Source organism: Ruegeria sp. ABF4_144 (assembly GCF_056160045.1).
In genome coordinates this window covers 924204-1370579 of sequence record NZ_JBSWWK010000001.1, presented here as the reverse complement: position 1 = coordinate 1370579, position 446376 = coordinate 924204, and the positions used below count along the sequence as shown (strand labels likewise).

The 446376-nt window shown below is 58.9% G+C and carries 447 protein-coding genes, 7 tRNA genes, 2 pseudogenes and 1 riboswitch (2 of these 457 running past the window's edge); of the genes and pseudogenes, 208 read left to right on the top strand and 248 right to left on the bottom strand.

The genetic code is table 11. The features are described from left to right. Together ACXAGD_RS07050 and ACXAGD_RS07045 are read right to left on the bottom strand one after the other, a co-directional pair. Nucleotides 1-2503, bottom strand: partial view of a TRAP transporter permease gene (locus tag ACXAGD_RS07050; RefSeq protein ID WP_475209269.1) — the 5' portion only. The gene continues 110 nt to the left of window position 1, outside the view; only the first 2503 of its 2613 coding nucleotides appear in the window; the start codon lies at nt 2501-2503; its stop codon lies off the left edge, out of view. Between the two features lie 101 nt (nt 2504-2604). After that, nucleotides 2605-3573, bottom strand: coding sequence for a TAXI family TRAP transporter solute-binding subunit (locus tag ACXAGD_RS07045; protein WP_475209268.1), 969 nt, complete (start codon nt 3571-3573; stop codon nt 2605-2607). A gap of 407 nt (nt 3574-3980) precedes the next feature. Here ACXAGD_RS07045 and ACXAGD_RS07040 point away from each other — a divergent pair, with 407 nt between their 5' ends. Further along, nucleotides 3981-5474 (top strand): BCCT family transporter, encoded by a 1494-nt coding sequence (locus ACXAGD_RS07040; RefSeq protein ID WP_475209267.1) that lies wholly within the window; start codon nt 3981-3983, stop codon nt 5472-5474. A 120-nt stretch (nt 5475-5594) separates the two neighbouring features. Here the strand turns inward: ACXAGD_RS07040 and ACXAGD_RS07035 are convergent. Beyond that, nucleotides 5595-5680, bottom strand: a tRNA-Leu gene (locus tag ACXAGD_RS07035). A 145-nt stretch (nt 5681-5825) separates the two neighbouring features. Between ACXAGD_RS07035 and ACXAGD_RS07030 the strand changes: the two genes are divergently transcribed. Both ACXAGD_RS07030 and ACXAGD_RS07025 read left to right on the top strand, forming a co-directional pair. After that, nucleotides 5826-6404, top strand: a complete 579-nt coding sequence (locus ACXAGD_RS07030; RefSeq protein ID WP_475209266.1) for a YqaA family protein — start codon at nt 5826-5828, stop codon at nt 6402-6404. Beyond that, complete coding sequence (locus tag ACXAGD_RS07025; protein ID WP_475209265.1) at nt 6401-6868, top strand: disulfide bond formation protein B; 468 nt, start codon at nt 6401-6403, stop codon at nt 6866-6868. The genes ACXAGD_RS07030 and ACXAGD_RS07025 overlap by 4 nt, the downstream gene beginning before the upstream one ends. Here the strand turns inward: ACXAGD_RS07025 and ACXAGD_RS07020 are convergent. Next, a complete protein-coding gene (locus ACXAGD_RS07020) occupies nt 6865-7452 on the bottom strand; it encodes an HNH endonuclease (protein WP_170335684.1) in 588 nt (195 codons plus the stop codon). The two genes, ACXAGD_RS07025 and ACXAGD_RS07020, sit on opposite strands and share 4 nt — an antisense overlap. A 212-nt stretch (nt 7453-7664) precedes the next feature. Between ACXAGD_RS07020 and ACXAGD_RS07015 the strand changes: the two genes are divergently transcribed. After that, nucleotides 7665-8270, top strand: coding sequence for a pseudouridine synthase (locus tag ACXAGD_RS07015; protein ID WP_475209264.1), 606 nt, complete (start codon nt 7665-7667; stop codon nt 8268-8270). 31 nt (nt 8271-8301) lie between these two features. After that, nucleotides 8302-8727 carry a VOC family protein gene (locus ACXAGD_RS07010; protein WP_475209263.1) on the top strand — a complete coding sequence of 142 codons (426 nt, stop codon included), beginning with the start codon at nt 8302-8304 and terminating at the stop codon, nt 8725-8727. 4 nt (nt 8728-8731) lie between these two features. Here ACXAGD_RS07010 and ACXAGD_RS07005 read toward each other — a convergent pair whose 3' ends face one another. From ACXAGD_RS07005 to ACXAGD_RS06990, 4 genes are read right to left on the bottom strand one after another with little or no spacing between them, the layout of a single operon-like run. After that, the gene (locus ACXAGD_RS07005) at nt 8732-9034 is read right to left on the bottom strand and encodes a putative quinol monooxygenase (RefSeq protein ID WP_475209262.1); all 303 of its coding nucleotides are present in this window, start codon (nt 9032-9034) and stop codon (nt 8732-8734) included. Further along, complete coding sequence (locus tag ACXAGD_RS07000) at nt 9028-9531, bottom strand: N-acetyltransferase family protein (protein WP_475209261.1); 504 nt, start codon at nt 9529-9531, stop codon at nt 9028-9030. Before ACXAGD_RS07000 ends, ACXAGD_RS07005 begins: the two co-directional genes overlap by 7 nt. Nucleotides 9532-9533: 2 nt before the next feature. Then, complete coding sequence (locus ACXAGD_RS06995) at nt 9534-10199, bottom strand: alpha/beta hydrolase (protein WP_475209260.1); 666 nt, start codon at nt 10197-10199, stop codon at nt 9534-9536. Continuing rightward, nucleotides 10196-10828, bottom strand: coding sequence for a DNA-3-methyladenine glycosylase family protein (locus tag ACXAGD_RS06990; RefSeq protein WP_475209259.1), 633 nt, complete (start codon nt 10826-10828; stop codon nt 10196-10198). Before ACXAGD_RS06990 ends, ACXAGD_RS06995 begins: the two co-directional genes overlap by 4 nt. Before the next feature lie 98 nt (nt 10829-10926). Between ACXAGD_RS06990 and ACXAGD_RS06985 the strand changes: the two genes are divergently transcribed. Then, nucleotides 10927-12156 carry an MFS transporter gene (locus tag ACXAGD_RS06985; RefSeq protein WP_475209258.1) on the top strand — a complete coding sequence of 410 codons (1230 nt, stop codon included), beginning with the start codon at nt 10927-10929 and terminating at the stop codon, nt 12154-12156. 3 nt (nt 12157-12159) lie between these two features. On the opposite strand, the gene ACXAGD_RS06980 is transcribed toward ACXAGD_RS06985, so the two are convergent. The 3 genes from ACXAGD_RS06980 to cysS are packed head-to-tail and all read right to left on the bottom strand — an operon-like array spanning nt 12160 to nt 16030. Beyond that, nucleotides 12160-12936, bottom strand: coding sequence for a phytoene/squalene synthase family protein (locus ACXAGD_RS06980; protein ID WP_475212525.1), 777 nt, complete (start codon nt 12934-12936; stop codon nt 12160-12162). Between the two features lie 2 nt (nt 12937-12938). Beyond that, nucleotides 12939-14573 carry a citramalate synthase gene (gene cimA, locus ACXAGD_RS06975; RefSeq protein ID WP_475209257.1) on the bottom strand — a complete coding sequence of 545 codons (1635 nt, stop codon included), beginning with the start codon at nt 14571-14573 and terminating at the stop codon, nt 12939-12941. A 59-nt stretch (nt 14574-14632) separates the two neighbouring features. Then, nucleotides 14633-16030: a cysteine--tRNA ligase gene (gene cysS / locus ACXAGD_RS06970; RefSeq protein WP_475209256.1), complete on the bottom strand. Its 1398-nt coding sequence runs from the start codon at nt 16028-16030 to the stop codon at nt 14633-14635. Between the two features lie 216 nt (nt 16031-16246). Between cysS and ACXAGD_RS06965 the strand changes: the two genes are divergently transcribed. Both ACXAGD_RS06965 and ACXAGD_RS06960 read left to right on the top strand, forming a co-directional pair. Further along, entirely contained in the window at nt 16247-16591 is a 345-nt protein-coding gene (locus ACXAGD_RS06965; RefSeq protein WP_475212523.1) for an MmcQ/YjbR family DNA-binding protein, read from the top strand. A gap of 58 nt (nt 16592-16649) precedes the next feature. Beyond that, the gene (locus ACXAGD_RS06960) at nt 16650-17840 is read left to right on the top strand and encodes a pyridoxal phosphate-dependent aminotransferase (protein ID WP_475212521.1); all 1191 of its coding nucleotides are present in this window, start codon (nt 16650-16652) and stop codon (nt 17838-17840) included. 6 nt (nt 17841-17846) lie between these two features. Here ACXAGD_RS06960 and ACXAGD_RS06955 read toward each other — a convergent pair whose 3' ends face one another. After that, on the bottom strand, nt 17847-18365 hold the full coding sequence (locus tag ACXAGD_RS06955; RefSeq protein WP_475209255.1) for an outer membrane protein: 519 nt from the start codon (nt 18363-18365) through the stop codon (nt 17847-17849). A gap of 415 nt (nt 18366-18780) precedes the next feature. Here ACXAGD_RS06955 and ACXAGD_RS06950 point away from each other — a divergent pair, with 415 nt between their 5' ends. Continuing rightward, nucleotides 18781-20325, top strand: a complete 1545-nt coding sequence (locus tag ACXAGD_RS06950) for a trimethylamine methyltransferase family protein (protein WP_475209254.1) — start codon at nt 18781-18783, stop codon at nt 20323-20325. A 49-nt stretch (nt 20326-20374) separates the two neighbouring features. On the opposite strand, the gene ACXAGD_RS06945 is transcribed toward ACXAGD_RS06950, so the two are convergent. Both ACXAGD_RS06945 and ACXAGD_RS06940 read right to left on the bottom strand, forming a co-directional pair. Continuing rightward, entirely contained in the window at nt 20375-20620 is a 246-nt protein-coding gene (locus ACXAGD_RS06945; protein WP_475209253.1) for an EF-hand domain-containing protein, read from the bottom strand. Between the two features lie 541 nt (nt 20621-21161). Beyond that, nucleotides 21162-24782: a vitamin B12-dependent ribonucleotide reductase gene (locus ACXAGD_RS06940; RefSeq protein ID WP_475209252.1), complete on the bottom strand. Its 3621-nt coding sequence runs from the start codon at nt 24780-24782 to the stop codon at nt 21162-21164. Between the two features lie 534 nt (nt 24783-25316). Between ACXAGD_RS06940 and ACXAGD_RS06935 the strand changes: the two genes are divergently transcribed. Beyond that, on the top strand, nt 25317-25751 hold the full coding sequence (locus ACXAGD_RS06935) for a hypothetical protein (protein WP_475209251.1): 435 nt from the start codon (nt 25317-25319) through the stop codon (nt 25749-25751). 10 nt (nt 25752-25761) lie between these two features. Here ACXAGD_RS06935 and ACXAGD_RS06930 read toward each other — a convergent pair. The 4 genes from ACXAGD_RS06930 to pdxH form a co-directional block, all read right to left on the bottom strand. Then, nucleotides 25762-25838 (bottom strand) — tRNA-Pro (locus tag ACXAGD_RS06930). 43 nt (nt 25839-25881) lie between these two features. Then, complete coding sequence (locus tag ACXAGD_RS06925) at nt 25882-26349, bottom strand: DUF192 domain-containing protein (protein WP_475209250.1); 468 nt, start codon at nt 26347-26349, stop codon at nt 25882-25884. Between the two features lie 6 nt (nt 26350-26355). Then, nucleotides 26356-26862: a cold-shock protein gene (locus ACXAGD_RS06920; protein WP_174822655.1), complete on the bottom strand. Its 507-nt coding sequence runs from the start codon at nt 26860-26862 to the stop codon at nt 26356-26358. Nucleotides 26863-27004: 142 nt separating this feature from the next. Continuing rightward, nucleotides 27005-27610, bottom strand: coding sequence for a pyridoxamine 5'-phosphate oxidase (gene pdxH / locus ACXAGD_RS06915; RefSeq protein WP_475209249.1), 606 nt, complete (start codon nt 27608-27610; stop codon nt 27005-27007). Nucleotides 27611-27745: 135 nt separating this feature from the next. Here pdxH and fabI point away from each other — a divergent pair, with 135 nt between their 5' ends. The 5 genes from fabI (at nt 27746) to trpE (ending at nt 33716) form a co-directional block, all read left to right on the top strand. Beyond that, nucleotides 27746-28552: an enoyl-ACP reductase FabI gene (gene fabI, locus ACXAGD_RS06910; protein ID WP_170325040.1), complete on the top strand. Its 807-nt coding sequence runs from the start codon at nt 27746-27748 to the stop codon at nt 28550-28552. Nucleotides 28553-28557: 5 nt separating this feature from the next. Continuing rightward, nucleotides 28558-29067 (top strand): xanthine phosphoribosyltransferase, encoded by a 510-nt coding sequence (gene gpt, locus ACXAGD_RS06905; protein WP_475209248.1) that lies wholly within the window; start codon nt 28558-28560, stop codon nt 29065-29067. Between the two features lie 27 nt (nt 29068-29094). Continuing rightward, nucleotides 29095-30270, top strand: coding sequence for an aminotransferase (locus ACXAGD_RS06900; protein ID WP_475209247.1), 1176 nt, complete (start codon nt 29095-29097; stop codon nt 30268-30270). A gap of 80 nt (nt 30271-30350) precedes the next feature. Beyond that, nucleotides 30351-32192, top strand: a complete 1842-nt coding sequence (locus ACXAGD_RS06895) for a peptidyl-prolyl cis-trans isomerase (RefSeq protein WP_475209246.1) — start codon at nt 30351-30353, stop codon at nt 32190-32192. A 12-nt stretch (nt 32193-32204) separates the two neighbouring features. Next, entirely contained in the window at nt 32205-33716 is a 1512-nt protein-coding gene (gene trpE, locus ACXAGD_RS06890) for an anthranilate synthase component I (protein WP_475209245.1), read from the top strand. Nucleotides 33717-33765: 49 nt separating this feature from the next. On the opposite strand, the gene ACXAGD_RS06885 is transcribed toward trpE, so the two are convergent. After that, the gene (locus ACXAGD_RS06885; protein ID WP_475209244.1) at nt 33766-35394 is read right to left on the bottom strand and encodes a divergent polysaccharide deacetylase family protein; all 1629 of its coding nucleotides are present in this window, start codon (nt 35392-35394) and stop codon (nt 33766-33768) included. Between the two features lie 195 nt (nt 35395-35589). On the opposite strand from ACXAGD_RS06885, the gene ACXAGD_RS06880 reads away from it, so the two are divergent. The 6 genes from ACXAGD_RS06880 to lexA all read left to right on the top strand — a co-directional run bounded on the left by ACXAGD_RS06880 (nt 35590) and on the right by lexA (nt 40415). After that, nucleotides 35590-36171, top strand: a complete 582-nt coding sequence (locus tag ACXAGD_RS06880) for an anthranilate synthase component II (RefSeq protein WP_475209243.1) — start codon at nt 35590-35592, stop codon at nt 36169-36171. Further along, nucleotides 36168-37187, top strand: a complete 1020-nt coding sequence (gene trpD / locus ACXAGD_RS06875; protein WP_475209242.1) for an anthranilate phosphoribosyltransferase — start codon at nt 36168-36170, stop codon at nt 37185-37187. Before ACXAGD_RS06880 ends, trpD begins: the two co-directional genes overlap by 4 nt. Continuing rightward, nucleotides 37184-37996, top strand: coding sequence for an indole-3-glycerol phosphate synthase TrpC (gene trpC / locus ACXAGD_RS06870; RefSeq protein WP_475209241.1), 813 nt, complete (start codon nt 37184-37186; stop codon nt 37994-37996). The genes trpD and trpC overlap by 4 nt, the downstream gene beginning before the upstream one ends. After that, nucleotides 37996-38469, top strand: coding sequence for a cyclic pyranopterin monophosphate synthase MoaC (gene moaC, locus ACXAGD_RS06865; RefSeq protein ID WP_475209240.1), 474 nt, complete (start codon nt 37996-37998; stop codon nt 38467-38469). The genes trpC and moaC overlap by 1 nt, the downstream gene beginning before the upstream one ends. Further along, nucleotides 38466-39638, top strand: a complete 1173-nt coding sequence (locus tag ACXAGD_RS06860) for a molybdopterin molybdotransferase MoeA (RefSeq protein WP_475209239.1) — start codon at nt 38466-38468, stop codon at nt 39636-39638. Before moaC ends, ACXAGD_RS06860 begins: the two co-directional genes overlap by 4 nt. 78 nt (nt 39639-39716) lie before the next feature. After that, nucleotides 39717-40415, top strand: coding sequence for a transcriptional repressor LexA (gene lexA / locus ACXAGD_RS06855; RefSeq protein WP_475209238.1), 699 nt, complete (start codon nt 39717-39719; stop codon nt 40413-40415). Here lexA and ACXAGD_RS06850 read toward each other — a convergent pair. Beyond that, entirely contained in the window at nt 40409-42460 is a 2052-nt protein-coding gene (locus ACXAGD_RS06850; RefSeq protein WP_475209237.1) for a ComEC/Rec2 family competence protein, read from the bottom strand. The two genes, lexA and ACXAGD_RS06850, sit on opposite strands and share 7 nt — an antisense overlap. Nucleotides 42461-42538: 78 nt before the next feature. On the opposite strand from ACXAGD_RS06850, the gene gltX reads away from it, so the two are divergent. Then, nucleotides 42539-43939 (top strand): glutamate--tRNA ligase, encoded by a 1401-nt coding sequence (gene gltX, locus ACXAGD_RS06845; RefSeq protein WP_475212518.1) that lies wholly within the window; start codon nt 42539-42541, stop codon nt 43937-43939. 121 nt (nt 43940-44060) lie between these two features. Further along, complete coding sequence (gene gltA, locus ACXAGD_RS06840; protein ID WP_475209236.1) at nt 44061-45353, top strand: citrate synthase; 1293 nt, start codon at nt 44061-44063, stop codon at nt 45351-45353. A gap of 49 nt (nt 45354-45402) precedes the next feature. Here the strand turns inward: gltA and ACXAGD_RS06835 are convergent, their stop codons facing one another. Next, complete coding sequence (locus ACXAGD_RS06835; RefSeq protein ID WP_475209235.1) at nt 45403-46467, bottom strand: PA0069 family radical SAM protein; 1065 nt, start codon at nt 46465-46467, stop codon at nt 45403-45405. 298 nt (nt 46468-46765) lie between these two features. Here ACXAGD_RS06835 and ACXAGD_RS06830 point away from each other — a divergent pair, with 298 nt between their 5' ends. Together ACXAGD_RS06830 and ACXAGD_RS06825 are read left to right on the top strand one after the other, a co-directional pair. Next, nucleotides 46766-47464: a corrinoid protein gene (locus ACXAGD_RS06830; RefSeq protein ID WP_475209234.1), complete on the top strand. Its 699-nt coding sequence runs from the start codon at nt 46766-46768 to the stop codon at nt 47462-47464. Nucleotides 47465-47566: 102 nt separating this feature from the next. Further along, nucleotides 47567-48232, top strand: a complete 666-nt coding sequence (locus ACXAGD_RS06825) for a DUF1638 domain-containing protein (protein WP_475209233.1) — start codon at nt 47567-47569, stop codon at nt 48230-48232. A 6-nt stretch (nt 48233-48238) separates the two neighbouring features. Here ACXAGD_RS06825 and ACXAGD_RS06820 read toward each other — a convergent pair whose 3' ends face one another. Beyond that, the gene (locus tag ACXAGD_RS06820; protein WP_475209232.1) at nt 48239-48649 is read right to left on the bottom strand and encodes a SufE family protein; all 411 of its coding nucleotides are present in this window, start codon (nt 48647-48649) and stop codon (nt 48239-48241) included. 139 nt (nt 48650-48788) lie between these two features. Between ACXAGD_RS06820 and ACXAGD_RS06815 the strand changes: the two genes are divergently transcribed. Further along, the gene (locus ACXAGD_RS06815) at nt 48789-49316 is read left to right on the top strand and encodes a hypothetical protein (RefSeq protein WP_475209231.1); all 528 of its coding nucleotides are present in this window, start codon (nt 48789-48791) and stop codon (nt 49314-49316) included. A gap of 6 nt (nt 49317-49322) precedes the next feature. Here the strand turns inward: ACXAGD_RS06815 and rnd are convergent, their stop codons facing one another. The 3 genes from rnd to purM form a co-directional block, all read right to left on the bottom strand. Continuing rightward, nucleotides 49323-50480: a ribonuclease D gene (rnd, locus tag ACXAGD_RS06810; RefSeq protein WP_475209230.1), complete on the bottom strand. Its 1158-nt coding sequence runs from the start codon at nt 50478-50480 to the stop codon at nt 49323-49325. Between the two features lie 111 nt (nt 50481-50591). Beyond that, the gene (purN, locus tag ACXAGD_RS06805; RefSeq protein WP_475209229.1) at nt 50592-51188 is read right to left on the bottom strand and encodes a phosphoribosylglycinamide formyltransferase; all 597 of its coding nucleotides are present in this window, start codon (nt 51186-51188) and stop codon (nt 50592-50594) included. Then, nucleotides 51185-52231, bottom strand: a complete 1047-nt coding sequence (purM, locus tag ACXAGD_RS06800) for a phosphoribosylformylglycinamidine cyclo-ligase (protein ID WP_475209228.1) — start codon at nt 52229-52231, stop codon at nt 51185-51187. Before purM ends, purN begins: the two co-directional genes overlap by 4 nt. A gap of 107 nt (nt 52232-52338) precedes the next feature. Between purM and ACXAGD_RS06795 the strand changes: the two genes are divergently transcribed. The 8 genes from ACXAGD_RS06795 to ACXAGD_RS06760 all read left to right on the top strand — a co-directional run bounded on the left by ACXAGD_RS06795 (nt 52339) and on the right by ACXAGD_RS06760 (nt 60249). Then, nucleotides 52339-52415 (top strand) — tRNA-Ile (locus ACXAGD_RS06795). Nucleotides 52416-52529: 114 nt separating this feature from the next. Then, nucleotides 52530-53546: a GlxA family transcriptional regulator gene (locus tag ACXAGD_RS06790; protein WP_475209227.1), complete on the top strand. Its 1017-nt coding sequence runs from the start codon at nt 52530-52532 to the stop codon at nt 53544-53546. A 133-nt stretch (nt 53547-53679) separates the two neighbouring features. Beyond that, nucleotides 53680-54819, top strand: a complete 1140-nt coding sequence (locus ACXAGD_RS06785) for an aromatic ring-hydroxylating oxygenase subunit alpha (protein ID WP_475209226.1) — start codon at nt 53680-53682, stop codon at nt 54817-54819. Then, nucleotides 54816-56351 (top strand): choline-sulfatase, encoded by a 1536-nt coding sequence (gene betC / locus ACXAGD_RS06780; protein ID WP_475209225.1) that lies wholly within the window; start codon nt 54816-54818, stop codon nt 56349-56351. The genes ACXAGD_RS06785 and betC overlap by 4 nt, the downstream gene beginning before the upstream one ends. Then, a complete protein-coding gene (locus tag ACXAGD_RS06775; protein ID WP_475209224.1) occupies nt 56348-57139 on the top strand; it encodes an SDR family NAD(P)-dependent oxidoreductase in 792 nt (263 codons plus the stop codon). Before betC ends, ACXAGD_RS06775 begins: the two co-directional genes overlap by 4 nt. A gap of 25 nt (nt 57140-57164) precedes the next feature. After that, entirely contained in the window at nt 57165-58583 is a 1419-nt protein-coding gene (locus ACXAGD_RS06770) for a gamma-aminobutyraldehyde dehydrogenase (RefSeq protein ID WP_475209223.1), read from the top strand. Then, nucleotides 58583-59323, top strand: coding sequence for an SDR family NAD(P)-dependent oxidoreductase (locus ACXAGD_RS06765; protein WP_475209222.1), 741 nt, complete (start codon nt 58583-58585; stop codon nt 59321-59323). Before ACXAGD_RS06770 ends, ACXAGD_RS06765 begins: the two co-directional genes overlap by 1 nt. Beyond that, nucleotides 59323-60249 carry a 3-hydroxyacyl-CoA dehydrogenase NAD-binding domain-containing protein gene (locus ACXAGD_RS06760; protein ID WP_475209221.1) on the top strand — a complete coding sequence of 309 codons (927 nt, stop codon included), beginning with the start codon at nt 59323-59325 and terminating at the stop codon, nt 60247-60249. Before ACXAGD_RS06765 ends, ACXAGD_RS06760 begins: the two co-directional genes overlap by 1 nt. Before the next feature lie 8 nt (nt 60250-60257). On the opposite strand, the gene ACXAGD_RS06755 is transcribed toward ACXAGD_RS06760, so the two are convergent. After that, nucleotides 60258-61577, bottom strand: coding sequence for an ATP-binding protein (locus ACXAGD_RS06755; protein ID WP_475209220.1), 1320 nt, complete (start codon nt 61575-61577; stop codon nt 60258-60260). Between the two features lie 44 nt (nt 61578-61621). Here ACXAGD_RS06755 and ACXAGD_RS06750 point away from each other — a divergent pair, with 44 nt between their 5' ends. The 3 genes from ACXAGD_RS06750 to ACXAGD_RS06740 all read left to right on the top strand — a co-directional run bounded on the left by ACXAGD_RS06750 (nt 61622) and on the right by ACXAGD_RS06740 (nt 62892). Further along, nucleotides 61622-62536 carry an MBL fold metallo-hydrolase gene (locus ACXAGD_RS06750; protein WP_475209219.1) on the top strand — a complete coding sequence of 305 codons (915 nt, stop codon included), beginning with the start codon at nt 61622-61624 and terminating at the stop codon, nt 62534-62536. Nucleotides 62537-62613: 77 nt separating this feature from the next. Further along, nucleotides 62614-62688: transfer RNA gene (locus ACXAGD_RS06745), tRNA-Asn, on the top strand. A gap of 129 nt (nt 62689-62817) precedes the next feature. After that, nucleotides 62818-62892, top strand: a tRNA-Asn gene (locus tag ACXAGD_RS06740). A gap of 19 nt (nt 62893-62911) precedes the next feature. Here the strand turns inward: ACXAGD_RS06740 and ACXAGD_RS06735 are convergent. The 4 genes from ACXAGD_RS06735 to zwf all read right to left on the bottom strand — a co-directional run bounded on the left by ACXAGD_RS06735 (nt 62912) and on the right by zwf (nt 68443). Beyond that, a complete protein-coding gene (locus ACXAGD_RS06735; protein WP_475209218.1) occupies nt 62912-64531 on the bottom strand; it encodes a long-chain-fatty-acid--CoA ligase in 1620 nt (539 codons plus the stop codon). Between the two features lie 179 nt (nt 64532-64710). Then, nucleotides 64711-66321 carry a glucose-6-phosphate isomerase gene (gene pgi / locus ACXAGD_RS06730; protein ID WP_475209217.1) on the bottom strand — a complete coding sequence of 537 codons (1611 nt, stop codon included), beginning with the start codon at nt 66319-66321 and terminating at the stop codon, nt 64711-64713. Nucleotides 66322-66326: 5 nt separating this feature from the next. After that, complete coding sequence (pgl, locus tag ACXAGD_RS06725; protein WP_475209216.1) at nt 66327-66998, bottom strand: 6-phosphogluconolactonase; 672 nt, start codon at nt 66996-66998, stop codon at nt 66327-66329. Further along, nucleotides 66995-68443, bottom strand: coding sequence for a glucose-6-phosphate dehydrogenase (gene zwf / locus ACXAGD_RS06720; protein WP_475209215.1), 1449 nt, complete (start codon nt 68441-68443; stop codon nt 66995-66997). The genes pgl and zwf overlap by 4 nt, the downstream gene beginning before the upstream one ends. A gap of 162 nt (nt 68444-68605) precedes the next feature. On the opposite strand from zwf, the gene ACXAGD_RS06715 reads away from it, so the two are divergent. Further along, entirely contained in the window at nt 68606-69559 is a 954-nt protein-coding gene (locus ACXAGD_RS06715; protein WP_475209214.1) for a radical SAM protein, read from the top strand. Here ACXAGD_RS06715 and ACXAGD_RS06710 read toward each other — a convergent pair whose 3' ends face one another. Both ACXAGD_RS06710 and ACXAGD_RS06705 read right to left on the bottom strand, forming a co-directional pair. After that, nucleotides 69560-70255: a lipid-binding SYLF domain-containing protein gene (locus ACXAGD_RS06710; protein ID WP_475209213.1), complete on the bottom strand. Its 696-nt coding sequence runs from the start codon at nt 70253-70255 to the stop codon at nt 69560-69562. Nucleotides 70256-70360: 105 nt separating this feature from the next. Then, nucleotides 70361-70630 carry an usg protein gene (locus ACXAGD_RS06705; protein ID WP_475209212.1) on the bottom strand — a complete coding sequence of 90 codons (270 nt, stop codon included), beginning with the start codon at nt 70628-70630 and terminating at the stop codon, nt 70361-70363. A gap of 194 nt (nt 70631-70824) precedes the next feature. Between ACXAGD_RS06705 and gyrA the strand changes: the two genes are divergently transcribed. Further along, on the top strand, nt 70825-73560 hold the full coding sequence (gene gyrA / locus ACXAGD_RS06700) for a DNA gyrase subunit A (RefSeq protein ID WP_475209211.1): 2736 nt from the start codon (nt 70825-70827) through the stop codon (nt 73558-73560). Nucleotides 73561-73570: 10 nt separating this feature from the next. Here gyrA and ACXAGD_RS06695 read toward each other — a convergent pair whose 3' ends face one another. The 4 genes from ACXAGD_RS06695 to ACXAGD_RS06680 form a co-directional block, all read right to left on the bottom strand. Then, nucleotides 73571-74767, bottom strand: a complete 1197-nt coding sequence (locus tag ACXAGD_RS06695; protein ID WP_475209210.1) for a DsbA family protein — start codon at nt 74765-74767, stop codon at nt 73571-73573. A 156-nt stretch (nt 74768-74923) separates the two neighbouring features. After that, the gene (locus ACXAGD_RS06690; protein WP_475209209.1) at nt 74924-76393 is read right to left on the bottom strand and encodes a carboxypeptidase M32; all 1470 of its coding nucleotides are present in this window, start codon (nt 76391-76393) and stop codon (nt 74924-74926) included. A 5-nt stretch (nt 76394-76398) separates the two neighbouring features. Continuing rightward, nucleotides 76399-77544, bottom strand: a complete 1146-nt coding sequence (gene ctaA, locus ACXAGD_RS06685; protein WP_475209208.1) for a heme A synthase — start codon at nt 77542-77544, stop codon at nt 76399-76401. A gap of 60 nt (nt 77545-77604) precedes the next feature. Beyond that, entirely contained in the window at nt 77605-78348 is a 744-nt protein-coding gene (locus ACXAGD_RS06680) for an RNA methyltransferase (protein ID WP_475209207.1), read from the bottom strand. Between the two features lie 153 nt (nt 78349-78501). Between ACXAGD_RS06680 and ACXAGD_RS06675 the strand changes: the two genes are divergently transcribed. From ACXAGD_RS06675 to ACXAGD_RS06660, 4 genes are all read left to right on the top strand, one after another. Next, complete coding sequence (locus ACXAGD_RS06675; RefSeq protein ID WP_475209206.1) at nt 78502-79119, top strand: thiamine phosphate synthase; 618 nt, start codon at nt 78502-78504, stop codon at nt 79117-79119. A 45-nt stretch (nt 79120-79164) separates the two neighbouring features. Continuing rightward, nucleotides 79165-80058, top strand: a complete 894-nt coding sequence (locus tag ACXAGD_RS06670; protein ID WP_475209205.1) for a PfkB family carbohydrate kinase — start codon at nt 79165-79167, stop codon at nt 80056-80058. Then, on the top strand, nt 80055-80969 hold the full coding sequence (locus ACXAGD_RS06665) for a pseudouridine-5'-phosphate glycosidase (protein WP_475209204.1): 915 nt from the start codon (nt 80055-80057) through the stop codon (nt 80967-80969). The genes ACXAGD_RS06670 and ACXAGD_RS06665 overlap by 4 nt, the downstream gene beginning before the upstream one ends. A 64-nt stretch (nt 80970-81033) precedes the next feature. Next, nucleotides 81034-81711 carry a DUF502 domain-containing protein gene (locus ACXAGD_RS06660; protein WP_475209203.1) on the top strand — a complete coding sequence of 226 codons (678 nt, stop codon included), beginning with the start codon at nt 81034-81036 and terminating at the stop codon, nt 81709-81711. Here ACXAGD_RS06660 and ACXAGD_RS06655 read toward each other — a convergent pair whose 3' ends face one another. After that, on the bottom strand, nt 81712-82776 hold the full coding sequence (locus ACXAGD_RS06655) for a patatin-like phospholipase family protein (RefSeq protein WP_475209202.1): 1065 nt from the start codon (nt 82774-82776) through the stop codon (nt 81712-81714). It abuts the gene before it with no gap. Then, the gene (locus ACXAGD_RS06650) at nt 82754-83527 is read right to left on the bottom strand and encodes a 3-hydroxybutyrate dehydrogenase (protein WP_475209201.1); all 774 of its coding nucleotides are present in this window, start codon (nt 83525-83527) and stop codon (nt 82754-82756) included. Before ACXAGD_RS06650 ends, ACXAGD_RS06655 begins: the two co-directional genes overlap by 23 nt. A 292-nt stretch (nt 83528-83819) precedes the next feature. Here ACXAGD_RS06650 and ACXAGD_RS06645 point away from each other — a divergent pair, with 292 nt between their 5' ends. Continuing rightward, on the top strand, nt 83820-85634 hold the full coding sequence (locus ACXAGD_RS06645) for an extracellular solute-binding protein (protein WP_475209200.1): 1815 nt from the start codon (nt 83820-83822) through the stop codon (nt 85632-85634). A 539-nt stretch (nt 85635-86173) separates the two neighbouring features. Further along, a complete protein-coding gene (locus ACXAGD_RS06640; RefSeq protein WP_170325112.1) occupies nt 86174-86410 on the top strand; it encodes a hypothetical protein in 237 nt (78 codons plus the stop codon). Here ACXAGD_RS06640 and ACXAGD_RS06635 read toward each other — a convergent pair. Next, nucleotides 86399-87022, bottom strand: coding sequence for a helix-turn-helix domain-containing protein (locus ACXAGD_RS06635; RefSeq protein ID WP_475209199.1), 624 nt, complete (start codon nt 87020-87022; stop codon nt 86399-86401). The genes ACXAGD_RS06640 and ACXAGD_RS06635 overlap by 12 nt on opposite strands. A gap of 65 nt (nt 87023-87087) precedes the next feature. Between ACXAGD_RS06635 and ACXAGD_RS06630 the strand changes: the two genes are divergently transcribed. The 5 genes from ACXAGD_RS06630 to ACXAGD_RS06610 all read left to right on the top strand — a co-directional run bounded on the left by ACXAGD_RS06630 (nt 87088) and on the right by ACXAGD_RS06610 (nt 92937). Further along, complete coding sequence (locus ACXAGD_RS06630) at nt 87088-88605, top strand: class I adenylate-forming enzyme family protein (RefSeq protein WP_475209198.1); 1518 nt, start codon at nt 87088-87090, stop codon at nt 88603-88605. After that, nucleotides 88602-89261: a DsbA family oxidoreductase gene (locus ACXAGD_RS06625; RefSeq protein WP_475209197.1), complete on the top strand. Its 660-nt coding sequence runs from the start codon at nt 88602-88604 to the stop codon at nt 89259-89261. Before ACXAGD_RS06630 ends, ACXAGD_RS06625 begins: the two co-directional genes overlap by 4 nt. 75 nt (nt 89262-89336) lie before the next feature. Beyond that, nucleotides 89337-90545 (top strand): multidrug effflux MFS transporter, encoded by a 1209-nt coding sequence (locus ACXAGD_RS06620; protein WP_475209196.1) that lies wholly within the window; start codon nt 89337-89339, stop codon nt 90543-90545. A 56-nt stretch (nt 90546-90601) separates the two neighbouring features. Continuing rightward, nucleotides 90602-92266, top strand: coding sequence for a hypothetical protein (locus ACXAGD_RS06615; RefSeq protein WP_475209195.1), 1665 nt, complete (start codon nt 90602-90604; stop codon nt 92264-92266). Next, nucleotides 92263-92937 carry an SH3 domain-containing protein gene (locus ACXAGD_RS06610; protein ID WP_475209194.1) on the top strand — a complete coding sequence of 225 codons (675 nt, stop codon included), beginning with the start codon at nt 92263-92265 and terminating at the stop codon, nt 92935-92937. The genes ACXAGD_RS06615 and ACXAGD_RS06610 overlap by 4 nt, the downstream gene beginning before the upstream one ends. Here the strand turns inward: ACXAGD_RS06610 and mfd are convergent. Both mfd and ACXAGD_RS06600 read right to left on the bottom strand, forming a co-directional pair. Continuing rightward, nucleotides 92934-96389 carry a transcription-repair coupling factor gene (gene mfd / locus ACXAGD_RS06605; RefSeq protein WP_475209193.1) on the bottom strand — a complete coding sequence of 1152 codons (3456 nt, stop codon included), beginning with the start codon at nt 96387-96389 and terminating at the stop codon, nt 92934-92936. The genes ACXAGD_RS06610 and mfd overlap by 4 nt on opposite strands. Nucleotides 96390-96410: 21 nt before the next feature. Continuing rightward, entirely contained in the window at nt 96411-96935 is a 525-nt protein-coding gene (locus ACXAGD_RS06600; RefSeq protein WP_475209192.1) for a component of SufBCD complex, read from the bottom strand. A gap of 118 nt (nt 96936-97053) precedes the next feature. On the opposite strand from ACXAGD_RS06600, the gene hemB reads away from it, so the two are divergent. The 4 genes from hemB to ACXAGD_RS06580 all read left to right on the top strand — a co-directional run bounded on the left by hemB (nt 97054) and on the right by ACXAGD_RS06580 (nt 101908). Then, nucleotides 97054-98052, top strand: coding sequence for a porphobilinogen synthase (gene hemB, locus ACXAGD_RS06595; RefSeq protein WP_475209191.1), 999 nt, complete (start codon nt 97054-97056; stop codon nt 98050-98052). A 142-nt stretch (nt 98053-98194) separates the two neighbouring features. Continuing rightward, the gene (locus ACXAGD_RS06590; RefSeq protein ID WP_475209190.1) at nt 98195-98770 is read left to right on the top strand and encodes a lipid-binding SYLF domain-containing protein; all 576 of its coding nucleotides are present in this window, start codon (nt 98195-98197) and stop codon (nt 98768-98770) included. Between the two features lie 172 nt (nt 98771-98942). Beyond that, on the top strand, nt 98943-101405 hold the full coding sequence (locus ACXAGD_RS06585) for a penicillin acylase family protein (RefSeq protein WP_475209189.1): 2463 nt from the start codon (nt 98943-98945) through the stop codon (nt 101403-101405). Nucleotides 101406-101512: 107 nt separating this feature from the next. Beyond that, on the top strand, nt 101513-101908 hold the full coding sequence (locus ACXAGD_RS06580) for an SgcJ/EcaC family oxidoreductase (RefSeq protein ID WP_475209188.1): 396 nt from the start codon (nt 101513-101515) through the stop codon (nt 101906-101908). 3 nt (nt 101909-101911) lie between these two features. Here ACXAGD_RS06580 and hflX read toward each other — a convergent pair whose 3' ends face one another. The 4 genes from hflX to trkA form a co-directional block, all read right to left on the bottom strand. Then, entirely contained in the window at nt 101912-103183 is a 1272-nt protein-coding gene (gene hflX, locus ACXAGD_RS06575) for a GTPase HflX (RefSeq protein ID WP_475209187.1), read from the bottom strand. Continuing rightward, on the bottom strand, nt 103183-103422 hold the full coding sequence (gene hfq, locus ACXAGD_RS06570) for an RNA chaperone Hfq (protein WP_010440340.1): 240 nt from the start codon (nt 103420-103422) through the stop codon (nt 103183-103185). The genes hflX and hfq overlap by 1 nt, the downstream gene beginning before the upstream one ends. A gap of 124 nt (nt 103423-103546) precedes the next feature. Then, a complete protein-coding gene (locus ACXAGD_RS06565) occupies nt 103547-105085 on the bottom strand; it encodes a TrkH family potassium uptake protein (protein WP_475209186.1) in 1539 nt (512 codons plus the stop codon). Next, nucleotides 105085-106461 (bottom strand): Trk system potassium transporter TrkA, encoded by a 1377-nt coding sequence (trkA, locus tag ACXAGD_RS06560; protein ID WP_475209185.1) that lies wholly within the window; start codon nt 106459-106461, stop codon nt 105085-105087. The genes ACXAGD_RS06565 and trkA overlap by 1 nt, the downstream gene beginning before the upstream one ends. Nucleotides 106462-106557: 96 nt before the next feature. Here trkA and ACXAGD_RS06555 point away from each other — a divergent pair, with 96 nt between their 5' ends. Beyond that, nucleotides 106558-107040: a hypothetical protein gene (locus tag ACXAGD_RS06555; protein ID WP_475209184.1), complete on the top strand. Its 483-nt coding sequence runs from the start codon at nt 106558-106560 to the stop codon at nt 107038-107040. A gap of 12 nt (nt 107041-107052) precedes the next feature. Here ACXAGD_RS06555 and ntrX read toward each other — a convergent pair whose 3' ends face one another. The 5 genes from ntrX to dusB form a co-directional block, all read right to left on the bottom strand. Continuing rightward, nucleotides 107053-108462, bottom strand: coding sequence for a nitrogen assimilation response regulator NtrX (gene ntrX, locus ACXAGD_RS06550; protein ID WP_475209183.1), 1410 nt, complete (start codon nt 108460-108462; stop codon nt 107053-107055). Next, nucleotides 108459-110747, bottom strand: a complete 2289-nt coding sequence (locus ACXAGD_RS06545; RefSeq protein WP_475209182.1) for a sensor histidine kinase NtrY-like — start codon at nt 110745-110747, stop codon at nt 108459-108461. Before ACXAGD_RS06545 ends, ntrX begins: the two co-directional genes overlap by 4 nt. Before the next feature lie 99 nt (nt 110748-110846). Next, nucleotides 110847-112214 carry a response regulator gene (locus tag ACXAGD_RS06540; RefSeq protein WP_475209181.1) on the bottom strand — a complete coding sequence of 456 codons (1368 nt, stop codon included), beginning with the start codon at nt 112212-112214 and terminating at the stop codon, nt 110847-110849. A gap of 40 nt (nt 112215-112254) precedes the next feature. After that, nucleotides 112255-113322, bottom strand: a complete 1068-nt coding sequence (locus ACXAGD_RS06535; RefSeq protein ID WP_475209180.1) for a two-component system sensor histidine kinase NtrB — start codon at nt 113320-113322, stop codon at nt 112255-112257. Then, a complete protein-coding gene (gene dusB / locus ACXAGD_RS06530; protein WP_475209179.1) occupies nt 113319-114302 on the bottom strand; it encodes a tRNA dihydrouridine synthase DusB in 984 nt (327 codons plus the stop codon). Before dusB ends, ACXAGD_RS06535 begins: the two co-directional genes overlap by 4 nt. A 185-nt stretch (nt 114303-114487) precedes the next feature. On the opposite strand from dusB, the gene ACXAGD_RS06525 reads away from it, so the two are divergent. Genes ACXAGD_RS06525 through ACXAGD_RS06515 form a run of 3 tightly spaced genes read left to right on the top strand, consistent with a single transcriptional unit; the run spans nt 114488 to nt 116576 of the window. Next, complete coding sequence (locus ACXAGD_RS06525) at nt 114488-115618, top strand: bifunctional 2-C-methyl-D-erythritol 4-phosphate cytidylyltransferase/2-C-methyl-D-erythritol 2,4-cyclodiphosphate synthase (RefSeq protein ID WP_475209178.1); 1131 nt, start codon at nt 114488-114490, stop codon at nt 115616-115618. After that, nucleotides 115615-116112 (top strand): phosphatidylglycerophosphatase A family protein, encoded by a 498-nt coding sequence (locus tag ACXAGD_RS06520; RefSeq protein WP_475209177.1) that lies wholly within the window; start codon nt 115615-115617, stop codon nt 116110-116112. The genes ACXAGD_RS06525 and ACXAGD_RS06520 overlap by 4 nt, the downstream gene beginning before the upstream one ends. Next, on the top strand, nt 116109-116576 hold the full coding sequence (locus tag ACXAGD_RS06515; protein WP_475209176.1) for a CinA family protein: 468 nt from the start codon (nt 116109-116111) through the stop codon (nt 116574-116576). Before ACXAGD_RS06520 ends, ACXAGD_RS06515 begins: the two co-directional genes overlap by 4 nt. Nucleotides 116577-116582: 6 nt before the next feature. Here ACXAGD_RS06515 and ACXAGD_RS06510 read toward each other — a convergent pair whose 3' ends face one another. Together ACXAGD_RS06510 and ACXAGD_RS06505 are read right to left on the bottom strand one after the other, a co-directional pair. After that, nucleotides 116583-117809 (bottom strand): hypothetical protein, encoded by a 1227-nt coding sequence (locus ACXAGD_RS06510; RefSeq protein ID WP_475209175.1) that lies wholly within the window; start codon nt 117807-117809, stop codon nt 116583-116585. A gap of 6 nt (nt 117810-117815) precedes the next feature. Then, nucleotides 117816-118223 carry an SET domain-containing protein-lysine N-methyltransferase gene (locus tag ACXAGD_RS06505; RefSeq protein ID WP_475209174.1) on the bottom strand — a complete coding sequence of 136 codons (408 nt, stop codon included), beginning with the start codon at nt 118221-118223 and terminating at the stop codon, nt 117816-117818. Nucleotides 118224-118552: 329 nt separating this feature from the next. Between ACXAGD_RS06505 and ACXAGD_RS06500 the strand changes: the two genes are divergently transcribed. The 3 genes from ACXAGD_RS06500 to ACXAGD_RS06490 all read left to right on the top strand — a co-directional run bounded on the left by ACXAGD_RS06500 (nt 118553) and on the right by ACXAGD_RS06490 (nt 122273). Then, nucleotides 118553-119734 (top strand): ammonium transporter, encoded by a 1182-nt coding sequence (locus ACXAGD_RS06500; RefSeq protein WP_475209172.1) that lies wholly within the window; start codon nt 118553-118555, stop codon nt 119732-119734. Between the two features lie 142 nt (nt 119735-119876). After that, complete coding sequence (locus ACXAGD_RS06495) at nt 119877-120557, top strand: orotate phosphoribosyltransferase (RefSeq protein WP_475209170.1); 681 nt, start codon at nt 119877-119879, stop codon at nt 120555-120557. 225 nt (nt 120558-120782) lie between these two features. Further along, a complete protein-coding gene (locus ACXAGD_RS06490; protein WP_475209169.1) occupies nt 120783-122273 on the top strand; it encodes a replicative DNA helicase in 1491 nt (496 codons plus the stop codon). 1 nt (nt 122274) lies between these two features. Here the strand turns inward: ACXAGD_RS06490 and ACXAGD_RS06485 are convergent, their stop codons facing one another. After that, nucleotides 122275-122814, bottom strand: coding sequence for a GNAT family N-acetyltransferase (locus ACXAGD_RS06485; protein WP_475209168.1), 540 nt, complete (start codon nt 122812-122814; stop codon nt 122275-122277). Between the two features lie 216 nt (nt 122815-123030). Here ACXAGD_RS06485 and alr point away from each other — a divergent pair, with 216 nt between their 5' ends. The 11 genes from alr to ACXAGD_RS06430 all read left to right on the top strand — a co-directional run bounded on the left by alr (nt 123031) and on the right by ACXAGD_RS06430 (nt 132915). After that, nucleotides 123031-124065, top strand: coding sequence for an alanine racemase (gene alr / locus ACXAGD_RS06480; RefSeq protein ID WP_475209166.1), 1035 nt, complete (start codon nt 123031-123033; stop codon nt 124063-124065). After that, entirely contained in the window at nt 124062-124844 is a 783-nt protein-coding gene (locus tag ACXAGD_RS06475) for an MlaE family ABC transporter permease (RefSeq protein WP_475209165.1), read from the top strand. Before alr ends, ACXAGD_RS06475 begins: the two co-directional genes overlap by 4 nt. Continuing rightward, nucleotides 124841-125587 carry an ABC transporter ATP-binding protein gene (locus ACXAGD_RS06470; RefSeq protein ID WP_475209164.1) on the top strand — a complete coding sequence of 249 codons (747 nt, stop codon included), beginning with the start codon at nt 124841-124843 and terminating at the stop codon, nt 125585-125587. The genes ACXAGD_RS06475 and ACXAGD_RS06470 overlap by 4 nt, the downstream gene beginning before the upstream one ends. Further along, nucleotides 125584-126036, top strand: a complete 453-nt coding sequence (locus ACXAGD_RS06465) for a hypothetical protein (protein WP_475209163.1) — start codon at nt 125584-125586, stop codon at nt 126034-126036. Before ACXAGD_RS06470 ends, ACXAGD_RS06465 begins: the two co-directional genes overlap by 4 nt. A gap of 2 nt (nt 126037-126038) precedes the next feature. Further along, nucleotides 126039-126491, top strand: a complete 453-nt coding sequence (locus ACXAGD_RS06460; protein WP_475209161.1) for a paraquat-inducible protein A — start codon at nt 126039-126041, stop codon at nt 126489-126491. Between the two features lie 148 nt (nt 126492-126639). Next, the gene (locus ACXAGD_RS06455) at nt 126640-127422 is read left to right on the top strand and encodes a DNA repair protein (RefSeq protein WP_475209159.1); all 783 of its coding nucleotides are present in this window, start codon (nt 126640-126642) and stop codon (nt 127420-127422) included. Between the two features lie 121 nt (nt 127423-127543). Then, nucleotides 127544-128905, top strand: coding sequence for a DNA repair protein RadA (gene radA / locus ACXAGD_RS06450; protein ID WP_475209158.1), 1362 nt, complete (start codon nt 127544-127546; stop codon nt 128903-128905). Nucleotides 128906-128946: 41 nt separating this feature from the next. Then, nucleotides 128947-129561 carry a CvpA family protein gene (locus ACXAGD_RS06445; RefSeq protein WP_475209157.1) on the top strand — a complete coding sequence of 205 codons (615 nt, stop codon included), beginning with the start codon at nt 128947-128949 and terminating at the stop codon, nt 129559-129561. A 629-nt stretch (nt 129562-130190) separates the two neighbouring features. Next, nucleotides 130191-131714 (top strand): amidophosphoribosyltransferase, encoded by a 1524-nt coding sequence (gene purF, locus ACXAGD_RS06440; protein ID WP_475209156.1) that lies wholly within the window; start codon nt 130191-130193, stop codon nt 131712-131714. Between the two features lie 266 nt (nt 131715-131980). After that, the gene (locus ACXAGD_RS06435) at nt 131981-132229 is read left to right on the top strand and encodes a hypothetical protein (protein WP_475209154.1); all 249 of its coding nucleotides are present in this window, start codon (nt 131981-131983) and stop codon (nt 132227-132229) included. A 41-nt stretch (nt 132230-132270) separates the two neighbouring features. Next, entirely contained in the window at nt 132271-132915 is a 645-nt protein-coding gene (locus tag ACXAGD_RS06430) for an SDR family NAD(P)-dependent oxidoreductase (protein WP_475209153.1), read from the top strand. 60 nt (nt 132916-132975) lie between these two features. Here ACXAGD_RS06430 and ACXAGD_RS06425 read toward each other — a convergent pair whose 3' ends face one another. From ACXAGD_RS06425 to ACXAGD_RS06410, 4 genes are all read right to left on the bottom strand, one after another. After that, the gene (locus ACXAGD_RS06425; RefSeq protein ID WP_475209151.1) at nt 132976-133818 is read right to left on the bottom strand and encodes an ATP-binding protein; all 843 of its coding nucleotides are present in this window, start codon (nt 133816-133818) and stop codon (nt 132976-132978) included. Nucleotides 133819-133936: 118 nt separating this feature from the next. Then, nucleotides 133937-134812, bottom strand: a complete 876-nt coding sequence (gene tatC / locus ACXAGD_RS06420; RefSeq protein WP_475209150.1) for a twin-arginine translocase subunit TatC — start codon at nt 134810-134812, stop codon at nt 133937-133939. Then, the gene (gene tatB / locus ACXAGD_RS06415; protein WP_475209149.1) at nt 134809-135267 is read right to left on the bottom strand and encodes a Sec-independent protein translocase protein TatB; all 459 of its coding nucleotides are present in this window, start codon (nt 135265-135267) and stop codon (nt 134809-134811) included. The genes tatC and tatB overlap by 4 nt, the downstream gene beginning before the upstream one ends. 6 nt (nt 135268-135273) lie before the next feature. Further along, complete coding sequence (locus ACXAGD_RS06410; RefSeq protein ID WP_170348913.1) at nt 135274-135489, bottom strand: twin-arginine translocase TatA/TatE family subunit; 216 nt, start codon at nt 135487-135489, stop codon at nt 135274-135276. A 219-nt stretch (nt 135490-135708) separates the two neighbouring features. On the opposite strand from ACXAGD_RS06410, the gene ACXAGD_RS06405 reads away from it, so the two are divergent. Next, nucleotides 135709-136014: a hypothetical protein gene (locus ACXAGD_RS06405; RefSeq protein WP_475209146.1), complete on the top strand. Its 306-nt coding sequence runs from the start codon at nt 135709-135711 to the stop codon at nt 136012-136014. A 21-nt stretch (nt 136015-136035) separates the two neighbouring features. After that, nucleotides 136036-136707 carry a helix-turn-helix transcriptional regulator gene (locus tag ACXAGD_RS06400; protein ID WP_475209145.1) on the top strand — a complete coding sequence of 224 codons (672 nt, stop codon included), beginning with the start codon at nt 136036-136038 and terminating at the stop codon, nt 136705-136707. Between the two features lie 64 nt (nt 136708-136771). On the opposite strand, the gene ACXAGD_RS06395 is transcribed toward ACXAGD_RS06400, so the two are convergent. The 9 genes from ACXAGD_RS06395 to ACXAGD_RS06355 all read right to left on the bottom strand — a co-directional run bounded on the left by ACXAGD_RS06395 (nt 136772) and on the right by ACXAGD_RS06355 (nt 145035). Further along, on the bottom strand, nt 136772-137938 hold the full coding sequence (locus tag ACXAGD_RS06395) for a peptidoglycan DD-metalloendopeptidase family protein (protein ID WP_475209144.1): 1167 nt from the start codon (nt 137936-137938) through the stop codon (nt 136772-136774). A gap of 63 nt (nt 137939-138001) precedes the next feature. Continuing rightward, entirely contained in the window at nt 138002-138652 is a 651-nt protein-coding gene (locus ACXAGD_RS06390; RefSeq protein ID WP_475209142.1) for a protein-L-isoaspartate(D-aspartate) O-methyltransferase, read from the bottom strand. Next, entirely contained in the window at nt 138649-139431 is a 783-nt protein-coding gene (gene surE / locus ACXAGD_RS06385; RefSeq protein WP_475209141.1) for a 5'/3'-nucleotidase SurE, read from the bottom strand. Before surE ends, ACXAGD_RS06390 begins: the two co-directional genes overlap by 4 nt. Nucleotides 139432-139552: 121 nt before the next feature. Continuing rightward, nucleotides 139553-140638: an ABC transporter ATP-binding protein gene (locus tag ACXAGD_RS06380; protein WP_475209140.1), complete on the bottom strand. Its 1086-nt coding sequence runs from the start codon at nt 140636-140638 to the stop codon at nt 139553-139555. A gap of 83 nt (nt 140639-140721) precedes the next feature. After that, nucleotides 140722-141768: a methyltransferase domain-containing protein gene (locus ACXAGD_RS06375; protein WP_475209139.1), complete on the bottom strand. Its 1047-nt coding sequence runs from the start codon at nt 141766-141768 to the stop codon at nt 140722-140724. A gap of 102 nt (nt 141769-141870) precedes the next feature. Continuing rightward, on the bottom strand, nt 141871-142983 hold the full coding sequence (locus ACXAGD_RS06370; protein ID WP_475209138.1) for a hypothetical protein: 1113 nt from the start codon (nt 142981-142983) through the stop codon (nt 141871-141873). Between the two features lie 2 nt (nt 142984-142985). Then, a complete protein-coding gene (locus ACXAGD_RS06365) occupies nt 142986-143765 on the bottom strand; it encodes an SDR family oxidoreductase (RefSeq protein WP_475209136.1) in 780 nt (259 codons plus the stop codon). Between the two features lie 105 nt (nt 143766-143870). After that, nucleotides 143871-144572 (bottom strand): hypothetical protein, encoded by a 702-nt coding sequence (locus ACXAGD_RS06360; RefSeq protein ID WP_475209135.1) that lies wholly within the window; start codon nt 144570-144572, stop codon nt 143871-143873. Between the two features lie 100 nt (nt 144573-144672). Continuing rightward, complete coding sequence (locus ACXAGD_RS06355; protein WP_475209134.1) at nt 144673-145035, bottom strand: SnoaL-like domain-containing protein; 363 nt, start codon at nt 145033-145035, stop codon at nt 144673-144675. A gap of 108 nt (nt 145036-145143) precedes the next feature. Here ACXAGD_RS06355 and ACXAGD_RS06350 point away from each other — a divergent pair, with 108 nt between their 5' ends. The 3 genes from ACXAGD_RS06350 (at nt 145144) to ACXAGD_RS06340 (ending at nt 149252) form a co-directional block, all read left to right on the top strand. Then, nucleotides 145144-146751, top strand: a complete 1608-nt coding sequence (locus tag ACXAGD_RS06350) for a peptide chain release factor 3 (RefSeq protein WP_475209133.1) — start codon at nt 145144-145146, stop codon at nt 146749-146751. Nucleotides 146752-146769: 18 nt separating this feature from the next. Further along, the gene (locus ACXAGD_RS06345; protein ID WP_475209132.1) at nt 146770-147708 is read left to right on the top strand and encodes a glycosyltransferase family 2 protein; all 939 of its coding nucleotides are present in this window, start codon (nt 146770-146772) and stop codon (nt 147706-147708) included. Between the two features lie 185 nt (nt 147709-147893). Beyond that, entirely contained in the window at nt 147894-149252 is a 1359-nt protein-coding gene (locus ACXAGD_RS06340; protein WP_475209131.1) for a DEAD/DEAH box helicase, read from the top strand. 97 nt (nt 149253-149349) lie between these two features. Here ACXAGD_RS06340 and ACXAGD_RS06335 read toward each other — a convergent pair whose 3' ends face one another. From ACXAGD_RS06335 to ACXAGD_RS06325, 3 genes are read right to left on the bottom strand one after another with little or no spacing between them, the layout of a single operon-like run. Continuing rightward, nucleotides 149350-150252, bottom strand: a complete 903-nt coding sequence (locus tag ACXAGD_RS06335) for an EamA family transporter (protein WP_475209130.1) — start codon at nt 150250-150252, stop codon at nt 149350-149352. 21 nt (nt 150253-150273) lie between these two features. Beyond that, nucleotides 150274-151146: a fatty acid desaturase gene (locus ACXAGD_RS06330; protein WP_475209129.1), complete on the bottom strand. Its 873-nt coding sequence runs from the start codon at nt 151144-151146 to the stop codon at nt 150274-150276. After that, nucleotides 151139-151342: a DUF2061 domain-containing protein gene (locus ACXAGD_RS06325; RefSeq protein ID WP_475209127.1), complete on the bottom strand. Its 204-nt coding sequence runs from the start codon at nt 151340-151342 to the stop codon at nt 151139-151141. Before ACXAGD_RS06325 ends, ACXAGD_RS06330 begins: the two co-directional genes overlap by 8 nt. A gap of 107 nt (nt 151343-151449) precedes the next feature. On the opposite strand from ACXAGD_RS06325, the gene ACXAGD_RS06320 reads away from it, so the two are divergent. Both ACXAGD_RS06320 and ACXAGD_RS06315 read left to right on the top strand, forming a co-directional pair. Beyond that, nucleotides 151450-152316: a helix-turn-helix domain-containing protein gene (locus ACXAGD_RS06320; protein WP_475209126.1), complete on the top strand. Its 867-nt coding sequence runs from the start codon at nt 151450-151452 to the stop codon at nt 152314-152316. A gap of 83 nt (nt 152317-152399) precedes the next feature. Next, a complete protein-coding gene (locus ACXAGD_RS06315) occupies nt 152400-152582 on the top strand; it encodes a hypothetical protein (RefSeq protein ID WP_475209125.1) in 183 nt (60 codons plus the stop codon). Nucleotides 152583-152588: 6 nt separating this feature from the next. Here the strand turns inward: ACXAGD_RS06315 and ACXAGD_RS06310 are convergent, their stop codons facing one another. The 3 genes from ACXAGD_RS06310 to bcoG all read right to left on the bottom strand — a co-directional run bounded on the left by ACXAGD_RS06310 (nt 152589) and on the right by bcoG (nt 155844). Next, complete coding sequence (locus tag ACXAGD_RS06310) at nt 152589-153350, bottom strand: SDR family oxidoreductase (RefSeq protein ID WP_475209124.1); 762 nt, start codon at nt 153348-153350, stop codon at nt 152589-152591. Next, entirely contained in the window at nt 153347-154813 is a 1467-nt protein-coding gene (locus ACXAGD_RS06305) for a carnitine 3-dehydrogenase (RefSeq protein WP_475212516.1), read from the bottom strand. Before ACXAGD_RS06305 ends, ACXAGD_RS06310 begins: the two co-directional genes overlap by 4 nt. A 113-nt stretch (nt 154814-154926) precedes the next feature. Beyond that, the gene (gene bcoG / locus ACXAGD_RS06300; RefSeq protein ID WP_475209123.1) at nt 154927-155844 is read right to left on the bottom strand and encodes a 3-dehydrocarnitine:acetyl-CoA trimethylamine transferase BcoG; all 918 of its coding nucleotides are present in this window, start codon (nt 155842-155844) and stop codon (nt 154927-154929) included. Between the two features lie 131 nt (nt 155845-155975). Between bcoG and ACXAGD_RS06295 the strand changes: the two genes are divergently transcribed. Further along, a complete protein-coding gene (locus ACXAGD_RS06295; protein ID WP_475209122.1) occupies nt 155976-156962 on the top strand; it encodes a GlxA family transcriptional regulator in 987 nt (328 codons plus the stop codon). Nucleotides 156963-157031: 69 nt separating this feature from the next. On the opposite strand, the gene ACXAGD_RS06290 is transcribed toward ACXAGD_RS06295, so the two are convergent. From ACXAGD_RS06290 to ACXAGD_RS06280, 3 genes are read right to left on the bottom strand one after another with little or no spacing between them, the layout of a single operon-like run. Next, nucleotides 157032-158078, bottom strand: coding sequence for an aldo/keto reductase (locus tag ACXAGD_RS06290; protein ID WP_475209121.1), 1047 nt, complete (start codon nt 158076-158078; stop codon nt 157032-157034). A gap of 38 nt (nt 158079-158116) precedes the next feature. Next, entirely contained in the window at nt 158117-158575 is a 459-nt protein-coding gene (locus ACXAGD_RS06285; protein WP_475209120.1) for a DNA polymerase III subunit chi, read from the bottom strand. A 4-nt stretch (nt 158576-158579) separates the two neighbouring features. After that, entirely contained in the window at nt 158580-160046 is a 1467-nt protein-coding gene (locus ACXAGD_RS06280; protein ID WP_475209119.1) for a leucyl aminopeptidase, read from the bottom strand. 240 nt (nt 160047-160286) lie between these two features. Here ACXAGD_RS06280 and lptG point away from each other — a divergent pair, with 240 nt between their 5' ends. The 5 genes from lptG (at nt 160287) to rsmA (ending at nt 166682) form a co-directional block, all read left to right on the top strand. Beyond that, nucleotides 160287-161387, top strand: coding sequence for an LPS export ABC transporter permease LptG (gene lptG / locus ACXAGD_RS06275; RefSeq protein WP_475209118.1), 1101 nt, complete (start codon nt 160287-160289; stop codon nt 161385-161387). Next, entirely contained in the window at nt 161387-163549 is a 2163-nt protein-coding gene (locus ACXAGD_RS06270) for an LPS-assembly protein LptD (RefSeq protein ID WP_475209117.1), read from the top strand. Before lptG ends, ACXAGD_RS06270 begins: the two co-directional genes overlap by 1 nt. After that, on the top strand, nt 163540-164793 hold the full coding sequence (locus ACXAGD_RS06265) for a peptidylprolyl isomerase (RefSeq protein WP_475209116.1): 1254 nt from the start codon (nt 163540-163542) through the stop codon (nt 164791-164793). Before ACXAGD_RS06270 ends, ACXAGD_RS06265 begins: the two co-directional genes overlap by 10 nt. Further along, nucleotides 164790-165755: a 4-hydroxythreonine-4-phosphate dehydrogenase PdxA gene (gene pdxA / locus ACXAGD_RS06260; RefSeq protein WP_475209115.1), complete on the top strand. Its 966-nt coding sequence runs from the start codon at nt 164790-164792 to the stop codon at nt 165753-165755. Before ACXAGD_RS06265 ends, pdxA begins: the two co-directional genes overlap by 4 nt. 84 nt (nt 165756-165839) lie before the next feature. Then, complete coding sequence (gene rsmA / locus ACXAGD_RS06255) at nt 165840-166682, top strand: 16S rRNA (adenine(1518)-N(6)/adenine(1519)-N(6))-dimethyltransferase RsmA (RefSeq protein WP_475209114.1); 843 nt, start codon at nt 165840-165842, stop codon at nt 166680-166682. Nucleotides 166683-166739: 57 nt separating this feature from the next. Here the strand turns inward: rsmA and ACXAGD_RS06250 are convergent, their stop codons facing one another. The 3 genes from ACXAGD_RS06250 to prfA all read right to left on the bottom strand — a co-directional run bounded on the left by ACXAGD_RS06250 (nt 166740) and on the right by prfA (nt 169456). Then, complete coding sequence (locus tag ACXAGD_RS06250; RefSeq protein ID WP_475209113.1) at nt 166740-167318, bottom strand: DUF4167 domain-containing protein; 579 nt, start codon at nt 167316-167318, stop codon at nt 166740-166742. Nucleotides 167319-167561: 243 nt separating this feature from the next. Beyond that, a complete protein-coding gene (prmC, locus tag ACXAGD_RS06245) occupies nt 167562-168404 on the bottom strand; it encodes a peptide chain release factor N(5)-glutamine methyltransferase (protein WP_475209112.1) in 843 nt (280 codons plus the stop codon). Next, a complete protein-coding gene (gene prfA / locus ACXAGD_RS06240) occupies nt 168401-169456 on the bottom strand; it encodes a peptide chain release factor 1 (RefSeq protein ID WP_475212514.1) in 1056 nt (351 codons plus the stop codon). Before prfA ends, prmC begins: the two co-directional genes overlap by 4 nt. Before the next feature lie 63 nt (nt 169457-169519). On the opposite strand from prfA, the gene ACXAGD_RS06235 reads away from it, so the two are divergent. After that, nucleotides 169520-169810: a hypothetical protein gene (locus ACXAGD_RS06235; protein WP_475209111.1), complete on the top strand. Its 291-nt coding sequence runs from the start codon at nt 169520-169522 to the stop codon at nt 169808-169810. Between the two features lie 3 nt (nt 169811-169813). Here ACXAGD_RS06235 and ACXAGD_RS06230 read toward each other — a convergent pair whose 3' ends face one another. From ACXAGD_RS06230 to ACXAGD_RS06210, 5 genes are all read right to left on the bottom strand, one after another. Then, entirely contained in the window at nt 169814-170161 is a 348-nt protein-coding gene (locus tag ACXAGD_RS06230) for a DUF6404 family protein (RefSeq protein ID WP_475209110.1), read from the bottom strand. 35 nt (nt 170162-170196) lie between these two features. Next, nucleotides 170197-170601, bottom strand: a complete 405-nt coding sequence (locus ACXAGD_RS06225; protein WP_475209109.1) for a DUF1499 domain-containing protein — start codon at nt 170599-170601, stop codon at nt 170197-170199. A gap of 63 nt (nt 170602-170664) precedes the next feature. Next, nucleotides 170665-171612, bottom strand: coding sequence for an agmatinase (gene speB, locus ACXAGD_RS06220; RefSeq protein ID WP_475209108.1), 948 nt, complete (start codon nt 171610-171612; stop codon nt 170665-170667). Between the two features lie 63 nt (nt 171613-171675). Further along, complete coding sequence (gene speB / locus ACXAGD_RS06215) at nt 171676-172641, bottom strand: agmatinase (protein WP_475209107.1); 966 nt, start codon at nt 172639-172641, stop codon at nt 171676-171678. Between the two features lie 12 nt (nt 172642-172653). After that, the gene (locus ACXAGD_RS06210) at nt 172654-173817 is read right to left on the bottom strand and encodes a M20 aminoacylase family protein (protein WP_475209106.1); all 1164 of its coding nucleotides are present in this window, start codon (nt 173815-173817) and stop codon (nt 172654-172656) included. Nucleotides 173818-173883: 66 nt separating this feature from the next. On the opposite strand from ACXAGD_RS06210, the gene mazG reads away from it, so the two are divergent. From mazG to ACXAGD_RS06195, 3 genes are all read left to right on the top strand, one after another. Next, complete coding sequence (mazG, locus tag ACXAGD_RS06205) at nt 173884-174741, top strand: nucleoside triphosphate pyrophosphohydrolase (protein ID WP_475212512.1); 858 nt, start codon at nt 173884-173886, stop codon at nt 174739-174741. Nucleotides 174742-174804: 63 nt separating this feature from the next. Next, nucleotides 174805-175746, top strand: coding sequence for a nucleoside hydrolase (locus ACXAGD_RS06200; protein WP_475209105.1), 942 nt, complete (start codon nt 174805-174807; stop codon nt 175744-175746). Further along, nucleotides 175743-176192 carry a GNAT family N-acetyltransferase gene (locus ACXAGD_RS06195; protein ID WP_475209104.1) on the top strand — a complete coding sequence of 150 codons (450 nt, stop codon included), beginning with the start codon at nt 175743-175745 and terminating at the stop codon, nt 176190-176192. The genes ACXAGD_RS06200 and ACXAGD_RS06195 overlap by 4 nt, the downstream gene beginning before the upstream one ends. A gap of 49 nt (nt 176193-176241) precedes the next feature. Here the strand turns inward: ACXAGD_RS06195 and ACXAGD_RS06190 are convergent, their stop codons facing one another. From ACXAGD_RS06190 to ACXAGD_RS06155, 8 genes are all read right to left on the bottom strand, one after another. Then, nucleotides 176242-176409 (bottom strand): hypothetical protein, encoded by a 168-nt coding sequence (locus ACXAGD_RS06190; RefSeq protein WP_475209102.1) that lies wholly within the window; start codon nt 176407-176409, stop codon nt 176242-176244. Nucleotides 176410-176586: 177 nt separating this feature from the next. Continuing rightward, on the bottom strand, nt 176587-177264 hold the full coding sequence (locus tag ACXAGD_RS06185; protein WP_475209101.1) for a haloacid dehalogenase type II: 678 nt from the start codon (nt 177262-177264) through the stop codon (nt 176587-176589). A gap of 59 nt (nt 177265-177323) precedes the next feature. Further along, complete coding sequence (gene eno, locus ACXAGD_RS06180) at nt 177324-178601, bottom strand: phosphopyruvate hydratase (protein ID WP_475209100.1); 1278 nt, start codon at nt 178599-178601, stop codon at nt 177324-177326. A gap of 145 nt (nt 178602-178746) precedes the next feature. Continuing rightward, a complete protein-coding gene (locus tag ACXAGD_RS06175) occupies nt 178747-179628 on the bottom strand; it encodes a DMT family transporter (RefSeq protein ID WP_475209099.1) in 882 nt (293 codons plus the stop codon). Nucleotides 179629-179765: 137 nt separating this feature from the next. Then, complete coding sequence (locus ACXAGD_RS06170; protein ID WP_170325197.1) at nt 179766-180179, bottom strand: Fur family transcriptional regulator; 414 nt, start codon at nt 180177-180179, stop codon at nt 179766-179768. Between the two features lie 55 nt (nt 180180-180234). After that, the gene (locus tag ACXAGD_RS06165; protein WP_475209097.1) at nt 180235-180963 is read right to left on the bottom strand and encodes an endonuclease/exonuclease/phosphatase family protein; all 729 of its coding nucleotides are present in this window, start codon (nt 180961-180963) and stop codon (nt 180235-180237) included. A 42-nt stretch (nt 180964-181005) separates the two neighbouring features. Continuing rightward, nucleotides 181006-181368: a cupin domain-containing protein gene (locus ACXAGD_RS06160; protein ID WP_475209096.1), complete on the bottom strand. Its 363-nt coding sequence runs from the start codon at nt 181366-181368 to the stop codon at nt 181006-181008. Between the two features lie 147 nt (nt 181369-181515). Beyond that, nucleotides 181516-182934 (bottom strand): protein adenylyltransferase SelO, encoded by a 1419-nt coding sequence (locus ACXAGD_RS06155; protein WP_475212510.1) that lies wholly within the window; start codon nt 182932-182934, stop codon nt 181516-181518. Nucleotides 182935-183021: 87 nt separating this feature from the next. Here ACXAGD_RS06155 and ACXAGD_RS06150 point away from each other — a divergent pair, with 87 nt between their 5' ends. Together ACXAGD_RS06150 and ACXAGD_RS06145 are read left to right on the top strand one after the other, a co-directional pair. After that, nucleotides 183022-183441: a cupin domain-containing protein gene (locus tag ACXAGD_RS06150; RefSeq protein ID WP_475209095.1), complete on the top strand. Its 420-nt coding sequence runs from the start codon at nt 183022-183024 to the stop codon at nt 183439-183441. Nucleotides 183442-183444: 3 nt separating this feature from the next. Continuing rightward, on the top strand, nt 183445-184335 hold the full coding sequence (locus ACXAGD_RS06145; RefSeq protein ID WP_475209094.1) for a fatty acid desaturase: 891 nt from the start codon (nt 183445-183447) through the stop codon (nt 184333-184335). Here the strand turns inward: ACXAGD_RS06145 and ACXAGD_RS06140 are convergent. Next, nucleotides 184301-185425 carry an anhydro-N-acetylmuramic acid kinase gene (locus tag ACXAGD_RS06140; protein WP_475209093.1) on the bottom strand — a complete coding sequence of 375 codons (1125 nt, stop codon included), beginning with the start codon at nt 185423-185425 and terminating at the stop codon, nt 184301-184303. The genes ACXAGD_RS06145 and ACXAGD_RS06140 overlap by 35 nt on opposite strands. 211 nt (nt 185426-185636) lie before the next feature. Between ACXAGD_RS06140 and ACXAGD_RS06135 the strand changes: the two genes are divergently transcribed. Further along, nucleotides 185637-186902, top strand: coding sequence for an MFS transporter (locus ACXAGD_RS06135; protein WP_475209092.1), 1266 nt, complete (start codon nt 185637-185639; stop codon nt 186900-186902). Between the two features lie 90 nt (nt 186903-186992). After that, entirely contained in the window at nt 186993-188240 is a 1248-nt protein-coding gene (gene tyrS, locus ACXAGD_RS06130) for a tyrosine--tRNA ligase (protein ID WP_475209090.1), read from the top strand. Between the two features lie 86 nt (nt 188241-188326). Here tyrS and ACXAGD_RS06125 read toward each other — a convergent pair whose 3' ends face one another. Beyond that, nucleotides 188327-189262, bottom strand: coding sequence for a hypothetical protein (locus tag ACXAGD_RS06125; protein WP_475209088.1), 936 nt, complete (start codon nt 189260-189262; stop codon nt 188327-188329). 210 nt (nt 189263-189472) lie between these two features. On the opposite strand from ACXAGD_RS06125, the gene ACXAGD_RS06120 reads away from it, so the two are divergent. Together ACXAGD_RS06120 and ACXAGD_RS06115 are read left to right on the top strand one after the other, a co-directional pair. Beyond that, on the top strand, nt 189473-190228 hold the full coding sequence (locus tag ACXAGD_RS06120; protein ID WP_475209087.1) for a 3-hydroxyacyl-CoA dehydrogenase: 756 nt from the start codon (nt 189473-189475) through the stop codon (nt 190226-190228). A 9-nt stretch (nt 190229-190237) separates the two neighbouring features. Beyond that, the gene (locus ACXAGD_RS06115; protein WP_475209086.1) at nt 190238-190783 is read left to right on the top strand and encodes a sugar O-acetyltransferase; all 546 of its coding nucleotides are present in this window, start codon (nt 190238-190240) and stop codon (nt 190781-190783) included. Here ACXAGD_RS06115 and ACXAGD_RS06110 read toward each other — a convergent pair. The 3 genes from ACXAGD_RS06110 to ACXAGD_RS06100 all read right to left on the bottom strand — a co-directional run bounded on the left by ACXAGD_RS06110 (nt 190780) and on the right by ACXAGD_RS06100 (nt 193938). After that, nucleotides 190780-192588, bottom strand: coding sequence for an ABC-F family ATP-binding cassette domain-containing protein (locus tag ACXAGD_RS06110; RefSeq protein ID WP_475209085.1), 1809 nt, complete (start codon nt 192586-192588; stop codon nt 190780-190782). The two genes, ACXAGD_RS06115 and ACXAGD_RS06110, sit on opposite strands and share 4 nt — an antisense overlap. A gap of 41 nt (nt 192589-192629) precedes the next feature. Further along, nucleotides 192630-193364 carry a GNAT family N-acetyltransferase gene (locus ACXAGD_RS06105; RefSeq protein ID WP_475209084.1) on the bottom strand — a complete coding sequence of 245 codons (735 nt, stop codon included), beginning with the start codon at nt 193362-193364 and terminating at the stop codon, nt 192630-192632. Between the two features lie 97 nt (nt 193365-193461). Next, nucleotides 193462-193938 carry an outer membrane protein assembly factor BamE gene (locus ACXAGD_RS06100; RefSeq protein ID WP_475209083.1) on the bottom strand — a complete coding sequence of 159 codons (477 nt, stop codon included), beginning with the start codon at nt 193936-193938 and terminating at the stop codon, nt 193462-193464. Nucleotides 193939-194023: 85 nt separating this feature from the next. On the opposite strand from ACXAGD_RS06100, the gene ACXAGD_RS06095 reads away from it, so the two are divergent. The 8 genes from ACXAGD_RS06095 (at nt 194024) to ACXAGD_RS06060 (ending at nt 199396) form a co-directional block, all read left to right on the top strand. Then, nucleotides 194024-194560 carry a YceD family protein gene (locus tag ACXAGD_RS06095; RefSeq protein WP_475209082.1) on the top strand — a complete coding sequence of 179 codons (537 nt, stop codon included), beginning with the start codon at nt 194024-194026 and terminating at the stop codon, nt 194558-194560. 206 nt (nt 194561-194766) lie between these two features. Then, nucleotides 194767-194973 (top strand): 50S ribosomal protein L32, encoded by a 207-nt coding sequence (gene rpmF / locus ACXAGD_RS06090; RefSeq protein WP_008756996.1) that lies wholly within the window; start codon nt 194767-194769, stop codon nt 194971-194973. A gap of 23 nt (nt 194974-194996) precedes the next feature. Continuing rightward, nucleotides 194997-196085: a phosphate acyltransferase PlsX gene (gene plsX / locus ACXAGD_RS06085; protein WP_475209081.1), complete on the top strand. Its 1089-nt coding sequence runs from the start codon at nt 194997-194999 to the stop codon at nt 196083-196085. Between the two features lie 21 nt (nt 196086-196106). Further along, entirely contained in the window at nt 196107-197078 is a 972-nt protein-coding gene (locus tag ACXAGD_RS06080) for a beta-ketoacyl-ACP synthase III (RefSeq protein ID WP_475209080.1), read from the top strand. Nucleotides 197079-197174: 96 nt separating this feature from the next. Beyond that, nucleotides 197175-197477, top strand: a complete 303-nt coding sequence (ihfA, locus tag ACXAGD_RS06075; RefSeq protein WP_008755922.1) for an integration host factor subunit alpha — start codon at nt 197175-197177, stop codon at nt 197475-197477. A gap of 18 nt (nt 197478-197495) precedes the next feature. Further along, nucleotides 197496-198116, top strand: coding sequence for a MerR family transcriptional regulator (locus ACXAGD_RS06070; RefSeq protein ID WP_475209079.1), 621 nt, complete (start codon nt 197496-197498; stop codon nt 198114-198116). A 62-nt stretch (nt 198117-198178) separates the two neighbouring features. Beyond that, nucleotides 198179-198255: transfer RNA gene (locus tag ACXAGD_RS06065), tRNA-Pro, on the top strand. 61 nt (nt 198256-198316) lie between these two features. Further along, nucleotides 198317-199396, top strand: a complete 1080-nt coding sequence (locus ACXAGD_RS06060) for a 2'-deoxycytidine 5'-triphosphate deaminase (protein ID WP_475209078.1) — start codon at nt 198317-198319, stop codon at nt 199394-199396. A gap of 30 nt (nt 199397-199426) precedes the next feature. Here the strand turns inward: ACXAGD_RS06060 and ACXAGD_RS06055 are convergent, their stop codons facing one another. The 6 genes from ACXAGD_RS06055 to argS form a co-directional block, all read right to left on the bottom strand. Next, complete coding sequence (locus ACXAGD_RS06055) at nt 199427-199603, bottom strand: hypothetical protein (RefSeq protein ID WP_475209075.1); 177 nt, start codon at nt 199601-199603, stop codon at nt 199427-199429. 64 nt (nt 199604-199667) lie between these two features. Next, the gene (scpB, locus tag ACXAGD_RS06050; RefSeq protein ID WP_475209074.1) at nt 199668-200324 is read right to left on the bottom strand and encodes an SMC-Scp complex subunit ScpB; all 657 of its coding nucleotides are present in this window, start codon (nt 200322-200324) and stop codon (nt 199668-199670) included. Further along, a complete protein-coding gene (locus ACXAGD_RS06045) occupies nt 200317-201111 on the bottom strand; it encodes a segregation and condensation protein A (RefSeq protein ID WP_475209073.1) in 795 nt (264 codons plus the stop codon). Before ACXAGD_RS06045 ends, scpB begins: the two co-directional genes overlap by 8 nt. After that, nucleotides 201101-202108 (bottom strand): beta-N-acetylhexosaminidase, encoded by a 1008-nt coding sequence (nagZ, locus tag ACXAGD_RS06040; RefSeq protein ID WP_475209072.1) that lies wholly within the window; start codon nt 202106-202108, stop codon nt 201101-201103. The genes ACXAGD_RS06045 and nagZ overlap by 11 nt, the downstream gene beginning before the upstream one ends. Next, nucleotides 202105-203217, bottom strand: coding sequence for an SPOR domain-containing protein (locus ACXAGD_RS06035; RefSeq protein ID WP_475209071.1), 1113 nt, complete (start codon nt 203215-203217; stop codon nt 202105-202107). The genes nagZ and ACXAGD_RS06035 overlap by 4 nt, the downstream gene beginning before the upstream one ends. Nucleotides 203218-203256: 39 nt before the next feature. Then, complete coding sequence (argS, locus tag ACXAGD_RS06030; protein ID WP_475209070.1) at nt 203257-205002, bottom strand: arginine--tRNA ligase; 1746 nt, start codon at nt 205000-205002, stop codon at nt 203257-203259. Between the two features lie 133 nt (nt 205003-205135). Here argS and ACXAGD_RS06025 point away from each other — a divergent pair, with 133 nt between their 5' ends. Continuing rightward, the gene (locus ACXAGD_RS06025; RefSeq protein WP_475209068.1) at nt 205136-205687 is read left to right on the top strand and encodes a putative pterin-binding protein; all 552 of its coding nucleotides are present in this window, start codon (nt 205136-205138) and stop codon (nt 205685-205687) included. Here the strand turns inward: ACXAGD_RS06025 and ACXAGD_RS06020 are convergent, their stop codons facing one another. Continuing rightward, nucleotides 205688-206830, bottom strand: a complete 1143-nt coding sequence (locus tag ACXAGD_RS06020) for a deoxyguanosinetriphosphate triphosphohydrolase (RefSeq protein WP_475209067.1) — start codon at nt 206828-206830, stop codon at nt 205688-205690. A 76-nt stretch (nt 206831-206906) separates the two neighbouring features. Between ACXAGD_RS06020 and ACXAGD_RS06015 the strand changes: the two genes are divergently transcribed. Further along, nucleotides 206907-207230, top strand: coding sequence for a HesB/IscA family protein (locus tag ACXAGD_RS06015; RefSeq protein ID WP_170348987.1), 324 nt, complete (start codon nt 206907-206909; stop codon nt 207228-207230). A gap of 281 nt (nt 207231-207511) precedes the next feature. Beyond that, complete coding sequence (xth, locus tag ACXAGD_RS06010) at nt 207512-208291, top strand: exodeoxyribonuclease III (RefSeq protein WP_475209065.1); 780 nt, start codon at nt 207512-207514, stop codon at nt 208289-208291. A gap of 4 nt (nt 208292-208295) precedes the next feature. On the opposite strand, the gene ACXAGD_RS06005 is transcribed toward xth, so the two are convergent. Together ACXAGD_RS06005 and dksA are read right to left on the bottom strand one after the other, a co-directional pair. Further along, on the bottom strand, nt 208296-209447 hold the full coding sequence (locus tag ACXAGD_RS06005; RefSeq protein WP_475209064.1) for an FAD-dependent monooxygenase: 1152 nt from the start codon (nt 209445-209447) through the stop codon (nt 208296-208298). A gap of 71 nt (nt 209448-209518) precedes the next feature. Then, nucleotides 209519-209941: an RNA polymerase-binding protein DksA gene (gene dksA, locus ACXAGD_RS06000; protein WP_039531267.1), complete on the bottom strand. Its 423-nt coding sequence runs from the start codon at nt 209939-209941 to the stop codon at nt 209519-209521. 370 nt (nt 209942-210311) lie between these two features. On the opposite strand from dksA, the gene ACXAGD_RS05995 reads away from it, so the two are divergent. The 5 genes from ACXAGD_RS05995 to ACXAGD_RS05975 all read left to right on the top strand — a co-directional run bounded on the left by ACXAGD_RS05995 (nt 210312) and on the right by ACXAGD_RS05975 (nt 214449). Further along, nucleotides 210312-211157, top strand: a complete 846-nt coding sequence (locus ACXAGD_RS05995; RefSeq protein WP_475209063.1) for an AAA family ATPase — start codon at nt 210312-210314, stop codon at nt 211155-211157. Between the two features lie 116 nt (nt 211158-211273). Continuing rightward, nucleotides 211274-211723, top strand: a complete 450-nt coding sequence (locus ACXAGD_RS05990) for an N-acetyltransferase family protein (protein ID WP_475209062.1) — start codon at nt 211274-211276, stop codon at nt 211721-211723. Beyond that, entirely contained in the window at nt 211723-213087 is a 1365-nt protein-coding gene (locus ACXAGD_RS05985) for a DUF2927 domain-containing protein (RefSeq protein ID WP_475212508.1), read from the top strand. Before ACXAGD_RS05990 ends, ACXAGD_RS05985 begins: the two co-directional genes overlap by 1 nt. A gap of 3 nt (nt 213088-213090) precedes the next feature. After that, the gene (locus ACXAGD_RS05980; protein ID WP_475209061.1) at nt 213091-213261 is read left to right on the top strand and encodes a hypothetical protein; all 171 of its coding nucleotides are present in this window, start codon (nt 213091-213093) and stop codon (nt 213259-213261) included. Nucleotides 213262-213264: 3 nt separating this feature from the next. Continuing rightward, nucleotides 213265-214449 carry a vWA domain-containing protein gene (locus ACXAGD_RS05975; RefSeq protein WP_475209059.1) on the top strand — a complete coding sequence of 395 codons (1185 nt, stop codon included), beginning with the start codon at nt 213265-213267 and terminating at the stop codon, nt 214447-214449. A 7-nt stretch (nt 214450-214456) separates the two neighbouring features. Here ACXAGD_RS05975 and ACXAGD_RS05970 read toward each other — a convergent pair whose 3' ends face one another. Beyond that, complete coding sequence (locus ACXAGD_RS05970; protein ID WP_475209058.1) at nt 214457-214852, bottom strand: hypothetical protein; 396 nt, start codon at nt 214850-214852, stop codon at nt 214457-214459. Between the two features lie 269 nt (nt 214853-215121). Here ACXAGD_RS05970 and ACXAGD_RS05965 point away from each other — a divergent pair, with 269 nt between their 5' ends. Beyond that, nucleotides 215122-215811 carry a M48 family metallopeptidase gene (locus tag ACXAGD_RS05965; RefSeq protein ID WP_475209057.1) on the top strand — a complete coding sequence of 230 codons (690 nt, stop codon included), beginning with the start codon at nt 215122-215124 and terminating at the stop codon, nt 215809-215811. 93 nt (nt 215812-215904) lie between these two features. Here the strand turns inward: ACXAGD_RS05965 and ACXAGD_RS05960 are convergent, their stop codons facing one another. The 5 genes from ACXAGD_RS05960 to ACXAGD_RS05940 are packed head-to-tail and all read right to left on the bottom strand — an operon-like array spanning nt 215905 to nt 221119. Continuing rightward, nucleotides 215905-216447, bottom strand: a complete 543-nt coding sequence (locus ACXAGD_RS05960; RefSeq protein WP_475209055.1) for an RSP_2648 family PIN domain-containing protein — start codon at nt 216445-216447, stop codon at nt 215905-215907. Further along, entirely contained in the window at nt 216444-217646 is a 1203-nt protein-coding gene (locus ACXAGD_RS05955) for an RSP_2647 family RNA methyltransferase (protein WP_475209054.1), read from the bottom strand. The genes ACXAGD_RS05960 and ACXAGD_RS05955 overlap by 4 nt, the downstream gene beginning before the upstream one ends. A gap of 38 nt (nt 217647-217684) precedes the next feature. After that, nucleotides 217685-217957, bottom strand: coding sequence for a hypothetical protein (locus tag ACXAGD_RS05950; protein WP_475209053.1), 273 nt, complete (start codon nt 217955-217957; stop codon nt 217685-217687). Further along, nucleotides 217944-220733, bottom strand: a complete 2790-nt coding sequence (locus ACXAGD_RS05945; RefSeq protein ID WP_475209052.1) for a [protein-PII] uridylyltransferase family protein — start codon at nt 220731-220733, stop codon at nt 217944-217946. Before ACXAGD_RS05945 ends, ACXAGD_RS05950 begins: the two co-directional genes overlap by 14 nt. Continuing rightward, a complete protein-coding gene (locus tag ACXAGD_RS05940; protein WP_475209051.1) occupies nt 220730-221119 on the bottom strand; it encodes a DUF4440 domain-containing protein in 390 nt (129 codons plus the stop codon). The genes ACXAGD_RS05945 and ACXAGD_RS05940 overlap by 4 nt, the downstream gene beginning before the upstream one ends. 154 nt (nt 221120-221273) lie before the next feature. Between ACXAGD_RS05940 and ACXAGD_RS05935 the strand changes: the two genes are divergently transcribed. From ACXAGD_RS05935 to ACXAGD_RS05920, 4 genes are all read left to right on the top strand, one after another. Next, the gene (locus ACXAGD_RS05935; protein ID WP_475209050.1) at nt 221274-221696 is read left to right on the top strand and encodes a DUF2852 domain-containing protein; all 423 of its coding nucleotides are present in this window, start codon (nt 221274-221276) and stop codon (nt 221694-221696) included. 66 nt (nt 221697-221762) lie between these two features. After that, on the top strand, nt 221763-222194 hold the full coding sequence (locus ACXAGD_RS05930) for an RDD family protein (protein WP_475209048.1): 432 nt from the start codon (nt 221763-221765) through the stop codon (nt 222192-222194). Nucleotides 222195-222269: 75 nt separating this feature from the next. Then, nucleotides 222270-223094 (top strand): arginyltransferase, encoded by an 825-nt coding sequence (locus ACXAGD_RS05925; protein WP_475209047.1) that lies wholly within the window; start codon nt 222270-222272, stop codon nt 223092-223094. A 6-nt stretch (nt 223095-223100) separates the two neighbouring features. Further along, nucleotides 223101-223490: a VOC family protein gene (locus ACXAGD_RS05920; protein ID WP_475209046.1), complete on the top strand. Its 390-nt coding sequence runs from the start codon at nt 223101-223103 to the stop codon at nt 223488-223490. Nucleotides 223491-223621: 131 nt separating this feature from the next. Here ACXAGD_RS05920 and ACXAGD_RS05915 read toward each other — a convergent pair whose 3' ends face one another. The 3 genes from ACXAGD_RS05915 to ACXAGD_RS05905 form a co-directional block, all read right to left on the bottom strand. After that, nucleotides 223622-225976 (bottom strand): TRAP transporter large permease subunit, encoded by a 2355-nt coding sequence (locus ACXAGD_RS05915; RefSeq protein ID WP_475209045.1) that lies wholly within the window; start codon nt 225974-225976, stop codon nt 223622-223624. A gap of 17 nt (nt 225977-225993) precedes the next feature. Continuing rightward, on the bottom strand, nt 225994-226920 hold the full coding sequence (locus ACXAGD_RS05910; protein WP_475209044.1) for a TRAP transporter small permease subunit: 927 nt from the start codon (nt 226918-226920) through the stop codon (nt 225994-225996). A gap of 121 nt (nt 226921-227041) precedes the next feature. After that, nucleotides 227042-228124, bottom strand: a complete 1083-nt coding sequence (locus ACXAGD_RS05905) for a TRAP transporter substrate-binding protein (protein WP_475209042.1) — start codon at nt 228122-228124, stop codon at nt 227042-227044. A 249-nt stretch (nt 228125-228373) separates the two neighbouring features. Here ACXAGD_RS05905 and ACXAGD_RS05900 point away from each other — a divergent pair, with 249 nt between their 5' ends. After that, a complete protein-coding gene (locus ACXAGD_RS05900; protein ID WP_475209041.1) occupies nt 228374-229807 on the top strand; it encodes a cache domain-containing protein in 1434 nt (477 codons plus the stop codon). After that, entirely contained in the window at nt 229804-230442 is a 639-nt protein-coding gene (locus tag ACXAGD_RS05895; protein ID WP_475209040.1) for a response regulator transcription factor, read from the top strand. Before ACXAGD_RS05900 ends, ACXAGD_RS05895 begins: the two co-directional genes overlap by 4 nt. An 81-nt stretch (nt 230443-230523) precedes the next feature. Here ACXAGD_RS05895 and ACXAGD_RS05890 read toward each other — a convergent pair whose 3' ends face one another. Both ACXAGD_RS05890 and ACXAGD_RS05885 read right to left on the bottom strand, forming a co-directional pair. Then, nucleotides 230524-230907, bottom strand: coding sequence for a bleomycin resistance protein (locus ACXAGD_RS05890; RefSeq protein WP_475209039.1), 384 nt, complete (start codon nt 230905-230907; stop codon nt 230524-230526). Between the two features lie 45 nt (nt 230908-230952). Further along, nucleotides 230953-231798 (bottom strand): HalD/BesD family halogenase, encoded by an 846-nt coding sequence (locus ACXAGD_RS05885; RefSeq protein ID WP_475209038.1) that lies wholly within the window; start codon nt 231796-231798, stop codon nt 230953-230955. 423 nt (nt 231799-232221) lie between these two features. Here ACXAGD_RS05885 and ACXAGD_RS05880 point away from each other — a divergent pair, with 423 nt between their 5' ends. The 3 genes from ACXAGD_RS05880 to ACXAGD_RS05870 all read left to right on the top strand — a co-directional run bounded on the left by ACXAGD_RS05880 (nt 232222) and on the right by ACXAGD_RS05870 (nt 235642). Beyond that, the gene (locus tag ACXAGD_RS05880; protein ID WP_475209037.1) at nt 232222-233973 is read left to right on the top strand and encodes an acetolactate synthase 3 large subunit; all 1752 of its coding nucleotides are present in this window, start codon (nt 232222-232224) and stop codon (nt 233971-233973) included. A gap of 59 nt (nt 233974-234032) precedes the next feature. Further along, nucleotides 234033-234593, top strand: coding sequence for an acetolactate synthase small subunit (ilvN, locus tag ACXAGD_RS05875; protein WP_475209036.1), 561 nt, complete (start codon nt 234033-234035; stop codon nt 234591-234593). Between the two features lie 296 nt (nt 234594-234889). Continuing rightward, complete coding sequence (locus ACXAGD_RS05870) at nt 234890-235642, top strand: helix-turn-helix domain-containing protein (RefSeq protein ID WP_475209034.1); 753 nt, start codon at nt 234890-234892, stop codon at nt 235640-235642. Between the two features lies 1 nt (nt 235643). Here the strand turns inward: ACXAGD_RS05870 and ACXAGD_RS05865 are convergent, their stop codons facing one another. The 7 genes from ACXAGD_RS05865 to ACXAGD_RS05835 all read right to left on the bottom strand — a co-directional run bounded on the left by ACXAGD_RS05865 (nt 235644) and on the right by ACXAGD_RS05835 (nt 244906). Continuing rightward, nucleotides 235644-236426 (bottom strand): DUF2189 domain-containing protein, encoded by a 783-nt coding sequence (locus ACXAGD_RS05865; protein ID WP_475209033.1) that lies wholly within the window; start codon nt 236424-236426, stop codon nt 235644-235646. A gap of 30 nt (nt 236427-236456) precedes the next feature. Further along, complete coding sequence (locus tag ACXAGD_RS05860; protein ID WP_475209032.1) at nt 236457-237851, bottom strand: amidase; 1395 nt, start codon at nt 237849-237851, stop codon at nt 236457-236459. A gap of 96 nt (nt 237852-237947) precedes the next feature. Beyond that, nucleotides 237948-238631: a M50 family metallopeptidase gene (locus ACXAGD_RS05855; protein WP_475209031.1), complete on the bottom strand. Its 684-nt coding sequence runs from the start codon at nt 238629-238631 to the stop codon at nt 237948-237950. Between the two features lie 24 nt (nt 238632-238655). Then, nucleotides 238656-239783: a peptide chain release factor 2 gene (prfB, locus tag ACXAGD_RS05850; protein WP_475209030.1), complete on the bottom strand. Its 1128-nt coding sequence runs from the start codon at nt 239781-239783 to the stop codon at nt 238656-238658. Nucleotides 239784-239873: 90 nt separating this feature from the next. Continuing rightward, complete coding sequence (locus ACXAGD_RS05845) at nt 239874-242360, bottom strand: penicillin-binding protein 1A (RefSeq protein WP_475209029.1); 2487 nt, start codon at nt 242358-242360, stop codon at nt 239874-239876. Nucleotides 242361-242455: 95 nt separating this feature from the next. Continuing rightward, nucleotides 242456-243676 carry an N-acetylmuramoyl-L-alanine amidase gene (locus tag ACXAGD_RS05840; RefSeq protein WP_475209028.1) on the bottom strand — a complete coding sequence of 407 codons (1221 nt, stop codon included), beginning with the start codon at nt 243674-243676 and terminating at the stop codon, nt 242456-242458. A gap of 66 nt (nt 243677-243742) precedes the next feature. Further along, complete coding sequence (locus ACXAGD_RS05835; RefSeq protein ID WP_475209027.1) at nt 243743-244906, bottom strand: pyridoxal phosphate-dependent aminotransferase; 1164 nt, start codon at nt 244904-244906, stop codon at nt 243743-243745. Between ACXAGD_RS05835 and ACXAGD_RS05830 the strand changes: the two genes are divergently transcribed. Then, nucleotides 244905-246287: a M48 family metalloprotease gene (locus ACXAGD_RS05830; RefSeq protein WP_475209026.1), complete on the top strand. Its 1383-nt coding sequence runs from the start codon at nt 244905-244907 to the stop codon at nt 246285-246287. The genes ACXAGD_RS05835 and ACXAGD_RS05830 overlap by 2 nt on opposite strands. Beyond that, nucleotides 246284-247042 carry a DsbA family protein gene (locus ACXAGD_RS05825; protein ID WP_475209025.1) on the top strand — a complete coding sequence of 253 codons (759 nt, stop codon included), beginning with the start codon at nt 246284-246286 and terminating at the stop codon, nt 247040-247042. The genes ACXAGD_RS05830 and ACXAGD_RS05825 overlap by 4 nt, the downstream gene beginning before the upstream one ends. A gap of 33 nt (nt 247043-247075) precedes the next feature. On the opposite strand, the gene ACXAGD_RS05820 is transcribed toward ACXAGD_RS05825, so the two are convergent. Continuing rightward, the gene (locus tag ACXAGD_RS05820; protein WP_475209024.1) at nt 247076-247846 is read right to left on the bottom strand and encodes a hypothetical protein; all 771 of its coding nucleotides are present in this window, start codon (nt 247844-247846) and stop codon (nt 247076-247078) included. Nucleotides 247847-248162: 316 nt separating this feature from the next. On the opposite strand from ACXAGD_RS05820, the gene ACXAGD_RS05815 reads away from it, so the two are divergent. Then, nucleotides 248163-249062: an FkbM family methyltransferase gene (locus tag ACXAGD_RS05815; protein WP_475209023.1), complete on the top strand. Its 900-nt coding sequence runs from the start codon at nt 248163-248165 to the stop codon at nt 249060-249062. Between the two features lie 98 nt (nt 249063-249160). Here the strand turns inward: ACXAGD_RS05815 and ispG are convergent, their stop codons facing one another. From ispG to hemA, 3 genes are all read right to left on the bottom strand, one after another. After that, nucleotides 249161-250282 (bottom strand): flavodoxin-dependent (E)-4-hydroxy-3-methylbut-2-enyl-diphosphate synthase, encoded by a 1122-nt coding sequence (gene ispG, locus ACXAGD_RS05810; protein WP_475209022.1) that lies wholly within the window; start codon nt 250280-250282, stop codon nt 249161-249163. A 70-nt stretch (nt 250283-250352) separates the two neighbouring features. Then, entirely contained in the window at nt 250353-251561 is a 1209-nt protein-coding gene (locus ACXAGD_RS05805) for a helix-turn-helix domain-containing protein (protein ID WP_475209021.1), read from the bottom strand. A 128-nt stretch (nt 251562-251689) separates the two neighbouring features. Further along, nucleotides 251690-252913, bottom strand: coding sequence for a 5-aminolevulinate synthase (gene hemA, locus ACXAGD_RS05800; protein ID WP_475209020.1), 1224 nt, complete (start codon nt 252911-252913; stop codon nt 251690-251692). A 321-nt stretch (nt 252914-253234) separates the two neighbouring features. Between hemA and ACXAGD_RS05795 the strand changes: the two genes are divergently transcribed. Further along, a complete protein-coding gene (locus ACXAGD_RS05795) occupies nt 253235-254623 on the top strand; it encodes a M20/M25/M40 family metallo-hydrolase (protein WP_475209019.1) in 1389 nt (462 codons plus the stop codon). A gap of 133 nt (nt 254624-254756) precedes the next feature. Here the strand turns inward: ACXAGD_RS05795 and lpdA are convergent, their stop codons facing one another. Beyond that, nucleotides 254757-256151: a dihydrolipoyl dehydrogenase gene (gene lpdA / locus ACXAGD_RS05790; RefSeq protein WP_475209018.1), complete on the bottom strand. Its 1395-nt coding sequence runs from the start codon at nt 256149-256151 to the stop codon at nt 254757-254759. 215 nt (nt 256152-256366) lie between these two features. On the opposite strand from lpdA, the gene ACXAGD_RS05785 reads away from it, so the two are divergent. After that, nucleotides 256367-256801 carry a hypothetical protein gene (locus ACXAGD_RS05785; protein ID WP_475209016.1) on the top strand — a complete coding sequence of 145 codons (435 nt, stop codon included), beginning with the start codon at nt 256367-256369 and terminating at the stop codon, nt 256799-256801. Here the strand turns inward: ACXAGD_RS05785 and ACXAGD_RS05780 are convergent. From ACXAGD_RS05780 to ACXAGD_RS05765, 4 genes are all read right to left on the bottom strand, one after another. Beyond that, complete coding sequence (locus ACXAGD_RS05780) at nt 256798-257376, bottom strand: DUF924 family protein (RefSeq protein ID WP_475209015.1); 579 nt, start codon at nt 257374-257376, stop codon at nt 256798-256800. The two genes, ACXAGD_RS05785 and ACXAGD_RS05780, sit on opposite strands and share 4 nt — an antisense overlap. Nucleotides 257377-257485: 109 nt before the next feature. After that, entirely contained in the window at nt 257486-258757 is a 1272-nt protein-coding gene (locus ACXAGD_RS05775; protein WP_475209014.1) for an MFS transporter, read from the bottom strand. A 114-nt stretch (nt 258758-258871) separates the two neighbouring features. After that, nucleotides 258872-259918, bottom strand: coding sequence for a tRNA preQ1(34) S-adenosylmethionine ribosyltransferase-isomerase QueA (gene queA, locus ACXAGD_RS05770; RefSeq protein ID WP_475209013.1), 1047 nt, complete (start codon nt 259916-259918; stop codon nt 258872-258874). Between the two features lie 31 nt (nt 259919-259949). Further along, nucleotides 259950-263330 carry a YhdP family protein gene (locus ACXAGD_RS05765; RefSeq protein ID WP_475209012.1) on the bottom strand — a complete coding sequence of 1127 codons (3381 nt, stop codon included), beginning with the start codon at nt 263328-263330 and terminating at the stop codon, nt 259950-259952. Nucleotides 263331-263398: 68 nt separating this feature from the next. Here ACXAGD_RS05765 and ACXAGD_RS05760 point away from each other — a divergent pair, with 68 nt between their 5' ends. The 6 genes from ACXAGD_RS05760 to aqpZ all read left to right on the top strand — a co-directional run bounded on the left by ACXAGD_RS05760 (nt 263399) and on the right by aqpZ (nt 268473). Further along, nucleotides 263399-263860: a peroxiredoxin gene (locus ACXAGD_RS05760; protein WP_475209011.1), complete on the top strand. Its 462-nt coding sequence runs from the start codon at nt 263399-263401 to the stop codon at nt 263858-263860. An 85-nt stretch (nt 263861-263945) separates the two neighbouring features. Next, nucleotides 263946-264761, top strand: coding sequence for a ferritin-like domain-containing protein (locus ACXAGD_RS05755; RefSeq protein ID WP_475212506.1), 816 nt, complete (start codon nt 263946-263948; stop codon nt 264759-264761). Nucleotides 264762-264940: 179 nt separating this feature from the next. Then, nucleotides 264941-266266 (top strand): DUF5930 domain-containing protein, encoded by a 1326-nt coding sequence (locus ACXAGD_RS05750; protein ID WP_475209010.1) that lies wholly within the window; start codon nt 264941-264943, stop codon nt 266264-266266. Next, entirely contained in the window at nt 266256-266756 is a 501-nt protein-coding gene (locus tag ACXAGD_RS05745) for a bactofilin family protein (protein WP_475209009.1), read from the top strand. Before ACXAGD_RS05750 ends, ACXAGD_RS05745 begins: the two co-directional genes overlap by 11 nt. A 97-nt stretch (nt 266757-266853) precedes the next feature. Then, nucleotides 266854-267663, top strand: coding sequence for a M90 family metallopeptidase (locus ACXAGD_RS05740; protein ID WP_475209008.1), 810 nt, complete (start codon nt 266854-266856; stop codon nt 267661-267663). Nucleotides 267664-267786: 123 nt separating this feature from the next. Next, entirely contained in the window at nt 267787-268473 is a 687-nt protein-coding gene (gene aqpZ, locus ACXAGD_RS05735; protein WP_170443399.1) for an aquaporin Z, read from the top strand. 42 nt (nt 268474-268515) lie between these two features. Here the strand turns inward: aqpZ and ACXAGD_RS05730 are convergent, their stop codons facing one another. Both ACXAGD_RS05730 and ACXAGD_RS05725 read right to left on the bottom strand, forming a co-directional pair. Continuing rightward, a complete protein-coding gene (locus ACXAGD_RS05730) occupies nt 268516-269064 on the bottom strand; it encodes a peptidylprolyl isomerase (protein WP_475209007.1) in 549 nt (182 codons plus the stop codon). Further along, nucleotides 269057-269563: a peptidylprolyl isomerase gene (locus ACXAGD_RS05725; RefSeq protein ID WP_475209006.1), complete on the bottom strand. Its 507-nt coding sequence runs from the start codon at nt 269561-269563 to the stop codon at nt 269057-269059. The genes ACXAGD_RS05730 and ACXAGD_RS05725 overlap by 8 nt, the downstream gene beginning before the upstream one ends. A 135-nt stretch (nt 269564-269698) precedes the next feature. On the opposite strand from ACXAGD_RS05725, the gene ACXAGD_RS05720 reads away from it, so the two are divergent. The 8 genes from ACXAGD_RS05720 to ACXAGD_RS05685 all read left to right on the top strand — a co-directional run bounded on the left by ACXAGD_RS05720 (nt 269699) and on the right by ACXAGD_RS05685 (nt 276301). Beyond that, nucleotides 269699-270889 carry a phosphoglycerate kinase gene (locus tag ACXAGD_RS05720; RefSeq protein ID WP_475212503.1) on the top strand — a complete coding sequence of 397 codons (1191 nt, stop codon included), beginning with the start codon at nt 269699-269701 and terminating at the stop codon, nt 270887-270889. Nucleotides 270890-270955: 66 nt separating this feature from the next. After that, nucleotides 270956-271300 carry a lysozyme inhibitor LprI family protein gene (locus ACXAGD_RS05715; RefSeq protein ID WP_475209005.1) on the top strand — a complete coding sequence of 115 codons (345 nt, stop codon included), beginning with the start codon at nt 270956-270958 and terminating at the stop codon, nt 271298-271300. A 129-nt stretch (nt 271301-271429) separates the two neighbouring features. Next, nucleotides 271430-271729, top strand: a complete 300-nt coding sequence (locus ACXAGD_RS05710; protein ID WP_068331927.1) for an FtsB family cell division protein — start codon at nt 271430-271432, stop codon at nt 271727-271729. 176 nt (nt 271730-271905) lie between these two features. Further along, on the top strand, nt 271906-272895 hold the full coding sequence (pdhA, locus tag ACXAGD_RS05705) for a pyruvate dehydrogenase (acetyl-transferring) E1 component subunit alpha (RefSeq protein ID WP_475209004.1): 990 nt from the start codon (nt 271906-271908) through the stop codon (nt 272893-272895). Between the two features lie 15 nt (nt 272896-272910). Further along, nucleotides 272911-274281: a pyruvate dehydrogenase complex E1 component subunit beta gene (locus ACXAGD_RS05700; protein ID WP_475209003.1), complete on the top strand. Its 1371-nt coding sequence runs from the start codon at nt 272911-272913 to the stop codon at nt 274279-274281. A gap of 9 nt (nt 274282-274290) precedes the next feature. Continuing rightward, nucleotides 274291-274599 carry a DUF5076 domain-containing protein gene (locus ACXAGD_RS05695; protein WP_475209002.1) on the top strand — a complete coding sequence of 103 codons (309 nt, stop codon included), beginning with the start codon at nt 274291-274293 and terminating at the stop codon, nt 274597-274599. Then, nucleotides 274599-275906 (top strand): pyruvate dehydrogenase complex dihydrolipoamide acetyltransferase, encoded by a 1308-nt coding sequence (locus tag ACXAGD_RS05690; RefSeq protein ID WP_475209001.1) that lies wholly within the window; start codon nt 274599-274601, stop codon nt 275904-275906. The genes ACXAGD_RS05695 and ACXAGD_RS05690 overlap by 1 nt, the downstream gene beginning before the upstream one ends. Nucleotides 275907-275968: 62 nt before the next feature. Then, on the top strand, nt 275969-276301 hold the full coding sequence (locus ACXAGD_RS05685; protein WP_475209000.1) for a hypothetical protein: 333 nt from the start codon (nt 275969-275971) through the stop codon (nt 276299-276301). A gap of 3 nt (nt 276302-276304) precedes the next feature. Here ACXAGD_RS05685 and cysE read toward each other — a convergent pair whose 3' ends face one another. Next, complete coding sequence (cysE, locus tag ACXAGD_RS05680; RefSeq protein WP_475208998.1) at nt 276305-277114, bottom strand: serine O-acetyltransferase; 810 nt, start codon at nt 277112-277114, stop codon at nt 276305-276307. Nucleotides 277115-277198: 84 nt separating this feature from the next. On the opposite strand from cysE, the gene ACXAGD_RS05675 reads away from it, so the two are divergent. Next, nucleotides 277199-277537 (top strand): TraR/DksA family transcriptional regulator, encoded by a 339-nt coding sequence (locus ACXAGD_RS05675; RefSeq protein WP_475208996.1) that lies wholly within the window; start codon nt 277199-277201, stop codon nt 277535-277537. On the opposite strand, the gene ACXAGD_RS05670 is transcribed toward ACXAGD_RS05675, so the two are convergent. The 20 genes from ACXAGD_RS05670 to ACXAGD_RS05575 all read right to left on the bottom strand — a co-directional run bounded on the left by ACXAGD_RS05670 (nt 277518) and on the right by ACXAGD_RS05575 (nt 293184). Continuing rightward, a complete protein-coding gene (locus tag ACXAGD_RS05670; RefSeq protein WP_475208995.1) occupies nt 277518-277814 on the bottom strand; it encodes a DUF7742 family protein in 297 nt (98 codons plus the stop codon). The genes ACXAGD_RS05675 and ACXAGD_RS05670 overlap by 20 nt on opposite strands. Nucleotides 277815-277822: 8 nt before the next feature. Next, the gene (locus ACXAGD_RS05665; protein ID WP_475208994.1) at nt 277823-281794 is read right to left on the bottom strand and encodes a baseplate multidomain protein megatron; all 3972 of its coding nucleotides are present in this window, start codon (nt 281792-281794) and stop codon (nt 277823-277825) included. Then, nucleotides 281795-282241 carry a C40 family peptidase gene (locus tag ACXAGD_RS05660; RefSeq protein WP_475208993.1) on the bottom strand — a complete coding sequence of 149 codons (447 nt, stop codon included), beginning with the start codon at nt 282239-282241 and terminating at the stop codon, nt 281795-281797. Then, entirely contained in the window at nt 282238-283125 is an 888-nt protein-coding gene (locus ACXAGD_RS05655; protein WP_475208992.1) for a DUF2163 domain-containing protein, read from the bottom strand. Before ACXAGD_RS05655 ends, ACXAGD_RS05660 begins: the two co-directional genes overlap by 4 nt. After that, nucleotides 283125-283757: a phage distal tail protein, Rcc01695 family gene (locus ACXAGD_RS05650; RefSeq protein ID WP_475208991.1), complete on the bottom strand. Its 633-nt coding sequence runs from the start codon at nt 283755-283757 to the stop codon at nt 283125-283127. The genes ACXAGD_RS05655 and ACXAGD_RS05650 overlap by 1 nt, the downstream gene beginning before the upstream one ends. A 16-nt stretch (nt 283758-283773) precedes the next feature. Further along, complete coding sequence (locus tag ACXAGD_RS05645) at nt 283774-284439, bottom strand: phage tail tape measure protein (protein WP_475208990.1); 666 nt, start codon at nt 284437-284439, stop codon at nt 283774-283776. After that, nucleotides 284423-284635, bottom strand: a complete 213-nt coding sequence (locus tag ACXAGD_RS05640) for a rcc01693 family protein (protein WP_475208989.1) — start codon at nt 284633-284635, stop codon at nt 284423-284425. Before ACXAGD_RS05640 ends, ACXAGD_RS05645 begins: the two co-directional genes overlap by 17 nt. Continuing rightward, on the bottom strand, nt 284632-284952 hold the full coding sequence (locus ACXAGD_RS05635) for a gene transfer agent family protein (RefSeq protein WP_475208988.1): 321 nt from the start codon (nt 284950-284952) through the stop codon (nt 284632-284634). Before ACXAGD_RS05635 ends, ACXAGD_RS05640 begins: the two co-directional genes overlap by 4 nt. A 4-nt stretch (nt 284953-284956) precedes the next feature. Continuing rightward, complete coding sequence (locus tag ACXAGD_RS05630) at nt 284957-285370, bottom strand: phage major tail protein, TP901-1 family (RefSeq protein WP_058280596.1); 414 nt, start codon at nt 285368-285370, stop codon at nt 284957-284959. 20 nt (nt 285371-285390) lie between these two features. Next, complete coding sequence (locus ACXAGD_RS05625) at nt 285391-285804, bottom strand: DUF3168 domain-containing protein (protein WP_475208987.1); 414 nt, start codon at nt 285802-285804, stop codon at nt 285391-285393. Beyond that, nucleotides 285801-286139, bottom strand: coding sequence for a phage head closure protein (locus ACXAGD_RS05620; RefSeq protein WP_475208986.1), 339 nt, complete (start codon nt 286137-286139; stop codon nt 285801-285803). Before ACXAGD_RS05620 ends, ACXAGD_RS05625 begins: the two co-directional genes overlap by 4 nt. Then, nucleotides 286136-286735 (bottom strand): head-tail connector protein, encoded by a 600-nt coding sequence (locus ACXAGD_RS05615; RefSeq protein ID WP_475208985.1) that lies wholly within the window; start codon nt 286733-286735, stop codon nt 286136-286138. Before ACXAGD_RS05615 ends, ACXAGD_RS05620 begins: the two co-directional genes overlap by 4 nt. 174 nt (nt 286736-286909) lie before the next feature. Next, nucleotides 286910-288088 (bottom strand): phage major capsid protein, encoded by a 1179-nt coding sequence (locus ACXAGD_RS05610; protein WP_475208984.1) that lies wholly within the window; start codon nt 288086-288088, stop codon nt 286910-286912. A gap of 35 nt (nt 288089-288123) precedes the next feature. Next, on the bottom strand, nt 288124-288669 hold the full coding sequence (locus tag ACXAGD_RS05605) for an HK97 family phage prohead protease (protein ID WP_475208983.1): 546 nt from the start codon (nt 288667-288669) through the stop codon (nt 288124-288126). Between the two features lie 26 nt (nt 288670-288695). Further along, nucleotides 288696-288914, bottom strand: coding sequence for a GTA head formation protein, RCAP_rcc01685 family (locus tag ACXAGD_RS05600; protein ID WP_170557090.1), 219 nt, complete (start codon nt 288912-288914; stop codon nt 288696-288698). Next, on the bottom strand, nt 288907-290076 hold the full coding sequence (locus ACXAGD_RS05595; RefSeq protein WP_475208982.1) for a phage portal protein: 1170 nt from the start codon (nt 290074-290076) through the stop codon (nt 288907-288909). The genes ACXAGD_RS05600 and ACXAGD_RS05595 overlap by 8 nt, the downstream gene beginning before the upstream one ends. A 169-nt stretch (nt 290077-290245) precedes the next feature. Continuing rightward, nucleotides 290246-290908: a hypothetical protein gene (locus tag ACXAGD_RS05590; RefSeq protein WP_475208981.1), complete on the bottom strand. Its 663-nt coding sequence runs from the start codon at nt 290906-290908 to the stop codon at nt 290246-290248. Nucleotides 290909-290984: 76 nt separating this feature from the next. Beyond that, nucleotides 290985-292355 (bottom strand): DNA-packaging protein, encoded by a 1371-nt coding sequence (locus ACXAGD_RS05585; protein WP_475208980.1) that lies wholly within the window; start codon nt 292353-292355, stop codon nt 290985-290987. Beyond that, nucleotides 292264-292608: a hypothetical protein gene (locus ACXAGD_RS05580; protein ID WP_475208979.1), complete on the bottom strand. Its 345-nt coding sequence runs from the start codon at nt 292606-292608 to the stop codon at nt 292264-292266. The genes ACXAGD_RS05585 and ACXAGD_RS05580 overlap by 92 nt, the downstream gene beginning before the upstream one ends. Before the next feature lie 204 nt (nt 292609-292812). Further along, nucleotides 292813-293184 (bottom strand): VOC family protein, encoded by a 372-nt coding sequence (locus ACXAGD_RS05575; RefSeq protein ID WP_475208976.1) that lies wholly within the window; start codon nt 293182-293184, stop codon nt 292813-292815. A gap of 40 nt (nt 293185-293224) precedes the next feature. Between ACXAGD_RS05575 and ACXAGD_RS05570 the strand changes: the two genes are divergently transcribed. Both ACXAGD_RS05570 and ACXAGD_RS05565 read left to right on the top strand, forming a co-directional pair. Further along, entirely contained in the window at nt 293225-293761 is a 537-nt protein-coding gene (locus tag ACXAGD_RS05570; RefSeq protein ID WP_475208975.1) for a winged helix-turn-helix transcriptional regulator, read from the top strand. Nucleotides 293762-294079: 318 nt separating this feature from the next. Beyond that, complete coding sequence (locus ACXAGD_RS05565; RefSeq protein ID WP_475208974.1) at nt 294080-295336, top strand: DEAD/DEAH box helicase; 1257 nt, start codon at nt 294080-294082, stop codon at nt 295334-295336. Nucleotides 295337-295373: 37 nt separating this feature from the next. On the opposite strand, the gene mltG is transcribed toward ACXAGD_RS05565, so the two are convergent. From mltG to fabD, 7 genes are all read right to left on the bottom strand, one after another. Further along, nucleotides 295374-296534, bottom strand: coding sequence for an endolytic transglycosylase MltG (mltG, locus tag ACXAGD_RS05560; protein ID WP_475208973.1), 1161 nt, complete (start codon nt 296532-296534; stop codon nt 295374-295376). Then, nucleotides 296535-297800: a beta-ketoacyl-ACP synthase II gene (gene fabF, locus ACXAGD_RS05555; protein ID WP_475208972.1), complete on the bottom strand. Its 1266-nt coding sequence runs from the start codon at nt 297798-297800 to the stop codon at nt 296535-296537. It abuts the gene before it with no gap. A gap of 203 nt (nt 297801-298003) precedes the next feature. Beyond that, the gene (locus ACXAGD_RS05550) at nt 298004-298747 is read right to left on the bottom strand and encodes a 1-(5-phosphoribosyl)-5-[(5-phosphoribosylamino)methylideneamino]imidazole-4-carboxamide isomerase (protein WP_475208971.1); all 744 of its coding nucleotides are present in this window, start codon (nt 298745-298747) and stop codon (nt 298004-298006) included. Nucleotides 298748-298867: 120 nt separating this feature from the next. Then, nucleotides 298868-299407 (bottom strand): GNAT family N-acetyltransferase, encoded by a 540-nt coding sequence (locus ACXAGD_RS05545; RefSeq protein ID WP_475208970.1) that lies wholly within the window; start codon nt 299405-299407, stop codon nt 298868-298870. 141 nt (nt 299408-299548) lie between these two features. Continuing rightward, the gene (locus ACXAGD_RS05540) at nt 299549-299782 is read right to left on the bottom strand and encodes an acyl carrier protein (protein ID WP_008756330.1); all 234 of its coding nucleotides are present in this window, start codon (nt 299780-299782) and stop codon (nt 299549-299551) included. 209 nt (nt 299783-299991) lie between these two features. Further along, nucleotides 299992-300729, bottom strand: a complete 738-nt coding sequence (fabG, locus tag ACXAGD_RS05535; RefSeq protein WP_475208969.1) for a 3-oxoacyl-[acyl-carrier-protein] reductase — start codon at nt 300727-300729, stop codon at nt 299992-299994. A 42-nt stretch (nt 300730-300771) separates the two neighbouring features. Further along, nucleotides 300772-301710 (bottom strand): ACP S-malonyltransferase, encoded by a 939-nt coding sequence (gene fabD, locus ACXAGD_RS05530; protein WP_475208968.1) that lies wholly within the window; start codon nt 301708-301710, stop codon nt 300772-300774. 170 nt (nt 301711-301880) lie between these two features. Between fabD and ACXAGD_RS05525 the strand changes: the two genes are divergently transcribed. After that, nucleotides 301881-303107, top strand: a complete 1227-nt coding sequence (locus tag ACXAGD_RS05525) for a cytochrome b/b6 domain-containing protein (protein ID WP_475208967.1) — start codon at nt 301881-301883, stop codon at nt 303105-303107. A 55-nt stretch (nt 303108-303162) separates the two neighbouring features. Here ACXAGD_RS05525 and ACXAGD_RS05520 read toward each other — a convergent pair whose 3' ends face one another. Next, complete coding sequence (locus ACXAGD_RS05520) at nt 303163-303735, bottom strand: YceI family protein (protein WP_475208966.1); 573 nt, start codon at nt 303733-303735, stop codon at nt 303163-303165. Between the two features lie 126 nt (nt 303736-303861). Next, nucleotides 303862-304371: a hypothetical protein gene (locus ACXAGD_RS05515; RefSeq protein WP_475208965.1), complete on the bottom strand. Its 510-nt coding sequence runs from the start codon at nt 304369-304371 to the stop codon at nt 303862-303864. A gap of 292 nt (nt 304372-304663) precedes the next feature. Between ACXAGD_RS05515 and rpsF the strand changes: the two genes are divergently transcribed. From rpsF to ACXAGD_RS05485, 6 genes are all read left to right on the top strand, one after another. Continuing rightward, nucleotides 304664-305017, top strand: a complete 354-nt coding sequence (gene rpsF, locus ACXAGD_RS05510) for a 30S ribosomal protein S6 (protein ID WP_170325294.1) — start codon at nt 304664-304666, stop codon at nt 305015-305017. 27 nt (nt 305018-305044) lie between these two features. Continuing rightward, nucleotides 305045-305272, top strand: coding sequence for a 30S ribosomal protein S18 (rpsR, locus tag ACXAGD_RS05505; RefSeq protein WP_005608650.1), 228 nt, complete (start codon nt 305045-305047; stop codon nt 305270-305272). Nucleotides 305273-305284: 12 nt separating this feature from the next. Continuing rightward, nucleotides 305285-305905, top strand: a complete 621-nt coding sequence (gene rplI, locus ACXAGD_RS05500) for a 50S ribosomal protein L9 (RefSeq protein WP_475208964.1) — start codon at nt 305285-305287, stop codon at nt 305903-305905. 153 nt (nt 305906-306058) lie between these two features. Continuing rightward, a complete protein-coding gene (locus ACXAGD_RS05495; RefSeq protein ID WP_475208963.1) occupies nt 306059-306541 on the top strand; it encodes a transglycosylase SLT domain-containing protein in 483 nt (160 codons plus the stop codon). A gap of 236 nt (nt 306542-306777) precedes the next feature. Then, nucleotides 306778-307479 carry an autoinducer binding domain-containing protein gene (locus tag ACXAGD_RS05490; RefSeq protein ID WP_475208962.1) on the top strand — a complete coding sequence of 234 codons (702 nt, stop codon included), beginning with the start codon at nt 306778-306780 and terminating at the stop codon, nt 307477-307479. A 107-nt stretch (nt 307480-307586) separates the two neighbouring features. Beyond that, nucleotides 307587-308441, top strand: coding sequence for an acyl-homoserine-lactone synthase (locus ACXAGD_RS05485; protein WP_475208961.1), 855 nt, complete (start codon nt 307587-307589; stop codon nt 308439-308441). A gap of 97 nt (nt 308442-308538) precedes the next feature. On the opposite strand, the gene tig is transcribed toward ACXAGD_RS05485, so the two are convergent. The 3 genes from tig to ACXAGD_RS05470 all read right to left on the bottom strand — a co-directional run bounded on the left by tig (nt 308539) and on the right by ACXAGD_RS05470 (nt 313219). Next, nucleotides 308539-309870, bottom strand: a complete 1332-nt coding sequence (tig, locus tag ACXAGD_RS05480) for a trigger factor (RefSeq protein ID WP_475208960.1) — start codon at nt 309868-309870, stop codon at nt 308539-308541. 182 nt (nt 309871-310052) lie between these two features. After that, on the bottom strand, nt 310053-311177 hold the full coding sequence (locus ACXAGD_RS05475) for a porin (RefSeq protein ID WP_475208959.1): 1125 nt from the start codon (nt 311175-311177) through the stop codon (nt 310053-310055). 305 nt (nt 311178-311482) lie between these two features. After that, a complete protein-coding gene (locus ACXAGD_RS05470) occupies nt 311483-313219 on the bottom strand; it encodes an NAD(P)H-hydrate dehydratase (protein ID WP_475208958.1) in 1737 nt (578 codons plus the stop codon). Nucleotides 313220-313388: 169 nt separating this feature from the next. Here ACXAGD_RS05470 and ACXAGD_RS05465 point away from each other — a divergent pair, with 169 nt between their 5' ends. From ACXAGD_RS05465 to ACXAGD_RS05445, 5 genes are all read left to right on the top strand, one after another. After that, on the top strand, nt 313389-313727 hold the full coding sequence (locus ACXAGD_RS05465; protein ID WP_170325301.1) for a P-II family nitrogen regulator: 339 nt from the start codon (nt 313389-313391) through the stop codon (nt 313725-313727). Nucleotides 313728-313757: 30 nt separating this feature from the next. After that, on the top strand, nt 313758-315164 hold the full coding sequence (glnA, locus tag ACXAGD_RS05460) for a type I glutamate--ammonia ligase (protein WP_475208957.1): 1407 nt from the start codon (nt 313758-313760) through the stop codon (nt 315162-315164). A 101-nt stretch (nt 315165-315265) separates the two neighbouring features. Further along, nucleotides 315266-315910 (top strand): MSMEG_1061 family FMN-dependent PPOX-type flavoprotein, encoded by a 645-nt coding sequence (locus ACXAGD_RS05455; RefSeq protein ID WP_475208956.1) that lies wholly within the window; start codon nt 315266-315268, stop codon nt 315908-315910. A gap of 63 nt (nt 315911-315973) precedes the next feature. Next, a complete protein-coding gene (locus tag ACXAGD_RS05450) occupies nt 315974-316762 on the top strand; it encodes a lytic murein transglycosylase (RefSeq protein WP_475208954.1) in 789 nt (262 codons plus the stop codon). A gap of 199 nt (nt 316763-316961) precedes the next feature. Then, complete coding sequence (locus tag ACXAGD_RS05445; protein ID WP_475208953.1) at nt 316962-317876, top strand: hypothetical protein; 915 nt, start codon at nt 316962-316964, stop codon at nt 317874-317876. A 36-nt stretch (nt 317877-317912) separates the two neighbouring features. Here ACXAGD_RS05445 and ACXAGD_RS05440 read toward each other — a convergent pair whose 3' ends face one another. Beyond that, nucleotides 317913-318653: a heme-dependent oxidative N-demethylase family protein gene (locus ACXAGD_RS05440; protein ID WP_475208952.1), complete on the bottom strand. Its 741-nt coding sequence runs from the start codon at nt 318651-318653 to the stop codon at nt 317913-317915. 122 nt (nt 318654-318775) lie between these two features. Here ACXAGD_RS05440 and dddP point away from each other — a divergent pair, with 122 nt between their 5' ends. Beyond that, complete coding sequence (dddP, locus tag ACXAGD_RS05435; protein WP_475208951.1) at nt 318776-320119, top strand: dimethylsulfonioproprionate lyase DddP; 1344 nt, start codon at nt 318776-318778, stop codon at nt 320117-320119. 4 nt (nt 320120-320123) lie between these two features. Here dddP and ACXAGD_RS05430 read toward each other — a convergent pair whose 3' ends face one another. Then, nucleotides 320124-320312 carry a hypothetical protein gene (locus ACXAGD_RS05430; RefSeq protein ID WP_475208950.1) on the bottom strand — a complete coding sequence of 63 codons (189 nt, stop codon included), beginning with the start codon at nt 320310-320312 and terminating at the stop codon, nt 320124-320126. Nucleotides 320313-320547: 235 nt separating this feature from the next. Here ACXAGD_RS05430 and ACXAGD_RS05425 point away from each other — a divergent pair, with 235 nt between their 5' ends. Beyond that, on the top strand, nt 320548-321762 hold the full coding sequence (locus ACXAGD_RS05425; RefSeq protein ID WP_475208949.1) for a bifunctional alpha/beta hydrolase/OsmC family protein: 1215 nt from the start codon (nt 320548-320550) through the stop codon (nt 321760-321762). A 10-nt stretch (nt 321763-321772) separates the two neighbouring features. Here the strand turns inward: ACXAGD_RS05425 and ACXAGD_RS05420 are convergent, their stop codons facing one another. The 5 genes from ACXAGD_RS05420 to ACXAGD_RS05400 all read right to left on the bottom strand — a co-directional run bounded on the left by ACXAGD_RS05420 (nt 321773) and on the right by ACXAGD_RS05400 (nt 324144). Beyond that, the gene (locus ACXAGD_RS05420) at nt 321773-322111 is read right to left on the bottom strand and encodes a hypothetical protein (protein WP_475208948.1); all 339 of its coding nucleotides are present in this window, start codon (nt 322109-322111) and stop codon (nt 321773-321775) included. Nucleotides 322112-322123: 12 nt separating this feature from the next. Beyond that, nucleotides 322124-322684, bottom strand: a complete 561-nt coding sequence (locus ACXAGD_RS05415; RefSeq protein ID WP_475208947.1) for a hypothetical protein — start codon at nt 322682-322684, stop codon at nt 322124-322126. 140 nt (nt 322685-322824) lie between these two features. Then, entirely contained in the window at nt 322825-323412 is a 588-nt protein-coding gene (locus tag ACXAGD_RS05410) for a biotin transporter BioY (RefSeq protein WP_475208946.1), read from the bottom strand. A gap of 76 nt (nt 323413-323488) precedes the next feature. Further along, complete coding sequence (locus ACXAGD_RS05405) at nt 323489-323911, bottom strand: DUF6314 family protein (protein ID WP_475208945.1); 423 nt, start codon at nt 323909-323911, stop codon at nt 323489-323491. After that, nucleotides 323908-324144, bottom strand: a complete 237-nt coding sequence (locus ACXAGD_RS05400; RefSeq protein WP_475208944.1) for a hypothetical protein — start codon at nt 324142-324144, stop codon at nt 323908-323910. The genes ACXAGD_RS05405 and ACXAGD_RS05400 overlap by 4 nt, the downstream gene beginning before the upstream one ends. On the opposite strand from ACXAGD_RS05400, the gene purB reads away from it, so the two are divergent. From purB to ACXAGD_RS05380, 4 genes are all read left to right on the top strand, one after another. Then, nucleotides 324135-325439 carry an adenylosuccinate lyase gene (gene purB / locus ACXAGD_RS05395; RefSeq protein ID WP_475208943.1) on the top strand — a complete coding sequence of 435 codons (1305 nt, stop codon included), beginning with the start codon at nt 324135-324137 and terminating at the stop codon, nt 325437-325439. The two genes, ACXAGD_RS05400 and purB, sit on opposite strands and share 10 nt — an antisense overlap. Nucleotides 325440-325817: 378 nt before the next feature. Then, entirely contained in the window at nt 325818-326363 is a 546-nt protein-coding gene (locus ACXAGD_RS05390; RefSeq protein WP_475208942.1) for a tetratricopeptide repeat protein, read from the top strand. Nucleotides 326364-326431: 68 nt separating this feature from the next. Continuing rightward, the gene (locus ACXAGD_RS05385) at nt 326432-327520 is read left to right on the top strand and encodes a flagellar motor switch protein FliG (protein ID WP_475208941.1); all 1089 of its coding nucleotides are present in this window, start codon (nt 326432-326434) and stop codon (nt 327518-327520) included. A 92-nt stretch (nt 327521-327612) separates the two neighbouring features. Further along, nucleotides 327613-328536, top strand: a complete 924-nt coding sequence (locus ACXAGD_RS05380; protein ID WP_475208940.1) for a lysophospholipid acyltransferase family protein — start codon at nt 327613-327615, stop codon at nt 328534-328536. On the opposite strand, the gene ACXAGD_RS05375 is transcribed toward ACXAGD_RS05380, so the two are convergent. Further along, nucleotides 328537-329238, bottom strand: coding sequence for a DUF1223 domain-containing protein (locus ACXAGD_RS05375; protein ID WP_475208939.1), 702 nt, complete (start codon nt 329236-329238; stop codon nt 328537-328539). A 238-nt stretch (nt 329239-329476) separates the two neighbouring features. Here ACXAGD_RS05375 and acnA point away from each other — a divergent pair, with 238 nt between their 5' ends. Then, nucleotides 329477-332167, top strand: coding sequence for an aconitate hydratase AcnA (gene acnA / locus ACXAGD_RS05370; protein ID WP_475208938.1), 2691 nt, complete (start codon nt 329477-329479; stop codon nt 332165-332167). Between the two features lie 104 nt (nt 332168-332271). Here the strand turns inward: acnA and ACXAGD_RS05365 are convergent, their stop codons facing one another. From ACXAGD_RS05365 to yajC, 10 genes are all read right to left on the bottom strand, one after another. Continuing rightward, the gene (locus ACXAGD_RS05365) at nt 332272-332808 is read right to left on the bottom strand and encodes a DsbE family thiol:disulfide interchange protein (RefSeq protein ID WP_475208937.1); all 537 of its coding nucleotides are present in this window, start codon (nt 332806-332808) and stop codon (nt 332272-332274) included. Then, entirely contained in the window at nt 332801-332959 is a 159-nt protein-coding gene (gene ccmD / locus ACXAGD_RS05360; protein ID WP_475208936.1) for a heme exporter protein CcmD, read from the bottom strand. Before ccmD ends, ACXAGD_RS05365 begins: the two co-directional genes overlap by 8 nt. After that, on the bottom strand, nt 332956-333729 hold the full coding sequence (locus ACXAGD_RS05355) for a heme ABC transporter permease (protein ID WP_475208934.1): 774 nt from the start codon (nt 333727-333729) through the stop codon (nt 332956-332958). The genes ccmD and ACXAGD_RS05355 overlap by 4 nt, the downstream gene beginning before the upstream one ends. Before the next feature lie 61 nt (nt 333730-333790). Then, nucleotides 333791-334447: a heme exporter protein CcmB gene (gene ccmB, locus ACXAGD_RS05350; RefSeq protein WP_475208933.1), complete on the bottom strand. Its 657-nt coding sequence runs from the start codon at nt 334445-334447 to the stop codon at nt 333791-333793. Further along, nucleotides 334444-335058 carry a heme ABC exporter ATP-binding protein CcmA gene (gene ccmA / locus ACXAGD_RS05345; protein ID WP_475208932.1) on the bottom strand — a complete coding sequence of 205 codons (615 nt, stop codon included), beginning with the start codon at nt 335056-335058 and terminating at the stop codon, nt 334444-334446. The genes ccmB and ccmA overlap by 4 nt, the downstream gene beginning before the upstream one ends. Before the next feature lie 66 nt (nt 335059-335124). Next, nucleotides 335125-335478: an Mth938-like domain-containing protein gene (locus ACXAGD_RS05340; protein ID WP_475208931.1), complete on the bottom strand. Its 354-nt coding sequence runs from the start codon at nt 335476-335478 to the stop codon at nt 335125-335127. 9 nt (nt 335479-335487) lie between these two features. Next, nucleotides 335488-336246, bottom strand: coding sequence for a sulfite exporter TauE/SafE family protein (locus ACXAGD_RS05335; protein WP_475208930.1), 759 nt, complete (start codon nt 336244-336246; stop codon nt 335488-335490). Further along, the gene (gene secF, locus ACXAGD_RS05330; protein ID WP_475208928.1) at nt 336227-337195 is read right to left on the bottom strand and encodes a protein translocase subunit SecF; all 969 of its coding nucleotides are present in this window, start codon (nt 337193-337195) and stop codon (nt 336227-336229) included. The genes ACXAGD_RS05335 and secF overlap by 20 nt, the downstream gene beginning before the upstream one ends. Nucleotide 337196: 1 nt before the next feature. After that, entirely contained in the window at nt 337197-338858 is a 1662-nt protein-coding gene (gene secD / locus ACXAGD_RS05325; RefSeq protein WP_475208926.1) for a protein translocase subunit SecD, read from the bottom strand. Between the two features lie 33 nt (nt 338859-338891). Then, nucleotides 338892-339179, bottom strand: coding sequence for a preprotein translocase subunit YajC (gene yajC, locus ACXAGD_RS05320; protein ID WP_170325331.1), 288 nt, complete (start codon nt 339177-339179; stop codon nt 338892-338894). A gap of 202 nt (nt 339180-339381) precedes the next feature. Here yajC and ACXAGD_RS05315 point away from each other — a divergent pair, with 202 nt between their 5' ends. Then, nucleotides 339382-341046 (top strand): mechanosensitive ion channel family protein, encoded by a 1665-nt coding sequence (locus tag ACXAGD_RS05315; RefSeq protein WP_475208925.1) that lies wholly within the window; start codon nt 339382-339384, stop codon nt 341044-341046. Between the two features lie 72 nt (nt 341047-341118). Continuing rightward, nucleotides 341119-342411: a serine--tRNA ligase gene (gene serS / locus ACXAGD_RS05310; protein ID WP_475208924.1), complete on the top strand. Its 1293-nt coding sequence runs from the start codon at nt 341119-341121 to the stop codon at nt 342409-342411. A 54-nt stretch (nt 342412-342465) separates the two neighbouring features. Here the strand turns inward: serS and ACXAGD_RS05305 are convergent, their stop codons facing one another. The 5 genes from ACXAGD_RS05305 to ACXAGD_RS05285 all read right to left on the bottom strand — a co-directional run bounded on the left by ACXAGD_RS05305 (nt 342466) and on the right by ACXAGD_RS05285 (nt 348043). Next, on the bottom strand, nt 342466-343254 hold the full coding sequence (locus tag ACXAGD_RS05305; protein WP_475208923.1) for a helix-hairpin-helix domain-containing protein: 789 nt from the start codon (nt 343252-343254) through the stop codon (nt 342466-342468). Nucleotides 343255-343346: 92 nt separating this feature from the next. Further along, nucleotides 343347-344333, bottom strand: coding sequence for a fatty acid desaturase (locus ACXAGD_RS05300; RefSeq protein ID WP_475208922.1), 987 nt, complete (start codon nt 344331-344333; stop codon nt 343347-343349). Nucleotides 344334-344497: 164 nt separating this feature from the next. Next, on the bottom strand, nt 344498-345961 hold the full coding sequence (der, locus tag ACXAGD_RS05295) for a ribosome biogenesis GTPase Der (protein WP_475208921.1): 1464 nt from the start codon (nt 345959-345961) through the stop codon (nt 344498-344500). 48 nt (nt 345962-346009) lie between these two features. After that, entirely contained in the window at nt 346010-347332 is a 1323-nt protein-coding gene (locus ACXAGD_RS05290; protein ID WP_475208920.1) for a PQQ-like beta-propeller repeat protein, read from the bottom strand. A gap of 39 nt (nt 347333-347371) precedes the next feature. Continuing rightward, nucleotides 347372-348043, bottom strand: a complete 672-nt coding sequence (locus ACXAGD_RS05285) for a hypothetical protein (RefSeq protein ID WP_475208919.1) — start codon at nt 348041-348043, stop codon at nt 347372-347374. A gap of 225 nt (nt 348044-348268) precedes the next feature. Here ACXAGD_RS05285 and ACXAGD_RS05280 point away from each other — a divergent pair, with 225 nt between their 5' ends. Then, nucleotides 348269-349501: an efflux RND transporter periplasmic adaptor subunit gene (locus ACXAGD_RS05280; protein ID WP_475208917.1), complete on the top strand. Its 1233-nt coding sequence runs from the start codon at nt 348269-348271 to the stop codon at nt 349499-349501. After that, nucleotides 349498-353283 carry an efflux RND transporter permease subunit gene (locus ACXAGD_RS05275; RefSeq protein WP_475208916.1) on the top strand — a complete coding sequence of 1262 codons (3786 nt, stop codon included), beginning with the start codon at nt 349498-349500 and terminating at the stop codon, nt 353281-353283. The genes ACXAGD_RS05280 and ACXAGD_RS05275 overlap by 4 nt, the downstream gene beginning before the upstream one ends. Nucleotides 353284-353327: 44 nt before the next feature. On the opposite strand, the gene ACXAGD_RS05270 is transcribed toward ACXAGD_RS05275, so the two are convergent. From ACXAGD_RS05270 to ACXAGD_RS05255, 4 genes are all read right to left on the bottom strand, one after another. Further along, nucleotides 353328-353651: a hypothetical protein gene (locus ACXAGD_RS05270; protein WP_475208915.1), complete on the bottom strand. Its 324-nt coding sequence runs from the start codon at nt 353649-353651 to the stop codon at nt 353328-353330. A 152-nt stretch (nt 353652-353803) separates the two neighbouring features. Beyond that, a complete protein-coding gene (locus ACXAGD_RS05265; RefSeq protein WP_475208914.1) occupies nt 353804-354208 on the bottom strand; it encodes a DUF2147 domain-containing protein in 405 nt (134 codons plus the stop codon). A gap of 54 nt (nt 354209-354262) precedes the next feature. Beyond that, nucleotides 354263-356068, bottom strand: coding sequence for an ABCB family ABC transporter ATP-binding protein/permease (locus ACXAGD_RS05260; protein WP_475212501.1), 1806 nt, complete (start codon nt 356066-356068; stop codon nt 354263-354265). 78 nt (nt 356069-356146) lie between these two features. After that, nucleotides 356147-357412, bottom strand: coding sequence for a LysM peptidoglycan-binding domain-containing protein (locus tag ACXAGD_RS05255; protein WP_475208913.1), 1266 nt, complete (start codon nt 357410-357412; stop codon nt 356147-356149). Nucleotides 357413-357538: 126 nt separating this feature from the next. Between ACXAGD_RS05255 and ACXAGD_RS05250 the strand changes: the two genes are divergently transcribed. Beyond that, nucleotides 357539-358090 (top strand): LOG family protein, encoded by a 552-nt coding sequence (locus ACXAGD_RS05250; RefSeq protein ID WP_475208912.1) that lies wholly within the window; start codon nt 357539-357541, stop codon nt 358088-358090. A gap of 44 nt (nt 358091-358134) precedes the next feature. Here the strand turns inward: ACXAGD_RS05250 and ACXAGD_RS05245 are convergent, their stop codons facing one another. Next, complete coding sequence (locus ACXAGD_RS05245; protein ID WP_475208911.1) at nt 358135-358584, bottom strand: host attachment family protein; 450 nt, start codon at nt 358582-358584, stop codon at nt 358135-358137. A gap of 334 nt (nt 358585-358918) precedes the next feature. Further along, the gene (locus tag ACXAGD_RS05240; protein WP_475208910.1) at nt 358919-359518 is read right to left on the bottom strand and encodes a superoxide dismutase; all 600 of its coding nucleotides are present in this window, start codon (nt 359516-359518) and stop codon (nt 358919-358921) included. A gap of 100 nt (nt 359519-359618) precedes the next feature. Between ACXAGD_RS05240 and ACXAGD_RS05235 the strand changes: the two genes are divergently transcribed. After that, nucleotides 359619-360380, top strand: a complete 762-nt coding sequence (locus ACXAGD_RS05235; RefSeq protein ID WP_475208909.1) for an FkbM family methyltransferase — start codon at nt 359619-359621, stop codon at nt 360378-360380. A gap of 34 nt (nt 360381-360414) precedes the next feature. Here ACXAGD_RS05235 and ACXAGD_RS05230 read toward each other — a convergent pair whose 3' ends face one another. From ACXAGD_RS05230 to ACXAGD_RS05205, 6 genes are all read right to left on the bottom strand, one after another. Then, nucleotides 360415-360858 (bottom strand): hypothetical protein, encoded by a 444-nt coding sequence (locus ACXAGD_RS05230; RefSeq protein ID WP_475208908.1) that lies wholly within the window; start codon nt 360856-360858, stop codon nt 360415-360417. Between the two features lie 18 nt (nt 360859-360876). Beyond that, nucleotides 360877-361293, bottom strand: coding sequence for a hypothetical protein (locus ACXAGD_RS05225; RefSeq protein WP_475208907.1), 417 nt, complete (start codon nt 361291-361293; stop codon nt 360877-360879). A gap of 301 nt (nt 361294-361594) precedes the next feature. After that, the gene (locus ACXAGD_RS05220; protein WP_475208905.1) at nt 361595-362161 is read right to left on the bottom strand and encodes a sarcosine oxidase subunit gamma; all 567 of its coding nucleotides are present in this window, start codon (nt 362159-362161) and stop codon (nt 361595-361597) included. Continuing rightward, on the bottom strand, nt 362154-365183 hold the full coding sequence (locus tag ACXAGD_RS05215) for a sarcosine oxidase subunit alpha family protein (RefSeq protein ID WP_475208903.1): 3030 nt from the start codon (nt 365181-365183) through the stop codon (nt 362154-362156). The genes ACXAGD_RS05220 and ACXAGD_RS05215 overlap by 8 nt, the downstream gene beginning before the upstream one ends. 67 nt (nt 365184-365250) lie before the next feature. Next, on the bottom strand, nt 365251-365580 hold the full coding sequence (locus ACXAGD_RS05210; protein ID WP_475208902.1) for a sarcosine oxidase subunit delta: 330 nt from the start codon (nt 365578-365580) through the stop codon (nt 365251-365253). Between the two features lie 77 nt (nt 365581-365657). Then, the gene (locus ACXAGD_RS05205) at nt 365658-366902 is read right to left on the bottom strand and encodes a sarcosine oxidase subunit beta family protein (RefSeq protein WP_475208901.1); all 1245 of its coding nucleotides are present in this window, start codon (nt 366900-366902) and stop codon (nt 365658-365660) included. A gap of 195 nt (nt 366903-367097) precedes the next feature. Here ACXAGD_RS05205 and ccmI point away from each other — a divergent pair, with 195 nt between their 5' ends. From ccmI to ACXAGD_RS05190, 3 genes are read left to right on the top strand one after another with little or no spacing between them, the layout of a single operon-like run. After that, a complete protein-coding gene (gene ccmI, locus ACXAGD_RS05200; RefSeq protein WP_475208900.1) occupies nt 367098-368324 on the top strand; it encodes a c-type cytochrome biogenesis protein CcmI in 1227 nt (408 codons plus the stop codon). Then, nucleotides 368321-368785 (top strand): Holliday junction resolvase RuvX, encoded by a 465-nt coding sequence (ruvX, locus tag ACXAGD_RS05195; protein ID WP_475208899.1) that lies wholly within the window; start codon nt 368321-368323, stop codon nt 368783-368785. Before ccmI ends, ruvX begins: the two co-directional genes overlap by 4 nt. A 16-nt stretch (nt 368786-368801) precedes the next feature. Next, nucleotides 368802-369035 carry a DUF1289 domain-containing protein gene (locus ACXAGD_RS05190; protein ID WP_475208898.1) on the top strand — a complete coding sequence of 78 codons (234 nt, stop codon included), beginning with the start codon at nt 368802-368804 and terminating at the stop codon, nt 369033-369035. A 248-nt stretch (nt 369036-369283) separates the two neighbouring features. Here the strand turns inward: ACXAGD_RS05190 and ACXAGD_RS05185 are convergent, their stop codons facing one another. The 9 genes and pseudogenes from ACXAGD_RS05185 to ACXAGD_RS05145 all read right to left on the bottom strand — a co-directional run bounded on the left by ACXAGD_RS05185 (nt 369284) and on the right by ACXAGD_RS05145 (nt 376514). Next, nucleotides 369284-370012 carry a SpoIIAA family protein gene (locus ACXAGD_RS05185; protein WP_475208897.1) on the bottom strand — a complete coding sequence of 243 codons (729 nt, stop codon included), beginning with the start codon at nt 370010-370012 and terminating at the stop codon, nt 369284-369286. A gap of 36 nt (nt 370013-370048) precedes the next feature. After that, nucleotides 370049-370831 (bottom strand): hypothetical protein, encoded by a 783-nt coding sequence (locus tag ACXAGD_RS05180; RefSeq protein ID WP_475208894.1) that lies wholly within the window; start codon nt 370829-370831, stop codon nt 370049-370051. Then, nucleotides 370828-371652: a sulfite exporter TauE/SafE family protein gene (locus ACXAGD_RS05175; protein WP_475208893.1), complete on the bottom strand. Its 825-nt coding sequence runs from the start codon at nt 371650-371652 to the stop codon at nt 370828-370830. The genes ACXAGD_RS05180 and ACXAGD_RS05175 overlap by 4 nt, the downstream gene beginning before the upstream one ends. Before the next feature lie 27 nt (nt 371653-371679). After that, complete coding sequence (gene dusA / locus ACXAGD_RS05170) at nt 371680-372675, bottom strand: tRNA dihydrouridine(20/20a) synthase DusA (RefSeq protein WP_475208891.1); 996 nt, start codon at nt 372673-372675, stop codon at nt 371680-371682. Between the two features lie 172 nt (nt 372676-372847). Next, entirely contained in the window at nt 372848-373285 is a 438-nt protein-coding gene (locus tag ACXAGD_RS05165; protein WP_475208890.1) for a nuclear transport factor 2 family protein, read from the bottom strand. 1 nt (nt 373286) lies between these two features. Next, a complete protein-coding gene (locus tag ACXAGD_RS05160; RefSeq protein WP_475208889.1) occupies nt 373287-373796 on the bottom strand; it encodes a nuclear transport factor 2 family protein in 510 nt (169 codons plus the stop codon). Nucleotides 373797-373867: 71 nt separating this feature from the next. Further along, nucleotides 373868-374839: pseudogene (locus ACXAGD_RS05155) on the bottom strand (alpha/beta hydrolase); the annotation flags it as partial. A gap of 98 nt (nt 374840-374937) precedes the next feature. After that, nucleotides 374938-375834, bottom strand: coding sequence for a helix-turn-helix domain-containing protein (locus ACXAGD_RS05150; protein ID WP_475208888.1), 897 nt, complete (start codon nt 375832-375834; stop codon nt 374938-374940). 65 nt (nt 375835-375899) lie between these two features. Beyond that, complete coding sequence (locus tag ACXAGD_RS05145; RefSeq protein WP_475208887.1) at nt 375900-376514, bottom strand: TetR/AcrR family transcriptional regulator; 615 nt, start codon at nt 376512-376514, stop codon at nt 375900-375902. Between the two features lie 142 nt (nt 376515-376656). On the opposite strand from ACXAGD_RS05145, the gene ACXAGD_RS05140 reads away from it, so the two are divergent. The 7 genes from ACXAGD_RS05140 to ACXAGD_RS05110 all read left to right on the top strand — a co-directional run bounded on the left by ACXAGD_RS05140 (nt 376657) and on the right by ACXAGD_RS05110 (nt 385507). Continuing rightward, entirely contained in the window at nt 376657-377121 is a 465-nt protein-coding gene (locus ACXAGD_RS05140; RefSeq protein WP_475208885.1) for a (2Fe-2S)-binding protein, read from the top strand. Between the two features lie 3 nt (nt 377122-377124). After that, nucleotides 377125-379311: a xanthine dehydrogenase family protein molybdopterin-binding subunit gene (locus tag ACXAGD_RS05135; protein ID WP_475208883.1), complete on the top strand. Its 2187-nt coding sequence runs from the start codon at nt 377125-377127 to the stop codon at nt 379309-379311. 138 nt (nt 379312-379449) lie between these two features. Beyond that, nucleotides 379450-380769, top strand: coding sequence for a glutamine synthetase family protein (locus ACXAGD_RS05130; protein ID WP_475212499.1), 1320 nt, complete (start codon nt 379450-379452; stop codon nt 380767-380769). A gap of 58 nt (nt 380770-380827) precedes the next feature. Next, complete coding sequence (locus ACXAGD_RS05125; protein WP_475208882.1) at nt 380828-381508, top strand: type 1 glutamine amidotransferase; 681 nt, start codon at nt 380828-380830, stop codon at nt 381506-381508. Then, nucleotides 381508-382866 (top strand): glutamine synthetase family protein, encoded by a 1359-nt coding sequence (locus tag ACXAGD_RS05120; protein WP_475208881.1) that lies wholly within the window; start codon nt 381508-381510, stop codon nt 382864-382866. The genes ACXAGD_RS05125 and ACXAGD_RS05120 overlap by 1 nt, the downstream gene beginning before the upstream one ends. Nucleotides 382867-382874: 8 nt before the next feature. Continuing rightward, nucleotides 382875-384179 carry an NAD(P)/FAD-dependent oxidoreductase gene (locus ACXAGD_RS05115; RefSeq protein ID WP_475208880.1) on the top strand — a complete coding sequence of 435 codons (1305 nt, stop codon included), beginning with the start codon at nt 382875-382877 and terminating at the stop codon, nt 384177-384179. A gap of 113 nt (nt 384180-384292) precedes the next feature. Continuing rightward, entirely contained in the window at nt 384293-385507 is a 1215-nt protein-coding gene (locus tag ACXAGD_RS05110) for a DegT/DnrJ/EryC1/StrS family aminotransferase (RefSeq protein ID WP_475208879.1), read from the top strand. A gap of 3 nt (nt 385508-385510) precedes the next feature. Here the strand turns inward: ACXAGD_RS05110 and ACXAGD_RS05105 are convergent, their stop codons facing one another. From ACXAGD_RS05105 to ACXAGD_RS05090, 4 genes are all read right to left on the bottom strand, one after another. Then, complete coding sequence (locus ACXAGD_RS05105; protein ID WP_475208878.1) at nt 385511-386272, bottom strand: trypsin-like serine peptidase; 762 nt, start codon at nt 386270-386272, stop codon at nt 385511-385513. A gap of 11 nt (nt 386273-386283) precedes the next feature. After that, the gene (gene phaR / locus ACXAGD_RS05100) at nt 386284-386838 is read right to left on the bottom strand and encodes a polyhydroxyalkanoate synthesis repressor PhaR (protein ID WP_475208877.1); all 555 of its coding nucleotides are present in this window, start codon (nt 386836-386838) and stop codon (nt 386284-386286) included. A 133-nt stretch (nt 386839-386971) separates the two neighbouring features. After that, a complete protein-coding gene (locus ACXAGD_RS05095; protein WP_475208876.1) occupies nt 386972-387418 on the bottom strand; it encodes a phasin family protein in 447 nt (148 codons plus the stop codon). Between the two features lie 131 nt (nt 387419-387549). Then, the gene (locus tag ACXAGD_RS05090) at nt 387550-389352 is read right to left on the bottom strand and encodes a PHA/PHB synthase family protein (RefSeq protein ID WP_475208875.1); all 1803 of its coding nucleotides are present in this window, start codon (nt 389350-389352) and stop codon (nt 387550-387552) included. A 115-nt stretch (nt 389353-389467) separates the two neighbouring features. Between ACXAGD_RS05090 and phaZ the strand changes: the two genes are divergently transcribed. After that, nucleotides 389468-390739 (top strand): polyhydroxyalkanoate depolymerase, encoded by a 1272-nt coding sequence (gene phaZ / locus ACXAGD_RS05085; RefSeq protein ID WP_475208874.1) that lies wholly within the window; start codon nt 389468-389470, stop codon nt 390737-390739. Between the two features lie 5 nt (nt 390740-390744). Then, on the top strand, nt 390745-391329 hold the full coding sequence (locus tag ACXAGD_RS05080) for a DUF6151 family protein (RefSeq protein ID WP_475208873.1): 585 nt from the start codon (nt 390745-390747) through the stop codon (nt 391327-391329). Here ACXAGD_RS05080 and ACXAGD_RS05075 read toward each other — a convergent pair. The 4 genes from ACXAGD_RS05075 to ACXAGD_RS05060 all read right to left on the bottom strand — a co-directional run bounded on the left by ACXAGD_RS05075 (nt 391320) and on the right by ACXAGD_RS05060 (nt 394498). Next, complete coding sequence (locus ACXAGD_RS05075; protein ID WP_475208871.1) at nt 391320-392036, bottom strand: alpha/beta fold hydrolase; 717 nt, start codon at nt 392034-392036, stop codon at nt 391320-391322. The two genes, ACXAGD_RS05080 and ACXAGD_RS05075, sit on opposite strands and share 10 nt — an antisense overlap. A gap of 85 nt (nt 392037-392121) precedes the next feature. Next, complete coding sequence (locus tag ACXAGD_RS05070) at nt 392122-392736, bottom strand: hypothetical protein (RefSeq protein WP_475212497.1); 615 nt, start codon at nt 392734-392736, stop codon at nt 392122-392124. A gap of 20 nt (nt 392737-392756) precedes the next feature. After that, a complete protein-coding gene (locus ACXAGD_RS05065) occupies nt 392757-393749 on the bottom strand; it encodes an alpha/beta hydrolase (RefSeq protein WP_475208870.1) in 993 nt (330 codons plus the stop codon). Then, nucleotides 393749-394498, bottom strand: coding sequence for an alpha/beta fold hydrolase (locus ACXAGD_RS05060; RefSeq protein WP_475208869.1), 750 nt, complete (start codon nt 394496-394498; stop codon nt 393749-393751). The genes ACXAGD_RS05065 and ACXAGD_RS05060 overlap by 1 nt, the downstream gene beginning before the upstream one ends. A gap of 194 nt (nt 394499-394692) precedes the next feature. Here ACXAGD_RS05060 and thrS point away from each other — a divergent pair, with 194 nt between their 5' ends. From thrS to ACXAGD_RS05035, 5 genes are all read left to right on the top strand, one after another. Beyond that, a complete protein-coding gene (thrS, locus tag ACXAGD_RS05055; RefSeq protein WP_475208868.1) occupies nt 394693-396651 on the top strand; it encodes a threonine--tRNA ligase in 1959 nt (652 codons plus the stop codon). A 222-nt stretch (nt 396652-396873) separates the two neighbouring features. Then, a complete protein-coding gene (locus ACXAGD_RS05050) occupies nt 396874-397161 on the top strand; it encodes a BufA1 family periplasmic bufferin-type metallophore (protein WP_170325388.1) in 288 nt (95 codons plus the stop codon). Nucleotides 397162-397231: 70 nt separating this feature from the next. Beyond that, a complete protein-coding gene (bufB, locus tag ACXAGD_RS05045) occupies nt 397232-398089 on the top strand; it encodes an MNIO family bufferin maturase (RefSeq protein ID WP_475208867.1) in 858 nt (285 codons plus the stop codon). Next, a complete protein-coding gene (locus ACXAGD_RS05040; protein ID WP_475208866.1) occupies nt 398086-398847 on the top strand; it encodes an HvfC/BufC family peptide modification chaperone in 762 nt (253 codons plus the stop codon). Before bufB ends, ACXAGD_RS05040 begins: the two co-directional genes overlap by 4 nt. Then, a complete protein-coding gene (locus ACXAGD_RS05035) occupies nt 398844-399371 on the top strand; it encodes a DoxX family protein (RefSeq protein ID WP_475208865.1) in 528 nt (175 codons plus the stop codon). The genes ACXAGD_RS05040 and ACXAGD_RS05035 overlap by 4 nt, the downstream gene beginning before the upstream one ends. Nucleotide 399372: 1 nt before the next feature. On the opposite strand, the gene ACXAGD_RS05030 is transcribed toward ACXAGD_RS05035, so the two are convergent. Both ACXAGD_RS05030 and ACXAGD_RS05025 read right to left on the bottom strand, forming a co-directional pair. After that, a complete protein-coding gene (locus ACXAGD_RS05030; RefSeq protein ID WP_475208864.1) occupies nt 399373-399741 on the bottom strand; it encodes a hypothetical protein in 369 nt (122 codons plus the stop codon). Nucleotides 399742-399782: 41 nt separating this feature from the next. Next, nucleotides 399783-400100: an ArsC/Spx/MgsR family protein gene (locus tag ACXAGD_RS05025; protein ID WP_475208863.1), complete on the bottom strand. Its 318-nt coding sequence runs from the start codon at nt 400098-400100 to the stop codon at nt 399783-399785. A gap of 216 nt (nt 400101-400316) precedes the next feature. On the opposite strand from ACXAGD_RS05025, the gene ACXAGD_RS05020 reads away from it, so the two are divergent. Next, nucleotides 400317-400523 carry a cold-shock protein gene (locus tag ACXAGD_RS05020; protein ID WP_008758035.1) on the top strand — a complete coding sequence of 69 codons (207 nt, stop codon included), beginning with the start codon at nt 400317-400319 and terminating at the stop codon, nt 400521-400523. Nucleotides 400524-400604: 81 nt separating this feature from the next. Here ACXAGD_RS05020 and ACXAGD_RS05015 read toward each other — a convergent pair whose 3' ends face one another. Together ACXAGD_RS05015 and thyX are read right to left on the bottom strand one after the other, a co-directional pair. Beyond that, entirely contained in the window at nt 400605-400871 is a 267-nt protein-coding gene (locus ACXAGD_RS05015) for a hypothetical protein (protein WP_475208862.1), read from the bottom strand. Between the two features lie 95 nt (nt 400872-400966). Continuing rightward, a complete protein-coding gene (thyX, locus tag ACXAGD_RS05010) occupies nt 400967-401878 on the bottom strand; it encodes an FAD-dependent thymidylate synthase (RefSeq protein WP_475208861.1) in 912 nt (303 codons plus the stop codon). 176 nt (nt 401879-402054) lie between these two features. Between thyX and ACXAGD_RS05005 the strand changes: the two genes are divergently transcribed. Then, nucleotides 402055-402483 carry a VOC family protein gene (locus tag ACXAGD_RS05005; RefSeq protein WP_475208860.1) on the top strand — a complete coding sequence of 143 codons (429 nt, stop codon included), beginning with the start codon at nt 402055-402057 and terminating at the stop codon, nt 402481-402483. Next, nucleotides 402450-403214, top strand: coding sequence for a DUF1194 domain-containing protein (locus ACXAGD_RS05000; protein WP_475208859.1), 765 nt, complete (start codon nt 402450-402452; stop codon nt 403212-403214). The genes ACXAGD_RS05005 and ACXAGD_RS05000 overlap by 34 nt, the downstream gene beginning before the upstream one ends. Here ACXAGD_RS05000 and ACXAGD_RS04995 read toward each other — a convergent pair whose 3' ends face one another. From ACXAGD_RS04995 to ACXAGD_RS04985, 3 genes are all read right to left on the bottom strand, one after another. After that, complete coding sequence (locus tag ACXAGD_RS04995; protein WP_437436601.1) at nt 403215-403712, bottom strand: MarR family winged helix-turn-helix transcriptional regulator; 498 nt, start codon at nt 403710-403712, stop codon at nt 403215-403217. Nucleotides 403713-403789: 77 nt separating this feature from the next. After that, nucleotides 403790-404047: a succinate dehydrogenase assembly factor 2 gene (locus ACXAGD_RS04990; RefSeq protein WP_475208858.1), complete on the bottom strand. Its 258-nt coding sequence runs from the start codon at nt 404045-404047 to the stop codon at nt 403790-403792. Then, a complete protein-coding gene (locus ACXAGD_RS04985) occupies nt 404044-404436 on the bottom strand; it encodes a helix-turn-helix domain-containing protein (RefSeq protein WP_475208857.1) in 393 nt (130 codons plus the stop codon). Before ACXAGD_RS04985 ends, ACXAGD_RS04990 begins: the two co-directional genes overlap by 4 nt. A 92-nt stretch (nt 404437-404528) precedes the next feature. On the opposite strand from ACXAGD_RS04985, the gene ACXAGD_RS04980 reads away from it, so the two are divergent. Both ACXAGD_RS04980 and ACXAGD_RS04975 read left to right on the top strand, forming a co-directional pair. Continuing rightward, on the top strand, nt 404529-405731 hold the full coding sequence (locus ACXAGD_RS04980; protein ID WP_475208856.1) for a pyridoxal phosphate-dependent aminotransferase: 1203 nt from the start codon (nt 404529-404531) through the stop codon (nt 405729-405731). Nucleotides 405732-405745: 14 nt separating this feature from the next. Beyond that, nucleotides 405746-406147 (top strand): hypothetical protein, encoded by a 402-nt coding sequence (locus tag ACXAGD_RS04975; RefSeq protein WP_475208855.1) that lies wholly within the window; start codon nt 405746-405748, stop codon nt 406145-406147. Nucleotides 406148-406155: 8 nt separating this feature from the next. On the opposite strand, the gene ACXAGD_RS04970 is transcribed toward ACXAGD_RS04975, so the two are convergent. Together ACXAGD_RS04970 and ppk2 are read right to left on the bottom strand one after the other, a co-directional pair. Continuing rightward, on the bottom strand, nt 406156-407520 hold the full coding sequence (locus ACXAGD_RS04970; RefSeq protein WP_475208854.1) for an MATE family efflux transporter: 1365 nt from the start codon (nt 407518-407520) through the stop codon (nt 406156-406158). Nucleotides 407521-407615: 95 nt separating this feature from the next. Beyond that, a complete protein-coding gene (gene ppk2, locus ACXAGD_RS04965; protein WP_475208853.1) occupies nt 407616-408539 on the bottom strand; it encodes a polyphosphate kinase 2 in 924 nt (307 codons plus the stop codon). Between the two features lie 78 nt (nt 408540-408617). On the opposite strand from ppk2, the gene ACXAGD_RS04960 reads away from it, so the two are divergent. Beyond that, nucleotides 408618-409538, top strand: coding sequence for an alpha/beta fold hydrolase (locus tag ACXAGD_RS04960; RefSeq protein WP_475208850.1), 921 nt, complete (start codon nt 408618-408620; stop codon nt 409536-409538). Between the two features lie 4 nt (nt 409539-409542). Here the strand turns inward: ACXAGD_RS04960 and ACXAGD_RS04955 are convergent, their stop codons facing one another. Next, entirely contained in the window at nt 409543-410151 is a 609-nt protein-coding gene (locus ACXAGD_RS04955; RefSeq protein ID WP_475208849.1) for a carboxymuconolactone decarboxylase family protein, read from the bottom strand. A 123-nt stretch (nt 410152-410274) separates the two neighbouring features. Here ACXAGD_RS04955 and ACXAGD_RS04950 point away from each other — a divergent pair, with 123 nt between their 5' ends. The 4 genes from ACXAGD_RS04950 to ACXAGD_RS04935 all read left to right on the top strand — a co-directional run bounded on the left by ACXAGD_RS04950 (nt 410275) and on the right by ACXAGD_RS04935 (nt 414430). Then, entirely contained in the window at nt 410275-411114 is an 840-nt protein-coding gene (locus ACXAGD_RS04950) for a class I SAM-dependent methyltransferase (RefSeq protein ID WP_475208848.1), read from the top strand. A gap of 160 nt (nt 411115-411274) precedes the next feature. Then, complete coding sequence (parE, locus tag ACXAGD_RS04945) at nt 411275-413233, top strand: DNA topoisomerase IV subunit B (protein WP_475208847.1); 1959 nt, start codon at nt 411275-411277, stop codon at nt 413231-413233. A 35-nt stretch (nt 413234-413268) separates the two neighbouring features. Further along, on the top strand, nt 413269-413886 hold the full coding sequence (locus ACXAGD_RS04940) for a Shedu immune nuclease family protein (RefSeq protein ID WP_475212495.1): 618 nt from the start codon (nt 413269-413271) through the stop codon (nt 413884-413886). Between the two features lie 262 nt (nt 413887-414148). Continuing rightward, the gene (locus tag ACXAGD_RS04935; protein ID WP_475208846.1) at nt 414149-414430 is read left to right on the top strand and encodes a hypothetical protein; all 282 of its coding nucleotides are present in this window, start codon (nt 414149-414151) and stop codon (nt 414428-414430) included. A gap of 18 nt (nt 414431-414448) precedes the next feature. Here ACXAGD_RS04935 and ACXAGD_RS04930 read toward each other — a convergent pair whose 3' ends face one another. From ACXAGD_RS04930 to ACXAGD_RS04890, 9 genes are all read right to left on the bottom strand, one after another. Further along, nucleotides 414449-415219: an alpha/beta hydrolase gene (locus tag ACXAGD_RS04930; protein ID WP_475208845.1), complete on the bottom strand. Its 771-nt coding sequence runs from the start codon at nt 415217-415219 to the stop codon at nt 414449-414451. A 58-nt stretch (nt 415220-415277) separates the two neighbouring features. Further along, nucleotides 415278-416423: an iron-containing alcohol dehydrogenase gene (locus ACXAGD_RS04925; protein ID WP_475208844.1), complete on the bottom strand. Its 1146-nt coding sequence runs from the start codon at nt 416421-416423 to the stop codon at nt 415278-415280. Between the two features lie 67 nt (nt 416424-416490). Continuing rightward, nucleotides 416491-417873: an aldehyde dehydrogenase family protein gene (locus ACXAGD_RS04920; RefSeq protein WP_475208843.1), complete on the bottom strand. Its 1383-nt coding sequence runs from the start codon at nt 417871-417873 to the stop codon at nt 416491-416493. A gap of 92 nt (nt 417874-417965) precedes the next feature. Next, entirely contained in the window at nt 417966-419327 is a 1362-nt protein-coding gene (locus ACXAGD_RS04915; protein WP_475208842.1) for a glutamine synthetase family protein, read from the bottom strand. A gap of 57 nt (nt 419328-419384) precedes the next feature. Then, nucleotides 419385-421070 (bottom strand): Na/Pi cotransporter family protein, encoded by a 1686-nt coding sequence (locus ACXAGD_RS04910; RefSeq protein WP_475208841.1) that lies wholly within the window; start codon nt 421068-421070, stop codon nt 419385-419387. A gap of 147 nt (nt 421071-421217) precedes the next feature. Next, a complete protein-coding gene (locus ACXAGD_RS04905; protein WP_475208840.1) occupies nt 421218-422252 on the bottom strand; it encodes a TRAP transporter substrate-binding protein in 1035 nt (344 codons plus the stop codon). A gap of 51 nt (nt 422253-422303) precedes the next feature. Then, a complete protein-coding gene (locus ACXAGD_RS04900) occupies nt 422304-423623 on the bottom strand; it encodes a TRAP transporter large permease (RefSeq protein WP_475208839.1) in 1320 nt (439 codons plus the stop codon). Continuing rightward, nucleotides 423620-424204, bottom strand: coding sequence for a TRAP transporter small permease subunit (locus ACXAGD_RS04895; RefSeq protein WP_475208838.1), 585 nt, complete (start codon nt 424202-424204; stop codon nt 423620-423622). Before ACXAGD_RS04895 ends, ACXAGD_RS04900 begins: the two co-directional genes overlap by 4 nt. Next, complete coding sequence (locus tag ACXAGD_RS04890; RefSeq protein ID WP_475208837.1) at nt 424201-424977, bottom strand: N-formylglutamate amidohydrolase; 777 nt, start codon at nt 424975-424977, stop codon at nt 424201-424203. Before ACXAGD_RS04890 ends, ACXAGD_RS04895 begins: the two co-directional genes overlap by 4 nt. A gap of 133 nt (nt 424978-425110) precedes the next feature. On the opposite strand from ACXAGD_RS04890, the gene ACXAGD_RS04885 reads away from it, so the two are divergent. Then, nucleotides 425111-425980, top strand: a complete 870-nt coding sequence (locus ACXAGD_RS04885) for a MurR/RpiR family transcriptional regulator (RefSeq protein ID WP_475208836.1) — start codon at nt 425111-425113, stop codon at nt 425978-425980. Between the two features lie 57 nt (nt 425981-426037). Further along, nucleotides 426038-426784, top strand: a pseudogene (locus ACXAGD_RS04880) (hypothetical protein); the annotation flags it as partial. A gap of 7 nt (nt 426785-426791) precedes the next feature. Here ACXAGD_RS04880 and ACXAGD_RS04875 read toward each other — a convergent pair. Beyond that, the gene (locus ACXAGD_RS04875; RefSeq protein WP_475208835.1) at nt 426792-427466 is read right to left on the bottom strand and encodes a TIGR04283 family arsenosugar biosynthesis glycosyltransferase; all 675 of its coding nucleotides are present in this window, start codon (nt 427464-427466) and stop codon (nt 426792-426794) included. Nucleotides 427467-427539: 73 nt separating this feature from the next. On the opposite strand from ACXAGD_RS04875, the gene ygfZ reads away from it, so the two are divergent. Further along, on the top strand, nt 427540-428277 hold the full coding sequence (ygfZ, locus tag ACXAGD_RS04870; protein ID WP_475212492.1) for a CAF17-like 4Fe-4S cluster assembly/insertion protein YgfZ: 738 nt from the start codon (nt 427540-427542) through the stop codon (nt 428275-428277). Nucleotides 428278-428382: 105 nt separating this feature from the next. Beyond that, on the top strand, nt 428383-429327 hold the full coding sequence (locus ACXAGD_RS04865; protein WP_475208834.1) for an ABC transporter transmembrane domain-containing protein: 945 nt from the start codon (nt 428383-428385) through the stop codon (nt 429325-429327). A 56-nt stretch (nt 429328-429383) separates the two neighbouring features. Here ACXAGD_RS04865 and efp read toward each other — a convergent pair whose 3' ends face one another. Further along, nucleotides 429384-429947, bottom strand: a complete 564-nt coding sequence (efp, locus tag ACXAGD_RS04860) for an elongation factor P (protein WP_170325421.1) — start codon at nt 429945-429947, stop codon at nt 429384-429386. A 218-nt stretch (nt 429948-430165) separates the two neighbouring features. Here efp and ACXAGD_RS04855 point away from each other — a divergent pair, with 218 nt between their 5' ends. Continuing rightward, complete coding sequence (locus ACXAGD_RS04855; protein WP_037310273.1) at nt 430166-430486, top strand: DUF6280 family protein; 321 nt, start codon at nt 430166-430168, stop codon at nt 430484-430486. A gap of 66 nt (nt 430487-430552) precedes the next feature. Here ACXAGD_RS04855 and ACXAGD_RS04850 read toward each other — a convergent pair whose 3' ends face one another. Next, nucleotides 430553-431122 (bottom strand): cobalamin biosynthesis protein CobQ, encoded by a 570-nt coding sequence (locus ACXAGD_RS04850; RefSeq protein ID WP_475208833.1) that lies wholly within the window; start codon nt 431120-431122, stop codon nt 430553-430555. 60 nt (nt 431123-431182) lie between these two features. Here ACXAGD_RS04850 and ACXAGD_RS04845 point away from each other — a divergent pair, with 60 nt between their 5' ends. Further along, complete coding sequence (locus ACXAGD_RS04845) at nt 431183-432640, top strand: cobyric acid synthase (RefSeq protein ID WP_475208831.1); 1458 nt, start codon at nt 431183-431185, stop codon at nt 432638-432640. Nucleotides 432641-432643: 3 nt separating this feature from the next. Here the strand turns inward: ACXAGD_RS04845 and ACXAGD_RS04840 are convergent, their stop codons facing one another. The 3 genes from ACXAGD_RS04840 to ACXAGD_RS04830 all read right to left on the bottom strand — a co-directional run bounded on the left by ACXAGD_RS04840 (nt 432644) and on the right by ACXAGD_RS04830 (nt 435639). Further along, nucleotides 432644-433396 (bottom strand): hypothetical protein, encoded by a 753-nt coding sequence (locus ACXAGD_RS04840; RefSeq protein ID WP_475208830.1) that lies wholly within the window; start codon nt 433394-433396, stop codon nt 432644-432646. A 74-nt stretch (nt 433397-433470) separates the two neighbouring features. Next, nucleotides 433471-434889 carry a TolC family outer membrane protein gene (locus ACXAGD_RS04835; protein WP_475208829.1) on the bottom strand — a complete coding sequence of 473 codons (1419 nt, stop codon included), beginning with the start codon at nt 434887-434889 and terminating at the stop codon, nt 433471-433473. A 96-nt stretch (nt 434890-434985) separates the two neighbouring features. Further along, nucleotides 434986-435639, bottom strand: a complete 654-nt coding sequence (locus ACXAGD_RS04830; RefSeq protein ID WP_475208827.1) for a protein-L-isoaspartate O-methyltransferase family protein — start codon at nt 435637-435639, stop codon at nt 434986-434988. 227 nt (nt 435640-435866) lie between these two features. Between ACXAGD_RS04830 and ACXAGD_RS04825 the strand changes: the two genes are divergently transcribed. Further along, a tRNA-Cys gene (locus ACXAGD_RS04825) sits at nt 435867-435940 on the top strand. 405 nt (nt 435941-436345) lie between these two features. Here ACXAGD_RS04825 and ACXAGD_RS04820 read toward each other — a convergent pair. Both ACXAGD_RS04820 and ACXAGD_RS04815 read right to left on the bottom strand, forming a co-directional pair. Next, entirely contained in the window at nt 436346-436720 is a 375-nt protein-coding gene (locus ACXAGD_RS04820; RefSeq protein WP_475208826.1) for a DUF4345 family protein, read from the bottom strand. Nucleotides 436721-436738: 18 nt separating this feature from the next. Continuing rightward, on the bottom strand, nt 436739-437662 hold the full coding sequence (locus ACXAGD_RS04815) for an SDR family NAD(P)-dependent oxidoreductase (RefSeq protein WP_475208825.1): 924 nt from the start codon (nt 437660-437662) through the stop codon (nt 436739-436741). Between the two features lie 111 nt (nt 437663-437773). On the opposite strand from ACXAGD_RS04815, the gene ACXAGD_RS04810 reads away from it, so the two are divergent. Further along, nucleotides 437774-438691, top strand: coding sequence for a LysR family transcriptional regulator (locus ACXAGD_RS04810; protein WP_475208823.1), 918 nt, complete (start codon nt 437774-437776; stop codon nt 438689-438691). Between the two features lie 137 nt (nt 438692-438828). Here the strand turns inward: ACXAGD_RS04810 and ACXAGD_RS04805 are convergent, their stop codons facing one another. Continuing rightward, the gene (locus ACXAGD_RS04805; RefSeq protein WP_475208822.1) at nt 438829-439512 is read right to left on the bottom strand and encodes a type 1 glutamine amidotransferase domain-containing protein; all 684 of its coding nucleotides are present in this window, start codon (nt 439510-439512) and stop codon (nt 438829-438831) included. A gap of 132 nt (nt 439513-439644) precedes the next feature. Here ACXAGD_RS04805 and ACXAGD_RS04800 point away from each other — a divergent pair, with 132 nt between their 5' ends. Further along, complete coding sequence (locus ACXAGD_RS04800) at nt 439645-440538, top strand: LysR family transcriptional regulator (protein WP_475208821.1); 894 nt, start codon at nt 439645-439647, stop codon at nt 440536-440538. Nucleotides 440539-440711: 173 nt separating this feature from the next. On the opposite strand, the gene ACXAGD_RS04795 is transcribed toward ACXAGD_RS04800, so the two are convergent. Next, nucleotides 440712-441668, bottom strand: coding sequence for an NAD(P)-dependent oxidoreductase (locus ACXAGD_RS04795; RefSeq protein WP_475208820.1), 957 nt, complete (start codon nt 441666-441668; stop codon nt 440712-440714). Nucleotides 441669-441771: 103 nt separating this feature from the next. Between ACXAGD_RS04795 and ACXAGD_RS04790 the strand changes: the two genes are divergently transcribed. The 4 genes from ACXAGD_RS04790 to cobN all read left to right on the top strand — a co-directional run. Beyond that, the gene (locus tag ACXAGD_RS04790; protein WP_475208819.1) at nt 441772-442647 is read left to right on the top strand and encodes a LysR substrate-binding domain-containing protein; all 876 of its coding nucleotides are present in this window, start codon (nt 441772-441774) and stop codon (nt 442645-442647) included. 72 nt (nt 442648-442719) lie between these two features. Then, a riboswitch (cobalamin riboswitch) is annotated at nt 442720-442929 on the top strand. A 94-nt stretch (nt 442930-443023) separates the two neighbouring features. Beyond that, nucleotides 443024-443398 carry a DUF1636 family protein gene (locus tag ACXAGD_RS04785; RefSeq protein WP_475208818.1) on the top strand — a complete coding sequence of 125 codons (375 nt, stop codon included), beginning with the start codon at nt 443024-443026 and terminating at the stop codon, nt 443396-443398. 1 nt (nt 443399) lies between these two features. Continuing rightward, nucleotides 443400-444455 (top strand): cobalamin biosynthesis protein CobW, encoded by a 1056-nt coding sequence (gene cobW / locus ACXAGD_RS04780; protein WP_475208817.1) that lies wholly within the window; start codon nt 443400-443402, stop codon nt 444453-444455. Between the two features lie 3 nt (nt 444456-444458). Continuing rightward, on the top strand, nt 444459-446376 hold the 5' portion of the coding sequence (cobN, locus tag ACXAGD_RS04775) for a cobaltochelatase subunit CobN (RefSeq protein WP_475208816.1). Its footprint extends 1376 nt past the window's final position; only the first 1918 of its 3294 coding nucleotides appear in the window; it begins with the start codon at nt 444459-444461; its stop codon lies off the right edge, out of view.

Genomic DNA, 446376 nt, shown 5'->3' with positions numbered 1-446376 from the left:
ACGGCAAGTTGACCGAGGTCAGGCGCACCGCCTCATCACCGTAGTAATCGAACATGTCCAACTCATCCGCGACGGGCGTGCCGAACATCGGTTCCTCCAGCTTGATCAGGCCGTCTTCTTCGATCAGCAGCAGGCCCATGGCATCGACTCGTGCCTCGCCCCCCTCTTCGTTTCCGACGGTCACGACAACGGTGGTGTCCGTCATCTCGAGCGTATCGAAATCCGGGCCACTGACCACAAGGCGCACCTCAGACCCCGGTGGCGTTTGCCCGATAGTCTCGACAAAGGCGGCGGGCTCGACCGAAGCGTACGGAGGAACAACGCGGTCCATGAAATAGTCGGGCCGGAACAGCGCGAAAGCCACGGCGATCAGCGCGATGCTTTCATAGATGCGGCTATGGGTAAGGAAGTAGCCCATTGTTCCTGCTGTGAAGACAAGGATCGCTATTGTTGCAAATATCGCAACAGTTATCCCTTCCACCCATGTGACGTCGATCAACAACAGGTCCGTGTTGAAGATGAACACAAACGGCAGTGCCACGGTGCGCAGGCTGTAGAAGAACGCGGTGAAGCCGGTCTTGATCGCATCACCGCCTGAAACAGCGGCGGCTGCGAAACTGGCCAGACCCACGGGCGGCGTCACATCCGCCATGATCCCGAAGTAGAAGACGAACAGGTGCACGGCAATCAGCGGCACGATCAGTCCGCTCTGCGCGCCCAACTCGACAACGACACCGGCCATCAACGAACTGACGACGATGTAGTTCGCCGTGGTCGGCAGGCCCATGCCCAGGATCAGGCTGAGCAGGCCAACCATGACCAACATCAGGATCAGGTTGCCGCCCGACAGGAACTCGACCAGATCAGCCATCACCTGCCCGACCCCGGTCAGGGTCACAGTCCCGACGATCACACCTGCCGTGGCAGTGGCCAAAGCGATCCCGATCATGTTGCGCGCGCCATCGATCAGGCCCTGCCACAGATCGGCAACGCCATCGATGAAGTTGTCTTTCAGATTGCTCTGGCCACGGAACAGCGCCTTGAGTGGCTTTTGCGTCAACAGGATCACGAACAGAAGCGCCGTTGCCCAGAAAGCTGACAGACCGGGCGACTTTTGCTCGATCATCAGGAAGTAAACCAGAACGATGATCGGCAGCAGGTAATGCAGACCCGCTTTGTAGATCTCTGCGATAACCGGCAGTTCCACTTCTTTTGCATTCGGATCATCTGGTTCAAGATCCGGCACCTGCGCGGCCAGATACAGCAGCGCCACGTAGACCACACAGACGATCAAGCTCAGGATCAATCCTGCAGAAGATGGCGCCCAGCTGGTGACCGCCTCGACCGGGTACTGCGAGCCATAACACAGGCCAGCAAACACAAGGAAGAAGGACAGCATCCCAACAACAGTCCGCGCCAGATGCACCTCACGGTTGCCCAGCGTCGGCATGTTCCGCTTCACGGCCTCAAGATGCACGATGTAGACCAGCGCGATGTAGGAAATCGCCGCAGGCAGGAAGGCGTGGGTGATCACTTCGACATAGGAGATGCCCACATATTCAACCATCAGGAAGGCTGCGGCGCCCATCACTGGCGGCATAATCTGGCCGTTCACCGATGAAGCAACTTCGACCGAACCCGCCTGTTCACTGCTGAACCCGACGCGCTTCATTAGCGGGATAGTAAACGTCCCTGTGGTCACCACGTTGGCAATCGACGAGCCCGAAATCAGACCGGTGGCAGCTGAACCAACAACGGCGGCTTTGGCCGGTCCACCACGCAGATGACCGAGGGCGCCAAACGCCATCTTAATGAAGTAATTCCCTGCCCCGGCTTTATCCAGCAACGCGCCGAATAGAACGAACAGGAAGACGAATTTCGTCGAGACACCCAAGGCGATGCCGAACACACCCTCGGAGGTGATCCACATGTGGCTCATCGCCTTTTTCAGGCTTGCGCCCTTCCAGCGGATAACCTCGGGCACCCATTCGGAAGAACCGAAAAAGACGTAAAACAGAAAGATCGTGGCAATGATCGCCATCGCGGGGCCAAGCGCGCGACGCGCGGCCTCGAACAACAACAGCAAACCAACCAGAGCGACCCATTTATCTGTATCATCCGCAAGACCACCCGCATCGACGATCTTGTTGTAAAAGAAATAGCCGTAAAGCGCGACAAAGGCGCCAAGCAGCCCCATGATCCAGTCCTGAATCGGAATATAGTCACGCGGGCTTGATTTGAGCGCCGGATAGGCTGCAAAGGCCAGAAACATGGCAAAGGCCAGATGGAACTGTCGCGCATTATTCACAACGCTTCCCGGCAAAACATAATTCGCCAAGGGTGAGGCCAGAACAACCTGAAAAATCGACCAGATCGCGGCTACAATGGCCAGGAAAACCCCGACATTGCCGACTGGATTACGTCCACCCGCATCGGATGAGGCTACAAGATCCTGTAGCTCTTCTTCTGATAGCGGACGATTGGATTGTGTGTCGGAACTCATGCAAGTGTCTCCCCGTCGCGGCCATTTTGGCCTTCTGAACCACCCGATTTGTTCGGGTTTGGGTTGCAGGACGCCCGAAGGCGCCCTGCATCAGGTCTGGTTTACTGAATCCAGCCTTTTTCTTTGTAGTACTTCTCGGCACCCGGATGCAGCGGAGCCGACAGGCCGTCTGCGATCATCTCTTCGGGCTTGAGGTTGGCGAATGCCGGGTGCAGCTTTTTGAAGTCGTCGAAGTTTTCGAAGACCGAGCTGACAACCGCATAAACCGCGTCATCCGACACGTCTGCCGAAGTCACGAATGTTGCGCCAACACCAAAGGTCGAGGTGTCGCCGTCCGAGCCACGGTACATGCCACCGGGGATGGTTGCAGTACGGTAGAACGAGTTGTCGCCAACCAGCTTGTCAACCGCGTCGCCGCTGACGTTCACCAGAACCGAGTCACATGCAGTGGTCGCTTCCTGAATCGAACCCGACGGGTGACCAACGGTGTAAACCATTGCGTCAATCTGGTTGTCGCACAGGGCTGCCGACTGTTCCGCCGCCTTCAGCTCGGTCGCCAGTTCGAAATCGTCGGTGGTCCAGCCCATTTCGCCCAGCAGGACTTCCATGGTGCCACGCTGACCGGAACCGGGGTTGCCGATGTTGACGCGCTTGCCCTTCAGGTCTTCGAAGTTGGTGATGCCGGAATCGGCACGGGCCACGACGGTGAACGGCTCGGGGTGTACTGAGAACACGGCGCGCAGGTTTTCGAACGGGCCGGCTTCTTCGAATTTCGAAGTGCCGTTGAACGCATGGTACTGCCAGTCGGACTGGGCAACACCGAACTCCAGCTCGCCTTCACGGATGGTGTTGATGTTGTAGACCGAACCACCAGTCGATTCGACCGAGCAACGAACGCCGTGCTCTTTACGGCCCTTGTTGACCAGACGACAGATCGCACCACCGGTCGGGTAATACACACCAGTCACACCACCGGTGCCAATGGTGATGAATTCCTCTGCATATGCCGCCGGAGCCATAAAGGCTGCGGTGACGACCGCGCCGAGGCTGAGCTTGCTGCTGTTTTTCATTTTTGAGAACTCCCAATTCTTATTGTGGATGGGAAACCGCCCGGCGGCCCCACCCAGGGACCCTGCCGGTACGCCAAGCGCGCCCGCCATGCAACAGGCTCAAGCGTCTGAAATTCCAAAATCTCCCAACATATTCGACGTTTCATTCAGACACTGCACTTGTCAACCCCCGGTCCGGGCTACATCGCCCCAAGCCGCAAATCTGAGGGCTATTTTCAAAGTTTCCCCCTGAAATTCGAAGTAATCACCCGGAAATCCGCACTTTATTGAAGGGCGCCAAACAGGTAACGCAACAAATCTTTTGAATGTTTATACCCAGGCCATTAGTGTTGACCCAACTTTCACAACCATCGGTAACCCTTGGTCTGCAAAGAGATTTGTTCCGGCACCATCTAAAAGGATCCGTGATGAAGCGCCCGTCACCCAGCCCATTGCTTGTCATCGCCCTTGCGATAAGCGCAGCGATTGCGGCTTGGGGTATTGCCGACCCGCAGGGGTTGGGACGTCTTGCGTCAGAAGCCGTGGCAACACAGTTCAGCAGCCGCGGCTGGTTCATCATGTTAGAGGTCAGCGGCCTGCTATTTGTGGCGCTGTACCTTGCCTTGTCGCGCTTTGGCGACATCCGCCTTGGCCCGAATGACGCTAGGCCAGAATTCTCTACACCCAGCTGGATTGCCATGCTGTTCGCGGCTGGGATGGGTGTCGGTTTGCTGTTCTATGGCGTGGCTGAACCTTTGACCCATTTCGAAGTTCTGCGCCAGTTTAACCCCGACGCTGAGGCTGCCAGCTATGGCTTGTTCGTCACTTACCTGAACTGGGGCTTCCACGCGTGGGCGATCTACGCAATCGTCGGGCTGGTCATCGCCTATTTCGCCTATCGCCGACACCGCACCTTGCTATTGAGCGCCCCGTTGACCGAGGCACTGGGTGAAGCGCGCTGGATCAGGGCGATGGGGTGGATGTTCGATCTGCTTTCCATTGTGGCCATTGCCGTGGGTCTGGCCGGGTCGATGGCGATGGGCGTGTTTCAGATACAGACCGGAATAGCGGGGTTAATCGGGTTAGAGACGCCCGGAGTGCTGACGCTGCCTGTGTTTGCTGCGCTTTGCATTGCGTTCATAATCCCTCTGCGTCGGGACCTTGGCCAAGGAATGTCCCTTTTGTCCAACGCCGCGATGCTCATTGCCGTCGGAATGATGGTTTATCTGCTGGTCCTCGGACCGACCTCATTTTTGATGAACGACATTGTCTCGGGTTTCGGACGGTATCTGTTTGGTGTTCTGCCGGCCGGGTTCTCTACCGCCGAGTTTTTTGACGACATCCTAATCGACTGGTTTCACGGCTGGACACTGAACTATATGATCTGGTGGTTGGCCTGGTCACCCTTTGTGGGCATCTTCATCGCTCGCATCTCGCGTGGGCGCACCATCCGAGAGTTCCTGATCGGTGTCATAGTCGCCCCGACGCTGTTCTCGATCCTGTGGTTTGGTATCTTTGGTGGATTGGGTTTCTTCGATGCGCTGCGGCAGGAAGGTGCCCTTTCCGCCATCAATGCCGAGAATCTGGACGCAACAACCTTCGCCCTGCTTGCCAAGTTCCCACTTGGGGGCCTGACGCAGACTGCAACAATTCTGGCTGCGTTTCTGTTTGTCGTAACCAGCGTCGTCAGCGCCGGGTTCACTCTGGCAATGATTGGAACGGGCGGCGACGATAATCCATCGCCCAAGGTTCGGACGGTCTGGGGGGTGATTCTAGGCGCGTTGGGTTTAGCCATGATACTGGTGGGAGATATTTCGCTGGTCAGGTCGATCATCGCTCTGTCGGCCATGGCCTTCGTGTTTATCGTGCCAATACTCGTGATCTGCCTGTTCAAAAGCCTTACCCGTGAGGACTGGACATGAGCGGCGACTTCATCGACACCCTGCTGAACCTCAGCGTTTTTGCCTATATAGGGTTTCTGATCTGGCTGAGCCTACGACGCGATCGGTAAACATACTGCGTCTGAACGTCATTTACGGAGGTGGTGCCCAAGGAGAGACTCGAACTCTCACGATGTTACCATCGGGGGATTTTGAATCCCCTGCGTCTACCATTCCGCCACTTGGGCCACGAACACTGGATTAGCGCCCACAACCCGGAAGGTCCAGAGGCAAAAACCAACCCAAATCCGTTTTGTTTTCACAGCGGTGGTTGACGCCTCAACAGGCGCGTGATTTGGCTGGCGCAACGTTAGAACAGGATTTTAACTCTATATGTTGCGCTCGCTCTATGACTGGACCATTCGTCTGGCCGAACATCCACATGCCCTTTGGGCACTGGCATTCGTCGCCTTTATCGAAAGTTCGGTCTTTCCGATCCCGCCCGACGTTCTGATGATTCCGATGATCCTGGCGCGCCCGTCGCGCGCGTGGCTGATTGCAACGGTTGCTCTGGTCGCCTCGGTTCTGGGCGGTTTGTTAGGTTATGCCATCGGCGCTTTCTTTTACGAAAGCATCGGCCAGCCGATTCTGGAATCCATGGGCAAGGCGCACGCCATGGAAGAGTTCAACACCCGCTTTAACGATTTCGGCTTTTGGGCAGTATTGGGGGCTGGTGTCACACCCTTCCCATATAAAGTCATCACCATCATGTCGGGGTGGACCGGGATGCCGCTGGGCACCTTCATCGCCACCTCGATCCTCGCCCGCGCGCTGCGGTTTTTCCTAGTCGCCGGGTTGCTCTGGAAATTCGGTGAGCCTATTCGTGACTTCATCGAAAAACGGCTTGGGTTGATGTTCACCCTGTTCATCATCCTGCTGTTTGGCGGCTTTTTGGTGGTAAAATACCTATGACACGCAAAAACACTCTGGTCCTGATCGCGAGCTGCGGGTCCTTGGCGCTGTTGCTTGGAGCGTGGGGTTTTCAGCATCTCGGCGGGCTGGCGCCTTGCAAAATGTGCATCTGGCAACGGTATCCGCACGGAGCAGCCATTCTGATCGGCGCAGTGGCGCTGGTGCTGCCGCGTGTCAATGTTTTACCCCTTTTGGGCGCGCTTGCCGCACTGACAACCGCTGCCATTGGTGTGTTCCACGCCGGGGTCGAGCAAAAGTGGTGGGAAGGCCCCACAAGCTGCACCTCGGGCGATATCGGTGGCCTATCGACACAAGAGCTGATGGATCAGATCATGTCCGCCCCCTTGGTGCGGTGCGACGATATCCCGTGGCAGATGATGGGTGTTTCAATGGCCGGATGGAACGCCATCCTGTCCGGTATTCTGGTACTGGTCTGGATCGCCGCTTGGCGGGCGGGCCGTTAGAACTCGTCCAGTTCCGCATCCCAATAGAGAAAATCGATCCAGCTGTCATGCAGGTGGTTCGGTGGGAATTTGCGCCCGACATTGCGTAACGCCTCAGCGTCCGGCTGACGCGGCGGCTTGCGCAGGGTCATCCCCGCCTGCCGCAGCGATTTAGACCCCTTCTTAAGGTTACACGGGCTGCATGCCGCCACCACGTTCTGCCAGCTGGTCACGCCGCCAGCGGCGCGCGGCACCACATGATCAAAGGTCAGATCGCCCTTGCTGCCACAGTACTGACAGCGGAATTCATCCCTCAAAAATAAATTAAAGCGCGTGAAGGCCACGCGCTTTCTTGGTTTTACATAATCTTTGAGAACAACGACCGACGGTATTCGTATCTCGGTACTCGGGCTTCGGACGACCTCGTCGTACTCGGCCACAATGTCGACCCTGTCCAGCCAGGCCGCCTTGATCGCCTCTTGCCACGGCCACAGGGAAAGCGGGTAGTAGGACAAGGGGCGATAATCGGCGTTCAAAACCAATGCCGGATGATGCTTGAGCGCACCGGGTTCCCTGACAAATTCGGTCCTGAAGTCTCCATCCATATCAGAATCGCTCCTCGCTCTGCTCTGCCCGTTTTTGACATCAGAGCGGGGAACACCCGCCCCGGCCTTAACTTAACTATATATCGTGTTAAAACTCTGACAAGCCCTGAGTTTCCACAATATCTCGGGCATTGGGTAAGCTGCCTGCGTAACAGGCACATGACAGTTATCCACAGCTTGCGCGACTTTTTCCTGCGGGCTATGGCGGGCATATGAGCTGGTTCATTCGATTCAACAAACCCTTCGACGTGCTGCCGCAGTTTACCGACCGCGCCAATGCAGAGTCGCCGCGCAGCACTTTGTCGGATTACATCGATCTGCCCGGAGTTTACCCGGCCGGGCGACTGGACCGTGACAGCGAGGGGTTGATGCTGCTGACCGACAACGGGCGGTTACAGTCGCAGATTTCCGACCCCAAGCACAAGATGGCCAAAACCTACTGGGTACAGGTCGAAGGTCTGCCGGATGCCCCGGCCCTTAAGGCCCTGCGCGATGGGGTAGACCTGAAGGACGGTAAGACACGCCCTGCCAAAGCTCGGTTAATGGATGAACCTGAGGGCCTGTGGCCACGCAATCCACCGATACGGGTACGTCAGACAGTGCCCGATTGCTGGATCGAACTGACACTGCGCGAAGGCCGCAACCGTCAGGTACGGCGGATGACTGCGGCCGTGGGGCATCCGACGTTACGCCTGATCCGCGCCCGGATCGGCGATTGGTCGCTGGAGGGGCTGGAGCCTGGTCAATGGGACAGCCTGCCTGCCCCGGCGCTGCCCTCTGCCCCACAGCGAAAACGGGACCGCCGTCCGCGCCGGTGACAAAAACCGCGTGTTGTGATACACTTACGGTATGAAAATCACTCCAGACATACCAGCGCCCGCCGGTGTTCTGGAAGCTGCGCTCTATGTTGACGATCTGGAAGCAGCGGAACAGTTCTACGGTGAGATTCTGGCGCTGGAGAAAATTCAACGCGTCTCTGATCGGCACGTGTTCTTTCGTGTGGGAAGTTCGGTTCTGCTATTGTTCAACGCGGAAGAGACCGAAAAACCGCCTAGCAACCCGGACCTGCCCGTGCCGCCCCATGGCGCGCGCGGCCCCGGTCACGTTTGCCTGATCCTGACGCGCGACGAAATTGATGTGATGCGTAAGCATCTGTTGGACTGGAACGTCCCCGTGGATGCAGAGTTCGACTGGCCCGGCGGCGCACGCTCGCTTTACGTGCGCGACCCGTCGGGGAATTCAGTCGAGTTTGCCGAAGCTCACTTGTGGGGCTGACGCGTTACCGCAAAGGTTGCTTTTCGCCGCCAACAACGCGGTAGATATCGCTCGCAACGACACCGGCGTCACCCAAAACGGCCTGAAATACTGCCATATTCGGCGCGGCAAAATGCGCCTCTAACGCGGCCTGATCCTGCCACTCTTCATAGACGCGAAACCGGGTCGAGTGCCCCAGAATTTGGCTGAACTCATACACCAGACAACCGGGTTCCTTCACCGTCTCGGTCACCATCGCCTGCGCCGCTTTGGCCGCGTTTTCAACACCTTCGGGCGAAACCTCCACTGTTCCGGTCACGATCAGCATGCGGCATCCTTTCTCAGTTCATACCGTTTTGTGATTCTGTCGACTGGTCGACCATCCCGCAGAGGCAGGCCATAGGCGACAGAGTAGTCACGGAACCCCATCTTGTCGTAGTAACTCAGCCCCATACCGTTATCGGCGCGAATGGTTGCGCTGATTGCGCTCAACCCCACCCCGACGGCGTATTTGGCGGTTTCCGCGAACAGCGCCCGCCCAGCTCCTTTCAGGACCGGCGCGCGGCGTGTGAAGGTTGCGATATCTCCGCAATCTTCGGGCAGCGCGTCATGTGTTCCCAACCATTGGAAGCCCGCCACTTCACCCTGATCGTCCAGGGCGACGTGGCAACAAATCCCGTCTGCCCCGCCCAGATAGCTTTGCGCAAACAGGGCCTCGGAAAACGGGATTTCAAACGCGGTCGTGCCCCCAATCTCGATGATTTCGTTGAGGATGCGGCAGGCTGCGCTCACGTCCTCGGACATCATGGGGCGGACCGCGATCATGGCTACAGGCTCAGCTTGTCGCGCATAAAGGCCAATGCGACGCTCAGGCCGTCCGGCGCGATGCCGTGGCCGGTGCCCTTCATAACATGCGCGTAGATTTCTTTGAAATCAGCCGCTTGCAGGGCCTCGGCCGCCTCGGGCAGAGATTGAGGCGGCACTACATCGTCAGAATCCCCGTGCACCAGCAGGATGGGCATCCGGCTGACGGTTTCATCGGGCAGCAGATCGGGTTCCAGCAAGCGGCCCGAAAACGCAACGATGCCGGCGACCGGGTCTTCGCGACGCGGGGCGACATGCAGGCTCATCATCGTGCCTTGCGAGAATCCGAACAGAACAACCTGTTCCGGGAGTACGTCCTCATCGACCATCAAAGCATCGAGGAAAGCGTTGAAATCGTTGGCGGCCATTTCCATGCCACGGCGCGATTCCTCTTCGGACGACCCATCGATCCACGGGATCGGAAACCACTGATAGCCGTTAGGCATTCCGGGGATCTGTTCCGGCGCATCGGGGGCAACGAACAGTGTATCCGGCAGATGTTCACCCAGCGGATCGGCCAGACCCAGCAAATCGGCGCCATTGGCCCCATAGCCGTGCACGAACACCACGACCGAGCGGGTATCCCCCGAAACCGGCTCTTTTCGGAGCGCATTCAAAACCCGTGTCATCTGATCCCTTCTCGTTCTTTTGCCACCCGGTAATAGGCCCACAAAACCCGCGCCGCAACCGAGCGCCAAGGCGACCAGGCCTCGGCCATCTGCCGCAGCTCTTTGTCAGTTGGGCGTTTGGGCAGGTCGTAAAGAATCCGCGCGGCCTCTTGCAGCGCCAGATCGCCCGGCGCGATCACGTCGGCGCGTCCTAGCGAGAACATCGCATAAATCTCGGCGGTCCAGACACCGATGCCAGGAACTTCGGTCAAAGTGGCGACAACTTCAGCATCGGGTGCGTCACGTAACGCTTTGTAATCAATGCGCGCTTCGGCCAGCGCACGGGCATAGCGGATTTTCTGGCGGCTCAGCCCCACGGCGCGCAAATCATCGTCGGTTGCCCACATGATCTTGCGCGGTCCGGTCAGTTTAGCATCCTGCAGCCGCTTCCAGATCGCATTGGCCGAGGCGACGCTAACCTGTTGGCTGACAATTGCGCTTAGCAATTGGGCAAACCCGTCCGGGCGGCGGCGCAAAGGCAGCGGCCCTGTCTGCGCCATCGCGTGGGCCATGCGCGGGCACGCTTCGGACAGCCACGCCGCCCCTTCCGATACACATGCGTTGGTTTCAATGATGCGTCCGACAGACATGGGCGCTCCGGGCAGTTCGCGTTGCGCTCACGTTAGGTTGCTTTGTCGCAGATGCAACCCGCTTGTATGACTACCGTTTCAGAGATACGCATTGGCCCATGACAGTGACGACCACCGCAACCCCGGACAACAGACAGGCCAAACGCAACGTCGCCGTTTTGGTAGCGGCGCAAGCCATGTTGGGGTCACAGATGCCGATGATCTTCATTGTCGGCGGGCTTGCGGGACAGTCGTTGGCGACAAATGCCTGTTTGGCCACCCTTCCCATCTCGCTGATTGTGTTGGGGTCAATGCTGGCGGCCACGCCTATTTCGGCAATCATGCAGCGTTGGGGGCGGCGCGCAGGCTTTCTGGTCGGTGCCACCGCGGGCGCCTGTGGAGGGCTCGTTGGTGCGTATGGGTTGTATCTGGGCTCGTTCCCGATCTTCCTGCTGGGCAGCCTGTTGACAGGCATCTACATGAGCGCGCACGGCTTTTATCGCTTTGCCGCCGCGGACACAGCATCGGACGCGTTCCGCCCCAAGGCGATCTCTTATGTCATGGCGGGCGGCTTGGCTGCGGCCATTATCGGGCCGCAGATTGTCAAGCTGACCTCAACCGCTTATGTGATCCCGTTCCTCGGAACATATTTGGCAGTGATTGCGCTGAATGTCTTCGGTTCGGCGCTTTTCTTTTTCCTCGACATCCCAACGCCCAAGAAACCCACAGAGGATGCACCCAAAGGGCGGACTCGGCTTGAAATGCTCAAGACCCCGCGCATCGCGGTGGCCATTATCTGCGCCATGGTGTCTTACGCGCTGATGAACCTTGTGATGACCTCGACCCCATTGGCGGTTGTAGGCTGCGGCTTCAGCGCCAATGATGCCGCCGATGTCGTCACCACTCATGTTCTGGCGATGTATGTGCCGAGTTTTTTCACCGGCCAGCTCATCGCCCGCTTTGGGGTTGAGAAAATCGTAGCCCTTGGTCTGGCCATTCTGGCGGGCGCGGGCGTGGTTGCTCTGCAAGGCGTCGAGTTGGGCAATTTCTTCCTTGCCCTGATCTTGCTGGGGATCGGATGGAACTTCGGCTTTATCGGCGCGACCACAATGCTGGCAGCCTCGCATGACGTGAATGAGCGCGGACGGATGCAGGGTCTGAACGACCTGCTGGTGTTTGGCGGCGTAACCCTTGCGTCGCTGGCGTCGGGCGGGTTGATGAACTGCTCGGGCGGGTCGGCAGTCGAGGGCTGGACGGCGGTTAACCTCGCCATGATCCCGCTTCTGACACTGGCAGGCGGTGCATTGTTGTGGCTGGTCCTGAAACCGTCCGAGGCGGAAACCGTCTAAAACCTACCAACGCCCGCTGGCCATGGTCCACATCAGCGACAGCCTGCGGCGGATTTCACCCTGCGCCAAATCCCCAGCCGCCACGCGATCCGGTCGAGCGACGGCCTGCCTCAGAACCCACTCAGCCTGCCACCCGGCAAAAAGCGCGGGCCGGGCGTCTGCTGAGACTGAGGGCGCATTTGAGCGCGCCTGCTGAAGCCGATCCAGAGCTTTCTGCGCCAGCGTCCGCACGCCATCGGGCGTGCCATCCAGCAAAGGAATACGGCCCCGAGCCTCAAGATCAGGGATCGCCCGCAGCCAGTTTGCCACACCGACACCATAGCCAACGTCCCGCAGGACGGCCTCATCCGCAGCACCCAACACCTGTGCTGACGCAACCATCAGAGACCCGGCCGAGTGGTTGATATAGGCGTCGAAATGCGCCTCATCCTCAAACGGATCGCGGTAAATATCCCAACGCCTTACGGCCACATACTCATCCAGCATGGCGGCCAGATGCGGCGACAGAACCTGTGACAGAGGCGTCACAACCTCGTGCCGGCGCACGGGCTTACCCTCGGCAATTTCCTGCAGCGCATCACGCCACCATTGCAACCGCATCTCGGCGATCATCGCCTCTTGCGTAACCCAAGGCGCACGCGCAACTTCGACATTCAGCGCATACAGCGGAAACAACAACGGTCGCACCGGAACGGGCGCCGCCATCACCGCCATGAACCGATCTGGGTCGGCACGGTGCACCAAATCCGCGCAGGCTTTGACGTCGTCGTCGAATTCCACGGTCACTCGGCCACCGCTGTCTGCGATCTGCAATCGCGCACCAGCTTCCACTGGATCGCATCCAGCAGTGCCTCGAACGAAGCATCGACTATGTTAGCGCTGACGCCCACAGTCGACCACCGCCGCCCCTGTCCGTCTTCACTGTCGATGATGACGCGGGTCACAGCCTCGGTTCCGCCTTGAGTGATACGCACCTTGAAGTCGACCAATCGCATATCAGCCAGAACCTGCGAATACTGCCCCAGATCCTTCGCAAGCGCCTTGGCCAGCGCGTTCACCGGCCCCCGGTCACTGCCATCCTCGTCCAGTGATTCACTGACCGACAGCTTCTTTTCCCCGTCGACCTTCACGACAACCACAGCCTCGGACAGGCTGACCATCTTGTTGTACTTATTCTTGCGCCGCTCGACGGTGACCTTATAGCGCTTGACCTCGAAGAACTCGGGCAGTTGCCCCAATTCATCCCGCGCCAGCAGTTCGAAACTCGCCTGCGCAGTGTCATAGGAATAGCCTTCGGCCTCACGCTGCTTGATCCGGTCCAGAATACGCCCCAGCGCCGGGTCGTTTTTCTCGACGACCAGACCGGCCTCGGTCAGCCGTTTACGCAGGTTTGACTGCCCCGCCTGGTTCGACATGGGAATGATCCGCGCGTTCCCGACCGCGCCCGGCTCGACATGCTCATAGGTCGACGGGTCCTTGAGGATCGCACTAGCGTGCAGCCCTGCCTTATGGGCAAAGGCGGACGCCCCCACATAGGCCGATTGCTTGCTGGGCACGCGGTTCAGAATGTCGTCCAACATCCGACTGATGCGCGTCAGACCATTTAGCGCCTGCAAGCTGACACCTGAGTCAAAGTCCGATGCATAGGGCTCTTTCAACAACAGTGTCGGGATCAGCGCCGTCAGGTTGGCGTTGCCGCAACGTTCCCCCAACCCGTTCAGCGTGCCTTGAATCTGCCGCGCACCGGCATCGACGGCGGCCAGAGAACAGGCCACCGCGTTCTCGGTATCGTTGTGGGTGTGAATACCCAACCGATCTCCCGGCAATCCCGCGGCGATCACTTCGGACACGATCCGAGAAACCTCAGCCGGCAGCGCGCCTCCATTTGTGTCACACAGAACGACCCAGCGCGCCCCGGCTTCCAGAGCGGCGCGGCACACCTCAACCGCATATCCGGGATTATCCTTGTAGCCGTCAAAGAAATGCTCGGCATCAAACAGCGCCTCGCGCCCCTGTGCCACGATATGCGCGACCGAAGCGCGGACGTTCTCGACATTCTCCTCCAACGTGATCCCCAGCGCATGGGTGACGTGGTAGTCATGCGACTTGCCGACCAGACAGACAGCCTGAGTCCCTGCATTCATCACAGCAGCCAAAACATCGTCATTCTCAGCGGATCGGCCCGATCTTTTGGTCATGCCAAACGCCGTCAGCCGGGCCGACGTCTTGGGTGCAACTTCGAAAAACGCGCTGTCCGTCGGGTTTGCTCCGGGCCATCCACCTTCAATATAATCCACGCCCAACTCGTCCAAAGCCTGCGCGATCTGAACTTTCTCAGCGGTCGAGAATTGGACGCCCTGCGTTTGCTGCCCATCTCGCAGGGTCGTGTCGTAGAGGTAGAGGCGTTCATTTTTCATGGCTCGCTCCCGCTGGCCCAGAGTATTCCGTAACATTTGCCCAAAACGCCAGCGGCGTTTCAAACCCCTTCCAGTTTTGCGGCATCGAAGCCCGCACCCGGCACCAGTTCGACACCTTCCTTGCTCATGCGAACTTCCAGGCCAGCGGCCAGGTATGCGGCCTTCAGGCGATCTACTTCCGAGAAGTCCTTGCTCTGCATTGCAACGGCCCGCGCGTCTGACAACCGGTCCGCATGTGCCGACAGGTCCACCGAATCCGTATCCGCCCACGCGCCCATCTCATCAGACAGAAGACCCAACAACTGTGCAGACGCCAGCAAACCTGCCGCATTCCCATCGGCAGCCAGACGGTAAAGCTCGGCCAAAGCGCCCGCCGTGTTCAAATCGTCACTCAGCGCGGCAACGACTGCGGGCGCCGCGCTGGCGGCGGGCTCGATGCCCGCTGTCAGCGCCCGCCATTTGCGTAGCGTCGTCTCGGCCTCGCGTGCCTTTTTCTCGGTCCAGTCCATTGGCTTACGGTAATGGGTCTGCAAGAAGACAAAACGGATCACCTCGCCCGGCACGCCCTGTTCCAACAGATCGTGCACAGTGAAGAAATTGCCCAGCGATTTGGACATCTTCTTGCCCTCAACCTGCAGCATCTCATTGTGCAGCCAGACCCTTGCAAACTCCCCTTCCGGGTGCGCGCAGCAGCTCTGTGCGATCTCGTTTTCATGGTGCGGGAACATCAGGTCATTGCCGCCGCCGTGGATGTCAAAGCTGTCGCCCAGCAGCTCATAGCTCATGGCCGAGCATTCGATATGCCACCCCGGACGCCCACGGCCCCAAGGGCTGTCCCAGCCGGGCAGTTCATCGGTCGAGGGTTTCCACAGCACGAAATCCATAGGATTCTTCTTGTAAGGTGCAACCTCCACCCGCGCGCCCGCGATCATGTCATCAACGGACCGACCGGATAGGGCACCGTATTTCTGTTTCCAGCTGTCCACAGCAAACAGAACATGCCCCTCGGCTGCATAGGCGTGGCCCTTGTCGATCAAACCTTCGATCATCGCGATCATCTGCTCGATATATTGCGTGGCGCGCGGCATCTCATTCGGCTCCAGTGCCCCAAGCGCGCCCATGTCGTGCAGATACCAACCGATGGTCTCGTCCGAACGCTCCTGCACCAACTGCTCCAACGTGCCTGCAGCCCCAGCCTGCTGCCGGGCAAGCGCCGTCGCGTTAATCTTGTCATCAACGTCGGTGAAGTTGCGCACATAGGTCACGTGATCTGCGCCATAAGTGTGTCGCAGCAACCGATAGAGAACATCGAACACCACAACGGGCCGCGCATTGCCCAGATGCGCGCGATCATAGACCGTGGGTCCGCAGACATACATCCGCACATTGTCGGCGCTGATCGGAACGAAATCCTCTTTCGTCCGCGTCCGTGTGTTGTGCAGTTTGATTGTCGTCATCGGTCGGCTCCTAAAGACAGCGTGGCTTCTCGCGTTGGCGCGGGCTTAGCAACTTGTCTCAGGGATGAAAACGAAAGAAACCGGCCCGCTTGATAAATCAGCAGGTAATGCAGCAGATAATGATGCAGGTCATCCGGTTCATGCTTTTCCCCTAACACGCTGAACGCACGACGCCAAGTCTTGAGTTCTGCTTCAGTGCATCGCACGCTGCCCGACATGAGCCGCGAAACCGTAAACGCCCTGTGCCGAATTCTTCCCGGTGCCGAACTGTCCGACCCGTGGGGTGGCGGTCATGACGCCTGGAAGATTGGCGGCAAGATGTTCGCCTGCATAGGAACAGCAAATGATGGTGTGTCCGTCAAAACCCCGGATATCGAAACTGCACAGATGCTGATCGACGCAGGGATCGGAGTAAAAGCCCCTTATTTCCACCGCAGTTGGATCCGACTTCCCTTTGATTGCGACGAAGGCGAGCTGCGCCACAGATTGGCGGCCTCATATGACTTGGTCCGGGCGTCGTTGACCAAGAAAGTTCAGGCCTCCCTGCCGCCGCGAAGCTGATTGACAAACAATGGCCGCTCTGGCCCTGTCGGCGAAACTGACAAGACGGGAGCAGGCCATGAAGCTGTCGCAGCGTATTACTCATCTGACCGAAGGCGGCAGTGACGGTTGGGACGTGTTCTATCGAGCCCGACAGATGATCAGCGACGGATATGCCGTGACCGAGCTGACCATAGGCGAACATGACATCCGCACCGATGCGTCGATTCTTGAGGCGATGGACCTGTCTGCCCGGCAAGGCCACACCGGCTATGCCATGGTTCCCGGCACCGATCTGCTGCGTGACACCGTGGCCGCCCGACTGCAAGCCCGGACCGGAGTACCTACCACGCGCCACAATGTGCTGATCACGCCCGGCGGCCAATCGGCCCTGTTTGCCGCACACGTCGCGGTGTGTGATCCCAGCGATGTGGGGCTGTATCTTGATCCGTATTATGCCACCTACCCCGGTACGATCCGCGGTGCCGGGGCCGTGGCCCGGTCGATCCAGACCACCGCCGAGGACGCATTCCAGCCCCGCGCCGAGCAGATCGAAGCCGCCGCCGACGGAGCAGTATCCTTACTCGTCAACACGCCGAACAACCCAACCGGTGTTGTGTATTCTCGCCAGACCCTCGACGGGATCGCCGAGGTTTGCCACCGGCGTGACCTCTGGCTGATCTCGGACGAGGTCTATGACTCGCAGGTCTGGGAGGGAGAGCACATCTCGCCCCGGACTCTGCCGGGCATGGCTGAACGCACGCTGGTTGTAGGTTCGATGTCGAAATCCCACGCGATGACCGGGTCGCGCTGTGGCTGGATCGTTGGCCCCGAAGAGGTGATCTCGCATCTGATCAACCTCGCCACGCACACAACCTACGGTGTTCCGGGGTTTATTCAGGACGCTGCCAGTTTCGCGCTGAACGCAGGTAACGACCTGGAAGAACAGATCGCCGAACCCTTCCGCCGCCGCCGCGCGCTGGCGGTTGGTATCCTTGCAGCACAGAACACCCTCGGGCTGGTTCCGGCGCAGGGGGCGATGTACCTGATGCTGGATATCCGCGCCACCGGCCTCAGCGGGAACGGATTCGCAAACGCCCTACTGGATGCACACGCAATCGCAGTGATGCCAGGAGAGAGTTTCGGGGACGCAGCCGCAGGTCATATCCGCGTAGCGATGACGATTGACGACGATAGATTCGCGACCGCTCTGTCCACAATATGCACATTTGCGTCTGAATTCGCGGAACGGCACGCCGCTGTCAGCTGAGACTTTTTAGAACCGGAACGATGTACGCAGATTAAACACGTTCGAGTCCAACCCGCCATCGGTTCGGGTGACATCGTCAAAGTTCTGTCGCAACGCCTCGCCGCTTATCACAAGACGGTCGTTGATGGGATAAGCCACACCGATTCCGTAGACGGCGGCCGTATCGTTATCGACCGAAGCATCCAACCGGGCCGCACCGACCACTACATAGCCGAGCGCACCGCCAAAGTCATAACCGCCACGCAGCTTCAGCATAGTCATACCATCAAGGCTGCCTTCACCGTCGCCGAGATCAAGCGACAGGCGATTGTATTCCAGTTCTCCGCCCAGAACAAAATTTCCAAAGTCTCGATCATAGCCAATATGAGGGCCAAAAACTGTATCATCGCCGCTCGACCCGTTCGGGCCGTCGGCGTCTGCATATCCAAAACTGAAACCGGCATAAGCCCCGGTCCAATCCTCAGCCATTGCGGGGGCTGCGTTGCTCGCCACCAAAATGAGACTGAGGGCCTTAAGGGCTTTCATTAAACTCTCCTAAAGAACCTTTTGCCGGGACTTTGGTCTTTGGATCAACGTCACTTAGAAACCTGGCCCGCAATCGTTAAGATTCAATTGAGTTCACGAGCCACTCTTAAATAAGTGAAGGAACTATAACAGATTTCTGCCTTAGCGGTTAAAATTCTTTTAAAATGAACCGATCGCCGTGACACATGCATCACGCTTCGCTTTTGACCTCTCAGGTCGCAAACAGGACAGAAAGCCTCTGCGCACCACGGAATACTGATGTTCGATACGTGAGGACAGATGCAAAACGACGTTTGGAAAATTCGGCTGGTCAGCCGCACCATCGGTGCGGATCGTGGTCGTGCGGCGCGGGGGCGGCCAAATAAGGCGTAAGAACACCCTCACTTCTGACGCCTTTACTATTGGATTCTGACCCATGAACGATCAAACCCGTACCTCTTCCCGCAGCGGCGGACGCGCCGCGCGTCGTGCTGCGCGCGCCACAGCACTCCCCGAGCATCTGCGCCCCATCCGCCCCGGCATGGAGGGCGGCGTCCTCAATGTTCTGACCCAAGCGCAAATCGAACGGATCCACGAAGCAGCGCTGACCGCGTTGGAAACCATCGGTCTGGCCGATGCGCCGCAAAGCGGTATCCACTATCTGGTCGGCGCGGGGTGCACTTTGGGTGACGATGGGCGGATCCGGTTCCCGCGCGCTCTGGTCGAGGACACCATCGCCAAAGCAAACCGTTCGGTCACTCTGTACAGCCGGGATGGCAAAACCGATCTGGAACTCTCCGGCGCCAAAGTTCACTACGGCACGGCGGGTGCAGCCGTCAGCATGGTCGACGTTCAAAAAAACGAATACAGGGATTCCACCGTACAAGATCTGCACGACGCGTCCCGAATCTGCGAACAGCTTGAAAACATTCACTTTGTTCAGCGCCCGATGGTCTGCCGTGACATCCCCGACAACTTGGAAATGGATCTGAATACGATCTACGCCTGCTGTTCGGGCACATTCAAACATATCGGTACATCCTTCACCGAACCCAGCCACGTCGCCCCTGCGCTCGAGATGATCTACACGATCGCCGGTGGTGAGGAAAAATACCGAGAGCGCCCGTTCATTTCGAACTCAAACTGCTTTGTCGTGCCGCCGATGAAATTCGCCACCGAAAGCTGCGAAGTGATGGAACTTTGCATCAAGGGCGGAATGCCCGTGCTGCTGCTTTCGGCTGGGATGGCCGGTGCAACGGCGCCCTCGACCATCGCCGGCGCGATCACCCAGGCCACGGCAGAGTGTCTGGCCGGTCTGGTTTACGTAAACGCTGTAAGCCCCGGAGCTCCTGCAATTTTTGGCACTTGGCCCTTTGGTCTGGACCTGCGTACCGGTGCGATGTCGATCGGGTCCGGCGAACAGGCATTGCTAACTGCTGGCTGCGCGCAGATGCACCGATACTATAACCTGCCGGGCGGTGCCGCCGCCGGAGCATCGGACTCGAAGATGCCCGACATGCAGGCCGGATGGGAGCAGATGTGCTCAAACGTCATGGCCGGGCTTTCGGGAGTAAACATGGTGTACGAAGCGGCGGGTATGCACGCCTCATTGCTGGGTTTCTGCTTTGAAAGCCTGATCCTCAGCGACGACCTAATCGGTCAGGCGCAGCGCTGTGTGCGTGGGATTGAAGTGACCGACGAGACGCTGGCGCTGGATCAGATCGCCGAGGTTTGCATGGGCGGGCCAGGCCACTATCTGGGAACCGACGCAACGCTAAGTCGGATGCAGGCGGATTACGTCTATCCAACTTTTGGTGACCGAACCTCGCCCAAGGAATGGGCAGAGCTTGATAAACCAGACCTGATTGAAAAAGCGATAAAGCGCAAAGAAGAGATCCTGTCTGCCCCGTCTCCGGCGCAGTTCGATCCGCTTCTGGATGCCGAAATTCGCGACAAGTTCAACATCCACCTTGCAAAATAAGATGCTGTAAAAGCGGCCAGATTTTCTCTGGCCGCTTTCTAATTCAGGGTTAGCCGTCAGTTGCTGGCAACAAGCCTGCTTCCTGCGCTACTGCGATCTCGGCCTCATCCAACGCGCCGTCGCCGTTGGCGTCCATCGCCGAGAAGCTGTCTGCGTCAACATCAGGCAGAACAGCCTGCACTTCTTCGATCGTCAATACTCCGTCGCCGTTGGCGTCAGCTGAAGATTGCGCGACGGTCAGCGTCGGCAAACCAAGTGCGAGAACAGAGATAGCGGTAAGAATTTGCGGTTTCATTGTGATGCCTCCTGATTGAGTTTTTGCGTATTTCGTCCGGACAGCATCAGAAACACCGCAACGGGATAGTGTGTCACTGGCATCGGTAATTGTTTCCGTTTTCGCGCCAATCTCCGCGTGTTTGCCAGAGTCGCGTCTGCGGTCAGCCGCCGGAAAAAACACCAAGGCCCAGGTTCGGCGGGTCTTGCCCGACGGAACCTGCACAATCCGGCAAAGCTCTGCTCAAATTCCAGTTGAGCCCTATAAAAAAGAAAGGGGGCCGAAGCCCCCTGTCAGTTTCGCCTTCCAGGCTCATTTCGTTGACCGCCCGGTGTTTTTTTGCCTGCGGCCTGGACTGCGCATGGGACGAGCGCACCCGTCCCGTGAAAGAGTGGGAAAGAGCAAATATTCCGCCCCACCCTGTTCCCGACCGACACGGGCATGTCGGCCGAGTGGAACAAGGCATCGAAGGTAAGTCTTAGCGCCTTGCTCCGTATTCGTCGGGGCCGGTTACTTGGGCAGCGTTCCGACCCCTGCGCCCCGGGTTGCCGGGGCGGTTGACTTAGCTACACCCGCTGGTTGCGCCGCAGGTGTTGCATTTCATGCAGGTGCCGTTGCGCACCAACGTGTAGTTTCCGCATTCACCACAGGGATCGCCCTCATAGCCCTGCATCTTGGCTTTAGTCCGCGCATCCATGCCAGTTGCGACTGCGGTTTCAGCTGCAGGCGCTTCAAAGGTGGGCGCGGTTTCGGCCATGCCATTCACCTCGGCCTGACCGCCATTGAAGACCACCAGATCTTGGGGCAGACGTTTGCGGAGATATCCGGTCGAGCTGATTTGCTTCAGTACTTCCAAGGATTTGGAGGCCGCACTTTCGCTGATTTCCGAGACATTCGACAGACCGTCTTCTTCGCCGCGGCCCAAATCATCGAAGGTTGCGCCTTCGGGCTTCACGTGCGCCAGATCGGTGCGGTCCAGATAGGACACGGCCAGTTCGCGGAAGATGTAGTCCAAGATCGACGTTGCGTTCTTGATCGAGTCGTTGCCCTGCACCATCCCTGCTGGTTCGAATTTGGTGAAGGTGAAGGCATCCACGAACTCTTCCAGTGGTACGCCGTATTGCAGGCCAACCGACACGGCGATGGCAAAGTTGTTCATCATCGCACGGAAGCCAGCACCTTCCTTGTGCATATCGATGAAGATCTCGCCGAGTTTACCGTCTTCGAACTCACCGGTTCGCAGGTAAACCTTGTGCCCGCCCACGATCGCCTTCTGGGTATAACCCTTGCGGCGATGCGGCAGTTTCTCGCGATGGCTGCGGATCATCTCTTTGACCACAACCTTCTCGATTACCTTTTCGGCCAGAACGACGGCTTTCTCCTGTGCTGATCCGCTTTCCAGCACTTCAGCCGCCTCGTCATCATCCTCGACCAGCGCCGCGGCCAGCGGCTGCGACAGTTTCGAGCCGTCACGATACAGTGCGTTGGCTTTCACACCCAGCGACCACGACAGTTCATATGCCTTCTGACAATCTTCAATGGTCGCGTCATTCGGCATGTTGATCGTTTTTGAGATCGCGCCCGAGATGAAGCTCTGCGCTGCCGCCATCATGGTGATGTGGCTATCAACCCCAAGGAAACGCTTGCCTTTCTTGCCGCACGGGTTGGCGCAGTCGAAAATCGAATAGTGCTCTTCCTTCAGGTGCGGCGCGCCTTCCAGCGTCATGGTTCCGCAAACGTGGTCGTTCGCAGCGTCGATATCTGCCTTGGTAAAGCCAAGGTGGCGCAGCAGATCAAAGGTCGGGTCATTCAGCTTGGTCGCCGGAATACCCAGAACACCGGTGCAGAAGTCCTCGCCCAGGGTCCACTGGTTGAAGACGAACCGGATGTCGAAGGCGCTTTCCAGCGCGGCATCCACTTTGGCCAGTTCATTGGGGCCAAAGCCATGTCCTGTCAGCGAGGTGTGGTTAATCCCCGGCGCGTTGCCGATAGTACCGTGACCAACCGCGTAGCCGACGATCTCTTCGATCTGGGACGAGGAATAGCCCAGCTTTTCCAGCGCTGAGGGCACCGAGCGGTTGATGATCTTAAAGTAACCGCCACCGGCCAGCTTCTTGAACTTGACCAGTGCAAAGTCAGGCTCGATCCCTGTGGTGTCGCAATCCATCACCAGACCGATGGTTCCGGTGGGCGCAATTACAGTCGCCTGCGCGTTGCGGTAACCGTTCTTCTCGCCGAGGCTCAACGCCTCATCCCAGGCCGACATAGCCAGATCGATCAGACGCTTGTCCGGGCAGTTGCCATGGTCCAGAGGTACTGGCTTCACCGCCAGCTTCTCGTAACCGTCGGTCACGCCTTGCGATGCGCGGCGGTGGTTGCGGATTACACGCAACATGTGATCGGCGTTGCGCTCATATCCCTTGAACGGGCCAAGCTCTCCGGCGATTTCGGCCGAGGTCGCATAAGCCACGCCCGTCATGATCGCGGTCAGCGCGCCACAGATTGCCCGGCCCTCATCCGAGTCATAGCTGTGGCCCATATTCATCAGCAGCCCACCGATATTGGCGTATCCCAGACCCAAAGTACGGAAGTCGTAAGACAGTTGCGCGATTTCCTTCGACGGGAACTGCGCCATGGTCACCGAGACTTCCAGCGTCAGGGTCCACAGACGCGACGCGTGCATGTAGTCGGCTGCCTGGAACTCACCATCCTTGAGGAACGTCAGCAGGTTCATCGACGCCAGGTTACAGGCCGTGTCGTCCAGGAACATGTATTCCGAGCACGGGTTCGAGCCGCGAATTTCACCATCCTTGGGGCATGTATGCCATTCGTTGACCGTGTCGTGGAACTGGATGCCCGGATCGGCACAGGCCCAAGCGGCGTGCCCAACTTTTTCCCATAGGTCGCGCGCTTTGACGGTCTTGGCGACCTTACCATCGGTGCGATTGATCAGCTCCCAATCAGCGTCCTTCTCGACCGCAGTCAGGAACGCATTGGTCACGCGGATCGAGTTGTTCGAGTTCTGGCCCGAAACCGAGCTATAGGCTTCCGAATCCCAGTCCGTATCGTAGGTCGGGAATTCGATGCTGTCGTGGCCCTGCTTGGCGTAGTCCAGCACGCGCTTGATGTAAGTTTCTGGGATCGCAACCTTTTTGGCTTCGCGAACCGCTTTCTTCAGGCTGTCATTCTTATTGGGATCATACGCATCGTCCTGCGCGCCGTCCCATGAGCGGATGGCCTCGAAAATGCCGTTCAGCATCTTCTCGTGCATCTTCGATCCGGCAACGATCGAGGCCACCTTCTGCTCTTCGATCACCTTCCATTCGATGAATTTCTCGATGTCCGGGTGATCTGCATCGACGATCACCATCTTTGCTGCTCGACGGGTTGTCCCGCCTGATTTGATCGCGCCAGCGGCGCGGTCGCCGATCTTGAGAAAGCCCATAAGCCCCGAGGATTTGCCGCCACCTGACAGCGCCTCGCCTTCTGCACGCAGATGGCTGAAGTTGGTCCCGGTGCCCGAACCGTATTTGAACAGGCGCGCCTCGCGCACCCACAGATCCATGATGCCGCCTTCGTTCACCAGATCATCATCGACGGACTGGATAAAGCACGCGTGCGGCTGCGGATGTTCGTAAGCAGATTTCGATTTGGTCAGCTTACCCGTTTTATGGTCGACATAGTGGTGACCCTGCGCCGGTCCATCGATCCCGTATGCCCAGTGCAGACCGGTGTTGAACCACTGCGGGCTGTTTGGCGCGGCGCGCTGGGTCGCCAGCATATAGCGCATCTCGTCAAAGTATGCGCGCGCGTCTTCCTCGGTCGAGAAATAGCCGCCTTTCCAGCCCCAGTAGGCCCAGGCACCTGCCAGACGATCAAAGACCTGCTTGGACGAGGTCTCACCACCGAACTCAGCACCCTCAGCCGGAACCGAGCGCCACAGGAATTCGGGAACGTCCTTTTCCTTCACCTTCTTCAGTGCCGAAGGAACACCAGCCTTGCGGAAGTACTTCTGCGCGATGACGTCGCTGGCCACTTGGCTCCATTTTGCAGGAACTTCGATTTCGTCGAGGCGAAAAACGATGGTGCCGTCCGGGTTCCGAATCTCGGAGGTCGCAGAGACGAAGTCCAGATCTGCGTATGCGTCTTGCCCCGATTTGGTGAATTTTCTGTCAATCTTCATGTCCGCAGCCCTAGATTCAAACAACTTGTCCGTTGGCGTCAGGAGCATTTTCAGCGTTCCGTCAGCCGTGCCAGAAATTTTGGACGCAAACGACCTGGCGCTGTCTTTAACAGCGCGAAACCGTTCATACGGTTGCACGTTTAATAGATGTGCTTTCCGACCCTCGCCCTATGCCTTGTTCCGGTTATTCTACCAGATTTAGTGGCATCCCTTTCGGCCTATACAACTTGGCGTATTCGGCCATAGATCGTCAATGTCCTTTTTCAGTCATTTTTGAAATCTTTTATGTTGACCCAAAAGTTTCGAGCGCCCGTTCGTTCACGGATCGCGATTCCTCCACAGGTTCATCCACTGGCCTCGCCCCGCAACCTGAAAACCGCCTAACAAAATTAACTGTGTTTCCCGGCACAGTTACCGGCATTTGATAAACCAGCCCTAAGGTAGATAGGCTAAACTAGAATCAGAATACCGCCCGTCGGTGGGGTGGTCAGAATTCACGACGAAAAAAACAACTTACCGAGAGGGTCAGATCCGATGTTGGTGTTTCGCTTGCTTCCCATATTGGCGCTGATCGTGGCCTGTACACCACAAGATATGCCCCCTCCGACGCGTAGCGCACAGTTCGACACCTACCCAGAACGGCTCTTTGAAACGTTCGAAACACAGTGTGCCGGCCCTGGCGAGCAGTTCGAGAAAACTGGGAATCGGGTTTATGAGTGCTCCGAGTTTCTTCCGCCAGACACGACTGCGTTTCTGATTCTTAACTATGATGGGTATCCGCAGGATCTGCCCAAAAGTGTCATGCGTATGACAACGACCAAGAATACGACGGGTTACCGAGTGGATGCCGAGCTGTTCTTTAATGTGCCCCAAAAGAAAGGCCCCGCGGTAAACGTACCTGTGGAAAGCAAAGCCCTGGATCAGGCGCTTGGCGCCCTATTCCAGACGATGGGTGGTTCACCATTGTAGAGAAAAGAAGTGGTCGGGGCGGCAGGATTCGAACCTACGACCCCCTGTACCCAAAACAGGTGCGCTACCAGACTGCGCCACGCCCCGGACCGTGCGCCTTCCTAACGATGCCGTTCTGATTTGAAAAGCCCTAACAGGGCCAAATTGCAGGGCCCTGCGAAAAAATTTCGTGCTGCATCTGCGTTCCCGGAGTTATCAGGTAGCGGGCGGCCAGCCCGGCATTGATTTCCAAGACCGCAAAAACCGAATCGCCGCCCTCGATCTGGGTCTCGTCGCCGGGAATCGCGTTTTCATGCACACGGGTCACGACCCCGGTGCGATCAAGAAAAATGATATCCAAAGGAATCAGAGTGTTCTTCATCCAAAACGCAACTCGTTGCGGCGGATCGAAGACGAACAGCATCCCCGAGCGCTGCGGAAGCGACTCGCGGAACATCAGGCCGCGTGCCCTGTCCTGTGGGCTGACAGCCAATTCGACATTGAAGTTTATCTGCGTTTTGTCGTTGCGCAGCCCGACACGATCATCGCGGCACGCGGCCAGAACATCTCCGGTCCACAGCATTGTTATACTTGCAAGAACCGCGAAAAGTCTGGTCATGGAAAATCAGTCGTCCAATGCGGCTTCCCAGGCGAGAACCTGAGCCGCCATACGCCCGCGTTTGCCATCTATGACGCGCATCGCCAAGGCCTCACCCGGTTGCAGATCAGCAAGGCCGGACCGGCGCAGCACTTCGATATGCAGGAATACATCTTCGTTTCGGCCGAAGACATTGGCAAACCCAAAGCCTTTACCCTTGTCGAACCATTTCACCCGCGCAGCCTCTAGCGGCGCTTCGGCTATCACCACCGGATCAAGCTCGGCAAAGTCCGCCAACATCATCGAGTCGGTCCGCGCAGGCGGGTCGACACTGATAACTTCGACCGCCTGAACACCGCGGTCGGTGCGGTGCGTCATAATCTCGATTCCAGCACCGTCAGCGACAGAGCTTTGACCGAAATTGCGCAACACGTTCACGTGCAACAGAATATCCGGACCGCCTTCATCGGACACAACGAATCCGTACCCTTTGGCCGGGTCGAACCACTTCACGTGTCCACGGACGCGGTACATGTTGTTCAGATCGTCTGGCACGGCTTTCCTATCGCGAATTTTTGCACTTCGTTAAGGGTTCGATGTGTATGGGAATGACGCGCAAATTCAAGCTGAAAAAATCCTTTGTTTCCTGCGTGTTGCATTTCACGATACGCGAACGTCATGGATTCAACCTCTGCACTTCCCATGCCGAGCCCACCTGATCCCGGCGCCATTGGAACCTGTCATGCAGCCTGAACGCTCCATCGGCCCAAAACTCGATCTCGGTCGGCACCAGCCTGTACCCTCCCCAAAATGGCGGTCGCGGAGGGTTTGGCCCCAATTTCGCGGTCACCTTTGCAACCTCTGCCATAAGTGCGGATCGGCTGCTGAGGGGCTGAGATTGCTTTGAGGCCCAGGCCCCTAGGCGACTCTTTAATGAGCGGGACGCATAGTACTCATCGGCTTGCGGCCCGCTTTCCCGGGTGATTATACCACGAACCCGGATTTGCCGCCGCAAAGATTTCCAGTGCATGACAAATGCCGCCTTGCCCGCCGACTCAAGCTCGGCCGCCTTGGCGCTTTCGTAATTAGTGTAAAAAACGAAGGCATCGGATTCGATCTCTTTCAACAGCACCATGCGTACATTGGGCATGCCATCCGGGTCCACTGTCGCCAACGCTATTGCGTTGGGATCATTCAATTCGCTGTCTTTGGCCTCGCTCAACCACCGCTCCGAAATTTCAAACGGATCGGTGCCAGCGAAAATGCCACCACGCTCGGTCATTTCCATCCCCCGGAAACTTTTGTTAACTACCCTAGGGCGAGAACCTGCTGTGGGCAAGAGTTCGCGGCCTTGAAGCAGGGCATCCAATGGCATAAACCAACTCAACATGACGCGAAGACAGGCGGAGAACCGAACATGTCAAATCAGTTGATGGCCGGAAAACGCGGCCTCATCATGGGACTGGCCAATGATAAATCGATCGCATGGGGAATTGCCCGCGCTTTATCCGAAGCCGGAGCCGAACTTGCCTTTTCCTATCAGGGTGATGCTCTGAAAAAGCGGGTTGATCCGCTGGCAGCACAACTGGGCAGCGAAATCGTCCTGCCCTGCGATGTAAGCGATGAGGCGTCGATTGATGCGCTGTTCTCTTCGCTGGAAGAGAAATGGGGCAAGCTGGACTTTATCGTTCATGCCATCGGCTTTTCCGACAAGAACGAACTGCGCGGTCGCTACGTCGATACCAGCCGCGCAAATTTCAAGCTAACCATGGATGTGTCGGTATATTCTTTCACCGCTGTAATGCAGCGTGCGGAAAAGATGATGTCCGAAGGCAGCAGCGCCGTTACCCTGACCTACTACGGCGCCGAACAGGTCATGCCGCACTACAACGTAATGGGTGTCGCTAAAGCCGCACTGGAAGCGTCGGTCAAATACCTGGCTGAGGATCTGGGTAAGGACGGTATCCGCGTCAACTCGATCTCGGCCGGTCCGATCAAAACGCTGGCCGCCAGTGGCATCGGTGACTTCCGCTACATCATGAAGTGGAACGAGTATAACTCGCCCCTGCGCCGTAACGTGACCATTGATGACGTGGGCAAGTCGGCGTTGTATTTGCTGTCCGATCTCAGCAGCGGCGTTACCGGTGAAAATCTGCACGTTGACTCGGGTTATCATATCGTCGGCATGAAGGCCGTCGACGCCCCGGACGTTGAAAAGGGTTAAGAAAAATGAGCGCCAAAGACCGCCTGCCCCACGAGAAAGGGTTTCACATCAGCTGGGACCAAATTCACCGCGACTCGCGCGCTTTGGCGTGGCGCTTGGACGGGCAAGGCCCAGATGGCGGCGCATGGCGCGCCGTTGTCGCCATCACCCGCGGCGGCATGGCCCCCGCGATGATCGTCAGCCGCGAGCTGGACATCCGTACCGTCGACACGGTCAGTGTGCGCTCCTATCACCATCAGGCGCAGGGCGAAGCCGAAGTGCTGAAGGCCCCCGACGCCGATCTGATGGGTGATGGCGAGGGCGTTCTGATCATCGACGATCTGGTCGACAGCGGCAAAACGCTGGAATTGGTGCGCGCGATGTATCCCAAGGCGCATTTCGCCACTGTTTACGCCAAGCCCAAGGGCCGCCCGATGGTGGACACGTTCATCACCGAGGTTAGTCAGGATACGTGGATCTTTTTCCCGTGGGATATGGCCCTGCAATATGTCGAGCCCTATCGCGGTACCGACTGACCCCATACTAAACACTCAGGACCACGCATGACCCGGACACGCACCGCCGCTACCTTTGCCCCTCCGGTGATGGAGGCGCGGCGTTGGCTGGAGGGCGTGGTCTTTCCCGAAGACCGGCCTCTGATCAATGTCAGTCAGGCCGCGCCGGTCGATCCGCCGCCTTTGGCGTTGCGCCAGGCCATGGCCGAGTTTGCCGTAACCGAGGACAGCGCCCATCTGTACGGGCCGGTTCTGGGCAATCCCGAACTGCGCACAGAACTGGCATCCCAGATTAGCCTGCATTATGCTGCCGAGGTCGCGTCTGAGCAGGTCGCAATCACTTCAGGCTGCAATCAGGCGTTTGCGGCAACGATCTCGGCAATCACCGATGAAGGGGACGAGGTCATCCTGCCAACCCCTTGGTATTTCAACCACAAAATGTGGCTGGATATGGAAGGTGTTCGGGCAATCGCGTTGGCAACCGATGATGATCTGCTGCCCGACCCCGATGCGGCCCGCGCCTTGATCACCGACAAGACCCGCGCCATCGCTTTGGTCACGCCGAACAATCCGGGCGGAGTGGAGTACCCGGCGGATTTGGTGCGTGCCTTCTATGACCTTGCGCGCGAAACGGGCATTAGGCTGTTGGTTGATGAGACCTATCGCGACTTCGACAGCCGAAGCGGCCCGCCACATGATCTGTTCAGTCAACCGGGCTGGCCGGATACGCTGGTCCACCTCTATTCCTTTTCCAAGGCCTATCGCCTGACCGGCCACCGCGTCGGCGCAATCGCAACGGGTTCGGACCTTCTGGCGGAAATCGAGAAATTCTTGGACACGGTGGCAATCTGCCCCAGCCAGATCGGCCAGTTCGCAGCGCTCTGGGGTATGAAGAACCTGTCGCAATGGGTGGCTGGAGAACGCGATGAAATCCTAGACCGCCGAGCGGCTATTCAAGAAGAACTACCCCGCCTGACCGACAAGGGCTGGCGCCTGCTAGGGCTGGGTGCCTATTTCGCGTATTTCGAGCATCCCTTCGACATCCCTTCGGACGAACTGGCACGCCGTCTGGTGCCCGAGGCCGGTATCCTGCTGCTGCCCGGAACAATGTTCATGCCCGCCGACGATCCGGCTGGAAAGCGTCAGGTTCGCGTTGCGTTTGCCAATCTCGACCGTGCCGGAATCACGCAATTGTTCGACCGGCTGCAGGCCCTGTCCTTCTGAGCTTGCCCCCCGGCTGCGCGCATCGTATTCAGGGCCGCAACCGACAGGGCAGTAACTTGCCACATCAATAAGAGGGCACCATGGCCGCAGGCATGAAAAACCTATCGAAGACCTTTGTCTGGATTCTCATGGGCCTATTGATGCTGGGCCTCGCTGGCTTTGGCGCAACTAGTCTGACCGGCACTGTGCGCACCGTTGCACAGGTGGGGAACGAAGAGGTTTCGATCAACGAATATGTCCGAGAGCTGCAGCGCGAAATCCGCGCAGTCGAAAGCCAGACCGGCCAGCCCCTGCAAATGTCGCAGGCGCATGAGTTCGGTCTGGACCAACTGGCCCTGTCGCGTCTGACAGCTCTGGCCGCGCTGGATAACGAAGTTGGTGAGCTGGGCATTTCCATCGGCGATGAGAACCTGCAAAAGGAAATCGTTGCCATTCCTGCTTTTCAGGGTGTCAACGGCACGTTTGACCGCGAAGCCTATCAATTCCAGTTGGAACAGGCTGGCATGACAGATACCGAGTTCGAATCGGATCTGCGTAAGGAATCCTCGCGCACTATCGTGCAGAATGCGGTGGTAAGCGGGGTTGAGATGCCTTCGGTCCTGACGCAAGTCCTGACCGACTATGTTGGCGCCCGCCGCAGCTTTACCGTGGCCACTGTGGGGCCGGATGCGTTGGACGCTCCTGTCCCTGCGCCGACGGATGAACAGGTTCAGGCCTACTATGATGAAAACACGGATCAGTTCACCCTGCCCCGCACCAAGCAACTGACCTATGCGATCCTGTCACCGGAAATGCTGCTGGACAGTGTCGAGGTTGATGAGGACTCGGTGCGGCGCCTTTATGATCAACGCGCCTCGGAGTTCCACCAGCCAGAGCGCCGTCTGGTCGAACGCCTGACCTATCCCAGCGAGGAGGCCGCGCAAACTGCGATGGCTCAGCTTGAGGTCGGCGGCAGCACTTTTGAACAGCTTGTGCGCGACCGTCAGCTGGAACTCAGCGATATCGACCTAGGTGACGTGACCCGCGAAGACCTTGGCGAAGCGGCCGATGCCATCTTTGCCGCCGATCTGGACACAGTCGTTGGCCCTCTGCCGTCGACCTTTGGTCCTGCGCTGTTTCGTATCAATGGCTCGCTTGCGGAAAACAATACCTCTTTCGAAGACGCCGCCCCAGCCCTTCGCGAGGAACTGGCCGCCGACCGTGCCCGCCGTCAGATCGAGGCGCAGGCCGAAGATATCAATGACTTGCTGGCCGGTGGCGCCACTTTGGAAGAGCTGACTTCTGAGACCGAGATGGAACTGGGTCAAATCGATTGGACGCGCCAAAGCGACGATGGCGTTGCCGCCTATGATGGGTTCCGTACCGCCGCAGAGGCCGTGAACGAGGGTGATTTCCCCGAGGTTGCGTTCCTCGAGGACGGCTCAATCTTTGCCCTGCGCCTAAACGAAGTTCTGCCCCAACGCCCCGAACCGCTGGAGACAGCGCGTGAGCGCGTAGTGGCAGCATGGACGCAGGCCGAAACAAACAAGGCACTGGAAGAACAGGCCAACGCTGTTCTGGAGCAGTTGAAAGCAGATGGTGATTTCACCACCACCGGTCTGCCCTTCCGCGTTGAAAACGCCCTGACCCGCACCGCGTTCCTGGAAGATGTGCCTGCAGAATTCATGGTACAGGTGTTCGAAATGGAACCCGGCGAGCTGCGAACCGTTGCCGGAGATGGTTCCGCGTTCATCGTCCGTCTGGAAGAACTGTTGGCGCCTGCCGAGACCGACGAGCTGCGTCAGGCTCAGGCCGCACTTGAAGCTCAGCTGAACCAAGCGCTGGCCCAGAACATCTTTGACGCTTATGTGCGCGACGCGCAGGCCCGCGCCCGCCCGGTGATCGATCAGCGTGCGCTGAACGCCGTGCAGTCAAGCTATTAAAAGAGACCGAATATGGCCCTGACCCCCGAGTTTGACAGCTTCGCCCGCGCCTATGAGGCTGGCGAAAATCAGGTCGTCTATACCCGTCTGGCTGCTGATCTGGACACGCCCGTGTCCCTGATGCTCAAGCTGACGGGCGCGCAGAAAGACGCGTTCATGCTGGAATCCGTGACCGGTGGAGAAATCCGCGGGCGTTATTCCATCATCGGCATGAAGCCCGACCTGATCTGGCGGTGTCGCGAGGAAACCTCGGAACTGAACCGTACGGCCCGCTTCGATGCTGAGGCGTTCGACGCGCAGGATGGCAATCCTATGGATAACCTACGTGCGCTGCTTGCGGAAAGTCGGATTGAACTGCCCGACGACCTGCCGCAAGCCGCAGCGGGGCTGTTTGGCTATCTGGGCTATGACATGGTGCGGTTGGTGGAATACCTGCCGGACGTGAACCCTGACCCGCTGGGCCTGCCCGATGCAATCATGCTACGCCCGTCGGTGATCGCTGTTCTGGACGGCGTAAAGGGAGAGGTCACGGTTGTGTCCCCCGCATGGGTGGCCGAGGGGCAATCGGCCAAAGCAGCCTATGCGCAGGCGGCCGAGCGTGTGATGGATGCCGTGCGGGATCTTGAACGCGCCATGCCCGCCGAAACGCGCGATCTGGGCGATGCCTCCGAGGTTGCACCGCCGGTGTCGAACTTTACCAAGTCCGGCTATATGGAAGCGGTTGAAAAGGCCAAAGAATACATCCGTGCGGGCGACATCTTTCAGGTGGTTCCAGCGCAACGCTGGACGCAGGATTTCCCGCAACCGCCCTTTGCTCTGTACCGGTCTCTGCGTCGCACCAATCCGTCGCCCTTCATGTTCTATTTCAACTTCGGTGGTTTCCAAGTCGTGGGCGCAAGTCCAGAGATTTTGGTGCGCGTCTTTGGCGATGAGGTCACGATCCGTCCGATCGCTGGTACACGCCCCCGGGGCGCGACGCCCGAAGAAGACAAGGCCAACGAGGCCGATCTGCTAGCCGACAAGAAAGAGCTGGCCGAGCACCTGATGCTACTGGATCTGGGCCGCAACGATACCGGCCGTGTGGCCAAGATCGGAACCGTACGCCCGACTGAAGAGTTCATCATCGAACGCTACAGCCACGTGATGCACATCGTCTCGAACGTGGTCGGAGAGCTGGCCGAAGACAAAGACTCGCTGGATGCGTTCTTTGCCGGGATGCCTGCAGGCACCGTCTCGGGTGCACCAAAAGTTCGCGCGATGGAGATAATTGACGAACTGGAGCCGGAAAAGCGCGGCGTCTATGGCGGTGGCGTCGGCTATTTCAGCGCCGGTGGTGACATGGATATGTGCATCGCTCTGCGAACGGCCATCGTGAAGGATCACAAGCTTTATATTCAAGCTGGTGGCGGTGTCGTTTACGACAGTGACCCCGAAGCAGAATATATGGAGACCGTTCACAAATCGAACGCGATCCGTCGCGCAGCGGCCGATGCCGCCCGGTTTACCGGTTCAGGTAACTCGTAAATAAAAAAACGGCCGGCCTTATGGGCCAGCCGTTTCTTCTGTTCAGGCTCTACTGAACTTCTTTCATCATCACGGCGGAAATCGGGGCCATTGCAACGCGGTTGCCCCGATCCTCAAGCCCCCATAGCAACAAGGCCGAGATCGTGTCAGGACGCAAACGGCCCAGCATCACGACAGTGCCTTCCTGCCCGGCGCGGAACGCAGCCTGATCCAGGAAACGGCGCATGATCTTGGGGTCCTGACGCGCACCATCGATATCGCGGAAAATCACCCCGGACGGCACACCGTTTCGCGCCGCCAACTTTTGGACAGTATTCAGGCCATTATCCTGTGTGATCAAACCACGACCGGTTCCTGCCGCGATCGCAGCCACCTGGTCGGCCAGTTTGCGGTTGCCCTGAATGCCCGAGTCCACGCCCTCAAGAATACCCACTGTTTCAGGCAACTCGTCGAGCCATACGGCCAGCGAAACCTCGGCATCCTGCGCACTGGCGGCTTCGGGAAGATCGGCCATGGCCAGAACTTCGAAACCAGCCTCGCGGTGCCTGTTCATCTTTTCAGCTGCTTCCGGATCAGAGGGGCTGACCGCAAAAGTCAGCGGATAGGGAAAATCCTGTAGAGCTTCGGCGCCATAGGCCCCCTCATCATCGATCAGGATGATAGACATCAGAGGCTTGGCCTCCGGATTGTCAAAATCGGCCGCGTAGGCCTCAATCGGTTTGCCCGGAATGATCACAGTTGTGGCGTTTTCGGTAGCCTCAGTGGCATCGTCGCGTTCGGTCAGGGGCACAATACGTCTGCCAACGCTAGGGGCTGCGGCGGCGGCACCTTCTACTCCGATCTGAGGAACGGACGCAATCCGGGGCAGATCACGCGGTGCGGTATCTTCGTCACCTTCGACCGCAATCGGGCTGTTCTCAAATGGGTTTTCATCCGCGTCCGGCGCGGCTTCAACCACTTCGGGTTCAGCTTCCGGTGCGACCTCAGGAACGACGGATTCGGCTTCGGGTGCAACTTCCGGTTCCGGTTGGGGTTCAACCTCGGCAACTTCAGGTTCAGGCTGCCGTTCAACCTCGGCGATTTCGGGTTCCGGCTTGGTTGCAACTTCGGGTTCCGGTTGCGCCTCAACTTCAGCAACTTCCGGCTCTGGCTCAGTTTCGATGGCCTCAGGTTGGAGAGCGGTCTCCGCAACTTCGGGCTGTGCCTCAACCTCGACAATTGGTTCGGGCTGGGCTTCAGGCGCGTCCAGCGACACTTCGGGCAAGGCCTCGGCGTCTGGCGATCCCTGCACCGACGGCGGGGCTTGCGGCGCGACCGGTGCCTCGGCCGTGACGGAAACTGGGGCCGAGGGCGCGGTGACCGGCTCATCAACCTGTGCGACAGGCTCTTTCACTTGTGGCTGGGCCTCGGGCTCAACCTCAACATCCGACAATTCGGCCAAAGTATCGGTCTGATCGAAGCTAGATTCGGGTTCGGATGGCGCCAGATCCAACAGATCGGCATCACCAACGGTGTCAGTTGCCTCAGCCGTGGTTTCGGGAACCTCTGCCGCCTCCGGTTCCGGAGCGGTCACCGCCACTTCCGGTTTTTTCGTCAGTGGCGTGTTCAGAGACAGCACGGCCCCCAACACTAAAACAACGATCGTTCCCACGATCATCCCGCCGACAAATCCGCCCATAACAATTGCCTCTCGTCCTGGTCCTGCTTCGATCGCATGTTCGCCGTCTGTTGCGGCATTTGCTTGCCGCGGCCTCAGGAACCGGATGTCCCCTTGACGCTGCCGCACAAGCCTGAGCATGTATGTTCCGACATTATACCGTGGCCCGGGGCTGTATCGCCAGCCCGAAATGCCCAAGCCGAGACAAGTGCCCAAATGCTGCTGCTGATCGACAACTACGACTCGTTTACTTACAACCTCGTACACTATTTAGGCGAACTTGGTGCCGAAATGGTCATTCGGCGGAATGATGCCCTGGATGTTCAGGAAGCCATGGCGATGAACCCGGCAGGCATCCTGCTGAGTCCTGGCCCCTGCGATCCCGATCAGGCGGGAATCTGTCTCGCCCTGACCGAAGCCGCAGCTGAGACGAAGACGCCGCTAATGGGCGTGTGTCTGGGCCACCAGACCATCGGACAGGCCTTTGGCGGCGATGTCATCCGCTGTCATGAGATCGTCCACGGCAAGATGGGCACTATGCACCACACCGGACAAGGTCTGTTTGCCGGGCTGCCCACGCCGTTCGAGGCGACCCGTTACCATTCACTGGTGGTCGATCCCAACACCCTGCCCGACTGCCTAGAGGTCACTGCAAAACTGGAAGATGGCACCATCATGGGCCTGCAGCACAAAGAGCTGCCCATCCACGGCGTTCAGTTCCATCCGGAATCCATCGCCTCCGAGCACGGCCACGCGCTGCTCAAGAATTTCCTGTCCGAGATGAAAGTTCCCGCATGAGCGACGCTCTGAAACCGCTGATCGGAGCCGCCGCCGACCGGCCTCTGACCCGCGACGAGGCCGAGCAGGCCTTTGGCATCCTGTTTGACGGCGAAGCCACGCCAAGCCAGATCGGTGGGTTGTTGATGGCAATGCGCACCCGCGGTGAAACGGTCGCCGAGTATGCCGCCGCCGCCGCCGTGATGCGCGCGAAGTGCAACGCAGTCAAAGCGCCCGCGGGTGCCATGGATATCGTCGGCACCGGGGGTGACGGCAAGGGTACGCTGAACATCTCGACAGCTACGGCCTTTGTTGTGGCTGGCGCCGGTGTGACTGTGGCCAAACATGGTAACCGCAATCTCAGCTCGAAATCCGGGGCGGCAGACGCTTTGGGGCAGCTGGGCATCAACGTGATGGTCGGTCCGGAAGTTGTTGAAAATGCTTTGAATGAGGTCGGCATCGGCTTCATGATGGCGCCAATGCACCACCCGGCCATTGCACATGTCATGCCATCTCGGCAAGAGCTCGGCACCCGCACGATTTTCAACATCCTTGGGCCCCTCACCAACCCGGCCGGTGTCAAACGCCAACTGACCGGGGCCTTCAGCCGCGACCTTATCCGGCCGATGGCGGAAACGCTGGGCCTGCTTGGTTCGGACCGCGCATGGCTGGTGCACGGATCGGATGGCACCGACGAACTGACCATCACCGGCATCAGTTGGGTCGCCGCGCTTGAAGACGGCATTGTCAAAGAGGTTGAGCTTCATCCCGAAGACGCTGGCCTGCCGGTGCATCCGTTCGAGGACATCCTCGGCGGCACGCCCGAAGAAAACGCGGTTGCTTTCCGCGCGCTGCTGGACGGGCAGCCCTCGGCCTATCGCGACGCAGTGCTGCTGAACTCTGCCGCCGCTCTGGTGGTTGCAGACGCAGCTACCGACCTAAAGGACGGGGTTGCCAAAGCCGTCGAAAGCATAGACAGCGGAAAAGCCAAAGAAAAAATCGCCGCACTGGCCCAAAAGACTCAGGAGGCCGCATGACAGAGACGGTACTGGACAAGATCAAGGCCTATAAGCTGGAGGAAGTCGCCGCCGACAAGGCAGCGAAACCTCTGGACCTTCTGGAGGGTGAAGCAAGGTTTGCCTCTGAGGTGCGCGGCTTTGCTGCCGCCCTGCAAGCCGCAACGCGCAAGGGTTATGGTCTGATTGCCGAGGTTAAGAAAGCCAGCCCCTCCAAAGGCCTGATCCGCCCGGATTTCGATCCACCTGCACTGGCCAAGGCCTATGAAGATGGCGGCGCAGCCTGCCTTTCGGTGCTGACCGACACGCCCAGTTTCCAAGGTGCAAAAGAATATCTGACCGAAGCCCGCGCAGCCACGTCGCTGCCCGCGCTGCGCAAAGATTTCATGTACGACCCCTATCAGGTGATCGAAGCGCGCGCGTTGGGTGCGGATTGCATTCTGATCATCATGGCCTCGGTCGAGGACAGTCAGGCCGCCGAGCTGGAGCAGACCGCATTTGACTGGGGCATGGACGTTCTGATCGAAGTTCATGACGAGGCCGAGCTGGAGCGCGCGACGCAGTTGAAAAGCCCTCTGATCGGGATAAACAACCGGAACCTCAAAACCTTCGAGACCTCGCTTGACACCACACGCAGGTTGTCGAAGTTGGTTCCGGGCGACAGGACCATCGTATGTGAAAGCGGTCTGAGCAAGCCCGAAGATCTGGCGGATATCGCCCGCTATGGCGCGCGTTGTTTCCTGATCGGTGAAAGTCTGATGCGTCAGGACGATGTCACCGCTGCGACACGTCAACTGCTGGCAAACCCGCTGATTCCCGGAGTGATGTGATGCCCCTGACCCATTTCGACGCTCAGGGACAGGCGCATATGGTCGACGTGTCGGACAAGGCCGTGACCGATCGTGTGGCAGTTGCTGCCGCCCATATCAAAATGGCGCAAGAGACCTTTGAGCTGATCTCTGAAGGCCGGGCCAAGAAGGGTGACGTTCTGGGTGTGGCGCGGTTGGCCGGAATCATGGGGGCCAAGAAAACACCCGACCTGATCCCATTGTGCCACCCGCTTCCGGTGACCAAAGTGGCGGTTGAGCTGACACTGGACCCCGATCTGCCAGGCGTTCAGATCGAGGCAACCGTCAAGACTTCGGGCCAGACCGGGGTTGAGATGGAGGCGCTGACCGCGGTTTCCACCGCCGCGTTGACCGTTTACGACATGACCAAGGCTGTCGACAAAGCCATGGAGATCGGCGGGATCCGTGTTCTTCTGAAAGACGGTGGGAAATCAGGACGTTACGAGGCGAAATGATTACGGTCGAAGACGCCCGGGCACTACTGTTTGATCTTGTTTCTCCGCTAAACGGCGAAACGGTCCCGCTTGCTGAAACCGCTGGACGCGTGCTGGCGCAGGATGTCAGCGCAACCCGAAATCAGCCCCCCTTTGCCGCGTCTTCCATGGACGGTTATGCGCTGAAGTCGGCCGAGGTCGAACTGCACGCGATGTTCAAGGTCATCGGAGAATCCGCTGCCGGTCGTCGGTTCGAAGGCACCGTCGGGCCGGGCCAGGCGGTGCGTATCTTCACCGGCGCTCCGGTGCCCGAAGGTGCAGATTTCGTTGTTATTCAAGAAGATACCGAACGGCGCGGCGATCTTCTGACAATCACTGACGACCCCGGATCCAAAACCAACATCCGCCCCGCCGGTATCGATTTTCGAACCGGTACCCATATTTCGGCACCGCGCGTTTTGCGACCCGAGGACGTTGCGTTGATGGCGGCCATGAACATTCCGGCTGTCCCAGTTACGCGAAAACCCGTCGTTGCACTGATCTCGACCGGCGATGAATTGGTGATGCCGGGCGAAACACCCGGCCCGGATCAGATCATCGCCTCAAACACATTTGGCCTGAAAGCCCTGCTGGAAAACGCAGGTGCGCAGGTACGTGTCCTGCCAATTGCGCGTGATACCGTTGCCTCGCTTGAGACAGCGTTTGGGCTGGCAGAAGGTGCCGATCTGGTCGTAACCATCGGCGGCGCGTCGGTTGGTGAATATGATCTTGTCGCCGATGTCTCGCAGTCGCTGGGGATGGAGCGGTCTTTCTACAAGATCAGGATGCGCCCTGGGAAACCCCTCATGGCCGGTCGATTAGGCGATGCTGCGATGGTTGGTTTGCCGGGAAATCCCGTCAGTGCAATGGTTTGCGGCTATCTCTTCCTAATCCCGATGGTACGCCGCATGTTGGGTATCGAACAGGTCTTAGCCCCGTTTCAGCGCGCCCGCCTGGCCGAACCGATCGGCGAAAACGGCCCGCGCGAGCATTATATGCGCGCGATACTGGACCACACGGGCATTCGCGCGTGTGCGGATCAGGACAGCTCGCTGCTTAGTGTTTTGGCGCAAGCCAATGCCCTTTTGGTGCGCGAACCTCATGATCCGGCACGCCCCGCCGGGGATGAAGTGTTGTATCTGCCGATCTAGGTGGCGCTCAAATCCGTTGACACAAAACGTGAACATGCGTAGAACAAAAGAAAACGCATGACCGACGAGGTGTGAGCAATGCTGACCAAGAAACAGTTGGATTTGTTGGAATTCATCCACAAACGCGTTCAGGTGGACGGTGTTCCGCCCAGTTTCGATGAAATGAAGGCCGCGTTGGATTTGCGGTCGAAATCCGGCATCCATCGCCTGATCACTGCGCTGGAAGAACGCGGCTTTATCCGCCGCCTCGCCCACCGCGCCCGCGCGATTGAGATCGTCAAACTGCCAGAAAGCCTTGGCGGAGAACCCACGGCTGCCTTCAAGCCACGCGTGATCGAGGGCGACAGGCCCGAAGGTCCGCGTCCGGCGAATTTCGAACCGGTGACCGTGGACGCAATGGAATTGCCGGTGATGGGTCGCATCGCGGCAGGTGTTCCGATTGAGGCGATCAGCCATGTATCGCACCGCGTTGCTGTTCCGGGCAGCATGGTTTCGGGCAAAGGCGAGCACTACGCGCTGGAAGTTCGCGGAGATTCGATGATCGATGCGGGCATCAACGACGGCGATGTTGTAGTCATCCGTGAAACCAGAGTGGCGGATAACGGCGACATCGTTGTGGCGCTGGTCGAGGATCAGGAAGCTACGCTCAAACGGTTCTTTCGTCGAGGCAATGCCATCGCGCTCGAGGCGGCGAACCCCGCCTATGAAACCCGCGTTCTGCCCGAGGACAAGGTCAAGGTTCAAGGGCGGCTGGTTGGTCTGATCCGTAGCTACTGAGTGTGCTGAGAATGTTGGTCTCCGGACCTTTCCGGGGACCACAATCGATTGCCGATAGCCTCTCGGCTGGTCGTCACACCATCTTTCGACAAAGCCAGACTTCCGGTTTCTTTCAAGCGCTCCGGGTCGAAAAGGCCGCATTCTCCGGTCAGGTTCAGAGCAACCGCTGAAACCACGATTTGGTTCTTTTTGCATTCCTCGAACCCGTGGGCCGCGCGTTTTCCTGTGATGTGGACCAGTTCCTTGCTTTGCCAGATATAACGTTGAATACCGCCCGCCTTGTCCGGCCATCGGCGGGCTGCTTTGACCTGATCCACGCCATCCCCATCGTTTTCCAACCAAACAGTCGCAATAAAACCGCTGCCTTTTTCCTTGCTGAGCGCGCGACCGCTTTCAGTCATGACACCGACCAGCCCGCCGGAATCTGCAATCAGAATGTCGGGCCTCTGCCCCTGCCCCCATAGCAGAAAAGCTGCTGCAATGGGGGCAATGCCAATCCATTTCGCCTGCCCGCGCCATAACGCCAACCACAAAGCTCCAAGGGCGAACATAGGCAAAACATAATGCGGGGGGCTGACGACAAAACCCTGCGCTCCGTCCAGACCCGAAACCTTGTCCGAGACGATCAGAATCCACCGCAGCCCCAGACCCATGACGTGTAACGCCAGCGCCTCCAGCCCGAACGGAGCCAACAACGCCGCGACAAAGGCCGCCGGCACCACGATCGTTCCCATAACCGGCACCGAGAGCATGTTGGCCAACAACCCATAGTGCGACATCGTGTTGAAATGCGCTGCCCCAATCGGTGCTGTCGCCAACCCTGCAATGGCCGACGACAAAAGCAGTCCGACCACTGGTTTCGTCCATTTCGGACCCGGTAACGGCCCATAATCCCGCAACTGGCCAAACACGGCGACAAGCGCAGTTGTTGCGGCAAACGACATCTGGAACCCGGGGCTTAACAGGGACTCAGGACGTAGGATCAGGACGATTAAGGCCGCAACAGCAACGACGCGAAGGGAAATCGCACGTCGGTCGATCAGGATCGCCCCCAACATGACGCTGGCCATAACAAACGCCCGCTCGGTAGCGACGTTGCCACCCGACAGCATCAGATAGATAACGGCCGCAACAAGCGCACAGAGCGCCGCCAGTTTGCGCACAGGAAATCGCAAAGCCACCGAGGGAATGGCAGATAGCGCCAACCGAAAAACCAGAAATACAAATCCGGTCAGCAGCCCCATATGCAATCCGGATATTGCCAACAAATGCGCAAGGTTTGAGGCACGCAGCGAATTCAGCGTCTTTTGCTCCATACCGCTGCGGTCGCCGGTTGTGACGGCAGCCGCGAACCCGCCGATCTCACCGGGCAAGATTGAGCGTACCCTGTCGGAAATCGCCATACGCCAAGCGGTGATGCGCACCCCCTTGGTCGCGTCCTCCGGCGGCGCGACCGTCATCACCGGGACCCGCGTGTACCCGACCGCGCCAAGGCGCTGAAACCAGGCGTGGCGGCGGAAATCGAACCCTCCGGGTTCCACCGGGCCTTGTGGCGGAGACAGATGGCCCGTGGTCATGATCCTTTGTCCTGGCGCTAGCGTGGCCGGGTCGCCATGTAAGGAAAGTCGAACGCGCTGCGGTCTGCGGTCCTCGGGTACATCCCTTAAGCGCACCTGGTCCAGCGTCACCCGCAACGCGTCCGAAGCAGAGCGGTCCATGGCTACGACCCGCCCCTCGACCGGGCCGTAATAGCGCCAGGACAGAACCGGCTCTGCGACTGAGTGGGCCCGTGCACCGGCAAGCATAAAACCTGCCGCGATCAACGCCCCCCCTATTGCCAACGCAGCCCAACCGGTCCGCATCTTGCGGCCGGCCCAGACTAAAGCCACGATCAGCGCCAGCAGACACGAGTACACCTGCCAGTCCGGTTCGAACCGGAGGCTGAAGTACAGACCAATACCGACAGCCAGACATACCGGTGACCACTGGAACAAATACCCTGTCTGGTTCAGCAATGCGGCGTCGACCCTTGCCAGAACACGCATGGTTGCCCCCGTCCTTCGGGCTCGTTAGACAGGCGCCAAACTATGCCAGACACGGTTACCAAAAGGTTAATCCACACAATGTCCGATCAGGTCGTCACACGTTTCGCCCCCTCGCCCACTGGTTTTTTGCATATCGGCGGCGCCCGTACAGCGCTGTTTAACTGGCTTTATGCCCGCGGGCGCGGTGGAAAGTTCCTGCTTCGGATTGAGGACACCGACCGCGAGCGCTCCACCCCCGAGGCGACTGCAGCAATCCTGCAGGGTATGGAGTGGCTGGGTTTGGATCATGATGGCGACGTGATCAGCCAGTTTGAAGGGGCCGCGCGCCATGCCGAAGTCGCGCATCAACTGTTGGCGGAAGGCAAGGCATACAAGTGCTTTTCGTCGCAGGATGAAATCGCCGAATTCCGCGAAAAGGCCCGGGCCGAGGGCAAGTCGACCTTGTTCCGCAGCCCCTGGCGTGAGGCCGACCCGGCGACCCATCCGGACGCGCCCTTTGTGATCCGCATCAAGGCCCCGCAAGACGGTGTGACTGTGATCCACGATCAGGTGCAAGGCGACGTGACCATTCGCAACGACCAGTTGGACGACATGATCCTGCTACGCTCGGACGGGACTCCGGTCTATATGCTGGCCGTGGTTGTGGACGATCACGACATGGGCGTGACCCACGTAATCCGGGGCGATGACCACCTGAACAACGCCGCCCGTCAGATGATGATCTATGAGGCAATGGACTGGGACGTGCCGGTCTGGGCCCATATCCCGCTGATTCACGGTCCGGACGGCAAGAAACTGTCGAAACGCCACGGTGCATTGGGCGCTCAGGAATACCAGGCGATGGGATACCCTGCCGCAGGTATGCGCAACTATCTGGCCCGTCTCGGCTGGAGCCACGGCGACGACGAATTCTTTACTGACGAACAGGCCAAAGAGTGGTTCGATCTGGACGGAATTGGTAAAAGTCCTGCCCGTTTTGACTTGAAAAAGCTCGAAAATCTCTGCGGACAGCATATTGCGATTTCCGACGATGCCGCACTGCGGCAGGAAATCGAAGCCTATCTGGACGCGGCGGAACTTCCAGCTCTGACTTCCACACAATCGAGTGATCTTGAACGTGCGATGTATTGTCTTAAGGACCGCGCGCGCACCTTCCCGGAACTCCTTGAAAAAGCACATTTTGCCTTGATTTCTCGGCCCATTCAGCAAGACGAGAAGGCCGCCAAGGCGCTACAATCTGTATCCGACGGTATACTGAAAGAATTGACGCCGCACGTGCAAAATGCTAGCTGGTCGCGGAACGAACTGGAGGAGGCCCTCAACGCCTTTGCTGAGGCACAGGGGATCAAGTTTGGCAAATTGGCCGGTCCGCTCAGGGCTGTACTGGCAGGACGAGCCGTAACACCTTCGGTTTTTGACATGATGCTTGTGCTGGGGCGCGAAGAAACCCTGGCGCGGCTATCCGACGCAGCAAACTAATCCTGGGTTCATATTCAGGTAACGCTGCTCCGCTACGACCCGGTTAGCACACCCGTGTGTTACCGCCGAACGCATAGCCGATCACTCTTTCGGCGCGCGCATGAACGAGGAAGGGACAAAAATGACCGACAACAAAACAGCCACTCTGAAAGTCCATGGGGAAACTTACGAGTTGCCGGTTCATTCGCCAACCGCGGGACCAGACGTAATCGACATCCGCAAGCTCTATGGTCAGGCTGGCGTATTTACTTACGACCCCGGCTTCACGTCGACCGCCAGCTGCGACAGCACCATCACTTATATCGATGGTGAAAAGGGCGAGCTGCTGCACCGTGGCTATCCGATCGACCAACTGGCCGAGAAATCTCACTTCCTCGAAGTTTGCTACCTGCTGCTGTACGGAGAGCTGCCTGTCGCCAAGGATCTGGAAAAGTTCGAGACCACGATCACCAAGCACACGATGCTGCACGAGCAGATGCAGTATTTCTATCGCGGATTCCGTCGTGACGCACACCCGATGGCAATCATGGTTGGCGTTGTGGGCGCCATGTCGGCCTTCTATCACGATTCGACCGACATTTCAGACCCGCGCCAGCGCGAAATCGCTTCGCACCGTCTGATCGCCAAGATGCCGACCATCGCGGCCTGGGCTTACAAGTATCACACAGGTCAGCCCTTCGTGTATCCGCGCAACGATCTGGACTATGCATCGAACTTCCTGCGTATGTGCTTCAGCGTCCCGGCCGAAGAATATGAGGTCAACCCGATCCTCAGCCGCGCGATGGACCGCATCTTTACCCTGCACGCGGATCACGAGCAGAACGCGTCGACGTCGACCGTGCGTCTGGCGTCGTCTTCAGGCGCGAACCCGTTTGCCTGTATCGCTGCTGGCATTGCCTGCCTGTGGGGACCGGCCCACGGTGGTGCAAACCAAGCCTGTCTTGAGATGCTAGAAGAGATCGGCTCGGTCGATCGCATCCCTGAATACATCGCCCGTGCCAAGGACAAAGACGATCCGTTCCGCCTGATGGGCTTTGGCCACCGCGTCTATAAGAACTTCGACCCGCGCGCCAAGGTGATGAAGCAATCGGCAGACGAAGTGCTGGATTTGCTGGGTATCGAGGACAATCCGAAACTGCAGGTCGCTAAAGAGCTGGAACGCGAAGCTCTGGAGGATCCGTATTTCGCCGAGAAGAAACTGTTCCCGAATGTGGACTTCTACTCGGGCATCATCCTCGAGGCGATGGGATTCCCGACCTCGATGTTCACCCCGATCTTTGCGCTGTCGCGCACTGTTGGCTGGGTGAGCCAGTGGAAAGAAATGATCGCCGATCCTCAGAACAAAATTGGTCGTCCGCGCCAGCTCTATCTGGGCGAAACCTTGCGCGATTATGTCGACATCGAAAAACGCTGATCACCGCGATTGAACACCAAAGCCCCGGACCTTCCCCCGGGGCTTTTTGTTATAGGAAACTCAACTGATCCCCGATCTGGACCGGGCGCGCGAACAAATCGCATCGCAACGGCGGCGTGCGGATCGCCAGCCCCAGACGCTTTACCGCCAAGGAGAAACGCTTGGCTATCAACTCCGCATACTCGCCTTCGCCGCGCATCCGGTGGCCCCATCGAGGATCATAGTCTCTGCCTCCGTGCATTTCGCGCAGTTTGGACATGACCTTTTCGGCACGCTCGGGTTCATGATCTTGCAGCCAGCGTTGCCACAACTCCGACACTTCGCGCGGCAGGCGTAACATGATCCAGCTGGCCGCATCGGCGCCTGCGTCCCTGCCCGCCTCAAGCAGATGTTCCAGTTCATGGTCCGTCAAACCGGGAATCACCGGAGAAGTCATGACCCGCACCGGGACGCCCGCCTCGGTCAGGCGACGAATGATGGCTAACCTTCGCCGCGGCGACGGTGCGCGCGGCTCCATCCGCCGGGACAGATCGGCATTCAACGTGGTCAGAGAAATCCCAACGCGCACCAATCCCTTAGCAGCCATGGGCGCTAGAATATCCAAATCCCGTTCGATCAACGCACCTTTGGTGACAATGCCGATCGGGTGGTGGAAGTCCCTCAGGATCGATAGGCAATCCCTTGTAATTTCGTTGCTTTTCTCAATCGGCTGATATGGGTCTGTATTTGTTCCCAAAGCGATAGTTGCGACTTTGTACCCTTTGGACGACAGCTCTTTGCGCAGAATATCCGCCGCATTCGGTCGGGCGATCAGACGAGTTTCAAAATCCAGCCCTGGCGACAATCCAAGATAGGCGTGGGTCGGACGCGCAAAGCAATAGACGCAACCATGTTCGCAACCGCGATACGGGTTGATCGAGCGATCAAATGGCAGATCCGGCGAGCGGTTATATGTGATAAGGCTGCGCGCGACCTCATCCCTGACATCGGTACGCAGCGGCGGGAGATCCTCTTCAAGTTCCCAGCCGTCGTCGCAGGGCACGGCGTCGAATTGCTCGAACCGGCCCGCTGTATTTGTGACGGCTCCCCGGCCCCGGATATGCGGTGCTGTCATTTTGTTCCCTATATGTTCTCATGTCGTACATACAGATGATCGCGCGACCCGGCAAGCAGACCTTAGAGTTTCTCTTTTTTTCAACCAATTGCGCGTTGCAAAGTCGGTCGGCAATAAAATGAACGGAATGCAGGATCATCTTGCAGAAAATTCCGTCGAGCCCGCAAAAAATATGACGTATAGGTCGGTCTCGAAACCACTGAGGTCGCAATCGTCACAGCCAAACTGCGGCGATTTGGCCAAAACGGCAAAAATGCCACCACGGGCCTAAGGCCCGCAAAGCTCAGGGAAGCGCCTCATGTCCGACGAAGAAGACATCGTCCTGTCCGAACTCAACGACGAAGAGCTTGTCGAACAAATGTTCGACGATCTTTACGACGGCCTGAAAGAAGAGATCGAAGAAGGTACGAACATCCTGCTGGAACGCGGATGGACCCCCTACGACATCCTGACCAAAGCTCTGGTCGGTGGTATGACCGTTGTGGGCCACGATTTCCGTGACGGCATCCTGTTCGTCCCCGAAGTTCTGCTGGCCGCAAACGCGATGAAGGGTGGTATGTCCATCCTCAAGCCGCTGCTGGCTGAAACCGGCGCACCACGCGTTGGCAAGATGGTCATCGGCACCGTTAAGGGCGACATCCACGACATCGGCAAGAACCTTGTTTCGATGATGATGGAAGGCGCCGGCTTTGAAGTTGTCGACATCGGCATCAACAACCCGGTCGAAAACTATCTGGAAGCACTGGAAACCGAAAAGCCCGACATTTTGGGCATGTCGGCCCTGCTGACCACGACCATGCCCTACATGAAGGTCGTGATCGACACCATGGTCGAGCAAGGCCTGCGCGAAGAGTACATCGTTCTGGTCGGCGGCGCGCCGCTGAATGAAGAGTTCGGCAAAGCGATCGGTGCCGACGGTTACTGCCGAGACGCCGCTGTGGCCGTGGAAATGGCCAAGGACTTCGTCTCGCGCAAGCACAACCAACTGGCCGGTTGATCGGACACGTAAAAATGTTCAGGGGCCGTCCGGTTATCGGGCGGCCCTTTTTTGTTTCCGCAGGCCACACTATCTGTCGCATAGCTTCCGAGGGGGTACCCAATGCAGCAGGACAAATTGCCGGACGACGCCAGCCTGACCACCAAGGGCTACGCTTCTGATACGCAGGGGCAGATTCTACTGTTGGCCTGTGGCGCGCTCGCACGTGAAATTCTGGACCTGAAGCAGCGAAACGGCTGGGATCACATGGCCCTGACCTGCCTGCCCGCAATTCTGCACGTCCACCCGGAAAGGATCACTCAGGCGGTACAGGACGCAGTGGCCAAGCACCGCGATCAGTATGATCAGATCTTTGTCGTCTATGCCGATTGCGGCACGGGTGGTCTGCTGGAGCAAGCCTGCAAAGAGCTGGGCGTTGAGATGGTCAAGGGCCCTCACTGTTATTCCTTCTTCGAAGGGAATCAGGCCTTTGAGGCCCGCGGTGAAGATGAGACCACCGCCTTTTATCTGACCGATTTTCTGGCGCGGCAGTTCGATGCCTTTGTTTGGAAGCCCCTTGGCCTCGACCGGCACCCAGAACTGCGTGACATGTACTTTGGTAATTACACCAAATTGATCTACCAGGCGCAGATCGACGATCCGGACCTGACCGCCCGTGCCCGTGAATGCGCGGAGCGAATGGGGCTGGAGTTCGAACGCCGTTTTACCGGCTATGGCGATCTGGAATCTACGTTGACGGACTGGGCTACCCGCAAACCGGCGGGCTGATCCGCGTCAGGCGTTTTCCTGCGCGACGTCGCGGATGCGTTCGATCATCGCGCGCAGCCCATTCGAACGCTGCGCCGACAGGTGATCGTTCAGGCCCAGACGCGCCAGTTCACCACCTGCGTCCACCTTGGGAACCTCGCCAACCGGCAGGCCGTTATACAGCGACCGCAGAACCGCAATCAGCCCACGCACGATCAGCGCGTCGCTGTCACCGTCAAACCGAAAAACGCCGGCCTCGATGATCGGGTGCAGCCAGACCTGACTGGCACAGCCATGAACCTTGGTCGCCGGCACCTTGAGCGCGTCGTCCAGCGGCTCCATCGCTTTGCCCTGATCGATCACATGGCGATACCGGTCTTCCCAGTCCTCCAGAAACTCGAAATCCTCGACGATTTCCTCAAAGGCAGGCGTGGCCATTTTGCGGCAGTCCTTTTGTTGCGATCACATCTGTGACCTATGCCGCCGACCTGCGCCTGTCCACCCCCAAGCGTGGCTTTTCAAACAGAGGAATTTGCGGTAACCCATTGCTGGAATTACTGCTCTGGACGTCTGTACCATGAAAAAATCGTTTACTGTTCTTCTGGTCGCCGCCCTGACCGTCTCTGCCTGTGGCAACTGGGGGGACTCGCGGGCCAACCCGTCCAACTGGTTTGGATCAAGCACACCGGCTGATCCGACAGAAACGTCGCCCGATGATGCCGATGCGCTGATTCCGGAACAAAGGGAAGGCGGCGGGCTGTTCTCACGAGCCGACCCCGTGGACACCAGCGTTCCGATCGCCAGAATTGACGAGTTACGGATCGATCCAACGCCGGGTGGCGCAATTGTCTACGTGGCGGGCACCGCAGCGCGGCAAGGGGCTTATAACGCTCAGCTTGTGCGCACTGAGAGTGAAGAGAACGAAAAGAACGGCGTTCTGGAATTCACCTTCCGCGTGAATTACCCCAACAAGGCGACCAATCAAGGCACCGAGCGGTCACGCATGGTATCTGACGCCATCAACATCAGCCAAAAAGAATTGGAAAGCACTCGTCTGGTGCGGGTCGTAGGAGGGCAGAACGCTTTGGAGTCCCGTCGCCGGTAACCCGCGTTAAAGGGACACGACCTCGACGTTCTGGCCCTTAGCGGCCAGTGCGATCTTGCCTTCGCAAAGCTTCAGCGCATCTTCTCCGAACACCTCGAACCGCCAGCCAGACATGGAGGGCAACTCGCGCTCGCCCGCTGCAATCTGGTCCAGTTCCGAACTGGTGGCGATCAACTTGGCGGCCACGCCCGAGCTTTCGGTCTTTGACTTCAACAACACCCGTAGCAAGTCCGCCAGTGCCGGGTTCACCTTCAGCTTGTCACGGCTGTTATCCACACGCGGCAATTGATCCGATGGGCAGTTTACGCCCTTCTTCACCGCGGCCAGAATCCCTTCGGCAATCGCGCCCTTGCGTGCCTCGCGCAACAGCAGGCGCGAGCCCCCCAGATCAGACGGCGATTTCGGCTTGGTCGAGGCCAACTCGATCAGAGCGTCATCCTTGAACACACGGCTGCGCGGGACGTTGTTTTCCTGCGCGTAAGCCTCACGGAACTGCGCCAGCTCGCGCACGACTGCCAGGAACTTGGCCGAATTCGTCCGGGTTTTTACACGCTTCCACGCATCTTCGGGGCGAATATCATAGGTCTGCGACTGGGTCAGCGCGCGCAGCTCCTCGGCCACCCAATGGCTGCGCTTCGTTTTCTTCAATTGCGCCGCAAGGTATTCATAAATCTGGCGCAGATGAGTCACATCGGCCAAAGCATAGGTCTTTTGCGCCTCGGACAAAGGCCGCCGGGACCAGTCGGTAAAGCGCGAGGTCTTATCGACCCCCTGCTTGCAGATCTTTCGCACCAGCGTCTCATATCCGACCTGCTCACCAAAGCCGCAGACCATCGCCGCAACTTGTGTGTCGAACAACGGTGTCGGGAAAACGCTCGCCTCGACCCAGAAGATTTCAAGATCCTGACGGGCGGCGTGGAATACCTTGACCACGTTTTCATTGCCGAACAGCTCATACAGCGGAGCCAGAGACAACCCATCGGCCAGCGGATCAACCAGAACCGCGCTGTCCTCATCCTCGGACGGGACAGCCAACTGAATCAGGCAAAGTTTCGAATAATAAGTCCGTTCGCGCAGAAACTCAGTATCTACGGTGACATAGTCATATTCCGCCGCGGCCTTGCAGAAATCGGCCAGCTCTTGCGTCGTTGTCAGGGTTTTCATGCGCGGTGCTGTTCTTGCTCTTGTTATCTAAGGCTGATCATCTTGTCCGTACCCAGCCGTAGTGCAGACCATAGGCCGATTATAACATATGTGTAAATCACCCTGAGACGTTCAGGGCAGCAACACCGGAGTCCGATCCTCACTGGCGTAACGGCGCAACACTGCGGGATAGAGTTTGTGTTCCCAAACCAGCACGCGGGAGGCCAGGTCTTCGGGCGTGTCACCGGGTTCGATGCTCACGCGAGCCTGCCCGAGGATCGGGCCGTCATCCAGCGCCGCCGTCACCTCATGCACCGAACATCCGTGCTCCTCGTCCCCGGCCTCGATGGCGCGGGCATGGGTGTTGAGCCCTTTGTATTTCGGCAGCAGCGAAGGGTGAATGTTCAGCATCCGCCCCTGAAAGCGTGAGACGAAATCGCCTGTCAGAACCCGCATGAAGCCGGCAAGGCAGACGATGTCCGGCTGGGCCTGTTCCAGCGGTTTCAGCAGTTCAGCCTCGAACGCAGCGCGGTCGCCCCCGAACGGGCGGTGATCCACCGAAGCAGTCGCGATACCGCGCGCGGCGGCCTTTTTCAGCCCGCCGGCTTCAGCGTCATTAGACAGCACCAGACAAGGGCGCGCCGGGTGATCTCCAACCATGCTGTCGACCAGCGACACCATATTGGACCCGCCCCCCGAGATCAGGATAGCGACGCGCTTGTGGCTCACAGCAGTTGGCCCGAATAAGCCATGCCGGGTGTGTCGGTGACGGTGCCCAGACGTGAGACTGTCTCGCCTGCTTCGGCTAGCAGAGCGGTCAATTCGTCGGCGCGACCCTCGGCGCAGACGACAATCATGCCGATGCCGCAATTGAAGGTCTTCAGCATCTCGGCCTCGGCGATCCCACCGGTTTCGGCCATCCAGCGGAAGACGGGCGGCAGATCCCAAGCGTTCAGGTCGATCTCAGCACCCAACCCCTCGGGCAGGACACGTGGCAGGTTTTCCGTCAGACCACCGCCGGTGATATGGGCCAGCGCGTGCACGCCCCCCGCCCGGATCGCCTGCAGCGCAGGTTTGACATACAACCGAGTCGGGGTCAGCAGAGCCTCACCCAGTGTGCCCTCGCCAAAAGGCGATGCGGCATCCCAGCCCAGCCCCGACATCTCAACCAGTTTGCGCACCAGCGAATAGCCGTTGGAATGCACCCCGTTCGAGGCCAGACCCAGCAGAACATCGCCCTGCTGAACGCCCGCTGGCAGATGCGCACCACGCTCCATCGCGCCGACCGAGAACCCGGCCAAATCGAAGTCACCATCGGGGTACATGCCCGGCATCTCGGCCGTCTCACCACCGATCAGCGCACACCCGGACTGAACGCAGCCCTCGGCAATGCCTTCGACGATCCGCGCGGCGGTGTCGGTGTCCAGCTTGCCAGTGGCAAAATAATCCAGGAAAAACAGCGGCTCGGCGCCCTGACAGATCAGGTCGTTGACGCACATCGCGACCAGATCGATACCGACGCCATCCACCACACCGGTATCAATGGCGATCCGCAACTTGGTCCCCACACCATCGGTCGCACCCACCAGAATCGGGTCTTGATACCCGGCATCTTTCAGATCGAAAAGGGCACCGAACCCGCCCAGCCCGCTCATCACGCCCGAGCGGTTGGTGCGCTTGGCCGCGGGCTTGATCCGGTCGACCAGAGCGTTCCCCGCATCAATATCAACGCCTGCATCGGCATAGGTGATTCCGTTCTTGCCCGTCGTCATGGCCAGCCCCTTATGAATGGTTCCCGCGCGGGTTATTCGATTGTGGCCCACGTTGCAACGGTCAGGCTTGACGCGGGCGTTCACCGTGATACTCAAAGCGCTCAGGCGGGCCTGTAGCTCAATTGGTTAGAGCAGAGCGCTCATAACGCTTTGGTTGCGGGTTCAAGTCCTGCCGGGCCTACCAAATCTCCGCCTCTCCCGATTTTTCTCCTCCCTGTGAAGCTGCATCCGGTCTTGCACTGTTTTCCCAAATCGCTTTCTTCTTGAACCCAGTGGCAAAGCACGAGGTCAAAAGGACATGGTTGAGACGATCCAGCCCCCGACCCGCCTTGTCGTCATCGTCGCGCCCAGCTTCAACATGTCGGCCACGATGGGCCTCATCGACCCTTTCCGGGCGGCCAACTATCTGGACGGACGATCCTATTTCAAATGGGAGTTTGCGTCGGAAGCCGGGGGCTTTTGTGTGGCCAGCAACGGCGCCGGAATCGAAACACAAGCTCTAGTTGATCTCGGTACCGAGCCGCCGAACATCGCCATCGTCTCGACCAGTTGGAACCCCGAAAGGCACCTGACCGACAGGCTTGGCAGCGTCTTGCGACAGTGGGCCCGGTCAGGTGCTACGCTGGGCGCGCTGGACACGGGTGCCTTTATTCTGGCGCAGGCCGGGTTGTTGAAGGGTAGGCGCGCGACCGTTCACTACGAACATATCGACGCTTTTCAAGAGCTCTACCCGGACATCGAAGTGCTCGAGAACCTGTATGCGCTGGATGGCAACCGGATCACCTGCTGCGGTGGTGGTGCCTCGGTGGATTTTGCGCTGCAGATCGTACAAGGGATTCACGGCAGCGCGTTAGCCAATGCGGCCGCGCGCTACATCTTTCACGACCGTCTCCGCGGTCCGGCCGCCATGCAACAGCCGGAAGGCAGCGAACCGTTGGGCGCCCTCGTGCCGGCCACCCTGAAAACAGCAATTCAGGTGATGGAGGCTCATCTGGAAGACCCCCTGCCCATCCCCGAGATTTGTAGTCTGGTCGGCATATCGCACCGCCAACTCGACCGGTTGTTTGCAGCCTACATCAAGAAAACGCCTGCCCTGTATTACCGCGATATCAGGCTGGACCGGGCGCGCGGGCTGGTGACGCAGACCGAACTGCCGATAGCGCAGGTTGCAATGGCGTCTGGCTTTGCCAGTCAGGTCCATTTCAGTCGGGCTTACAAAGACCGCTTCGGCCTACCGCCCAGTCAGGACCGAACCGAGGGTCGTGTGCCGTTCGAATACCGTGCCTGGCCGATGCACCGGAAGCCCAAAGCCTGACACTTTGGTGTGGCGTGAATAGTTAAACTGATGGCGCAAAAAGTTAAGCTCGACAGTGCGTTTCCGGGGAACATAGTTTTCAGCAAGCCAACTCGCCGGGTCAGTCCCTGGCGACTTTTGTGGAGCCCTGAAAATGAGCGCGCTACCAACCAAAGAGCAATTCGATCGGATTTCCGATGGGTTCAGCCCTGACCCGTTCAACACCCAATCCCTGAAAGCCGACGCCTATGTGGACCCAGCGTGGCACCAGGTGGACCTGAACGAGATACTCGCCAAAACGTGGCAATGGGTGTGTCACGTCGAAAAGCTGCGCACGCCCGGATCTTATGTAACCGTCGAAATCGCCAATCGCCCCGTTGTCGTGGTGCGCGACCGCGAGGGCACGCTGCGCGCCTTTTACAACGTCTGCAAACATCGCGCCCACCACCTTTTGTCTGGTGAGGGCGAAACGACCCGCATCATGTGCCCCTATCACGCCTGGGTCTACAAGCTGGACGGGCAACTGGTACGCGCACCCGAAACCGAAAACCTGACCAGCTTCAACACCAAGGACATCTGTCTGGATCAGGTGCAGGTCGAAGAGTTCGCGGGATTCATCTACGTCAATCTCGACCCTGACGCGCGGCCTCTGCGGGAGGTTTCTGGCAACCTAGATACCGAAATCCGCCACTGGGCTCCGGATATCGAGAACCTGACATTTGGCCACCGCCTGACCTATGACATCAAGTCGAACTGGAAGAACGTAGTCGACAATTTCCTTGAGTGCTACCACTGCCCAACTGCGCACAAGGATTTCTGCGACCTTGTGGACATGGACACTTACAAGGTGACCACGTACGGCATCTACTCCAGCCACATGGCCGAAGCAGGTAAAGGTGCGAACACCGCCTATGATGTCTCGAACGCCACCGTGCGGACCCACGCAGTTTGGTGGCTGTGGCCCACAACCTGTCTGATGCGCTATCCGGGGCGGTCGTCGATGATCGTGCTGAACATCATTCCGATTGGCCCCGACCGGACGCTGGAAACCTATGACTTCTTCCTAGAAACCCCTGAACCGGACGAGGCAGAACTGGAGGCGATCCGGTATCTCGACGAGGTTCTGCAACGCGAAGATATCGACATCGTCGAAAGCGTGCAGCGCGGCATGAGCACGCCTGCCTTCACCCAAGGGCGCATCGTGCATGACCCGAACGGTTCCGGCAAATCGGAACATGCCGTGCATCACTTCCACGGGCTGGTGCTGGACGCCTACGCGCAGGCGGCACCGTGACACGGCCGAATATCGTTGTGGTTATGGCCGACCAACTGGCGCCGCATTTCTGCGGTGCTTACGGCCATCCAACTGTGAAAACGCCTCATATGGATGGCTTGGCTGCGCGCGGGATGCGGTTTGATGCAGCTTATTGTAATTCACCGCTTTGCGCGCCGTCGCGGTTTGCCTTCATGTCGGGGCAACTGATCAGTCGGATCGCGGCCTATGACAATGCCAGTGAGTTCCGCGCCTCGGTCCCGACCTTTGCGCACTACCTGCAGGCGTTGGGCTATCGCACATGCCTGTCGGGCAAAATGCACTTCGTCGGCCCAGACCAAAAACATGGCTTTCAGGATCGCGTGACAACCGACATCTACCCATCGGACTTTGCCTGGACACCAGATTGGGAGGCCCCGGACGAGCGCATCGACAAGTGGTACCACAACATGCAGACGGTCAAGGAAAGCGGCGAAGCAATCGCCACCTTTCAAACCGACTATGATGACGAGGTTGAATTTGCCGCGCGCCGCTGGCTGATCGACCGTGGGCGCGACCGGGCAGCTGGGGATGAGGCCCCGTTCTGCATGATCGCCAGTTTCATCCACCCGCACGACCCCTATGTCGCCAAGCCAGAATGGTGGAATCTGTACTCAGACACAGACGTGCCGATGCCGGAATTCACCCTGACACCCGAGGAACAGGACCCGTTCTCGCGCCGGGTGATGGACGGGATTGAGGCCAGCTATGTCCCCCTGACCGAAGAGGAGGTCCGTCGCGCCCGCCGCGCCTATCTGGCAAATGTCAGTTACTTCGACAGCAAACTGGGCGCGATGGTCAAAACGCTTGATGAAATCGGAGAGCTGGACAACACCATCATCATCGTCACTGCTGATCACGGCGACATGCTGGGCGAGCGTGGACTGTGGTACAAAATGAACTTCTTTGAGCACTCTGCCCGCGTGCCGCTGATCATGGCTGGCCCCGGTGTGGCGCAAGGCACGGCGTCGAACGCCTGTTCCTTGCTCGATCTGCTGCCGACCTTCGTCGAGATTGCTGGGGGCAACGAAGCCATGTTCGGTGAGCCGATAGACGGACGCTCCCTAATGCCACTGGCGCGCGGTGAGGCAGATCCGGCCGATGAAGCCATCGGCGAATACTGCGCCGAGATGACGCCCTACCCGGTTTTCATGATCCGCAGCGGCACATTGAAATACATCCACTGCGATCCGGACCCACCACAGCTTTACGATCTGTCCATTGATCCGCTGGAAAAAGTGAATCGGGCGACAGACCCGGACTACGTAGATCAGGCCGCACACTTCGCCGCCCGCGTTGCGAAGCGATGGGACAGTGAGAAGCTTCGCACCGACGTGATCGCCACGCAAAAATCCCGGCGCGCTCTGCATGCTGCAATGGAGGCCAATCCGGGGGAAAGCTGGGATTACAATCCGCCACGCGATGCCTCTCAGGATTATGTTCGCAATCACATGGACTGGACCGTTGCGGCCAAACGCTACCGCTATCCGCCTTTGAAGGAGACCAACAAATGATGCTGAAAAGCAAAACCGCGCTTGTTACTGGCGGTCGCGGAGGGATTGGGCGCGCGATCGTGGGCCGGTTTTTGCGCGAAGGGGCGCAGGTCTATGCCGCCGATCTAACGCCCGAAGGGTCACTGGCCGCGCATGACGATGACGGCAGCATCTTTGTCAAACACGATGTGACACAGGAAGAGGACGCCATTGCGGCGATGGAGCAGGTTAGCTCAGATACCGGTAAGCTGGACATTCTGGTCAACGCTGCCGGGATCGAGATCGAGAAGACCATCGAAGAAACTACGCTGGAAGAATGGAATCTGTCCTTTGCAGTCAACGCCACCGGTACATTCCTGACCTCGAAACACGCGCTGCCCTTGATGAGGAAGGCGGCCAAGGGCGGTACGGCCTCGATCATCAATTTCGGCAGCTATGACGGGTTCATCGCCGACCCCGGCCTTGCCGCCTATTGCGCCACAAAAGGCGCGGTTCATGCGCTGACCAAAGCGATGGCCTGCGATCACGGCCCCGAAGGTATTCGCGTGAATGCGATCTGCCCCGGCTATGTCGACACCCCCATGTTGCAGAGCTTTTTCACCGGTGACGGCTCAGGCGGTGGCGGCAAAACCATTGACCAGCTTCAGCAAGCCGTGCGCGATGTGCACCCGATGCGCACCTATGGAACGCCGGACGACATCGCCAATCTGGTCAACTGGCTGGCCTCAGACGAGGCGCGTTATGCCAGCGGACAGCTTTGGGTTCTGGACGGCGGGCTGAGCGCGCAGGTTCAGCAGATGAAACTATGAGAGTTCCGGGCTGATGGGGGGAGACATGCAGACAAAAATGCTGATCAACGGAGAGATGGTCGCAGGCAATGGCGAACTTCTCTCGGTATTGGACCCGGCGACCGGAGGAACCGTCGCGCAGGTGCCTGAGGCCACGCCGGAACAGGTTGAGGCCGCAACACAAGCGGCACACGAGGCGTTTGAAACCTATCGCCTGAGCACGCCCGCCGAACGGGCCGGGTATCTGACCGCGATTGCCGAAGTGATCGAAGACAACATCGAGGAATTGGCCGAACTGGAAACGATGGACGTTGGCAAACCCTGGCCGATGGCTAGGGATGAGGAAATGCCGCTGACCATCGACACCTTCCGATTCATGGCCGGTGCTGCACGCACCATGACCGGATCCGTGGCCGGGGAATACGCAGCGGGCCATACTTCAATGATCCGCAAGGACCCGATTGGCCCTGTCGCCTCGATCGCGCCATGGAACTACCCGCTGATGATGGCCGCATGGAAGATCGCGGCTCCGCTGGCGGCGGGCTGCACTATTGTCATGAAACCGTCCGAGATCACTCCTTTGGCCACGTTAAGGCTGGCCGAGCTGCTGGCCGACGTTTTGCCCAAGGGCGTGTTGAATGTGGTGCACGGTCGGGGCACATCGGTTGGGGACACACTGATCAACGATCAACGGATCGAAGGTATTTCTGTCACCGGCTCACCCGCCACCGGGATGGCGGCCATGCGGGCGGCCTCGAACCAGATCCGACACGTGCACTTGGAACTTGGAGGCAAAGCTCCGGTCATTGTTTTCGACGACGCCGACATCGACGCAGTGGCGGAAACGATCCGCTATGGCTCTTTCTTCAATGCGGGTCAGGATTGCGCCCAACCTTGCCGCGTGATGGTACAGGACGGGGTTTACGACAAGCTTGTTGTAGCTATCTCAGATCAGGTCGGCCAGATCAGGGTCGGCGCGCCCAAGGCCGAGGGCACCGAAATGGGCCCCATCGTTTCGGCCACCCAAAGGGATCGTGTAGCGGGTTTCGTCGACCGCGCTCGCAGCAGTTGCGAGATCACCGTGGGCGGACAGATCACGGACGGCGCTGGATTTTTCTACCAACCGACCGTTGTGGCCAATGTCGATAACAATGCTGAGATCGCGTGCAGTGAAATCTTCGGCCCTGTCGTCACATTGTCGCGTTTCTCAGATGCGGATGAAGCCTTGAGGGTCGCGAACTCCGGGCGCTATGGTCTGGCCTCTTCGGTCTGGACCAAGGACGTCTCGAACGCGATGAAAATGACCGCTCAACTGCGCTACGGCATGACTTGGGTGAACACGCACGGGATGCCAGCGGCGGAAATGCCCTGGGCCGCGATGAAGGGGTCAGGCACCGGTTGCGACATGTCGGTCTATGCGCTGGATGCCTATACTTCAGTGCGGCATGTGATGGTGGCGCACTGATGCGGCTGGCTGGGAAACGCGCCCTTGTGACCGGTGGCCGCCAAGGCATCGGCCGCGGAATTGTCGAAGCCTTCCTACGCGAAGGTGCAGCCGTCACGACCTGCGGGCGCGGCCCAAGGCCCGAGGGGCTGGCGGACAGCATCACCTGGTATTCGCTGGATGTCACCGATGCCGAGGCCGTCGCTGATCTAGCTTACACGACGGACGGTACGGATATTCTGGTCAACAACGCAGGTGTGCAGGTTGAAAAGACAGTGACCGACAGTACGGACGCAGATTGGGAGGCAGTAATCGGCACCAATTGCCGGGGCGTTTTCAACATGTGCCGCGCCTACATTCCGCAGATGCCTGAAGGCGGATCAGTCATCAATATCGGCTCGATCTCGGGTCAGGTCGCCGACCCTTCGATGGCGTTGTACAACGCGTCAAAGGCGTTTGTGCATGGACTGACTCGGTCGATCGCTATCGACCATGGCCCCAAAATACGGTGCAACGCGATCTGCCCAGGCTGGATAGAAACCGGAATGCTGGACGCTGGTTTCGATCTGGCGGCCGACCCCAAGACTGCGCGGCGGGACGCTTTGGCCCGCCACGCCGCGCACCGGTTCGGCAAGCCTGAGGATATCGCCAGCATGGCCGTCTGGCTGGCCTCGGACGAGTCCGGGTTTGCCACCGGCCAGTTGTTCACTTTGGATGGCGGCCTGACGGCGGCCTCTCCCCTCAATCCGGGACTGTTCTGATGGAGTTCTCACACACGGCCTGTTTGGGCGGCGGCACCATCGGTGCCAGTTGGGCGGCGTTGTTTCTGGCCTCAGGGCGTTCAGTAGCGATGTTCGACCCGGACCCGGGCGTTGAACGCAAGGTCCGGACCTATATCGAAACCGCTTGGCCAACGATGGCCGAGCTTGGGCTGACCATCCAGGGCACGCCCGAAGCCATCACGTTTCACACCAGCGCGGCCAAGGCGGTTGAAGGTGCCGGATTCGTACAGGAAAACGTTCCCGAACGCCTGCCGATCAAACACGCTACATTTGCCGAGGTTGAGCCTGCTCTGACCCCCGGTGCTATTGTCGCCAGCTCTGCCTCGGGACTAACCCTCAGCCAGATGCAGCCGGGATGGAACGACCCGTCACGGTTCGTCCTGGGCCACCCGTTCAACCCACCGCATCTGATCCCTCTGGTCGAGGTATTGGGCAACGAACATACTGCCGATGGTGTGGTTGACGCGGCTGAGCGCTTCTATCAGGCGGTTGGCAAAACAACGATCCGCCTGCACAAAGAGGTGCCCGGCCATGTCGCCAACCGGCTTCAGGCGGCGATCTGGCGCGAGGCGATCAGCCTTGTGGTTTCGGGCGTCGCCTCGGTCGAGGATGTGGACAAGGCCGTCTGGGCCGGACCCGGACTGCGCTGGGCGGCCATGGGGCCAACCATGCTGTTCAACCTCGGCGCTGGAGACGGCGGGTTGCAGGCCTTCTGCGATCATTTCTCGGACACGTTCAACGGTTGGTGGGACGATTTGGGACAGGTCCACCTGACAGAAGAGGTCACCCGCGTACTGACGCAAGGGGTCGAAGCTGAAGCCGCAGGAAAGTCCCCGACCGAACTGGCCCAGACGCGGGACGCCCTGATCGTTGCAATGCAAAAATCGGTCGCTGGACTTCGGTGACCACGACCTCAGCGCCCGATGATGATATCTGCGCAGAGGCCGCCCAGACGTTCGCTCTTGCTCAGGCGCAGCACGCCGCCATGGGCGCGCGCAATATCGGATACGATAGCAAGGCCCAGCCCGACGCCCGTGCCCTGATTCTGATTGCGTGCCGGGTCGAGGCGCGAAAAGGGTTTCACCGCCTCTGACCGCTGATCAGGCGGAATACCCGGCCCGTCATCCTCGACCCGAATCCGCACGGATTTCGGCGTAATTGACAAGCTGACATCGGCGCGTTTGCCGTATCGCACAGCATTCCCGATCAGGTTCTCAACCGCGCGCCGAATGGCGGTGGGACGCAGCATGGCAGTTCCCTCTCCGTCGACCGAGATGAGATCAGCCGCATACCCTGCCCTGCCCGCATCTTTGACGATCTGCTGCAACAGGGCTTTGGGATCGACAGTTTCCGGCGATCCTTCGGCGGCACCGCGAGAGAATTCAAGGAAAGCATCCAGTAGCAACTGCATCTCATCGACGTCCTGTTGCAAGGGTGCGGCCTCATCCTCGGGCAGCATGGACAAGCCCAGTTTCAGGCGGGTCAGAGGAGTTCTAAGGTCGTGACTCACCCCCGACAGCATCATTGTGCGCTGCTCCATCTGGCGCTCGATACGGGCGCGCATGTCCAGAAAGGCACTGCCCGCCGCGCGCACCTCAATAGCGCCGCCGGGCGAATACGGCACCACTCGCCCCCGCCCAAAGGCCTGCGCGGCTTCGGCCAGTCGGGTGATCGGACGCAGTTGATTGCGCATATATAGAAACGAAATCGAAGTCATGATGATCGCAAAAAACAGCATCGTCACGATCAACTGATGCGGCGCCACCGGCGACAGGCGCCGTCGATCAAAGGTCAGTTGCAACAGGCCTAGATCGGTCTGCATGTAAACGCGTGCCTCTTGCCCGCTGGGCAAAGCAACCGCTGCAAGGTCGGGCAACAGGGCGCGTAGATCCGCCTCGACCTGTGGTGCGATGAAGTCATACCAGCGGCGATGCCCGATCATCGGCTCTTCGCTAGTATCCAGAAATCGCGCGTTCATATCCAACGCCAGCAAATCGGGCCGGACAGCGGCCAACGCCTGTTGCTGCGTCTCGGTCTCATTCACCGCATCAACCACCAGCATGACCTCGCGCGAGGCTGCCCGGGTCATTTGCGCAGTTACATCCTCTAGGTGCTTTTGCAGGAACGCGACGCCGACTACCAAAAGCAGGACGACCACTGGCAGAACCAGTATCAGCGCAGCACGGGCATAGAGGCTGCGCGGCATATAGGGTTTGAGCCATTGCGCGGACATGCGCTAAACCTAACGGGCTGTTACGACAAGAGAAAGAGCGCAGAATGCAGACCCCGGACGATTTCAACCCACCAGTTGGTCCAGCGATTGAACTGCAACCGGGATTGCGCCGTATTCTGGCCCCGAATCCCTCGCCGATGACCTATCGCGGGACCAACACTTATCTGTTGGGCACGGGTGATCTAGCCGTGATTGACCCGGGGCCACTCAGCGACGCGCACCTGGGGGCGATTCTGGATGCTGTGCAGCCCGGCCAGCGCATCAGCCACATCATCGTCACCCACAGCCACCTAGACCATTCTCCGCTGGCGCGCCCACTGGCTGATCGCACCGGCGCGCCTGTTTTGGCCTTTGGCGGCCCCGAGGCCGGTCGTAGCGCGGTAATGACCGAATTGGCGCAAGGCGGGTTGGCAGGCGGCGGCGAAGGCATCGACACTGCCTTTCGCCCGGATGTGGAACTGCCCGACGGCGCGCAGATCACGGGCGATGGCTGGCAACTTGAGGTGCTTCACACCCCCGGACATTTGGGCAACCATATCGCATTGGGTTGGGGCGACGTTTGCTTCACCGGAGATCACGTTATGGGATGGGCCAGCTCACTGGTCTCCCCCCCGGACGGAGACTTGACGGACTTTATGGCCGCCTGCCACCGGCTGCGCGCATGCAATTGGTCAGTGTTTCATTCCGGGCACGGAGCCCCGATTCCCGACCCTGCCGCACGGCTGGACTGGCTGATCAATCACCGCCTAACGCGCGAAGCACAGATTCTGTCGGCACTCGAAGCCCAACCCGGCACCGCCCGGGCCCTGGCAGAACGTATATACGTGGAAACTCCGGCCGCCCTGTTGCCAGCCGCGGAAAGAAACGTTTTCGCACATCTTATTGATCTGCTTGGAAAATCGATGGTCGCCACGGATGCAGCACTGTCCGTTAAAGCAGGATTTTACAGGCAAAGTTAGGCGCGCGAAACTTTTTTGGAAAAACGTCACATTCCCCTCTGGACGGCGAAAATCGGGGTTGTTATACGCGCCTCAGTTCCGGCGTAGCTCAGCGGTAGAGCAGTTGACTGTTAATCAATTGGTCGTAGGTTCGATCCCTACCGCCGGAGCCAAAATCACACAATTCACCGTCGCCTCCTGGCTCTGAATCTCATGCAGGTCACGGTGCAGGATTTTTCGTAGAAAAATCTCAAACGCCCTCTGGACGCCGCAGAAACAGGTTGCTATACGGCGCGAACCGTTCCGGCGTAGCTCAGCGGTAGAGCAGTTGACTGTTAATCAATTGGTCGTAGGTTCGATCCCTACCGCCGGAGCCATATCCCACTTACCAAAAATTCAGCCCGTCAGGGCATTTTCGAAATCCGCGCGCAGATTTCGTTTCAGAACCTTGCCGGTGGCGTTCAGCGGCAAGGCGTCGACGAACACCACTTTGTCCGGCACCTGCCAATTGGCGATTTTGCCGTTGTAGAACGCCAGAATCTCTTCTTCGGTGGGCTCTTCGCCCTCGGCCTTGACGGCAACCAACAAAGGGCGTTCGTCCCATTTCGGATGTGGCACGCCAACCACGGCGGCAGTCGCCAGTTTAGGGTGTGCCACGGCGATGTTTTCCAGCTCGACCGAGCTGATCCACTCACCCCCGGACTTGATGATATCCTTCGAGCGGTCGCGGATGGTCATGTATCCATCGGGGTCCAGCGTGGCCACGTCTCCGGTGGCGAACCAGCCGTCCTGCAGCAACTCCTGATCCTGCATCTGGAAATAGCTATCCAAGACCCAGAATCCGCGCACCAACAGATCGCCCTGCGTTTCACCGTCATGCGGCAGGTCCTTGCCATCGTCGTCTACGATCTTCAGTTCAACACCATAACAGGGCCGCCCCTGGCTCTCCCTCAGCCTGTGCTGTTCGTCCACCGGCAGATTGCGGTGTTTGGCCAACGGTTGGTTTGCGGTGCCCAGCGGGCTCATCTCGCTCATACCCCAGGCGTGTACGGTATCGACGCCATAGGTTTCGCGGAAGGATTCGATCATCGACGGCGGGCACGCAGCCCCTCCTATGACCGTGCGTTCGAGGCTGGCAAGCTTAGTGCCCGACTGCGCAGCATAAGCCAGCAATCCCTGCCAGATCGTTGGTACACCAAGGGCAAGGGTAACGTCATATGTGTCGATCAGCTTGACCAAGGCCTCACCATGCAAGTCCGGCCCCGGCAGCACCATGCGAGACCCGGACATAGCGCAGGCATAGGGCGAGCCCCACGCGTTCACATGGAACATCGGAACCACGGGCATCACCACATCCATCGCGGAAAAACCGATCACGTCGCGAGTGTTCGATCCAAAGCTGTGCAGCACGGTCGACCGGTGCGAGTACAGCACCCCCTTAGGGTTGCCGGTGGTGCCCGAGGTATAACACAGGCTGGACGCAGTATTTTCATCAAAGCTGGGCCATTCAAAGCCGGCCTCACCAGGCGCGATCAGGTCATCATAGAATTGAACGCCAGGGACTTGGGCAACTGCGTCTTCGTTGCGCGGCCCCATCAGAACGAAGTGTTGAACTTCGGTCAGATGCTCTTGCAATGCTGCAACCAAAGGGATGAAGGTCACGTCGAAGAACAGCACCCGATCCTGCGCGTGGTTGATGATATAGGTCAGTTGCTCAGGGAAAAGCCGCGGATTGACCGTGTGGCAGACGAACCCAGCGCCCGATGCGCCGTAGTAGATTTCCAGATGCCGACGGTTGTTCCAGGCCAGGGTCCCGATCCGGGCCTGCGGCTCCAACCCCAGAGAGGTCAGCACCGAGGCGAGTTTCCGCGCATTTCCGGCAACTTCTGCCCAGTTTGTCTCGGTCACCGTACCGTCGGTTTCGACCGAGTATATCTCAGTCTGGCCGTGGTATTTGTCGGCGTGATTGATCAGCGACGAGATCAGCAAAGGCTGCGTCATCATCTGTCCCAGCATGGGCGTCCTCCCTTTGGTGGTGCCGCTTCTGTGTGGCGACGCCATTTTATTGCCCGTCCCACGTTCAATTGGTTTCCGGGGCGTTAAGGCTGTTGCTTAGAGGAAATCCTGCCAATCATTTATTTTTCTGACAATAAAAGATTACGGCCTGCCGTTACGCAGGCCGCTGTTTTCACCACTTAATCCCGGTGACGCATCGCATAGGCGACCAACGCAGCGGTTGAGCCATCCTTGCTGTCCGCGCTTTCTTCACCATCCACAATCGGGCCAAGTGAGGTCGCCAGTTCCTTGCCCAGCTCTACCCCCCATTGATCGAATGAGTTGATCCCCAGCAAAACACCTTCGACAAACACGCGGTGTTCGTACAGGGCAATGATCTGGCCCAGCACAAATGGTGTCAGCTTCGGGTAGATCACGGTCGTGGACGGCCGATTGCCCGGGAACACACGGTGCCGGGCCTGACGTTCCAGCTCGTCGCCTTGCAGGCCTTTGTCGGCCATGCGCTGGCGTGCCTCTTCAATCGAGCGGCCGCGCATCAGCGCCTCGGACTGGGCAAGACAATTAGCCAGAAGCAGGCGGTGGTGGTGGGCCAGTTCGGGCTCGTGCCCTTCGGCAGCGACCATGAACTCGCAGGGGATAACATCAGTGCCCTGATGGATCAGTTGATAAAACGCGTGCTGGCCATTGGTGCCTGGCTCGCCCCAGACCACCGGACCCGAGGGCACGGTCAGCGAGCTACCGTCCATGGCAACGGATTTACCATTCGATTCCATTTCAAGCTGTTGAAAATAGGCCGGCAGCCGTAACAACCGCTGATCATAAGGCAGAACAGCACGGCTGGCATGGCCCAGAACCTGACGGTGCCAGACACCAACCAAAGCCAGCATCACCGGCATGTTCTCTGCCCATTCGGCGGACCGGAAATGTACGTCCATGGCCTGGCCACCGCGCAGGAACGCGTCGAAAGCGTTCGAGCCGACCGCGATCATCACAGGCAGGCCCACAGGCCCCCAGACCGAATAACGTCCACCCACCCAGTCGGCGAAACCGAAAACACGATCCGCGGGGATGCCGAAGGCTTCGGTCTTGTCCACGGCGCTGGACACGGCAGCGAATTGCTTGGTCGGATCACCGCCTCCGTCCGTCATCCAGGCTCGCGCGGTGCGCGCGTTGGTCATGGTTTCGATGGTGGTGAACGTTTTGGACGCCACGATGATCAGCGTCCGTGTCGGATCAAGCTGGCGCAACGTATCAGCGATATGCGCTCCATCCACGTTCGATACATAATGCAGCCGAGGGCCATCGTGATAAGGAGCCAGCGCATGGGTCGCCATAACGGGCCCCAGATCCGACCCACCAATGCCAATATTCACGACATCGGTAAAACTGCCCCCCACCCCGGCGATAGCGCCGCCGCGCACCTCTTCGGCAAAGACCCGCATCCGCTGCAACGTGTCCAACACGTCCGGCATCACGTCCTGACCGTCAACCTTCACAGGGCCACCGTCCAGATTGCGCAGAGCGGTGTGAAGCACCGCGCGCCCTTCGGTTTCGTTGATCTTAGCGCCCGAGAACATTGCCTCGCGCCGATCTGCCAGCCCGGCGGCGTCACACAGGGCAATCAGGCCATCCCGAGTGTCGTCGTCAATCTGCGTCTTCGAGTAGTCGAACAATAGATCACCGGTCGAAGCGGAAAACGCGCCCGCCCGGTTTGCATCATTGTCAAACAGGCCAAGAATGGTCTGGTCTTTCCGTTCGTCGGCCAGCGCGGTGAGACTGTCCAGTTGCATCGCTCTTACTCCGCCCAATGAACTGTCATACCGCTAAGGACCGCCGCAATCGGGGCCTCTTCCGGCGGTAGGGACATGGCTTTGTCTAGCGCGTCCCGTTTGGCCGCGCCAAAGATGATCAGGTGTTTCGACAAAGCGCCATCCAGCACCGGAGCGGTCAGCGTGATCCGCGCTTCGGGCTGCACATCGGTTCGCGCCACCGCCAATGGGCGCGCATGGCTGTCCAGCGCAGCCTCAAGCCCATCCATCCCCGGAAACAGCGATGCGGTGTGCATATCCTCACCCATGCCCAGAACCAGCACCGATAACGGGCGGATCGGCGCAATCAGGCTCTCGAGTTCGGGCAATACGTCCTCAGGCTCTTCGCCGGGAACATAAAGCGGGATGTACTGTGCCGCGGAGGCGCGGTTGGTCAGCAGCCGCTCGCGGATCAGGCGTTCGTTTGAGCGCTCATGGTCGCCGGGCACACAGCGTTCATCGGTGGGCAGAACATGCACCCGATCCCATTCCAGATTTGCCGCGCACAGAACGTCAAAGACCGGGCCCGGCGTGGTGCCCCCGGGAACCGCCATCGAAACCGTATCATGATGCAGCAAGGCAGATTCCAGATCGCCTGCCAGCACGTTTGCAACGTCGATGGCCAGCATGTCACGGTCAGCGTATTCCTGTAGTTTCATGGGTTTATCCCTTGCCAGCGGCGACCGTCTCGTTTCATCAGCAGCTCAGCGTCGCCCGGGCCAGTGCTGCCGCTTTCATAAGGTTTGGGCACGTCACCGCGCGCCTGCCAGCCTGCGATGATCGGGTCGGTCCAGGCCCAGGCGGCCTCGACTTCATCCCCGCGCATGAACAGGGTCTGGTTGCCGCGGATCACGTCCATCACCAGCCGCTCATAGGCGTCCGGCGGGTCCTGATTTTCCGGTCCCAGCGCCTCGGCAAAACTCATGTCCAAAGGCACATCCACCAGACGCATCCCACCCGGCCCCGGCTCCTTGATTGTCACCTTCAGCGTGATGCCTTCATTCGGCTGCAGCCGGATCGACAGAACGTTGGCATGACGCCCGGCATCTGCGCCAAAGATCGAGTGCGGCGCATCCTTGAACATCACGTTGATGACCGAGGACCGCGCCACCAGCCGTTTTCCGGTGCGCAGATAGAACGGCGTGCCCGCCCACCGCCAATTGCTGACATGTGCCTTGAGCGCTACGTAGCTCTCGGTCGTTGAACGCGGATTGCCCACGACCTCGCGGTAGCTGGGGCCGTCGCCCTCAAACTGGCCGCGTACGATATGATGCGGCTCAACCGGATCCAACGCACGGATCACTTTCAACTTTTCGTCCCGCACCGCGTCCGGGTCGAACTTCGCGGGGGGCTCCATCGCGATCAGGCAGAGCAACTGCATCAGGTGGTTCTGCATCATGTCGCGCATGGCGCCCGCGCGATCATAGTATTCCTCTCGCCCGTCGATACCGACGGATTCGGCCACCGTGATCTGAATGTGATCGACATACTGGCTGTTCCAGAGCGGCTCGAACAGCATGTTGCCAAATCGCACGGCCATCAGGTTCTGAACTGTTTCCTTACCCAGATAATGATCAATCCGGTATATCTGGCTTTCCGAAAAATGTGCGGCCAGCGTGGCGTTCAGCGCTTTCGCGCTATCCAGATCGTGACCGAAAGGTTTTTCGACAACGATCCGAGTCTGCGCTGTGGCCAGATCATGCGCCTTTATCCGTTCAGCCAACGGCCCGAACAGGCTCGGCCCCACCGAGAAATAGAAGGCCCGCACCCGATCGACGGTCAGCTTTGACGCCAACTGGCCCCACCCCTCGTCCGACAGCGCATCCAGAGGAACATAGTCGACGCGTCGGAGAAAAGAGTTCAGCGCGTCGCCGTCCCGGCATTGCTTGGGCGCGTGGACCCGCAACGATTCGGCGACGATGTCCCGGAACGCATCCCGGTCAAAAACGGCTCGGGCGGCACCGATGATCTGCACGTCATCCGGCCATTGTCCTGCACAAAATCGTCGAAACAGCGCCGGAAGGATCTTGCGCTGCGCAAGATCGCCGGTACTGCCAAAAATGACCAGATCGAACGGGTCAACGGGTATGACGCGAGAAACCATGCGTTTTCCCTACCTTACACCTGCGGGCATGTCTAATGTTAGCGCAATCATTTTTGTGTTTTTTTGCTCATCAAAACTCTGTCAGGTGCGGCGCGATGCCCTTAACTAACCGGTGCTGAAAGGCTAAGTCACTTCTAAGACTGAACAGAACCGGATACCGGAATGAAAGACAACGCCCTTCAAAGCGCCAATATCGGCAAGTTTCAGGACAAATTGGTGACAGCTGACGGGCAAACAAGGGCGTCTGTTCCGCTCAGCAACCCCGAAACGCTTTGGTTCAACACCGGAACCCTGTGCAATATTGAATGCTTTAACTGCTATATCGAAAGTAGCCCCACAAATGACGCGCTGGTCTATATCACCGCCGATGAGGTGCGGGATTACCTGGATCAGATCAAAACGCGCAACTGGCCGGTACGTGAAATCGGGTTCACGGGCGGTGAGCCCTTTATGAACCCCGAGATGATCGACATAACCCGTGCTTGCCTGGAGCGTGGGTACGAAGTTCTGATTCTGACCAACGCAATGCTGCCGATGATGCGCCGTAAAATGCGCGAGGGTCTGTTGCGGCTACAACAAGACTTTGGCGACAAGCTGACTTTGCGGATCTCGGTCGATCATTTTCGCCCCGAATTGCATGACGAAGAGCGTGGCAAAGGTAGTTTCGCTAAGACACTGACCGGAATGGAATGGCTGCGCGACCACGGGTTCAAAATGGCCGTTGCCGGGCGCACAGTCTGGGGTGACACCGACGCCGAGAGCCGCGCCGGATATGGTGCCTTCTTTGCCGAACATGGATTTCAGATCGACGCGCAAAACCCGGGCCAGACCGTCCTGTTTCCCGAGATGGATGAAACCGTCGAAGTACCGGAAATCACCACAGCGTGTTGGGGCATCCTCAACAAATCGCCCGACGCCGTGATGTGTGCCAGCGCCCGAATGGTCGTGAAACGCAAGGGCGCAGGCCGTCCGACGGTTTTGGCCTGTACCCTGCTGCCCTACTCACCTGAGTTTGAGATGGGCCACACCCTGGCCGAAGCCGAAGCGGACGTTCATCTGAACCACCCGCATTGCGCCAAGTTCTGCGTACTGGGCGGAGCCAGTTGTTCAGGCTGATCAGTTCAGTTCCGGGGATTTCCAAAATTTCGTACCCGATGCCCCGGCTGAGACGCGCCATCCCTTTTTACCCAACACAAAGAACGATCGGCCATCGGTGAACCGCACGGTTTCTCCGCTGCGGTCTTCGCCATACATGGCGCCGGTTTCCGCGGTCGCGTCATAGCCGTGTTCGATGAACTTCTCGAGATCGGCTGGGGTTTCGAACAAGATCACGAATTTGGTCTCGAACCCGCCGATGCCAACAGCCGCGCCAACACCGCCTGTTCCCATATTCATATAGGTATGCTGGCCAGTGTCCTTTGACACTGCCACGCCCCGCCCGTACCCGGCCGACACCGGAAACACCGTCACCTTGCGCGAGTCGAACACCGCGTAGCCGGCGCTGATGCCAAACAACTCATCCGCCTCGGGGTTTTCCGCCAGCAGCTGGGTCAGAACTTCGCTGGCCATCAGGTCAAGCTTGGCGCGTGTCTCTTCTGGTGTGGCCTCATTCGTTACCAGATCGGCGGTCGAGTCGACGGTCTCGCCGACAACCTCTGCGCCCTTTTCAACGGTGTCGCCCACGACTTCGGCCCCTTGCCCGATGGCATCGGCCGCGTTTTCCGCACCTTTCTTGATTTTGTCCAGAACGCCCTCGGCGATGGCAGGTCCGCCGATCAAAAATGCGGCAGCAAGAAACAATACTCGGGACATAAAGCGATTCCGTATGTGACCAAAAATTTGGTCGACACCTTAACCCAAGCATCAAATAAATTAATGCGTTTCAATCGTTACTGGCCAAAAAATATGGCCTGATACTCAGTTTACTCTGAATTCACCCACGACGTTGCGCCATTCTCCGGGCGCGATCATCTTGCGGTGCGTGAACCGGACCGAATGCAGCGGACCTTCGATCTCGCGCTGCCAGAACTCCACAAATTCAAAGAGCTTCGGATGGTCTGGCGCCAGATCGTAATCCTGCCAGATGAACGTGTTCAGAACGTGAATATAGTCGGGCATGTGGTAGAAGAATTCCGCCGTTGTCAGCCCGTACCCCTTGAGCATCAATTCGGTTTCGCTTTGCGCCATGCAGACCTCCAATTTTATTGCAAGGTCTCTTCATGGTAACACAGGAACTCCCTAATCCTTAGTTAACAATATGTTACTCTGGTGTTACGGGGGTTTTTTACGAGTAAAAGGGTTGCTTGCTTGCACCTTATGTGCCGGGTCTGATAAGGTACATCCACAAGATATAGACCCAGAACAATACACGGGCAGTTTACGTGAGCGATACGCCAGAAACCCCAGAAAACATGGATGAAACCCCGCCCGAGCGCCCCGTATACGAAGGCCCGACGGTGTCCATCGAATCCGAGATGCGCACGTCCTATCTGGACTATGCGATGTCGGTCATCGTCTCGCGCGCGATCCCCGATCTGCGCGACGGGCTGAAACCTGTACACCGCCGCATCCTCTATGCGATGCACGAAACAGGAAATACGCACGACAAGGCCTATCGCAAATCGGCCCGTCCTGTTGGCGATGTGATGGGTAAATACCACCCGCACGGCGACAGCGCGATCTATGACGCGTTGGTGCGGATGGCGCAGGACTTCTCGATGTCTTTGCCTCTGCTGGACGGTCAGGGCAACTTTGGCTCTATGGACGGCGATAACCCGGCGGCCATGCGTTACACCGAAGTGCGCATGGACAAGCCTGCCGCATCGCTACTGGCCGACATCGAAAAAGAGACGGTTGATTTTCAGGACAACTACGACGGCAAGGACCGGGAACCGACCGTCCTGCCCGCGCGTTTCCCGAACATGCTGGTCAACGGTGCCGGTGGTATCGCCGTGGGTATGGCGACGAACATCCCGCCCCATAACCTTGGTGAAGTGGTCGACGCGACGCTGGCCCTGATCGACGACCCGGACCTGACCTCCGAGCAACTGATCGAATACGTCCCCGGCCCTGATTTCCCGACCGGAGGCGTGATGCTGGGTCGCTCTGGCGCACGTAAGGCATATCTGGAAGGCCGCGGTAGCGTCATTATCCGCGCCAAAACCCGCGTAGAAGAGATCCGTAGGGACCGTTACGCCATCGTCGTGGACGAAATTCCCTATCAAGTGAACAAAGCTGCGATGATCGAAAAGATCGCCGAGGCAGTTCGCGAAAAACGCATTGAAGGCGTCGCCCACGTACAGGACGAATCCGACCGTAACGGTGTACGTGTCGTGGTCGAACTGAAGCGTGATGCGACGCCCGAGGTGGTGCTGAACCAGCTCTATCGTTTCTCACCGATGCAAACGTCGTTCGGCTGCAACATGCTGGCCCTGAACGGTGGTCGGCCCGAGCAACTGACTCTGCGCCGTTTCCTAACCTCGTTCATCGACTTCCGCGAGGATGTTGTTGCGCGTCGTACAGCATACGATCTGCGCAAAGCGCGGGAACGCAGCCATATTCTGTGTGGTCTGGCCGTGGCTGTTTCGAACGTCGACGAAGTGGTTGCGACCATCCGCTCGTCGGCTGACGCAGCCGAAGCGCGTGAGAAACTGATGACCCGCCGCTGGCCTGCATCCGAGATTGAAGGTTATCTGCGCCTGATCGACGATCCTTTGTCCAAGATGAACGACGACGGCACCTATAACCTGACCGAGGTTCAGGCCCGCGCCATCCTCGACCTGCGCCTGCAGCGCCTGACCCAGATTGGCGTCAAAGAGGTCACGGACGAGCTGGAAGAACTGGCCGCCAAGATCAAGGAATACCTCGATATTCTGTCCTCGCGCGAGCGCATAATGTCGATCATAGGCGATGAATTGCGCAGCGTCCGCGAGCAGTTCGCTGTGCCTCGTCGTACCGAGATCGTCGACTGGTCCGGCGACATGGAAGACGAGGACCTGATCGAGCGTGAAGACATGGTAGTGACCGTCACCTCAGGCGGTTATATCAAGCGCACGCCGCTGGCCGATTTCCGAGCCCAGAAGCGCGGCGGCAAGGGCCTGTCGGGGATGCAGACCAAGGAAGAGGATGTTGTTACCAACCTCTTCGTGGCCAACACCCACACGCAGCTGCTGTTCTTCACCACAGAAGGGATGGTCTATAAGCTCAAGACCTGGCGCCTGCCGCAGTCCAGCCGTACCGGCAAGGGCAAGGCGATCGTCAACATCCTGCCCATCCCGACCGGTGTTTCCATTGCAGCGATTATGCCTGTGGATGTCCCGGATGAAGAGTGGGAAAACCTGCAGATTGTCTTCGCCACCAGTGCAGGTGACGTGCGACGCAACCGTCTGTCGGACTTCACCAATGTCCGCCGCAACGGCAAAATCGCGATGAAGCTGCCCGAGGGTGTGGAGCTGGTGAATGCCCGCATCTGCTCGGAAGACGAAGACGTAATGCTGGTCACCAATTCAGGCCGCGCGATCCGTTTTCGGACCACCGATGTGCGTGTCTTCAACTCGCGCGAATCCACCGGTGTACGCGGCATCAAGCTGACCAACGGGGACCGTGTTGTTTCGATGTCGGTGATCCGTCATTTCGAAGCTGAAGCGGATGAGCGGGCAGCCTACCTCAAGATGCGCCGCGCAGTGGCAGGCATCGCGGATGACGGCGAAACGGATGAGGATGAAGTCGCACCCGGAGCAATCTCGCAAGAGCGTTATGCCGAAATGTCGGCTGCCGAAAACCTGATCCTGACCATCACCGCAGGTGGTGCAGGCAAGCTCAGCTCCAGCCACGACTACCCCGTTCGCGGACGCGGCGGCATGGGCGTTGCGGCGATGGATAAGGCGATGCGCGGCGGTGAACTTGTAGCTTCGTTCCCGGTTGAGATCGACGACCAGATCATGCTGGCCACCTCCAAAGGACAGTCGATCAGGGTGCCGGTTGACGGTATCTCGTTCCGATCCCGCAGCGCGGGCGGTGTGAAGGTGTTCAACACCGGCAAAGGCGAAGTGGTCGTAAGCGTCGCCTGGATCGCCGATCAGGGTGATGAGGACGGCGACGAGGACACGACGGAATAAGTTAAAGGCGCTACGGCGCCTTTTTCTTTGCCCCCGGACCTTCCCGCAAGAGATCCGCGATTACCCAAAGGCGGTCCTGCCCCCAGATGCTCTGCCCTTTGACGCGGAAGCTGGGCACGCCCCAAAGCCCGAAGTCTTGCAAGCGGTTCTGGTTGACCTCGACCCGATTGCGCCATGCAGACGACGCCAGTTGGGTTTTGGCATCCTCCCAATCCAAACCTGCGGCAGTCGCAATTTCGGCCAAACCATCATCCGTGGCTGCATCTAACCCGCGTGACCACACAGCCGACAAGAAGGCCGAGCAGTATTCGGCCAGTCGCCCGCGTTCCTCTGCATAGTCTAACAGGGCGTAGCCGCGCTCGACCCCTGCACCCAAGGGATCGGAAATGCGCCCAAACGGGATACCCAATCGGCGCGCCTCGCGAGTGCAATCACGCAGAATGTATGAAGACTTGGCAGGTGGTACCGGCAACCCGCGCATCAGCATAGGCAATACAGGTTTCAGGATCAGATTTGCCTGACTTCTATGGACAAGGTCGCAAACGCGGTCAAAGGCCAGATACGAATACGGGCTGCGGAATGAAAAGAAGAACTCAATCTCATCGCCCGTTGCGATCGGCGGCTCTGCGTCGATATCCGGCACGATAGGCGCGCCTGTTTCCCCCAGACCCAACTCTTGCAGCCGGGTTTCCAGATAGTGCAGTCGGTCCAGCCCCCAATAGGTCTCACCCGCATAGGCAAAGCACCCGCCTTGGTAGTGACCCACCGAGACCAGAACCTGATCTCCGTGTTGCTTAGCGGATAGTGACTCTGCTGACGGCCCGTCCGGAATTGGTTGGCCCGACCAAACGGCCTGTGTCACAGCCTGCGCTTGCGATACAAACTCGTCCGCGTCTAACACGTAAGCCAATTTCCCTTCGGCTTTCGCGATAGCCTGTGGTTCGGGGTCAGAAAGCGTTGGCGGAACCAAACCAAGGCGGTTGGCCAAGCGCACTGCGTCACGAAATGCGTTGTGCCGGTATTTCGCGGGCGCCGGTATCATGTCAGGTGGCGAGCCGGAAATCAGGTAAGGCTGCAGACTGATGTCGTACCTGCCCTGAAGCTGCTGCAATACTTGCACTGTCAGCAGGCTGTATGGGTCAGATACATCATGGAAATACCTGACCACATGCGATTGCCCGGTCAGCCGCCGTTTTATCTCATGCACATAACGGCGCGAGGTTTGGAGCCCGCGGCTAGTCAGTGCCCTCGCAGCTTGGGTTTTAAGTTTGCGACTGAATGACAAAGGCCCCTCCGGCAACGGTTTCGGGCACTGTAACGGCTGCGACACGAAACCCCATGCCGCTACACGGGAACGTGACGTCTAAAGGTTGTAGAGTCTGCCGAACTTGTCTTCGAGATAGCTAAGTAGAGGCTCCGGCCCTGGCTCCATTCCGCTGGCGCGTTGGATGGTGTCGCGTGGGGCGAAAAGCCCGCCGTATTGCTGCAGTTTCTCGCGCAGCCAACCGGTTGCACCAGAAGTATCGCCCTCGGCCAGTTGCCCTTCCAGATCCGGCACCGCAGTACGCAGCGCCTGATAGAGGCATCCAGCATAGACATTGCCCAGAGAATAGGTTGGGAAATAACCAAACAACCCGACCGACCAGTGCACATCCTGCAAGCACCCGTTCGAAGGCTTGTCGACCGCATAACCGAAATCGGCCTTGAAGCGGTCGTTCCACGCAGCCTCCAGATCGCTGACCTGCAGATCACCGGCCATCAGAGCGCGTTCCAGATCAAAACGCAGCATGATGTGCAGGTTGTACTGCACCTCATCCGCCTCGGTCCGGATATAGCCGTTATGGACGCCGTTAACCGTGGCATAAAAGGCATCAGCATCCGCGATCCCGAAATCGCCAAATGTCTCGACCATCTGACCATACAGCCAGCCGGTAAAGGCGCGCGAACGGCCCAGCTGGTTTTCATAGATCCGGCTTTGGCTTTCATGCACGCCCATCGACACGCCCTGCCCCAGCGGCGTCAGAGTAAAGGCTGGATCGATGCCCTGTTCATAGGCGGCGTGACCGACCTCATGAATGGTCGAATAGAAGCAGTTGAACGGGTCAGTCTCGCTGGTTCGGGTGGTAATCCGTACGTCCAGCCCGCTACCCGAGCTGAACGGGTGCACCGCCTTGTCCACGCGACCGGTGTTCAGGTCATAACCGAAGGTCGTCGCCAATTTCTGCGACAGGCGCATCTGCACCAGTTCGTCGAACGTGCCAGTCAGAGCTTGCGGCGCTGGTTTATCCAGAACGGCCGCACGCAGGGCCACCAGCCTCGGGCGCATCTGGTCAAAAATCTCGGCAATCTGTGCGCCTGTTGTGTAGGGTTCGTAGTCCTCGACCATAGCGTCGTAAACATCACCGCCTTGGGCCAGCGCTGCGCCTTCTTCGCGTTTCAACGAAACGACTTCTTGCAGCACAGGCAGGAACGCCGCCACGTCTTCGTTCGCACGGGCCTGCGCCCATGTGCCTTGCGCGGCAGAGGTCACACGCGCGATGGCTTTGGCCAGATCGGCGGGCACTTTGACCGTGCGTTCATACGATCGGCGGATGTCACGCAGTTGCGCGCGGGCCACGTCGTCCTGCGGGTCGGCCTGCTCCAACCAGTCCGCCACCCGCGGATCGGATCGGCGGGCGTGCAGCACCGCCTCAATCGCAGCCATCTCTTCCGCGCGTTGCGGGGCCGCGCCGCGCGGCATCACCGTTTCCTGATCCCAGCCCAACCGCCCGGCAATCTGCCCAAGAGCCGAGGTTTCGCGTTGAAAGGCCATCAGGTCGTCATAGGCAGTCATTAGGGTCAGGCTCCGCGAATTGAGGTGGCGATTGGGTAAGCGGTCAGGAACCGCGCGCGCAGGATCAGTGTCCAGACGACCACGGCCATGAACTGGTGGAAGATGGCAAGCTGCCACGGGGCCGCGTAGACCACGGTCAGGATCCCGATGACCACCTGCAGCGCCAGGGCGGCGAAGGCCGCGTTGAAGGCAAACCGCGTCTGCGGGTGTGCGCTGGTGCTGCCGCGCCGCCAGACGACAATGGCGAAGATAAACAGCAGATATCCCGCACAGCGGTGGATGAACTGCACCAGGCCTGGGCTTTCAAAGAAGTTGCGCCACATCGGTTCCAGCATCGCCGCGTCTGGCGGAAACAGCTGCCCTCCGATCAGCGGCCAGTCGGTGTATGACCGCCCGGCATCAATACCGGCCACCAACGCACCGATCAGGATTTGCAGGAACGCAAAGTGCATCAAGCCGGTGGACAGAGAGAACAGTTTCACCTCTTTCGCACGACGAGCCTGCATCAGGTCGCGTTCTTCACGGCCCAGCTCAAAAATGTACCACGCGAGGAAACCAAGGATCACGAAGGCCAGGCCGAGATGAACGGCCAAGCGATAGCTGGCAACGGCGATCATGCCCTCACCCTGCGTCACACCCGATGCCACCATCCACCAGCCAACGGCACCTTGAACGCCACCCAGAAGGCCGGGGATCAGCAGCTTGCCGGTCCACCCGGTCGGGATTTTCCGCGCAACAAGAAAACCAAGGAATCCAAGCGCCCAAACCAGACCGATCACGCGGCCCAGTTGGCGATGACCCCATTCCCACCAGTAGATGAATTGGAAATCACTCAGTTCCATCCATTGGTTCTGGATGCGCCACTGGTCAATCTCCTTGTATTTGTCGAACTCGGCCTGCCAGTCGGCCTCGGTCATCGGCGGGATGGCTCCGGTGATTGGACGCCATTCGGTGATCGACAGCCCACTGTCGGTCAAACGGGTCAGGCCACCAACAGCAATCATTACAACGACCAACGCGAAAAGGACCATCAACCACAGACGGATCGCCTTGCGTGCACCGCCCTTGCCCCGATCGATCATACCGGGCTGAATGGCTTGTTGTTTTTCCGTGTCTGAGACGTCTTCGAAGATGCTGCGCTTACCGCTCATGCTGTCCTCATGTCCTGGATTTTGTCGCAAGCTAGGGTGAAGCGGAACATAGGTCCAGCCTCAGCCCTTGTCTTTCCACCGGACCATCTGCCGCATGATCCCGTGCAGCATCTGCACATCCGCCCGCGTCATCCGCATCCGCGACCAAAGATTGCGCAGATTGGTCTTCATCCCTTCGGCCTTTTCGGGCGGGTAAAAGAAGCCCGCCTCTTCCAACCGGTCCTCGTAATGTTCGACCAGCTTTTCAACCTCGATCCCCGTGGCCCAGTCGCCTTTGCCCAGATCGGTGGCTTCATGCACCACGTCCCCGGTCTGGCGCATCCACTCATAGGCGGTCAGCAGCACGCATTGGCCAAGATTCAGCGAAGCGTATTCCGGGTTCACCGGCACCGAGATGATGGCATTGGCCTTGGCGATATCTTCATTCTCAAGCCCTGCCCGTTCGGGACCAAACAGCACGGCGACTTTCTCACCTGCCGCAACCTTTTCGGCCGCGAGCTGCATGGCGCGTTCAGGGCTGTACACTGGTTTGGTCAGACCGCGCTGTCGTGCGGTGGTGGCGAAGACAAAAGTGCTGTCTGCCAGCGCACCGGCCAGATCGTCGAACAACTGCGCCTCATCCAGCAGCCGGCCTGCCCCGCTGGACATCGCCACGGCCTTGGGGTTAGGCCATCCGTCGCGCGGCGCCACAATCCGCATCCGGTCCAGCCCGAAGTTCCACATCGCCCGCGCAGCGGCACCGATGTTTTCACCCATCTGCGGGCGCACGAGCACAAAGGAAGGCTGAGATTTGTCGCTGGGCATGGCTGTCTCCGAAAGTTCCGCCTGCTGTAATCGGCGCTTTGGCGCAGGGCAAGCCGTCCGAGCCTTCAATCGCACGTTATTCCGGCATAAAAGTTTGCTTCCCCGGCGCAATCCGCTAAACCGCGCCAAAGACTGAAAGCGAAGGACGCGCCAATGGACACCCCCGAGCAGCCGCAGATTTACCTGATCACCCCACCCACGGTCACCCTGAGCACATTCCCCGACCAGCTTGGCCGCGTGCTGGACAGTGCTGACATCGCCTGCATCCGTCTGGCGTTAGCGGGTAGTGATGAGGACACCATCGCCCGCGCCGCTGATGCCTGCCGCGAAGTGGCCCATGCACGAGACGTCGCCATTGTGATCTCGAACCACGTTCTCTTGGCACAACGGCTGGGTCTTGACGGGGTCCATCTGGACGACGCGGCGCGTTCCGTGCGGGCTGCACGCAAGGAACTGGGCGCAGATGCCATCGTCGGCAGCTACTGTGGAGCGTCCAGCCATGACGGCATGAGCGCCGGTGAATCGGGCGCGGACTACGTTGCCTTCGGGCCGGTTGGCGCGTCGGCCTTGGGCGATGGCACCATCGCTGAAAAAGACCTGTTTCAATGGTGGTCCGAGATGATTGAGGTTCCGGTCGTCGCCGAAGGCGGCCTGACGCCGAGCCTTGTCGGTGCCCTTGCACCTCATACCGATTTCTTCGGCATCGGCGATGAAATCTGGTCGCAGGAAGACCCGGTTGCGGCGCTGAAGAACCTGACCGACGCAATGTGAGCGTTAACCCTTGCACCCGCGCCGGGGCTGCGGCATGAGTTCGGCATGACTCAGAACAGCAAAATCCTGTGTATCGGCTCGGTCCTATGGGACGTGATCGGGCGCTCGGCCAGCGCCATGCGGCAAGGGTCCGACGTGCCGGGTCGGATCACCCGTCTGCCCGGCGGTGTGGCCATGAATATCGCCATGACATTGGTGCGGTTCGGCATGACGCCGACCCTGCTGACCGCCATTGGCCGTGATCCCGAAGGCGACGAGTTGGTCAATGCCTGCGCCCGCTTGGGAATGGTGACGGATCACATCTATCGCTCGCAGGATTTGCCGACCGATCGCTATATGGCGGTCGAAGGCGCCAATGGCCTGATCGCCGCGATCGCCGACGCCCATTCGCTTGAGGCCGCAGGGGCCAAGATTCTGCGCCCACTGATGCACGGGCCATTGGGGTATGAGAATACGCCGTTCGAAGGCCCCATCGCGCTAGATGGCAACCTGACGCTAACCCTGCTAGAAGAAATCGCCCAAAGCCCCGCCTTTGCGCGCGCCGATCTGCGGGTCGCCCCGGCCTCACCCGGTAAGGCAGAACGGCTGCTACCGTTTCTGAAGCACGCCCGCGCGACGCTTTACGTGAACTTGGAAGAGGCCGGAATCCTGTGCCAGCGCGAGTTCACCGACTCCGAATCCGCCGCCAAGGGTCTGCTGAACCGCGGTGCGCTGCGGGTGCTGGTCACGGATGGCGGCAATTCGGCCACCGTCGGCAGCGCTGACGAGATTCTGACCCAAACACCCCCGTCCGTTCTGGTCACCCGCGTGACCGGCGCAGGCGACACCTTCATGGCGGCGCATATCGCGTCAGAGGCCACAGGGGCCTCAGCCGATGAGGCGCTGACCCGTGCCCTGCACGCCGCCGCAACTTACGTTTCCGGAGAAACACCACTGTGATCGAAATTCACTATTCCGCCGAAGTCCGCACTGCAAAAGAAACGGGCCAGCCCATCGTCGCGTTGGAAAGCACGATCATTACCCACGGGATGCCCTACCCTCAGAACATCGAGGTCGCGGCACAAGTGGAACAGGACATTCGTGACGCGGGTGCGGTACCGGCAACCATCGCGGTGATCGACGGCGTTCTGAATGTTGGGCTCGAAGCCGATCAGCTCAAATCGCTGGGTCAGGCGCAGGGCGTCGCCAAACTGTCGCGCGCCGATATGGCAGCTTGCATCGCAACAGGTGGAACGGGTGCCACTACAGTGGCCGCCACCATGATTGCCGCCAACTTCGCCGGGATCGACGTCTTTGCTACCGGCGGTATCGGCGGTGTACACCAAGGGGCCGAGACCTCTTTCGATATCTCTGCCGACTTGCACGAGCTGGCGCAGACGCCGGTGACGGTTGTGGCGGCTGGTGCAAAGGCGATCCTCGATCTGGCCAAAACGCTTGAGGTGCTGGAGACGCTCGGTGTTCCGGTCATCGCCCATGGTCAGGACGAATTCCCCGCCTTCTGGTCCGCCCAATCGCCCTATGCCGCGCCCCTGCGCATGGACAGCGCCAAGGAAATTGCCAAGGCCCACGCCACCCGCCGCGCGCTTGGCCTGCCCGGAGGGCAATTGATCGCCAACCCAATCCCTGCGGCCGATCAGATCCCGGCCGAGGAACTGGCCCCAATCATCGCCTCAGCCCAAGCCGACGCTGAAACGCACCGGATCACTGGCAAGGGCGTCACGCCTTACCTGTTGCAGCGGATTTACGAACAGACCGAGGGCCGTTCGCTGACCGCCAATATCGCCCTCGTGCGCAACAACGCCAAACTGGCCGCCGGGATCGCACGCGCACTCACGGAAAGGTCAGCGTGACATAAACCTATTGTACCAAGGCCCCGGACTGCTTAACTAAATCGGCGAACCACTCAGGACTGCAATGAACACGCCTTTTGACGAAGAACCTCACCGCCGACCGGGCTTGTTTTCCCGACTGCGCGCGTCATTTCTGACGGGTATCGTCGTCATTGCGCCTGTATGGCTGACTGTTTGGCTGATCTGGTCCGTAGTGGGATGGGTCGACAGCGCGGTGCTGCCGCTGATCCCACAGCAGTTCCAGCCCGAAGAATATGTGGGCGTCAATCTGCGCGGCGTCGGAGTGGTGATCTTCCTGATCTTCACTGTCCTTGTCGGTTGGATCGCTAAAGGCATCCTTGGCCGCTCACTGATCCATTTCGCCGAAAGCGTCGTCGACAGAATGCCGGTGGTCCGCTCGGTCTATTCCGGGATCAAGCAGATCTCGGAAACGGTGTTTGCGCAGACCGAACGGTCTTTCGAAAAAGCCTGCCTGATACAGTACCCCCGCCGCGGAATCTGGGCGATTGGTTTCGTCTCGACCACCGCAAGGGGCGAGGTCAGCGAGCGCGCTGAAACCGGCGGTGAACTACTCAGCATATTTGTCCCGACCACGCCCAACCCGACCTCAGGCTTTCTGTTGTTCTTCCCAGAAGAGGACGTGATCCTGCTGGACATGTCGATCGAAGAGGCCGCGAAGCTTGTGATTTCCGCCGGGCTTGTTTACCCGAACGAGAAAGACCCGACACAGCCGCCGGAATAATCAGCCAAACATTTCAGGCAGGTCGACCGTGCTACGCTCGCTCAGATCGGCTTTGTGATCGAAGATAAATCGATGAGCCGCCGCGCGTCCGGCCTCTTTCAGCTTATGCAGGATTACAGGGTTCGGAACTGTCTTCGTCGCTACCGACAGATCATTCATCAACTCGTCATCCGCAATCATGTGGATCAGAACGCGGCTCATCTCACCCGCCTTCAGCTTACCTTGCTCTAGCAAGCGCTGAACGAAACTGATCGCGCGTAGCTCGCGGAACAGGGATGAGTTAAAGCTGATCTCGTTGATCCGGTTCTGGATTTGCTGCGGTGTCTTCGGCACCTCGTCGCGTTCCAGCGGGTTGATGTTCACGATCACCACATCATCAGGCAGATCGGTGTTGAACAGCGGGTAAAGCGCCGGGTTGCCGGTATAACCTCCATCCCAATACGCCTCGGTCCGCCCCGACTTGGGGTCAAAAATCTCAACCGCCTGAAACAGGGTCGGCAAGCAGGCCGAGGCCAGAATCGCATTCGTCGAAATCTCATCCCCGGTGAACACCCGGATTTTGCCGCTGCGCACGCAGGTGGCGCAGACATGCAAACGCGGGCCTTCGTCGGCGCAGATTTCATCGAAGTTGAACCGGTCCACCACCGGCTCCAACGGGTTGCGGTAGAACGGGCCATACGCGTACGGGGACACCAGTCGAGACCACGCATCCCCGACGGAAAACGGCAGAGAATACTCCATCGCCTGCGCGACCTGAGCCGGCTCAATCGCCTGCATCCAGTTTGCTAGGCGCATGTCACCGACGGCACCCATACGCTCCCACAGCCCGTTCAAATTGGCGCGTGCACCGTCGCGCCCATCCCGAACCATGCCGGACTTAAAGGCCGCACCGTTTAACGCCCCGGCCGAGGTTCCGGTGATTGCCGCAACCTCGATGTCTTCCTCATCCAGCAGCCGGTCGAGAACGCCCCAGGTGAACGCGCCATGCGCGCCACCGCCCTGCAATGCCAGATTGATCCGTTTCACCTTTGGGCCTCCTGAATCAGAGAGCTGTCCAGCCACCATCCACCGAGATCGTCGTCCCCGTGATCTGCGCCGCCGCATCCGAGCACAGGAACACCGTGGTGCCACCCAGCTGCTCAACGGTCGCAAACTCTTTCGAGGGCTGACGTTCCAGCATGACGTTCTTGATCACGTCCTCGCGGCTCATGTTGTATTCTTTCATCGTATCGGGGATCTGTGCCTCGACCAGCGGCGTCAGGACATAACCCGGGCAGATCGCATTGCAGGTGATCGGCTCTTGCGCAGTTTCCAGTGCCACCGTCTTGGTCATCCCCACAACGCCGTGCTTGGCCGCGATATAGGCGGCCTTATAAGGTGACGCGGTCAACCCGTGCGCCGAGGCGATATTCACGATCCGTCCCCACCCAGCCGCGCGCATCATCGGCAGAGCTGCCGCCATGGTGTGATAGGCCGAGTTCATGTTGATCGCGATGATCGCATCCCATTTATCGACCGGGAACTGATCGATCGGCGCGACGTGCTGAATGCCTGCGTTGTTCACCAGGATGTCGCAAGCCCCAGCCTTTTCGATCAGCGCGCGGCATTCGCCGCCAACAGACATGTCCGCCTTGATGTAGCGTGCCTTGGTACCGGTCTCTTGCGCGATCTCTGCGGCCAGTGCGTGATCCTCTTCCCGGTCAGTGAACGAGTTCAGAACCACATCGGCACCGGCTTTCGCCAGTTCGCGCGCGACGCCCAAACCGATCCCCGAATTCGATCCCGTAATGATCGCTGTTTTTCCCGAAAGGTTCATGGGCTCTCTCCCTCAAAATCCACTTTGTGCGCACAGTGCCATGCTGCATCTGCAAAGAAAACGGGGAAACATCAGGGTTCCGGAGCCACACGAAAAATTGCCAAAAAAAACGCCCGCACGAAGCGGGCGTTAAGTTATTGAGGCAGGTTTCATACAGGCAAGAAACCTATCGAGCAGTGCACCCTTTATACGCAATTCCCCGCCTTCGTCCAAGCTAAAAGTTTGAAAACAAGAAAAATCATCGGTACGGTGAATCCCAACAAAATAAGGCCAGAGCAGGATTGTTTCCAAAATGCGCCCCGATTTTCTACGCCCCGTTCGCCCTGTGATTGCGGGAATCGCCACTGTTTTTGCCGCCACAATTGCCCATGCAGAATCGGCCCATGGCATAGCTATGTACGGTGACCCCGCCCTACCACCGGATTTTGTGTCCCTACCCTATGCCAACCCGGATGCACCCAAAGGCGGTAAAGTTGTTTTCGGAAATACCGGCGGCTTCAACAGTCTGAACCCCTTCGTTCAGAAAGGCACCGTTCCCTGGCAACTGCGGTTCTGGACCCACGAAAGCCTGATGGGCCGGTCCTGGGACGAACCTTTCACTCTTTACGGGTTGTTAGCCGAATCAGTTGAGACCGCGCCAGACCGGTCCTGGGTGGAATTCACCTTGCGCGAAAGCGCCCGATTCTCGGATGGTAGCCCAGTGACCGTGGACGATGTCATCTGGTCGTACCAGACCTTGGGCACCGAAGGTCACCTGCGCTATCGCGGGCTGTGGGGCAAGATCGACAGCATAGAACAAACTGGCCCACGCACGGTGCGGATCACCTTCAACGAACCGGACCGGGAACTGGCGTTGATCGCCGGCCTGCGTCCGATTCTGCAAAAGGCGCAGTGGGAGGGGAAGGATTTCGCAGACGCCGCACTACATGACGTGCCCGTCGGTTCGGGCCCTTATGTCGTCGATGATTATGAGGCCGGTCGCTATGTGACCCTGCGCCGAAATCCCGACTATTGGGGCGCTGATGTCCCCTTCCGCCGTGGCACCATGAACCTCGATGAGATGCGGATCGAATTCTACGGCGACGGCACAGTTCTGTTCGAGGCGTTCAAGGCTGGCGAACTGACGGCTGTACGAGAGTTCAACGCTGACAAGTGGGACAGCCAGTATAGTTTTCCCGCCGTGCAACGCGGCGATGTCATCAAGACCGAAATCCCACACGGTAAACCTTCGGGAATGACCGGGTTTGTGATGAATACCCGCAAGGCGCCCTTCGATGACTGGCGCGTGCGCGAAGCGTTGCTGCTGGCGTTCAACTTCGAGTTCATCAACGACACGATCACCGGCGGCGCACAGCCCCGGATCGCCTCGTATTTTTCGGGGTCTGATCTGGGTATGCAGCCCGGCCCGGCCACCGGCCGCGTTGCCGAGTTGTTGCAGCCCTATGCCGACGACCTGCCCCCAGGTGCGCTGGACGGTTATGCATTGCCAGAAGGTGACGGCTCGGCCCGCAACCGCGCCAACATACGGCAAGCAAACAAATTGCTGGCCGAGGCAGGCTGGACCGTTCAAGACGGCGTTCTGCGCAATCAGAACGGCGAAGACTTCGCTATCACCGTATTGCTGCAACAGGGCGATACCGAAAGCCAGACCGCCATCGAGATCTATACCCGCGCTCTCGAACGGCTGGGGATTCAGATCACCGTCGAACAGGTGGACAGTGCTCAATTCACTGGCCGCAATGCCGAGTTGGATTTCGACATGACCTTTTTCCGCCGCGCCCTGTCCCTGTCACCGGGCAACGAACAGCGCCTGTATTGGGGTAGCGAAAATGCCGACACTCCGGGCACACGGAACCTGATGGGTGTTGCCTCTCCGGCTGTAGACGGGCTGATTGACGCAATGCTGGCCTCGGAAAGTCACGAGGATTTCGTGGCAGCCACCCGCGCTTTGGACCGGGTTCTGACCGCCGGGCGCTATGTCATTCCGATCTGGAATTTCGACGTCGGGCGCATCGCTCATGCCAAAGAGCTGAAGCAACCCGAAACGCTGCCGATCTATGGAGACGGGCCGGAATACATGCCACAGGTCTGGTGGTACGAAGAGTGATCAAATCGGGCTGATCATCTTCGTGATCGGCCCAATGACATTTGACACGCAGGATTCTCATATCGGAGGTTTTCTATACGTGGGCGCACCATGCCAAATGGTCGCACCTTTCGGCGGATTTCGGCACACGCGCTACCCCCAACCACATATTGCAAAGAGCCAACTTCAGTTAGCCTACATATTGTACCGATGCGGATTTTTAGCTAAAGCCCAAAAAATAGCCACAAGGACTTTACGGATCGCACCTCGACGTTATAGCCTATCTGTAATTAAACGCTCCGTTTGACCGGATTAATTCTGATTTATTCGTTAGATAGCTGATCATTCGACGCGTCACACTTTGGTTTTGCGGACCGGCCTCCACTCACTCACACCTCAGGTCCGTAGGCCCGTCGCGCGATCAGCGTGGCGGGCCTCCTTGACCCAACGTCAGATCAGACAAGGTGCGACATTTTGTCATGCGCGCTGACCACTGTGCCCTCCGTACCCTGAAATGAGAGCCGAGCAGCCGTGAAAACCGAGATACGGAAAGCTGACAAATGTTGAACTGGACTGACCTGACGCAAGACTGGGACGCTATGTATTCCCGCGCAAAACGGCGTTTTCCGAACCTGCGCGATCAGGACAAGGTGCGGCTGAGCAAAGACCGCAAAGGGTTCGAAGCATATCTGGCCGAACGACACCACCTGACCGTGAATGAAGCACACGAAGAGCTTGAGGATTTTCTGTTTACCGAAGGCCTGAACCGCGAGTTCAGCCGATCTTTAAGCAAGTGACGTGACCCAGAGGATCAACGCATCCTCGTCACTGACCGAGATCACGTTGTGCCCCATACTGCCGTCGTAATAAGCGCTGTCCCCCCGACGCATTTCGACGGGTTCGTAGAACTCGGTGTAAAGCTGAACGACCCCTGTCAGTACGTAAAGGAATTCTTCGCCATCGTGGCGCACCCAGCCTTCAAACTCATCCATTGATCGCGCGCGTACGCGGGCACGATAAGGCAGCATCTGCTTTTTCGTTAGGTTTTCGGCCAGCAGTTCATGTTCATAGGTCGTCGTTGGATGTGCGGCCCCTTCGCCCATCCGGGTCACCGCCATGCGCCCGATAACCTGATCGCGTTGCGGCGGCGTGAACAACTGCGGCACCGAAATCTCCAACCCGATCGCCAGCTTTTTCAGCGCATCATAAGTGGGCGACATCTGCCCGTTTTCGATCTTACTGAGGGTCGAGCGTGCAAGCCCTGCCTGAGTGGCGGCCTGTTCCAGCGTCCAGTTCCGCGCCTTGCGCAGCTGACGGACGCGTGCCCCCAGATCAAGCGGCTCAAGCTCGGCGTGGTTGCCCGAGTCCCGGGCAATTCGGATCAGGGATGGCTGTTCATTGGTGCTCATGCGCAACTCTATAGGCCCAGCCTGTCCCGCTTGCAACGCGCCAAGCGCCAAGGTAGCCAGTTGCCATGCTGTCTGTTTTTGATCAGGGGCCGCCATCGCCCTGCCCCGCGCCTTTCAATCTGGCTGCACATGTGCTGCGCCAAGCGGATAATGATCCGGATAAGATCGCGTTGTCGGTTCTGCGGTCCGATGGGGCCGAGGACTGGAGCTATCACGCGCTGAAATCAGCCATTTTGGGCACCGCCACCGGCTTGCTGCGCGCAGGGCTGAAGCCGGGTGACATTGTCCTGATGCGGTTGGGAAACACGGTAGATTTTCCGATTGCCTACCTCGGGGCGATTGCCGCAGGGATCGTGCCTGTCCCGACATCCTCACAACTGACCGAGCCGGAAACCGAACGTATGATCGCGGATCTGCAACCCGCTGCCATCCTGCGAGACCCGGCCGTCGCCTGCGCGCCGCACCTGCTGCAGATCACGGTGTCCGAGCTCACCGAAATGCGCACCCTGCCCCCGGCCGAATTTCAGATGGGCGATCCTGAGAGGCTGGCATATGTCGTCTATACCTCGGGCACGTCCGGCAAGCCGCGCGCGGTGGCCCACGCGCATCGTGCGATCTGGGCGCGACAGATGATGGTGGATGGCTGGTACGGGCTGCGAGACACGGATCGTCTGTGCCATGCGGGCGCGTTTAACTGGACCTATACGCTGGGCACCGGGTTGATGGACCCTTGGACCATAGGCGCAACCGCCCTGATCCCTGAACCTGGAACCGACCCGGACGCCCTGTCCGCCTTGCTGCGGCAGCATCGGGCGACAATTTTTGCTGCAGCCCCTGGTGTGTTTCGAAAGCTGCTGAAAACGCCGGACAACCTGCACCTTTCCACACTCCGACATGGCCTGTGCGCCGGCGAGAAACTGTCGCGGCACCTGCACACACAATGGGTCGAGGCAACCGGGACCGAACTCTACGAAGCCTATGGCATGTCTGAGTGTTCCACCTTCATTTCGTCCAGCCCGGCCCACCCGGCACGCGGCGAGTCGTTGGGACAACCACAGCCTGGCCGCCGGATCGCGATCCTAGGGCCGGATGGGCCCGTTCCTCAAGGTCAGGAAGGCACCATCGCCATTCACCGGTCCGATCCCGGCCTGATGCTGACTTATCTGAATGCCCCAGACGAGGCCGAGGCGCGGATGCAGGGTGACTGGTTTCTAACTGGCGATCAGGGTGCCATGGCGGTCGATGGGCAGATCACCTACTTGGGCCGCGACGATGACATGATGAATGCAGGTGGCTATCGCGTCTCACCGGTGGAGGTCGAAGCTGCTCTGTCCAAATTCCCCGGCATCACGCAGGTCGGCGCGGCGGCAGTTGAGGTCAAAGAGGACACATTCGTCATAGCTGCCTTCTATACCGGGCCGGAAAAGCTGGACGATTCCGCCCTGCAAACCTATGTGGAAGCAAATCTGGCGCGCTACAAACAGCCGCGCGCGTTCATTCACCTGCCTGAACTGCCGACCGGCGGGAACGGAAAACTCCTGCGCCGGGCGCTGCCGGCCTATTTCAAGGCGACCACACCATGACCCAGACCGTCAAACTCGACATCATGTCCGACCCGATCTGCCCGTGGTGCTATATCGGTAAGACCCATCTGGACAAAGCACTGGCCGCGCTTCCGGATCATCCTATGGTGATCGAATGGCATCCGTTTCAGTTGAACCCCGACATGCCTGATGAAGGCATGGACCGGCGCGAGTATCTGGAGCGCAAGTTCGGCGGCAAGGATGGTGCCGTGCGCGCCTATGCGCCTGTGGTCGAACATGCCGAGAATGCCGGGCTGAAAATTGATTTCGAAGGCATGAAGCGCACCCCCAACACGCTGGACGCCCATCGTCTGATCCACTGGGCGGGTATTGAGGGCAAGCAGAATGAGGTCGTGGACGCCCTGTTCGACGCCTATTTCGTGCAGGCCCGCGATATTGGCGACCATGAGGTTCTGGCCGACATCGCCGACGCTGTCGGCATGGACGCGGCCGTTGTGCTGAAACTTCTGAAATCGGACGCAGATCGGGAAGATATTCACAATCGGGACAGCCATTCGCGTCAGATGGGCGTCAATTCGGTGCCAACCTTCATCGTCGCCAATCAACACGCTGTTCCCGGCGCGCAACCCCCTGAAATGTGGGAAAAAGTGATTGGCGAGATCATGTCTCAGATTGAGGCCTCCCCTGCAAATTAGCACAGGGGTCTGTGCGCATTGAAACCTAGCGCCGCCTGACCTGTCGTGATAGCGCGATCAGGTCAGGAGGGCGCAATGGCCAATCGCATGTCAAAAGGTGAATTCATCGCACTTGTCGCAATGATGTTTGCGACGATCGCGTTTTCCATCGACTCGATGCTGCCTGCCCTGCCCGAGATTGGCGCACAGCTTAGCCCCGAGGATATCAACCGGGCACAACTGATCCTGACCTCATTTGTGTTGGGTATGGGGATTGGCACATTCTTCATGGGTCCGCTGTCCGACGCGTTTGGACGCAAGCCGGTGATCTATGTCGGTTCAGCTTTGTACATCGTGTCCGCGGCCGTCGCCTGGGCCAGTTCTTCGCTGGAGTTGCTGCTGATCGCCCGGGTCGCGCAAGGTGTCGGTTGCGCCGCGCCGCGCGTGGTTGCCATGGCCATCATTCGGGATTTGTACTCGGGCCGTGAAATGGCGCGGATCGTGTCCATCGCCATGATGATCTTTACACTCGTACCAGCCGTTGCACCGATGCTGGGTGCCGGGATGATCGCCCTCACAGGTTGGCGCGGAATCTTTGTCTCGTTCATCTTGTTCTCGGTGATCACCGTGGTTTGGATGGGCTTGCGCCTACCGGAATCACTAAAACCCGAAAACCGCAGACCGCTGCGCCTGCCCTTGATGGCCTCAGCCGCGCGCGAGATGTTCACTCATCCCACCGTCCGGGTTTCGATTTTCGTGCAAACCCTGTGCCTGGGCATGCTGTTCACCACGCTGACCATGGTGCAGCCGATCTATGACGTGATCCATGACAGCGCCGACAGTTTCCCCTTTTGGTTCGGGTTCGTTGCGCTGATGTCAGGGTCCGCCAGCCTGCTGAACGCGGCGCTGGTGATCCGCGTGGGGATGCGGCGGCTGGTCACCTGGGCGTTGGGTGCTCAAATCGTCATCACCATGGGCGTCATTACCCTGAACGCGATGCCTTTGTCGCCGAACCTGTCCTTTGCGGTGTTCGTCTTTTGGCAGACCTCGATCTTTTTCATGGCTGGTATGACGATGGGCAATCTGAACGCCATCGCGATGGAGCCGATGGGCCATATCGCTGGCATGGCGGCCTCGGTCATTGGTGCGGTTTCAACCGTTCTGGCCGCCGCAATTGCGGCCCCTATCGGGTTACTGTTCGACGGATCGCTGACCCCGCTGACCACGGGCATTCTGGTCATGAGCGTGGCTGGCTTTGGCCTGATGCTGCATATGGGCCGGATCGAAAACAGACTGCCTGCCTGATCTGTGCAGCCTGCGCGAATCCCGCTAACCTTCCCTTGATCCGAGCGGAGGTTTCAATGCGTTACGATTACGATCTGGGGTCCTATTCCTGTCCGGTCAGCACATCCTCATCCGAGGCACAGCTCTGGTTCGACCGGGGATTGATCTGGACCTATGGTTATAACCACGAAGAGGCCGTTGTCTGTTTCCAGCGCGCGGCGGAGCATGATCCGGGTTGTGCCATGGCCTACTGGGGGATCGCTTATGCAGCCGGTCCGAACTATAACCTGCCGTGGGATTTGCAGGACGAACGCGGACAGCAAAAGGCGCTGGCAAAGGCCTATGACGCTACGCAGCAGGCCTTGGCTCTGCTCGGCAGTTGCACCCCAGTCGAACAGGCCCTGATCCGCGCCCTGCCTGCCCGATACCCTCAGCGTGAACCGATCAAGGATATGCACCGCTGGGATCACGATTTCGCCGACGTTATGCGCACGGCCTTTGAGGAACAGCCGGATCATCTTGACCTGCGCACCATCTATGTTGAGGCGTTGTTGAACCTGACTCCCTGGCAAATGTGGGATCTGAAAACCGGCCAACCTGCCGAGGGTGCCGCCACGCTTGAGGCGCAGGAGGCTCTGGAAGACGCAATGGCCAGCAACCCCGCCGCTATGTCTCATCCCGGTTTGCTGCACCTCTACGTGCATCTGATGGAGATGTCGCCAACCCCCGAAAAAGCGCTCAAGGCCGGAGATGTGTTGCGAACGCTGGTGCCAGACGCAGGCCATCTAGTGCACATGCCCACCCATATCGACGTGTTGTGCGGGCATTACCACAACGTCGTTTACTGGAACGAAAAGGCCATTGAGGCCGATCTGAAGTATTATGAGCGTGAAGGCGCGTTCAACATCTATACCGGCTATCGCCAGCACGATTATCACTTTGTCATCTATGGCGCGCTATTTCTGGGCCAGATGGAACCGGCCCTTCGTGCCAATCAAGGGATGTGGGACACCACGCCCGAAGACATGCTGCGTATCGAAAGCCCTCCGATGGCGGATTACTTCGAAAGCTACATGTCGATGGGCCCGCATATCCTGATCCGTTTCGGACGGTGGGAAGAAGCCAAGGCGCTGGAACTGCCCTCGGACCCTGACTTATATCGCACTCTGACGGCGACCACCCACTACGCCCGCGCCATCGCGCATGCCGCCACTGACCACGTCGCCGAGGCTGAAGCAGAGGAGCAACTGTTCCTCTCAGCCAAGGCCTGCGTCCCTGAGACCCGCCTCTTGCACAACAACCGGGTGATCGATTTGCTGGAAATCGCGGGCGAAATGCTGCGCGGCGAGATCGAATACCGCAAAGGCAACTATGAGATTGCCTACGCCCATCTGCGCCGCTCGGTCGAGCTGGACGATACGCTGCCCTATGATGAACCATGGGGCTGGATGCAACCGACCCGCCACGCTCTTGGGGCGCTGCTGTTCGAACAGGGTCACACGGCCGAAGCCGAAGCGGTCTATCGGGAAGATCTGGGTCTGGGCGGAACGCTCAGCCGGGCCTCAATCCATCCGGACAACGTCTGGAGCCTCAAGGGTCTGCATGACTGCCTGAAGGCCCGTGGCGAGACCGTCGAGAGTGTGCAAATCAAACAACGGCTCGACCTAGCGCTGGCCCGGGCTGACCGCGCGGTGGGTGCATCGTGCTTCTGCGCTCAGGCGGCGATGAGGGCTGCCGAATGAGATACACCCTGCTGTTGACCGCTCTGCTTTGCGGCCCTGCCTTTGCAGATCGGCAGTCTTTCCCTCCGGTTGATCAGGCCGCGCAAGACCCGTCTCTGGTGGCCTTTCGGGATGCTCTTTTGGCCAAAGTGGCTGCGCGGGACACTGATGCCGTGGTTGCGGTGGCCTGCCCCGACATCTACCTGAGCCACGGAGGGAACGGCGGGCCGAAGGAACTGCGCGCTAATCTGATCCTCGACCCTGAAACCCTGTCCGAGGAATACCGCAACGATGCGGACACCCTGCGCGAGGCGTATTGGTCCGCTCTGGAAAACACCCTCTCGCAACCAGGTTATTTCGATGATGAGGGTGAGTTCTGGATGCCGCACCAGTGGCAGATCACCCTGCCCGCCTCGCTCGACCCCTTCATGGCCTACTACGTCACAGGATCGGATGTGGCCTTGCGCCAGTCAGCCGATCGCAGCGCGCCAACCTTAGGCCTTATCAGCCACGAGATTGCGATCATCCGCGATTTTCAGCACACCGCTGAATATCAGCAGGTGCTGTTGACCGATGGAACGCAGGGCTTCATGCACAGCGACTATCTGTGGCCCATGACAGGCCACCGCGCCGCGTTCGTGAAATCGGACTCGGGCGAATGGCAGCTGTGTACCTTTGTCAGCGGAGACTAGGCCTTCGCCTTTTTCTTTTCAGCCACAACCTTTTCAGCCAGATCACGGGCGATAGCAAAGGCCCCCTTGATCTTGTCGCTGTCCTTCTTCCAGTCGCGGCGAACGACAATCTTATTGTCCTTAACCTTGGCCAGCCCGCGTTGATTCTGGATGAATTCGACCAGCCCCTGAGGCGACGCGAACTTGTCATTGTGGAACTGGATTGTCGCGCCCTTCGGCCCACCGTCCAGTTTGGCAATACCCGCGCGTTTGCACATAGCCTTGATGCGAACGACCAGCATCAGCGTGTTCACCTCTTTCGGCAGAGAGCCAAAACGGTCAATCAACTCGGCGGCAAAGCCCTCTAGTTCGACCTTGGTCGACAGCGACGACAGGCGGCGGTACAGCCCCAAACGCACATCCAGATCGGGTACGTAGTCTTCGGGGATAAGAACCGGGACGCCCAGATTGATCTGCGGCGCCCATTGATCATCGGCGTCCGACAGCCCCTCCATCTCACCGGCTTTGATTTTGGCAATCGCTTCTTCCAGCATCGACTGGTAAAGTTCGTACCCCACGTCGCGCATCTGGCCCGACTGTTCCTCGCCCAACAAGTTGCCCGCTCCGCGAATATCGAGGTCCTGAGAGGCAAGCGTGAACCCCGCCCCCAACGTATCAAGCGAGCCAAGAACGCGCAGGCGTTTCTCGGCCGTGGCGGTCAGTTTCTGGCGTGGCTTGGTGGTCAAATAGGCGTAAGCGCGGGTTTTCGACCGCCCCACACGACCGCGAATTTGATAGAGTTGAGCAAGGCCAAACATATCCGCCCTATGCACGACCATCGTGTTGGCCGTTGGGATATCCAACCCGCTTTCCACAATCGTTGTGGCCAGCAGCACGTCATACTTACCGTCGTAGAAAGCGTTCATCCGGTCGTCGAGTTCGCCCGCGGCCATCTGCCCGTGCGCCACCACATAGGTCAGTTCCGGAAGCTGCTCTTTCAGGAACTCCTCAATCTCGGGCAGGTCCGAGATGCGGGGGACCACGTAGAAGCTCTGCCCGCCACGGTAATGTTCACGCAGCAGTGCTTCGCGGATGGTGACCGCATCGAACTCGCTGACATAGGTGCGAATGGCCAGTCGGTCGATCGGCGGCGTTCCGATAATCGACAGGTCACGCACACCGGTCAGTGACAGTTGCAGCGTCCGCGGGATCGGCGTGGCGGTCAGGGTTAGCACGTGAATGTCACTGCGCAATTGCTTCAGCCGCTCTTTGTGGCCAACGCCGAAATGCTGTTCTTCGTCAATGATCAGCAGGCCGAGGTTATTGAAGCGTATCCCCTTGGCCAAAAGCGCATGCGTTCCGATGACGATATCCACCGTGCCTCGCGCGAGCCCGTCACGGGTTTGCTGCGCCTCTTTGGCTGAAACAAAGCGCGACAGTTGCCGAACCTCCAGTGGGAAGCCCCGGAAACGTTCTTTGAAGGACGCTGCATGTTGACGGGCCAGCAGCGTGGTCGGCGCGACAACTGCGACCTGCACCCCGGACATAGCGGCGACGAAAGCCGCGCGCATGGCGACCTCGGTCTTGCCAAAACCCACATCGCCGCAAATCAGACGATCCATCGGCGCGCCGGAATGCATGTCCTCCATAACTTCGTTGATCGCCCGCAACTGGTCGTCGGTTTCCTGATACGGGAAGCGCGCGCTGAACTCCTCCCACGCGTGAGGTGGAGGATCCATAACCGGGGCTTTGCGCAAGGCGCGTTCGGCGGCGATGCGGATCAGCTTGTCCGCCATCTCGCGGATGCGTTCTTTCAGCTTGGCCTTCTTGGCCTGCCATGCACCGCCGCCCAGACGGTCCAGCAGACCTTCGTCGTGGCCGTATTTCGACAGCAGTTCGATGTTTTCAACCGGCAGGTACAGCTTGGCCTGTTCAGCATATTCCAGCAGCAGACATTCATGGGCGGCACCCGCAGCCGTCACGACCTCCATCCCCATGTAGCGGCCGATTCCATGGTCGACATGCACCACCAGATCACCGGGGCTAAGGGATTGCGTCTCGGTCAGAAAGTTCTCGGCCTTGCGGCGTTTCTTGGGCTGGCGGATCAAGCGATCGCCCAGCACGTCCTGCTCGGCAATGACCGTCAGTCCGGGGGTTTCGAACCCGTGCTCCAGCGCCCAAACAGCCAGATGCAATCCGCGTTTACCCACACGAGTCCCGTCGGTGACGGGAATGGCTTCAGCCAGACCTTCGTCTTCGATCAGCCCGGTCAGACGTTCGCGTGCGCCTTCGGAATAGGACGCGATCAGCACTGGCCCCTTGGTCATCTTGTCAGAGATATGCCCGGCCAAAGCGCCGAACAGGCTGATGCTTTCTTGCTGACGCTCCGGCGCAAAGTTGCGGCCAATCCGACCGCCAGCGTCGATCACACCGGGACCGCTGGCCTGTGGCAAGGGGCTGAATTGCAGAACCCGCCGATCACCCACAGCCTGTTCCCACGCGGCATCGTCCAGATAAAGCAAACCGGGCGGCGTGGGTTTATACACCGTGTCCATGCGCGATCGGTTTTCCAGCGCAAGTCGTCGGGTTTCGTACTGATCGGCAATCGTATCCCAGCGCGCAAGCCGCGCAGGCGTGACCTGATCGTCCACCGTGATGGTCGCATCCGGCAGATAGTCGAACAGCGTTTCCAGCTTCTCATGAAAAAAGGGCAGCCAATGTTCGATGCCCTGATGCTTGCGGCCCGCACTGACGGCTTCGTACAACGGATCGTCGGTGCCCGCCGCGCCGAACTCGATGCGATAGTTCTGGCGGAACCGGGTGATTGCAGCGTCATCCAGAATGACTTCGGACACCGGCGCCAGTTCCACAACGTCAAGCTTCTCGGTGGTGCGTTGTGAGACCGGGTCAAAGCGGCGCGCGCCGTCCAGTACATCTCCGAACAGGTCCAGACGTACAGGGCCAGACTCACCCGGGGGGAAAATGTCGATGATCCCGCCCCGGATGGCATAATCGCCGGGCTCCATCACGGTCGGGCTTTGTGTGAAGCCCATCCGCACCAAGAAGTTCCGCAGCGCGGTTTCGTCGACGCGGTGGTCTACACGCGCGGTGAACGCAGCCTCTTGCAGCACATCCCGCGCGGGCACCCGCTGGGTTGCCGCGTTCAGCGTTGTCAGCAGAACAAACCGGTCCGGCATCTGATGCACCAGCGCCGCCAGCGTCGCCACGCGCGCCGCGGCAATATCTGCGTTGGGCGAGACCCGGTCGTAAGGTAGACAATCCCAGCCCGGGAACACAAAGACCGGCATGTCGGGTGCAAAGAAGGCGAGCGCTGCACGCATCGCCTCCATCCGCTTGTCATCGCGGGCAACGTGACAAGCCGGCCGGCCGGAACGCGCGATCTCGTTCAGGACAAGCTGTGCATCAAACCCCTCGGGGGCGCCGCCAACTGTTACGTGGTTCGGAGCCGTCATCGCCTAGCCTTTCCGAATTTTCTATCCCAGAACCCCAATCGAGAAGTTCTGATACATACCCCAAAGGGACGTGATCAAGATCGAGATCATTCCGATGATCTGCGTATAAATCCGGCAACGTGTCAAAACCTTGCCGACAAACTCCAGCGATCCGTCACTTCGCCTCAATTTATGCGCGGCCCTGATGTTGATGACCGTCACAAGACACATCGGAAACAGCAGCAAAAACACGGCTTGGGCGAACTCGACCCCATAGTAAAAGCCAAGCATCGCCAGACCGGTGAAAAAGAAACAACTCAGCCCCAGAATGATCAGTCCGGACTTATCTACGATAAACAGGATGCGGTTGCCATTAATCCGCACGATATCCAGCAAGTCCTGCTCAGTCTGCCCTCCGACCCGGCGGGCACGCACCAGCAGATCGAACGGAACACCCATCGCCCAATGGCTTACAGATGACCACAGCACGGCCAGAACGATCCAATACCACAGATTCGAGAAGCTGCGCATATCGATGATTTCGAAAAGCGAAGAGTATAAGTCCAAGCGTCAGCCCTTTGTTCCCAGTCCTGATGGGCTTTTCGCACGGGTGCGCTGATCCTAACCCTTGAGACCACATGGAATTCATGCCACCCAATGCGGGAATATTCAAGGAGAGCGCGACATGAAACCGACCATCGCCCCCTACCCCCTGACCCGCTTTCGCCGGGCGCGCCAGTCACAGGCCGTGCGCGGGCTTGTCCGCGAAAACACGCTGACCACAGATGATCTGATTTGGCCTGTATTTGTGCGCGACGGTGAAGGTATCGAAGAGCCTGTTCCGTCGATGCCCGGTGTGGTTCGCCGCTCGGTCGATTTGATCGCCAAGGCTGCTGTTGAGGCGCAGGCGATGGGCATTCCGGCCATTTGCATCTTTCCCTACACCGATTCCAGCCTGAAGACCGAGGATTGCGCCGAGGCCTGGAACCCCGACAACCTGTCGAACCGCGCCATCCGGGCGATCAAGGCAGCGGCCCCCGATATCGCGGTGATGACCGATGTCGCGTTGGATCCCTACAACATCAACGGGCATGACGGCTACGTTGTCGATGGCGAAATTGTGAACGACCAAACCGTCGAAGCGCTGGTCAAAATGACCCTTGCACAGGCCGAGGCTGGGGCCGACATCATCGGACCTTCGGACATGATGGACGGCCGCATTGGCGAAATGCGCCGGGCGCTGGAAACGGCAGGTCATCAGAACGTGATGATCCTGAGCTATGCCGCGAAATATGCCAGTGCCTTTTACGGCCCGTTCCGCGATGCAGTGGGTGCCTCTGGCGCACTGACCGGCGATAAGAAAACCTATCAGATGGATCCCGGCAATTCGAACGAAGCCCTGCGCCTGATCGAACGCGATCTGACCGAGGGCGCAGACATGGTCATGATCAAGCCGGGCATGCCTTACCTGGACATCTGCCGTCGTGTGAAAGACACGTTTGGCGCGCCTACCTATGCCTACCAGGTGTCGGGCGAATACGCGATGATGCAGGCCGCCGCGCAGAACGGATGGATCGACGGTGAGAAGGTGATGTTGGAGAGCTTGCTGGCATTCAAGCGCGCGGGCTGCGACGGCATTCTGACCTATTTCGCACCTGAAGTCGCCCGTATCCTTCAGGGCTAAAACCCCAGATTGTCGCAATTTTTCGCCGATTGTGATTTGCAGTCACGCAGCTTTCCCGTGACACGCAGCCGCAATCGGCGTATTCTTGCACACAAGATCGGGATCACCCGACATATCAGGCAGTAATACAGAGAAAAAAACCATGAGCAGTTCCAATGCACCCCGACTAAGCCGTCGTGGCTTTGCCTTTGGCATGGCCGGATTGACGGTAACCGCAGCCTGCGGCAATGGCGTCGGCAGTTCCAACGCGGCCAAGATTGACGCCCGCGTCGATGCCACGCTTGCCGAGATGTATGCGAAGTACCCCAACACGGTTGAGATCGCCAACAAAGCCACCGGCATGTTGGTTATGCCCCTGATCACCGACGCCGGACTGATCTTCTTTGGCGGCGCCTACGGTCAGGGCGCGTTGCGCATCGAAGGCGCAACAGTTGACTACTATTCCGCAATTTCTGGAACCGCCGGCCTGCAAATCGGCGCGCAGCAGTATGCCCATGTCCTGTTCTTCATGACGCAGGATGCGCTGAACGACTTCCGCCGCTCCAGCGGATGGACCGCCGGTGCCGATATTGGCTATGTTGTTGATGCGACTGGTAATTCCTTGTCCACGGACACAACGACATTGCGGTCGCCGGTACTGGCCGTCGTATTCGGACAAGCCGGTCTGAAATTCGGCGCGACGGTCGAAGGCACCAAGTACACACGGATCATTCCGTAACGCCGGACTGCCACACACCCCTCGAAAAGCCCCGCCCACAGCACCGCTGTGGCGGGGTTTATTACTTATTGTGCTGTAAACACGAATATTCCCGGGCTGTTCCTCTTTCGGTCAGCACGGGCATCCACTAACCTTGCCGAAATCGGAAATGGATCGGGATTAAAGGCCACAAATGGGTTTCGTTTTTCGCTGGCTGTTGCGTATCACAACAGGTCTGGTCCTGCTGGCTCTTGCTGCTGTGGCACTGGTGTATTTTCTGGCTAGCCAATCCCTGCCGGACTACGATCAGACGGTCGAAGTCAGCGGCCCAACCGGGCCGATCGAGATCATCCGAGACACCGCCAACGTCCCCCACATTCTAGCCGAAAACGACCCCGACGTGTTCTTTGGCCTTGGCTATGCCCATGCGCAGGACCGACTGTGGCAGATGACCGTGATGCGCCGCACCGCACAGGGCCGTCTGTCCGAAGTGTTTGGCACCCGTACGCTACACATCGACAAGCTGTTGCGCCGATTGGACCTGTACGGGCTTGCCCACCGCTCGGTCGAGGTTCAGGACGATTACACCAAAGCCGCGCTGCGTGCCTATGCCGCCGGGGTGAACGCGCGTCTGGATGAAATCAATGAGGCCGCCCTTGGCCGCGGCGCGCCAGAGATGTTCCTGTTCAATGCGCCTGTGTCTCCGTGGCAACCCGGCGACAGTATCGCCGTGATCAAACTGATGAGCCTGCAACTGTCCGGCCACCTTGAAGACGAAGTGCTGCGGGCCCGCACCTCGCTGATGCTGAACGATCCCGCACGACTGGTCGATATCCTGCCGGACGTTCCGGGCGCTGGCATCGCAGCCCTACCCGAATACGCGGCGCTATTTCCTGGGCTGCCCCGCTATGCCCGTGGCACGCCGATGCCCGATAGCCCGCTGTCGCCCTTCCCGAAACGCGGGCTTGCTGGTGCATCGAACGCATGGACTGCCGCGCCCTCGCGTTCGGCCAGTGGTGGAACGCTTCTGGCCAATGATCCCCATCTGGGGCTCACAGCGCCTGGCGTCTGGTATCTGGCCCGGCTGGAACTGGCCAAAGGCGGCGTGATAGGCGCGACAATCCCTGGCATTCCTGCCATCATGACCGGGCGCAGCGACCGGTTGGGCTGGGGTCTGACGTCCTCGTATCTGGATGATCAAGATGTTCATATCGAGCAGCTGAACCCCAAAAACCCCGAGGAATACCTGACGCCGGACGGCTACAAGACATTCCGCACCCGCCCCTCGATCATCGAGATCAAGGATGAGGCCCCGATTACCCTGACTCTGCGCTGGACAGATAACGGCCCGGTCTTGCCCGGCAGCCACTATGATCTGGAGACGATTACCCCAGCGGGACACGTTGCGTCGCTGTCGTGGACGGCACTCAGCCCACGCGACACGTCGATGACGGCTTCGATGGCGCTGATGAACGCCGACACTGTCCGGCAAGGCATCGACGCGGCCGAGCTGTTCATCGCACCCTCGCAGAACCTGTCACTGGTGGACAAAGAAACGATCGGCCTCAAGCTGATCGGCGCTATGCCAAAACGCGACCTGCGCAACCAGAGCCGGGGACGCATCCCAACGCCCGGCTGGCTGGCCGAAAACCTGTGGCAAGGCCGCCTGCCTTATGCCGACAATCCGGAATTCGTGGCTCCTGCAGGGGGTATACTGGGCAACACCAACAACAAGATCATTGATCGCCCGTTCCCTGAGCATGTGTCATATGAATGGGGCGATACGCAGCGCGTACACCGCTGGGAACGCCTGATGCAATCGCGCGAAGTTCACACCCGCGACAGCTTTATCGAGGCGCAGCTGGATACCGTTAGCTTCACTGCTCGTTCACTGCTGCCGCTGATCGGCGCTGACCTTTGGTTCACCGGAGCCTCTGCCCCCGAAGGCACACCCGAACGCCAGCGCCAGATCGCTTTGTCCCTGCTGGCTGAGTGGAATGGTGAAATGAACGAACACCTGCCCGAACCGCTGATCTATGCCGCGTGGTTGCGGGCGTTGCAGATCCGGCTGATCTCGGACGAATTGGGCCCGTTGGCGGCCGAATACAAACATGTGCAGCCCTTGTTCATTGAACGCGTCTACCGCGATATCAACGGTGCATCTGTCTGGTGTGACGTGCGCCAGAGCGCCCCGACCGAGACCTGCACGGACATGGCGCGACTGGCGCTCGACGACGCGATAATCTGGATATCCGAGAACTACGGCAGCGCACTTGAATCCCTGCGCTGGGGTGACGCGCATCAGGCCACTCATGATCACCCGGTTTTGGGAACGGTTCCGGTGTTGCGTTTCTTTGTGAACATCCGCCAATCCACCAGCGGCGGTGACAACACCCTGTTGCGCGGGCGCACCTCGGGCGAGGGCCGGAACCCATTCCAGAATGTTCATGGCGCGGGCTACCGCGGAGTCTATGACTTTGCTGACCCGGACAGCTCGGTCTTTATCACTGCCACCGGTCAGTCAGGTCATTTCTTGTCGCGTTACTATGACGATCAGGCGCAGCTCTGGCGACGTGGCGAATACATACCCATGTCTCTGGACCTTGATCTGGCGCGCGCCGCTGCCGTTGGTGTGACGAACCTGATCCCGCGCTGATTTCGCCTGTTTCGGCAGGACCTTGCCCCTTTTTTCGGGCGCCGTGGACGCCGACCCGCCTTTTCGCCTACGATCTGGGCACCAACAAGTTGGGACCGGGGGCACAAATGGCAAGTTTACGGGATAGGCTGAACAATCTTGCGCGCGACTATGCAATCGCCTGGAGCTCGGGCGACCCGAATGCAGTGGCAGATTTCTTTGCGCCGGAAGGGCAGATGGTCATGAATCGATCCGAGTCTTTGCAAGGTCGGGCGGCAATCGCCGAGATGGCGCGCGGGTTTCAATCCGATTTTCCCGATCTTGAACTCCGCTGTGATATGATGCGGTGGGCTGGTCATCACGCGATCTTTGTCTGGACCTTCGAAGGCCATCACGCCAAAACCGGCAACTACGTCCTTACGCGCGGATGGGAAGAATGGGACCTGAGCGAAGACCACAAGGTGCTGTCCTCGCAGGGATGGTTCGATATAGAGGATATGCAGCGCCAGATCGACGGCGCCTGACCTTTATAGCGCTGCGAATTGTGCCGCCTGTTTATCGGTCCAAAGCACGTTGATCTCAAACCCGTCCTCGGTCTGCTTTTCGGACCGCACCACATCCTGCCGAAACAGCCATGCGCGTTTGTTGCCTTCGGCAAAATCCAGAGTCAGCGTCTCTTCGTGGCGGGCGCCCTGCAGCTTGGTGGCGATCTCAGCCAACAAGGAATCCACCCCCTCACCGGTCACAGCCGAGATGGCAAAGATCGAAGGGTCGCGGTCTGCGCGTTTAAAGGCGGCCTCACGTTCATCTTCGTTTAGCAGGTCGATCTTGTTCCAGACCTCAAGCCGAGGCCGTTCGTCATCGACACCCAACGAAGTCAGGATCGCCTCGACATCCTGCGCCTGTGAGTCGGTTTCTTCGTGGCTGATATCGCGCACATGGACAATGATATCCGCGCCCAGAACTTCCTCGAGCGTCGCCCGGAAGGCCGCGACCAGTTCAGTCGGAAGGTTCGAGATGAACCCCACAGTGTCTGACAGGATCACCTCGGGACCATCGGGCAGTTCAACCCGGCGCATTGTCGGGTCCAGAGTAGCGAATAGCATGTCCTTTGCCATCACCTCGGCCCCGGTCAGGCGGTTGAACAGCGTGGACTTTCCTGCGTTGGTATAGCCCACCAACGCAACAATAGGATACGGCACCTTGGCCCGCGCGGCGCGATGCAGCGTGCGGGTTTTGACTACCTTCTGCAACTGCCGCCGCAGACGCACCAGTTGTTCATCGATGGCGCGGCGGTCAGCCTCGATCTGAGTTTCACCGGGACCACCGACAAATCCCAATCCACCACGCTGCCGTTCCAAGTGGGTCCACGCCCGCACCAGTCGCGTGCGTTGATAGCTAAGCGCAGCCATCTCGACCTGCAACACACCTTCTCGGGTGCGGGCGCGGTCGCTGAAAATCTCAAGGATCAGACCGGTTCGGTCGAGGATTTTAACCTTCCACGCCTTCTCGAGGTTGCGCTGCTGAACGGGTGAAACGGGGCCGTCGATCAGCACCAGTTCGATCTTGTTGTCGTGGAGGCGCTCGGCCAGCTCCTCGATCTTGCCGCTGCCAAACAGCAGCCCCGGTTGGGCGCGTTGCAGGCGCACGATTTCGGACCCGATCACATCCAGATCGGGCAGAGCGGCGGCCAGTGCAACCGCCTCTTCCAGCGCCGGCTCGGGAACGCGGCGCTGTTCATCTGATTTGATTTCCGGATGCAACACCCAAGCCCGGGTGCGCGTCCTGTCATGTTCCATCAAGAGGCGTCTTCGCCCTCATACAGGCTGATCGGCTGCGACGGCATGATGGTCGAGATCGCGTGCTTGTAGACCAGCTGCGACTGTCCGTCGCGGCGCAGCAACACGCAGAAGTTATCAAACCACGTGATAACACCCTGCAATTTCACACCGTTGATCAGGAAAATTGTGACCGGTACCTTTGCTTTCCGTACATTGTTCAGGAACGCGTCCTGAAGATTCTGTCTGTCCGAAGCCATATTTTATTATCTCGCCATTGTTCTTGCTACGCGCTGCGGACCAACGCGCTCCCTCCGGCTGAGTATGGAGTGGAGTTAACCGAGTTTCCAGATCAAAAATCAGTCATTGTAAGACTGTTGAATCTTAGTCCCGCCAGAGGCTTGGCGTAATCAGCGCGATGATCGCCAGCGTTTCCAGCCGTCCGATCACCATCGCCGCGCACATGGTCAGCTTGGCCCCGCCAGACAGGTCCACGATCCGGATGGGGATATCTGTGGCCAGTTCGATCAACGGACCCGTAGTGCTTAGCGATGCGACGGTCAACACCATCGCCTGCTCGAACCCTGCCCCCATCAAACCAAGCAGCAGGTTGAACAAAGCGGCCGTCAGCGCGAACATCATCAGGAAGATCCAAGCGATGAAGGCACCATCGCTCTGGATACGACGGTTGCCCCCGCCCTCGCCGCTGACTGACGAGGGATAGATCAGACGGTCGATCTCGCGCGCACCATTCAGGTACAGCGCAAACACCCGCAGCAGTTTGACGCCGCCCGCTGTGGTTGCAACACCGCCACCAATCAGGGCCAGCCCCATCAGGATCAGCCCAGGGGTACCCAGCCCAGATAGCTGTTGTGCGTCATTCCAATTGGCGCTTTCAAACCCGGCGGTGGTCAGAAACGACAGCGCCGTAAACAACATGCCCCAGAACACTCGAACGGCGTCAATCGGGTGCAAGGTCCCGCCGATTTCATTTACCCCAGCCCACACGCGGAAAAACAGCAGCGTAGCAACAGCGATCACGATCATAAGACCGATGCGGAACTCCGGGTCTTTGTCCAGCCGCGAGTACCCCGTTGTGGCAGTGTCGGTGGAAAAGGTCAGCCGCGACAAAGCGAAGAACAAAAACAGGAACAGAATTGCCTCACCGGTAATGCCGGCCTGCGCGCCTTCTAATCCGCCCACCGGCGAAATACCGGACGTGGCCATCGTGGACATGGCGTGGCAGATCGCGGTCAGTCCTTGCTCACCCGCGATCAGCAACAATAGCCAAATCACCGCTGTCAGCCCGGCGTAGACCGGCGTCAGCGTCCGCGTCACCCGGATCAGACGACCGCGTGGATCGACTTTTTCACTTTGCGCCACGCCCGAGACCGGACGCCCCGGCTGTCCACGTGCAGTTACTTCGAACCCGCCCAGTGAGAGCGGTGCCAGAATCGCCGCCGCCGAAATCCACATCAGCAGGCCGCCCATCCAGCCCACCAGAGCGCGCCACAAATGCAGAGGAGCCGTCAGGCGGTCGGGATCAGGGAAGATATCGGCGCCCGTAGTCGTCAGCGCGCTGACCATATCGAAATAGGCGTTCAGAAAGGTCGTGTTTCCCAGTGCGTCATGCAGCGGAATGGAAAGGAATACCGGAAGGACGGTGAAACAGCCCAACAGAACCGCCAACTGCCCAAGCGTTCCTCGGCGCGGCACCCGACTGGACGACGCCATAGCTATCGTCGCCACGACGAACAGCCCCAGCAGACCCGAATAGAAGAAGGACCGCGACGTGTCGTGGTTATCCAGCGCCAACGCGTAAATAGCAGGTATCCACATAGACAGCGAGAAAACGCCCCAGATCAGCAGAAACAACGGCAAGCGCCGCACCAGCCCGATCCGTTGTGTCCTCGCGCGTATCATCAGAAGAAATCGATCGAAACCTGCATCAGGCGTTCGACCTCGGGGACATCCTTGGCCATGGCAAAGATTGCAACCACGTCTTTTTCTTCGATCCGAAGGCTGCCGGTCGGGCGCAGCAACTCCTCGCCCTTGCGAACAGCGCCCACCAGAACGCCCTCAGGAAAGTCGATGTCCCGCAGTTTCTGCCCGGCCATGGGTGAGGTTGACAGCACCTCGGCCTCGATCACCTCGGCCTCGGCGTCACCAATGGAATAGACCTGCCGCACCCGCCCATGGCGGATGTGCCGCAGGATCGAGCTGACGGTGGTGGCGCGTGGGTTGATATAGGCGTCGATCCCAAGCGGCCCCATCAACGCAACCATGCTGGGATCGTTGATCAGCGCAATCGCCAGCGCGCAGCCCTCGGCCTTGGCGCGTACGGCGGCCAGCATGTTGGCGCGGTCGTCATCGGTAACCGCCAGCATCGCATCCGCACGTTCAATTCCCGCCTCGCGCAGCAAGGCCGCATCCAGCCCGTCACCGTTCAGAACAATGGTACGCTCAAGCGCTTCGGCGGCCAGTTCGGCGCAGTGGCGATCGCGTTCGATGATCTTGGCTCGCACCCGGCTTTCGCGTTCCTCAAGCGTGCGCGCGACCTCGAGCCCGACGTTGCCGCCACCCACAATCACCACGCGATCCTGTTTCTTTTGCGTCTTGCCAAAGACCTCCATCGTACGGTCCACGTCTTTGACGTTGGTAAAGACATAGCATTCGTCACCGACAAACAGTTGGTCCTCGGATTCCGGGGCAAAAAGGCTGCCGTCGCGCCGGACGCCCACGACAATCGAGCTGAGCGTCGAAAACAGATCCGTCAGCTGGCGTAACGGCGTGTTGATGATCGGGCAATCTTCGTCGATGCGAATGCCCAGCAACTGCGCCTTACCGTCCATGAACATCTCGGTGTCAAAGGCCGACGGTGCAGACAAGCGGCGCATGGCGGCGGCGGCGACCTCTCGTTCGGGGCTGATCACCACGTCGATAGGCAGGTGGTCACGGCGGTACAGGTCCGAGTGGATCGCCTCGAGGTAAGACTTTGACCTCAGACGCGCGATCTTGCGCTGGATCGAAAAGACCGAATGCGCCATTTGGCAGGTGACCATGTTCACCTCGTCCGAATGGGTCGCGGCGATAATCATATCTGCGTCGCTTGCCCCCGCCCGGCTCAGCACGTCCGGGTAGCTGGCGAAACCGGCGATCCCCTGCACATCCAACGTCTCGGTCGCGCGGCGCACCAGATCGGGGTTGTTGTCCACCACCGTTACGTCGTTGAGTTCGCCCGACAGGTGCCGTGCAATCTGCCAGCCAACCTGACCGGCACCGCAAATTATCACCTTCATGTTTTTGGCCCTTCTGCCTGAAATCTTTGAATGACAGATGCCCCGATAGCGGTCAATTGAATTGTCATGCCCGCAAAGCTAAGGCAAGATAAGCCCATGAAATCAGTAGTTCGTTTGCTTATTCCAATGGTCGTCCTGTCCGCATGTAGCGGCCCGCTTTCGCTGTATTACCGCGAGGGCGAAAGCGTGACGCGTATTCAGTCCGCGACGACGCAATGCCAGGTTTCGGCGCTTGAGGACGTGCCAGTAGCCAATCAGGTGCGGCAAAACCCGCCCACCTACTGGCCCGGTCGTACCTACTGCGATGGCCGGGGGCGATGCTATCGCTCGCCAGGTTGGTGGCAGCCTGGAAACGTGTACACCGTCGACGTCAACAAAGGGCTGCGTAATCAGGTCGAGGCGCAGTGCATGGCTAAAAAGGGGTTTCGCCCGGTCAGCCTGCCGCCTTGCAAGCAAAACATTAAATCAAGCGTACCGGCCGTGCCCACAACAAAACTACCGCCGCTGAGCACCCAGTCATGCTACGTTAAACTCGACAACGGGTCATTCCAGATCATCACACCCGGTCAGGCCGGGTAATGACCCGGCGGATTATTCCGCCGGTTCCGGTTCGTCCAGTTGCGCCACGCGTGCGCCGGATTTGTTCGAGGTCACAACCCCAAGCGATTTCAGCTTACGGTGCAGCGCGCTGCGCTCCATCCCGACAAAGCTGGCGGTACGGCTGATATTGCCACCAAAACGGTTGATCTGGGTCAGCAGGTATTCCCGTTCAAACGCCTCGCGCGCTTCGCGCAGCGGCAAGGTTGCAAGAGCACCCGACAGAACCACACGCCCCGAATCGTCAGGTTTTTCCTCTTCGGTCGGCAGTTCCTTGGCCTCAATCGGACCGGACCCGTCACCCAGGATCAGCACACGTTCGATCAGGTTCTTGAGCTGACGCACGTTGCCGGGCCATGTCATGGTCTGCAGCAACGCCACCGCCTCTTCCGAGATCTCACGCAGGGACAACCCTTGAGATTCGTTGCACATCTCGATGAAATGCTGCGCCAGAACAGGGATATCCTCGCGCCGCTCTTCCAACGATGGCACCGCAATCGGCACCACGTTCAGGCGGTGATACAACTCTTCGCGGAAGCGGTCGGCGGCGATCTCATGTTCAAGGTCACGATTGGTCGACGAGATCACCCGCAGATCTACCCGCACCTTGTCCGAACCGCCGACGCGTTGGAATTGTTGGTCAACCAGAACGCGCAGGATCTTGGACTGCGTACCCAAGGGCATATCGGCCACTTCGTCAAAGTAAACCACGCCACCATGGGCCTCTTCCAACAGACCGGATTCGATGCCGCGTTCCGAAGACTCGCGACCAAACAGCACCTCTTCGACCCGTTCAGGCTCGATACCTGCGCAATTGACGGTCACGAAAGGCGCGTTGGCGCGGTTGGAATGAGCGTGGATATATCGCGCTGCGATTTCCTTGCCCGATCCGGCAGGACCGCTCAGCATCACGCGGCCGTTAGACTTGGTTACCTTGTCCAGCTGGCTCTGCATCGCGCGAAAGGATGCGGACTTGCCAATCATGTCGGAACTGGTGACCTCTTTACGCTTCAGCGAGGCGTTCTCGCGGCGCAGGCGAGAGGTCTCCATCGCGCGGCGGATCACCACCATTAACTGGTCAATGTTAAACGGCTTTTCGATAAAGTCGTAAGCGCCCTGTTTAATGGCCGCCACCGCAATCTCGATATTGCCGTGACCCGATATGATCACCACAGGTACATCCGGGTTATCGCGTTTCACCGACTTGAGAATGTCGATCCCATCCATACGGCTGTCCTTCAGCCAAATGTCCAGAATCAACAGCCCCGGCGGTTCTGAATTGATTTCGGCCATGCACTCGTCCGAGTTGCCGGCCAGCCGGGTTGAATAGCCTTCGTCCTCCAGAATGTCGGACACCAGTTCGCGAATATCGCGTTCGTCATCTACGATCAGAATGTCGCTCATCTTTGGCCTGCTTTCAGTTTATTGGATTGAATTGCCTGCTTCTGTGGCGCTGCGGTCGGAGAGAAATTGCCCCCCGGCAAACGGATCACGGCCATCGCACCGAAATGGTCCTGTCCGTCGAAAACGGGCGCATCTTCCAGTGTGAGCGCTCCGCCATGTTCTTCGATAATCTTCTTGACGATGGGCAGGCCCAAGCCTGTGCCCTCGTCCCGTGTGGTAACGTATGGCTCGAACAGGCGTGCCCGGTCTTCGGGCAGTCCGATGCCGTTGTCTGCAATAGTGATAACCGTCCCCGCGTCATCGCTGGTCACGTCCACTTTGATCTGTGGCTTCAGATTGTCAGGTGGGCCTTTTTTCTTCAGGGTTTCAATGGCCTCACCCGCGTTTTTGATCAGGTTTGTCAGGGCCTGATTCAGCATCGTTGCATCCAGTTCCGCCAAAATCTGATGATCCGGCAAAGAGGCGTCGATTTGCACATCCGGTTGTCCGGCCTGCTGCAACAGCACCGCCTCGCGCACCAGCCCGACCACGTCCTCTTCGCGCCGATCCGGCTCGGGCATACGCGCGAATTTCGAGAACTCATCCACGATTCGGCGTAGATCATTCGTCTGCCGTACGATCACATCGGTCATGGACTCGAGGCTGTCGCAGTCCTCTTCATTCAGCTTGCGTGAGAATTTGCGTTTGATCCGCTCGGCGCTCAGTTGGATCGGGGTTAGCGGGTTCTTGATCTCATGCGCGATGCGCCGCGCGACATCGCCCCAGGCCGCCATCCGTTGTGCGCTGACCAGATCGGTCACGTCGTCAAAGGCCACAACGTACCCTTCCAGACCGCCGTCCTCTCCGCGACGGGTGGCCATACGAACCAGCAGATTTTCCAACTGCCCCTTGCGGGTGACCTTGATCTCACCCTGAACTGCCTCCTGCCCGCTTTCCTTGAGGCTTTCGAACAGCGGAAGGAACTCAGGCACGGCGATACCGATTGAGAGCTTGTCGTCCACATGCGCCCAGTCCAGCAAACGTTCGGCCGAGCGGTTCACAAAGGTCACGCAGCCATCCGGGTCCACCCCGACCACGCCAGAGGTCACCGAGCTCAGCACCGAATCGAACAGACGCCGACGGCGTTCGATCTGCCGGGTATTCTCCAGGAGAGTGTCGCGCTGCCCTTTAAGTTGCCGGGTCATCTGGTTGAAATAACGGCCTAACATGGCGATTTCGTCGTCGCTGGCCTCTTCAATAACCTGAACGCTCAGGTCGCCTGCACCGACCCGCTGCGCCGCCGTGGTCAGACGTCCGACCGGGCGCGACAGGCGCTCGGCGAACCACATGCCAAGCGACATTGCCGCCAGAATCAGGATGACCGCAAAACCGAGATACAGCAGGCCGAATTCGAACAGCACCCGGCCGCGTTCGCTTTCAAGCTGTTGGTAGAACTGCACCGTTTCCTTGGTGTCATCCAGCAGGGTCAGCAACTGGCCATCAACCTCGCGGCTGACATAGAGGTAACGGTCCAGATAAGCCTGCAACGGCACCAGCGCACGAAACTCGCTGTTTTGCCAATCGGCGATGATCAGCAAGCCATTATCCGTGGCTTCGACCATCTGTTCTGGCGTGGGTGCTTCGTAGTTGAACAGATAGGACCGATCTCCGCGCGACCGAATTTCACCACTGCTGTCAATGACGTAAGCTTCGCGCAGACCTCGCTGGATTTGCGCCTGCCCCTGTGCCAGCACCTCTCGCAACTCGGCATCCGAAATATAGTAATCCCGCGCGCGGGCCGCATCCAGGAACCGTGCCAGCACAACCGCATCCTGCGTGAGGCCTTCGCGGTGTTCCTGTTCATAGGCTTCAGCGGCCGTAAGGGATGAGCCCACAACCTCGCGCACGCGGTCCGAGAACCAACCTTCAAGGCCGATATTCACCGTCAGGCCCGCAAAGATCGCAACCGTCACAGTTGGCACCAACGCCAACAGCGTAAATGCGCCGATCAATCGAAGGTGCAGACGTGACCCGGCGGATTTCGCCCGCCGAGCAGCGATCAGACTGCCGACCTGCCCCAGAACCAGCGCGGCAACGACAAGCACATAAACCAGGTCTGCAAGAAGAATCAGGCGCAACGTGGGGGCGGTTGTCCCCAGATCAAACGGACCAATGACAAGATACGTGGCAAGCGCCAACGCAGGGCCTAGAAGAACCAGCCCCAAGGTGCCGAAATTGCGCAGTTTTCGGGATTTCCGCCACCGATTGATCGCTGGAATCGGCCCGCTCTGTGCCCGGGTTGCCACCGTCTGCCCTCATCCTGATGTGTCGCTTGTGCGACGTACCGCCATATGTCGTGGTCCTTGCCGGGCGCGAACCCGGATGCCACAATTTGTGTGGCGATATTACATCAGTTTGCGTCGACGTGTCACCTGAATATCGAGGTCTGTAATCTTTTTCCGCAGAGTATTTCGGTTAATCCCTAAAAGATCAGCACATTTTGCCTGATTTCCGCCGGTTGCGTCCAACGCCAGTTCGATCAGAGGCGCCTCAACCTCGCGCAGGATGCGTTGATAGAGCCCCGGAGGCGGCAAAAGATTGCCGTGCAGGTCGAAATACCGGCGCAGATGGCGCGCTACCGAGGCCGAGAGTTTCTCGCGCTCACCATCGCCCAGAACCGGTTCAGCCTCAGGCTGGCTACCCAGCACCATCTCAACCTCGGCCTTCGAAATTTCATCCGCGCGGCTGGTTAGGCTCAGGCGGCGGATGGCGTTTTCCAACTGCCGCACGTTGCCCGGCCAGGAATAACGCCGCACCAATTCCACCGCATCAGGGCTGAGCCAGCGTTTGGTGCCGTGCTCACGCTCTTCCCGTGCGAGGAAATGATCGGCCAGAAGCGTGATGTCATCCACCCGCTCGCGCAGCGCTGGCACATGCACGGTGGCACCACACAGGCGATAGTAGAGATCCTGACGCACGCGCCCGCTCTCCATCGCTTCGGTCAGGTCCGACTGGCTGGTCGCCATAAAACGGGGCACATGGTCGCCCGGCGTGTCCATCATGCGCACGATGCGGGCCTGCAATTCGTCCTCGATATCGGCGATCTCATCTATTAACAGAGTGCCGCCACGCACTCGCGCCATCACCCGTGCAGGGCCTTCCAGATCACGCAGATCGGCCGCAGTAGCCGTTACAAACGGCAGTGTTCGGCGATCCGAGAAGTCGTGAATAGCACGCGCAATTAATGACTTACCGGTTCCACTTTCACCAGAAATCATCACCGACAGATCGGTGTTCATCACCCGCGCGACCAACCGATAAAGCGCCTGCATCACCGGGGTCCGCCCAACCAGAGGCAGTTCTTCGGGGCGATCATCAGTTGTTTCGACCACTTCAGTTTGTACACGCTGTTTCTGCTCCAGCGCCCGCGCGGTACGCTTCATCAGATCGGGCAGATCAAACGGTTTGGGCAGATAGTCGTAGGCATCCGCCTCAGCCGCCTGAATCGCCGTCATGATCGTGTTCTGGGCCGAGATCACGATGACCGGCAAACCAGGGCGGTCCTGTGCTATCTTTGGCAGCATCTCGAGACCATTCCCATCCGGCATGACCACGTCAGAGATCACCACGTCACCCTTGCCCTCCCCAACCCAGCGCATCAGCGTGGTCAGAGAGGATGTGGCGTGAACCTTGCACCCCGCCCGCGTCAGGGCCTGAGTCAGAACGGTGCGGATCGTGCGGTCGTCATCTGCGACCAGTACTGTGCCATCCATCGGGTGCTCTCCTTATAACTTTGCTCTTATCGGCTTTGTTTTATGTTGCGTCTTTCGGTGCCCGCCGCAGCGAGATTCGGAACACCGTGCGGCCCGGAACCGAGTCGGCTGAAATCCAGCCGTCATGGTCCGAGATGATTTTGCTGACCAGCGCCAGCCCAAGGCCGGTGCCGTTTTCCTTGCCCGAAACGAACGGGTCGAAGATATCGCTTCGGATTTTTTCGGGCAGGCCCGGACCGTCGTCGATGATCTCGATCTGCAACGGCAGAGAATGGCCGGAACCATCACTGCGCCGAAGGCGGAAGGAATGCTCAAAGTACGTGCGCAGGCGAATGGTTCCGCCTTTGGGATCGGCCGCTTCCGACGCATTCTTGAGCAAATTCAGGATCACCTGCAGGAACTGATCCGGATCCCCAAAGGCCAGCGGCAGCGAGGGGTCGTAGTCCTCGATGATTGTCATATGCGCGCCGAAACCCAACAGCGCCGAACGGCGCGCGCGATCCAAAACGTCGTGAATGTTGACCGGCTTGAAATCGGGCTGCGAGAGATTTCCGAACTGCTCAACCTGCTCCAGCAGCTTCACGATCCGGCGGCTTTCGGCAACAATAAGGTCTGTGAGTTCAAGGTCTTGCTGCGGAATATTCATGCTCAGCAATTGCGCCGCGCCGGTAATGCCGGCCAACGGATTCTTGATTTCATGCGCCAACATTTCGGCCATGCCGATGGCCGACTGCGCGGCGGATTTCACAGTATTTCCGCGGGTCATCCGCCCCGCCAATTCGCGCGGTGAGATGATCATGATCATGGACCCCGGATGCCCGACCAAAGGCGCAATCTGCAACGCGCATTGCAACGGCGCACGGTTGCCCGACCCTGCGTCCACGTCATTCACAAACAGTGGCGTGCCCTGCGCGCGGGCCCTCTCAAACGACTCTTCCAGCGGCGCGTCTACAGCGATCTGATCCCAGACCGGGTGCCCAATTACCGATTTCCGCGAGGCGTTCAGAAACCCTTCTCCGGCTGAATTCACATCGGTAATCCGATCCTCGGCGTCGATAATGAAGGCCGGAACCGGCAGCGAGGTCCAGATGCTTTGATCCGAGGTCATGCCGCCACCTCTGCATTGGTGCTCAACGCATCACCCAGCAGGCGCAGCACCTCTTCCGTATCACGCGAGGTCAAAACGGCGCGGCGTAACGCGGGGGGCGTTCCGGCCTCATCCATGTACCAGCCCAGATGCTTGCGCGCGACGCGCAAACCTAGATCAGAGCCGTAAAACTCCAGCATGGCCTGATAATGCGCGCGGACCATGTCGATCAGATCTTCACCCGTGGGAATTTCAGGCGCCGCGGCCCCGTAAAGGTCATGGCAGATCTGCGCCAGCAGCCAAGGCTTGCCTTGTGCCCCGCGGCCGACCATGACCCCGTCTGCGCCCGAGTGCGCCAAAGAAGTGCGCGCAGTGCCCGTGTCCACAATGTCACCGTTGGCGATGACGGGGATCGAAACGGCCTCTTTCACCGCCCGGATCGCGTGCCAGTCAGCATGTCCCTTGTAAAACTGACAGCGAGTACGGCCGTGGATCGTGACCATCCGAATACCGGCCTCCTGCGCCCGCCGCGCCACGTCCGGTGCGTTCAGCAAGGCATCATCCCAACCCAAGCGGGTCTTCAGCGTGACCGGCACATCTACGGCCTCGACCACCGCCTCGATCAAGGTCAGCGCGTGGTCCGGCGTCTTCAGCAGGGCCGATCCGGAATAGCCATTGGTCACCTTCTTGGCCGGGCAACCCATGTTGATGTCGATCACCCGCGCGCCGCGATCAGCCACCTGACGGGCGGCTTCGGCCATCCAATGTGCTTCGCGCCCGGCCAGTTGCACCGCGGTGTTTTCCACATCCGCCGACAGTTCGGCCCTCTCGCGCACTCCGGGCTTGGCCTGCACCATCTCCTGACTGGCGACCATCTCGCTGACGACCATGCCCGCGCCAAAGCGCATCACCAGATCACGAAATGGCCGGTCGGTGATTCCGGCCATCGGAGCCAGCAGTACCGGCGTGTTCAGGTCTTTGTCGGCGAGTTGAAGAGTCAACGTGCTTAATCCTTGGGCAGTTGCGGCTTTGATATCGAATTGAGCGCATATGAACAACAAATCGGCGGCCATCAAGCCCGCAAAATCATCACTTGCCTATTTTTTAGGCAGGTTAACGCGGGTGATTGCCTCTGCATTCACCGCACCCTAAACATTGCCCCCGAAACACCGGAGAGAATGCCCCCATGACCACCGCCGCTATCATCGTTGCCGCAGGACGCGGGCTGCGCGCTGGAGGGGGGACGCCCAAGCAGTGGCGCCCACTCGCCGGGCGCCGGGTGGCAGACTCGACCATTGATCGGTTTCGGGGGCAGACAGACCATATTGTGCTGGTCCTGTCCGAGGATGACGAACCCGCATGGGCGGAGTTCGAAAACACCGACCTGATCCTGGCCACCGGCGGCAGCGACCGGGCTGGTTCGGTTCGCAATGGCCTTACCGCTCTTGCAGACCTTGGGGTTGATCATGTCCTGATTCATGACGTCGCCCGCCCCTGTGTCGGGCTGGACACCATTCAAAACGTACTGGACGCGCTGAAGGACCACCCGGCAGCTGCGCCTGGACTGGCGGTGACCGATGCGCTCTGGACCGGCGACGGCGCAATTGTGACCGGAACACAGGATCGAACAGGTCTGTTCGCAGCGCAAACGCCACAGGGCTTTCACTATGATGCCATTGTCGCGGCCCATGCGGCCCACCCCGGAGGGGCTGCCGATGACGTCGAGGTCGCCCGTGCTGCAGGGCTGGACGTGGCCATCGTGCCGGGCGATGCAGATAACATCAAAATCACACGACCCGAGGATTTTGCTCGGGCAGAACGCATATTGGGAACGAATATGGATGTAAGGCTGGGCAACGGGTACGACGTGCATCGGTTTGGCGATGGGGATCACGTGATCCTGTGCGGTGTGAAGGTTCCGCATGATCGCGGCCTTCAGGGCCATTCGGACGCAGACGTGGGAATGCACGCGGTGACCGACGCGATCTATGGCGCATTGGCGCAGGGCGATATCGGTCAGCACTTCCCGCCCTCGGATCCGCAATGGAAGGGGGCCGCCAGTGAGATTTTCCTGCGCCACGCCGTCGAACTGGCTGAAGGGATGGGATACGCCATCTCGAATGTAGATTGCACGTTGGTCTGCGAATACCCGAAGATCGGCCCCCATGCGCCTGGCATGCGGGACGAGATGGCGCGGATCATGGGGCTGTGCGCAGATCAGGTTTCGGTTAAGGCGACCACGTCCGAGCGGTTGGGGTTCACCGGGCGCGGTGAAGGCATCGCCTCACTGGCCACAGCCTGTCTGGTGAAGTCATGAATGTCGCGCGTCTGATCGGTACCGTCTGCGGCGTTGGGTACCTTCGCCCGGCACCGGGAACCTGGGGATCGCTGGCCGCCCTGCCCTTGGCATGGCTTCTGCATACGTTGGGCGGCTTTCCGTTGCTGGTTATCGCAACACTTGCCGTGTTCTTTGGCGGCCTCTGGGCCACTCGCGTAATGACCGAAGGACAAGAGGATCACGACCCGTCCGAGATCGTCATCGACGAGGTTGCCGGGCAATTCACCGCCTTGTGGGCGATTTCTTATCCGGCCTGGGCGTATGGGATTGATATCACGGCGCTCTGGCCCGGCTGGATTGCCGGGTTCTTGCTGTTCCGCCTGTTCGACATCACCAAACCCGGCCCCGTTGGCTGGGCCGACCGGCGCAATGACGCGATGGGCGTGATGATGGACGATGTGATCGCGGGCATGTTCGCCGGGACCGGCGTGATCATCCTTGCTGGTGTCGCACACGGAGTACTGGGCCTGTGACCGTTGCCGAGCTTCTGGACCGCGCCAAGGCGCAAGGCGTGATGATCGCCACAGCAGAAAGTTGCACGGGCGGCATGGTGGCCGCCGCGCTGACCGATATTTCCGGAAGTTCTGCCGTGGTCGAGCGCGGCTTTGTCACCTATACCAATCTAGCCAAGCAACAGATGCTGGGTGTCCGGCTTGAGACGCTAGAGGCACATGGCGCGGTATCAGAACAGGTCGCAGGTGAAATGGCTCAAGGGGCCTTGCTCCATTCCAACGCCCAGCTTGCAGTTTCGGTCACCGGTATCGCAGGGCCCGGCGGGTCCGAATTCAAACCCGAGGGGCGGGTTTGTTTTGGTCTGGCCGCCAAGGACTGCGTCGTTCAGACCGAAACCATCGAATTCGGAGCTCTGGGGCGGGAACACGTGCGCCTTGCCGCCCGCGACCATGCGCTGTCGCTGTTGATGCAAGGTCTGTCTTGATCTGCCCTAGCGTTTGCGCACAAATCCCAGCACGAAAATCACCAGCAGTAGCCCGACATTGGCCGCCACAATCAACAGCAGCAACTTGGGGCCGTATTGATGAATCCAGTTCGGTAGAACCGGGCTGTCTCCGCGTCGGAACGACAGCAGCGTCATCGCAAACGAGGAAATGGCCAGTGTGTCGAGACCTGCGATAAAATACAGCAGCTTAGACTGAATTTCGAGCTGCAGCTTTGACTTCTCATCGCTGATGAAACCGACATAGTCGCGAAAGTCACAGGCCGCCTTATATAGGCTGTCGAAGTTATCTTCGACATGCCAGCGTTCATTGGTTGAGTCGTAGCACTTGGCCAACCAGGGCTTGAGATTGGCTCGATAGTCAGCCCGCCTTTGGCGCGCGACCTGCAAAAAGAAAATCAACTCGTTCAAAGCAGTGTTCAACGCACCGATCTTCTTGCCCTGAAAGGTTTCAGCCCGCCCGTCTGCCGTATTGACGATCTTGTTGCGAATTCGGCGCGCTTTGAGCCAATCCAATTGCAGGCGGAACATAAGCGCGACGAAATAGAACTCTTCCATATAGTCCTTGCGGAAAATGGCCGAATAACTCCAACCCCCATAGATCGTCCAGTCGCCGGTATCGGCCGAGGACATGATGCAGTCGGACAGCACCAGACCTTCGGCCTCAAACAGCCCAGACAAACGCGCTTGAAACGCAGCAGATTCCGTTCCTCCAAGGACGACATGAATGGGCGTGTCCAGATCAGCCTCGACCAACGACCCTACGCGGGGTTTCAGCAGATCGATCAGGGCATCGACGGTGGCGCGGGCCTTGGGCAGGACCTGCTGCAAATACGAGGGACGCGGATCTTCGGGAAGGTCGTCCAAGTCGGCGAAACTTGCCCCATAGACCAGGCACATATCTCCCGACACCATCAGCAATAGCTTGTAATACCACGTGCCACACCCGGTTTCAGGCTGCGACACCAGGTCAGTCAAATCCCATTCCAGACAGGCGTTTCGCCGCAAATCCGTCAGGCTTTTAGAGAACGCGGCCCCCGAGAAAGCATGCAGCGCGTCGGTATGGTTTGCATCCAGCCGCGTTTCGGAAATCTCATGCGCGGAAATCCCGCCCAGAACAGGCCTCGAGGGCAAAATTTCACGAATGGCCGAGGACAGCTGTATTCGCGTCTCGGTCTCCAGATGAACTGGATGAATAAGGTGGTGGGTGAACATATTGTCTTAGGAGTTTCTCAAGTAGTTTCCGTGCGTAGAATTCAGATAATCCTGTGGCACACCGTGTTCGAGGTAATCCAGCGTAAGCTCCTCACCCGCCGGGATGTCATGCAGCGCGACGATGGCCCAATTGGATCGGACTATGGACAGATTGGGCGCGAAGGAATGGTTAATCAGCGCATATTGCGTCGCAAAGGGGCGGCACAACACGAGACTGCCGCCGATACCGTTCCACTCCAGACTGCGCACTTGGGGGTTACGGTCATAATCAACCACCTGCCCGTCCAGATAGCCCAGCACGCCACCTGCCGCTATATCCGCATTCGCAAACAAACCCGTTCCGTGAATGGCGCTTTTTCCTTCAGTGACCCCGTCCAGATTCTGGATACGCGGTCCTGACAACTCCACTCCCATTCCGGCTCCTCCTTTGGCACTGCGTCAGCCTAGAACCGGCATTCTGCGAAGACAAGCAACGACTTGCGTTGTGAACCCCGCAAAAATGGTGACGCACAGACGAGATCGCCATGCGGGATTAGATGCGCCAAAGGCCCTTTTTCTGCAATCTGTCACCCGCCATTCTCTTTTTGCCCAATATTTGAGCATTCACCCAAATTTGCCGCCCAATTAACCACCAATTCTCCAAAAGCCTCTAAAATAGGCGCCAAAATAGGCCATTGCCTCTTTTTTCCCCGCCCCTGATCCGCTTCAAGCCCCGCCACGCAAGTTGAAGAGGAGACCGGCCGATGAATGGAGCCGATACCGCCTGGATCATAGTGGCAACCGCCCTGGTCCTGTTCATGACATTGCCGGGACTAGCCCTGTTTTACGGCGGCCTCGTGCGCGCCCGCAACGTGCTGAGCGTCTTTATGCACTGTTTCAGTATCGCCTGCCTGATGAGCATCCTGTGGCTGGTCGCTGGGTATTCCATAGCTTTCGGCGAGGGTACCTCGGGCCTTTGGGGCGGTTTGGGCAAGGCGTTCCTGAGCGGTGTGGATGCCGACAGCCTGTCGGGTACCCTGCCCGAAGTTCTGTTCTTTGCCTTTCAGATGACCTTCGCAATCATCACCCCGGCCCTGATCGTCGGCGCCTATGTGGAACGCGTAGGTTTTGGCTTTGTGCTCACCTTCTCGGCCTTGTGGATGTTGCTGTGCTATGCGCCGGTCGTTCACTGGATCTGGGGTGGCGGCATCCTGACCGATGGCGGCATTTTGGGTGAGGTTGGCGTTCGCGACTTTGCCGGTGGCATCGTAGTACACGAAACCGCTGGTCTGGCCGCGCTGATCATCGCCGTGGTCCTTGGGCCGCGCCGCAACCGCACCACCCCTCCGCACAACCCCGGCTATGTGATGATTGGGGCGGCGATGCTGTGGGTCGGTTGGTTCGGCTTCAATGGCGGCTCGCAACTGGCGGCCGATGGGGGCGCTGCGATGGCGATGACCGTGACACATATCTCGGCCGCGACTGCGTCGCTGACATGGGCGCTGTGGGAGCGTATCCGCTTTGGCAAAGCCTCGATGGTCGGTCTGGTAACCGGTACGATCGCCGGTCTGGCCTCTATCACCCCGGCCTCGGGTTATGTTGATCCGGTGCAGGCACTGATCATCGGTGCTGTGGCGGGCGTGCTGTGCCAAGAGGCTGTCAACGTCATCCGCAACAAACTGAACATCGACGACACGCTGGACGTTTTCGCGGTGCACGGTGTTGGTGGCATCTTTGGCACCATCATGATCGCCGCCTTTGGTCTGGGGGCATGGACCGCGCAGCTGGGCGGACTGTTGATCGTGGGTGTCTTTACGTCAGTTGTGACATTTGCACTGATCAAAGTTATTGCGCTTGTAACGCCGCTTCGCGTAGACGCCGAGACCGAAACGAACGGGCTCGATCTGTCAGTACATGGCGAGCGTGCCTATGACATGAGCAGCTAAGCCCACCTTGGCTGCTGTGCGCCCGCAAGGGCCAAAGCGGACCTCTCGACGGGGTCCGCTTTTCTTTTGCCGCAAGGCTCTCGACTCTGGGTTAAGGGTCGGGCTATCAGCCTGCAACGTCATTTTGTCCCGAGGTTGCACCATGATCCCCAGTTCCTTCCCCGATAGCACCGAAATCGCCCGCCTGACCGCGCGGATGCTGCTGGAGATCAAGGCTGTGCACTTCAACTCGCGCGAGCCGTTTACGCTGGCCTCGGGCCTGCCCAGCCCGACCTATATCGACTGCCGCAAGCTGATCTCGTACCCACGCATCCGCTCGACCTTGATGGACTTCCTGACCGTCACCGTGATGCGCGACGCGGGGTTCGAGGCATTCGACAATATCGCTGGCGGTGAGACTGCAGGCATCCCGTTTGCCGCCATGGTCGCCGAGCGGATGGCCCTGCCGATGACCTATGTGCGCAAAAAGCCCAAAGGGTACGGCCGCAACGCTCGCATCGAAGGCGCGATGAGCGAAGGGGAACGCGTATTGCTGGTCGAGGACCTGACCACTGATGGCGGCTCGAAACTGTCCTTTGTTGATGCGATCCGTGAAACCGGTGCCACCTGCGGGCATACGGCGGTCATCTTCTACTATGGCATCTTCCCCGAAACCGAAAAAACCCTGGGCGACCACGGCGTTCAGTTGCATCACCTGTGCACATGGTGGGACGTTCTGGCCGAAGCCAAAGCGCAGAAAGCCTTTGACCAAGAGACACTTGACGGCGTTGAAGCCTTCCTGAACGACCCGCGCGGCTGGCAGGAAGCACATAAACCCACGTAAACCTCTTGTGGACAAGTTGGGGATAAGCCCAGAAGAATCGGCGATGCGCGCACGATATCTGGTGACTTTTCCCCCAATTCCTACATAATAAGCTACACACATTCAGATATCCAACCCATCTGGAAAGTTATCCCAAGGTCTTACCCCAAGTTAGCCACAGGGATTTCCAGATGGATTGCGATGGTATTTCGCGTGTAGAACCTCGGAACGGGCAGCGGGGACAAAATGAACGAGATAAGCAGCATTGAGCAGGCAGCGGCACAGATTCAGAATGCCGAAACCATGCCGCATTCCATTGAGGCCGAGCAACAGCTTCTGGGTGCGATCCTGACGAACAACGATCTCTATGACCGGGTCGCCTCGATCATCGGGGCCGAGCATTTCTATGACCCGGTCCATGCCCGCATCTATGAGGTCGCGGCCACACGCATCGCCAAGAATGCACTGGCCTCACCTGTTACGCTGAAATCTTTCATGGCCGAAGATGAGGGCCTGAAAGAACTGGGTGGCCCCGCTTACCTGGCCAAACTGGCGGGCGCCTCGATCAGCGCCTTTGCCGTGCATGACTATGCCCAGATGATCTATGATCTCGCCATCCGGCGCGAGTTGATCCGTCTGGGACGGGACATTTCGGACAAGGCGGCGCGGGTCGATGTCAGCAGCGAGCCCAAGGAACAAATCGTCGAGGCCGAGCAACAGCTTTATCAGTTATCCGAGCAGGGCCAGACCGAACAGGGTTTTCAATCCTTCCTCAAGGCGGTCACAGAAGCCGTCAACGTCACCAACGAAGCGTACCAGCGCGGTGGTGGCATGGCAGGGATTTCCACCGGTCTGGCCGACTTGGACAAACAGTTGGGCGGGCTGCACCCGTCTGACCTGATCATCCTTGCGGGTCGTCCGTCGATGGGGAAAACCTCATTGGCCACCAACGTGGCGTTCAATGTGGCCAAGGCCTATAAACGCGGCACCAAGCCGGACGGGACCGAGGGCGCGATCGACGGCGGTGTGGTCGGGTTCTTCTCGCTCGAAATGAGCGCTGAGCAGTTGGCAGGCCGTGTTCTGGCCGAAGCGTCTGAGATTTCGTCGCACAAAATCCGTCAGGGTGACATGACCGAGGCCGAGTTCCGCCGTTTCGTGGACGCTGCCAAGGAACTGGAAGCCTGCCCCCTGTTCATTGATGACACCCCGGCCCTGCCGATCTCACAGCTTGCCGCTCGTGCACGGCGGTTGAAGCGGACGCATGGGCTGGATCTGCTGGTGATCGACTACCTGCAGCTGTGCCGAGGTATGGCCGACAACCGCGTCAACGAGATTGCCGAAATTTCGATGGGCATGAAAGCCATCGCCAAGGAACTGAACATCCCGGTGATCGCCCTGTCTCAGCTGAGCCGTCAGGTCGAAAGCCGAGACGATAAACGCCCGCAACTGTCTGACCTGCGGGAATCGGGCTCGATCGAACAGGATGCCGACGTGGTGATGTTCGTATTCCGCGAGGAATACTACAAGGAACGCGAAAAGCCTGGCGATCACGAACTGGAAAAGATGGAAGAGTGGAAGCAGGCTATGGAGCGTCTGCACGCCAAAGCTGAAGTTATCGTCGGCAAGCAGCGCCACGGCCCAATCGGCACGGTGGAATTGTCCTTTGAGGCGCAGTTCACCCGCTTTGGTAATCTGGTCAAACCCTGGCAGCAGGACGGCCAGATCGAGGGCTATTAACTCACCACATCTCGGGCTTGTTGAACGCGCTGACACAGCGCGACGGGCCCGACAGCGGTTCATCCGAACCCGTAAGGGACTGCCCCAGCCATCCAAATGGCATACTCAGCGGCATGGGTGGTTGGGCTAATGCTTCGGTGATCGGCTGAAATCCGGTTTTGCCGTAATAGGCCGGGTCGCCATAGGTCGTGACAAAATCCACACCTTGCAGGCGCAACTGCTCTAACCCAAAGCTGATCAGCTTTTGCCCGACGCCCGATTTCTGCCGGTCGGTTCGCACCGCCACCGGCGACATCAGGAAGACCTGTCGTGGGTCCTGATCGTAGTGCAGCCGCGAAAACAGAACGCAGCCAACCAGCGCGTCGCGGTCCAACGCCAAAACGCCCAACAGATCGTCATCAGGGGTCGAGTTCAAAAGATCAGCCGCCAGTGAGCCAACCGCCCGCCCCTCATCATCGCCCTCTGAGGCCGCAAAGACATCCCGGAACAACTCTGGCAATTCGCTTGCCCGCGCTTTGTAGTCAGCAGTCAGGTTCAGCATTTCCCGCTCCAATCCTGCAGTATCGGCAAATTTGTTCTCTGCGCGCAGTTGATCACACGGCAAACACAATGGCGAGACTCGGGCCAGGGTCACAAAGGCCTTTTTCCGCCAAGGCTTTGCAACACTGGCCAAAAGCTGCGCGGTATCGCCGCGATATGGGCAAGATTTGCCGTATTCCCCCTTGACCTGCGGCGCTCCAATGTCATGAACAGCAGCATGAGTACCGCACGTTTGACGATCAATCTTCAGGCGCTGGCCAGCAACTGGCGGGCGCTTAACGCAAAAACGGATGTCGAAACCGGCGCCGTGGTCAAAGCCGACGCCTATGGTTTGGGGGCCGGGCCGGTGTCCGCGACCCTGGCCGAGGAAGGCGTTCGTAAGTTTTTTGTCGCTGTCGCCGAAGAGGGTATCGCCGTGCGCAAGGCCATTGGCCCTGGTCCGATGATCGCCGTGTTCTCGGGCCATATGGAAGGTGACACCGACCTGCTGCGCGATCACGACCTGACGCCGCTTATCAATTCGCCCGAGCAATTCCTGCGTCACCAGCAGGCGCTGCCGGATCATCCCTTTGGTATTCAGTTGGACAGCGGCATGAACCGTCTGGGTCTGGAGCCCGCCGACTGGTCTGAACTGCGCCCCAAGGCCGAGCCGCTGAACCCGGCCGTCGTCATGTCGCATCTGGCCTGTTCGGATGAGCCCGACCACCCGATGAACCATCAGCAGCTGAAAACCTTCCGCGATATGACGGAAGGCGTCAACGCCCCCCGGTCGCTGGCAGCCACTGGCGGTACGCTGTTGGGTTCCGAGTTCCATTTCGACTTCTGCCGTCCCGGCGTCGGCCTCTACGGTGGAATGCCCTTTGCCGACGCCAAACCCGTGGTGACGGCCGATCTGCCCGTCGTGCAGGTGCGCGCGCTCGAGGTCGGAGAATCTGTCGGTTATGGCAACAGCTGGATTGCCCGGCGCCCGTCACGCATCGCAACTGTGGCCGCAGGCTATGCCGACGGTCTGCACCGCGCCATCGGTGGCGGCATCGACACATTCGCGGGTGGCAAGCCCTGCCCCGTTGTCGGCCGTATCTCGATGGACCTGATCACCGTTGACGTCACCGACCTGCCCGAAGACCCCGAGCGCCTGCGCATTCTGAACGGTCACCAAACCGTCGATGATCTGGCCGAGGCTGCGGGCACCATCGGGTACGAAATCCTCACGTCGCTTGGCGCGCGCTACTCCCGGGGCTACGTGGAATGAACCCTCTTAACCTGCTGGGCGGTCTGGGCCGGGCGGTCCTTGCGCTGTTTGCCACTTTCGGCAAAGTCGCGCTGTTTGCGGTGGATGCGATCTCGCACATTTTCCGCCCGCCCTATTACCCGCGTGAATTTGTCGTTGCGCTGATGAATATCGGCTGGCTGTCGCTGCCGGTTGTCGGCATGACCGCCATTTTCACCGGCGGCGCGCTGGCCCTGCAGATCTACGCCGGTGGCGCCCGCTTCAATGCCGAAGCCGTGGTACCGCAGATCGTCGCCATCGGCATGGTGCGTGAACTGGGCCCGGTTCTGGTCGGGCTAATGATCGCGGCCCGCGTGACTTCCTCGATTGCTGCCGAGATCGCCACCATGAAAGTGACCGAGCAGATCGACGCGCTGGTCACCCTGTCAACGCATCCGATGAAATACCTGACCGCCCCGCGCGTTCTAGCCGCTCTGATCACCGTCCCCCTGCTGGTGGGTATCGGAGATATCATCGGCATCGCGGGCGGTTATGTGGTCGCAACCCAGAATCTGGGCTTCAACCCGGCAAACTACCTTTCAAACACGGTCAACTTCCTTGAGGCGCGCGACATCGTATCGTCGCTGGTTAAAGGGGCTGCATTCGGCCTGATCGCGGCAATCATGGGCTGCTACTACGGCATGGCCTCGGGCCGCGGCGCTCAGGGTGTGGGCCGGGCTACCAAATCCTCGGTCGAATCCGCCGCGATCATGATCCTGGCCGCCAACTTCATTCTGACAGGGGTGTTCTTCTCGCTATGATCCGGATGGAGAACGTACAAAAGGCCTTTGGCGACAACCACGTGTTGCAGGGCATGAACCTTGAGATTCCTAAGGGCACCTCGATGGTCATCATCGGCGGCTCGGGTACGGGCAAATCGGTTGCGCTGAAATGTATCCTGGGCCTGATCAAGCCCGATAGCGGTATGATCTACGTGGATGGCAAAGACGCCACCAAGGGTGATCGGGATAGGTTTCTGGCCCGATTTGGAATGTTGTTTCAGGGCGCGGCGCTGTTTGACTCGCTGCCAGTGTGGCAGAACGTTAGCTTCCGCCTGCTGCGCGGTCCGCTGAAACGCCCACCGGAATATGCCCGCGAGATCGCGATCGAGAAACTGCGTCGCGTGGGCTTGAAGTCTGACGTTGCCGACCGGTTCCCGTCCGAACTGTCCGGCGGCATGCAAAAACGCGTCGGCCTTGCCCGCGCTATCGCCGCCGAGCCCGAGATCATTTTCTTTGACGAGCCCACCACGGGGTTGGACCCGATCATGTCTGGCGTCATCAACGACCTGATCCGCGAGATCGTGACCGAGATGGGTGCCACCGCGATGACCATCACCCACGACATGAGTTCCGTCCGCGCAATTGCCGACAACGTCGCGATGTTGCACGGAGGCGTCATCCAGTGGACGGGTCCGGTTAGTCAGATGGACGCTTCGGGTGATCCTTATGTGGAGCAGTTCATCAGCGGGAGTGCCGAAGGGCCGATTGAGGCGGTGCGATGATCGATTCTATAGCATTTGACGAGCTGTCGGGTGTCGTTAAACAGATGGGTTTCTACTATTTGTTCGGTCTGGGCATTGTACTGTCCGGCTTGATTCCCGGTTTCCAACGAACCGCTGACTCCGGAAACAAATTCGCAGACTCGGTCGCTTTGTTCAGAAGGCAAAAGTTTGGCTGGGGCGCTGACGAAAAATACCCCGAAGCGGAAACGAAAGGTTCTCTGCTTCAGACCGTGCAATGGCTCGTATATGTTGCCGCCGGTGCGTTTGGTATGTGGTTTCTGATGAACAGGCTTCACGATCCAATACTGAATCTAGGTGCCGGGGCTCTATTCTTCCTCTTGGCCTTCAATGTCCGTAGGAATTTCCGAAAACGTTGGTCTGGCAATATGCTGGAATTCGACTTTGGCAGTATTGCTATGGGGCTACTCTTCCTTCTCCCGCGCTTATGAACATGACCCTCCGCCTCGCCACCCTGTCCCTCCTGATCCTCTACCCGATCGCGTGGTTCGCCCCTCTGATGCGTGCGGGCCTGCTGCCAATCTTCGGCCTCAGCGAAATCAGCGTCATCACCGGCCTGCAATCCCTGTGGAAATCGGACGTATTCCTCGCACTGATCGTCACTATCTTCGCCCTCTTCGCGCCTTACATCAAAACCATCGGCACCGCCCTGATCCAATGGGACCTGCTGGATGCGCGCGTCCAACCCGCGCTAAACATCCTCGGCAAGCTGGCCATGGCCGACATCTTTCTGATTGCGCTCTACATTACTTTGGCCAAGGGTATCTCCTACGCGACCATCGAAACTGCATGGGGCCTCTACCTGTTCACGGCCTGTATTCTGGCCTCAATCGCATTGGGCCAGATTACCGAATTGACATGCAATTCACGAAATCCTCAGAGCTAATTGATTGAAAACGTTTATCTGAGTATCATCTTTATATTTCGAGCAGTGAAAATTTGTAGTTTACGGGCCCGCAGCGGATCATTCTGCGTGTTTTAGGTGTCTCCGCTTGGGCTTGGTGTTAACCGGTTCCAGAAGGAGTTCGTCGATCATGACCGCCCTCCATAATATCACATTGCAATTTCAGAATGCCTTTTTAAGACTGACTTTTTTCCTAATATGCACAGCCGCACTGTTATCCGTCACAGCCACACTTCTGTCCGCCCTGGGCGTATTGCCCTGGCTCTCAATCCAGGCCGGTTTTGGTGACGGCCCGGCAACCGATGCCGGGATGTATGTTCAGATCGGTTTGAGCGTACTGATTCTCATGCTGGCGTTTTATCTGCCGGCCAATGCCCGAATGATGGCGCTGGAAAACAACCACCGAAAGTTCGCGCTGAACATGCACGATATCTCGGCGGCTTATCAGATGGCCCATGCTGCAGATCGCGAAGGCCTGTTCATGATGTCGTCCGAGTTTGATGCCGTCAAAGAGCGGATGGCCTTTCTGCGCCATCACCCCGACCTGCAATCGCTTGAGCCTGAGATTCTGGAGCTTGCAGCGCAGATGAGCCAGATCAGCAGGGAACTGGCCGAAACATACGGCGATGCTCGGGTCAACCGCGCGCGAACGTTCCTGCAACAGCGGCAGGAAGAGATCGAACAGTTCCAGAAACGGATCGAAGAGGCGCAAGTAATCCAGAACGAACTGCGCCAATGGACCCACGATGTCGAGATGGAGGAAACCATCGCCAAGTCACAATTGGCGCGTCTGCGCGATGAGTTGTTTGATCTGTTGCCCGAACTGTCAGCGCAATTGCAGACACCGCCCAAGGACAAAACCTCTGCTGCGTCCAGCGTCATAGCAATGTCGCCCCCTCGCGCCGCGGAATAGGCGCACCAGCGCCCGCCGCGGACGATGGCCCCTTGGGGCCTGAGGACACGGCCCCCTCTCGGCGGAGATGAAAGCCCTGCAAGGGCTTGAAGAACCGTCCGTCCTCGGGCACCAAGGCCGCATGGCAAAGACGACTTTCTCCTGCTCGGCCTGCGGCGCATCGCATTCGCGATGGTCTGGGCGTTGCGACGCGTGTGGTGAGTGGAACACGATCACCCAGGACGTACCCCTCTCAGCTGGCCCCGCAAAGAAATCCCTCGGTGGTAAACGGGGTCAGTCCATCGCACTCACCGACTTGTCTACCGAGGAAACACCCCCACCCCGCACGCTCTGCGGTGTCGAGGAGCTGGACCGCGTGCTCGGCGGTGGCCTTGTCCCAGCCTCAGCCCTTTTGGTGGGAGGAGACCCGGGCATCGGCAAATCTACCCTTCTGCTGCAGGCCGCAGCACGGTTTTCCCGTGCGGGCGTCAAAACAATCTATGTTTCCGGTGAAGAGGCCAGCGCACAGGTTCGCATGCGCGCACGCCGTTTGGGGCTAGAGGATGCACCAGTTCAACTGGCCGCGGAAACCAACCTGCGCAACATTCTGACAACGCTTGAGGCTGAAAAACCCGGTCTCGCCATTATCGACTCGATTCAGACCATGTGGGCCGACAACGTGGACAGTGCCCCCGGTTCGGTGTCACAAGTCCGGGCCGCAGCGCATGAATTGACCACGTTTGCGAAACGACACGGCGTATCAATCATCATGGTCGGCCACGTCACTAAAGAAGGCCAGATCGCAGGCCCTCGTGTGGTCGAACACATGGTCGACACCGTGCTGTATTTCGAAGGCGAGCGCGGCCATCAGTTCCGAATATTGCGGGCCGTCAAGAACCGTTTTGGCCCCGCTGACGAGATTGGCGTGTTCGAAATGACCGGCAAAGGGCTTGCACAGGTCACCAACCCTTCGGCCCTGTTCCTATCTGAACGCGGCACCCCCAGCCCCGGTTCGGCCGTTTTCGCCGGAATCGAAGGCACGCGCCCTGTTCTGGTGGAATTACAGGCACTTGTGGCCCCATCCCCGCATTCCCAACCCCGTCGGACGGTCGTCGGATGGGACAGCGGGCGGCTGGCGATGATCCTGGCCGTACTCGAGGCCCGCTGCGGCATCCCGTTCGCAGGCCTAGACGTCTATCTGAACGTGGCCGGTGGACTGAAGGTTAGCGAACCCGCAGCTGACCTAGCGGTAGCTGCCGCCCTGTTGAGTGCCCGAGAAGACACAGCCCTGCCCGCCGATACCGTTGTTTTCGGAGAAATCTCGTTATCCGGGGCACTTAGACCTGCCCCTCAGACCGAAAACAGGTTGAAAGAAGCCCAAAAACTTGGTTTCACATCGGCAATTGCTCCCGCAGGCGGCAAAACTGGCACTGTGGCAGGTCTGACACTCACCCGACCCTCTGATTTGGTGGGGTTTGTTGGCGAAACCTTCGGAGCAGGTTAAGATAACGCCTTGAGGGGCTGAAAAAAATACAGGCGAGGGCCATGGAAGGTTTTACAATTATCGACGGGGTGGTTGCCCTGATCATCGTCGTGTCGGGCCTGCTGGCCTATTCACGCGGATTTTTACGTGAGGTACTGGCGATTGCGGGCTGGGTTGCAGCCGCCGTTCTGGCCTTCATTTTTGCGCCCCAGGCTGTACCGCTGGTGAAAGAGATCCCTGTGGTCGGAGATTTCCTGCGCGACAGCTGCGAATTGTCGGTGATCACCGGCTTTGCCGCCGTGTTTGCCATCGCGCTGATCGTGGTTAGCATCTTTACGCCGCTGTTTTCGTCGATCGTTCAACGCTCGGCCATTGGGGGGCTGGATCAGGCACTTGGTTTCTTCTTCGGCATCGCGCGCGGCATCCTTTTGGTGGCCATCGCCTTCTTTGTCTATGACACCGTGATGACCGGCCAGTCTTATACGATCGTCGACGAAAGCCGCTCGGCCAAAGTGTTCGAGCAGTTCAGCGACCGAATTGAAGAGCAGAACCCTGAACAGGCTCTGGGCTGGGTTACTCAGCAATATGAGGAGCTGGTAGCAAGCTGCAACGGCAGCCCGGTGACCACCGAAGAGCCGGCGGCCCCTGCCACAACCGAGCCAGCCACAACTGAATAAGAAAAACGCCCGGCTTTGACCGGGCGTTTTTTTCTGCTTCTGCGCGGTAGGTTTTAACTAACAAAACCCTCGCCCGCGCAAACTGTGCATCTGATGGTTTTAAGGCCGAAGCAGCCCTCGCAACGACCCATTATGGGTTTGCCAAGTATATCCCGGCTTTTAAGGATCTCTCCTGCTCCATTGCAGATCGGACACGGTGCGCGTCCCATACCGCGGCACCGGTGGCACCGACGCTTTACAGGTTCTTCCTTCTTTTGTCCTTGCTTGTGTTGCCACATGGCGTTGCCCCAATCGAACCTGTTACACAAAAATTTCATTACATTCGCCATGACAGCACAAGGCTGCATCTGTGTCACCTTTTGATGCCGTGGCTAGCAAAATACGCTTGTAGGAAACAACAATTGTGATCCTTTGATGACACAGGCCCCGTAAGGCATTATGTGGAGGCCGAACTGACATGGAATCGGAGCCACCGATCTTGCTGACCCTGTTTTCTTTCGCGCTTGCCTTCGTGACGATGGCGCGTCTGCACCAACAGCCGGGGATGGTGGCAAGGCGTACAGGTAAACCCATGCAGATGTTCAGATCATCACCGCTAGTCAAAACGTCGTAGAAGTTGGAGCCCGTAGATGTGTGGGATTTTGGGGATTGCAAGCAGGACACATGATGTCTTTGCGGAAATCTATGACGGGCTGCTGATGCTGCAGCACCGGGGCCAGGATGCCTCGGGCATCGTCACCTATAACGATGAATTCTTCCGCGAGAAGAAAGCCAATGGCTTGGTCAAGGACGTGTTCAACGCGCAAGATGCCGAAACTCTATTGGGTAAGATCGGCATGGGCCATGTGCGCTACCCGACTGCCGGATCGCTCAGCGCGTCGGAGGCCCAGCCCTTCTTCGTCAACGCACCTTACGGCATCTATCTTGTCCATAACGGTAATATCACCAACACCGCAGAACAGCGCGAGAAGGTGACCGCGAAGTACAGCCGGCATCTGCGCACCACATCGGATTCCGAGATTCTGTTGAACGTTCTGGCCGACAAAGTGGCCGACGCGATCAAGGTGAACGGCAATGCCGAGCCCATCCGCAACCTCTTTGCCGGTGTCAAGATGACTATGGAGCGGGTTCAGGGCGCCTATTCGGTGATCTGTCTGGTCGCAGGCGTTGGCATGCTGGCCTTCCGCGATCCCTACGGTATCCGTCCGCTTTCCGTTGCCAAACGCGAAGTGGACGGCGAAGGCGATGATTATGCCTTTGCATCCGAAGACGTGGCCTTTGGGATCAATGGTTTCGAAAAGCTGCGCGATGTTAAACCCGGCGAGGCGATCCTGATTGATCTGGATGGCAACATGCACAGCTTCCAAGCGGTCGAGGGGCAACTGACGCCCTGTATCTTTGAATATGTCTACTTGGCCCGCCCGGACTCGCTGCTGGATGGCGTGTCAGTCTATAAAACCCAGATGCGCATGGGCCAGACGCTGGCCCGTCAGATCGAGGCTGCGGGCCTTGAGATCGACCGTATCATCCCGGTCCCCGACAGTGCTCGCCCTGTCGCGCTTGAGGTCGCAAAGGCTATCGGCATCCCCTACCGCGAGGGTTTGGTCAAGAACCGTTATGTCGGTCGAACCTTTATCATGCCCGGTCAGGAGGAGCGTCAGAAATCGGTGCGCCGCAAGCTGAATGCTGTTCCGCTGGAGTTCAAGGATCACAACGTTCTGCTAATCGACGACTCGATCGTGCGCGGCAACACAATCAAGAAGATCGTGCAGATGTGCCGTGAGGCCGGAGCCAAGAAAGTCTACATCGCCAGCGCCTCACCACCTGTGAAATTTCCCAATGTCTACGGCATCGACATGCCCACCAAGCATGAGTTGATCGCCAATGGTAAAGACATCGAAGAGATCCGGCAGGAACTGGGCGCAGACGCGCTGTTCTATCAGGATCTCGACGACCTGATATGGGCCGCACAGGAAGGCAACCCCGAGATTAAGGCCTTCGACTGCTCCTGCTTTGATGGCAACTACATCACCGGCAGTGTTAGTGACGATTATCTGGACAGCCTGGAAAACAGCAGCCGCGTCAGCAAAAAGCGTGAAGACATGCAGGTACCCGGCGGCTCTTGGAACGGGGCGAAACTGGCTTCGGGATAGGTTCGGACCCGAATCAACGCAGATTTTGGCCCGCTTCGCTGATGCGATGCGGGCCTTTTTCTGACTGGCGTACAGCGCCATGAGTGGGATTTCGCGCACAACCCTTCGGTGAAGAAATCGCAATCGCAAGGGCTTCGGCGAGGTTGTGAAAGCAGCCGTTTTTCCGACCGTCGACCGGGGCTTTACTCTGGCTTCCGGTTTGTTAGGCAACCGGCTGCCAACCACTCATAACAAGGGGTCGGGCCTCCATGGCCAGGCCGGGATTCATGTCGAACGCAACCGTCAAAAGCGCGGCCACGCAAAAAGGTGCGCTGAACAAAAGCTCAGTGTCCGTTCTGGGGGTCTTCGGGCCGAAATCGGATATGCGCGCGCTGGTGCGCATGTCTTCGGGCCGGGTGAAAGAGGTCAAGCCCGGCAGCCGGGTATCGTCGGGCACCGTAATCGCCATTGATGATGAAGGCGTGATGCTGCGACAAAGCGGCCAGACCAAACGGATCGCAATCCCCGGCAGCTAAAGCGGCTTGACGCCCTGCGCGCAGGGGTTCAAACCGCTGTCATGACCGATCAGAATAAAATTGCCCTCGTCACCGGGGCCTCTCGCGGGCTGGGCGCTGCCCTGGCCGAAGCGCTGGCACCCGAATTTCACGTCGTCGCCGTCGCACGCACCACCGGCGGGCTGGAAGAGCTGGACGATCGCATTCAGGCAAAAGGCGGTGCGGCCACGCTTGCCCCGATGGATATTGCCGATCCGAATGCAATGGCGACCCTGTGCCGCGGCATTCATGACCGCTGGGGCAAGGTTGATCTTTGGCTGCATACCGCCGTTCATACATCCGCCCTGACGCCCACGTATTTCATTGACCCGAAGGAATGGACCAAGGCCGTCAACACCAATGCCACGGCCACGTCGGTCCTGATCCCCTATATCGCCCCACTATTGGGTGAGACAGGCCACGCAGTGTTCTTTGACGATCCCAAAGCGGGTGAGAAGTTCTATGGCATCTACGGCTCAACCAAGGCCGCGCAGATGGCCCTGGCGCGTAGCTGGGCGCTGGAAACCGAACGGACTGGTCCGCGTGTGACAATTGTCGAGCCCAAGCCGATGCCAACAGCTGTGCGGGCGCGGTTCCACCCTGGTGAGGATCGCGATGCGCTGACCAGCACGGCGGATGAGGCTGCGCGTATTCTGGCGCTGCTGTAAGGAATGGCCCTTTGGGCCATGCCTCCGGCGGGGATATTTCTGCCAGATGAAGCGGACGGGTTACGCGATATGCACGCCGTTGCGCCCGGCGAGATCGACGAAAAACTGCCACGCCACGCGGCCTGAACGTGCACCGCGTGTGGCCTGCCATTCGATAGCTTCGGCGCGCAGGGTCTCGGGTGCGACGGACACGCCGTAGGCCGCGCAATAGCGGTCGATCATGGCCAGATATTCGTCTTGATCGCAGGGGTGGAAACCCAGCCACAAACCGAACCGATCCGACAGTGAGACCTTTTCTTCGACCGCCTCGGACGGGTTGATGGCACTGGAGCGTTCGTTCTCGATCATGTCCCGCGGCATCAGGTGGCGGCGGTTCGAGGTGGCGTAGAAAACGACATTTTCGGGTCGGCCTTCGATGCCTCCGTCCAGCACCGCCTTGAGCGACTTGTAATGCTGGTCGTCGTGACTGAAGGACAGGTCATCACAGAACAGGATAAAGCGGTGCGGCGCAGCGCGCAGGTGGTTCAGCAGGCGTGCAACCGAGCCCATATCCTCACGCTGTAGTTCCACCAGTTTGAGGTCGGGGAACTCGGCCTGCAACGTCCCATGGACGGCTTTGACGAGGCTGGATTTGCCCATCCCCCGCGCTCCCCAAAGCAGGGCATTGTTGGCCTTGAAACCGGCCGCAAAGCGCCTTGTGTTGTCGAGCAACGTGTCGCGAGATCGGTTGATACCGACCAACAGGTCCAAGTCCACACGGTTGACCAGAGTGACCGGTTCCAGCCTATCCGGTTCCACATGCCAGACAAAGGCTGGGGCCGCCGCAAAATCGGGGGCGGCCAAAGGGGCTGGCGCCATGCGCTCCAGCGCGTCAGCGATGCGGTTCAGGGCTTGGTCGTCCATTATGGCCTCCGGTCTTATCTTGCGGAGTTCAAACCATGTTCCGCCCCCTGCAACAAGTGCTGCAAACGAAAAAGGCGCACCATATTAAGCGCGCCTGATCCTTTAGAGTCCGACCAACTTACTTGCCGTCTTCTTCCATTACGATCTCTTCGTCGGCCTCTTCTTCGTCGTCATAGTAGCCATCAGCGCGCAGTTGTTCCTCGCGCTTTTTCTCGACACGGGCGACAAGGAAGATCGACACCTCATAGAGGCCATAGACCACCACAAACAGGATGATCTGCGTAATCACGTCCGGCGGGGTTACCAGCGCAGCCAATACCAGAATGGCGACCACGGCGTATTTACGTACGGACCCCAGCCCTTCGGCGGTGACCAACCCCGCCTTGCCCATCAGGGTCAGCAGAACCGGGAGTTGGAAGCACAGGCCAAAGGCCACGATGAACTTGATCGTCAGGTTCAGATATTCCTGCGCCGAGCCCTGGAACACCACGCTCAGCGGGGCTGCGGTTGCGCCCTCAGTCACGGCTTCGCCTTCGGCCCCAAATTGCTGGAAGCCAAGGAAGAAATCATAGGCCAGCGGCGTGACTACATAGAAGGCAAAGCTCGCACCCAGCAGGAACATGAAGGGCGAAGCCAGCATGAACGGCAGGAACGCGTTCTTTTCCGACTTGTACAATCCTGGCGCGACGAACCGCCACATCTGCATCCCGATGTACGGAAAGGCCAGGATGAAACCACCCAGCAACGAGACCTTGATGGCCACGAAGAACCCTTCCTGCGGCGAGATGAAGATCAACCCACAGTCCTGCCCGCGTTCAGCCAGAACACTGCACAGGGGGTTCGTCAGGAAATTAAAGAGGGGCGTGGCCACCGTGAAGCAGATGATCATCCCGATCAAGAAAGCCACGACGCAGTGGATCAACCGCGTGCGCAGTTCCGCCAGATGCTCGATCAATGGGGCCGAGCTGTCCTCAATCTCGTCGGTTTTGGTCATGACTTGCTTTCGGTTTTCAGCGCGGCTTCGGCCTCTTCAGCCTTGGCCAGCGCGTCAGCAGCTTCCTTGGCCTTGCGCTCGGCGGCGGCCCGCGCGGTCGAGGCCTGAATCTTCTTGGCCTGCTCGGCCCGCTCAGCGGCCAGCTTACCGGTCTCGCTTTCGGGGTCAAACTTGGTCGGGTCGATGCTTTTCGCCAGATCCTGCGCAGCTTCTTTCACGCCGTCCATTGCGCTGCCAACAGGGTTGGTGGCCGCGTTGAGACCCTTCTTGATCTCATTCACGCCCGCCTGATCGGCCGCCTCGTTCATGGCACTGGAAAACTCGCGCGCCATGCCGCGGGCCTTGCCAACGAAACGACCGACATTGCGGAACAACACCGGCAGGTCCTTTGGCCCCACAACGATAAGGGCAACAACGCCGATGACCAGAAGCTCGGTCCAGCCCAGATCAAACATCTGGACTTAGGCCTTGTCTTTGTCGGTCTCGGGGGTGACGTCCTTGGCCACTTCGGCTGCGTCCTGCTCCAGTTCGTCCGCGCCTTCCTTGACGCCCTTCTTGAACGAGGTGATGCCCTTGCCCACTTCGCCCATCAGAGAACTGATTTTGCCGCGGCCAAACAGCACCAGCACCACAACGGCGATCAGCAGAAGACCGGGAAGGCCAATATTGTTAAGCATGTCTCTTCTCCTTGTACGTCGGCGCCACGCGCCGGGAATGTTGTCTGGCACCGTGTCTACGCCCACAAACCAGCGCGCAAAAGTGAGGCAAGTCAATTCCACGCCGAATTGTGAACGGTTCCCACGTTTTTTGACGGCTGGCTTTTCTCAACTGACAGGTTTATGTCAGTTGTAAGTGACTAGGAAGAGGGTATCGAAACCTGGTCAACGGAGATTCAAATGACCCATGTTGCAGAAATCGTCACCTTCACCCTCGCCAATGGCACCACGGCGGAAGAGTTCGTAAAACTCAGCCAGGCCTCCGAGGCGTTTGTCCGCTCGGCGCCGGGTTTTGCCCATCGGCAGCTGAGCAAGGGCGAAGATGGCCGCTGGACTGACTATGTTATCTGGACCGATATGAAGGCTGCAAAAGACGCCGCCGCGCAGTTCCCGCAACAGGACTTTTGCGCGGGCTTGATGGCCGCCATCAACCCCGAAAGCATCCAGATGCGCCATGAGAACGTGCTATGGAACATGACCGCCTGACCGCGGTCCGGACGGCGTGACATGCGCCGCACGGATCGCTTGTTCGATATCATCCAGATCCTGCGCGACGGTAAACTGCACCGCGCGCAGGACATTGCGGACCGGCTCGAAGTGTCGGTCCGCACGATCTATCGCGACATGGATACGCTGGTTGCCTCGGGGGTTCCGGTCGAGGGAGAACGCGGCGTGGGTTATATGGTGCGCGAGCAGATCACCCTGCCCCCGCTGAACTTGACCCCCGCCGAGCTTGAGGCGCTGAACCTCGGCATGGCCATCGTCGCCGAAGCCGCCGACCCCGACCTGCAAGCAGCGGCGGAGTCACTGGCGGAAAAGATCGACGCCGTGCTGCCCACTCAGGTCGTGGCCGAGGCTGATACATGGAAATTCGCCGTCTACCCCTTTGCCGACGCCGCACGCGGTCTGGCACACATGGCCCCAATCCGCGCCGCTATCAAATCCCGCCAGAAACTACGCCTGTCGTACCGGCGTATCGACGGCGTCCTGACCGAACGCACCATACGTCCCCTGCACATGGAATATTGGGGCCGCGTCTGGACCCTGACGGCATGGTGCGAATTACGCGAAGGGTTCCGCGTATTCCGCATCGACCTGGTAGAAAGCGTCGCACCTCTGCCGGAAATTTTCGCCGACGAACCCGGTAAACGCCTGGACGACTTCGATCCACACGCCTGACCCGCCCTTCACCTGGCCAAAAACATCCTCTCCAGAGGAATGGCCCCGAAAAGGGCCATTATGATCACTTCAGGTAAGGCTCGGGATCAACCGACTCAAACCCTTTGCGTACTTCAAAGTGGACATAGGAGTTGTCGCCACCCCGCAGGGACGCAATCTGCTGCCCACGGCGCACCCGATCCCCTTTCTTGACGGAGGTCTTGTCGACATTCGCATAGACGGTCAAAAGATCACTGTTGTGCTTGATCACGATGATCGGCACCTGATCGGCATCCGCGGTGATGGCCGCGACGGTTCCCGCCTCAGCCGCCTTTACGGCCGAGCCAGGTGATCCGGCGATATCAATCCCTTCGTTCTTACCCTTGGCATAGGTCCGAATGATTGTTCCGGTGACTGGCAGGCCAAGGGCCGTATTGCTCTGACTGGTCGGCGCTTCAGCGGTCACATCTGGCGCCGGTACTGCCGCTGCGATTTGCTCGTCCGGCAAAGGTTGCGTGGCACTTGGCGGGGTCGGCGTAGGTGACCCCTGCCCCGGCTGCGTCACGTTGGTGGCCGGCACTGCGGCCTGTTGCGGCGCCGGCTGGTTCTTGATCGGGATCAGCAGGAACTGATCCTCCCGCACCGTAAAGTCCGACCCCAAACCGTTCCATTCAGCCAACGCATCGACCGGAACATCATAAAGCCGTGCAATGGTATAGGCCGTCTCGCCACGCTTAACTTTGTGGCGCACCGGCTCTGGCCCCGAGGCAACTGGCGGTGTCGGCGCTGGAGCCGCAGCGGGCTGCGCTGGTTCCAGCGTTGATGTCCGGACCGAGCCATCCGCCGGGGCCTCATCAATCGCTGTTCCAGCTATCGTGGCAATATCCACCGTGCTGGCCGCGCTAACCGTGCGCGGCAATGCGATCACTTCGCCATCGCGTAGTTGATCATTGGGCTGCAATCCGTTGAATCTTGCCAGCTCGCCCGAAGGCAAGCCGACACGAGCGGCCACGTCATTGACCGTGTCCCCCCGGCGTGCGACGGCGACCTGATAGTTCGGATAGGTAATCACGCCCCGCGCATCTGGCGTCGGGCGGTTGGTGGTCGCGGATTGCGCCGCCTCTGCGGTCGAAAATCCGCCTACATTGCCCCTCAGGTCATAGTCGAACGGGCCTTCACATCCGGCCAGAAACACAACGACCGTTACCCCTGTCGCGCAGCGGAGCATCGCTGATTTGGAAACTGCTCTCATCATACTGTCCTCAACACCTGCCCCTGTTGTCCGGGGTTCCGGCGCATATTGCAGAATATTTACTTACGCCCCGTCCCTGCCAAGCCCCTCTAACAGGGGCACGAAACGGACGGGCAACAATTCGTCATAGTCCAAGCCGGTTTCGGTGCGCCTGACCCGGATCAGGGTCTGAACCGCATCCGACTGTCCCACCGGCAATACCATGATACCGCCGATTTTAAGCTGCGCCAAGAGCGGCCCTGGAGGGTCTTCTGCCGCAGCGGTCACAATAATTCGATCAAACGGTGCCTGTTCCGACAAACCGAAGGACCCATCAGACAACATCGCGGTAACATTGGTCAGCCCCAGCTCGCGAAACAGCGCCCCGGTTTCCCGTACCAAACGCTTGTGACGTTCCACCGTATAGACCCGACGCGCCAGCTTGGACAGGATCGCCGCCTGATAGCCCGAACCGGTACCAACCTCGAGCACCTTATCCCGCGGACTGACCTCAAGCGCCTGCGTCATCAGCCCCACGACCGATGGCTGACTGATCGTCTGACCACAGGCAATCGGCAGCGGCGTGTCTTCATAAGCGCGCTCAGCAAACAGGCCTTTGACGAACTGACCACGATCAACCTGCTCCATCGCTGCCAGCACGCGCGCGTCCGTCACCCCACGGGACCGCAAGGCAAACAGGAACTGCATTTTAGTTTCGGGATCCAGTCCGGTCATTCGATTGTCTTCAGTGCCTCAAGCGCGTCATGCGCCGTCAGGTCGGCCCGCATCGGCGTCACCGAGATATAGCCCGCCAGATTGACCGCTGCATCGGTGCCCGGCGCGGTCGGGTTGTGTTGATAGCCGCCCTTAATCCACAGGAACCGCCGACCCGAGGGCGAACTGTGCGGCTCGACCGAGAAATGGGTGTCACGGCGATAGCCTTGCGGGGCGACACGTGTCCCAAGTACCTCATCCGCGGGCACCGGCGGGAAATTCACGTTGTAAAACAGGCGGTAATCGCCCTGCTCTACCGGAGTCGCATCTAGGATTTTCCGTACCAGATCGGCTCCGAAACGGGTTGCTGCCTCGAACGGGTCGTCCAGCCCCAGATTGCGCGGGCCGAAATACTGTGACAACGCAATGGCTGGAACACCTTGCAATACCGCCTCCATCGCACCGCCAACTGTGCCAGAATACAGCGTATTTTCCGCCGAGTTGTTGCCCCGGTTCACACCCGACAACACCAGATCGGGTGGCGCATCCTTCATCACATCATGCAGCCCGGCCAGCACGCAATCGGCCGGTGACCCTTCGGCGGCAAAGCGGCGCTCGGCCAGTTTGGCAACCATCATCGGGTGGGTGTAGCTGATGCAATGACCAACGCCCGATTGCTCAAACGCAGGCGCGACGACCCAAACCTCACCACCCGGACCGGCCAGATCGGCTGCAATTGCCTCCAAGGCGATCAGCCCCGGTGCATTGATGCCGTCGTCATTGGTCAAAAGAATACGCATATGCCCCATCCACCGCAGCGTTTTGACCTTGATAGACCCGCCCCCGCGCGGCGGCAAGCAAAGCGAACCCGCAATCTGCGGCTTTCGCGCACCACTTTGCCCTAAACTGTGACTTCAGACCCTAAACCGGGAAAACAAAGCACCGATCCCGGCGAACGGTCAGCCACATGACCCGCCCCGGATTGGGCACAAAGACATTCGGCACCGTAGCTTTCAGGATCGAACCGTCGTGGTCCATCCGAAACTCCACAAGGCTCTCATTGCCTAAAAACCGCGCCCGCTCGACTACGCCGCGGGCAGCAACGCCGTCGGTTACCGTGGGCAGCGGTCCTTTACCATTGCGGTCAAAGTCCAGCCGAACGTGCTGAGGCCGGAATACAATCTCGACATCCGTTCCATCCGGGACGCCCGGCGCCAGGAACTGACCAAACGGGGTTTTCGTCAAGGCGCCATCAACTCTGCCTCGCAACACATTGACATCGCTGAAAAATGCTACCGCCGCCTTGTCAATCGGGCGAGTATAGACGTTGTATGGCGCACCCTGCTGCACGATCTTGCCGCGCCGCATAAGGGCGACCTCATCAGCCATGCGCATTGCCTCTTCCGGCTCATGCGTCACCAGTACTACAGCTGCGTCTTCTTCCTTGAGGATCGCCAGCGTCTCATCGCGGATACCGTCGCGCAACCGGTTGTCCAGGCCCGAGAATGGCTCGTCCATCAGCATGATACGCGGACGCGGCGCAAGCGCGCGCGCCAGAGCCACCCGTTGCTGTTCCCCGCCAGACAGATGATGGGGGAACTTGTCGATGAAATGGATCAGGTCGACCTTGCGCAGCAATTCCTCGACCCGGGCGCGTTTTTCCTCTTTGTGGCCCTTCAGACCAAAGGCCACGTTGTCGGCGACGTTCAGATGCGGGAACAGGGCAAAGTCCTGAAACATCAGGCCGATCTCGCGGCGCTCGGGCGGCACGCGAAACACGGTATCGCAGATCAACTTGCCGTCGACGAAAATCTCGCCCGATTCCTGCATCTCGACCCCGGCGATCATGCGCAGAGTGGTCGATTTACCGCAGCCCGACGGCCCCAGCAGACAGGTCACCTTCCCCGCCTCGACCGTCAGAGAGACGTTGTCCACAACGACGCGTCCCTCGTACCGGGCGATCAGATTGCGGATTTCCAGACGAGGAGGAGTTGCGTCAACTGTCACCGATGGACCCCAATTGCCTTTTCCCGATCAAATTCATCGGGCTTTAGGCGGGGATAGCAACCCCGCCGTTCAGGCGCAAGGGATCAGCAACACCCGCCCGAGGGGGCCTCACCCGTGGCTTCGAACGGGCTTTCGCCGCCGCAACCTTCGAAGATGCCATAGTGGGTCGAGAAATCGCCGATAAAATCAAAATGCCGGGCAAACCGGGTGTCTTTCAGCATCATCCATGTGTTGCCGCAGACCGGAAACACCTTGCCGGTTTCAATCGCGTGGTGGTCGTCCAGTTCAAACAGATGCGGCGCGTTGGGGATGGTGCCTTTGTAGATCACGGCTTGCCCGTAGTCCTCGCAGGCCGGTTCCAGTTCGGACAGTTTGAACAGACGATACGTGGCCGAGAGGAACTTCAGCGGCGCAACACGCTCCTCCAACACCGGGTTTTCGATGGTCAGCGGGCGGTGTGTCACGCGACGCGGGTCGCCAAAACCCGCCTTGCGAGAGATAGACAGAAAATCGTTCCAATAGAGCGCACCGGACAGGCATTCGCCGTATAGCACCGCATCCTCGGCCATTGCTGATGGGATGCGACGGTCGGCATAAACATCCGAGAAATACATCTCACCGCCCTCTTTCAACAAACGGTGCGCGCCGCGTAGAACCGCCTCTTTATCGGTGGCAAGATTGATCACGCAGTTCGAGACGATGATGTCAAAGGAACCTGGTTCAAGGTTCAGTTCATCCAGCTTCTCGATATAGCCGTGATGGAATTCCACGTTGCTGGCCGAATGACCAAACGCCTCAGCGTGATAGTCCTGATGGGTTCGGGCGATGTCCAACTGCTCGGGCGTCATATCAACGCCGACGACGCGGCCCTTTTCGCCCACCATCGCCGACAGAGCATAGACGTCACGGCCGGCACCACAGCCCAGATCGAGAATGCTCATCCCTTCCAGATCCAGCGGTGCAATCAAGCCGCAGCCATAGTACCGGGTCAGCACATCGTCATGAACTTTTGACAGGATCTTTTTGACATGATCCGGCATGTTGTCGGGCGTGCAGCAAGCGTTGGTTTGCAAATCCGCGCTGCCCTGCAGGACCTCGCCGTAATAGTTCTGCACCGATTCATGCTTCATCGCAGCTTTCCCTTTCGTCACTGGCTGCACCGCAGCTAATGCAGCAGTGTCCCGGGTGCAATCCGGAGCCCATAAATCTGACGAAAGCGTGAGATAGCAGGGTTACTCCAGAAGTTCGAAATCGACGCCTGCGCGCACCTTGCCGTTTACCTGAATCTCAAGCCGATGCGCACCGGGGACCAGTTTGAATGTGGTCGCGTTTCCCTTTAGCTTGTGCTTCTTGCTCAGTTTCAGCGCGCCATCACGCAATGCGGCCTGTTTCAGCTTGTGCACCTTGGCTGAGGTTTTACCTCCAGGCCTCTGAAAGTGAATGATATAATCCACAAGGACCGGCTGATCCCCAGCCCCGTTCAACGAAACATCGAACTCCAACGCCTCACCAATCCGGGCGTCACCATTCACCTGAACATCCGCCGCAACCTTGGCATCCGGATCATAGCCCAGCATTTTCATGGCACCCGGGTGGCCGGATTTCACCAACCCTCTCAGGGTATGAGACTTCATCCAGCGCAGCTCGTCCTTCTCCTGCTGCTTGCTTGAGGCCCAATTCTGCAGCTGACCCAGCACCAGATCAGGTTCTTTTTTGGAAATGTCGTTCAGATGGTTCGCCACTGACCGGGTAACAAAGCGCGTGGGATCGCTGTGCAATCGATCCAGCAAGGGCAGCGGGTCGGCCATGTCCAAGCTAACCGCCTGCCCCCATGGCAAGCGCGGCCTTGTGCCTTCGCTGACCAATCGGCGCACGTGATAGCTGCTATGCCCACACCATAGCTCCATCCGCGACAACACCAGATCCTGGTGTTGGTTGAGGAATGGGCGAATGGCCCATTCCATCGAGAACCGCTGGGTCAGCTCTTCCAAAGCATCCAATGCAAGTTCGGGGTGATCCAGCCCGACATTGACCACCCAATCCCCCAAAGGCGCAAAGATGAAATCGCCGAAGTCATCGTCCGTCTTGGTCGGGTCCAGTGGTGGTGGCAGAGCGCGCAGCAAAGTCGGCGCGACCTCTGGCAAATCCCCCGGGACCGCCTTTTGCAGGCACTCGGCGATCCAGGCCATACGCTCTTTCAGTTCAAGATCCAGCAAGCGGGACATGACGCTTGCTTGGAATGCCTCCGCATCAAAGGACGGGTCAGCCCCAGCAAAGAGCGCTGCCAGATAGCGGGTCTTTTCAGCATTAAACAGCTGGTCTTTGAGCGAAAAGTTCTCAGCCATCGTTACATCGTCAAATTGGTTGCGCCGCCATCCAGCAGGATGTTCTGACCAACAATAAAGCCAGCATGCTGCGAACACAGGAACGCACAGGTTGCTCCAAACTCCTGCCGGGACCCATACCGCCGCGCCGGGATCGTTGCCGCTCGATTTGCTCGCGCTTCATCAATGGAGATGCCTTGCTGGCTTGCTACACCGCCGTCCAGAGAATCCGCACGGTCAGTGGCATGAATACCCGGCAGAAGATTGTTGATCGTCACGCCATGCGGCGCCACCTGCCGTGATGTCCCAGCCACATAACCGGTCAACCCCGTCCGCGCTGCGTTCGACAGGCCCAGCACCGCAATTGGCGCGCGAACAGATTGCGAGGTGATGTTCACCACCCGGCCCCAACCCTTGTCCATCATCCCCGGCAGCAAAGCCTTCATGAAAGCTATTGGCGTCAGCATGTTGGCATCCAAGGCCTTGATGAAATCCTCACGCTCCCAGTCCGACCACATCCCCGGAGGTGGGCCGCCAGCATTTGTCACAAGAATATCAACACCCTGCGCCGCCTTTATCACCTGTTCCTGACCTTCGGGCGAGGTTACATCACAGGCCACCGTCTGCACATCCACACCGTGTTCCGACCGCAATCGCGCGGCTTCGGCCTCCAACGCCTCGGTCCCGCGCGCATTCATCACCAGATCAACGCCCGCCTGTGCCAGCGCCTCAACACAACCCAGACCCAAACCTTTACTGCTGGCGCAAACCAGAGCGCGCTTTCCACGTATTCCTAGATCCATTCAGACCTCCCCAACAAAATTTAAGACCGCGACCGAAATCCAAAAGGCAGCACTGTTTTCGAAGTCGGCGAAACGGTGACTACTGCCGCTTTCAACAGCCTTTTCTCATAGACTGTCATCAACTTGCGTCTCGACAGCGCCAACTGTGGCCAGTGCCTTGGACAATCCGATGTCAGTACCGCCAACAGACCATTTGACCTGTTCCAGCATCTCAAAAACCTCGTCACACTGATTGCCAGTGCAACCTTTTGCACGTTTCAGCATGTCCTCTTGCCCGGACAGAAAACCAGCATGCGCTTTTAAGCTGGTCAAATCGGCCTCAAGCTGCGCGCGTGTTTCCGAGGTAAAACGGTCCGAGTATCGATCAACAAAGCTACTTAGATCCTTAACCAACCGCTGGTTGGCCCGGCGCGCTGAACGCATCGCGCGTAAAACCTGACGACGCGAAGACGCAGCCAGCTTACCGGTTTCGTCAAACGCTTCGTGAGCTTTCGCAACACGTGTCTCGACGTCAGCGATCTTTGCTTGCACCGCCTGCGATTTGCTCATCAGGTCTTGAACGTCCGTGGCCAGATCTTTCGACTGATCATAAACCCCGCTGCCACTGTTGCCGTCACTTTTGCTTTGAGCGGCGGCAGATGTATCTGCCTCATCATTGTCTCCGCAACGACTGCAATCAGCGGCGGCGCCCGAAAAGTCAGGGGTATCGCCATGCCCCGGATGGGCCGTCGCGACATGCGGCGAATGCACAAACAAAAAAGCAGCGGCAACGCAAACCGCTACGGAATTTAGAAAAGAATTGGCCATCTTGCCCTTCAATACTTCAAAGTCTCATCTGCCCGAGAGCACGCTGCCGTTTTTCGCGGGGCAACGCCCTGCCCGAACAGATCAGAATTAAGCTGTGGCGTCAGTAGAAAAACTCTTCGCGCACAATCTTTCCGTTCGCGACGTGGTAAAGCCCTACCTCTTTCATATCAAAGCTCTCGCCACTTTCCTTCACCGTGCCCTTCACTTCGAAAATCACAGCGAAGCGGTCGTCGCCATGCAGATATGGACCGCTAACCACCGCCTCGGACACGTCATGCGCACCCTCCCACCAGTCGTGTTTGCCACTGATCGCATCGCGCCCCGCCACTTCGCGCCCCATGCCTGAATAGTCTACTGCTTCGACTGAAACGGCATCTGTCGCATAGAGTTTCGACAGATTCTCCTTGGCGCGATTCTCACGGCACCCGGCGACCAGTTCGTCGGCAATCTCTTTCAAATTCATTGGTACTCTCCATCATTTGTTCACTATATGTTCTTTTTGTCACAAGCGTGCGATTCGAACCAGCCCCTTTGTCTTGCTTCGGCAGGATTCCCCGCCTATACGCGCGTCATGCTTGATACCGCCTCGAACCAACCCGTATTGCCGCCCGAGATCGCCCGGCGCCGGACATTTGCCATCATCTCGCACCCCGATGCGGGTAAGACAACGTTGACGGAAAAGTTCCTGTTGTACGGGGGTGCCATTCAGATGGCCGGTCAGGTCCGCGCCAAGGGTGAAGCCCGGCGCACGCGTTCCGACTTCATGCAGATGGAAAAAGATCGTGGCATATCGGTTTCCGCCTCGGCGATGTCGTTTGATTATCGGGATTTCCGGTTCAATTTGGTCGACACGCCCGGCCACTCGGATTTCTCTGAGGACACCTATCGCACGCTGACCGCGGTGGACGCCGCCGTGATGGTTATTGATGGCGCGAAAGGTGTGGAAAGCCAGACGCAGAAACTGTTCGAGGTTTGCCGCCTGCGCGATCTGCCGATCCTGACCTTCTGTAACAAGATGGACCGGGAAAGCCGCGATACGTTCGAGATCATTGACGAAATACAAGAGATGCTGGCCATCGATGTCACGCCCGCCGCATGGCCGATCGGCGTGGGTCGGGATTTCATCGGCTGCTATGACATGCTGCGCGACCGGCTGGAACTTATGGACCGCGCCGACCGCAACAAAGTGGCGGAAAGCATCGAAATCAACGGTCTGGACGACCCCAAACTGGCCGAGCACGTCCCCGAGCATCTTCTGGAAAAACTGCTGGAAGAGGTTGAGATGGCACGCGAGCTGCTGCCTGCGCTTGACCCACAGGCGGTTTTGGAAGGTCACATGACCCCGATCTGGTTCGGCTCAGCGATCAACTCGTTCGGGGTAAAGGAACTGATGGAAGGCATCGGCGACTTCGGCCCGCAACCACAAGTTCAATCCGCCGAACCCCGCCAGATTGCACCGGACGAAAAGAAAGTCGCGGGCTTTGTTTTCAAAGTGCAGGCGAACATGGACCCTAAACACCGTGACCGGGTGGCTTTTGTGCGCATGGCCTCGGGCCATTTCAAGCGCGGTATGAAGCTGACCCATGTGCGGTCGAAAAAGCCGATGGCAATCTCGAACCCGGTTCTGTTCCTCGCGTCTGACCGCGAACTGGCGGAAGAAGCCTGGGCGGGTGACATCATCGGTATTCCGAACCACGGGCAACTACGCATCGGTGACACGCTGACCGAAGGCGAGGCGTTGCGCGTGACCGGCATCCCCTCTTTCGCACCGGAACTGCTGCAAACAGTTCGCGCGGCGGATCCGTTGAAAGCCAAGCACTTGGAAAAGGCCCTGATGCAGTTCGCCGAAGAAGGCGCCGCCAAGGTGTTCAAACCTTCGATCGGTTCGGGCTTTATCGTCGGCGTCGTCGGCGCGCTGCAATTCGAAGTACTCGCCAGCCGGATTGAAATGGAATACGGCCTACCCGTGCGGTTCGAGGCGTCTCAGTTCACTTCGGCTCGTTGGGTCAGCGGTGAAAAGGCCGAGGTCGAAAAGTTCGTCAACGCCAACAAGCAGCACATTGCCAACGATCATGACGGTGACATCGTTTACCTGACCCGCCTGCAATGGGATATCGACCGGGTCGTACGCGACTATCCGGCGCTGAACCTGACGGCGACCAAGGAAATGATGACGTGACCTGCCCGCAGGCAGCAAATGGTAACTGACCCAACCTGGGGAATTGTTTCGACCGTTCGGGGCGCGGCCCCGGACATCCTGCGCTTCGTGGCCTATCACCTCGATCTTGGGGTCGACCGGATGCATATCTTTCTGGACGAACCCAACCCCAAAGCGTTCAACACGCTGAACCGGCATTCAAAGGTCGAAGTCCGCAATTGCGATGACGGGTTCTGGGCCAACCGAAAGCGTGAACGGCCCGAACGGCACCAAACCCGCCAAACCGCGAACGCATCGTTCACGTATCGCAGCACCGATCTTGACTGGTTGGCCCATATTGATGTGGACGAATTTCTGTGGTCCTCAATCCCTATCCGGGATCATCTGCAATCCGTTCCACCCCATACCGCAGCAGTGCGTGTTCGTCCGATCGAAGCGTTGTCGGGCAGCGATGATATGTACAAGGCTCATATTCCAAGCGGTCCGGACCGCGAGGCATTGGTGCAGTCGCTGTATCCCAACTATGGCGGCTTCGTTCTTGGTGGGTTTCTCAGCCACGTGCAAGGCAAACTCTTTGTCCGCTCCGGGCTGAAGAACCTGAGCTTTCGCATCCACAATCTGTTTCAAAACAAGGCGCTTTTGCCCTGTAAATTCGAACTGCCCGGGCTGGAGCTGTGCCACCGGCACGCCCCCGACTGGGACCACTTTCTGGCGCACTACCGGTTCCGAATGGAACGCGGGTCCTACCAGCCCGGCATGTCCCCCAACGTTCCGCGCGAGCTTGGCGGCCTGAACATGAACGAATTGCTCAGTTGGATCCAGGCCGAGGAAGGTCAGGATGGCCTGCGCGCGTTTTTCGATGAGTTAAGCGGTGCCGGCACCGAGGCACGCGCCCGGCTGGAAGACCACGGCATGATCCGGTACCGGCCGCTGGAGCTGGATAGGAAAATCAGGAAACACTTCCCCGGAAGTATCTGAATTGTTGCGTAAAATCCGCACCACCCTAGCACGGAGAACCCTAAAGGGCTCTTCATTTGACCCTGACCAACGATTTTGTTATGTCCCCCTCAAGCCGAAATTGCGCAATGACGCGCATGGCCATCCGGGCCCGGCAAACCTTTGACGCGCGGGCCAGGTCTAGAGTCCGCTTGAACCGGACATACATGACAAAGTTTAACGAACTGAACCTGAACCCGAAGGTCCTCAAAGCCATTGAGGAAGCCGGATACGAAACCCCTACCCCGATCCAGGAAGGTGCAATTCCACCTGCGCTTGAGGGCAAGGATGTTCTGGGGATCGCCCAGACCGGCACTGGCAAGACCGCCAGCTTCACCCTGCCGATGATCACCCTGCTGGCCCGTGGCCGTGCGCGTGCACGTATGCCGCGCTCGCTGGTGCTGTGCCCGACACGGGAACTGGCCGCGCAGGTGGCCGAGAACTTCGACACATACGCCAAAAATGTGAAACTGACGAAAGCGCTGTTGATTGGCGGTGTTAGCTTCAAAGAACAGGACGCCCTGATCGACCGTGGCGTCGACGTGCTGATCGCCACTCCGGGTCGCCTGCTGGACCATTTCGAGCGCGGCAAGCTGTTGCTGACCGGCGTTCAGATTATGGTGGTGGACGAGGCCGACCGGATGCTGGATATGGGCTTCATCCCGGATATCGAACGCATCTTCTCGCTGACACCGTTCACGCGCCAGACCCTGTTCTTCTCGGCCACAATGGCGTCCGAGATCGAGCGGATCACCGACACGTTCCTTTCCGCCCCCGCCCGGATTGAAGTTGCCCGTCAAGCAACAGCCTCTGAGACCATCGAACAGGGCGTGGTCATGTTCAAAGGCGGCCGTCGCGACCGCGAGGCCAGCGCAAAACGCAAGGTTCTGCGCGCGCTGATCGACGCCGAGGGTGACAAGTGCACCAACGCGATCATCTTCTGCAACCGTAAGACGGATGTGGATATCTGCGCGAAATCGCTGAAGAAATACGGCTACAACGCCGCCGCGATCCATGGCGATCTTGACCAATCACAGCGAATGAAAACGCTGGACGGGTTCCGCGACGGTTCTCTGCGCCTACTGGTGGCATCGGACGTAGCCGCGCGTGGGCTGGATATTCCGTCGGTTAGCCACGTGTTCAATTTCGACGTTCCCGGCCATGCCGAGGATTACGTACACCGGATCGGCCGCACCGGCCGTGCCGGACGCGAGGGCAAGGCGATCACCATCTGTTCGGGCCGTGACGAAAAGGCCTTGGATGCGATCGAAAAGCTGATTCAGAAGGACATCCCGCGGCTGGACAATCCGGTCAAGGAAGAGCCGAAGGCCGAAAAGCCGAAGCCTGAGAAAAAAGCAAAGTCTGAGGACGGCAAAAAAGCTGAAAGTAAAAGAGGCGACCGCAAGAAGGACAAAGAGCCCAGAGGTCGTGGTCGCCGCGATGACAACGGTCCCGCTGTTGTGGGCATGGGCGATCACCTGCCCAGCTTCATTGCCCTCAGCTTTGACGAACGCCGTGCTGGCTAGTCGGGATTGATTGCCTAGAACCGGTTTTCGCTGTCTGTCGCCTGACGGTGCGACCGCTGAAAACCAGCGTTTCTCCGACCCTGGGGTCAAACACGACCTAAATCGCCAGCACCAGCGCCAGTATCGACAGGCCAAGCAACGTCATCCCGGCGATCTCACGCCGGGTGATGGTTTCCCGAAAAAACAAGAGCGATGCTGACAGGCTGAGCAGCAACTCGACCTGCCCCAGCGCTTTGACATACGCCGCGTTCTGCAGCGTGAAGGCAAAGAACCAGCAGAACGAGCCGCATAGGCTGGTCAGGCCGACAAAAACGCCAGTCCGGCGGGTCTGCCACACCGCAATCAGCTCGGCCCGGTCGCGCCACAACAGCCAAATCCCCATGCTGAGAAACTGGATCGTCACCACAACGGCCAGCGTCACCAGCGCGCGGAACCAAGCGTCGATATCACCAAGTTCCAGCGAAGCGCCCCGATAGCTGACCGACGAAAAGGCAAACAACACCCCCGATCCCAGCCCCAGCCGCGAGGCGCGATTGGTAAGATGCGTCCACCACACCCCGTCTCCTCCGGGTGATTTTGACAGCAGCAGCACTGCCAGCAGACCCACAAAAATCGCCACCAGCGCACCGGCCGAGATCTGATCGCCCAGCACCAGAAAACCGACAATGGCGGTCTGGATCACTTCAGTCTTTTTAAAGGTAATCCCAACGGCAAAGTTGCGTTGCTTGAACAGGGCAACAACACAGATGGTCGCCAGTATCTGTGCCATTCCGCCAATGACGGCAAACAGAAAGAACTTGGCTGTTAAAGGCGGCAAGCTGAATCCGGTCACCTGCAAAGCCACAGCCAGCCCCAGCAACGCCAGCGGTAGGGAATATGCGAACCGGGCAAAGGTCGCGCCGGCCGCAGTCAGTTTTACGGCGCTCAGCGACTTTTGCAGCATAAACCGCACGGTCTGGAACGAGGCGGCGGCGACAGTGACGGGAATCCACAAACTCATGGATTCCCTTGTGTCGTTAAATCAACCCTTTGGCCAGAGAGGATGCGCAACCGGGTCTTTCGCCCGCAGGAAATACGCGCGGAAAATCTGCGCGTAGGAACGAAAGACATAGACCTCATTCCGATCTTGATACCGGCCTTTTTCAGCGCGATACAGGCCGGGCAGCCGATACCACGGCGCACCGGGATTCATGTGATGAACGACGTGCAGGTTGTTGTTGAGAAACAGAAATGCCAGCGGGCCCTGGTCTTCGATGATCACCGTTCGGGCACCGGCATTTTCATGAGCGCGGTGTTCCAGGAAGGTGCGGATCTTCACCAGACCCAAACCAAAATAGGCCGAAAGAACATAGGCCCAAATCGGCATTTGGGATTGCGCCACGATCCACAGCACCGCCACAACTCCGGGAAGATGCAGCGCCCAGGCCCGTACAACTTCACGCCCGCCGCGCAACTCGTTGCGCATGAATGCGATTTGCCCGAGCGCCGGACCCAAAACGATCCGCCCCAACAGGGTATTATTCACACGCAGCAACCGTTGTTTCCAACCTGGCAAAGTGCCCCACACCTGCGGGTCCAAATAGTTGGATTCGGGATCATCATAGGGATCGGTCAGCGTTTCATCCCGGTGATGTGCCAGATGCAAGTCTCGGAACCGCTGATAAGGAATGAACAGGGTCAATGGCAGCACCATCAGCGCCTCGTTCAACCACCTGGTGCGAAACGGGTGACCGTGCAGCGCTTCGTGTGTCAGCGAAGAATGCAACGCGGCCACAACTGCCATCGCGGGAATCGCCAGCCATAGCGGCAACAGAAACACCACGGCCAACCACGCGCCGTAACACGCCGCGATCAGGGCCAAGGTGCCCCACTCTGGTGTCGCGGGCCTAGACATTGCGACCCCACGAGATGCCTGCCCAGATGCGCTCGTAAATCACGTACATTGTCAGGCCTATGGCCGTATTCACAATCGCAAGTGTGCCGCCAATCGCGGCTGACCCGGTGGCCATCAGCCCCACCAGCGTCATCACGACCAAACCCATTACATTCCACAGCACAGCCTTCACGACTGATCTTCGCCGTGTCTCCATTCCGTCACCCATATTATTGTTATGTCTTTAAAATTACGGGTCGACGCATCCGTTGAAAATTCTGAATATGATTAACAAAACTCATCATCTGTGATATTTTCAAACATATGCAGGATAAAATCGACAAACGAGACCGCGCGGCACAGTTTCGACTGCGACTCGCCCGCGCCATGGAGGAACGCCATGTCAGCCAGAGCGCGCTGGCGCGGCTTATCGGTGTGGATCGCTCGACCGTTTCGCAGCTTTTGACCGATGAGGGCGCGCGCCTGCCGAACGCGCATGTGGTGGGCAGTTGCGCCTCGGCCCTTGGGGTGTCGGCGGATTGGCTGCTGAGCCTGTCGGACCGGCCGGAAAGCGCCGCCGAATTGCTGGCCAGCTCTCTGACCATGACTGAAGCCCCCCGCGCGCTGGTGGATGAGCGTATTTTCGAATGGCACCAAGAGGCGGCGGGTTACAAAATCCGTTATGTTCCAGCGACTTTGCCCGATATGTTAAAGACCCGCGCCGTGCTGGAATGGGAATACGCGCCCCATCTGGGCCGGACTGCAGATCAGGCGATCGGAGCGTCGGCGGACCGCCTGACATGGATGCGCAGCGCGCAGTCGGACTATGAAATCGCCATGCCGCTGTACGAGATCGACAGTTTCGCCCATGCCTCGGGGTATTACGAAGGTTTGTGCCCCAAAATCCGGCTGGAGCAGATCGATCATCTGCTGGAAATTTGCGAACAACTTTATCCCCGCCTGCGCATCTATCTGTTTGATGCAAAACGGCTATATTCGGCCCCGGTGACCATTTTTGGCCCGCTTCTATGCGTTTTCTACGCGGGCAGCCACTATATGGCCTTCCGCGACCGCGACCGGATAGAGACGTTTACGCGCCATTTCGACCGCTTGGTGCGCGAGGCAGACCTGACCGCACGCGACTTTTCAGACCACCTCAGGCAGTTGCGCGCATCAATCGCCGACCGGTAAGGATGCACAGGCCACGTTCTTGTGCTATCGTCGTTCGGCGCGAACCTTCGGGTGTTCCGATCACAGACGGGAGGACGACAGGAATGGACGCAATTCAAACTGCTCAATACGCACGAGCGCTCTATACCGCACATGGTGACCAGGCCGAGGCGGAAGCTGCCAAGAAAATGCGCGAATGCGAAGCCGCCGGGAATATGCAGCAAGCGCAGGACTGGCAGGCGGTCCGTCAGACCATCCGCCAGTTCCGAGGGCCAAATCAGGGCTGATACGGCCTAAATCTTCGGGTCAGGATTCACGGTATGGCCGTCCACGGCAATCACCTGACCCGACACCAACCGCGCCGCATCCGAGGCGAGGAACACGGCCATATTTGCAATATCGTGCCCTTCAACGAACCGACCCATCGAGGTACCAGCCGCATAGCCGTCATAGACCTGATCTCGGGTCATGCCCTTTGCCGTTGCTTCACGGGTCAGCACGCCCTCCATCCTGGGACCTTCGACCGCGCCGGGGCAGATGACGTTACACCGCACACCGTGCGACCCCAGCTCCATCGCCAGCGTCTTGCCCAGTCCGATCACCCCCCATTTCGCTGCCGCATAGGGTGCGCGGTTGGGGTAGCCGTACTGCCCGGCGGTGGATGAGGTGATCACCACGGCACCGCCGCCCTGCAGTTTGAGGATCGGTGCCGCATATTTCGCGCACAGGAATGCGCCCTCAAGGTTGACCGAAAGGCAAAACCGCCAATCGTCCAGCGCCACATCCTCGACCAGAGCCGTCGGCCCGGCGACGCCCGCATTTGCGCAGAGCGTGTCCAACCCGCCCCACGCGGCCTGAATCTCAGCGAACAACGCAGCCACGGCAGTTTCGTCCGCCACGTTTACTTCAGACCGTTTCCAGTGCGCCGGGCATCCGTCCAACGCAGCCTTGTCCACATCCGCTACCCAAACTTGAGCACCCGCCTCATCGAAGGCTTCGGCCATGGCGCGGCCCACGCCCGAGGCCCCAGCCGTAATCAGAACGCGCCCGCTCATGCTGGTTTCCGGATCGCGGCACCGGCCCCTTCCGGGTAAGGTAATCCGGCCTGCGCATCGGCGATGCGGGCCATTGCGGCCTCAATTTCGGCTGTCGGCGCGCTGGGGCGGCGGGTTTCAAGGCTCACATGCAGCAGGAAGCTTTCTCCTGTAGCGATCAGCTTGTCGCCTTCATACATGCTGTGGAAGACATGCAGCTTCTTGCCCTGCCCCAGCAACATCTGCGTGCGAATCTCGATCTTGGCGCCAGCGTGAACTTCGTCGATGTAACGGATATGGTTCTCGGCGGTGAAATAGCTGCCGCCCGAGGCGATATAGTCCGCGTCACAGCCTATGATCTCCATGAACCGGTCAGTCGCGTCGGCAAAGGCCTCAAGATAGCGCGCCTCGTTCATGTGGCCGTTATAGTCGGTCCAATCCAGTGGCACTGCGCGCGCAACGGTCAGGATGGGCTGGCTCAGATCCGCCTGCTCCATCGTCGGCAGCGCGCCGGGTTTCAGCACCGCGTCATGCTGGTTCAGCACCGCGCCCGCACCCCAGTTCTGCGCCTTCAGCGCCCGCATCATGCCGACAAGATTGTTGTCGCGGATACGTTCCAACTCGCGGATCGAGTGCATCCCCGATTGCGCATCCGACTGATCGGCAATCATATCGACCAACTCATCAGTGAACTCGGGCACATCCATCAGCTTGGTCCACGGCCACTTCAACGCGGGCCCGAACTGCGCCATGAAATGCCGCATCCCCGCCTCACCGCCCGCCACGCGGTAGGTCTCGAACAGACCCATCTGGGCCCAGCGGATGCCAAAGCCCATTCGAATTGCCTCGTCGATCTCCTCGGTGGTGGCGATACCATCCTTGACCAGCCACAGCGCCTCACGCCAGACGGCCTCAAGAAAGCGGTCGGCGATGTGCGCGTCGATTTCCTTTTTGACGTACAGCGGGAAGAAACCGACGGATTTCAGCAGCTGCTGCGCGTGCTCAATCATTTCGGGCGAGTTCTTGTCTGTCGGGACCACTTCGATCAGCGGCAACAGATAGACCGGGTTGAACGGGTGCGTCACCACGATCTGTTCCGGACGCAGCGCACCCTCTTGCAACTCAGAAGGTTTAAACCCGCTTGTCGAAGATCCGATGATCGCGCCCGGATCACATGCTTCTTGCAAGCCCTTGTAGACCTTGAGTTTCAGGTCCAGTCGCTCTGGCACGCTTTCCTGAATCCACGCGGCACCCTGCACCGCCTCGGCCAAGTCATCGTGGAAGGTCAGCGCGCCTTCGGGCGGCAGAGGCACATTGCTCAACCCCGGCAGCGAGCGCCGCGCATTGTCCAGAACCTCGCCAATTTTGCGTTCGGCCTCGGGGTCCGGGTCGAACACGTGGACGTTCCACCCATTCAGCAGGAACCGAGCGGCCCAACCGCCGCCGATCACGCCACCGCCAATGATAGCTGCTGTTTTCATCAACATTCCTCCAGCCTGAAAGCTTCCCAAAGTTCATTCAGGCACCATGTATTCATTTTTTTGCCCAAAATCCGAAGGGTTGGGGCTGGCCCCCAATCCCCCCAACAGAAAGTCCCTTAAGCGGCCACTGGTGCCCGTTTGGTCAGCCCCAGCTTCTCACGCACTTCCTGAGGCCCGATCACCCGCGCTCCCATGTTCGACACCACGGTGCTGGCACGCTCGACCAACTGCCAGTTCTCGGCCAGTACGCCTTTGTCCAGCCACAGGTTGTCCTCCAAACCAACGCGCACATTGCCGCCCGCCAGAACCGCAGCTGCGGCATAGGCCATCTGATTGCGCCCCAGAGCAAAGGCACTGAAGGTCCATTCGTCGGGCACGTTGTTGACCATCGCCATGAAGGTATTCAGATCGTCCGGCGCGCCCCACGGCACACCCATGCACAACTGGACCAAAGCGTTGGCTTCCAGAATTCCTTCTTTCACCAGTTGCTTGGCAAACCACAGATGGCCGGTGTCAAACGCCTCAATCTCGGGCTTCACGCCCATGTCGGTCATCATCTGCCCCATCGCGCGCAATGCGCCGGGGGTATTGGTCATGACATAGTCGGCTTCTGCAAAGTTCATGGTGCCGCAGTCCAGTGTGCAGATCTCAGGCAGGCACTGCGCGATATGGGCCACACGTTCGGTGGCACCGATCATATCGGTGGCGGCTTCATTCACCGGAAACGGGCTTTCGACACCACCAAAGACTATGTCCCCACCCATCCCGGCGGTCAGGTTCAATACGACGTCCACATCAGCGTCGCGAATGCGGTCGGTCACCTCGCGGTACAGGTCCAGACGGCGGCTGGGCGCGCCGGTCTCGGGATCGCGCACATGGCAATGAACCACCGCCGCTCCGGCCTTGGCCGCAGCAATCGCACTGTCGGCAATTTGCTGCGGCGAGCGCGGCACGTGCGGGCTACGATCCTGCGTCCCGCCCGAACCTGTGACGGCACATGTGATAAAGACTTCGCGGTTCATTTCCAAAGGCATGAAGTTCTCCCCAAGTTATACCCTGATATGCCCGGGTTTTCCCCAGGCTTCTCCACGGATTCCGATTTGCGTTAAAGACCGAGTCTGACGCAGCCTTGTGCAAACACTTGCCAGAATGCGAATCGAACTTGATGAAATCCGCAAAAAACATACTTCAACCCGAACATCGCGCCCTGAAAACGGCAGTGCTGGTGCTGGACGAATGCAACACGCTTAGCTTCGCATCCGCCGTCGACCCGATGCGCGCAGCCAACCGTCTGGCAGATCGACCGGCCTTTGACTGGGATTATGTCACCGCCACGGCAGAACCCGCGATGCTCACCAGCGCCTTGACCGTACCCGGCATCCCTCTGGCCCGCCTACAAGGCTGCGATCTGATGATTGTCGTGGCCGGGTTCCAACTGGCGCGCCACGCGACACCTAGCCTGCTGGCAGGCCTTCGCCGCATCGCAGGCACCGGTGCCACGATGGCCGGCATTGACGGTGGCCCCTGGCTGCTGGCTGAAGCCGGATTGCTCGACGGTCACGCCGCCACGACCCATTGGGAGGACAAGGAGACTTTTGCCGCCCGTTTCCCGGACGTTGATGTGCGATCCGACAGATACACTGTTTCGGGCAACCGCCTGACATCAGGCGGCGCGATGCCTGCAATCGAGATGATGCTGCACATTATTGCCGCTCGCCACGGATCGGGTTTTGCCGCCCGTGTCTCTGGGTTGTTCCTTTACGATGGCGCGCCCGAGCCAACGAAGCCGCAAAGCAGAACCGGTATCCCGCATCGTCATACAGCTTTGACCGCCAAGGCAAATTCGCTGATGGAATCGTCTCTGGACGAACCCCTTCCGCTGGCGGACATCGCAGAATCCCTCGGCACCAGTCCCCGCACACTGCAACAGCAATTCCGTCTGCGCCTAAACACGACGCCCCAAGATCACTATTTGCAACTGCGCCTGGCCGAGGCCCGCCGTCTTGTGTCCGACACCGACATGCCGCTAATGGACGTGGCACTTGCCACCGGGTTCGCCTCACAGTCCAGCTTTGCTCGTGCCTTCCGCACCGCCCACGGCCTGTCAGCCCGCGACCTGAGACACGAGCGCACGCAGCCCACTCATCACTGACAGGATCCCATTCATCCGACCCAAAATATCCTGGGGGAGTCGCGCGCAGTTCGGCGGGGGCAGCGCCCCCTAGTACGGCATCGGATGCGCGCGGTGCGCCTGACTGATTTCAGCCACGATCTCATCCGAAAGCCGCAGGTCCTTACCGGTCAGAATATGCTCCAACTGCGCAACCGTCGTCGCACCGAAAATGGCTGACATCATGAAGGGCCGCGTGCGGCACCAGGCCAGCGCCATATGAACCGGGTCCAGCCCGTGACGCTCTGCTATCGCCTGATAGGCTGCAACTGCATCAAAGACTCGCTCTGACTTTCTCCCACCCATCTCTGCGTTATGCGCCATGCGTGATCCTTCGGGCACCGCGCCACCCTGGTACTTACCGGTCAGAAACCCTGCTCCCAAAGGCGAAAAGGCCATCAACCCCACGTCCTCATGTACGCTCAGCTCGGCCATGTCCGTATCGAAATGACGGCAGAGCAGAGAGTATTCGTTCTGCACCGAAGCCACCCGCGGCGCACCCATCTGCACGGCGATCCGCAGCCATTGCGCTGTGCCCCAGGCGCTTTCGTTCGACAGGCCAAAAGCACGGATGTTGCCCTTGTCCACCTGGGCCTGCAGTGCCGTCAGGCAGTCCTGCATGTTATCCAGAACTTCGTTCGTGTTGTGCCCCGATGGTGAGTAGTTCCAGTTCTGCCGGAACATGTAACTACCGCGGTTCGGCCAGTGAAACTGGTAGAGATCAATGCAGTCCGTCTGCAACCGCCGCAGCGAACCTTCAATCGCCTCGGGGATGGTCTCACCTGAAATCCACACCCCGTCACGAGCATGGGCAAACCCGGCGCCTGAATGCTTGGTCGCCAGAACATAGTCGCCCCGCCGCGCCGGGTTGGCGGCATTCCAGTTGCCCAATATCTCTTCGGTCCGGCCCACGGTCTCTTTCGAGATCGGGTTCACCGGGTACATCTCGGCCGTGTCGACGAAGTTGATCCCGGCCTCCAGTGCCATATCGATCTGCGTATGCCCATCCGCCTCGGATGTCTGCGTACCAAAGGTCATGGTGCCAAGGCACAGGTCGGTCACCATGATGCCGGTACGGCCCAAAGGCTTCATTTCCATCTGTCACTCTCCCAAGATTTACTTTGAAAGCCAGCGGCTTACGCTTCGGCCTTTTTCTCCCACCGACCCGATTCTTCGGACCAGTATTGTGCCGAACATCCCGCGTCGGTCAGGGCTTTCCACTGGCCCCGCGCATGCTGAACAGCCTCACCATCATTGCCGTCGAACAGAATGCAGACTCGCTCCAGCGCTGAGACTTCGTCTGGATCAACAGCCGCCCCATCTACGGCCATAATGCACGCCGGGTCGTTGGCGGCCTGTGGCCCGGTTGTCAGCAAAATGGGCTGCGCCGCGTCATGCGGGCCGCCTTCGCGGCCATGGGGCAGAAAATCCTCTTCCCGCCCCAGCCACAGTTTTTCATCTAGCCAGTCCATCCGTGCCGGATCAGTACCCCGCACGGCGATCTTCCACCCAGCCTGCCGCGCCTTATCCAGTAGCACCGGCAATGTGTACTCCAGCGGCTGACGGGTCAGGTGGTAGAAATAGACGGCGCCCATCGGATTACTCGAAATTGTCCTGAACAAGACGACTGAGGGCACGGACGCCCCAGCCGGTGGCCCCTTTGGGTGCGTAGGATGTTTCCGACGAAACCGAAGCCACACCCGCGATATCGAGATGAATCCACGGTGTCTCCTCTTTCACGAACCGCTGCAGAAACTGCGCGGCAGTGATTGAACCCGCGGGACGACCGCCCACGTTCTTCATATCGGCAATGCGCGATTTCAACTGCTTGTCATAGGCCTCACCCAATGGCATCCGCCACGCGCCTTCATCCTCGGCCTTAGCCGATTTCAAGAAGGCGTCGCAGAACGTGTCATTGTTCGAGAAGACACCGGCATTCTCATGCCCCAGACCGATGATAATCGCGCCGGTCAGGGTCGCCAGATCAATCATGCCCACCGGCTGGAACCGCTCCTGCGCGTACCACATCACGTCACACAAGACCAAACGGCCCTCAGCGTCGGTGTTGATGATTTCGACCGTGTCGCCCTTCATCGATTTGACCACGTCGCCGGGACGGGTCGCGTTGCCCGAGGGCATGTTCTCGACCAGACCCACCAGACCAACCACGTTGGCCTTAGCTTTGCGCTTGGCCAGTGCACGCATGGTGCCAGCAACAACGCCTGCGCCGCCCATGTCCATGGTCATATCTTCCATGCCGCCCGCAGGCTTCAGCGAGATACCACCGGTGTCAAACACCACGCCCTTACCGACAAGGGCCAACGGAGCGTCACCCTTGTCGCCGCCGTTCCACTGCATCACCACAACCTTGGACGGGCTGACCGAGCCCTGCCCGACGCTCAGCAGCGTGCGCATGCCCAGCTCTTCCAGCTTGTCTTCGTCCAGAACTTCGACCTCGAGGCCGAGTTCCTTCATCTCAACCAGACGGTCGGCGAACTCGGTGGTGGTCAAAATGTTGGCCGGTTCGTTGGTCAGGTCGCGGGTCATGCGCACGCCATCCGCCACCGCGTATTGCGGAGCAAAGGCGGCCTCGACCTCATCAGCCTTCTGGTGGCTGATAGTGACGGTCCCGGCCTCATCCGAGTCCTTGGTCTTATGCGCGTCGAAGTCATAGCTGCGCAGGGCGATGCCCATGGCCAGATCTTCGCTGCGCGGCTGATTACCCGCCATCACCAGCAGGGCCTTGCCGCCCGCTAGTTTGGCCAGAGCGGCACCGGCCTTGCGCGCCTCGGCCGTATCGGGGCGGCGCGCCAGAACGACGATGTCCAGCGCTTCGGCCGCCATACCGCCGGGCCACGCCAGAGAGATCACATCGCCCGATTTCACTTTTTCAAAGCGGGTGCTTTCAACCAGCCGGGCAACCGCGCCACGGGTCAGTCGATTGGCACGACGCACTGCGGGGCTCATCTTGCCTTCGGGCGACACGATAACAGCCACGCGCCCTTCGGCTTGTGCCATTACGTCCACGTCAAAGGGCTGAAACCGGATCGGTACAAGACTGCTCATTGCAAACTCCTCAAAATCTGTTCCCCAAGACCTAGCCCGCGCCGGACGGCTTGACCAGATAGCAGTTTTCCCCGCGCGCCAATTGCATTACAGTCCCCAAAAAATTCCGGCAGGATCGGGGGAGAACAAGTTGGCGAGACAGGGCAGGCATAAGCCGGTGCGCATCCGCGCAGGCGACGGTGATTCTGGCCTGGTGATCGCCCAATTCCCCAAGGATGCCGTCTGGCCGGAGGCACATTCGTGATCCTCGACCGCTATTTCGCCCGCCGGTTCATTCAGAGTTTCCTAGTCATCGGCGGCATTTTTCTGACGCTGCTGATTCTGATCGATCTGGTTGAACAGGCCCGCAGGTTCGACTCGGAAAACCTGTCCTTTGGCGCCCTGCTGCACCTGACCTTGCTGAATACACCGGCAGCGATCAGCGAAATGCTACCGCTTTTGGTCATCCTCTCCACCATCGCGCTGTTTGTTGGGATGGCACGCAGTTCCGAACTGGTGGTGACACGTGCCATCGGGCGGTCCGGTATCCGGGCCTTGTTAGCACCCGTGACTTTGGCGCTGGTGATTGGTGCCCTTGCGGTGGCATTGCTGAACCCGATTACTGCCGCCACGTCCGAGGAGTTCAAGCGCCTCTCCGATACCTATAAAAACAAAGGCGAATCCGCCCTGTCCATCACCAGCGAAGGGCTTTGGCTGCGGCAGGGATCGGCTGATGGACAATCGGTCATTCACGCGCGGGGCACCACGAATGCTGACCCGCTGGAGCTGACCTGGGTCACGATCATCTCATTCTCGCCTGATGGGAAACCGACACGGCAGATCTTTGCCAACCAGGCGCGGCTATCGAACGGGTCATGGATTCTGTCCAACGCGAAAATCTGGTCGCTGGCTGATGACCTGAACCCCGAATCCGACGCAGAGGTGTACGCCGAGATTGAAATTCCGACTACCCTGACACGGCAGCGCATTCTGGACACGTTGGGCCAGCAGGATTCGGTTTCGGTCTACGATCTTCCCCAGCTGATCCGCGACCTCCGCGAGGCTGGATTTTCCACCAAACAATACGAGGTCTGGCTGCAGGTCCAATTGGCACGGCCTCTGTTTCTGATGGCGATGGTGATGATCGGCGCGGCCTTCACCATGCGCCATGTACGCTTTGGCGGCACCGGCATTGCGGTTTTGTCCGCGGTTCTGCTGGGCTTTGCCATCTACTTCGTTCGTAACTTTGCCCAAATACTCGGGGAAAACGGTCAATTGCCAATCGTCGTCGCAGCCTGGGCTCCGCCCTTTGCAGCCATTCTTCTATCTCTTGGTCTTCTGCTTCATGCGGAGGACGGCTGATGCGAATCCTGTCCCGCCTTCTGCTGTCAGGCGCTGTCGCGCTGACACTGCCGAACGGCGCTGTGGCTCAGGCCCAGCCCGTCGACGATCCGGCCCAAGATGCTCAAGCGCAAGAACAACCCGCGCTGCTGGTCGCCGATGAGATCTTCATCACGCCCGAGCGTGTGCTGGTCGCCGAAGGGAATGTCGAAGCCTTTCAGGGCGAAGTCAAAATTACCGCTGACCGTATCACTTATGACCGCGAAACCGGAGCGCTGACGCTGGAAGGTCCGATCCGTCTCGACGAAGCCGGCGCAACCACGATCCTGGCGGATTCAGCCGAGCTGGATGACAGCATTCAGAACGGTCTGCTGATCGGTGCCCGGATGGTGTTCGACCAACAGGTTCAGATCGCCTCGGTACAGGCGACCCGCGCGGCGGGAAGGTTCACGCAGTTCAGCAAGGTTTCGGCTACTTCGTGCCATGTCTGTGCCAACGGTAAACCTCCAATCTGGCAGATCCGCGCGCGCAAGGTTACGCATGATCAGTTGGAACGGCAGCTCTATTTCGAAGGGGCGCAACTGCGGGTGCTGGACGTGCCTGTGTTCTATTTCCCCTATTTGCGGCTGCCGGACCCGACGCTGGAGCGCGCAACAGGGTTTCTGGTGCCATCGGTTCGGACAACGTCGCAATTGGGGACCGGCGTTCTGGTGCCCTATTTCATCAAGATAGGGGATCACAAGGACCTGACGCTGACCCCCTATATCTCGCCCAAGACCAAGACCCTTGGGCTACGGTTTCGGCAGGCATTCAAGAATGGACGAATCCAGCTTGAGGGCGCCTATACCCGCGACGACCTGCAACCGAACGAGGATCGGGGATATCTGTTCGCCAACGGCTGGTTCAACCTCAATGACGGTTACCGGTTCCTGTTCAACATCCGGACCACTTCCGACGACTCGTACCTGGCCGACTACGGCCTGCCCGATCTTGACCGGCTGCGCAGCGAGGTCGCCCTGGAACGGATCAAGCGCGATACCGCGTTCCGCACCAGTTTCATCCACTACAAAACTCTGCGCGACAGTGAAGACCAGGATGAAATCCCCTCGCGGGTTTTCGACCTGTACTATCAGAAACGACTGTTCCCCACGACAGTGGGTGGCGAGGTCCGGCTGAGCTTTATTACGCACGCGCATGAGCGCACCAGCGACGAGGACGTGGTTGGCCGCGATATCGCCCGTGCAACATTTGACGCGGAATGGCTGCGCAATTGGACCTTTGCGTCCGGCCTGCGGGCCGAGGCGCGCGTAGGCACATCTGTAGATACGTTCAATATCCGCCATGACAGCAACTTCCCCGATCAGGTGACCCGGGCCACCCCACGCGCGGCGCTGACGCTGCGCTACCCGATGCGCAAGCGAGAAACTTCTGGGGCGACACAGATCCTCGAACCGATCGCTCAGATCGGCTGGACTCATGTGACCAACGACGATGTCCCCAACGACGAAAGCACCTTTCAGGAGTTTGATCAGGGTAACCTGCTGTCGCTCTCACGCTTCCCTGCCCCGGACCAGCGCGAAGACGGTCTGACCGGCGTCGTCGGCGTGAACTGGTCGCGCTATTCTGCCGGAAACTGGCGCGCGTTGGCTACAATTGGTCAAGTTTTCCGCGCCGATGCGAACCCCAACTTCAACCTGACCTCCGGTTTGCAGGGCACAAGCTCGGATTTGCTGTTGGCCGCTCAGATTCAAACCGCAAATGGCTGGTCTCTGGCCGGGCGCGGCCTGCTGAACGGGGATTTCAGCTTTGCCAAGGCCGAAGTCCGAGCCGCGTGGCAGAAACCGACCGTAGGCGTTGCCAGCAGCTTTGTCTGGCAAGAGCCAGATCCGGCGGAAAACGTAGATGACAAGATTTCCGAGATCTGGTTGACCGGACGTTACCGTGTGGATCAGAACTGGAACACAACCGCTCTGGCGCGCTATGACCTGAGCGAGTCCGAGCCGATCCGCTATGAGTTGGGCGTCACGTATCAGAATGAATGTGTGCAGGTTAACATGAACGTCAGCAGGCGCTATACGTCGTCATCAAGTATTGAGCCTTCGACAGAATTCGGCTTTACCGTAGCCCTGACAGGATACTCCGTCCAAGGTGGCGGCCAACAGTTCAAGAGAAGATGCAGTTGATTTCAGGTTTCTCCAGTTTCCTTCGCTCCGGTTGGCTTAAACCGGTCGCCCCTGTGCTGGTCGGGGCAATGCTGGCAATGACATCGCCTCAGGCCGATGCGCAAAGCCTGTTTTCGCCCGCCATCAAGGTCAATCAGGACATCATCACGTGGTACGAACTGGGCCAGCGGCAACAGTTCCTGACCGCTCTGGGCGCGCCCGGCGCGTCCGAGGACGAAGTGCGCAAGGCCCTGATCGATGATCGGCTACGCAGGCAGGTTATGCGCGAGGCGGGAATCGAGGCCAGGCCCGAAGATGTTCAGGCGGGTATCGACGAGTTTGCTGCGCGCGGACAATTGTCGTCCGATCAGTTCCTTCAATTGCTGGCTGATCAGGGCGTTGGGCGCGAAACCGTTCGCGATTTCGTCGCTGATCAGATTACGTGGCGCGAATATGTCGGCGCGCGCTTCCTGTCACAGGCGCGCCCTTCCGAGGACGAGATCAACCGCGCACTGGGGCAAACCGACGGCGGCGGCCTGCAAGTGCTGTTGTCCGAGATCATCATCCCAGTGAATCAACAGACCGTGGCGCAGGCTGAACTCCTGGCCGAAGAGATTTCCCAGCTGGAAGGTTTTGACTCGTTTTCAGCGGCCGCGACACAGTACTCGGCGGCTGCCACGCGCGACAATGGCGGGCGGCTGGACTGGCTGAACCTGGCAAGCCTGCCACCGGCCCTGCAACCGGTGATCATCGGTCTCAAGAACGGGGACATCACCCAACCCCTGTCACTGCCCAACGCCATCGCCCTGTTCCAGATGCGTGGCCTGCGCGAGGTTGCAACAGGCACCACCCGCTATTCCGAGATCGACTATGCGATCTACAACATGCCCGGTGGCCGCAGTGCCGAAACGTTGGCTAAGGCGGCCAAACTGAGGGAAGAAATCGACACCTGCGATGACCTCTACGGTATAGCCAAGGACCAGCCGCCCGAAGTGTTGCAACGGATTCAGGCCAGCCCCGGAGAGATCCCACGTGACGTGGCACTGGAGCTTGCCAAGCTGGACATTAACGAAGTCTCGACCACTCTGACTCGCAACAACGGCCAAACGCTGATGTTCCTGATGCTCTGCACCCGCACCCGCGATTTGGGCGAAGAAACGACACGAGCGGACGTTGCCAACGCCCTCACCCAGCAACGGCTCGAGGCCTTTGCCAACAGCTTGCTGGCGCAGTTGCGTGCCGAAGCGACCATCGTCGAGCAATGACGGCCCCGATTGCGCTCAGCTGCGGCGACCCGGCCGGTATAGGCCCGGAAATCGCAGCAAGGGCGTGGTCGGACCTGCGCAGCACTTGTCCGTTTTTCTTTATTGGTGATGCTTCACATCTGCCGTCCGATACCCCGGTTGAACGCATTTTGCATCCTTCCGAGGCCGCGGACATCTGCACCAGCGCCTTGCCGGTGCTGCATCTCGAATTCCCGGCACCCAATATTCCCGGCCAGCCGGACCCCGCCAACGCACCCTATGTGATTGACGCGATTGAACAGGGCGTGTCACTGGTCCAAAGCGGTGCCGCCTCGGCACTGTGCACGGCCCCCATCCACAAAAAAGCCCTGATCGAAGGGGCTGGTTTTGCCTATCCCGGACATACCGAGTTTCTGGCCGCTCTCGCCGATCGCAAAAGGGTGGTGATGATGCTGGCCAGCGACCAATTGCGCGTGGTGCCGGCGACCATCCACATCCCCCTGTCTCAGGTCCCCTCGGCCCTTACGCCGGATCTGTTGCGCGAAACAATCTCCATCACCGCCGAAGGCCTGCGCCGCCAATTCGGTTTCGAACATCCCCGTATCGCAATTGCAGGCCTGAACCCGCATGCCGGCGAAGGCGGCAAGATGGGACGAGAAGAGCTGGACTGGATCACCCCGCTGATCGAAGATCTGTCTACGGATGGATACACGGTCTCTGGTCCGCATCCGGCAGACACAATGTTTCACGCCGCCGCCCGTGCAAACTACGACGCGGCGATTGCGATGTATCACGATCAGGCACTGATCCCGATCAAAACGCTGGATTTCGACCGAGGTGTGAACGTGACGCTGGGTCTGCCGTTCATCCGCACCTCACCCGACCACGGCACCGCGTTGGATATCGCGGGCAAAGGCATTGCCACCCCCACCAGCCTGATCGAGGCCCTAAAGCTGGCGCAACGCATGGCACAAAGCTCTTGATCCTTCACCTGGGCCCAAATATCCCCGCCGGAGCCATAAATTCACTGGCGCACCCTCCACTCCTTGCGCCACGGTAACCGGATCATGAGTGCAATCGACAATCTTCCCCCTCTGCGCGAGGTCATCGCGACACACCAGCTCTCGGCGCGTAAGTCGCTGGGCCAGAACTTTCTGCTGGACCTGAACCTGACAGCTAAGATCGCGCGTCAGGCCGGAGACCTTGCGGATTGTGACGTGCTGGAAATTGGCCCCGGTCCCGGCGGTCTGACCCGCGGGTTGCTGTCTGTAGGCGCGCGAAAGGTAGTTGCGGTCGAAAAAGACACCCGCTGCATTGCCGCCCTGAACGACATCGCCGCCGCCTATCCGGGACGGCTTGACGTGATCAATGGTGACGCGCTGGAAATCGATCCGCTGGCGCACCTGACGCCGCCGATCCGAATTGCGGCCAACCTGCCCTACAATGTTGGCACCGAATTGCTGGTGCGCTGGCTGACCCCGCCTGAATGGCCGCCCTTCTGGCAAAGCCTGACATTGATGTTCCAGCGCGAGGTGGCCGAGCGTATCGTCGCCCAGCCCGGCAGCAAGGCCTATGGTCGACTGGCTATCCTGGCCCAATGGCGGGCTGAGGCGCGGATCGCCATGTCTCTGCCGCCCGGAGCTTTCACCCCACCGCCCAAGGTGTCCAGCGCGGTGGTCCATCTGACCGCCCTGCCCGAACCCCGCTATCCCGCCGACGCCGCAACCCTGTCACGCGTCGTAGCCGCCGCCTTCAACCAGCGTCGAAAGATGTTGCGTGCTTCATTGAAAGGCATTGCGCCTGATATCGAAGATCGTCTGTTAGCGGCTGGCATCCAGCCCACAGAACGGGCCGAGCAAGTGCCGCTCGAGGCGTTTTGTGCGCTGGCCCGCGAAATCAAAAAAAACTGATCGAAAAAAGAAAAAGCCCCGGAGAAATCGGGGCTTTTGTATTTTTTGTGCCTGCGCTTACTCGGCTGCTTCCGGTGCATCCCCATCCGTCTTGGGGGCATCTTCGGCAGGCGCTGCCTTGGGCTTACGCGCCCGCGGCTTACGCGCAGGTTTTTCCTTTTTTTCCTGCGCTGGCGCGGGTTCGGACCCCTTGCTTTCCGGTGTCTCGACCAAACCGCTTTCGGGTGCGGCCTCAGGTGTGCCAAAGTCCATCACGTCGGGCTGCGGCGCGTCAGCCGGATCGGCCTGACGGGCGGCTTCGCGTTCCTGACGCTCGGCGCGTTCGCGATCACGCTCTGCCTGACGCTCGCGATTCTGGCGCTCTTGCTCTTCGCGGCGCGCTTCAATCTCGCGCTGCGCATCGCTTAGCAGGCGCAGGTAATGCTCCGCGTGCTGCTGAAAGTTTTCTGCGGCCACTCGGTCATTCGACAGTTGAGCGTCGCGCGCCAACTGGTTGTATTTATCAATGATCTGCTGGGGCGTACCGCGCACCTTGCCTTCAGGACCCGAGCTGTCAAAAACCCGGTTAACAACGTTGCCGCCAGAAGGACGATTGCGGTTATTCTTGGCCCGCGAGCGGGATTTGGAAGATCTCATCTTACTTTACGTCAGCCTTGTCATTCGATGCCGATCACGTCGCGTCCTGCACTGCTCAATGGCTGTAGCCGTCACACGATGTCGACTTTTTTGGGCTTGGCGTCAGGGGCCCGCTGTAACAGCGTCAACCTCTCCGACTAACTCTGAGTAAGCATGTCCAGCGCGCGCAGACAAGAGGTTTGTCCAAAAATTCGCAGCTTTTTTACATTAATCGGCGCTTTTCAGCCTCACCTGACACAGTATTTACGGCATTCTGGCCAAAACAACACGGTCACGGCCATCGAGATCTGGGATAATCCGAACCTCGGCCAACCCCGCCGCCTGAAACAGCGATGCGACGCTTTGACCCTGTGTCGGCCCGATTTCCACGAGAATCCGCCCACCCGGGATCAGAAAATCCGGCGCTTCGGCCGCAATGTGCCTGTATGCGCCAAGCCCGTCGCCCTCATCCGTAAGTGCCATGCGCGGCTCATGATCCCGTACTTCGGGGGACAGATCGTTCATCTCTGACAGTGAGATATAGGGCGGGTTTGAAACAATCAGATCGAACTGACCTTCTATGTTCTCAAACCAATCCGAGCGTAAAATCTCGGCCCTCTCCTGCACCCGATGCTGCACCGCATTGGCGCTTGTCTGCAGGCAAGCGGATTCGCTCAGATCCGCGCCGATGCCCGAGGCGCTGCTACGTTCGGCCAGCAGCGTAATCAGGATGCAACCCGACCCGGTGCCCAGGTCCAACACGTGATCGAACGGTTCGCTCAGGGCGGCCTCGATCAGCGTCTCAGTTTCGGGCCGCGGGTCCAGCACATCGCGGCTGACTCGGAACTGACGGCCATAGAATTCCCGCTCACCGAGAAGATGAGACACTGGAACCCGAATGGCGCGCAGCGAGATCAACTGATCATAGCGTTCGGCGATTTCAGGCGAAAGCTCCTCGGGTGCGATGAGTGTGACCCGGCTGGCCTCGATTCGCGCGGCATGGGCCAGCAACACCCGCGCATCACGCGCCGGATCGGTCACGCCTGCGGCCCGCAAGCGCGCGGTGGCGGCGACCATCGCCTGCGCTGCTGTTAACGCCGCAATCATTGTGCCATCTCGGCCAGCAGGCGAGCTTGATCATCGGCTGTCAGCGCGTCGATCACCTCATCCAGATCGCCCTGCATCACCTGATCCAGCTTGTACAGTGTCAGGTTGATGCGGTGATCCGTCATGCGACCCTGCGGGAAGTTGTATGTTCTGATCCGCTCGGAGCGGTCGCCCGATCCGACCTGACTGGCGCGATCGGCGGAACGTTCACTATCGATTCGCTGGCGTTCCAGATCGTAGAGGCGTGTTTTCAACACCTGCATCGCGATCTCACGGTTGCGGTGTTGCGATTTCTCAGAACTCGTCACCACCAAACCGGTCGGAAGGTGTGTAATCCGCACCGCCGAGTCCGTGGTGTTCACATGCTGCCCACCCGCGCCGGAACTGCGCATTGTGTCGATGCGGATATCATTGGCGTCGATCTGGATGTCCACATCCTCGGCCTCAGGCAGAACCGCAACTGTTGCCGCTGACGTATGGATGCGCCCGCCGCTTTCGGTTTCAGGCACACGCTGCACCCGGTGAACACCGGATTCGTATTTCATCCGGGCGAAAACATTGTCGCCCTTGATATGGGCAACAACTTCTTTGATCCCGCCCAAGTCCGAGGCCTGTTCCTCGATGATTTCAAACTGCCAGCCGCGCCCTTCCGCGTAACGCTGGTACATGCGCAGCAGGTCCCCTGCGAACAGAGCCGCCTCGTCCCCGCCAGTTCCGGGACGGATTTCCAGCATCGCGGGCCGCGCGTCCGCCTCATCGCGTGGCAGCAGCGCCAGTTGCAGCGCGTGTTCTGCCTCGGGGATGCGGGCTTGCAGGCTGGGGATTTCCTCTTCGGCGAGTTCCTTCATGTCAGGGTCGGCCAGCATCACCTCCGCCTCAGCCAGATCGCCGACCAATTGCCGCCACGCCATGATCTGATCAACCACCGGTTTGAGGTCCGAATACTCTTTGGCAAGGGCTGCAATGTCCCCTCCCGAGGCGCCATCGGCCATGGCGGCTTCGAGGTATTGGAATCGCTGGGTTATCTGTTCAAGGCGTTCTTCGGGGATCATCCGCGCGGTGTCTATCAATCCGAGGCTTTGGTCAAGGCCCGTCCCTGTGCTAAGCTGACGCGTATGACACGATTAGCGCTTGTTTTCTTACTGTGCGCAGCCCCTGCCCTAGCCGATGTCGTCGGTCCCAAGGGCAAGGTTCAGGACTGTTATTGCACCGATAAATCCGGAACCCGCATTGAACTGGGTGAATTGATCTGCCTGCAGGTCGATGGCCGTATGTTCACGGCGCAATGTCAGATGTCTTTGAACGTGCCCATGTGGCGCGAGGTGCAGGAGGGGTGCCTGTCTTCGAATTTACAAACTGACTGGCCTGCCTCGGACGCGCCCGATAATCCTGCTAACGCACTTTAGCCGTTAAAAGTCTTCCCAATTGCTTAAATTCTGCCGCTTGCGCTGCCGAAGAATTGTGATTTCGGACAATCCCGTAAGAAGATAACCAAATGCAGCGGACACCAGAACAAACATCGCAATCAAGCACACGGGAACATCAGTCACAAAGAACATCCCCAACCCCCAAGCGCCACCAAGGATCAATGGATCATAGGCAAATCTAGATACTGTGGTTCGGTAATACTGAGGTCGCGGCTCGCAACCGATTTTCCTGAGAAAACGGGTAACCGGCGGCGTCACCCCCCTTTCCTGTAGCCCCGCATTCTCCAGCTCGGCAGTTGCGCGTTGATACTTTCTTTCATAGTCACTCATACCACCTATATGGGAATAAATGACGCGAATTCAACCTATTGCAGAGCGGCTAACCACCCATCAACCCTTGCCTTGTTTACTCCAAAGTCTGATCGCCCAAACCTCAACCGACTATAAATGCGCAGGGTGTCTCCGTCCTGCTGAGCAGTGGTGTAATCGGGAAAGCCAATCACTTTGGTGCGGGTGACATAGGTGATCATCCCCTCATCCACCGATCCGGCTATCACCGTGGTGCGCGGCGCCCCTCTTGCGATGGCGTCCAGCCGAGCCAAGCCGTCCGGCCCGGTTTTAACCACGCGAAGGACACCGTCTTTCATGTCTTTGTCAGCTTCACCTACAGGTGCCACGTGCCATTTCGCCGGGTCAGAGGGCGCAAGCCGAATATAGGCGCCTAACACCACAACCAGACCAACAATCAGCCCAAACACCATTTTTTTCATCCCGGACCCGTTCTTTTCGCAAACAGTATTCGCAAAGACAGGTCGGGCAAGATGCAGGTCACCCTACCGTGGCGTCACACCAGGCAGGATGCACAGCATCTCGAACAGCAGGTTCGCGGCCGTCAGCGCGGTGTTGCCCGTGGGGTCATAAGGCGGAGAGACCTCGACCAGATCACAGCCCACCACGTTCATCCCTGCCAGCGCATGGATCAGTTGCAGCGCCTGCGGCGTCGTCAACCCTCCGATTTCGGGCGTTCCGGTGCCGGGCGCGAAGGAAGGATCGAGGCTGTCAATGTCATATGAAATATAGGTCGGGTGATCCCCGACAGTTTTGCGGATTTGCGAGCCAATCTCGGTCAGGTTTTGCTGCCACAACTCCCAAGCGGGAAACTGGCGGAAGCCCCAGCCCTTGGCATCGGTAAAGTCGCTTGCCGCGTAACCCGAGCCGCGAATGCCGATCTGAAAGGTCTTGTCAGGGACGATCAGCCCCTCTTCGTAGGCCCGGCGAAAGACGGTCCCATGGGTCTCCTTCTCGCCGAACATCTCGTCGTTCACATCCGCATGAGCATCCACATGCACCAGCGCCACCGGACCGTGCTTGGCGGCAACCGCACGTAGGATCGGCAAAGTGATTGAATGATCGCCGCCCATCGCAACAGGCGTCACCCCCTGCGCCAGAATGGCATCATAGCTTTCCTTGATGATCTTCAAGCTGTCGGCCAGCGAGAACGTGTTGATCGCCAGATCGCCAATATCCGCAATTTGCAGGCTGTCGAAGGGGGCCGCGGAATTCGCCATGTTATAGGGCCGGATCATCGCGCTTTCGCTTCGGATTTGTTTCGGCCCGAACCGTGTGCCCGATCGCCACGAAGTGCCAATATCCATCGGAATGCCCAGCACGGCCACATCCAGCCCGGCCAAAGTATCCGCCTGCGGCAGTCGCATGAACGTGTTCGGCCCTGAAAACCGCGCCAGATCATTGCCGCTGATCGGTTGGTTAAAGTCAGTCATGCCCGTATCTCTCCCGTCCGGTCTTTTGGTTAACCAGATACCGGAAAGATGGCTAACCAATCGTTAAGGCTGCAGCTTGTTCCATGCCAGCAGGCAAATAATCTGCGTGGCCACATGCGCCCCGGCAATCGCTGTCGCACCGGATGTGTCGTAGGGCGGAGAAACCTCGACCACGTCGCCACCCTTGATGTTGATCCCGGCAATGTCTCGCAAGATGATCTGCGCCTGGATCGAGCTTAGCCCGCCCCATACAGGCGTCCCGGTGCCCGGCGCAAAAGCCGGGTCCAGACCGTCGATGTCAAAGCTTAGATAAACGGGGCTGTCGCCCAGAATGCCTTTGATCTTCTGTGCCACAACAGCCGGGCCTGATTCATAGACCTCGCGCGCGTCGATGATGTTAACGCCCAGCGTGTCCTCGTTGGTGGTACGGATGCCGACCTGAACTGAGCGCTTCGGGTCAACGATCCCCGACTTCACTGCCTTGTAGAACATGGTTCCGTGATCCACGCGGGTCATGTCGTCATCAGCCCAGGTGTCCGTGTGCGCATCAAATTGCAGCAGGGACATGGGGCCGTATTTCTCGGCATAGGCTTTCAAGATCGGAAAGCTGATATAGTGATCACCGCCAAGTGAGACCGAGGCCACATCAGCAGCCAGAATCGTGCGAATATGGTCGGTCAACGTGTCCGGAAAGGCCGGGATATTAGCATAGTCATAGGCCACATCGCCATAATCCACGATGGCCAGCTCACTGAGCGCATCAAACGGCCAGCCATAGGGCGCGTCGGGCGATTGCAGCGCGCTGGCTTCGCGGATGGCGCGGGGACCCAGCCGGGTGCCGGGGCGGTTGGTTACGGCCTGATCGAAAGGTACGCCAGTAACGGCAATGTCTACGCCCTTCAGTTCTTTGGTATAAAGCCGCCGCAGGAACGATGTGGCGCCGCCAAAGGTATTCTCGAACGACAACCCTTTGAGGTCTGGGTTGGTAAATGCCTCATCGACCTGATTTTTTGCGTCTTCCAGTCCCATATCTTTCCCCTATCAGCCCAGCGGCTGCGCCTTTTCCACGATCCGTGCAAAGAATGAGGCGCCAACCGGCGCGATCTCATCGTTGAAGTTGTATTTTGGGTGGTGCCATCCAGCCCCTTCGCCTTGCCCCAAGAACAGATAGGCCCCCGGGCGGGCATTTAACATATAGGCGAAATCCTCAGCCCCCATGTTGCGGGTGACATCGTCAACGACCCTGTCAGACCCCGAGATTTCCCGCGCGACATCTGCCGCGAAATCCGCTTTTTCGGGGCTGTTGATCGTGGCAGGATAGTGCACTTCGTAGTCCAGCCGCGCCTCAACCCCGTACGAGGCCGCCTGCCCCTGTACGATCTGCTCCATCCGCTCCATCACCATCTTTTGCACAGCTGGGTCAAAGGTGCGTACTGTGCCATTGATATAGGCCGTGTCCGGGATCACGTTGTCCACGGTGCCGGTATGGATTTGCGTGACCGAGACCACCAGATCGTCCAGCGCGTGGTGATTGCGGCTGACAATAGTCTGCAGCGCCTGCGCGATGCCACAGGCCGCCATCACCGGGTCACGGGCTTCATGCGGCATGGCTCCGTGGCCGCCAACGCCCTGAATATAAACATGAAACGTGTCCACCGCCGCCATGATCGCCCCGGGCGTTGTGTGAAAATCCCCCATGGGGACGTTGGGCGCATTGTGCAGCGCATAGACCTGAGAGATGTCGAACCGGTCCATGATCCCCTCTTCGACCATCACACCGGCCCCACCGCCAGCTTCCTCGGCCGGTTGAAAGATCAGCGCCACGCGGCCTGTGAAATTCCGGGTCTCGGCCAAATAGCGCGCAGCACCCAGCAGCATCGAGGTATGTCCGTCATGACCGCAGGCGTGCATTTTGCCTGGTGTCTTCGAGGCATACTCAACTCCGGTCTCCTCGGGGATCGGCAGCGCATCCATGTCGGCGCGCAAGCCGATCGTTGGCCCGTCACCCTGACCGTTGATGATGGCGACGATCCCGGTTTTGGCGATGCCTTCGTGCAGTTCATCCACACCGAATTCGCGCAGGCGCTCGGCGACAAAGGCCGCCGTCTCGTGGCATTCGAACTCCAGTTCGGGGATCGAATGCAGGTGCTGGCGCCATGCGGCCATATCGGCAGAGAAATCGGCAATTCGGTTGACGACGGGCATCTGGGGTGGACTCCTGATCCTGACTGCGGAATGGATGCATCTGACACCGGAACGAAAGGGTTCGCAATGGCCGAAAATCCTCTGATCCACGACAGCGATGCGGGTATCGAGCGTTTGCTGGAAATCATGCGCCGCCTGCGCGACCCGGAAACTGGCTGTCCGTGGGATATCGAACAGGATTTCGCCACCATCGCCCCCTATACGATTGAAGAGGCCTATGAGGTTGCCGACGCCATAGAGCGTGAGGCCTACGACGAATTGAAAGGCGAATTGGGCGACCTGCTGTTCCAATCCGTGTTTCACGCGCAAATGGCCGAAGAGGCAGGGCATTTCACCTTTCAAGACGTTGTGCGCACGATGTCGGATAAAATGGTCGCACGTCATCCACATGTGTTCGGCGACGAATCCCGCGACAAGTCGGCCGATCAGCAGACGTTGGATTGGGAAACCATCAAGGCCGCTGAACGTGCCGGTAAGGAACAAAAAGGCGCGCTGGACGGTGTGGCTGCGAACCTGCCTGCATTGTTGCGCGCCCATAAGCTTCAAAAACGCGCAGCTCGCGTGGGGTTCGATTGGCCCGATGCCAGTCACGTGCTGGCCAAGATCACCGAAGAGGCCGCCGAGTTGGAAGAGGCCCGTAATAGCATGGATGCCGATGCATTGGAGGATGAATTCGGCGATCTGCTGTTCGTGATAGTCAATCTTGGTCGCCATCTGGGGATTGAGCCCGAGGCCGCCCTGCGTCGCACTAACGCCAAATTTACCCGCCGGTTCGAACAGGTTGAAGCACGGCTCGCTGCGCGAGGAAAAACCCCATCGCAGAGCGACTTGGCCGAGATGGACACGCTGTGGGACGAGGTGAAAACCGAGGAACATCGCGCCAACGGCAAACTCCCGCCTGTGGATGCTGCGACCGGGGCCTGAAACCGCTGGACAAGAGCGGTGACACTTGCGAGTGTCCGCGCTTCAAGACCCCGGAGGCAGAGCATGGCACCCCGCAAAATCATCATCGACACCGATCCCGGACAGGACGACGCCGTCGCTATTCTGCTGGCACTGGCCAGCCCGGAAGAGATTGATGTTCTGGGGATCACTGCTGTCGCCGGCAACGTACCGCTGGAGCTGACCGCCAAGAATGCACGGATCGTGTGTGAACTTGCTGGGCGCACGGATGTCCCGGTCTATGCCGGATGTGACCGTCCGCTGAACCGGCCTCTGGTCACGGCGGAGCATGTGCACGGTAAAACCGGGCTGGACGGCCCTGTCTTGCCCGATCCCGAGATGCCCCTGGCTGAGGGCCACGCAGTTGATTTTATCATCGACACCCTGCGCGCGCATGACGCGGGAACCGTGACTCTGTGTCCGCTGGGGCCATTGACCAATATCGCCACTGCCTTTCAGAAAGCCCCCGACATCATCGACCGGGTTCAGGAAATCATTCTGATGGGCGGGGCGTATTTCGAGGTTGGAAACATAACTCCAACAGCCGAATTCAACATTTACGTTGACCCCGAAGCCGCTGAAATCGTGTTCAATTCCGGTGTCCATATCATCGTGATGCCACTGGACGTGACCCATGATGCGCTGGTCACCAAACACCGCAACGACGCCTTCCGCGCTCTGGATTCACACGTTGGCCATGCGGTTGCCGAAATGACGGATTTCTTTGAAAGGTTCGACAAGGAAAAATATGGCTCAGAAGGGGCGCCGTTGCACGATCCCTGTGTAACCGCCTATCTGATCCGCCCCGAGCTGTTCTCGGGCCGTCACATCAACGTCCAGATCGAAACACAGTCGGAACTGACCCTGGGCATGACCGTCGCCGATTGGTGGCGCGTCACGGACCATGCCCCCAACGCCATGTTCATGGGTGAAATCGACGCCGACGGATTCTTTGACCTGCTAACAGAAAGGCTGGCCCGCCTATGAGCGCCGCACTTAAACTCGCCCGCCCTGAAGACCTGGACCGTCTGATGGGGCTGGTTACCGCCTTTCATACCGAGGCCGGTATCGAGCAGGATATCGACCAAACCCGCAACGCGCTCGCCCCCTTGCTTGAGGGCATCCCCCACGGCTGTATTTACCTGATCGGCCCCGGCCGCGCGCCGCTTGGCTATATCGTTCTAACCTTCGGTTGGTCGGTCGAGTTCGGCGGCATGGACGGCTTTGTCGATGAGATTTACATCCGCCCAGCCGTCCGCGGCCGCGGGATCGCGACCGAGGTTCTGCTGGACCTGCCGAAAGCCCTGGCCGGAGCTGGCCTGACCGCGCTGCATCTGGAAGTCGACCGCGCCAACGAAGCGACGCAGAAACTATATTTGCGCACCGGCTTCAAACCGCGAGAGCGGTACATGCTGATGAGCAGAAAGCTTTGACGAACGTCCCCATCCCGATCGCAAATATCCATGATCGGCTTGGTATCTCCTACCGGGATTCACCGCGGAAGACGTAAGTGGGCATTCCCATCTCCTGAACAGGATCACTCGCAGACACCGGATCACCGGTGATTGGGTAAGTGCCCGGCCCTGCACAGGCCGCCAAGAATACAGTGCTGATCACTGAAGCTACGAGAAGGAATTTTGAACCAGTCATGGTGTTCTCCTTTCTGTAATGCAGCCAGATTACGTCAGCTCAATCTGAGACAAATAGGAAAAAGTTCACACATAAGGTCATTTATGTCGTAAAAAATTCCAATTTTGGAATAATTAACTGCCTTTTGAGCACGTTAGAGAATTTAATTACTTTGTGATTTTTGGGCCCCAGCCCGTACTAACCAAGTCTGAAGGCGAGATCTGCAAAGTCTTCGGCGACGATATCCCAGTTTCCTTCAGCCTTCAGGTCATGGGTTTGGGACGGCCCATGCTCAGTTGGGCGGGCCACAAAAGCAGTTTTCAAACCCGCCTGCCGGGCTGCGTATAGGTCATCGTTATGAGCAGCGACCATCATGACCTGATCGGGCGGCAGACGCAGCGCGGCACAACTGGCAAGATAGACTTGCGGCTTGGGTTTGTAATCCCGGGCGATTTCGGCCCCAAGAATGCAGTCCCATGGAAGACCGCCGTACTTGGCAAGCCGGGTCATCAGCGCAATAGATCCGTTGGAGCACGGCGCGATGATCCTCTTGTGCTTCAACACCTGCAACCCCGGTACCACGTCGGGCCAAGGGTCCAGCCTTTCCCATGCCGCCGTCAGATCGACAGGGTTCGAAACGGTGACACCAAAGCGGGTGGCGACGACCTCAAGGTTTTCCCGGTGCAGATCGTCCAGAGGCACATAGCCCCTGCCCCCTTCGCGGATTGCAGCCATGGAAGGGTCGTACTCTGCCCGCCACGCATCGGCGAATTCCAGAGCGTCCAGATCAGGAAGAACCGCCGCCACTTCACGCGCCATGGAACTGCGCCAGTCAACGCAGGTACCAAAAACGTCAAAGATCAACGCTTCTACCATGACCTGGCCCTTATCCTGTCAAGCCCTGCCCGGTGTTAGGCAGGGCTGTTCGTGCCGGATTAGCGCTTCAGGATCGAAGCCCCGGCATATTCCGCGACCTCACCCAGCGATTCCTCGATGCGGATCAGTTGGTTGTACTTGGCCAACCGGTCCGACCGCGCCAGCGAGCCGGTTTTGATCTGACCGCAATTGGTTGCCACGGCCAGATCGGCAATCGTGGCATCCTCAGTCTCGCCCGAGCGGTGCGACATGACGTTGGTATAGCGCGCACGGTGCGCCATATCTACGGCCCGCAGGGTTTCGGTCAGCGAACCGATCTGGTTCACCTTGACCAGCATCGAGTTGGCACAGCCGTTTTCGATCCCCTGAGCCAGACGTTCGGGGTTGGTCACAAACAAGTCGTCGCCTACCAGTTGCACCTTGTCACCCAGCATATCGGTCAGGGCGCGCCAACCGTCCCAGTCATCCTCGGACATGCCGTCTTCGATCGAGATGATCGGATAGTCGTTGACCAGTGCTGCCAGATAGGCCGCGTTTTCGTCCGAGGTCAGGCTTTTGTTTTCACCCGACAAAACGTATTTGCCGTCCTTGAAGTACTCGGTCGCAGCACAATCCAGCGCCAGGTGGATTTCTTCACCGGGTTTATAGCCTGCCTTTTCGATGGACTTCAGGATGAAATCCAGCGCTTCGCGGGTCGAGGCGATGTTCGGGGCAAAGCCGCCCTCGTCGCCAACACCGGTGGCCAAACCGGCCGCCGAGAGTTCTTTTTTCAGTGTATGGAAGACTTCGGACCCCATGCGCACCGCCTCGCGGATATTCGCGGCCGAGGTCGGCATGATCATGAATTCCTGAATGTCGATCGGGTTGTCGGCGTGCTCACCACCGTTGATGATGTTCATCATCGGTACCGGCAGAACGCGGGCTGAGGTGCCGCCGACATAGCGGTACAGGGGCTGTGTGGTAAAATCGGCCGCCGCCTTGGCGGTCGCCAGCGAGACACCCAGAATGGCGTTTGCACCCAGACGGCCCTTGTTCTCGGTCCCGTCCAGTTCGATCATCGCCCCATCGATGGCAACCTGTTCGGTCGCGTCGAAGCCCACCAGTTCTTCAGCGATCTCACCGTTCACAGCGGCGACGGCTTCCAGCACGCCCTTGCCCATGTAGCGGCTTTTGTCGCCGTCACGCTTTTCCACCGCTTCATAGGCACCGGTTGACGCACCCGAAGGCACGGCGGCACGGCCCATGGTGCCGTCTTCTAGGATCACGTCCACTTCGACCGTCGGGTTGCCCCGGCTATCCAGAATTTCGCGTGCGTGAATGTCGATGATGGTGCTCATGAGGCCCGTCCCTGTGGCTGAAATCAGTTGCACGCCTCATAGCATCACAGGGTAAAAAGTAAACCGGTCATGTTATCGCTAACACGCACATAATCGGAGCTTTAGGGCTAACAGGTTCCTGTTTGCGCCAACGTGCGACGATCCGTCAGGCCGTAAGCGCCAGTTCTCGGGCCAGCTTGCGTTCGCGAATAAAGGTGTACATGCCCGACCCCATGATCAACGCCGCTCCGGCGAAGGTCAGAAAATCAGGACGTTCACCAAACATCAGCATCCCCGCCATGATCGAAAAGATCAGCCGCGTATAGCGGAATGGCATCAGGGCCGAAGCCTCGCCGATCCGCATGGCGGTGACGATGCCGTAATACCCAAGCACACCAAATCCGACGGCACCGATGTACGGGCCAATCTGCGCCGATTGCAGCGGAATAACGGGTTGCGCAGTAAACACCATCAGCGCCAAACCTGACACAGCCACAGCAAAATAGGCCTGCAGAGCCACCACCGATGACGCAACCCGCGGATCTAGCTTGCGGGTGATCAGGTCGCGCGCGGCAATGGCAATCACGGTCGCTACAACGTACAGAGAGTCTGGCTGAAACCCTTCGAACCCCGGTCGAATGATCATCAGAACGCCGATGAAGCCTAACCCGACGGCGCTCCAACGCCGCCAGCCGACCTTTTCGCCCAGAAACAGCGCCGCGCCCATGGTGACGGCCAGTGGCATTGCTTGGAACACCGCGGCCACCGTGGACAGGTCTACCAGCGACAGGGCGGTGACGAAGGTCAGCGCCCCAACCATCTCGGTCGCGGCGCGGGCCAGCGGCAAGGGTTGCCAGGCCACGGGATCAAGGATGCGTTTGCGGGTGGCCACGGCCAAAACCGCGAACAGAAAGCCGCAGACCACTCCCAGAACAACCATGATCTGGCCGGTCGGCACAGTAACCGACAGCAGCTTGATGAACATGTCCTCAAGTGCAAAAGCCGCCATCGCGCCGACGACCAGCAAAATGCCGTTTACGTTGTTCATGGTCATTTCCGTAAAATCTCGCGGCCTTATTCGCCGCCCCTTACGTCACCCAATACGCAAGACACCGGTTCAGGCAAGTATTATCAGGCCGGAATACATGATTTCGCGTGAGCCTGACCTTCGCGATCTGTGATGGATCAATCCTGATCCAGCGGCACGCCGTACAGTTCCAGCCGGTGCCCTTTCAGCTTATAGCCCAGCTTGGCCGCGATTTTTTCCTGCAACGCTTCGATCTCGGGGTCGACAAATTCGATGACCTCACCCGATTGCATGTCGATCAGGTGATCGTGGTGGTCACGCTCGGCATCTTCATAGCGCGCGCGACCGTCACCGAATTCCAGACGTTCCAGAATCCCGGCCTCTTCGAACAGTTTCACTGTGCGATAGACGGTGGCGATGGAAATCCCCGAATCCACTTCGGACGCACGGGAATAAAGCTCCTCCACATCCGGGTGATCTTCGCTTTGTTGCAAAACCTGCGCGATAGTGCGGCGTTGGCCGGTCATGCGCAGACCTTTGGCTTCGCAACGGGCGATGATCGTATCGGACATGAGTGATCCCCAGAGTAGTTCGGGTTTCTGTCTTAATACGTCTGGACGGCTGGCGCTACCGGGGAATTGCGGTTTCCTGCGCCACCCGCAAATCGGCCCAGATCGGCAGGTGGTCCGAGGCAATATGCGCCGGCCGCGCGTCGTGGACGCCATGCACCACAGCCTCAAGCCCCGCGCCCAGCGCGATGCGGTCCAACGCCCCCAACGGCTGTGCGGCCGGGAAGCTGGGCATGGGGGGCAGAAAGCGCATGTCTGGGGCCAGATGGTCCAGCACCGGTTGACGCGACCATTCGTTGAAGTCCCCGGCCCAGACGGTAGGCATCTGGTCCAAGTCGTCGTCAAAACGGCGGATATGCGTGATCTGCTGGCGCCGGGACGCAGGCAACAGACCCAGATGCATCCCCATCACACGCAGCGGCCCGATATGCGTGTCGAACTCTACCCGTACCGCGCCTCTCGGCTCCAATCCCGGCAGGTCGTGGTGATCGGTCTGCCGTACCCGGATCGCATCGCCGCGCCAGATCACGGCGTTGCCGTGCCAACCCAGACTTCCCGCCCCGCCCAGATCAACGATCTGCCAGCCGGCCTCATCCAACATGAAATGCGGCAAGGCTGCGGGCCGCGGTGGCAGGCGCTTGTCAGCCTCTTGCAACACGACGATATCAGCCTTCATGCTGTCAATGACCTGCATGATGCGCTGCGGTTGCCGGCGGAAATCAAGACCAACACATTTCTGGATGTTATAGCTGGCGATACGCAGGGTTGAGCTTTGGGTCATAGACATCCTTTGATTGGCAATGTGCGATCCTCGGCAACCCGGCTTTTCTCAAAACTGCGTAACCATCAAATTGACGGGCTCACCCCCTTCGGCGGATGAGGCATGACCCGTTCCGGTGACATCTTCTGCCCAAAACAAATCGCCGGCGGCAAAGTCGCGAATTTCACCGGACCCCGCCTGAACGCGAAACGTCCCCGACAGCACCGTCGCAAGCTGCCGTTCAGGAGAGCGGTGCTGAACCCCCTTCCAGCCTGCGGGCAATGTCAGAAACACAAAGCGCGATGCGTCAAACGTGCCTGATACATGGAATGGCGCTGCGGGCGGGGCAAAAGTCTTGAGTTCAAGATCGACCTCCCGGTCCTCGAAATACGAAACACCGTTTTCGTCTTCCAGCAGTAAGGCGTAGCGCATGATGTGCCCCCTAAATCAATTCCGAGTATTCGCCTTGAACACCCATTATGCAGCATTCTTTGTGGATGGTAAGCTGTAGGGCCACTTAACCAGACACTTTTCATTTCCAGAGGCCTCACGCGCCCATGTTTTAACTTTTGGCGGTCTCTACGTCCCGCAGAACGTCGCGTGGACCACTTCATTTTCGGTCGGGGGATAAGTTAGGTCGACCGCCTCGGGCTGATCTTCATAAGGTCGGGCCAGAACCGTGGTCAAACGATGGAACGGGGCATAGTCGCCCTGAACGGCGGCCTGTATCATCTGCTCGATCCGGTGGTTGCGCGGTATGAAGGCGGGGTTGGCGGCGTTCATCACCGCCTGCGGGTCTTGTTCCCGTTCCAGCCGAGCCGCCCAGCCGACGGCCCAAGCGTCAAAGGCCTCGGGCGTCAGGAACTGGTCGCGTGCCTTGTTGCCGCCCAGCGCTCGGAAAGTATTGGTGAAATCGGCGCGGTTCTCAGCCATACGGGTTAACAGGTCGGTGAGCAGGGCTTCGTCTCCGTCCTCCTCGGTGGTCAGGCCGATCTTGGCGCGGAATCGCCTCTGCCATTCCTGGTGGATCAGACCCGGCATGGCGTGCACGATCTCGGTCGCTTCTTCGACCGCAGCCTCGGGGTCATCGACTTGCTGGATCAGTGAGGTCGCCAGTTGCGCCAGATTCCACACCGCGATGTCCGGCTGATTGGAATAGGCGTAGCGCCCCATGCGATCGATCGAGCTGTAGACAGTATTCGGGTGATAGCTGTCCATGAAGGCGCAGGGTCCATAGTCAATGGTTTCCCCGGCAATCGAGCAATTGTCGGTATTCATCACCCCATGGATGAAACCCACACTCATCCACTGAGCAATCAACCGCGCCTGTACATCCCGCACCGCGCGCAGCAGGCCCATTGGCCCATTGGCGTCCGGATAGTGGCGCGCAATGGCGTAATCCGTTAATTTCCGAAGGTTCTCGAGCTGACCTCGCCCCGCAAAGACCTGAAACGTCCCTACCCGCAGATGGCTTTGCGCCACGCGGGTCAGTACTGCGCCGGGCATTGGCCCTTCACGCAGAACAATCTCTCCGGTCTCAACCGCCGCCAAAGCACGTGTGGTGGGGATGCCCAGCGCGTGCATCGCCTCGGACACGACGTATTCGCGCAGCACAGGCCCCAGCCAAGCCCGACCATCGCCCCTGCGGCTGAACGGAGTCGGGCCAGAGCCCTTCAGTTGGATATCCCGCCGAATGCCATCGGTGCCGATCGTCTCACCCAGCAGAACCGCGCGCCCGTCACCCAGCTGAGGGTTATAGCTGCCGAACTGGTGCCCTGAGTACAGCTGCGCAATCGGCTCGGCCCCATCAGGCAGCGTGTTCCCAGCAAAAGCCTCAGCCATTTCCTGCACTTCACCGGGAGTGATTCCCAAGATTCGCGCCAATTCATCGTTGAACGCCACCAGTCGCGGTGCGCGCACAGGTATTGGCGCCTGCCGCGCATAAAAGCTGTTGGGAAGCCGGGCGTAGCTGTTGTCAAAGGGGATCGTCAGAGTCATGTCGCAAACATATTGCTGAAACACACGAATACCATAGCGGATCGCACCCCTGCGTGCATAATCGCGACAAACAACATCGAGGCCCCAATGACCGCGCAAGAGATCATCGACCATCTGAACCTGACCCAACACCCCGAAGGTGGCTGGTTCCGCGAAACATGGCGTGCGGATAACGAAGGCCGTGCCACAGGCACCTCCATTTATTTCCTGCTGCAAGCGGGAGAACGCAGCCACTGGCACCGTGTCGACGCGACCGAGATCTGGCTGTACCACGCCGGAGCCCCGCTGACCCTGTCGCTCAGCGCAACGGATGACGGACCTGCAACGGACCACCTTCTGACCCCGGACCTGACCAAAGGTGCACCGCAAGTGATCGTGCCCGAGAACCACTGGCAATCGGCGCAAACGACGGGAGATTACACTCTGGTCAGCTGCACCGTTTCACCTGGGTTCGAGTTCGAAGGGTTCGTTCTGGCCGAGCCGGGTTTTGAGATCGCGCGGGAATGACGAATGGATCACCGCGAGGTAATAACGTCTATCCCGCCCGATGCCAAAGACAGCCTGCAAAGGCGGTCTAACAGCGCCGGTCTTAGGCACCTTGCGCTTTACATTGCGGTGCTGGCGGCGACATCCACTTGCATCGCGACCAAAGTCCCGCTTTGGCCCTTGTTTATCCTGCCACAGGGCATCCTACTGGTTTTCCTGTTCACCCTCAGCCATGAATGCACACACAAAACGCCATTTCGCAGCGGTTGGCTGAACGATGTGATAGGGCATCTGGTTTCAATCCCAATTGCCTTACCCTTTACGTGGTTTCGGTATTTTCATCTGGCCCATCACAAATGGACCAATCATCCGGAAAGAGATCCTGAACTTGCGGGAAAACCACGACCAGAGGTTTGGTCTGAGCTGCTTATCTATCTAAGCGGCTGGCCTTATTGGAAAGGAATGGCAAAAGTTTTGGCGGCGAACGCAGTGGGCAGGATTGATGCGCCCTACCTTCCAGCCCGCCAACACCGTGCAATGCGCGTTGAAGCTCGCCTGTTGTTGGGGCTTTATGCCTTCGCTGGCATCAGCCTGATGTATTCGCCGCTTCTGTTCTGGTTATGGATTATTCCGGTTCTGGTTGGTCAGCCGCTCCTGCGCCTTTACCTGCTGGCCGAACACGGGCTTTGCCCGCCAATCGCCAACATGCTTGAGAACTCTCGCACGACTTACACAAACCGCTTCATTCGGTTTCTGGCCTGGAACATGCCATACCATGCCGAACACCATGCCTTTCCCAACGTGCCGTTTCACCAGTTACCCGCCTTGCACGACTGGACGCGGTCGCATTTGAAATCGACTTCTGATGGTTATTCAGAATTCACCGCAGACTACTTGAACTCCCTACAGCGCTAAGCACACCGCCCCCGACCAGCGCCTTAACTCCGGTCGTACCCGGGCATGAGGTCGGCAGGCCGCGCGCCACCCGCACGGCCAGATAGGCAAAGGCCTGCGCCTCGAGCATGTCTCCGTCCAGACCCACGTCCTCGACCGGTTCGACCGGGCAATCGAGCGATACGCGTAGCATCTCCATCAGCACCGGGTTGTGGCGCCCGCCTCCGGTCACCAACACGCGCGCGGGCGGTTTCGGGCAGTGCTCCATCCCCTGCACCACTCCCGCTGCGCACATGCCTGTCAGGGTCGCAACGGCGTCGGCGTCCGAGAGCTCCTGCACCAGCCCGATCATCTCGGCAAAGTCATTTCTGTCCAGCGATTTGGGCGGCATCCGGGTAAAGAACGGTTCGGCCAGAAACAGCTCGAGCGCCCCGGTCTCAACCGTGCCGCCCCGCGCGACTGCGCCGTCCCGGTCCATCGGCAGGCCAAGCCGGGCCTGCATCAGATCATCCACCGGCGCGTTTGCAGGACCAGTGTCGAAGGCCAGCAACGCGCCGGGCTGTTCTGGCCCGTCAAAACTGGGGTCTACATAAGTCAGGTTCCCGACGCCGCCGAGGTTCAGGAAACACAGCGGCTCAGACGCGCCGATCCACTTGGCGCAGGCAAAGTGGAAAAACGGTGCCAGCGGAGCGCCCTCGCCCCCCATGGCCACATCATCGCTGCGGAAATCCCACACGACCGGAACGCCCAGCGCCTGCGCCAGCCCCTTACCGTCGCCCACCTGCAAAGTTCCCCGCCCGCTTGGCTCATGCGCCAGGGTCTGGCCATGGAACCCAATCAGGTCGACTTCTTCAAACTCCGACAGCGCCTCGGCATGGGCAAAGGTCACCAGTTCGGCCGCCTTGTCTACAGCAGGACCATGCCATTGGCCAAGGGCTGCGCGCAGATCGGCGCGCTCGGCGTCGGAATAGGCGCGATAACCGCTGGGTCCAAAGCCGATGATCCGGTGCCCGTCAGTTTCGACTACGGCCGTATCCACACCGTCCATCGATGTGCCAGACATAGCACCAAGGGCCTTGATCGGCCCGCCTTTCCTGATCGCCCGGTTCACGCTCACCTCTTGTGTTTATTGGCGTCGGCACTCCGACGCAGCGCGCCAAACCTGCACGGTTCACGCAGGCCAAGGCAAGTCAGAACGCACGTTCAACGCGTATTTTTGACGCCACCTGAGTGCCTGCAACCACATCGCATATACCGGGACAGTTGCACGAAAGCGCGGCCTGAGTAACCATTGCAGGCATCTGCATGCCGAACGGACAACCATGACGGACACACAGACACCCAAACAACCCGACGAGGGGCGCAATTACCAGTTGATCTTTTGGTCCGGGTCACTGGCGACGATTGGCGGGCAGTTGGTGAACCCCAATTTGGTGCTGCCGTTCCTGTATCTGGCCCTGGGGGCGCCGACCTTCTTTGCGGGACTGCTGCTGCCCTTCGTGACAGGATCGCGACTGATCGCCGAGATCTTCATGTCGCCGTTCATCAACCGGGTCACCCGCGCAAAGCTGGCGGTCTATGTGCCCAACATCCTGACGGCCGCGATTCTCGCGATCGTGGCCCTGTTCGCGACCGATCTGCCCAATGTGATGATCGTACTGCTGTTCCTGACAACTGCTTTGATCATGGGGCTGTGTCAGGGCATCACCAGCCTGGGCACCAGCCAGATTTACGGCATTTCCGTCCCCAATGAGAAACGCAACCGGATGGTGTTTGCGCAGGCCACGATCTCAGGCACTCTGGCCATCCTTGTTGTCTGGATAACCCGAGACCTTCTGGCCTCGGACCAGCCCATGCAACGCCACATTGTTGTCCTGTGGTGCGGAGTCATTGCCATGTTCGCCGCTGGCGTCAGCTTTGCCGGTGTGCGCCTGTTGGAAGAGGAGCAGGCCCGCGCACCCGCTCCGAAGGCGAAGCCGAAGCCGCTGGCCGAGCTGGCAACCGGATTCAAAACCGGCATGGCCTATGGGTGGTATCGCAAGTTCCTGACCGCCCGGCTGATCTTTGTCTCGGTGGAATTGGCGATGCCGTTCTACACGATCCACGCCGCGACCTTTCACGTCGGAACCAAACACTCGCTGAGCTATTTCGTCATGGCGGCCAGTCTTGGGATGGTGCTGGGTTCAATCATCTGGGGCTGGCTCAGCGGGCGGATCTCGGTCAAGCCGGTGATGTGGTTGGGATGCCTGATCTCTGCCGTTTCAGCCATCATGGCGCTGGCCTTCACCTTCATGGGCTATGCGCAGAATGTCTGGATCTATGCGCTGATCATTCTGCTGCTGTCGCTGGGCGGGAATGGCGTGATTTACGGGCGCTACCTCTACATCATCGAAATGACGTCGGAAAAAGAGCGCCCGTATCTCGTTGCCCTCGGAGATGTGAGCGCCGGACTGGTCGGCATGGTCTTTGCTGCGATCCTTGGCGCGGTGGCACATATGCACGATCCGGTGACCCCGATCATAGCGCTGGCGGTGCTGAACGTGATCGCGATGCTCTATGCCTTCCGCCTGCCCCCGACCAAAAGCTGACGTCGCCGCGTTTTCCTTTAAAAGGTGCCTTTTCCTTGTGGAAAGCGACGCCTATACAGTGCCCCGCAACTTCAACCCAAAGGGCACGCTATGACCTACCATCCCAAATCGGATTTCATCGCCACGATGATCGAGCGCGGCTTTCTCGCCGACTGCACCGATTATCAGGGCCTTGACGAAGCGCTGATGAGTGGATGCAAGCCGGCCTATATCGGGTTTGATGCAACGGCCAAGTCGTTGCATGTGGGCAGCCTGATCCAGATCATGATGCTGCGCTGGTTCCAGAAAACCGGCCACCAGCCGATCACCCTGATGGGCGGCGGCACCACCAAGGTGGGTGACCCGTCGTTCCGCGCGGATGAACGCCCCCTGCTGGGCCCCGAACAGATCGACGAAAACATCGCTGGCATCAAAAAGGTCTTCTCGGCCTATATCGACTATGACACCGACGCCGAAAACAAGGCGCTGATGCTGAACAATGCTGAATGGTTGGACGGTCTGAACTACCTCGATTTCCTGCGCGATATCGGGCGGCATTTCTCGGTCAACCGGATGCTTTCGTTTGAATCCGTGAAATCGAGGCTGGATCGCGAGCAGTCGCTGAGCTTCCTCGAGTTCAACTACATGATCCTGCAAGCCTACGACTTCCTTGAGCTGAACCGCCGCTACGGCTGTGTTCTGCAGATGGGCGGATCGGATCAATGGGGCAACATCGTCAACGGTATCGACCTGACCCGCCGCGTGCTGGATCATGAGATTTACGGCCTGACCTCACCCTTGCTGACCACCAGCGACGGCAAAAAGATGGGCAAGTCTCAGGACGGTGCGGTCTGGCTGAATGCCGATATGCGTTCGCCCTATGAATTCTGGCAGTTCTGGCGCAACACTACGGATGCAGATGTGGGTCGGTTCCTGAAGCTCTACACCGAAATGCCGGTCGACGAATGCGATCGTCTGGGCGCTCTGCAAGGGTCCGAGATCAACGAGGCCAAAATTCGTCTTGCCAATGAGGTAACCACGCTCGCTCACGGCGCCCAAGCCGCGGCAACTGCCGAAGCGACCTCACGTGAAGTGTTCGAACGGGGTGGCGTGGGCGGTGATCTGCCCACTTTGACACTGGACGAAGCGGATCTGCCTGCATCAATTGTGCAGCTGCTGGTGAAATCGGGCCTTGCTAAATCTGGCAAAGAGGCAAAGCGCTTGATCGCCGAGAACGGCGCCAAGCTGGATGACGCGCCGCTGACCGATGCAGGGCTAATGATCGACGCGGGCGCACTGTCGTCTCCGATCAAGCTGAGCGCGGGCAAGAAGCGTCACGCGCTGGTGCAGCTGGGCTGATCGATACCCGAATCCAAGAACATGACGGCCACCCGATTGGGTGGCCGTTTTCATTTTCCGCATAGCGGTTTCAGACCTCGGCAGGTTTAGCGTTTGCCACCGTGGCCTCCTTTGCCACCACCTTTACCGTCGCCACCTTTGCCGCCGCCGTGGCCTCCTTTACCGTCACCGCCTTTGCCTCCGCCGTGACCTCCTTTTCCGCCACCTTTGCCGTCACCGCCTTTGCCACCACCGTGGCCGCCGTTTCCGCCGCCATTGTTGCCGCCGTTTCCGCCGCCATTGTTGCCGCCGTTTCCGCCACCGTTGTTACCGCCGTTTCCACCGCCGTTGTTGCCGCCGTTCCCGCCACCATTGTTGCCGCCGTTCCCGCCACCGTTGTTGCCGCCGTTTCCGCCGCCGTTGTTGCCGCCGTTTCCACCGCCGTTGTTGCCGCCGTTTCCACCGCCGTTGTTGCCGCCGTTTCCGCCGCCGTTGTTGCCACCGTTACCGCCGCCACCGCCGTTGCCGGGATCGCCACCACCGTTACCGGGGTCGCCTCCGTCACCAGGATCGCCGCCATCACCCGGGTCACCGCCGTTACCGGGATCACCGCCGTCACCAGGATCGCCGCCATCACCGGGGTTTCCGCCCCCGCCTCCACCACCCGAACCCGTACCCGAGTCGTTTCCGTTATCCGTGTCAAACCCCGCAAACTGATCATTACTGCGCGCCTCACCCGGATTTCCCGTCGCGCTGATTGAGCCGGTCGGCTGGTCCGTCAGCAATGCAGCCAACCCCGGGCACTGAGCGGTTGTATTGCGCAACGTTGCCGGGAAATCCTGCCGCGTTTGCAGACGTTTCAAAAAGCTGGGTGTGACCTGCTGACAATCGCACATCGTCTGATAGTCCCCGCGATTTGCAGCATCCCGCGCCGTTTTCCAGTTGCACACCTCAGGTGCAGCAGCGGCGCTGCTGGCGGCCATCACTGTCAGAAACGGTGCTGTCACCAGCGCTGGAATTCCAAACTTCAAACTCTTAACCATTACGATTGTCTCCTTGCACAACACCCTGTGAGTGCGTCATTTCGCCTAATCTCGATTTGAGACCCGCGCATTAAGCAAGCCTAAAGGTCTTCTGAGAAACGCTTGAGAAACGCTCGAAATCCCGGAAAACAGGCGTCAAAAATAATGGACATCGCCTAAATCGTCAGATTAACTGAACGTATGTTCATATCCTTAGGGGAAGAAACCGTCATGCAATTGTCCACCACGGCCGCAATAATCACCGGCGGCGCTTCGGGTCTGGGTGAGGCCACCGCCCGCCATTTTGCAAGCCAAGGCGCGCAGGTCACCATTCTGGATCGCGACGCTGAACGCGGCGTACAGGTTGCGTCAGAAATCGGCGGCCAATTCGCGGAAACGGATGTGACAGACGAGGCTTCGGTCGCAGCGGCGGTTGCGTACGCAACAGACAAAATGGGCCGGATCACAGCTGCCGTGAACTGTGCTGGCATTGCCTATGGAATCAAGACGGTCGGCAAGGACGGCCCCCACCCTCTGGACGCGTTCCAGCGGACCATCGACATCAATCTTGTTGGAACCTTCAACGTCTCGCGTCTTGCGGCAGCCAAGATGGCCAAAAACGAGCCCGAACCGGACGGTGCGCGTGGGGTGATCATCAACACCGCCTCGATTGCTGCGTTTGACGGGCAAAAGGGTCAGGCGGCCTATGCGGCCTCAAAAGGCGGCGTAGTCGGAATGACGCTGCCTATGGCGCGCGATCTGGCCTCGACCGGGGTTCGTGTGATGACCATCGCGCCGGGCATTTTCATGACCCCGATGCTGGCAGGTCTGCCCGAAGAGGTGCAGCAGCAACTGGCCGCCGACGTTCCCAACCCGGCCCGTTTAGGCGACCCGAGCGAATATGGGCGGCTGGCCGGGTTCATCGTCGAAATGGGCTACCTGAACGGAGAGGTCATCCGTATCGACGGTGCCCTGCGGATGCGGTAAGTCTGGCCCATGACCGAGCGGGAGAAAATGCAGTCCGGGCAGTGGTATTGCTGTCTGGACCCGGAACTGGACGCCCTGCGCGCGCAGGCCCGCCGCGCGGTTCATGCGCATAACACCTGCCTGCCAGATAGACGCGGAGCGATGGCACCGGAATTGCGGGACCTGTTCGCCGATGCCGGGCGCAACTGTTTTCTCGAAGCCCCGTTCCACTGCGCTTATGGGATGAACATCCACCTCGGCGCGCGGGTGTATTTCAACGCCGGTTGCGTGGTTCTGGACACCGCGCCGGTGCGGATTGGAGATGATACGATGTTCGGCCCGCACGTCCAGATCTATTGCGCCCAGCATGCTAAGGACCCGACTGAGCGGGCGCAGGGGCTGGAAATCGGTCTGCCGGTGACACTTGGCCGGAATGTCTGGGTTGGCGGAGGTGCCATCCTGATGCCAGGCATCACTATTGGTGGCAACGCAACCATCGGCGCAGGCAGCGTCGTGACCAAAGATGTCGCGGCCGGTAAAACCGTGGTGGGTAACCCTGCCCGTCCGTTGCCCTAAGCGCCCTCGGCCTTCTCTTCCAGTGTCAGCCACTCTTCCTCGGCGGCAGCCAGTTTTTCCTGCCGCTCGACCAAAGCATCGGTCGCTTTCTGGAACTTGATGGGTTCACGGGTAAAGAGTTCAGGGTCAGACATGAGTTCTTCAAGCTTGCCGATCTCAGCCTCAAGGCGTTCGATCTCGGCCGGCAGTTTCTCAAGCCGGTGTTTTTCCGAGAAGGACAGGCCGGATTTTTGCTGAGCCTCTTGCTTTACCTTCGGCTTGGAAGGTTTTGTTTTCTCTTCTTTCTTCGGCAGAAGCACGCCGCGCTGCGCGATATAGTCCGACCAGCCACCGGCATAAACGGTGGCGCGGCCGTTGCCCTCCATCGCGATGGTCGTCGTGGCGACTCGATCCAGAAAATCCCGGTCGTGGCTGACCAGCAGAACGGTGCCGTCATAGTCGTCCAGCAACTCCTGCAGCAGATCCAGCGTCTCCACATCCAGATCGTTGGTCGGTTCATCCAGCACCAAAAGGTTCGAGGATTTGGCCATCAATTTGGCCAACAGCAATCGGGCTTTTTCACCGCCTGACAGGGATTTAACAGCCGCTCTTGCCTGCCGTTCGTCGAACAGGAATTCCTTGAGGTAGCCGACCACATGCTTAGGCTGACCGCCAACCATCACCTGATCGGCCTTGCCCGAGACCCGCATCTCGGGGTCGCCGGTAAGGCTGTCCCACAAGCTCATTTCGGGGTCCAACTGCGCGCGGGTCTGGTCAAACACCGCAACCTCAAGGTTGGTGCCCAGTGTTACCGAGCCTTCATCCGGTTGCTCCTGCCCCAGCAACATCTTCAACAGGGTCGTTTTGCCCACACCGTTGGGGCCGACAAAGGCCACGCGGTCGCCGCGCTGCACTAACAGATCAAAGTTCCGAACGATCTGCTGCGTGTCAAAAGACTTGGCCAACCCCCTGGCTTCAATCACCTTTCGCCCGGATTTAGGCCCGGCCTCTAGCGTCATGGCGGCCGAGCCCTGACGTTTGATCTGCGCGGCCTTCTCAGCCCGCAAGGCCTGCAGCGCGCGCACCCGACCCTGATTGCGTTTGCGGCGGGCGCTGATGCCTTCGACGGCCCATTTAGCCTCGGACTTGATCAGTCGGTTCAGCTTGTGGCGTTGTTGATCTTCTTCGTCCCAAACCTTGTCACGCCAAGCTTCAAAGGCATCAAACCCCTGTTCTTGCCGCCGTACCATACCGCGGTCGATCCACAGCGTCGCGCGGGTCAGCGCGCGCAAAAACGCGCGGTCGTGCGAGATCAGCACGAATGCCGCACGGGTCGATCCCAATTCGCGTTCAAGCCACGCGATGGCCTCGATATCCAGATGGTTGGTCGGTTCGTCCAGCAGCATCAGGTCCGGTGCCTCGGCCATCAGCTTGGCCAGTGCCGCCCGTCGCCGTTCCCCGCCCGAAGCAGTTTCGACCGCGCGCGAGGGATCAAATTTCAGCCCTTCACCGGCACGTTCGACCTTATAAAGTTCACCCTGCTCCAACCCACTGGAGGCATAGTCGCCCAACGTGGCGAACCCTGCCATCGTTGGGTCTTGCTCCATATAACCGACGGACTTGCCCGGGGGCACCACGATGTCGCCGTGATCGGGCTCAACCAGACCCGCCATCACTTTCATCAGGGTCGATTTACCGGACCCGTTCCGCCCCACCAGCGCCACACGGTCGCCGGGTTGGACCACCAGATCAAGCTCGGAAAACACCGGATCGCCCCCGAAAGTCAGGGAAATGTCGGACATCTGCAACAAAGGAATTCTCGCCATGCCCGCCAGCTAAACCGGCAAGGCCAAGGCGTCAACGGCGATTACCCTGCAACCGCCCGCAGCAGACGTTTCCTTGCCGGGGGAATCGCACTGATCTCGAGCCCGGTGAAGACATGCAACGTATTCATATGGCGGTCGACCACAGCATGATCGCTGACCCAACCGCCCATCATCAGATAGGTCCGCAGCAACGGCGGCATCCGCAGCATTGCCTTTTTCACATCCGGCTTTCGACGCAACCGCGCGGCAAACCGGAACACGTTTGGAGCCTTCACCCGAGGCAGCCAGCGTTTCGGCGCCAAATGCCGGTGCTTGAGCATGGCAAACGCGTCGAGGTAATCCTCGGTCTCGGTTCCGGCGAATGAGGAACAGCCAAACAGCATCTCAACGCCGTTCTGATCTACGTACGCTGTCATCGCACCCCAGGCGACGCGCAGAATATCCGGGTCGGTCCAGTCAGGGTGGACGCAAAATCGACCCATCTCGACCATCCGCCCCTTGAAACCTTGCAACGCCGAAAGGTCGTAGAACTGCGCAGAATAGCTGCGGGTTACTTCGGCACCGTTTTCCATAGTCAGCATACGGAAGCAGCAGACCAACTGCCCGCCTTCGCGCATGTCTTCGACCAAGATATGAGCGCAGACCGGGTCAAAGTCATCCCGATCGGTCTGATCTGTACCGAAAGCCAACGTACGCAACCTCTGCGCAGCCGCCACATCCTGCGACGATTGCGCCAGCCGGGCGCGATAACGGCCTCTACCTAGCATTAGTGCCATGGTCGCATCCTCCGCGGTTGCTGACCCGTTGCGTCTTGCTGCGTCACTATCACATCATGTGTGACTGCCATGTGACCATAGCAAGGTATGGCATTCTTTACTGCGATGCGCCGGGGATATTGGCCGGGTTGAAGTTGCCGATGTTACCCAACAGCTGGCGGATAAAGCCCTGACCCTGAATGGTCGATTCGGTAATGCGGCGGTCCAGCGTTACGACGATGCCGTCCTCAAGCCCAAACCGCTCGATGTTCCGAACGACGCCCCGGTCATCAAAGCTGATCGCGACCAACTCGCGCGAGACGACTTCGGGTTTCTTGGGACCATAGTGGCGAATACGAGACCGCACGTAGTAAAAGCCGGAATCACGCACCACACCGGATGAACTTGGTGCGCCAACGGCTTCCATCACACTGTCGCGGGTGTCGACGCCAACCTTGATCTCAGCCAAGTCTTCAGGCGGCGGGATGTATCCGTGATTCTTGTAGACGGGCGTACACGCGCTGGCTGCTGCCAGACAGGCCGCAAAGACAAGCGTTCTGGACGCCGGTTTCAACCTGTTCACAACCTTCAACATTCACACCCTCTTGCCTTGGCCCCGTGCGGGCCCTATCCGCTTACATCAAACCGCAGCCCCGGTTCAACACAGGAAAGGGTCACGAATGAGCAACCAGACATCTCTGCGGGTGGCCGACCTGCCTCAGAACGCAGCCACCCCCTTTGACTTGCGCCCGGAAAGCAAGGCGCTGGAGGCAATCCGGGACGATCTTGGCCTGCTTGGCCTGCGCAAACTCAGCTTTGTGGGTGACGTTAGGGCACAAGGCAAACGTGACTGGGCGCTGAACGGAAAACTGGGTGCAACGGTGATTCAGCCCTGCGTGGTGACGCTGGAGCCTGTGACCACCCGTATCGACATCCCCGTCACGCGGGTCTTTGTTGCCGACTGGGTCGATCCCGAAGAGCCCGAGTTCGAAATCCCTGAAGGCGACGAAACAGAACAGCTTGGCACCGAGATCGATCCGGCACTTGTGATGATCGAGGCTCTGTCGCTCGCCCTGCCCCAATACCCACGTAAAAAAGGGGCTGAACTGGACCAGGCAGACTTTACCGAGCCGGGCAAACAGGCGATGACAGACGAAGACGTCAAGCCGTTTGCCGGGTTGGCAGGATTGCGCGACGCGTTGAAAAAAGACGAGTGACATAGGTCTGTTTTCCTGTCATAGCAGGCGCTCAGAAAAATCGCTTGAACATGTCGAGAATCGCAGTATTTTCGCGCGCTCATCGGAATTTGGGTTGGACAACGTGGGGCTCGTACCCTAAACGCGCGTCAAACCACGAGAAAAACGAAGAATGAAACCCGGTCGGCGGCGAATCTGCTGACCCTCAGTAGACAAAGGTTGAGACCATGGCCGTCCAACAGAACAAAGTTTCCAAGTCGCGTCGCAACAACCGCCGCGCACACGACGCTCTGGTTGCTGCAAACCCGAACGAATGCCCCAACTGCGGTGAGCTGAAGCGCCCGCACCACGTCTGCGCGTCCTGCGGCCACTATGACGACCGTGAAGTCGTCGCTCAGGCCGACGAAATCGACCTGGACGAAGACGCGGCCTAAGCCTTTAAAAGCGCAGGCAAGGCATGACTGAACAGCCCACGCAGGCCGGACGGATTACCATCTCGGTTGACGCTATGGGCGGAGACTCGGGGCCCGCAACTGTGGTTGCGGGCATTGCCAAATCGGCAAACAAGAACCCCGATATCGCATTTGTCCTGCACGGGCCTGAACAGGTTCTGCGCAAACTTGTCGCCAAACGGCGTGTCCTGCAGGGGCGCGTCGTTTTTCGTGATTGCCCCGACGTGGTCACGATGGAAGACAAGCCCAGCCAGGTTGTTCGCAACGGCAAGCAGACCTCGATGTGGTCGACGCTGGAATCGGTGCGCAAGGGCGAGGCCCATGGGGCCGTCTCGTGCGGTAACACCGGCGCGTTGATGGCGCTGTCGATGATGCGGTTACGCAAACTGCCGGGTGTGAACCGCCCGGCGATTGCGATTCTGTGGCCGTCGCGCAACCCGCAGGGGTTCAACGTGATGCTGGACGTGGGTGCTGATGTGCGCGCCGACGCCAAGGATCTGCTGCAATACGCGCTGATGGGTGCCTCTTATGCCCGCAACGGCATGGCACTGGAACGTCCGCGTATCGGCCTGCTGAATGTAGGCACCGAAGAACACAAAGGACGGGCCGAACTGAAAGAAGCCCACGCGATGATCGCGGATTTCGCAGAGCAGGCGAATTTCGATTTCGTTGGCTTTGTCGAAGGCAGCGACATTCCTGGTGATAAAGCTGATGTGATTGTCACAGATGGATTTACTGGCAACGTTGCGATCAAGACCGGCGAAGGCACGGCCAGTCTAATCGGCGACCTGCTGCGCGAGGCGTTCAAATACTCGCCCCTGTCGCGTCTGGCCTCAGTCCTGGCAATTACCTCGCTAAATCGCCTGAAAAAACGTATCGATCCGCGCCGTGTGAATGGCGGAGTTTTCCTTGGCCTCAACGGAACCGTGGTCAAATCACATGGTGGCGCCGATGCCACCGGAGTCTCAGCGGCAGTCAAACTGGCCTTTACGCTGGCCCAGTCTGGCTTCGCCGAAAAATTGGCGGCACGGGTTGCATCAACAGCCGAGCTTGCACAAGATGCCGCCCACACGCCGCCAAAGGCCGGCGAATAACAAAAAAGGCAGTACCCAAGCATGGCAGGCCGTTCAGTTGTCGTAGGTGTCGGACATTATTTGCCAGAGCGCGTCGTTCCGAATTCCGAGTTTGAAAAGACGCTCGATACAACGGATGAGTGGATCAAAACCCGCTCGGGGATCGAACGCCGCCATTTTGCTGCCGATGACGAGACCACTTCGGATCTGGCCACCAATGCGGCCAAGGCCGCGCTGGCCGATGCTGGCCTGACGGCCGACGATATCGATGCGATCGTTGTGGCAACCTCGACCGCTGATTTGACCTTCCCGTCTGCGGCCACCATGGTTCAGGCGCAGTTGGGCATGACCAAGGGCTTTGCTTTTGACGTTCAAGCCGTTTGTGCCGGATTTGTCTTTGCGCTCAGCAATGCCAATGCGTTGATCCTGTCGGGTCAGGCCAAACGGGTTCTGGTCATCGGGGCCGAGACTTTCTCGCGAATCATGGACTGGACCGATCGGTCGACCTGCGTGCTGTTCGGCGATGGCGCCGGTGCGCTGGTACTGGAACTGCAGGAAGGTGAAGGCACGTCCGACGATCGCGGCATTCTGGCCACCGACCTAAATTCAGACGGCCGTTACAAGGACCTGCTGTATGTGGATGGCGGTGTATCGACCCAATCGACCGGCCATTTGCGGATGCAGGGCAATCAGGTTTTCCGCCATGCCGTTGAAAAACTGGCGAAAACTGCGGAAACCGCGCTGGAGGCCGCAGGCCTCGGCAGCCCTGATGTAGACTGGATCGTGCCGCATCAGGCCAATATTCGCATCATTCAGGGCACTGCCAAGAAAATGGGCCTGCCGATGGATAACGTGGTCGTCACCGTGCAGGACCACGGCAATACATCGGCCGCGTCTATTCCGCTGGCGCTGTCGGTTGGTAAACAGCGCGGCCAAATCAAACAGGGTGACCTGATCGTGACCGAGGCGATCGGCGGTGGTTTGGCCTGGGGTGCGGTTGTCCTGCGCTGGTAACCGGCGCAAAACGGCTTACACACAGGCCTGCAATTCATTGATATTGACAGTGAAATTGCCTCCACCATATTCTGTGGTATCAACAGGGGAAATGGTATGGGCGATAAAACACTGACCCGAATGGATCTGAGTGAGGCCGTCTTTCGCGAGGTTGGCCTGTCACGCAACGAAAGCGCACAGCTGGTCGAAAGCGTTCTGAACCACATGTCCGACGCACTCGTGCGCGGCGAACAGGTTAAGATTTCGTCTTTCGGAACCTTCAGCGTTCGGGACAAGACTGCCCGCATTGGCCGAAACCCAAAAACCGGTGAAGAGGTCCCGATTCAGCCTCGCCGGGTTCTGACGTTCCGCCCGTCGCACCTCATGAAGGATCGCGTCGCGGCAGGGAACCGCAAGTAAGGTCAGGACGGCACGGTCATGAGCAAGTCCCCCGACGCGTTTCGCACAATCAGTGAAGTTGCGGATTGGCTGGGCGTTCAGGCTCATGTCCTTCGATTCTGGGAAAGCCGTTTCAATCAGGTCAAACCGGTGAAACGCGCCGGCGGTCGGCGCTATTACCGGCCCAACGACATGCGGCTTCTGGGGGGCATCAAGAAACTGCTGCACGAGGATGGGATCACCATCAAAGGTGTTCAGCGCATTCTGCGCGAACAGGGCGTGGCCTATGTCGCGGCGCTGTCGCAGGGGCTGGACGAAGGGTCCGAGCCAGAGCCCCCAAAAAACGACAACGTTGTTGTTCCGTTCACGTCCAAACCTGCCCCGGCCAGCGAACAGATCAATCTGGACCTCGGCGATTCAGCCCCCGAACCCAAGCCTGTGAAAGCCGCAGAGACTCCGCAGGCAAAGCCTCCGGCACCGGAAAAGGTCGCGCCGAAACCCGCGCCGGAATATCTGGATGAAAGCCCTCTGCTGGGTGGAATCGCAACGCAGGCGTGGAATCGCACCGAATTTGACGACCAGTTGCTGAAACAGATCGCACCGGTTGCAAAGGATCTGCGCGCTGTTCTGAACCGCATTGAAAACCGATCGGCGGGATAAGAAAAAAAGGCGATGATTTCCTCTTGCCCCTGCCGGGAAAGTCTTTATGAACACCTCAACGTCGGGCTATGGCGCAGCCTGGTAGCGCGTCCGTCTGGGGGACGGAAGGTCGCAGGTTCGAGTCCTGCTAGCCCGACCAAATCACACCGACGTTTATGGCAGACAGGCCAGATCCCGCTCTGGCATCAGGGGGGATCGGAATGACAGGTGTATGCCCAAACCAGCAGATCGAAGGCATGATTACACGCGGTGAGATAACCGCGAGCCCTGAGATCATTCCCGCACAGGTTCAACCGGCCAGCCTTGATTTGAGACTAGGAACAGTGGCTTACCGAGTGCGTGCATCGTTTCTGGCAGGCGAAGGGCGCTCGGTCGCTGACCGGCTGGCCGAGTTTGAAATGCACCGTATCGACATTTCTGACGGCGCGGTTCTGGAAAAGGGCTGCGTTTATCTGGTGCCGTTGATGGAATCACTGGCCCTGCCCGCCAGCGTGACTGCCGTCGCCAACGCCAAAAGCTCGACCGGGCGGCTGGATCTGCTGACCCGCACCATCACCGATGGCGGCACCGAGTTTGACCGGGTGCCTGCGGGTTATACCGGGCCGCTTTATGCCGAGATCTGTCCCCGCTCCTTCTCGGTGTTAGTGCGCCCGGGGATGCGGCTGAACCAGATTCGGTTCCGCCAAGGTCAGGCGGTGCTCAGCGACGCGGAGCTGACCGCACTGCACAATGACTCGCCACTGGTCGATGGCCCGGCAGTGATTCAGGACGGCTTGGGCTTTTCGGTCGATCTGCAACTGCCCGACACCGATCTGGTTGGGTACCGCGCCAAGCCGCATACCGGCGTCATCGATCTGGACCGGATCGGAGAATACGACCCACAGGAATATTGGGAAGAGGTGCGCACCCGGGATGGTCGCATCATCCTGGACCCCGGTGCGTTCTATATCCTGGTCAGCCGCGAAGCCGTCCACATCCCCCCGATGTATGCTGCGGAAATGGCCCCTTATTTGGCAATGGTGGGCGAGTTCCGGGTGCATTACGCCGGTTTCTTTGACCCTGGGTTCGGCCACGCCGCAGCCGGTGGTGCCGGGTCCCGGGGCGTTCTGGAAGTACGCTGCCACGAAGCGCCCTTCGTGCTGGAACACGGACAGGTCGTCGGGCGGCTGGTGTATGAGAAAATGTCGGAAATGCCCACACAGCTCTACGGCGCGGGCATTGCATCAAACTACCAGGGACAGGGGCTGAAATTGTCCAAGCATTTCAGGGCAGTCGGCTAAGGTTCGGGCGTTCGCCGTACCAGCCTAAGCTCAACCCCGGTTATTGGTGTTTCCGCGACTCGTACCCGAGTCATCCTGACGGCGCGAAGGTTGATTGACCTTGCGCCCCATCTGACCGGCCACGTCAAACCCCTTGTTCACGCCCGTATTGACAAGGCGGCGCATAACCTGGCGCATGATCATGTTGATGATCTGATTGACGTTCATTGCTCAACTCCGTTTTCTGAGCCCCAACATAGGTGATTTATGCGGCAACAAAAGGGCTGCGCGATCAATCTTCCTCGAACAGTTCGGTTTGATCCTCGTCTTCTTCGTCTTCGCGCCCTTCCCCCAAGGGAATGGTGCCCGGCGGGGGCCGGTTTTCCAGCAGCCCAGCGGCCCGAAGTTCCTTGAGACCCGGTAGATCGCGCGCATTCTCCAGCCCAAAATGATCGAGGAATTGCGGCGTTACCACAAAGGTCACCGGACGGCCCGGTGTCATGCGGCGGCGGCCCAGCCGGATCCACTCCATTTCCAACAATTGATCGATGGTCCCACGCGAGACCGAGACACCGCGAATTTCTTCGATCTCGGCCCGGGTGCAGGGCTGGTGATAGGCCACGATGGCGAGGGTTTCGATCGCAGCCCGGCTGAGCTTGCGTGTTTCAACCGTTTCCTTCTGCATCAGAAAACCCAAATCAGCGGCTGTGCGAATGGCCCAGGCCTCGCCTACGCGAACCACGTGCACGCCGCGACCCTCATACCGTTTCTTCAGCATTTCAAGAGCTTGCGATGCGTCGCTGCCATGCGGCATCCGGGCCTCAAGATCTGCAATCGTTACCGGTTCGGCGCTCGCGAACAACACGGCTTCGACCATACGTTCCTGTTCCGCGATGGGCGGCGCTTCGAAAAGGGTGCCGGTGCCTTCGTCTTCGGTGGCGTCAGTCACGTGTTTCAGTCCTCTTGCGCAGATGGATCGGGGCAAAGGTTTCGCTCTGCTTGATCTCCATATGTCCTTCTTTCACCAACTCAAGCGAGGCCGCAAAGGTCGCCGCCGTGGCCGACCTACGCCGTACCGGGTCGGCATCCCAACCATCAGGCAGATAGGTCTCCATGTCCGTCCAGGCGCCCGCGAAGCCGATCAGGGGGCGCATCCGCTCCAGCGCCTGCTCCATCGTGAACACGGCGTCACGATCCATGACAAAGGGTCGGAATTCGTCTCGTGTTCGGATACGGGCATAGCCCTGCATCAGGTCCAACAGCGTGGCGGAATAGGTCACAGTGCGGATGCGGGTGATATCCTCACCCTGCCCGCGTTTGAAGAAATCGCGGCCCAGCTGGTCGCGCGCCATAAGGCGAGCTGCAGCGTCACGCATGGCCTGCAGGCGTTCCAGCTGAAACGCCAGGTGTGCCGCAAGTTCCTCGCCCGACGGGCCTTCGTCATCCGGGTCCGGTGGTAACAGCAGGCGGGATTTCAGGAACGCCAGCCAAGCGGCCATAACCAGATAGTCGGCGGCCAGTTCGATGCGCAGCGCACGGGCCTTTTCAACAAAAGCCAGATATTGCTGTGCCAGCGCCAGAACTGAGATTTTCCGCAGATCGACTTTTTGTGTGCGCGACAGGGTCAACAGCACGTCCAACGGGCCTTCGAACCCGTCGACGTCAACGATAAGTGCCTCGGCAGCCAGTCGATCGGCGACCGAGACCGGGTCTTCGCTGAAAAGATTATCGTTCATATACCTGCCCGCCCATTAGGGCAGATAGTTCCGCCTCGGCGGCCTCGATGTCAAGTTCCGCAGGCTTCTGCCGCATCGACAGGGCTTTTTCTGCGCGCTTCCCGGCCTGCTCGGTCATTTCCCCGGCAGTCTCCAGCACTTTCGCGCGAGCGTCAAACGAGCCATTGCAGTGCAGAACCACATCGCACCCGGCGTCCAGCGCTTGACGGGCGATGGCCTCCGGCGCACCGCTGAGCGCCTTCATCGAGATATCGTCGGTCATGATCAACCCGTCGAACCCGATCTTGTCACGGATCAGACCAATCATAGTGGGGGAGATCGTCGCCGGTTGTGGGTCAATCCGGTCATAGACCAGATGCGCGGTCATCCCCATCGGCAGGTCGTTCAAATCGCGGAACGGCGCAAAATCGGCCTGTTCCAGCGCTTCCTGCGTCAGGTCCACTTGCGGCAGGTCGTGATGGCTGTCGAGTGTGGACAGCCCATGCCCTGGCATATGCTTGATGACAGGCAAGACGCCACCGTCCAGATGTCCTTTGGCCACGGCCTTTCCCAGCCGGGAAACCTGCTTGGGATCAGAGCCATAGCAGCGATTTTTAAGAAACCTGTGCGTCTCTTCCCGCGCCAGATCAACCATCGGCGCACAGTTGCTGTCGATGCCCAGCCCGAACAGTTCGTCCGCAATCAAACGATAGCGAAGATACATCGCTCGTTCGGCCTGATCACCAGCCCTCGCGGCGTGATCAAGCGGCGGCAGCCATTCGCGGGCCAGAGGCGCGCGCAGGCGCTGGACCCGGCCACCTTCCTGATCGATGGTGATAGGGCAATTGCGGCCCACTGCCTCGCGGAAATCATCGCACAGCGCGCGGACCTGATCGGCGGTGTCGATATTGCGGGCAAACAAAATGAACCCGAAAGGGTTCATTTCGCGAAACAGTCTCTTTTCCTGAGGCGTCAGGCGCAGGCCTTCGGCGTCGGTGATCGCCGCGCCAAAAGTCACCGAGCGGCAACCGGGATACAGTCCGCTCCACGCGCCTCGAGCGCGGCACAGAACTGACGCGAGTCGCTCAGGTCATCAAACCCCAGAACGCGCAGGCGATAGAATGTACGGCCCCCGCGTGAGGTCTTCTGGATAACGCGCTGTTTTCCATCCATATAATCGCCAAACCGGGTATTCAGACGATCCCATTCGGCGCGTGCTACGTCCGAGCTTTCATAGGCCCCAAGCTGCGCCATGCGCGTGCCTTTGGACAAGGTGTCAGGATCGATATCCACGCCGACAGCCGCTTTGACGGCCGCGTTGATTGCGTCTTCGGTGCTGCTGTTCGGAGCAATTCGGCTGGGCGTTGCCCGGGCCGGACGCGTGATCGGGCGCAAAGATCGGCGGACCCCTGGGAGTGCCGCCAATTTAGGGTCGGGCAGTTGTGCGGCCAGATCAGCGGGATCAATAGCAGGTTCTTCATCAGGCAAGGACAGAGCTGCGAGCTGCACGCCGTCTTCCGTCGGCTCGTCAATCCGGGCCGCGTCCCCTGCAAGCTCGGACACCAGGGCATCCACCGAGCTCTGACGCAATTCTGCGGCTTCCTGATTGGAAATCTCTTCCTGAACTACATGCACGGCCGGGGTGGGCTTTAGCGGTTCAACCGGCGTGTCTTCGTCGGTCAGCGATACCGGGCGCGGCGCAAGGATCAGACGATCTGCTGGCGGCGCAGCGGTTCCCACTGCAGCCACAGCATTAACGGCCAGACCCTGATGATCCGCAGGCGTTCCACCGGGGTTCTCGGGCTGAATACGCATTGGCCCTTCGATGGCCCTTACGACTGGCACACCGGACACGTCGCGCATCACCAGCTGATAACCCCAGACACCAATCCCGGCGACCAGAGCCAGCGACGCAACCGCCCCCATTGCATTGAAGATACGGCTCAGCCCCGCTGCGCGCGGTGCCTCTTCGTAACCGTGCATGTCGTCGGAATACTCATACCCATCCTGAGGATGCGGTTGATTCGTGTAATGCATCTGCTCGGGGCGCATCTGCCCCGAGTAATCGTAACGTGCCATGTCCGCCTCACCGCCCGATAGCGCCTTAAAACATGGCGCGCGGGTCATTTCTTGCCTACCTCGTACCGGTGCTTCGGGCGGTGTTTGTTACCGCATCTCCTGCGCCGGGGTAACGCCAAGAATACCCAAGCCCGCTGAAATCACAACAGAAACAGCCCGGGCCAATGCGATTTTTGACTGGCTTGTGGCAACATCGCCATCCTGAATGAAACGCAACTGGGTTTCGTCATTGCCCTTGTTCCACAGCGCGTGGAAATCCCCTGCAAGTTCATACAGATAGAAGGCGACACGGTGCGGTTCGTTGGTCCGCGCGGCAATCTCGACCAGGCGTGGCCATTCGGCCAGTTTCTTGGCCACAGTCAGCTCCGAGGCATGGTCGTTCTTGCTCAGATCCGCCCCGATAAGGGTCGGATCGTCGGCGGCAATTCCGGCCTCGGCAGCGCGGCGCAGCACGCTCATGACGCGGGCATGCGCGTATTGCACGTAGAACACGGGGTTCTCGCGGCTCTGCTCCAGCACCTTGTCGAAATCGAAGTCCAGCGGCGCGTCGTTTTTGCGGGTTAGCATCACGAAACGGGTGACATCCGGCCCAACCTGATCGACCACATCGCGCAGCGTGACAAAATTCCCCGCCCGTTTCGACATCTTGAACGGCTCGCCATTCTTCCACAGCTTCACCAACTGCGTCAGCTTGATATCCAGCGGCACCTTGCCATCGGACAGTGCCGAAACGGCGGCCTTCATCCGTTTCACGTACCCACCGTGGTCCGCGCCGAACACGTCGATCAGCGCGTCAAAGCCACGGGTCACCTTGTCATAGTGATAAGCGATATCCGGGGCGAAATAGGTCCAGCTGCCGTCCGACTTCTTGACCGGACGATCCACGTCATCACCATGCTCGGTGGATTTGAACAGGGTCTGCTCGCGCGGCTCCCAGTCCTCGGGCTTCTTGCCTTTTGGTGGCTCCAGGACACCCTCATAGATCAGGCCCTTGTCGGTCAGCGACTGCAGCGCAGCCTCGATCCGGCCTGTGCCATAGAGCGATTTTTCCGAGAAGAACACGTCCATCTCGACGCCCAGCGCCTTCAGGTCAGCACGGATCAGGTCCATCATCGCGTCGGTCGAGAACTCGCGCAGTTCTTCCAGCCACTCAGCCTCTGGCTTGTCGATCAGGCTGTCACCGTATTTCTCTTTCAGCGTCTCACCGATCGGGATCAGGTAGTCGCCGGGATACAGCCCTTCGGCAATCTCGGGGCTCAGGCCATTGGCCTCGCGATACCGTTCGTACGCGGACCGCGCCAGCACGTCGACCTGCGCGCCGCCATCGTTGATATAGTATTCGCGTGTCACATCGTGGCCGGAATAGGCCAGAAGGCTGGCCAGAGCATCCCCAAAAACAGCCCCACGCGTATGGCCTACATGCAGCGGGCCGGTTGGGTTGGCTGACACATATTCCACGTTGACCTTCTGCCCATGTCCCATGGTCGAGCGACCATAGTCGGTGCCCTTTTCTAGCACCGCCGCCAGAACGCCCTGCCAGACAGACGGCGCAAGACGCAGGTTCAGAAACCCCGGTCCCGCTACTTCGGCACTGGTGATCCGGTCATCGGCTGCCAGCTTTCCGGCCAGCACGTCGGCAATGTCGCGCGGCTTCAATTTGGCCGGTTTCGCCAGCACCATCGCAGCATTTGTCGCCATGTCGCCATGCGCGGCGTCGCGCGGCGGTTCGACCGCCACGTTGTCAAAGCTCAGCCCCTCGGGCAGCGCTCCTTCGGACTGCATCTGTGCCAGCGCGTCCAGTACAAGGCCGCGGATCTCGGAAAACAGGTTCATTTCGGATGTCCTTTTGCTTGCTCGGCGGTTTACCACGCAAAGCGTCAAGGTCAATGCAGGCGATCAGTTTCCGCTTGGATTAACTGTAAACGGGGCTAAGGTCACAGCAAATTCCCAACCCGGAGACCGTTTGATGCGCCTAGCCCTGCCCCTTGTCCTTGCCCTGACCACATCGCTGCCAGTCTGGGCCGACATGCCTGCGCCTCAGGGCCACGTTCTGTTGACACTCGGCGGAGCAGTAACCGAAACCAACCTGCCTGCCCGGGGTGAGAATGACGGCGGCCTTCTGGGATATCTCGAAGTTCAGCATGACGGAGCAGCCGGGTTTGACGCCGCTCTGCTGGAAAGTCTGGAGCAGATCGAGATCACAATCACCTACGGCCCCGAGGGTAACCAAAGTGACATCGCGTTTTCTGGCCCGCTGCTGTCTGACGTGATGACGATGGCAGGCGCCGCGGGCAAGACAGCAAAACCAATGGCCATGGACGGCTATCAGTCGGAAATCCCGTGGGAGAGCATCACCGACTACCAGCCCATTGTTGCGACCCATGCCGACGGGGCTCCGATGGGGATTGGCGGCTATGGCCCCACCATGATCGTCTTTCCTCCGACGGACGATGCGGAACTGGCGCTGCAACAATCTGGCCAACAAGTGTGGGCGCTGGCCTATATCGGGGTCGAGTAACTATCCGCCCGTAAGCCGCTTGTGATCCTGCAGGGCGAACCGATCCGTCATCCCGGCGATGTAATCCGACACAATCCGAGCCAGCGCCGTTTCGTCCTGCGCTGCCTCGATATCCTCGTGCCAGCGCTTAGGCATCTGCTTGGGATCATTGAGGTAAATCGGGAACAACTGCTGCACGACTGCACTGACCTCGGTGCGCACATCCATCACGCTGGGTGCGCGGTACATCCGTGTGAAGAGGAACGCGCGAATTTCCTTGAGCTGCGCCCACAGGCCGGTCGAGAATTGAACCACCGGATAGCCAAGGTGCCGGATATCTTCGACCGTTTGTGCCCCCGAGGCAGAAATCAACCCGCGTGAAGTGTCGATCACGTCCGATACCATAACCCCAAACACACGCCGTAGCGCCTCATGCCGGCGGCGATACGGGTCGAGGCCGGGATACTTGCGGTCCACCTCTGCATAGCAGTCGCCCACAATCGGCAATTGCTGGATTTCGTCATCCGTGAAAAGATTAGCGCGCAGACCATCCAACAGATCGTGATTGTTATAGGCGATGTCGTCCGAAAGCGCGGCCACTTGCGCCTCGGCACTGGCGTGCGTGTGCAATTCCAGATCAAAGCTTTCGTTGCACTCGGCAAGAGCCCAAGGCAATTCCCCCACGACCGGCCCGTTATGCTTGGCAATGCCCTCAAGGCATTCCCACGTCAGGTTACATCCGTCGAATTCTGCGTAGTGGCGTTCCAACTTGGTAACGATCCGAATGGCCTGCGCGTTATGATCGAAACCGCCATAGGGTTCCATCAACGCGTGCAACGCATCCTCGCCCGTATGCCCAAACGGCGTGTGACCCAGATCATGGGCCAACGCCACCGCTTCGGTCAGTTCAGGGTTAAGACCCAAAGCCCCGGCAATCGTGCGCGCCACTTGTGCCACTTCGATCGAGTGCGTCAAACGCGTGCGATAGCTGTCGCCCTCATGCTCGACAAACACCTGCGTCTTATGTTTAAGGCGCCGAAACGCGCTGGCATGAATGATACGGTCGCGGTCACGCTGAAAGCATGACCGGAAACTGCTCTCTTCCTCAGGCACAAGCCGCCCCCTTGCGCGGCCTGGGTCCGAGGCAAAACCCGCTCTGTCCAAAGGTCTTGTCCTTGTCGCCTGTCCTTAGGTTTCATATATTGTACTGCGGTAAGGAAATAAACCTTTGGAGTCCGGCATGAATCTGCCCCCAACAGTCACAGAACGCGCCTTTGATCGCCTGGCCGAGATCGGTGCGGCGGATCAGGGACAAGCCCTGCGCGTCGCAGTGGAAGGCGGCGGATGTTCCGGTTTTCAATACGAAATCGCATTGGATGAGCCGAAAGACGACGACCTTGTGCTGGAAGGCAAAGGTCAAAAAGTTATTGTCGACTCGATTTCCCTACCGTTTCTGGAAAACGCCGTGATTGATTTCACCCAGGAACTGATCGGCGCGCGGTTTGTGATCGAAAACCCCAACGCAACCTCTTCTTGCGGCTGCGGTACATCTTTTTCGATGTAGGTATCAGTGGGGGCTATGTCCCCACACCCCCAGGATATTTTTTGCTAAATGAAGCAAGGGATCCGCTCTCCGACCATCCGCCGGAGAGTTACACCTGACGCGATCATCGACTTCCCCGCCTGCATCGGAAAACCCATTTCCACCAATTTAGCTAATGATCCGTTCTTCATCTGGTAAAAATTTTCCCGGAGCGCGAGGCAGAGCCTCGCTACCCAGCCATCCGCCTTGCTGTTGGGCCCGTTCTGCGCGATAGGTTGCCACAAGCTATCGGAGGATCGCGCATGAAAATCGCCACGTTCAACATCAACGGCATCAAAGCGCGGGCCGAAGCCCTGCCCCGATGGCTTGACGACGCCCAGCCTGACGTCGTTTTGCTGCAGGAAATCAAATCGGTCGACGAAAACTTCCCGCGCGAGATGTTCGAGGAACGCGGCTATAACGTCGAAACTCATGGGCAGAAGAGCTTTAACGGTGTAGCCATCCTTTCGAAACTCCCGCTCGAGGATGTCTCACGGGGCCTGCCCGGCGATGATGAAGACGAACAGGCGCGGTGGATCGAAGCGACCGTGATTGGCAAACAGGCGTTGCGGGTCTGTGGGCTGTATCTGCCAAACGGCAACCCGACACCCGGTCCGAAATATGACTATAAGCTGGCGTGGATGGAGCGGCTGTATCAGCGTGCTCGTGATTTGATGGCCAGTGAAGAAGTGGCGCTTATGGCTGGCGATTACAACATCATCCCCCAAGCTGAAGACGCCGCCCACCCCGATGCCTGGCGCGAGGACGCCTTGTTCCGCCCTGAAAGCCGTGCCGCGTTTCGCAAAATCCTCAATCTAGGTTTTACCGAGGCGTTTCGGGCTCGCACGCAAGGCCCCGGGCATTATTCCTTTTGGGATTACCAAGCCGGCGCATGGAACAAGAACGACGGCATTCGTATCGACCATTTTCTGCTGACACCGCAGGCCGCTGATCTGATGCGCGACTGTCAAATCGACGCTGCCGTGCGCGGACAAGAGAAGCCTTCAGATCACGTCCCGGTTTGGGTTGATTTGGACCTGTAACCGATTACGCGGTCGCGTCGTACGCGTAAATCCAGTCGAATTTCCTTGAAAGCTGAGGACCAATGGCCATCAGCGCCGCTTGCGCCGCCAGGCGCATGGGCCCCCGCAGGTGGAAGTTGCGCGCGTTTGCTCCGGCTGCATCGACCACCCGTTTTGCCCTGAGACGGCGACGGTTTTCGTACATCGCAAGAGCCTGCGTCGCGCCTGATTGATCTTCGAAAGATCGGGCCAACACCCAGGCGTCCTCTAACGCCAGGCAAGCCCCTTGCGCCATGAACGGCAAGGTTGGGTGCGCGGCATCCCCCAGCAACGCCAGACGCCCGTTTTGCCAGTTTTGCGCGACCGGACGCAGGAACAAGGCCCACAGGTGGGCTTCGGTCACGTCAGACAGGATTTCCCGCACCGGCCCGCCAAAATCGGCAAACCGCGCGCGTAAATCTTCGGTATCCCCTTTCAGGCGCCAGCCCTCGTCTTGCCAGTCCGAGCGTTCTTCAATCGCGACCACATTCATCAGGTGCTGATCGCGCAATGGATACGTGACCACATGCCGGCCGGGGCCCATGGTCAACGATGCACGTGGCATCTCTTCACGTTGCGACCAGGGGATCGTTGCGCGCCAGGCGATCTGATGGGTGAACTGAGGTGCCTCGGGGCCGTTCAGGATTGGGCGGATTGTGCTGCGCCCTCCGTCTGCTGCAATCACGCATTCCGACCGCAACCGTTCGCCGCTGTCCAGCACAACATCGGCCTCGCTTGGATGTTTGACGACACTCGTCACACGCGCGCCCAGCCGGATATCGACGCCTGCATCCCGCGCCGCCCGGTACAGCAAATCCAGAAGGTCAGCCCGGTGATAGTAATAAGTCGGACCGGCCGCAGGCGCGGGAACACGGCTGATCACGCGGCCCCTGCGATAATCACGCAAAACCATTCCATGCGACAGCTGACCGTCTTCGGGCACGCCTCCTACCACGTCCAACGCGCGCAGAACTGCCATGCCGTTGGCGCTGATCTGAAGGCCTGCGCCAACCTCGGTCAGGGCTGCGGCCTGTTCCAGAACCGTAACCTGCGCCCCACGTTGCCGCAGCGCCAGAGCTGCCGCCAGCCCCCCGATGCCACCACCGATGACATTGAATTTCAGACCGTCGATATTCATGGCACTGCCTTAACGCAAAAACGCCGGAGCGACAGGCCCCGGCGTTCGAGTTTTACAGAATTTCCCAGCGATCAATCGTCGCGGTGGACCTTCTCGCGGCGCTCGTGGCGTTCTTGTGCCTCAAGCGTCATGGTCGCGATTGGACGCGCATCCAGACGTTTCAGCGAGATCGGGTCACCCGTCATCTCGCAATAGCCGTACTCACCCTCGTCGATGCGGCGCAGGGCCGAGTCAATCTTGGCCACCAGCTTGCGCTGGCGGTCGCGGGTGCGCAGTTCCAGTGCGCGGTCCGTTTCCTCGCTCGCGCGGTCGGCAACGTCCGGAATGTTACGGGTGTTGTCCTGCAGCCCTTCGATTGTGTCGCGGCTGCCCGCCAATAGTTCGTTCTTCCAATCCAGCAGCTTGCGACGGAAATACTCAAGCTGACGGTCATTCATGAAAGGCTCATCTTCGGCCGGACGGTAATCCTCCGGCAGAAAAACTTCCTGCTTCATCTTTGCTCCCTCGGTATGGCCAGAAACGTCGGTTGTCGTTGTTTCACCTGACATTTGGCTCTCCCTTCTGCGGAGCGTTTATCCGACGCACGTACGAATGTCACTACACAAACGTCGTCTTGATACGTCACGTTCCGGACTTGTCTAAATATGAGACATGTAACAACAAAACCTTGTTTTTCTGCGGAAAACATTGGGCATTTTTGCGGCACAACACACCGGAAAGGTCATCCTGTTTCGCTCGAATCACGCAAAAGGGACTGGAGTCACTGACAAATTCGCCCTGCCGGACGCCGCGACGTGCTTGTCAAAATCATCGCCTCTCTGTAACCCGAACAACACAGATTGCGCGAAACCACACGAGGGGCCCATGACCGCACGTTTCCAAGGCACCGCAGAATATGTTGCCACCGATGACCTGACCATTGCGGTTAACGCTGCCGTTACGTTGGAACGCCCGCTTTTGGTCAAGGGTGAGCCCGGCACCGGCAAAACCGAACTGGCCAAACAAGTGGCTGGCGCACTTGGGCTGACGATGATCGAGTGGAATGTAAAGTCCACCACACGCGCCCAACAGGGCCTGTATGAATATGATGCGGTCAGCCGATTGCGCGACAGCCAGTTGGGCGAAGAGCGCGTGCATGACGTGTCGAACTATATCCGCAAGGGAAAGCTGTGGCAGGCATTTGACGCTGAAGAAAAGGTCGTTTTGCTGATCGATGAGATCGACAAAGCCGATATCGAGTTTCCAAACGATCTGCTGCAGGAACTCGATAAGATGGAGTTCCACGTCTACGAGACAGGTGAGACCATTCGCGCCAAACACCGCCCTATCGTGATCATCACCTCGAACAACGAAAAGGAATTGCCGGACGCGTTTCTGCGTCGCTGTTTCTTCCACTACATCCGCTTCCCGGACGAGGCGACCATGCGCCGGATCGTCGAAGTGCACCACCCTGGCATCAAGGATGCGCTGCTGACCACCGCGCTGACCCAGTTCTACGAAATCCGCGAAACGCAGGGGCTGAAGAAAAAGCCTTCGACATCCGAGGTGCTGGACTGGCTGAAACTGTTGCTGGCCGAAGATCTGACCTCCGAGGACCTCAAGCGCGACGGAGCAAACGCCCTACCCAAGCTTCACGGCGCCCTGCTGAAGAACGAACAAGACGTGCACCTGTTCGAACGTCTGGCCTTTATGGCGCGCGCCAAACGTTAAGGCTGTTGAACCTTCGGTGATCGCCGCTTGCGTTGGGCTGGTCGGGCTGTCAGCATTGCAGGTGGCGGTCCGGCGCATCCGGGCTATGTTTGACCGGACAAGACGGGACACTCTGAATGGCTGACACTCCGACCATCCGCGCCTTGCGGCCCGAAGACCGCTCGGAATGGTCCGAGATGTGGCGCGACTATCTGGCGTTTTATGAAACGACGGCGCCGGATGAGGTCTATGACACCACCTTTGCCCGCCTGCTGGATGACGACCCGCATGAATTCTCGTGCTTTGTCGCGGAAAAAGACGGGCAACTGCTGGGTCTGACCCACTACTTGTTTCACCGCCACGCCTGGAAGGTCGAAAACACCTGCTATCTGCAAGACCTGTTCACGCGGCCCGAGGCGCGCGGCACTGGCGTTGGGCGAGCATTGATCCAAGCGGTGTATGACGAGGCCGACCGGCAAAACGCCTCTTCCGTTTATTGGCTGACACAAGACTTCAACCACACGGCGCGCAAGCTGTATGATCGCATCGGCAAACAGACCCCGTTCATCCGGTATCAGCGCCCGTGATGCGATGGGCCGCCCTCCTTGCCGCCTTTTCGTTGGCGGGCTGCGCGGCGGTCGAGCCAACCGAGGTCCCGACCCGCGTTCAGGTTCTTGAGGAAAAACTGCCACCGGCCAAAAGCTTCACCCGTTCAGCCCCGACACCCGCAGGCCGGTCGAATGCAAATATTGCGGCTGATTTCGTATCCTTGCATTTCGCGCTGGAAGGTGGTGCGCAACTGCCGGTCTTCACCCGGTTCGAAAACCCGATCACCGTGCGCCTAACAGGGGCCCCCACCCCGTCGATGCAGCGCGACCTGACCCGCTTGCTGAACCGCCTGCGTCGTGAAGCCGGGATCAACATCAGCCAAATCTCTGACGGTACGGCCAACATCACCATCGAGGCCGTCAGCCAAGACGATATCCATGCCATCCTGCCGCAGGCTGCCTGTTTCGTGGTTCCCAACGCCTCGAGCTTTGAGGAATACCGCCGCGACCGGCGCAAGCAAAAAAGCAGCTGGTCCCGCCTTCGCAGCCGCGAACGCCTGGGGGTTTTCATCCCCTACGACGTCAGCCCACAGGAAAAGCGCGACTGCCTGCACGAAGAGATCGCGCAGGCGCTTGGGCCATTGAACGACCTGTATCACCTGCCGGATTCGGTTTTCAATGACGACAATATCCATACCGTTCTGACCGGGTTCGACATGTTAATCCTGCGCACGGCCTATGCGCCCGAACTGCGCAGCGGCATGACCCGCGAACAGGTCGAAGCCGCCCTGCCCGGAATTCTCAGCCGCCTGAACCCGCGCGGGGAGGCTCTGCCTGCGCAACCCGTGTCCGAGACACCGCGTGAATGGATCAACGCGATCCAAAAATCTCTGCGACCGACACGCGGGACCAAAAGACGTATGCGAGACGCCAAACTGGCCGCCCGGATCGGTCAGGAACAAGGCTGGACCGACCATCGCCGCGCTTATCCCTATTACGTGATGGGCCGCATGGGGCAGTTCGACAATCCGCAAGAGGCGCTGCGCAACTATCAGATCGCCTTGCAATTCCTGCGTGCCACCCCCGGAACCGAAGTCCATCAGGCCTATATCACCACCCAGACCGCCGCCTATGCGCTGGCGCAAGGCAAAGGCCCCGAGGTTCTGCCAGAACTGGACAAAGCCATCGCTGTGATGACACGGGCCGAAAATGCCTCGCAACTCGCCACACTTCTGTTGCTGAAATCCGAAGCGCTTAACCAAGCCGGTCGGACTGCGCAGGCACGTTCCGTCAGGCTGGACAGTCTGGGATGGGCGCGCTACGGCTTCGGCTCGGAAACGGTGGTCCGGTCGCTGATGCAGGACGTTGCGGAAGGACCCCCCAACAACAACAGGGGCGGATAACGCATGGTCGTGGTTTTGGGAATGGCGATACTGGGGGCAATCCTTGGGGCGCTGACGGCGCGCAAACGCAATGGCAATCGGGCGGATATGGCCCAATACGCGGCCGGATACGGCATCGCCTTTGCGCTGGTCGGGCTGGTGCTGTCGCTGATCCTTGTCAGGTTCGTGGTGTAACCGATGTTCCTGCCCTTTTTCGAAAACCTCCGCAAAGCTGGCATTCCCGTATCCCTGCGGGAATACCTGACATTTCTGGAGGGCATGAAAAAGGGGCTGGCCACCTATGATGTCGAGGCGTTCTACTATCTCGCCCGCGTCTCGATGGTGAAAGACGAACGCAACATCGACAAGTTCGACCGCGCTTTTGCCGCCAGCTTTGAAGGGCTAAACGAGATCAGCTTTGATCAGGTGCTCGAGGCCGTCGATATCCCGGCCGACTGGCTTGCCAAGATGGCCGAAAAGCACCTGTCCGAAGAAGAAAAAGCCGAGATCGAAGCGCTCGGTGGCTTTGACAAGCTGATGGAGACGCTGCGCGAGCGTTTGAAAGACCAGCAAGGCCGGCATCAGGGTGGCAACAAGTGGGTCGGCACCGCCGGGACGTCCCCATTCGGGGCCTATGGCTACAATCCTGAAGGCGTCCGCATCGGCCAGAAGGAAAGCCGCCATCAGCGTGCGGTCAAGGTCTGGGATAAGCGTGAATTCAAGAACCTGGACGACACCGTTGAATTGGGCACGCGCAACATCAAGGTCGCCCTGAAACGCCTGCGTCGCTGGGCGCGCGAGGGGGCGGCCGAGGAACTGGATCTGGACGGCACAATCCGCGCCACGGCCGAGCACGGCTATCTGGACGTCAAAACCCGCCCCGAACGCCACAACGCCGTTAAAGTGCTGCTGTTTCTGGACGTGGGCGGATCAATGGACCCGCATATCAAGGTAGTGGAGGAGTTGTTTTCGGCCGCGCGCACCGAGTTCAAGCATCTGGAATATTACTACTTCCACAATTGCCTTTACGAAGGCGTCTGGCGTGACAACCGCCGCCGTTGGGACCAACAGACCCCGACGCATGAGGTGCTGCGGACTTATGGCTCCGACTACAAATGCATCTTTGTCGGCGACGCGTCGATGAGCCCCTATGAGATCGCCTATCCCGGCGGCGCCAACGAGCATTGGAACCAGGAAGCCGGTCAGGTCTGGCTGCAACGCGCACGGGAGCAGTGGCAATCAAACCTGTGGATCAATCCTGTGCCAGAGAAATACTGGGGCTACACCCACTCGATTGGTATGATCCAAGAGATTTTCGAGGACCGCATGGTACCTATGACCTTGGCCGGTCTTGAGCAGGGAATGCGGGAACTGACGCGCTAAGCGGCGGTTACACCTTCATTCGTGAGCGTCGCAGGCTGCGCAGGTCGCTGCTTATTGCTGGTTGCAGCGGTGGTGGCGAAGCATTTGACCCATCCTCTGGGTTGTTTTGGCCATTGTCAGGTAAAATCGCGTAGAACAACCCAGCAAAGCTCATCACGGTCCAATACGCCAATGCGGGAAATGCGATTATCAAGGTCAACATTTTACCCACGGGAACCGGCAATCCAAATGGGGCGACAACGCTTACGGCGACGATACCGTAGAGCAGAGCCAGCGGGCCCGAGCCAATAAATATAAGCAGTCCTTTCACCAATCCATTTGGATTGGCCAGCCAATTGGGTGTCAGTCTCGGCATGCTCATCAACACACCTGCCCCAAATACTATTAACACAAGATAGGGCAATGGACCGACGTCAAAACCCTGTGTCCAACCGTGATACAAGGAGCCGACAGCTAAGAGCGACAATAGAATGCCGTAGTGCCCCAGTGATCGCCGACAGGAGTTGTAAACTCGGAAACAGAAATTTCTCATACCCAAATCTCTCCATTGAAAGCTGAATGCGATGTTCGTGCTAAACGGGAAACCTGACGAAAGTTAGACGCGGTCGCGTGTTGCGACACAAACCGTCTTGCACGGTTGCTTATCCCCTTACCCAGAGCCATATCTAAGGGATGCTACGATTTACCCCGATCCTTCTGGCCATCGCCTATGCCCTTGTGATGTACCGGGTCTCTGTCTGGCGCACGCACCGTGAGTTGGACGCCAAATCGACCGAACTGGCGGACCCCGTGCTGAAACGCATGACCGACCGACTAGCGGCTGCGTTAGAGATCGAACGGGTGCCGGTCTACATCTATGAGATCGATCCGGTGAACGGGCTGGCGGCTCCGGATGGACGGATTTTCATCACACGCGGGTTCTATCGTAAGTTTCGAAACGGAGAGGTTTCGGCCGAGGAAATGACCAGCGTGATCGCGCATGAACTGGGGCATGTAGCGCTGGGGCACGCGCGGCGGCGGATGATCGATTTTTCCGGCCAGAACGCATTGCGGGCCGCGTTAATGATGCTGTTTGCCAGATTCATCCCGTTTATAGGCGCGTGGATCGCCAACATGCTGACGCATCTGTTGGCCTCGCGTCTGTCGCGCGGGGATGAATATGAGGCCGACGAATATGCCGCTGCTTTGCTGACCAAGGCTGGGATCGGGATCGGACCGCAGAAGTCTCTGTTTCACAAGCTGGAAGATCTGACCCAACAACGCGCCGGAATGGTTCCGGCGTGGTTGATGAGCCACCCGAACACCAATGAGCGAATTGCGGCGCTTGAAGCGCTTGAGCAACGTTGGGACACGGGGAAGTAGGTTGCGCCGCGAGGGGAGAGCCCGCCGCTATTGGCGCTCGAACCCATGGCAACTCCCCGGGATACTTTTAGCCAGATGAAAATGGATCCGAGGCTATTGGCTGAGAGCTTTACCCAGACGCGGTAAGCGGGCTTTTTTCATCAGGGCGCGCAGGGTCCACTGGTCACCAGACAGACGATTGGCTTCGGCCAAAACGCGGCCGGCTGTGTTGGCCATGCCATCCGGGTCGATTTGCCAAAAGCTCTGTAGCAGGCCGTCAGGGTCGCGGCGCTCTAGCCCTTCTTCCGATAGGATATTTCTCGGAAAATCCTTGGCATTGACGGTGACAATAACATCCGCCGAAGCCGTGACAGCCGTTGCGAGAACGTGAATATCGGCGCTGTCGGGTAACCAGAGGCGCTGCTCCACACCCGGCTGGGCCTTGCGTTCTGCGTCTGGCCAATGAGCTTGGGCAAGGGCGATTTCGGCTCGGGCTTGTGCCTCACCTTCAGGGCCCAGTTTGCGGGCAGCACGGGCCCATTCTTCGAGGATGCGAGCCGACCAGACCGGGGTAAAGTGACCCAGTCGTGCGGCACCTAGCAGCATCTCTCGCATCACCGTGGGGTAGATGACACAGGTATCCAGAACCGCCTTCACAGCCGATAGAACACGGCTTTGAGATAGCCGCTTTCGGCCAGTTGTGGCAGTTGCGGATGGTCAGGTCCGGCGAAACCGGTGTGAATCAATTGCGCCTGACGCCCTGCCCGGCCAATGCCGCGTGATGAGGCGTCGCGGAAACGACCAAGATCGGCGGCGTGGGAACAGGAACACAGGCCAAGATAACCGCCAGGCTTCACCAGCGCCGCAGCCAGTCGCGCCACGCGTTCATAAGCGCGAAGCCCCGCATCCAGCGCCTGTTTCGAGGGCGCAAAGGCGGGCGGATCGCAGATGACCACGTCGAATTGCGCACCCTCTTCACCCAGTTGGGTCAGCACGTCAAAGGCATCGCCCTGTCGGCTTTGAAAGCGGTCAGCGCAGCCTGAGGCATCCGCGCCCTGTGTGGCCAAATCAAGTGCTGCGGCCGAGCCATCAACGGACACGGCCTGCGCGGCCCCTGCGGCCAGCATTGCCAATCCAAACCCACCGACATGGCTGAACACGTCCAACACCTTTGCGCCGGGCTGTACCAGTCGCGCGGCGAAGGCATGGTTGGGGCGCTGATCGTAGAACAGGCCGGTTTTCTGACCACCGGTCAGGTCGGCCATATAGGTGGCCCCGTTCATCGGAACAGGCAGCGGTGCATCCGGCGCGGTGCCCCGCAGGGTAAGGTTGACGTCGTCCAGCCCCTCCAATCCCCGGGTTCTGCCCGAGGCGTTTTTCAACACTGTCGTCACCCCGGTGACACGGACCAGGGCCTCGGTCAGCGTGTCCAGATGCGCCTCGGCCCAGGCGGCATTGGGTTGGATCACACAAGCGTCGCCGAACCGGTCGATGATCACGCCAGGAAAGCCGTCTGCTTCGGCGTGGATCAGGCGGTAGTACGACGCGCCGAACAGGCGCTCGCGCATTTCCAACGCGCGGCGCAAGCGGGTTTCAAACCATGCAGCGTTCAGCTCGGCGTCCAGATCGCGATCCAGAACACGGCACATGATTTTGGATTCGGGGTTCACCGCGACCAGAGCGATGGGTGCGCGCTTTTCATCCTCAAGCACAGCCAAGGCACCCGCCGAAATTTTACGGGTCCGGCGGTCTGTGACGATGTCATTGGCATAGACCCACGGGAAGCCATGGCGCAGACCGCGCGCATTGGCTTTGGGCTTCAGTCGAATACGGGGGCGATCAGTAGCTTGGGTCATGACGCCCTCATAGTGAGGATCGCGCCGAGGGGAAAGCCCTAGCGAGGGCGAGATCGCCAGCCACCGCGACGTTTCGGCGCCTGTGCCGATTGCAGTCCCTCGGCCAAAACTTGCGTCATCGGATGATCGGCTTCTTGCGCGGCGTAGATGGTGTGCAGCTCGGTCAGGGCCTGTTTTTGGTCGCGCTCTACCGGCAAGCTCAGCGCCCAGTCCAGAAAGATGCTGCGGCATTCAGGCAGCGTGATGCCGTCGATGCGATAGGCCTCTCGGATCAGGCCCTTGTGATCATTCGGATCGTCACTGCGCGGCATCTTTCCCCTCCTGGATCACGCTGCCAATAACCCCGGCGGCGGTGGTGTAACTGTCCTGCAAGGCGGCCTGAAGCTGTTCAACCTGTTCGAACCCGGTGGCGCGGCACAGAAAGGCCGCGCCGCCCTCGCCGATCTTGTCGGCCTCGATCACCTTGCCCGACAGCAGCCGGGCCGCGCATTGCACTGACCAGAATAGATCGTAGCACTCTTTCAACGTCTGCGCCTGAGCGACGTCCAGCAGGCCCGCAGCGACAGCGCCTTCCAGCCCGCACTGTACGTCGCGCTGCGCAACGCCCGAGAGTAGCGCCCCGGTTTCCGCCACCAGTTCAATGTCCATCATCCGGCCTGCGCCGTTCTTAGCATCCCAGATCCCGGCCGGAGATTTGGCCGCCGCCAGACGAACGCGCATCTCTGCCACTTCACGGAGTACTTTTTCGCGATCTTCGGGCTGTGCCAGGAAATCGGCACGGAAGGTTTCTATATCCTGCGCCAACTCGGCGTCCCCTGCTACGACGCGGGCGCGGGTCAGGGCCAGATGCTCCCACACCCAGGCTTCGTTCTGCTGATAGTTAGTGAAGCTGGCCCAGCTTGTGGCCACCGGCCCCTGATTGCCCGAGGGGCGCAGGCGCATGTCGACATCGTAAAGCCGTCCTTGCGACATCGGCGCCGACAGCGCCGTGATCAGCGCCTGCGTGAACCGGGCGTAATAGGTGCGCGTGGCCAGAGGGCGCGGGCCATCCGACATATCCTGATCCTGCGGATCATAGATCACAATCATATCCAGATCAGATTGCGAGTTGATCCGCCCTGCCCCAATCGATCCCATGCCCAAAACCGCCGCACCACGCCCCGGAGCGGGGCCATGCTTCTTGGCGAATTGCTCAACGACACAAGGCAGGATCGCGGCGATCACCGCGCTGGCCAGTTCGGCATATTGCTGTCCGGCCTGCGCTCCGTCGATCAGCCCGCGCAGGTGATGAACCCCGATGCGGAAATGCCATTCTTTGCACCAGCGGCGGGCGTAGTCCAGCTGCGTTTCATAGTCCGCCTCTTGCTCCAACGCCTGCGACAACTCTGTCTGCAAAACTGCCTGCCCCGGCCAATCATCGAAGAAACTACCGCCAATTACGGCATCAAATACGGCGGCGTTGCGCGACAGGTGTCCCGCCAGCGCGTGCGAGGTCCCCACGATATCCACCAGCAGGTCGATCAGATGCGGGTTGGCTTCGAACAGAGAAAACAGCTGCACCCCGGCAGGCAAACCGGAGAGGAATCCGTCTAACGCCAGTAATGCCTCATCCGGTTTTGCGGTTTTAGACAGGCGCGAGAGCAGTTCAGGCTTCAACCGTTCAAAAATCCGCGCGCCCCGCTGCGAGCGCAGCGCCGGATAGGTGGGCCAGCGCGCCAGAATGCTTTGGTCGAATTCAGCCTCTTTGACCGGCGCCGGGGTCGAGGATCCGGGGGCAAAAAACCCTTCGGTCAGCTCATGCACTTCGGTCAGGCGACGGGTCAGGTCGGCGGTCAGCTCGGTGCTGTCGATCCCCATCAAACACGCGACACGTTCGATCCCGTCCGGTGATTGCGGCACCTTATGGGTCTGCGAGTCGTGGACCATCTGGATGCGGTGCTCGACCTCGCGGTGGGCGCGGTAGTGATCGGTCAGCTTGTCGGCGACCTCCTGCGGCACCCAGCCTTTTTCGGCTAACGCGGCCAAACCGGGCACGGTGCCGCGCACCCGCAGATCCGGGTCGCGCCCTCCGGCAATCAACTGGCGGGTCTGCGTGAAGAACTCGATCTCGCGAATGCCGCCCTGCCCCAGCTTCATGTCATGGCCCGGAATGGCCAGCGTGCCGCCGGTGCCCTTGTTCTCGCGTATGCGCAGACGCATGTCATGAGCGTCCTGAATGGCGGCGAAATCTAAATGCCGGCGCCAGACAAAGGGACGCAGCGTATCCAGAAAGTGCTGGCCTGCCGCCAAATCACCGGCGCAGGCGCGCGCCTTGATATAAGCGGCGCGTTCCCATGTGCGACCGAGGCTTTCGTAGTACCGCTCGGCCGCCTCAGCCGCCATGCAGACCGGGGTCACTGCGGGATCGGGACGCAGGCGTAGGTCGGTGCGGAACACATAGCCATCAGCGGTTTTGTCGCTGAGCGTGGCACAGAAATTACGCGTCGCACGCACCATGCCATGCCGCGCATCGTAGAAATCATCCGGGTCAAAGCGGGTTTCATCGAACAGCACGATCAGGTCGATATCCGAGCTGTAGTTCAGCTCATGCGCGCCCATCTTACCCATCGCCAGAATGATCATCCCGGCGGCGGTTTCGACATCATCCGGCCCCATGCCGGGCAGTTTGCCGCGCCGGATCAGCGCTGCGATTTCGGCCTTCGCCGCGACATCCGCCGCCAACGCGCCAAAATCTGTCAGCGCCGCCGTGACCTTCTCCAACGGCCACGCCCCGGCGAGATCAGCCAGCGCGGTCAGCAGCGCTATCTGTCGTTTGCCCTGTCGCAGCCCCGGCTTCAACTGATCCGGTGGCAGAGCTTTGGCTGCGGCCATAACCTCGGCCAACGCCTGATCCGGTTGCTGCAGGGCTTGCGGCAACCACTCTCGTTCTCGCTCGATCAGACCTTTCAGATAGGGGCTGGACCCTGCCGCCCCTGCAATCAACTCACCCTGTTGGGGTGTGATGTCAGAAACCGCCTTCAGAGCCTCCTCCCCCAGCACGGCATCAAAGGCACGGGGAACGCGGTGAATAGTCAGCGGGCCGGTCATTGCGCCTCCAACGGAGTATCCTGACTGAAACTGTTGACCCACACGTCCAAGCGACGTTCCCATAGGGACGAGATCAGCATCGCCTCCCAAGCGTCGGATCCGGGGCGCTGATAGTCTGCGCGATATGTAAGCAACACAATGTCCGGGGTCAGAACGCGCAGTTTCGTCTCGCTCAGATCAAACCGGGCCATGGTCGGCGCATCGGCAAACTGCCCGACATGGTCGTCGCGATTGGCAAACCCGGTGGGATACACACCCAGAAAATCCGCGCTCAGCAGCGCCCTGTCAGCCGAGGCATTGCCATCAACCAACGCAGTCCAGACTTGCTTTTCCAAGGAGAGTATTTCGTCCAGCGCCGGAGGGGTCGTGTTGTCAGTATTTTGCATGTGCGAAACCTGCGCCCGATCCTCAGGAAGGTCAACCGAAGAACGCGTCTCAGCACCCAATGTAAATCTTTTTCACATAGACCCCTTGCAACAAGTCGCACGCTCCCCATCTTAACAATGTGAAAATGATTTACATAAACCCCGGAGACCAACAATGACTGCACTTTCCGACCACGCCGTCCCTGAAAACCCGGGATGGTTCTACCGTGCCGAAGCCTGGATGGATGACAAAGGCAAAGGGGCCTGGATCGCCGCCATGGTCCTTGGGTTCATCTTTTTCTGGCCCGTTGGCCTTGCCCTTCTGGCTTATATGATCTGGAGCAAACGCATGTTCAGCAAATCCTGCAGCCGCCGCAAATCCTGGCACAGCCACATGAGCGCCATGAAGCCCTCGGGCAACAGCGCGTTTGACGCCTACAAGGCCGATACGCTGGCACGGCTGGAGCGGGAACAGCAGGACTTTGAATCCTTCCTGCGTCGTCTGCGCGAAGCCAAGGACAAGGCCGAGTTTGACCAGTTCATGGACGAACGTGCCCGCGAAAACCGCGATGAGGCCGAAAACGGCGAACGCGCCTGATCCAACCTTGCCCTGTCCCGACTTTCGGGACAGGGTGCCCCCAATCAACGACGCGGAACTTTTTGAATGACCCACCTGCCCGATCCAGACAGCCAACCGGAGTTTTATCAATCGGTGGCGACCAAACGCTTTGTCGCATGGCTCTTTGACATCGCCTTAATCTCTCTGCTGTGCATCGTGCCGGTTTTTCTGACTTTCGGCGCCGGGCTGTTCTTTTTGCCGCTGATCTATGGCGTCATCAGTTTCGTCTACCGCGTCATCACGATCAGCAACGGATCGGCGACGCTGGGCATGCGCTTTATGGGCATCGAGTTGCGCGACGCCTTTGGCGCCCGCATGGACATGGGCAAGGCCGTCGCCCACACCGCCGGGTATTTCATTAGTATGGCGTTTTTTGTGGTTCAGATCGTCTCGGTCATCATGATGCTGACCAGCGCGCGCTGCCAGGGCCTTACCGATGCGTTTCTTGGCACCGTCATGATCAACCAGAGGGCATAAAAATCAGCCTATTGAATCACTTGGCGGCTCAGGGAACCGTTGTTATCATCCTATCCTAGGAAACACGGAACCTTCATGCGACACACGCTGCCCATTGCGCCGCAATTCTATGTAACGGCCCCCCAGCCCTGCCCTTACCTTGAGGGCAGGATGGAGCGTAAGCTGTTCACTGCCCTGCAGGGCGAAGGGGCCGATCAGCTGAACAACTCACTGTCGCAGCAAGGATTTCGCCGCTCGCAGAACGTGCTCTACCGCCCGTCCTGTACTGATTGCGCAGCCTGCCTGTCGGCCCGGATCGACGTCTCGGCCTTCCGCCCTACCAAAAGTCAAAAACGTGCAGCAAAACGCAACGCACACCTGCGGCGTCGGGCAAATTCGCCGTGGGCGACGGATGAACAATACGACCTGTTCCGCCGCTATCTGGACACCCGCCACGCCGATGGTGGCATGGCCGATATGGACGTGTTCGAATTCGCCGCGATGATCGAAGAAACCCCGATCCGCAGCCGCGTCGTCGAATATGTCGACCCTGAAACCGGGGACCTGATTGCCGTCAGCCTGACCGACGTTCTGGATGACGGGCTGAGCATGGTCTATTCGTTCTATGACCCGGAACAGCCGCAAAGCTCTCTGGGTACCTATATGATCCTCGATCACATCGACATCGCGCGCGAGGCGGGCCTGCCCTATGTTTATCTCGGCTATTGGGTGCCCGGCAGCCCCAAGATGGGCTACAAAGCGCGGTTCTCGGGGCTTGAGGCCTATATGCAGGGTGATTGGAACCGCGTCGACAATCCCGCGGCTCTGGCACAGGCCAGCCATCACCCCTTGTCCACGGCCCCGATCGCCGAACAGGTCGCCGGTATTCAACTACCCGACCGTCACCCGACCAAAGGCTGACACCCCATGCATCAGAGCCTTCATGCTGTCACCCTTGTGGTGCCTGATTACGATGCCGCCATCGCATTTTACACCCGAACGCTGAACTTCACCCTGACACAGGATATCGACCTGGGTGACGGCAAGCGTTGGGTACTGGTGTCACCTCCAGGTTCAGCAGGCGGATCTCTTTTGCTTGCAAGGGCCGATGGGCCAAACCAGATCGCTGCCGTCGGAAACCAAACCGGTGGCCGCGTGGGTTTCTTCCTGCAAACGGATGATTTTGATCGTGACCACCACGCGATGTGTGCCAAAGGTGTCCAATTCGAAGAAGATCCAAGGCACGAACCTTACGGCACGGTCGCCGTCTGGCGCGACCCGTTTGGCAATCGCTGGGATCTGATCCAGTTCACCTGATCCGCCTCATCTAGCCAGAAATATCTCGGGGTTGAGTTTGCCGCAGGCCAAGAAGGGGCTGGCTCCTTTCCCAAGACTCCAAAGAAAAGGGAGCCATTCGGCCCCCTTTTCCGTTTGATTACAGCACCAAATCAATTCGGGATCAGATCTGGAACAATGGTCACAATCGACGGGAAGAACCATAGAATTCCAATCCCCACGACCTGAATGATCACGAAGGGCACGATACCGCGATAGATATGGCCCGTTGTCACCTCTTTCGGCGCGACGCCCCGTAAGTAGAACAGCGCAAAGCCGAACGGTGGCGTCAGGAACGAGGTCTGCAGGTTCACAGCCACCATGATCGTCACCCATTTTGGATCGAACGATCCGCCATAGATCACCGGGCCCACAATGGGGATCACGATGTAGATGATCTCAAGGAAGTCCAGCACGAACCCGAGAATGAACAGCACTAGCATGACGATCAGGAAGACTGTGAACTCGTTGTCAAAGCTCTTGAGGAACTGCTGGATATAGTGTTCCCCACCGAACGAGATCACCACCAGGTTCAGCAACTGCGATCCGATCAGGATGGTAAAGACCATCGAGGTCACCTTGGCCGTCTCACGCACCACTGGGGTCAGAACTCCGCTGGAGAACAGAACCCAGCAGGCGTAAATCAGGCCGAACAACGCATACAGATACGCCGCGTAGGACAACACAAATGCGATCCAAGTCTCGACCGAGACATTGCCCTGATTGACGCGCAGATCGAAGTTCACGCCCAGCACCAGGCAGATGATGACAGCAAAGGTCGACCAGATGATCACCTTACCCGAGCGTTCCTGATCCTGGAGCTTGCGATAAGCCGCCAGCATGATCGCTCCGCCTGCGCCCAGCGCAGCCGCCGGTGTCGGGTTGGTGACACCTCCAAGGATCGAACCGAGCACCGCGATAATCAGAACCAGAGGTGGGAAGACCACCCGGATAAGATCGTTGGTTGAACATCGGATCGCTGCTTCCTTCGACCCATAGATAGCGAGAGCAAAAGGTACCGCCAGCAGCAGGAACGTCGCCCCAGACGACGTTGTCGGCGAGATCAGCACCAAATCAACCAGCAGCATCAGCAACAGGCCAATGGCCCCGAGGATCAGCGGCTGTGGCGATTTCGACGGTGCGATACCGCGTCCCATCAGCAAGGTCAGACCCAGCAGCACTACAACTACGGCAACACCATTGCCGATCGGTGCAGCCGCAGCAATCTTGGCTTCTTGCGCGGCGGCCAGTTCTTCCTCGCTCAGGCGCGTGGAAGCGGCCGTTCCACCAGCGGCGTCGATAGCCTCTTGCTCGGCCACGGCCTGATCCCATGCGGACTGTCCGTGCAGTTCGATCATCGACACTTTGCATTCCTCGGATACGTTGGTCCGTAGCGAGGCTCCGGCACCGATATCCGAGAAGGCCGACACGTTGATGTTCTGGCTACCAATCACACCCACATTGCCCAGCAGGATCGCACCCACGATCAGCGCGACCGGCGCGCCCAGCAGCCAGGTCAGACCTTCGCCACGGGTGATCGGCTCACCGCTGCCACCCGAAATCTCGACCGCTGGGGCCTTTTCGGGGTTCAGCAGCGCATAGCCAAAGGCATAGAGCGCATACAGCAAGGCCAGCATGATCCCCGGCAACAATGCCGCCTGGAACAGCGTACCCACCGAGACCACCGCAGGTTCACCCAGATAGGTCAGCGCGTCGGTACAACCGGCGTCAACCGCGCGGGTTTCTTGCGCAGTGGAATACAGGTCACCGGCCAGCGTCCCCAACAGAACGATCACGATCGAGGGTGGAATGATCTGCCCTAACGTCCCCGAAGCCGCAATCACACCGGTCGCCAATTCGGGCGAATAGTTGTTCCGCAGCATGGTCGGCAGCGCCAAAAGGCCCATGGTCACAACGGTCGCGCCCACGATCCCTGTCGAGGCAGCCAGAAACGCGCCCACAACCACAATCGACACGGCCAGACCACCCGGCAGCGGGCCAAAGACACGCGCCATTGTGGTCAGCAGGTCGTTGGCGATCTTGGAACGCTCAAGCGTGATGCCCATCAGAACAAACATCAAAACGGCCAGCAGAGTTTCGATGGATTGGCCAGCCAGAACACGTTCGTTGATGCGGTTCACGATGAACGAGACGTTGCGGTCCAGCGCGGTTTCCCAACCCTGCACAAAGACCGGCTCGGCGATCCTGGGCAAATCCGGGTATCGGAACGTGGACACGGTGTCAGGTTTAACCCCTGAATTGACCAGATCCCGATAGGCTTGTGATCCGGTATCAATTGCCTGATGGATCAGCAGCCCCGCACTGTCCAGCGCCGCGATGATCCCGAAGGAAATGATACCAGCGCCACCGATGGCAAACGCCACCGGAAAGCCGGAAAGAATGCCTCCGAAAAGGCAGAAAAATACGATAATGAGGCCTATCTCGACGCCATCAAGTCCGAATAACATAGTCTGGGTCTCCGTCCCTAATGTGCGCCTTCGTAGGCTTCTTCACCCTCGCCAAGGGTGTCCTTGTCGAGGTATTTTCCAATGCTGTCGGGTCCTTCTACATATTCCAGATACGAGCGGTACAGGAAGGCGATCGCGTGCAGGAACACCATCGCCGCGAAGCAGATCAGCAGAATTTTGAACAGGAAATAGGCGTTGAACCCGTTGGGACTGAACCCGATAGTTTCCACGTTCCAGCGCAACGCTCGGGCTTTCATGACCAGCCGGTCCAGCGCATCACTGGCCGAGGGTTTCGGCACAATCAGGTGCCGCCACATAAAGTACCAGCCATACATCCATGTCAGCACGGCGATCGGCATCATGAAGAACAATGATCCCAGCATGTCGACCACGCGCTTGGCGCGGTGGCTGATCCCGGCATAGACCAAGTCGACCCGCACATGGCCACCCTGAACGAAGGTGTATGTGCAGCACAGGCACACGACCATCGCGTTATAAAGCTTCAGCTCTTCTGCATACCAGCTGATGTCCTGACTGAACGGAATTCCCAGACCAAAAGACATGTCCGGCCGCGCAAACACCCGCTGCATGAACACGATAACGATTTGTTGGATCACCATCAGCAAGCCCGCCCAGGCAAAGAAACGCCCGGTCGTGTTGGCGAACCCTTCAAGGACACGCACCATCCCCCACATGAAGTTGCGGTAGTACAACCCGATGGCGGTCAAAACCAAAAAGAGGGTGAATACCACAAAGAAGAACTCGACCGATCCGCCATAGTAGACAAAGCGCATGATGGCTTCTTTGTCCGACCAGTTCAGCCAGAGTTGCGGATGCGTGATGGCGTATCCGAAATTATAGAAGGCTTCGGCAATGTTCTGAACGAACCACACCAGTCCGTTCCACAGGGCGCCGAAAAACGAGATACCGTTATCGTCCTGCATGTTGTCCCCAGGTCGTATCGGTTGCACTGTTTCTTGTCACGGTTTTGTCCGAACCGTACATGTGCAACGGGAAAGGTTTCCCCGCTATTGCGGGGAAACCAGTCTAGCATAGTTTCAAGGATTAGCCGCGTACGCGGTTACGCTGCGTGGTGTAGACGCCCGAAGACAGGTCCAACCAGCCAGCCGAAGATGCCGAGGACGCCATTGCGCTGTCGTGGATCTTCTTGAACAGCTCGTCGCCCATGTTCTCGTCCAGCACTTCCTGGCTGGCCGCACCGAAGGCGTCCCAGACGCTGTCCGGGAATTCCATGACCTTTACGCCACCCGACTGCAGACGCTGCAGCGCGGCACCGTTGTTGGCCAAGAATTGCGCCAGGTTCCACTGGTGCGCTTCGCCCGCTGCGATCTCGATGATCTTCTGCTGTGCAGGTGTCAGGCTGTCGAACACGTCGCGGTTTGTTGCCAGCGACAGGCCCGCATTCGGCTCGTGGAAACCGGCGGTGTAGTAAACCTTGGTGATTTCCTGGAAACCGGCCTTTTCGTCGGCCCACGGGCCGATCCACTCGGTGCCGTCGATCGCACCCGAAGACAGCGCCTGATACACTTCCGAACCCGGAATGTTCTGAACCGATGCGCCCAGTTTACCCAGAGCTTTACCGCCCAGACCGGGCATACGGAACTTCAGACCGTTGAAGTCATCAGGGCTGTTGATCTCTTTCGAGTACCAGCCGCCCGCTTGCGCACCGGTGTTACCGGCCAAGAACGACTTGAGGCCAAAGATCTGACCCAGCTCGTCATGCAGCTCCATGCCGCCATCCTGGTAATACCAGTTCACCATTTCCTGTGCGGTCATGCCGAAGGGCACGGCGGTGAAGAAGGCATAGCCCGGGTGCTGACCAACAAAGTAGTAGTCAGCTGCGTGGTACATGTCGGCCTGACCCGACGAAACGGCGTCAAAAACCTCAAACGCGCCAACCAATTCGCCGGCGGCTTTGATGTCAACGGTCAGGTTGCCGTCCGACATTGCAGTGATGCTGTCGGCGCAACGCTGCGCGCTGTCGAAAACACCCGCCAGACCACGACCCCACGAGGTCACCATGGTCAGTGTGCGCTTGCCCTGCGCATAAGCCGGAGCTGCCAGCGTGGTGGCAGCAGCTGCCGAGCCGCCCAGTGCAGATGTTTTCAGAAATGAACGACGATCCATATGAGTGTTCCTCCCCTACATATTCAAAACCCGGACAAGGTCCGGGCGCAGTCGTTATCAGTGCGCGCCAGCTTAAACAGCGGGTTTTGAATGTGAATACCAATAACTACGTAGAGGGGTGGGTTTTTTGAAAGCGCAACCGGTCAATTCCGTGGAAAATCCCGTCGGCACCGCGCAACTTGGGCTGTATCTGCACCGGAATGTCCAAAAATTTTGCATTTTTGCCCGCGCTTGCGTATCGATTCGACCATGAGGGGATTTCGCAACCTGATTTCACTGACCTACGGCCAGAAACTGTCGCTGGTCGCAGCCATTCCACTGGTCGTTGCGGTGGCGGCGATTGCCTTGCTGGTTACCCATGAGTCCCGCGCCACGGCCGAACGTGAGATACAGGCGCTGGAACGCCGCCTGATTGAAGCCAAGAAAGAAGAACTGAAAAACTACGTCACGCAGGCCCGAAACGGGTTTGCCTATATCTATGGGCGTGCGTCTCCGGATGACGCGATTGCAAAGAACCTCGTGACGCAAATCCTTGCAGCCATGATCTACGGAAAAGATGGGTTCTTTTTTGTCTATGACTATGACGGCAACAATCTGGTCAGCCCGCGCCAGACCCAGTTCATCAACCGCAACTGGGAGGGCCTGACGGACAGCGACGGCACCCCTGTTGTGGACGAATTCATCAGCCTCGCCCGGCAAGGGGCCGGTTGGCACAGCTTCATGTGGCAAAAACCCTCGACCGGGGAAGAAGCCCAGATGATTGCCTATGTCGTCGGCCTTCAGGACTGGCAATGGGCCGTCGGCACCGGCGTCTTCATCGACGACATTGTGGCCACTGTGGCCAACGCCCGTGCCGAGGTCCAGGCCCGCGTACAGCGCACCTTCATGTATATCGGTGCCATCGTTCTTGCCGCCGTTCTGATCGTCTTTGCCTCGGGCATGTTGCTGAATGTCCGTGAGCGCAGGCTGGCTGACGCCAAGCTCAAGGAACTGACCCAGCGGGTGTTCGACGCGCAAGAGGAAGAGCGCGGCCGCGTGGCACGTGAATTGCACGACGGGATCAGCCAGATCCTCGTGGGCGTGCGTTACGCGTTGGACAATACGCGGCGGCGATTGGATCGCGGGGATGACGATGGCGCCCGCGCACCGTTGGACAAAGGCATAGACCACCTTGGCACTGCCATCACCGAGGTCCGCCGCATTAGCCGCGACCTGCGTCCCGGCGTCTTGGACGATCTGGGCCTTGGCCCTGCCCTGAAAACACTGACCGACGACTTCCGCGAACGCACCGGTATCGAGACCGAGTTTACGACGGTGGTGTTCCGAAACCGTCTGGATCAGGACAGCAAGATCGCGCTCTACCGCATCGCGCAAGAGGCTCTGACAAACATCGAACGCCACTCCGGGGCAACTCGTGTTAATATCGACCTGCGCGGTCACAAAAAGGGTGCCACGATGCGCATCTCCGACAATGGCCGCGGTCTGCCCAATGGGCAGGATCAGGCCAGCACCGGGATCGGTCTGCGCAACATGCAGGAACGCATAGAGCAGCTTGACGGCTCCCTGCGTATTCTGTCATCACGCAGCCCGCGCGGCGGCACCGTGATCGAGGCCAGCCTGCCGCTCAGCCACCTGCTGCCGCCGCAGGAAGAATCCTCTCCGAACCGAAAGGCCGGTACATGACAATCCGAGTTCTTATCGTTGATGATCACCCAATGGTGGCAGAGGGGATTCAATCGATCCTTGAAAGCTATGATGAGATTGAGGTGGTCGGCACGCTCGGCACCGGTCAGGAGGCCGTCGACCAGGCCACCGATCTGTCCCCCGATGTCATCCTGATGGATCTGAACATGCCCGGTCTCGGTGGCCTAAGCGCGACCGAGATGATCCTCGAACGCCTTCCCGACACCCGCATCCTGATCCTGTCGATGCATGACAGCCCCGAATACATCTCGACCGCGCTTAGCCACGGCGCCAAGGGATATGTGCTGAAAGACGTCCCAACGGATGAGATAAAACAGGCCATCGACGCCGTGATGCGCGGCGAGCAATACCTGTGCACCGGGGCAAGCGGGTCGCTGGAGCCCAAGAAAGACAGCGCACGCGAGGCGCTGACGGGCCGGGAACAGACGATCCTGCTGGAATTGGCGCAGGGTAAATCGAACAAAGAGGTCGCTCAGGCGCTGGAAATTTCAGTGCGCACGGTGGAAACCCACCGCAAGAACATCAAGCGCAAGCTGGGGATTTCATCCACCGCTGGCCTGACCCGCTACGCGCTGGAACACGGGGTGCTGCAGGGCACCAGCCCCGGCTTCTAGGCGCCCCCGCAGCGCGGCACGCGCTGCCCGGCCCAACCGACGGAGATGCGCCACAGGCGCATTGACAACGGGCGGGAGGGCCTACCCCCTCGGGCGAATGTCCTGACCAAAAAACACCAGCGCGCCATCCTCGTCGATGACGTGAAACTCGCGCTGCTGATAAGGCTGGTCGAAAGGCGGGCGCACACGTCCCTCTGGCAGGTCCGCCAGACCCGGGCGAAGGCTTTCATACAGCTCGTCTATCCCGTCCACGTCTATATAAAACGACTGATCGTCCCCCAATGGGCGACCATCCTCGCGGGGCGGGCATTCCAGCAACCGGATGGCAACAGGGCCCAAAGACAGGAACGCGTAATTGTCCTGTCGAAACCCGCAGGAAAATCCCAACCGATCACAATAAAAGTCAATCTGCTTTTGTAAGGAAGAACACAGAACAAAAGGCGTGAGTTGCAGAATATCAGGCACCAGACTCTCCGGCTTTGAAATGATATGGCCGTAGCCTAACACATCTTAGTCCAGCAACTGGTCCTTTCTCAGCCCTTCCCGTTCATGATGACGTGGCAACACCCGACCATAGAGTTGCTGCGTGCGTTCAACGCTGCCGCACATACCTTCAGCCTCGACAAAGGAGAATATCCCGACATAGCGATTGCGCGTACCCTCCACCGGCGCCACCCTGTGCAACGCATACCGCCCCTTGAAAATCTGCAGGTCGCCCGGTTGTAGCTCCAACTTACGAACGCGCAACATGTTCCCGTCCAGAACAGAGGCCACTTCTCTGAAGTTCTCGTCTTCAGCGGTTCTCAGGTTCGGGACATATTCAAAGGTGCCCCCGGTCTCTCCGTTCTGAATGGCCAAGGTTACGGTGTAGTTATTGGTGTCGAAATGCCAAGGAAAGCCCTGCCCCTCTTCCACTACGTTTATGATCACGTCTGCCAGCGGATCATCATAGCGAAAGAAACGGTCTTCGCTCTCGTTCAGGGCGTCGCGTATAAACGGCATGAAACCGTCGAACTCATAGATGCGACGAAGCGGACCGGATCGTGGAAAGTTATCCGCCGGAACAAACGCGTTCGAGCGGTCATAAAAGCGCCGGATCGGGTGACCGATGCCAAAGCTCGGATCATCTTTGGTAAAATAGGCGTTTGTCCTGTTGAAAGACCTATGCGCCCGAGGTGCGACCGCGTCGGCCTCTTTGATCAACACCTCAAGCCCCGCGTCATGGACAAACCCCGGCAATACCGCGCACCCGTCCTCATCCAGTTCCCGCCGCAAGTCCGTTATCATCTGTTCATACGCGCGAGAGCCCGGGCAATCGATGGGATACCGACCAAGGTCAACCAAATCCGCTAACATGAACCGCCTCCCTAAACACAATCGTCAGGTTCAGCGTGCCGCAGCCGCCAGCGGCCCTCATGTCAGTTTAAGACATTGCTCTGACGCAAACTGACCAGTTCAAATTCAGATTCTCATCCCTCCAACAGAGCGCAATTGGCGGAAATTCCCGACCTGCGGCAATCTGCGCAATAAAATGTCGCAAAATCCGCCCCTCGGGTCACAAAATTGGTACGATTGCCTGTTGACGCCCCGTCGCACCGCTCATAATGTCCCTGCACGCAAAAAAGGAGCCTCTGGCGATGAAAGCGCTAGTCGTAATCGTAGGAAACACGCGCATGGGCCGGTAACGGTAAACCATAATCGAACCCATGCGCCTCCGAAAATCTCGGGGGCTTTTTTTTGGCAAAACGCAAGACACATGTCGCGAACGGAGCAAAGCAGATGACACGTGAGATGACCGGCGCAAAGATGGTAGTTCAGGCCCTCAAGGATCAGGGCGTGGACACGGTATTCGGATACCCCGGCGGCGCCGTGCTACCGATCTATGATGAGATCTTTCTGCAGAACGACATCCGTCACATTCTGGTGCGGCATGAACAGGGCGCGATCCACGCCGCCGAAGGTTATGCCCGCTCGACTGGCAAGCCCGGCGTTGCGCTGGTGACGTCTGGCCCCGGTGCGACGAACGCTGTGACCGGCCTGACGGATGCGCTGCTGGACTCGATCCCGATCGTTGTTCTTACCGGACAGGTCCCGACCTTCATGATCGGCTCGGACGCGTTCCAAGAGGCCGACACCGTTGGCATCACCCGCCCCTGCACCAAGCACAACTGGCTGGTGAAAGACACGGACTCGCTGGCCGAAACAATGCACGAGGCTTTCCATGTTGCCACCTCGGGTCGCCCCGGCCCTGTGCTGATCGACATCCCAAAGGACGTTCAATTCGCCTCTGGCGAATACAGCGCGCCAAAGCCGTCGACCTCGCATTACCAGCCGGTTCTGAAGGGCGATCTGGAAGAGATCACCGAATTGGTTGCCGCGATCGAGACGGCGAAGAAGCCCGTTTTCTACACTGGCGGCGGCGTCATCAACTCGGGCCCGGCAGCCAGCCAGCTGCTGCGTGAACTGGTCGATGCAACCGGCTTCCCGATCACCTCGACCCTGATGGGTCTGGGCGCCTATCCCGCGTCGGGTGAAAACTGGCTGGGCATGCTGGGGATGCATGGTCTCTATGAGGCCAACCTCGCGATGCATGACTGTGACCTGATGATCAATATCGGCGCGCGGTTTGATGATCGGATTACCGGACGGATTGACGCGTTCTCGCCGAACTCGAAAAAGGCACATATCGACATCGATCCTTCTTCGATCAACAAGGTCATCCGCGTTGATATCCCGATTGTCGGCGACGTGGGTCACGTGCTTGAGGATGTCCTTAAGGTCTGGAAGGCGCGCGGTCGCAAGACCGATGCGGCGGCTGTCAAACAGTGGCAGGCGCAGATCAGCGACTGGCGCAAGGTCAACTGCCTCGCCTACACCAACAGCGAGAAGACGATCAAACCGCAATACGCGCTGGAACGTCTTGAAGAGCTGACCAAAAAACACGACCGCTATATCACTACCGAGGTTGGCCAACACCAGATGTGGGCCGCGCAATATCTTGGGTTCGAAGACCCCAACCGCTGGATGACATCGGGTGGTCTGGGTACGATGGGCTATGGCTTCCCGGCTTCTGTCGGTGTGCAGATGGCGCACCCCGACGCGTTGGTGATCAACGTTGCAGGTGAGGCCTCTTGGCTGATGAACATGCAGGAAATGGGTACCGCCGTTCAGTACCGCCTGCCGGTGAAACAGTTCATCCTGAACAACGAACGTCTGGGCATGGTTCGCCAGTGGCAAGAGCTGCTGCATGGCGAGCGGTACTCGCATTCGTGGTCCGAAGCGCTGCCTGATTTCGTCAAGCTCGCCGAGGCGTTTGGTGCCAAAGGCATCCTGTGTTCCGACCCCGCCGATCTGGATGACGCGATCATGGAGATGATCAACTATGACGGTCCGGTCATCTTTGACTGTCTGGTTGAAAAGCATGAAAACTGTTTCCCCATGATCCCGTCGGGCAAGGCGCATAATGAGATGCTGCTGGGTGAAGCAGAAACGCAGGGCGTGATCGACTCCAAAGGTTCGGTTCTGGTTTGACGAAATACCGTTGGGCGCCCCGCGCGCCCGACACCACAAGGATGATGAAAGGGACGTAAATGTCTGCCCTACATATCAAAAAAGGCTCCACCCGCCATTCGGCCTATAACCTACGGCCTACTTTCTCGGACGTTCAGGAACGTCACACAATTGCGGTTCTGGTCGAAAACGAACCGGGTGTTCTGGCCCGCGTGATCGGCCTGTTTTCGGGCCGTGGCTACAACATCGAAAGCCTGACCGTGGCCGAGGTCGACCACACCGGCCACCTCAGCCGCATCACCATCGTTACCACCGGTACCCCGCAGGTGATCGAACAGATCAAGGCGCAACTGGGCCGTATCGTCCCGGTTCACGAAGTTCACGATCTGACTGTCGAAGGCCCTGCCGTGGAACGCGAATTGGCCATCATCAAAGTTGTCGGCGCTGGTGACAAACGCGTCGAAGCACTGCGTCTGGCCGATATCTTCCGCGCCAATGTAGTCGACAGCACGCTGAACTCTTTCATCTTTGAAATTACCGGCGCCCCGGACAAGATCGACGCTTTTGCCGATCTGATGCGCCCGCTGGGCCTCGTCGAAGTGGCCCGCACCGGCGTCGCGGCCCTGCTGCGCGGCGAGTGAGTTTTGCCCCCACCCTGTCGGGAAGTTCGACACGGGTGGGGGATTTTCGGTTTGGCAAAACCGGCTCATCCCCGGATTTGGCGGGCGTGAAACGCGCCCGGTGCACTACCGCCGAAAAAGATCACGCAAAATAAAATAAAGCCTATTGCGTTTATGGCAATCAACGCTAGCCTCGGGTTAAGACGCGGCGTTGGGATGCGCCCGTTCGTGTCATCTGTACGATTTCTACGTATTGTCGGCCTACCGGTCGAACATGTTGCGTATATCGAAACAAGTCGCGAGAACCTGGGACGCCTATGACCAATTCCATCCGTAATCCGGACGAACTGCGCCAAATGTTCGGCGCCAATCTCAGGCGTCTCGCACAGCAATACTCGTCGGTATCCGAACTTTGCCGGCAATTGGGAATAAACCGCACGCAATTCAACAGATATCTGGGCGGCGAGAGCTTTCCGCGCCCTGACGTGCTGGACCGCATATGCCGGTTTTTTGAGGTCGACGCCCGCATTCTGCTGCGGCCCTTGGACGAAATCGACCGCACGCCCACGCACCCTGCGGCCTCGGCCCTGACCGATTTTCTGGGTTCTGGCCCGGCGACGCTGACCGAGAACCTGTTCCCGGCCGGTTTCTACTATGCCACCGAAACCGAGCTGCATGACACACAGCCCTCGCGGCACAGGTTGTTTCACGCACGCCGCCTGCCCCAGTGTACGCTGGTGCGCGGATACGAGCCACGCCCGGGAATGCCCGAAGCTGCCCCCATCGACCGCGAGGTACAGGGGATCGCAGCTTGCGCCGGTCGGCAAATCTATATTCTGATGTCCAGCCGTGCATCACAAAACAGCCGGATCTATCTGGTGACGCGCGGGGCGGACGAAAACGCGGACCGGTGGCGTGGGGTGGCTATCTGTCTGTCGAAAACTACTGCCAGCGCAACAACAACCCGACGGATTCTGCTGCGTCATCTGGGCGAAAGCCCCTCGGCGATACTCGCGGCGGCGCGCACCGCGCGCCGCTCTGAAAACCCTGTTCCGCAGGCCGCAGGTTAGATCATCCCGCGGTCTGGTTGGGTACTTGCGTTATCAAGCGATACAGGTGCCAACTTGCGTGTCCCAACAGCGGTAATACGATCAGCAAGCCCAGAAACCATGGGATCATCGCCACAAAAGTGATGATCGCGATGAACCCGCCCCAAACCAGCATCACTCCGAAATGGTCGCGCACATAGGCAAAGCTGGCGATCATGGCCGTTACAAAGTCCAACTCCCGATCCAGCAGCATCGGAATCGACAGCACGGTTATCATATACAAGATCGTCGCAAACGCTGCGCCCACAGCGCTCCCCACGGCCAGCATCATTAACCCGTTGGCCGTAAAATATACCTCCAACGAGGTTGAGACATTGGTCATCGTCGACAGCCCCATGAACAGGGCAAAGATCATGTGACCCAGGAAGAACCAGAACAGAAACATCACTACGATGATCGCGCAGATCGAAGGCAACTGGCGTCGACCCTGCTGAATTACAACGCCGAAGATCGCACCGAAATCCAAAGGCTCGCCCTGCTCAAGCCGGTGCGATACTTCATACATCCCGACGGCAGCGAACGGGCCTAGCAGAGGAAACCCGATGGCCGCCAACACCAACCAATACGAGGTTCCGGTGCGCACCGTCACCCAGGCAATCGCCCATCCGGCCAGCACATAGAACGCGGCGAACATCAAGCCAAAGACCGGCGCGCGCCGGAAGTCGACCCAGGCCCTGCGCAGCGCTTCACGCAGCATGCCTATGTTCACCGGCCCCAAATCCGGAACACCGAAAGGTTTCTCCATATTGTCTCTCCTCCCTTGCCGGCCCGTTCCTTAGGCCGGTCGTTTTTGTGGCCAACGGGTGGCGGCGTGATAGGCTGCACCGATGGACAGGATACGGGCATCCGCTCCCCTTGGGCCAAAGATCTGCATTCCCATCGGCAATCCTTCTCCTCCGAAGCCGACCGGAACTGACAAGCACGGCAGGCCGATCAGGCTGACCGGCACCATCACTTCCATCCACCGATGGTAGGTGTCCATCTGCGTTCCCGCGATGTCCTTTGGATACGGTGTTTCAACCTCGAACGGCCAGACCTGCGCTGAGGGCAGGATCAGCGCGTCGTAGTCTTGAAACAACGCAGCCGCGCAGCGGAACCATTCTGACCGCATGACGCTGGCCTCATGGACCTGCATGGCCGTCAAGGCCAGCCCCTGATCCAGTTCCCATTGTGCGGTGTCTTTCAACTCTGTCCGTTGTTCCATCAGTTCAGCAAAACCGGCGGCAACGCTCCACGCGCGTAAAGTTACCCAGCTGTTCCAAATCCGATCAGCCGCAAAGGGCGGCGCGACAGGGATGACCTCTGCCCCGAGTTGGGCCAGCACATCCAACGCGTCCCGGCACAATTCGCGAATGCCATCCTGAAACGGGTAAGCCCCGCCCCAATCATCCAGCCAACCGATCCGCAGGCCTTGCATATCTACCGCCTGAACGGGCGACACCGCTGGACTGAGATCCTCATAAGGGTGCCGCGCATCCGGCCCCGAGATCACATCCAGCAACAGACCCAGGTCCTCGGGACTGCGCGCCATGGGCCCAAGTGTTGAGAGTTGATGCAAGAACCCGTCGCCAACCGGCTCCGGTGGCACCCTCCCCCAGCTGGGCCGAAACCCGTAGACATTATTCCATGCGGCAGGGTTTCGCAGACTGCCCATCATGTCGGACCCGTCCGCCAAAGCGACCATCCCGGTGGCCAGCGCCACAGCAGCACCGCCCGACGACCCGCCACTGGTCCGCGACGCGTCGTAGGGGTTGCCTGTCGCCCCATAGACCGGGTTGAAGGTATGAGAGCCCAGCCCGAATTCCGGCACATTGGTCTTTCCGATCAGGATCGCCCCCGCTGCACGCATTCGCGCAGCAATCAGATCATCCTTCTGTGGCACATGATCCCGAAATATCGGCGAACCTTGCGAGGACACGATCCCCGCAACATTGACCAGATCCTTGACTGCAATCGGCAGCCCATGCAGCGGCCCCCGGTTCGGCCCGGCCTCCAGCGCCCGCGCCTCGGCCAGCAAGTCATCCGCATCACGCAAGGCAACGATAGCATTCGCCGATCCGTTGACAGCGGCAATTCGGTCCAAAGTTGCCTGCATTACGTCAACCGCCGACAATCGCCCAGCGGCGATCCCGTTCAATAGGTCGATTGCAGTTGTCTGGCTTAGATCCATCCCTGGCTCGCCCCTCCTTGAGGGTCAGCCTAGCCGGGGGTCTTCTCTATTTAAACCCACAGTTTGAATACATCTTTTAGGACGGACCACTGGCGATCAGCGGGACTGTTGACCAAATCGCAAGTTGCTGTCGCTCCCAAGGAAATACCTCAAGCACAGAAGGATCGACATGAGGCTGAGGATGAGCCAAGCACCGCCCCACAGCATAGTGGTACCGCCGAATTCCTCGGCCAACATAAAGGCGTCCGAACGTATGCCCGAGCGACGGATCGTATCGTCAAAAATATCATAGGGGACGTAGATCATGCTGGTCAGTCCGATGATCCGCAGAAACAGATCGCAAAGCGGTCGGCTGAGGTACCACGCCATTGCGAGCATCCCGGCACCGACGACGCAGCAGAACAGCACCGCAAATGGCTCGCGGACGTAAAGCAGAGTCACCAACAGCATGACCGCGCCAAAGCCGCCCAGCACGGCCCGATCCCAATTCGTGCGCAACGCAATGAACAACAACCCCATGCCAAGGGCCAATGATCCCAGGTAGCCCGCCGACAGAGTCAGAAAGCGATTACCTCCTCGGGCGGTTACAAGCCCGCCTTGTCGCGGAGAGATGCTGAAGCTTTCCACCGAACCGCCGGTAACGACAACCACGATGGCATGCGAAAGCTCGTGCAGGAAAACGACAAGAATCTTCAGCGGAATCACGACTGGCGTATGCCAGAGCGTAAAGACCAACGTAACAATCACGATCAGTTGCCAGTGGCCTTTGATCATGCTCATCACGTGTATCCCGTAGGTTCGCGCTTAGCCTTCGCCCTGCGCCTCGGAGCGGCTTTTGCCCGCCACGTTCAACGCAAGCGTTGCCGCCATGAACCCGTCCAGATCACCGTCCAGCACCCCTTTGGTGTCCGAGGTCTCGTGGTTTGTCCGCAGGTCTTTGACCATCTGATAAGGTTGCAAAACGTAGGATCGGATCTGGTTGCCCCAACCCGCATCACCTTTGGCCTCATGCGCCGCGTTGATATCGGCGTTCCGGCGGTCCAGCTCTTGCTGGTACAGACGCGATTTCAGGGCTTTCATCGCGATATCACGGTTCTGGTGCTGTGACTTTTCGGAACTGGTCACCACAATCCCGGTCGGGATGTGCGTGATCCGCACCGCCGAGTCTGTGGTGTTCACGTGCTGACCACCCGCACCGGACGACCGGTAGGTGTCGATCCGAATATCCGATGGGTTCACCTCAATCTCGATATTGTCATCCACCACCGGATAGACCCAGACTGAACTGAACGAAGTGTGCCGCTTGGCCGCCGAGTCATAGGGAGAAATCCGCACAAGACGGTGCACACCGCTTTCGGACTTCAGCCAGCCATAAGCGTTGTGGCCGGAAATCTTGTAGGCGGCGGATTTGATTCCAGCCTCTTCGCCCGCGGTCTCGGACTGCAGTTCGACCGTATAGCCTTTTTTCTCGGCCCAACGGACATACATCCGCGCCAACATCGAGGCCCAGTCGCAGCTTTCAGTGCCGCCCGCGCCCGAGTTAATCTCGAGGAATGTGTCATTGCCGTCGGCCTCACCATCCAGCAGCGCCTCAAGCTCTTTCTTGGCGGCCTTGGCACCCAGCTTCTTGATGGCCTCTTCCGCGTCGGTGACGACCTCTTCATCCTCTTCCATCTCACCCAGTTCGATCAGCTCGATATTGTCGCTCAGATCGGTCTTGATGGATTCATAGGTCTCGATGGCATCGACCAACATCTGCCGTTCGCGCATCAATTTCTGCGCGGTATCGGGGTTGTCCCATAGGTTGGGGTCCTCAACCCGCGCGTTGAACTCCTCGAGGCGATGGGGGGCGGTTTCATAGTCCATGCGCTGTGCCAGCAGCTCCAGCGACTTTTCGATTTCCGCCACGGTATTCTGGGTTTCGGCGCGCATGGTCTTGTCCCAACTTTCTCAATCAGGTGTGCGTGATAGCAAGAGGTTCAGGCCACCACAAGACAGCGGCGGCCCGAAACATTTCTGATGTCAGTAAAGGCCGCCGGTTGACAGATCACCCTGACTCGCATTGGGGCCAACGGTAACGGTGTTGCCCGTCGATGTGGTGACCTGACGGCCCGAGCTGGCTTCCTCGAACAGCGGCAAGTCCGATCCCATGGCAAAACCACCGTCATAAACGCGGTCGATGAATCCATCGACGCCATCGCGGAAATACTCGGCGACAACGTAATCACCGGTCGCATCCGCAGGCAGACGCGCGCCGCTGAAACGGTCGATCTTGATGAAATGGCCACCCTCGGGCACTTCGAACGGACCGCCACCGTATTTCTCGACAGCTGTTTCCATAAAGCTCTGGAACACAGGGCCGCACATGGTGCCACCATAAGCCCCTCGGCCCATCGGGCGTGGCCGGTCATAACCGATATAGCAGCCAGCCACGATGTTCGAGGTGAAGCCGATGAACCACGCGTCTTTGGACTCGTTTGTTGTACCGGTCTTGCCCGCGGTCGGCACCGGCAGTTTGACATGCGCCGAAGCGGTGCCACGATCCACGACGCCCTTCATCATCGAGGTCAACTGATACGCCGTGATCGCATCCATGACCTGAGAGCGATTAGTCTCGATGGTCGGCGATTCATCCGGTTCCAGCCAAGACGAGTTGCAATCCAGACACTGGCGGTCGTCATGGCGATAGATCGTTTTGCCGAACCGGTCCTGGATACGGTCAACCAGAGTGGGTTCAACCCGCTCGCCGCCATTGGCGAACATCGCGTAGGCAGCGACCATCTTGTAGAGCGTCGTTTCCTCGGACCCCAGCGAGTTCGCAAGGAACGCGCCCATCCGGTCGTAAACGCCAAAGCGTTCGGCGTAGCCCGCCACAACCGGCATCGTGACCTCTTGCGCCAGACGAATAGTCATCAGGTTCCGCGACTGTTCAATACCGGTGCGCAACGGCGTTGGGCCATAAAATTTGTTCGACGAGTTCTTGGGTCGCCACAGACCCTGCGGCGTGTTCACCTCAATCGGGGCGTCCACAACGATAGTGGCCGGGCTATAGCCGCTGTCCAGCGCAGCGGCATAGACAAAGGGCTTGAAGCTCGATCCGGGCTGGCGTTGCGCCTGCGTGGCGCGGTTGAACACCGAGTCCTGATACGAGAACCCGCCCTGCATCGCCAGAACACGGCCCGAGTTCACGTCCATCGCGACGAAACCGCCCTGCACTTCGGGCACCTGGCGGGCGGACCACTGGCCCTCTTCCCCGGCCATAACCAGAATGACGTCGCCACGATTGAAGTTGGCCGCGAAATCGCCCTGCATCCATTTGATGTCCGAGCGTGGAACAACGCCATCCGCAGGGCCGTTTTCAATGCCCACCGTCAGAGATTGCTCAGCTACGTTCAGAACCACCGCCGGGTACCATTGCGTCGGCAGCACCACATCGCGGGGGATCTCCATGATCGCCAGCGCCTCGCGCCACTGGGTTTCATCGGCCAGTTTTTCCTCGGGAATCACCTCACCCGTGCCGCGCCATTTACCACGCGACCGATCGTATTTCTGCAAAGCTGTGCGCAGGGCTTTGGCGGCCTCGACCTGCATTTCCTCATCGACCGAGGCGCGGACGGTGAAACCGCCAGTAAAGAACTCACCCTCACCGAAATCCTCGCTCAGTTGGCGGCGGATTTCATCGGTGAAGTAATCACGCGGTGGTAGCGCGGTGCGGAAGCTTTCAAAGTCGCCGTTCTGCACAGACCGCAGCGGCATATCGACTTCGACCTCATAGGTCGCCTGATCAATGTAACCGTTTTGCTGCATCTCGCGCAGCACATAGTTGCGGCGGTTCAGTAGGCGTTCTTTTTGCCGAACCGGATGATAATCCGACGGTGCCTTGGGCATCGCGGCCAGAGTCGCGGCCTCATGCGGTTCCAGTTCCTGCAGCGTCTTGTTGAAATAGGTCTGCGCTGCGGCAGTCACACCATAGGAGTTTTGGCCCAGAAAGATCTCGTTCATATACAGCTCGAGGATCTGTTCCTTGTCCAGCGTATCCTCAAGCCGCGTGGCGAGGATGATCTCTTTGATCTTGCGTTCCGCTCGGCGGTCGCCGGATAGCAGGAAGTTCTTCATCACCTGCTGCGTAATCGTGGACGCACCACGGACGTTTTCACCCTTGGATTTAACCGCCTCGACCCCGGCGGCAATGATACCGCGCGGGTCATAGCCCTGATGGGTGTAGAAGTTCTTATCTTCCGCCGAGATAAAAGCCTGCTTCACCAGATCGGGAATTTCCTCGGACGGCGTAAACAGGCGACGTTCCTGCGCGAATTCGTCGATCAACTGGCCTTCGCCCGAGTAAATCCGACTGATTGTCGGCGGCTTGTACTGCGCCAGCGACTCATGGCTGGGCAGGTCGCGGCCATACATCCAGAAGATCGCGCCAACAACCAGCGCGGCCATGAAAATACCCAAGGTGACGAGGCTGAAAATCGCCCCGAAAACGGAAAGAATGAAACGGATCACGTTGCTGCCTTTTACTCGCGCTGCCGTCTATATAAGGATGCACCGGCGCAGGGTCAAAACACGATGGCCAATATTAGCCGGTTTGTGCCGCAGGGTCACTGGCCAATCAGGGACCTTTTGACCAGATCATCCTGCCGCCATTGTTCCAACCCGTTCAGGATGCCAAGCGCCATGCCCTTGCGCCATTCGGGATTTTGTATGTTTTTCAGGTCTCTGGGGCTGGAAAGAAATCCAAGCTCGATCAGCACAGATGGAATATCTGCAGCCTTAAGAACCGAAAAAGAAGCCGAACGGATCGGGCGGCTGTTCATGGGCCCGCCCTGTTGTGCCATTCCATCTGCCAGCGACAGCGCCAACGCATTCGTGCGCGGTTTTGTTTCTTGCCGTGCGATGTCCAGCAATATGTCTGTCACCTGATCGTCTGCGCCGTTCAGGTCAACACCCGAAATCAAGTCGCTTCGATCATGACGCTCGGCCAGCTTTTGGCTCGCCACGTCCGAGGCTTCCTCGGACAATGTATACACTGCCGCCCCATGCGCACGCCCTTCCAACAGGATATCCGCGTGCAGAGATATAAACACATCCGCGCCCGCCCGATGGGCCAGCGCAATACGACGTTCAAGGCTGACAAAATGGTCGTCCACACGCGTTAATACCACGTGGTAATCTTCTGCCCGCAATAACATTTCCCGCAGTTCGCGCGCGAAGGTCAGCATCAGAGTTTTCTCATTCGTACCGCCAGCCTCGGCCCCCGGATCAATGCCGCCATGGCCGGGGTCCAGCATCACCACCAATGGGCGCGTGCCATCGCGGCCGGGTTTGGCCGGTGTCACGGCAGGTTCCGGCAAATCCCAACCCGGTTGGCGCGGCGCACCGGCACCGGCGGTGAAACTGTCGAAATCGGTGCCACGCAGGTTCAATGACAAATGCGCAGCACCGGTGACCTGATCCACCCGCAGGTCAGCGGTATCGACGGCCAGAGGTGCGCCGAGTTCCAGCACCATGCGGGACCAGCCCGGAACATAAGCCCCGAACTGCACGCCGCTGATCCGGTCGGTCTGCAGGAAGGTCTCTGTTTCCAACCCGGTCCAGTCGACCTCCTGAAAGTCCAGCACCATGCGGTAGGGATCGCGCAGGGTGAACACCCGGTACGGCACCCCCTGACTGAGGCCAAGTTCAACCCGTACGCCCGCGCGGCCGTCATCGGTGATGCGGCTATCCTCCGGCAGAACGCGGGCAAGCGCGTTGAAGTCCTGCGCAAACGCAGCACCGGTCAGCGCCCAGATCAGCGCGATGGCGTAGAAAATCCTGCTCATGGTCTCAAGTTTTCCCGAGATCGTTTGACCGCAAGCCTATCCGACCCGCGCGGTTTTGTGAACGCCCTAGGCCTGCTCGGTGATCGCACCGCGCTCGGCCATGAAACGGCGCAGCCGCAGCAGGCCTTCCTCGATATCCACCGAAGACCGCGCGTATGAGAATCGCAGCGTGTGGTGCCCACGCGCCGGGTCGAAATCCAGCCCCGGCGTGACAGCAACCCCGGCCTTGTCCAGAATCTCGGCAGCAAACGCGCGGCTGTCGTCGGTCAGATCGGACACATCCGCATAAACGTAAAAGGCCCCATCGGGCGGCGCGATATTTGTGAACCCTGCCTTGGGCAACCCCTCTAGCATCAGCGCGCGGTTGCGGCGGTAGACGGCCAGATTGGCCTGCAATTCATCCTCGCAATCCATCGCCGCCAGCGCGGCCACCTGACTGGCATGGGGCGCGCAGATGAACATGTTCTGCGCGATGCGCTCGACCACCCGCACCTGATCTTCTGGGACGACCATCCAACCCACGCGCCAGCCGGTCATTGAGAAATACTTGGAGAATGAGTTGATCACATAGCACTCATCCGTAAGTTCCAGCGCGGTGACGGCCTTAGCCTCATATTCCAGACCGTGGTAGATCTCGTCGCTGATGAACGACGCCCCCTGCCCGTGCGCAGCCTCAATCAGCGCGCCCATCGCCGCGTGGTCCAGCATGGTGCCGGTGGGGTTGGCGGGAGACGCCACCATCAGCCCCTGCAGGTCCAGTCCGGCGAAATCCGCAGGCACCGGCTGCAATCGGTTTTCCAGCGCGGTGGGTAGATCGACCGGCACCAGACCCAGCGCCTTGAGAATCTGCCGGTACGATGGATAACCAGGCGCGCCGATACCAACGCGGTCCCCGCTGTCGAACAGCGCCGTGAAGGTCAGCAGAAACCCTCCGGACGAGCCTGGAGTGATCACAACGCGTTCCGGGTTCAGATCGACATTATACCATTCACCATACAGCCGTGCGATCCGTTGCCGCAGGGCGGGCAGGCCCAACGCAACCGTGTAACCCAGCGGGGCTTGTTCCATCGCCTTGGCGAGTGCGGCGGTTGCCCCTTTGGGCGCACCGGTTCCAGGCTGTCCGACCTCCATATGGATGATGTGACGCCCGGCCTCTTCGGCCTTACGTGCGGCCTCCATCACGTCCATCACGATGAAGGGATCGACCCCGGATCGGGTTGAGTTTCTCATGCCCATCTCCCATGTTGCAGCCATGGCTTTTGAACGCTTATCCAGGGTGGCGTCAATCCCGGCCCTGTTGTTGGTTGCAGCGACATGGATGGCAAGCGCTGTGCCTTCGACCGCGCAAAGCCTGATCCGGGACCCCGATATCGAACACGGGCTGCGAGAACTGGCCTTTCCCGTCTTGCGAGCCGCAGGGCTGAACACCAATCGGGTCCGGATACTGGTGGTCAATGACAGCACGTTCAACGCCTTCGTGATCGACTATGGCGCGATCTACGTGAATTACGGATTGATTCTGACGGTCGAGAGCCCCGAGATGCTGCAGGCCGTCATCGCCCACGAAGCCGCGCATATCGCCAATGGCCATCTGGCTCGCAGGGTCGAAAACCTGCGTACAGCAAATCGAAATGCAGGACTGGGCACCGCGCTCGCCCTGATCGCGGCAGCCGCTGGCGGTGGCGAGGCTGCAGCAGGCATCGCAGCAGGCACACAAAGCGCTGCTATACGCAGCTTTCTGGGGCACACACGGGCCGAAGAATCTTCGGCCGACCGAAGCGCTGCAAGCTATCTCAGATGGGCCGGCATCTCGCCCAGCGGCATGGTGGCCCTACATCGGAAATTCGCGGGCCAGGAGCTGTTGAGCACCGTCAATCAAGACCCCTATATGCGGTCGCACCCCACCAGCCGGGAACGCCTGCGCGCCGCCGAGGCGTTTATGGAGCAATTCGCGGACAAGGCGCAGCCCAACCCGAATGCTGACTATTGGTTTGCGCGCGTCAAAGGCAAACTATCGGCCTTTTTGCGCTCACCGGGTTGGACCCTGCGACGTGCAAAGGAAGAAAGCGCAGAGGATATCCGACTGATGCGCGAGGCCGCCGCACATCACCAAAACCGCGATCTGGCCCAAGCACGCGCCGCGATTGACGCGGCGTTGGCTATTCGCCCGGATGATCCATTCTATTACGATCTCAAAGGCCAAATTCTGTTGGAAAACAGACAAGTGCAGGAGGCTGTTGCAGCCTATGGCCAAGCAGTTGAAATGGCCCCAAACGATGCCTTGATCCTAGCCGGTTATGGCCGGGCCATGTTGGCGCAAGGCGAGACAAAGAACGCCCTGCAAGTGCTTGAAAAAGCAAGATTGAGAGACTACCGGAACGCCCGCCTTATGCAAGACCTTGGGGTCGCTTATGCGAAGGTCGGCAACAACGGCATGGCCTCGGCCGTGACCGCAGAAAGATATGCTTTGCAAGGCCGGTTAGCCGATGCGGGCATCCACGCAAAACGCGCAATCAGACAACTGCCCGAAGGATCACCGGGTTGGCAACGGGCACAGGATGTGCTGATTGCCTCGGAACGCGCAAACAAAGCAAAAAGGAAACGGAAATGATCCTCAGACATGCAGCGCCCGCCCTTCTGGGGCTTTCCCTGATCACCGGCCCGGCACAGGCGCTGGACCTGAATGCGCTCAGCGATGCCGAAAAGGCCGAGTTTGGTAAACAGGTACGCGAATACCTGCTGGAAAACCCCGAAGTGATCATCGAGGCGATCGACATCCTTGAACAACGCAACGCCGTTGCCGAAGCGGCCGCTGACAAGGAACTGGTGCAGGCCAATGCAGATGAACTGTTTAACGACGGTTACAGCTGGGTTGGTGGCAACCCGGACGGCGATATCACCCTGGTCGAGTTCATGGATTACCGTTGTGGTTACTGCCGCCGGGCCGTCCCCGAAGTCGCCAGCCTGCTGGCCGAAGACGGCAATATTCGCCTCGTAATCAAAGAGCTTCCGATTCTGGGCGAAGCCTCGGTCATGTCGTCGCGCTTTGCTATTGCCACGAAACAGGTCGCCGGTGACGATGCCTATAAGCAAGTCCACGACGCACTTCTGGAATTCAGCGGAGAGCCGACCGAGGTCACCCTGCGCCGTATCTCGGATGGTCTTGGGCTGGACAGCGACGCGATCATTGCGGCGATGGGCGGCGACGAAGTCACCGAGGAAATCGCGCAAACCCGTGCTCTGGCCCAGCGGATGAAAATCTCTGGCACGCCGTCGTTTGTATTGGGCAGCGAAATGCTGCGTGGGTTCCTTCCCGCCGAACAGATGCTGCAAATCGCAAACGGCGTACGTGAAGATCAAAGCTGATGGTACGGGGCGGGTTTTCCGCCCCTTGCCTTTCTACAGTCCGGACAATTGTTCTGCCCTGAGAACATATTCGTCGTCAAATCGTCCAAAACTGTCATCCAACCACAGTCTGAAAGCCATGATTGGCGACGACCGGTCATAACTGCGGCTGGACACCAATTGCGTTCCCTTTGAAGCTTTGTTGAACTTTCTCTCAAGCACTCCGCTTTTGCCATTTGCGTCGGCTTTGGAACTGAGCGACTCGAAACGGCCGCGGAAATGCGTGTCAGGTTCGCAAGTCTCGATCGTTGTCATTTCTTCTATTCGCGAATGATCGTCGAACTGTTCAGTTTCCACAAAGCTGACGCCAGGATCGACCCAGGTCATCGACACCGTTTTTTGCCCGCCGTAAGTGTCGACCGTGTCCGGCGTCACCACCAAAAAGGGCCACAGTTCTTCGGGGCTGAGCCCGGTTTTCACTTTGCTGAAAAACGTCCGTCTTCTTGCAGGTAGGTACCGATCCAGCCACCCACCGGCGTAGACGGCGAACACCAGATACAGGAACAGGATCGACAGGACCGCGATTACATTCTGCAGTGCCGCGCCATCAGAACTGGTGCCGTATTGTTTCATCCAACACACAAACGGAAGCGAAAAGGCAACGGATTCCGTGGTGTTTCTGATACTCGGAAACACCAACGCGATTATCATCAAGACTGGCGTAAGGATCGCTACGAAGGCCAAACCGTATACCACTTGAAACGGTATGCCGAACAGAACGCGGTCGTCGTTCATTCCCAGAACAAGCCCTGCTATGAACGACATCAAAGCAATGGCGATCAGTCTGCGTCTTTCCCGATAAAGGCGGCGTTTCAAAGAAATCATAAAACACTCCAATCAACGTGAGCGTGTTTTGATCAGCGATTGAGGCGCGAGTTTGACGGATCTCGGGCCAATCCTCGGGAAAATGGATGAATTCAAGACAACCGAGCGCTCGGAAAACCCCAATTTCAGCGGGAATTGGCGCGTTTTCTGAAGGACCTGCCAACTAAGTTTCAAGTTCACAATTTTTGAGTTGAACGCTACTTTGGTCTCGGGCATTGAACGCACCAAAGTAATTGATCCAAAGCCAGAGGCACGCATGAGCAATAACAGAAAATCAGGTTTGTCCCGTGCAGCCGCCAAAGTGCGTGAGGCAGGCCGTACTATTCGCGGAAAGAACAAGTCACCGCGCAACACTGCGCCTCTTGGCAACGTAGCCGAAGTTGAAACGGTTGCTGAAGCTCCGTTTCCTGCAGCGGATCAGGGCATCATCGTCGACATCGGCATGAATGATGGCACAGACTCGTTCTACTACCGCAAACGGGGTTTTCAGGTCATCGCTGTTGAGGCCATTCCTGATCTTTGCTCTGCGGTGTCCAAGAAGTTTGACGAGCTGGGTATCGATGGCGTCGACATCAAAAACTTTGCCATCACCGACTCGGACGCGGATGAGGTCACGTTCTATGTGAACAATTTTGACACCGAATGGAGTTCGGTCGACGAAGAGATCGGAAGCCGTGCGGAAGGAGCTGAAAAGATCGTCGTGCCGGCGGTTGATGTCTCGAACCTGCTAGAGGATGTTTCGAGACAGATCCGCTATGTGAAGATTGACATCGAAGGCTTGGACAGCGTTGCCCTGGCGCAAATCATGTCGCTGCCGGATCGGCCACCCTATATTTCTGTCGAGAATGGCAGCTCGGACATGCTGCAGACACTGCACGAGAACGGGTATGACAAGTTCAAGTTCTCTAACCAGAAATACACGCATTATCAGACCATTCCGCCCTACTCGCCGCATGGCAAGGTTTCGGACCACGAGTTCCCTGATGGGGCGTCCGGACTGTTCGGAGAGGACCTTGAAGGCGAATGGCTATCCTATGACGATGCAATGAAGGTCCAGAAAGGCCTGAACCTCGCCGCGCAACACGCGCCGAACAACCTGTTTGCGGTTGTCATCGGCTGGTTTGACCTGCACGCCAAGCATTCGTCCGCCAAGTAAACACCGCCAGCCCTGCCCTTTGGGCAGGCGCTGAACCATCTGAGATTTCGCGGTCAGTTTGTTCGCGAAATCTCAGCCACGCTGCAACGGTAGAACTCTTATTCAGCAGCTTCCTGCACCGCGTCCAGCTCTGCCGCTTTTTTCTCGACCTCTTCGACAATGTGATCGATCATCTGGTCGTTGGACATCTTGTGGCTGGCCTTGCCCGCCAGATAAACCATACCCGCCCCGGCCCCACCGCCGGTAAAGCCGACATCGGTCATCAATGCCTCACCCGGACCGTTCACGACGCAGCCAATGATCGACAGACTCATCGGGGTCTTGATATGTTCCAGCCGTTGCTCCAGCGCTTCGACCGTCTTGATCACGTCGAAGCCCTGCCGCGCGCAGGAGGGGCACGAGATGATGTTGACCCCGCGATGGCGCAGGCCCAGAGACTTCAGGATTTCATAACCGACCTTGACCTCTTCGACCGGATCGGCAGACAGGCTGACACGGATCGTGTCACCAATCCCCATCCACAGCAGGTTGCCCAGCCCGATCGCCGATTTGATGGTGCCAGAGACCAGCCCGCCAGCCTCGGTAATTCCCAGATGGATGGGCGCGTCCGTGGCCTCGGCAATGCCCTGATAGGCGGCAGCCGACAGGAATACATCACTGGCCTTCACGCTGATCTTGAAGTTGTGAAAGTCGTTGTCTTCCAGAATGCGGATATGCTCCAACCCGCTTTCGACCATCGCCTCGGGGCATGGCTCGCCATACTTTTCAAGCAGGTGCTTTTCCAGAGAGCCCGCGTTCACGCCAATTCGGATCGAGCAATTGTGGTCGCGCGCAGCTTTAATCACTTCTTTTACACGCTTTTCGTCACCGATATTGCCCGGGTTGATCCGCAGACAGGCGGCCCCAGCCTCGGCGGCCTCGATCCCGCGTTTGTAGTGGAAATGGATATCGGCCACGATAGGAACCGGGCTTTCGCGCACGATCTCTTTCAGGGCTTTCGACGATGCTTCATCAGGCACCGACACCCGCACGATATCCGCGCCCGCCTCAGCCGCTGCCTGCACCTGCACTACGGTCGCTGCCACGTCGGTCGTCAACGTGTTGGTCATCGTCTGGACCGCAATCGGCGCATCGCCACCTACAGCAACGTCTCCGACCATAATCTGACGGGATTTGCGGCGATAGATATTGCGCCACGGGCGAACGTGATTGAGCGACATGGGGACGGGTCCAAGACAGCCTAAGTTGCGCTTTAAATAGTCCGCCTACAGGGGCATCGCAATGGCTAGATCACTCGGCGGTGTCTTCGGTGTCCTGTGCCTGAAACTCGGCCACCAACTGCGTGATCGCACTGTTCTGTTCCGCCGGAAGATCAGCCACCGCGTAAGTTTCGGCCACAGAGTCTTTGGACAGAACCACGCCCTTGGCCACGGTTCCCGGTGCACCGGCCGGACCGAAGTGTTCACCATTCATCGAGAAAAAGACAGACCCCGACGCACCTGCGCGCAGCAGCGGCGGCTCTTCGGTCAGAGGTACTTCGAACACACTGCCTTGTTCAACAGTGCCCAGAGTGCCCTCGAAAATCACACTGCCATCGGCGGCGGTAACTCGCATCCAAGCCGGGTTGACCGCAACGATCTTGAGCGTTGTGTCAATTTTCTCAACCACCTGTGGCAAGGCCGGGCGTTCAACTGTGTGAACCTCGGCCACTTCGACCTTTGGCAGTTCCTGCGGCTGGAAAGTGCCAACCGTGCGCGGATCAAGCGTAGAGATTGGTGCGTCGCGAGCGACCAGAACCGGAACGTCCAGAGCCTGCGGACGATACAGACGATCCAGCGCCTCGGCGCTGGGGGTATCAGCCACGGCAACTTCGGTAGCTGCAGTGCCAGCTGCATCCAGCGGATCAAGATCGGACAAAACCACCGGCGCCTGTTCAACCGGGCTGACCTGCACTTGCTGAATCTTGTTCAGCACGGACCAGCCGCCGTACCCAATACCGCAGATGACGGCGATCAGGACCAGAGACGATCCAATAGCCCGCGGTTCAATCTGACTGACAAGGGATTCCTTGCCCGGAACAAACGGTGTGTTGGGCGAGATGAAGGGATCGCGACCCATCGGCCCACGCGCGGGCAGACCGCCTGAAGGCTTGCGGACAACCGACGCCTCAGCCGACATGCCATGCGCAACCTCGAACCCGCTTTCCTTGCAGAAGGCGGCAAAGGTTTCATCCGGGTTCATCCCCAGATAACGGGCATAAGAACGTACATACCCGGCGATAAAGCCGGGTGTGTCAAATGCCTCTGGGTTGGAGTCTTCGATGGCAGCGATGTAGTTGGCTTTGATCCGCAATTCTCGCTGCACATCCAAAAGAGACTTGCCCATGGTCGCGCGTTCACCGCGCATCATGTCGCCAAGCCGTACCTCATAATCGTCATAGCCCTTCGGCCTGACGTCGGTATCACCTTCGGAATCGCGCTGAGATCTGCGCCCAATCATCCCTGCTGCCCCATTCTGCCTGCGCGTGTTTCGCGCTAACGGCGAATCGTCCCATTAACGATTCGTCCGTTGATTTTGTTAGCGTAAGCTTAACACGCGGCAAACACGATGCACACTTTAGCGTGAGGTTAACCTGCAAGTTCGGCGCGATTTAGCGCACAATGTGACCAAAGTTCGTCCATCGCTTGCACCAGACGGTTCATTTCGTCGGGTCCATGCACGGGCGACGGGGTAAAGCGCAGGCGCTCGGTTCCGCGGGGCACGGTCGGGAAGTTGATCGGCTGCACGTAAATTCCAAAGTCATCCAGCAGCCGGTCGCTGAGGATTTTGGTATGAACTGGGTTGCCAACGATCACTGGTACGATGTGGCTGCCATGATCGATCAGCGGCAGGCCCAGCCCTTTGAGCCGCAGCTTGAGGATTTTGGCCTGCGTCTGGTGCTGCTCGCGCAGTTCAGGCGAAATCTTAAGGTGAGCAACCGAGGCCGCAGCCCCTGCCGCAACCGCAGGCGGCAGCGAAGTGGTAAAGATGAAGCCCGGCGCATAAGAGCGCACAGCGTCACACATTTTCTCACTGGCCGCGATATAGCCGCCCATCACGCCGTAGGCCTTGGCGAGCGTGCCGTTTATGATGTCGATGCGATGCGCCAGACCATCACGCTCGGTCACGCCACCGCCGCGCGGGCCGTACATACCAACCGCGTGGACCTCGTCGATATAAGTTAAAGCGCCAAATTCGTCAGCCAGATCGCAGATCGCTTCGATCGGACCAAAATCGCCATCCATCGAGTAAACCGACTCGAACGCGATCAGTTTGGGCGCCTTGGGATCGTCTGCTTCCAGCAGCTCGCGCAGACGCTCAACGTCGTTGTGACGGAAAATGCGCTTAGCTCCACCATTGCGGCGCACGCCTTCAATCATCGAGGCATGGTTCAACGCGTCGGAGTAAATGATCAGACCGGGGAACAGTTTCGGCAACGTGCTCAGCGTTGCATCATTTGCGATATAGGCACTGGTGAACAGCAGCGCTGCCTCTTTGCCGTGCAAATCTGCCAGTTCGGCTTCCAGCCGCTTGTGATAAACAGTGGTGCCCGAGATGTTGCGTGTACCGCCCGAGCCTGCGCCGGCAGCGTCAACCGCCTCATGCATGGCATCCAGAACAACTGGATTTTGCCCCATGCCCAAATAGTCATTGCCGCACCACACGGTGATATTCTGTTGCGACCCGTCCGGGCGTGTCCGCACCGCATGTGGGAAATGGCCGTTCCGGCGTTCGATATCGATGAAAGTCCGGTAGCGTCCTTCATCATGCAGCCTGGCAATCGCTAAATCGAGCTGAGCAGTATAGTCCACCGGTGTCTCCTTACGTGCCCGACCAGTGCAATCACTGACCGGACGTTCTTTCTGACGCGTTAGCTGAACGAATCCAGATGTGCGCCGATGCGTTCCCTTGTGCCCATCACGTATAAACGACATTGGGATCACATATTTGATTTGCATCAAATATCTCGTCGCACCCGTTCCGACAAGTAAAGTTACGGCTATCGGACGCGAGGAAACGACGCAGGCAAATGCCAGCGACTCCGAGATTATACCACATTCCCGGCAAAGCGCACTGGACGGCGCTGTTTGCGCTGTTAGGGTTCCGGCAAATCTCAAAAGCAGGAGACACCCATGTCGCTGGACGCTGTTCTGAACCGCATCGACTCTGATCTGCAAACCTCGATCGACCGCCTGATGGAACTGCTGCGCATTCCGTCGATTTCTACTGACCCGGCCTATAACACACAGGTGGATCAGGCCGCCGACTGGTTGGTTGCCGACCTGCAAAGCATTGGCATCGATGCCGAAAAGCGCGCAACAACCGGCCACCCAATGGTCGTCGGCCATGTCGGAGAAGACAGTGACGCGCCCCATGTCCTTTTCTACGGGCACTACGACGTGCAGCCGGTCGACCCGCTTGAGCTGTGGAACCGCGACCCGTTCGACCCGGCCATCGAAGACACTGACAACGGCCCAGTCATTCGCGGTCGTGGCTCATCGGATGACAAGGGTCAGTTGATGACCTTCGTCGAAGCCTGCCGCGCGTGGAAAGCGGTGCATGGTACCCTGCCCTGTCGCATCACCTTTTTCTTCGAGGGCGAAGAGGAATCGGGCTCTCCGTCGCTCGTGCCGTTCCTGCGCGAAAACGCCGCCGAATTGAAAGCTGATCTGGCTCTGGTCTGCGATACTTCGATGGTGTCGCGCGGTGTGCCATCGATCGCCTCGCAACTGCGCGGGATGCTCAAGGATGAATTCACCATTATCGGTCCGCGGATCGACCTGCATTCGGGCCACTATGGCGGCCCCGGACTGAACCCGCTGCGCGAGTTGTCGAAAATTGTTGCTTCGTTCTATGACGACGAAACGGGGCGCGTCGCCGTCGAAGGTTTCTACGAAGGTGTCCACGAAGTGCCCACCGATCAGCTGCGCCAATGGGAAGGCTGCGGGTTCGACGAGACGGAATACCTGAGCTCGGTCGGCTACTCTCAGCCGCATGGCGAAAAAGGCTATTCGACGCTCGAGCAGCAATGGGCTCGCCCGACGCTTGAGGTCAACGGGTTGTGGGGCGGCTATAACGGCGCGGGATCGAAGACGGTGATCCCATCGCAGGCACATTGCAAGATCACCTGCCGCCTGGTCGGCGATATGGACCCGGACGCCCTGCGCGACAAAGTCCGTAAACATGTGGAAGAGCGTTTGTCGCCGGACGCCAAGGTTGAATGGGACAATGATCTGGAAGGGTCCCCTGCCTCGGTCATGAACCTCGACCGCCCGGAATTCGAAGCCGCCCGCGGCGCGCTGTCTGATGAATGGGGGCGTGAGGCCGTATTCACCGGCATGGGCGGATCGATCCCGGTTGTGGGCTATTTCAACACCGAACTCGGGTTGGACTCGATGCTGGTCGGCTTTGCCAATGACGACGACGCCATCCACTCACCGAACGAGAAATACGACGTGAAGAGCTTTCACAAAGGCATCCGGTCCTGGGCGCGCATTCTGGATGCACTGACGAAGAAGTAAGATGCGAGGCTCTGCCTCGCGCTCCAGGAAATTTTCGGCCAGATGAAGTACGGATCCCCTGCTTCATCTGGCTATTAATATCCCTGAGGGTCGCCCAAAGGGCGGCGGGGACAGAGCCCCCTGACCCACTTCATCACATGTGGATGACCTTGCCGTAAGCGTCCAGAACGCTTTCGTGCATCATTTCCGACAGTGTTGGGTGCGGGAAGACGGTGTTCATCAGGTCTTCTTCGGTGGTCTCCAGTTGACGGCCAACCACGTATCCCTGAATCAATTCGGTTACTTCGGCGCCAATCATGTGCGCGCCCAGCAATTCGCCCGTTTTGGCATCGAAAACAGTCTTGATCAGACCTTCAGGCTCACCCAAAGCGATGGCCTTACCATTGCCGATGAAGGGGAAGCGACCAACTTTGATGTCATAACCCAGCTCTTTGGCTTTCGCTTCTGAGTACCCGACCGAGGCCACCTGCGGCTGGCAATAGGTGCAGCCCGCGATGCTTTCGGGTTTTACCGGATGTGCATGTTTGCCAGCGATCAGTTCGGCCACCATTACACCTTCGTGGCTTGCTTTGTGTGCCAGCCACGGCGCGCCGGCGATGTCGCCGATAGCATAGAGGCCATCAACACCAGTACGGCAGAACTCATCGGTGACAACGTGGGTACGGTCGATTTTCACGCCCAGAGCTTCAAGGCCAAGGTTTTCCACGTTGCCCACGATCCCGACAGCCGAGATGACGGTATCGAAGTCGTGTTTTTCGACCTTGCCTTTAACCTCGATATGCGCGGTGACCTTGCCCTTGGCGCGGTCCAGCTGCTTGACCATCGCCTTTTCCATGATGGTCATACCCTGTTTGGTAAACGCCTTCTTGGCCAAACCGCTGATCTCGGCATCCTCGACCGGCAGCACGCGGTCCATGACCTCGACCACAGTCGTATCCGCGCCCAGCGTGTTGTAGAAGCTGGCAAATTCGATACCGATCGCGCCCGAGCCGATGACCAGTAGTTTCTTGGGCATCCGTGGCGGCTGCAGTGCGTGCTTATAGGTCCAGACCAGATCACCATCAGCCTCAAGACCCGGCAGTTCACGCGCCCGTGCACCAGTGGCCAGAACGATGTTCTTTGCAGTCAGCTCTTCAGTGCCTTTGTCGGTTTTGACCGAGACCTTGCCTTTGGCAGGGATCGTGGCCTCACCCATCAGTACTGCAACTTTATTTTTCTTCAGTAGATGGCCGATGCCACCCGACAGCTGCGCCGCCACACCACGCGATCGTTTGACGACTGCGTCCAGATCGTAATCGACCTTTTCCGCCTTCAGACCAAAATCCTTGGCGCGTTCCATCAGGTGGAACACTTCGGACGACCGCAGCAAAGCCTTGGTTGGAATACAGCCCCAGTTCAGGCAGATACCGCCCAAATGCTCACGTTCAACCACGGCAGTTTTCAGGCCCAGCTGTGCCGCACGGATAGCCGCCACATAGCCGCCTGGACCGGCGCCGATTACGATCAGATCAAAAGATTGTGCAGCCATGGTTTCCTCTCGGCACAGGTCGAATGAAATTTAGTTTACCATTAAACTAAATTTCGCAACGCATCAACACACCACCCCCGCGACAAAAGCGACGCAGGGTCAACGGTATAGGTTTCTGCAGTTTTCAGCCTATACCGGGCACGTCTCAATGGCTAGAACATAGGGGCCGGGCCTGCCCGCACATTCCTTAACACAAGTCATTCGAAAGGCTTACCATGGCCAAAACGCTAAAGGATCTCTTGCTTGCTCTGCTCAACGCCACCCTTATCCTGGTGGCACTCTGTTTGTTTCTGGGCTGGAAGCTGGCGTCGTCAGTCGAAAGCGTCACCACGGCCTTTGAAGAAAAGCTTGGCGTTGTTGCACCGCTTAAGGACGAAATTCGCGGCGTTCGTGGCGAGCTTGCCGCGCTGCGCACCGATCTCACCAATCTTCAAACAGACGGTGCTGTAACAGATATTGCCGAAAAAGTCCGGCTTTCCACGGCTTTGGTGACGCTGGACAATCTGGAGGCACGCATGCAGGACTCGCAAGCCCGCATCGCGGAAATCACGGAATCCCCGGATATGTTGATCAACACCGCCATAGAAAAATCGGCCGACGTGATCGCCGACCGAATTATTGCTGTTCGGGGATGTGTGCCGTCGTCTTAACCGGCGGCCTGCAGTTCCCGCACCGTGGCCCCGTAGCCGCCCATGTCGACATAGGCTGCCTCGGGCGCGGTCATCGGGCGTTCCAGCGCTTCGTTGCGATAAGGGAAACGACCGAATTTGCGGATCACCTCGCGATGGGCACGTGCGTGCAACAGATTGCTGGAACCACTGTCCGTCATGTTCTGACACATCAGACGGACACAACGTTCCTGATCACACAGATTCTCGGAATGCATCATCGGCAGGTAGAAGAACTGCCTCGCAGGTTCGTCGATCTTGAGGTCCCACCCTTTGTCGACCGCACATTTGGCGGCTGACAAAGCCGCCCGATCCGAGGAGAACGCCTTTGCGCTGCCACGGAACATGTTTCGCGGGAACTGGTCCATCAGGATGATGTACGCTAGCGCCCCGCTTGGATAAGTCAGCCAAAGAGAAAACTTGCCTTCATTCGCGGCTTCCCAGGTGGTCAAAAACCGTTCGCGAATTTTAGCGTCCAAGGCGTCATCTTGAAGATACCACCCCTCGGGACTGACTTCATCCAACCAAAAACTCAATACGTCTTCAGGCCCTACCATTGCCCTAACTCCGTCGTGTTGCCCTCCCCAGGGACGTAAGGTCATTTAAAAACGTTTTACAGATTTGTAACAGTAAAAAATTGCAACACTTGCGACATAATCTTGTGTCCTAGGCAACATCTTGCGTTTCCTGTTCTGCTTCAGCGGCCTCGATAGCAACTTCTTGGGCTACCTCTAGCGCGACCGGAGAGGCCGTCGGATAGAACGGCGACATTGTTCCGGTCTCATCAACAGGGATCGCAGCACGCTGTGTCGTACGGTAGAGCGCATAGGCCGCCATGATGGCCAGCAAAGCGGCGATGAACAGGAAAAAGCCCGGAGGACCAAAGACAGCATCCCCCATCAGCCAACCGGTGATCAACGGCCCGGCAATAGCTCCGAGACCGTTGATGAACAACAAACCACCCGAAGCGGCAGCCATATCTTCGTGATTGAGAAAGTCGTTCGCATGAGCGATCAGCAGCGAATAAAGCGGGTTCGACATTCCGCCGATTACAAAGGCCGCCCCAAGTAGGATTGGGAAGGTAAACCCGAACAGCATACCCACAACGGCAGCGCACGCGCCGACCCCGGCAACCAGCATGATCAGGAACCGTCGATCCATGCGATCCGACATCCAACCTAACGGATACTGCAACACCAAGGCACCAATATAAAAGGCAGCAATAAAGGTCGAAATCTCGACCAGTGTCAGCCCTGATCGGGCACCGTAAACCGAAGCCATACCGAACTGGGCCGAAAACACTCCACCCAGAAGGAACATGCCGACGCAGCCCAGCGGAGAGCTGTTAAACAACTCTCGCAGGGTCATTGGCTTGGTCGTATCGAACGCTGGTGTGGGCGAAATCGACAGAAGGATCGGGGCGAATGAGACCGAGACCAAAATGGACGCAATTACAAAAGTGTCAAACCCAGCCGGGTCACTCAACACCACCAACCCCTGCGCACTGATGATGCCCGTCATCTGAAAAATCATATACAGAGACAGCGCCTGACCGCGGTTTTCGTTGCTGGCTGCATTATTCAGCCAGCTTTCGGCGGTGACATACACGCCGGAAAAGCAGAACCCGATGACGAAACGGCCCAGAACCCAGACAATCGGATTGGTCATCAGCGGGTACAGGATCATGACCGCCGAGATGAACGAGGCCAAAGCCGCGAACACCCGCACATGCCCGACCCGCCGGATCATCTCGGGCGCAAGGCGTGATCCGCCCAGAAAGCCCATGAAATAGGCTGACATCACAAAGGACATCTCGAGCGTCGAAAAACCCTCGATCTCACCCCGGACACCCAGGATCGTGCCCTGCAGGCCGTTACCGACCATCAGAAGCCCCATACCTAAAAGAAGCGCCCACGCGCTGGAAAGGACCTGAAGCATTGGGGTCTCCGTACTGTTAGCCGACCGGCCTTTAGGATTCGTTTTGATATGAAAAACGGCTCAGAACCAGCTTGTCTACGACATTGCGGGGGCGTGATCCCGACATCGCGGCCTTTACGGGATCAAAAGCGACGCATCCCCATATGAGAAGAAACGATATTTCTGTTCAATCGCATGGGCATAGACGTCACGCATCCGATCCTGGCCCATCAGGGCAGAAACCAACATCAACAATGTAGATTTTGGCAGGTGGAAATTGGTCATCAGCGCGTCGGTCACGTGGAATTCAAAACCGGGATAGATGAAAATGTCGGTATCACCCTCCCACGGTTCGATCTGACCCGAACGCGCTGCGCTTTCGATCAGCCGCAGTGCTGTGGTGCCTACCGGAATAACCCGCCCGCCAGCGGCTTTGGTGGCGCGGATTTCCTCGACTGCGTCTGCGCTGACCCTGCCCCATTCGGCGTGCATTTTATGAGTGGTGACGTCCTCGACCTTGACCGGCAGGAATGTGCCCGCACCCACATGCAGGGTCACATGGCTGAATTTAACACCGCGCGCCTGCAAGGCTTGCATCAGTGCCGGATCGAAATGCAACGAGGCAGTGGGGGCCGCCACCGCGCCCGAGTTGCGCGCCCAGATCGTCTGGTAATCAGTCTTGTCCTGCTCATCCGCTGGACGTTTGGCGGCGATATAGGGCGGAAGCGGCATTGCGCCCGCCTGCTCCAGCGCGGTGTCGAAATCGTCTCCTGTCAGGTTGAACCGCAGGTAGGCCTGCCCGTCCGCGACCCGATCCAACGTGGCACTGAGGTCGTCTGAGAACTGAATCTCTTCGCCCAGTTTTACCTTTTTCAGCGGTTTGATCAGCGCTGCCCATGTGCCATCCGCTTGCGGATCAAGCAAGGTGGCCTCGATCGCAGCAGACACTGGCCCCTGTGCGCTGTCGCGGTGGCGGCGACCGTTCAGTCTCGCCGGGATCACGCGAGTGTCGTTCAGCACCAACCGGTCGCCAGGTTGCAGCCACTCGGGCAGATCGAACACATGTGCGTCCGACACCGCATCACCGTTGGCCACCAGCAAACGCGCCGAGGATCGCGGATTGGCGGGCCGCGTGGCAATCAGGTCTTCGGGCAGGTGGAAATCAAAATCGCTGAGTTTCATGGCCGCGCCATACAGCGCCCTTTATCCCAGTTCAACGGTCTGATGCAGGTGCCCCGAAAGTTCGTTTCGGCTCATCCGGTTTGACAGGCTGTGCATTTGGTCCGTCCGTGACTTTGGGCGGTGGTGCTCTCAGCAGGTTGCGCAGGAACAGTGGCGCCAGCCCCGAGAGCGGATTGACCGAGACCTTCGGCTGCCGCAACGGTCCGGTCAGGGTGTAATTGAAGCCAATGATGCCTTCGCCCTTTTTGGTGAAGACACTGCCAATCGCGTTGACCAGATAGATCGGAGAGATTGCCCCGCGCAGGTTCAACAACCCGTTAACCGTGTCGATGGTGCCGTCAAAGGACAAGCCCATCGATGGCCCGACCGCACTGCCGCTGAGGACTTTGACCTGCGTTGGCGTGATCCGCATTCGGCTTTCAATGGTCGCGAAAAAGATGCCCTGCCCAGCCATTTCATCTAACAATCCAACAAGGCTGATGGCATTCAGCAGCGCAGCCATCGCCGGGGCATCTTTGATGCGGGTATCGGAGATTTTCAGGTTCACGTCATAATTGCCGGGACCTGCGACAGGTTCCAGTTGCAGGTTCATCGATCCGCCCCGCGCTTGCGTGATCATGCCGGCCGACCGCAGCACCGCACCGGCATCGCTCGATGTCAACGTCACTGCACTACGGCCCGCGCGAGGCGAGACCTGCCCTCGTACCGCAGCGCCGACGTTGACGCTGGCGTTGAAGGCACCGTTGACACCCCCGGTCGTTTGAAATGTGCCCTTGAACCCGGTCAGGGCAATGGTTTCGGTGACTTGCAGGCGGTCCAGCGTCACATCCATCCGGGGTCCGGGCCCGGACGCTCCTCCGCCACCACTACTGCCGAAAGTCGCTTGGCCGAGGTTCATCACGCCCCCCAACACACGGATGTCTGGTACCGCACCGCCGCTATTGACCAGTTCAGCCGGAACCGCCAGCCAATCGCCCAGATCGAAAGAGCTGAACTGGACACGATCAAAATCCCCGTCGCGGAATGATATCGATGCGGTGGTGCGCAACCCTGCGGCGTTCAGCTTGAGCTCATCGACGCTCAGGTTGCTGCCCAGCGTCGCCGCAACCGTCATCGAGCCAGTCGTGCCAGCCCCTTTGCGCCAACCCAGCTCGGGGATGGCAAGCGCAACGCCCGCCAGATTGGACGTTGCTGTCAATTTTGGCGGTGTACCTGCTCCGATACCCAACGTGATATCCGCAGTGCCTTGCCCGGTCAGCATTCCCTTAGGCAATCCGGCCTTCAACTCAGTCATCAGCCGGGGCGACAGCTCGATTTGTCCGGTCAGTTCGCTGCGCTGCGGTTCAGTGCCGCCAATGGGCTGGCGCCAAGTGGCCTGCAGCGGAACGTCGCCAAACAACCCATTGCCCGAAACCTCGACCCCGGTCTGATCGCCCTGAAGATCAAGCCGGGCGGCGCTGACAGAAAATCCGGGCACCAGTCGGTCGCTTTGCACGTTGTCGATCTCACCCAGGAAGTGGAATTCGGTTTCTTCGAATTTCAGACCCTTTTTCATCGGCAGAGACAGCGTACCGGTCAGGCTGACCTGACCGTCCGCCAGATCGACCGGCAGGTTCGCCTTAGTCAGCAACTCCAACGGCGGCCGGTCCAGCAGCGAGAGTGCGGCCGTGGCGCTGCCCTTGGCAGCGATCCGGGTGATCGACGGCGACACTCCTTTGATTTCCGTGTCCGGTATAATGAAAGAGGTGCCAGTGGCATCAATCGCGCCACCCTGATCCGCAATAACAACCCCCGATTCTGCAGTAGCCGTGAACCGGCTATCAATCAGGCTGGCTTGTCCTTGCGCATTAACAAGTGGCGGCAAGGTCTTGGCAAACCTTATCTTTGCCTTCTCGAACCCAAAGTCCAGATAGATTTCAGGCTTGCTTTCCGGCTGCAGCCGCATGGCAAAATCGACATCCGAGAACTGCCCTTCATACAGGTTGTCCGCAACCCATTTCCTCGGTTTCGGCGCCAGACGGTCCGGCCAGTAATTCAACAACTGATCCGCGTTCATGTGGTCCAGATGCGCGTCCACCTGCGCGGCCCAGCCTCGCGGTTCGCCCGTCAGCTCGCCCGTGCCAAGCAGACGGTAATTGGCATCTTCCACCATGATCTGCCCCAGACGCAGCTCGAACGGGGCCAGTTTCATCTGCATGTCCAGTTCGGCCCGAGCCAGTTTCAGCGATTCAGGGAACAGGTTGGCCGGGTTGATGTTGATACTGTTGAAGCTCAGTTGTGAGGTCAGGCTCTCTAGGCTGCCGTTTTCAATGCCGTTCAAAAAGGCTTTGCCCTCACCCTGAAACGCACCCCAGGCCGAGACCACGGATACTTCGTTGAAGTCCAGTTCCTGACGGTTTGGAGTGTAAGTGAAATACGTGCTAGCCGACTCAAACGGGATCGGACGTGTTTCCTGTGTGGGTTGCAACGCGCCCGCGCCAAGGTTCAGCGTTGCAAATAGCGGACCCAGCGCCGCATTGCCGTCAACGCTGCCGCGCAGCGCGCCCGAGATCGGCGCTTGGAGGACCTGCAGCCACGACAGGGCGAGGCTTTGCCCCGCGATGTCTTCTGCGGGCAGATCGGTAATCGCAACACCAAAACGTGCCTGTGGCGTACCCAGAACACTGGTGTAATTAGCCTCGATCGAGCTGGCATAGTCGCGCCCGGTCAGAACCGAAAACCCGGTGGCCAGGTGCATTTCGTCACCGCTACGGGTTATCGTGATGTGGCCGCCATCAAAGACCCAGGCACGACCAAGGCGCAGGTCTTTGTAGTCCAGCGTTAAGGATTCCAAATCGACCGAACGCAGGCCGGACAGGATGGGCGACAGGAACACATCGTCCGATTGATCGATCAATTTTGCCAGGTCGGGCGCTTCGTGAACTGGGGCGCTGCCCGATCCAACGGTCAGAGACAACGCCCCATCCAGACCACGCGTCAAATCGAACTGCGCCCCCCTTACGGTGATGCGGCGCGGGCGAATCTGCCCCCGGAGCAAACCGCGCATGGACAGCCGGGTGCGCAGGTCCGAGACCCTCGCGATCTGCTGCCCTGCGGCATCGCTGATCGTCACATCGGTCAATTTCAGACGTGGTCGCCACTCTTCGTTGACGATGAAACTGGCATCGCCAAAACGGATTTTCAGTCCACCCAGACTTTGTTCCAGCCGTTGCTCAACCTTGTTACGCACCCATTCCGGCGCGTGTAGGTTTTGCCCGAACAAAAAGAACCAGGCCACAAACGCCAGCAGGCCAAGCGACAGAACCGTCCAAATGGAAAAATGCGCAGCGATACGACGTTTCGAGCGACGGCGCCGGGGTTTCTCCGGTTGCGTCGCACTTTTGTCCTCGTGCTGCACCAATTTTTTATCCACGCCTTCCAACCCGCTTGCGCCGCCCTATGATCTCGGGCAGCCCTTAAAAAACTTTAGCGGAGTTTCCAATGCCCGACATTTCAGACATCGCCCCGGATTTCACTTTGCCCCGCGACGGAGGCGGCGAGGTCACCTTGTCTGCCCTGCGCGGCGGCACTGTGGTTCTGTTCTTCTATCCCCGCGATGATACGCCGGGCTGCACCAAGGAATCCATCGGTTTCTCGGAACAACTTCAAGCCTTTGCCGATGCGGGCGCTCAAGTTTTTGGCATCTCGCGCGACAGCGTCGCTAAGCACGACAAGTTCGTGGCCAAACACAATCTGACCACACCGCTGTTGTCGGATGAGGGATCGTCGGTCTGCGAGGATTACGGCGTATGGGTTGAAAAGAACATGTACGGCCGCAAGTCGATGGGGATCGAACGCTCGACCTTTATCATTGACGCCGATGGCAAGATCGCGCGCGTCTGGCGCAAGGTCAAAGTACCCGGTCACGTCGACGAGGTGCTCGAGGCCGTACGCGCCCTTTAGACCCCTCGACCAAGGCCGCCATCCAGTCTATCAGCTGCGCATACATCTATGCGGAGAAAGACAGGTGTCCAAGACGCTAACACAGATGGCGACCGAGGTTCTAACCACAGCGGATGGGCGGGAGAAAACCGCCCTGTCCAAACGCTTCGCCGCCGCATGGTTTTCATCGCGCAAGGGTGAGGCCCCGGCGATTGAGATCGGCACCGCGAGACCCCCGCTGCAACCGGCACGCCCGGATCAACCCGAGCTGCTATCCCCGCGCGAGGTGCCAAAACGCAAACCCGGAACCGAGGCGGGCCGCATCGCCCTACTGCACGCCGTCGCGCATATCGAGTTGAACGCGGTGGACCTGCATTGGGACATCATCGCGCGGTTCGGTCACGTGCCGATGCCGATCGGCTTTTATGACGACTGGGTCAAATGCGCCGAGGAGGAATCGCGCCATTTCGAAATGGTGTGCGATTGTCTGGAAAACATGGGCAGCCACTATGGTGCCCTGCCCGCCCATGCCGGCATGTGGCGCGCCGCCGAAGACACAGCCGAAGATCTTATGGGACGGCTAGCCGTGGTTCCGATGGTCCTTGAGGCGCGCGGACTGGACGTCACGCCCGGCATGATCGGCATTTTCCGCAAAGCCAAAGACGAAAGGGCCATCGCCGCGCTTGAGGTCATCTATGCCGAAGAAGTCGGCCACGTGGCCTATGGTTCGAAATGGTTCCATTTCCTATGCGGGCGCGAAAATGCCGACCCCAAGGACGTGTTTCACCAGCTGGTACGGCGCTATTTCCACGGGGTACTCAAACCCCCGTTCAACGAGGAAAAGCGGGCCGAGGCCGGGCTGCCGCCAAACTTCTACTGGCCGCTGACCGAAGACCTGCCACCACCCGGGACTGCACCTTAAACGCACGCAACTTGACGTTATCGGCAATTTCCCGCCGAGAATTGGCGGGAATATGAGGCTTTCTTGTGTGAACTGGTTAACAAACTTGCCCAAAGCACACGCCCGTTCTATGCAATGCGCCCAAGGGACGGACATCACTCACAACCGGTCCCGATCTTGGGGATGAGAGGTAAAGACGCGTGCGAACACGTCTGGCAATCAAACTACACTCACTGCTTGAGCGGCATTTCCCGGAGCGCCGGGTCTTCCTGAAATCTGACAACGACACGCGATTCATCCGGCTGAGTTCGGAAACCCAAGTCGCAGCCGTCGCCGGTGTGGCGGTAATCGTTGGCTGGACAGCGGTCGCCACCGCGACCTTGCTGATGGACAGCATCGGATCGGGCAATTTCCGTGAGCAGGCTAAACGGGATCAGGCCACCTATCAGGAACGCCTGAACATCCTGTCCGCTGAACGCGACGCCCGCGCACAAGAGGCACTGGCCGCACAAGACCGGTTCAACGCGGCGCTGAAGCAGATTTCGGCCATGCAGTCAGAATTGCTGGCTTCGGAAAACCGCCGGCGCGAGCTTGAGACCGGAATCGAGGTCATCCAGACCACCCTGCGTGCGACCATGAAACAGCGCGAAGAAGCCCGCACCGAACTGGCCAGCGTTCAGGTCGAGGCCGATGATGGTGAGATGTACGTGACCGCGCTGGCCTCGCCCGAGCAGATGACATTTATGACCGAGGCTCTGGCCCGCACAGCGCAAGAGCGCGACCAGATTGCGGCCGATGCCCGGGACGCGCTGGACCAGCGCGACGAGCTTGAGCTGGAGATCCAGCTGATGCAGGAACGCAGTGACGAGATTTTCCGCCAGCTCGAAGAGGCGATGGTGATCTCGGTCGAACCACTGGACAAGATGTTCCGCCAAGCCGGTATGCCCACCGACCGTATTATTGAAGAGGTCCGCCGCGGTTACAGCGGTATGGGCGGACCCCTGACACCCATCTCATTCAGCACGCGCGGCGAGGACCTGACCCCCGACGAGATTCGCGCAAATGTATTGCTGCAGCAGATGGATCAGCTGAACCTGTACCGCCTTGCCGCCGAGAAAGCGCCGTTCGCCAATCCGGTGAACTCCGTGGTGCGGTTTACAAGTGGTTTCGGTACCCGCCGTGACCCGAAAACCGGCGGGCGGCGCATGCATAATGGCGTTGATTTTGCCGGTCCGCAGGGCACGGATATCTTCGCAACCGCAGATGGCGTCGTCACACATGCAGGCTGGCAATCCGGTTTCGGACGCATGGTCAAGATCCGCCACGCCTTTGGAATTGAGACACTTTACGCCCATAACACCAAGATCCGCGTCAAGGTTGGTCAAAGGGTCTCGCGCGGGGATCATATTGCTGATATGGGTAGCACCGGACGGTCTACCGGCACGCATCTGCACTATGAGGTGCGCGTAAACGGAAAACCTGTAAACCCAATGACTTACATCAAGGCTGCGAGAAATGTTTTCTAAGAGCAAAATCAACGAGCCCGGATCGAATGCACCCGAGGCGGCAAAACCTGCCGCTCCGGCCACACCGGCGACCCCTGCACCGGCGGAAAACAAGGCCAGCACCGCGCCCAAGCCCAAGCCTCCGGCATCGGTTCTGTCCTCGGACCTGCACATCACAGGCAACCTGAAGACCACCGGCGACATTCAGGTCGAAGGCACTGTCGAAGGCGACATCCGCGCGCATCTGCTGACCATCGGTGAAACCGCCACCATCAAGGGCGAAGTCACTGCTGACGACGTCGTAATCAACGGCCGCATCGTGGGCCGCGTGCGTGGTCTGAAAGTGCGTCTGACCTCGACCGCACGTGTCGAAGGCGACATCATCCACAAGACCATCGCCATCGAAAGCGGTGCGCATTTCGAAGGATCTGTGCAGCGTCAGGACGACCCGCTGAACCCGGGCCGCAGTGCCAAGGCCGGCGCCAACCCGGCGGCCGAAGTCAAGCAGTAACGCTGACCCGATATCCGAATGTACAAACGCCGCGGGTCATCCTGCGGCGTTTTTCTTTTGCCCTTGCCGACAGGACAGGTCGGTATAGGGTTCTGACATGTTGATCTTTTTCTCGATCCTCCTGCTGATCGCAGGCTTTTTCCTGTACCGCTACAGGTCCAGGTCACAGGCGCGGCAAGAGCTGCTGGCTACTCCGCTAACCGATCACCAACGCAAGATGATCGAACAGCAGGTGCCGCTGATCCGCCGCCTGCCCCGTGACCTTCGCGCCAAGCTGGACGGCAAGGTGAACCTGTTTTTGGATCAGGTGCAGTTTCACGGCTGCGACGGGCTGGAAGTCACCGAAGAGATGGAACTGGCCATCGCCGCGCAGGCCAGCCTGCTGCTGGTCAACAGCGACCAATGGTATGATCACCTGACGACGATCCTGATCTATCCAAACGCCTTCAAATCGCGCCAACGCAGGCAGGAAGGCTATGTCGTCAGCGAAAAAGAAATCGTGCGCACCGGCGAAAGCTGGGATCGCGGCCCCGTGATCCTGTCGTGGCGGCACAGCAAAGCCGGTGCCGCAAATGACCATGACGGTCAAAATGTCGTGCTGCACGAGTTTGCGCATCAGGTCGACGACCTCTCGGGTGGCACCAACGGTGTTCCGATCCTGAGCGACGGGCAGAGCTTTGCCGAATGGGAGCGCGTTTTCCTGACAGCCTATGACGCCCATGTGCGCGCTGTCGAACACGGTCGGCACACTGTCATTGATCCCTATGGAGCGACCGGCCACGAAGAGTTCTTTGCCGTTTCGGTCGAGGTCTTTTTCGAACAGCCGCAACAGCTGAAGGCTGCCGTGCCCGAGGTGTATGAACAGCTGTCGAAATTGTTTCGTCTGGACCCCGCAAATTGGGGTTAGACGCCCGTTCAAACCCGGTGGCTCATTTCTGAAAACGGTGTCTGAAATTTCCCCGTTTTCCATCGTTTCACAAAATGCGTTTTTTGAATTAACCTTAAATCAGTGTTTTCAGGAGGGATTTTCATGTCATCAAAACTCATGGCCGAGTTTTTCGGAACGTTTTGGTTGGTACTGGGTGGCTGCGGCAGCGCCGTACTGGCAGCAGGCGTCGCGGATGTGGGCATCGGCTGGTTGGGCGTTTCCTTTGCCTTCGGCCTCACGGTTCTGACCATGGCTTATGCGGTCGGCCACATCTCGGGCGGGCATTTCAACCCAGCGGTCAGCCTAGGACTGATGATGGGCGGCAGGTTCCCGGCCAAGGACTTGATCCCTTATTGGATCGCACAGGTGATCGGCGCCATTGCCGCCGCAGCCGTCTTGTATCTGATTGTCAGCGGCGCTCCGGGGTTCGAGGGTGTCGGTGGATTTGCGTCGAACGGATACGGCGAGGCATCGCCCGAGGGCTACTCGATGATGTCAGCGCTGGTGATTGAGATCGTGATGACCGCGTTCTTCATCATTGTCATTCTGGGCGCTACATCCAACTTTGCGCCCGACGGGTTCGCTCCGATCGCCATTGGCCTGTGCCTGACGCTGATCCACCTGATCTCGATCCCGGTGACGAACACGTCGGTCAACCCGGCACGGTCCACCGGTGTAGCCCTGTTCGCAGATGCTCCAGCCCTTGGACAACTCTGGCTGTTCTGGGTTGCTCCGCTTATCGGTGCGGCCATCGGGGCTCTGATCTGGCAGGCCATGGGCGACGATTGAGATAAAAAAAGCCCCGAAGCGGAAGGCTTCGGGGCTTTTTCTTTATTCGGTGACAGTGACCTTTTTCATCACGTCCGGCTGACCGATCACAGCGCCGTTTGGGCCATCGCCCCGCTTGATCGCATCGACCACATCCATGCCGTCGGTCACCTGACCAACAACCGTGTACTGGCCGTTCAGGAACGGACCCGGTTCGAACATGATGAAGAATTGCGAGTTCGCACTGTCGGGGTCTTGCGCCCGCGCCATCCCCACAACCCCACGGTCATAGTTATAGTCCGAGAACTCTGCAGGCAGGTTCGGGCGGTCAGACCCACCTGTGCCGGCGCGTCGCATATCACCGCCAACACGGCCATATTCGACGTCTCCGGTCTGGGCCATGAAGCCGTCGATCACACGGTGAAACACCACGCCATCATATTTGCCTTCAGCGGCCAGAGCACTGATCTGCTCGACATGTTTGGGGGCTAGATCTTCGAACAGGTCGACGGTGACGACACCGTTGGCGCCCTCCCCCTCGATCTCGATCTCAAGCCCGGTGGCCAGCGCAGGGCTGGCCAGCAGGGCAAAAGCGGCGGCCAGCTTATACATCTGCGGCCACCTTGACGCTGATCATGCGATCCGGGCTCGCAGGCGGCTCACCACGTACGATGGCATCCACATGCTCCATCCCGTCGATGACACGGCCATAAACGGTGTATTGGCCGTTCAGGAAGTGGTTGTCCTTGAAGTTGATGAAGAACTGCGAGTTGGCCGAGTCTGGGTTCTGCGAGCGTGCCGCACCCAGCGTGCCACGGTCATGCGGCAGCTTCGAGAATTCGGCCGGAACGTTGGGCAGCGACGACCCACCGGTGCCCGCCATACGCAGGTTGAACCCGTCTTCCATGTCGCCATGCTGTACGTCGCCGGTTTGCGCCATGAAACCGTCGATCACACGGTGAAAAGCTACGTTGTCATACTCACCACCGCGCGCCAGATCTTTCATCCGTGCAGAGTGCAGCGGAGCCACATCGGGCAGCAGTTCGATGACGACGTTGCCGCCCTTCAGTTCGATGATGATTGTGTTTTCGGGATCCTTAATCTCGGCCATGAGGCCCTCCTGTCGTTTGGTCTTGAGCAAATACCTATTCGCCATGCACATGAATGCCAAGTGACGCATTGACCTGAGGGCAAAATGCAGGAAAAGAACCGCCTAAATCTGTTTCACATTTCCGAGGATTGCACGATGGGCTGGAAAACTCTCGACGACATGGACCTGAACGGCAAACGCGTGTTGGTGCGCGTCGATATCAACGTCCCGGTGGTGGATGGGGTCGTCACCGACGCAACCCGCATTCAGCGCATTGTGCCAACGGTTCGCGATATTCTGGCCGCGGGCGGCAAACCGATCCTGCTGGCGCATTTTGGGCGCCCGGGCGGTGAACGCCGCGAGAACCTGTCGCTGAAGCAACTGGTCCCCACGCTGCAAGATGCCTTTGGCTCTACTGTCCTTTTCGCCGCAGATTGCGTTGGTACCGAGGCTGAACTGGCCGCCGAGGCGCTGCAACCCGGTCAGGTGTTGCTGCTGGAAAACACCCGCTTCCACGCGGCTGAAACCAAGAACGACGCTGATCTGGCCGCAGGAATGGCCAAGCTGGGCGAGGTCTATTGCAACGACGCGTTTTCGGCTGCTCACCGCGCCCACAGCTCGACCGAGGCTATCGCCCGCCTGCTCCCCTCGTGCGCTGGTCGTCTGATGCAGGCCGAGCTTGAGGCGCTGGAAGGCGCTCTGGGCGCGCCCAAGCGTCCTGTGACCGCCGTGGTGGGCGGTGCGAAAGTATCGACCAAGCTGGAACTGCTGGGCAACCTGATCAGCAAGGTAGATTATCTGGTCATCGGCGGTGGCATGGCGAACACCTTTCTTGTTGCTCAGGGCGTGAACGTAGGCAAATCGCTGGCCGAAACCGCAATGAAAGACACCGCGGCCGAGATCCTGGCCAAAGCCGAAAGCGCGGGCTGCACCATCGTTTTGCCAACTGACATCGTTGTCGCGGAAAAGTTCGAAGCCAACGCCCCGTATCAGGTACTGCCAGCGGATCAATGCACCAATGACGGCATGATCCTGGACGCAGGTCCGGATAGCGTTGTAGCGATTACCGAGATATTCGCCGAAAGCCAGACCCTGATCTGGAACGGACCGCTGGGCGCGTTTGAGATCGAACCTTTCGACGCAGCCACCAATGCTGCAGCGCTGAAAGCCGCAGCGCTGACCCGTTCGGGCCAGCTGGTGTCGGTCGCGGGCGGTGGTGACACGGTCGCTGCGCTGAACGCTTCGGGGGCGGCCAAGGACTTTTCGTACATCTCCACCGCTGGTGGCGCGTTCCTTGAATGGATGGAAGGCAAGACCCTGCCCGGCGTTGCTGCGCTGGAAGGCTAAACCGCGCAATTTGGTCGCGCGTCGAAGCTCGTGGTAAACTCTCCCCATTAAGGTGGAGATTTTGCCATGAGAGTTTTTGCCTGCCTGATCATTGCCCTGTTTCCCCTGCCCGCCATTTCCCAATCCAGTTGCAGCGGGCAGACCCAGCTTGATGCGAACTTTTGCGCCAAGGAGAAATGGGAGATCGCTGACCGCGAGCTGAACAGGCTCTGGAAAGAGATCAAACCGAAAGCAGATGCACGTGGAGACGGCCCGGCCCTGTTGACCGAGCAACGCGCCTGGCTGAAAACCCGCGACGCTGCTTGTGAGCCCGAGTTGAAAAGCGACGGCAGTGCTGCGCCTATGTTTTATTGGGCCTGCATGGAACAGCAAACCCTGACCCGCAATCAGGCATTGGAGGCATGGCGCTAGGCGCGGGTCATCAACAATTTTGGAAAATTGCGAATCAAGGGATTCACAACCCGAATCACCTGTGACATAGTGCGACCAGATGCTCGCAAAGGGCACGTTATTGAGGCAGTTCATACGGCGGTAAACAGAGTGTCCCGTTCCCATCGGCCCGGTTTGGGCGCAGTCGTTTTCTTCATGGTGGCGTTTATGCTGGGTGTGTACTTCACCTTTGCCGCCGTGCAGGGCGACTATGGCCTGTTCCGGCGGGTCGAGATTGCGGCGGAACGGGACGCCCTGTCACGCGACCTGGCCAAACTTGAGGCTGAGATCGCCGAGATGGAAAACCTGACCCGCCGCCTTTCGGATACCTATCTGGACCTTGACCTGCTGGATCAGCAGGCGCGCTCGGTTCTGGGCATGATCCGTTCGGATGAGATCGTCATTCGCTGATCCCCCTCAAGATTCTCAACAAAAGATACCTAGGTACCGGCGTCATACCCAACAATTTACGGCCTGTTTCCGCAGGATCGGACGCTGCGTCACATTTACCCTCGCCAGAAAGCCGCAAATGCTTTAAGAGATAGTTTAACGCTAAACTATCTGTCCGGAAGGGGGAGATCGCCACGATGGCTGCGCGAAAAACCACAAAGAAACCAAATGTTTCTGCGGAAGAGCTTAAAACCTACTACCGCGAAATGCTTCTGATCCGCCGATTCGAGGAAAAAGCGGGCCAGCTGTACGGCATGGGTCTGATCGGTGGGTTCTGCCACCTCTATATCGGACAAGAAGCCGTTGTTGTGGGCCTCGAGGCCGCAGCCAAAGAAGGCGACAAGCGTATCACCTCTTACCGCGACCACGGTCACATGCTGGCCTGCGGAATGGAGCCCGGCGGCGTGATGGCCGAATTGACCGGACGCATCGGTGGTCTGTCCAAAGGTAAGGGCGGCTCCATGCACATGTTCTCGAAAGAGAAGCATTTCTATGGCGGCCACGGCATCGTCGGCGCGCAGGTCCCACTGGGCGCGGGTCTGGCATTTGCTGACAAGTACAAGGAAAATGGCGGCGTGACCTTCACCTACTTCGGTGATGGCGCAGCTAACCAGGGTCAGGTTTATGAAACGTTCAACATGGCTGCCCTCTGGGATTTGCCGGTGGTTTTCGTGATCGAGAACAACCAGTACGCCATGGGCACGGCGCAGGCGCGCTCGACGTCTTCCGCTGACATCTACCACCGTGGTCAGGCCTTCGGAATCCCCGGCGAAATGGTCGACGGCATGGATGTTCTGGCTGTAAAAGCCGCGGGCGAAAAAGCCGTCGCCCACTGCCGCGCAGGCAAAGGCCCCTACATCCTTGAGATTAAAACCTACCGCTACCGCGGCCACTCGATGTCCGACCCGGCCAAGTACCGTACCCGTGAAGAGGTTCAGAAGGTCCGCGAACAAAGCGACCCGATCGAACATGTGCGCGAGCTGCTGCTGACCGGCAAGCACGCCACCGAGGATGACCTGAAGGCGATCGACAAAGAGATCAAAGAGATCGTCAATCAGGCCGCCGAATTCTCGAAAGAAAGCCCCGAGCCTTCCGTCGAAGAGCTCTGGACCGACATTTACGCCTGAGAGGACGATTAAGACATGGCAACCGAAATTCTCATGCCCGCCCTTTCGCCCACGATGGAAGAGGGCACGCTGGCCAAATGGCTGGTCAAGGAAGGCGACACCGTATCCTCGGGCGATATCATGGCCGAGATCGAAACCGACAAAGCGACGATGGAGTTCGAAGCGGTCGATGAAGGTATCGTCGGCAAGATCCTGATTGCCGAGGGCACCGAAGGGGTCAAGGTCAACACCCCTATCGCGGTTCTGGTTGAAGAAGGCGAAGACGCCTCTGCCCTGCCCGCGGCTGCGCCCGCAGCCGCAGCGGTGACTGAGGCCGCCCCTGCGGCGGTTGAGACCCCAGCTCCTGCCGCTGCCCCCGCAGCTCCGGTCGTCGACTTGTCGCCCGACTGGCCCGCAGATGCGGAAATGAAATCCGAAACCGTCCGCGAAGCGCTGCGCGACGCAATGGCCGAGGAAATGCGTGGGGACGAAGACGTCTACCTGATGGGCGAGGAAGTCGCCGAATATCAAGGCGCTTACAAAATCTCGCAAGGTCTGCTGGACGAATTCGGCTCCAAACGCGTGATCGACACCCCGATCACAGAACACGGTTTCGCTGGTATCGCGGTTGGTTCGGCATTTGGTGGCCTGAAACCCATCGTCGAGTTCATGACCTTCAACTTCGCCATGCAGGCGATCGACCAGATCATCAACTCGGCCGCCAAGACTCTCTATATGTCCGGCGGTCAGATGGGCTGTCCCATCGTGTTCCGTGGCCCCAACGGTGCCGCCGCCCGCGTAGCCGCGCAGCACTCTCAGGACTACGCCGCGTGGTACATGCAGATCCCCGGCCTGAAAGTCGTCATGCCCTATTCTGCAGCCGACGCCAAAGGTCTGCTGAAGTCGGCCATCCGCGATCCCAACCCGGTGGTCTTCCTGGAAAACGAAATCCTCTACGGTCGCTCGTTCGACGTCCCACAAGTGGATGACCTGACCATCCCGCTGGGCAAGGCCCGCATCTGGCGCGAAGGTTCAGACGTGACCATCGTCAGCTTCGGCATCGGCATGCAGTTTGCATTGGAAGCCGCCGACAAGCTGGCCGAAGAAGGCATCAGCGCCGAAGTGATCGACCTGCGCACCATCCGCCCGATGGACACCGGCGCGATCATCAACTCGGTGATGAAAACCAACCGTCTTGTCACCGTCGAAGAAGGCTGGCCGCAGGGTTCGGTCGGCAGCTACATCAGCTCGGTCGTGATGCAGGAGGCGTTCGACTATCTCGACGCGCCGGTCATCAACTGCACCGGCAAGGACGTTCCGATGCCCTACGCCGCGAACCTGGAAAAGCTGGCCCTGATCACCACGGATGAGGTGATCGCCGCCGTCAAACAAGTGACCTATCGGTAAGGAGCGACCATGCGGCCACTGGACCCGCCTGACTTTGTTGAAACCAATGAAACGGCCCACGAAATGGTCCGTTTCTGGATCGCAGATGAAGAGCATCAAATAACTTTGAATATCGGCCTCTTCGATCCCGAGGACGAACCCCGCCTTTGGGGTTCCATCTTGGCAGACATTGCACAGCATGCCGTCAACGGCATGCTACAGGATCGTCCGGACGCGGGGTCGGCAGATCAGCTTCTTGCACAAATCGAAGGCGGATTTGCGGATCGTTTGAATCAATACCCGGAGTTTTCGGGATCGCTCCAAGGGAGTAAACACTAATGCCCACAGAAATTCTGATGCCCGCCCTTTCACCGACCATGGAGGAAGGCACGCTTGCCAAATGGCTGGTCAAGGAAGGTGACACCGTTTCTTCCGGCGACCTGCTGGCCGAAATCGAAACCGACAAGGCCACGATGGAGTTCGAAGCCGTTGACGAAGGCACGATCGGCAAAATCCTGATCCCGGAAGGCTCTGAAGGGGTCAAGGTCAACACCGCCATCGCGGTTCTGCTGGAAGACGGCGAAAGCGCCGATGATATCGCCGCCGCCCCTGCCGCAGCTCCAGCGGCTGCCCCAGCAGCCGCCGCGGGCAACGAGGCTGCCGCGCCAGCGGCGTCCGAGGCGCCAGCCCCTGCTCCGGCTGCTCCGGTCAAGGCGGATGGCGGTCGTATCTTCGCTTCGCCCCTTGCCCGTCGGATCGCGGCGCAGAAAGGCTTGGATCTGGCGCAGATCACCGGCACTGGGCCACATGGCCGTATCGTCAAAGCAGATGTGGAAAGTGCTTCGGAGGCTCCGGCAGCAGCTACCTCGGCCCCCGCGGCTGCAGCAGCAGCGGCGCCAGCGGCAGCACCTGCAGGTCCCTCAGCAGACGCAGTAGCCCGCATGTACGAGGATCGCGAGTACGAAGAGATCAAGCTCGACGGTATGCGCAAGACGATTGCCGCACGCCTTAGCGAGGCCAAACAGACTATCCCGCATTTCTACCTTCGTCGTGATATCAAGCTGGATGCACTGCTCAAGTTCCGCAGCCAGTTGAACAAGCAGCTGGAAGGCCGGGGCGTGAAGCTCAGCGTCAACGATTTCATCATCAAGGCAGTTGCCAACGCTCTGCAACAGGTTCCCGCCTGTAACGCGGTATGGGCTGGTGATCGCGTTCTGCAACTGAAGCCTTCAGATGTGGCAGTTGCTGTCGCAATCGAAGGTGGCCTGTTCACACCGGTCCTGCAGGATGCAGACACCAAGTCGCTTTCCGCATTGTCGACCGAGATGAAAGACTTGGCCTCCCGCGCCCGCGAGCGCAAGCTGGCACCTCATGAGTACCAGGGCGGTACCTTTGCGATCTCGAACCTCGGCATGTTCGGCATCGACAATTTCGACGCCATCGTGAACCCGCCCCATGCCGGTATTCTGGCTGTGGGCTCCGGCGTGAAAAAACCGGTTGTGGGTAATGACGGAGAGCTGGCTGTAGCCACCGTGATGTCAGTCACCATGTCGGTTGATCACCGTGTTATCGACGGGGCACTCGGAGCTGAATTGCTACAGGCTATCGTCGATAATCTGGAAAACCCAATGGTCATGCTGGCCTGACCCCATTTCTCCCGCCGGGGCCACCCCCGGCGGGGTCTCTCTCGCGAGATCAGTGCTAATACGTGAGCCAAAGTGATCGCGAGCTTGATTGTTTAAACAACCAATTTTCCCCACCTTTGCTTCTGACGGTTTTCGCTAACCAAAGGTGGATCATGCGTATTTCTGACTTCAGCATAACTTTGCTTGTGGTGGCAATTTTGGCGACCAACACAACAACGGCGGCGTTGGCAAAACCAAACAGCTATCCGGGTGAGAATTCCAAGTTCAAGTCTGTTGATCCTGCGGCCATTGCACAACAGAAAGTCGAACGCGAAAAGCGCATTGAGTTGCGAAAAAAGGAGCGCGAGGAACGACGTCGCGAGCGGCAGAACCGGAGGAACAACCGCTCGAACTGAGTGTTACTTGTCTTTGCCCAGCATGTGATCCATCGAGATGGACGGCTGATCGCAGCCGGCCTCGCCCACGATCTTAGCAGGAATGCCAGCAACGGTCGTGCAGGCCGGAACCTCTTGCAGCACCACTGAACCGGCGGCGATGCGGCTGCAATGGCCGACCTCAATATTGCCCAAAACCTTGGCGCCAGCTCCGATCAGGACACCGTCACCAATGGTGGGGTGGCGCTGCTCTTCTTCCTTGCCGGTCCCGCCGAGGGTCACCGAGTGCAACATGGACACGTTGTCGCCAACCACAGCCGTTTCACCGATCACGATGGAATGCGCGTGGTCGATCATGATACCCTTGCCGATCTTCGCAGCGGGATGAATGTCTATCCCGAAAATCTCAGACGAACGCATCTGGAAGAAGTACGCCAGATCATGGCGGCCCTTGTTCCATAGCCAATGCGCCACGCGATAGGCCTGCATCGCCTGATAACCCTTGAAGTACAGGATCGGCTGCAACAGACGGTGGCACGCCGGATCGCGTTCATAGACGGCCATAAGATCCGCGCGCGCCGCTTCGATCAGCGAGGCGTCATCCGCATACGCTTCGTCCACGATTTCACGCAGCACCATCATCGACATCTCGTTCGAGCACAGTTTGGCCGATACCCGGTACGACAAGGCCCGCTCTAGGCTGCGGTGGTGCAGAATACAGGCGTGCACCAAACCGCCCATCAGAGGCTCATTCTCGACGGCCGCCTGAGCTTCGGTGGTTATACGGGTCCAGACCGGGTCAACCGGTGTCACGTGACTGCGCTTTTCCAACATGGCTTTTGATCCTTTGCTGCGCCTAGAATGCCATTTAGTTGTAAAAACACCAAACGCAAACCCGTGATCTGCAAGGTAACGAAAATGAATGAAACCGAATTGACAGGCTTCGCGGCGAGGATTCAGGCGCGAGTGGACGAACTTGCAGATCATTCGGCTGCGGAAAAAGACGCGCAGGCCATTGTCGAGTTGGACCAACAAGCCGTTGGGCGCCTCAGCCGGATGGATGCGCTGCAGAATCAGGCTATGGCTAAAGCCCAGCAAGCCAATCGGGATATCGAGACGCGGCGCCTGCAAGCCGCGCTGATCCGCATTGGGGAGGGCGAATTCGGGTATTGCGAAGATTGCGGCGACGAGATCCCCATAGGCCGGCTGAACCTTGACCTCGCCGCCACCAAATGCGTCAGCTGCGCGTCCGGTTGATCTGAAATCGGATGAGATGCCGCAGAACTATTTCAAAACACTGGCAGTATTGCGGATCATCGAACCCCGGCTCATCCGCCAGGCGCCTGCGACGCGCTGCTGCCATCAATGAGCCATTGCCGAACAATGGATGAATCCGCCCAGTCTGGCAAACATGTGTGTCGGCCAGTTCCGCTTCGCGGATCATGCGAGAGCAGAGGCGGTCGCGGTCCATCGGCGGCGCGGCCAAAAGGGCGCGCGCCGCAGCGCTGACATCACCGTGCAAAACAGGGCGCATGTCGCTGCTTACCCAACAGTCATGCTTGACGGCAGACCCGGCCCATAGCTGGCCGAAACCTGTGCCACCTGGACCTCATACGCCCCGCTGATCCCATCCGCCGCTTTTGCCGCGGCCGTGTAAAGCCAGTTCGGCTCACTCACGACCTGTTCCCTTACCAGCGTGCTGTTGACGCGAATTTGAACAAGGTAGGTTTCGCTCTCTTCCGCCAGAGGGACGTCCAGCCCCGCCCAGTCGTCCCCGTCCAGCCGGGTGCGACGTATCCATGACAACCGGTCCCCAGTGGCCAAGGGGACCGCCCTGAGATGCACCGGCGCATAGGGGCGCAATCCGTTGCCGTCGAAGGCCTCGACCAGGTGAACAAAGGACGGATCGTCATAACCTCGCGTCGCCGGACCAATACGATAGTGTTTCGCCACCCGCCGCTCGGATCGAAGCAGGTTGGTCTGATAGACACGCTGATCCAGTAACACAAACATCGACCCTTCTGGCCAGAAATCGGGCATGGCCGCATCAGTCCCCAGTTGGCCGCGCAAACGCCCGGACAAGGTATAGATGCCAGCCTCCTGCAGGGTGGCATCGGCGAACTGCAAAACCTCCCAATTGCCCGGCGTGCCGTCCCCGATTGCTGCCAGATTTGCGCCGTTCAGAAGGGCATCCCGCGGGCGCGATTCCAGCAAACCATCGACCAGGTTGACACGTAGCGGCGCACCCTCATCCCAGATACCTGCACCAGCCCGCCTGAGGGGCGTTTCGGTGAACCCGATGACCGCCTGCCCCGAGATGACCTCTTGCAACGCATAATCCTCGTCAATCGCTGCCGAGTAGACGGCAACGCTGCCGGGCCAGGGGTTTGCGGAGGCGGCCAGATAGGGGGCGTGTGGCGCTTCCGACCCGGTGATCAATGGCAAGTCCATGAACACGGGCAAGACGGGAACCGGCGCGATAAAGGGTTTTGCGGTCACCTCGTCATCGGGCAAATCAGATGGCGCGTAGACGCCGGGTTCGATCCGCACCGCGTCGGCCAGTTGTAAATCGGCCTGCTCCAGGCGGTCGATACGGTATCGTGCGCCCTGCCCATCTTTGGTCAGAGTAACAACGTCGCCGGCACCCAGATGCAGCATCGACGGTGGCAACGCAAACCGGGCCGTCTCACGCGAGACGCGTGCTTCGCTCAGCCAGCGTTCAGCTGTTTGGCGGCCTTCGGCGCGCGTCATCGACAGAGGCACCTCGTTCACCGACACCGAATGCGTGCCGGTATCCGGCAAGACAGCCTCTTCAGACACCACTTCATGATCGGCATCCGATTGCACAAACCGCAGACGCACGCGGCCCGTCAATTCGGCTTCAGCCTCGCGGCGGTATTCGATGCGACCTTCTACGTCTGCGCTGTCGGCCAAGAGATCGGTATCCAGCTCAATTGGTTTACGACCATCGCGCATCTGGAACAGCAACACACCATCCCGTTCAATCGCGTCAAAGCCATAGCGCAGCATCAGCGGCTGTAGCGCCGCACGCGCGCTGGTGACGTCCTCAATCGCGTAACCCCGCACCACGCCATACAATCGCGACACATCGATATGTGTAACCCCTGCCCCGTGGCAGATCTCTGTGACGACCGAGGCCAGAGTACGCGTTCCCGACCGCCCGTTCAGCCAGTGGCCACGCGGATAGTTCACACCATCGCTCCACTGGCTGCGCAAGTTTGGAAAGGCCGGAAAAGGGCGTGCGTCCCAGGCCCAGACATAGGCGTTTGCCATATCTACCATGCGACCCGCATACTGATCCGATTTCGGATTAATCTTGGGATCAGACCAATAGCCCAGCATCGCTTTGAGGTATTGCACCTGCATGAAATCGTCGCGCAGACCATTGGAGTATTTGGGCAAGCGGGATTCCGAAGATTTGGGATCAAGAAACTTGTTCGGCTGGTTGGTACCTTTGTCGATAGCCGCGCACCCAAGTTCTGTGAACCAGATCGGCTTGGACCCGGGCACCCAATCCGTCGGGTTTGTTTGCCGAATGCCACTGATGCGTTCGTGGTGCCGGTTTGACCACCAGTTGCGCAGGTCCTTATAGCGCCAAATCCAAGGCTCATCGTGATCCGCATCCGAAATCGGCGCGCGGATCTGGGCCTCTGCTTCTTCCGGTGAGGCATAATACCAATCATAGCCCTCGCCGCCTTCGATATTGCTTCTTAGGTAGTCGAGATCATAGATCGCGTCTGCCCCGGCCTTGGCGTCCAGATGGTCTACCCCATCACGCCAATCGGACAGCGGCATATAGTTGTCGATGCCGACGAAATCGATGTTGCCATCGGCCCACAACGGATCGAGATGAAAATACCGATTGCCCGATCCATCATTGGGCTGATAACCGAAGTATTCGCTCCAATCCGCCGCATAGCCGATCTTCGTGTCCGGTCCCAAAATCGCGCGCACTTCAGCCGCGAGCGCCCGCATTTGCCCCACGGCCGGAAAACCGGACGCACCGCGGATTTGCGTCAGACCACGCATCTCGGACGAGATGCAAAAAGAGTCCACACCACCGGCAGCTTTGCACAGGGCCGCGTAGTGCAAAATGAACCGGCGCAGGCCCCATTCCTGCGGTCCGGTATAGGACACAACACCGTCACCGACGGCAAAATCACTGGCCCTTGCGTAGCCAAAGAAAGCCGCCACCTGCGCGTCTGCAGCCGCTGTTTGGTCCGGCGACCCGGAACGCCCCGGAGCCTCGCTCAGCGTGATCCGGCCACGCCATGGCAAATAGGGCTGGTGGCCAGAGTCAGACCATGGATCAGGCAACCCGTTGCCTTCTAGCTGGTCCATCAAAATGAACGGGTAGAACATAACGCGCTTGCCGGTGGCCTTCAGGTGTTGGATCGCCTGCACCACCGACTGATCAGCCGGTGTTGCGCCATAGACAGGCAAACCATCCTTGTGTCTGACCTGCTGGGCAGAGTAGCGATCCACGCCAGCCACGTGCCAAGGCATGTTCTCGCCTTCAATATCCTTGTGTAGAACTTTCGGCTGCAGCTGACAGGTTCCGCACCGCAGATCATCACCGAACCAGGACACAATCAACGAAGCGGCATCGCAGGACGCCAGCTCGGTTTGCAGAGATCTGGTGGCGGTTACCAGATCCGGCACCCCCGAGGCGGAATTGACATTCGCAGCCCAGCTTTGCCCCCTGCCCTTGGTATAGTTGATCTGTTCACTGGCCAGAGCGTATTCGCCGGTGCCCGGCATCAGCGCAACGCCCCGGATCGTTTTGGACAATGCACCCGGTGTATCCGGCAATCCTGGTTGTTCCTGCCGCACAACTTCGAATGAAAACTGAGGCACCCGGTTGCCGAAGGAGGCCAGTTGCAGATCCTCGATCACCACATAGGCCGTACCACGGTACGCCGGGACGTTGCCCGCGCCTTCGACGGCCTCAATCAAGGGATCGGGCCATTGGTGTTCGTCCCCGTGATAGATGCGCATGTTCAGACTTGCATACTCAAGCTCTTCGCCATCCGCCCAAATGCGCGCGACATCCGAAATCCGGCCATTGCCCAAAGCAATGGCCAGGGAAATCGAGTAGCTGTAGCTGTGCGTGGTTGTCGTGACTTCGGGAGGCTTAGGCGATCCCTTTCCGCCACCCCCGCCCCCACCGGATTGCGTGGTCGTGCTTGTGCTTCTGGTTTCCAGAAAGTCCGACGCCCAGATGACCTGACCGCCCACTCGCATACGCCCGAAAATCGTAGAGACCGGGGCGCCTTCTCCGGTTTCCGTCAAACGGAACCTGTCCAGTCGTCCGGTTTCAACGACTTCGCTACCGCCGCCCATGACCGATTGGCTCATCAACCTTTGGTCGATGACCCGACCCAATGTCGCACCAATCGCGCGGCCGATAACAGCTGTGGACAGCCCCGCGACGGTGCCGCCAATTGCGCCGCCCAGCGCGGCTCCTGCTGCGGACAGAACTATTGTAGCCATTCATTTATCCTCCAGCGGGAATTCAAAACAGGCGACCACCCGGCGGCGCCAGGGGCCGCTCAGCGTGTTTTCGACAACGCCATATCCGGAATAAGCATGAATGAACCGTGGCACCGCCCCGGCTGCGCTGACGATGCCCACATGCTTGGCCACGCGTCCATCGCGCATCCGAAACAGCAAGACATCACCTACAGCCGCGTCGTTGGGGTTCTTTTCGATCAGATGGCGTCGGGCTGCAGACCACATCCGCTCCTCGCCCTGAGGCTCGGACCAATCCATACTGTATGTTGGCACTGCCTCGGGTTCATGGCCAAGCAGCGCGCGCCACACCCCCCGGAGCAAACCCAAACAATCCGTACCCGCCCCCTTGACCGAAGCCTGATGCACATAGGGCGTGCCCAGCCAGCTACGTGCCTCGTCCACTATTTCCTGTTTTCGTGCGCTCATCGTCTGCTACCCCCTGTATTGGGGTTGCCTTGCTTCGGCACGGCCATCATCCAGTCTTCGCCCGGGAGATCAGGAAAGCCTTGGAAGTTCAGAATGTTATTGAACTTCAAGCGGCAGGTTTTCATGCTCTTGTCGCAACCGGCTGACAGCCTGACCCGGTCTCCAACAGCCAAACCTCCGGTGATCCCGGACCAAAGAGAGACATTGCGCCCGCCGGTGGTCTGCTCGTCCTGTTTGATCGCGTCCCAGAGCCCGGCTGCCTTACCCGACACCACATCCAACCTACCGCGTTTGAACCAGCCCGTGTCCCAACCGCCCGCGCCTTTCAGTTGCAAAGTAGTGCCCGCGATGACGCTCACGACTTCAGCCTCGGCCCGGAAACCCGACATGTTGAGGTTAAACTTGCAGGCGCTGTCACCCAGCACCGCAGTACACGGTTTCTGGTAGATCCGCCCCATGGGCTGATTCAGCAAATCCGTAAGGCCCCGCAATTCGGCGTGAAACGCGCCGCCTGCGCGACGCATCTCACCGATCGAACCCCTGAATTGCAGCACACGCTGTTCAAGCGCGGCCCAGTTGACCAGCCACGCGCGAACTTCGGCACCGTCAAATCGACCGGATTCAATATCTTCTTCGGTGACGGCAACATCGGACAGCGCGCCCATGGCCTCGGAATTGTCGATGGACAAACCGGTCGCCTGCTCGATTGCCGAGGCCGTTAGGCCGGTGCTGGCCTTGAAGGTCATCCCGCCAAAGCTCAGCTCCGTGTCGTGATCGGTGAAACCATATTCTTGCCCGTCTGGGCGCCGGATCAACCAGCACCGGCAGGTCGTGGTCAGGCCGGTTTGCAGATGGGCCTGCAGCCCTTGCTTATCAGCGCCCATCAGACACGTACCTCGACCACAGGGACATTCGGCACGTCCCCGGCCTGAAAGCTGGCCACGCTGGTCTGAATCCTGTCGGTATCGAACCGAACCGGAACGTCGAATTCGAACCCGGCGGTTATCTCAACCTGCTCGGGTGGCGGAGCGGAGAACACAATCCTGCCCGTAGCAAGATCAACGTCGAAATCGGCGCCCTCGCGCATTTGGTCCTGTTCGAGGCCGATCCTGACTGTGCCGAGCACAGGTTTGACGATCGGCCGGACATAGCTGAAGCCGCCAGATCTGTAGATCTTGACCAGCTGAAACTCAGTTCTCGTGCCATCGCCCCGGGCGATGACCTGATCGTCCTGCGACACGTCTGCCGTGGCCGCCCCAGATTTGTAATCCGACCAGTCTTTCCAACGAAAACCGAACATCTGCCCCTGACGCGCCTCGAAAAACGACACCAGTGTTTCGATATCGTCCAGCGACCGCATCCCCAGCCCGGCATCATAACGCCGCCGAGAATGCGCCCAAGGCGTGTTCCGCTCTTCAAACCCGTTTGCCAACGTCACGATATCGGTGCGCCGTTCCGGGCCGCCGACCGAGCCAAAGCTCAGGCTGGCGGGAAATCTGACTTCGTGGAAATTCATGACCTGCTCCCTCGTGTTATCTGTTGCGATTGCCGCGACCCAAGGCGCGACTCATCTGGGCGGCGATCTGTCCCTGACTGCGCCGGAACCCCTGAACGTCCGGGGTTGTGATGTTCATCACCACGTTCACTGCACGTCCTCCGCCAGAAGTGCGCACGCCCAGCTTGCCGTCCGGACCGCGCGCCAAAGGCATGATCGCCTCGGGGCCGGCCTCGCCCATCAGTCCCGTTCCGCCCCGCATGGGGAACGTGGTAGGCCCGCTAACCACGCCGCCATTGGCAAAAGGCATCACTCGCCCCTGAGCAAAGCTGCCGCCATCGGCAAAGGGCAAAATGCCTTGCACCAGACCGCCAACCGTGTTGGCCAGCATGCCGCCGAAGTGATCTGTCACCGGCTTAATCGCCGCCGAATAAGCTGTTCTGATCATTGAGTTCTTCAGAACGTCCAACGCGTCCGAAAGGTTCATCCCGTCTAGCACCACACCGTCAAAAGCCTTGCGCAACCCACCAGACATCCCCCGCTCCAACGTAGCGACATCCTTGCCGGTCTCTTCAAAAGCGGCGCTTATCCGTTTCATCTGACCATCGAAAGCTGCAGCCATCGAAGCCGCATCCCCCAGCGAGTCGCCCAGCGCCTCACCCCGTTCCTGCAGGTCATCCAACCCGTCACGATCCGTCGTCATCACGCTCTCCTTGTTTCTTGTCCGGGTAGGCCGCCAGCAAGGCGTCCAGTCCCGCCCGGTTCATCGACGGCATCCCCGCGTGCTGCCCCAACATCAGCCGCAACTCGGCCGGGGTCAGACGCCAGAACTGATCAGGCGGCAGGCGCAGGCCTGTCATCCCGGCCCGCATCAGGGCAGGCCAGTCAAACCCGCTCATGTCTGCTCTGGCACCATGAAGGCCCGCGCCAGCAGCTCGGCCGCTGCACGCGCGCCCGCCATCGGGCCGCCTTCGATCTCGGCGCATAGCAGGTCAGCGCGGTTCACATCGGCCCCACCGCCCCGCAGACCCGCCACGATCAGTGCCAGCACGTCACCACTGGAGTACGCCCCGCCCTCGAACCGCTGCACCAGTTCCACCAAAGACCCGGTGCGCAGTTCCTGTTCCAACTCCGCCAGAGCGCCCAACGTCAGCTTGAGCGCCCGTTGCTGCCCATCGATGGTCAATGCCACCTCACCAGTCCACGGATTGGCCATCGTATTACAGCGCCGTAAAGGCCAGAGCACCGGCGCTGGCCAGACTCATCTCATAGGTCGCCTCGCCATTGTGCGAGCCCGCATACTCGATGCCCGTCACTTGGAACGCGCCCTCGACGATGCCGAAATCGGGGATGATCACCTGAAAATTCGGCGTTTCACCGTCAAAGAACAGCTGTCGCGCACGTTCATCGGTGCCCGCGTCCTTGAACACGCCCGAGCCCGAGATCGCAGCGGATTTCACCCCTGCCCCCGACAGCAGCTCGCGCCAGCCACCCTGGCTTTCTAGGCTGGTGACATCCACGCTTTCCGCGTTGAAACTGACCCGCGTGGCGCGCAGCCCCGCAATGGTCTCGAACAGGCCCGAGCCGTTCATATCCACTTTGACCAACAGGTCTTTTCCGTTCTGGGCAGCCATTTGCTCTCTCCGTTGATTGCTTAGTCGTCTTCCACTCGAGCGCGGAATCTCAGGTCGATCTGGCGGATCGCACCGCCGGTTCCGGTTCGCCGGGCCGAGGCGCGTTCGAACCACAACCCCACAAGGCGGCCCCGATCCAGCGCCAACGCCGCGCCTTCCAGCGCGTCACACACCGCGCCCGCCAGCGTCTTGGCCGCGCCAAAACCAGCGGCCTCGGACATCACTGAAACCGTGAATCGGTGCACCGCGCCTGCGCCCGTCCGGTCCGAGGCATCACGCACCTCTTCCGGACCCAGCGTCACGTAGGTCTGCGGCACCGAACCGGAGGGAACCGCGTCATAGATCGCGCCGCCCGATAGCGCGCTGACCTGAGCATCCCCCTTAAGCTGCTGAAACACCGCCGCTTGCAACGCGGCTGAAACGCCGTAGCTCATGCCGCCACCTCTTCGTCTGCGAAACAGGTCAAGTACTGGCCGCGCGGGTCACGTTCGGCGACCGCACGGATCACGAAACGGCGCGACCCTTCGGCAAACCGCTGATCCGGCGAGGGACGCATGTTCGATCCCTCAGGCGCAGCACGCACCACGATGCGGTATCCGACCCGTGATACTGGAACTCCTGCGATGGACCGTTCCGAGCCGCTACGCGCGGTGACCTCTGCCCAAACCGAACCCAAAGCCGCCCAGGTTTCGGTATACCCACCGGCGCCGTCCGCCGTTCGTTCTGGTGCCTCAAGCACCAGTTTTCTGTTCAATCTGGGTGTCTTCATTGCGCCACCCCGGCACCGAAACGAATGACCCGATACCGTTGGATCAGGCTGGTGACGCCAAAGGGCATACAGCCCGCGCCCAGCGCCGTCTCATCGCGGTATTCGTAGTAATGTGCGGCCAGCAGTAGAACTGCCTGCCCCAAGTCGGCGGGCAAACCACCCCAATCCGCCGCCATACCGGCCGTAAAGGCGATCTTCACCGACCCACCCGTCGGAATGGCTGGCAAAGCCGCACCCACCGGGCGCAAACGCGGGCGCTGGCTGTCTGCGGTCAGGCGAAAACGCCCACTGTCCACAGGACTATCAACCCCCGCCGCGTTGGTCACCGTTACCGCTCGGATCAACATGATCGGAGCCACCGGCAGCACCTCGCCTGCCGCTTCACGCCAAGCGGTTAAACTCCAGGAGAAGTCCCGCTTGATCAGCACCTTGCCCGTACGCGCCTCAATCGCCGCGATCGCCGCTCGTAGAAAACCTTTCAGCACTTCGTCCTGCACGCTGTCTTCGGTGAAACCCGTTCCCAGCCGCAGATGTGCCTTGAACTGATCCACCGGCAGCGCCGCATCCGCGATGGCGGTTTCTTCGATCAACATCATCCATACACTCCGCAATCTCGGACCCCTCCGGGGCCGTAACTTCAGGAATTGACGGGCACGCGCCGCCCCACGTTGCTCGGACGGAGGGGAGCAGCTAGACAACGCAGAGGATCTCACCCCGGCCCGCGCCCGCCGCCCCAGGGGACCAATAGCCCCCTGAGGATTCAGCCCGCATTAGGCGGTGCCGAATTTCACCAGCTTGATCGCGGCAAAGTCGCTAACGTCGCCGCCAACGCGCTTGGTCGCATAGAACAGGACATGCGGCTTGGCGCTGAACGGGTCACGCAGGACGCGCAGGTCAGGACGCTCGGCAATGGTGTAACCTGCCTGGAAGTCACCGAAGGCGATCGAGAAACTATCAGTGCTTGCATCCGGCATGTCCTCGGCGATCAGAACCGGGTAGCCCATCAGACGCGCAGGCTCGCCAGCAGCCAGACCGTCCGACCACAAGAAACGGCCATCGCTGTCTTTCAGCTTACGGATGAGGCCCGCAGTTTTTGAGTTCATCACGAAGGTGCCGTTCACGCGATATTGGGCACCCAGCGCATAGACCACATCGACAATCGCATCCGCCTCGACACCGCCGTCGATACCGGTGGGCACGTAGCCGATATTGCCCCAGTCCCAAACGTCATTGTCGACCTTGGTGTGGTTCAGGATCCCCTTGGGCTTATCCGCCCCATCCCCATTGATAAAGGCGGAGGCCTCGGCGCGGGCGAACTTGTCAGCAATACGGCCTGCCAGCCAGCCTTCGACATCAAAGGCGCTATCGTCCAGCAGACGTTGCGAGGCTTTGGGCAGGGCGCTCAGCTCGTGCAGCGGGATCGAGATACGGTCGATGGACGGAGTTGCCGTTTCAGTCGCGGCCGCGTTCTCGTCCGCCCAACCAGCGCCCACATCGGTGTGGTCGATCAGTACGTCGAACGAGTTCGCCTCGACATTCACCACCGACGCAATCGAGCGGATCGAAGCAGTGGATTTCAGAACCGACTTGATGATCTCGGCGGTTTGCGGGTCAACCAGATAACCGCCGTCGCTGTTGACCGCGCTCGACAACGATTTCGATTCCATCTCAAGCCCGCGCAAGCCGTCATCCTCGCCCGAACGTACATAAGCGTCGAAGGCCTTCTGATGCGGTGCTCCGTCCCCGATCGAAGCCGCAAGATGCGGGCGCGCCGCGATGGTTGATTTACGATCCAGCATGGTCAGTCGCTCTTCTGTCTGTTGAATTTTGGTTTTAACTTCAGCCTTGAGGCCCTTGAATTCATTCACGAAGCCAGCCATCGCCTGCTTCACCTCCTGAACCAGGGGCGCACCCTCTCCGGTCAAGGCCGGGGTTTCGGTCTTGCTCATCAGCACTTCCATTTCTTGGGTGGGTTTGAGGCGCGCTAGGGTCGCGCCAGCTCCTGCCGGGCATCGTTGAACACCTCGGCAATACTGCGCAGGGTCTCGTCGGCATCAGGATCAAACTCCTTTGCCGCCACCCGCGCACTGGGCAGCATCGGGAAAGTCACCAGCGACACCTCCCACAGCTCCAGTTCGGTCAGGACCCTATGGCCCTTTTCATTCTTCACGGCGCGTTTGGTGCGATAGCCAATCGACAGCCCATCCATCGCACCGGCACGGATCAGTGCCGCCGCCTCATGGCCCTTTTGCGTGCTTTCCAACAGGCGGCCCTTGACCCAAAGGCCGGTGTCGTCTTCGCGCACTTCGTCCCAGACGCCGATGGGCTGTGCCGGGTCGTGCTGCCATAGCATCTTGACCCGCTGGCTCTCCTTCTCAAGCCCTGCCAGCGAGGAGCGATAGGCACCTTTCTGCACCACGTCGCTGCCCTGATCGACCTGTCCGAACAGGCTGGCATACCCTTCGATCACCGCATCCTCGGATACCGACAGCCCGTCTCCGAACCGTGCAAACTTGTGCTCCAAATCCATGAACACCTCCTCGTAAGATTTTGATTTCACGGCGCGGCCGCAAGGAACGATTGAAAAACCTGCGCCAGGATCACGGCCGCGACACCGTAGACCGTCAGCCACAAACGCTTCTCAAGCCGCTCCATCATCTCTTCGATCTGATCCAACCGGCGGCACAGATGTGCGTGCTGGATTTCTGCCACCCGTTCATGCGCCGCTAGACGCAGGCCTGGCGCGCAATCGAATGGCGGATACCCCTCAGCCATCCGCACCCTCCGCCAGTGCAGGAAGCCCCAGCAGAGACCGCTTTTCGGCATCGCTCAGAAACTCGGCACGGCTGACTCTCGACCATTGTGCGTCCCGCTCAGCAGACAACGCTGGCACCTGATCCAGATCCGGTTTCAGCATCAGGTCTTCGCCAGTGTGCCCCGAGAGCCATTCCGACATCGCCGCCGCCACCCGCGTCACCAGGGGCAGAACCGTCAGGCGATAGAACGCCCGGTTGGCCTCCTGATAGTTCGAATAGGTCGCGTCGCCCTGAATTCCCAGCAACATCGGCGGGACACCAAAGGCCAGTGCGATCTCGCGGGCGGCGGCTTCCTTAGTCTTCTGAAACTCCATGTCGGACGGCGAAAAGCCCATCGGCTTCCAATCCAACCCCCCCTCCAGAACCATCGGACGCCCGGCATTCCGCGCCCCACGATAGTTCTGCTCAATCTCGTCCGACAAACGGCGGAACTGATCCTCGGCCATCACCCCATGGCCATCGCCTTTCCACACCAGCGCCCCCGAGGGTCGCGCCGCATTGTCCAGCAGCGATTTAGACCACCGAGACGCGCTGTTATGAACATCAATTGCCATGGCCGCTGCCTGCATTGGCGAGAACCCATAATGGTCGTCCTGCGGATGGAAGGATTTGATGTGACAGATTGCATCCGCTGGGAACCGGTGCGTCTTGCCACCCGCCGTGTAATCATAGGCCTTGGGCCAGCCATCCACGCCAGGCACCACACTCATCCGGTCCGAGCGCAATACGTGCAGCTCAACGGGCAAGCCGTCCTCAGCCTGCACCGCCTCGACATAGGCATTGCCCGACAGCAACAACTGCCCGAACAAGGCCTCCATCAACTCGGCCCGCCCCTGCGCCGCGTTCGGGCGGCGCATCAAGGACAGCATGGGATGCGTGTCGTAACGCTGCGCCTGATCCTGCAGCACCAGCGGCAGCGCCGCAGCCGCCTCGGCAATCAGCTTGACCGAGCGAAACCCCACCGGATTCCCCGAAAACCCCGTCCGCGTCAGCGACACCGCATCCCGAGGGCTCCACGCCACACGCCCCCCGGTTTGCCACGCCACCACGGGGCCTGCCGCGCTCGCCTTCGCCTCGGGTGCCTCGCCAGCCGATCCACGACGCAAGAAATCGAATACCATCTGTGCTCCTTTCTGCCGCCGCTCTGCCCGGCTTGTTGAAAGGAGTTATGACGGAAAGAAGTTTAAGCCTTGGGAATGGGGCGTACGGGGGATGAGCAACGGGCGGAGACAGGACAAGCAACGAGCCGTTACAAATCCAACGGTCATCTAATAGAAACGACCTTCAAGATCAGGTGTCGTTCGCCACTCTTCGATCTTCTGCACAAGACCTTATCATCGCAAGCAACTGTTCTGAATTTGCCAGGTAGTCCAGGAAAATCGGTTCAACACCACGAGCAAACCGTTCCGGATGACCTGCATGCGACAAACCAAACCCTAGGAATTGAACCTGTTGTTCTGAAAGCAGGGTTCCTACCCTTAGCGACGGATAAGGCCGGGTGGGCAGCACCTCGTATGGAAACGTTGTTGAATGTTCGCACGAAACGACAAATAGCCGGGTGCTAAGCCTCCAATTTCTTCCAAAACGACAGATGATTACGCGTGTATCGGTAACGTAGTAGATCAAATTGCTTAAAACAAACTGGCGTTGAGCAGCGAGGTAGGCCGAAAACGAAAGCAAGGCTACCGTTGCAATGCCATACACAAACAGCGCCTTAAATCGACCGAAGCGTGCATCTGGGTCAGCATCTATTAATGGTAGCGTTGCCCAAAGCGCAACAAGTGCTACTAGAATAAACACTTGCAACTTCTGTTCTTCGCCTACAGCTTGAAAAAACTTCAAGCCAAAACCCGGACGTCCTGACCAAAGCAAGCGCTCTTTTGGAGTAAGGATTTCTTCCAAATCAGGCGAACGGTGAGCTGTAACTGTAACGAATGACATACGTTTGGCCATACAGCGCGTAAGCACCTGAAACCAGATAAAATCGGTGTAAGGCGCATCAGCAACCATACACCAAGGAAGTAGCGTTTCACAAACTCCGAACCCTCGGCCGCCGATACGCCCCCGCAGGTGCCACAACCAACTCATGCAGCGCCCAGACCAGTGCGTCGACCCGGTCGGGTGAGCCCTGCCCCTCGAACCCCCGCGCGGTCATCTGGCACATCTGCTCTTCCAGCGTGTCCAGCCCGACCACATGAGACACACGCCCCTGCTCGTACAGGGCCGCCACGGGCTCGGCCCGCGCGACCTTGCCGCGCGACGCCCGCACCGCCCGATAAGGCACCAGAGGGTCCACCTGCCGCACGACCTCTTCCACCAGTTGCCCGCCTTGATTGACCTCGGCCACCAACCGTTCAGCGCCGAATTTATCCATCGCGTCAATCGCCGCCTGCGCCCAGCCCGCGGGGCCAACGCCTTGCACCGTTCGATCCGCCAAAACAAACGCTCGCCACTCCTCGGGCGGTCCCTGCACCTGAGCCCCCACGACCACAATCCCGCAGGCATCCGCATCCGACCCTGCCGTCACCGCCGGGTCCAGCGCCACCACGATGCGATCCAACGCGGGCACCTGCGCACAGCGTGCCGCCTCCAGCATCGAACCGGTCCACAGTGCCCCTTCGGCATCCGATAACAGCACCCCGTCCAACTCTTGACGCCCCAGCCTCGTGCCAGCATAGCGCGCGCGCACCTCATCCAGAAACGACTCCGCCAGATTGGCCCGGTTCGCCTCGGTCGGCGCGTGGGTTTGCACGGTGGACGGAGACGCCAGCAACTCCTTCAAAACCTTCACATTGCGCGGTGTCGTGGTTACACAGACCCGAGGCCGATCCCCCAAACGCAGTGCAAATTGCAACATATCCCAGGTCTCTCCAGCCTTCTTCCACTTGGCCAGCTCATCCACCCAGGCCGCATCGAATTGCGGCCCGCGCAACCCCTCGGGATCATGTGCCGAAAACGCCTGCGCCTCGGCCCCGTTAGGCCAAACCAGCTTGCGTTCGGACGCCTTCCAAACAGGCCGCCGATCCGGCGGTGAACACTGCAATATCCCGCTATCCCCAAAGATCATCACATCGCGCACCTGATCGAATGTCTCACCGACCAAAGCCACCCGACACGCCTCGCCCTTATCCAACGGCAAAGACCCCTCGACCACCGACCGCACCCACTCGGCCCCCGCCCGCGTCTTACCGGCCCCGCGCCCGCCCATGATCACCCAGGACCGCCAGTCACCCTCGGGCGGCAACTGATGCGGCAGCGCCCAGAACTCGAACAGGAAAGGGAGGGCACACAGCCCCCCCTCCCCGATCTCACTCAGAAATCTGTCCTGCACCGCAGCAGGCGCGGAGGCGAGCCAACCTGCACCCGATTTCAAATCGAGCGCGCTCAAGGTCGAGCGCATACCCCCTTTGGGCAATTCCGGCTTGTCTGTGATGTTGTTCGACAAAGCTTGTCTCCACTTTTTGGCAACTTCGGATCAGCCCCTCTAACTGTCCGAGTTGTTTGGCTGTACCAGCCAGGTCTGCATCCTCCCCGGTTCCGATTTGCTTGCGCAGTTCTTCCGCTGCTTGGCGCAAACCGCGAATGGATGTCTCAAGCGACTGCAAAAGTTCCGCCGTCTGGGACATCCGCTCTTCCGGGGTAATCAAAGTCATGTTTGCCTGTGACCTCATGCGTGAGTTTTTCCGCACGAGAGAAACGAAAAACGGCCGCCGGGTTTCCCCGGGGCCGTTGCCCACTTCTTCTAGCATGGCACAACTTATACGAGAATAAGCGCGCAAAGTCAACGTTTTGCGCAACAGGAGCGCAACGGGGACCGAACGGTGTTGGTTAAAACTTGCTCGCCAAAACGAGAGAGATTAGCCAGTCAAATCCTGCGCCAGCATTAACGCGTTCATATCAGGGTCATAGAAGGTTGCTGTGCTGACCATACCTTCAATTGTTTCCGTGTCGCCGTCGAACTGCACCCCAGCAGTCTCTAACACGTCGCGCGCGTTGGCGATGTCCGCAACTTCAAACACTGGAACGCAATTACCCGGTGATGGCTCGGCCTGTTCACCCAGACCCAATGTGACTCCATCCACGTTGGTCCGCATCTCGCTCCAACCCGCTTCATTGATATGATGGATCAACTCAAACCCAAGTTTGTCGCTGTACCAGTCGGCGCTGGCATGACGATCCCGTACTGAAATCGCGAGCGTAATCGTTTTCTTCAAGGAAACAAGCGGCATCGATCTTCCCATTCTTCTGAAAATATATTAACTATACTTTATGGACATTAACACACTTGTCAAGATCACCTGCCGCGCATGGTCTCTGAACATTCTGAACCTGATGCACTCGGGTGTTCCTGGCAGGCAGGCACCCCTACTCGCTGCCAGCGGCGCTGGCAGAACGGCTTTCGCAGCAAGCCTTCACCACCTTATCCAGCTAGACCTCGTCGAACGTAATCCGGGTCATGGGCACCCTCTTCGACCTGAGTTTCGCTTGACCACTGCCGGGATAGAAGCAGCCCGTATGGCCAGCGAAATCACCAAAGCAGTTTCTGACAACAGTGCAAAAAGGCTCATTCAGAGATCCTGGACCGTGCCGGTATTGGCTCTTACCGGAAATCCTCATCGGTTTTCTGCCATCAAGACGGATTTGGTTACAATCACGGACCGGGCCCTGTCTTCCTCCCTGCTTAAACTAGAATCTCAGGATTGGATCCGGCGCGACGTCGAAACCGACGCACGTACGCCCTACCCGACATATAGGGCCGTAGGAACTGGGTTAGTGATCAACCAGGCAGTTGGGTTGAGCCAATGACACCGGACCCATCTTTCTTTTTCTGACATGCAACAAACGCGACCCTGAGAGGAACAACCACCATTTAGCTTGACATTTCCCCTCGCAGCTAGCATGTGCCCTCCAAACAGCGCTGCCGCGTGAGCATTCGGGCCTAGACAGCCCCACAGCGCCCAACCACCCCATAGTTCCCCATCACGCAGGGTTCTTGACGCGAAGACCGGATACAGCAGGATCCGCCTGTGTATCCCGAGGTCTCGCAGAAACCCTGTTGGTCGCGGATGCGGCCCATTTCGACTTGCCCGCAGGCTGATGCCTCGGGCAGCAAAGGATAGTTCATTGTTCGACTTCGATATGCTGGGCCTTGCCCCGGCTCTGAATGACGCGCTGCAAAGCGCAAAATTTACCCAACCCACGCCGATCCAGAACCAGGCGATCCCGCTGGCTCTGCAGGGCCACGATATCCTAGGACTAGCCCAAACCGGCACTGGCAAAACGCTGGCCTTCGGCTTGCCGCTGATTGATCACATGCTAGCGCAACCCGGCAAACCGGCCCCCAAGACGGTCAAGGCCCTGATCCTGGCCCCCACCCGCGAGCTGGTGAACCAGATCGCTGAAAGCCTGCGCAACCTGACAAAAAAAACGAAACTGCGCGTCGCCACCGTGGTCGGTGGCCAATCAATCGGTAAACAGATTTCATTTCTGTCGCGCGGCACCGACATTCTGGTCGCCACGCCGGGCCGCCTGATCGACCTGATGGAGCGTGGCGCTGTCGACCTCAGCTCGGTCCGTCATCTGGTTCTGGATGAGGCCGACCAGATGCTGGACATGGGCTTTATCCACGCCTTGCGCAAAATCGAGCCCGCCTTGGGCACACCACGCCAAACCATGCTGTTTTCGGCGACGATGCCGAAACTGATGGAGGAGCTTAGCCAGTCCTACCTGAACAACCCGCAGCGGGTGCAGGTCTCGCCTCCTGGCAAAGCCGCAGACAAGATCACGCAATCGGTTCACTTCCTCGACCGGGCCGAAAAACCACGGAAACTGCGTGAAGTCCTTTCGGCAGACATGGACGCCCTAACACTGGTCTTTGCCCGTACAAAACACGGGGCTGAGAAACTGATGAAAGGCCTGGTGGCAGATGGTTTCAACGCCGCCTCGATCCACGGCAACAAAAGCCAGGGGCAGCGCGACCGCGCGATCAAGGCATTCCGTGCTGGCGAGATCAATGTGCTGGTTGCCACCGATGTCGCCGCGCGTGGGATTGATATTCCGGGCGTTGCCTACGTGATCAACTATGACCTACCCGAAGTGCCCGACAATTATGTCCACCGCATCGGCCGCACCGCTCGCGCCGGACGCGAGGGTGAAGGCATCGCATTTTGCGCGCCGGACGAACTGGACCAGCTGCGCCAGATTCAGAAACTTATGAAGATCGAAATCCCGGTCGCTAGCGGCACCATGCCCGAATTCGCCGAGCCCAAGAAACCCCGCAAGCGTGGCGGGTTCCGGGGTCGCAGGCCGCACGGGGCAAATGAGGCGTCAAAACCCGCGCCCTCCAAACGTCGTCGCCCACGCCGACGCCCCGCAGCATAAAAAGAAAGGGCCGCGTTTTTCGACGCGGCCCTTTTTCTTAATTGCTCGAGCTGTTTCTCTCAGCTTCGATTTCTCGCCATTTGGCAACGTTGCGGTTGTGCTCGTCCAGAGTTTCCGCAAAGGCGTGCCCGCCTGTTCCATCAGCAACAAAGAAGACATAGTCCGTCTCCTCCGGCGCCACGGCAGCCTCAAGACTTGCAAGCCCTGGATTGGCAATCGGCGTCGGCGGCAGACCATCGATTACGTATGTATTCCAAGGCGTTGCCCGGCGAAGCTCACTACGGCGCAGACCACGGCCCAGAACGCCCTGACCCTTGGTGACACCGTAGATCACGGTCGGGTCCGTCTGCAGCTTCATGCCCTTTTCCAGCCGGTTCACGAACACACTGGCCACCTGACCACGCTCGTGCGGAACACCGGTTTCCTTCTCGATGATCGAGGCAAGGATCAGCATCTCTTCTGGGCTGTTGATCGGCAAGTCACCCTGCCGGTTTTCCCAAACCGCATTGATCCGTAGCTGTTGCTTTTCCTGCATATCCTGCAGCACAGCCACTCGGTCATCGCCCGGGGCCAGTTCATAGCTGTCGGGGGCCAGCATGCCCTCGGCCGGAACCTCGGACACCTCGCCGCTCAGCGCGTCGATGCCCTTCAGCGCTTCAACCACCTGCCACGAGGTCACGCCCTCAGCGACCGAAACGCGATAGCGGGTGTCGGCGTCCTGACGCTTTTCAGTGTACTCAGTGGGGGCTTCTTCCTCGCCGGCCTCAAAGCTGGCGATCTCAACAAAATCCAGCGTCGCCGGGTCCAGTTCGCGCACACGGGTCTGAACCCGTGTCACACCGATACGATATTCGATCTCGGACCCGCAGGTGCTTGCACCGCTGCTGGTGATCTCGTCGATGATTTGCTCCATCGACGCGCCTTCTCGCACCAGAAAGCTGCCTGCTTTCAGTTGCTGGGCCTTGTCGGTGTAATCGGCCCCCATCCGGAAAAGCATAGCGCTGCTGATGGCACCTTCATCTTCAAGCTGCTGGCTGACGCGGGTCATGTTCGATCCGCTTTTCACCTGCAGACACATGGCGGTTTGCAGCGGGCCCTCGGCCTTGTATTGCGACTGTCCCCAAAGGATCAGACCGCCGATCAGGAACAGGCTGACCACCAGGATGGTCAGCGCGTTCGATGCCAAAGCCCGCCACATTTAGCTGACCTTTCCAAAGATCACGCTGGCGTTGGTGCCGCCAAAGCCAAACGAGTTCGACAGCGCCACATTGATCTCACGCTCACGCTTCGCATTCGGGGCCAGATCAATCGGTGTTTCAACCGCTGGGTTGTCCAGGTTGATCGTCGGCGGAGCAACCTGATCGCGGATCGCCAGGATCGAGAAGATTGCCTCGATCGCGCCAGCCGCGCCCAGCAAGTGACCAGTGGCCGACTTGGTCGAGGTCATGGTCGCATTGCTAGCATGATCGCCCAGCAGACGTTCTACGGCGCCCAGTTCAATCGTATCCGCCATGGTCGAGGTGCCGTGCGCGTTGATATAGTCCAGATCCTTCGGCTCCAATCCGGCGCTGCGCAGCGCGGCTTTCATCGAACGCTCGGCACCGTCGCCATCTTCGGACGGCGCCGTGATGTGATAGGCGTCGCCGGACATGCCATAGCCCAGAACTTCGGCGTAAATCTTCGCGCCGCGCGCCTTGGCGTGCTCGTACTCTTCCAGAACGACAATGCCCGCGCCTTCGCCCATAACAAACCCGTCACGGTCGATATCATAGGGGCGGCTCGCCTTTTTCGGATCGTCGGCATACTTGGTCGACAGTGCCTTACATGCGTTGAAGCCAGCGATGCCAATCTCGCAGATGCAGCCCTCACCACCGCCAGCGACCATCACGTCTGCGTCGCCCGAGCGGATGATACGGCTGGCATCGCCAATCGCGTGGGCACCGGTCGAACATGCAGTCACGACCGAGTGGTTCGGCCCTTTGAACCCATGCCGGATCGAAACCTGACCCGAGGCCAGGTTGATCAGCGCACCGGGGATAAAGAACGGCGACACACGACGCGGTCCTTTGTCGCGGATTAGGTTTGCGGTGTCCGCGATGGACCCAAGGCCACCAATACCGGACCCGATCAGAACACCAGTACGCAGGCGTGCATCTTCGTCCTCGGGCGTCCAGCCCGCATCCGCACAGGCCATGTCGGCCGCCGCGATGGAATACAGGATAAAGTCTTCGATCTTACGCTGCTCTTTCGGCGGCATCCAATCGTCGGGGTTAAAGGTCCCATTGGTACCGTCTCCGCGCGGTACTTCGCAGGCATAGGTCGTGGTGACCCCACTTGCCTCAGCATCGAACTGAGTGATCGGGCCCGCACCGGATTCTCCGTCCAGCAGCCGCGACCAGGTTTCCTCGACCCCACTGGCCAACGGAGTGACCAATCCCAGACCGGTTACAACGACTCTGCGCATGAAATGCCTCTTGCCTGCTTCCTATTTGAGAACCGCTCATACCCCGGCCCGGGGTCCGGGGGCAAGAGCAACGGTATTTTCCCTTCCGGCAGCAACCTGCCGAAACGAATTGAAACTTCGCTCAACACGGCGACAACGGTTCAAAAGGAAAAAACCGTCTGTTGTCCGAACTGACAACAGACGGTTTCATTTTTGTCGGTGTGTTACTGGAATTGCGCGACCGGCTCGTGTGCTGCCTGCGCTGTTTCTAGTGCCTCCGCCAGATCAATCGACTTGCGGAACAGCGCCCGTCCTACGATTGCGCCCGAAATGTTCGGTATATAGGCCAAGCGAGAGATATCGTCCGCCGTACGAACAACACCGCTGGCGATAACCGGCGTGCGGGATTTCTCAGCCAGACCGGAAATCAAGCCCAGTTGCGCCTCGACATCTTCCATGTCGCTGTCGATATCCGTCACAAGAATGGCCGCAAACGGGGTGTCGGCGAACGCCTCAATATAGGCTTCAGGGGTGAACGCGCTTTGGCTACGCCAGCCCTCGGTCATCACCTGCCCTTGCCACACATCCACAGCCAGAACGATCTGATCCGGATACAGCTTGGCAAGTTCCTTGACCAGGATCGGATCCCAAGCGGCCAGAGTACCGATGACGACACGTCCTGCGCCCTTGTCGATCCACTGCTCAACTTGTTCACGGGTACGCATACCTCCGGCCAGTTGAACCGACATCTCAGACGAGCGCAGGATCTCTTCGACCAGTTCAACATTGGTGTCGCGACCTTCGATAGCGTCGAAATCGGTCAGCTGCATCCATTCCGCACCTGCGGACGACCAACCACGCGCTGTTTCAACGGGGTCCACGTGCCAGATCATAGCTTCATCCAGACGGCCCTTTTCCAGCGTCACGCACCGGCCGTTCTGCAGTTCCATAGTGGGATAAATCCTCATGAGCACGCTCCTCCGCTCAATCGCATTGCAATTCACTGTATCATACAGATCAGAATAAATCCCACTTCCACCAGTTTCGGCAAACTGAGGACATTTTGCGGCATCACACCCAAATTGAGACTATATGCGCGCGGGCGGTCCGTTTCGGCGCAACAACACCACCGGAGCGTCGTTGTATTCGCATTCACGCATCACAGTATAGCCCAGCTTTTGCGCCAGCTTTTGCGATGCCGAATTCGCCATATCTACCATGGCCACCAGCGGTCCTGGCATGATGCGGTCAAACCAGTCATGCGCGGCTTGAGCGGCCTCCAAACCCAACCCCTGCCCCTGCGCCTCGGGCACCAGAATCCATCCTGCTTCGGGAAAACTGTCGAAATCTTCGCCCATCGCTCGGTTTCCGTAGAAGAATCCGGCCTGGCCGATCATCAGCCGATTCGATTGCTGCAACACGGCCCATTGCCCGAACCCGGCCATCTGCCAGTGCCCCGCGTTGCGTAGGAACGAATCCCAAGCCTCACCGCGCGATCGCGGCTTGCCGCCGATATGCCGCACAATGCAGGGGTTGCGCCAAATCTCGGCGAACCGGTTGAAATCCTCTGGCCGCATGCCGCTAAGCATCAGGCGCGATGTGTTTATTGTCGGGGTGGATCGTATCATGCCCTGCCCGCTCAAGATTATTGTGCCTCTCATCGAAGGTTGCGAACACAACGTCATCCTGACAAGCCCGAATTCCCATTGAGCAAAAAAAACGGCGCCTCCGTTGCCCGGAAGCGCCGTTTTTAACGGATATCGAAGCGATTAAGACGCTTCAGAGATGAATTTGACGGCGTCGCCAAAGGTCTGGATGGTTTCGGCTGCGTCATCCGGGATCTCGATGCCGAACTCTTCTTCGAAGGCCATGACTAGTTCAACGGTGTCCAGGCTGTCTGCGCCCAGATCGTCGATGAACGAAGCGTTTTCAGCTACTTTGTCTTCTTCAACACCCAGGTGCTCAACAACGATCTTTTTAACGCGATCTGCGACGTCGCTCATGTCTATTCCTCATTCCATTTCAGGGCTTAAAGCCCGGTTCAGCCCTTGCCCGCTCAGGCTGGCTTTGATTTGCCCGGTCCGGGCGGTTTGGATCCCCGATTACCGGGAAAGTAGAAGGCCGACCGTTTGGCCGACCCCTGCATACATGCGCCGCCTATAGCACAGACAACGCCCGAGGCAAACGCTTTCGCGACTGTCTCGGTTTGCGATCACAACATGGCCATACCGCCATTCACATGCAAGGTCGCTCCTGTGACATAACCGGCCTCGGGGCTGGCAAGGTACAGAACCGCCGCAGCAATTTCCGAAGGCTCACCCATACGACCAGCCGGAACCTGAGTCAGCAAGCCCGATTTCTGGTCATCGGTCAGCTTGTCCGTCATCGCCGTCGTGATGAAACCCGGAGCCACCGCATTAGCCGTGATTCCGCGACTTGCGACCTCGCAAGCGAGCGCCTTGGTCATGCCGACCATGCCCGCCTTAGACGCGGAATAGTTGACCTGACCCGGGTTCCCGGTTGCGCCTACAATGGACGAAATGTTGATGATCCGACCCCACCGCGCCTTCATCATTCCGCGCAGCACGCCTTTGCACAACATGGCGGTGGCGGTCAGGTTTACGTCTATCACGCTCTGCCATTCGTCATCCGACATTCGCATGAACAGGTTATCCCGCGTGATGCCCGCATTATTGACTAGAATGTCGACCGAACCCATAGCATCCGCCGCCTGTTTTGGTAGCGCGGCAACGGCCTCGGGATCACTCAGGTTGCAGGGCAGGACATGGGCGCGTTCGCCCAATTCATCCGCCAGCGCCTGTAAAGGCTCGACCCGTGTACCAGACAGCCCGACAGAGGCTCCCGCACCATGCAGCGCGCGCGCGATATCACCCCCAATACCGCCCGAAGCGCCTGTGATCAGCGCGTTCTTACCTGTCAAATCAAACATTCGGTTTCCCTTTTGGTGCGTCCCAACGGAACGTTTTTTAACTTACGATTCGGCCTGGGTGACCTTTTGGACGTCGTCCGGCGTGCCAACGGCTTTGCCTGCGATATCCCGGTTGATCTTGCGGATCATCCCGGACAGAGCCTTGCCTGCGCCGACCTCCCAAGTCTCGGTCACACCCTGCGCGGCCATGTACTGAACGCTTTCACGCCAACGAACCGAGCCGGTGACCTGCTCGACCAGCAACTGGCGGATCAGGTCAGGGTCAGTAACCGCTTCGGCACGCACGTTAGCCACCAGAGGCACGGCAGGAGCCACGATTTCAACAGAAGCCAGTGCTTCCGCCATTACATCTGCAGCAGGTTGCATCAGCGCACAGTGAAATGGAGCACTTACAGGCAACATAACCGCGCGTTTAGCACCTTTTTCTTTGGCAATCTCTGCCGCACGCTCGACAGCAGCCTTCGCGCCCGAGACCACAACCTGCGTCGGGTCGTTGTCATTTGCAGCCTGACAAATCTCACCTTGCGCGGCCTCTTCAGCGACGGCACGGACAGCGTCCAGATCAAGGCCCAGAATGGCGGCCATTGCGCCCTCGCCCACCGGCACGGCGCTTTGCATAGCCTGACCACGCGTGCGAAGCAGACGCGCGGTGTCGGCAACCGACAGGGCGCCAGCCGCGGCCAATGCAGAATACTCACCCAGCGAGTGACCAGCGACAAAGGCCGCGTCGGTGATCGAAACGCCTTCGACCTCCAACGCGCGCATCGCGGCGATCGACGTGGCCATCAGCGCGGGCTGTGCGTTCTGCGTCAGTGTCAGGTCTGCAATATCACCTTCCCAGATCAGGGCGCTCAGCTTTTCACCCAAGGCCTCGTCGACCTCATCGAACACAGCTTGAGCAGCCGGATAAGCCTCGGCTAGAGCCTTGCCCATCCCGATGGTTTGGGCGCCCTGCCCCGGAAAAACGAATGCGCGTGTCATTGCGACCTCTTGGATGACGTTAGGTTGCGGGGGGGTGTAAACTGAGTGTGAGCGCTGCACAAGCGTTGCCTGACCTCTGCACTGTGGCACTTTTGGTGTGCGCATCGCGCTATTGAGTCCTGCCCCCATGGCTTTAGGTTGAACCCAGCCATCCCAGCCCGGAGCAACCGATGCCCTCGACCAATACCTTCTCAAGCTATGGCAGCGTGACCAAGACGTTTCATTGGCTAACCGCCTTGCTGATATTCACTGCGCTGCCGCTGGGATGGATCGCCAATGATCTGGCCCACGCGATCTATGATCCGTCGATTCCGACCACCGAGGATGACATCGCCCGGGCAACCCGCCTGTTCTCACTGCACAAGACCGTGGGTGTCACAGTTTTCTTTGTCGCCCTTGCCCGCATCCTTTGGGCTGTGATCCAGACCAAGCCGGGCCTGCTTAACGCCGACAACAAACCCGAAGCCTTCGCTGCCGAAACCGTACACTGGATGCTCTACGCCTCGTTGGTTCTGGTGCCGCTGTCCGGCTGGGTGCACCATGCCGCATCCGAAGGCTTCGCGCCGATCCTGTGGCCCTTTGGGCAAAACCTACCTTTCGTGCCCAAGTCTCCGTTCTTGTCTGAACTCACATCCGGTCTGCACTGGCTGTTTATCTGGGTTCTGGCGGGGTCTCTGGTCCTGCACATTGCCGGGGCTCTCAAGCACCATGTTGTCGACAAGGACAGCACCTTGCGCCGAATGCTGCCCGGCCAATCGGATGCGCCAGAACCTCCTGCTCAGCACCACTCGCTTACTCCGGCAATTGCAGCACTAACGGTTTGGGTGGCGGTCCTGGTTGGCGGCTGGTCCATCGGCATATTCTCGGACCACTCTGCCGCGGCGACCGACACCGCTGAACTGACCGAGGTGCAATCGGACTGGCAGGTGCAGGAAGGCGACTTGTCCATCACCATCAGCCAATTGGGCAGCCCGGTGACTGGCCGGTTCGCCGACTGGACCGCTGCAATCGCTTTTGAGGACCCATCAGAACCAGGGCTTGCCGGAACTGTGGACGTTACGATTGCAATTGCATCGCTGAGCCTTGGTACGGTTACAGACCAGGCCATGGCCGCCGATTTCTTTGACAGCGCCCAATTCCCGACCGCCCAATTCAAAGCCGACATCTACAAGACGGACACCGGGTATGAGGCGCGTGGCCCTGTGACCATCCGTGACAAGTCGGTGGACGTTGTACTGCCGTTCACTCTTGATCTTCAAGAGAACACTGCAACGATGGCCGGGGAACTGCAGCTGAACCGCCTGGACTTCGACGTTGGCACCTCACAACCGACCGAAGAGTCACTGGGCTTTGGGGTTGTGGTCACAGTCAATCTGACAGCCGAACGCGAAAGCTAAAAAGAACCGCCGGGGCAACACCCCGGCGGTTTCGTTTCAGAGGATCGATACCGACTTACTCGGCCTTCTGTGCCTCGATCGAAATCCGTACTTCAACTTCGTCGCTGACGAAGGGTGCAAACTGACCCAGGTCAAAGTCGCTGCGCACCAACGTGGTGGTGGCATCGAAACCCGCCCACGGCTTGTTCGCCATCGGGTGATCAGCAACCTGGTTGAGCTTGGCGTCCAGAACGACCGACTTGGTCACACCGTTCATGGTCAGATCGCCAGTGATGTTGGCGGTGCCTTCACCGGTGACTTCGATACCGGTCGAGGTAAAGGTGATCATGTCACCTTCGGCCACGCCGAAGAAGTCCTCGGTCATGAAGTGATCTTCACGCGGCTTCCAGCCGGTGAACATCTCGACAACGGGCATCGCAACGGTGACGCTGGACGCGGCGGGGTCTTCCTGATCAAACATGATCTCGCCTTCAAAGCCCGAGAACATGCCATAGGTGGTCGAGAAACCAAGGTGGTTATAGCTGAAGATGACCTGGCTGTGGCTTGGGTCCAGAGTGTATTTCTCGGCGCTTGCAAACGCCGAGGTCGCCGAAACGGCCAGTGCAGCAGCAAGAAGGGTGGATTTCATGACAATCTCCGCAATTTTGTGAATGCAAACCTGTTGGGTTGCTCGATAACGAAAATGTGCTGCCTAAAGGCAGCACACAAGTCTTATTCTCTCACAGTTTCTGTTCTTTGATGAACAGAATAAATCTTAGGCGAAGATTGTTACACTTCCGCTCAGTTGTCCCTTGAGCGCTCGGCTGACATCCGCCGATTGCAGCGGCAGCTTCATCAGCAGGCTGCCGTCGACATCAAACAGTTCGACCTGTTCATCGGCAAAGCGCGCACCACCCAGCGTGTCATAGCTGCGGCGCAGAACGGTTTGCGGGCGTCCGTTTTCGTTTTTCTGCAAAACGCGGACCTCGCGGCGGATCGGATCGAAATATGCGTCAGGGCGGGCATCAAGGACCTGGATCGTCAGCAGGCTGACCCCAACCAGCAGGAACATGAGCGACGCGGCCAGTTTGATCGGCCAGACCTCGGTTGCCATAGCGGAACCATCCATCAGCCACATGGAAAACGCCATCACGATCAGAAACGCGCCAACAACGCGGGCCAGGACCATCCGGACTTTCCAGTTCGGCTCGAAACCGATCAGCACTGGTACGGATTTCTCATAGTTCGCGGCGTTTGCGGACTCTTCGAATGTGTTCGTATTCATCGCGGTCATATCTCTCACCCTGTTTTCAGGTTGCCGTCCTGGGTCCGGTTTCTCCGGATATTCCCCGGTATGAAAACAACTTTGAGCCGAAAAACGTCAGGAATTGGGCAGCCCAAAGGAAATAGCACGACTTCACAAAGGCATCTGTGGCAGGGCTTGCCCCTCACGCTGGAACGTGTATATGGGGCCATCCTTCGCAAATCACATGAATCGCGCAGCCTCTCGTGGCAGGGTCGCGAAGGACAAAACGGCCCCGCCTATGAAATGCGCCTTGATAGAAACAGGAGTGCACATGCCACTGTATGAGCATGTAATGATCGCGCGTCAGGACCTGTCCAACGCGCAGGCAGAAAGCCTCGTCGAACATTTCGGCACCGTTCTGGCTGACAACGGCGGCAACGTCGTCGAAAGCGAATACTGGGGCGTTAAGACGATGGCCTACAAGATCAACAAAAACCGCAAAGGCCACTATGCCTTCCTGAAGACCGACGCCCCTGCTGGTGCCGTTCAGGAAATGGAGCGCCTGATGCGCCTGCACGAAGACGTCATGCGCGTTCTGACCATCAAGGTCGACGAGCATGCCGAGGGCCCCTCGGTCCAGATGCAGAAGCGCGATGAGCGCGAAGGCCGCCGCGAGCGCCGCTGATCTAAGCCTGACGAAAGGACATAAACCATGGCCGCAAAACCATTTTTCCGCCGCCGCAAGGTCTGCCCGTTCTCGGGTGAGAACGCGCCGAAAATCGACTACAAAGACACCCGTCTGCTTCAGCGCTACATCTCTGAGCGCGGCAAGATCGTACCTTCGCGCATCACCGCCGTTTCGGCGAAAAAGCAGCGTGAACTGGCTCGTGCTATCAAGCGCGCCCGCTTCCTCGCTCTGCTGCCCTACGCTGTGAAGTAAGGAGAGACTGACATGCAAGTTATCCTGCTGGAACGCGTTGCGAAACTGGGTCAAATGGGCGACGTCGTTGACGTAAAGCCCGGCTACGCCCGCAACTTCCTGCTGCCCCAAGGCAAAGCCCTGAGCGCATCGGACGCCAACATCGCGTCGTTCGAAGCCCAGAAAGCTCAGCTGGAAGCGCGCAACCTGGAAACCAAGAAAGAAGCTGAAGCACTGGCTGAAAAGCTGGACGGTCAGCAGTTCATCGTGATTCGCTCGGCATCAGATGCCGGCGCTCTGTACGGCTCGGTCACTCCGCGTGACGCCGCAGACGCCGCAACCGAAGCAGGTTTCACCGTCGACAAGAAACAGATTGCCCTGATCGCGCCGATCAAGGAACTGGGTCTGCACTCGCTGGCAGTCAAGCTGCACCCCGAGGTCGAAGTTGAAATCAAGATGAACGTTGCCCGTTCGGAAGAAGAGGCCGAACTGCAGGCGTCGGGTAAATCGATCCAGGAACTGGCCGCGGAAGAAGAAGCCGCTGCTGAATTCGAGATCGCCGAGTTGTTCGACGATATCGGTTCCGCCGCTTCGGATGACGAAGAGCTGGTTGCTGACGAGGCACCCGCTGAAGAAGACGAAGCCAAAGCCTGATCCGGCTTAGGCAAGAATTGAAAAGGCCGCACGATATGTGCGGCCTTTTTTCGTGCACACGCCAGACGGGCAAAATTCAGCCAGAATTTAGACCTATGCTTGCGCGCGGCTTCGTGTTTCCTATCATCGCAGCCTGAATTTCGGAGTACACTGATGAAATCTTTCCTTCGTCGCAGCGTTCTGGCCATCCTGTTGATAGCCCCCTTCGCAGCATGTGGCGGACCGGACACCGTCACTCAGGACGCATTCGATCCTCCGCTATACCCTAATGAAACGCCCGAACTGCGCGCATCAATCAACCATTGGGCGGATCACTACGAACTTCCGCGCGAACTGGTGCACAAGCTGGCAATCCGGGAAAGCACACACCGCCCATGGGCCGTAAATCGCCCCTACTACGGTTTGTTGCAGATCCTGCCGGCCACTGCGCGCTCGATGGGTTATTCCGGAAATGCACAAGGGTTGCTGGACGCTGATACAAACTTGGAGTTTGCGGGCAAGTACCTGCGAGGCGCTTGGCTGCTGTCGGACGGGGACCAGAAACGGGCAATTTTCCTGTACGCCAAAGGGTATTATCCAGAAGCCAAAGCGCGGGGCATGCTGGTCGAAACTGGACTACAGCCGTCATCACCCTAGTTTTCTGGGCGTTAATGTATGATGTAACTAGAACATAAGTGATGAATAAGTGACACAAATGCCCATTTACTTATAACATACGAGTGAAAAGCACGTACAGAATTCCCATCGTCTTGTCATGTTCTGGAAAATATGCTGTCCTTGATGACGCGTGGTAAAACTGCTCCACTCTTGGTTCGTTACTGGCCCGAAAACACCATCGGGCTTCAATACAAGTCTTAGTTTGTAGGCGCAAAATGGAGATTATCGATCTGAGCACCCTGCCAGGATCAGAAACTCGGTACACCGAGTTTTTGAAGCAGGTGTGCGACAAATTCAGCATGGACCACGCAGCCTATGCCGGGATGAATCCGTCCGAGGGGAAAGTTGCGGGCCACGTTACCTACAATGACGACTGGAAAGAGCATTACCAAAAGCACGACCTAGTGATGATTGATCCGACGCTGCACATGGCCAAACGCAGCATCGCACCGGTTGATTGGAGTCGCTTGGAGCGCAGCCAAAACTTCCAGCGCGTTTTCCGAGACGCTCACGATTTTGGGCTTCCTAGTCAAGGGGTTACCATACCCGTCCGTGGGCCTTACGGTGATATCGGTTTTCTCAGCGTGACACGTGATTGCTCGAAGGAGGAGTGGCAAAAGCTCTACGCCCACGTCATCACTGATCTTCAAGGCATGGCGGTGCACATGCATGACAACGTGATTTCTTCGGACGACGTCACCGGTGCGTTGTATCACCCCAACTTGTCGACCCGAGAAGCAGAGATTCTTCAATGGGTTGCCGCAGGAAAGTCGCAGCAAGATATCGGTGATATTCTGTCGATCTCACATCGAACCGTCGAGGTTCATCTGCGGTCAAGCCGCGAAAAATTGTGCGCGTTGACCACGCCGCAAGCTGTGGGGCGTGCCATCGCAGTCGGGCTTATTGGGACCGGTTAAACACAAAAATCCCACAATTCGAACAAAATACGGGAAACCCCCAATAGAAATTCTCCCCCAAAACGGTAACGTCTAGTTTACCAAACAACCACTCGAAGGGGGAAGAAATGATCATCGTAGTAGATGGGCTGAACAGACATCTGTTCAGCGGCGTTCTTGACGAGATGTTCGAGTTGAGAGCACGTGTATTTGGTGAGCGTCTCGGTTGGGACGTCCAAATCGAGAACGGAAAAGAGATAGACGAGTTCGACGGTCTAGATCCGACTTACGTAATCGGTTTCGACGACGAGGGGAATGTCGTCGCAGCCGTGCGTGCCCTTCAGACCACCGGCCCCCATATGCTGGCCGATGTTTTCTCGGCCATTCTGGACGGAGAACCGCCTATTCGAAGTGCGACACTCTGGGAATCCACCCGCTTCTGCGTCGACACCCAACGATTGACCCGCGGCAAGGGTGCGAACTCGTTGTCCTATGCCACCTGTGAATTGATGATCGGTTCTCTGGAATACGCCAAAGCTGCAGGTGTCCAGGATATCGTCACAGTCATTGATCCAGTAATGGACAGGGTGCTCAAACGTTCGGCCTGTGCGCCTTACGACTATGTCGGAAAGACCGTGCCGATGGGCAAGGTTTCAGCGCTTGCGGCACTGGTTGACTGCACCGATGAACGTATCGCAAGCCTGCGAGAGTTTGCGGACATCCAGGATAACGTGTTCCTTGAAGAAGAAGAGGCGTTGGCTCTGTTCAACAGCAAGAAAGATGCTGAGAAGAACGTTGCCAATCGTGATCACCAGCCTCTGACCGAGCTTGAAAAGTACTTTGTCGAACAGATGCATTCGGCGAAGACGAAAGAAGAGGTCAGCGCTGTGCTGGAGTTGATCGAGGCCCTTTCAGACCGCTTCACACCAGAGCAGAAGACCGCTCTGCTAAGAACCCCCCGTGCTTTTGCTCATGAGGCCTGACCCCCTCACCTCATAGTACAAAGCCACACACCGGAGCCGTCTGATTTACAGGCGGCTCCGTTTTTTCGTGCCCACGCAATAGATGGGCGGAAGAGGATTACTCCTCTTCCAGTGCCTCAACGGCTTTCTGCAGGTCGTCTTTGCTGACTTCTTTGTCAGCGACCTGAGCCAGCTCGACAATGTAGTCGATGACCTTGTCTTCAAAGATCGGCGCGCGCAGCTGCTGCTGCATCTGAGCGTTCTGCTGCACAAACTCAAAGAACTGACGTTCCTGACCCGGATACTGACGTGCCTGGTTCATGATCGCCTGAGTCATCTCTGCATCGGTGACCTCAACCTCAGCCTTCTGGCCCAGCTCGGCCAGCAGCAGGCCCAGACGCACACGGCGCTCGGCCAGTTTGTTGTGCTCGTCGGTGGGCTCGATTTCACCGTGGTCGTGGCCCTCTACGTCCGGGTTTTCCTCGTGGAACAGCTGGTGTGCGATCTGCTTGGCTTCGGCTTCAACCAGCGACGGCGGCAGGTCGAAGGAAACCTTCTCGTCCAGAATGTCCAGCAGGGCGCGCTTCATGACCGCGCGCGATGCACCGGCGTATTCAGCTTCCAGACGCTCGGCAATTTGGCCTTTCAGCGCTTCCAGGTCTTCGGCACCAAACTTGGTGGCCAGCTCATCGTTGATCTCGGCCGCGACGGGCTCTTTGACCTCTTTCACGGTGCAGGAGAAGACAGCGTCTTTACCGGCCAGATGCTCGGCGCCGTATTCCTCGGGGAATTTGACGTTGACGTCTTTTTCTTCCTCGGCCTTCACGCCAACCAGCTGCTCTTCGAAGCCGGGGATGAAGCTGTTCGAGCCCAGAACCAGCGGATAGTCTTCGGCGGAACCGCCTTCGAACTCTTCGCCATCGACTTTACCAACGAAATCGATCACAACCTGATCGCCGTCCTTGGCTTTGGAACCTTTGCGTCGCGCTTTGAAATCCTGAGCGGTTTCGGCCAGGTTGTTCAGCGCTTCTTCGACGGCCGCGTCGTCTGCTTTGACGACCAGTTTTTCCAGTTCGACCGATTTCAAGTCGACTTCCGGAATTGCCGGCAGCGCCTCATAGGACATCTCGACGTGGACGTCGTCACCCTCTTTCCAGTCTTCGTTGGTCATTTTAACCTGCGGCTGCAGCGCAGGACGGTCACCGCTGTCTTCAAAGTGCTGGTTCATAGCACCGTCGATGCTTTCCTGCATCGCTTCGCCCAGCAGACGCTGACCAAACTGCTTTTTCAGCAGCGCCATCGGCACCTTACCTTTGCGGAAGCCCTTCATCTCAATCTCAGGCTGCGCTTCGACCAGTTTCTCGTTTACTTTGTCGTCCAGCTCAGCTGCGGATACGACGATATTGTAGCCGCGTTTCAGACCTTCGTTCAGCGTCTCGGTAACCTGCATTATGGTAGTCCCCATAGGATTCGGGGCGCGCAAAACGGCGCGCCGGGCAAATTTGACGCCTTCTATTTGCCCAGCCGCCCGCGTGCAAGGGGCAAAGCCCGGATCAGTCTTGTTTTGCCGCCGATTTGAACAAAAAAACGCCCCGGACCAGGCCGGGGCGTCTGTCCCTCAGATGAGCTGGATCAGAACTTCCAGAGCGCGCCCAGAACCCACGCTTCGTTTTTGTCGAAATCGGTCGTGTCGTCGAAATCGTGGTTGCGGTATTTCAGGTAGGCATCGGTGTTGATGCTGTCGATCCGCTGAACGACTGCAATACCCCAAGACTTGGTGCTAGACCCTTCGTTTTCGAAATCCGAGCCGTCAAAGTAGTCGATACCAACACCGGTCTTACCCCAGGACACCCAATCGCCTTCATACGCCAGTTTGGTGTACCAATAGTCCGGATCGCTTGCTCCTGTCGCCGTATCGTCACGCGTACCCAAAGCTGCTGTAAAGCTGAACCCGCTGGGCAGCAAAACCGAGGCGGACCCGATCGTATCCTTCCGCTCGCCCGAGCTGTCGTCAAAGTCACGCACCGCATAAGCCACGCTGGCGGCAAACTCGACACCGTTGGCGAAGGTGTTGCCGTAATTGATGGCGATATCGTAGTAGTCGTCGTCATCGCTGCTGGACAGGATGTTCTGGCCATAAGCAATTGCAGCCGAGAAACCGTTGAAATCCGGCGTGTCGTAGCGGATGCGCCCGCGACGACCGCCATCAAAGTTGCTGGACGAGTCGCCCACGGTGATATCGCTCAGGATCCCGTCAGACCCGCGATAGAAGAAGGCGCCGTTTTCATCGTTAGTGAACGAATAGAGGGCTGTACCAACATAAGACAGATCAGTTTCAGCAGCCCCATCCGAGGCCATGCTGCCCTGACCGGCCGAGAATTTACCGTAGCCACCCTTCAACGAGAAATCGACGTGGCGGATGTCTTCACGGCTCCAGCCGTCGGTATTGGTCCCATCTTGGTTGGCCGTGGCCGTGCTTGGCAATCCCAGTCCGGATTCAAAGCGGAACATGAACTCGTTGCTACCGTAGGGCTGCATCAGTCGCAGGCCGACGCGGCTGTTGGACAGGTCGTTGTCCAGCAAGCGGGTCTCTGTTTCCTCGCCATCATCGACGGACACGATCACCGGATCAAACTGACCGTACAGCAGCACATAACCGCCACTGTTGTTTTCGTATTTCAACTCGGCCGCGGCAGGAATTGCCGTTGTCGCGGCCAGCACAGCAGCAATTGAGGACAGTTTTAGTCTCTGGGTCATTTCATTCACCTCGAAAATTCCGGCTCCCGATTGGCCTAAAATCGCGTAGTTATCCATAACGTTCCAGCAGTCGGCAGCGATACTGTCAGAGTATTGCAAACCTGCCACTGAGATCAAGAAAGCCGGACTTAATTTCCACTTTAATCAATAGCTTACCTGTGTCCAAGTCGCAGCCACAGAACCGCTACAAGGGAATTCTGACGCCCGGCTATGCGACTGGCAAACACTCGCTTTGACACCACTGCAAACCTGTCGGCCAATTGCCGCCGAAAGCAGCGCGGATCGGCCAATTCCCGCTCAAAAAATCAGATATTCAGTTCTTTAAAAACTTTAGGCAACTGCTCGGGCAAATCTTCGGCAATTAAACCCGGTCCGAATACGCGCGCGCATTCCACATGTAGCCACGCGGCTGTTTCCGCAGCCTGTATCGGGCCGAGCCCTCGGGCCAGCAATCCGGTGATGAATCCTGCCAGCACATCGCCCGATCCTGCGGTCGCCAACCAAGGAGCAGCGCGGTCGTATACCGCCGCATTGACCGAACACCGCCCGTTTGGAGCTGCGATCACGGTGTCCGGCCCTTTGAACAGAACCACGCAGCCTGCCCTTTCGGCCGCTTCACGGGTTGCATCCACCTTGGAAAAGGCCGGTCCTTTGGTCGGAGTTGCCGCCAGCTTCTCGGCAATATCCGGGAACAGCCGCGAGAATTCTCCGCCATGTGGCGTCAGAACACAGTTCTCGTGGAGTTGAGAAAACAACGCCGCCGGATCATCCGCAAACGCCGACAGTACGTCTGCGTCCAAAACCGTAGCTCGTTCGGCCGCAAGCGCAGCCGGCACCAACTCATGCGCCCGCTCTATACCCAATCCAGGGCCGAGGCACAGTGCGTTCAACCGCTCATCCTTCAGCACATCTGTAAGGCTTTTCGCCCCCTCAACCCGCTGTAACATGATGGCCGTCACCTGCGCTGCGACCTCCACCTGAGCAGCCTGAGGCACCGCCAAGGTCACCAACCCAGCCCCAATGCGCAACGCCCCCCGCGCGGCCAGCCTCGCGGCCCCGGTTTTGGCTGAGCCACCGGAAAAGATCAGGGCGTGACCGTGCGTGAACTTGTGATGCCGTTTAAATTTGGGCAAGCGATAGAGTGGCAATCCACCCCAAGTTCGCTCGTCCTTCACGCGCCCCGGTGTCTCGGCAAGGGTCAGAAAAGCAGGGCGGTTCCCCCTGTGAGAAGCTGCTGGGCCAAATGTGAAGGCACTGTCATACGGTTCACCGCTATAGCGGCAACGCCGTATGGAAACACCGATGTCTTTCACAACAAGCTTGCCACACAAATCCGGCCCCTGCGCCAGGAAATGCCCGGGCTTTGGGCTGTCGAAACACACAGTCAACGACGCAAAACGGTCATACAAAGCACGCGCGCCGCCGGCACGAACAACCTTGCTCCGCATCTCTGCAGGAGCACTGTCCAGCAACTCGCGAGGCAATGGGTTCAAAGGTTCTTGATGCAGCACCCGTCCGCTGTCCAAACACAAGCCGGATGGGGCGTCAATGCTGACCAGACGGTCAGCGTAATGGTCACCGTTCACACCAGAAAGATGCCGAACGACCTTAAAAAGTTCACCATCCAAACCGCGTTTCAAACCCGTCCCGAACAGAGCGTCAACATAAAGGTCGACAGAACCACCCCTGCGCATGTCCTGTTCAGTCAGCGGTGCAACCTCCCCTAGCCCCAGCCACCAATCGTAATTCACCCGCGCATCCGGTGGTAGCTTTTCCGGATCGCCATACAGAAAGACTTCGACCTCCCAACCCTGATCACGCAACAGACGCGCCACGACAAACCCATCGCCGCCATTGTTTCCCGGACCGCACAAAACCACAGCCCGACCAGCTGTCGTCACTAGGTCTGGCCACTCTTCAAAAATCGCCTCGACAACGCCCTGCCCGGCCCGCTCCATCAGCTCCAGCCCTGTTACCTCACCGGAGTCAATCGCGGCCCGTTCGATGGCCCGCATTTGCGCAGCTGTCAGCAATTCCGTCATCTCAAATCCCTCAGCGATTCAATTCTGATTACTTTTTGTGCAAATCGATCAAAATTTCACCTGCCGCCTATTTTCTCGGCACACACGTGCCGCCAATTTCGCAATCAGATTGCCGACCGATCTTAGACGTGATCAGTCCCATCCTGACAAGTGTTATAGGGAGCCCGGGATGAAGAAGATCGAAGCGATCATCAAACCGTTCAAACTGGACGAAGTGAAAGAGGCGCTGCAGGACGTTGGTGTCCAGGGCCTTAGCGTGATCGAGGTCAAAGGGTTTGGCCGTCAGAAAGGCCACACCGAACTCTATCGCGGTGCGGAATACGTGGTCGACTTTCTGCCCAAAGTGAAGGTCGAGGTCGTGCTGGACGACGATCAGGTTGATGCCGCCATCGAGGCCATCGTATCTGCCGCCAAAACCGACAAGATCGGCGACGGCAAGATCTTTGTCTCGCCCGTTGAACAAGCCATTCGCATTCGGACCGGTGAGACCGGCTCGGAAGCGCTGTAATCGAACACTCCAAGTAGAGGAATAGAGAGTATGAGCAAGGACGCAGTTCTTCAGCTGATCAAGGACGAAGGCGCCGAATACGTCGATGTTCGTTTCACCGACCCGCGTGGCAAGCTACAGCACGTCACCCTGATGGCTGATCAGGTCGACGAGGACTTCCTGGAAGAAGGCTTCATGTTCGACGGTTCGTCCATCGCGGGCTGGAAGTCGATCGAAGCATCCGACATGAAGCTGGTCGTAGACACCGAAAGCGCGTATGTCGATCCGTTCTACGCAGAGAAAACCATCTGTGTGCATTGCTCGGTTGTCGAGCCCGACACCGGCGAAGCCTATGAGCGTGACCCGCGCGGCACCGCTCAGAAAGCGGAAGCATACCTGAAAGCATCGGGTATCGGCGACGTCGCATACATGGGCCCCGAAGCTGAATTCTTCCTGTTCGACGATGTCCGTTTCTCGAACAGCATCAACAAGGTATCCTACGAAGTTGATGCAACCGACGCGTCGTGGAACACCGACACCGAGTACGAGATGGGCAACATGGGTCACCGCCCGGGCGTCAAGGGCGGCTACTTCCCGGTCAACCCGATCGACGAAGCGCAAGATCTGCGCTCGGAAATGCTGTCGACCATGAAGCGTCTGGGCATGAAAGTTGACAAGCACCACCACGAGGTTGCGTCCTGTCAGCACGAGCTGGGCCTGATCTTTGACAGCCTGACCAAGCAGGCCGACGAACTGCAGAAGTACAAGTACGTCATCCACAACGTTGCACACGCCTACGGCAAATCAGCCACTTTCATGCCGAAGCCGATCGCAGGTGACAACGGCACCGGCATGCACGTGAACATGTCGATCTGGAAGGACGGCAAGCCGCTCTTCGCCGGCGACAAATATGCCGACCTGTCGGACGAAGCGCTGTACTTCATCGGTGGTGTTCTGAAGCACGCCAAGACCCTGAACGCTTTCACCAACCCGTCGACCAACAGCTACAAGCGTCTGATCCCGGGCTTCGAAGCACCTGTTCTGCGCGCCTACTCGGCCCGTAACCGTTCGGGTTGTGTCCGTATTCCGTGGACCGAAAGCCCGAAAGCCAAGCGCGTCGAGGCCCGCTTCCCCGATCCGGCTGCAAACCCCTACCTGGCGTTTGCCGCGCTGCTGATGGCCGGTCTGGACGGCATCAAGAACAAGATCGATCCGGGCGAAGCCATGGACAAGAACCTGTACGATCTGCCTGCCGAAGAACTGGCCGACATCCCGACCGTTTGCGGCTCGCTGCGCGAAGCGCTGGAAGCGCTGGCATCCGATCACGACTTCCTGCTGCAGGGCGACGTGTTCACCAAAGACCAGATCGACGGCTATATCGCACTGAAGATGGAAGAGGTCGAAACCTACGAGCACACCCCGCACCCGGTTGAATACGGCATGTACTACAGCTGCTAATCCGGTTTGGGTTTACATCTGCAAGGGCGTCCAATCGGGCGCCCTTGTCTCCTGTGGCGTGATCTTTCACACTTGAGGCCGTCCCGGTCAGGAGAGATTCAATGCCAACTGACGACCCCTTTTCGCAATTTTCCAACTTTGTGACGACGCCCGAGGAACTGGAGCGCATAACCGGCGCGCCCCTGCCCCAGATCATCGCCAAAGAACTGACTTCGTTGGATCAGATGTGCCGCGACTTTATCGCTGCCTCACCGTTTTGCCTGATCGCGTCGGCCAACCCAGGCGGGCATCTGGACATTTCACCGCGTGGCGACCCGGCAGGTTTTGTTCAGGTGATTTCAGATACTCTCATGGCGATCCCTGACCGGCCCGGCAATAAGCGCGTGGATACGTTTCACAATGTCCTGTTGGACCCGCGCGTCAGCCTGATCTTCTTTGTCCCCGGCAAGATGGAGACGCTGCGCATTCGCGGCTCTGCCCGCATCTGCGCCGATCCAGAGTTGCTAGAAGAGATGGCGGTAAACGATCACGCGCCCAAGCTGGCCCTGCTGATCCAAGTTGAGACAGTATTTGCCCACTGCCCCAAATGCGTCATCCGTTCGAACCTGTGGCAGCCTGAGCAATGGCCGGACTCGTCAAATCTGCCGAATATGAACGCGATGATGGTCAAACACGCCAAAATTAACAAAACGCCCGAGGAATGGTTCGAGTCCTTGAAAGGCACCGGAGAACTCGATCTGTATTAACTCCTTTGAGGATACCGAATTGCAGCTTACCCTTGCTCTGAGCAGTTAAACTGGATTTCGCTGATGCTACGATTTGCTTTGATTTTTGCCCTATCCCTCCCAACACTTGCTATGGCCGCCCCCTGTGGCAACACCAGCAGTGGTTTCGAGGCCTGGAAACAAGACTTCGCGAAACAGGCCAAGCGGGCCGGTGTGAAAAAGAAAGGGCTGCAGGCACTGGCGCAGACCCAATACGCCACGCGCACTATTGCCGCAGATCGCAATCAGAAGAGCTTTAAATACTCGCTGGACAAATTCATGAGGGTCCGCGGCGCCGATACGATCGTGGCCCAAGGGCGCAAACGCAAGGCGCGCAACCCGCAATTCTACGCCGCGCTGGAACGTCAATACGGTGTCCCTAGCGGTGTGCTGATCGCCATCCACGGGATGGAGACAGGTTTCGGGAATTTCATGGGTGACAGTCAAGTTGTGTCAGCAATAACCACTCTGGCCTATGATTGTCGCCGATCCGAGTTCTTTATCCCCCATGCCATCGGGGCGCTGAAACTGGTCGATCAAGGCAGCATTACGACCGCCACCAAGGGGGCGAAGCACGGCGAATTGGGGCACACTCAGTTCCTGCCGGGCAACGCGCTGGTTTATGGGGTCGACGCCACCGGCGACGGTCAGGTGGATTTCTACAACATGACTGACGCGCTGGCCTCAACCGCCAATTTTCTACGTCAGAAAGGCTGGAAACCGGGGCGCGGCTATCAACCGGGGCAACCCAATTTCAGGGTGATTCAGGAATGGAACGCCGCCTCTGTTTATCAGCAATCCATCGCAATTATGGCGGCCCGAATCGACGGGTAAGGCCCGCCATCATCATGCGCCAATCCACCGCAATCCGGACACATTGTTGCCACAGATGTTAAGTGGCCCCTAAAATGCCTAGGTTTCCAATGAGTAATCAATCCTGCTGATTTCTCATTTTTTTCCATTTTCGCCAAATTCTGCCCAATATCCGTTGTTAACCTGTTTCTCAGGACAAGGTACGACAAAGGAATGCGTGGTGACTTCGAAGCACAGCTATCATGGCGGTCTTCAGTTCAACGGGGAAACCGACGGCGCGATTGAACGTTTCGGTGCCATCGTTGCAACGACGTTGGAAGACTACGGCCACCTGGTCGAACGCAAAAACATGCTGAGCGCAACCGAAGCCAGCATCGTTTCCAGCCAGTATCTGGTTCGCCTGACATTGGACACTCAGGTGGTCAGCTCGGAAGATCGGTTCGGACGTCTGGACCGCGCTGCCGGATTGAAAACCGCAAGCAGACCCGCCGTGACCCTGCCGAAAAACCGGCTTACGATCACGCTTTCGCCGGTATCCCCTTTGCTGGATGACAGCGAGATTTCCGAGTTGATGATGGTGGTCATCCTGTACCGGATGGTCGACATCTGCGCGACACAGCGTGTCGAGTGGCTGTCGTCCAACACCATTCTGACCGTTGAACAATTCATGAGCGCGTTCGACACGTTGACGCCCTCAAAACCAAGAAACAGAAAACAGATTTTTGAGGCAGTAACAGGCCCGTTCGCCGGGCTGGACATAACTGAAGAACAGGATCTGGACGAGCCACAAAAAAAGGCGCTGGCACCAGCAGCCCGGCCGATCCAGTTGTCTGATGAGCAGTTGCTCAGCATCGCTTTTCGGACAGAAACCCAAGAGCAGCAAACTGATGGGGACGAAGACACGCGCCCCCTCGTCCACGACAAGCCCAGCGACATCCTTCGACTGACCAGTTGGGGATTGACCGGGGCCGTGGCTAGCGTGTCAGTACCCATCGCGGTCTCTGTGGCCGCGGTCAACCTGATCAGAGGCGAAGATTTTCGCCTGAACACTCAGGTACTTGCCTACACTGTCGCAATCTCTGCTCTCAGCACAAGCGGAGCTTTCGCCGGTGTCGCGAACGCGCTGGGCATGTAGAACTTAACTTCACTACCCTCCTTGGAGGCCCCGCCATCAGGCGGGGTTTTCCATTTTTTGCAGGCGCTTTGCCTCTAGCACATAGGTGTGAATCGAAAAGATCACCGCCCGCGTTTCCGGCAGGCGCAACAATGTCTGACGTTCGCTGCGCAAAAACCGAGCAGCCCCCGGATCGCCGATATCGCGCGGGTTGCTGGCGCTTCGGGGCTGGTGCAGCTCAGCATCTTCATACCAAAGCGCGTTGAACCGCCAAAGTGGTCTCCCCGGCTGTATCCCATCAAACAGGCGCTGCACCCGGCGCGCGATGTTGGCGTCATAGCCGGACACAGGGATGTGGATATCGATCAAGGGCCGCATGAACTTTTCCGACAGGCGCCAACTGGCCGGAAAGCACAGAAGGGCGCCCGTCAGGACGTGTTCGTCCCCGTGTTTTTGCAGGATGCAGAAATCCTCCTGCACCAGATAGCACAGCGTATCCAGCGGGCGAGTGCGGTCAATTTCAACGACCCGCCCGTCCGGGCGGGTGACCTGATCTGAACTGCCTGGGTAGGCGTGTTTCAGAACCAAATCCAAAAGCTCCTGCGCTGCAGGTTCGGCTTCGGGGTCCAACGCCAGAACGTCCGGTCGCCGCTCATGCAAAATCTCTGCACGCCGCTGCATTTGCTCGGAAAAGGCATCATCACAATGCAACCAGTCATCCATGCTTGCAGGCTGGATCCCCGGCAAAGGGCGTGGGATCAGTGGGTTGTAAGGGATCGAGGTCTGTAGGATCGTCATGATATTGGTCTATCACCAGTTGATCGGGGTGTCGGCCCAAAAGCGACGGGTGCGCCGTCGCAAACCTTCAAGACGCTTGGGAAATGAGTCGTCACGCTACACCTCAGGCAGGGAGACCCACCATGAACCAGCACTATCGCGACAGCCGCAAGATCGACCCAACCAAAGGCGCGACACTGGGTGACGGCACCCCGAACGACAATGACCGGATCGAGATTGGCCCGACGCAACTGGCCTTTGCAGAATGGGAAGCGGCCGGCCTTGCCCTGCCCGATTTGGCGCGGATGCGGGAATACCGGTGGAAACGTCTGACCAAAGCCATCGTTGACCGGGGTTATGGCGGGCTGCTGATGTTTGATCCGCTCAACATCCGTTACGCCACCGACAGCACGAACATGCAACTGTGGAACACCCACAACCCGTTCCGCGCAGTGTTGCTGTGCGCTGACGGCTACATGGTGATCTGGGATTACAAGAACTCACCTTTCCTGTCGAAGTTTAACCCGCTGGTGCGTGAACAACGCTCAGGCGCGGATCTGTTTTACTTCGACCGCGGCGACAAGGTGGATGTGGCGGCGGACGTGTTCTCGAACGAGGTGCGGTTGCTGATCGAAGAACACAGCGGTGGCAACAAGCGTCTGGCCGTCGACAAGATCATGCTGCACGGTCTGCGCGCATTGGAGGCGCAGGGCTTTGAGATCATGGAAGGCGAAGAGGTCACCGAAAAGACCCGCGCCATCAAAGGCCGGGATGAGATTTTGGCCATGCGCTGCGCCAGCCATGCCTGCGAAGCAGCCGTGGCCGAGATGGAAACATTCGCCCGCGCCAATGTGGGCGACGGCAAAACCTCGGAAGATGATATCTGGGCCATTCTTCACGCCGAGAATATCCGACGCGGTGGGGAATGGATCGAAACCCGCCTGCTGGCCTCGGGTCAACGCACTAACCCGTGGTTTCAGGAATGCGGGCCGCGGATCACGCAAAAAAATGAGATCATCGCCTTTGATACCGACTTGATCGGATCTTATGGCATCTGCGTTGACATCTCACGCACTTGGTGGATCGGAGACGAAAAGCCCCGTCCCGACATGGTCTATGCCATGCAGCACGCTCACGAACACATCATGACCAATATGGAAATGCTGAAGCCCGGCGTGATGATCCCCGAACTGACCGCCAATGCGCATAAGCTGGACGACAAATTCCAGGCGCAAAAATATGGCTGCCTGATGCATGGCGTTGGTCTCTGTGATGAATGGCCGCTAGTCGCCTATCCGGACAAGGCAGTAGCGGGCTCTTACGACTATCCGCTTGAACCTGGCATGGTCCTGTGTGTCGAAGCCGCCGTCGGAGAGGTTGGCGGCGACTTCTCAATCAAGCTTGAAGATCAGGTTCTGATCACCGAGGACGGGTATGAAAACCTGACAACCTACCCGTTCGATCCGCAGTTAATGGGACAGGTTTAAGGTCTTAGTTCGGCGATGTTGATCGCCGAACGTTGCCGTGCCAGTCCTCGGACGGGATGGTGACTTCGGCTGTGGTCGATGCTGCAGGCCAGCTCTGACCCAGCGTGAACCCCAGAACCCCGGTCAGGGCAATGACGATCAGAATATCGGGGCGGAAAACAACGCCACGCGGGGCGGATGCGGTGTAGGACATGTGAGCCTCCTTGGCTTGCTCTGTGTGATAGCTGCAAGATGGGGGCATTTCTTAAATTAATAAAACGAATATTTATCATCCATATCATCACATAAATTGAACATTCAGAAAATCAGCTTGCCTGATCCGAAAGCGCTCACTTTTCTCACCTTCCCGTGACGCGTCTTACAATGGGGTTGAGGCACCAGCCGCAAGCACACAGTATTGGTTCCATCCCGACACGTAAGGAATTGCCATGCCCACGGAACGCATTACTTTCGCCGGTCACGACGGCAACCAGCTGGCTGCACGCCTTGACCTGCCAGATGGTCCGGTGCTGGCAACTGCGTTGTTTGCGCATTGTTTTACCTGCTCCAAGGACATCCCTGCCGCACGACGCATTGCAGCCCGACTGGCTGCGATGGGCATCGCCGTATTGCGCTTTGATTTCACCGGGCTTGGCCATTCCGGCGGAGAGTTCGCCAACACCACATTCACCTCGAATGTCGAGGACCTGATCGCCGCCGCGCATTATCTGGCAGGCCGCAACATGGCCCCGGCCTTGCTGATCGGTCACTCGCTTGGCGGTGCAGCCGTCCTGCGCGCCCGGGCCGGTATTCCCAGTGTCAAAGCAGTGGTCACACTGGGCGCACCCGCCGATCCCGGCCATGTGGCCCACCATTTCGAGGGCGCTCTGCCCCAAATCGAACAGGATGGGTCAGCAGAGGTTATGCTGGGTGGTCGTCCTTTCCGCATAGGCAAGGCCTTTGTCGATGACATCTCAGAATCCGCGCTAACCCCGGCGATCGCCGATCTAAAAGCGGCACTGCTGATCCTGCACGCGCCGCGCGATGAAACCGTCAGCATCGACAACGCCAGCACCATATTTCTGGCCGCCAAACACCCAAAAAGCTTTGTAACGCTGGACGACGCCGATCACCTGATCACTCGTGCCTCGGACGCTGAATACGCCGCTGACGTGATTGCGGCATGGGTGACGCGATATATTCCCCTCAGCCCACCCGCCCCGCCCCCCGGTGCGCCCGAGGGCGTGGTGCGCGTGACCGAGGTTGACCCTTCGGGCTTTCTGCAAGACATCCAGTCCGGCCCCCGGCATCACGCCGTGGCGGATGAGCCTGCGTCCTACGGCGGGACAGACAAGGGCATGTCGCCCTATGGGTTTGTCTCATCGGGCCTTGGCGCTTGTACATCGATGACAATCCGCATGTACGCGCGGCGAAAACGGTGGCCGCTGACCGGCATCACCGTCGATGTCTGCCACAACAAGGTGCATGGGCAGGATGCCGGACTGGCCGGCGACGGAAAAATAGACCAGTTCCGCCGCAAGATCCGGCTGGAGGGTCCGCTGGATCAGGAACAACGCGCACGACTGCTGGAAATCGCAGACAAATGCCCCGTCCATAGAACGTTGGAAGGGTCAGCCCAGATCACTACAGAACTGTTGAGCTAACCCCTTCAGACTACCTGCGCGGCGACGGGCGGTGGATGGGCGGACGCGCCACGGGCGGACGAGCGACCGGTGGGCGCGCCGAAGGCGGGCGCGGCCGGGCCGGTGGTTTGGCAATCGGCGGTGTTGGCCGTATCGGAGGCCTGCTGTTTGGCGGGTTTGGACGCACCGGCCGGTCTACATCAATATCCACGTCGACATCGTGGTAATAGTCGTTCCACAGCATTGAGTCATAGAACGGGTCATAGCCATAGCCGACTCCGACCGTGACACCATCGCAGGCGGTCAAAGAGAAGCTTGCTGCCCCTAGGCCCAGCGCAAGAAACAGACGTTTGATAGGTTTTATGGTCATCTGCGCCTCTCCTTACTGCAGGGCCCGGAACGACGCGAAAACGTCGTTCAGAACGTCAACATAGGCCGGATCGGCACCGTCGCGCAGAATGGCCACGACGACGGCCACACGATCCTTTGGCAGATCAATCACAGTAGCGGTAAAGTTGATGCCACGCCCGTCGCGCGTGCCGGTGCCCCGGATCACACGTGCCGGAAACCCCCCAATCCGGGTGTCGCTGGTGCTTGAGACCGTCGGGTCCTTGACCAGAAACTTGTCGATATCGTCGAGATACCGCAGACCTCCGTCAATCGAAGCAACCCCAGCCGGGGAGACAAACCCCATCCAGACATTGTCATCGGTCACAGGCCGTATACCCATGACGCGCGCGACGGCACGCGGATCACCCAGTTCGGTATCCTCAATCTCGCGCGGGCCGCCGGTGCGTACAGTCCAAAAATCGGGTACGTCAAAGCTGAACAGCGCGCGCCCTGCATCGGTATAGGTGATCGGGGTGTCTGCAGCAGCCGGAGCAGCAACCCCAAGCCACAATGCAGCGAAGGCAGCCAAAGAAGAGCCGGATAATAAACGCATATCTGAATAACCTGATGATTTCTTTGGCATCAGATTGCCCCCGGCTGGCGGCGCTTGTCCAGCACCGCGTGCATCGGGCGACAAAAAAACCGCGCCGGGATTGCTCCGGGCGCGGTTTTGGTCATGCGAGTTTTCAGAAATCAAGTACGGGCGTCGCCGATCAGTTTCCACAGGCCCGGGATCAGCAGTGCGGCCAGCGCCAGCTTGATTGCATCACCCACCAGGAACGGTGTCAGGCCCCATTCCAGGATCGGCTTGTCCCAGCCATAGAGCTGACCCAGCCAAAGCAGGCCGGGCACGTAGATCAGCACGTTGGCCAGCACCAGCGCCAGAGCCATTTTACCAACCGAACGGTCCCAACCGCGCGCTGCCAGTGCACCCAGCAGAACGGTCGCCATCAGGTAGCCGACCAAATAACCGCCGGTGCCACCCATCATGTAGGTCAGACCAAATTTCTCGGCCGAGGACCCTGCGAAAACGTCAAAGCCCAGCGCGCCAACCAGCAGATAGCCCAGCATTGTGATCAGACCCAGACGCGCGCCGTAAGCGGTACCAATGGTCAGCACTGCGAAGGTGCCCATGGTGATCGGAACCGGCCACATCGGAATTTTGATTTTTGCGGCAATCGCCAGGGCCAAGATGCCAAGAGCCACCAGCGCCACTTGTTTGACACGCAGAGCGGTCCCCTCGCGCGGGCCGATCGCCTCGGCCAGTACATTTGTAGTCATTATCATTTCTCCACGTTCGGATGGAACTTCGGACTCAGGAATGCCCGTTTCACATCGGTACTTCAAGATGATTGCGCTATCGAGGGCGGTAATCGGTTTTCATTTCATAGGCTTTGCGCGGTCCGGACACCGTCCAGCGCACGGACCAGTTTGGCCAGCCTGTGAAATCATAAACCGCATCATAGCTGTCTGGCGGACAATCGTGGTGATCCCTAGACTGTGAATGCCCCAGCTTCAATGCATGAAAGTACCGCTCATCGTCGAAATGAACTGCGATCCTGTCTCTGGCATCCCGCCAAAGATACCGCCGCGTGCCTTTCATCTCGGCCTGCCCCGGAATGCGCAGCGTGACCTCTTCGTCATAGACCAAACCGTCTTCTGCAGGACGCAGAACCGCCTCGCCTTCCGCCTGTACCACCTGCCCCGCCCGCGTGTCGTGAATGGTGCGGCTCAGGGTCCAGCGGCCTTCGAAATCGGATAGAGTGTGCGGCAGGGTCATGCGACAGTGATCCCGCCGTTGCGAGCAAAACAACGGATGACGGCATTCACTATGGAAAACCGGCGCATGCCGTTTCGGCGAATGGTGACCAAAACACCCGGACAGACAGCTAAAATCAGGGCAAACCGTCTCATCTGCACACTCGCACCTTGTTCATTTGGCAGGTCAGGTTTAAACCCCGCCGCATCGCCTCCTGCCAAATCACAATAAGGTGCCGCTGCCAATGATTCCACGTTATTCCCGCCCCGACATGGTCGCCATCTGGTCGCCCGAGTCCAAGTTCCGCATCTGGTACGAGATCGAAGCCCATGCCTGCGATGCCATGGCCGATCTGGGCGTGATCCCGCGTGAAAACGCCGAGGCCGTGTGGAAGGCCAAAGACGTGGAATTCGACGTAGCCCGCATTGATGAGATCGAGGCTGTCACCAAGCACGACGTTATCGCGTTCCTGACGCACCTCGCTGAACATGTCGGCAGTGAAGAGGCTCGTTTCGTCCATCAGGGCATGACCTCGTCCGACGTGCTGGACACCTGCCTTAACGTGCAGCTGACCCGCGCCGCCGACCTGCTGATCGCCGATCTGGAAGGCCTGCTTGCTGCACTCAAGCGTCGCGCGATCGAACACAAGAACACCGTTCGTATTGGCCGCAGCCACGGCATCCACGCCGAGCCCACCACCATGGGCCTGACCTTCGCGCGTTTTTACGCCGAGATGGACCGCAACCTGTCCCGTATGCGCGACGCCCGTGCGGAAATCGCCACCGGTGCGATCAGCGGCGCGGTCGGCACATTCGCCAATATCGACCCGCAGGTGGAAGAGCATGTTTGCGACAAGCTGGGTCTGGTGCCCGAGCCGATCAGCACTCAGGTCATCCCGCGCGACCGTCACGCGGCGTTCTTCGCGACACTTGGTGTGATTGCCAGCAGCATCGAAAACATCGCCATCGAAATCCGCCACATGCAGCGGACCGAGGTGTTGGAGGGGGCTGAATTCTTCTCGATGGGTCAAAAAGGCTCATCCGCCATGCCGCACAAGAAGAACCCAGTGCTGACCGAAAACCTGACCGGGTTGGCGCGCATGGTTCGCGCGGCGGTCATCCCAGCAATGGAGAATGTAGCGCTCTGGCACGAGCGCGATATCTCACATTCCTCGGTCGAACGGATGATTGGGCCGGACGCCACGATCACGCTGGACTTTGCGCTGGCCCGCCTGACCGGTGTGATCGACAAGATGCTGATTTTCCCTGAGAACATGATCGAGAACATGAACAAGTTCCCCGGTCTGGTCATGAGCCAGCGGGTTCTGCTTGCGCTGACCCAAGCCGGCGTTAGCCGTGAAGATGCCTATGCCATGGTTCAGCGCAACGCGCTGAAGGTCTGGGAACACCGCACTGATTTCAAAGAGGAGCTGCTGGCAGACCCCGACGTCACCGCCGCGCTGAGCCCTGAAGAGATAGAAGAGAAATTCGACCTCGGCTATCACACCAAGCACGTCGATACGATCTTCGCCCGCGTGTTCGGCGAATAAACCCAAACCGAACAATCGGTTCAAAAGGGCCCGGCTCGCACATCGCGATCCGGGCCCTGTCTTTTGCCAAAATTCATAAAATCAGCTATGGTGTGCGTGTATTTCCGAACAGGAGAAACAGCATGATCCGCACTCTTATCTGCGCTTTGGCCCTTGGATGTTCAGCGTCCGTTGCTCTTGCCTGCAGTGGTCACACCAAGCAAACCCAGTCCTGTGCGCCGGGCACTTATTGGGATGCCGAGTCCCAGAACTGCGAAAAAATCGTCAATAGCTGAGAAAATCTTTCCTACCTGTGAATAAAAGCGAGCAGCCGGTTGTTAGCTTTTTATCAGATCGCGCTATGCTTGATGAGAGCAGCCCAAAGAACGGAGTAGGAAAATGCGCCTCGTATTAGTTTCAGCTATTGCCCTTCAGGCCTTTGCTTTTGCACCGGCCGTCTATGCGGCCGGAGGTGGCGGAGCCACAACCCCGCCGAAACCGACGAACACGACCAAGAAATGCCTGTTCGGCCGCGTCTACGACAAGGATGCGGGGCGCTGTGTCAAACCAAACAAGTCCAACTTCACCCAGGATGAGCTTTACGACGCCGTGCGCGAGCTGGCCTATGACGGGCAGTTCGAGAATGCGCAGAACATCCTGCGCGTCATGGATCAGGACGATGATCGCGTACTGACCTATTGGGGCTTTACCTACCGCAAGATGGGTGAGCTTGAACTGGCGAACCTCTTCTACAACAACGCCATCGAGGCCAACCCCGACAACATCCTCGCCCGCAGTTATATGGGTCAGGGTTTTGTAACCGAGGGTAAAACCGATCTGGCCATTGAACAGTGGCGCGAGATCAAGGCGCGTGGCGGTGAAGGCACCTGGGCCGAGGCGTCCCTGCGCGAAGCGATCCGTACCGGGCTGACCTATAACTACTAAGCTTCAGTCTTTCTTTACCCGACTCTCCTTAATCTGCCTGTGGAACAAAACTTTGGCACCACAGGCAGATGCAGGACACAAACACATTGGTACAGGTGGCACCGGGGGCAGCTCCGGTGGCTGATCAGAAGGACGACGCCCCTCGTGTCGTTCCACGCGTCCTCAGCAATCGTCAAAAGGCTGCCGTCGTCGTACGGCTTTTGCTGAATGAAGGCGCCGACATCCCGCTGGAAGAGCTTCCTGATGATCTGCAGGAAAAACTGACACATCAACTGGGTCAGATGGGTCTTGTCGATCGCATCACTCTGGACGCCGTGGCGCAGGAATTTGCCGAGGCGCTGGATAGCGTCGGCCTGTCTTTCCCGCATGGTCTGGCAGGCGCTCTGGACGCTGTGGATGGCAAGATTGGGACGGCCACGGCGGCGCGGCTGCGCAAGGTGGCCGGGGTACGCCAGATCGGTGACCCCTGGCAACGCCTGCGGGAAATTCCGACCGAGGATCTCGCCACGATGGCGCAGGCGGAAAGCACCGAGATTGCCGCCGTGATGCTCTCCAAACTAGAAACTGCGAAGGCCGCGCAACTGCTGGGTCACCTGCCCGGCCCTGTTGCGCGTCGGATCACTTATGCAATCTCGAAAACCGCGAATGTCACTCCTGAAGCGGTGGAACGGATCGGTTGGTCTCTGGCGGCACAACTGGACCAGCGCCCGTCTCAGGCTTTTGTTGATGGTCCTGGCGCGCGGGTCGGTGCGATCCTGAACCAATCTGCGGCATCCACCCGCGACGGGCTGCTGACCGCACTGGACGAAGAGGATTCGGATTTCGCCAGCGTCGTGCGCCGTTCGATCTTTACCTTTGCGCATATTCCGGCCCGAATTATGCCCCGTGACGTTCCCGCGATTCTGCGCAGTGTGGACCAGGCCGATCTGGTCACTGCGTTAGCGGGCGCAGCGGCGGATGATGACAGGGCTGCGGCCGAATTCATGCTGTCCAACATGTCGACGCGGATGGCGGACAACCTCCGCGAAGAGATATCCGAACGCGGCAAGGTCAAGCAATCCGACGCCGAAGAGGCGATGACGCAGATCGTGGGCGCTATCCGTACCCTCGTGGATGAAGGGGCGATCACGTTGATCGAAGAGGAAAGTGAAGACTAGGTAAACCGCTCAAGCCATTGCAACGCTTGTGGTCAGAGAATGTGCCTTGTATGTCTGGCCCGGCAAATCAAAACAGCCGGTGAGACCAGACTATGCCCGTCGAAAAGTCGGAACTAAGCCGCGGGGCGCTTCGAAAATACTATGTCACCGGCCTGTTTATGAAAGGCGTGATCGGCGCGATGCGCCTGCTGCCTTACGAGCGGCGCATTGCAACGATGGGTGCCATTGTGCGCGGCCTGGCCCCTTTGGTCGGGTTTACCGAGCGGGTGCGCAGAAATCTGAAACTGACCTGCCCCGAGCTTTCGGACGCCGAGGTGAAACGCATTTGCCGGGCCGTCCCAGACAACGCGGGCCGTGCCATCATGGAGCACTTCTCACCCGAAGGCTTCACCGAACGTCAAAGCACGGCCAAAATTTCCGGACCCGGTATCGCCGCGTTTGACGCTGCCGTGGCCGAGGGGCGCCCGGTGATGATGATTACCGCGCATTTCGGCCACTACCTGGCCGCCCGCATTGCCCTTCAGGCCCGCAGCGGTAAGCCCATCGGGTGCCTTTACCGTCGTATGGCAAACCCGTATTTCAACGACGCTTACGTGGACGCGTTTTATAAAACCGGCTCGCCCATGTTCGAACAGGGCAGACGCGGCATGGTCGAGATGGTGCGCTCGCTCAAGAAGGGCGGAATCATCGCCATCGTCTCGGACCTTCACGCTCATGGCGGAGAGGAACTGACGTTCTTCGGTAAACCCGCGGTCACTTCGGTTCTGAACGCCGAACTGGCGATGAAATACAAAGCCGAGTTGATCCCCTGCTATGCCATTCGCCAGCCAAACGGCATCGATTTTGAAATCGTTCTACACGATCCGGTACCCCATACGGATCCCAAGACCATGACACAGTTCACCAATGATGATCTTGAGGCCGTGGTCCGGCAGCATATGGGCCAATGGTTCTGGATTCACCGGCGCTGGAAGGCCTGGAACGGGCTAGGTGTGCAGCCCGAGGACATGCCCTAATCACTTGAGCCTGGTGGCGGCAACGATTGGGCCATGCCCAACCCTTTGAACCAGAACAACCGCCGGCAGGTCCGAGGTCAGCTTGGCAGAAAACTGCTGCGGAGCGACCCCGTCCCACTGCCCGGCCACTTGCCAGGATTCCACAACATTTGCATAATCCAGTTCATGCCCGGCCAGCTCCCCCCTACGGATCGAGGCGTGACGCATCGGTGAATACTGCACAACGCGCACGTCAAAAGTCTCACCCTCAGGCAATTCGACTGGCGTGACATCGACGATTACGTCATTCCCCGATCGGGTTGCCACAACTTCAGCCTCGGGAGCGGCTGTCAGATGCGCGTTGATCAGCCGCTCTAACTCGCGCGTTTGGGCGCCGACAACATCGTGTTGCCCGTTTATCACCATTTGCGGCGTGTAGATCATCGACCGCCCACCCTGTCGTGCATACGCCCGCTGACGCAATGTGTGGTTGGGGTCGGCGTATTCGTCTTCCCAGCCGATGTAATCCCAATAATCCACATGCAAGGCGAGACCGATCACATCATCACGCTTGGCCAGATCATGCATCAGCCGGTCAGCTGGCGGACAGGATGAACAGCCCTGAGATGTAAACAGTTCGACCACCACCGGGTCATTTTCTGCCGCTGTTGGCGCGGCAAAAGCAAGGGAAAGCACGGTGGCGATAACGGCAGATCTGAGCATATTTTACCTCGGGCTGATAACTTTTCTGTCTGCGACCGATAAGATACCTGAATGGTTTAGACCCTTTGGACCTCACCCTCCAATCAAGGTTTCTTGAAACAAGCCCGCCCTCAACGAAGCGTGAAGCAGTGAAACCAATCGAGTTTTGCGCGTCTTGGTCCTTGAACCCCGGCGAAAGGTGCTAAAGATTGCTATCAGCGAACCCCGTTACCCAAGTCATTTGAGAGGGAGCCAACTCATGCCCATTAAAGTCGGACAGGATACCGCCAAGACACGCCGCAGCCTGAACGTAAATGGCAAATCCGTTTCATATTATTCGATTCCCGCCGCACAAGAGGCCGGTCTGGGCGATTTCTCGAAACTCCCTGCAGCGCTTAAAGTGGTGTTGGAAAACATGCTGCGGTTCGAAGATGACGGTTTTTCCGTTTCAGTCGACGACATTAAGGCGTTTGGAGAATGGGCCACCAATGGCGGTAAGAACCCGCGTGAGATCGCATATCGCCCTGCCCGCGTACTTATGCAGGACTTTACCGGAGTTCCGGCCGTGGTCGATCTGGCCGCGATGCGAGACGGGATCAAAGGGCTGGGCGGCGATGCGCAAAAGATCAACCCGCTGAACCCAGTAGACCTGGTCATCGACCACTCGGTCATGATCGACGAGTTCGGCAACCCGCGCGCGTTCCAAATGAACGTGGATCGGGAATATGAGCGGAATATGGAACGCTATCAGTTCCTGAAATGGGGTCAGTCGGCGTTCAACAATTTCCGTGTCGTGCCCCCCGGCACAGGCATTTGCCATCAGGTGAATTTGGAATATCTCGCCCAGACTGTCTGGACCGACACTGACCAGACAGGGGAAGAGGTCGCCTATCCCGATACGCTGGTTGGAACCGACAGCCACACCACGATGGTCAACGGCATGGCCGTTCTGGGCTGGGGCGTTGGCGGGATTGAGGCCGAAGCCGCGATGCTGGGTCAGCCGATCTCGATGCTGATCCCCGAGGTTGTGGGCTTTGAGCTGACCGGCGCGATGGTCGAAGGCACTACTGGTACTGACCTCGTGCTGAAGGTCGTGGAAATGCTGCGCGAAAAGGGCGTGGTCGGCAAGTTCGTCGAGTTCTATGGCGAAGGTCTGGATCGCCTGCCATTGGCCGACCGCGCGACCATCGCCAATATGGCGCCGGAATATGGCGCAACCTGCGGTTTCTTTCCGATTGATGGCGAAACCCTGCGCTACATGCGCAACACCGGCCGCGATGAGGATCGGCTGGCGCTGGTCGAAGCCTATGCCAAGGAAAACGGCTTCTGGCGGGACGAAAATTATGCGCCGATCTATACCGACACCCTGACGCTAGACATGGGTACCATCGTTCCCGCTATCTCGGGTCCGAAACGTCCACAGGATTATGTCGCTCTGACCGATGCCAAGGCGGCCTTCCTGAACGAGATGGAGAAAACCTTCAAACGCCCGATGGGCAAGCAAGTTGAGGTCAAGGGCGAAGAATACGGCATGGAGTCGGGCAAGGTCGTGATCGCGTCGATCACTTCCTGCACCAACACCTCGAACCCTTATGTGATGATCGGCGCCGGTCTGGTGGCGAAGAAGGCGCATGAGCTGGGCCTGAACCGCCAGCCGTGGGTCAAAACCTCGCTGGCGCCCGGATCGCAAGTTGTGTCTGAATACCTTGAGGCCGCCGGTCTGCAGCAGCATTTGGACGCCATTGGCTTCAACCTTGTGGGCTATGGCTGCACCACCTGTATCGGCAACTCGGGTCCGCTTCAGAGGGAAATAAGCGAGGCGATTGCCGAGGGTGATTTGGTCGCAACCTCGGTCCTGTCCGGCAACCGCAATTTCGAGGGCCGGATTTCCCCGGACGTACGCGCCAACTATCTGGCCTCACCGCCGCTGGTGGTCGTCTACGCGCTTGCGGGCACCATGGATATCGACCTGACCTCGGAACCCTTCGGTCAGGACAAGGAAGGCAACGACGTCTTTATGAAAGACATATGGCCGACCCAAAGCGAAATCGCCGATCTGGTGCAGCAAACCGTCACCCGCGAGGCGTTCCAGTCAAAATATGCCGATGTCTTCAAGGGCGACGAAAAATGGCAACAGGTCGAGGTTCCGCAACAGGAAACCTATGACTGGCCGCCGACCTCGACCTACATCCAGAACCCGCCCTACTTCCAAGGCATGGGCCCCGAGCCGGGCACAATCGCGAATATCGACGGTGCCAAAGTGTTGCTGATCCTGGGCGACATGATCACAACCGACCACATCTCACCGGCTGGCTCCTTCGCAACCACGACGCCCGCGGGTAAGTACCTGATGGACCGTCAGGTGCAGCCGCGTGAATTCAATTCATACGGCTCACGTCGGGGCAACCACGAGGTCATGATGCGCGGCACCTTCGCCAATATCCGCGTCAAAAATGAGATGCTGGATGGCGTTGAGGGGGGCTATACCAAAGGCCCTGACGGTCAGCAGACCTCGGTCTACGAGGCGTCGATGGCCTATCAGGAACAGGGTGTCCCGCTGGTGGTGTTCGGTGGCGAGCAATACGGCGCCGGCTCATCCCGGGACTGGGCGGCCAAGGGCACCGCGCTGCTGGGCGTCAAAGCGGTGATTGCCGAGAGCTTTGAGCGTATCCACCGCTCGAACCTTGTTGGCATGGGGGTCATCCCGTTCGAGTTCACTGACGGCGACAACCGCAAGACACTGAGGCTGACAGGGGATGAGACAGTCTCGATCCACGGGCTGGACACGGTCGAGCCGCTGCAAGAGGTCCCATGCACCATCACCTATGCCGACGGTGCCGAGACTACAATTCGCCTCAAGTGCCGCATCGATACTGCACCCGAGATCGAATACATCGAAAACGGCGGCGTGCTTCAATACGTACTGAGAAACCTAGCAAAAGCAGGTTGAACCAAAAAAGCCCCGGCGAGTGCACCGGGGCTTTTGTTTGTTCAGGTCGCTTCTCGTAGCCTACCAGAAACAGAGCGCATGCCGCAGACACGTACCGCTTGGTCTTACTGACCAGCCTTTTCAAGCGCAGGTCGGATGGTGCTTTCTATGACGCGTTGCGTGATCGGTCCGGCAAATCGCAGGATGATCGTGCCTTCACCATCGATGACATAGGTTTCCGGTACCCCATACAGGCCCCAATCCAACGCCATACGTCCCTGCTCATCCCGTCCGATGGCTTCATACGGATCGCCAAGATCGGTCAGGAACGCTTCAGCATTGCCCAACGGATCCTTGTAGTTGATCCCGTATATAGGGATGCCCTCGTCGGACAGCGCTTCGAGGTTGGGGTGCTCGGCTCGGCAGGGCGCGCACCAGCTAGCCCAATAGTTGACCAGCTTGACCTCACCGTCGCGCAGGGTCGCGTCGTCGAACATCTCCTTGCCCGGAAACTCGGTCAGAACAACCGGTGGTGCAGGCTGCCCCTGACGGGCAGACGGCAGAGTGTCGTCCGAGCCATCCTGCAATTGCACCAAGGCCGCGACAGCAAACGCACCAAAGATCAGCGGCGGCGCCAGCATCAGGGGCGAAATCTTAGCCATTGCGCGTCATCCTTTGTTCGACCTTCTCCATCTCGGCCCGAACCTTGCGCCCGCGGGCAATGCTGAACACGATCAGAAACACCAGAAGCGCGATTGAGGCCGCATAAGACCACAGAACCGTATCGGCATACTTTCCAAGATCAGGGATCATCCGCTTACCCTTTCCCGTGCCAGCAGCGCCTTGATCCGCCGCGCTCGGATTTCCGTTCCTGTGCGGTACAAGACCAGCGCGATGAACAGCAGTACAAACCCGATGATGCACAGCAGCAGCGGGTAGAAATAGATGTTGCTGACTTTCTCTTCGGTATCCGCTCCTGTTACGGCCGCGGCACGCATGACTGATGCGCCCTGATGCAGTCCCTGGTTCCAGAAGTTCACCGCATAGCGGCTCAGGAGCGCGAAGACAGAGCCCACCAGACACAGGACTGAGGTCAGATCCGCAGCCGTATCCGGGTCTTCGATGGCTTCCCACAGGGCGACATAGCCCAGATAGAACAGGAAAAGGATCAGGAACGAGGTAAGGCGCGGATCCCAGGCCCACCATGTGCCCCACATGGGTTGGCCCCAGATCGCCCCGGTTGCCAGTGCGATCAGCGTCATGACGATACCAATCGGGGCCGCCGCTCGCGCAGCCAGCGCGCTGACATGGTGACGCCGCACCAGCCAGACCAGTGAGGTCGCCAACATCATCAGCCAGCAATTGATCGCCATCAGCGCCGCGGGTACATGCAGGTAGATAATCTTGACGGTCGAGCCCTGCTTGTAATCGTCGGGCGTAAAGAAGAACCCCCAAACTAGTCCGACCACGATGCACACAAGCGAGGTCACCCAGAAAAACGGCATCACCCGTTCACTGGTGGCAAGGAACTTGCGCGGATTGGCGTATTCCCAGAGGGCGTTGGCTTTGGCTGCGATAGACATGTGCCTTATCTAGTCCGAGTCGGGTGCGTTCTCAATTGACATCGGTCAAAGTTTGACTGCGTCACCGAAGGTTGATGCGCAGAACGGCTGCGCTGGCAAAAGGTAGCAGAGCGATGGTGGCTGCCGTTATCCCGGCGAGCATCAGAAGAGGTGTTTGTGTCTCCATCCCCGTGGCGCCACGGCGTGCAACTTCGGCACCGAAAATCAGGGTTGGCACGTACAGAGGCAGGACCAGCAGCGACAACAGTAAGCCGCCGCGCTTTAGGCCCACGGTCAAAGCGGCGCCGAAGGTGCCGATGACGCTCATGGCCGGGGTGCCAATCAGCAGCGAAACCACCAGCCAGAAGAAACCCGGCACCGGAAGGTTCAGCAGCACGCCCAAAAAAGGCGCGGCCAGAACCAGCGGCAGACCCGTCGTCAGCCAATGCGCCAGCGCCTTGATCGAAACCACCGATTCCAGGGGCAGCGGCGCAGTGGCCAGAAGGTCGAGCGAACCATCCTCCCAATCCAGCGCCAACAGGCGATCCAGTGACAGCAGGCAGGCCAGCAGCGCGCCCAGCCACAGCACTCCCGGCGCGATGGTCGACAAAAGCGACGATTGCGGCCCGACCGAAAACGGCACCAAAACAGTCACGATCAGAAAGAACGCCAGACCGAGGCCAAAGCCCCCTCCGGCGCGGAAGGCCAGTTTCAGGTCGCGCAGCAACAGGGCGATCACAGGAAGCCTCCGTCGAAATCATCGATGGGTTTGGGTTTGGCCTTATTGGGGCCGACATCCAGAACCTCGCCATCCAGGCCGAGGTCGATATGGGTGGCGATTAGGGCCGAACCACCCTGCCCCAGATGAGCACGCACAGCATCGGCGAACATCTGCACGGCGTTTTTGTCCAGTGACACGGTGGGCTCATCCAGCATCCAGATCGGCCGCCCGGTAACCAACATCCGCGCCAGACCCAGCCGCCGCTTTTGCCCCGCCGACAGGTTGCCCGCATGCCGATCCGACAGTTCATTTAGTGCAAAAGCGTCCAGTGCAGATTGAATGCCATTCGTGCCGAAAACCGACGCCCAGAAGGTCAGGTTCTCGACGACGGTCAGCGTCGGCTTCAACCCATCGGAATGTGAGGCATAGGCGATCTGGTCCTCGGCCCCTTCGATCTGCCCGGTCAAAGGTGGCTGCAACCCTGCCAGCGTGCGCAGCAATGTTGTCTTACCGATGCCGTTCGGCCCACGCAGGATCAGTGCCTTGCCGGGTTGCAGCGCAAAGCTCAGCCCCTCAAGCACAGGAACGCCACCACGGGCGATGGCCAGATCGGTCACAGTCAGTGTCATGCGTTCCGCTTATCTGATTGCTGACATAGGCAAAAGGTAAGATTTGCCGCAGGCCCTGCGCCTCGGTCAGACCGGCAATAGCGCCAATGCAACACGTCGGCCTTCGGACAGCAACACGTTGTAAGTGCGGCAAGCGGCCGGAGAATTCATGATCTCAACACCCATCCCCGCATCCTCAAGCGACGCGCGAAAATCGGATGGGATATGCGTCAGCGCCTCTCCGGTGCCGATGAACAGAACATCCACCGCGTCTGCCAGCGCCAACAAAGACGCGGTGTCGGCGTATCCACCCCAGTCGGCAGTGCCGGTTGGCCCGGTCAGTACGGGTCCATGATGAACCTCTCCGCCGATGCGATAAAAACCGGGACCATAGCCGTCAACCGGAACTGCGTTGTTGTAGGTGATCTCATTCAGGCGCATAGGCACCTTCTAGCCCCAAAGCGGCAACCCAGACAAGGCCGCAACCGCGATCGCCAGATACGCAGCGCCGCGGTAAAGCCGTTCGTATTCGGGCCGAAAAAGCCAGCCCCCAAGCCAGTTGCCCAGTAGATTCGGTACGGACAGCACCAATCCCAGGCCCACAGCAGGCCAAGTGACGCGCCCCATGCCGCTCAGATAGCCGAGGATCAGGAAATCAAAGGCGAACAGGAACAACAGGATCGTGGCGCGGATGACTTCGACCGGTAAGGGACGCGACATGTAGAAAAGGATCACCGCCGGACCGGGCAAGCCCGCCACGCCGCCCAGAAACCCGGCAGCGCCGCCGATCCCGGCAACCATCACGCGCCCCACACGCCCGTGATATCGCAGACCGAGGATCAACACGGCCAGCATGAAGAGCGCCAGCAAGCTGACCACATAACGGAAGACCTCGGGCTCAACCCGCGTCAGAACCCATAGTCCGACCGGCAGTAACAAAGCGCATCCAGCCACCAATCGGACGAGATCACCCCTGTCCACCTCACGCCATGCACGACGCAGGTTCGGCAGCGGGCCGAAAATGTCCATGATGGTCAGGCCAATAATGGCTCCGAACGGGCCAAGAAATGGCGTAGCGATGGGGAGGAAGATCAGCGCGGTACCAAACCCGGAGAATCCGCGCACGATGCCGCTGAGAAAGGCGGCAAAAAGAATAACGGCCAGCCCCGTTGGGGACTGGCCGAATATCTCAGGCGTCGATGTTGGCAAACTGATTGCCCGCCGTATTCGACGGTTTGGACCAGTCGCGCTTGACCCCCAGCCACAACAGGATGGTCGAGGCCACGAAGACCGAGGAATACGTCCCCACGATCACACCCCAGATCATCGCAAAGACAAAGCCGCGGATCACGTCGCCGCCCAGCACATAAAGCGAGATCAGCGCCAGCAGCGTGGTCACCGAGGTCATCACCGTCCGGCTAAGCGTTTCGTTGATCGAGATGTTCAGAACCTCCTTGAGGTCTTTCTTCTTGTACTTCCGCAGATTCTCACGCACGCGGTCGAACACGACCACGGTGTCGTTCAGCGAGTAACCCACGATAGTCAGAAGCGCTGCGATGATGGCCAGATCGAAGCGGATTTGCAGCTCTGAAAAGATACCGATAGTCAGGATCACGTCATGCACCAGCGCGGCCACAGCCCCAAGCGCAAACTGCCACTCAAAACGCAGCCAGATGTAGACAAGCACCGCTCCGATTGCCAGAACGACCGCGATCACGGCGGTCTGGATCAACTCGCCAGAGACTTTGGGGCCTACAGATTCGACCGAGACAAATTCGATATCCGGCACGGAAATCTTCAAAGCCTCTTCCACCGCAGTGACAGTGGCGGCCGAGACAGACTCGGCATCGGCCTGCGCCTGAATGCGAATCATGGCAACATTTTCGTCTGCCCCGAAGGTCGGATCGAAAATCTCGGTGATCGTCACATCGCCCAGTTCAAGCGGCGCGATGGCGTCTCGATAAGCGCCGATGTCGATCTCTTGCGCGGATTGGGTCCGGATCGTGGTCCCGCCACGAAAGTCGATGCCAAAGTTCAGCCCCTGCAGCATGAAGGACGTGAACGCCACAACCATCATCAGGGCCGAGATGCCCAGCCAAACCTTCCAGCGGCTGAAGAAATCGAACGAGGTGTTCTGGGGTACGAGTTTCAGTCTCATGTCAAACCTCGATCGTTTTCGGGCGGCGGCGTTCGAACCACATCACGACAAACAGGCGCGTGACGAAGATCGCGGTGAAGGCTGAGGTCAGAATACCAAGACCCAGCGTAATCGCGAAACCGCGCACCGGTCCGCTGCCCATGGCAAACAAAATCACGGCGGTGATGAACGTCGTCACGTTGGCGTCGACAATGGCCGACAGTGCCTTTTCATAACCCAACTCGATCGCGCGCGCCGGACCTTTGGCAGATTTCAGTTCCTCGCGGATACGTTCAAAGATCAGCACGTTGGCGTCCACCGCCATACCCACCGTCAGAACGATGCCCGCAATACCCGGTAGAGTCAGCGTAGCCCCGATCAACGACAGCAGGCCAAAGATCAGCCCAACGTTGATGATCAGCGCGATATTGGCAAACACACCGAACAGGCCATAGCTGAGCGCCATGAAGCTGAGAACCGCGACAAAGGCCACGATGGTTGCAGTTTTACCCGCGTCGATACTGTCCTGACCTAGCTCGGGGCCAATGGTGCGTTCTTCGAGGAACTCCAGCCCGGCAGGCAGCGCACCAGCGCGCAGCAGGACGGCCAGATTGGTGCTTTCCTCGACGGTGAAGTTGCCGGTAATGATCCCCGACCCACCGGCAATATGAGCTTGAATCACAGGGGCTGAGATCACCTCGTCATCCAGCACGATGGCAAAAGGCGCGCCGATGTTGTCGCGGGTGTAGTCACCAAACTTACGCGCGCCGGATGTGTTGAACCTGAAGCTGACCGCAGGACGGCCGTTCTGATCGAACGCCGGCTGCGCGTCTACCAATTCCTCGCCCGTCACAACGGGGGCGGATTCAATGATGTAGTACACGCCACTTTCATCGATCGACGGCACCACTTCTTGCCCGATGCCCGGAACGGCGTCCGGGTCGGTGCCGCGCCCCACTACGGGATTGAAAGTCAGCTGCGCCGTGGTACCGATGATACCCTTTAGTTCACCGGCACTACCAATGCCCGGCACCTGAATCAGAATACGATCCGCGCCCTGGCGTTGAATGGTGGGTTCTCGTGTGCCGACCTCGTCGATCCGGCGGCGGATGATTTCCAGCGCCTGACGCACGGTGCGGTCGTCCGAAGCCAGCTTCTCGGCCTCTGACAGTTGCACGACGAGGGTGTTGCCATCAGCGCGAACCTCGATATCGGTGGCACCAACGCCGGTCAGCGTCTGCACCTGACGGGCGAGACCGCGCACAACTTCCAGCGCGCGGGACATACCCTCGGGCTGGCTGATCAGAACGCGAATCTCATCGGGGGCCGATTCCTGTTTGCGGATCGTGCCGACGGTTGCGCGTTCGACCCGCAGGGCATCGCGCACCTCGGGCCACATCGCCTCCATCCGGGATTCGTAGACATCTTCGACCTTCACTTCGGCCAACAGATGCGCCCCGCCGCGCAGGTCGAGGCCAAGATTGACCAGCGACGAAGGCAGCCAGTTCGGCCACTGCGCCGCTTGCGCCTGCATTTCGGGGGTGTCGATGCCAAGCTCAATCGCGGCCTTGGCATCGTTGGATTGCTCGACGCGCGTATAAAACGCATTCGGCAGGGCCATGAGCAGGCCGGTCACACAGACCAGCCAGATCAGAACCCGCTTCCAGGTATCAATTTGCAGCATTACCCTGCCTTTTCAAGGAATTGTCGTGCGAAGTTACTTCGCTGGTTCGGTTTTGTTCAGAACCTGAGCGATGGTCGACTTGACCACACGGACCTTGACGTTCTCGGCCAGTTCGACCTCGATCTCGTTCTCGCCTTCCTTGACCTTCGACACCTTGCCGATCAGACCACCCTGAGTGACAACCTGATCGCCCCGGCGTACGGCTTCGACCATGGCCTGGTGTTCCTTCATCTTCTTCTGCTGCGGACGGATCAGCAGGAAATACATGATCGCAAAGATCAAGATCAGCGGGAGAAACTGGGCGATTGCGCCACCTTCCATGGGATATTCCTTTTGGTTTGGAGATGCGGAGGGGCTCCGCAAATTTGGCGAGAACCTATGCTTTGAACCCGCCGTTTGCAAGCAAAGGCGGCACTGGATTGTTTCGGTTCGATACAACTGCCGCCAAGGATGTTCTCAAGCGTTGCAGATATGTCCTAGGAACATGCGCTCACTCGGATATAGTCAGCGGGAAGGAGGACGAATGACAAGGAACATCAAGCCCTTCCAGCTGTTGATGCATCTGGTGCATGCGACCGCTATCATTGCCCTTCTGTCCGGACCAATCGCGGCGCAAGACGCACCGGCCGCGCCCGAGGAGACCGAAGCAAACGAGTCAGAGGTTTTCAAAGCCCCTGTTATCGTGGATGGCGACGCACTGTTCTTTTTGCGCGGCTCAAGCGCGCTCCCGGCCTCGGAAAGAGCAGAATCCGTTCAGAACACAATTGTCGAAGTTGCCGAAGCCTCGGACAGTTCAAACGTTGTCGTTACGTATGAGGATACCGACCTTGGCACGCGCATTCTGGTCGATGGTGTTTCGGTTTCGATGGTCACCGTCGCCGACGCCGAGCTTGAGCAGATGGAGCTTGATGTCCTCAGCTTTCTGCACGGTCAGGCCATTGAAGATGCAATTCTCGCCTATCGCACAAACCGGTCCGAGGAGGCCCGTGTTTCAGGTGCCATCGAAGCGGCGGCGTGGACGGTGGGTTTCGGTGTTTTTGTCTTTGCGATCATGTGGCTGCATCGCAGGATCAGACGGCGCACGCTGGAATTCGTCAAACGCCACTTGAAAGATGTAGAAACCGCCACCGCTAAAAGCGTGCAAGCCGAAGCAATAGCCGCGCTGGTCCGCTATGGCCTGAATTTCATCCTGTTGGTGATCTTCTTTCTGGGCTTTTACTATTACCTGTCCTTCGTTCTTCTGGCCTTTGCCGAGACCCGCTACTTCGCACAACTGCTGTTGACCTACCTGACCGAGCCGGTCCTGCTGATCTTCAAAGGCATTCTCAGCTACATCCCCAACCTGATCATGTTGGGTCTGATATCCTGGGTCACGATGTATATCATCCGAGGCATGCGGGTCTTCTTTGATGCGGTAGAGGCGGGCTCGTTCGATCTGGGTGATTTCGAAAAACACTGGGTCAGCCCAACCTTCAACATCGCCCGCGTCGTTGTCATCCTGATCGCGCTGGTCTTTGCCGTCCCCTACATACCCGGATCAGATTCAGCCGCGTTTCAGGGCCTGACCATTCTTGTGGGCGCAATGCTTTCTCTGGGTGCAAACTCGGTCGTGTCAAATATGCTGGCTGGGCTGTTTGTGATCTACCGCCGCTCAACCTCGATCGGGGATCGCATCCAGATTGGGGATCACATCGGCGATGTGGTCCAGATCAAGCTGATGGAGACGCATCTGAAATCAATCAAGAACGAGTTGATCTCAATCCCCAACGCGCAATTGATGAACTCAGATGTGGTCAACTTTTCAAAAAGGACAGATGGCAGCGGGCTGCTGCTGCACACCACGGTCGGCATCGGTTATGAAGAACCGCCTGAGAAGGTCGAGGCGATGCTGATCGAGGCTGCTCATCGGACCAAAGGGATCAAAAACAAGCCAGAGCCTTTTGTTTTGTGGACCGCTTTGGCCGACTATGCGATCAACTATCAGATCAACGGCTATAGCACGCGCGGCAGCATCATCCCGAAAATCCGCTCGGACCTACATCGCAATATCGTGGCCGTGTTCAATGAGAACGGCGTTCAGATCATGACGCCCTCGTACATGGCTGATCCGGCCGAACCGAAAATCCCGGCAGAGGAATGGGATGGACACCTGGCGCATGAATCGCACGAGGGCGCGGATAAGTCGTAACCGGTGCTACACCCTGCCTTTCAGATGGTGCATAAGCGGTTTCAGTGATTCACGCATTTAAGGATCTGAACCATGCACGACATCCGCGCCATTCGCGAAAACCCAGCCGCCTTCGACGCCGCCCTTGCGCGCCGCGGGGACGCGCCGGTGTCGTCAGATGTGCTGAGGCTGGACGAAAGCCGCCGTGCCAAGATTCTGGCCGCAGAAACTGCGCAGGCCGAACAGAACAAGGCGTCCAAAGAGGTCGGTGCAGCCAAAGGGCGCGGTGATGAAGCCGAGTTTGAACGCCTGCGCGCTCTGGTGGCCGAGAAAAAGGCCCAGGTCGCGCGCATGCAGACCGAAGCCAAGGATCTTGACGCCCTGCTGACCGACCAACTGATCCGCATCGCCAACCTGCCCGCCGAAGATGTACCTGAGGGTGCGGATGAAAACGACAATGTCGAGGTCAACCGCTGGGGTACCCCGCGCGAGTTGGATTTTGCGCCGAAAGAGCATTTCGAGATCGAAGCCGTTCAAAACGGCATGGATTTTGAGACCGCCGCCAAACTGTCGGGCTCGCGCTTTGTACTTCTGTCCGGTGGTGTCGCCCGTATTCACCGCGCGCTGGCGCAGTTCATGCTGGACACGCATATCAACGAAAACGAACTGACCGAGGTCAACGGCCCGGTTCTGGTTCTGTCCGAGATGATGCAGGGTACCGGCCAGCTACCAAAATTCGGCGAAGACAGCTATCAGACCCGCGAAGGCTGGTGGCTGATCCCGACCTCCGAGGTTTCGCTGACCAATATTGTCAACGATACGATGATCGAGGAAAGCTACCTGCCCCGCCGCTATACCGCGCATTCGCTTTGCTTCCGCTCCGAGGCCGGTAGCGCGGGCAAAGACACGCGCGGGATGTTGCGCCAGCATCAGTTCGAAAAGGTTGAGATGGTCTCGGTCACGCACCCGGACAAATCGGACGACGAGCAAAAGCGCATGTTGCGCTGTGCTGAGGGTATTCTGGAAAAGCTGGGCGTGCCCTATCGCACCGTGATCCTGTGCACCGGTGATATGGGTTTTGGCGCACGCCGGACTTACGACATCGAGGCATGGCTGCCCGGTCAGGACACCTATCGCGAGATCAGCTCGGTCTCGACCTGTGGGGATTTCCAAGCCCGCCGCATGAACGCCCGTTTCCGCCCTGAAGGCGGCGGCAAGCCGGAATACGTTCACACCCTGAACGGGTCGGGTCTGGCCGTAGGGCGTTGCTTGATTGCCGTGCTGGAAAACGGCCAGAACGCCGACGGCACCGTGACCCTGCCCGAAGTTCTGGCCCCCTATCTGGGCGGCAAGCTGACCCTGCAACTGGACGGCACGTTGGTCTAAAAAAACCGGCGCCGCAATCGGCACCGGTTCGATAATCCTAAAGGCGGATAAGGCTTACTTCTTCGCCTTTTTCTTATCCTTCTTCTTATCTTTGCTCTTATCTTTTTTCTTATCTTTTTTCTTATCGTCTTTTTTCTTCTGATCTTTTTTCTTGTCGTCCGTCTTGGACTTTTTGCCCTTTTTCGACTTGGCTTTCACCTTGTCCTTAGCCTTCGAGAAAACGGCTTCCATTTCCTGCAGTTTTTTTGCGGCCTTTTCAGCCTTGGCTTTTGCCTTGGCCTTCTTGCGAGCTTTTGCTTCGGCGGCCTCGGCAGCAGCTTTTTCTGCGGCGGCCTTACGCGCAGCTTCTTCTGCAGCTTTGCGCGCGGCCTCTTCTGCGCGTTTCTCGGCGGCTGCAGCTGCAACAGTTTTGCGCGGAGCAGCACGGCGCGTAGTCGGCTTGCGCGCCGGGGAGCGGGTTGTTTTCTCAGCGGCTTGCTTCGCCGCAGCGGGTTTTCTGGCAGCAGTTTTGGCAGCCGCGGGCTTAGCTGCTGCGGGCTTTCTTGCCGAAGTTTTTGCCGCAGCTGGTTTGGCCGCTGCAGGCTTTCGGGCCGGAGTTTTAGCCGCAGCTGGTTTGGCCGCTGCAGGCTTTCTGGCCGGTGTCTTGGCGGCGGCTGGTTTGACCGCAATCGCTTCTTTCGCAGCAGCAATCAAAAGCGGAGCCCGCGCCGCCCCAATACGGGGCACTTTGGTAAGGTCAGCGGGGTTGGCTTTGGCCATGGCTTCGGCGGTCTTGAAGCCATTGGCGCTTAGCGCCTTCGCCATTGCCTCTCCCACACCCTTAACTGCTGTCACTGCGGTCATTCTTTGTCCTTTCTTTCTCCCTGTGCACAACAAAATATACGCCGTATATACACCTCAGCAAGCCGGTGAACGGCACAAGCCGCCCATAAGTGTCAACTGCTGTGCGCCAGCGTACTGGTTGTGTCCTTTTTCGGAAATGGCACGAGGCGTTTGGCATCCTCGTCCCAGAGCTTCAGATTCAGCGCCGCGACAGCCTCGGGGAATTTGATCCGGCGCGGCGTGTATTCAGGCGGTAGGTTATAGTGGCACGCCCGCAGCCGATAAGACGGAATGCGCGCATTAAAATGGTGGATGTCGTGCAACGTAATGCACGCCACGGCGTTGTCGAACCACCAGCCGAAATCCAGTGCGGACGAGCCCTGCAGCGCCGCCATTTGCGGATCAAGGTCTGGGCGACGGTCCCAATAGGTGTCTTCAAAGTTATGCTGCAGATAGACAAGAAACACGCCCAACATCCCGCCCAATAGCGAGAAAACCAACCAAACCAATATGCCCGTCGTGCCTGCAATCAGGTACAGCAGGCCGAGGAACACGACGATGGACAGGTTGTGCAGCACCACGCCCTTTACCCCGAACCGCACGGTATTCTTGGGCCAACGATAGCGGATGAAGTAGGTAAACAGCGCACCAACCGGAACCAAGATGAACGGGTTGCGGTAAAGCCTATAGAACAAACGGGTTTTCCAATCCGCCTCATTCCACTCGCGCAGGGTCATGGTGTGGATTTCACCGGTTTCCCGGTGCTCCAGATTGCCAATGCCCGAATGGTGCAGATTGTGGTTCTGTTTCATCACCTCGAACGGAGCAAAGGTGAAGGGCGACAACCCATGCCCGGCCCATTCATTCTGCTCACGCGCTTCAAACAGAGAGTGATGGCCGCAATCGTGCTGCAGCACATAAAGACGCACGGCGGAAAAGGCGAAGACGATCCCAGCGGGGACCATGATGTACCAACGGTCGACATACACGATAGCCAGCGCCAGCGACGTGAAATAAACCGCGAATGTTCCAAAATAGCTTAACGCGGCAAGCCGATTGTCCTGCACCGCGTATTGTCGTGTGTATTCCCGCAAATTCATTCAGCCCGTCCCCACGATTGGCCAAGTTAATATCACAACGAAACTATCTACATAATCCTCGTATTCAAGCGGCGCGCACAAAATCACATGCACGCAAGCGAATGCTAGCCTGCGGCAGCCGGGCTGTCACGCCCCTCAGCCAAAAATGCTGAAAATTGGCGCAGTTACGCGCGACCTTTGAGATGTTTGGCCAGCGCGCCTGCGTTTTTCTTGCGCCGTCCCTTGTAGGGGTTCTTGTCACCCTGGCCACGCAGTGTCAGGCGGATCGGGGTGCCCGGCATGTCAAAATCTGCACGCAAACCGTTGACCAGATAGCGCGTATAACTTTCCGGCATCTTGTCGGGATGTGAGCACATGACCACGAACCCGGGGGGACGTGTCTTGGCCTGAGTCATATAGCGCAGCTTGATCCGGCGGCCCTGCGGGGCTGGCGGCGGGTGCTGTTCCAGCATCGCGGTCAGCCAACGGTTCAGCGCCGCGGTGGGGACACGGCGGTTCCAGACGTCATGCGCGCGCAGAATGGCAGCACGCAGGCGCTCCAACCCGCGACCGGTCTTGGCTGACACGGTGATCAGAGGTGCGCCACGCAGTTGCGGCAGCAAGCGTTCAAAGGACTCTTTCAGATCGCGCAGCTTTTCCTGCTTGTCCTCTTCGATGTCCCATTTGTTGACGGCAACAACAACGGCGCGACCTTCGCGTTCGGCCAGATCGGCAATGCGCAGATCCTGCTGTTCGAACGGAATCGCGGCGTCCAGCAGAACCACTACAACCTCGGCGAATTTCACCGCGCGCAAACCATCGGACACCGAGAGCTTTTCAAGCTTCTCCTGCACCTTGGCCTTTTTACGCATCCCCGCCGTGTCAAATATCCGCATCGGGGTGCTTTCGCCATCCGGGTCAGCCCAGTCGATCCGCAAGCTGATGGCATCGCGGGTGATCCCAGCCTCGGGGCCGGTCAACAGGCGATCTTCGCCGATAATCTTGTTGATCAGGGTGGACTTACCCGCATTCGGACGCCCCACGACCGCCACCTGCAGCGGCTTGGCAGCGGTGATCAGAGGGGCTTCACCCTCGCCATCCTCATCCAGCTCGATATCAATTTCCGGCGCGTCGTCTACGGCCTTCTCCGCCGCGGCATCAGCCAGAGGCATCAACTGCGCATAAAGATCCGTCATCCCCTCGCCGTGCTCGCCCGACAATCGCACAGGTTCCCCAAGACCCAGGTTATAGGCCTCAAGCACACCGGCATCCGCTGCGTTGCCTTCGGCTTTGTTGGCCGCGAGGATCACGTGTTTAGATCGCTTGCGCAGAATCTCGGCAAACATCTCATCGGTAGGGGTCAGGCCGACGCGGGCGTCGATCATGAACAGACAGACATCTGCCATGTCCACCGCGCGCTCGGTCAAGCGGCGCATCCGGCCCTGCAGGCTGTCGTCGGTCGCATCTTCCAAACCTGCCGTGTCGATCACGGTAAAACGCAGATCGCCCAGACGCCCTTCGCCTTCGCGCAGGTCACGCGTTACGCCGGGCTGGTCGTCGACCAAAGCCAGACGTTTGCCCACAAGGCGGTTGAACAGGGTGGATTTGCCCACATTCGGGCGCCCCACGATGGCGAGGGTCAGCGACATGATACTCAACTTTCAAGACTCAGACGCGCCCTTTAACGCATCTTGCGGTCAACGGAAAGCGTGTAGATCACCTTTGGACGATACGACGTACAGCGTCTGCCCTGCGACAACCGGGGCCGTGGTGGCGCCGCCGGGCACTTCGACGCTATTCACCAGCGTGCCATCGACCGGATTAAAGAACCGCAGATAACCGTCATTTGAGGCGATCACGATCCGCCCGCCTGCCAGAATCGGACCATAGTGGGCAAAGATCGGTCCACGCCGGCCGCGCTTGTCCTTGACGAAACCCGGCAGATCCTGCGCCCAGACGATGGAACCATCTGCAATGTTCAGGCGGACCAGCTGGCTGCGATCACTGATCAGAAACAGGCTGTTGCCCGCGGGCCAGACCGTATCAACCGCGCCTTCATCTGCGGTCCAGATCCGCTCACCCGAGCCCGAGTCAAACGCCACAGTTCGGCCCGAGTGGTTACCGATGTAAATCCTGTCGCCAACGACCATGGGCCCGCCTGTGACGTCCACGATCTGCGCTGCGGCCCGACCGCGGCGGCCGCCCGCGACCGAGGCGTTCCAGCGCCGGATACCGCCCTTGCGGAAGGTCGCGGCGATGTCACCCGAACCGAAGGCAAAGACTGAAAACTCGGACGCGATGACCGGAGCAGGAGCGCCAAGCACGTTGCCGACGCTCGGTGTGCCCTGAACCTGCCAGGCGATGCGGCCATCCTTAGTGTTCACGGCCCAGCCGGTTTCGTCGCCCGCGACCAGATACAGCATTCCATCATTGACCAGCGGCGCGCCGCTGCCAGTGGCATTCAGGCGTTTTTGCCATTTGATCCCACCTGATTTCGCATCCAGCGCAGTCAGCCGGCCATACCCGGACGACACGTAAAGCACACCATTGGCATAAGCCAACCCGCCCCCTGTTGCGTCCGTATCACCATCGGTTGGCGGGATCAGATTTGTGCTCCACGCGACCTGCCCTTGCGGTGTCACTGCGGAAACGGTCGCCCCGGAGTCCAGCGTATAAATCAAGCCACCAGCAACGACGGGCTCAGCGGTGATACGCTGCTTGCGCGAATCTCCGTCACCGATCGAGGTAGACCAGATGCGCTGGGGCGTTGCCCTCAAGGCGGCATTAGTGGTGCGGTAGGCCGGAGTTCCGGCGCTCTGCGACCATGTGGCATTCGCCTTTTGCGCAGGCAGGCTGATCGGCTTCGAGCCGAGGGTTTCAGTGACTTCAGAATCCGAAGCAGGACGGATATCTTCTCGTTCGCCGGGCAGAATGACCTCGGGTTCTTCACAGGCTGCAAGCGCCGTCAGCGAAAGTGCCGCAACCGACAATCCAATGCGGGAGAATAGACTTGTCACCATGATGCTCCGAACTCGCCTGTCATTTTTTCTGCCGTCGGATCAGCCCTGCTGGGCCACCAACGGTTCCGGTTCGCCGCCAAGCGCGACAATCAATTGTGCAGCACGCTGCTGCAGGTCAACACCAATCTCTGCGTCCTGACGCAGTGCCTGCAACCGCTCGATCGCGGCCTCGGCATTGCCCTCAGAAATATCAATTAAGGCCAACTGTTCCTCGGCCAGCAAACGCAGGGGCGCACCCGGTGCCGCAAGGGCTTCAAACTGTTGGCGACGGTCAGCCACCGGCAGGGTGTCGCTTTGCAACAGCAGCGCCTTGAAGGCGGCAATGGCGCGGTAAATCTCTGGTAGGTCGCCCTGAATGGCAACGGCATTCAGGCTGTTCACAGCCTCTTCGCGCGATCCGGCCTCGATCTGAGAAGAAGACAGCAGCAGGTTCAGAACCGCATCGCCACCGGGCGTGGCCGCGTCGATGCTGGCAAGGCTGGCCGCACGTTCGGCCGAGTCATTCTGCGTCAGCGCGTTTAGAATCTGATCCCCCAGCTTTTCAGCCGCGCTGGTGGTGCGGGCCTTGCGAATCTCGTTGAAGGCAGCGCCGACGACGATCAGGACTACCGCCAGAACACCGACCCAGCCCCAACGGCGCAGCAGCAGAAACAGGCGATCGCGGCGGACCTCTTCGGTCACCTCATCAATAAAACTGTCGGTGTCGCTCATCCCTGCTCCCCGGGCTGTAACCAGTTCATATGGCGGCATGACATACCCCGCCGCTTTTGCCAAGCCAAGGGCCGGAATTCGCGCATTTTCACCGCGACACGCTGTCCTTGCGTAAAAAAGTGAACCGAACTATTCAGTTTAGTGTAGAAATGATAGATGTCTGACCCCATTTTCAGGCATACACGCCGAAGGACAATCGGTGAAGAATTCTGGGAGAGTCTCTGTATGCGTTTGATTTCATTCGTGAATGCGATTTTGGTGATTGCAGCACTGTTCTTTCTTGTTTTTGAGCGGGACGCGCTGTTTGCTTTTGCCGGTCGCGGCGACTCTGAGGTCGATGCGGTATCTGACACAGAATCCGCGAGCGACGTCACGTCAGATCAGAACGCAATTGGCGTAGTTGTCCTTCGGTCAGCAGCGCGGGAAATCGACAGCGCAGTACTTTTGCGCGGGCAAACCAAGGCCAACCGTCAGGTTGAAGTTCTGGCCGAAACCACCTCGACCGTGATTTCGGAACCCAAACGCAGGGGTACATTCGTCGAACCTGGTGACCTGCTGTGCGAGCTGGACCCCGGCACCCGCCCCGCCAGCTTGGCCGAGGCCGAAGCCGCCCGACTTGAGGCTGAAAGCCGAATCCCCGAGGCCGAAGCCCGCTTAGAAGAAGCGCATGCTCTGGTTGCCGAAGCCCAGATCAATCTGACGGCGGCGCAGAAATTGTCGGAAACCGGGTTCGGTTCGGAAACCCGCCGAATTTCTAGCGAAGCCGCGATGCGCTCGGCCGAGGCTGGTGTGAAAACAGCTGAGGCTGGTCTGGAAGCCACACGCGCTGGCATCGAAGCTGCCACCGCGGAGGTCAAGGCCGCTCAGCGCGAGATCGACCGTCAAACCATTGAAGCCCCGTTCAAAGGGCTGTTGGAAAGCGACACCGCCGAATTGGGCAGCCTGATGCAGCCCGGCTCGTTGTGTGCCACCGTCATTCAGCTGGACCCGATCAAGCTGGTCGGTTTCGTGCCCGAGGTTGATGTGAACAAAATCCTTGTCGGCTCGGAAGCTTCAGCGCGGCTGGTTACCGGTCTTCAGGTCGCAGGTCGCGTGACATTCCTGAGCCGGTCTGCAGATGAAACAACCCGCACGTTTGAGGTTGAGATCACAGTCCCGAATCCAGACCTGACTATCCGCGACGGTCAGACCGCTGATATCCGTATTTCCGCCGAAGGGGCAAAGGCGCATCTTCTGCCGCAATCCGCCCTGACACTGAACAACGAAGGTCAGGTTGGCGTCCGCACCGTAGGCGCGGAAAACGTTGTCGGCTTCATGCCGATCCGCCTGCTGCGCGACACGGCCGAGGGCGTCTGGGTCGACGGTCTGCCGGAAACCGCAGATATCATTGTCGTGGGGCATGAATTCGTGACACAGGGTGTGACCGTTGAGCCCACCTATCGGGAAGCTGCACAATGACGGGTTTGGTAGGATGGGCCGCCGACAGAGCCCGCATGGTTCTGGCCTTCATCGCGATCTCGCTGATCGTCGGTGGATTTGCATATGTCGGCCTGCCCAAGGAGGGTGAGCCGGATATCGAGATTCCGGCGCTGTTCGTCTCGGTCCAGTTTTCGGGCATCTCCGCCGAGGATTCCGAAAACCTGCTGATCAAGCCAATGGAAACAGAATTGGCAGATCTGGATGGTCTCAAGGAAATGACCGCCACCGCCGCCGAAGGCTATGCTGGAATCGCGCTCGAATTTGATTTCGGATGGGACAAGACCGCGATCATGGCGGATGTGCGTGACGCAATGAATAGCGCGCAGGCAGAATTCCCCGAAGGTGCCGAACAGTATTCGTTGTACGAAATCAATTTCTCGGAATTCCCCATTGTCATCGTTAATCTGACCGGCGCCGTGCCCGAACGTACAATGGCACGCATTGCAAAGGACTTGCAGGACGATCTGGAAGCGCTGGATTCGGTGCTTGAGGCCGGGATCGCGGGCAATCGCGACGAACTGCTTGAGGTCATCATCGACCCGCTGAGGCTTGAAGCCTACGACGTCTCGGCTGACGAGTTGATCAACGTCGTGCGGAACAACAACCAGCTGATCGCTGCGGGTGAGGTTGATACCGCGCAGGGCACCTTCTCGGTCAAGATCCCGTCCTCGTTCAAAACCGCTGAGGACGTCTACAGCCTGCCGGTCAAGGTCAATGGCGACCGCGTGGTCACAATGGGTGAGCTGGCGCAAATCAACTATACTTTCGAAGATCGCGAAGGCACTGCCCGCTTCGATGGTGAGTCCACCGTGGCGTTGCAAGTAGTCAAACGCAAAGGCTTCAATCTGATCGACACCGTGGCACAGGTGAAAGCAACCCTCGCCGTTGCGCAGGAGAAATGGCCTGCCGAGCTGCGCGCCGCCGTGGATGTCGGCACATCGAACGATCAAAGCCGCATCGTCGACTCGATGGTGCGTCAGCTTGAGGGCTCGGTCCTGACCGCCATTGCGCTGGTGATGATCGTGGTTCTGGCCTCGCTGGGTACGCGTGCGGCGCTGCTGGTGGGCTTTGCGATCCCGACTTCGTTCCTGCTGAGCTTTGCGTTTCTGGCCATCATGGGCGTCAGCATCTCGAACATGGTGATGTTCGGTCTGATCCTGGCTGTCGGGATGCTGGTCGATGGGGCCATCGTCGTGGTGGAATACGCCGACAAGCGCATCAAGGAAGGCATCGGCCCGATGCACGCCTATGTCGAGGCCGCGCAACGGATGTTCTGGCCCATCGTATCGTCTACTGCGACGACGCTCTGTGCCTTCCTGCCGATGCTATTCTGGCCGGGTGTTCCGGGCGAGTTCATGAAGATGCTGCCGATCACGCTGATCTTTGTGCTGTCCTCGTCACTGATTGTCGCGCTGATCTACCTGCCCGTTGTAGGCGGTGTTTCGGGTCGCCTGAGCCGAACCTTCGACCGCACCTCTACCTGGCTGCGCGGCGTCGCGCCTTGGTGGGTGCGTGCGGTACTGGTGCCGCCGTCACTGTACATGATCTTTCTGGGTGCGATGCAGCTGATCAACCCGACATATCTGACTTCGGGTGGGGGTTTTTGGTCGGTCGCTCTGGGGGCTGCGCTGTTCGTCTTCGGCGGCTTTGCCGGATCGGTGACTCTGAGCGCTGCCAAGATCGAACGCCACCGCGAAGAACGCGTCCAAACCGCACGTGAACACACCCCGTTCGGCTACGTGGTCAAATTCCTGGTCGGCAACCCGATCATGCCCGTGGTTTCGATAGCCGTCGTCGCGCTCAGCGTCATGGGGGTGATGACCTACTTCATGGGCAACAACCGCGGCGTTGAGTTCTTTGTCGAAACCGAACCGGAACAGGCGACCGCATATGTGCGCGCACGGGGCAACCTGTCGCTGCAGGAAAAAGATGCAATGGTTCTTGCTGCGGAAGAGGTGATCAGCGCGCACCCCGCCGTGACCAACGTGTTCTCGTTTGCTGGCGAAGGAGGGCTGAACCAAAACAACGGTGGCGCGCAGGCGCCTGCTGATACCGTGGGCCGGGTTCAGTTTGAAATCACCCCATGGGAAGACAGGCCCAAGCAAACCGAACCCGTCTTTTTCGGGCTGTTCGACAGGGAAATTATTGCCCCTGAATATGACGGTGATTTCGTTCTGGACGAGCTGAACGTGGAACTGGCCAAGCTGCCCGGATTCATCGTGGAAATCCTGCCGCTGGAACAGGGTCCAGCGGCGGCCAAGCCCGTGCATCTGCGTATCAAGGGTGACGGTTGGGAAGAATTAACCACAGCCGCCCAATCGGCGCGTGCCGTATTCGATGAGACGCCCGGCCTGATCAAGGTCGAAGACACCATGCCCCTGCCCGGCATTGACTGGCAGATCGACGTGGACGTCGCCAAAGCTGGCCGGTTCGGCGCCGATGTCGCTACCGTTGGCGCAATGGTGCAACTGGTCACACGCGGTATCCTGTTGGGGGAAATGCGCCCCGACAGCACCGATGAAGAGGTCGAAATCCGCGTTCGCCTGCCCGAAGAAGACAGGGTTCTTTCGACGCTGGATTCGCTCAAGGTACGCACACCGGATGGGCTGGTGCCGCTGTCGAACTTCGTCACCCGCCAACCGGTGGCTAAATTGGCCGAGATCAACCGCATTGATCAGCAGCGGTATTATGACGTGAAAGCGGATGTTGAACCGGGCCTGTCCAAAGTAGTTGTCGATAACCCAGACGGAACCGAACAACGCCTGGCTGTTGTGCGAGCAGTCGAAGAAGGGGCCGAACCCAGTGGTACAACCGTCACCAGCCCTAACGGTACGGTATATGAGCTGTTCCAGCTGACCGGTGCCAATTCGACCGACGACCTGCTTACCGCAATCGAAAACGGCGACGCGCGGTTTGCACTGGTCAATCCGAACGAACGGATCGCGGTGCTTACCGAGTGGCTGAACACCGACCCGTTCTCAAGCGCGATCAGCTGGGAATGGACCGGCGATCAGGAGGATCAGGAGGAATCTGGCGCCTTCCTGCAAAGCGCATTCCTTGGCGCTCTGGGGTTGATGTTCGTGATCCTGCTGGCACAGTTCAACTCGCTTTATAACTCGGTGCTGGTGCTGCTGGCGGTGGTTCTGTCGACCACCGGGGTTCTGATCGGGATGATCGTGATGCAGCAGCCGTTCTCGATCATCATGACCGGGACGGGCATCGTGGCGCTGGCGGGGATCGTGGTGAACAACAACATCGTTCTGATCGACACCTATCAGGAATACAGCCGCTATATGCCCCGGATCGAGGCGATCGTCCGCACGGCCGAGGCGCGTATTCGTCCAGTTCTGCTGACCACCCTGACCACGATGGCGGGTTTGACACCAATGATGTTCGGCTTGTCGCTGGACTTCATCAATGGTGGCTATTCGATCAACAGCCCAACGGCGCTGTGGTGGAAACAGCTGGCCACCGCAGTGGTGTTTGGCTTGGGTATCGCCACGGTCCTGACGCTAATCGTGACGCCTTCGCTGCTTGCGCTGCGGGTGTGGGTGACGACCTACCTGGTCTGGCTTGGCAGAGTTCTGGCCCGCGCTACAAGAGGACGGTCCAGCCAGATTGCGCAGGACATGGCCATCGGCAAAGCCGCGCGTCAGGCACAGGCGACCGAGGTTGTTTGGGGCGATGAACCAGAACCTGCGTCCTCGGATGCCGATAAGCCGGGACACCCGCCCGGGGCGCCGCTAAAAGCCGCTGAATAATAAATGGCGAGCCCAAAAGCTCGCCATTTTCACGTTGAACCGTCTTAGTCGGTGAAAACGTATTCGCCCAAATCGCATAGATCCAAGCCGAAGTCTTCGGCATAGGAACCATCCGAAAACGCACCACGAATGTCGTAAACGCAGGTGTTCAGACCGTCAGCAATCAGCACATCCGCCTCGTATCCAGGCGCGATGTAGTCACCGCCAAGCAAGTTCGCTTCCCAATTATCCGACGAGCTTGGAGAGACGTTGAATTCGACCAGATCGGCGCTGCTTTCATTGGCCAGCAGAAATACAAGATCTTCGGCAGATGCAGACGATGCAAAAAGCGACGCCAGAACCAACGGCGCAGCAAACAATTTCTTCATTAGGTGTTTCCCTGGTTTGTTTTCCAACACGAAGCGGTTGGTACCTCGGTCATAACGGCCAGACGCCATTGATCAAACGACAATCGTCCACGACCAAGCTGAGCACCGGCAGAATTAACATTCCAGCAACAGCGTCACTTCAACAAGCCGCTTTACTTGGGTAATCGAGTCCATGTCTGGTGGCCGCAGACCACATGCTCGCAACCCCGCACTGTCAGGGTGTCTCCGCTAAGGGTCATTTGCGGCGCAACGTCCACATTGACCATGGGAATCCAGAAATCCCCTCCGCCGTATTTGCCGCCCCCTTCGGAGGAAACATCCCAGAACAGTTTCTTGCCGATATTCGGGGTCTGCACCTCTTTGCCGGACGCGTCATAAGCCGATTGAATCTGACCGCAGAACTTGTCGCCGCAGGCGGATATCTTGATATGCGAGATCAGGTTCTTGCGGTCGGGTTCCGTTTTCCAGACACCTACGATGGGATCAGCCGCCGCAAGGACGGGCGTTACAAGGGCGAATGCGGCCACAACAGCTGCTTGTCGAACGAAATTTCGCATCACACCACCTCCTCTACAATCCGGTTAGCATAACACATCCGCGCGCAGCGCATGTCACGCTGCCTGTGAGTCCGATTGCTGGCGGCTCCACAACTGCGCATATCGGCCCTCGTGTTGCAGCAGCTCGTCATGGGTGCCTTGCTCAAGGATTTCACCCTGTTCAAGCACAACGATGCGATCAGCCTCGGCAATGGTACTGAGCCGGTGCGCGATTGTCAGCACGGTGCGCCCTTCCCCGGCCCGGGCCAACGCGTCCTTGATGTCTTGCTCGGTATCAGTGTCCAGCGCCGAGGTTGCCTCGTCCAGCAACAGGATCGGCGGGTTCTTGAGCAAAGTTCGGGCAATGCCGACTCGCTGCTTTTCACCACCCGACAGTTTTAGCCCACGCTCACCGACCTTGGTGTCATACCCTTCGGGCAGCGTGACGATGAAATCGTGGATCTGAGCGGCTTTGGCTGCGGCTTCGACCTCGTCCTGCGAGGCACCGTCGCGACCATAAGCGATGTTATAGCGAATGGTGTCGTTGAACAGCACCGTGTCCTGCGGCACCACACCGATGGCCGAATGCAGGCTGTTCTGCGTCACGTCACGCACGTCCTGCCCGTCAATCTTCAGCGCCCCGCCGGTTACGTCATAGAACCGAAACAGCAGCCGCCCGATGGTGGATTTGCCCGAGCCTGTCGCCCCAACAATTGCCACGGTCTGACCGGCCGGAACGATCAGCGAGATACCCTTCAGGATTTCCCGATCTGCGTCATAGCCAAAATGAACATTCTCCAGCGTGACTTCTCCGCCATTGACCAGAAGGTCCGGCGCGTCGGGTTTGTCGGTGACCTCGGCGGGTTGTTCCAGCAGGTCGAACATCTGCCCCATGTCGACCAGCGACTGGCGGATTTCGCGGTAGACTGTGCCCAGAAAGTTCAGCGGCACGGTGATTTGGATCATGTAAGCGTTGACCATGACGAAATCGCCCACCGTCAGCGAACCGCTCTGAACGCCAATAGCCGCCAGTACCATCACCCCGATCAACCCACTGGTAATCAGGAAAGACTGACCGAAATTCAGGAAGGCCAGCGAGTATGCCGTTTTCAGCGCTGCACCCGCATAGGCCTTCATCGATACGTCATAGCGTTCAGCTTCGCGCTGTTCCGCGTTGAAATACTTGACTGTTTCGAAGTTCAGGAGACTGTCGATGGCGCGCTGATTGGCCTCGGTATCCTGATCGTTCATTTCCCGCCGCAGTTTTACGCGCCATTCGGTGACAGCGAAGGTGAACCAGATGTAGAAGCCAATAGTCACCGCCACCACGACCAGATACCAAACATCGAACAACCACATCAGGATGATCGCTACTAGCAGAAGCTCCAGGATCAGCGGCCCGATTGAGAAGAGCAAGAAGCGCAGCAGGAACTCAACACCTTTGACGCCGCGCTCAATGATCCGGCTGAGGCCCCCGGTGCGGCGCGTTACGTGGTAACGCATCGAAAGCTGATGAATGTGCTGAAACGTCTCAAGCGCCAACGCCCGCAAGGCGCGCTGCCCAACCGGCGCAAAGGCCGCATCGCGCAACTGCTGAAACCCAACGGTCATCATCCGCGCCACACCATAGGCGACGGTCAGCCCCACGGCCCCGAGCGCCAGCGGTGGGACACCCTCACCGGCCAGAGCATCGACAGCGCCTTTATACAGGATCGGCGTGCAGACCGCGATCAGCTTGGCCAGCACCAGCATTGCCATAGCGATGACCACGCGGCGTTTGACCCATGGCTCATCCTCGGGCCAGAGGTACGGTGCAACCTTGCGGATCGTGCGCCAGCCGGACTGGCGCTCGTCAGTTTTGGGCATATCGTCGGAATGCATCGGGGCTGTTCGTCTCATCACGTACCTGATCTGCGGTCAGAGATAGCCCCTGCCCCGCAAAGGGCCAGAGGCAAAAGTCTATTCAGGGATCGTGAAAATCTGACCGGGGTAAATCAGGTCAGGATCGCGGATCGCCTCTCGGTTGGCTTCAAACAGCCTGACGTACAATACACCATCCCCGAACCGTTCGCGTGAAATGGCCCAAAGCGTATCGCCCTCCTGCACCGTCACGGATCGGATCGGAGGCGTGTCGGGATCAAGCTCTGGCTCGTTCGTCGCCTCAGCCGCGCGCAGGACCTCCTGCGACTCGCGTTTGAACGGGGTTTCAAGGCGACTGAACACTGTGCCATCCGCGCCGACCTCATCCACGCGCAGGGTGTAAACGCCGGGCTCGACATCATCCAACTCACTGCGCCATTTGCCGTCTTCGGTGGGGGTCAGGTCATCCACAAGCCGATTATCCAGATACAGGCGCACAACCGATCCATCCGGCACCCGCCCCGTCAATTCGACATCGCCGGCATCGGAATAACCGATCGTGTCCAGAGCGACCTGATCCGGCGCCTGCGTTTGCGTTGTTGGTGCCTGCACCAACTCGACACCGTCTTCACCCGACCGCAGGATGGCAACACCCTGGCCCTGAGCGTCATCGCTCGCCGCGTCTGCCACCTGCTCCGTTTCACCCTCTGACGCGGGCGCATCAGCTGTTTCGGTCGGTTCGGACACGTCAGCCGTATCGGCGACTGCCACGTCTTCGGGTTCCGTAGTCTCCGTCTCGGCGGCGGCGTTGTCTGCCGTTTCAGCGGGCGCCTTCGGCTCGTCCACCGGTTCCGGCTCTGGCAGGGCGGCGATGACATAGTCATCCGAGCGCACCGGCTCATCGCCCTGCGTTTGCAGTGTCAGGCCGCGCGCGTTGTCAGCAAACGGGATCGACAGGAATTCGGCAAACTGGCCGGTGGAATCGACCGTGAAACTGTGTACCTGTTCACCATCCAGCAGCACGTTCACCTCAGCGCCGGGCTCGGCCGTGCCGGACAGAACTGCATTCCCGTCCGGTTCGACAAATATCTGGTCCAGAGAGGGGCTGACAGGCGCCGGTGCCTCTGCCGTGTCTTCAGCCGCTTCGGTGGGCGCTTCGGCCTCGGGCGCTTGAGCGGCAGGCTCGTCCGGGGTGCTGTCTTCGGTGCTTTGAGCTGCTACCTCAACTTGCGGCGCAGGTTCTTCGGGTGCGTCTGCACCCATACGGGACAACAGCAACCCGCCTGCTCCGACAACAACCACGATCCCGGCGATCACCCCCCAGACGACGGTACCAGAGCTTGTCTCTCCCGACTCGGCGTTCATGTTTTTCCTTTCACTCCGCAGCGCAAGTGCTTTGACTATAACACATTCTGCCTGACGGTTGAGCCAATCTATCAATCCCGCTATCAGGGGTCAAAACCTCAGGCACAACCCCGGAGAGCGTTCACGATGACTCAGAAATCTGTTTGTGTGTATTGCGGGTCACGCAATGGCGCTAATTCCGCCTATTCCGACGCCGCCAAAGCATTTGGCACCCTGCTGGCGCAGGAAGGCTGGCGTCTGGTTTACGGCGCCGGTGATGTGGGCCTGATGGGCGAAGTCGCACGCGCCGCCCAGTCCGCAGGGGGCGACACGTTCGGCGTGATCCCGGTTCATCTTTTGCAGCGCGAGGTCGGCAAGACCGACCTGACCCGTTTCGTAATCACCGAAACGATGCACGAGCGCAAAAAGGTCATGATCATGAATGCGGATGCAGTGGTCGTCCTGCCCGGCGGCCCGGGATCATTGGACGAGCTGTTCGAGGCCCTGACATGGCGTCAGCTGGGCCTGCACGACAAACCCATACTGGTGGTGAATGTGGACGGCTACTGGGACGCACTGCACGATCTGTTGCAGCAAGTCATCGGTCAGGGGTTCGCCGACGGTTCGCTGGCGGATTTCATCACATGGGTCAATGACCCGGCAGACGCAATGTCCGCCCTGCGCGATGTCCTGACCTGACGTGGGGACGGGCGGTTCTTGACCGCCCGTTTTGGGGACATCGCTTAAGTGGCCGGGCTCAGGCGGCTGGTCAGCAGCTTTTCAACCTTGTGAATGGGGTGGTTGGTCAGAGTCTTGTCGACCTCTGCTACAACCTTGGCCAGCACCTCGCTGTGCAGGCGGCGTCGCAGCAGGCCCAGAACATGCGGGCTAGCGACCAGAACCAAACGGTTAAACGCACCCTTCAGACCCTTGCGGTTCAGCAGATTGGCAACATCCTGAACAAAAAGGGATTTCGCATGGGTTTTCCAGTTCGGCTCTTCAACCGCAGATTTCTGGTTTGGCCCACCATCGAACCGTCGCCCTGCCCGGTCGGTCGGGCCTGCGGAGGCATCCTGCTCCTCAACCGAGACGACGACCAGATTGGGGTCTTCGGCGTCGGTGATGTTTTCGACAAACAGCGCCTTTTCCCCATCGGCAATGACAACCCAGGTTCCCTGTTCAAGTGCGACCATCGTGCTCTCCTTTTTAATGGCTGTTAAGGCCAGCCCTCGTTAATCAGGCAAAAATCTCCCGTTACGCGACCAGAGTGATCCAGTGCGTTGCCTGATTGTGTTTCAGTTGATTGGCGGTCTCTCCCTCCGCCTCACCTTAGGTAAGCATTGTCGGGCGGGGTACAATCCCGTCTCAGTATGAAACTTTTTTCATAGGCGGGTTTTCACCTGTCAGGCCGGCACACAGTTCCGCGGTTTCGACCCGCGATTAGACACAGCCGTGCCCGGCAACAAAAAAAAGGCCTGCCAGCGTCTCCGCCAGCAGGCCCTTGTTCAACCCTGATCGGGTTAAAGATTACATCCGCGATGCAACGTTTTCCCAGTTCACCAGATTCTCGAGGAAGTTCGACAGGTATGCCGGACGCTTGTTGCGGAAATCGATGTAGTACGAGTGCTCCCACACGTCACAACCCAGCAGTGCGGTCTGGTTGAAGCACAGCGGGTTCACGCCGTTTTCGGTCTTGGTTACAGCAAGCGAACCGTCTGCGTTCTTGACCAGCCATGCCCAGCCCGAACCGAACTGACCGGCACCGGCGGCGCTGAACTGCGACTTGAATTCGTCGACCGAACCGAAGCTCTCGACCAGAGCTTTCTCCAGCTCACCGGGCATGGCGTTGCCGCCGGGGCCCATCATTTCCCAGAACTGGTTGTGGTTCCACAGCTGGCTGATGTTGTTGAAGATGCCGTTCTGCGCGACGGCATTTGCGTCATAGGTGCCGACGATGATCTCTTCCATCGACTTGCCGTCCCACTCGGTGCCGGCGATCAGCTTGTTGCCGTTGTCAACATAGGCCTTGTGGTGCAGGTCGTGGTGATATTCCAGCGTTTCCGCGGACATACCCTTGGCTGCCAGCGCGTCATGTGCATAAGGAAGATCAGGAAGTTCAAAAGCCATCTCGGCCCCCTGTAAAATAAAAGTTGCGGTTCCCAAGGGTTAAATGCTTTGGCAAGCGCCGCAGGTCAAGGGCAGAGATCACAAAACCCGGAGGCAGGGGATGCTGACACAGGCGCGCAAGATGTTCTATCGCGCCCGCGGATACTATGCGGGCAATCTGAACGGAGAGTCATTTCGTCTGGACCCTTACCATTCGAAATTCTGGCGCAAAGCTTCTGATGGCGCGTGGGAACCGGAAACATTCGCCGTGCTGGACAAATATCTATCGCCAGACAGCGATTACCTGGACGTCGGCGCCTGGATCGGCCCCACGGTCCTGTATGGTGCCCGCAAGGCCCGTCATGTCTGGTGTTTCGAACCTGACCCGACCGCCTTCCGGCATTTGGCTTGGAATCTGGACCTGAACGGCATCCACAATGTCTCTGCCTTTGGGGTGGCGCTGTCGGATAAGTTCGGCGTTGCCCGCATGGCCTCGGTTCGCGGAGAGCCGGGCGATTCCACCAGTTCCCTGCTACATGACGGCGAGCATGGGTCCGATGCGCTGACTATTGCGTGGGATCAGTTCGAGGCCGCAAACGATCTTTCCCGCGTGTCAATGTTCAAGATGGATATCGAGGGAGCAGAGTACACTGTGCTGCCAACGCTTGTACCGTTTTTACAAAAACACCGACCTGCGCTGCTTCTCTCAACACATGCGCCTCTTCTGCCCGAAACCGAGCGCAAAGACAGGATGGCAGAAATTTGGGACTTGTTGTCCTTCTACCAGTCCTGCCACCAAAGTGACGGAACTGGTAGAAAAGTAGACGACTTGGCCGAACCTACAGCGCTAGTCGGGTTTCAAACCTATTTGTTTACCAACTGACGAAAACAGCGTTTCCGGCAAGCTTGTCTTAGTTTCAAAACAGGTTCGGAGATGAAACCACTTCGCAGGACCCAACTCCGCTTGGACGGTTCAAGATGTTGGCCTGTGGAAAGCTGGCCGACATTTTGAAAGCGTTTGTTTTGGGGTCAATCGTCGCCGTGTAGGCCACACGAAGCTGTCCGGAACTGGCAGCCATCAGATTAATGCGCCAGGACATCCGGTATTCACCTTTACGCGTTACCTTCAGCTTCGCTTTGGCAGGCGTTTCATCCGGCACGTTCGCCAGTTCATTGGACGACCGGATTGCACCATCATACACACGGGCCTGTTTGGCGTCTGCGTCAACGCTCACCAGTACCCTGCCGGGAATCCATCCGCGGGCTTCCATGCTGTGCAGTTTGCAGTCAAAATTTTGAACTTCGGCGTGGGCTGCTCCGGCAGCGCAAGCCAACGTAAGTGCAGCAAAGAGCGCTTTCATTTACTTGATCCTATAGAGTTACTTTGGTGCTGAGATTGCTTTGCAGCGGCCATTTGCAAAGCCGTCGCGGGGAAGGTACGTGCCGAACGTGCGCGATTTCGCAATGGCTTTCATCGTATTGCGGTTCAGCATGACCGAGAACTCGAGGTCGATCAGATCGATCGCATCGTATCGGCTTTCGTTTGTTGCGTAGGTACGCCCGGATTCCGTGTAGACATAATTCGAACCGACCCAAGCAATAAACAGCACTTTCGGAGTGTCTCTTCCCACCCGTCCAGATCCGGGTTCGGTGGTTATTTTCGGTATCTCGACATCATGCAAAAGGGCGGAGCGACCGAATTCATCTAAGGAAAACACCAAACGCTCTGGTGTTGGGCGGTTCACAATTCCGGGTTCAAATTCGCATTCAAAGCTTTCCTTGTAGTTTTCCGCCACGGCTACTACCGGAAAAGCCGACAAAGCTGCCCACACAAGGGTCAACGCCTTAAAACGACTCATTACTTCTTTCTTTCTCCTACAATTCCTGCCCAGGCTTATGGTGCCCGGATCGCGATTTGTTTTCGCGCAAAACGAAAGTCTTGGCAGCGAAACTCATACCAAAAGTGTAGGGGGGTGCCACCGAATAACAGGTGTCTGGCGGGCCTCAGAGAATTTCTCTCAATCTGGGACATTTGGGTCACAAAAAAACCGCCCGTATGCACGGGCGGTCCAATTTTAATCTGGGTTTTGCGCAGGCTTAGTAAACGCCAACCTCACTGCCCGGTTGTGCTGCAACCTTCAGCAGTTTGAACGCGTAGTCCGCGGCCGAGCGGAAGCACACGACGCGGAAGGTTTCGGCATCGTCCATCCAGAACGCGCCCGCCACCTGCGCCAGACGCGAGCGACGGATCTGGCCGGGCTGGAACGCCTCGGTCGACAGATCAACAGGTGACACCTTGCCCATCACCTCACGCGCGCTTGCGCCCGAGATGCTGAACACGGCGCGCGCGTCCGAGACGTTGACGGCCAACGCGTGGGTGCCGCTAAGGGCGTTGTTCATCGCGGCCAGCTTGGCCTCGACTTCGGCGTAGGGAACCAGCACCAGCAGCTCATCGGTGGACATCCAGCAGACGCCGGTATCCCGATTAACCAGAGCTTCGCGCTGACCGGGCACGTTTTGCCCGGTTGCGTCCTTGACAGCCTTGGCCAGAGCTTTGTCCGATAGGTCACCGCGCAAGGTGATCATTCCTTGCAGGCCGCATTCCGCAACCTTGGCGATGCCCTCATAGCTGGCGTGGTTCAGTGCGCTGATGGGTTCAGACATTCTGCTTCTCCCCGTCTTTGTCGAAGAAGATCGGATCCACGATCTTGGCTTTGTAGATTTTACCGTCGGTGCCCGGGAACTCGACGATCTCGCCCATGCGATCAGGACCGTGCTTGATCAGCCCCATGGCGATACCTTTGCCCAGGTTGGCCGAATAATAGGTCGAGGTCACCCGCCCGATCATGTTGCGCTGACCGTTGGCATTGACGCCGCCGCTAACAGCGTAAGCGCCATCTGGCAGAACCGATCCATCCACAGTCTCGAGCCCGACCAGTTTCCAGCGGTCCGGATCGGCCATATGGGTACGCGAATGGGCACGTTTGCCGAGGTAGTCCTCTTTCTTTTTCGAGAGCGCCCAGTGCAGCCCCAGATCCTGCGGGATCACGGTGCCGTCGGTCTCGTCCCCGATCATGATAAAGCCCTTCTCGGCCCGCAGGATGTGCAGACACTCGGTGCCATACGGCATCACGCTGAACTCTTTGCCTGCGTCCATCAATGCGTCCCAGAACGCCTGCCCCTGAGACGCAGGAACCGCGATTTCATAGGACAGCTCACCCGAGAACGAGATGCGGTAGGCCCGTGCGTCGAACTCACCGATCTTGCCGTCACGCCATTCCATGAAGGGCAGCGCCTCTTTCGAAAGATCCATGCCGCCGCCCGCTTGTGCGTTCAGCTTCTCCAATACCTTGCGGGCGTTCGGGCCGACCACGGCGACCTGAGCGTATTGCTCGGTCACGTTAGCAACATAGACTTTCCAGTCCCACCACTCGGTCTGCAGCCATTCTTCCATGTGGCCATGGATGCGCTCTGCTCCGCCGGTGGTTGTATGGCACAGCCAGGTATCCTCGTCGATGCGGGCAACAACGCCGTCGTCGATCAGGAAACCGTTTTCCGAACACATCAGGCCATAGCGGCATTTTCCGACCTTCAGCGTGGACATCATGTTGGTGTACAGCATGTCCAGGAATTTACCGGCATCCGGGCCTTTGACGATCAGCTTGCCCAGCGTCGATGCGTCCAGCAGGCCGAGGTTTTCGCGGGTATTCTTTACCTCACGATTCACGGCGTCATGCACGGACTCACCGGGACGGACATAGGCATAGGTTCGGCGCCAGTGGCCGACCGGCTCCCAGTCTGCGCCGTTCTTGTCGTGCCAATTGTGCATCGGTGTCTGGCGGATCGGTTGGAACACCTCGCCACGTGCCTCACCGCCGATCGACGCCAGCGAAATGGGCGTATAGGGCGGGCGGAATGTGGTGGTGCCGACCTTCGGAATCTCCGCATCCAACGCATCAGCAAGGATCGCCAATCCATTGATATTGCTCAACTTACCTTGATCGGTCGCCATACCCAACGTGGTGTAACGCTTGGTGTGCTCGACACTTTCATAGCCTTCGCGCGCGGCTAGTTGGACGTCGGATACTTTGACGTCGTTCTGGAAGTCCAGCCAAGACTTCATGCGCAGGCTAATCTCGGCATTGGCAGGCATCAGCCAGACCGGCTCCATCGGAGCTTCAACTGTTGTTTCCCCTTTCGGAGCCTCAGCGGTCTTTGGCGTGAATCCCGCGCCGTTGGCCGCGGCTTCACCAGCGGTCTGCGCATCGGCCAATACGTCACCCAGCGCCAGCGGACCATTGGCCGAACCGGCGGCGACCACAAAGCCTTCGCCATTCGCGCCCAGCGGCGGACGTTCGGGATCCGGACGGAAATGGGCGTTCGCCTCATCCCAGATCAGCTTGCCGCCGCAGTGCGACCACATGTGCACGACCGGGGACCAGCCGCCCGACATGGCAACCGCATCGCATTCAACTTCCTCGCGAGCGCCACCGATGCCTTCTTGATTGCACAGCGCGACCTTCTTGACGCGCTTGCCACCCTTGACCTTGGCGATGGCTTTGCCCGGGTCGACTTGAATACCAAGCTGACGTGCCTCTTCCGCCAGAGGACCGGCGGCAGACCGAGCGTCGACGATGCGCAGAACGTCCAGACCGGCCTGCTTCAGGATGATCGCGGTGCGATAGGCGTCGTCGTTGTTGGTGGCCACGATCACGCGCTCACCCGGAGTTACACCCCAGTTCACCACGTAATCACGCATGGCCGAGGCCAGCATTACGCCGGGCACATCGTTGCCTGCGAAAGACAGAGGACGCTCGATCGCGCCGGTCGCGGTCACGACCTGTTTCGCGCGAATGCGCCACAGGCGGTGACGCGGGCCTTGCACACCCGGAGTGTGGTCTGTCAGACGCTCGTATCCCAGCACATAGCCGTGGTCATAAACGCCTGCACCCATGCAGCGAGTGCGCAGGGTAACGTTGTCCATTGTTTCCAGTTCGGAAACCAATTGTTCCACGAACTTATCCACAGGCTCGCCATCGATGGTGCCACCGTCAACCGGAGCGCGACCACCCCAATGCGCGGTCTGTTCGATCAGCATGACCTTAGCGCCGGATTGCGCAGCAGCTTTAGCAGCCTGCAGGCCAGCCACACCGCCGCCGATCACCAAAACATCGGTGAAGTGGTAGAAGTGCTCATAGGTATCCGCGTCACGGCTGTCCTTGTCGGGCGCTTTGCCCAGACCGGCAGACTGACGGATGAACGGCTCGTAGACGTGTTTCCAGAACGGTTTCGGATGGATGAACGTCTTGTAGTAGAAACCGGCCGGCAGGAAGCGCGCAAACGCGGTGTTCACGGCACCGATGTCGAATTCGAGGTTCGGCCAGTGGTTCTGTGAGATCGCGGTAAGGCCGTTGAACAGCTCGGTCGTGGTGGTGCGCTGGTTCGGCTCGAACCGGTTGCCCTGCCCCAGACCGACCAGAGCGTTCGGCTCTTCCGCGCCGCTGGCGACAACGCCGCGCGGACGGTGATACTTGAACGACCGGCCCACCATCATCTGATCGTTGGCTAACAGGGCCGAGGCGAGTGTGTCGCCTTCGTAGCCCTGCATCGAGGTGCCGTTGAAGGTAAAGGTGACCTGTTTCGACCGGTTAATCAGCCGGCCCTGTTTTGCGAGACGGGTGCTCATGTTGCGGACCTTTCGCAGGTGGAGGCATCAAAGCCCCCGGCGGGAATATTCTTGAAAAGACGGAGCATCAGGAGAACTCTCTCCATGTCCATCCCGGACGTTTGGCAGTGATGGCGTCCTTGATCTCTTGCGGCGGCTCGGTGGTTTGGGCAGAATACGTGCCGAATACTTCAAGCGTGCTCGTGCAGCGGGCAGCGTGGAACCACTTGCCGCAGCCATTCGCATGGCGCCAGCGTTCAAAGTGAACACCTTTGGGGTTTTCACGCATGAACAGGTAGTCGTGGAAATCGTCATCCGACGAGCCCGGTCCGAAACGCTTCAGATGCGCTTCGCCACCAGCGGCCAGTTCGGTTTCTTCGGCATCGACGCCGCAATAGGGGCAATTCAGGATCAGCATATGGTCATCCTTTTTGGCGGTCGGTCGGCACAAGGGCCGACCTGAATTCTGTTAGCGGGCCATCTTGGGCAGAGCCCTTAGTGGGCCACCCCGGCGGCGACGCTTTCGTCGATGAAGCGACCCTCTTTGAAGCGGTCGATTGTAAAGGCTTCGGTCAGCGGTGAATGGCCTGTCGCCATCAGCTGAGCCATGCCCCAACCGGACCCCGGGATCGCCTTGAAGCCACCGGTGCCCCAGCCACCATTGATAAAGCAGCCCTGCAGCGGTGTTTTCGACAGGATGGGCGAGCGGTCGCCGGTCATATCCACGATACCACCCCACTGGCGCAGCATCTTCAGGCGCGAGATCATCGGGAAGGTCTCGACCAGAGCGCGGACCGTTTCCTCGATATGGTGGAAGGAACCGCGTTGGGTGTAGTTGTTGAACCCGTCGGTACCGCCACCGATCACCATCTCGCCCTTGTCGGACTGAGACATGTAGCCGTGAACGGTGTTGGCCATAACGACCACGTCCATACACGGTTTGATCGGCTCGGACACCAGCGCCTGCAGGGCTACGGCCTCAAGCGGCAAACGGAAGCCTGCCATTTCGGCCAGCTGACCGGAATGACCCGCGACAACGATACCCAGCTTGTCGCAGTCGATGGCACCTTTGGTGGTGTCCACACCCACAACGCGACCGTTGTCCGAGCGTACGCCGGTCACTTCGCACTGCTGGATAATATCCATGCCCATCGCCGAACACGCACGCGCATAACCCCAAGCCACAGCGTCGTGACGGGCGGTGCCGCCGCGTTCCTGCCAGAGACCACCCAGCACCGGATAGCGCGGGCCTTCAAGGTTGATGATCGGCACCAGCTCTTTCACGCGCTCGGGCGTGATCCACTCGGTTTTGACACCCTGCAACGCATTTGCATGCGCCGTGCGCTGATAGCCGCGGATCTCATGCTGGGTCTGTGCCAGCATGATAACGCCGCGCGGGCTGAACATGACGTTATAGTTCAGATCCTGACTAAGGTCCTCGTACAGGCTGCGCGCTTTTTCATACAGCGCCGCCGACGGATCCTGCAGGTAATTCGACCGGATGATGGTCGTGTTCCGGCCGGTGTTTCCACCGCCCAGCCAGCCCTTTTCGATAACGGCGACGTTCTGAATGCCGTAGTTCTTGCCAAGGTAGTAGGCTGTCGCCAGACCATGTCCGCCGGCGCCAACGATGATGACGTCATAGCGTTTCTTGGGTTCGGGCGAGCGCCACGCGCGTTCCCACCCGGTGTGATAGCGCAGGGCCTCCCGCGCCACAGCAAAGGCTGAATAGTGTTTCATGAGCGAATCCATCCGGTTCGGTGATTGGCGCAGATATGCCGTGTGCGGACAGTTTACCCCTGCCGCACAACGCCACAATATCGAACTATTGCGACATCGGCTCGATTATTGCGACATGACGTCGTTGCGCGGCCATTTGCCCCTTTTTTCGTCCTGCCGAGAGGTCTAAGTCAGGGCAGCCATATCGGAGTAGCCATGTCGTTCCTGGTCGTGACAATACTAACCGCGCTGCTGACGGCGCTGATCCTGGGTCTTTCCTTGCTGCGCGGGCGCAAAACGCGCGAACCCGCCGCCGCCTATGATCTGCGGGTCTATCGCGAACAGCTGGCCGGTGTTGATAAGGATCTGGCCCGTGGTGTGATTGGCGAGGCCGACGCCGAGCGCGTACGTACGGAAATCTCTCGTCGTATTCTGGCCGCCGACGCGCAGGTGCAGGCAGGTGCCAAACAGGCCGGGGCGCCGTTGTGGGCGACCGCTGCTGCCTTTGTCGTCATCTCTCTGGTCGTAGTTGGTGGGGGTGCTGAAATGTACCGCCAGATGGGGGCTGCCGGGCTACCGGATCAGCCTCTGTCGTTGCGCAAAGCGCAGGCTGAATTGCTACGCGCTGATCGCCCCAGTCAAGCCGAAGCCGAAGCCGCCGCACAACCGACCGAGACACCACAGCTGGACGAAAGTTATGCCAATCTTCTCGGCCAGTTGCGCGATACTGTCGCCGAACGGCCGGACGATCTGCAGGGTCACATCCTGTTAGCCCAGCATGAGGCGAACGCAGGCAACTTCCCCGCCGCCTACAAAGCACAGCGACGCGTGATCGAGCTCTCGGGCGATGAAGCCCCCGCCGACGCCTATTCGCATCTGGCCGAGATGCTGATCCTGTCCGCAGGCGGCTATGTCTCGCCCGAGGCGGAAGAGGCCTTGAAGCAAGCGTTGCAACGCGATCCACGCCATGGCCCGGCACAGTATTATTTGGGACAAATGATGGTTCAGGTCGGGCGCCCCGATATCGGGTACCGCATCTGGGTCGATGCTCTGCGGGATGCCCCGGCCGGTGCGCCTTGGGGGAACGCCATACGTGCCCAACTGGACGAACTGGCCTTCCGCGCGGGTGTGTTCAACGCTCCGGACATCCCTGCCCCAGCTGATACCGGCCCCAGTCAGGAAGACATGGAGGCCGCCGCCGCTCTGACCCCGGAAGAACGGCAAGAGATGATCCTTGGCATGATCAACCAGTTGTCGGATCGTCTGGCCACCGAAGGCGGCTCGCCCGAGGAATGGGCCCGCCTGATCGCCGCTCTTGGTGTGGTTGGCGACAGTGAACGAGCCTCTGGCATCTATGAGGAATCCCAATCGGTGTTTGCTGGCAACACGGACGCGCTGGAAATTCTGGCTGCTGCCGCCCGTCAGGCCGGGGTCGCCCAATGATCCACGACGCGTTCGAAGACTTCGCGGCCGCGCTTCCGCCCATGACCGCGCTGATGGGGCTGGATCTGGGGGAAAAGACCATCGGCGTCGCGGTCTCGGATCGGATGCGTGGTGTCGCCAGCCCATTGGAAACCGTGCGGCGCAAGAAGTTCACACTGGACTCGGCCCGCTTGCTTGAGATCATCGCCGACCGTGAAATCGGCGGAATCATCCTCGGCCTGCCGAAAAATATGGACGGAACCGAAGGGCCCCGCTGCCAATCGACCCGTGCTTTTGCCCGAAACCTTTCGCGCCTGACCGAGGTTTCGATCGGGTTCTGGGACGAACGACTCAGCACAGTTGCGGCCGAAAAGGCACTATTGGAGGCGGATACGACACGAAAACGTCGCGGAGAGGTTATCGATCACGTTGCCGCTGGCTATATTCTGCAAGGAGCGCTGGACAGGCTGCGCTTTCTGTAACGGACGGAGTATGCCGATGACAAACATGGTTTGGAAAAGGAACGAGGTCGAAAGCCCGTGCGTCCAAATTTGTGTTGTCCACCCGACCGAACGCATCTGCACCGGCTGTTACCGCACAATCGACGAGATCTCGCGCTGGTCCAAAATGGACAGTAGCGAGCGTGCAGAGATTATGGACGAACTGCCCTCGCGCAAGCCCCGTCTGGCCAAGCGCCGCGGCGGTCGTTCCGCGCGGATGAACAAAACTTAACCCACTTCTCGAAAGACGGCTTGAACTGAACCTGCGCCGCTGCAGGCTGGTGTGAACTTCGAGGGGGTCAAGTTCGAACACTTTTTGTGAGTGAGTGGCAGTCCACAGCGGCGCGCTTCAGAATATGTATTCTCCCGCAGTGGTCCGGCGGAAGAATGCAACCTGTGTAAATTGCTTGACCAATCAGTCAAGAAAAACGAGAATTTTACCTTTCGTTACGTTACGTCACTTTCGAAAGGTTACAGTTTTCAACCAGCTGCAAGCCATGCCTTGGCATTTTCGAAGTCCTCTGAGGGAAAGAATTGGGTGCGCGTTCCTAGTATATGGCTGGCTGCTTTCTGTGCGATATGCTGCCAGGTTTTGTCCCCAACGATCGCCGCACGGTTCAGCATTCCAACGTGTTTGCGCACCAGTTGGAAATGCGAGGCTAGCGCCGTAAGCCCCTGCCAACCATCAAATTCCCGCAGATCAACCAAAAGTCGGAATCCGTTTTTGCCTGCCAGCAATTTGTCCAGATCCTCTTCGGCCCGCGCGTATTCCTCGGGGTCCAGCTTGCCCAGCAGGCTGATCTGAACGCAGGGACTGCCCAGATCGATCACATGAATGGCGCCGAGAGACTCCCGCATCCAACGCCGTGCGGCCTCCAATTCAGACAATTCAAAAACCTGAACCGGGCATGGCAGGATCGGTGAGGCCAGTCGGATACCAGTCTGCACCCAGCTCTGATCCGCGGCCACAGCAATACGGTCGAATCCGCGCCAATGGCTGAGGCCCAGCTTGGTGTCTGCCCAAGCCGCGCCCAGATCGTAACCTTTGAACTCGGGCTGAACGACGGCCAGCAGGCGCACCGTGTCGTGTTCGGCCAGTGCAGCCTCAATCGCGGGGACCAGTGTGTCGCTGTAATCGCTGCTAGTCACCTCGCCTGACAGCTCAACCTCAAGCAGCGCACCGTCGGAATTCTTGTGGATCGTAATCATCTGGCAAAACCTCCAAACCTTAATAAGGACAGGACGTTAGGCGGATTCGATCCATTCGGCTACTCCCCCTGAGCATTCAGGGCGGAAATAAGCGATCATCCGTCCATCCGGCCCCGCCGAGGCCCTCTCGCCCCATGGTGCGACGCCGTGCAGGCAGTGACGATGTAGAAGATAGGCCTCACCCGGTTTGGCGAATAGTTCGATGCGTGGACAGGTGTCGAACACCTGGCGGCGGGCGGACTGATAGATATCCGTAATGTCGACCTGATGCAGCGCATCGCGGGGATGATCGTCCAGCGCGCGTTCGAACGCAGCGCGCAGGATCTTATGGCTGCCTTCCCACAGTACCATGGGGGCCGCATCCGCGCTGGCTTCTGTCAGCGGGATGCCCAGTATCCAGGCATGAGGCTCATCCACCCGTCGCCGCCGATCCGGCCCCATCGGCCGCAACCCATCCACATGCGCCGCATCCCGATTTAACCGATACCTCGAAGCGCTTTCGCCCTCACCCCGCCTGGGACGCGGATATCCCGGATAAATGACTGAGACCTGTCCCTTGTGCAAAGGTAGCTCTCCGTACTGCCGGATAACGAAATCCATGGCCTGCCCGGATAGCGCGCCTGACTGCCCGACCCGGCCTTGTGGGTCGTTGTCCAGGGCGTCCACTCCGATGAACCACGTGCCTTCGCAATCCAACCATTCTGCATGGGCCGGATCTGTGACCGACGCCCGTGCCGCGGGCAGCGCGTGCCCTACCCATTCCGCCAACGCCGGATCATAGGGAAACTTGACCCAGCCCTTTTCGTGAAAATCACTCACAAGCCCAGCGCCTTGCGCAGCATGTTCAGGGCAACAAGCGTTAGGAACACCGCAAAGACGCGCTTGAGCGGCTTGGGGTCCATCGCATGGGCCAGCTTTACCCCCCAAGGCGCGGTGATCATCGTCATGGCAACAACGATGGCAAAGGCAACCAGATTGACCGCGCCGATGGTCAGCGGCGGGCGGTGTTCAGGCGCGATATCCAGAAACAGAAAACCCAAGACCGAAGGCACTGCAATAATGACGCCGAACCCGGCTGCGGTGGCCACGGCGCGGTGAATGGGCGTGTTGTACAGGCTCATCAGAGGCACACCGAAACTGCCGCCTCCGATCCCCATCAGGACGGACAGAAATCCTACGGACGGCGACAGCACCACGCGTCGGATCCCTTTGGGCATGGCATCGCCCAGCCGCCATTCGGACTTACCCAGCCCAAGATAGGCCCCAATCACCATCCCCAGAACGCCGAACAGCGCCTGCAGCGCCTCGGTCCGCAGTGCCGAGGCGACCAGCACACCGACAATAGCTCCCACGGCAATCCCCGGCCCCCAGCCGCGCAGGATATCCCAATCCACTGCGCCCTTCTTGTTGTGCGCCATCACAGACCGCAATGAGGTCACGATGATCGTGGCCAGAGAGGTCGCCAGGCACAGCTGCATCAACTGCGGGCCGCCATAGCCAAGCGTCTGGAATGCATAGAAAAACGCGGGCACCAGTACAATGCCTCCACCAACGCCCAGTAATCCGGCCAGCACACCAGCCAGCGCCCCGATCACAAGCAAAAGGCCCAGCATTTGGGCCAGCAACATCGTCTCGGGCATCTTTCCCCCTTACCGATCTTCGTTCGTTCAAGCCTCGGCCAAAGGCGCCACACGTTCCAGCGCCTGTAGCATCACCTCGGGGCCTGCACCCTCGTGCACCGCACCTTCGGACAAGGCGCGCCGCCACGCTCGCGCACCGGGGCGCCCGGCAAACAGGCCCAGCATATGACGGGTGATCTGGTGCAACCGCCCGCCTTCGGCAAGGTGACGTTCCACATAGGGCACCATTTTTTGAACAACTTCAATCGGGTCGGCCACCTGCCCCGTTCCGAAGATCACCGGATCAGCCCCGGCCAGAATATCCGTCGGCTGGTGGTAAGCCGCCCGCCCGATCATTACACCGTCCAATCCGGCATCAAGATGCGTAAGCGCCTCATCCAACGAGGCAATGCCGCCGTTGATCGATATGTGCATATCCGGAAACGTAGCCTTCATCCGATGCACCAGATCATAGTCTAGGGGAGGAATATCGCGGTTCTCTTTAGGGCTCAGCCCCTGCAACCACGCCTTTCGCGCGTGGATCGCAACCCTTTCGCATCCGGCTGCGCGGATTTGTTCCAGAAAGGCGGGCAACACTTCTTCGGGGGTCTGTTCATCCACGCCGATGCGGCATTTTACGGTCACGTCCACATCCACCGCTTCGCCCATGGCAGAGACACATTCCGCGACCCGACCCGGGTCTTTCATCAACACCGCTCCAAACGTGCCCGATTGCACCCGATCCGAGGGGCAACCGCAGTTCAGGTTGATCTCATCATAACCCGCATCCGCCCCGAACCGCGCCGCTTGTGCCAGCTCTTCCGGATCAGAGCCACCCAGTTGCAGCGCGACCGGATGCTCTTGCGGGTTATAATCCAACAGATGCATCGCCCCACCCCGCACCAACGCCGGAGCCGTCACCATTTCGGTATAAAGCAACGCCTGCCCGCTCAGCAGTCTGTGTAGGTAACGACAGTTCTTATCTGTCCAATCCATCATCGGAGCCACGCTTAAACGCGCCGCATTTTGTGCGTTTTTTTTCACAGCGGTAGTTCCACTTCCGACGGTGCCGTTTAACACGCCCCGGGTATTCCGTTTTCCGGGGGATCGATTCGAGTGCGCTAGGGTGTAGCACATCCGCCGGGAACGGACAGCGTGTTCAAGTCCATGGTCGGGCTGAAGGAATACCTCGTGACCTAAACATCCTTTTGACCAATCACCCTTGTGCGGCCAACTTGTCCATCAGGCCAAAGCCGCGCGCGGCAGCAACTGGGTTGAAGACTTCCACGTACTCCGTGATCTCACCAATCTCATTGAACTTGAAAGTCGAGTAGTAGTCGTTGTTATACCACCCCGCGTCATTCTTCAGCTTGATGCGGCCTGAGTAGCGAACGAAGACCCCCTGCCCGTCTTCCATCGCGCAAACCTCGTGTATAGAGAAGGTCATGCCGTCAAAGTTTGGGAAGGTCGGCGCCCAATACGCTTTGATCGCATCACGACCTTCAGCGCCGGTTGGAAAGACGCCGCAGTGGTAAGGATTGACGTGCACACCTGCCTCGGCAAACAGCGCGGCCACCGCAGCCGCGTCTTCGGCTTCCAATGCCTTAAAAAGGGCGCGCGCGGTGGACTTATTACGTTCGGCAATCGTGGTCATGTCATTGTTCTACGTCACCAGCCCGCTGAGCGGCCAGAGCAACCAGATCGCGAGAGCCGGTTTCCCACAATGCGGTCATAGTCAGCCCTGAAACCTTCCAACCCTCGGTATCGCGAACCAACGTGTAGTCGTATCGCCCGCCCAGAACCCAGAAATCCTTGTCAATCCTATGCGTCGCGGTGAAGTCAGCCTGTGCGGTCGCCAGGTCACCCTCGATCGAGACAATGGTTTCGTTGGTGACCATATGGTGCGTCACGTCGAACCCCGGCAGAAAACCGGACCACTGCGCGATGATATCATCCGCAGCCGAGGTGGCGGGTTCACCGCCCCACAGGCTGGTATAGTCCAGCGTGACCTCATCGGCGAAAGCGCCGCGCACACGGTCCCAGTCATGCCGATCCGCGCCGGCTGCTATGCTGGTAATTGCTGTATTGATCTGGGCGGCATCGTCCGCAAAGGTCGGTGAAGCTGCAGCAGCCGTGGCGGCTGCCAAAATCGGCAAGAGTTTCATTGCTCGTCTCCTACAAGTCCTGGGGAGGTTAAGGCCGCAGCACTAAGGCAGCGCTACGGCCTGCACTCGGGTTAGTTGCCTTGCGCCGAACCAGCTGCGAAATGCGCCGCGACCGTATCGGCGGCGCGGGTCACGTCCTCGGGGTTGTCATAGAAATCGAACTGCGTGACGTCTTCCAGCATCTGCAGCGTCGCGTCACCCGCGAAGCCATCCAGGAAGCTGCGTACTCCCTGCGGGATGGCGGCCGATTCCGAATGCACAACAGCCAAGGGCTGCGTTAGACGACCGGGATTTTCCACCGGGTAATATGTCAGCCAGCCTTCCCAGCCCGCATTGTTCCACTGGTTGTCATATTCCGGGATCGCACCGCGTTCGGGCTCATAATAATAACCACCGATCGGCATCAGCACGCCTTCGGCCCCTTCGGGACCAGCGGCCGGGATGATCTGGCCACCTGCGGCCTCGGCAGCGCGGCTGACCTCAATCAGGCCCGAAACGCCTTCGGCACCGCCGTAAACCGCTTCGACGATCTCGGCGTTCTGCAGCCAAGGTGCGACAAGACCGATCCGCTGTACCAGTTCATTCCCAGACACCGCGTCGACCATGTATCCGGCCGAGGCGCAGATCCCCAGACCGTTGATCTGCGCCGCATCAACCTCGGGGAGAGTGGCGACAAATTCGAACGCCGCGCGAATGTCCGAGGTTTTCGCCTCGGGGCTTTCGACAAATCGAACATGCTGCGGCAGGTCACCGGACTTGCCCCAGCCGCGGAAATCGAAGGTGAAGGCCGCAAAACCGCGGCCGACCATTTCCTCGGCATAGACGCGGGGCATCTGTTCCTGCACAGATGTCCAGGCGCCGGTGACGACGACGACGGGCAGTTTCTGGCCCTCATATCCTTCGGGCAGGTAGAGCGTGCCCGACAAAGTCGCACCTTCGTTCTCGAAGGTAACGGTGCGGGTTTCAACCTGTGCCATTGCGGCGGTCGAGGCCATAAGTAGCGCGGCGGTTCCAAGGGCTGTTTTCTTCATTGCCGTATCTCCTGATCTCGTGTGGTGAGAACCTCACCGGATGACCAGAAAACTACGCCCAGCGCCCGCAGATTGATTGAACGAGGCAGCCCGAGTTTTGAAGGATCGCGCTATTTCTTGTCGGAAACGTGCTGCGCACGGAACTCTTTGGGTGTCTGCCCCGTGATTTTTTTGAAGCTACGCGAGAAATGCGCCTGATCGGCGAAACCACATGTGGCCGAGACCTCGGCAAAGCTTTGATCCCACTCAGACAGCATCCGGGTCGCCTGTTCAATCCGATAAGCCATGACGTATTGCATGGGTGTAGTGCCCAGCGTTTCTTTGAATACCCGGTTGAAATGGGATTTGCTCATCGCGGCGACAGCCGCCAGATCATCGACCGTGATTGTCTGATCCAGATGCGCGCGAATATGGGCCAGAACCTTGTTGTAATGAACCGAGGTGAACCGTGCGCTCAGCGCCACGTCCTCGGGTCGACGGCGGCCGTACTTCTGCAGCAACTTGACGAGAAAAACGCGGCTCATCGCCTCGAACATCACGGCCGAGGACATGTCATCACTCTCAAGCGCATCGCGCAGGATGACGCCGGCGGCGCAAAGATCGGGGTCGGAAAACAGCGGGAGGTCTTCGAACTGTTTCGGCTCCAACAACATCCCAAGCTCGGATTGCGCAAATTTCTCGACCTTTTGCGGGTCGATTGTGATGACGATGACGTTCGATTTCGCAAACCAACGCCAGCCCGACCGTGTGCCCGCTGGAGTGACTATGATGTCATGCAAGTTAAAGCTGAAGTCCCGCAGCTCTCCGTTTCGCATGTTTTGCACGCGATGGGGATCGGGCTGCAGGTTCAAAAGGATGTGGTGTTCGTCAAAGATGTCCTCGGGCATAGTCCCGGGATCGGCTTGAAAATACCGGACTGACATCAACGCGGCCGCCGACATATGCGTGGCCTCTTCGCTGTTCAGCAGCGGGGCGGATGGGTAAATCTGGTCATATAACCGCGGCAAGGTTACGCGCCCTTTGAACTAGTAGCGGACCGTATGCGCAGCCTGCACGGTCTACGCCCCGGCACCTAGCCTGACACCTTTACGCCATAGCGGCTGAGGATCAGATCAACGCTGCTTTCGATGGTCTCTGCCATGTCCTGCTTGCTCAGCACCCCCCCGGTGAACATCATCGGCCAGAACGCCTTGGCCTTGATCAGGCCGATGAACTCCTGCCCGGCCCGCTCGGGGTCTTCGACATGCAACTGCCCATCATCTGCCGCATCTTTCAGCATGGCGACAAAGATCGGTGTCTTGTCCAGCTTGCCCTGTGCGGCCGCCGCCATCTCAGGGTTGCGCAAAGTCTCACTGATCACCATCCGCGCCATTGCGATGACCTCGGGCATCATCAGAATCCGCCCTTCGGCCCAGGCAAGCTCGGTCAACTGTTCACGGATATTGCGCCCCGGCTTGTACCTGATATCACGAACAGTAGCGAAACGGTTGGACAGCTCGACCACAATCGAACGATACAGGTTTTCCTTGCTTTCGAAATACTTGTAAAGTGTACGCTTTGAGACTTCGGCACGAGTGGAAATGCGGTCCATACTGGCGGCTGCGAATCCCTTTTCCTGGAATTCAGCCACGGCGGCTTCGATGATCTGGGTCTGTTTGGGCGCATTCGGTGCGCAGCAATCGCTCATGTTTCAAAGCTATAGACCTATTGACGGAGCAAGGTCAAACACTAGGTAAACCCACGGGTTTACAAGTGCGAAAACGCCACCTATGGTAAACCCGCCAGTTTACCGATTCAGGTAACCAGCCCAACATGGAGAGACCCCCATCATGGCCTTGACCTTGAAACTAAACGGCGAGACCCACACGGTCGACGCCGAACCCGGCACCCCCCTGCTGTGGGTGATCCGGGATGAGCTTAAGCTGACCGGAACCAAATTCGGCTGCGGTGTTGCATCCTGCGGCGCCTGCACGGTGCACCTGAATGGTGAGCCCGTACGCTCGTGCCAGACTTATATCGAAGACGTCGAAGATGCCGAGATCACCACGATCGAGGCTGTCGGTGACGACAAGATCGGCGCGGCCATTCAACAGGCCTGGGTTGAACTGGACGTGGTCCAGTGCGGCTATTGTCAATCCGGCCAGGTAATGTCGGCGGTTGGCCTGTTGTCCGAGAACCCGAAGCCGAGTGTCGAGGAAATCGACGATTACATGTCCGGCAACGCCTGCCGTTGTGCCACCTATCAACGCATTCGCGCGGGTATCCAGCGCGCGTCTGAGATTCTGGAGGCCTGATCCATGACCATCAACACTTCCCGCCGTGGATTTCTGAAAGGCGCCGCCGCTGCCGGTGCCGTGCTGCTGGTTGGCGCGCGCCCCGATGGCGTGTTGGCTGCCGGGTCGACCGAGACCACTCAGTTCAACCCGTTCGTGAAAATTGATGCCAACGGCACCGTGACCGCCATCGTCAAGCATTTCGAAAAAGGTCAGGGCCCTGCAACCGGCCTGCCGACGTTGATCGCCGAAGAGATCGGCCTGACCATGGACCAGATCGAATACGAATTCGCGCCCTCTGATCCTCAGGTCTATAACAACCTGCTGTTTGGCCCCTTCCAGGGTACAGGCGGTTCGACCGCGATGGCGAATTCGTGGATGCAATACCGTCAAGCTGGCGCCGCCGCGCGCGAAATGCTGATCAATGCCGCCGCCCAAAGTTGGGGCGTCGATGCGTCTGGCATCACCATCGAGGAAGGCATCGTCAAAGCAGGCGACAAGTCGGCCCCGATTGCAGACTTCGTGGCCGCGGCGTCTCAGCTGGAAGCTCCGGCCGAGCCGCGCCTGAAAGACCCGTCCGAATTCCGCCTGATCGGCAACGAAGCGGTACGCCGCAAGGACTCGGCGATCAAAGGCAACGGTCAGGCGATGTACGCAATGGACGTTCACCTGCCGAACCAGATGGTTGCCATGATCAAGCGCCCGGACTCGAAAGGTGGAATTGCCAAGGGTTTCGATGATAGCGCCTCGAAAGAGGTCAAAGGCTATATTAACGCTGCCGTTCTGCCCAATCAGTCGGGTGTGGCGGTCTATGCCGAAAACACTTGGGCCGCGATCCAGGCGCGCGACGCGCTTGAGGTGGAATGGGATATATCCGCTGCGGAAACCCGAGACTCGGACCAGATCAAGGCCGAGATCATGACCGCGCTGGATGCCGAACCCACGTATAACGTCAACCAGGCGGATTTGGCAGCGGTGTCGGCGGCCATCGATGGGGCGGACAAGGTTGTCGAAAAGACCTTCTACTTCCCGCTGCTGGCCCATGCCCCGATGGAGCCGCTGAACTGCACCATCGAGCAGACCGCCGAAGGCGACATCGTGCTGCATGACGGCGCTCAGATGCCGACCGGGCCGCATATGGCCTATCAGCAGATCTTCCAGTTGCCGCCCGAGAAAATCCACATCAAGACCATGCTGGCCGGTGGCTCGTTCGGTCGTCGCGCGACCCCCGATGCGGATTATCAGGTCGAGGCCGCGCTGGCCTTTGTCGTCACCGACCGTTCCCGCCCGGTAAAACTGGTCTGGACGCGCGAGGATGACATCCGCAGCGGGTACTATCGCCCCGCCTTCGGCCATAAGGTCCGGGTTGGGCTGGACGCCGAGGGCAACATCGTCGGATGGCACCATCAGGTTGCCGGGCAATCGGTCATCAAAGGCACACCGTTCGAAGCGGTCCTAGTGCATGATGGCATCGATCACAGCTCGGTCGAAGGGGTTGCCGACAGCCCCTACAAGATCCCCGGAATGGCTGTGGGCCTGACCGACACGCCCAAAGCTACAACGGTTCTGTGGTGGCGCTCGGTAGGCCATACCCACACCGGCTATACGATGGAGGCCATGATGGATCTCGTCGCCGAGGCTGCAGGCCGCGACCCGGTCGAGTTCCGCCTGGCGCATCTGGTCGACACCAGCGACGCGGATCAGCAACGCAAAGCAGGCGTGCTGAAACTGGTCGCTGAAAAAGCGGGATGGGGCAACGCACCCGCAGGCCGGGCACAGGGCATCGCGGTACACAAGTCCTTTGGGTCCTATGCCGCGCAGGTTGTAGAGGTTTCGGGCGATCCGGAAAACGGCGTCAAGATCGAAAAGGTCACCTGTGCCGTGGATTGCGGTATTGCCGTGAACCCTGACGTGGTGCGGGCACAGATGGAGGGCGGTATCGGCTATGGCATCGGCCACGTCATGCGTGACCAGATCACCCTGACCGGTGGGGTCGTGGACCAATACAACTTCCCGGATTACGAGCCACTGCGCATTGGCGATATCGCGGCGATTGACGTCCATATCGTGCCATCCGCCGAAGCTCCGACCGGTGTCGGCGAACCCGGCACGCCACCCTCGGCCCCTGCCCTTGCCAACGCGATCCGGGCGCTTTCGGGCGTCAAGGTAACGTCGTTGCCGATGGCTGAAAACGGCGTCAACTTCGTCTGATGCCTACTTGCTCCGCGCCATCCCCCTCTGGCGCGGAGCACTCTGCCTTTATCACGCAGGCTATTAATTTGATCAAATTTAGTGACAAGGCGCGCGGTCTCGATTACATCTCGGACATCTTGAGTGATGGAGACCCCGATGGACCTGAGCGCCCTGCACAGTTTTCGCGTCGCCGCCTGTGACCTGAATGGTCAGATGCGTGGCAAGCGTGTCCCGCCTTCTTACGCCGACAAACTGGACAAAGGGACGGTGCGGATGCCGTTCTCTGCGCTGAACGTCGATCTGTGGGGCGCGGATATCGACGGCAGCCCTTTGGTCTTCGAATCTGGCGATGCGGATGGAATGCTGCTGCCTACGGATCGCGGCCCGGTGCCGATGCCATGGCTTGCGGCAGATACTGCGCTGGTTCCCATGTGCCTGTATGACGATGCTGGCGTCCCCTTTGCCGGAGACCCGCGGCACGCTCTGGCCGCGGTGTTGGAGCGGTTCGCGCAACGCGGCTGGTCCGTCATCGCGGCGACCGAGCTGGAGTTCACTCTGCTTGATGCGTCTGGCACTCAACCGCAGCCTCCAATCAATCCGGTGACCGGTCGCAGGCTGGCGGATGAATCCGTCCTATCCATGGCGGAAATGGACGCGTTCGATGCCTTCTTCACCGAACTTTATGACGGCTGTGCCGCGATGGGCATTCCCGCGCAAACCGCCATCTCGGAAAGCGGTATCGGCCAGTTCGAGATCAACCTGAACCATCAGGAAGCGATGCGCTGCGCTGATGATACTTGGCTTTTCAAGACCTTGACGCGCGGCCTTGCCCGCAAACATGGGTTTACGGCCACGTTCATGTCCAAGCCTTATGCCGATGATGCAGGCAACGGAATGCATGTGCATTTCTCGGTCTTGGATGATCAGGGGCGAAACGTATTCGACGATGGCGGGCCAGAGGGCACCGACCTGCTGCGCCACGCCGTTGCCGGATGCTTGGCGGCGATGCCCGGATGCACTCTGATCTTTGCCCCACACGGCAATTCCTACACGCGCCTCGTGCCCGGCGCGCACGCCCCGACCGGCGCAAGCTGGGCCTATGAGAACCGCACCGCCGCCCTGCGCATTCCTGGCGGCGCCCCCGCCGCGCGCCGGATCGAGCATCGTGTCGCGGGCGGTGATATTAATCCCTATCTGATGCTGGCCGCCGTACTGGGGGCTGCGATGAACGGGATTGAGGACGAAACCGAACCCCCCTCGCCAATCTCGGGCAACGCTTATGAAATCGACGGCTTGCCACAACTGGCGGGAGATTGGGCCTCGGCGATTACCGCCTTTGAGACCGACCCGCTGGTCGCGCGCATCTTTCCGGACGACTTGATCCGCTTCTTCGCCATGACCAAGCGGCAGGAGATCCGGCGCTTTGCTGAGCGCCCCCCGGATGAACACTGGCTCAGCTACCTCGAGGCAGTATGACCCCCTTGCCCGACCGGATGCGGTGGGCTAGAATAAATTTGATCAAATTTGGTGACCCATGAAAATCGGCATCCTAGTGACCGGCCATCCGCCCGACGAATTACGCGACCAATTCGGTGCCTATGACACGATGTTTCGCGCTCTACTGGACGGAAACGGCTTTGAGTTTGAAAGCTTTGCTGTCGTCGACAATCAGTTCCCCGACAGCGCGGATCAGGCCGACGGTTGGATCATCACCGGTTCGCGCCACGGTGCGTATGAGGATCACGCATGGATTCCTCCGCTTGAAGACCTCATTCGCGATATCCAAAAAACTGGCAAACCCCTGATCGGGGTCTGCTTTGGCCACCAAATCATCGCGCAGGCACTTGGCGGCAAAGTCGAGAAGTTCTCTGGCGGCTGGGCCATCGGGCGAACAGACTACGACTATGACGGACAGACGGTGACCCTTAATGCATGGCACCAGGATCAGGTTGTTGATTTGCCCGAGGGGGCCAAGGTGACCGGTTCTAACGCGTTCTGCCGCAATGCCATGGTGGCCTATGGCGACACGATCTGGACCGTTCAGGCGCACCCGGAATATGGTGACGGCTTTATTTATGGCCTGATGGAAACACGCGGAAAGGGCGTGGTGCCCGATGACCTGATGCAGGCCGCAACCCATCGCCTGCCCACTAAGGATGACAACCCGGTGATTGGGCAACAGATGGCAGAGTTTCTGAAGAAAGAGAGGGCGTGATGGCCGACTGGAAAGATCAGCTGCCACAGGCAGCCCGGACCTATATCGAAGGCCAGCGACTGGACGAGGTCGAGTGCATTATCTCGGACCTGCCCGGTATCGCGCGGGGCAAGGCGGTGCCTGCGTCCAAATTTGCCAAACAGGCTTACTTCCATCTGCCTGACAGCATCTTTTACCAAACCATCACAGGTGATTGGGGCGAGGCCGCGGGCGAAGACGGGTTCATCGAACGGGACATGATCCTCAAACCCGATTTCACGACCGCGTCGGCCGCGCCGTGGACAGGTGACTGGACGCTGCAGGTGATCCACGACGCCTATGACCGCGACGACAACCCGATCCCGTTCAGCCCGCGCAACGTGTTGAAGCGCGTGGTGCAGCTGTATCACGATAAGGGTTGGAAGCCGGTTGTCGCGCCCGAGATGGAATTCTTTCTGGTCGCCCCAAACGTCGACCCGGCGCAGGGGATCAAACCGATGATGGGCCGGTCGGGCCGTCCGGCAGCGGCGCGCCAGGCCTATTCGATGACCGCCGTGGACGAGTTCGGCCCGGTGATCGACGACATCTATGACTTCGCCGAGCATCAGGGGTTCGAGATCGACGGCATCACCCAGGAAGGCGGCGCCGGTCAGCTGGAGATCAACCTGCGCCACGGCAACCCGGTTAAGCTGGCCGACGAAGTGTTCTACTTCAAACGCCTGATCCGCGAGGCCGCCCTGCGCCACAACTGCTTTGCAACCTTCATGGCGAAACCGATTGAGGATGAGCCAGGTTCAGCCATGCACATCCACCACTCGATCATCGATGTGGAAACCGGGCAGAACATCTTCTCCGGGCCCCAAGGTGGTGAGACGGACGCGTTCTATCACTTCATTGCCGGACTGCAGAACCACCTGCCCGCCGGTCTGGCGGTGATGGCGCCTTATGTGAATTCATATCGCCGCTACGTGAAAGACCACGCGGCGCCAATCAATCTGGAATGGGCGCGTGACAACCGCACCACAGGCATTCGCGTACCTCTGTCCAGCCCCGAGGCACGGCGCGTGGAAAACCGCATCGCCGGGATGGACTGCAACCCCTATCTGGGCATCGCGCTGTCGCTGGCATGTGGATATCTGGGCCTGACCCAGCAGGAACGCCCGCGCCGTCAGTTCTATGGCGACGCGTACGAGGGCGACGGTGATATCCCGCAGGTCATGGGCAACGCGCTGGACCTGTTTGATGAGGCCACTGCCCTGCACGAGGTGCTCGGCCCCGAATTCGCCCGCGTCTATGGCATCGTTAAACGCGCCGAGTATGAGGAATTCCTGCAGGTCATCTCTCCGTGGGAGCGTGAGCATCTGCTGATGAACGTCTGAGGCGCGCGATGAACTTGCTATATGCCAATGACCGCAAGGCCGAATATCCGGCCAGCTGGTACGCGGCGACTGCCAATTCGATGGATCGGTTTCCTACTCTGACAGGGGAAGTGAAGGCGGACGTGTGCGTGGTGGGTGGTGGCTATACCGGCCTGTCCGCTGCGCTGCATCTGGCCGAGGCCGGGTTTGACGTGGTGCTGCTCGAGGCGCATCGGGTTGGTTTCGGGGCATCGGGCCGGAATGGCGGTCAGCTGGGCAGTGCGCAGCGGATGGATCAGGAAGACCTTGAGAGGCTGGTCGGCGATGACGACGCGGCGAAGCTTTGGGATTTGGCCGAGGACGCCAAGGATCTGGTCAAGTCGCTGATCACCAAACATCAGATCGATTGCGATCTGAAACCCGGCGTTGCGGTTCTGAGCCTGAGCAATTCGGAACGGGCTGAACTGCATGACCACGCGGCGCATCTGTCTGGCCGCTACGGATATGACCAGATGGAACTGCTGGACGAAGGCGCGGGTCACGCCCTGTGCCCCTCGCCCGCCTATCGTGGCGGGTATTTGGACATGGGGGCTGCGCATCTGCACCCGCTGAATTTCGCGCTGGGTCTGGCGCAAGCGGCCGCGAAGGCTGGAGTGCGAATTTACGAAGGCACTGAAGTCACGGGTGTTAACGAGGCAACCCCGGCCATCGTCCACTCTGAGCAAGGCAAGGTGACAGCTGACCACGTTATTCTGGCCTGCAACGGCTATCTGGGTGATCTGAACGGCAAAGTGGCCTCGCGCGTTATGCCGATCAACAACTTCATCGCAGCGACCGAACCTCTGGGTACAGACGCCGCCCGCGTCCTGACCCGCGATGTTGCGGTCGCCGACACCAAGTTTGTAGTGAACTATTTCCGCCTCAGCGCCGACAATCGGCTGTTGTTCGGAGGAGGCGAAAGCTATGGCTACCGCTTTCCCTCTGATATCGCCGCAAAGGTCCGCAAACCGATGACTGAGATTTTCCCGCATCTGCGCGACGTGAAGATCGACTATGCTTGGGGCGGCACTCTGGCGATCACCATGCGGCGGATGCCTTATCTGGCGCGGGTTACACACAATATCCTGACCGCTTCGGGTTATTCCGGCCATGGCGTCGGCACCGCAACCCATGCCGGACAGTTGATGGCGCTGGCCATTCAAGGTCAGGCCGAAGGATTCGATACCATGGCCCGCGTTCCCGCCCAGCCCTTCCCCGGCGGCGCCGCCCTGCGCAGCCCCCTGCTGGTACTGGCGATGACCTGGTTTGCGCTGCGGGATCGCCTCGGGGTCTGATCTTAAGGAATTGCAACAGAATGGTGAATTTTCGCCCACAAGGCGATTGAGGGGTTTTATTGCCCACCAATTAGCTTTATCTTTCCCAAAGATAGAATTCGGGAAAACCAAATATGACGCTTCCTCCAAACGTTCATGACGCCGAACCCATCCCCGCAGCCGCCCGTGACGCCATCGACGCCCTGATGCAGTCGGGTGACCTGTTCCGCTATACCGCTCCGCAAGATGCCCCGGTCGCTCTGCTAGAAAGCGAGTTCGCCGAGTTACTGGGTACGAAATACGCGCTCGCGGTTTCGTCCTGTTCGGCCGCTTTGTTCCTGTCACTCAAAGCGTTGGGCCTGCCGCGCGACGCGCGGGTGCTGATCCCTGGCTTTACCTTTGCCGCCGTGCCGTCGTCGATCGTGCACGCTGATTGCATTCCGGTGCTGTGCGAAGTGGCCGAGAACTATCGCATCGACATGGCAGACTTCGCTGCCAAGCTGGACAGCGTTCAGGCGGTGATCATCAGCCACATGCGCGGGCATACGTCTGACATGGACGCGATCATGGCCCTATGCAACAAACGCGATATCCCGGTGATCGAGGACGCGGCCCATTCGCTAGGCACCACCTGGCATGGTCAGAACATCGGTACGATCGGCAAGGTCGGCTGTTTCTCGTTCCAGTCTTATAAGATGATCAACGCTGGCGAAGGTGGCATTCTGATCACCGACGACGCTGATCTGGTTGCCCGCGCCGTGATCATGTCGGGCGCCTATGAGCATAACTGGAAGAAACACAAAGGCCCGCACGGCGACAACTCGCCCGAGTTGGAGCAGGCCTTTGCCCGCTGGCAGAACCAGCTGCCGCTTTACAACCTGCGTATGAGCAACCTCAGCGCCGCCGTGATCCGCCCGCAGATCCCGGAACTGGCACGCCGCGTGCGTGACGGGTTGGCAAACCACGACTATGTGGCTGAGCGCCTGAACAGCTCGGATTACATCAACGTCCCTGCCCCGCTGACGCCCGAGCGCCGTGCACCGGATTCGATCCAGTTCAATCTGGTCGGGATGGATGAGGCCGAAATTCGTGCCTTTGCCGCCGCCTCTGAAGCGCGCGGCGTGAAGGTTCAGATCTTTGGTCTGAGCGAGGACAACGCGCGCGCCTTCTGGAACTGGCAATTCCTGCCTGAAAAGTTCGATCTGCCGCAGACGCGTGACATGCTGATGAAGGCTTGTGACGTGCGCCTGCCTGTTCGCCTGACACGCGAAGAGCTGGATATCATCGCCGATATCCTACTGGCCTCGGTCGGCGAAGTGACTGGTCCGGTTCCAGTCTACGGCACCTGACGGCTATTGCGGTTCTAGGTCGAACAGTTCAGTCGATAGAAACAGCGCTGTGACCCCCTCAGGGGTTGCAGCCACGCGCGAAAGGATTGCAGCGACCTGCGGGCCCTCGGGCGTATCCACCAAAAGCGGCGCACCGGAATCCCCCATCATTACAGGGCAAACTGCCAACAAAACCCCGCCCTGATACCGACGCGTTGGGCAGGCCTCGGTTTGACTGAGAACATGCGGCCGAACGCCGGGATATCCCGCGACAAAACCCGACGGATCAACAGCTGTCGCAATCGACAGATACCCGAAGTCCTGACCTATCGGTTCACTGAGTTCCAAAATCGCCCAATCCAGACCAGCGCGATCGTCGAACGCGCCGTCTGTGCCCTGTTCGGAATGCAGACGATACCCTGCCACCTCAGACACCGCAGCGGCTGATCCACGCTGATACCCGGCAGCAAACCGAATGCTGGAAGGCGGAATCCACCGCTGTCGAGGCGTGTTGTAAAGGCAGTGGGCTGCGGTCAGAACCAGCCGATCCGACACCAGTACACCGGTGCAATGAGACCTCTGATCCCTGCTTGCAAAGTTGATCCGCCCGATCGCGCGCCACGGCGGCTGGCTAGCATCCAGAATCTCGCGGCTGCGAACAGCATCACACCCGGCCCCGGATTGGCTGCCCAGCCTGCAGACCGGAGACCAATTTTCCGAATAAACGCCCTGCGACAGCGCGGGCTGCATCCAAAGTAGTGTAATACTCAGGACCAGCCAGCGCATCCCAGGCGCGGTCAGTTCAGCTTGGAGAGTTTCTGCTGCAGCTCGGCAAGCTGCTTCTTGATGTCGTCCAGGTCTTCCTTGGATTCCGGTTTGCCTTCGTCATCCTTGTCCGGCCCGGACCAATTGCCCGACAGACCACCGGTCATCGCCTTCAGAAAGGCCTGTTGCTGCGCCTGCATCGCCTCAAACCCCGGCATCTGAGACATCGGGTTCATCGCGTTCATGTTTTCCATCATCTTGCTTTGGCTTTCGCGCAGCATCTCGAACGAGCTTTGCAGGAATTGCGGCATCATCCCACCGCCTGGGATCATGTAGCTGCGAACCAGATCGTTAAGCACATTTACCGGCAGTACGTTTTCACCCCGGCTTTCATGTTCGGCAATGATCTGCAGCAGGTATTGCCGTGTCAAATCGTCCCCGGTTTTCAGATCGATGATCTGCACCTCACGCCCGTCGCGGATGAAGGCCGCGATATCTTCCAGCGTGACATAGTCGCTGGTCTCGGTGTTATACAGCCGACGGCTTGCATACCGTTTGATCAACAGTGGTTTTTCTTGTTCCGACACCGTTTGCCCTCCCCAAGGATGATGCGTTGCAGCAGAGATTATGCGAGCGCAGAACAAAAAGAAAGGGCAGGTCAAAGACCTGCCCTGTGCGATTGCACCCGTTGGGAGGATTGGGTGCGTGTCGCGGCCTTACTTATTTTGCAGTTGCAGCTTTCTTGGCAGCAGCTGTCACGTCGTTGGTTGCTTTCTGGACGGCAGCAGTTGCGTCTTCAGCAGCTTCTTTGCCTGCAGCCATCAGCAGCTCGACGGTTTCGGTCTGCAGTTTTTTCGCGATTTCAGCGAAGGCAGCCATGTTTTCAGCAGCAACTTCGGCCGAAGCGCTTGCGAAATCGGTGGCGGCTTTTGCGTAGTCGGCCGGCTCTGCCTTTGCTTTCGACATCTCGGTCAGTTTGGACAGGGTGTCCTTGGTCCATTTGTTCGAGATTTCAGCCGACTTTTCAGCGGCTTCCAGAGCAACGCCCGACAGCTTTTCGTTCAGCGAGGCGGTCGATTTGAAGGCACCTTCCAGAGCGGTGGTGTCAACAGGGAACGCACCCATCATTTCTTTCAGGGTCGCGGTAAAGTCTTGAGTCTTTGCCATTGTCCTAATCCTTATTGCCGAACCGGGCCCACCCCGGCTTTCATCAGCTTGAGGACAATATGAATGCTGCGCCGCAGCATTTCAAGTTTTTTCTTGCTGCGGCGCAGAATTTTTCAAGTTTCAAAATGAAATCAGCCGTTTGGATGGGCCACGACATAGGTACCCGGTGCGGGGGCCAAACGAGGATGTTTCGAATCACCGGTATCGCGGGCGGGCACCTGCTTGCCTGAACGCTTCTTCAGCCATGCCTCCCAGAGGGGCCACCAAGACCCTTCGTGGAACTCAGCCTCTTTCAGCCAAGTATCAGCATCCGCCTTCAGATCCGGGTTGGTGTAGTGCCCATATTTCTTCTTGCTGGGCGGATTGATGATGCCCGCGATATGGCCGGACTCTGACACCACAAAGGTCTTGTTCCGGGACCCCATTTTCTGGACGCCGCGATAACAGTCTTTCCACGCCGCGATGTGATCCGTTTCGCAGGTGATCGCCATCAGTGGTACATCCACGTCGCTGAGTTTAAGCTTGTGACCGAACAGCTCGAACCCGTCGGTGGCGAATTCGTTGCGCTGGCACAAGCCGCGCAGATACTCGACCGTCATTCTAGCAGGAAGGTTAGCCCCGTCGCCGTTCCAGAACAGCAGATCAAAGGCCGGAGGCACCTCCCCCAGCATGTAGCTGCGGATTGCCGGGCCGTAGACCAAATCGCGCGAGCGCAGAAAGGACATGGTTCGCGCCATGATCCATGATCGCAGCACACCCTCTTTGTTCACTTCTTCCTCGATCCCGTCGATAAAGTCGTTCTGCAGGAACGGTGTGAACTCACCCTGTTCGGAAAAGTCGGTCAGAGCTGTAAACAGGGTGGCAGACTTGACCGATTTATCGCCGCGCTGTTTCATCAACGCCAAAGTCAGGCTCAGCGTAGTGCCCGCGATACAATATCCGATGGCATTGACCTGTTTGACCTTGCAGATCTTCTTGACCTCTTCGATCGCGGTCAGGAAGCCGTCCTGAATATAGTCTTCCATGCCGGTATCGGCGTAGCTTTCATCAGGATTGACCCAGCTAACAACAAACAGGGTATAGCCCTGTTCGGTCACCCATTTGATCAGACTGTTCTGCGCCTTCAGGTCCAGAATGTAGAATTTGTTGATCCAGGGCGGAAACAGGATGATCGGCGTTTCATGAACTGTTTCGGTTACGGGCTTGTACTGGATCAGCTCCATCATACGGTTGCGATAGACCACATCCCCTGGCGTCGTCGCCAAATTGCCACCGACTTCGAACGCGCTTTCGTCCGCCAGTTTCACCACCAACTCGCCATCGTTGGCTTCAAGGTCCGAGACGAGGTTTTCAAGCCCCTGGATCAGCGACTGGCCTTCGGTTTCGACAGCCTTTTGCAGCGCGTCCGGGTTTGTCGCCAGGAAGTTCGTGGGCGCCATCATGTCGACAATCTGCTGCGAGAAATACCGCAGGCGCCGTTTGTCTTTAGCGTCCAGATCCTCGACCGAGGCGACCGCCTGGGCGATGGCTTCTGAATTGGTTTGGTATTGCTGTCGGATCAGGCGAAAATACGGGTTGGTTTCCCAAAGGGGGTTGGAAAACCGCTTGTCAGTGGGCTTGAATTCCTCGTCATCAACCTCGCCCTTTGTCAGCGCCTGCTGCGCTTCGGCGAAGTTCAGAACCGACTTTCCCCAGTATTCTATTTGCTGCTCCAACAGCTTGGCGGGATTTTGCCAAGCATCGGCCCAATAAGCCGTTGCTGCTCGTGCGAAAAGCTCTTGATTCGGGCCGTCCAAAGCGGGTGTGTGCGGCTTTTTAACAGCCATAACATCAATTAGCCGCTTCGAGAGTTCCTCGACCTTGTCCATATTTTCTTTAAGGCGTTCAATGTTTTCTTCTGTCAATTCTGGCATCTGGTCTTCACTTGTTGTCATTTTAACAATTCCCCCCTAACCTCGCTGCTATGCAGAATAACGTCGTGTGTCTCGGGGGGCAAAGCGGCGAATAGTCCGAATAAAAACAGGCTGACACGCAGGAGGCCCCTTTTTCATGCGCTACATGATGACTTACGACTTGATGGAAACGGTGCGCAACACCAACCAATGGATGGGCGCAACTGCCAGCGCCATTGCATCTTACCCCATGTTCTCGATGGTTCCCAACCCCGCATTCAGCATGATGGCCGCCTGGGGCGAAGTGACCGAGCGCACTTTCCAACGCATGATCGTCAAACCTGACTGGGGCATCCGCACCTTTACCTGCGAGGACGGCAAAGACCATTTGGTCGATGTCACCACCGTCGTCGAACGCCCCTTTGGTGATCTGGTTCATTTCCGTGTGAACGGCCGCGAAGAACAGCCTCGCAAGGTTCTGCTGGTTGCGCCGATGTCGGGGCACTATGCCACGCTGCTGCGATCGACTGTAAAAAGCCTGCTGGTCAATTGCGAAGTTTACATCACAGATTGGCATAATGCGCGCGACATTCCCGTTTCCGAAGGCAAGTTCGATGTTGAGGACTATACCCTCTATCTTGTCGATTTTATGAAAGAGCTTGGCCCGGACACGCATGTTGTCGCCGTCTGCCAACCCGCACCTCTGACGCTGGCCGCGACCGCCTATCTGGCCGAGGTCGAGCCCAAGGCGCAACCCAGCACGCTGACTCTGATCGGCGGCCCGGTTGATCCGGACGCCACCCCGACCGACGTGACCGACTTTGGCCGTCGTGTCACAATGGGCCAGTTGGAAGAAACCATGATCCAGCGCGTCGGCTTCAAATACAAAGGCGTAGGCCGTATGGTTTATCCTGGCCTCTTGCAGCTGGCTTCGTTCATGTCGATGAACGCCGATCGCCACTCCAAGGCGTTTTCGGACCAGATCCAGCGCGTGATGCGCGATGAGGCATCGGATCACGATGCGCACAACAGGTTCTACGATGAATACCTCGCCGTCATGGATATGACCGCCGAGTTTTACCTGTCCACGGTCGAGCGTGTCTTCAAAAACGGCGAGATCGCGAAGAACGAATTCGTGGTCGCGGGCCACAAGGTCGATATCGGCAAAATCACGGATGTTGCCGTCAAAACGGTCGAAGGCGCCAATGATGACATCTCGGCTCCGGGCCAGTGCATCGCGGCACTGAACCTGTGCACCGGCCTTCCGGATACCAAAAAAGCCAGTCACGTTGAACCCGGCGCCGGTCACTATGGCATCTTTGCGGGGCGCAGCTGGCGCGACAATATCCGACCGCTGGTGATCGACTTCATGAACGCCAATTCGCGCAAATCATCGCGCCGCGCCGCCAACAGCAACAAGGTGGCCTGATTTCGATGCGCAGGAGAGCGGTCGAAGAAATGCCATTCTCCTGCACTTGCGGCACCCTGAGCGGGCACATCACGCCTAGCGGAGTGCAAACCGGCACCCATGTCTCCTGCTATTGCCATGATTGCCGCGCAGCTCAGCTGTATTTCGGACAACCCGACCCGGCCCCCGGCCCCGTCGACATTCTACAGATGAGCCCGGAAGACATCAGAATCGACAGCGGCGCAGAACATCTTGCGTTGATGCAGCTGAGCCCAAAGGGAATGCTGAGGTGGTACGCGGATTGCTGCAATGCGCCGATCGCGACGACGTCGCGTACGGCAAAGTTTCCCTTCGCCGGATTCATCGTCAAACGCATCGCTGATCCCGGCCCTCTTGGTCCGGTCACCACCCGTGGCTTTGTTCCGAAGCCGGATGGGAAGCAGTCGCACGACAAAATACGTTTTGCTGCGGTAGGGCTGTTGTCGCGTCTGATGAAATCCTGGACGTCAGGCAATTGGAGGAACACACCGTTCTTCAATATCGACAGCGGCGACCCTGTGGTGCCCCCGAAGATCCTCAGCAAGTCTGAGCGCGCGAAGTATTACACATAAGCTGCCCGTGCGGGTGCACGCAGCCATTCGGTCAGAGCGTCATTGACTTCGTGGGGCGTTTCCAGTGTCGGCAGATGCCCGGCACCCTCAACAACTTTCAACACGGCGCCGGGGATTAGGTCCGCCATGAACGCGTGTTTTCGTTGCGGCGTCAGCGTGTCATATGCGCCGCACAAAACTAGCGTCGGCACATTGATGCGCCGCAACTCACCCTGTTGGTCCGGGCGTCGCTGCAGAGCGCGAATTTGACGTTCGAACACCGCTGGTCCCAGATCCAACGCCATTTCAATCAGGGTGTTGAGGATGGGAATGCGCTTTGCCCCGGGGGCCAACGTGTCAGACCCAATGATCCGCCGCATCACGTCCTCAAGCCGCCCCGCTTTTGCCCCAACCAATAGCTCCTCGCGCGCGGCGGCCAGTTGCGGCGTATCGGCCTGCGCATCCGAAGCCATAAGGCACAGGCGCGACACCCGGTTCGGCGCCCGGCGGATAAGCTCCAGCGCCACCACACCGCCCATGCCAAGCCCGCCCAGCGCAAAGCGATGCGGCAACTGGTCCAGCAGGGCTGAGGTGATTTCTTCGATCCGCTCCCCCAGCGATACCGGCGCAACCATCACCGCGCGCTGGCGCGACAGGCAATTGATCTGGGGTTCAAAAATCCGTGCGTCGCACATCATTTCGGGCAGTAAAACCAGCGGCTCGATCACGCGGGGCCTCGTAAAATTCGACCTTTTCGGCCTGTACTCTTTGTAAACAGGATGCGGGGTTTTGCGGTTTCGGGCAAGTTAAACTTCAGGGATAATTGATGCCCCGGAACGAAGGGAAGTCCGCGTATCTCTGGCGCCGCAACAACATGTCCTCGTGCGGCTCGGCCCCCGGACGCAACAAACAGCCGCGCGGCACGATGTAACTGTCAATCCGGCGGAGCGGCTTGGGCCTCCAGACAAGGTTGAAGGCGCAGAGTTTGGGAAAGAACCAGATTTCGGAATAGTCCAAATGGTCGTGCATCCACCACGCCAAATCGCGCCAATCCCGTCCGGTTTCATACTGATCGGCAAACCACGGTAGAACGATCGAGGCGCCCGCGATACGGGCATCGCCCTCGCCCCGGTCCCAGATATGACATTCCAGCGGGTGGTCGTTCCGGGCGCAGTTCAGGCGGTTTTCATTCCCGAACCGGTTCAGTGAAGGTGAACGATAACCTGACCGAACCGCGACGCGCCCAAAGGTTTCCTCAAGCGGGTCCAACAGGGTTTGGCAAAACGCTCGGCCGGTTTCGACGGCCAGATCAGGATTGTCGGGAAGGTTCTGTTTTTCATGAAAATTCCCAATCTCGGAGTACAGAAAATCCCGCATGAAGAAATGCCGGGACAGGCGTACGCGGCCAAGTGTTTCAAGGCTCCACATGCTGCCCGGCTTGCGCATCGCTACTCGACTCCAATCCCTTTGAGCCAGCCCAGAATGCCCGACACAGTCGCATCTGTCTGCCCCGGAGACATCAACCGCCCTGCGACCACATGTGACGAGGGATCATCCCCCGGCCCCATCGTCACCAGATTGACCGTGGACGGGCCACCCCATGCCTCGGCCACCTTATGGGTCTTGTCTGGCCGAACCACCTGATCGTCATCCGAGAACCAGAACAGCGCCGGCACCTGCGCGCCCGAGAAATCCAGCGCATAGACCGTTTCAACGAGCACGGTCATAGGCACGACGGCCTCCCATGGGTAGACTGATGTCCAATACTTGTTCTTTTCGGGATCCGGGCCAGAAACGTCGCGCTCCTCTCCCATCACCAAAGGCAGCCAATCCCGCGCCCAAGGTAGAGCAGGAAGCCACGCGCCGGGTGTGTTCACTCCGAAGTTGGGCGAGACGAAGATCATCGCCGCCACGTCCTGACTTAGGTCTGAGTCCAACGCGGCGGCTGCAGCAAGCGTGCCACCGGTCGAGGTGGACATGACCACAACCTTGTCCCCCACAGCCCGCGCTGCGGCCAATCCTTCAGCCATATCCTGCATCCAGCCCGAGGCCGTTGCCTCGGCCATTGCGGCGCCATCCCGCCCGTGACCCAGTAACCGCGTATAGACCAGATTGGCCCCAAGCGCGTCAGCTACACGATCCGGCACCGGGCGAATTTCTTCGGACGAAGCCGAAAACCCGTGCACGTAGAGAACCGAGATCGGCGTGCGCTGCTCCTTGAACCCATCCTGCCAGACAACCCGTTTCTCAACGCCGGGGACGATGTCATCGAAGGCGGATTCCGTGCTTTCGAAATATACCTGAACCCCCTCACCGAATTTGCGCGGCTCAAAGCGCGGGTGCAGGTCGACCTCCTCACGCGGCCCAAACCAATAGATCAGCCCGCCAAGAACAATCAGCACCAACAGAAGACGACCAAGTATCCATCCAAAGCGCTGCATCAGGATGCCTCGATCACTTCGAGCACCGCATTTTCGATCAATCCCAAGCACGGACCGTCCGAGAAACGATGGTCAGCATCCTTGACCAGTAACAAGCGCATGTCATCCCCACTGGCATGGCCCAGCAAACACACGGCCGTTTCAGTCGTCACCGCCGTATCTGCTGTACCCTGCAGGAACCGCACGGGAAATGGCAACTCCAGCGCATCGCGCAACACCAGCTGTTGCCGACCATCTTCGATCATCCGTTTGGTGATGATGTAAGGCTCCATGTAATCCGAGGGCAATTCGACATGGCCGACGGTATCCAAAGCCGCTTTTTGTTCATCACTGAACGACGCCCAATAGCCGTCTTCGGTAAAGTCCGGCGCGGCCGCGATGGTGACCATCCCCGCAATCCGCTCGGGCATCGCCTTGGCCAGCAACAGCGCCTGCCACCCGCCCATGGACGAACCAACAACGATCAGCGGCCCGGCGGTTAGCTCTGATACGGCGGCCACCGTGTCCTGATGCCAGTCGCCGATGCACCCTTCTTCGAACGTGCCCGAGCTTTCGCCATGACCGGAGTAATCGAACCGCAGAAAAGCCTGCTCGCGTGCCTTTGCCCAAGCCTCAAGATGCACCGCCTTGGTGCCCTCCATATCCGACTTGAGGCCGCCAAGGAAAACGATGGTCGGACCAGTGCCTTCGCTTTTGTGATAGGCCAACCGCCGTCCTTGCCGTGTTTCCAGAAATTCCGTCGCTGCCATGAAACCCTCTTTCTGTTTGAGGGATATCATGCACGCTAGCCCGGTGGTCGCAATTGCCGAATTCAGCCGTCCCGCAGCGTAAGCGCCATGACCTTCCACTCTTGACAGGCAAAGTTGCACCTGCCAGATGAGCCGCACACACATAACCCGCAACCGGGCGTTCAGTGGGCGCCAAACCGACGAGGAGAGCCGATATGGCCCTGGATTCAAAATCCGTCTCTCTCACTTTTCCCGATGGCAATGCACGTTCCTATGACGCAGGGGTTACGCCCGCGCAGGTGGCTGCCGATATCTCAACCTCGCTAGCCAAAAAGGCCATTTCGGCCACAGTGAACGGCCAGCACTGGGACCTGCAGTGGCCCATCGATGCAGATGCCAATATCGCCATCCACACCATGAAGGATGAAGAACAGGCCAATGAGCTGATCCGCCACGATCTGGCCCATGTCATGGCCCGTGCTGTGCAGGAAATCTGGCCCGCGACCAAAGTTACCATCGGCCCCGTCATCGAGAACGGCTGGTACTATGACTTTGACCGCGAAGAGCCGTTCACGCCCGAAGATCTCGGCCTCATCGAGAAAAAGATGAAAGAGATCATCAACAAGCGTGATCCCGTCACCACCGAGGTGTGGGACCGTCAGCGCGCGATCGAGTTCTACAAGGCCAACAATGAGCCCTACAAGGTCGAGCTGATCGAAGCGATCCCCGGCGACGAACCCCTGCGCATGTACTGGCATGGCCATTGGCAAGACCTGTGCCGTGGCCCGCACCTGCAGCACACCGGCCAACTGCCCGGCGACGCGTTCAAACTGATGTCCATCGCGGGTGCCTATTGGCGCGGCGACAGCGACCGCGCCATGCTGCAACGCATCTACGGCGTGGCGTTCACCGGCAAAGAAAAGCTGAAAGCGCACCTGCATATGCTGGAAGAGGCTGCCAAGCGCGACCACCGCAAGCTGGGCCGTGAGATGAACTTGTTCCACATGCAGGAAGAGGCTCCGGGCCAAATCTTCTGGCACCCGAACGGCTGGAAAATCTACACCACCCTGCAGGACTATATGCGCCGGATGCAGGAGCGTGACGGCTATGTCGAGGTGAACACCCCGCAGGTCGTTGATCGCAAATTGTGGGAGGCCTCGGGCCACTGGGACAAATACCAGGAAAACATGTTCATCGTCGAAGTCGACGAAGAGCATGCCCGCGAAAAGGCGATCAACGCGCTGAAGCCAATGAACTGTCCGTGCCACGTGCAGGTGTTCAATCAGGGTTTGAAGTCCTATCGCGACCTGCCTCTGCGGATGGCCGAGTTTGGCTCCTGCGCACGCTATGAACCCTCGGGCGCGCTGCACGGGATCATGCGAGTGCGTGGCTTTACGCAAGATGATGGCCACATCTTCTGTGCCGAGGATCAGATCGAATCCGAGACCGCCAAGTTCATCGCCTTCCTGTCCAAGGTCTACGCCGATCTGGGCTTCCATGACTGGACGATCAAGCTGTCCACCCGTCCGGAAAAGCGTATCGGCTCAGATGAAAGCTGGGATCTGGTCGAAAAAGCCCTTGGCGATGCCTGTAAGGCCGCCGGGTACGACTATGAGATCCTTGAAGGCGAAGGCGCGTTCTATGGACCCAAGCTGGAGTTCACCCTGACCGATGCGATCGGCCGGACCTGGCAATGCGGCACGCTGCAGGTTGACCCCAACCTGCCTGAACGTCTGGACGCAAGCTTTATCGGCGCAGATGGTGCCAAGCACCGCCCGTTCATGCTGCACAGGGCAACGCTGGGGTCGTTTGAACGCTTCATCGGTATCTTGATAGAGGAACACGCCGGTAAGCTGCCCTTCTGGCTAGCCCCACGTCAGGTCGTTGTCGCCTCGATCACGTCCGAGGCGGATGACTATGTGCTGGAAGTCGTTGAAACCCTCAAGGCTGCAGGTGTCCGCGCCGAGGCGGATATCCGCAACGAGAAGATCAACTACAAGGTCCGCGAACATTCGGTCGGTAAAGTGCCGGTTATTCTGGCCGTCGGCCACCGCGAGGTCGAGGAACGCACCGTCAGCGTCCGGCGCCTGGGTGAAAAACAGACGCAGGTTCAGTCGCTTGAGGCTGTAACAAATGAGCTGTCGAAAGCGGCAACCCCGCCGGACCTGCTGTAACATTAGGCGGTAATTCGCCCTATATCCGGCCCCGAATTAGGGGCCGGATTGAAACAATTTCCCTTTTTCTTTTCAAAAACAATTTGTTAACCTTCAAGAGGGCATAGCATGTCCTGACGGGGTTGTGAGACACGGGCTCGTGAATTCAACTGCAGCCCTGCAAGCACTACCTTTGTCATTGTCACAAGCAGACATACGCAGTCATCAAAAGGGATTACCGAGATGTCGAACACCGCAAAAACACTGGTTATCGCAAGCGCAGTCGCAGCCGCCGTTTCGGGCGCCGCAACCACTGCCACAGCACAAGCCAAAGAGAAATGCTACGGCGTATCGCTGGCCGGTCAGAACGACTGCGCCGCTGGCCCCGGCACCACCTGTGCGGGCACCTCGACCGTCGACTATCAGGGCAACGCCTGGACTCTGGTTGACGCAGGCACCTGCGCCGATATTGAGCTGCCGGACAACCGCAAAGGCTCGCTGGAACCGCTGGACCGCGACCTGCCGGCATAAGCCCAAGCTTTCAAGAACCGAAGGGGCGGGCATATCGCCCGCCTCTTTTTCGTGATCGGAGAGCACGCACATGTTGGATCATACGACCAGACCGAACAATCTGCCGGCCGCGCCGGGTGTAGGCTACAAACCCCAGCACTTTGCGCAGATTCTGGACCACGCCAACCCGGTCGCATGGCTTGAGATTCACGCTGAGAATTACATGGGCGATGGTGGTCGTCCCATTGCACAACTGCGCCACCTGTCCGAACAATTCCCGATTTCCGTCCATGGCGTCGGCCTGTCGATCGGCGGCGAAGGCCCGCTGGACGCGGATCATCTGGCCCGTCTGAAACATCTGGTCGGTTGGCTGAACCCTGCCAGCTTTTCCGAGCATCTGGCCTGGTCAACCCATGACAGCCATTTCCTGAACGACCTGCTGCCCCTGCCCTATACCGACACCACGCTGGCGCGCATCTGCGATCACATCGATCAGGTGCAGGACACCGTCGGGCGGCAGATGCTGCTCGAAAACCCCTCCAGCTATCTGGCGTTCGAGGAAAGCACATGGTCCGAGCCGGACTTCCTGCGCGAGATTGCCCGCCGCACGGGCTGCGGCCTGTTGCTGGACGTGAACAACGTCTTTGTCTCGGCCACCAATCTGGATTTCTCACCGCAGGGCTATATCGACGCCTACCCGCTGGACAAAGTGGGCGAAATTCACCTGGGCGGTCATGATGAGGACGAAGACGACCACGGCCACCCTCTGCTGATCGACAGCCACGGGCGTGAGGTGGTCGACCCGGTCTGGGCTTTGCTGGATTACGTTCTGGAACGCTCGGGCCCGAAACCGGTGCTGATCGAATGGGACACGGATGTGCCCGATTGGCCTATTCTGCGGGCCGAGGCAGATCGCGCGCAGGCGGCATTGGACCGCATCCCGGCATGAGCGTATCGCAAACAACCTTCCACACAGCATTGCTGGACCCGTCTGCAGCTATCCCCGAGGGGTTGCTGGACGCCGACGCGCAGCCCGCCGGACGCCGGTTCAGCGTGTACCGCAACAATGTGGCCGTCTCCCTGACCGAGGCGATGCATCAGGCCTTTCCTGTGATCACCAAGCTTTTGGGGCCGCAGAACATGGATGGTTTGTCAGGGATATTCCTGCGCAAACATCCACCCGCGTCCCCACTGATGATGTTCTACGGAGAAGCATTTCCGGATTTCCTGAGCGGAATGGAACAGCTATCCCATCTGGGCTACTTGCCCGACGTCGCACGTTTGGAGCTGGCGCTGCGCCGGTCATACCACGCAGCCGATAGCATACCCGCCCCGGCCGAGGCTCTGGCCGTGCCGCCGGAAGACATCATGCGGGCACGGCTTGGGTTTGCCCCGTCGATGCAGGTTCTGGATTCGGATTGGCCGATCTTTTCGGTCTGGCGCTTTAACACTGAAGAAGATGCGCCCAAACCCACGCCCGGACCCGAGGCCGTTCTGATCACCCGACCTGAGTACGACCCGGCCCCGCACCTGCTGCCCGAAGGCGGCGCGCATTGGCTCGCGGGCCTGCAGGCCGGACAAACCATTGGTGACGCGTTTGAAAAAACTGTGGCCAAATTCCCCGATTTTGACCTTGGGGCCACTCTGGCGCTGCTTTTACAAGGCGGCGCAATAACCTCTGTGACTATCGAAAGGCTGGCGACATGACTGCCCTGATCTCATTGCACAACAACACCCTGGGACGGTTGGAAATGACCGCCGGCTGGTTGACACCAACCCTGGCTCGGGTGGTCTTTGCGGCGACGTTGCTGATTTATTACTGGAACTCGGCGATGACAAAGCTGGGCAGCGGCTTCTTCGGGTTCCTCCGCCCCTCAGACGGGGCCTATGTGCAGATCTTTCCCAAAGCGATGGAAGCGGTCAGCTATGACAGCTCGCAACTGGGTATCGTTCATTGGGCCATTGCCGTTGCAGGGACCTGGGCTGAATTCCTGCTGCCCGCGCTGATCGTCGTCGGCCTGCTGTCGCGCTTTGCCGCATTGGGTATGGTTGCGTTTGTCTGGGTTCAGACGATCGTGGACGTCAACGGGCATGGCACCGAACTGGGCAGCTACTTCACCAACGCCGTGAGCTTGCTGGATGACCGGACGCTGTGGACCTTCCTGCTGCTGGTGATCGTAATCAACGGAGCTGGCCCCCTGTCACTGGATCGTATCCTGCGCATCAAGTGATCTAGAAATGTGCCTTGGGCTCGTCCGGTTTACCCGCGGCCAGCCCAAGGAGGCCTGCCACTGCTGCAAAGGTCACCGGGAACATGGTGAAGACATTAAAGCCAAAGGCATAATACATCCCGGTCGCTGAGATCAGCAACAACACCCCTCCGACCAGAGCCCGCGCATGAGCCATTGCGCCACCGGCGATAGCCAGCAAGGGCGCCATGATCGACATGGCCTGAATCAGCCCCGGGTTTTCCGACTGCTCCAGCAGGCCGTCAATCTCTCCGACATATTCGATCAGTTCGATACGGCCATATCCGAAAAAGCCCACGATCATCCCGATCAGACCGGCGATGACACCCAGAATCATAGCTGCGTTGCGCATTCAAAACCCTCTAACTAGCGACAATTCACATAGTTACCCGGTCAAGCGACGCCAAGACCTTGTTTCGTTTCCGCGGTCCATCCCAGGAACAGCGTGCCGTTATGCTCGATCAAGGGACGTTTCATCAGCGTCGGGTGATCCCCCAACAGCTCCAGTGCGGGCCGCGCGCGTTCCGCATCGTCCAATCCACGCCAGGTTGTGGAACGGGTGTTGAGCAAAGCCTCGCCGAAGGTGTCAAAAGCCCGCTCAAGCACCGAATCTGGCACACCGTCGGCTCGAACGTCAAAAAATTCAGCATCCGGCATTGATTTCAATGCCTTACGGCACGTGTCACAGTTCTTGAGGCCATAGAGGCGCATCTGCGGGGTTCTCCTGTATCTGGTTCAATTTCCGGCAATTTTGCCTGATCGTTTCGGTAATTCTTGATTTTTTACTTCACCGTGCAATGTTGAAAAAGACGAAACACGCAATTCGGGCTGTATCGTGTGGGCGATGCAGTGATGTGTTGCGGCGGCGTCAACCACTGCCCCCACCAATTATGTGGGACAACGTGTAAGTAGAAGGAGACACGGGAAATGCCAACTGGCACCGTGAAATGGTTTAATACCACGAAAGGCTACGGGTTTATTGCCCCCGATGAAGGCGGCAAGGACGTATTTGTTCATATCTCGGCCGTTGAACGGTCCGGTCTGACCGGGCTCGCTGACAATCAGAAAGTCTCGTACGAGCTGCAAGACGGACGTGACGGCCGCCAAATGGCAGCTGATTTGAAGCCACTGTAAGAAAACCGCGGTCTGCGGGTTATCAAAACAGGCCAACGGCCAATTACCGGCCGTTGACCAACCCCCAAAGGTTAGACAACCTTACCCTCGCGCCGGGTCAACCTTGGCATGAGTGTACCAGTCTTGTCCCATCGCCACGATACAGGACGTCCCGGTCGCATGGGTGACAACCATCGTCCAATCACCGGATTTACTGGTCCAAACTTCCATCAGCTGTTCAGGTCCGCGAACACCCGTCGCCACCCGTTCCGAGCCGAACTGCAGTTCAAGCTTCTCGTGCATCCGGGCGGTCGGCTCGCAAATGACTTCGGCAATCGGAGATTTAGCCTGCGCTGCAGGTGCGAGCACAAGGCAAAGGCAAGCTGTTCGGATTGCAGCACAAAGCGTCATGAGGTGAATGTAACAACTTCATGACGCCTTGTATAGACAAGTGATATGCGAAATCAGCCTTCGCGGATGACAGCCTCGAACTCGCGCCATTCCCGCGCGGTCATGCCCGAGTTTTCCTGTGTAACCGCCTCACCCGCCAGCATTCTGCGCAGGCTATCGACCATCTGCGCCGAGAGGTTGACCGCACCCAGACGGTAATCCTCGAACGCTTTGTAGGCGAAAGGCACCCAATCGGCGACGATCTTGCACATGGTGTCGGCATATACGCGGATTTCGTATTGAGCGTGCGGATCAGCGCGAAGGCGCAGGAAGTGGAACAGGTTGTGCAGATCAACCTTCCAGTACCACTGCGTGTAAATGTTCGCCGGCAGGTTCATTCGCGCCAGTTCACGGGCCAGACCCTGCTGGCCGTCCTGGCTGATCATCGCCTCGTAGTTGTCGTAGCAGCGCGCGCTGTCGGCCTTGAGCATCTCAAGCACACGCGCAGCCTCTTCCCCTTGCAACGCGTCGCCGCGGCCCTGGTTGTTGACCTCGGACTGCGCGGCTACGTGATCGGGTGCGGGAATGTAGAACTCGCGGTCCAGTATCGAATAGCGCGCAGAGTATTCGTTCACATTCGCTGTCCGATGACGAATCCATTGCCGGGCCACGAACACGGGCAGTTTGACGTGCAATTTAATCTCGCACATCTCGAACGGGGTCGAATGCCAGTGGCGCATCAGATAGCGGATCAGCCCCTCATCGTTCTGCACAGATTTGGTGCCTTTGCCGTAAGAGACCCGCGCTGCCTGACAGATCGCCGCGTCATCGCCCATGTAGTCGATCACACGTACAAAACCATGATCCAGCACCTGATGCGCGGTATACAGATGCTGTTCCATACCTGCAGCCACAACGCGGCGTGTTTGATGCGATTGCGCTCTTTGCGCTTCGATCTCGGCCAGTTGATCAGAGGACAGCGGCATGAAATTTCCTTTCCAGCAATGAGTCGCCCACCACTATATCTCGGCAACTGTCGGACCGGAACCGCGATATGTGCGCTCAATTCCGCAAATTCCAAATTGTGTCCCTGCTGCCCCTCGACTTGCTTAACCGGCGCGCTAAGCTGCTGCGCATTACCTGAACAGAAAGGAAGCCACACATGGGGCTGAGATATCTTCACACCATGGTCCGAGTGAAGGATCTGGAGAAGTCGATGGCATTTTATGAGCTGCTGGGACTGAAGGAAACACGCCGCTACGACAGCGAACCCGGACGGTTCTCACTGATCTTCATGGCACCCCCGGGGCAAGAGGATCGGCCGATCGAGCTGACCCATAACTGGGACGGAGATGAAAACCTGCCCAGCGACAGCCGCCATTTCGGGCATCTGGCTTACGGTGTCGACAACATCTACGAGGTCTGCCAGCACCTGCAGGACAATGGCGTCGTGATTAACCGCCCACCGCGCGATGGGCGCATGGCGTTTGTGCGCTCACCCGACAATATCTCGGTCGAGTTGCTGCAGAATGGCGACGCGCTGGAACCTGCTGAGCCATGGGCCAGCATGGAAAGCACCGGCCACTGGTGATCCGCTGGCTGACAGCACTAGGGTTGGCCGGACTGGCCAGCCCGCTTCGGGCCGAAACCTGCCGTCTGGCCCTGGCTTTGGCCATGGATATTTCAACCTCGGTAGATGCGACCGAAGACGCGCTGCAACGGCAGGGCCTGGCCGCAGCACTGGTTGCGCCCGAAGTGACCGAGGCGTTCTTTTCCTCACCCATGCCGGTGGCGCTTGCCGTCTATGAGTGGAGCGGTCGCTCTAACCAACGCATCATACTGGACTGGACGATGATCGATACGCAGGTCGACCTGCTGGCAGCAGCCGCGACCGTACAGCAATCGGTTCGGTCCGACAGTGGCTCGGCCACGGCAATGGGATATGCGCTGGCCTTTGGGGCCACACTGATGCAGCAAGCCCCACCCTGTTTGTTCCAGACTATTGATCTGTCGGGTGACGGGTCAAACAATGACGGCTACGGCCCGGACTCGGCCTATCGGCACTTTCCCTTTAAGGACACTGTCGTCAACGGGCTGGTAATCAATGCCGCCGATTTCGAAGGCGAACTGTACCTGATCCCCTTTTTCGAAAACAACGTCCTGCACGGGCCCGGCGCCTTTCTGGAAATCGCGCAGGGGTTCGAGGATTTCGAACGCGCGATGCGGCGCAAACTGGAACGGGAACTGACGGGGCTGCAAATCGGCGCGCTGCAGGACGACGCCAATTGGATGCACAGATCGGCCCTGCCCCGCCGTCCCTGACTAATAGATGTACCGAATCTGGTCGGTCCAATACCGCTCGACCCGACGCAGAGAAGTGGTGATGTCGTCGATCCCCTCAAGCCCAAGTACGCCGCGGGTCTGCAATCCCTCGGCATGTCGAAGGAAAAGCGTCGAAACGATATCGCGTATCTCACGCCCGCGCGGGGTCAAACGCACACGGACTGAGCGTCTGTCGATCTCGCATCGTTGGTGGTGCATGTAGCCCATTTCGACCAGCTTCTTGAGGTTGTAGCTGACATTGCTGCCCTGATAGTAACCGCGGCTTTTCAGTTCGCCCGCTGTCACCTCATGGTCGCCGATATTGAACAGCAACAGGGCCTGAACGGCGTTGATTTCTAGCACGCCGACGCGCTCGAACTCATCCTTGATGACGTCCAGAAGCAAACGATGCAGCCGCTCGACTAAAGCGAGCGCCTCGAGATAGCTGGTCATAAACCCTTTGGTTTCCGGCGCGGAGACCTGCATTTCCATACTCATCCGATCCTCCGATTCAGTCGCGCTGTTTCAGGCAGGATGAATCGAAATCCCGAAAAATCGGTTAAGCCGGATTTTCTTTATTTTTGAAAGGTCTGCGCGATATCCGCGATGAGGTCGGCAAAAACACCGGGCGGTTGCACCTGGCCCGTGACCCATTGATACAGGTCCTGATCGTTTTCATGCAGCATAGCGTCGTACAAATCCAAACCGGCAGTATCCATCTGGTCAAGATTGCGCGCGGCATAAGCAGACAGGATCAAATCCATCTCTTTGATGCCACGCCGCATGGACCGCATCTGCATACGTTTGATCCGAACCTCGCGTGTCTCGGTCACTGTGTCCGCTCCAGCATCAACCTCAGTTTCTTTTCCAGACGTGCGGCGCGTTCCGCACTGGCACGCATCTCGCCCCGGATCGAGCGCAGCTCTGCCACCGCATCCGCCAGTTCCAGATCGGCTGAGCCTTCTTCTACAGGCGCGTCCATGCCTTCGCCCTCACCGGTCAACAGCCACATGATCGAAACGTTGATCATGCCCGCCATCATCGACAAGCGATTGGCACGCGGTTCAGACAGATCATTTTCCCAGGCTGCAATTGTCGCCTTTTTGACCCCCAGACGCCGCGCCAACTGGGTTTGGGACATACCCGCTGCCTCACGTGCGCCTGCCAGCCTGTCCCCGAATGTTGCTGCGTCTGCTCCATACCAGTCGTTTTCGTCGCTCATCGGGGTCTCCTAACTCAAATTTTCATACGGCTTGATCGTAATTCGGACGCACCCTATGACAGTCAGGTTGAACATACAAACCGAGGTCGACCATGAGTTTCCTGTCTGCGACACTGTCACGCGTAAAACCCTCTCCGACCATTGCGATGACAGCAAAAGCGGCCGAGCTGAAAGCCGCTGGTCGTGACGTGATCGGCCTGAGCGCGGGGGAACCGGATTTCGATACCCCCCAGAACATCAAGGACGCAGCGGTGGCGGCCATTGCTGCGGGCAAGACCAAATACACTGCGCCTGACGGCATCCCTGAGCTAAAGCAAGCAGCCTGCGCCAAGATGAAGCGCGATCACGGGTTGGACTACACGCCCGCGCAGATCTCGGTCGGAACCGGTGGCAAGCAGACGCTGTACAATGCACTGATGGCGACGATGAATGATGGCGATGAGGTCATCATCCCCGCGCCCTATTGGGTGAGCTATCCCGATATGGTGTTGCTGGCGGGAGGAACTCCGGTCGTGGTCGAGACGGCGCTGGAGAACAGCTTCAAATTAACCGCCGAACAGCTTGAAGCCGCGATCACGCCCAAGACCAAATGGTTCATCTTCAACTCTCCGTCCAACCCGACCGGAGCGGGGTACAGCCGTGACGAGCTGAAGGCGCTGACGGATGTTTTGATGCGGCATCCGAATGTGTGGATCATGTCTGACGACATGTACGAACACCTCAACTATGACGGGTTTGAGTTCTGCACCCCAGCCGAGGTCGAACCGGGCCTGTATGACCGCACGCTGACCTGCAACGGTGTCTCTAAAGCCTATGCCATGACCGGTTGGCGCATCGGCTATGCGGCTGGCCCGGTCGAGATCATCGCCGCGATGCGCAAGATCCAATCGCAGTCCACCTCGAACCCCTGCTCGGTCAGTCAATGGGCCGCGGTTGAGGCGTTGAACGGCACTCAGGCGTTTCTGACCCCCAACAACGAGACCTTCAAACGTCGCCGCGATCTGGTCGTGCGGATGCTGAACGAAATCGACGGCATCACCTGCCCCACGCCCGAAGGCGCGTTTTACGTCTATCCCTCGATCGCGGGACTGATCGGCAAGACCACCCCGGCCGGTATTCTGATCGATACGGATGAGGCCTTCGCCACCGCCCTGCTGGAAGAGGCCGATGTGGCCGTTGTCTTCGGCGCAGCCTTTGGTCTGTCGCCGAACTTCCGTGTCAGCTACGCAACCTCGGACGAGGCTCTGACCGAGGCCTGCACCCGCATCCAGCGCTTCTGCGCGTCCCTGACCTGAGCAAGAGGCAACCGATGACTGCAGAGCTGCCCGAATACTATTTCCGTATCCGCGAGAATGGCGCGGTGGTTTTCAGGATCGATACTGAAAACCGCCAGCGGCGGATCGAGATGGATCAGATCGCGGTCATCAACATCCGCAATGGTGAGGTGAAACCGCAAGGCCAACGCACCCTGACCGAAGCCGATCAGGCCGAAATCGCGCGCTGGATGGCCGAGCGCAAAGCCCTGCTCGCGCAGCGCGATATCGACGACATTCATCGCGCGGTCGACTACATGAACCTGACAACGCAATGGGCGCAGTCCAAGGCGACGGATGAGCAGCTAGAGGATGTCACTGACCGGTTGCTTATGGCGATGCACGACTTACGCACTGTTCTGGTGCGCAAAAAGGCGGATCGACTGACCAAGGGCTGACCGGGTGATTATTCGGCCGGTACACCAACCTCACGGACAGAGCGCATCCAGAACCGCGCCATCAGAAGAACGGCGGCGCACGCAAGGCCCAGAACGAGGCCAAGCCAGATGCCGATACCGTCCATGCCCTGCACGAAGCCAAAATAGTACGACGCCGGTATCCCAACGACCCAATAGCTGAGCCCGGCCATCACCATCGGTATCTTGGCGTCCTGCAATCCACGCAGCAGACCCAGCGCAATCACTTGCGCTCCGTCCACCAGTTGGAACAAAGCGGCCATGGCCAGCAGCCCGGTACCGATCGCAAGGATTTGCGGGCGTTGCGGATCGTCGGATTCCATGAACAGTGAAATCAGCGGCTCGGCGCACGTCAGGAACAGGATGACCGTCAGCACCGACATGACCAACGACATACCCGTTACCGCGATAGCACCCTTTTCAAGGTGCGCGCGGTCTTTGCGCCCCAAAGCATTCCCTGCCCGGATCGTCGCCGCATTGGACAAGCCCAGATGCACCATGAAGGTGGCCGAAGCCAGGTTCAGTGCGATCCCGTGTGCCGCCAGCGGCACCTGACCCAGCCAGCCCATCATGATGGCCGACATGGCAAACAGGCTGACCTCGGCCAGAGTGGTCAAACCTATGGGCACGCCAAGGCGCAGGACGCTGAAAAAGAACTCCCAATCCGGGCGCCAGAAGCGTTGGAACAGGCTGTGTTCCGGCAGCACGCGCACCGCGTAGATGACGACAAAGACCAGCGAAACAATCTGAGTCACGACCGAGGCGATGGCCGCCCCCATGACCCCCAACTCGGGCGCACCCCAGTTGCCAAAGATCAGCGCATAATTTGTCAGGGCGTTCACCACCGCGGCAGTGACGGTGATCCACAGCACGATCTGCGTCCGCTCCAGCGCGGCCAGATAGGATTTCAACACCATCACCAATAGGGCCGGGAACAGCCCCCACCCGGCCACACGAAGGTATTCTGACGCGGTTTCAGCGACTTGTGGGTCTTGTTTCAAGGCGATCAGGATGGGTTGAGACCACCACAAAAGCGGCATCATCAGCGTTGCATAGATCAACGACAGCCACAGCCCCATGCGGGTCGAGCGGCGGATGCTGGTCTCATCTTCTTCGGCAGCGGCAGTCGCCACCATGGGCATCACAGCCCAGCCAAACCCGGCGCCGAACAGGAACAGCACAAAGTAATAGCTGCTGGCCAGCGTCACAGCGGCCAGCGCCTCGACCCCGTACCAGCCCAGCATGATGGTGTCAGTCAGGCCAATGGCAAACTGCGCCAGATGCCCGCCGATCAACGGCAGGCCTAGCACAGCGATGGCCTGGAAATGGCCGCGATATGTCATCACCTTGTTCATTCCATCAGCCTTATGCCCGGCCAGAGGCCGGGACAAGAGGCGATCATAGAAATTTCAAGTTGAGACTATATGTACGCGGCCTTTGGCTTAGCCTGTCACGAGGTTTCCGGATGCAGCGTATTGCCCAGAATATGCTCGGATCGATGGATCACGTGATGCGCCTGCCCCACAATCAGAGGATCAGGCGTCCCTACGATATCGTGATCCTTGTCCGGATAGTCCAGCGTCGACAGGAAGTGGCGCATCGTGTTCAGGCGGGCGCGTTTTTTGTCGTTGGACTTGATGATGGTCCACGGCGCATCGGCGGTGTCGGTGTAAAAGAACATCGCCTCTTTCGCCTCGGTATAGTCGTCCCATTTATCAAGGCTCGCCTTGTCGATTGGCGACAGTTTCCACTGCTTCAGCGGGTCGGTTTCGCGGCTTTTGAACCGGCGCTGCTGTTCGGTCTGAGTGACCGAGAACCAGTATTTGTAAAGCTGAATGCCCGAGCGTACCAACATCCGCTCAAGGTCCGGTGTCTGGCGCATGAATTCGAGGTACTCGTTCGGCGAGCAGAAACCCATGACCCGCTCAACGCCCGCGCGGTTGTACCAGGACCGGTCGTAGAACACCATTTCGCCAACCGTCGGCAGTTCCTGAATATAGCGTTGGTAGTACCACTGGCCCTTTTCTTCCCAAGTCGGCTTGTTCAGGGCGACAACGCGGGCCTGACGTGGGTTCAGGTGCTCCATGAACCGTTTGATCGTACCGCCTTTACCTGCCGCATCACGACCTTCAAACAGCAGCACAAAACGCTGACCGGTTTCCTGGGCCCATAGCTGTACCTTTAACAACTCGGCCTGCAACTCGGCCTTTTGCATCTCATAGGTCTTACGCGCCATCTTGCGGCCATAGGGGTATTTACCACTCTCAAACGCCTGCCGTATTCTTTCCGGGCTGGGTTGGGACGGCTCGGGTTTCGGGGTCGGAACGATTTTTACGGGGGATTGCTTTTCTTCAATTTTTGCCGCGGCTTCCATTCAGTTTTTCCTTTTCTCACTATCCGGGAAGACGGCTAGCAGAAGAGGCTGCTTTGCGCTTTGATTGGTGTCAAATTGATGAGCGAAAAACCCATCAATTCAAGGTTTGGCAGGAGGACGAATTTGGAAACGGACGTCATCAACCTGAATGGTCAATCTTTCTTTCTGCGATGCTGGGGCAACCCTGACCTGCCGCCCCTTCTGATGTTGCATGGTTTTCCTGAATATGGCGGTGCCTGGAGCGATCTGGCCCCGCATTTGGCAAGCCATTTTCATTGCATTGCGCCGGACCAGCGCGGCTATGGGCAAAGCTGGTGCCCCGAAGGCGTGGGGAATTTCACGGTGTCTCAGCTTGTCTCGGACATGGCCGCGCTGATCGAACAGGTTGGAGGTCCGATCTGCGTTCTTGGTCACGACTGGGGTGCGTCGGTGGCATACGGGCTGGCAATGTTCCGCCCCGATCTGGTCAGCCGTCTGATCATCGCAAACGGCGTCCACCCGGTGCCGTTTCAGCGCGCCATGGCCTCTGGCGGCGCGCAGTCCGAGGCATCACAATACATCAACGCCCTTCGCGGTCCGGATGCGGCCGCGCAGTTTTCAACAGACAATTTTGCTAAGCTCGAACAGTTCTTTCGCTTTGGCATGGGCGTCGATTGGCTGTCAGAGGAGCGCATGGAAGACTATCGCACCGAGTGGGCACGCCCTGGGCGGCTTGAGGCGATGCTGAATTGGTACCGCGCCTCACCTCTGGTCGTCGCCAAACCCGGAGAACCATGCACCGATCTGCCCGAGTTACCGCTGGACCGCCTGATGGTCCGCTGCCCGCACCTGCTGTTGTGGGGGCCGGATGACAAAGCTCTGTTGCCTGAATCCACTGCGGGGCTGGAACAGTTCGCTCCCGATCTAACCCGCATGGAAATCCCTGGCACCGACCACTGGCTGCATCACCAGCGGCCGGAGGCCGTCGCCAATGCCATTTTGAACTGGATCGAGGTTTGACCGCTTAGGTATGCCCCCAATCCTCGGGGTCGTCCGAGTTGTTTGGGGAAAGGCCCAGAATGTCACCATCGGTCGAGCACCCCAGCCCTAGAACCGTCCGGTTCGCATAAGCAAAGTAAGCGCAGACCTGATTGATCTCGAGGATTTCACCGTCGTCCCAGCCAGCATCCCGCAGGGCCTGCACATCCGCCTTGACCATTTCCGCCGGTGCCTCGGTCAGCTTACGCGCATAGGTCATCGCCGCGATTTGCGCCCCGTCCAACGGAGCATCGCTCAGCGTTTCTGCCTCGATCGCAGCGCGGATGGCATTGCCTAGGTCCGGATCATTCAGCAATCGCTGCAGACCGCTGAAATGATGCTCAACGCAATAGCTGCACTGGTTCAGCGAACTCACCCAGACACCCAGCACCTCAAGAAACCACTTTGGCACCTTATTGGCCGAATGGTGCAGAACCTTCTTATAAAGTGCCATATGGCCTTCCATCGAATGCGGCCGAAGGGAATGCACCATCATGATGTTGTCGACGTTGTTGTCCGGCCCGGTGACCCGTTCGTATAGCTTGCGCAGCTTGCCGCTGGCCTGGTCGAATGGAACAATCTTGATCCAGCTCATGCGGTTTTCCTTCTTTCCATCGTGCCGTCGCTGCCCCGGCCTCGACCTTGTCATCGACAAGACGAAACTGGATTGGCCAACCATGTCAGGCTAAGCTGGACAAAGGCAAGGGGGGAGTATCCGATGGAAATGGCGGAAAAAACGGTCGCGGACTGGTATGCCAATCACCCGATTTCTGCGCCACATATCCTGACAAAGCTGAAGAACCTTCATGGCTCGCTTGAAGGTATAACACCGAAAGAACTCTACCCCTACGATCAGGATCACTATGACGGGCTCGAGGCGAACGCCCGGCTTGCTGACAAGGTTCGCATGAACGCCGGAGACAGTGTTCTGGATGTCTGCGCCGGGTTGTGCGGCCCCGCGCGCTGGTACGCTTCCGAGCGCGGCGTTCAGGTGACCGGCATCGATATCAGCCCCAACCGCGTCGATGGCGCAAAAGAGCTGAACGCGCTGGTCGGACTGCAGGGCCAGATTCATCCCGTGTTGGCCAGCGCGATGGATCTGCCCTTTGACGATGCACAGTTCGATGCCGCCGTCAGCCAGGAATCCTTCCTGCACATCCCCGACAAACCTAAAGCCCTGCACGAGGTGTTTCGCGTTCTACGCCCCGGAGGCCGCTTTGCCTTTACCGACTGGGTGATGCACACACCCTTGCCAGAAGATGAAATGGAACAATACCGTCAACGCTTTGCCTGCCAGTCCCTGCTGAGTATACCTGAATACGAAACTGACCTGCGAAAAGCCGGATTCGAGATCGTCTCGGCCGACGATATCACCGGGCCCTGGGGCGATATTCTGGCGCGGCGATTGAGTATGTACCAAACTCTGGATGCCGAGGCTGAGCGCGCAGGCAACCCCTCCAAGGGGGATGAGTTTCTGAAGATGTACGCAAAATTCGTCGGCGACGTGCAGCAACGACGTATCGGCGGCGTGCGCCTGACAGCTGAAAAACCACAATAACCCCGCGCTGAGCACAGCTTTGCCCTTGTGACCGCAAACGTGGGGCGGAGCATTTTGCACGCTGCACACAGCCAATTGCCCACAACACCTCGCGCCCCTCTTCCCCCGGACCACATCACCTGCCATAATGGAACCCAACCCAAAAACAAGAGCAGCACCGATGCCCGACGATCTGTTGACGCCCAGCGCGACCACCACCTATGACGCCTCCTCGATTGAGGTGCTTGAAGGGCTGGAACCGGTCCGAAAACGCCCCGGTATGTATATCGGCGGCACCGACGAGCGCGCGCTGCACCATATGGTCGCCGAGATCCTCGACAACTCGATGGACGAAGCGGTCGCCGGTCACGCCAACCGGATCGAGGTTGAGCTGCACGCTGATTACGCCCTGACTGTACGCGATAACGGGCGCGGTATCCCGATCGACCCGCACCCAAAATTCCCGGACAAGTCCGCGCTTGAGGTTATCCTATGTACCCTACACGCGGGCGGTAAGTTCTCGGGCAAGGCCTATCAGACCTCGGGTGGTTTGCACGGCGTGGGTGCGTCTGTGGTCAACGCTCTGTCGGATTCGATGGTGGTGCAAGTGGCGCGCGACAAGACGCTGTTCGAACAGCGGTTCTCGCGCGGTGTTCCTTTGGGTCCGGTCGAGAAAGTCGGCGCCGCCCCCAACCGACGTGGCACCATGGTCACCTTTCACGCGGATGAGGAAATCTTCGGCCATCACCGCTTCAAACCGGCGCGACTGTTCAAGTCGATCCGCTCCAAGGCCTACCTGTTCTCGGGCGTCGAAATCCGCTGGAAGTCCCATATCGACGATGGTGAGACCCCGACCGAGGCGACCTTCCACTTCCCCGGCGGCCTGTCGGACTATCTGAAAGAGACGATGAACGGCTCCTCGACATATGCCGAGCAGCCTTTCGCCGGAACCGTGGACTTCAACGAGAAATTCGGAACACCGGGCAAGGTCGAATGGGCGATCAACTGGACGCCCTCGCGCGACGGTTTCATCCAGTCCTACTGTAACACCGTCCCCACCCCCGAAGGCGGCACCCACGTGGCCGGGTTCTGGTCCGCGGTCCTCAAGGGGATCAAAGCCTATGGGGAACTGATCAATAACAAAAAGGCCGCGCAGATCACTCGTGATGACCTGATGACCGGCGGCTGCGCCTTGGTGTCGTGCTTTATCAGCGAGCCGGAATTCGTCGGCCAGACCAAAGACCGCCTTGCCACGGTCGAGGCGCAACGGCTGGTCGAAAACTCGGTCCGCGACCATTTCGACAACTGGCTGGCCGCGGACACGAAATCCGCCGGCGCGATCCTCGACTTCCTCATACTGAGGGCCGAAGAACGCCTGCGCCGTCGGGCCGAGAAGGAAACACAACGCAAGTCCGCCACTAAGAAACTTCGTCTCCCCGGCAAGTTGGTGGACTGCTCTAGTTCAACACGCGACGGCACCGAATTATTCATCGTTGAGGGCGACTCGGCGGGCGGTTCCGCAAAAATGGGCCGTGACCGCAAGACACAAGCCCTGTTGCCCCTGCGCGGCAAGATCCTGAACGTGCTGGGCGCGGCCAGTTCGAAACTTGGCACGAACGCCGAGATCAACGACCTGACCCAAGCGCTGGGTGTGGGGCTTGGCACCAAGTTCAACGTCGACGATCTGCGCTATGACAAGATCATCATAATGACCGACGCGGATGTGGACGGGGCGCATATCGCCTCGTTGCTGATGACGTTCTTCTTTACCCAGATGCGCCCGATGATCGACGCGGGTCACCTGTACCTCGCCTGCCCGCCCCTCTATCGCCTGACCCAAGGTGCCAAACGCGTCTATTGTCTGGATGAGGCCGAGCGCGACGAATGGCTGGAAAAAGGGCTGGGCGGTAAGGGTAAGATTGACGTGTCCCGCTTCAAAGGTCTGGGCGAGATGGACGCCAAAGACCTGAAAGAGACCACGATGGACCCGAAATCCCGGAAATTGATCCGGGTCACCATCGACGAGGACGAACCCGGCGAGACCGGCGATCTGGTCGAGCGCCTGATGGGCAAAAAACCCGAACTGCGGTTCCAATACATTCAGGAGAACGCGCGGTTCGTGGAGGAGTTGGATGTTTGAGGAACGCGCATGCGCGATGACTATGATGATAACTTCTGGGAGAAACACTGCGTCTCTCGACCTGCCTCGCCACTAAGGCTTGCGAGGAATTCAAAGCGCTAGTAGATACTTGCCCGGATGAACGAGTCGTTCAAAGTTTTTTAGAAGAGAACCCATGGCTTCTCTCTGAACAGTTTCCGCACTGTCACTTCATAATTCCTCAGTTCAGTCTCGCGGGTCAGTATGTCACTGATTTCGTGGCCCCAGAAAGGTGCTCTGGAGAAACGATTTGGATGCTTATCGAAATTGAGCGACCAAAGGTAAAGCTAGTTACAAAGGACGGGGATTTCGCAAAAACCGTTAGGACGGCCATCGGGCAAGTACGCGATTGGAAGAGATGGCTGCTTGAAAACCAAGAGCTTGCCAAAAAATCTAGGCTCCGCGGCGGTCTGGGCCTTCATGATATGTCGCGTCTGCTGACCGGTTACATTGTTGTTGGCCGTCGCTCGGACGTCACCGAGCGCTTCAATCAACTAAGGTCAGACGTGCTCTCGAACGAGAACATTAAAATTCTCACCTATGACCGTATTATTGAATGGGCGAGAAAGAGGGCTGAGTTTTGGGAAAACTACTCTCCGTTTCCTGAAGGAGTTCGCGTTCTAAAAGATCGCTGACATTTTCTTCTATCTTATTATGCAACAATTAACAGCCGCCGCGCCCACCCATGGGGGCGGGTCGGGCGCGTGCTTGATGCTTCGCATCAAGCATTGGGTGAATATCGCGGAAACTTTCCGCAAGCGGCTAGTGAACATTTCCGTTGCCTAACCCGTTGATCTCGTTCACACTTACCTTCAAACCGCCATTAAAGAACGCCTTTCGAGGTTCCGACGTATCAAAACCGAATAAGATCAACAGATTTCCGAACGGGAGGACGACATGAAAACACTCACCCTTGGGCTGGCTTTTGCCTTGCTGGCAAGTCAGGCGACCGCGCAGCAAACGCTCAGCTTTGCATCACCCATTCCAGACGGTGCCGAGACCAAATTCTGCTATTACAAGGGCATGGCCTATTCCGAGGACGCCTTTGTCCTGCTGGTGGGCGACAACACCGTCACCACTTCGGTCAGCACCGTGCAAGAACGCCTGCTGCGTTGTCACCGTGAAGGCGACGGCACCCTGAAATGGAAACCGCAAAGCACGTTTTCGACCAATAACTAAGCGCTTGGGGTGGGCGATCTAGCCCATCTTATCCTCCAGCCAGTCTGCGATCTGCGCGGCGGGCTTTTCCCAGCCGGGCTCCATGAACAGGAAATGCGCGTGGTCTTGGACGGGCATGAACGTCGCGCGGTCTTTGTACAGATCGGCCAGCGCGCGGCAGGTGTGGGGGTTCACGGCCCGGTCCTCGGTGCCCGAGACGATCAGCACCGGGCAATCGACCTTGTCGATATCCACCTTCATCGCGTGGTGATCGTCGAACATCCAGAAGAACATCTCGAACATCACCCGCCCGCTTTCGGCACCCAGGCGGTCGAAGACAGCGCGCTGCTGCGTCTCGGGCATCTTGTTCAGCGCAAAGGGGGCCATCAGGTCGAACTCGACCCGCATGGGCTGTTTCCAAAACGCCCCGCCCTCCATCAGCGCGCGCGGAATGGCGCGTTCGTCGTCGGTTTCCGGCAACGTCCCCCACGCGGCGTTTGGGTTAATCAAGACTATGGCGCTGGCCAACCCCCGCGAGGCTACCTGTTGCGCCACCACACCCGCGATCGCATGGCCGAGTAGCACCGGCTTGCTGTCCAACCCCTGCACGAATTCAGCGATGTCATTGGCGTAGTCCATGACACTGGTATCGGTCAGGTTGGGGTCGGGCTCGGCCTTTGGGTCTCCGCCGTGATAGCGCAGCGCCGGGGTGTGCACCGTCCAGCCGCGGTCGCGAAAGAAGCCCGCGTAATCTTCCATACACCACGGTCCGGCAAAGGCCCCGTGGATCAGAACAATCTCTTTGGTCATGAAAATCTCCCTCACCTCCGATCAGTATGAGAGGTGAGGGATGGGTTCGGCAAGCCTGTTACAGCGCGGCTCTGAACAGCGTGGTCAGGTTGTCTTCGGTCAGTTCGATCGGGTTACCGCCGCAAGACGGGTCGATGATCGCGCCTTTGACCAGTTCGGGGATCGACGCATCTGTGACGCCCAGATCGGACAGTTTACGCGGGATACCCAGGCCATCGTTAAATTCCTGCACAAAGGCGCGGAAGCCGTCGAAGCCACCGTTGATGTTCAGATAAGCGGCCGCTTGTTGGAAGCGGTCCGCAATTGCGGGGGCGTTGAACTCTAGCACAGCAGGCATACAGACCGCGTTGGTGGTGCCGTGATGGGTGTTGAAATGCGCACCCACGGGATGGCTCATCGCGTGGATGGCGCCAAGGCCTTTCTGGAAGGCCGTCGCACCCATCGCGGCTGCGCTCATCATCTGTGCACGGGCTTCGATGTCAGTCCCGTCGGCATAGGCACGCGGCAGATATTCCACCACCAGACGCATCCCTTCCAGCGCGATCCCCTGGCTCATCGGATGATAGTGCGGGCTGGAATACGCCTCGACACAATGCGCGAAGGCATCCAGACCGGTGCCTGCGGTGATGAATTTGGGCATCCCAACGGTCAGTTCCGGGTCGCAGATCACCACAGTCGGCAGAACTTTGGGGTGGAAGATGATCTTCTTTGCATGGGTCTCGGAATTGGTGATGACGCTGGCGCGCCCAACCTCGGAGCCGGTGCCGGCGGTGGTCGGCACCGCGATGATCGGGGCGATGGCATCAGCGTCCGCTCGGGTCCACCAGTCGCCGATATCTTCGAAATCCCACACAGGGCGTGTCTGACCGGCCATGAAAGCAACCATCTTGCCCAGGTCTAGCCCTGAACCGCCACCAAACGCGATGACCCCGTCATGACCGCCCGCCTTATAGGCCGCAACACCCGCGTCTAGGTTCTTTTCATTCGGGTTCGGGTCCACATCACTAAACAAACCGCGCCCCAGACCGGCGGCCTCCATGATATCCAGCGTCGCCGTGGTGATCGGCAGATCGGCCAGACCTTTGTCGGTGACCAACAAGGGGCGCTTCATCCCGGCTGCCGCACAGGCTTCGGGCAATTCCTTGATACGCCCCGGCCCAAATTTGATCGCGGTCGGATACGACCAGTTTCCAACAAGTGACATGTCAGGTTTCCTTTGTAATTTGAGGCCTGCTCTGGCGAGGGGGTCTGTCCAGAGCAGGCCGGTGTCCTTAACCCGTGACCTTTTTCAGGTGATAGGATTTGGGACGTGTCAGGTTGTGATAACCGATGACGGACAAACCGCCGCCGCGCCCAGTGTTCTTGCACCCCGTCCAGCACAGGCCAGGGTCGAGATAGTCAGCGCGGTTCATGAATACCGTGCCGGTCTCGATCTGATCACCCACGCGCGCCGCACGGTCCACATCACCGGTCCAGAGGCTGGCGGTCAAGCCGAACTCACTGTCATTCATCAGTGCGATGGCTTCTTCGTCCGAGGACACTTTCATGATGCCCACGACCGGGCCAAAGCTCTCATCCCGCATCACACGCATGTCGTGGGTGACACTGGTCAGGATCTGTGGCGTCAGGTAAGCACCGCCATCATCTTCTGGAAGCGTCTTGATATGGGCGACTGCACCGGCAGCGACAGCCTCGGCAATCTGCGCCCGCACTTCGTCGGCGAACCGCACATTGGCCATCGGGCCGATTGTCGTCTCGGCGTCCAGGGGGTTGCCCAGCTTGTATCCTTTCACGACCTCAACAGCCTTGGCGACAAAATCGTCATAGAGGCTTTCATGCACGTAAATCCGCTCAATCCCGCAACAGCATTGGCCCGAGTTGAACATCGCCCCGTCGATCAGAGTATCTACGGCCGCATCCAGATCCGCGTCGTCCATGACATAGCCCGGATCCTTACCGCCCAACTCGGTTCCGACGCCGGTAAAGGTTCCAGCCGCAGCGCGCTCCATCGCCTGTCCGCCGCCAACTGAACCGGTGAAGTTCACAAAGTCAAACGCATTGCCTGCGATCAGGTCATTGGTCACGTCGTGGCTTAGGAACACATTTTGGAACACGTCCTCTGGCACACCTGCCGAATGGAACGCCTGCGCCATGCGCTCGCCGACCAGTAAGGTCTGTGTGGCATGTTTAAGGATCACTGTATTCCCTGCGATCAGCGCCGGGGCCACCGTGTTGATCGCCGTCATGTAAGGGTAATTCCACGGTGCCACGACAAAAACCACGCCATGCGGGATACGCTTGATGTAGCGCCTGAAGGTCTCATCCTCGCCTACCTCGATATCGGCCAGCGAAGCCTCGGCGATCTCGGCCATATGGCTGGCGCGCTCGTTGAAGCCGCCAAATTCTCCACCATAGCGAACCGGACGACCCATCATATGGGCCAGTTCAGGCACGATTTCATCATTCATCGCGCCAACTGCGGCCACACCCGCCATTACAAGATCAACGCGCTCTTTCAACGGTCGTGCCGCCCATGCGGCCTGCGCCGCACGCGCCCGGCTCGCAACCTCAAACGCCGCGTCCCGAGACAACACTTCTCGCTCCGCAAAAACCGATCCATCAATCGGTGAGACACATTTCAACATCTGCCCCATATCCACTCCATTTCCGAAGGAAGCAGGATCCCCTGCTTCATCTGGCCCAAAAAAATCTCGGGGGTTTGGGGGCAAAGCCCCCAGCAAGCTCTCTAAGCCCGCTCGAACCCGCGAGCGACTTCCCAATCGGTCACCACACGCTCGAATTCCTCAATCTCGACCTCTGCCGCACGGGCGTAGTGATCGACAACCTCATCCCCCATTGCCGCGCGCAGCATGGCTGAGGCAAGAAGCGCGTCGCGCGCTTCGCGCAGGTTGCCGGGGATCATGCCGGTGTCGCCCTGATAGACGTCACCCGTGGTCGGTGGCTGCAACTCCAACCCTTCCTCAATCCCTGCAATACCGGCGGCCAGCATCCCGGCCATCGCCAGATACGGGTTCATGTCGGATCCTGGAATCCGGCACTCGACTCGCACCGATTTGGTACCATCTCCGCACAGACGATAGCCGGCGGTACGGTTGTCCACCGACCAGATGATCCGCGTGGGCGCAAAGGTACCCTTCATGAAGCGCTTATAGCTGTTGATGTAAGGCGCCATGAAATAGGTGTAATCAGGGGCGTATTTCAGCAGACCGGCCATGTAGCTTTTCATCAGCGCCGACATGCCCAACTCATCCGCCGCATCGTAAAACGCCGGTTGCCCATCGGCCCAAAGCGACTGATGCACGTGCGAAGAACTGCCCACCTTGTCGTGATGCCACTTCGGCAGGAAGGTCGCGGCGTGCCCGTGCTGCCAAGCAATTTCCTTCACGGCATTCTTGGCGATCGAGTGATACTCGGCCGTCTCCATCGCACCTGCGTATTTGATGTTCAGCTCTTCCTGTCCGGTCTCGGCCTCACCTTTTGAATTCTCAACCGGGATACCCGCACTCCACAGATGGTTGCGGATCGGGCGCATCACATGCTCTTCCTTCGTGGTCTGAAGGATGTGGTAATCTTCATTATAGCCCGAGATCGGCTCCAGATCGCGGAACCCTTCCTTGCGGATTTGGTCAAAGCTTTTCTCGAACAGAAAAAACTCCAACTCGGTCGCGCACATGGCGTCATAGCCCATGGACTTCAGGCGGTTTACCTGTTTCTTCAGGATCGAGCGCGGCGCATGGGGCACCTCTTCATGCGTGTGATGATCCAGCACGTCACACATCACCATCGCAGTGCCTTCCAGCCACGGCACCGGGCGCAGCGTGCTGAGATCAGGCTTCATGACATAGTCGCCATAGCCACGTTCCCAACTGGTGGCCGCATAGCCATCGGGGGTCGCCATCTCAAGGTCGGTGGCCAGCAGGTAGTTACAGCAATGGGTTTCCTGCCACGCGCCAGCAACGAAATGCCCAGCGTGGAACCGTTTGCCCATCAAACGCCCCTGCATGTCGACCATGCAAACCAGCACGGTATCCACCTCGCCTGCATCAACCTTGGCCTTTAGGTCGTCCAAACGTGCTTGATTGCCCATCCCGTTCATCCTTTGTCACCCTCCGAGACCCCGGTCTCGTGCTCCCTTTCGCAGCCGTTAATCGTCGGCCGCATCCTTTTCCATTTCCATCACCAGCCGCGTTTCCAGAACCTGTCCGCTCTTGTATAGGATCGGATAGGCGATGGCCGCGATGTGGCCGTGCAGGTCGCGCATGGCGCGCAACGTCTCAAGATGCAGATCGCTGGATTGGAAGCTTTCGGTCTGCCCCCGCTCCAGTCGTTTCAGATGCGCTTTGCGGCTGCGGCGTGACAAGCGTTTGACCTCGGCCTTGTCCAGAACCAGACGGCGGGCGCAGTCCATGTCATCAACCAGCAGCACGTGGCGAGCCAGAGAGAAACTCTCCAGAATGGTCGCGTGCAGATCGGTCAGCTCTTTCCAGCCTTGGGCAGAAAACTCAGTGCGTTCGGTGTGTTTGATCTGGGCGGTGCGGGTCATGCGGTTGGAAACCACATCGCCTGCTGCCTCAAGCCGGATGGCATATTCCACCAGACCGCGAGCCGCCTTTATCTGCGCCTTGCTCATGTTCTGGCGCGGCATCCGCGCGACAAAGCGGCGGATTTCGGTAAGCTGCGCGTTCACCCTCTCATCCTGCTGCCACAGGGCCGAGATGGCGTCGCTGTCGTCCTGCTCATAAATATCCAGCACCGGACGGAACATGCGTTCGACCTGCGTGACCATCTGCAACAGTTCATGCCGGACTGAGGACATCGCCACACTCGCCCCGGACGCGCTGGGATCACCCAGCGGGCTAAGCGCGTCGGTGAACTGGTCCATCACGTTTGCCTCAACCTTCGGCTCGGGCAGTAGCAGGGCCATTGGCCGCTCCATCCAGTTCACGAAACCGGTGGCCAGAAGAAACACAGTCAGGTTGAACCCAATATGGGCCAGGATCAGCGACTGCCCTGCCCCGGCAACCATCAGCGCTTCATGTGCGCCGGTCACATTGACAACGATCAGCATCAACAAGGCCGCGCTGCCACGCAACAGCAGGTTGGCCCAGGGAATGCGCCGAGCTGTGATGGTCATGTCGCGCGTCAGCCAGATCGGGATGAAGGCCGAACCCAGATTGGCCCCCAGTACCAGTGACAACCCGGCGGCGAATGGGATAGCTCCGACTTGCACCAGCGTCACGCACATCAGGATGGTCGCGACCGAGCTGTGCATAACAAACGCCAGCACCGCACCTACGATGAAGGCGCTGAAATAGTCGCTTTCCAGATAACCCGCGATGGCCGGTAAAAAGGCGCTTTCGCGGATCGGATCAACTGCATCGCGCAGGAACTGCAGCGAGACCAGAATGAAGGCAACGCCCAGAACGATCCGCCCGATCAGGCGCACATTGGCCCGATCGGATTTGAGGTACAGCCACCCGCCCAGCGCCAGCAGCACCGGTTGCAGCCAACCCAGATCGTAGGACAGCACCTGAATGACGAGGGCTGCGCCCAGATCGGCACCCAGCACACCGGCCAGCGCAAGGCCAAAGCTGACCATTCCTGCCGCAGCAAAGCCAGTCAGCAGCACCGTCACCGCAGCCGAGCTTTGCAGGATCGTCGCCAGAACCATACCGGCCCCACCCGCCACAAATGTGTTTGAGTGGCGCGTCAGGATTGATTGAAACAACGCCCCAAAACGTCTTTCAATCCCCGTGCGCACCAGCCGTACGGCAAACAGCAGCAACATAGTCGCTGCAAAAATCTCGATCAAAAAACCTGCGATAGCCATCCGTTCACACCCCGTTGATCCGGGTCGCAACGTGGTGCGCCCGAAGTTCTGTTTTCTGTGTATGAACGGATGCTAACATTCGCAAAGTCGTTTCCCGTGGCTCGAATCCGGCGCGTGGTATCGCTAACGCGCCGGATTCGCATCATTTTAGCTGTAGCGGTACGGCCGTCCGGCTTTAAGCATTTCAGCATTGTAGCGCTTGAAGATGTCGACAACTTTCGCCTTGGTCTCAGACTCGGCGGCGATTTCGTCCCAGAATTTGACCGCGGCCTCCTCGACCGTTGCCCACTCTTCGTCCGGGATGGTGGTCAGCTTCATCTTGGTACCGTTCACACGCAGATTGGCCTCTCCGCCCCAATACCACCACTGGCGGTAATAGTGCGACTGGTCACAGCAGACCTTGAACAGAGTCTGCAGGTCTTCGGGGAGTTCGTTCCAGCGATCCATGTTGGCAAAGAAGTGGCCCGCCCAAGCTCCCGAGATGTTGTTGGTTAGGAAGTAGTTGGTCACATCAGCCCAACCGACAGTGTAGTCTTCGGTGATGCCTGACCATGCGATGCCGTCCAATTCACCCGTCTGCACGGCCACTTCGATGTCTTCCCATGGCAGGGTGACGGGCACCACACCGAATTGCGACAGGAACCGGCCCGCCGTCGGGAAGGTGAAGACGCGCTTGCCCTGCAGGTCCGCGAGGCTGTTGATCGGGTCCTTGGTTGCGAAATGGCAAGGGTCCCACGCACCGGCGCTGATATGTTTCACGCCGACCTTGGAGTATTCCTCATCCCAGATCTCGTTCAGACCCCACTGGTTGAACAGGACCGGCACGTCCAGCGAGTAACGCGAGGCAAACGGGAAATAGCCGCCGAACACGGTGACTTCAGTCGGCGAGGCCATCGAGTCGTCGTCCGATTGCACCGCGTCGATGGTGCCCTTCTGCATGGCCCGGAACAGTTCGCCCGTCGGAACCAGTTGGTCCGCATAGAAAAGCTCGATCTGCATCCGGTCGCCGGCGATCTGGTTGAACATCTTGATGGCCGGGTCGATCACGTGTTCGGCCAGAGCCGGGCCCGCATATGTCTGCATCCGCCAGGTAATAGTGTTCTGCGCAAGCGCAGGCGTGGCCAGCGGTGCGGCGGCAACGCCCACCCCGGCGGTCTTCAGAAACTTACGTCTTGTCGTCATGTCAATTTCCTCTCCGTTGAAGTTTGCGCGCCCGTTCACCGGGCATTCTTGTTAATTTCCATAGACATAACCGGGCAGCCAAAGGGCGATCTCCGGGAATACCATTATAATAATCAGGGCCAGCACCATCACGCCGACAAACGGAATGATCGAGCGGTAGATGTCCTTCAACCCGATCTCGGGCGGAGCCATCGCGCGCATCAGGAACAGGTTATAGCCGAAGGGCGGCGTCATATAGGCGATCTGCGTGGTGATCGTGTACAGGACCCCGTACCAAATCAGGTCGAACCCAAGTGCGCCGACCAAGGGCACGTAAAGCGGCGCGACGATCACCAGCATCGCGGTGTCGTCCAGAAACGTGCCCATCACGATAAAGCTGAGCTGCATCAGGATCAGGATCATCCAGGGCGACAGGCCGAGTTGTTCGGTGAACAGATTCTCGATCGCTTTCACCGCGCCCAAACCGTCGAACACGGCACCAAAGCCCAGCGCGGCTAGGATGATCCACATGAACATGCACGAGATTGCCATTGTCTGCTTGGTGCAGTCTTCGAAAATCTTCCACGTCATCCGGCGTTTCAGGACCGACACGACCAGCGCAGTCAGCGCCCCAATGGCCGAGCTTTCCACCAGCGAGGTCCAGCCATTCACAAACGGAACCATCATGGCGGCAAAGATGATCAGCGGCAGCGCTCCTGCTCCCAATAGTCGGATTTTCTCGGACCACGGCACCTCGTGCGCGTCTTCCATTGCGGGGCCGAGTTCAGGTTGAATGCGACAACGTATCCAGATGTAGAGGATGAAGAGGCCCGCCATCAGCAGACCCGGCAGGATACCCGCCAGCCACAACTGACCAACCGGTTGCCGCGCAATCATGGCGTATAGCACGAGCACCACAGAGGGTGGCACAAGGATGCCCAGACTGGACCCGGCCTGAATGACCCCGGTCACCATCGTCTTGTCATAGCCCCGCCGCAACAGTTCCGGCAACGCAATGGTTGCGCCGATTGCCATCCCAGCCACGCTGAGGCCGTTCATCGCCGAAACCAGAACCATCAGCCCGATGGTGCCAATCGCCAAACCCCCGTTCACTGGCCCCATCCACACATGGAACATGCGATAGAGGTCGTCTGCCAGCCGGCTTTCACTCAACACGTAACCCATGAAAATGAACATCGGCAGCGTCAGCAGCGGGTACCATTTCATCAGCTTCATCGCGGCCGAAAATGTGATGTCCTGCCCGCCAGTGCCCCATAGCGCCAGCGCAGCGATGGTGGCGACCGCACCGATCGCCCCAAAGACCCGCTGGCCGGTGAACAGCATCAGCATCATCAGCGCGAACATGAAGATGGCGATAAATTCCTGGCTCATGCCCGGCTCACCCCGATTTCCTGCCCGTTGATCCGGGCTATGTCTTTGAAAAATTCCGATATTGCCTGCAGCAGCATCAGAAAGAAGCCGAACACCATGATCGCCTTGATCGGCCAGATATACGGGCGCCACGCGGTCGAGGAGCGTTCAAGCCGCCCGATCTCTTCACTACCGGTCAGAAGACCGGTGAAATACGAGACCGGCGCGTCACCCCAATAGCCAAGGCTGTAGGCCGTCGACCCCAGCCCGCCATACAGCAGAACGCTCAGATACAGGATCAGCAGCATTACCGTGAATGCATCGAACCAGGCTTTCTTCTTATGGCTCCAGTTGTGATAAAATAGATCCATCCGCACGTTCGAACCCAGCTGGATCGAATACGGACCACCCATGATGTAATACGTGACCATCGCAAACTGCGCCATTTCCAGCGTCCAGAGGGACGGCAGGAAGAACGTCTTTGAGATCGAGGACCACAACAGGATCCCCATCATCACGAACAGGCCCCACATCATAACCCGACCGATCCGGTAGTTGATCGCATCGACCACTCGCACATATGAAGCCATCGCCCTGATCATGCAGCACCCCCTTCCCCGAATCCGGCTAAGGTGCGGTCGATCCACGGCACCAGATATTCGGCCATGGATTGTTGCTGCTGTGGCGTGCGGATCAGATCGTTTCGAATCTCGATCATGACGTTCAGCAGCCCTTCGGGGTAAGCTTGAGCATCCAGCGTGTGGGCCACTCCGTCAGCGGCAGAGTACGGTTCGTTTAGGCGGGTCACAAAGGTTGGCCGCGCGGGCACAGCCGCCATCATCGCCACAGCAAACCGATCATCACGACCATGAAGGACGCCCAACTCAACGGCCCGCTGATGGCCGTTAAAAACCGGAGTAAAACTATGCACGGTGACCATCAGCGTCAGCGACGGACGGTGCTGCGCGATCTGACCTGAGACAGCCTGCGTAAAAGGAACATAGATGCTCTCAATACGTGCCTGACGCTCCTCTGGCGCCATCCTAGCGTTGGTGGGGATGTCATACTGCTCGCTTTTGACCGGCATAGCCCCCGCAGCTTCCGGCGGGCGGTTACAGTCATAGACCAATCGGGACACCCCTCCATGCACCAACGGCGCGGACATCAACCCGGCCAAGTGCTGCGCGACGCCCAGCGCACCCGGGTCCCACGCGATGTGGCTTTCCCTCGCCTCGGTCGTCAGGCCCATATCACCCAGAAACGCCGGAATACGGTTCGAGGCATGTTCGCACACCAGCAGCACCTTTGGTGCGCCGTCCGCGTTATCCGTGTGAACAACCGTTCCGAAGTCCAATGTGCCGTCCTGCGATTCCATGAATGTGAATTGTGGAAAAATTTCCACATGACGCATTCACCTGTCAATAATTTTCCTGTAAAGATTTAATCAGGCCAAGTTCTGCTGAAAAATTCTGCACAACTTGCCGGAATTGTTGCAGGAGGACCCATACGTGCGGGTAACGGACAGGCTGCTGGCCCATCGGGACAAGATGACCCCGTCTGAAAGGCAACTAATCAGCGTCCTGTTGGACGACTACCCCATGGCGGGCCTTGGCAGCATTACGGAACTGGCCAGCGTGGCCTCGGTCTCAACCACAACCGTTGCGCGGATGCTGCAAAAGACCGGGTTTGACGGTTATCCGCAGTTTCAGGCGGCCCTGCGAGGTGAGGTCAAAGAGATGATCTCGGGACCCGTGGCAAAACGTGATGTCTGGCAGAATGACCTGCCCGAAGAGCATATCCTGAACCGTTATTCTCAGCAGGCTCTGGCTAATCAGAAACGCACGATTGATGAAGTTGATCCGGCGGAGTTCGACAGCTTCTGCACCCTGCTCTGCGATCCCAACCGGCGTATTTTCATTACCGGGGGGCGCATCACCGGCGCGCTGGCACAATATCTCTACCTGCACCTGCAGATGATCCGGCCCGATGTTCGAATGCTGCCCTTTGCGGCCTCATGGACCCATGACCTGTTAGATGTGCGCAAGGGCGACGTGCTGATCGCGCTGGATGTGCGGCGCTATGAGAACTCGACCATGCTGATCGGGCAGCTTTGTCAGGAGCGCGAGGCCGAGATCGTTCTGTTCACCGATCAGTGGCGTTCGCCCATTCACCGGCTAGCTAAACACACATTCGCGGCGCGTATCGCCGTCCCGTCGGCTTGGGATTCGATGGCGTCGATTCTAGTCCTGATGGAATGCGTCATTGCCGAGGTACAGGAACGACTGTGGGATTCGGTCAAGGACCGCACCGCCGAGCTGGAACAGGCCTTCGACCGCACCAAACTGTTCCGGAAATTCGGCCAAAGCTCTGGCTCTTAACTACAACTGCCCGTGAGGAGTGTTGCCAGCACGCTGGCAGGTGGTCACTTTGGTGTCATGACCTTTGTGACCGAAAACCAGTTGCCGCTGCTGATCCTGTTCTTTCTGGCCGGATCATTTGGCACCGCCTTTCTGTTTCGCAAACCGGCGGGGCATCGGGCGTGGAAACTCGCGGATCTGGTTTGGGTCGTCCTTGGTGGAATTGGCGCGCTAGTGGCAGTTCTTGCGGGGCTATATACCTCGGACAGCTCGCGTCTGGACCGGCAGATTGACGTGGCCTATGCCGCCACGCTGGCCTTTGACCGCGACGCCGCTCGGTTCCGACTGCGATTTTGCGATCCGGCTTACGACCCTGACACTGCTGTCTTGTGCGACAGGGTCGAGTTCCTGTCGGCCTCAACCGCCAGCAATGCCGATCTGCCCCTGTTCATCGCGGTGACTAACGAGGTCGCCCCGCTGCAAGGGCTTCATTTTCTATTCGGGCGCCAGGAAAAAGAAGAGATAGACCAAATGGCCGCAAAGGCCGACGCGTTCAATATCGACCAGTTTCTTGTCTTTACGACGCTGGATGAAACAACTCAGACCGCTATCGACAACATGCGCCGCAAGGTCCCCGCCATCGCAGGGGATTATCTGATCCTGGCCCAAAGCTATGATGACCTGGTCGAACAAGTCGGCAAGTTGAAAGACGAATGGGAATACCTGCAGGCCAACGCGCATATTCTGGTGCTGCAGATCATCGCGCTATGTCTGGTCAGCTTTGCCGCACCGTTCCGTTTGGGCAAATCCATTGTCGAGCTGCGAACGACCCTTACCGCCGATACGCCTGAGCCAGCTGCTCAGGATCGGCCCCAAGAAAGTACCGACCAAGAGTCCATAGATTCCGGGCACCCCGACGCAACCAGCCCGCCCGCGCATAGCGGTCCGCGCTCGTAACTGCGCGGGTGTTCAGCAGAGTGGTGCGGGGCAAGGCGCGCACCAGCGCTACGTCCTCCATAAGCGGCTGATCGGGATAACCTCCGACCTTTTCGTACATACGACGCGGCACCAGCAGGCCCTGATCCCCGTAAGGCAAACCAAACACCCGGCTGCGCAGATTGGCCCAACCCGCGACCCATGCGGGCCAGAACCCGTTTGCCCCAAATGCCAGACGAAACGCTGCAGGCTCACCAGTAGTGAGGTGTTCACCCACTTCTTTGCTCCACCCTGCCTGAAGAACGGTATCGGCGTGCAGGACCAACAACCACTCGGACTTGGCCGCCGCGCAACCCCGCCGCAATTGCCCTCCACGTGAAGGCGCACCGGCGACGATCTCAGCCCCTGCCTCATCAGCGATTTCAAGGGTCGGATCGGTCGATCCGCCATCGGTGACGATCAACTCGCGGATCAGCCCGGTGTGCAGGCCTTCCATCAGTGCTGGCAAGGTTTCCGCCAGGGCCTCGCCCGCGTTCAGGGTCGGGATGACGATGCTGATCGGTGCTGGCAAGGCGGATACCCTCTGGTCATGGCGGCGGGAACTCCTATATCACGGTGCCGAGGGAAATGACGAGGACCACCCGATGCCCAATCGCCGTATTCTGCGCCTTAGCGGTTCGGACACTGACAGCTTTCTTCAGGGGCTGGTCACTAATGATATTGACGGGCTGGAAAGCGGGCTGGTCTATGCGGCCTTGCTGACCCCGCAGGGCAAATTTCTGGCCGACTTTTTTATGAAACGCGACGGCGATGCAATCTTTCTGGATGTCGCCGAAGAGATCGCTGAAGGCTTCGTCAAAAGGCTGAGCATGTATAAACTGCGCGCCGATGTTGCAATTGAGGACAGCGGCCTGAACCTTCAACGCGGTACTGGTCCTACACCCGAAGGCGCCCTGCCCGACCCTCGCCACCCGGATTTGGGTTGGCGGTCTTATACCACTGAGGCCGAAGCGGATGATGGCACCGACTGGGACGCCATCCGTGTGCAGCACTGCATCCCGGAAACCGGTATTGAACTGACGCCCGACAGCTATGTCCTCGAATCCCGTTTCGAGGCTCTGAACGGCGTCGACTTCAAAAAGGGCTGCTATGTCGGGCAAGAAGTTACCGCGCGGATGAAGCACAAGACCGAATTGCGCAAAGGGCTGCGCCGCGTTCAAGTCGATGGTACGGCACCGGTTGGAACCGAAATCACCTCGGGCGGAAAACCTGCAGGCACGTTGTTCACCCAGTCGAACGGTCACGGGATCGCCTATCTACGCTTTGATCGTGCAACCGGAGACATGCAGGCCGGTGAGGCCACGGTGATCCTGACGCCCTAACATGTTGCCAATCCGGCACGGCTGGCCCTTGGCCTGATACCGCCCCGTTTGAACCGGACCTTTGGCGCTGCCACACTGCGGTCAGTTCAATGAACGGATGCGCATATGTTTAGGTTATATCGTGCGATTTGGCGTGCCAGCGCCGGGCGGCAGATCATCCTTATTATCCTGTCCATCGCCATCGCCGCTCTGGCGGCGGTCCCGCTGGAGTTTCAGCGCGACATCATCAATCACCTCACTACAGACGATATCGCCACGGAACGGCTGATCTATCTTGGCACAGGTATGATGTCGGTCATCCTGCTGAGCCTCGCCCTGAAATGGCTACTTGGCTACCGCGCGGGCACACTGGGCGAGGACATGATCCGCATGATCCGCCAGCGGCTGCTGGTCCGCGCGTCTGACCTCCGCGAAACTGGCGAAACCGTCCGCAAGGGTACAATGACCACTGCCATCTCGGCAGAGGCAGAAGAGTTGGGTAAGTTCGCAGGGGGCGCGTTCTCGGACCCGGTGGTGCAGATTGGCACGCTAATCAGCGTGATCGGATATATCTCATCCACTCAGCCCGGGTTGGGCATGATCGCTTTCTCCATGATCGTACCCCAGATCGTCATCGTGCTGATCTCACAGCGCAAGGTGAACATCTTTGTGGCCGAGCGCGTTCGCATTTTACGTAACGCTACGGATAAGCTGACGATCGAAGACATCAATGATGTTGCACGCGAGATCGACGCCCAGTTCGACGATATCTTTGAAACCCGCCGCCGCATGTTCCTCTGGAAACTGTCGGCCAAATTCCTGCTGAGCGTCATCAACGGCGCGGGTACGGTCGGTGTGCTGATGTTGGGTGGCTATTTGGTTCTGAACGGCAAAACGGATGTTGGCACTGTGGTTGCTGCCACCAGTGGCCTTAGTCGCATTCAGGGGCCTACTGCCTTTCTGATCGCCTTTTACCGACAGGTCAGCGCCAACCGCATCAAGTATGAGCTGATGATGGAACTCTTCGGCCCTCACCCGGAACGCTATCGGTATATAAAGGACCGGCACTAAAAAGACCGCGCGGCCGATGTCTGCGCGGTCTTTTCCTGTTTCGAACAGACGCGAGGTTACGCGCGCTCGGAATATTCCATGGTCTCGGTGTTCACCACGATCATCTCATCCTGGCCGATGAACGGAGGCACCATGACTTTGACGCCATTGTCGAGGATGGCAGGTTTGAACGAGTTCGCAGCGGTCTGGCCTTTAACAACCGGCTCGGTCTCAACGATCTTGCAGGTCACTTTCTGGGGCAGCGTGGCGTTCAGCGCCTCGGATTCGTAAAACTCGACCACAATTGTCATGCCGTCCTGCAGAAACGGACGACGCTCGCCCAGCAGCTCAGCAGGCAGTTCGATCTGCTCGTAAGTTTCAGAATCCATAAACACCAGCATGCCGTCGGATTCGTACAGGAACTGCTGATCCTTCTGCTCAAGGCGCACGCGCTCGACCTTGTCCGCCGAGCGGAAGCGTTCGTTCAGCTTCGAGCCATTGCGCAGGTTGCGCAGTTCGACCTGTGCAAAAGCGCCGCCTTTGCCGGGCTTTACGTGGTCAACTTTAACCGCGGCCCACAGTCCATCGTTATGCTCAAGCACATTGCCGGGGCGAATTTCGTTCCCATTTATCTTGGGCATTACTTAATTCCTTCACAAACGGTTGATGCGTCAGTTCCCGTCCCTATATCTGGCAGGACACCACCTGACAAGACAACGAGACCTAGTGCTGCACTTGCAGCAAGCCATGCACATGACGCAACGCAACTATGCATTTTAGCTGTATCCGAATCACGTCGAATAGGTCATAAGGACCGTCACGCCGAAAATGCAAGAGCAAGAACAACAAGGAAAACGAGATGAGAGATTTCGTTGACGGCACTGCCTTTAACAATGAACAAGGCAATCGTGCACGCAAACTTTTCGCGGCCGTTGTGTTGGCTGCACTTGATGATGCTATCGCCGATGACAAGAAATACGGCAATGGCCCCGAACAAATTGCCCGCTGGGCGCGCTCGCGCGATGGTCGCGAAGTGCTGTCCTGCGCCGGTATTGACCCGAACGAGCGCGTTGTCAGCGGACTGATGGAGTTCGTTGGTCGTGGCGTGCGTACGTCGGTCGCACTGTCGCGTGAAGAAAGCGAGCGCCGTAATGCCGCTCAGCAGGCAGAAGCCGCATAAGCCTAGCGACTTCTGAAGGAAAAAACGCGCTTCCGGACGTCCGGAGCGCGTTTTTCTTTTGCCCTATCAGAAGTACATGAACCACTGCCGTGCGACCCAGATTTCAGCGGCCAGCAGGGCGGCAAAGAACAGTTTGGCGGACACGGACAGCCCCCTACCCCACAGCGCAGCGTAAGAGCCGACACACAGCGCAATGGAAACCGGCGCCACCCAAAAGGCGTGGTGCGTGCTGTCCCAATAGCTGATCGGGCTGTGAAAAACCCAATCACTCATCGGCCAGAACTGCGGCCGCCCGTCGCCTGCGTGCAGCAGGAAGTCCATCGCCAAATGCAGTAGCCCTGCCGAAGCGGCAACAATCAGGACCTGCCACTTGCGCCAAAGACCGATCGCCAGCGCAAGCCCCCACAGAAAGAACGAATTGTCGATTGCAAAGACCGTTTGCCAAGCGGGCGAAAAGTAAAGTTGATCGAACACCACCTGCTCGGGAATACCCAGAATGAACAGGGATACCCCCGCCATCACATAAAGCGACAGGTCAGGCAGCAGCGACCCCAGCACAGCCGCCGCTAGGATTCGTCCGCGCGCAGGCCGCGCAAAGGCGGCAGCACCGATCAAAAGATGCGCGGGCGTGTTCATCCGGTCTTTCCCTTTGGGCTCAAATCAGGTCATTTGCGCGTCAACGTATAGGAGACGGCTATGGTTCGCGCCATCATGATTCAGGGTACCGGCAGCAATGTCGGAAAATCGGTTTTGGTCGCCGGGCTGGCCCGCGCCTATACCCGACGCGGGCTAAGGGTCGCTCCGTTCAAGCCACAGAACATGTCGAACAACGCCGCCGTGACCGAAAACGGGGGCGAGATCGGCCGCGCGCAGGCCCTGCAGGCACGCGCGGCCAAGCGGGCAACCCACACCGATATGAACCCGGTCCTGCTGAAGCCGGAAACCGATACCGGCGCTCAGATTATTGTTCAGGGCCAGCGCGCGGGCACCATGAAGGCGGGCGATTACCGTAAGGACAAATCCAAATTGCTGAGCGCTGCGTTAGAAAGCTTTGACCGGCTGTGCAATGACGCCGATCTGGTATTGATCGAGGGTGCAGGCAGCCCGGCGGAGACCAACCTGCGCAAGGGCGACATCGCCAATATGGGCTTTGCCTGCGCTGCCGACGTGCCGGTCGTTCTGGTGGGCGATATCCATCGCGGCGGCGTGATCGCACAGATCGTAGGCACTCAGGCTGTATTGGGCCCCGGTGATCTGGATATGATCTGCGGTTTTGCCGTCAACCGGTTCAAGGGCGATGTCGCGCTGTTCGACGAAGGGCGTGATGACATCGCTGCGCGCACCGGCTGGACCTGTCTAGGCGTTGTGCCGTGGTTCCACGACGCCTGGAAACTACCCGCCGAAGACATGATGGACATTCGTTCCCATAGCGGCGGTTCCTGCAAGGTTGTGGTGCCTCAACTGGAGCGCATGGCCAATTTCGACGATCTCGACCCCCTGTCCGCCGAACCGGGCGTCACGGTCGAGATCATCCCCGCCGGGCGTCCCCTGCCCGGCGATGCCGATCTTGTCCTGTTGCCGGGCAGCAAGTCTACCATCGGCGATCTGACCTATTTCCGGGCACAGGGTTGGGATATCGACCTTTTTGCCCATGTCCGCCGTGGCGGCCACGTGTTGGGCCTGTGCGGAGGTTACCAGATGCTGGGAAAAACCATTGCCGATCCCGACGGCGTGGACGGTCGCCCGGGCACTGTAGAAGGGTTGGGGCTTCTGGACGTGACCACCACGATGGCAGGTGAAAAGCAGGTCAATCTGCGCACAGCGCGCACGGTTCCCGAAAAAGAACCGGTTACCGGATACGAGATTCACATGGGCCGGACCGAAGGCCCCGATTGCGAACGCGCCTGGCTTGAGATCGAAAACCGTCCCGAAGGTGCCGCCGACCGGACCGGCCGCATTCGGGGCAGCTATCTGCACGGTATTTTCTCGTCCGATACGTTCCGCGCCCGTTATTTGAAACAGCTGGGCGCGACTTCGGACCTGTCATATGAGGACGGGGTTGAGGAAACGCTGGACGCGTTGGCCGACCATCTGGAACGGCATATGGATCTGGACCGCCTGCTGGATCTGGCCCGGCCGCCAAAACGTCCCTAAGGCCTAGTCCAGTTCCCGCTCGGCCAAAGCCCGGTAAATCTCACGCCGTACCATCTTACGAACATTGCGGGTGATACGCTGGCCTAGAACGCCCTGCAGTTCTTCGCGAACGACCTGAGCGATCAGGTCACGCAGCGCATCCTCGTTCATCGACAGTGTTCCGTCATCAACTTCCGGTTCAGCAGGCTGAGTCGGCTTAGTAGAGGACGACCCCGGATCGCGAATGAACGTCGCTTTGATTTCTGTCTGCGGCTGCTCAGGCGCAATTTCCGAAACGCTGGAATTCTGCGAGACGACAAACTCGTCCTCAGCATGCCATTCAAGCGCCTTGTTCGGCGTGCCGGAATAGGCGTCCTCGCTGTCGCCGTCCGGCTCCCACTGGTCCTCGGTCCGGGCAATTGCGGCCTCCAGCGCTTCGATCTTGGCGCTCAAGCTGCCAGCAAGGCCATCCTCAGAGTCGGGCTTTGGCTGCTGTTCGACCGCAGGCTCTGCGTGTTTGACAATATCGCAAGCGCGCAAAAGCATCGGCTTGACCGAGTCCTCGGCCTTGTAGGCCGCTTCCTTATTGTCAGGCTGAGGCGGCTCTGCCACCACCGTTTCATTAACCCGCAAAGCGTCGGTCAGAACCAACCTACTGGGTTTTCTGGAAAGGGTTGCTGCAACGTCGCCAGACGCTTTTCGGTCATCTTCGCTGACCAGACGTTTAATCGAGGACAGGACGTCCTCGATTCCCGCTTTTACGACTTTATCCGTCATTGTTCTCTACCGCTCTATCCTCAGGATCGAGTGTAACCAAACAAATCGGAGCTCACAACAGGTAGTATTGGCCCTTAGTCGCGACGCAACGCTTTGAGGACGCGATCCAGATCCCTGCTCTGCCTGCTGATCTGGGCCGGAGCCTTCTTCACCAGGTTGTAGTAGAGGGTCGGATCATAGATCTGTACGGCCAGACCCAGACGTTCTGCCGTCAACAAACCTTGCGCCTGCAGCAGCTGATACGCAGCACGAGACCGTTCGGTGCGCGAGGCGACCTCGGCCAATTGCGCGTCCAGTAAGTCTTGCTGAGCGTTCAGCACATCCAGAGTAGTCCGCGCACCCAATGTCGCCTCTTCCCGGATACCGTCAAACGCAACCTGTGAGGCGCGAACCCGTTCGGTCGACGCTCTCAGGCTTGCACTGGCGGCCTGGAAACCGGCATAGGCATCAGCAACACCCTGAGTGATGTCCTTCTGCACGTTCAGCAGGTTAGCACGCGACGCGTCCCGCGTGGCCATTGCCCGGCGTACGGTAGCCGCCAGGCGACCACCGGCGTAGATCGGCTGCTCTAAGCGCAGCGCAATGGTTGCGTCTTCAAGGCTGTCATCGTTGTCATAGCTCTCGCGGATACCTGCATCAGCGTTCAGCCTGACGTTTGGACCAAGGTTGGCACGCTGCTGCTCTACGAACAGATCAAGCGCACGCACCTGGTGCTGAGCTGCCTGAATGGCAGGATGGTTTCGCTGCGCGAGGCTGACGGCCTCACCTTCCGAGCGCGGCAGATTCGGCAGGCTCGGCTGACCGGCTGTACGCCCCGGCGCTTTGCCGACGGCGTTGACATATTCCGCCTGCGCAATGCTCAGGTTACCACGCGCGACCGCGAGGTCCGCTTGCGAGCTTGCCAACTGCGCCTGGGACAATGCGACGTCCGTCCGGGTCACCTCACCCACATCGAAACGGTCCTGCGAGGCCCGGAGTTCCTCAGCAGACACATCGACGTTGTTCAGGCGGATCTGCACGGTTTCTTCCTGAAGCAGCACACCCAGATAGGCGTTCAGACCGCGGAACAGGACCTGCTGTTCGACATCCAGCAGGGTCTGCCGTGTTGCCAGAACAGTTTCTTGTGCCGATTGCTTGCCCAAGACCGAGAAGCCGCCGTCATAAATGAGCTGGCTCAGCGTGAGACCGGTAAAAAAGTTGGCTGGTTCATTCCTGACCACGCCGACATCCGTCGAGGACCGCGTGTAATCCTGGCTGACTTCGACCGCCCAGTTGATGATTGGACGAAGCGCCGAAAGCGCAATCGCTACATCTTCATCAGCCGCACGCAGCAGCGCCCGGTTCTGTTCCAGCAAGCCGCTGGTATTATAAGCCCCAATGAATGCATCGGTCAGGTTGTCCGCCCAAACCGCACGACCCGGCACAGCACTCAGCGCAATTCCCGCTGTTAGTGCCAATGCCTTTACAAACTTCCCCCCCGTCCACGAACGCATAACGAAATCCTTCTCAAACCAAAATTACGCTGCCCTGAGTGCAGTTTGCGCGTTTGTTTTCAACTAATCAAGGCAGCAGAAAAATATGAAATCGAATTATAGCGAAAATGCACACTCGGCGCAAAAGGCCTGTAAAACCGGGGCGTTGGCGTTGAATGCATGACGCCACGTCACCCGCCCACCGGATTTGTGCCCAATCCGCACTGTTCCAAGCTCTCCTTCGACGAACAGACAGGCGATACGCCCGTGGTCCTTGAGCTGCGCAATCAGCGCTTCGGGCACCTGTTCGACCCCGCCCTGGATCATGATGACATCATAGGGGCCGTGCTCGGTCGCACCCTGATTCAGCGGGCCAACATGAACGATTGCATTGTCGGCCTCTGCCTCCATCAGAATCGTCTGCGCCTCAGCTGCGAGCGCTTCGTCCTCTTCCACGGCCACGACCAGCTGAGCCATGCGCGCCGCGACGGCAGTGGAATATCCCATCGCCGGAGCAATATCCAAAACGACCTCGTCATTCGAGATGTTCAGGACGTCCAACATTTTCGCCAGCGTCCGCGCCTCCAGCAGGCAGCGCCCGTTCCCCAGATCGATCACGCCCTCTGCATAGGCTGCTTCGCGTTGGGAATCCGGCACAAAATTCTCTCTCTGGACGGTTAGCATGGCGTCAATGATGGGGAATTTCGTGACATCCGAGGGTCGGACCTGCGTATCAACCATCGTACGGCGCCGGGTTGCGAAATCTGTCATTGGATCGCTCATGTTAGTCCCAAGTATGTCCGGCTTGTGCCATATCTTGGCGAAACCGGCAACGGCTTGGCGTTGAAAGTTTGGCCGGATTGCAGGAACTTGGTGTCGCACCGCGCCAAGTCACGACAGTTGGGCACAGATTTATGCAATCAACCCACTGGACGCCCCTGTCGAAAGGTGTTAAAACGCCTGTCACACCACGGCAAGTATTTGATTTTACTTGAAAAGGCGAGTTGGCGGAGTGGTGACGCAGCGGATTGCAAATCCGTGTACACCGGTTCGATTCCGGTACTCGCCTCCACTTTTCTCCAGTCGCGCGGCACCCTTTTTTCTCTATGCCCTATCCGGGCTGTTCGCGAACGTGTGTAGGATTTTGCCGTTGCAACACTGTTTACCGCGTTTTGGTAGGTCGAGAGCTTCACCGCCGTTAGCAGGCAAAGGCTGTGCAAAATAGCGACGCCTCTCCAGATAGATAGACACTTGTGGGGCGCTGAACAGCACGCACAGCGCATTCGAGAACACACCAGTTTTCTGCAAACCACAGTTGCATCGCTGCCCGACATCAGGCCGTTCACAGCAAGAACCCAGTCCAGATTTGTTGGAACTCGCTTATCGTCAATGAGCTCGGGTGATCGTTTTTTTTGAAGGGAAACTGAGGGGACGGCGGTCTTTCACCTTGACCGCCGTCCATCCGAGGCCAATCCGATTAGACGGAAAGCTGGTAGTAGGCCGTGATCAACACCGCGATGATGACAAGTTCAACGACCAGCGGCGGCACAACCGCCCTGTCAAACCCGTCCGACAGAATGCCGACAATGCGCCCAAAAGCGACAACTGCCATCAGGATCGCAACCGCCACATAGCCCAGCGTCTGGCCTGTGGTCAAACCGATGACCAGCAAAGCCACCGAGGCCAGAAACAGCCCACCGATCACCGAACGGATCGTGCTAAGCCCGGCGGTTCCCACCGGCTCGACAGCAAAGTTGGCCACCATACGTCGAGGGGCAAACATCGACATGATGCCAAGACCCGTCAGCATGAGGGTTGCAAGGATGACAAGCGTATTCATTGCGGTTTCCATTCCATTGCTCCTTTTGTTTCAAGCAAACTGGCGCAGCGCCTGATTGGCGTTGTCCTGAGTGGTGATGTCCGACAGGGCTCCATCAATGCCGGACTGATCCACGACTGGTCCGGTGGGATAGCCTGCTTGGCTGGCGTAGAAGTGGCCGGACCTGAATTCTGGATTCAGCAGCCCGTCCAGATACCGTTTTGCCCCTGTTTCGACGCTGTGCATTATACCGAACAATGGCATCAGCACTCCGCCCACATGTTTGAAGACGATGCGCTTCATCAGGGGCAGATTGTCAAAACCCGCGGTTCCGGTCGTACCGCCGGGGCTCATGGTGACAAATCGGATATGAGGGTGCTCGCGCGCCATCGCCCCCATCCACAGGGTCGCCGTCAGCTTGGCGTAGCCATAGGTCTGCATCGGGTCGCCCTCGGGGCCGAACTTGCTGCCGTCTGCGATCGATCTGAACTCTTCCACAGATCCGGCAGAGAGATCAGGACGGTGCATGCCCATCTTGGGAATACCCCGTGCGGCCTCGGACCCTGCGTAAAGGATCGTGGACGTCACCAGCTGACGCTCCAACAATTGGTCTACAAGCACCACGTGGCCCAGAACATTGGTCGCAAAGATATTGGTTACGCCATCTTTGGTAAGGCTATTGGGCTGTCGCCCACCCGTGCCGCCTGCGTTCAGGATGACAGCATCAATCGGGGTGGAAAGCTCAGCCACCGCAGCGCGAACCGAGGCGGGATCGGTGACGTCCATGAGTACAATTTCAAAGATATTGCGCCCGGTCTCACGCTCAAGCGCGGATTTGGCGGCCTCGGCTTTGGTTCGATTGCGGCAGGCCAGATAGACCGTGGCGATGCCTTTCTGCAGCGCCAATTGTCGGGCAGCTTCGCGGCCCAGCCCGGCATTTGCACCTGTAATCAAAACAGATTGGATCTGGTTCATGAGTTGGTTTCCTTGAAGTCACGTATGATGTGACCAAGGTAAGGCGACATAAAATTGATCTGTAGATAGGCAAAACTGGACACAGTGCGTCAAAAATGAAACACATGGCGAATGTCGATCAAGGAAAGCCATTCCCTGAACTGGGATGACCTGAAGTACTTTCTGGCCGTTGCCCGAACCGGAACTCTTCGCGGTGGGGCTGACAGTATCCAGGTGAACCACACCACGCTGACGCGCAGATTATCCACCATGGAAGAGCGCGTAGGTGCCCGGTTGTTCGACCGATCGAAATCCGGTCTGGCGCTGACGCAGCTCGGTGAAGATCTGATGCCTCACGCGGAACGTGTTGAGGCGGAAATGGCCGCCGCATCGCGTGTCATTGTCGGCCGGGATGCGCAGCCTTCAGGTACCGTCTACGTCACCCTGCCCCACGGGCTGGCGATGACGTCGCTGATGGCCGACTTTACCGCCTTTGCCGAGCTTTACCCGGACATCACGTTGAACATGAATTTCACCAACGACATCCGCGACCTGATGCGACGAGAGGCCGATGTCTCATTGCGTGTGGCTGATGAGGTGACTGAAGATGTGGTCGGGCGAAAGCTCGTTCAGATGTCACAGGCAGCCTATTGCACGCGAGAATACGCCGAGCGGATCAGCGACAATGGCGGCGAAGGATTAAATCTGATCGGCTGGCACGAACCCGAAGAGGCGACCACGGCGAAATGGGTGAAAGACAGCTACTATCCAAAGGCCACTCTGAAACACCGGGTCTCTGAACTCGTTCCGTTGATCACATTGGCGGCCTCTGGTTTGGGTATGGCGTATCTTGCGTGCAATCTTGGCGACCGACATCCCAACCTGATCCGCGCGCCGTTTCAAAAGCCGATGCCGTATCGGAGCATCTGGCTTCTGCTGCATCGTGATCTTCGAAACACCGCACGGGTTCGGCTGTTTGTTGATTTCCTTGCCCAGCGGGTCAAGTCCAGACGAAATGAATTCTGGGTTACGGGAACAGAAACACACTGATAACCGCCATTCGCTCTGGGCTCATGTGACACAAAGCAAAGCAGCCGCTGGCTTTTTCAAAGCGAACGGCTGCTTCCGATACGAACTCTACTCAAGACTTCGAAGCCTTGGTTAGACCTTAGTTTTGGTCTCGGTGACTACCCCAAAGTATCTAGCACACGCTTGGCAACACTGGCCGATGATGCAGGGTTCTGTCCGGTAATGAGGTTGCCGTCTTGTTGCGTAAACGGAGCCCAGTCCTCAATGCTGATGAACTCTGCCCCGCGGTCCTTCAGGGTGTCTTCCAGCAACTGAGGCACCACTTGTGTCAAACCAACTGCATCCTCTTCAGAGTTTGTGAACCCCGTGACGCTACGCCCAGCCACGATATGTTGGCCGCTTTTGTCTTTGGCGTTCGCCAGAGCAATCGGTGCATGGCACACGGCTGACACGATTTTGTCCTGGCCCCAAAACTCCTCGATCAGTTGGATCGAGTGCGCATCTTGGACCAAGTCCCACATCGGGCCATGACCGCCGGGGTAGAAAACAGCGTCGTAATCAGAGGCGCTTACCTCGGACAGCTTCAGCGTGTTGGCAAGATCTACCTTGGCTGTTTCGTCTGCTTCAAATCGATCAGTGTCAGCGGTCCGGAAGTCTGCGGAACTGCTCTTGGGATCAAGCGGAGGTTGGCCGCCTTTCGGGGAGGCCAATGTTAGTTCGGCACCCGCGTCCAGGAACGCGTAATAGGGCGCGGCCAACTCTTCCAGCCAGAACCCGGTCTTTTCGCCGGTATCGCCAAGTGTATCGTGCGACGTCAAAACGATTAGGATTTTCTTGGACATGGTGTCTCCTATTGGGCTGAGGCGCAGCGTGCTGCGATCTACTTGATGGGGGACATATCGGGTGTTGTTGACCAGGTTCAATTGGGTATATTTGCAATGCTCTTTTGCTAGTGTGAAATAATGGGGTGCATTTTGTCGATCTGGGACGGTCTGGAAGAATTCGCAGCAGTGGCGCGCACGGGCAATTTTACCAAAGCCGCAAATCAACTGAACGTATCCACCTCACACGTTTCCCGGCGCATTCAGGCATTGGAAAACAAGTTGGGTGTAAAACTCATCGCACGCACAACACGTACCGTTCGACTGACTGAGGTAGGGATCGCGTATCAACGCAAGGTAAACGACTTGATCGCGGCGACCGAGGAAGCTCAGGACGCGATCTCGGGCGAGGTCAGTGAACTGGCCGGCCCATTGCGTGTCACGGCCGCAGGTCCCTTTGCCGAGCAAAACGTCATTCCGGAACTCATGCGTTTCGTTGAGGATCACCCCCTGCTGACCCTCACGGTGGATTTCAGCAATCGCTACGTCGATCTGATCGGAGAAGGGTATGATTTTGCCATTCGCTATGGTGCACTTTCCGACAGTTCGCTGATTGCGCGAAAGCTCTGCACGCGCAAATTGGCCTGCGCGGCCTCTGCCACCTACCTAGAACAACACGGAGCACCGGAAAGACCACAGGATCTCAGAGACCACTCCTGCCTTGTGACCACCAGCGACACGTGGATGTTTCGCGATCCCGAAAGCAAAGACCCCTTGCAGATCAGGGTCGGTGGCAGGTTTCGCTTTAACAGCATTCCGCTGATGCGCACGGCGCTCGAACGCGGGCTGGGCATTGCCTATACAGCGCACGAGAACATTCAGGACCTGGTTGCTGAAGGCAAAGTGCAGCTGCTGCTTGAGGATTTCGAAGATGCAGACGCCGCAAGAGCGCATTGGATTGTCTACCCCGACGGGCGTCTTTTGCCGCGACGCGTTCGTTTGGCCATTGATTTTCTACTAACCGCGTTTGAACCCAAGCGCCGGTAAGCGATTGGAGGAAAGGCCGAGAGTCACAGTTTGATGTCTACAAAGGTTGCCCGCTCGTCGAAATCCCGTCATTTGAACAGGTCTCGCAGGCAAACACATCCGGCGCGGAAAAAGGCGGCCCCTTCCGGGACAGCCCTTCGTTTGCTACTGATTGCACTGCACCGCCTGGTAGTTCACCCTGCCTGCTGGCCCTGCGGTATGACTTCGTACCCCGGCTCTTCGGGCTCGTCGTCCAGCATCTCGGGCGGGAACCCGGGGGCCGTGATGTTCAGACCGGTGGCTTCCTCTAACCGCTTGATAATGTTCGGTGACAGTTCGCGCTCACCGAAGCGGGCGATGCCATCTTCGAAGATTTTGATCATCACCGGGTTGATCTCCAACGGCACTCCGGCACGGTCTGCAACGTCCTGAAACAGACCGATGTCCTTTTTCACCAAATCCATCGTGAAAGAGATATCCCGCGATCCGTTCAGGATGACCTGGCTTTCGGTCTCATGCACGAAGGACGTGCCGGACGAGATTTTGATCGCCTCATAAGTGGTGTTGAGGTCCATTCCAGCAGCCTTGGCAGTTACCAGCGCCTCGGCGCAGGTGATCAGGTTGGCGGTGGCCAGATAGTTGGTCAGAACCTTCAGGACCGAGGCCGTGCCCAACTCACCTGTATGCAGCACACGCCGCCCCATCGTGATAAGGAACGGCAAAATCCGCTCGAATGTAGTACGGTCGCACCCTGCGAAGATCGAGATATTGCCGGTCGCCGCCCGGTGGCACCCGCCGGACACAGGGCAATCAACAGCGGCGCCGCCGCGTTCGATCACCATCGCGCCCAAGCGTTTGACCTCGGCCTCGTCGGTGGTCGACATCTCCATCCAGATTTTGCCGGATCCGACCTCGGGCAGCATCTGTTGCATGACGGCATCCGAGGCCGCAGGCGACGGCAGACAGGTTATAACCGCATCGCAATCCCGCATCATCTGCGCCGGGTTTTCCGCTGCTCTGGCACCTTGGGCTACAAATTCGGCCACCAGATCGGGGTTGAGGTCATGGACCGTCAGGTCAATCCCGTTGCGCAGAAGCGATCCCGACAGCTTGCCGCCAACATTGCCCAGACCGATAAATCCGACTTTCATATTACCCTCCCGAAGGTCGCTGTTTGCGCAAAGTATCGCTATTGCATGCCCAAAGCGTAAATGAATAATAACACGCATTATCGGCAAAATATTTTGGTGATAGATGGACCGACTTCCAAACCCCGCCTGGCTACGTAGCTTTGAATCCGCCGCACGCCATCTGAATTTCACCACAACCGCGCGGGAACTTGGCCTGACTCAGACGGCGGTATCACTGCATATTCGGTCACTTGAGGCCGAGCTGGGGCAAAAGCTGTTCACGCGGAACGCGCGGCGGTTGGAGCTGACAGAGCTGGGGCAATCCTATTCTCTGACTGTGCGACGCGCGCTGGCCGATATCGCCCTGTCCACCAACAGCCTGTTTGGCCCAGCCTCGCACCAGACCCTGACAATCCGGGCCGCGATTTCGACGGCAGCCTATTGGGTGGCCGCTGAACTACCGGACTTTACCGCACAACACCCGGACATTCCTATCCGTCTGGTCTCGCACATCTGGAACGACAGCGGAACACCCGGCGATGTGGATGTGGAAATCCGGCTTGGCTATGGCGACTGGCCCGGGGTGCGATCCGAAAAACTCACCGATGAAAAGCTGGTTCCGGTCTGCCGAGCCGGGGACGGCTCCCCGAAACTGAACAAAGGGCCGCTGGTTCATATCCTTGGGTACGAGGACAACTGGGCGCGGTATTTTCAGGCCAACGGCATTGCGCCTCCCGACCAACCGCCCCAGCATTCGGTGGATACGACGGTCGCGGCTCTGCAACTTGTGATGGCCGGCGCGGGGTATGCAACGATCCTGGAACGGTTCGCCAAAAACGCAATCCGGCAAGGTGCACCGATTGCGATAGCAGGCGCCGCGATTCCCTTTGCCCAGTCGCACTATCTGGTCAGCGCCGAACGGGCGACCCAGACCACAGCGGCGGCGGGTTTGTTCTGCGCGTGGTTGCGGGATCGGCTGGCAACAGATGCCGCGGATTGACCCAAGCTGGTCGCTTTTCCATTCCAAGAGGTTTCTGCCCCCGTCTCGCGCTTGACAAGGCCCCTGCCCGTGCCGCATGTCGCTTGCGTTGGTGTCCATCCCCGGATGGATGAAAAGGGAATGCGTCAGCGGAACTTCCGTCAAACGCAGCCGCCCCCGCGACCGTGACCGGAGAAGGTGCCCAAAGCCACTGGCCCAAAAGGCCGGGAAGGCGGGACACCTGCCAGAGCTCAGCCTCTGACATCCGCAAGCCGGGAGACCTGCCAGCACCCGAAGTTGTAACCGGGCGGGGTGTTCCGGTGTCGGGTCCATGTCGGAATACGTGGCCCGCATGAAACCCCGTCCCCCACGAATAGGTTTTGGGGGGATGAGAGACATGACTGAGACCACACCAGTGGAATTGCTGGTTTGTACCACTTGCCGTCGTGGCGTGCCTGTCGAGGATGACTCGCAGCGACCGGGCACCTTGCTGCACAAAGCATTGGAAGACGCTGGTTTGCCCGAAGGCATCGAACTGAAACCAGTTGAGTGCCTTTCAAACTGTGACCAGGGCTGTTCGATCGTTTTACGCGGCGGGCCCTCGCGCTGGACCTTCGTGTACGAAAACCTGAATGAAACCGACCACGTCGAAACCATCATCGAAGGTGTGACCAAGTATCTGGCCACCGAAGATGGCTTGGTCAAATGGCGTGAGCGCCCAGAGCATTTCCGCAAGAACTGTGCGGCCCGTATTCCCCCGATTGGAGCTTAAAATGTCAAACCTCGAAAAACTCCCTGTTACTGTGATCACCGGCTTTTTGGGCTCGGGAAAGACTACGCTGGTCAAGCATCTGATGCAGAATCCCCAGGGCAAGCGTCTGGCCGTGGTCGTCAACGAGTTCGGCGATGTCGGTGTCGATGGCGATATCCTGAAATCCTGCGCCATCCCGGATTGCCCAGCGGAAAACATTATGGAACTGGCCAATGGCTGCATCTGCTGCACTGTTGCCGATGACTTCATCCCCACTATCGAGGCGCTGATGGCGCTAGAGCCACGCCCCGATCACATCCTCATCGAAACATCCGGTCTCGCCCTGCCCAAACCGCTGCTGAAGGCGTTCGACTGGCCCGATATCCGGTCCAAGATCACTGTCGATGGCGTAATCGCTTTGGCCGATGCCGAAGCCGTCGCCGCTGGTCGTTTTGCTCCGAACGTTGAAGCCGTGGACGCCCAGCGTCTGGCCGATGACTCGATCGACCACGAAACGCCCTTGTCCGAGGTGTTCGAGGATCAGATCTCTTGCGCTGATATCATCCTGCTGACCAAGCCTGATCTGGCGGGTTCTGAAGGCGTTGCCAAAGCGAAGGCGATCATTGCAGCCGAGGCTCCACGCCCGCTGCCCGTGGTTGAAGTGGCCGAAGGTGCGGTGGACGTGCGCGTTGTGCTGGGTCTGGAAGCCGCCGCCGAAGACGACATGGACGCCCGTCCGTCGCATCATGACGGCCACCATGATCACGAGCATGACGATTTCGAAAGCATCATCGTCGAACTGCCGGAACAGACCGACCCCGCCGATCTGGTCGCCAAAATCGAACGCTTGGCCAATGAGCTGAACATCCTGCGCGTCAAAGGCTATGCCGCCGTTGAAGGCAAACCGATGCGTCTGCTGGTGCAGGCTGTTGGTGCCCGCGTGCGTCACCAGTATGACCGTCCGTGGGAGCCCGGTGAAGAGCGCCGCTCGCGTCTGGTGGTCATCGCCGAGCATGACGACATCAAAGAGGCAGCTATCCGCGATATCCTCGTGGGCCTGACCGAGGCCGCCGAGTAAGCCATGCACGTCGTCTTCCGCGAAAGCCACGGGTTAGAAGAAACCGAAACCCCGACCGATCTGGGCCAGAGCCCGGCGGATCTGGTGGTGCTGTCCTTTTCTGACAGCGACCTTGGCGCTTTCGCGGCAGGCTGGCATCGCGGTGGCGGCCCCGAGGGGCGGATGCCCACGATGCGGCTGGCCAATCTGACCGCGCTGAAACATCCTCTGTCCGTTGACACCTATGTCGAACAGACGCTGGAGGGCGCAAAAGGCATCCTGATCCGCCTGATCGGCGGCGTGCCTTACTGGTCGTACGGGTTGCAGCAGGTTCTGGCGTTGGCGCAGACCAAGGGCATTGCGCTGGCAGTACTGCCCGCAGATGGTCGTGAAGACACGCGGTTGGATGACTATTCCACACTGCCCGTCTCGACTCTGCGCCGCTTGGCGCATCTGTGCGATACCGGTGGAGAGGTCGCCGCACAAGCCGCTTTGGCGCAGATGGCGCTGGCGGCGGGTCTTTATGCCGGTCCAGTGATGGGGGCTAAAACCCTGCCCGACTGCGGTGCATGGTGCCCGGATCGTGGCGTGATCCCGGCGGAAGCTGCCTTCTCAAGCAACGCGAAACGCATAGTCGTCACCTTTTACCGCGCCTATTTGACTTCGGCAGACACAGCTCCGGTCGCGGCCTTGATCCGAAGCTTGCGCAATCGCGGGTTCGAGGCTGTGGGCATGTTCGCCCCGTCCCTCAAAGCTCCCGCAGCTGCCGAATGGCTGCGCGAAAACATCGTCGGTTTGGAACCTTCGGCGATTATCAACGCCACCTCTTTCTCAGGCAAAGGCGCGTCAGGCACCTCGCCGCTGGACGCGGCGAATGTGCCGGTCTTTCAGGTCGCCCTCGCCACGTCCCGCCGCAAAGCGTGGGCCGAGGCGGAACGGGGCCTCTCACCCGCCGACCTCGCCATGCATGTAGTGCTGCCCGAAGTGGACGGCCGCATTTCGGCGGGCATTGCGTCCTTCAAGGAACCGGGTAAACGCGATCCGCATCTGGAATACTCCCGCTTCGCCCACCGGGCTGAAGCCGAGCGGATCGAAGCCATCATCGATCGCGTCACCGGGTGGCTAAACCTGAACGACAAGCCCAAAGCAAATCAGATCCCGGCGCTGGTGCTCTCCACATACCCCGGTAAAGACTGGCAAATGGCCCATGCTGTAGGCCTTGACGCGCTGGCCTCGGCCGAGGCAATGCTGTCAGACCTTCAGGGCGAGGGGTATGACACCGCTCCGGCGGAACCCATTGCCGAGACCCTGCCAGACGCTCGCCTTGCCTGGCCATTGGACGCCTATCAGGCCGCTCTGGCGGAGATGCCTGAACAATTGCGCGTGGATTTGCAAAACGTCTGGGGCACCCCCGAGGACGATCCGACCTTCGCGGATGGTGCGTTCCATTTCACCGCCCTGCGTCGTGGCAAAGCTCTGATTGCACTACAACCTGAACGCGGCACACCCGAACTTCGCGATGACGATTATCACGACCTGTCGCGCACCCCGCGCCACAGCTATGTCGCCTTCTATCTGTGGCTCCGTACGGGATTGGGCGCGGACGCCCTGATCCATATCGGCGCCCATGGCACGCTGGAATGGCTGCCCGGCAAATCTGTCGCGCTTTCCCATGAATGCTGGCCCGAAGCGCTGATCCGCGATCTTCCGGTGATCTACCCTTTTATCGTCAACGATCCCGGCGAAGCAGCGCAAGCCAAGCGCCGGATTGGGGCCGTTACGCTTGGCCACATCCCACCCGCCCTAAAGGAAAGCGGAACGCCGGATCGGATGGTACGGTTGGAATCGCTGCTGGATGAGTTCTCGAACGCAGACGGGCTGGACCCCAAGCGCCGCGACCGCTTGCAGGAAGACATCCGCGATGAGGCGCAATCCATCGGGC

What these genes read in the sequence shown, in the direction of transcription:
- ACXAGD_RS07045 (WP_475209268.1), bottom strand. Translation starts at nt 3,573, where the DNA reads ATGAAAAACAGCAGCAAGCTCAGCCTCGGCGCGGTCGTCACCGCAGCC.
- ACXAGD_RS07040 (WP_475209267.1), top strand. Translation starts at nt 3,981, where the DNA reads ATGAAGCGCCCGTCACCCAGCCCATTGCTTGTCATCGCCCTTGCGATA.
- ACXAGD_RS07030 (WP_475209266.1), top strand. Translation starts at nt 5,826, where the DNA reads ATGTTGCGCTCGCTCTATGACTGGACCATTCGTCTGGCCGAACATCCA.
- ACXAGD_RS07025 (WP_475209265.1), top strand. Translation starts at nt 6,401, where the DNA reads ATGACACGCAAAAACACTCTGGTCCTGATCGCGAGCTGCGGGTCCTTG.
- ACXAGD_RS07020 (WP_170335684.1), bottom strand. Translation starts at nt 7,452, where the DNA reads ATGGATGGAGACTTCAGGACCGAATTTGTCAGGGAACCCGGTGCGCTC.
- ACXAGD_RS07015 (WP_475209264.1), top strand. Translation starts at nt 7,665, where the DNA reads ATGAGCTGGTTCATTCGATTCAACAAACCCTTCGACGTGCTGCCGCAG.
- ACXAGD_RS07010 (WP_475209263.1), top strand. Translation starts at nt 8,302, where the DNA reads ATGAAAATCACTCCAGACATACCAGCGCCCGCCGGTGTTCTGGAAGCT.
- ACXAGD_RS07005 (WP_475209262.1), bottom strand. Translation starts at nt 9,034, where the DNA reads ATGCTGATCGTGACCGGAACAGTGGAGGTTTCGCCCGAAGGTGTTGAA.
- ACXAGD_RS07000 (WP_475209261.1), bottom strand. Translation starts at nt 9,531, where the DNA reads ATGATCGCGGTCCGCCCCATGATGTCCGAGGACGTGAGCGCAGCCTGC.
- ACXAGD_RS06995 (WP_475209260.1), bottom strand. Translation starts at nt 10,199, where the DNA reads ATGACACGGGTTTTGAATGCGCTCCGAAAAGAGCCGGTTTCGGGGGAT.
- ACXAGD_RS06990 (WP_475209259.1), bottom strand. Translation starts at nt 10,828, where the DNA reads ATGTCTGTCGGACGCATCATTGAAACCAACGCATGTGTATCGGAAGGG.
- ACXAGD_RS06985 (WP_475209258.1), top strand. Translation starts at nt 10,927, where the DNA reads ATGACAGTGACGACCACCGCAACCCCGGACAACAGACAGGCCAAACGC.
- cimA (WP_475209257.1), bottom strand. Translation starts at nt 14,573, where the DNA reads ATGAAAAATGAACGCCTCTACCTCTACGACACGACCCTGCGAGATGGG.
- cysS (WP_475209256.1), bottom strand. Translation starts at nt 16,030, where the DNA reads ATGACGACAATCAAACTGCACAACACACGGACGCGGACGAAAGAGGAT.
- ACXAGD_RS06965 (WP_475212523.1), top strand. Translation starts at nt 16,247, where the DNA reads ATGAGCCGCGAAACCGTAAACGCCCTGTGCCGAATTCTTCCCGGTGCC.
- ACXAGD_RS06960 (WP_475212521.1), top strand. Translation starts at nt 16,650, where the DNA reads ATGAAGCTGTCGCAGCGTATTACTCATCTGACCGAAGGCGGCAGTGAC.
- ACXAGD_RS06955 (WP_475209255.1), bottom strand. Translation starts at nt 18,365, where the DNA reads ATGAAAGCCCTTAAGGCCCTCAGTCTCATTTTGGTGGCGAGCAACGCA.
- ACXAGD_RS06950 (WP_475209254.1), top strand. Translation starts at nt 18,781, where the DNA reads ATGAACGATCAAACCCGTACCTCTTCCCGCAGCGGCGGACGCGCCGCG.
- ACXAGD_RS06945 (WP_475209253.1), bottom strand. Translation starts at nt 20,620, where the DNA reads ATGAAACCGCAAATTCTTACCGCTATCTCTGTTCTCGCACTTGGTTTG.
- ACXAGD_RS06940 (WP_475209252.1), bottom strand. Translation starts at nt 24,782, where the DNA reads ATGAAGATTGACAGAAAATTCACCAAATCGGGGCAAGACGCATACGCA.
- ACXAGD_RS06935 (WP_475209251.1), top strand. Translation starts at nt 25,317, where the DNA reads ATGTTGGTGTTTCGCTTGCTTCCCATATTGGCGCTGATCGTGGCCTGT.
- ACXAGD_RS06925 (WP_475209250.1), bottom strand. Translation starts at nt 26,349, where the DNA reads ATGACCAGACTTTTCGCGGTTCTTGCAAGTATAACAATGCTGTGGACC.
- ACXAGD_RS06920 (WP_174822655.1), bottom strand. Translation starts at nt 26,862, where the DNA reads ATGTACCGCGTCCGTGGACACGTGAAGTGGTTCGACCCGGCCAAAGGG.
- pdxH (WP_475209249.1), bottom strand. Translation starts at nt 27,610, where the DNA reads ATGACCGAGCGTGGTGGCATTTTCGCTGGCACCGATCCGTTTGAAATT.
- fabI (WP_170325040.1), top strand. Translation starts at nt 27,746, where the DNA reads ATGTCAAATCAGTTGATGGCCGGAAAACGCGGCCTCATCATGGGACTG.
- gpt (WP_475209248.1), top strand. Translation starts at nt 28,558, where the DNA reads ATGAGCGCCAAAGACCGCCTGCCCCACGAGAAAGGGTTTCACATCAGC.
- ACXAGD_RS06900 (WP_475209247.1), top strand. Translation starts at nt 29,095, where the DNA reads ATGACCCGGACACGCACCGCCGCTACCTTTGCCCCTCCGGTGATGGAG.
- ACXAGD_RS06895 (WP_475209246.1), top strand. Translation starts at nt 30,351, where the DNA reads ATGGCCGCAGGCATGAAAAACCTATCGAAGACCTTTGTCTGGATTCTC.
- trpE (WP_475209245.1), top strand. Translation starts at nt 32,205, where the DNA reads ATGGCCCTGACCCCCGAGTTTGACAGCTTCGCCCGCGCCTATGAGGCT.
- ACXAGD_RS06885 (WP_475209244.1), bottom strand. Translation starts at nt 35,394, where the DNA reads ATGGGCGGATTTGTCGGCGGGATGATCGTGGGAACGATCGTTGTTTTA.
- ACXAGD_RS06880 (WP_475209243.1), top strand. Translation starts at nt 35,590, where the DNA reads ATGCTGCTGCTGATCGACAACTACGACTCGTTTACTTACAACCTCGTA.
- trpD (WP_475209242.1), top strand. Translation starts at nt 36,168, where the DNA reads ATGAGCGACGCTCTGAAACCGCTGATCGGAGCCGCCGCCGACCGGCCT.
- trpC (WP_475209241.1), top strand. Translation starts at nt 37,184, where the DNA reads ATGACAGAGACGGTACTGGACAAGATCAAGGCCTATAAGCTGGAGGAA.
- moaC (WP_475209240.1), top strand. Translation starts at nt 37,996, where the DNA reads ATGCCCCTGACCCATTTCGACGCTCAGGGACAGGCGCATATGGTCGAC.
- ACXAGD_RS06860 (WP_475209239.1), top strand. Translation starts at nt 38,466, where the DNA reads ATGATTACGGTCGAAGACGCCCGGGCACTACTGTTTGATCTTGTTTCT.
- lexA (WP_475209238.1), top strand. Translation starts at nt 39,717, where the DNA reads ATGCTGACCAAGAAACAGTTGGATTTGTTGGAATTCATCCACAAACGC.
- ACXAGD_RS06850 (WP_475209237.1), bottom strand. Translation starts at nt 42,460, where the DNA reads ATGCGTGTTCTGGCAAGGGTCGACGCCGCATTGCTGAACCAGACAGGG.
- gltX (WP_475212518.1), top strand. Translation starts at nt 42,539, where the DNA reads ATGTCCGATCAGGTCGTCACACGTTTCGCCCCCTCGCCCACTGGTTTT.
- gltA (WP_475209236.1), top strand. Translation starts at nt 44,061, where the DNA reads ATGACCGACAACAAAACAGCCACTCTGAAAGTCCATGGGGAAACTTAC.
- ACXAGD_RS06835 (WP_475209235.1), bottom strand. Translation starts at nt 46,467, where the DNA reads ATGACAGCACCGCATATCCGGGGCCGGGGAGCCGTCACAAATACAGCG.
- ACXAGD_RS06830 (WP_475209234.1), top strand. Translation starts at nt 46,766, where the DNA reads ATGTCCGACGAAGAAGACATCGTCCTGTCCGAACTCAACGACGAAGAG.
- ACXAGD_RS06825 (WP_475209233.1), top strand. Translation starts at nt 47,567, where the DNA reads ATGCAGCAGGACAAATTGCCGGACGACGCCAGCCTGACCACCAAGGGC.
- ACXAGD_RS06820 (WP_475209232.1), bottom strand. Translation starts at nt 48,649, where the DNA reads ATGGCCACGCCTGCCTTTGAGGAAATCGTCGAGGATTTCGAGTTTCTG.
- ACXAGD_RS06815 (WP_475209231.1), top strand. Translation starts at nt 48,789, where the DNA reads ATGAAAAAATCGTTTACTGTTCTTCTGGTCGCCGCCCTGACCGTCTCT.
- rnd (WP_475209230.1), bottom strand. Translation starts at nt 50,480, where the DNA reads ATGAAAACCCTGACAACGACGCAAGAGCTGGCCGATTTCTGCAAGGCC.
- purM (WP_475209228.1), bottom strand. Translation starts at nt 52,231, where the DNA reads ATGACGACGGGCAAGAACGGAATCACCTATGCCGATGCAGGCGTTGAT.
- ACXAGD_RS06790 (WP_475209227.1), top strand. Translation starts at nt 52,530, where the DNA reads ATGGTTGAGACGATCCAGCCCCCGACCCGCCTTGTCGTCATCGTCGCG.
- ACXAGD_RS06785 (WP_475209226.1), top strand. Translation starts at nt 53,680, where the DNA reads ATGAGCGCGCTACCAACCAAAGAGCAATTCGATCGGATTTCCGATGGG.
- ACXAGD_RS06775 (WP_475209224.1), top strand. Translation starts at nt 56,348, where the DNA reads ATGATGCTGAAAAGCAAAACCGCGCTTGTTACTGGCGGTCGCGGAGGG.
- ACXAGD_RS06770 (WP_475209223.1), top strand. Translation starts at nt 57,165, where the DNA reads ATGCAGACAAAAATGCTGATCAACGGAGAGATGGTCGCAGGCAATGGC.
- ACXAGD_RS06765 (WP_475209222.1), top strand. Translation starts at nt 58,583, where the DNA reads ATGCGGCTGGCTGGGAAACGCGCCCTTGTGACCGGTGGCCGCCAAGGC.
- ACXAGD_RS06760 (WP_475209221.1), top strand. Translation starts at nt 59,323, where the DNA reads ATGGAGTTCTCACACACGGCCTGTTTGGGCGGCGGCACCATCGGTGCC.
- ACXAGD_RS06755 (WP_475209220.1), bottom strand. Translation starts at nt 61,577, where the DNA reads ATGTCCGCGCAATGGCTCAAACCCTATATGCCGCGCAGCCTCTATGCC.
- ACXAGD_RS06750 (WP_475209219.1), top strand. Translation starts at nt 61,622, where the DNA reads ATGCAGACCCCGGACGATTTCAACCCACCAGTTGGTCCAGCGATTGAA.
- ACXAGD_RS06735 (WP_475209218.1), bottom strand. Translation starts at nt 64,531, where the DNA reads ATGCTGGGACAGATGATGACGCAGCCTTTGCTGATCTCGTCGCTGATC.
- pgi (WP_475209217.1), bottom strand. Translation starts at nt 66,321, where the DNA reads ATGCAACTGGACAGTCTCACCGCGCTGGCCGACGAACGGAAAGACCAG.
- pgl (WP_475209216.1), bottom strand. Translation starts at nt 66,998, where the DNA reads ATGAAACTACAGGAATACGCTGACCGTGACATGCTGGCCATCGACGTT.
- zwf (WP_475209215.1), bottom strand. Translation starts at nt 68,443, where the DNA reads ATGGTTTCTCGCGTCATACCCGTTGACCCGTTCGATCTGGTCATTTTT.
- ACXAGD_RS06715 (WP_475209214.1), top strand. Translation starts at nt 68,606, where the DNA reads ATGAAAGACAACGCCCTTCAAAGCGCCAATATCGGCAAGTTTCAGGAC.
- ACXAGD_RS06710 (WP_475209213.1), bottom strand. Translation starts at nt 70,255, where the DNA reads ATGTCCCGAGTATTGTTTCTTGCTGCCGCATTTTTGATCGGCGGACCT.
- ACXAGD_RS06705 (WP_475209212.1), bottom strand. Translation starts at nt 70,630, where the DNA reads ATGGCGCAAAGCGAAACCGAATTGATGCTCAAGGGGTACGGGCTGACA.
- ACXAGD_RS06690 (WP_475209209.1), bottom strand. Translation starts at nt 76,393, where the DNA reads ATGACTGCCTATGACGACCTGATGGCCTTTCAACGCGAAACCTCGGCT.
- ctaA (WP_475209208.1), bottom strand. Translation starts at nt 77,544, where the DNA reads ATGAGCGGTAAGCGCAGCATCTTCGAAGACGTCTCAGACACGGAAAAA.
- ACXAGD_RS06680 (WP_475209207.1), bottom strand. Translation starts at nt 78,348, where the DNA reads ATGCCCAGCGACAAATCTCAGCCTTCCTTTGTGCTCGTGCGCCCGCAG.
- ACXAGD_RS06675 (WP_475209206.1), top strand. Translation starts at nt 78,502, where the DNA reads ATGGACACCCCCGAGCAGCCGCAGATTTACCTGATCACCCCACCCACG.
- ACXAGD_RS06670 (WP_475209205.1), top strand. Translation starts at nt 79,165, where the DNA reads ATGACTCAGAACAGCAAAATCCTGTGTATCGGCTCGGTCCTATGGGAC.
- ACXAGD_RS06660 (WP_475209203.1), top strand. Translation starts at nt 81,034, where the DNA reads ATGAACACGCCTTTTGACGAAGAACCTCACCGCCGACCGGGCTTGTTT.
- ACXAGD_RS06655 (WP_475209202.1), bottom strand. Translation starts at nt 82,776, where the DNA reads ATGGTGGCTGGACAGCTCTCTGATTCAGGAGGCCCAAAGGTGAAACGG.
- ACXAGD_RS06650 (WP_475209201.1), bottom strand. Translation starts at nt 83,527, where the DNA reads ATGAACCTTTCGGGAAAAACAGCGATCATTACGGGATCGAATTCGGGG.
- ACXAGD_RS06645 (WP_475209200.1), top strand. Translation starts at nt 83,820, where the DNA reads ATGCGCCCCGATTTTCTACGCCCCGTTCGCCCTGTGATTGCGGGAATC.
- ACXAGD_RS06640 (WP_170325112.1), top strand. Translation starts at nt 86,174, where the DNA reads ATGTTGAACTGGACTGACCTGACGCAAGACTGGGACGCTATGTATTCC.
- ACXAGD_RS06635 (WP_475209199.1), bottom strand. Translation starts at nt 87,022, where the DNA reads ATGAGCACCAATGAACAGCCATCCCTGATCCGAATTGCCCGGGACTCG.
- ACXAGD_RS06630 (WP_475209198.1), top strand. Translation starts at nt 87,088, where the DNA reads ATGCTGTCTGTTTTTGATCAGGGGCCGCCATCGCCCTGCCCCGCGCCT.
- ACXAGD_RS06625 (WP_475209197.1), top strand. Translation starts at nt 88,602, where the DNA reads ATGACCCAGACCGTCAAACTCGACATCATGTCCGACCCGATCTGCCCG.
- ACXAGD_RS06620 (WP_475209196.1), top strand. Translation starts at nt 89,337, where the DNA reads ATGGCCAATCGCATGTCAAAAGGTGAATTCATCGCACTTGTCGCAATG.
- ACXAGD_RS06615 (WP_475209195.1), top strand. Translation starts at nt 90,602, where the DNA reads ATGCGTTACGATTACGATCTGGGGTCCTATTCCTGTCCGGTCAGCACA.
- ACXAGD_RS06610 (WP_475209194.1), top strand. Translation starts at nt 92,263, where the DNA reads ATGAGATACACCCTGCTGTTGACCGCTCTGCTTTGCGGCCCTGCCTTT.
- mfd (WP_475209193.1), bottom strand. Translation starts at nt 96,389, where the DNA reads ATGACGGCTCCGAACCACGTAACAGTTGGCGGCGCCCCCGAGGGGTTT.
- hemB (WP_475209191.1), top strand. Translation starts at nt 97,054, where the DNA reads ATGAAACCGACCATCGCCCCCTACCCCCTGACCCGCTTTCGCCGGGCG.
- ACXAGD_RS06590 (WP_475209190.1), top strand. Translation starts at nt 98,195, where the DNA reads ATGAGCAGTTCCAATGCACCCCGACTAAGCCGTCGTGGCTTTGCCTTT.
- ACXAGD_RS06585 (WP_475209189.1), top strand. Translation starts at nt 98,943, where the DNA reads ATGGGTTTCGTTTTTCGCTGGCTGTTGCGTATCACAACAGGTCTGGTC.
- ACXAGD_RS06580 (WP_475209188.1), top strand. Translation starts at nt 101,513, where the DNA reads ATGGCAAGTTTACGGGATAGGCTGAACAATCTTGCGCGCGACTATGCA.
- hflX (WP_475209187.1), bottom strand. Translation starts at nt 103,183, where the DNA reads ATGGAACATGACAGGACGCGCACCCGGGCTTGGGTGTTGCATCCGGAA.
- hfq (WP_010440340.1), bottom strand. Translation starts at nt 103,422, where the DNA reads ATGGCTTCGGACAGACAGAATCTTCAGGACGCGTTCCTGAACAATGTA.
- ACXAGD_RS06565 (WP_475209186.1), bottom strand. Translation starts at nt 105,085, where the DNA reads ATGATACGCGCGAGGACACAACGGATCGGGCTGGTGCGGCGCTTGCCG.
- trkA (WP_475209185.1), bottom strand. Translation starts at nt 106,461, where the DNA reads ATGAAGGTGATAATTTGCGGTGCCGGTCAGGTTGGCTGGCAGATTGCA.
- ACXAGD_RS06555 (WP_475209184.1), top strand. Translation starts at nt 106,558, where the DNA reads ATGAAATCAGTAGTTCGTTTGCTTATTCCAATGGTCGTCCTGTCCGCA.
- ntrX (WP_475209183.1), bottom strand. Translation starts at nt 108,462, where the DNA reads ATGAGCGACATTCTGATCGTAGATGACGAACGCGATATTCGCGAACTG.
- ACXAGD_RS06540 (WP_475209181.1), bottom strand. Translation starts at nt 112,214, where the DNA reads ATGGATGGCACAGTACTGGTCGCAGATGACGACCGCACGATCCGCACC.
- ACXAGD_RS06535 (WP_475209180.1), bottom strand. Translation starts at nt 113,322, where the DNA reads ATGACCTCGGATCAAAGCATCTGGACCTCGCTGCCGGTTCCGGCCTTC.
- ACXAGD_RS06525 (WP_475209178.1), top strand. Translation starts at nt 114,488, where the DNA reads ATGACCACCGCCGCTATCATCGTTGCCGCAGGACGCGGGCTGCGCGCT.
- ACXAGD_RS06520 (WP_475209177.1), top strand. Translation starts at nt 115,615, where the DNA reads ATGAATGTCGCGCGTCTGATCGGTACCGTCTGCGGCGTTGGGTACCTT.
- ACXAGD_RS06510 (WP_475209175.1), bottom strand. Translation starts at nt 117,809, where the DNA reads ATGTTCACCCACCACCTTATTCATCCAGTTCATCTGGAGACCGAGACG.
- ACXAGD_RS06505 (WP_475209174.1), bottom strand. Translation starts at nt 118,223, where the DNA reads ATGGGAGTGGAGTTGTCAGGACCGCGTATCCAGAATCTGGACGGGGTC.
- ACXAGD_RS06500 (WP_475209172.1), top strand. Translation starts at nt 118,553, where the DNA reads ATGAATGGAGCCGATACCGCCTGGATCATAGTGGCAACCGCCCTGGTC.
- ACXAGD_RS06495 (WP_475209170.1), top strand. Translation starts at nt 119,877, where the DNA reads ATGATCCCCAGTTCCTTCCCCGATAGCACCGAAATCGCCCGCCTGACC.
- ACXAGD_RS06490 (WP_475209169.1), top strand. Translation starts at nt 120,783, where the DNA reads ATGAACGAGATAAGCAGCATTGAGCAGGCAGCGGCACAGATTCAGAAT.
- ACXAGD_RS06485 (WP_475209168.1), bottom strand. Translation starts at nt 122,814, where the DNA reads ATGCTGAACCTGACTGCTGACTACAAAGCGCGGGCAAGCGAATTGCCA.
- alr (WP_475209166.1), top strand. Translation starts at nt 123,031, where the DNA reads ATGAGTACCGCACGTTTGACGATCAATCTTCAGGCGCTGGCCAGCAAC.
- ACXAGD_RS06475 (WP_475209165.1), top strand. Translation starts at nt 124,062, where the DNA reads ATGAACCCTCTTAACCTGCTGGGCGGTCTGGGCCGGGCGGTCCTTGCG.
- ACXAGD_RS06470 (WP_475209164.1), top strand. Translation starts at nt 124,841, where the DNA reads ATGATCCGGATGGAGAACGTACAAAAGGCCTTTGGCGACAACCACGTG.
- ACXAGD_RS06465 (WP_475209163.1), top strand. Translation starts at nt 125,584, where the DNA reads ATGATCGATTCTATAGCATTTGACGAGCTGTCGGGTGTCGTTAAACAG.
- ACXAGD_RS06460 (WP_475209161.1), top strand. Translation starts at nt 126,039, where the DNA reads ATGACCCTCCGCCTCGCCACCCTGTCCCTCCTGATCCTCTACCCGATC.
- ACXAGD_RS06455 (WP_475209159.1), top strand. Translation starts at nt 126,640, where the DNA reads ATGACCGCCCTCCATAATATCACATTGCAATTTCAGAATGCCTTTTTA.
- radA (WP_475209158.1), top strand. Translation starts at nt 127,544, where the DNA reads ATGGCAAAGACGACTTTCTCCTGCTCGGCCTGCGGCGCATCGCATTCG.
- ACXAGD_RS06445 (WP_475209157.1), top strand. Translation starts at nt 128,947, where the DNA reads ATGGAAGGTTTTACAATTATCGACGGGGTGGTTGCCCTGATCATCGTC.
- purF (WP_475209156.1), top strand. Translation starts at nt 130,191, where the DNA reads ATGTGTGGGATTTTGGGGATTGCAAGCAGGACACATGATGTCTTTGCG.
- ACXAGD_RS06435 (WP_475209154.1), top strand. Translation starts at nt 131,981, where the DNA reads ATGTCGAACGCAACCGTCAAAAGCGCGGCCACGCAAAAAGGTGCGCTG.
- ACXAGD_RS06430 (WP_475209153.1), top strand. Translation starts at nt 132,271, where the DNA reads ATGACCGATCAGAATAAAATTGCCCTCGTCACCGGGGCCTCTCGCGGG.
- ACXAGD_RS06425 (WP_475209151.1), bottom strand. Translation starts at nt 133,818, where the DNA reads ATGGACGACCAAGCCCTGAACCGCATCGCTGACGCGCTGGAGCGCATG.
- tatC (WP_475209150.1), bottom strand. Translation starts at nt 134,812, where the DNA reads ATGACCAAAACCGACGAGATTGAGGACAGCTCGGCCCCATTGATCGAG.
- tatB (WP_475209149.1), bottom strand. Translation starts at nt 135,267, where the DNA reads ATGTTTGATCTGGGCTGGACCGAGCTTCTGGTCATCGGCGTTGTTGCC.
- ACXAGD_RS06410 (WP_170348913.1), bottom strand. Translation starts at nt 135,489, where the DNA reads ATGCTTAACAATATTGGCCTTCCCGGTCTTCTGCTGATCGCCGTTGTG.
- ACXAGD_RS06405 (WP_475209146.1), top strand. Translation starts at nt 135,709, where the DNA reads ATGACCCATGTTGCAGAAATCGTCACCTTCACCCTCGCCAATGGCACC.
- ACXAGD_RS06400 (WP_475209145.1), top strand. Translation starts at nt 136,036, where the DNA reads ATGCGCCGCACGGATCGCTTGTTCGATATCATCCAGATCCTGCGCGAC.
- ACXAGD_RS06395 (WP_475209144.1), bottom strand. Translation starts at nt 137,938, where the DNA reads ATGAGAGCAGTTTCCAAATCAGCGATGCTCCGCTGCGCGACAGGGGTA.
- ACXAGD_RS06390 (WP_475209142.1), bottom strand. Translation starts at nt 138,652, where the DNA reads ATGACCGGACTGGATCCCGAAACTAAAATGCAGTTCCTGTTTGCCTTG.
- surE (WP_475209141.1), bottom strand. Translation starts at nt 139,431, where the DNA reads ATGCGTATTCTTTTGACCAATGACGACGGCATCAATGCACCGGGGCTG.
- ACXAGD_RS06375 (WP_475209139.1), bottom strand. Translation starts at nt 141,768, where the DNA reads ATGAAGCATGAATCGGTGCAGAACTATTACGGCGAGGTCCTGCAGGGC.
- ACXAGD_RS06370 (WP_475209138.1), bottom strand. Translation starts at nt 142,983, where the DNA reads ATGGCTGAGAACTTTTCGCTCAAAGACCAGCTGTTTAATGCTGAAAAG.
- ACXAGD_RS06365 (WP_475209136.1), bottom strand. Translation starts at nt 143,765, where the DNA reads ATGGATCTAGGAATACGTGGAAAGCGCGCTCTGGTTTGCGCCAGCAGT.
- ACXAGD_RS06360 (WP_475209135.1), bottom strand. Translation starts at nt 144,572, where the DNA reads ATGGCCAATTCTTTTCTAAATTCCGTAGCGGTTTGCGTTGCCGCTGCT.
- ACXAGD_RS06355 (WP_475209134.1), bottom strand. Translation starts at nt 145,035, where the DNA reads ATGAATTTGAAAGAGATTGCCGACGAACTGGTCGCCGGGTGCCGTGAG.
- ACXAGD_RS06350 (WP_475209133.1), top strand. Translation starts at nt 145,144, where the DNA reads ATGCTTGATACCGCCTCGAACCAACCCGTATTGCCGCCCGAGATCGCC.
- ACXAGD_RS06345 (WP_475209132.1), top strand. Translation starts at nt 146,770, where the DNA reads ATGGTAACTGACCCAACCTGGGGAATTGTTTCGACCGTTCGGGGCGCG.
- ACXAGD_RS06340 (WP_475209131.1), top strand. Translation starts at nt 147,894, where the DNA reads ATGACAAAGTTTAACGAACTGAACCTGAACCCGAAGGTCCTCAAAGCC.
- ACXAGD_RS06335 (WP_475209130.1), bottom strand. Translation starts at nt 150,252, where the DNA reads ATGAGTTTGTGGATTCCCGTCACTGTCGCCGCCGCCTCGTTCCAGACC.
- ACXAGD_RS06330 (WP_475209129.1), bottom strand. Translation starts at nt 151,146, where the DNA reads ATGTCTAGGCCCGCGACACCAGAGTGGGGCACCTTGGCCCTGATCGCG.
- ACXAGD_RS06325 (WP_475209127.1), bottom strand. Translation starts at nt 151,342, where the DNA reads ATGGAGACACGGCGAAGATCAGTCGTGAAGGCTGTGCTGTGGAATGTA.
- ACXAGD_RS06320 (WP_475209126.1), top strand. Translation starts at nt 151,450, where the DNA reads ATGCAGGATAAAATCGACAAACGAGACCGCGCGGCACAGTTTCGACTG.
- ACXAGD_RS06315 (WP_475209125.1), top strand. Translation starts at nt 152,400, where the DNA reads ATGGACGCAATTCAAACTGCTCAATACGCACGAGCGCTCTATACCGCA.
- ACXAGD_RS06310 (WP_475209124.1), bottom strand. Translation starts at nt 153,350, where the DNA reads ATGAGCGGGCGCGTTCTGATTACGGCTGGGGCCTCGGGCGTGGGCCGC.
- bcoG (WP_475209123.1), bottom strand. Translation starts at nt 155,844, where the DNA reads ATGCCTTTGGAAATGAACCGCGAAGTCTTTATCACATGTGCCGTCACA.
- ACXAGD_RS06295 (WP_475209122.1), top strand. Translation starts at nt 155,976, where the DNA reads ATGAAATCCGCAAAAAACATACTTCAACCCGAACATCGCGCCCTGAAA.
- ACXAGD_RS06290 (WP_475209121.1), bottom strand. Translation starts at nt 158,078, where the DNA reads ATGGAAATGAAGCCTTTGGGCCGTACCGGCATCATGGTGACCGACCTG.
- ACXAGD_RS06285 (WP_475209120.1), bottom strand. Translation starts at nt 158,575, where the DNA reads ATGGGCGCCGTCTATTTCTACCACCTGACCCGTCAGCCGCTGGAGTAC.
- ACXAGD_RS06280 (WP_475209119.1), bottom strand. Translation starts at nt 160,046, where the DNA reads ATGAGCAGTCTTGTACCGATCCGGTTTCAGCCCTTTGACGTGGACGTA.
- ACXAGD_RS06270 (WP_475209117.1), top strand. Translation starts at nt 161,387, where the DNA reads ATGCGAATCCTGTCCCGCCTTCTGCTGTCAGGCGCTGTCGCGCTGACA.
- ACXAGD_RS06265 (WP_475209116.1), top strand. Translation starts at nt 163,540, where the DNA reads ATGCAGTTGATTTCAGGTTTCTCCAGTTTCCTTCGCTCCGGTTGGCTT.
- pdxA (WP_475209115.1), top strand. Translation starts at nt 164,790, where the DNA reads ATGACGGCCCCGATTGCGCTCAGCTGCGGCGACCCGGCCGGTATAGGC.
- rsmA (WP_475209114.1), top strand. Translation starts at nt 165,840, where the DNA reads ATGAGTGCAATCGACAATCTTCCCCCTCTGCGCGAGGTCATCGCGACA.
- ACXAGD_RS06250 (WP_475209113.1), bottom strand. Translation starts at nt 167,318, where the DNA reads ATGAGATCTTCCAAATCCCGCTCGCGGGCCAAGAATAACCGCAATCGT.
- prmC (WP_475209112.1), bottom strand. Translation starts at nt 168,404, where the DNA reads ATGATTGCGGCGTTAACAGCAGCGCAGGCGATGGTCGCCGCCACCGCG.
- prfA (WP_475212514.1), bottom strand. Translation starts at nt 169,456, where the DNA reads ATGATCCCCGAAGAACGCCTTGAACAGATAACCCAGCGATTCCAATAC.
- ACXAGD_RS06235 (WP_475209111.1), top strand. Translation starts at nt 169,520, where the DNA reads ATGACACGATTAGCGCTTGTTTTCTTACTGTGCGCAGCCCCTGCCCTA.
- ACXAGD_RS06230 (WP_475209110.1), bottom strand. Translation starts at nt 170,161, where the DNA reads ATGAGTGACTATGAAAGAAAGTATCAACGCGCAACTGCCGAGCTGGAG.
- ACXAGD_RS06225 (WP_475209109.1), bottom strand. Translation starts at nt 170,601, where the DNA reads ATGAAAAAAATGGTGTTTGGGCTGATTGTTGGTCTGGTTGTGGTGTTA.
- speB (WP_475209108.1), bottom strand. Translation starts at nt 171,612, where the DNA reads ATGACTGACTTTAACCAACCGATCAGCGGCAATGATCTGGCGCGGTTT.
- speB (WP_475209107.1), bottom strand. Translation starts at nt 172,641, where the DNA reads ATGGGACTGGAAGACGCAAAAAATCAGGTCGATGAGGCATTTACCAAC.
- ACXAGD_RS06210 (WP_475209106.1), bottom strand. Translation starts at nt 173,817, where the DNA reads ATGCCCGTCGTCAACCGAATTGCCGATTTCTCTGCCGATATGGCCGCA.
- mazG (WP_475212512.1), top strand. Translation starts at nt 173,884, where the DNA reads ATGGCCGAAAATCCTCTGATCCACGACAGCGATGCGGGTATCGAGCGT.
- ACXAGD_RS06200 (WP_475209105.1), top strand. Translation starts at nt 174,805, where the DNA reads ATGGCACCCCGCAAAATCATCATCGACACCGATCCCGGACAGGACGAC.
- ACXAGD_RS06195 (WP_475209104.1), top strand. Translation starts at nt 175,743, where the DNA reads ATGAGCGCCGCACTTAAACTCGCCCGCCCTGAAGACCTGGACCGTCTG.
- ACXAGD_RS06190 (WP_475209102.1), bottom strand. Translation starts at nt 176,409, where the DNA reads ATGACTGGTTCAAAATTCCTTCTCGTAGCTTCAGTGATCAGCACTGTA.
- ACXAGD_RS06185 (WP_475209101.1), bottom strand. Translation starts at nt 177,264, where the DNA reads ATGGTAGAAGCGTTGATCTTTGACGTTTTTGGTACCTGCGTTGACTGG.
- eno (WP_475209100.1), bottom strand. Translation starts at nt 178,601, where the DNA reads ATGAGCACCATCATCGACATTCACGCACGCGAAATTCTGGATAGCCGG.
- ACXAGD_RS06175 (WP_475209099.1), bottom strand. Translation starts at nt 179,628, where the DNA reads ATGAACAACGTAAACGGCATTTTGCTGGTCGTCGGCGCGATGGCGGCT.
- ACXAGD_RS06170 (WP_170325197.1), bottom strand. Translation starts at nt 180,179, where the DNA reads ATGTCCGATACGATCATCGCCCGTTGCGAAGCCAAAGGTCTGCGCATG.
- ACXAGD_RS06165 (WP_475209097.1), bottom strand. Translation starts at nt 180,963, where the DNA reads ATGTCTATGACCCAAAGCTCAACCCTGCGTATCGCCAGCTATAACATC.
- ACXAGD_RS06160 (WP_475209096.1), bottom strand. Translation starts at nt 181,368, where the DNA reads ATGCGCTACGCCTTACTGCTGGAAGACGAAAACGGTGTTTCGTATTTC.
- ACXAGD_RS06155 (WP_475212510.1), bottom strand. Translation starts at nt 182,934, where the DNA reads ATGACTCTGACGATCCCCTTTGACAACAGCTACGCCCGGCTTCCCAAC.
- ACXAGD_RS06150 (WP_475209095.1), top strand. Translation starts at nt 183,022, where the DNA reads ATGACCGCGCAAGAGATCATCGACCATCTGAACCTGACCCAACACCCC.
- ACXAGD_RS06145 (WP_475209094.1), top strand. Translation starts at nt 183,445, where the DNA reads ATGGATCACCGCGAGGTAATAACGTCTATCCCGCCCGATGCCAAAGAC.
- ACXAGD_RS06135 (WP_475209092.1), top strand. Translation starts at nt 185,637, where the DNA reads ATGACGGACACACAGACACCCAAACAACCCGACGAGGGGCGCAATTAC.
- tyrS (WP_475209090.1), top strand. Translation starts at nt 186,993, where the DNA reads ATGACCTACCATCCCAAATCGGATTTCATCGCCACGATGATCGAGCGC.
- ACXAGD_RS06125 (WP_475209088.1), bottom strand. Translation starts at nt 189,262, where the DNA reads ATGGTTAAGAGTTTGAAGTTTGGAATTCCAGCGCTGGTGACAGCACCG.
- ACXAGD_RS06120 (WP_475209087.1), top strand. Translation starts at nt 189,473, where the DNA reads ATGCAATTGTCCACCACGGCCGCAATAATCACCGGCGGCGCTTCGGGT.
- ACXAGD_RS06115 (WP_475209086.1), top strand. Translation starts at nt 190,238, where the DNA reads ATGACCGAGCGGGAGAAAATGCAGTCCGGGCAGTGGTATTGCTGTCTG.
- ACXAGD_RS06110 (WP_475209085.1), bottom strand. Translation starts at nt 192,588, where the DNA reads ATGGCGAGAATTCCTTTGTTGCAGATGTCCGACATTTCCCTGACTTTC.
- ACXAGD_RS06105 (WP_475209084.1), bottom strand. Translation starts at nt 193,364, where the DNA reads ATGGCACTAATGCTAGGTAGAGGCCGTTATCGCGCCCGGCTGGCGCAA.
- ACXAGD_RS06100 (WP_475209083.1), bottom strand. Translation starts at nt 193,938, where the DNA reads ATGTTGAAGGTTGTGAACAGGTTGAAACCGGCGTCCAGAACGCTTGTC.
- ACXAGD_RS06095 (WP_475209082.1), top strand. Translation starts at nt 194,024, where the DNA reads ATGAGCAACCAGACATCTCTGCGGGTGGCCGACCTGCCTCAGAACGCA.
- rpmF (WP_008756996.1), top strand. Translation starts at nt 194,767, where the DNA reads ATGGCCGTCCAACAGAACAAAGTTTCCAAGTCGCGTCGCAACAACCGC.
- plsX (WP_475209081.1), top strand. Translation starts at nt 194,997, where the DNA reads ATGACTGAACAGCCCACGCAGGCCGGACGGATTACCATCTCGGTTGAC.
- ACXAGD_RS06080 (WP_475209080.1), top strand. Translation starts at nt 196,107, where the DNA reads ATGGCAGGCCGTTCAGTTGTCGTAGGTGTCGGACATTATTTGCCAGAG.
- ihfA (WP_008755922.1), top strand. Translation starts at nt 197,175, where the DNA reads ATGGGCGATAAAACACTGACCCGAATGGATCTGAGTGAGGCCGTCTTT.
- ACXAGD_RS06070 (WP_475209079.1), top strand. Translation starts at nt 197,496, where the DNA reads ATGAGCAAGTCCCCCGACGCGTTTCGCACAATCAGTGAAGTTGCGGAT.
- ACXAGD_RS06060 (WP_475209078.1), top strand. Translation starts at nt 198,317, where the DNA reads ATGACAGGTGTATGCCCAAACCAGCAGATCGAAGGCATGATTACACGC.
- ACXAGD_RS06055 (WP_475209075.1), bottom strand. Translation starts at nt 199,603, where the DNA reads ATGAACGTCAATCAGATCATCAACATGATCATGCGCCAGGTTATGCGC.
- ACXAGD_RS06045 (WP_475209073.1), bottom strand. Translation starts at nt 201,111, where the DNA reads ATGAACGATAATCTTTTCAGCGAAGACCCGGTCTCGGTCGCCGATCGA.
- ACXAGD_RS06035 (WP_475209071.1), bottom strand. Translation starts at nt 203,217, where the DNA reads ATGACCCGCGCGCCATGTTTTAAGGCGCTATCGGGCGGTGAGGCGGAC.
- argS (WP_475209070.1), bottom strand. Translation starts at nt 205,002, where the DNA reads ATGAACCTGTTTTCCGAGATCCGCGGCCTTGTACTGGACGCGCTGGCA.
- ACXAGD_RS06025 (WP_475209068.1), top strand. Translation starts at nt 205,136, where the DNA reads ATGCGCCTAGCCCTGCCCCTTGTCCTTGCCCTGACCACATCGCTGCCA.
- ACXAGD_RS06015 (WP_170348987.1), top strand. Translation starts at nt 206,907, where the DNA reads ATGAATCTGCCCCCAACAGTCACAGAACGCGCCTTTGATCGCCTGGCC.
- xth (WP_475209065.1), top strand. Translation starts at nt 207,512, where the DNA reads ATGAAAATCGCCACGTTCAACATCAACGGCATCAAAGCGCGGGCCGAA.
- ACXAGD_RS06005 (WP_475209064.1), bottom strand. Translation starts at nt 209,447, where the DNA reads ATGAATATCGACGGTCTGAAATTCAATGTCATCGGTGGTGGCATCGGG.
- dksA (WP_039531267.1), bottom strand. Translation starts at nt 209,941, where the DNA reads ATGAAGCAGGAAGTTTTTCTGCCGGAGGATTACCGTCCGGCCGAAGAT.
- ACXAGD_RS05995 (WP_475209063.1), top strand. Translation starts at nt 210,312, where the DNA reads ATGACCGCACGTTTCCAAGGCACCGCAGAATATGTTGCCACCGATGAC.
- ACXAGD_RS05990 (WP_475209062.1), top strand. Translation starts at nt 211,274, where the DNA reads ATGGCTGACACTCCGACCATCCGCGCCTTGCGGCCCGAAGACCGCTCG.
- ACXAGD_RS05985 (WP_475212508.1), top strand. Translation starts at nt 211,723, where the DNA reads ATGCGATGGGCCGCCCTCCTTGCCGCCTTTTCGTTGGCGGGCTGCGCG.
- ACXAGD_RS05980 (WP_475209061.1), top strand. Translation starts at nt 213,091, where the DNA reads ATGGTCGTGGTTTTGGGAATGGCGATACTGGGGGCAATCCTTGGGGCG.
- ACXAGD_RS05975 (WP_475209059.1), top strand. Translation starts at nt 213,265, where the DNA reads ATGTTCCTGCCCTTTTTCGAAAACCTCCGCAAAGCTGGCATTCCCGTA.
- ACXAGD_RS05965 (WP_475209057.1), top strand. Translation starts at nt 215,122, where the DNA reads ATGCTACGATTTACCCCGATCCTTCTGGCCATCGCCTATGCCCTTGTG.
- ACXAGD_RS05955 (WP_475209054.1), bottom strand. Translation starts at nt 217,646, where the DNA reads ATGACCCAAGCTACTGATCGCCCCCGTATTCGACTGAAGCCCAAAGCC.
- ACXAGD_RS05950 (WP_475209053.1), bottom strand. Translation starts at nt 217,957, where the DNA reads ATGCCGCGCAGTGACGATCCGAATGATCACAAGGGCCTGATCCGAGAG.
- ACXAGD_RS05945 (WP_475209052.1), bottom strand. Translation starts at nt 220,733, where the DNA reads ATGACCGGCCCGCTGACTATTCACCGCGTTCCCCGTGCCTTTGATGCC.
- ACXAGD_RS05940 (WP_475209051.1), bottom strand. Translation starts at nt 221,119, where the DNA reads ATGCAAAATACTGACAACACGACCCCTCCGGCGCTGGACGAAATACTC.
- ACXAGD_RS05935 (WP_475209050.1), top strand. Translation starts at nt 221,274, where the DNA reads ATGACTGCACTTTCCGACCACGCCGTCCCTGAAAACCCGGGATGGTTC.
- ACXAGD_RS05930 (WP_475209048.1), top strand. Translation starts at nt 221,763, where the DNA reads ATGACCCACCTGCCCGATCCAGACAGCCAACCGGAGTTTTATCAATCG.
- ACXAGD_RS05925 (WP_475209047.1), top strand. Translation starts at nt 222,270, where the DNA reads ATGCGACACACGCTGCCCATTGCGCCGCAATTCTATGTAACGGCCCCC.
- ACXAGD_RS05920 (WP_475209046.1), top strand. Translation starts at nt 223,101, where the DNA reads ATGCATCAGAGCCTTCATGCTGTCACCCTTGTGGTGCCTGATTACGAT.
- ACXAGD_RS05915 (WP_475209045.1), bottom strand. Translation starts at nt 225,976, where the DNA reads ATGTTATTCGGACTTGATGGCGTCGAGATAGGCCTCATTATCGTATTT.
- ACXAGD_RS05910 (WP_475209044.1), bottom strand. Translation starts at nt 226,920, where the DNA reads ATGCAGGACGATAACGGTATCTCGTTTTTCGGCGCCCTGTGGAACGGA.
- ACXAGD_RS05905 (WP_475209042.1), bottom strand. Translation starts at nt 228,124, where the DNA reads ATGGATCGTCGTTCATTTCTGAAAACATCTGCACTGGGCGGCTCGGCA.
- ACXAGD_RS05900 (WP_475209041.1), top strand. Translation starts at nt 228,374, where the DNA reads ATGAGGGGATTTCGCAACCTGATTTCACTGACCTACGGCCAGAAACTG.
- ACXAGD_RS05895 (WP_475209040.1), top strand. Translation starts at nt 229,804, where the DNA reads ATGACAATCCGAGTTCTTATCGTTGATGATCACCCAATGGTGGCAGAG.
- ACXAGD_RS05885 (WP_475209038.1), bottom strand. Translation starts at nt 231,798, where the DNA reads ATGTTAGCGGATTTGGTTGACCTTGGTCGGTATCCCATCGATTGCCCG.
- ACXAGD_RS05880 (WP_475209037.1), top strand. Translation starts at nt 232,222, where the DNA reads ATGACACGTGAGATGACCGGCGCAAAGATGGTAGTTCAGGCCCTCAAG.
- ilvN (WP_475209036.1), top strand. Translation starts at nt 234,033, where the DNA reads ATGTCTGCCCTACATATCAAAAAAGGCTCCACCCGCCATTCGGCCTAT.
- ACXAGD_RS05870 (WP_475209034.1), top strand. Translation starts at nt 234,890, where the DNA reads ATGACCAATTCCATCCGTAATCCGGACGAACTGCGCCAAATGTTCGGC.
- ACXAGD_RS05865 (WP_475209033.1), bottom strand. Translation starts at nt 236,426, where the DNA reads ATGGAGAAACCTTTCGGTGTTCCGGATTTGGGGCCGGTGAACATAGGC.
- ACXAGD_RS05860 (WP_475209032.1), bottom strand. Translation starts at nt 237,851, where the DNA reads ATGGATCTAAGCCAGACAACTGCAATCGACCTATTGAACGGGATCGCC.
- ACXAGD_RS05855 (WP_475209031.1), bottom strand. Translation starts at nt 238,631, where the DNA reads ATGAGCATGATCAAAGGCCACTGGCAACTGATCGTGATTGTTACGTTG.
- prfB (WP_475209030.1), bottom strand. Translation starts at nt 239,783, where the DNA reads ATGCGCGCCGAAACCCAGAATACCGTGGCGGAAATCGAAAAGTCGCTG.
- ACXAGD_RS05840 (WP_475209028.1), bottom strand. Translation starts at nt 243,676, where the DNA reads ATGAGCAGGATTTTCTACGCCATCGCGCTGATCTGGGCGCTGACCGGT.
- ACXAGD_RS05830 (WP_475209026.1), top strand. Translation starts at nt 244,905, where the DNA reads ATGCCCATCTCCCATGTTGCAGCCATGGCTTTTGAACGCTTATCCAGG.
- ACXAGD_RS05835 (WP_475209027.1), bottom strand. Translation starts at nt 244,906, where the DNA reads ATGAGAAACTCAACCCGATCCGGGGTCGATCCCTTCATCGTGATGGAC.
- ACXAGD_RS05825 (WP_475209025.1), top strand. Translation starts at nt 246,284, where the DNA reads ATGATCCTCAGACATGCAGCGCCCGCCCTTCTGGGGCTTTCCCTGATC.
- ACXAGD_RS05820 (WP_475209024.1), bottom strand. Translation starts at nt 247,846, where the DNA reads ATGTCGTTCATAGCAGGGCTTGTTCTGGGAATGAACGACGACCGCGTT.
- ACXAGD_RS05815 (WP_475209023.1), top strand. Translation starts at nt 248,163, where the DNA reads ATGAGCAATAACAGAAAATCAGGTTTGTCCCGTGCAGCCGCCAAAGTG.
- ispG (WP_475209022.1), bottom strand. Translation starts at nt 250,282, where the DNA reads ATGTCGCTCAATCACGTTCGCCCGTGGCGCAATATCTATCGCCGCAAA.
- ACXAGD_RS05805 (WP_475209021.1), bottom strand. Translation starts at nt 251,561, where the DNA reads ATGATTGGGCGCAGATCTCAGCGCGATTCCGAAGGTGATACCGACGTC.
- ACXAGD_RS05795 (WP_475209019.1), top strand. Translation starts at nt 253,235, where the DNA reads ATGTCGCTGGACGCTGTTCTGAACCGCATCGACTCTGATCTGCAAACC.
- lpdA (WP_475209018.1), bottom strand. Translation starts at nt 256,151, where the DNA reads ATGGCTGCACAATCTTTTGATCTGATCGTAATCGGCGCCGGTCCAGGC.
- ACXAGD_RS05785 (WP_475209016.1), top strand. Translation starts at nt 256,367, where the DNA reads ATGGCCAAAACGCTAAAGGATCTCTTGCTTGCTCTGCTCAACGCCACC.
- ACXAGD_RS05780 (WP_475209015.1), bottom strand. Translation starts at nt 257,376, where the DNA reads ATGGTAGGGCCTGAAGACGTATTGAGTTTTTGGTTGGATGAAGTCAGT.
- ACXAGD_RS05775 (WP_475209014.1), bottom strand. Translation starts at nt 258,757, where the DNA reads ATGCTTCAGGTCCTTTCCAGCGCGTGGGCGCTTCTTTTAGGTATGGGG.
- queA (WP_475209013.1), bottom strand. Translation starts at nt 259,918, where the DNA reads ATGAAACTCAGCGATTTTGATTTCCACCTGCCCGAAGACCTGATTGCC.
- ACXAGD_RS05760 (WP_475209011.1), top strand. Translation starts at nt 263,399, where the DNA reads ATGCCCGACATTTCAGACATCGCCCCGGATTTCACTTTGCCCCGCGAC.
- ACXAGD_RS05755 (WP_475212506.1), top strand. Translation starts at nt 263,946, where the DNA reads ATGGCGACCGAGGTTCTAACCACAGCGGATGGGCGGGAGAAAACCGCC.
- ACXAGD_RS05745 (WP_475209009.1), top strand. Translation starts at nt 266,256, where the DNA reads ATGTTTTCTAAGAGCAAAATCAACGAGCCCGGATCGAATGCACCCGAG.
- ACXAGD_RS05740 (WP_475209008.1), top strand. Translation starts at nt 266,854, where the DNA reads ATGTTGATCTTTTTCTCGATCCTCCTGCTGATCGCAGGCTTTTTCCTG.
- aqpZ (WP_170443399.1), top strand. Translation starts at nt 267,787, where the DNA reads ATGTCATCAAAACTCATGGCCGAGTTTTTCGGAACGTTTTGGTTGGTA.
- ACXAGD_RS05730 (WP_475209007.1), bottom strand. Translation starts at nt 269,064, where the DNA reads ATGTATAAGCTGGCCGCCGCTTTTGCCCTGCTGGCCAGCCCTGCGCTG.
- ACXAGD_RS05725 (WP_475209006.1), bottom strand. Translation starts at nt 269,563, where the DNA reads ATGGCCGAGATTAAGGATCCCGAAAACACAATCATCATCGAACTGAAG.
- ACXAGD_RS05720 (WP_475212503.1), top strand. Translation starts at nt 269,699, where the DNA reads ATGGGCTGGAAAACTCTCGACGACATGGACCTGAACGGCAAACGCGTG.
- ACXAGD_RS05715 (WP_475209005.1), top strand. Translation starts at nt 270,956, where the DNA reads ATGAGAGTTTTTGCCTGCCTGATCATTGCCCTGTTTCCCCTGCCCGCC.
- pdhA (WP_475209004.1), top strand. Translation starts at nt 271,906, where the DNA reads ATGGCTGCGCGAAAAACCACAAAGAAACCAAATGTTTCTGCGGAAGAG.
- ACXAGD_RS05700 (WP_475209003.1), top strand. Translation starts at nt 272,911, where the DNA reads ATGGCAACCGAAATTCTCATGCCCGCCCTTTCGCCCACGATGGAAGAG.
- ACXAGD_RS05695 (WP_475209002.1), top strand. Translation starts at nt 274,291, where the DNA reads ATGCGGCCACTGGACCCGCCTGACTTTGTTGAAACCAATGAAACGGCC.
- ACXAGD_RS05690 (WP_475209001.1), top strand. Translation starts at nt 274,599, where the DNA reads ATGCCCACAGAAATTCTGATGCCCGCCCTTTCACCGACCATGGAGGAA.
- cysE (WP_475208998.1), bottom strand. Translation starts at nt 277,114, where the DNA reads ATGTTGGAAAAGCGCAGTCACGTGACACCGGTTGACCCGGTCTGGACC.
- ACXAGD_RS05675 (WP_475208996.1), top strand. Translation starts at nt 277,199, where the DNA reads ATGAATGAAACCGAATTGACAGGCTTCGCGGCGAGGATTCAGGCGCGA.
- ACXAGD_RS05670 (WP_475208995.1), bottom strand. Translation starts at nt 277,814, where the DNA reads ATGCGCCCTGTTTTGCACGGTGATGTCAGCGCTGCGGCGCGCGCCCTT.
- ACXAGD_RS05665 (WP_475208994.1), bottom strand. Translation starts at nt 281,794, where the DNA reads ATGGCTACAATAGTTCTGTCCGCAGCAGGAGCCGCGCTGGGCGGCGCA.
- ACXAGD_RS05660 (WP_475208993.1), bottom strand. Translation starts at nt 282,241, where the DNA reads ATGAGCGCACGAAAACAGGAAATAGTGGACGAGGCACGTAGCTGGCTG.
- ACXAGD_RS05655 (WP_475208992.1), bottom strand. Translation starts at nt 283,125, where the DNA reads ATGGGCGCTGATAAGCAAGGGCTGCAGGCCCATCTGCAAACCGGCCTG.
- ACXAGD_RS05650 (WP_475208991.1), bottom strand. Translation starts at nt 283,757, where the DNA reads ATGAATTTCCACGAAGTCAGATTTCCCGCCAGCCTGAGCTTTGGCTCG.
- ACXAGD_RS05645 (WP_475208990.1), bottom strand. Translation starts at nt 284,439, where the DNA reads ATGACGACGGATCGTGACGGGTTGGATGACCTGCAGGAACGGGGTGAG.
- ACXAGD_RS05640 (WP_475208989.1), bottom strand. Translation starts at nt 284,635, where the DNA reads ATGAGCGGGTTTGACTGGCCTGCCCTGATGCGGGCCGGGATGACAGGC.
- ACXAGD_RS05635 (WP_475208988.1), bottom strand. Translation starts at nt 284,952, where the DNA reads ATGGCCAATCCGTGGACTGGTGAGGTGGCATTGACCATCGATGGGCAG.
- ACXAGD_RS05630 (WP_058280596.1), bottom strand. Translation starts at nt 285,370, where the DNA reads ATGGCTGCCCAGAACGGAAAAGACCTGTTGGTCAAAGTGGATATGAAC.
- ACXAGD_RS05625 (WP_475208987.1), bottom strand. Translation starts at nt 285,804, where the DNA reads ATGAGCTACGGCGTTTCAGCCGCGTTGCAAGCGGCGGTGTTTCAGCAG.
- ACXAGD_RS05620 (WP_475208986.1), bottom strand. Translation starts at nt 286,139, where the DNA reads ATGAAGACACCCAGATTGAACAGAAAACTGGTGCTTGAGGCACCAGAA.
- ACXAGD_RS05615 (WP_475208985.1), bottom strand. Translation starts at nt 286,735, where the DNA reads ATGATGTTGATCGAAGAAACCGCCATCGCGGATGCGGCGCTGCCGGTG.
- ACXAGD_RS05610 (WP_475208984.1), bottom strand. Translation starts at nt 288,088, where the DNA reads ATGAGCAAGACCGAAACCCCGGCCTTGACCGGAGAGGGTGCGCCCCTG.
- ACXAGD_RS05605 (WP_475208983.1), bottom strand. Translation starts at nt 288,669, where the DNA reads ATGGATTTGGAGCACAAGTTTGCACGGTTCGGAGACGGGCTGTCGGTA.
- ACXAGD_RS05600 (WP_170557090.1), bottom strand. Translation starts at nt 288,914, where the DNA reads ATGGCTGAGGGGTATCCGCCATTCGATTGCGCGCCAGGCCTGCGTCTA.
- ACXAGD_RS05595 (WP_475208982.1), bottom strand. Translation starts at nt 290,076, where the DNA reads ATGGTATTCGATTTCTTGCGTCGTGGATCGGCTGGCGAGGCACCCGAG.
- ACXAGD_RS05590 (WP_475208981.1), bottom strand. Translation starts at nt 290,908, where the DNA reads ATGGCCAAACGTATGTCATTCGTTACAGTTACAGCTCACCGTTCGCCT.
- ACXAGD_RS05585 (WP_475208980.1), bottom strand. Translation starts at nt 292,355, where the DNA reads ATGCGCTCGACCTTGAGCGCGCTCGATTTGAAATCGGGTGCAGGTTGG.
- ACXAGD_RS05580 (WP_475208979.1), bottom strand. Translation starts at nt 292,608, where the DNA reads ATGACTTTGATTACCCCGGAAGAGCGGATGTCCCAGACGGCGGAACTT.
- ACXAGD_RS05575 (WP_475208976.1), bottom strand. Translation starts at nt 293,184, where the DNA reads ATGCCGCTTGTTTCCTTGAAGAAAACGATTACGCTCGCGATTTCAGTA.
- ACXAGD_RS05570 (WP_475208975.1), top strand. Translation starts at nt 293,225, where the DNA reads ATGGACATTAACACACTTGTCAAGATCACCTGCCGCGCATGGTCTCTG.
- mltG (WP_475208973.1), bottom strand. Translation starts at nt 296,534, where the DNA reads ATGTGGCGGGCTTTGGCATCGAACGCGCTGACCATCCTGGTGGTCAGC.
- fabF (WP_475208972.1), bottom strand. Translation starts at nt 297,800, where the DNA reads ATGCGCAGAGTCGTTGTAACCGGTCTGGGATTGGTCACTCCGTTGGCC.
- ACXAGD_RS05550 (WP_475208971.1), bottom strand. Translation starts at nt 298,747, where the DNA reads ATGAGGATTTATCCCACTATGGAACTGCAGAACGGCCGGTGCGTGACG.
- ACXAGD_RS05545 (WP_475208970.1), bottom strand. Translation starts at nt 299,407, where the DNA reads ATGATACGATCCACCCCGACAATAAACACATCGCGCCTGATGCTTAGC.
- ACXAGD_RS05540 (WP_008756330.1), bottom strand. Translation starts at nt 299,782, where the DNA reads ATGAGCGACGTCGCAGATCGCGTTAAAAAGATCGTTGTTGAGCACCTG.
- fabG (WP_475208969.1), bottom strand. Translation starts at nt 300,729, where the DNA reads ATGTTTGATTTGACAGGTAAGAACGCGCTGATCACAGGCGCTTCGGGC.
- fabD (WP_475208968.1), bottom strand. Translation starts at nt 301,710, where the DNA reads ATGACACGCGCATTCGTTTTTCCGGGGCAGGGCGCCCAAACCATCGGG.
- ACXAGD_RS05525 (WP_475208967.1), top strand. Translation starts at nt 301,881, where the DNA reads ATGCCCTCGACCAATACCTTCTCAAGCTATGGCAGCGTGACCAAGACG.
- ACXAGD_RS05520 (WP_475208966.1), bottom strand. Translation starts at nt 303,735, where the DNA reads ATGAAATCCACCCTTCTTGCTGCTGCACTGGCCGTTTCGGCGACCTCG.
- ACXAGD_RS05515 (WP_475208965.1), bottom strand. Translation starts at nt 304,371, where the DNA reads ATGAATACGAACACATTCGAAGAGTCCGCAAACGCCGCGAACTATGAG.
- rpsF (WP_170325294.1), top strand. Translation starts at nt 304,664, where the DNA reads ATGCCACTGTATGAGCATGTAATGATCGCGCGTCAGGACCTGTCCAAC.
- rpsR (WP_005608650.1), top strand. Translation starts at nt 305,045, where the DNA reads ATGGCCGCAAAACCATTTTTCCGCCGCCGCAAGGTCTGCCCGTTCTCG.
- rplI (WP_475208964.1), top strand. Translation starts at nt 305,285, where the DNA reads ATGCAAGTTATCCTGCTGGAACGCGTTGCGAAACTGGGTCAAATGGGC.
- ACXAGD_RS05495 (WP_475208963.1), top strand. Translation starts at nt 306,059, where the DNA reads ATGAAATCTTTCCTTCGTCGCAGCGTTCTGGCCATCCTGTTGATAGCC.
- ACXAGD_RS05490 (WP_475208962.1), top strand. Translation starts at nt 306,778, where the DNA reads ATGGAGATTATCGATCTGAGCACCCTGCCAGGATCAGAAACTCGGTAC.
- ACXAGD_RS05485 (WP_475208961.1), top strand. Translation starts at nt 307,587, where the DNA reads ATGATCATCGTAGTAGATGGGCTGAACAGACATCTGTTCAGCGGCGTT.
- tig (WP_475208960.1), bottom strand. Translation starts at nt 309,870, where the DNA reads ATGCAGGTTACCGAGACGCTGAACGAAGGTCTGAAACGCGGCTACAAT.
- ACXAGD_RS05475 (WP_475208959.1), bottom strand. Translation starts at nt 311,177, where the DNA reads ATGACCCAGAGACTAAAACTGTCCTCAATTGCTGCTGTGCTGGCCGCG.
- ACXAGD_RS05470 (WP_475208958.1), bottom strand. Translation starts at nt 313,219, where the DNA reads ATGACGGAATTGCTGACAGCTGCGCAAATGCGGGCCATCGAACGGGCC.
- ACXAGD_RS05465 (WP_170325301.1), top strand. Translation starts at nt 313,389, where the DNA reads ATGAAGAAGATCGAAGCGATCATCAAACCGTTCAAACTGGACGAAGTG.
- glnA (WP_475208957.1), top strand. Translation starts at nt 313,758, where the DNA reads ATGAGCAAGGACGCAGTTCTTCAGCTGATCAAGGACGAAGGCGCCGAA.
- ACXAGD_RS05455 (WP_475208956.1), top strand. Translation starts at nt 315,266, where the DNA reads ATGCCAACTGACGACCCCTTTTCGCAATTTTCCAACTTTGTGACGACG.
- ACXAGD_RS05450 (WP_475208954.1), top strand. Translation starts at nt 315,974, where the DNA reads ATGCTACGATTTGCTTTGATTTTTGCCCTATCCCTCCCAACACTTGCT.
- ACXAGD_RS05440 (WP_475208952.1), bottom strand. Translation starts at nt 318,653, where the DNA reads ATGACGATCCTACAGACCTCGATCCCTTACAACCCACTGATCCCACGC.
- dddP (WP_475208951.1), top strand. Translation starts at nt 318,776, where the DNA reads ATGAACCAGCACTATCGCGACAGCCGCAAGATCGACCCAACCAAAGGC.
- ACXAGD_RS05430 (WP_475208950.1), bottom strand. Translation starts at nt 320,312, where the DNA reads ATGTCCTACACCGCATCCGCCCCGCGTGGCGTTGTTTTCCGCCCCGAT.
- ACXAGD_RS05425 (WP_475208949.1), top strand. Translation starts at nt 320,548, where the DNA reads ATGCCCACGGAACGCATTACTTTCGCCGGTCACGACGGCAACCAGCTG.
- ACXAGD_RS05420 (WP_475208948.1), bottom strand. Translation starts at nt 322,111, where the DNA reads ATGACCATAAAACCTATCAAACGTCTGTTTCTTGCGCTGGGCCTAGGG.
- ACXAGD_RS05415 (WP_475208947.1), bottom strand. Translation starts at nt 322,684, where the DNA reads ATGCGTTTATTATCCGGCTCTTCTTTGGCTGCCTTCGCTGCATTGTGG.
- ACXAGD_RS05410 (WP_475208946.1), bottom strand. Translation starts at nt 323,412, where the DNA reads ATGACTACAAATGTACTGGCCGAGGCGATCGGCCCGCGCGAGGGGACC.
- ACXAGD_RS05405 (WP_475208945.1), bottom strand. Translation starts at nt 323,911, where the DNA reads ATGACCCTGCCGCACACTCTATCCGATTTCGAAGGCCGCTGGACCCTG.
- purB (WP_475208943.1), top strand. Translation starts at nt 324,135, where the DNA reads ATGATTCCACGTTATTCCCGCCCCGACATGGTCGCCATCTGGTCGCCC.
- ACXAGD_RS05390 (WP_475208942.1), top strand. Translation starts at nt 325,818, where the DNA reads ATGCGCCTCGTATTAGTTTCAGCTATTGCCCTTCAGGCCTTTGCTTTT.
- ACXAGD_RS05385 (WP_475208941.1), top strand. Translation starts at nt 326,432, where the DNA reads ATGCAGGACACAAACACATTGGTACAGGTGGCACCGGGGGCAGCTCCG.
- ACXAGD_RS05380 (WP_475208940.1), top strand. Translation starts at nt 327,613, where the DNA reads ATGCCCGTCGAAAAGTCGGAACTAAGCCGCGGGGCGCTTCGAAAATAC.
- ACXAGD_RS05375 (WP_475208939.1), bottom strand. Translation starts at nt 329,238, where the DNA reads ATGCTCAGATCTGCCGTTATCGCCACCGTGCTTTCCCTTGCTTTTGCC.
- acnA (WP_475208938.1), top strand. Translation starts at nt 329,477, where the DNA reads ATGCCCATTAAAGTCGGACAGGATACCGCCAAGACACGCCGCAGCCTG.
- ACXAGD_RS05365 (WP_475208937.1), bottom strand. Translation starts at nt 332,808, where the DNA reads ATGGCTAAGATTTCGCCCCTGATGCTGGCGCCGCCGCTGATCTTTGGT.
- ccmD (WP_475208936.1), bottom strand. Translation starts at nt 332,959, where the DNA reads ATGATCCCTGATCTTGGAAAGTATGCCGATACGGTTCTGTGGTCTTAT.
- ACXAGD_RS05355 (WP_475208934.1), bottom strand. Translation starts at nt 333,729, where the DNA reads ATGTCTATCGCAGCCAAAGCCAACGCCCTCTGGGAATACGCCAATCCG.
- ccmA (WP_475208932.1), bottom strand. Translation starts at nt 335,058, where the DNA reads ATGACACTGACTGTGACCGATCTGGCCATCGCCCGTGGTGGCGTTCCT.
- ACXAGD_RS05340 (WP_475208931.1), bottom strand. Translation starts at nt 335,478, where the DNA reads ATGCGCCTGAATGAGATCACCTACAACAACGCAGTTCCGGTTGACGGC.
- secF (WP_475208928.1), bottom strand. Translation starts at nt 337,195, where the DNA reads ATGAGACTGAAACTCGTACCCCAGAACACCTCGTTCGATTTCTTCAGC.
- secD (WP_475208926.1), bottom strand. Translation starts at nt 338,858, where the DNA reads ATGCTGCAAATTGATACCTGGAAGCGGGTTCTGATCTGGCTGGTCTGT.
- yajC (WP_170325331.1), bottom strand. Translation starts at nt 339,179, where the DNA reads ATGGAAGGTGGCGCAATCGCCCAGTTTCTCCCGCTGATCTTGATCTTT.
- ACXAGD_RS05315 (WP_475208925.1), top strand. Translation starts at nt 339,382, where the DNA reads ATGACAAGGAACATCAAGCCCTTCCAGCTGTTGATGCATCTGGTGCAT.
- serS (WP_475208924.1), top strand. Translation starts at nt 341,119, where the DNA reads ATGCACGACATCCGCGCCATTCGCGAAAACCCAGCCGCCTTCGACGCC.
- ACXAGD_RS05305 (WP_475208923.1), bottom strand. Translation starts at nt 343,254, where the DNA reads ATGACCGCAGTGACAGCAGTTAAGGGTGTGGGAGAGGCAATGGCGAAG.
- ACXAGD_RS05300 (WP_475208922.1), bottom strand. Translation starts at nt 344,333, where the DNA reads ATGAATTTGCGGGAATACACACGACAATACGCGGTGCAGGACAATCGG.
- der (WP_475208921.1), bottom strand. Translation starts at nt 345,961, where the DNA reads ATGTCGCTGACCCTCGCCATCGTGGGGCGCCCGAATGTGGGCAAATCC.
- ACXAGD_RS05290 (WP_475208920.1), bottom strand. Translation starts at nt 347,332, where the DNA reads ATGGTGACAAGTCTATTCTCCCGCATTGGATTGTCGGTTGCGGCACTT.
- ACXAGD_RS05285 (WP_475208919.1), bottom strand. Translation starts at nt 348,043, where the DNA reads ATGAGCGACACCGACAGTTTTATTGATGAGGTGACCGAAGAGGTCCGC.
- ACXAGD_RS05280 (WP_475208917.1), top strand. Translation starts at nt 348,269, where the DNA reads ATGCGTTTGATTTCATTCGTGAATGCGATTTTGGTGATTGCAGCACTG.
- ACXAGD_RS05275 (WP_475208916.1), top strand. Translation starts at nt 349,498, where the DNA reads ATGACGGGTTTGGTAGGATGGGCCGCCGACAGAGCCCGCATGGTTCTG.
- ACXAGD_RS05270 (WP_475208915.1), bottom strand. Translation starts at nt 353,651, where the DNA reads ATGAAGAAATTGTTTGCTGCGCCGTTGGTTCTGGCGTCGCTTTTTGCA.
- ACXAGD_RS05265 (WP_475208914.1), bottom strand. Translation starts at nt 354,208, where the DNA reads ATGCGAAATTTCGTTCGACAAGCAGCTGTTGTGGCCGCATTCGCCCTT.
- ACXAGD_RS05260 (WP_475212501.1), bottom strand. Translation starts at nt 356,068, where the DNA reads ATGCATTCCGACGATATGCCCAAAACTGACGAGCGCCAGTCCGGCTGG.
- ACXAGD_RS05255 (WP_475208913.1), bottom strand. Translation starts at nt 357,412, where the DNA reads ATGAACGCCGAGTCGGGAGAGACAAGCTCTGGTACCGTCGTCTGGGGG.
- ACXAGD_RS05250 (WP_475208912.1), top strand. Translation starts at nt 357,539, where the DNA reads ATGACTCAGAAATCTGTTTGTGTGTATTGCGGGTCACGCAATGGCGCT.
- ACXAGD_RS05245 (WP_475208911.1), bottom strand. Translation starts at nt 358,584, where the DNA reads ATGGTCGCACTTGAACAGGGAACCTGGGTTGTCATTGCCGATGGGGAA.
- ACXAGD_RS05240 (WP_475208910.1), bottom strand. Translation starts at nt 359,518, where the DNA reads ATGGCTTTTGAACTTCCTGATCTTCCTTATGCACATGACGCGCTGGCA.
- ACXAGD_RS05235 (WP_475208909.1), top strand. Translation starts at nt 359,619, where the DNA reads ATGCTGACACAGGCGCGCAAGATGTTCTATCGCGCCCGCGGATACTAT.
- ACXAGD_RS05230 (WP_475208908.1), bottom strand. Translation starts at nt 360,858, where the DNA reads ATGAAAGCGCTCTTTGCTGCACTTACGTTGGCTTGCGCTGCCGGAGCA.
- ACXAGD_RS05220 (WP_475208905.1), bottom strand. Translation starts at nt 362,161, where the DNA reads ATGTCTGAACCCATCAGCGCACTGAACCACGCCAGCTATGAGGGCATC.
- ACXAGD_RS05215 (WP_475208903.1), bottom strand. Translation starts at nt 365,183, where the DNA reads ATGAGCACCCGTCTCGCAAAACAGGGCCGGCTGATTAACCGGTCGAAA.
- ACXAGD_RS05210 (WP_475208902.1), bottom strand. Translation starts at nt 365,580, where the DNA reads ATGCTGATCCTGAATTGCCCCTATTGCGGCGTCGATGCCGAAGAAACC.
- ACXAGD_RS05205 (WP_475208901.1), bottom strand. Translation starts at nt 366,902, where the DNA reads ATGAAACACTATTCAGCCTTTGCTGTGGCGCGGGAGGCCCTGCGCTAT.
- ccmI (WP_475208900.1), top strand. Translation starts at nt 367,098, where the DNA reads ATGTCGTTCCTGGTCGTGACAATACTAACCGCGCTGCTGACGGCGCTG.
- ruvX (WP_475208899.1), top strand. Translation starts at nt 368,321, where the DNA reads ATGATCCACGACGCGTTCGAAGACTTCGCGGCCGCGCTTCCGCCCATG.
- ACXAGD_RS05190 (WP_475208898.1), top strand. Translation starts at nt 368,802, where the DNA reads ATGACAAACATGGTTTGGAAAAGGAACGAGGTCGAAAGCCCGTGCGTC.
- ACXAGD_RS05185 (WP_475208897.1), bottom strand. Translation starts at nt 370,012, where the DNA reads ATGATTACGATCCACAAGAATTCCGACGGTGCGCTGCTTGAGGTTGAG.
- ACXAGD_RS05175 (WP_475208893.1), bottom strand. Translation starts at nt 371,652, where the DNA reads ATGCCCGAGACGATGTTGCTGGCCCAAATGCTGGGCCTTTTGCTTGTG.
- ACXAGD_RS05165 (WP_475208890.1), bottom strand. Translation starts at nt 373,285, where the DNA reads ATGACCACGATTGCCGAACGTAATAAGTCCACCGCGCGCGCCCTTTTT.
- ACXAGD_RS05160 (WP_475208889.1), bottom strand. Translation starts at nt 373,796, where the DNA reads ATGAAACTCTTGCCGATTTTGGCAGCCGCCACGGCTGCTGCAGCTTCA.
- ACXAGD_RS05145 (WP_475208887.1), bottom strand. Translation starts at nt 376,514, where the DNA reads ATGAGCGATTGCTGCGCACCGAATGCGCCCAAACAGACCCAGATCATC.
- ACXAGD_RS05140 (WP_475208885.1), top strand. Translation starts at nt 376,657, where the DNA reads ATGGCCTTGACCTTGAAACTAAACGGCGAGACCCACACGGTCGACGCC.
- ACXAGD_RS05135 (WP_475208883.1), top strand. Translation starts at nt 377,125, where the DNA reads ATGACCATCAACACTTCCCGCCGTGGATTTCTGAAAGGCGCCGCCGCT.
- ACXAGD_RS05130 (WP_475212499.1), top strand. Translation starts at nt 379,450, where the DNA reads ATGGACCTGAGCGCCCTGCACAGTTTTCGCGTCGCCGCCTGTGACCTG.
- ACXAGD_RS05125 (WP_475208882.1), top strand. Translation starts at nt 380,828, where the DNA reads ATGAAAATCGGCATCCTAGTGACCGGCCATCCGCCCGACGAATTACGC.
- ACXAGD_RS05120 (WP_475208881.1), top strand. Translation starts at nt 381,508, where the DNA reads ATGGCCGACTGGAAAGATCAGCTGCCACAGGCAGCCCGGACCTATATC.
- ACXAGD_RS05115 (WP_475208880.1), top strand. Translation starts at nt 382,875, where the DNA reads ATGAACTTGCTATATGCCAATGACCGCAAGGCCGAATATCCGGCCAGC.
- ACXAGD_RS05110 (WP_475208879.1), top strand. Translation starts at nt 384,293, where the DNA reads ATGACGCTTCCTCCAAACGTTCATGACGCCGAACCCATCCCCGCAGCC.
- ACXAGD_RS05105 (WP_475208878.1), bottom strand. Translation starts at nt 386,272, where the DNA reads ATGCGCTGGCTGGTCCTGAGTATTACACTACTTTGGATGCAGCCCGCG.
- ACXAGD_RS05095 (WP_475208876.1), bottom strand. Translation starts at nt 387,418, where the DNA reads ATGGCAAAGACTCAAGACTTTACCGCGACCCTGAAAGAAATGATGGGT.
- ACXAGD_RS05090 (WP_475208875.1), bottom strand. Translation starts at nt 389,352, where the DNA reads ATGACAACAAGTGAAGACCAGATGCCAGAATTGACAGAAGAAAACATT.
- phaZ (WP_475208874.1), top strand. Translation starts at nt 389,468, where the DNA reads ATGCGCTACATGATGACTTACGACTTGATGGAAACGGTGCGCAACACC.
- ACXAGD_RS05080 (WP_475208873.1), top strand. Translation starts at nt 390,745, where the DNA reads ATGCGCAGGAGAGCGGTCGAAGAAATGCCATTCTCCTGCACTTGCGGC.
- ACXAGD_RS05070 (WP_475212497.1), bottom strand. Translation starts at nt 392,736, where the DNA reads ATGTGGAGCCTTGAAACACTTGGCCGCGTACGCCTGTCCCGGCATTTC.
- ACXAGD_RS05065 (WP_475208870.1), bottom strand. Translation starts at nt 393,749, where the DNA reads ATGCAGCGCTTTGGATGGATACTTGGTCGTCTTCTGTTGGTGCTGATT.
- ACXAGD_RS05060 (WP_475208869.1), bottom strand. Translation starts at nt 394,498, where the DNA reads ATGGCAGCGACGGAATTTCTGGAAACACGGCAAGGACGGCGGTTGGCC.
- thrS (WP_475208868.1), top strand. Translation starts at nt 394,693, where the DNA reads ATGGCCCTGGATTCAAAATCCGTCTCTCTCACTTTTCCCGATGGCAAT.
- ACXAGD_RS05050 (WP_170325388.1), top strand. Translation starts at nt 396,874, where the DNA reads ATGTCGAACACCGCAAAAACACTGGTTATCGCAAGCGCAGTCGCAGCC.
- bufB (WP_475208867.1), top strand. Translation starts at nt 397,232, where the DNA reads ATGTTGGATCATACGACCAGACCGAACAATCTGCCGGCCGCGCCGGGT.
- ACXAGD_RS05040 (WP_475208866.1), top strand. Translation starts at nt 398,086, where the DNA reads ATGAGCGTATCGCAAACAACCTTCCACACAGCATTGCTGGACCCGTCT.
- ACXAGD_RS05035 (WP_475208865.1), top strand. Translation starts at nt 398,844, where the DNA reads ATGACTGCCCTGATCTCATTGCACAACAACACCCTGGGACGGTTGGAA.
- ACXAGD_RS05030 (WP_475208864.1), bottom strand. Translation starts at nt 399,741, where the DNA reads ATGCGCAACGCAGCTATGATTCTGGGTGTCATCGCCGGTCTGATCGGG.
- ACXAGD_RS05025 (WP_475208863.1), bottom strand. Translation starts at nt 400,100, where the DNA reads ATGCGCCTCTATGGCCTCAAGAACTGTGACACGTGCCGTAAGGCATTG.
- ACXAGD_RS05020 (WP_008758035.1), top strand. Translation starts at nt 400,317, where the DNA reads ATGCCAACTGGCACCGTGAAATGGTTTAATACCACGAAAGGCTACGGG.
- thyX (WP_475208861.1), bottom strand. Translation starts at nt 401,878, where the DNA reads ATGCCGCTGTCCTCTGATCAACTGGCCGAGATCGAAGCGCAAAGAGCG.
- ACXAGD_RS05005 (WP_475208860.1), top strand. Translation starts at nt 402,055, where the DNA reads ATGGGGCTGAGATATCTTCACACCATGGTCCGAGTGAAGGATCTGGAG.
- ACXAGD_RS05000 (WP_475208859.1), top strand. Translation starts at nt 402,450, where the DNA reads ATGGGCCAGCATGGAAAGCACCGGCCACTGGTGATCCGCTGGCTGACA.
- ACXAGD_RS04995 (WP_437436601.1), bottom strand. Translation starts at nt 403,712, where the DNA reads ATGAGTATGGAAATGCAGGTCTCCGCGCCGGAAACCAAAGGGTTTATG.
- ACXAGD_RS04985 (WP_475208857.1), bottom strand. Translation starts at nt 404,436, where the DNA reads ATGAGCGACGAAAACGACTGGTATGGAGCAGACGCAGCAACATTCGGG.
- ACXAGD_RS04980 (WP_475208856.1), top strand. Translation starts at nt 404,529, where the DNA reads ATGAGTTTCCTGTCTGCGACACTGTCACGCGTAAAACCCTCTCCGACC.
- ACXAGD_RS04975 (WP_475208855.1), top strand. Translation starts at nt 405,746, where the DNA reads ATGACTGCAGAGCTGCCCGAATACTATTTCCGTATCCGCGAGAATGGC.
- ACXAGD_RS04970 (WP_475208854.1), bottom strand. Translation starts at nt 407,520, where the DNA reads ATGAACAAGGTGATGACATATCGCGGCCATTTCCAGGCCATCGCTGTG.
- ppk2 (WP_475208853.1), bottom strand. Translation starts at nt 408,539, where the DNA reads ATGGAAGCCGCGGCAAAAATTGAAGAAAAGCAATCCCCCGTAAAAATC.
- ACXAGD_RS04960 (WP_475208850.1), top strand. Translation starts at nt 408,618, where the DNA reads ATGAGCGAAAAACCCATCAATTCAAGGTTTGGCAGGAGGACGAATTTG.
- ACXAGD_RS04955 (WP_475208849.1), bottom strand. Translation starts at nt 410,151, where the DNA reads ATGAGCTGGATCAAGATTGTTCCATTCGACCAGGCCAGCGGCAAGCTG.
- ACXAGD_RS04950 (WP_475208848.1), top strand. Translation starts at nt 410,275, where the DNA reads ATGGAAATGGCGGAAAAAACGGTCGCGGACTGGTATGCCAATCACCCG.
- parE (WP_475208847.1), top strand. Translation starts at nt 411,275, where the DNA reads ATGCCCGACGATCTGTTGACGCCCAGCGCGACCACCACCTATGACGCC.
- ACXAGD_RS04935 (WP_475208846.1), top strand. Translation starts at nt 414,149, where the DNA reads ATGAAAACACTCACCCTTGGGCTGGCTTTTGCCTTGCTGGCAAGTCAG.
- ACXAGD_RS04930 (WP_475208845.1), bottom strand. Translation starts at nt 415,219, where the DNA reads ATGACCAAAGAGATTGTTCTGATCCACGGGGCCTTTGCCGGACCGTGG.
- ACXAGD_RS04925 (WP_475208844.1), bottom strand. Translation starts at nt 416,423, where the DNA reads ATGTCACTTGTTGGAAACTGGTCGTATCCGACCGCGATCAAATTTGGG.
- ACXAGD_RS04920 (WP_475208843.1), bottom strand. Translation starts at nt 417,873, where the DNA reads ATGGGGCAGATGTTGAAATGTGTCTCACCGATTGATGGATCGGTTTTT.
- ACXAGD_RS04915 (WP_475208842.1), bottom strand. Translation starts at nt 419,327, where the DNA reads ATGGGCAATCAAGCACGTTTGGACGACCTAAAGGCCAAGGTTGATGCA.
- ACXAGD_RS04910 (WP_475208841.1), bottom strand. Translation starts at nt 421,070, where the DNA reads ATGGCTATCGCAGGTTTTTTGATCGAGATTTTTGCAGCGACTATGTTG.
- ACXAGD_RS04905 (WP_475208840.1), bottom strand. Translation starts at nt 422,252, where the DNA reads ATGACGACAAGACGTAAGTTTCTGAAGACCGCCGGGGTGGGCGTTGCC.
- ACXAGD_RS04900 (WP_475208839.1), bottom strand. Translation starts at nt 423,623, where the DNA reads ATGAGCCAGGAATTTATCGCCATCTTCATGTTCGCGCTGATGATGCTG.
- ACXAGD_RS04895 (WP_475208838.1), bottom strand. Translation starts at nt 424,204, where the DNA reads ATGATCAGGGCGATGGCTTCATATGTGCGAGTGGTCGATGCGATCAAC.
- ACXAGD_RS04890 (WP_475208837.1), bottom strand. Translation starts at nt 424,977, where the DNA reads ATGGAATCGCAGGACGGCACATTGGACTTCGGAACGGTTGTTCACACG.
- ygfZ (WP_475212492.1), top strand. Translation starts at nt 427,540, where the DNA reads ATGCCCAATCGCCGTATTCTGCGCCTTAGCGGTTCGGACACTGACAGC.
- ACXAGD_RS04865 (WP_475208834.1), top strand. Translation starts at nt 428,383, where the DNA reads ATGTTTAGGTTATATCGTGCGATTTGGCGTGCCAGCGCCGGGCGGCAG.
- efp (WP_170325421.1), bottom strand. Translation starts at nt 429,947, where the DNA reads ATGCCCAAGATAAATGGGAACGAAATTCGCCCCGGCAATGTGCTTGAG.
- ACXAGD_RS04855 (WP_037310273.1), top strand. Translation starts at nt 430,166, where the DNA reads ATGAGAGATTTCGTTGACGGCACTGCCTTTAACAATGAACAAGGCAAT.
- ACXAGD_RS04850 (WP_475208833.1), bottom strand. Translation starts at nt 431,122, where the DNA reads ATGAACACGCCCGCGCATCTTTTGATCGGTGCTGCCGCCTTTGCGCGG.
- ACXAGD_RS04845 (WP_475208831.1), top strand. Translation starts at nt 431,183, where the DNA reads ATGGTTCGCGCCATCATGATTCAGGGTACCGGCAGCAATGTCGGAAAA.
- ACXAGD_RS04840 (WP_475208830.1), bottom strand. Translation starts at nt 433,396, where the DNA reads ATGACGGATAAAGTCGTAAAAGCGGGAATCGAGGACGTCCTGTCCTCG.
- ACXAGD_RS04835 (WP_475208829.1), bottom strand. Translation starts at nt 434,889, where the DNA reads ATGCGTTCGTGGACGGGGGGGAAGTTTGTAAAGGCATTGGCACTAACA.
- ACXAGD_RS04830 (WP_475208827.1), bottom strand. Translation starts at nt 435,639, where the DNA reads ATGACAGATTTCGCAACCCGGCGCCGTACGATGGTTGATACGCAGGTC.
- ACXAGD_RS04820 (WP_475208826.1), bottom strand. Translation starts at nt 436,720, where the DNA reads ATGGAAACCGCAATGAATACGCTTGTCATCCTTGCAACCCTCATGCTG.
- ACXAGD_RS04815 (WP_475208825.1), bottom strand. Translation starts at nt 437,662, where the DNA reads ATGAACCAGATCCAATCTGTTTTGATTACAGGTGCAAATGCCGGGCTG.
- ACXAGD_RS04810 (WP_475208823.1), top strand. Translation starts at nt 437,774, where the DNA reads ATGTCGATCAAGGAAAGCCATTCCCTGAACTGGGATGACCTGAAGTAC.
- ACXAGD_RS04805 (WP_475208822.1), bottom strand. Translation starts at nt 439,512, where the DNA reads ATGTCCAAGAAAATCCTAATCGTTTTGACGTCGCACGATACACTTGGC.
- ACXAGD_RS04795 (WP_475208820.1), bottom strand. Translation starts at nt 441,668, where the DNA reads ATGAAAGTCGGATTTATCGGTCTGGGCAATGTTGGCGGCAAGCTGTCG.
- ACXAGD_RS04790 (WP_475208819.1), top strand. Translation starts at nt 441,772, where the DNA reads ATGGACCGACTTCCAAACCCCGCCTGGCTACGTAGCTTTGAATCCGCC.
- ACXAGD_RS04785 (WP_475208818.1), top strand. Translation starts at nt 443,024, where the DNA reads ATGACTGAGACCACACCAGTGGAATTGCTGGTTTGTACCACTTGCCGT.
- cobW (WP_475208817.1), top strand. Translation starts at nt 443,400, where the DNA reads ATGTCAAACCTCGAAAAACTCCCTGTTACTGTGATCACCGGCTTTTTG.